This window comes from Mycobacterium paraseoulense, from assembly GCF_010731655.1.
GTDB lineage: Bacteria > Actinomycetota > Actinomycetes > Mycobacteriales > Mycobacteriaceae > Mycobacterium > Mycobacterium paraseoulense.
In genome coordinates this window covers 4236041-4693001 of sequence record NZ_AP022619.1, presented here as the reverse complement: position 1 = coordinate 4693001, position 456961 = coordinate 4236041, and the positions used below count along the sequence as shown (strand labels likewise).

Genomic DNA, 456961 nt, shown 5'->3' with positions numbered 1-456961 from the left:
AGGCCGGCGGTGGGCAACTGCTGGAACATCATCGCTCGGTTGCTGGCGTACCCGGTGTCCACGCCGGTCCACCACGGCGAGGAGGCCGACAGCGCCAGCAGGTGCGGGTAGTACTTCAACAACGACGTCATGATCGGCATGACCTTGTGCGCCGACGAGATCCCGACGTGCACGTGCACGCCCCAGATCAGCATCTGCCGCCCCCACCACTGGGTCCGCTTGATCAGTTCGGCGTAGCGCGGCGCGTCGGTGAGCTTCTGGGTGGACCACTGGCCGAACGGGTGTGCCCCGGCGCAGAACAGCTCCATGCCCCGGTCCCGGACGATGCGGTGCGTGGGTCCCAGCGTCTGCCGCAGGTCCTCCATCGCCTCCCCGGTGGAGTTGCAGACCCCGCTGACCACTTCCACCGTGTTGCGCAGCAACTCCTTGTGCACCCGCGGGTTTTCGCCGATCTCGGCGATCACCGCCGTGGCTTCGTTGCTCAGGTCGCGGGTCTGCGCGTCGACGAGCGCGAACTCCCACTCCACGCCGAGGGTCGGCCTCGGCGAACGGGCGAAATCGATGCGCGACTCGACCTTGTTGGGGATCCTGTTAGCCGGCACCGATCACACCGCACGCGACCCGCTTGCCGGCGTCACCGGTGGTCATCGTCGTCTGGTCGGGACCGGGGGTTCCGTTGCTCTGGTTGTAGCGCTCCGGCGGGATGTTGGCGAAGTTGTCGGCGCCGGCGTGAATGATGATCGCGGTCTTCTCGCCGGTCAGCAGGTCCTCCATGCCGAACGCGTCCGTGGTGGTCATCATCATCCCGGACCCGTCCTTGCGCACCTGCAGCGAGGTCAGGTCACCGCTGGCGGGCTCGGCGGCGTGCCCGGGCGTCTGGAAATGCCCTCCGGCGGACAGGAAATCACCCGGCGCACCCCCGGTCGGGGCGACGGAGTTGGGCTCGCACCTGCCGACCTTGTGGATGTGCACGCCGTGGAAGCCGGGCGTCAGCACCCCGTCGCCGGTCGTCGCGATGGTGACGGTGGCGTAGCCGTTGTTGAACTGGAAGGTCGCGGTCGCGACCTCGGTGCCGTCGGGCGCCTTCAGGTGGGTGGTGATGTTCTTTTCCGCAGCCGCGGCGGCGGGCGCGGCCTCCTGCATCCCGGTTCCCGTCGGGGCCGGCGATCCGGTCCAGACCGCCGGCGTGGTGCCCGGTGAGGTCGCGGCGTGCTGAGGCGACGAACACGCGCCCAGCAGCGCGACGGAAGTGGCCGCGGAGAGGGCGGAAACGGCGGCGGCGGCGAAGCGGTGACCAGCGAGCTGAGGCATAGCGGAAGCCTAGTCGCTCAACCCTCAGCCCGTAACGAGGACGATGACGCCGGGCGGTTGGCCGGCCAGGGCGGGGATGCGGGGTTCGACCGGCGCGCCCAGGTTCTTGCCCACCGCGTCGGCCGTCGCGTGTTCGTCGTCGGCGTCGGTGTAATACACGGTGGTGGCCGACACGTCGGGCACGGTCAGGTTGTCGACCTTGGTGACGTTGAAGCCGGCGGCCGTGAGCTGATCCTTGGTGCGAGCGCCGACGCCCTCTTTCGTCGAGATGTTGTACACCTGCACGTCGGCGTGGTTCCCCGCGGGCTTAGTGGTCGTCGGCGTGGCCGACGCGCTGGTGGAGGCGGTGGTGGAGGCCGCCGATGCCGAGTCGTCCTCGGAGCTGGGAGACGAACCCAGCGCCTGCCAGCCGAGCAGCAGGAAAATGACCCCCAGGAACAACAGCACCATCACCATCGCCCGCAGCGGAAGCCCGGTGGAGTCGGGGACTCGCTCTTTCATCGAGCCCACTGTAGCGAGTCAGGTCACCTCGAAGCCGAGGCGCCGCGCCGCACGCGCCTTCTGGCGACTGGCCCGCAGCCGCCGCAGCCGCTTCACCAGCATCGGGTCGGCGGCCAGCGCCTCGGGCCGGTCGACGAGCGCGTTGAGCACCTGGTAGTAGCGCGTCGCCGACATCGAGAACAACTCTTTGATTGCTTCTTCTTTTACGCCCGCGAATTTCCACCACTGACGTTCGAAGGCGAGGATGTCGTGTTCGCGGCGGGTGAGCCCATCTGCGATCTCGGCATCGTCCCCCGATCGATTTGCCCGCGCCATGGCGCTGTCCATATAGCTTCCCCTGGACCCTTCCGGCGAATTCTCGGCTGCTCTGATGACTTGACTTACCTAAGGGCGTGTTTCGGCGAATATTGAACCACGGCACAAACCCTCAAGCCGTCATCCAGACCCGCGAGTCGGCCGATTGGCTCAGATTGCCCGCACCGGCGATCGCCGGCCTGGACGCGCACACGCGTGCGGTAGCTTAGCCGACCATGGCAGTCGTACCCATCCGGATCGTGGGTGACCCGGTCTTGCACACCCCGACGCAGCCCGTGCCCGTCGCCGCCGACGGTTCGCTGCCGGCGGACCTGCCGGAGCTGATCGCCGACATGTACGACACCATGGACGCCGCGCACGGAGTCGGACTGGCGGCCAACCAGATCGGGGTCGGCTTGCGCGTCTTCGTCTACGACTGCGCCGACGACCGCGGCCGGACCGACCGCCGCCGCGGCGTGGTCGTCAACCCGGTGCTGGAAACCTCCGAAGTGCCCGAGACCATGCCCGATCCGGACACCGACGACGAGGGTTGCCTGTCGGTCCCGGGCGAGTCCTTCCCCACCGGCCGCGCCACCTGGGCGCGGGTCAGGGGGCTGGACGCCGACGGCCAGCCCGTCGAGCTCGAGGGCACCGGACTGTTCGCCCGCATGCTGCAGCACGAGACCGGCCACCTGGACGGCTTCCTGTACCTGGACCGTCTCGTCGGCCGGCACGCCCGCGGCGCCAAGCGCGCCGTCAAGGCGCACGGGTGGGGGGTGCCCGGCCTGTCGTGGCTGCCCGGTGAGGGGCCGGACCCCTTCGGTCACTGATGTTCTCGTGGCCGGAGCCGGGTACCCGGGTGACGCTGCGCTACCGGCGCGCGGAAGGCTCGGTCCCCCCGCTGACCGATGCGGTGGGACACCTGCTGGCGGTCGACCCGGTGGTGCGGGTCCGGACCAAGACGGGCGCGATCGTGGAAGTGGCGCCCGGCGACGTGGTCGCGCTGCGGGTGCTGACCGACGCGCCGGTCCGCACCTCCGAGATCCGCGCGCTCGAGCACGCGGCCGCCGCGGCGTCGCCCGGGGCCGAGCGGGCCTGGCTCGAGGGCTGGCTGCTGCGGGCCGGAGATGGCGTCGATTACGCCATGCCGCTTGATGTTTCGGCCCGCGTCGGTACCGTTGCCGCCGTTGCGGCCTGGTATGAGCGGCGGGGCCTGACGCCGCGGCTGGCGATCCCGGACCGCTTGTTGTCGTTGCCGCCGGGCCTGAACGCCGAACACACCGAAAGGGTTTGGGTGCGCGACCTGTCCGCGCCGGCTCCGGCCGAACCCGACCCGTCCATCGCCCTGTCGCCTGGCCCGGACATCATCGAGGGCGAGCTGATGGTCGGCTTGCACTCCGGCGCGGCGGTCGCGCGCGCGGCGGTGACCGATGCGCCGGGCGGCGCGCGGTTCGTCGGGCTCTCGGCGACCGGCGCCGCCGGCGAGCACGCCACGGCGGCCGCGTGCCACGCGCTGTTGGCCTGGGCCGCGGCGCGCGGCGCGACTCGCGCCTACCTGGTCGTCCCCGACACCGGCGCCGGCACGCTCGCAACGACGCTCACCGAGGCGCTGGGCTTGCGCGGGCATCACCGCCGCCGCTACTTTCCGGCCCGCTCACCCGCCTGGGATACCGTCTAGCCATGCCCGACGGTGTTTACCGGCTGGCCACGTGGAACGTGAATTCGATTCGCAGCCGCCTGCCCCGCGTCGTCGACTGGTTGGGCCGCGCCGACGTCGACGTGCTGGCCATGCAGGAGACCAAGTGTTCCGACGGCCAGTTCCCCGCCCTGCCGTTCTTCGAACTCGGCTACGAGGTAGCCCATGTCGGCTTCAACCAGTGGAACGGGGTGGCGATCGCCTCGCGGGTGGGCCTCGACGACGTCCAGCTCGGTTTCGACGGCCAGCCCACCTGGAGCAGCAAGCCGGAGGTGGCCGCCACGACCGAGGCCCGCGCGCTGGGCGCCACCTGCGGCGGCGTCCGGGTGTGGAGCCTCTACGTGCCCAACGGCCGCGCGGTGGGCGACCCACACTACACCTACAAGCTGGAATGGCTTGCCGCGCTGCGTGATACGGCGGCCGGTTGGTTGCGCGACGATCCCACCGCCCAGATCGCGCTGGCCGGCGACTGGAACATCGCCCCGACGGACGACGACGTGTGGAGCACCGAGTTCTACACCGGCGCCACCCACGTCTCGGAGCCGGAGCGCCGCGCGTTCAGCGCCATCGTCGACGCGCAATTCGCCGACGTGGTAAGGCCTTTCGCGCCCGGCCCGGGCGTCTACACCTATTGGGACTACACCCAGCTGCGGTTCCCCAAACGGCAGGGCATGCGCATCGATTTCATCCTCGCCTCACCGGAGCTCACCGGCCGCGTGACGGATGCCCAGATCGTGCGGGAGGAGCGCAAGGGCAAGGCCGCCAGCGATCACGCACCGGTGCTGATCGACATAAGGCGCGCCTAAATGGCGTTTGGCGCATTCGCGCCACAACCACACCCAGGTTAAGGTCAGGCAAATAAACTTCCGTTGCTCGTTGTCTGCGGGTTTGCAAGGTGGCAGGCTTTTCCTTTGTTAGAAGCGGATACAATGTTTTTTTGCCGTTAACGATGCGTTCAGCGGGTGCACCCCGGTGGTGGCGCGGGTTACGCGGCACGGGCAGAAGGCCAGGGAGTCAACATGAGTGTCATCGGCGGAGCGGTTCGGGGCGTGGGTCAGGCGGTGAGTCGCGCGGCGAACACGACCACTGCGGCCGCCGGCGCTGTGGGTGGCGCGGCGGTCAACGGAGTCATCGGCGGTGTCACCGGAGCCGCCGAGGGCATCAAAAAGGGAATGAGCAGCGGCAGCCACTCGGCACCGGCGGCTGCGGTGGCCTTCGGCGCGCTGGGCGTCGCGGGACTGGTCGAATGGCCGGTGCTGCTGGCGGTCGGTGGCAGCGCCCTGTTGTTGCAGCGGTTGAGCCGCAAGCAGGAGCCGGCCAAGCCGGCGAAGGCCAGCCTCAAGGCGGTGCCGGTGGAACCGGCGCCGCAGAAGGCCGCGCCGCAGAAGGCCGCCACCAAGTCGACCGCGAAGAAGGCGGCCGGGCGCCGGGCCGGCAGCGCCGAGTTGCGTAGCACCAACTAACGGGCCCGCTCGACGACGCTTTGACCATTGCGACCGCGATACGACGAGCTATGCCGTTGCGCGCCGTCGCGACGACCGTCCAGGCGACCACCTCGCTCGTCGAGGCCGGCATCACCATCGCCGCGATCCCGCTGCGCGAGGGCGTCCGGGCGATCACGGGCGAGCTGCCCGGGGACATACCGACAACCCTGAGCCGACGCTGTTGGCGCGGTGAGGAGCGCGCCTGGATCGAGGTGCGGGGCCTGGACGGCGCCTCGGAAGGCGGTCCGGACGACGAACTCGGGCGCTCGGTGCTCGACGCGGTGTTGGCCCATCCCGGGGTCGCGTCGGCCGCCCTGAACTATCCGCTGTCGCGGGTGGTGATCACCATCGGCGACGCGGGCACGTCGCTGCGCGACCTCTGTCACGTCGTGGATGACGCCGAGAAACGTTGCGCGCCAAGGACAACCGCCGAGCCGTTGGCGCCCCCGACGAGCCTGCCCGGCGATGGCGTGGTGCTGGCGACCCGGGCGGCCACGGCGGCCGCCGGCGCGGCCGGGCTCGGCGTCGCGCTGACCGGCCGGGCGCTGCGCTGGCCGCGCATGCCCGTCGGTGTCCTGGCCGGCGTCGTCGCCCTCGACTACCAACCATGGCTGCGCCGCCTGCTCGAGGACCGCATCGGCCGGCCCGCGACCGACAGCGTGCTGGCGCTGGCGGTGACGGCGGCGGAGACCGTCACCCTGTCCCCCGCGTCATTGTCGGTGGGACTGCTGATGCAGTCGCTGAAAGCCGCGGAATGCCGCGCGGAGGCGCGCGCCTGGGTCCGGCACGAGCCGCAGTTGGCCGGCCACGCCGATCACCCGCACACCGACCCGTCGGCGGGGTCGAAGCCACCGCGCGGCCGGCCCGCCGACCACCAGGCCGATCGATTCGCGCTCATCCAGGCCGTCAGCGCGGGAATCGTCGGCGCCACCACCCGCAACCTGAACCAGGCCGCGCTGGCGGTCCTGGTGACCACCCCGGCGGCCAACCGCACCACGCCGGAGGCGTTCGCCGCCGCGCTCGGCCAGGGGTTGGCGGACCGGCACGCGGTGTTGTCGGTGCGCCCGGAGGCGCTGCGGCGCCTGGACCGTGTCGACGCGATCGTCATCGACCCCCGGGTGTTGTGCACCAGGAGCCTGCGGGTGTCGCTGATCCGCGGCGCGAAGGAGGCCGAGCTGCCGGCGGCATGGTCGCGCGCCCAGCTGATGCTCGAGAACAATCGCCTACGCCCCGGATGGCAGCCGGTGCCCGGAATAGCGCCCAGTAAGCCGAACGCGGAGGCCGAGGCGCTGTTCTGCTTCGCGCACGACCCGCTGGCCTCGGCAGTCGTCGCCGAGGCGCACCGGGCCAAAGCCGAATTGGTTTCGGTCGAGGACGATTCGCTGGGCGAACTGCGGCCGGCGTTCGACGACATCAGGCCGCTGGGGCGGGGGTCGGTCGACGACGCCCTGGCCCGCGCGGTGGCGGATCTGCAGGAGGCGGGCCACACGGTCGCCATGCTGTCATCGGCTGGGGCACAAGGCGTTTGGTCGGCCGACGTGGCACTGGGTCTGCTGCCCGAGCCAGGGGCCGGCCCGCCGCCCTGGTACGCCGACCTGCTGCTGCCCGACCTGGCGGCCGCCTGGCGGGTGCTGCATGCGCTGCCGGCGGCGCGGACCGCCGCCCAACGCGGGGTCGCGATCTCGGCCGGCGCGACCGCTATGGGCTCGCTGCTGATGATCCCCGGCGTCCGCGGCATCGGGCGTGGGCCGGTGACCAGCGGCGCGGCGGCCGGCCTGCTGTCGGGATATCTGCTGGCGCGCGGCGTCGTCAAGACGGACGCACCGCGCCCGGCTCCCGTCCGGGAATGGCATGCGATGGCGGTCGAGGGCGTCCGCCGGGCGTTGCCGACGCCCGCGGCGGGGCCGGCCGGCGATCCGAGGCACCTGGCGCCGGCCACCCTGGGCGCCGCGCCGCCCGAAACGCGTGCGCGCGCCTTCCTACAGTTCGTGGGCGCCGTTCGCGCCGAGCTGACCGACCCGCTGACCCCCGTGCTGGCACTCGGCTCGGCGGCCAGCGCGGTGCTCGGCTCGCCCGTCGACGCCGTCCTGGTGTTCTCGGTGCTGGCCGGGAACTCCATGCTGGCCGCCAGCCAGCGGCTGCGCGCCGAGAACCGGCTCAATCACCTACTGGCTCAACAGATTCCACCGGCACGCAAGGTCGTCTCCGAGGTCGCCGGCGACCGGGTGTACGCCGACGTCATCGCGGCGCAGCTGCAGCCCGGCGACGTCATCGAGGTGCGCACGCACGAGGTGGTGCCCGCCGACGCCCGGATCATCGAGGAGGTCGACGTCGAGGTCGACGAGTCGACGCTGACCGGTGAGTCGCTGTCGGTGGAGAAGCAGGTGGAGCCGACGCCCGGCGCCGCTCTCGCCGAACGCCGCTGCATGCTGTACGCCGGGACGACCGTGGTGGCCGGCACCGCGCTCGCGGTGGTGACCGCGGTCGGGGCCGACACGCAGGAACGCCGCGCCGCCGAACTCGTGTCGGGCGACCTGTCGTCGGACGTCGGCCTGCAGCACCAGCTCAGCCAGCTCACCAACCGGGCCTTCCCGGTCAGCATGACGGGCGGCGGCCTGGTGGGCGCCCTCGGGCTGTTACGGGGATCGGCCCTGCGCCAGGCGGTCGCCAGCGGGATCGCCATCGCCGTCGCGGCGGTGCCCGAGGGGATGCCGCTGGTGGCCACGCTGGCGCAGGCGGCGTCGGCGCGGCGGCTGACCAAGTTCGGCGCGCTGGTCCGCGTCCCGCGTTCGGTGGAGGCGCTCGGCCGTATCGACGTGGTCTGCTTCGACAAGACGGGAACGCTGAGCCAGAACCGGCTGCGGGTGGCCGAGGTCGTCGCGGCGCCCGGAACGTCGCGCGAGGAGGTGTTGCGCTGCGCCGCGCACGCCGCGCCGGCGTCCAATGGCGGCCCGCACGTGCACGCCACCGATGTCGCCATCGTCGAGGCCGCCTCCGCCGTGAACGGCCACAACCCGAACGCGCCCGTCGCGCACCTGCCGTTCCGCTCCGGCCGGTCGTTCTCCGCGTCCGTGACGGATATCGAGCTGGCCGTCAAGGGCGCGCCCGAAGTGGTGCTGGCCGCCTGCCGGGATGTGAGCCCCGCCATGGAGCAGACGGTCGCCGGGATGGCCGGCAGCGGCCTGCGGGTGATCGCGGTGGCGCGGCGGCAGCTGAGCCCCGCCCAGGCGCGGGCCATCCGGCAGGACCCCGACGACATCGCCGACTTCGCCCGGCACGGGCTGGCCCTGACCGGGTTCCTCGGCTTGTCCGACACCCCGCGCGCCGAGGCGGCCGGCCTACTCGCGGATCTGCGCCGGCTTTCCGTGGGCGTCAAGCTGATCACCGGCGACCATCCGATCACCGCCAAGGCCATCGCCGAGGAGCTCGGGATGCGCGTGACCGCCGAGCAGGTGATCAGCGGGGCCGAGTGGGATGCGTTGTCGCGCAAGGATCAAGAGCGGGTCGTGACCGAACGGGTGATCTTCGCCCGGATGACACCGGAGAACAAGGTCCAGGTCGTCCAGACGCTCGAGAGCGCGGGCGTGCGCACCGCGATGGTCGGCGACGGCGCGAACGACGCCGCGGCCATCCGGGCCGCCACGGTCGGCATCGGCGTCGTCGCCGGTGGCAGCGACCCGGCGCACATGGCGGCCGACGTGGTGCTGGTCGACGCCCGCATCGAGGGCCTGCGCAACGCCATCGAAGAGGGCCGCCAACTCTGGCAACGGGTGCAGGCGGCGGTGTCGGTGCTGCTCGGCGGCAACGCCGGCGAGGTGTTGTTCGCGATCATCGGCAGCGCGATCACCGGGACCTCGCCGCTGAACACGCGGCAGCTGCTCTTGGTGAACATGATGACCGACGCGCTGCCCGCGGCGGCCCTCGCGGTGAGCAAGCCCAGCGGTCCGGCCGACCCGGGCATCCGGGGCCCGGATCAGCCCGCGTTGTGGCGTGCCGTCGCCATCCGCGGCGTCACCACGGCCGCCGCGACGACGGCCGCGTGGGCGATGGGAAGCGTCACCGGCCGCCCGCAACGGGCCTCGACCGTCGCCCTGGTCGCCCTGGTCGGCGCGGAGCTGGGTCAGACGCTGCTGGATTCACACGCCCCGCTGGTGGTGCTCACCGCGGCGGGCTCACTCGCGGCGATGGGGACGCTGATCAGCATCCCGGTGGTCAGCCAATTGCTCGGCTGTACACCGCTGGGTCCGGTCGGCTGGGCGCAGGGGCTGGGATCCGCTGCCGCGGCGACCGTCGCGATCGGGGTTGCGAATCGTGCGCTGACGGGTCCGGGCAGATCGTCCGATGCGCCCGCCGAGGCGGGTGAACCTCGACAACCCCGACGCGCCATAGCAGCGCATAGAGTTCCAGTAACGGCACCTTCAGCACCAGAGCAATAGATGAAACCAGCGGATCGCCCCCGGTGTCGGTCATCGTCGACATAGGTCCGACGGTGGCCGCGGCACCCGGCGAGTCGGCAAACCCTTCGTTACTGAAAGGCAAATCATGGCGGAAAAGAAGTCGCGCAGGGGGACGTCGCAGCGCGAGGCGGTGGAAAAGATCCGCGAGGGCGAGACGTTCGTCGTGAACGTACCGGTGGTCGGCCAGATGGAGATTCCCCGGCCCGAGCAGCTGGCCTATTTCGGGGGCCTGGCCGCCCTGGCGGCCCTCGAACTCATCGACTGGCCGGTGGCCGTGGTCATCGCCGCCGGACACTTGCTGGCGAGCAACCACCACAACAAGCTGCTGGAGGAGCTGGGCGAGGCCATGGAAGAGGCCTAGCTTGGCCTAACCGGTCGCGACGGCCCGGTCGAACCGCAACGTGACCCGGGTGCCCGCGGGAGTGCGGAGCGTGTCGACGTGATCGGCCAGCCCACCGATCAGGGAAAGCCCGCGGCCGCGGCGCCGGCTGCGCAGGCTGGCCGAGGAATCCCCCACCCACCGCCCGGTGTCGCTCACCGTGACCGCGATCGTCTGCCGGCGCACGAAGGCCTCGACGGAGACGGTTCGCCGCGGCTCGCCGTCGCTGCCATGCTCGATCGCGTTGGTCACGGCTTCCCCGGTCGCCAGCAGGATGTCCAGTTCGCGCTTCGGGGCGACCGCCAGGCCGGCCAGCCAGTCACGTAGCCGCTCACGCGCGACGGGAATCTGCTTCGGCGCGGACGTCACCACCGTGGCGAAGCTGCGCGGGGCCTGGTGACTCGGCCGCAGCGCCAGCACCACGACGTCGTCGCGGTAACCGGTGGGCGGCGCCATCCGGGACAGCAGTTCGGTGCAGACCGCCTCGACCGGCAGGTCGGCGCATTCGGCGGCCGCGGCCTCGAGGCGGGCGAGCCCGTCGTCGAGCGTCTCGCCGGCACGCTCGACGAGGCCATCGGTGTACAGCAGGATCAGGCTCCCCGGCGGCATCTGCGCCGTCGCGGTGGCGTCGGGCGGATAGCTTCGCGCGTCGTGTTCCTTGATAGCGACCGGGAGGCGCCGCCCGGACGTCAGGAACACCGCGCGATGATCGGGGAAGACCAGCAAGGGATAGGGGTGCCCGGCGCAGCTGTAGTTGACGGTGGCGCGGCCGGTGTCCGGCTCGGTCGCGACGAGGGCGTAGGCCACGGTCGCGCAGCGCGCCCCCGCGACGCTGGCGCCGTACCGGTCCAGCGCCCCCAGCACCGCGCCCGGCTCGCCCGCCGTGAGGGCCGAGGCGGCCACCGCGGCGCGCAGCCTGCTCATCACGATCGCGGCGGCCAACCCGTGTCCGACGACGTCGCCCACCGAGATCGCGACCCGGCCGTCGCGATCCAGCGGGGTGACCGAGTACCAGTCGCCGCCGACCCGCATCGCCTCACCGGCGGGCTCATACACGGCGGCCACGACCGCGGCCGTCGATCCCCGGTCCAGATCCAGCAGATGCTCCTGGAAGTCGACGGCGATGCGGTGCTCGCGCTCCATCACGCGGACCCGGTCCAGGGCCGACGACGTCAGCTCGGCCATGCGACCGAACGCATCGAGTTCGGCGGCATCGAACTGGCGCGGCGTGGGCCACAGCAGGGCCAGCACGCCGACGACGCGGCCCGAGTGGTCGCGCAACGGGTGGGCGACGCACGCGCGAACGCTGGCGGCGGTGTCCTGCACCGCGTGCTCGTAGCGCGGGGGCAGGTCGAACGTGTCGGTGATGACCATCGACTCGCCGGTGCGCACGACGTCGGCCCCCACCACCGGCGAGTCGAGCTCGGTCACGTGGTAACGGTCGCGCAACTCGCCGGGCAGGTGGCCGGAGTATTCGAACCGGATGTGGCGTTCGCCGTCGAGGACGCCGATGGCGACCGACGCGGCATCGGCTGAGCCGAAGGAGGATTCGAGCAACGCGTCCAAGATCCCGGCAACCGAGTCGGTGGCCTGCAGCGCCGAGTCGAGCTGCACCAGATCGGAGGCGGCCAAACGCTGGCGATCGCGAGCGCGGGCCACCGCGGACAGCCGCGACTTCACCCGGTCGACGAGCTCCTGGGAACGGAACGGCTTGGGCAGGTAGTCGTCGGCCCCACCGGCGTAGCCCTCGTCGACCGCCTCGGGCCCCGCCCTGGCGGACAGCATGAGGACCGGGGTGGCCGCCAACTCCGGGTCGGCGCGGATGGCCGCCACCAGTCCGAAACCGTCGAGGCCCGGCATCATGACGTCGGTGACGACCGCGTCCGGGCGCAGGGTCCGGGTCGCCGCGAGCGCCGACTCCCCGTCCGCGGCGAGGACGGTCTCCCATTGGGCCGACAGCACCCGGTCGAGATGGTGTCGCATGTCCGCGTTGTCGTCGGCGATCAGCACCAGCGGCCGCGCCCTCTCGGATGCGGCGGTCGACCCGTCCCGGCCCGGAACGGGCGTCAGCCATTGACTGGCCTCCGCCACGTACGGGTTGGTCTCGTCCAGCGGGCCCGCGGCTGAGCGACCGGCCGCCGTGCCGGCGGATTGCGGCAGCCGAACGGTCACCGTCGTCCCGCGGTCCAATTCGCTGTCGATCTCCACGGTCCCGCTGTGCAGCTCGACGAGCCCGCGCACCAGCGAGAGCCCGATCCCGGTGCCCTCGACGCTGCGGCCGCGAAAGTTGTCGGCCCGGTAGAAGCGGTCGAACAGGCGGTCCAGATCCTCAGCGGCGATCCCCACTCCGGTGTCGCGCATGGTGACTACGCAGAGCCCGGATTCGGCGCCCACCTCGACCGAAATCGAGCCCCGCAGAGTGTATTTGACCGCGTTCGACAGCAGGTTCAGGATGATCGTCTCCCACATGCCCGGGTCGACGTCGGCCAGCACCGGGGAGCAGTCCACGACCAGCTCGAGCCCCGCCCGGTGGCAGAGCTCGGTGAAAGACGACGCGATGTGGGCGGTCAGCGCGCCGACGTCGGTGCACGCCAACCTCGCGGTCGCGCGGCCGGCCTCGATGCGGGAGAAGTCGAGCAGCGAGTCGACCAGGCGCTGCAGGCGGCGCGCGTTGCGGCCCGCGGTGCTCAGCCGGTCGGCCAGCACGCTTCCCGGCGCCGCTTCGGTCAGCGCATCGTCGAGCGGCCCGAGCAGCAGCGTCAGTGGGGTGCGGAACTCGTGGCTGACGTTGGTCAGGAACGCGGTCTTCGCCCGGTCCATCTCGGCCAGCGCATCGGCCCGCTGCCGCTGCTGTTCGTAGGAGACCGCCGAGGCGAACGCCGCGGAGAGCTGGTCGGCGAGCAGTTGACAGAACCCGCGGTACATCGCATCGAGGGGGCGCCGCGGATTGACCCCGATCACCACCGCCCCGCCGCCCAGGGTTTCCCCGAGCGGCAACACCAGGGCCTGCCGGGGGCGGTTCTCGCCGAAAAGCTCCGCGATGCGCGGGATTACGTCCTCGAGCCGGCCGATGACGCGCGCGGCGCGGGCAGGTGGAGCCGTGTCCCAATCCGTCAGCTCGGCCAGCGAAGCGGGCAGCAGCGAACGAACGGCGGGCGTGGCCCCGCGCAGCGTGCTGTCGCGTGGCCCCTTCCCGGCGCCCGCCACGTAGACGGCGATGAACGGCAAATCCGGTGGCTGCGCGTCGCACACGGCGACGGCGCTGCTCACCGCGTCGTCGACGGTGCGCGCGTCCATCACGGCGGCCGCCACCGAGTTGAGCAGGTGGAGCCGCCGCTCGCTCAATACCCGGTCGGTCGTTTCGATCACCGCGCAGAAAACGGCGGTGACCGCGCCGTCGCCGCCGATGATGGGGCTATAGGTGAAAGTGAAGTAGCGCTCCTGCGACTCGCCGCCGGTCATCAGCGGCAACATCAGGTCGTCGGACCAGGTCGCGACGCCGGTGTCGATCACGCTGGTGAGCATCGGGGAGATCTGCGGCCAGATCTCCCACCACACCTGTTTGGCCGGGCAACCCAGGGCCGCCGGGTGTTTGTCCGCCAGTATCTGCGCGTAGCCGTCGTTGTACATCAAGAACAGATCCCCGGGCCGCAGCCAGAGCACGATGGGAAACCGCGAGGTCAGCGCTACCGCCACCGCCGCGCGCACCTCGGCCGACCAGTCCCCGGGCGAACCCAATGGATGGGTGTCCCAGTCGAATTCGGCGAACCGGCGACCCATCTCACCGCCCAGGGAGACCGCAGCCGCCAGATCGGCCGGCAGCGCCGGGCTCATTGCGGTCGGTTGCGCTGCAGCGCCTCGGGCAGCGTGGGATAGATGTCGAGGATCCGATCCAATTCGGTCACCTCGATCGGTCGGAGCACCTGGTCGTGGTCTGCGACCAGGCGGACCGCCGTGCCGGCTTCCTTGCCCGCCTCGTGGCACTCGAGCATGGCGTTCAACGCCGCGCTTCCGAAGAAGTCGACCGCTTGCAGGTCGACGACGACCAGCCGGGCCGGGTGCGTCTCGGCCAGCTTGAGCGCGGCGGTCAGATGGGCGGTTACCTCATCGACGGTACTGGAGTCGACGCCGCCCTTAACGCGCACGACCACAGCGTCCTCGAGTGCCTCGTGTTCCACCGCCAACACCTTCGATGCCTTTCGCCGCTCATGGGGACGCGCGGGATGCGCCAGTGTCTAGGAACACTAACTGTTTGCGGGCAGCCGCGTTCGCGTATTCCCCTGGTTACCCGGCGGACTCGGCGGAGACCCGTTCGTGCACCGTCAGCAGCAGGTGATCGAACTGACTCCGGAGGGCGGCGGTGGAACCGTCCAGGGTTGCTACGTCGGCGAGCAGCTGCCTGGCCAGCGCCCGCAGCTTCATGTTGGTCTCTTGCGACCGCCACTGCAGCACCCGAAAGGCCTGGTCGGCGCTGACCCGGTAGACGAACATCAGCACGCCCTTGGCCTGTTCGATCGCCGCTCGGCTTTCGAAGAGGTCCGGCAGCGCCTCGTCGAGCACCTCTTTCCGGGCCTCGTCGAAGGTGTCGGTGAGGTCGATGTAATAGCCGGCGGTGCCCACCACGGCGCCCGACTCGTCGTGCATGCGGTCGGCCACGACGATCGCGTCGTGCACCTTGCCGGCGGTGTCGAGGAACCGGTGCCGGCTGGAGAACGACTCCGCCGACTGCAGGGCGTAGTCGAGGACCTCCTGGACGTGCGCGCGGTCGTCGGGGTGCTTGTGCGACAACAACAGCTTCGTCGTGGGCTCGACGGTCCCCGGTTCGTAGCCGTGCATCATGGCCACCTCGTCGGACCACTCCCAGCGCTCACCGATGAACCAGAAGCGGAAGGTGCCCACGTTGAGATGCCGGGCGATCGCCTGGGCCGGGCTCAGCTGTTGGCCGTTAGGCCCGGCCGGTGTCTCCCCGGCCGTTCCGCCTTGCTCTTGCACGTCTGCATCCTCGCACCAGGGGGGCACCACCGGCTACCGGTCTGGCCGAATCGCCCGCCCACATGCCGGGTGGTCCGGCGTGGGGGTAACGTCGCGTGCGGACCATCCAACAACGCGGGAGCGCACATCGAAGGCGCTGAGAGGACGGCTCGGGGCCGTCGACCGTACGAACCTGACCGGGTAATGCCGGCGTAGGGAGATGAAGAAATGACCCTGGAACAAACGTCCGTCCTTTCGTCAGCCGTCGAGGCCTCCGTCACCACCGGACCCATCGCGGGCAGCAGCAAGGTCTACCGCGAGGTGGAGGCGCCCGGTGCCGGTGCGCACCTGAGGGTTCCGTTCCGGCGCGTGCACCTGTCCACCGGCGACCACTTCGACCTGTATGACACCTCCGGCCCCTACACCGACGCGGACGCGGTGATCGACCTGACGGCGGGGCTGCCGGCGCGGCCGGGCGTGGTGCGCGACCGCGGCACCCAGCTGCAGCGCGCCCGGGCCGGCGAGATCACCGCCGAGATGGCGTACATCGCCGCCCGCGAGGAGATGCCCGCCGAGCTGGTGCGCGACGAGGTCGCCCGTGGCCGCGCGGTGATCCCGGCCAACCACAACCACCCCGAGAGCGAGCCGATGATCATCGGCAAGGCCTTCGCGGTCAAGGTCAACGCCAATATCGGCAACTCCGCGGTGACGTCGTCGATCGCCGAAGAGGTCGACAAGATGGTGTGGGCCACCCGCTGGGGTGCGGACACCATCATGGACCTGTCCACCGGCAAGAACATCCACGAGACGCGCGAGTGGATCCTGCGCAACTCCCCCGTGCCGGTCGGCACGGTGCCCATCTACCAGGCGCTGGAAAAGGTCAAGGGCGATCCCACCTTGCTCACCTGGGAGATCTACCGCGACACCGTGATCGAGCAGTGTGAGCAGGGTGTGGACTACATGACCGTGCACGCCGGTGTGCTGCTGCGGTACGTGCCGCTGACCGCCAAGCGGGTCACCGGCATCGTGTCCCGCGGCGGGTCCATCATGGCGGCCTGGTGCCTGGCGCATCACCGGGAGTCGTTCCTGTACACCAACTTCGAAGAGCTGTGCGACATCTTCGCGCGCTACGACGTGACCTTCTCCCTGGGCGACGGGCTGCGCCCGGGCTCGATCGCCGACGCCAACGACGCGGCGCAGTTCGCCGAGCTGCGCACCCTCGGCGAGCTGACCAAGATCGCGAAATCCCGTGGCGCGCAGGTGATGATCGAGGGGCCGGGCCACGTCCCGATGCACAAGATCGTGGAGAACGTGCGGCTGGAGGAGGAACTGTGCGAGGAGGCGCCGTTCTACACGCTGGGCCCGCTGGCCACCGACATCGCGCCGGCCTACGACCACATCACGTCGGCGATCGGCGCGGCGATCATCGCGCAGGCCGGCACGGCGATGCTGTGCTACGTGACCCCGAAGGAACACCTGGGGCTGCCGGACCGCAAGGACGTCAAGGACGGCGTGATCGCCTACAAGATCGCCGCCCACTCCGCGGACCTGGCCAAGGGGCATCCGCGCGCGCAGGAGCGCGACGACGCCCTGTCGACCGCGCGGTTCGAGTTCCGCTGGCACGACCAGTTCGCGTTGTCGTTGGACCCCGACACGGCCAGGGAGTTCCACGACGAGACCCTGCCGGCCGAACCCGCCAAGACGGCGCACTTCTGCTCGATGTGTGGGCCGAAGTTCTGCTCCATGCGGATCACCCAAGATGTCCGCGACTACGCCGCGGCCCACGGGTTGGACAGCGAGGAAGCGATCGAGGCTGCCATGCAGGAGAAGTCGCAGGAGTTCGCCGAGCACGGCAACCGGGTGTACCTGCCGATCACGCAGCCTTGATTTTCCCCCCTCCCGTTCTGCCGCTGCCGCCGCCGGGCACCACGCCGCTGCGCGTGCTGTCCATCGCCGGATCCGACTCGGGGGGCGGCGCGGGCATTCAGGCCGACCTGCGCACCATGGCGATGCTGGGGCTGCACGCCTGCGTCGCGGTCTCCGCGGTCACCGTGCAGAACACGCTGGAAGTCAAGGACTTTCATGAGGTGCCCGCCGACGTGGTCGCCGCCCAGATGGAGGCGGTGATCACCGACATCGGCGTCCAGGCCGCCAAGACGGGGATGCTGGCGTCGTCGGCCATCATCACCGCGGTGGCCGCCACCTGGCGCCGGCTCCGCGTGACGGTCCCGCTCGTCGTCGATCCGGTGTGCGCGTCCATGCACGGCGACGCGCTACTCGAGTCTTCCGCCCTGGATTCCCTTCGCGGCCAGCTGTTTTCGTTGGCCACCCTGGTGACGCCCAACCTCGACGAGGTGCGGCTGCTGGTGGGCATCGACGTCGTCGACGCGCAGTCACAGCGGGCGGCCGCGAAGGCGCTGCATGCGCTCGGACCGCGGTGGGTGCTGGTCAAGGGCGGCCACCTGCGGTCGTCCGACCGCAGCTGCGACCTGCTCTACGACGGTGTCTCCTATCACGAATTCGATTCGGAGCGTTTGCCCGGCGGCAATGACCACGGCGGCGGCGACACGCTGGCCTCGGCCATTGCCTGCGCGCTGGCGCACGGCTTCACCGTGCCCGACGCGGTCGGGTTCGGGAAGCGCTGGGTCACCGAATGCCTGCGGGCCTCCTATCCACTGGGTCACGGACACGGCCCCGTCTCCCCCTTGTTTCGGCTGTTGTGAACCTCGACCAGATCGCCGGTATCGCGCACGAACCCGAGGGCACGGCGTCGGGCGTCGTAGTGCTGACCCACGGCGCCGGCGGCGACCGGGATTCGCTGCTGCTGCAACAGGTTTGCGACGAGTGGGCGCGCCGGGGCTGGCTCGCGATCCGATACAACCTGCCCTACCGGCGGCGCCGTCCCAAGGGCCCACCGTCGGGCTCGGCCGCCGCCGACCGCGCCGGGATCGTCGAGGCGATCACGCTGTGCCGCGACCTCGCCGACGGACCGCTGATCGCAGGCGGGCACTCCTACGGCGGACGGCAGACATCGATGGTGGTGGCGGCCCGCGAGGCGCCCGTCGACCTCCTGACGCTGTTCTCGTATCCGGTGCATCCGCCGGGCAAGCCGGAGCGGGCCCGCACCGAGCACCTGCCCGACATCCGGGTGCCGACGGTGTTCACGCACGGGACGTCTGACCCCTTCGGTACGCCCGACGAACTGCGCGCGGCCGCCGCGCTGGTCACCGGAACGACTGCCGTCGTCGAAATCGCCGGGGCACGACACGATCTGCGGTCCAAGACGCTGAACGTGGCCGCGCTGGCGGTCGACGCCGCGCTGCAACTCCTCGGTCGTAATTAGACAGTTTGGACTGGACAGTTTTAGCTGTCTAATATAGGCTGGTGCCGTGGACGGTATCACCCAGTCAGCGGCCACGGCGGCCCGCGACCTGCGGGTGGTCTTCAGCCGGCTGCGGCGCAAGCTGAAGGACCTCGCCACCGACGAGGACCTGACCCCTTCGCAGACCGCGGTGTTGAATCGGCTCTGGAAGGAGGGGGCCTCATCGGCGAGCGCCCTGGCCTCAGCCGAACGGGTACGTCCACAGTCCATGGCCACGATAGTGGCCGCCCTCGAGCAGCGGGGGCTCATCGGGCGCGCGCCCGACCCGGAAGACGGACGGCGGCAACTGATTTCGCTGACCGCTGCGGGCCGGCGACGCGCCGAGAGCAACCGGCAGGTCCGGGAGGAGTGGCTGGCGCGCGCCATGCACGAGCGGTATTCCGAACGTGAACGTCGCGTCATCCTCGATGCCTTAACGCTGCTCGAGCGCTTGACCGAATAAGAGAGGGCAAGGGCCGCAATGGAACTGGCAATACACTTTATCGACTTTCTACCCGGCGAGGCGGCGGCGCTGGGCCCCACCCTGGCCGACGCGGCGAAGGCCGCCGAGCAAGGCGGGGCGACACTGTTCACGCTGGCCGACCACTTCTTCCAGATGGAGGCCATGGGGCGCGCGGAGGACCCGTTCCTCGAGGGCTACACGTCACTGGGCTTCCTGGCCGGGCAGACCACCACGATCGACCTGAGCCTGCTGGTCACCGGGGTGACCTACCGCTATCCGGGATTGCTGGCCAAGGCGGTCACCACGCTCGACGTGCTGTCGCAGGGCCGCTCGATGCTGGGGCTCGGCGCGGCGTGGTACGACCGCGAGCACGCCGCCCTCGGCTTTCCCTATCCTCCGTTGAGCGAGCGCTTCGAGATGCTCGAAGAGACCCTGCAGATCTGCAGGCAGATGTGGAGCGACAACGACGGGCCCTACCGGGGCAAGCATTACCAGCTGGCCGAGACTATCTGTCAGCCGCAACCGATTCGGCGCCCCCCGATCCTGATCGGGGGCGATGGCGAGAAGAAGACGCTGCGCCTGGTCGCGCAGTACGCCGACATCTGGAACAGCACCACGAGCGACGCCGACGAACTCGAGCACAAGATCGACGTGCTGAACCGCCACTGCGAGACGGTCGGCCGGGACCCGGGCGAAATCCGCAAGACCGTCGGCTTATTCGTCAATCCCTTCGAGGATCCCGATGGGTACTTCAAGACCGTCGAGCGCTACGCCGAACTGGGCGTAGAGATGGTCAATACCGGCCCGTTCCCCGGGAACCCCGATCCCGTGGGCTTCATCCGCCGCCTCGGCGACGAGCTGGTGCCCAGGCTCGCCGAGATCGGTTGATAGCGCGACCTTCCGGTCATCCCGGGTAGCGGGAGTAGCAGGCGTCCATGTTGCCCGTCACGCCGCCGCGAAACGCCGCTATCCGGGTGAAACCGGCCGGCACGCTGGTGCCGTCGGCGTCACTGGCGACGAGGTGGTTGGTGAGCAGACCCGCCACCGCTTCGTCGAGATCGCCGGCCGTCAGCAGGAGTTGCTTCTGCGACGACAGCTCGATGGGCTCGGCCATCTTGCGATGCACGACACCGGTCAGGCATGCGGTGCGCAGTGCGGTCCACGGGCTCTGCATGGCCAGCCCGCGTTCGTGCTGCACGGCCAGCGCGTAGCGCGACATCACGACCGACAGCGCGGTGTCGTCGCCCTGCGGCAGGGTCTGCTCGTTCTCGTCGGCGACCTTGCCCATGACCGCGAGCTTGGGCAGGTCGATGACGATCGTGTTGGTGGCGGGGCAGTACGACGCCGGCGGGCTGGGCTTGGCGTCCGGGCACTCGGCGGGCTGGTAGGACAACGCGGGCGGATTCGTCGGGGAGAACACCTTTCCCATCAGTTCCATCAGGGTCGACATGGTGTCCTGGTCGATCGGCACCTCGCCGGTTTCCGGGTTACCGGAGCTGCTGTCGACCCGCAGGGCGTTGGGCAGGTCGCCGCGGCGCTGCTCGATTTCTCGCTTGTCGATCGCCGCACAGGCCGAGGCCCCGTCGATGAAACCCATTTGGAAGGCGCCGATCCGATCCAGGGCCGACCCGTGTTCGTCGTCGTTCTCGGTTTCGTTGTCCAGCACGGGGTCCCGGGTGGTGATGATCCCCGCCAGCACGTGGTCCAGCCCGTCGGCGGTGCTGAGCGTGAATCGCGGCGACTTGCCGTCGGCCACCCAGAACAGGTAGACGCCCGCGAAACAGTCGGCCTGCTGCTCGCGCACGATGGTGGGGTCTCGCCTGGTGACCAGCTTTGCCATGGTCTGCAGCGCGTGGCCGAATTCGTGGGCCAGCACACCGTTGACCGACATGTCACCGAAATACCGTTGCGCGACGGGCATGAACACCCCACGGTCCCAGGCGATCAGGTTGCAGCGCGACGTGTAGAAGGCGTTGACGAGCTTGTAGGTGTCGTTGCGGCAAACGATGGGACTGGACGGATCTTTGGAGTTATAGGACACCATCTTGCCGACGGGGACGAAGTCCCCCTTCAGCGATTGGCCGTACACCGACTTCCAATATTCCTCGATGTCGTTCACCGACAGCAACGACAACTTGTCGATCGCGCCGTCGTCGGTGTTGACCACCGTGCCGGTCGGGCCGGGCGCGTTCGAGCGGATGCCGCTCGGGCCGTTCGTCGCGGGCAGGCCTCCCACCCGGAACGGGTCGTTGAGCATGGACAACGCCCGCCCGCTGACGAAGGATGTACAGCCGGCCACCAGGATTGCCGCCGCCACACAGGACGACGCCGCCCACAGCAAGGCGGCCGCCCTGCGGGGACGGCCACCGGTCAGCTGACGTCGATTGCGCGCGCGGCTATTCATACCAACCTCATCCTGACCGGCTGCGGGGCAGCACCAAAGGGTCTCATTCTAGAGCGGTTGGCTAACTATGACAGCCGGAATGGACACGCCGGTTGCGCGCCGATCCCGACGACGTTGGCGCGGGGTTGCGCGTCGCGAAACGACCAATGCGGGGCAGGTTTTGACCTCGGAGGCAGCGAACTCCACCAAGCCGTGACAGGACCGCGGGAAAGCTAGGGACGCGGCGGTGTGGGCGTGGGCGTCTGCTGGGGTCCCATCGGTCCGCCCGGGCCCATCCCGCCGGGGCCCATCATCCCACCGGGTCCCATCATTCCGCCGGGTTCCATCATCGGGCACGTGCCGCTGTGCCCGCCGCCGTAGCCGTGGCGCCACCCGTAGTGGTCGCCCGAATGCCAGCCCAAGAAAAGCCCCGCGAAGAAGATCACCGAGACGACGAACACAACACCGGCGACGATGACCACCCACGCCGCCACTTGACCGAGCCGACTGTGCGTGCCGTATCGATGCCCGACGTCGGATTCAGGAGTTTGCGTCATGCCCGAACGATCTCACACGCATACCCACCGGGGGTAGGGACCATTGGCCCTAAAAGAGCGGATGATGGGACCGCGCAGGCCTTAGAAGGGCGGGGGTTCGCCGTCTGGTGGTGCGGGGCCGGTTTGGGCGGGTCGGGTCGCCGAGCGGGCCTGGCGGTTGTGGTGGCGTTCGGTGGCGACGCGTCGCGCCCGGTTCTGCGCGCGGGTGCGGGTACGCCGGGGCATCATCGCGGTGCGCTGGGCGCACCGCTCGGGTGTCGCGGGCGCGGGCAGGTCGCCGGTGGGCGCGCACAGGCTGGGGAACAGCAACGCGCTGCCGGGAGTGGTGACGTAGGTGTGCCCGTCGGGCAGCCGCCAGATCAGGGTGCCGTCGGGCAGTTGCCGATCGCGCCAACCCCAGAAGGTCTTCAGCAAATGATGCTGGCGGCACAGGCATTTCAGGTTCGACGCATGCGTCAAGCCGCCCTCGGCGTAGGGGATCGTATGGTCGATGTCGCAGTCGACGGCCGGCCGGTCACACCCGGGCGCCCGACACGTCAAATCCCGGCACCGCACGAAATCCGCCAGCTTGGCCGACGGCGTGTACCGGGGTTCGGCCTCGGTGGGCACGCCGAGCGGAACCAGCCTGGCCGAGCCGGCAAGCTCGGCGATCACCTCGGCAGAGATCAGCCCGTCGGCGCCCACCTCCGTCGCCGGAGCCGCGCCGACGGCCCGGATGCTAGCCGGCTCGGCGATCACATGGATGACGACCGCCGTTGCCGGTGGCCGGGTTCCGGCCGCACAGTCGGAGCGGCCACAGCGGCAGCCCAGCCGATCCGCCGAGGCCGCCAGCGACCCCAGCGCGTCGGCGCGCCGCTGCGCGAGACTGCGCGGGTCGTGGTCGCACACGGTGGCCGCCAAGGCGTCCAACCGCCGGTCCAACGCGTGAGCGTCCGGGCTGAACAGGCTGCCGTGGATTTCGGACATGCCGCCCTCGAGATCCTCAATCCCGACGCCGCGCTCGGCCTGACACCGCTGGCGACGGCGCACAGCATCCACATCGGCCTTTGCCACGATCTTGTCGACCTCGCCGGCCAGCCGGCCCCGGGTCATCGAGGGCCACCGCGCCGCACGCACTGCCAGCTCGGCGTCGACGGCGGCCAGAACCGCGGCGTCGGTGATCAAATCGGTGCGGTACACGATGGTCTGAAACAACCGATAACTGATGTCGCCCGCGCGAAACACGGCCGCCACTTGCGGCAACCGCTCACGCATCGCCAGCGCATACCGCATGAAGCTGCCTGCCATCGCCAGGCTGACCCGAAACGCCGCGGCGATCTCGGCCCCCACGGCCGCCCACGTGTCCACCGCCCATTCGGCCTGCTCACCGCGCTGGGCGCGGCGCAGCTCGAACAAGTCCCCGACCGCGTCCAGCCGATCCGCCGCCGCCTGGGCCTCTAGCCGCCACGACGCACGCATTCGATCCACCAGCGCCCGCGACCGCGCACAGCGCGGCGGCTCCCAATACTCATGCGCCCGGCAATCGAACATAGGTTCGAGGATAGGGCGCGCCACCGACAAGTCGTCGAGCAGCCGTTATGGCACCCGGGTGCGATGCCGCTTGTCGTGCGGCGGCACGCCGTTCACGCCGGCGACGGACTGCGCGTAAGTGCCGACCGCGTATGCGACGCCCGAACCCATGATGCCCAACGCGTCCCGGTTGATGGTGTCGACGGTCTCGCGGGGACCCTGATAGTTGGGGTCGAACGGGACGCCCGCTTGCCCGCCCCAAAGCCGGGCCTGCACCGTGGTCTTCAGCTGCGAGGCACCGGTGGTCATGCCCCCGATCGGCACGCCCGCGACCATGAAGGGGTGGTAATCGGCGCGGGTGGTCAGCGGCATGTCCGCGGGCCGCTTTCCGGCCAGGTTGAGGTAACCGGCCAGGGTGCGCTCGATGCCGGCCGACCCGTCGGGGACGTCGGCGTAGGTCACGCCGGGCGCCGGCGGACCGGACTGATCGCCGTCGTCGGTGAAGAAGCCGGCGTTGGGTGAACCCAGTGTGGTGAAGTTCAGGAACATCGCGATGTCGTTGAGCTGATCGCTGTTCATGCCGAACACGTAGTCCATGACGCCGTTGAGCCCGTCCTCGTCGGCGCCCCAGAACGCGAACCGCACCGCGTTGTTCACCGGCGCGAGCGGGCCGAGCTGCAGGGCCGTTTCCAGCACCGCGGCCACCCCGGATCCACCGTCGTTGATGCCCGGGCCGCCGCGCGGGCTGTCGAGATGCGCGCCGACCATGATCACTTCGTGCGGCGAGCCGGTCTTGGTCTGCGCCAGCACATTTCGCGAGGTGATCGTGACGTTCTGGGCGTCCAGCACCAGGCGGATGAGGGCGCCCGCGCCGGTGAGCGCGGTTGCGGTGTTGGGGTTGGCGACGGCGACGGGCACGGTCAGCTGCTTGAAGTAGCCGGGGTTGAACAACGTGGCCGGGGCACCCTGGCCGGCCGGCGCGCTGAGCACGACCAGCGCGGCCGCCCCCTTGGCCACCGCGGTCTTCTGCTTGTCGACCACCGAACAACGCGCGTCGTCGACGATCGCGATCGAACCCTTGGGCAGCGCCGGCGGATAATCACTGGCCGCACAACCCGAGGGCTGACTGGGCCGCACCGGCTGGCCGGTCAGGCCGCCAGGCGGTGTCTGGACCAGCAGGGAGGCCTGGTCGACCGGGTAACTGCGGCCGGCGACCGTCATCGACGGCCTGCCCGGCGAAACGGTATACACCCGGTCGAACTGCGGCGTCACCACCTCGAAACCCCTGTCGCGCAAGGCTTTAGCGACATAGTCGACGCTGGCGTCGTAGCCGGAGGTGCCGTCCGCCCTGTTCCCCTTGTTGGCGTCGGCGATATTCTGCAGCGCGCGCAGGTGGGCCAGCATCCGGTCCGCCGTCACTTTCCCGGCCAGGCCGTGACCCAGATCCGGTGCCGCACCGGGTGATCCCGGGCGCGACGACGAACAACCCGCCAGCAGCATGGTCGCCAGCAGCAATGTCGCCCCCAGGCGGCGGGTCATGGCTTGGTCAGCACGTGACGCGTGCGGTCCTGGATCGTCGGCACCCCGTTGTGGCCGCCGATGTCCTGGGCGTAGAGGCCCACGGCGTACGCGACCCCACCGCCGTTGACGCCCAGTGCGGTCCTGTCGATGTGATCGAGGGTGTCGGTCTTCTGATGGTAGTTGGGGTCGAACGGCTGGTCGGCCGCCCCACCCCATAGCTTGGCCTGATCCGCGGACATCTTCCCCTCGGCACCGGAGAACAGGCCGCCGGCGGGGACACCCGCCAGGGTGAATCCGTCGTAGTCGGAGCGGCCGTCAAACGCCGTGTCCTGCGCGGTCTTTCCGGCGGATTTCAGGTAGGCGACCAAAGTGCGCTCGATGCCGGCCGACCCCTCCGGCACCACCGGCTGGCCGCGGGCGTCGGCCGGCAGCGATTGGTCCCCGTCATAGGTGAAGTAACCGGGGTTCGGCGACGCGAGCATGTCGAAATTGAGGTACAGCGCGATGCTTTTGAGCGCGGTCAAGTCCAGCGACTCGACGTAATTGCGAGATCCGATCAGGCCCAGTTCCTCCGCGCCCCAGAATCCGAACCGCACCGCGTTGCGCACCCGCGGCGAACTCCCCAGTCGCAGCGCGGTTTCCAACACCGCGGCCACTCCCGAACCGTCGTCGTTGATGCCCGGACCCTCGGGCACGCTGTCCAGGTGCGCGCCCGCCATGACGACGTCGGCCGTCGACCCGGTCTTGGTCTGCGCGATGACGTTGTGGGCCTTGAAGCTCTGCACGCTCGCGTTCAGCTTGATGGTCGCCGGCCCCGGCTGGGTGCGCAGTTGCACGCCGACGGACTTGGTCACGCCGACCACCGGGATCTTGACGTTCGTGTCCGGCCCCAGGGTGCCGCCCATCTGTTGCTCGTCGACGTTGTCGGCGACGATCATCGCGACCGCACCGCGCTGCGCAGCGACGTCCTCCTTCTGGGCGAAGGGGCAGGTTCCGCGGTCCACCAGGACCACGGCCCCCTGCGCGGGGAGATTGGCGTAATCCGAGGCCGCGCAACCGGGGCCGTTGCTCGCGGGCACGGTCAGCAGCGGCCCGCTCACCCCGTCCGGCGGGGTGCCGAGGCTGAAGTCGAGCGCGTGCGCCTCCACGGACTTGCCTGCGACGGTCACCACCGGCTTGTCGCCGTGAAACACCCGCGCGGAGAATTCGGGGGTCTGCACGTCGAAACCACTGCCGCGCAACGTGTTCACGACATAGTCGACGCTGGCCTCGTAACCGGGGGTGCCCACCGCCCGAGTGCCGTTGTTGGCGTTGGCTATGTCCTGGAGCTTTGCCAGGTGGGCCATCATCGCGTCGGCGGTGACCTTGTCGTGCAGCGCGCCGGCGAACTTGACCGCGTCGGGATTGCCGCCCGCTTGTTGCGAGGACCGATGGAAGCAGCCCGTTGAGAATGCGGTCACGGCGACCACGACGAGCGCCGCCGGGATCGTCATGAGTTTGTTCACCATCGCGCCCCAGGTTAGACCGCGCGGCGAGCGGCCGGGATCAGGACACGGCGGTATCAGACGTAGAGCGCAGTGAACGGCGCAAAGGGGATGTTGCGCACCGCAAACCACACCGCGACCAGCCCGAGCGTCACGACCGCGGCCCAGCGACCGTGTTGCCAGCTGCGCACCCGTCTGCCCGCCACCCGGCCATAGGTCCAGGCGAGGTATGCCCACACCAACAGCACGACGGCCGCCAGGCCCAGCGCATTGAACCTGGCAGCCGCCATCACATTGCCGTGCATCAGGGAGTAGAGCATGCGCAGGCTGCCGCATCCCGGGCAGTCGATCCCCAACAGCGCCTTGGTGGGACACACCGGCAGCGGGCCGTTGGGAGTGGTCGGGTCACCCGCCCAGATGGCGGCGCACATCAGCGTCGCGGAAGCGGCCACCACCAGTGGCGCGCCCAGGCTCGTATGCGCCGCCCCTTGGCGGGTCACCATGGTCGCGAAACCGGGCTCAGAACATCGCGGCAAGCGCCGCATTGGTGTTCGTGTTCAGCGCGCCGACCGCCATCAGGATGCCGTAGATGATGCCGACGACCACGCCGATGACCGCCGACCAGATCACCCACTTCTTGGCGCTGTCGGCTGATGCCTGCGCCTCGGCGTACCGACCCTGCGCCCAAAGCCCGTTGACTTGGCTGGACTTGACGATCGCCACGATCCCGAACGGGAGACAGCAGAACAGGGTAACCAGGATGGACCACACAAGGTAGTTGTTCGGTGCTTGCCCAGCGGGCTGCTGCGGCGGGTAACCAGGCGGCGGAGGGGGCGGTGCCGGCGGTTGTGTCATGGATTCTCCAGTCCCGAGAAGTTAGCTGGCGTGAAGCGGTGCTAACCATACCCGACCAGAGTCGCGGCGGCACTAGCAATTTGAAAATCCCTCCCGCCCCTGACGCGCGGCGCCAGGGGCGGCCTGATTCGCGTCGCGGCCCCGTTCTTCGGCCGGCCCGGCTCCGCCGCCCCGGCCGAACGCGACCCGACGCGCGAAACGAATTGACCGTCAGCGCGTTTCGAAACGGCCGGTCAACGCCGTCGCGTCGCGGCGCCGAAAAGGATGCCCAGACAGACAATTTCCAACGGAATGTGTTGCTTTGTCCCGACACAGCCCTACGATCCCTACTTAACGGATGCGCGTTTCTCCGGTGAGCGACGCCGGTCCGACAACCGCCTAGGAGTCACAGGATGTCCCACCTCAGCAACGCGCTAGGGGCCGCCACGGTCGCGGCGCTCGTGGGCGGCTGCGCCTTAGCGGGCATCGGCACCGCAACCGCGGATCCCGCTAATACCGGCAGCCCGTCGGACATCAACACCCTCGCAGCGTCGCTGTCCAAGGGCTACGGGCTGAACAACTGCACCGCTCAGAGCATCACCGCCGGCGAATTGGCGTCGCTGACGTGCGCGCAGAGCCCCGACCCGAGCGGTCCGGTCCAGGCCAAGTACATCCTGTTCAACAACGGCGAGAACCTGGCCGGCTCGTTCAAGGCCAGCATCAAAGACGACGTGCTGGGCGCCTGCGGGGACAGCGGCCAGTCCCCCACCAGCTGGCACCAGGGCAGCGACAGCGGCAACGCCGGGCAGGTGGCGTGTGGGACGTATCAGAACGCCGCCGAGATCATTTGGACCACGGAGGCCAAGAACATCTTGAGCTACATCCGCGGATCCAACAGCGACGCCGCGGCGCTTTACCAGTGGTGGCGGGCCAACGGCTGACGTTCCAGTTGGGGGGCAGGGGTTTCTGTATCAACCAACAACCGCAGGGAGTCAACGGAAATGTCACATCTCACCACCGCGCTGCGCGCCGTGTCGGCCGCAGCCCTCACCGGCAGTTTGGCTTTCGCGGGTGCCGGCCCCGCGGTCGCCGAACCCAACACCGGCACCGCCGCCGATATGAACACCCTGGCAGCCAACCTGTCGAAGGGCTACGGCCTCAACAACTGCAAGCCGCAGGAGTTGACCGAATCCGGCGAACTCGCCGAGCTCCTGTGCGGGCAGAGCCCCGACCCCAGCGGGCCGGGCTCCGGCGTATATGCCCTGTTCTCCAACGGCACGAATCTGGCTTCCGCGTTCAGCTCAACCATCAAAGACGTGTCGCTGGCCGCGTGCGGCGACGCCGGGCAGTCGCCGGGAACGTGGAAGCAGAACGGCCAGACGGGCGGGCAGATCGCCTGCGGCACCTACAAGAACTACGCGGTGTTGACCTGGACCACCGACGCCAAGAACGTTCTGGGCCACCTCACCTCGTCCAACTCGGACGTCAACGCCCTCTACCAGTGGTGGCGCACGAACGGCTGACCCGTCACCACAGCGCGCATACCAGTTCGGCGGCGGCGCGCATCCCGGCGGCGTTCGGGTGCAACGGGGCGGCCCGGCCCGGCAGCGGCACACCGGGTTTCGTGGTCCACGGCTCAGCCGACCACGCGTGGTGTTCACGGCTGACCGCGGCGGCGCCGACCACGTCGCACCCCGTTGCCGTCGCCGCGTCGGCCGTGAGTCTTTCCAGCGTCGCGGCCACGTGGCGACCGAGGTCGGCGTCCGCCTCGGAGAGCGGTGCGGCCGGAGTGCCCGCGGGCGGCAGTACGGTCAGGTAGTCGACGAAGAAGACCCGGGCGCGTGGGGCACGCTGGCGCACCGCGCGCCCGACGGCGCACAACGATTCGAACAGCGCGTCAAGGGCCTCGACCCGCGCATCGGCGTCCAGCAGTTCGGAAATGCGCGCGCCGAGCAGCGGCAGCCGCCGGGCCAGGCGGGGCAGCGAGGCGGCCATCAGCAGCGGTATGTAGCCGACGTCGTTGCCGCCGATCGTGATGGTCACCAGGCTTTCCGAGCCGTTCAGGGCGGTGATCTGGGGCGGTGAGCCGCGCTGGTGATCGGCGAGCACGTGCGCGGTGGTCGCTCCGGAAAAGGTCACGTCTACCAGCTCGAGCCCGCATCGCCGCGCGACCAGGTGGGGATAGTTGCGCGCCGACCGGCCAGAACCCCACGGGGCGTCCGGGGCGCGGGGCCGGATGCCTGGGCCGGCCGCCATCGAACTACCAAGCGCCACATACCGTTTCATTTTGGCGGGCTGGATGCCTGCGCCCAGAAGCGTTTGGGGATTCGCCCGGCCCGGCGGGCCAGATAGCCGGCGGTGACGGCGGCGGCCATCGCGGCAGCCATCGTGGCGGGCTCGGCGGCCCGCGTCACCGCGGTCGCCAAAAGCACGGCGTCGCACCCCAATTCCATCGCCAGCGCGGCGTCGCTGGCGGTGCCGATGCCGGCGTCGAGCACCACCGGGACACCGGCCCGGGCGACGATCATCTCGATGTTGTGCGGGTTGGTGATGCCCAGGCCGGTGCCGATCGGCGAACCCAGCGGCATGACGGCCGCGCATCCGGCGTCTTCGAGCCGGCGCGCCAGCACCGGGTCGTCATTGGTGTAAGGCAGCACGACGAACCCGTCGTCGACCAATTGCTCCGCCGCCCGCACCAATTCGACCGCGTCGGGCAGCAGCGTGCGTTCGTCGGCGATGACCTCCAGCTTGACCCAGTTGGTGGTCAGCGCCTCGCGGGCCAGCTGCGCGGTGAGCACCGCCTCGGCCGCGCTGCGGCACCCCGCGGTATTGGGCAGCGGGGTGATGCCGAGCCGGTTGAGCAGGTCCAGCAGACCCGTCCCGCCCTCGGAGTCGACCCGCCGCATCGCGACGGTGGTCAGCTCGGTGCCCGAGGCGACCAGCGCCTCCTCGAGCGCGGCCAGGCTGGTCGCTCCCCCGGTGCCCATGATGAGCCGCGAGGCGAAGCTGCGTTCGGCGATCGTGAGTTTGTCAGCCACCTTGCACCGCCGTCACGACCTCGACGCGCGCGCCGTCGAAAAGCGTCGTTCCCCAACGTGATCGCGGCAGCACCGCAGAATCCATGGCCACCGCCACCCCCCGGTCGGGGTAGCCCAGCGACTCCAGCAGCGCGGCCACCGTGGTCTGATCGCCGACCTCGACCTTCCGCTCGTTCACCACGACGATCATGACCGGGCTCCGACCGGGGCCAGTTCGGACAAAATCTGCTCCGCCGTCCACGGCGCCAGCAGAAACCCGGATCGGCCGTGACCGCCGGCGACCAGGGTCCGCTCGTCCAGGCGTTGCACCAGCGGCAGGTTGTCCGGTGTCATCGGGCGCAGCCCGGCGGCACACTCGGCCAGCTCGTACTCGCCCAGAGCCGGCAACACCGCACAGGCGTCGTCGAGCAGGTCGCGCACCCCCGAGACCACCGGGGCCGTGTCGCGCCCGTGCTCGTACTGGGTGGCCCCGACGACCACCCCGTCCGCGCGGGGAACCAGGTACACCTGGCGCCCGTGCACACGCGCGCGAATGACGCGCTGCGGCACCGGCATACAGCCCCGCCGCCAGCGCAGGCGCAACACCTCGCCCTTGACCGGGCGCACCGGCAGGCCCGGCCACAGCGCGGGGGCGTCGATGCCGTTGGCGATCACCACCGCGTCGCCGTCGACCGTCAGGTCGTGCGCGGGCGGCGCCCAGCGCACCCCGAGTCGCTCGCATTCCGCGGACAGCGCATCCAGCACCGCGCGGTTGTCCACCGCAAGCTCGGTGGGCGCGCGAAAGCCGTGCCGGATGCCTTGCGCCAGCAGCGGTTCCAGTTCTCGGGCGGCCGACTCCCAGATCACCGGATGCCCCTGCGCCGACAACCAGTCGGCGACGGTCTGCAGGTCCGCCACGTCGGCGCGGTCGACGGCCACCACCAGCGACTCCCGGGCGGTCACCACTTCCGGCGGCAGCCCGTCCAGGAAGCCACCCTCCCGCCACAGCCGCAGCGACTCCAGACCCAGTTGCAGCAGCCGTTCCTCGCCGGGCCAGCCTTCGCTGTGCGGGGCCAGCATGCCGCCGGCGACCCAGGACGCGCCCTTGTCGGCGGTGCGGTGCACCCGCACCGCCCAGCCGGCCAGCGCCGCTCGGCGCGCCACCGCGAGCCCGATGACGCCGCCGCCGATGACGGCCAACGACCCATGGTCTGTCGGCATCCTTGGCCTCCCTTCGCCGGCATGACCCGGATCAGGTGTGACGGTAAGGGCAGGTCCTGTTGACCCCGGCTGTGCCCACTCTCAGCCCCGCAGATGGCTACCCGGGACTCCCGTGTCTCACTGAGTTCTTCGGCTTCCACGCTAGCGCGCTAGCGTCGCGGTGTGCATCAGCGAGTTTCCCGGCTGGCCGCGGCGCGGCTTTATCTCTGCACCGACGCGCGCCGGGAGCGTGGCGATCTGGCCCGGTTCGCGGACGCCGCCCTGGCCGGCGGCGTCGACATCATCCAGCTGCGCGACAAGGGGTCCCCCGGCGAGCAGCGGTTCGGGCCCCTCGAGGCGCGCGACGAGCTGGCCGCGTGCGAGATCCTGGCCGACGCGGCGCGCCGGCACGGCGCCCTGTTCGCGGTCAACGACCGGGCGGACATCGCCCGCGCGGCCGGCGCCGACGTGCTGCACCTGGGCCAGGGCGACCTGCCCCCGGACACCGCGCGCGAGATCGTCGGCCCGGACACGCTGCTCGGCCTGTCCAGCCACGATGCCGACCAGGCCGCCGCGGCGGCCGCCGGCGCGCCTGACTACTTCTGCGTCGGCCCCTGCTGGCCGACCCCGACCAAGCCGGGGCGCGCGGCGCCGGGCCTGGGCCTGGTGCGGGCCGCCGCGAACCTGGGCACCCAGAAGCCGTGGTTCGCCATCGGTGGGATCGACGAGCAGCGGCTGCCCGAGGTGCTCGCGGCCGGCGCCCGCCGCATCGTGGTGGTTCGCGCGATCACCGCGGCCGCCGACCCACGGGCCGCGGCGCGGCGGCTCAGGTCAGCGCTTGCAGCAGCGAGTTGATCCGCGGATGCAGGGGCGCGTGATCGGCCTCGCCCGGCACACACCAAACGAACACTCCGTCGTCGATCTCGACGGTCCGGGGCAGGTGCCGGCGCCGCTCGTCGGCGTGCCCCAGCGGCACCAGCGCCGTGGCCGTGCGCAGCCGGTGCCAGCTCGCCGCGAAGCCCGGATGCAGCGGCAGCCCGGCCACCTCGTCCTCGGCGACCCAGCGCATCTCGGCGCTCTCCCCGTTGGGAACGGTCCGCAGCAACTCGGTGGCGTCGGCGACGACCGTGGTGTAGGTCCAGCGCGCGCCGCCGAGGCCCGCGACCTCGGCCGTGACCACCGTCGACCGCACGGTCAGCCGCTCGCCGTCCAGGCCCGCCTCCTCCTGCGCCTCGCGCACCGCGGTCTCCTCCGGAGTCTCGTGGCTGTCGCGGGCACCGCCCGGCAGGCCCCAGGTCCCGCCCTGGTGGCTCCACACCGCCCGATGCTGCAGCAGCACCGCGGGCATGCCGTCCGGCCGCGGGGCCCGCAGCAACAGACCCGCGGCGCCGTAGCGGCCCCAGTAGTGGCCGCCGCTGTCGGAAACCACCCAACCGTCACCGTCGCCCTGCACGGGTCCAGGATATGCACGTGACGGCTGGTCAATTGGTCTGCCTCCACCCATCCGGCGCAACATTCTCTTAGAATTCGCTTATAGAGTTTCGTGCAGCGTTCCAGTGGCCGCGAAAGAATGAGGGCTGATCACACGTGACGGTTGAGCTGGCGCACCCGTCGACAGAGCCGCAGGGGTCGCGGTCGCCGGCCGAGCCAGCCCATCCACGCTGGTGGTTCATCTCCACCACGCCGGGCCGAATCCTGAGCATCGGAATCGTGCTGGCGGTGCTCGGCGGCATCTGCGCATTTGCCACGTCGACGACGATCAACCACCGGCAGCAGGTGCTGACCACCGTGCTCAACCACACCGAGCCGCTGTCGTTCGCCGCCGGACGGCTCTACACCACCCTGTCGGTCGCCGACGCGGCGGCGGCGACCGCGTTCATCGCCGAAGCCGAGCCCCCGCCCGTCCGGCAGCGCTACGAGCAGGCCATCACCGACGCGTCGGTGGCGGTGACCCGCGCATCGAGCGGGCTGACCGACGAACCGCTGGTGCAGCTCTTGGGCCGGATCAACGCCGAACTGGCCGTCTACACCGGCCTGATCGAAATCGCGCGGACCAACAACCGGGAGGGCAACCCGGTCGGGTCGTCGTATCTGTCGGAGGCCTCGGGGCTGATGCAGTCGACGATCCTGCCGGACGCCGCGCAGCTGTATCAGGCGACGTCGGAGCGGGTGGACGCGGAGACCACGGCGTCCACGCAGATCCCGGCGCCGGTCATCCTGGTGGTCACCGCCACCGCGGTCTTCGGCATCTTCGCCCATCGCTGGCTGGCCAGGCGCACCCGGCGCCGAATCAACCCGGGCCTGGTCGTCGGCGGCCTCGCTATCCTCGTCATGGTGGTGTGGGTCGGAACTGCGCTGACCATCTCCACGGCCGCCAGCCGGAGCGCCAAGGACACCGCCGCCGACTCGCTGCGGATCGTGACCAACGTCGCGATCACCGCGCAGCAGGCGCGAGCGGACGAGACGCTGTCGCTGATCCGTCGTGGGGATGAGGAGAAGCGCAAGCAGTCGTTCTATCAGCGCATCGACTCCATGCACACCCAGCTCGACCAGTACATGGTCCGCAGTGACGCCGTCGACAAGCCCGACCTGCAGGGCGCCGACCAGCTGCTGCTGCGCTGGCGGCAGGCCAACGACCGGATCAACTCCTACATCTCGGTGGGCAACTACCGCGCCGCCACGCAGGTCGCGCTGGGCAGCAGCGAAGACGACTCCACCCCGGCGTTCGACAAGCTCGAGGACCAGCTGGTGAAGGCCATCGACCAGAGCCGCGCCCACCTGCGCAACGACGTTCTCAACGCGCGCAACGGGCTGTCCGGCGCCCAGGTCGGCGGCGTGGTGCTCAGCCTCGGCGCGGCCGTCGCGGTGGCGCTGGGCCTGTGGCCCCGGCTGAGAGAGTATCGATGACGACGCGGCCGGCCCGGTTGCGCCGGGCGGGCGCCGTGCTCGCCGCGGCGGCCGTGCTGGCCGGGTGTTCGCACACCGAATCGCTGACGGTGGCCAACGTGCCGACGCTGCCGCCGCCCACCCCGGTCGGCATGCAGCAGCTGCCGCCGGAGCCGCCGCTGCCGGCGGACGACCCCAGCCAGGGCTGCGACCTCACGGCGAGCCTGCGGCCCTTCCCCACCAAGGCGCAGGCGGACGCCGCGGTCGCCGACATACGCGCCCGCGGCCGGCTGATCGTCGGGCTCGACATCGGCAGCAACCTGTTCAGCTTCCGCGACCCGATCACCGGCGAGATCACCGGTTTCGACGTCGACATCGCCGGGGAGATCGCGCGCGACATCTTCGGCGCCCCGTCGCACGTCGAGTACCGCATCCTGTCGTCCGACGAGCGCGTCACCGCGCTGCAGCACTCCGAGGTCGACGTGGTGGTCAAGACCATGACCATCACCTGCGAGCGGCGCAAGCAGGTCAACTTCTCGACCGTCTACCTCGACGCCAACCAGCGCATCCTGGTCCCGCGGGACTCGTCCATCGCCAAGGTGAGCGACCTGTCCGGCAAGCGGGTCTGCGTGGCGAAGGGCACCACGTCGCTGCACCGGATCCGCCAGATCGACCCGCCGCCGATCGTGGTGTCGGTGGTCAACTGGGCGGACTGCCTGGTGGCCATGCAGCAGCGCGAGATCGACGCGGTCAGCACCGACGACTCGATCCTGGCCGGGCTGGTCGAGGAGGACCCCTACCTGCACATCGTGGGGCCCAACATGGCCACCCAGCCCTACGGAATCGGGGTCAACCTCACCAACACGGCACTGGTCCGGTTCGTCAACGGCACACTGGAGCGGATCCGCCGCGACGGCACGTGGAACACGTTGTACCGCAAGTGGTTGACGGTCCTCGGACCCGCGCCCGCCCCGCCCACGCCGAGGTACTCCGACTGATGACCGACCCGGACGACATCGAACAGCCGGAGTCCGGCTCCGAAGACGTGAACCCGGGCACCCAACCACCCGACACCCAGGGCGGCGGCCCGACGACCGGGCGCATCCAGGCCACCCAGGCGCTGTTCCGTCCCGATTTCGACGATGACGACGACTTCCCGCACATCGCGCTCGGCACCCCGGACAGCGAGCCGCAAGACCGGATGACCATCGGGACGCGGGTGCTGCCCCCGGTCAGACACCTCGGCGGCGGCCTGGTCGAGATCCCGCGGGTGCGCGACATCGACCCGCTCGAGGCCCTGATGACCAACCCGGTGGTGCCGGAGGCCAAGCGGTTCTGCTGGAACTGCGGCAAGCCGGTCGGCCGGTCCGGCAAACAGGGCAAGGGCACATCGGAGGGTTGGTGCCCCGCCTGCGGCAGCGCGTATTCGTTTCTGCCACAGCTGAGTCCGGGAGACATCGTCGCCAACCAGTACGAGGTCAAGGGTTGCATCGCGCACGGCGGCCTGGGCTGGGTGTATCTGGCCGTCGACCACAACGTCAACGACCGGCCGGTGGTCCTCAAGGGCCTGGTGCACTCAGGTGACGCCGAGGCGCAGGCGATCGCGATGGCCGAACGGCAGTTCCTCGCCGAGGTGGTCCACCCGCAGATCGTGCAGATCTTCAACTTCGTCGAGCACAAGGACCGGGGCGGCAACCCGGTCGGCTACATCGTCATGGAGTACATCGGCGGGCAGCCGCTCAAGCACGGCAAGGACCAGAAGCTGCCCGTCGCCGAGGCCATCGCCTACCTGCTGGAGATCCTGCCCGCGCTGACCTACCTGCACTCGATCGGCTTGGTCTACAACGATCTCAAGCCGGAGAACATCATGCTCACCGAGGAGCAACTCAAGCTGATCGACCTCGGCGCGGTGTCGCGGATCAACTCGTTCGGCTACCTCTACGGCACCCCCGGCTTCCAGGCGCCGGAGATCGTGCGCACCGGCCCGACGGTCGCCACCGACATCTACACCGTCGGCCGCACGCTCGCGGCGCTCACGGTGAACCTGCCCACCCGCAACGGCCGCTACGTCGACGGCCTGCCCGAAGACGATCCCGTCCTGAGGACGTACGACTCGTTCCGCCGGTTGCTGCGCCGGGCCATCGACCCCGACCCGCGGCGCCGGTTTGCCGGTACCGAGGAGATGTCCGCCCAGCTGATGGGCGTGTTGCGCGAGGTGGTGGCCCAGGACACCGGGGTGCCGCGGCCCGGGCTGTCGACCATCTTCAGCCCCAGTCGCTCGACATTCGGCGTGGACCTGCTGGTCGCGCACACCGACGTCTACCTGGACGGCCAGGTGCATTCGGAGCGGCTGACGGCCCGCGAGATCGTGACCGCGCTGCAGGTGCCGCTGGTCGATCCAACCGACGTCGCCGCCTCCGTGCTGCAGGCGACGGTGCTCTCCCAGCCGGTGCAGACGCTGGATTCGCTGCGCGCGGCCCGCCACGGCACCCTGGACGCCGAGGGCGTCGAGGTGGCCGAGTCGATCGAGCTGCCGCTGATGGAGGTCCGCGCGCTGCTGGACCTCGGTGACGTGGCCAAGGCCACCAGGAAGCTGGACGACCTGGCCGAGCGGGTGGGCTGGCAGTGGCGACTGGTCTGGTACCGGGCCGTCGCCGAGCTCCTCACCGGCGACTATGATTCCGCCACAACGCATTTCACCGAGGTGCTGGACACCTTCCCGGGGGAACTGGCGCCCAAACTCGCGTTGGCGGCCACCGCCGAGCTGGCCGGGAACGTGGATGAGGGGAAGTACTACCAAACGGTGTGGAAGACCAACGACGGGGTGATCTCGGCGGCCTTCGGGCTGGCCAGATGGCTGTCCGCCGAGGGTGATCGGGCCGCCGCCGTGCGCACGCTCGACGAAGTCCCGCCCACCTCAAGGCATTTCACTACCGCGCGGCTGACCAGTGCGGTGACCCTGCTGTCCGGGCGGACGAAGAGCGAGATCAGCGAGGAGGACATCCGCGACGCCGCCCGGCGCGTGGAGGCGCTGCCGCCCACCGAACCACGCGTGCTGCAGATCCGCGCGCTGGTGCTGGGCTGCGCGATGGACTGGCTGGAGGACAACAACGCCAGCACCAACCACATCCTCGGCTTCCCGTTCACCGAGCACGGGCTGCGGCTGGGCGTCGAGGCGGCGCTGCGCAACCTGGCCCGGGTCGCGCCCACCCAACGCCACCGCTACGCGCTGGTGGACATGGCGAACAAGGTGCGCCCGACGAGCACGTTCTAGGGGTCTCTGCGTCGCGTCACCTTCGCGGCGTTGAGTGTGCGTCCAGGGCGGCGACACGCCGAGAAGCCCCACCCTGAGCGCACACTCAAAGCCGCGAACGCACACTCGATGCGGCCAGCGCTGCCCGAACCCGGCGCACGACAGCGGCGGGACGGTCCTCGGCGATCACCCGCACGACGACCCACCCGATCCGCTCCAACATTTCGAGCCGCCGAATGTCCTTGACGTATTGCCTTCTGTCCGTGCGGTGTTGGTCGCCGTCGTATTCGACGGCGACCATGGACTCCCGCCAGCCGAGGTCGAGGTAGGCGACCGGAATTCCGTCGACACCCAGCACCGGTATCTGGGTCTGCGGCCGCGGGAGCCCGGCATCGATGAGGAGCAGTCGCAGGTAGCTCTCGCGCGGCGACTGGGCGCCGGCGTCCACCAGCCGCAGCGCGGTTTCCAGCCGCCGCAGGCCCGGTGAGCCGGGATGGCACCGCGCTGCGCGCAGCACGTCGTCGACCTTGAAACCCGTCGCCCTGGCCAACGCGTCGAGGCGCGCCACGGCCGAGCGCACCGCCCACGCCGGCCGATGTCGAAGGCGGTGCGCTCGGGCGTGCTGACGGCGTAGCGGCCCATGACCTGCGTCTCGCCGTCGAGCAATCGATCGCGCCGCGTCAGCACGCCCCGGGGTGGACGGGTGTTGGTGTGGTTCAACTCGACCGGCACATCGTCGGGAATCCATTCGGTGCCATGCAATCTGGCGGCGGCCGCGCCCACGATCGTCGCCGTCCGCCCTGACCACAGCCAGGCGGCGGAGATTCGCTGCTCAAGAGACAGCGGGGCGTCGTTGGACACGTAAACGTTCGGGAAGACCGCACGATAACGCGCCCGCAGTTGATGACGGCTCAACACGCACGACTCCAGGGCCTCGCTGCCGATGAACGGTTCGCCTCGCTCCACTCACGAACGGTCGCATATCAACCACGCGTCGCGATTGCCGCTATGCACAGGGCAACCGAGTGTGTACTCAGGGCTTTGCGTGTGCGCTGGTGGCGGAAATCGGCCGAATGTACCGCCGTGAACCCACATTCAAAGCCGTGACCGCACACTGAGCGAAAAGGGGGACCGCCTAACCGCCCAGCGCGCTGACGCAGTCGCGGGCGATCGCGAGCTCCTCGTTGGTCGGGATCACCAGCACGGCGATCGGGGACTCCTCGGCGGAGATCTGCCGGGCGCCCTTGCCGCCGCCGAGGTTTCGGCGCTCGTCGAGCACCACGCCCAGCTCCTCCAGGCCGGCCAGCGCGTCGCGACGCACCGCCGCGTCGTTCTCCCCGATGCCACCGGTGAAGGTGATGGCATCGGTGTGCCCGAGCACGGCCAGGTAGGCGCCGATGTATTTGCGCAGCCGGTGGGTGAACACGCTGTAGGCCAATTGCGCGGCACCGTCGCCGGATTCGATCATGGTGCGCAGCCGCCGGAAATCGCGCTCGCCAGACAGGCCCAGCATCCCCGACCGCTGGTTGAGCATGGACTCGACCTCGTCGACGCTCATGTTCGCGGTGTGGCAGAGGTAGCCGACGATGCTGGGGTCGATATCGCCGCTGCGGGTGCCCATCACCAGGCCCTCCAGGGGCGTCAGACCCATCGAGGTGTCCAGGGGACGGGTACCGGCGATCGCCGACGCCGAGCAGCCGTTACCCAGGTGCAGCACAATCTGTTTGGTGCCCCGCAGCGGCCGCTCCAGGAAGGCGGCGGCCTGCTCGCTCACGTACCGGTGCGACGTGCCGTGGAAACCGTACCGGCGGATCTGCCAGCGTTCGGCCAAGCCGCGGTCGATGGCATAGGTGGCGGCGGCGGGCGGCATGTCGTGAAAGAACGCGGTGTCGAACACCGCGATGTGCATAACCTCCGGCAGCAGCTTGCGGGCCACCTCGATCCCCTTGATCGCCGGCGGATTGTGCAGCGGCGCCAGTTCCGACAATTCGGTGAGCTTGCCGATCACCGCGTCATCCACCCGCGTGGGCTTGTAAAAGGTGTTGCCGCCGTGCACGACTCGATGTCCCACCGCCACCAGCCCGCAGGTGCGCAGGTCGATGCCCTGCTCGGACAGCGCATCGAACGCTTGGCGCAGCGCGGCGTCGTGGTCGCGGACCGGTGAGGACTCCTCCCCGATCCGTTCGACGTTGCCGGTGGCGCGGGCCGCGCCGGAGTCGGGGTCGACCAACTGGTATTTCAGCGAGGACGAGCCCGAGTTGATCACCAGCACAACGCGGTCGGCGCTAGTCACGGATGCCCTGCGCCTGAATCGCGGTGATGGCGATGGTATTCACGATGTCCTCGACGAGGGCGCCGCGGGACAGGTCGTTCACCGGCTTGCGCAGGCCCTGCAGCACCGGCCCGATCGCGATCGCCCCGGCGCTGCGCTGGACGGCCTTGTAGGTGTTGTTACCGGTGTTGAGGTCGGGGAAGACCAGCACCGTGGCGTGCCCGGCCACCGGTGAGTCGCGGAGCTTGGTGGCCGCGACGGACGGTTCTATCGCGGCGTCGTACTGGATCGGTCCCTCGACGGGCAGCTGCGGGGCCCTTTGCCGAACCAGATCCGTTGCCTTCCTGACCTTCTCGACGTCCGCGCCGGTGCCCGATGCCCCGGTGGAGTATGACAGCATCGCGACCCGCGGTTCGATGCCGAACCGCGCCGCGGTGCGCGCGGAGGAGATCGCGATGTCGGCGAGCTGCTCGGGCGTCGGGTTGGGGATGATCGCGCAGTCGCCGTATGCCAGCACGCGATCGGGCAGGCACATCAGGAAGATGCTCGACACAGTGGAGACGTCGGGGACGGTCTTGATGATCTCGAAGGCGGGCCGAACGGTGTGCGCCGTGGTGTGCGCGGCCCCGGACACCATGCCGTCGACCATGCCGTTGTACACCAACATGGTGCCGAAATATGTTGCGTCGCGCATGATCTCGCGCGCGTGCTCGACGTTGACGCCCTTGGCCTTGCGCAATTCGGCGTACTGGTCGGCGAACCGGAAGCGCAGCTCGCTGGTGCGTGGGTCCATCACCTGCGCACCGTCGAGGTCGACGCCGAGTTCCCCCGAACGCTGGCGGATCTGGGCCTCGTCGCCCAGCACGGTGAGGTCGGCGACGCGGCGCTGCAGCACGCGGCCGGCCGACTTGAGGATGCGGTCGTCGTCGCCCTCGGGCAGCACGATGTGCTTGCGGTCCGCACGCGCCTGCAGCGTGAGCCGGTGGATGAACATCTGCGGTGTGGTCACGGTGGGTATCGGAATGGCAAGCTGCGCCAAAAGATCCGAGATGTCGACGTAGCGGTCCATCAGCTCCAGCGCGGTGTCGATCTTGCGCTGCGAGTTCGCCGTGACGCGGCCCCGGGCGGCGGCGGCCGCGCTGGCGGCGTCGTAGGTGCCCAGCGTGGTGGCGATGATGGGCAGGCGCAGCCGCAGCCCCGCGACCAGCGCCGCGATGGAAGGGTGGAGGGGGAAGCCACCGTTGAGCACGATGCACGACAGCGATGGAAAGCCTTCGGCCCCATGGGCACTGGCCACGGCGAGCACCACGTCGGAACGGTCGCCGGGGGTGATGACCGCCATGCCGTCGCCCAGGCGTTCCAGCACGTGGTCGGCGGTCATCCCGGCGACCAGCACGCCGGTGACCTCACGCTCGCGCAGCGATGCCTCACCGCTGACCGGCGTTCCGTTGACCGCCCGCTCGAGTTCGGCGACCGTCGGCGCGGACAGCAGGGGCTCCTCGGGCAGCACGTAGCTGCGCTGGGTAAAGGCCTCCAGCGCCTCGGCAACCTCCCCCAGGCGGGCCGGCTCGCAGCGGTTGGCCACCACCGCCGCGGCGTGCGCGCGCTGGACCGCCAGCTCGGCCAGACACGCCTCGACGACGCGCGCCACCTCGTCGGGCGTGCGGCCGCGGCCGCTGACCGTGAGCAGCACGGGCGCGCCGAGGTTGACGGCGATCCGGGCGTTGACCGACAGCTCGGCGGGCCGCGCGACGTCGGTGTAGTCGCTGCCGACGATCACCACCGCGTCGCAGTCGTCGGCCATCGCGTGATAGGCGTCGACGATGGTGGCGATCGCGGCGTCGTTGTCGCCGTGCAGCTGCTGGTACGTCACGCCGACGCACTGCTCGTAGGACAGGCCCGCGGTGGTGTGCCGCAGCAGCAGATCCAGGATGTAGTCGCGATCCTTGCCGTCGGTGACCCGCGTGATGGGCCGGAACACGCCGACCCTGGCGACGGTCGCGGTCAACCGGTGCAGCAGCGCCAGCGCGATCGTCGACTTGCCGGTCTCCGGTTCCGGAGCGGCTATGTAGATCCCTGAAGCAGGAGCGGCGGGCTCAGCCAAGTCGCCGCAGCCTGGGGGCCAGGTCCTTCTCGAAGAGCTCCAGGAACCGGCGCTGGTCGTGGCCGGGGGCGTGGAACACCAGGTGGTTGAGCCCCCAGTCGACGTACGCCTTGACCTTCTCGACGGCCTCGTCGGGGTCGGACGCGACGATCCAGCGCTTGGCGACCTGCTCGATCGGCAACGCGTCGGCGGCCTTCTCCATCTCGATCGGGTCGTCGATGCTGTGCTTCTGTTCGGCGGTCAGCGACAGCGGCGCCCAGAACCGGGTGTTCTCCAGGGCCAGCTCGGGGTCCGGGTCGTAGGAGATCTTGATCTCGATCATCTTGTCGATGTCGTCGACGTTGCGGTCGTTGGCCGCCGCACCCTCTTTCACCGCCGGGATCAGCTTGTCCTTGTAGAGCTCCTCGCCCTTGCCGGAGGTGCAGATGAAGCCGTCGCCGGCCCGCCCGGCGTATTTCGCCACCGCCGGCCCGCCGGCGGCGACGTAGATCGGGACGCCGCCCTCGGGCACGTCGTAGATCGAGGCGCCCTTGAGCCGGTAGTAGTCGCCGTCGAAGTCGACGCGGTCCCCGCGCCACAGCTCGCGCATCAGGCGCACCGACTCGCGCAGCCGGGCGAACCGCTCCTTGAACTCCGGCCAATCGCCCTCGTATCCGGTCGCGATCTCGTTCAGCGCCTCGCCGGTGCCCACACCCAGGAAGATCCGGTCCGGGTACAGGCAGGCCATGGTGGCGAAGGCCTGCGCGATGACGGCCGGGTTGTAGCGGAAGGTCGGCGTGAGGACCGAGGTGCCCAGGACGATCCGCTCGGTGCGTTCGCCGACGGCGGTCATCCACGCCAGCGAGAAGGGCGCATGCCCGCCCTCGTGCCGCCACGGCTGGAAGTGGTCGCTGACGGTCGCGCTGTCCATGCCGTGACCTTCGGCGGCGACGGCCAGTTCGACGAGCTCACGGGGTGCGAATTGTTCAGCGGACGCTTTGTATCCGAGTTTTAGTTCAGCCACGGCTTATTTCTACTCCTACACCGATGGTCGCGACCCGCCACGCCCGGCTCCGCCGCGCTTGCGATCGCTCCTAGAGTCTTGGGCATGGGACTGGCACCGACTCTTGTTCAGGTCACCGACACCGTGTACCTCGCCCAGGGGCACGCCGTGAACTGGACGCTGGTCGTCGACGGCACCGGCGTCATGCTGATCGACGCCGGCTATCCCGGGGACCGCGATGACGTGCTGACCTCGCTCGACAAGCTGGGCTACGGCGTGGCCGACGTGCGTGCCGTCCTGTTGACCCACGCCCACATCGACCACCTGGGTTCGGCGATCTGGTTCGCCGCCGCGCACGGCATCCCCGTGTACTGCCACGCCGACGAGGTGGGGCACGCGAAGCGCGAGTACCTGGAACAGGTGTCCATCGTCGATGTGGCGCTGCGGATTTGGCGGCCCCGGTGGGCGAAGTGGACCACCCACGTAATCCGCAGCGGCGGGCTGATCCGCGACGGCATCCCCACCGCCCAACCGCTGACCGGCGAGGTGGCCGCCGGCCTGCCGGGCCAGCCGCGGCCCGTCTTCAGTCCCGGCCACACCAACGGGCACTGCTCGTACCTGGTGGACGGCGTGCTGGTCAGCGGCGACGCGCTGATCACCGGCCACCCGCTGTTGCGGCACCGCGGACCGCAGCTGCTGCCGGCGATTTTCAGCTATAGCCAACAGGATTGCATCCGCACCCTGTCCGCGCTGGCGTTGCTCGACACCGAGGTCTTGCTGCCGGGGCACGGCGACGTGTGGCGAGGCCCGATCCGTGAGGCGACCGCCGCGGCGCTCGCGCTGGCCGGCGGCAGCTAGGCTGAGCTGGCGAAACCCATTGTCAACGGCGCCATTTCACTCGGTAACCAGCCACTTCTCGAAGGCGATCGGGCGAAACGGCCCCCAGTTGGGCAGCGGGTCGGCAGGCACCCGGGCGTAGCCCGTCGCTTCGTACAGCGCCTCGGCCTCGGGTTGCCGGTTGCCGGTGATCAGGTAGAGGCGCCGGTATCCGCGCGCGGAGGTCTCGGCCTCCAGGGCCGCCAGCAGCGCCCGCGCGTAACCGCGGCGCCGATGTGCGCGGTCGGTCCAGATCCGCTTGAGCTCGGCGGTCTCGGCGTCGTAGCGCCGGAACGCGCCGCCGGTGACGGGCACGCCGTCCAGCACACCGATCAGCAGGCCGCCGTCCGGCGCCGCCAGCTCGCTCGCCGGCACCGGCAGCCAGGACAGGTGCGTGCTCGGCGTGCCGCCGTAGCGCTGCGCGTACTCGTCGGCCAGCTCGGCCAGCAGCGGGCGCGCCAACGGGTCGTCGTGGGTGGCCGACACGAACCGCAGCCGGCGGCCCACGGCCGGCGGGTTTGACGGGTGCACCACGTCACCATCCAACGCCTCCGAGCGCGACACATTCCATTCGGCTCGCTCACCCGACCGGGTCGGGCGCGCGCGGTGCGTCCGCCGGCCGGACGTCCGCCCCTCGGCGGAGCCGGGCCAGCGGTGCGGGCGCCCACCAGTTCAGGCGCCCGAACACGTGCATGAAGGCCGGGACGAGCAGCACCCGCACCAAGGTGGCGTCGATCAGCACGGCAAGGGTCAGCCCCACCCCGAACATCCGCATGAACGAGACATCCGCGGACGTCAGGGCCGCGAACGAGATCGACATCAGCAGCGCTGCCGCCGTGATGATCCGGCCCGTCCGGGCGACGCCCAACGCGATGCTCTCGTCGTTGTCGGAACGGCCGCGGGGCGAGTCCAGCCAGTATTCGCGGATGCGGGCCAGCAGGAAAACCTCGTAGTCCATGGACAATCCGAATGCGATGCAGAACATCAACACCGGGATGTTGGCGACCAGCGTGCCCGTCGGGGTGGTGCCCAACGCCCCCAGATGCCCGTCCTGGAAGATCCACACCAACGCGCCGAATCCCGTCGTCAACGACAGCATGTTGAGCAGCACCGCCTTGACGGGCAGCACCACGCTGCCGGTGAGCAGGAACAGCAGCACCAGCGTGACGCACCCGACGAAGCCGAACAGCAACGGCAATCGCGACGTAATCGCCTGCACCGAGTCACGATTCATCTGTGCCATGCCGGTCATCTCGGCCTGCCGCCCCCCGGGCACCGGAACCGCGTGCAGGCGGTCCAGCTGGGCGTCAGACGCCGCGGAATACAGCGCCGCACCGCTGGCCACGGTCAGGTAGGCGCTGCCGCCCGCCATGCCGGCCGGCGCGGACGGCGGCCCCCTCCGCTCGCCGGCGACGAAGGTCGCCGTCGGCGAGGACACCGCCGATGCGTCGGGAACCCGGGACAGCCGCGCGGCGTACTCTTCGAGCTCGCTCGTCGTCAGGCCCTCGGTGCGCGCGATGACGACCCGCACCGTGGCCGCGGCATCGGCACCGAAGTCTTGCCGGATCCGGTCGCTGACGGCGCGCGCCGATGACGACGCCGGTAGCACCCGATCGTCGGGATAACCCCATTTGATGCCGAGGAACGGTGCGCCCAGAGCCAGCAGGAGGGCGATGATCGCCAGGCCAACGGGGATGGCGTGCCGCATGGCGAGCGTGGCCGCGCGGTACCAGAAGGTCTGTTCGATGGCTACCGGGGATGGCGGCGGGCGCCGAAACAGCTTGCGCCCCAAGTCCCAGACGTTGAGCGCGTCGAGGCGGTCCCCCAACAACACGATCACCGCGGGCGCAACCACCATCGCGGCCAACGCCGCGAACGCCACCACCGCAACCCCGGCGTAGGCGAACGACCTGAGGAAGTACATGGGGAAGATCACCAGCGCCGAGAGGGCCAGGGCCACGGTCATGGCGGAGAACAGCACGGTGCGCCCGGCCGTGGCCATGGTGCGCGGAAGGGCTTCGCGGGGGCTGCGCCCCTCGGCCAGCTCGTCGCGGTAGCGGCTGATGATCAGCAGGGTGTAGTCGATGCCCAACGCCAAGGCCAGCGCCACCGCGACGTTGACGGCGAAGATCGACACGTCCGCGACCACGGCCACCGCGCGCAACACCGCGAGTGCGCCCAGGATCGCGAAGCCGCCGACCAGGATCGGCAGTGCCGCGGCAAGCAACCCGCCGAAAACCCATACCAGCGCGGCGAAACTCAACGGTATGGCAACGAATTCCATTCGCAATAGGTCATTTTCGGTCTGCCGGTTGAGTTCTTCGTAGATCATGGCCATCCCACCGGCCCGTACGGTCACCCCGTCGCGGTCCCGCCCCAGGCGGTCCGCCAGCTCCCGGGCGTGCTTCGGCGCGCCACTTTCCCCTCCGTTGAGCGAGACCAGGATCAGCGCCGACTTTCCGTCGGCGCTGATGAAGCCGGGCCGCGGCGCGTTCCACGGGGACTCCACCTGGGCGACGAACGGTGATCGGCCCAGCTGTTCGACGATGTCCATGCCCACCATCCGCGCGGGGCCGTCGTTGACGCCGCCCGGCGAGCTCACCAGCAGCGTCATCTCCATGTCACCCTGATGGAACTTGTCGGCGAGAACCGCTGCCGCACGCGCGGATTCGGCCGTCTGGTCGAGAAATCCACCGCCGGGCAGGGTCGCCGCGGCCGGGATGCCGAAGACGGCGGCCAGGACGGCGAGCAGGACCGCGCCCGCGATCACTCGCCGCGGAGCGGCGATGGCGACCAGGGCCAGTCGACTCAGCATGGGCGCCGGCCCTTCCTCGTCGCGGTTCACACAGCGTGTTACGACGATAGGCCGCACGGGGTTCAAGGATCGGCGCCACGAATTTAAGTTAATTAAACTTTAATCAACTTAATGTCGTCGGCAGGGCCGGCTATGGTCGCGCGGCGGTGAGGTATTCCGGCACGAACTCGGCGTGGCCGGGCCCACCCCGCCGCGGGCCGGGCAGCCCCACGGCTCCCAGCAGGCCGGCGACGGTGCGCTGCACCGTGTCCCAGCCGCGGGCGGCCAAGTATTCCGGCACGTAGTGGTATTGCCCCGGATGGGTCAGGCTGGCGAGGTCGACGTCCAGGCCGTGCCGGCGCCAGCCATCGACGAACGACCGCTCCGCCTCGAGCTGCAGCGGGGTCCAGGTCGGCATGTGGTCGGCGGCGAAGCGGCTGCCCGCGGCGCTCATCGCGGTGACCCCCTGCAGCACGCGGTCCTGCAGGGCGGGCGTCAGGTAGCCGATCAGCAACTGCTCGGCGATCCACACCGCGGGCGCGGTGGCGTCGAAACCGACCCGCCGCAGGGCGGCCGGCCAGTCCCGATGCAGGTCGACGCCGACGGCGCGCCGGCTCGCGGTCAGTTCGGCGCCCAGGCCGCGCAGCGCTTCGGATTTGAAGTCGAGCACCTCGGGCCGGTCGATCTCGTACACCGTTGTGCCCGGCGGCCACCACAGCCGGTACGCCCGGGTGTCCAGCCCGGCTGCCAGGATCACCACCTGGCGCAGGCCCGCCGCCCCGGCCTCGGCCAAGAACTCGTCGACGAACCGGGCGTGCGCCGCGCAGATGTCCAGGAATCGCGGGCCGCCGGTGTCGTCCGCGGCGAACCGGTCGTCGTCGATCACGCGGACGAAGTGGTGGACGCCGGCGGCGCGCACCAACGGTTCGGCGAAGGGGTCGCTCAGCAGCCCCTTGTTGGTGGCGACGGCCCGAGCGGCGGCGCCGAACGCCGAGGTCACCGCCGCACCCGCCGTCGCCGCCATGGCTCAGACGCCGGACCGGCGCCGCAGGGCCAGCCCGGCGACCGCTCGCCAGCCGAGCAGCAACAACGCGGTGACCGACGCCGCCACCACCACGAAACTGGCCGCCACACCCGCGGAAGTGGCCTTGCGCAACACCATCCCGACGACAACCGTGCACAGCCAGACCACCACCCCGGTCGGCACCACCGCAGTGGGGCGGCGCCACGCACGGGACGCCAGCCAGCCGACCACGGTTCCGGCGAGAAACGGCCAGGCGGTGGTGGCGACGCCGGCGACGTCGAGCCCTTCGTCGTGGCTGCGGCGGCCGGCGGCGCAGAAGATCACCACACCGATGACGTCGAGGCCGAGCCACACCAGCCGTCGCATGCCGCGAGACTACCGGGGGCGGGCCGCCAAGGTCGCCGCACCCGCGCCGGGTGGTGGCAGGCTGACACCCATGAGCACCCAAAAACCTCCCGCCTTCGACCGGTACGACCCCCTGGGCCTGGACGCCTCGCTGTCCGACGACGAGCTCGCGGTGCGCGACACCGTCAGAAGGTTCTGCGCCGAGCACGTCATCCCACACGTCGCGGAGTGGTTCGAGATCGGCGACCTGCCCGTCCGCCAACTGGCCAAGCAGTTCGGCGAACTGGGACTGCTGGGCATGCACCTGCACGGCTACGGCTGCGGCGGCGCCTCGGCCGTCCACTACGGCCTGGCGTGCACGGAGCTGGAGGCGGCCGACTCCGGCATCCGTTCGATGGTCTCGGTGCAGGGGTCGCTGGCGATGTTCGCGATCTGGAATTTCGGGTCCGAGGAACACAAGAAGCAGTGGCTGCCCGCGATGGCGTCGGGTGAGTTGCTGGGGTGCTTCGGGCTGACCGAGCCCGACGTGGGGTCCGATCCGGCCGCGATGAAAACCCGCGCGCGGCGCGACGGTTCGGACTGGGTGCTCGACGGCCGCAAACTGTGGATCACCAACGGCTCGGTTGCCGACGTCGCCGTCGTGTGGGCCTCCACCGACGAAGGCATTCGCGGTTTCATCGTCCCGACCAACACGCCGGGCTTCTCCGCCAACACCATTCACCACAAGCTGTCGCTGCGCGCCTCGATCACCAGCGAGCTGGTGCTCGACGGCGTGCGGCTGCCCGCCGACGCGATGCTGCCCGAGGCGAAAGGCCTGCGGGGACCGCTGTCGTGTTTGTCCGAAGCGCGCTACGGGATCATCTGGGGTTCGATGGGCGCGGCGCGGTCGGCCTGGCAGGCCGCGCTCGACTACGCCACGCAGCGCACCCAATTCGGGCGCCCGATCGCGGGGTTCCAGTTGACCCAGGCGAAGCTGGTCGACATGGCGGTCGAGCTGCACAAGGGTCAGCTGCTGTCGCTGCACCTCGGCCGCCTCAAGGACGGCGTCGGGCTGCGTCCCGAGCAGGTGAGCTTCGGCAAGCTGAACAACACGCGGGAGGCCATCAAGATCTGCCGTGCCGCCCGAACCATACTGGGCGGCAACGGGATATCGCTGGAGTATCCGGTCATCCGGCACATGGTCAACCTGGAGTCGGTGCTCACCTACGAGGGCACACCCGAGATGCACCAGCTCGTCCTCGGCCAGGCGTTCACCGGTAGCGACGCCTTCCGCTGACGGGAAGGCTGGACCGACGCGCATTGGTGCGCGAATACCTCGCGCCGGTTGCGCACACGTGCTGGAATGGGAGCCATGACAGGCACCGCGCACCGGATCGGCAGCACGGTGGCGGCGCTGGCCCTGGGTGTCGCCGCCCTGGCGCCCGCGGCCGGCGCCGATCCCACCGTCGCGCTGCCCCCGATGACGTCGACCGGGGGCGGTCCGATCATCGGCGGCGGCAGCAACGCCGGCATCGCGGCGCAGCTGTTCAGCTTCGGCACTCCCAACGTGCAGGAGGTCGACGGTTCGGACGCGGCCCAATTCATCACGGCCGCCGCCGGGAGCGCCAATCAGCAACTGGCCGCGCCCTTCTCGCTGATGCGCCGGGCACTGGCGTGCCAAACCAACAATGCCGGATTCGGGGCGCGCGCCTATCGGCGCGGCGACGGGCAGTGGGGAGGAGCGATGCTGGTCGCGGCCAAGAGCGCGACGCCCAACGTCGACGGACTGGCGGCCTGCGCCAAGACGAACTGGCGCAGGGCCTCCGCCGGCACGCAGAGTTCGCTCTGCAACACCGGTTGGAGCACCCCCAACACCTACGAGAGCCGCCGCGGCGAGACCTACTACATCCTGCTCGCCGGTACCGCTGACGACTTTTGCACCGCGGTCAACGGCAAATTCAAGGACAACTCCAACGGGTGGCCGTTCTAGGGCGCGAAATCCGTTGTACGCGGACGTCTTTCGTCATCAATCCGCGCCGTCGCCTACTCGGCGGTTTGTGAATTGAATTCAACACGTTTGGCGGGGCCGGCCAAATCACGCCGAAAATTCGGCGCGCCTGTTTCCGAAATCCGCTGGCGCGACTGCGATCACAACGTACACTTCCGCCATCGGGCAATCGAGGTAGTCAGGGAAATTGTCCAACCAAGAACGGGGTGGTGTGATGTCACGGTTCACCGGCAAGGTCATTCTCGCAGCGATGCTCGGCTTCACCGTCTGTGCGGCTTCTGCTTGTACGACGCCGATAACGATTGATTGCGGTCCGTCGTTGACCTGCCAGTAACCACTGGGTGGCGAATTGGGTCGCGCTTACCCGCGCGGCCCAATTCGTTTATCCGCGCCGAGGAGCGGATTGCCCTGTCTGGCAGCCGGTTCTGTACCGGTACCGCCCCGATCCGGGCCTTCCCGTGACGCTCGCCCCGCCGGAGTCGTACGGTGGACATGTGCTGAAAGCAGCGTGCGACCAGTACGACACGGCCGATAAGGGGTAAGCATGTCGCGTCATCGCGTCGTCATCATCGGGAGCGGATTCGGCGGTTTGAATGCGGCCAGGTCCCTCAAACGGGCAGACGTCGACGTCACCCTGATCTCGAAGACCACGACCCACCTGTTCCAGCCGTTGCTGTACCAGGTGGCCACCGGCATCCTCTCGGAAGGCGACATCGCCCCGACCACCCGGCTGATCCTGCGCCGGCAGAAGAACGTCCGGGTGTTGTGGGGGGAGGTCAGCGGGATCGACCTGACGGCGAAGACGGTCACGTCGCACCTGATGGGCATGCAGACGGTGACGCCCTACGACAGCCTCATCCTGGCCGCCGGGGCGCAGCAGTCCTACTTCGGCAACGATCAGTACGCCGCCTTCGCGCCCGGCATGAAGAGCGTCGACGACGCCCTCGAGCTGCGGGCCCGCATCCTCGGCGCGTTCGAGGCCGCCGAGGTCGCCACCGACCCGGAGGAGCGGCAGCGCCGCCTGACGTTCGTGGTGGTCGGTGCCGGGCCGACCGGAGTCGAGCTGGCCGGCGAGATCGTCCAGCTCGCCGAGCGCACCCTGGCCGGCGCGTTCCGTACCATCACGCCCAGCGAATGCCGGGTCATCCTGCTCGACGCCGCGCCCGCGGTGTTGCCGCCGATGGGCGAGAACCTTGGCCTCAAGGCGAAGCGCCGGCTGGAGAAGATGGACGTCGAGATCCAGCTGAACGCCATGGTGACCGCGGTGGACTACATGGGCATCACGGTCAAGGAGAAGGACGGCAGCGAGCGCCGCATCGAATGCGCGTGCAAGGTGTGGGCCGCCGGCGTGCAGGCCAGCGAGCTGGGCAGGATGGTCGCCGAGCAGTCCGACGGAACCGAGACCGACCGCGCCGGGCGGGTGATCGTCGAGCCCGACCTCAGCGTCAAGGGACATCCCTACGTGTTCGTCGTCGGCGACCTGATGTCGGTGCCCGGCGTACCGGGGATGGCGCAGGGCGCCATCCAGGGCGCGCACTACGTCACCACGCTGATCAAGCACGCGGTGAAGGGCCAGGACGACCCGGCCAACCGCAAGCCGTTCAAGTACTTCGACAAGGGCAGCATGGCGCTGATCTCCCGGTACAGCGCCGTCGCCAAGGTCGGCAAGCTGGAGTTCGGCGGCTTCATCGCCTGGCTGGCGTGGCTGCTGCTGCACCTGTACTACCTGATCGGCCACCGCAACCGCATCGCCGCCATGTTCGCCTGGGGCATCTCCTTCCTGGGCCGCACCCGCGGCCAGATGGCCATCACCAGCCAGATGATGTACGCACGGCCGGTGGTGGACTGGGTGGAGCGGCAGGCGCAGGAGGGAACGCTGGCGGCCGCCGAACGCATCGAAGCGGCCGAGAAGCAAGCCGGTTAGCCGAGCGCCTGGTCGATGTCGGCGATCAGGTCGTCGGTGCCCTCCAGCCCGACGGAGATCCGGACCACGCCGTCCCCCAGGCCGATCGCCGCGCGGCCCTCCGGGCCCATCGCCCGGTGGGTCGTGGTGGCCGGATGGGTGACAAGGGATTTGGCGTCGCCCAGGTTGTTGGAGATGTCGATCAGCCGCAGCCTGTCCAGCACCTCGAAGGCCCGCTGCTTCGCCTTGTCGTCGGGGCAATCAAGAGCGAAGGTGATGACCGTCCCGCCCCCGGACATCTGGCGCTTGGCCAGGTCGTATTGCGGGTGCGAGGGCAGATACGGGTAGCGCACCCAGCTCACCGCGGGATGGGTCTGAAGGAATTCCGCGATCCGGTGCGCCGAGGAATTGCTGTACTCGACCCGGACGGCCAGCGTCTCAAGGCCTTTCACCAGCACCCAGGCGTTGAACGCGCTCAGCGCCGGTCCGGTGTGCCGCATCAGCTTCTGCACCGGGCCGTCGATGTACTCCTTGTCCCCGAGGATGGCGCCGCCCAGCACCCGGCCCTGACCGTCGATGTGCTTGGTGCCCGAGTACACCACCACGTCCACCCCGAGCGGAATGCCCTGCTGCAGCAGCGGCGTGGCAAAGACGTTGTCCAGCACCACTTTTGCCCCCGCCGCGTGCGCGAGCTCGACCACCGCGGCGATGTCGACCAGCGACTGCATCGGGTTGGACGGCGTCTCGAAGAAGACGGCAGCGGTGGGCACGGACAGCGCCTCCTCCCACTGCGCCAGGTCGTCGCCGTCGACGAAGACGGTCTCGACGCCCCAGCGCGGCAGGATCTCGTTGCACACCACGAAACACGACCCGAACAGGCTGCGCGAGGCGACCAGCCGGTCCCCGGCGGCCAGCAGCGCGCCCAGCGAGGTGAACACCGCCGCCATGCCGCTCGCGGTGGCGAAGGCCGCGGGCGCGCCCTCGATGAGGCGCAACCGCTCCTCGAACATCGTCACGGTCGGGTTGCCGTACCGCGAGTACACGAAGTGGTCCAGCTCGCCGGTGAACGACTTCTCGGCGACCGCCGCCGACTCGTAGACGTAGCCGGAGGTCAAGAACATCGCCTCGGCGGTCTCGTCGAACCCCGAGCGCAGCAGCCCGCCGCGCACGCCGAGGGTGGCCTGGCCGACGCCGTCGGGCAGCGCCTTGGGCGCGCGGACGGAGTCCCCCGGCGGGGAGGTCACAGCTGCTTCCAGGGCAATCCAATGGCGCGCCAGCCCGATTCGCCGCGCTGCCCGGCGGGGTTCGGGTGGCCTTCGAACCCGTCCAGCACGTTGTAGGCCGGGGTGATGCCGGCCCGGGTGGCGGCCTCGGCGGCGCCGATGGAGCGGTTGCCCGAGCGACACAGGAAGACCACCGGCCGCTCGGCGTCGGTGTCGGGCACGCGGTCGCGCAGCTCGTCGGTGAAGTTGGGGTTGTACCTGCCGTCGGAGGTGTTCCACTCGATGAACACCACCTCGCGGCCCAGGCCGGACAGGTCGGGCACGCCGACGAACCGCCATTCGTCGTCGGTGCGCACGTCGACCAGCACAGCGTCGGGGTTGTCGCTGAGCAGCTTCCATGCCTGCTGGGGCGTGATGTCTCCGGCGTAGGATCCCGGGCGCTGTGTGCTCATGACCTCGGATGGTAGCGAGGTTATGGCCGCGCCTCTCGCGTGACCGAGCTGTGTGGACCCAGGTGTCGTACGGCCAGCCGGTCCGCCACCTCGCGGGCGCGGTCGCGCGCCGCCGACACCTCCGGCGCCGTGGCCAGTGCCTGAAATCCGCTCCCAACGACGCGAAGGTCGCTTTCCGGCACGCCCAGCGCTCCGGCAAGCGCGGCGGGCGGCGCGTCGGCGCGCTCCACCCGGTGGGCCGCGCCCGGCGAGACCATCATCGTGTCCACCGGCAGGCCGAGGATGGTGCGGGCCTGCAGTTCGAATGCCGACAGCCGCTGGCTGCGCACGGTCGCCCAGGCGCTGTCGGCCGGGCCGAGCGTGACATCGGCGAAGTAGACCTCGTCGCCGTTGATCATCAGCTCGACGCCGAAGACGCCGCGCCCGCCGAGCGCCTTGACGATCCGCGCGGCGATCGATTTGGCGGCGTCCAGCGCCGCGGTGCTCATCTGCTGCGGTTGCCAGGACTCCACCACGTCAGGGGTGCCCTCGCGGTGGCCGATGGGCGAGCAGAAGTCGATCCGCGGCCCCTGCGGGTCGTCGCTGCGCACGGCCAGCAGGGTGACGTAGAACTCGACCTCCACCACCGTTTCGGCCAGCACGCGGTGCCGGTCGCCCTGGCCTCCCGTTGCGCGCTGCCAGGCCGGCCCGATGTCGTCGGGCCCCGAGGCCACCGACTGCCTCAGCCCCGCGGCCGCGTGCACCGGCTTCACCAGCAACGGGTAGCCGGCGTGGGCGCCGACCGCCTCGAGTTCGCCGATGGACCCGACGAACCAGAACGGCGCCGTGGGCAGCCCCAGGTCGTCGGCGGCCAGCCGGCGCAGGCCCTCCCGGTCGGCGGCGAGCCGCACGGCGCGGGCGCTGGGCACCAGCTGCGCGGCCTCGAGCCCCTCGAGGGCTTGGGTCGCGACCTCGCCGGTGGTGGTGACCACGAAGTCCGGCTGCAGCGCGCGGATCGCCGTGATCAGCTCGTCGGCATCCGTCATCGGGACCACCAGCGACTGGTCGGCCACCCCGTGCGCGGGGGCATCCGCGCGCTCGCCGACCGCGATGACCCGCGCGCCGAGGCGGCCCAGCGCGACCGCCAGTTCCCGGGCAAGCTCGCCGGAGCCCAGCACCACCACCCGCGGCCGGACGCCGGTGACCTCCGCCGGCGGTTGCGCGGGCACGGCGAGCAAGCTCGTCCTGTCGTCTGGTCCGTCGGTCACCGCTCAAGGATAGGTGCGTTGCGGGGACCTCAGGGCTGGCCGGGAAGCAGCCGCACCATCAGCCCGTTGGCCTCGGCCAGCACCGCGTGCTCGCCGTCGAGCAGTTCGGCGGCGACGAACGCCTTGCGGCCCTCGGTGCCCGTGACGCGGCCGCGCACCACCAGCGGCGCGTCGATCGGGGTGACCTTGCGGTAATCGACGTGCAGGAACGCCGTCCGGCTGATCGGCCGGCCCGCGGCGTGCGACACCATGCCGAACATGTGGTCGAACAGCAGCGGCAACACGCCCCCGTGCACCGCGTGGTTTCCGCCGACGTGAAACCGGCTGAAGGACCCGGTCATCTCCACGCCGTCCGGCGCGTAGCGCGTCAGCGTCCACGGCGGCAGCAGCAGGCTGCCCATGCCGGGCAGGTCGGGCGTCCGCCCGGCCGGCGCTTTGCCCTCGTCGGCCTGGAACGGCGCGAGCAGCTGCACCAGGTCCGCGGTCCGGTCGGCCGCATCGTCCCACACGTCGTCGCCGGGGTCGGCAGACACGGCGAGGTCCTGCAGCGCGCGCATGGCCGCGACGAACCGGCCGAACCCCGGGCCCGGGCTGGCCGGGCCGTATTCGGGGAAGCCGCCGTGGTGTTCGTATTCGGGGTCGAGTTCTTTCGGGTCGAGTTCCGTCACGGGCGCGCCGCCAGGACGTCGCGACGCACGATCGTCTGTTCCCGTCCCGGACCGACGCCGATGCACGAAACATGCGCCCCGGCAAGCTCTTCCAGCCGCAACACGTAGTCCCGCGCCTTGGCGGGCAGGTCGTCGAACTCGCGCGCGTCCGAGATGTCCTCCCACCAGCCCGGCAGCTCCTCGTAGATCGGTTCGGCGCGGGCGAGGTCGGTTTGCGTCATCGGCATGTCGTTGGTGCGCTCGCCGTCGATGCGATACCCGACGCAGATCGGGACCGTCTCCAGGCTGGAGAGCACGTCGAGCTTGGTCAGGAAGAAGTCGGTGATGCCGTTGACGCGGGTGGCGTAGCGAGCGATGACGGCGTCGAACCAGCCGCAGCGGCGCCGCCGCCCGGTGGTGACGCCGTATTCGCCGCCGGTCTTGGACAGGTATTCGCCGTTCTCGTCGAACAGCTCGGTGGGGAAGGGGCCGGAGCCCACCCGGGTGGTGTAGGCCTTGAGGATCCCGAGCACGGTGGTGATGCGGGTGGGGCCGATGCCGGACCCGACCGCCGCGCCGCCGGCGGTCGGATTCGACGACGTCACATAGGGATACGTGCCGTGGTCGACGTCGAGCAGGGTGCCCTGGGAGCCCTCCAGGAGCACGGTTTCGCCGGTCTCGAGCGCGGCGTTGAGCAGCAGCCGGGTGTCGCGGATGCGGTGGCGGAACCCCGCGGCCTGTTCCAGGAGGGCGTCGACGACCTGGTGCGGGTCCAGCGCCTTGCGATTGTAGATCTTGACCAGGATCTGGTTCTTCAGTTCCAGGGCGGCCTCGACCTTGTGGGTCAAATGTTCGGGGTCGAGCACGTCGGCGACCCGGATGCCCTGGCGGGCGATCTTGTCCTGGTAGCACGGCCCGATGCCGCGGCCGGTGGTGCCGATCTTTTTGTTGCCCATGTAGCGCTCGGTGACCTTGTCGATGGCGACGTGGTAGGGCAACAGCAGGTGCGCGTCGGCGGAGATCAGCAGCTTGGTGGTGTCCACGCCGCGGTCTTCGAGGCCCTTGAGCTCGTCGAGCAGCACCCCCGGATCGACCACCACGCCGTTGCCGATGACGTTGGTGACGCCCGGGGTCAGCACTCCCGAGGGAATCAGGTGCAGTGCGAAGTTCTCGCCGGTGGGCAGGACGACGGTATGCCCGGCGTTGTTGCCGCCCTGGTAGCGCACCACCCACTGCACGCGCCCGCCGAGCAGGTCGGTGGCCTTACCTTTGCCCTCGTCGCCCCATTGGGCGCCGATGAGGACGATTGCCGGCATGACTGCTCCCGCCTGCTTACTGTGGTTCGACTGGCAAAGCGCCGTATCTTGCGGCGCTGCAACGGTTTGCGGCATCACCCGGTGGCTCGAGCTGCCGACCCGCCCCAGCGCCTCGGTTGACCACACCGGGACCTTGCGCGTAGCTGGGGGCATCGTTGCTTGCCGCGCTCACGTGGCGATCCTAAACGTCGGCCGGGGACGCACCCTCGTCAAGGGCCGTTTGACCCCGACGCGTGTCCCGGACAGGCCCGCTCACGGCGTCGGGGGCGGCTTAGCCGCGCATACACCGCCGGCGGTCGGCGCGTCCAACATCAGGCACAGGGGCTGCTTGGGGTCGCGAGCGGTCCTCTTGGCCGCCCAACCCGGCCACACCGGTTTCCCGTTCCAACTGACCAGTGTCCAGCCGTCGTGCGGGTTGCCCTGGATCACGACGATGCCGGTGTTGGGCAGCGGGTCGAAGAGCAGGAGCAGCGGATCGGGGTTCTTGACGCTCATCATCGTCCCGACCCCGATGGCGAACTCGCTGGAGAACGCCACTTCGGTGATCTTGCCGCCCGCGGTCCGGACCGGGTTGGCCATGGCGTTGCCGTACATCATTTGCAGGGAGTCGTTGAAGCGGCCCGCGTCGGTCACGGCGTTGCCGTACATCGTTTGCAGCGCGCCGTTGAAGCGTTTGTGAAATTCGAACCCGTTGGCGTCGGCGGAGCCCGGAGCCAGCATCGGCACGATGCGCAGGCCCAGCAGCCACGCCACCGGGCCCAGCAGGTACGCCAGCCCCGCGAGGCTGAACTGCGGCAGCCCATTGAAAACGCCGGCGTCGATCTCATTGAGCCCGGGCAGCGCCTGAACGCTCATCCCCAAAGTGGCCGCCAACGGCGCGGCGGTCTGCTGCGTCCTGATCAACTGCGACGCGAAGATCCCGGCGAACGGCCCCTGGGCGGCAAGAACGTTGCCGACGTTCTGCGCCTGTTGCTGGCCGAGCGCCGTAAGTACCGTTCCGGGCACCGACGTGTCGATCATGCGCGCCGCATTGGCCTGCGACTGGCCATGGCGCACCAAGTCGATCACGATCGATTCGTCGGCCGAGGCCGTCGCCGGCCCGACGCACAGCAGGACGGCCGAAACCGCCACGGCGCCAACACGGCGCAGGTGCTTGCTCAGCAACGGATGCGCGTGGGGCCGGGACCGGAAGCGGGCGGCGCGGTTCGCGCGGTTGGTAAGACGGCGATGAGGCGGCGGATGGCAGTTCTCCGTTCTCTTGGCCACCCATTCGTTTACCCCGTGGCAGGAGTAAAGTATCCGGTTGTTACCATGCGCTGGCGCAACAACTTTCGCAGTCCGAAACCATGTTGTGACTGCGTCGTTATGACGAGATCATGCCGCGCCCAAACGGTCTGGCCGCCGCACGTACGAGAGGCATTGAAGGACAAGGATATTGGTGAGGCAGGAAGATCGCGCCCTAGCGGTGTTGCTGTTCGGTGATCGACGGGTGCCGCCGCCGCTGATCGGCCTGCCGATCCACACAGCAGACCTCGACGCCGCGGTCGGGCCGTACCGGCGGCTGGTGGTAGTGGGCGCCGACGCCGACCTGGCCGGCGTGCTGACCCGGCTGCTGCGGGCCGGCCGGCTCGACGTGGAGGTGGCCTACGTGCCGCGCCGCCGCACCCGCGCGACCCGGATCTACCGCCTGCCGGCCGGACGGCGCGCCGCGCGGCGCGCCCGGCGCGGTACCGCGCGGCGGGTGACGCTGGTCCGCGACGAAACCGGGTCGGTGGTCGTCGGTCGGGCCGGTTGGGTGCCGCCGGACGGCGCGTGCCTGCGCGGAGAAGCCGTCGTCGACGACGCCGTGCTGTTCGACGGCGCCGCCCGCGCCGTCCACATCGAGCCGACACTGGCGGTGCCGGGCCTGCGCGCCCGGGTGCCGACGGGCTGGCGTCGCTGGGTGGCCGGGCGCGCGGTGCAGCTGGGCAGCACCGGCGTCACCGTGGTCCGCGACGGCGTGCCCGCGCCGCGCCCGGCACGCCGGTCCACGTTCTACCGCAACGTCGACGGCTGGCTGGCGGTCGGATGAGGCACGGCCGCCCGGTCACATTTTGGGCGGCCGACGCGTCGTTATCCAGAGATCGACTCCTCGGGGAGGGAACACCGATGCCCGTAACGATGCGCCAACTCAACCGACTTTCCCGGCTGCTGGGCCTGGCCCAGCTCGGCCATGCCCACTGGTTGTTCGGCAACATCTACGAGGCGGTGGTGAAGATCCCGGACCGGCTAGCCGCCGAGCCCCGCCCCGCGACCCGGGAGGGCGGCAGCCCTCGGTCGTCACTCCTGGCGCCGGGCAGTCCGCTGCGCTATTCGCTCCCGCCGCACCGATCACGTTGCTGACGACGGCCGCGGCCGCGAGCAGCGGGTGGCAGATCGAAGGCGCGCGGCGGTGGTTGGCCGCGACGGCGGGTTGCTCCATCGCCGGTCTGGTCATCAGCGGCTACCTGATCCGGACGGTGAACGTCGGGGTGATGTTCGCCGCCACGGCGCCTCCGCCGGCCGAACGGGATGCCCGCATCCGGATCTGGTACCGGCTCAACCTGGTTCGGATCGCCGCCGCGGCCGGCGCACTGTTCGCCGCGAATCGCGCGGATCGGGTTATCGCGCGGCGCCGCGCCCGCGAGGTCACCGGAACCCCATAGCGGGGCCGCCGGCCGGCGGTCGGATAGTTTCGACCGGTGACCCTGCCCGCCCGGCGCGAATCGGTGCGACCCAGCCCCCTCTTCCTGGCCCTGTTGGCCCTGACGGCGGCCGGCGGCGTGCTGGCATGGCTGGCCGGCAGCACCGTGCGGCCGCTGGCGTACTTCGGGGTGTTCACCTTCGTCATCGCCGGCTGGCTGGTGTCGCTCTGCCTGCACGAGTTCGGCCACGCCGTGACCGCCTGGCGGTTCGGCGACCACGACGCCGCCGTGCGCGGCTACCTGACGCTGGATCCGCGCCGCTACAGCCATCCCGCGCTGTCGCTGCTGTTGCCGATGGTGGTCATCGCCCTGGGCGGGATCGGCCTGCCGGGCGCCGCCGTATACGTGCGGACCTGGTTCATGACGCCGAACCGGCGCAGCCTGGTCAGCCTGGCGGGGCCGGCGGCCAACCTGGTGCTGGCGGTGCTCCTGCTGACGCTGACGCGGTTGTTTTACGACCCTTTCCATCAGGTGCTGTGGGCGGGAGTGGCGTTCCTGGGCTTCCTGCAACTGACGGCGGTGGTGCTGAACCTGCTGCCCATCCCGGGCCTGGACGGGTACGACGCCCTGGAACCGCACCTCAGCCCGGAAACGCAACGTGCGGTCGCGCCGGCCAAGCAGTGGGGCTTTTTCATCCTGCTCTTTCTGCTGCTGCCGGCCAGCCACTGGTTCTTCCAGGCCGTGCTGTGGCTGTTCGAGTTCTCCGGGGTGCCGACCTGGCTGGTGTCCGCGGGCAACCTGCTGACCCGCTTCTGGAGCCGCTGGATCTGACCCTTGCCATATATGCGCAGATCCGCATATATTGCACGGCATGGGCGCCGGCCACAACCACAGTCCCGCCGACACCGACGGGGCCCGGTTGATTCCCCGCATGATCATCGCCGCCGCGATACTGGCGGCGTTTTTCGTGGTGGAGTTGACCACCTCGCTGCTGATCAACTCGATCGCGCTGCTGGCCGACGCGGGTCACATGCTGACCGACGTCGTCGCGGTCTTCATGGGACTGGCCGCGGTGACGCTGGCCCGGCGGGGCAGCTCGTCGCCGGCACGGACGTACGGCTGGCATCGGGCCGAGGTGTTCACGGCGGTCGCCAACGCGGGGCTGCTGATCGGGGTCGCCCTGTTCATTCTCTGGGAGGCGATCCAGCGGCTCAGGGAAACCCCGTCGATCCCCGGTGTGCCCATGATCGTCGTCGCGCTGGCCGGGCTGCTGGCCAACCTGATGGTCGCGTTGTTGCTGCGGTCGCAGTCCGGGCAGAGCCTGGCGGTCAAGGGCGCCTACATGGAGGTGGTCGCCGACAGCGTCGGCAGCCTGGGCGTGTTGATCGCCGGCATCGTCACCGTGACGACGCACTGGCCGTACGCCGACGTGGTGGTCGCCGTGCTGGTCGCGCTGTGGGTGCTGCCGCGGGCGATCTCGCTGGCGCGCGACGCGTTGCGGATCCTGTCCGAATCGTCGCCGACGCACATCGACGTCGACGAGCTGCGATCGGCGCTGGGCGCCGTCGACGGCGTGACCGAGGTGCACGACCTCCATGTCTGGACGCTGTCGCCCGGTAAGGACATGTGCACCGCGCACTTGCGGAGCGCCGGCGACTCCGCCCGGGTGCTGCAGGACGCCCGTGCGGTGCTGTCGGCGCGGGGGCTGCAGCACGCGACCGTGCAGATCGACTCCCCGGGCGACGCGGGGTGCTCGGAAACCTTCTAGAGCCCCAGCGCCGGCCGCGCCGCCGGATCGCAGTCGTCGAGCAGGTCCAGGCAGCGCTGGTACTCGTCGGCCTCGCCGATCGTGTCGGCGGCGCGCGCCAGTGTCGCCACGCAGCGCAGGAATCCGCGGTTGGGCTCGTGCGAATAGGGCACCGGGCCAAAGCCCTTCCACCCGTTGCGCCGCAGCTGGTCCAGGCCGCGGTGATAGCCGGTGCGGGCGTAGGCGTAGGCCGTGATGGCCTGGTCGTCGGCGAGCGCCTGCTCGGCCAGCGCCGCCCAGGCCACCGACGCCGACGGGTGCGCGGCGGCGACGATCGCGGGCTTCTCGCCGGCGAGCAGCTCCGCCTCGGCGTCGGGATCACCCGGCAGCAGGGTCGGGTCGGGTCCGAGAAGGTCTCGCGTCGGCGTCATGGCTCCTATTCTGCAGCTGCCCCTTTTGACCGGACCGCGGGACCTCGACCATCACCCCATCGACGGGGGCGGGTCGCTAAGCTCTCCAATTACCCCATCCGATAGCGGAGGACAGCCGTACTCATGCCCCAGCCACCCGAGCCCGACCGCGGCGGCCCGCCGAATCCGCCCGGGCACGAATGGGCCGCGCCATCAGGCGAGGACGCGACGGAGAGCGTCCCGCTGGTACCGAGCGACTCCGAGACCGAGACCGTGGTGATCAGACCCGATTCCGGCGGCGGTCAGGGGGATCCCGGGGAGGACGCGGACGTTGGGCTGCGCGAACGCCGCTTCACCGCGCCCGGCTTCGACGCCAAAGAGACCGCCGTGATCGCGACCACCCCGGAGCCCGCCACGGAGGTCTTCGCCTCACCGCCGGAGGGCATGCCAGCACAGCCCGGCATGCATCCCAAACCGGCTGTGCCGCAATCGATCCCGCCCCGGCTCGGGGGAAAGCTGCGCACCTCCCGGCAGTTCAACTGGGGCTGGGTGCTGGCGCTGGTGCTGATCGTGCTGGCGCTGGCCGCGATCGCGATCCTGGGCACGGTGCTGCTCACCCGCGGCAAGCACACCAAAGTGTCGCAGGAAGACCAGGTCCGGACCACCATCCAAAGCTTCGACACCGCAATCCAGAAGGGCGACCTGACCACGCTGCGCACCATCACCTGCGGCACCACGCGCGACGGGTATGCGGACTACGACGAGCACTCGTGGGACGAGACCTACCGGCGGGTGTCGGCGGCCAAGCAGTATCCGGTGATCGCCAGCATCGACCAGGTGGTGGTCAACGGCCAGCATGCCGAGGCCAACGTCACCACGTTCATGGCTTACGACCCGTCGCTGCGGTCGACCCGGAGCCTGGACCTGCAGTACCGCGACGACCAGTGGAAGATCTGCCAGTCCCCCAGCGGCTAGCCCGAGCGGCTAGCTGGTCGTTCCGCCGAGTGCCCGGCCAGCCGCACGTTCGGCGTCGAGTGCCCGCCCAGCCGGGCATTCACGGCGAACCGGCTAGCTCGGGCCCACGGACTTCCCGGCGCAATGCAGGTCTTCGCAGGCCTCCACCACGCGCTCGCTCATCGACGCCTCGCCCTTCTTGAGGTAGCTGCGCGGGTCGTAGGCCTTCTTGGCGCCCACCTCGCCGTCGACCTTGAGCACGCCGTCGTAATTGCTGAACATGTGACCGGCGATCGGGCGGGTGAACGCGTACTGGGTGTCGGTGTCGACGTTCATCTTCACCACGCCGTACCGCAGCGACTCCTCGATCTCGGACTTGAGCGAGCCCGAGCCGCCGTGGAAGACGAAGTCGAACGGCTTGGCCTGCAAGCCATCAGAGTCGGGCAACCCCAGCTTCGCCGCGGCCACCCGTTGCCCCTGCGCCAGGATGTCGGGGCGCAGCTTGACGTTGCCGGGCTTGTAGACGCCGTGCACGTTGCCGAACGTCGCGGCCAGCAGGTACTTGCCGTGCTCGCCGTGGCCCAGCGCGTCGATGGTCTTCTCGAAGTCCTCCGGCGTGGTGTACAGCTTGTCGTTGATCTCGTGGGCGACGCCGTCCTCCTCGCCGCCCACCACGCCGATCTCGATCTCCAGGATGATCTTGGCGGCCGCGGCCTGCTTGAGCAGTTCCTGCGCGATGGCCAGGTTCTCGGCGATCGGCACGGCCGAGCCGTCCCACATGTGCGATCCGAACAGCGGGTCCTGACCCGCGGCCACCCGCTCGGCGGAGAGGGCCAGCAGCGGCCGCACGTAGCTGTCCAGCTTGTCCTTGGGGCAGTGGTCGGTGTGCAGCGCGACGTTGATCGGGTACCTGGCCGCGACCACGCGGGTGAACTCGGCCAGCGCCACCGCCCCGGTCACCATGTCCTTCACCCCCAGCCCGGAGGCGAACTCCGCGCCGCCGGTGGAGAACTGGATGATGCCGTCACTGCCGGCGTCGGCGAAGCCCTTGATCGCGGCGTTCACCGTCTCCGAGGAGGTGCAGTTGATGGCCGGGAAGGCGTACGAATTCTCCTTGGCGCGGCCCAGCATCTCGGCGTACACCTCGGGCGTGGCGATGGGCATGGGCTCCTCCTGGCGACTTGGCCCGTCCAGTATCTCAACACCGGTATGTTGAAGCATCGTGAGCACCACCGTGACGGCCCTGCCCCACATCTTCGACCCGATGTACTGGTTGGGCGCCGACGGCGTCTTCGGGTCCGCGGTGCTGCCCGGCATCCTGATCATCGTCTTCATCGAGACCGGTCTGCTGTTTCCGCTGCTGCCCGGCGAATCGCTGCTGTTCACCGGTGGGCTGCTGGCCGCGCACCCGAACCCGCCGGCCAGCATCTGGGTGCTCGCCCCCGCCGTCGCCACCGTGGCGATCCTGGGCGATCAGACCGGGTACTTCATCGGACGGCGGATCGGCCCCGCGCTGTTCAAGAAGGAAGACTCCCGGTTCTTCAAGAAGCACTACGTGACCGAGTCGCACGCCTTCTTCGAGAAGTACGGGCCGTGGGCGATCATCCTGGCGCGCTTCGCGCCGTTCGTGCGGACGTTCGTCCCGCCGGTCGCCGGGGTGTCCTACATGCGCTACCCGGTGTTCCTGGGCTTCGACATCGTCGGCGGCATCCTGTGGGGCGGCGGCGTGACGCTGGCGGGCTACTTTCTGGGCAACGTGCCGTTCGTGCACCACAACCTGCAGAAAATCCTGCTGGTCATCCTGGTGGTCTCCCTGATGCCGGCGTTCATCGCGGCGTGGCGCAGCTACCGGGGCCGGCGGCGGGGGCCGCAGCAGCCCGAGCAGGAGCCCGGCTCAGGACACCCGACTTCTGCGGTACGCAACGAAAGCGTCTAGCAGTTCCGGGCGGTCGATCGAACTCTGCTGCACCGCCTCGCCCGGCGCCGCGCCCAGCAGGATCCGCTTGATCGGGATCTCCAGCCGTTTGCCGGTCAGCGTCCGCGGTATGCCCGGCACCGCCAGGATGTCGTCGGGCACGTGGCGCGGGGAGGCGTGCCGGCGGATGGCCGCCACGATCTCCGACCGCAGCCGCTCGTCGAGTTCGGCGCCGTCCACCAGGCTCACGAACAGCGGCATCCAGTAGCCACCGTCGTCCTGCTCGACGCCGACCACCAGGCAGTCCCCCACCTCGGGCAGGCCCTCCACCGCGGTGTAGATCTCCGCGCTGCCCATCCGCACACCCATCCGGTTCAGCGTCGCGTCCGAACGGCCGTGCACCACAACGGATCCCCGTTCGGTGATGGTGATCCAGTCGCCGTGACACCACACGCCGGGGTACTTCTCGAAGTAGGCGGCCCGGTACCGACTGCCGTCGTCGTCGTTCCAGAAGACCACCGGCATCGAGGGCATCGGCTCGGTGATCACCAGCTCGCCCTCTTCCCCGACGACCGGATGGTTCGGACCCGTCCAGGCTTCGATGGCCGCCCCCAGGCAGATGCACGACAGCTCGCCGGCCACCACCGGCAGGATCGCGCAGCCGCCGATGAATGCCGTGCAGACGTCGGTGCCGCCGCTCATCGAGATCACCGGGACGGTCCGGCCGAGTCCCTCCTGGACCCAACGGAATCCGGACGCGGGCAGGGGCGAACCGGTGGAACCCACGGCGCGCAGCCCGTCCAGCGGGTACGTCGCCCCGGGCTTGAGCTCCTTCTTGGCGCAGGCGAGCAGGTAGCCCGCGCCGGCCCCGAGCACGTTCACGCCGGCCTCGGCGGCGACCCGCCACAGCCCGTCGGTGCCCAAATGCGTTGGGCTGCCGTCGTACAGCACGATCGTGGTGTCGGCCAGCAGCCCGGACAGCAGCAGGTTCCACATCATCCAGCTGGTCGACGAGTACCACAGGAAGCGCTCGCCGGCGTACAGCTCCAGTTGCAGGTTCAGGTATTTCAGGTGCTCGAGCACGGTGCCGCCGTGCCCGTGCACGATGCCTTTCGGCTTGCCGGTGGTGCCGGAGGAGAACATCACCCACAGCGGGTGCGCGAACGGCACGGCGGTGATCTCCAGCTCGGCATCCGAGTGCGTCGCCGCGGCCCACGGCACGGTCTCGCCGCCGGTCTCGAGCCCGAGCCGCGGCACCACCACGGTGGCCCGCAGGCTGGGCATCGCGCGCCGGATCGCGTCCAGCTCGGCGCGCCGGTCGATGCGCTTGCCGTCGTAGACCGAGCCGTCGGTGGCGACCAGCACGGCCGGCTCCACCTGGCCCAGCCGCGCGATCACGCCGTCGACGGCCACGTCCTGGTTGCACACCGCCCAGATCGCGCCGACGCTGGCCGCGGCCAGGGCGGCGACGGCCGCCTCGGCGACGTTGGGCAGGTATCCGACGACGGCGTCACCGGGCCGCACCCCGAGGCCGCGCAGGTAGGCCGCGAACGCGGCGGTCTCGCGGCGCAGCCGCGCCCACGACCACTCGCACGCGCCGTCCTCGCCGACGACGACCATCGCGGGCCGCTCGTCGGTGGCGTGCCGGAAGATCTCGGTGGCGTAGTTGAGCGTGGCGCCGGGGAACCACTCGGCGCCGGGCATGGCGCGGTTGCCCAGCACCTCGCGGGGCGGGCTGGCCGCCCGGATGTCGAAGTAGTGCCACACGGCGTCCCAGAACCATTCGATGTCCTCGACGGACTTGCGCCACAGCGCGTGGTAGTCGCCGTAGTCGCCGCGGCCGGTCTGGCCGAGCCAGGCCATGAAGCGGGTGAGGTTTGCCCGGGCCAGCGTGGCCTCGTCGGGAATCCAGCCGCCGGGCTCGGTCATGTCGCGCTGCCTGCCGTCACGGCGGTGACGTTACAGGCGGCCTCCATCAGCATCCAGCCCGACAGCTGCACCGACAGGTCCCGTTCGGCGACCTCGGAACTGTGTACGGCGCCGTCCACGGACTGCGCCTCCCCGCCGGCCTGGGAGGGCAGCTGCGCGTCGCGGTCCCAGAACGGCCCGAACAGCGGCAGCCCGTCCACGGTTTGCCGGTAGTCCCACGCCGATTTCGCGCTGGCCAGCACGATCCGCCGGGCGGTGTCGCGGGCCGCGGCGTCGTCGGCGGAGTCGCCCGGCAGCGCGGTGGCGACCAGCGCGAGGTATCGGGCGGTGACGCCGGAGAACAGGCCGCCGTCCCCGCCGCCGGCGCCGGCCAGCACGCCCGTCGGCGCCATGTGCTCGGCGACGGCGGCGACCAGCCGGTGCACCCGCGGCGCGTGCCGATCGTCATGGGTGCGGGCCGCGAGTTCGGTTTCCAGGCCGAGCACCACGCCCTGGCAATAGGTGTACTGGGCGCGGACCAGGGAGCCGGCCTTGACGCCGTCGAACACCAGGTGCGTCACCGGGTCGATCAGGGTCTCGTCGATCCAGTCGGCCATCTGCTGGGCGCGCCGCATCCGACCGCCGTAGCGGGCCAGGAAGATGGCCGCCGGGCCGTTGGCCGGGGCGTTGAAGAACTGGTCCTGCTTGCGCCACGGAATGCCGCCGCCGTCCTCGGGCACCCACGCGTCGAGGAACTCGTCGGCCAGCTTGGGCAGCGCGCGGTGCCGCTCGACGCCGGCGATCCGGGCGGCGCGTTCCAGCGCCAGCGCCAGCCAGGCCATGTCGTCGTAGTAGCTGTTGGTCCAGCGGAAGTTGTTGCGCAGCCGGTGCGAGCGCACCTGCCGGCTGATCCGGGTGTGCCGGTCGGGCCGCGGGTCGCGCAGCTGCGCGTCGACCAGGCAATCCAGCAGATGCGCCTGCCACCAGTAATGCCAGGTGCCGAACATCCGGTCCCGCCGCGTCGGCGGCCACGCCACCACGCCCAGCTGGGTCCCGGGCAGCCCCCACAGCCGTTTCAGGTGCCGTTGCGCGACAGCGGCTTCGGAGCTGGCCGCCCGGTTGGCCCATAGCTGATCCATACCGCCGATCCTGCCTCATACTGATATATGCGCTACCGGCAAACCATTTCGGGGACCACGCACACCTTCTCCGGCCTGGTCGACGTGATGGCGAAGGCCACACCGTTGCGCTCCGGCGACCAGCTGGCCGGGTGCGCCGCCGGCTCCGACGCCGAGCGGGCCGCCGCCGCCTGGGTGCTGGCGGACATGCCGCTGGCGACGTTCCTCACCGAGGCGGTCGTGCCGTACGAGACCGACGAGGTCACCCGGCTCATCATCGACGGTCACGATCGCGAGGCGTTCGGCCCGATCGCCGGCCTGACCGTGGGCGGCCTGCGCGACTGGCTGCTGGACGCGGCCTGCCGCGACGACAGCGCGGCGCGGATCGCCGCCGTCTCCGCCGGGCTCACGCCGGAAATGGTTGCCGCGGTGTCGAAGATCATGCGCAACCAGGACCTGATCCTGGTGGCCGCCGCCGCGACGGCCACCGCGGCCTTCCGCACCACGATCGGCCTGCCGGGCACGCTGGCGACCCGGCTGCAACCCAACCACCCCACCGACGACCCGCGCGGAATCGCCGCGGCGATGCTCGACGGCCTGTTGCTGGGCTGCGGTGACGCGGTGATCGGCATCAACCCGGCGACCGACTCGCCCCAGGCGGCGTCGGACCTGCTGCACCTGCTCGACGACATTCGCCAGCGGTTCGCGATTCCGGTCCAGTCGTGCGTGCTGTGCCACGTCACGACGACCATGGAGCTGATCGAGCGGGGCGCGCCCGTCGACCTGGTGTTCCAATCGATCGCGGGCACCGAGGGCGCCAACGCCTCCTTCGGCACCTCGATCGCGATGCTGACCGAGGCCAACGAGGCCGCCCGGTCGCTGCGCCGCGGCACCGTCGGCGACAACGTCATGTACCTGGAGACGGGGCAGGGCGCGGCCCTGTCGGCCGGGGCGCACCTCGGCGTGGGGAACAAGCCGGTCGATCAGCAGACGCTCGAGGCGCGCGCCTATGCGGTCGCCCGGGCGCTGCAGCCGTTGTTGATCGACACCGTGGTCGGCTTCATCGGACCGGAGTACCTCTACGACGGCAAGCAGATCATCCGCGCCGGGCTCGAGGACAACTTCTGCGGGAAACTGCTTGGCCTGCCGATGGGCGTCGACGTCTGCTACACCAACCACGCCGAGGCCGACCAGGACGACATGGACACGCTGCTCACCCTGCTGGGCGCGGCGGGCACCGCGTTCGTCATCACCGTCCCGGGCGCCGACGACATCATGCTCGGCTATCAGAGCCTGTCCTTTCATGACGCGCTGTACGTGCGAAAAGCGTTGGGGCTGCGGCCCGCACCCGAGTTCGAGGCCTGGCTGGCCGGCCTGGGCATGGCCGACGCCGACGGCCGGATCCTTCCCGTCGACCTCGCGACGTCGCCGCTGCGCGCCCTGGCGGCCGGCTGATGAACGACCTCTGGGCGCCGCTGCGGGCCACCACCCAGGCCCGCATCGGGCTCGGGCGGGCGGGGAATTCGCTGCCGACCCGGCGCGTCCTGGAATTCCAGGCCGCGCACGCCGCCGCGCGCGACGCCGTGCACGAGCCACTCGACGTCGACGGCCTGATCCGGCGGTTGCACGACGTCGGCGCCGGCCTCGGCGAGCCGCTACGGGTGTGCAGCCGGGCGGCCTCGCGCGACGAGTATCTGCGCCGGCCCGACCTCGGCCGCAGCCCGGCCGACCTGTCGGACCTGCCAAAAACCAAGGCGGACATCGGTTTTATCCTTGCCGACGGGCTCTCGCCGCGGGCCGTGACCGAGCACGCCGCGGGCATGGTCGGCGCGCTGGTCGCAGAATTCGACGGCCGCTACCGGATAGCCCCGCCGGTCATCGCGACCCAGGCCCGCGTCGCGCTGGGCGACCACATCGGCCAAGCCCTCGGCGTCACAACGGTTCTCGTGCTCATCGGTGAACGCCCGGGGCTGTCGGTCGCCGACAGCCTGGGCATCTACCTGACGCATCGGCCGGCGCCGGGGCGCACCGACGCCGAGCGCAACTGCGTCTCCAACATTCATCCGCCCGACGGTCTGGACTACCCGACGGCGGCGGCGGTCACCGCCGCGCTGGTGGCCGGCGCCCGCGAACTCGGCCGCTCGGGGGTCGCCCTCAAAGACACAACGCGAGCAACAATTGCCGTATCTCCGCAAGGGAGTGTGCGGGCAGAAATAGATCGCAGTACGGCAGGGCCGCGGCCATCGAGCCGGCCAGCGGCTGGAAATCGCCCCGCGCCGCACGCGGATTGAGCCAGACCACCAACTCGGCGCGGCGCCGCAGCCGGGCCATCGCGTGCGCGAGCACGTCGGCGGGATCGCTGTCCCAGCCGTCCGAGGCGATGATCACCACGGCGCCGCGCAGCGCGTTGCCGTGGGGCGGGGCCAGCAGCCCGTTCACGCTGCGGCCGATGAACGTTCCGCCGTACCGGTCGGCGACCTTGGCGTTGGCCCGCTGCAGCGCCACCTCCGCGGATCGGTGCGCCAGCACCGAGGTGAGCCGGGTCAGCGACGTCGAGAAGGCGAAAACCTCGGGGTGGGTTCCGGCCTGGCGCGACACCGCCCGCATCAGATGCAGATATACCGTGGCGTATTGCTGCATCGAACGGCTCACGTCGCAGGCCAGGACGACCCGCCGGGGCCGGAGCCGCGGCCGGGTCCGCGCCAGGACCATCGCTTCCCAGCCGCTCTTGCGCGACGCGTTCATGGTCGCCCGCAGGTCGATCCGCTTGCCGGCGGGGCTGCGCTCGAATCGCCTGCTGCGCCGCCGCGGCCAGCGCGTGACGGTCGCCTCCAGCCAGCTGCCGAGCAGCCGGAGGTCCTGGGCGTCGAAGCGGTCGAACGGTTCGTCGGCCAGCGCGGCGATCCGGCTGGGCAGCACGTCCGGCAGCAGGAGGCTCGGGCCCGCCGCGTCGTCGGTGGCGGCCGGCGTTCGCGTCGCCCAGGGCAGGGTGTGGGCGGACGCGGAGCCACTTCCGGCGGGACGCAGCGTGCCGGCCGCGGGCGCTCTGGGGCCGGGCAGCGGCAGCGGCGTGCTGGGGCGGCCGGTGCCGTCGGGGTCGGCGGCGCCGAAGACCGCCGCGAAGACCGCGTCGAAGGCGGCGAGATCCTCCATCCGGTTGACCAGCGTGAGCCGAGCCGCCCAATAGAGCGCAGTTGTGTTGTCCGGCACCAGCTTTCGCAGCGCCTGGACGAAGCTGGCCGGGCCGCTGGCCGAGACCAGGACTCCGGCGCCGCGCAGCCGCGCGACCAGTGCCGACGCGAACGCCGCCAGGTCGACGCCCCGCAACAGCACCGGGGTGCCCACGCGGCGCTAACGCCTCCGGCCGAGCAACCAGCCCAGCACCAGCCCGGCGAGCACGGCCAGCAGCAGGGGGGCGTATTTCTTGAGCTGGTCGCCGCCGGCGAGCTCGAGCAGATCGATGGGTTCGGGCTCGGCGCTGGTGGCGGCGTGGCGCGGCTCCGGGATGCGCCCGACCTGCGGCGGTCCCTCGGGTGTGGCCGGGGCCGCCACCGATTCGGCGGCGAGCTTGGCCTCGAGCGACTCCACGAACTGCCCCAGCAGCTTCTCCGACACCTGTTGCAGCATGCCGCTGCCGAATTGGGCCAGCTTGCCGACGATTTTCAGGTCGGTGTCCACGGTGACGCTGGTCTTGTCGCCGTGCGCCTGCAGCTGGGCGGTGACCGTCGCGGCCGCGTTGCCGGTGCCGCGCGTCTCCTTGCCCTTGGCGTCGATGACAGCGCGGTGCTGGCCGCGGTCCTGCTCGACGAAACGCACCTTGCCGCTGAACTCGCTGGTGACCGGCCCCACCTTGACCTTTACCTTGCCGGAGTAGTCCTCGCCCTCGTGACCGGTGAGCTGCGCGCCCGGCATCAGCGGGATCACCTGTTCCAGGTCGCACAGCACGTCCCACGCCTGGTCGATGGGCGCGCTGACGGTGAACTGGTTGGCGATCTTCATCCCGGGGTCCTCTCAGGTGCGGCTGTATTCGACAAACGCGTCGCGAATCAGCGTACGGTCGTCGGGGGTCTTGGCCAGCGCCCCCAGGCTGACCAGCGCCGCCGGATCGACCAGGTCGGCGACGCCCAGCGATACCAGGGCGGCGACCCAGTCGATCGTCTCGGCCACACCCGGCGGCTTGTCCAGGTCGAGATCCCTTGCCGCCCCGACGAATTGGGTGACGTGCTCGATCAGCGGGGCCGCGGCGCCCGGCACGGTCCGCCGCACGATCGCGGCCGCCCGCGACGCCTCCGGGTAGTCGATCCAGTGGTACAGGCAGCGGCGGCGCAGCGCGTCGTGCAGGTCGCGGCTCCGGTTGGAGGTGAGCACCGCGATGGGCGGGCGCTCGGCGACGAAGGTGCCCAGCTCGGGCACGGTGACGGCGGATTCACCGAGGAACTCCAGCAGCAGCGCCTCGAATTCGTCGTCGGCCCGATCGATCTCGTCGATCAGCAGCACCGGCGGGTTGGGCCCGCGGTGCCGCACGCAACGCAGGATCGGCCGGTCGACCAGGTAGGCCTCGGTGTACAGGTCGGCCTCGGCGATCTGGGTCCGCTGGGCTTCGGCCAGCCGGATGGACAGCAGCTGGCGTTGGTAGTTCCAGTCGTAGAGCGCCTCGCCGGCGGTCAGTCCTTCATAGCATTGCAGCCGGACCAGCGGGGTATCCAGCACGTCCGCAAGGGTTTTCGCGGCGGTGGTCTTGCCGACGCCCGGCTCGCCTTCCAGCAGCAGGGGCCGGCCCAGCGTGACCGCCAGGTAGATCGCGGACGCGGTCCCGGTGTCGAGCAGGTAGTCCCGCGCGTCGAACCGGGCGATCACGTCGTCGACGTCGCCGAACGCCGCCGGCGTCATGCGCCGGCTTTCCCCGCGAACGCCGTGCGGCAGCCCGGGCCGCAGAACCAGTAGTCGGTGCCGGCCAGCCGCAGGTGCTCGGCGGCGGCGCCCATCGGCACGGTCATGCCGCAGACCGGGTCGACCGCCTCGGCGGGGGCGTCATTCACCGCGCCGGCGGCTCGCGGCAGGCTGCCGTCGCGCACGGCCGCGATCAGTTCGGCGGCGATCGACACGGCGATCTCCGCGGGAGTCTTGGCCCCGATGCGCAATCCGACCGGGGTGTGGATGCGGGCCCGCTCGACGTCGGACAGGTCCAGCGCGTCCACGATCGAGGCGCCGCGAACCCTGCTGGCGACCAGGCCGATGTAGCCGACGCCGGCGTCCAGTGCGGCGCGGATGATGTCGGCTTCCGGCCCGCCGTGGCTGGCGATCACAATCGCGGTGGGCGAGGCGGCGGTGCCGGTCGCGTCTGCGTCGCGGCGGACTTCGTAACCCAGCACGCCGCAGATCTGGGCCAGGGCGTCGGCGATCGGCGTCTCGCCGTGGATCCGGATCATCGGCGGCGGCAGCTGCGGCGTCAGGAATATCTCCAGCGACCCGCCGGACAGGCACGGGTTGACGACGACGCAGGCGCCGGGCGCCTCGGGAAAGTGGACGTCGCCGTCGGGAAGCACTCGCAGCAGCACGCTTTCGCCCGCTTGCAGTGCGCCCAGCGCGGCCTTGCGGACCGAGTTCTGCGCGCACTGGCCGCCGACGAAGCCCTCGATGGTGCCGTCGGCCAACAGGATCGCCTCGTCGCCGGGGTACGCGGAGGCGGGCGGCTGGGCGCGCACCACCGTCGCGCGCACGAACGGTGTGCGCGCGGCCAACAGTTGCTGGGCCCGCTCGCTGATCGCGCTCAAATCGGTGGCCTCGCTCTGCCCTGCATGGCCTCCCACACCCGCGACGGGGTCAGCGGCATGTCGGCGTGGCGAACCCCGAACGGCGCCAACGCATCCACCACCGCGTTGACCACCGCGGGCGGCGACCCGACGGTGGCCGACTCACCGATACCCTTGGCGCCGATCGGGTGATGCGGCGACGGCGTCACGGTGAAACCGGTCTCCAGGTGCGGCACCTCCATGGCGGTCGGGATCAGGTAGTCCATCAGCGAGCCGCCCAGGCAGTTGCCGTCCTCGTCGAACGCGATCATCTCCATCAGCGCCATCCCGATGCCGTCGACGATGCCGCCGTGCACCTGGCCCTCGATGATCATCGGGTTGATCCGGGTGCCGCAGTCGTCGACGGCCAGGAAGCGCCGCACCTTGACCACCGCGGTGCCCGGATCGACGTCCACCACACAGAAATACGCGCCGTACGGGTAGGTCAGGTTCGACGGGTTGTAGCACACCTCGGCGTCCAGGCCGCCCTCGATGCCCTCGGGCAGGTCGCCCGCCCCGTGCGCGCGCATCGCGATGTCGGCGATCGTCACCGACGCCGACGGGTCACCCTTGACGTGGAAAGAGCCCTTCTCCCATTCCAAGTCGGCGACCGACACCTCGAGCATCCCCGAGGCGATGATCTTCGCCTTGTCGCGCACCTTGCGGGCCACCAGCGCCGCCGCCGCGCCGGAGACCGGGGTGGATCGGCTGCCGTAGGTGCCCAGGCCGAAGGGGGTCTGGTCGGTGTCGCCGTGCACCACGTCGATGTCGTCGGGCGGGATGCCCAGCTCCTCGGCGACGATCTGCGCGAACGTCGTCTCGTGCCCCTGGCCCTGGCTCTGGACCGACAGCCGCACAACGGCTTTGCCGGTGGGGTGCACGCGCAGCTCGCACCCGTCGGCCATGCCCAGGCCGAGGATGTCCATGTCCTTGCGGGGGCCGGCGCCGACGGCCTCGGTGAAGAAGGCCATGCCGATGCCCATCAGTTCGCCGCGCGCGCGCCGCTCCTGCTGCTCGGCGCGCAGCGCGTCGTAGCCGATCATGTCCATGGCCTTGCGCATGGTGGCCTCGTAGTCACCGGAGTCGTAGGTCCAGCCGGTCTTGGTGGTGTAGGGAAACTGCGCCGGTTTCAACAGGTTTCGCAGCCGCAGCTGCGCCGGGTCCATCTTCAGCTCGAAGGCCAGGCAGTCCACCAGGCGCTCGACGAAGTACACCGCCTCGGTGATGCGGAACGAGCACGCGTAGGCCACCCCGCCGGGCGCCTTGTTGGTGTACACCGCGGTCATGTGGCAGTAGGCGGCCTCCAGGTCGTAACTGCCGGTGAACACGCCGAAGAAGCCGGCCGGGTATTTCGTCGGCGCGGCCTGGCCGTTGAACGCGCCGTGGTCGGCGAGCACGTTGGACCGCAGCGCCAGGATCTTCCCGTCCTGGGTGGCCGCGATCTCGCCGACCATGATGTAGTCGCGCGCGAAGCTGGTCGAGGTCAGGTTCTCGCTGCGGTCCTCCATCCACTTGACCGGCTTGCCCAGCAGCAGCGAGCCGACGATCGCGCACACGTAGCCGGGATAGATCGGCACCTTGTTGCCGAAGCCGCCGCCGATGTCCGGCGAGATCACCCGGATCTTGTGTTCGGGCAGGCCGGCGACCAACGCGTACAGGGTGCGGTGGGCGTGCGGCGCCTGCGAGGTGGTCCACAGGGTCAGCTTGCCGGTGACCGGGTCCAAATCGGCGACGGCGCCGCAGGTTTCCATCGGCGCCGGGTGCACCCGCGGGTACACGATCTCCTGCTTGACCACCACGTCGGCGCGCGCGAACGCCGCCTCGGTGGCCGCGGCGTCACCGGTCTCCCAGTCGAAGATGTGGTTGTCCTTCTTGCCGTCGAGGTCGGTGCGGATCACCGGCGCGGACGCGTCCAGCGCGGTGCGCACGTCGACCACCGGGTCCAGCGGGTCGTAGTCGACGTCGATCAGCTCCAGCGCGTCACGCGCCGAATACCGGTCCTCGGCGACGACGAACGCGACCTCCTGCCCCTGGAAGCGGACCTTGTCGGTGGCCAGCACGGCCTGCACGTCGTTGGACAGCGTGGGCATCCAGGCCAGGCCCTTCTCGGCCAGGTCCGCGCCCGTCACCACCGCCTTGACCTTCGGATGCGCCATGGCCGCGGTCACGTCGATGCTCGCGATGCGGGCGTGCGCGTACGGCGAGCGCAGGATCGCCAGATGCAGCATGCCCGGCAACGCGACGTCGTCGACGTAGGTGCCGCGGCCGCGGATGAAGCGGGGGTCCTCCTTGCGCAGCATCCGGCCGTGGCCGCAGGGCTTTTGGTCGTTGTCGGCGGTGTCTTCGGGGGACGGCGGCCGGGACTCGATGGTGGTCATGACGTGGCCTCCGCGGAGCTGTGCTGTGCGGCCCACTGGATGGAGCGCACGATCGTGGTGTATCCGGTGCACCGGCAGATCTGCCCGGAGATCGCCTCGCGGATGGTCTGCTCGTCGGGGTCGGGATCGCGGTCGAGCAGCGCGCGGGCGGTGATCATCATCCCCGGCGTGCAAAAGCCGCACTGCAGCCCGTGGCAGCGCATGAACCCTTCCTGCACCGGGTCGAGCCGGCCGTCAACCGCCAACCCTTCGACGGTCCGGACGCTGTGGCCGGACGCCATCACGGCCAGCATCGTGCAGGACTTCACCGGCACGCCGTCCACGTCGACCACGCACGTCCCGCAGTTGCTGGTGTCGCATCCCCAGTGAGTTCCGGTGAGCCGCAACTGATCCCGCAGGAAGTGCACGAGCAGCATCCGGGGCTCGACGTCGGCGCTGACCTGCTCGCCGTTGACGGTCATGTTGACTTGCATGGCTAGTTACCCCCTTGTTCGCGGACCCGCTCGGCGGCGGTGCGCAACGTGCGGATGGTCAACTCGGAGGCCAGGTGGCGCTTGTATTCGGCGCTGCCGCGGACATCGGTGACCGGGTCGCAGGCCTGCGCGGCGCGCCGGCCCGCGTCGGCGAAGACGCTCTCGGTGGCCGGCTGGCCGACCAACGCGGCCGACAGCTCGGCCAGGCCGCCGGGATCGGAATTCACCGCCGTCAGGTCGACCCGCGCGGCGGCGATCTGGTCGCCGTCCAGGGTGATGGCCGCCCCCGCGGCCGCGACCGCCCAGTCACCCACCCGGCGCTCCACCTTGGCATACGCGCTGGAGCTGTTGTGCCGCAGCGGGATCCGGACCTCGATGAGCATCTCGTTGGGGGCCAGCGTGGTCTCGTACGGGCCGGCAAGGAACTCGTCGATCGCGATCTCGCGTTCACCGGACGGCCCCCGCGCCAGGCATACCGCGTCCAGCACCGTGCACACGGTCGACAGGTCCTCGGCCGGGTCCGCCTGGCACAGCGAACCGCCGAGGGTGCCGCGGTTGCGCACCACCGGGTCGGCGATCACCCGCTCGGCGTCCCGGAAGATCGGGCACACGGCCGCCAGGGCGTCGGACTCCAGGATCTCCCGGTGCCGCGTCATCGCGCCGATGCGCACCAGCGTCGGATCGGTGATCACGTATCCGAGCTCGAGCGCGAGATCGTTGATGTCCACCAGGTATTCGGGGTTGGCGATGCGCAGTTTCATCATCGGCAGCAGGCTGTGCCCGCCGGCGACGATCCGCGCCCCCTCCCCCAACCGGTCCAGCAGTCCGATGGCGTGGTCGACGCTGGTCGCGCGTTCGTATTCGAAGGGCCCGGGTACTTGCATGCGCCACAGTGTCAGCCGCCCTGACAGGGGCGTCAATAGCGAGTTAAGCAATCCCTGAACTCGCCGGGAAGCCGCCCTCCACCTCGGCGTCGTGGTGGATCCGCCCGATGATCTGGGCCAGGGGCCTGCCCCCGCCGCCCCAGCGCCGGGCGATGATGTCGGCGGCGATCGAAACCGCGGTCTCCTCCGGGGTGCGCGCGCCGAGATCCAGCCCGATCGGGCTGGACAGCCGGCTCAGCTCGGCGTCTGACAGGCCGGCGGCCTTGAGCCGGGCCAGGCGGTCGTCGTGGGTGCGCCGCGACCCCATCGCCCCCACGTAACCGACCTCGGGCAGGCGCAGCGCCACCTCGAGCACCGGCACGTCGAACTTGGGGTCGTGCGTGAGCACGCAGATCACCGTGTGGCGGTCGATGGCACCGGCCTCGGCCTGGGCGGCGAGATAGCGGTGCGGCCAGTCGACGACGACGTCGTCGGCCGTCGGAAAGCGCGCCCGCGTGGCGAACACCGGGCGGGCGTCGCACACGGTGACGCGGTAGCCGAGGAACGAGCCCTGGCGCGCCAGCGCCGTGGCGAAGTCGATCGCCCCGAACACCAGCATCCGCGGCGGCGGCGCATGGCTGGACACGAAGACCTCCATGCCGTCGCCGAGCCGCTGCCCGTCGGGCCCGTACTCGAGCACCTCGCTGCGGCCGAGCGCGAGCAGGCCGCGCGCGTCGTCGGCGACCGCGGCGTCGGCGCGCGCCGAGCCCAGCGACCCCGCCATCCCGTCGGGCCGGATCACGACCCGCCGGCCGACCCGGGCCGGGTCGGGGTGGGCGATGACGGTCGCGGTCGCCACCGCGCGGCGCTCGGCGATGTCGTCGGCCACCGCGCCGAGGTCGGGAAACGACGCGCGCGAAACCGGCTCGACGAACACGTCGATGACGCCGCCGCACGTCAGGCCGACCGCGAACGCGTCGTCGTCGCTGACGCCGTAGCGTTCCAGCCGCGGCGCGCCGGTTTTCGCCGCCTCGGCGGCGAGGTCGTAGACCGCGCCTTCCACGCAGCCGCCCGACACCGACCCGCTGACCGAGCCGTCCGGCGCCACCACCATCGCGGCCCCCGGCGGGCGTGGCGCGGACCGGAAGGTGCGCACCACCGTCGCAAGCCCCGCGGTGTCGCCGGCGCGCCAGATCGACATCAGCTGGGCAAGCACGTCACGCACCCTTTTAAATTAGGCTGACTCCATGACCCCGGCTCAACTTCGGGCCTTTTCGGCGGTGGTTCGCCTCGGCTCGGTGCGGGCGGCCGCCGCGGAGCTGGGTGTTTCCGACGCCGGCGTCTCGATGCTCGTAACGGCGCTGCGCAAGGAGCTCGACGACCCGTTGTTCACCCGGACCGGCGCCGGGTTGGCGTTCACCCCCGGGGGGCTGCGGCTGGCCAGCCGCGCGGTCGAAATCCTGGGTCTGCAACAGCAAACCGCCATCGAAGTCACCGAGGCCGCCCACGGACGCCGGTTGCTGCGGATCGCGGCGTCCACGGCGTTCGCCGAACACGCCGCGCCCGGGCTGATCGAGCTCTTCTCGTCGCGGGCCGACGACCTGTCGGTCGAGTTGAGCGTGCATCCGACGAGCCGGTTTCGCGACCTGATCTGCTCGCGCGCCGTGGACATCGCGATCGGCCCGGCCAGCGAGAGTTCGATCGGCGCGGACGACGCGCTGTTCGTGCGGCCGTTCCTGAAGTATCAGATCATCGCCGTCGCGACGCCCAAAAGCCCGCTGGCCGTTGGCGTTCCGACGCCGGCTTTGCTGCGTCAGCAACAGTGGATGCTGGGCCCGTCGGCGGGCGGAGTGGACGGCGAGATCGCAACCATGTTGCGCGACTTGGCGATTCCGGAGTCGCAGCAGCGAATTTTTCAGAGCGACGCGGCCGCCCTCGAGGAGGTGCAGCGGGTCGGCGGGGTCACGTTGACCATCGGCTTCGCGGTTGCCAAGGACCTGGCCGCCGGACGGCTGGCGCATGTGCACGGTCCCGGGCTGGACCGGTCGGGCGAGTGGTGCGCGGCGACGCTGGCGCCCTCGGCCCGTCAGCCGGCCGTCTCCGAGTTGGTCCGCTTCATCACCACCCCGCGATGCACGCAGGCGATGATCCGCGGATCCGGCGTGGGCGTGACCCGATTTCGCCCGAAGGTGCACGTGACGCTGTGGAGCTGAACGGTTTTCACCCCACCCGTCACGGCAGCACCAGTTTCCGAACGGCATGTGGCCCGCGAACTTGATATCGCCCGCGATATCAAATTCCTGAGCGCGCGCATGGTCCCGGAACGCGGCCCGTCTCGAGCGTGAATCGTGGGCTTCGGGCGTGCATGCAGGGCGGGAAACCGGCCGAAATCCCGCCCTGGGCGCACACTGAAAGCCCTCAGCGCACGCGCGGTGGCGCGCTACCAGGCCTGGGTCAGGTTGGCGTGCCGGCGAATCCAGGCGTGCATCGCGATCCCGGCGGCCACGCCGGCGTTGATGCTGCGGGTCGAGCCGAACTGGGCGATCGACACCGTCATCGCCGCGCCCGCCCGCAGGTCGTCGGTGATGCCCGGACCCTCCTGCCCGAACACCAGCAGGCACTCCCGCGGCAGGGCGGTCTCCTCGAGCCGCGTCGCCCCCGGGACATTGTCCACCGCCACCACCGCCAGCCCGGCGCGGGCCGCGAAGCCCAGCAGCTCGGCGGTGCTGTCGTGGTGGCACAGCCGCTGATAACGGTCGGTCACCATGGCGCCCCGGCGATTCCAGCGCCGCCGGCCCACGATGTGCACGGTGTGCACGGCGAAGGCGTTGGCGGTGCGCACCACCGAGCCGATGTTGGCGTCGTGTCCGAAGTTCTCGATCGCCACGTGCAGCGGGTGCCGGCGCCGGTCGATGTCGGCGATGATCGCCTCCCGCGTCCAGTACCGGTAGGCGTCGACGACGTTGCGAGTATCGCCCTCGCGCAACAGGACCGGGTCATACCGTGGGTCGTCGGGCGGCTCGCCCGCCCAGGGCCCCACCCCGCCGGCCGGTGCGGCCCACTCGGTCGGCCCCGGACCGGTCATCGCGGCGTCCACACGCCGGCATGGGTGCCGTCGACCGCCACCGTCGCGTAAAGCAGCGCCTCGTTGATCTCGCCCTGGGTGCACAGCGACGCGCTGACGTGCACGGCGTCCAGCGAGGCGTCGGGCAGGATCAGCACCGACGACCCGTACGCCGCGCAGGCCGGGTTCAGCCCGGCGCCGGGCAGGGTCGGCGACGCCAGCAGCATCAGCGGGCCGCCGCGTTGGGCCGAGTCGTCGCGATACCGCGCCGCGAGCCCGTCGGCTTCCAGGCCCAGCAGCATGTAGCCGGTCCCGTTGAACGCCGCGGGATCGCCGAGCTGCGCCTTGGTCATCGGGGCGCCGTCGGCCCGCCAGGCCGACAGGCTGGTGGTCTTCACCGCCAGGCCGGTGTCGTTGGCGTTGGTGGGCATCAGCCCCACCGGGAAGGCGGCCGGGTAGGCCGCGGACGTGTTCGGGATCCGGTCGCGCGGCGAGTAGCCGTACACGCCGCGGACCTGGCTCCGATCCTTCAGCGGCCCAAGGCAAACCGTCCCGGCGAGCCGGTCTCCGGAAGCCGACAGCGGCGAGTGCACGTCGGGCGGCTTGGCCGTCGGGCGGTCGCAGCTGCCCAGCCCGGTGGCCTCGATCGGGTGCGACAGCGCCCCGTAGAGCCCGAAGCGGATGTCCTCGGGCTTGGTGTGCGGCGCGTGCGGGTCCGCGGCGGACGCGTCGACGTCGATGAGCACGTAGTCGTCGGCCCAGCGCAGGTTCGACACCGACATGTTCCAGCCCAGCAGGGCAAGCGATTCCCCGAGCCACGCGCCCTGCGCGCCGTAGGGGCGCACCGGGTGACTCGAGCCCGTGCATCCCGTCAGGCAGGCCAGCGCGCAGGCCGCTACCGCGAGAAGGATTGCGCGGCAATGCAACTAGCCCAGCCCCAGGTCGGCGAGGCCCAGCACGCTGCGGTACGGCAGCCCCTCGGCCTCGATGGCCTCGGCGGCGCCGGTGGCGCGGTCGACGACCGTGGCCACGCCGACCACCTGCCCGCCGGCCTCGCGCACGGCGCGCACCGCCGTCAGCGCCGAGTTGCCCGTGGTGCTGGTGTCCTCGACCACCAGCACCCGCTTGCCGGCAACCTCGGAGCCCTCGATAAGGCGTTGCAGCCCATGGGTTTTCGCGGACTTTCGCACGACGAACGCGTCGATCGGGCGGCCCGGCGCGTGCATGACGGCGGTGGCCACCGGGTCGGCGCCCAGGGTCAGCCCGCCGACCACCGCGTAGTCCCAGTCGGCGGTGAGTTCGCGCATCAGCCTGCCGATCAAGGCCGACGCCCGGTGGTGCAGGGTGGCGCGGCGCAGGTCGACGTAGTAGTCGGCCTCCTTGCCCGACGACAGCGTGACGCGGCCGTGCACGACCGACAGCCGGCGCACCAGCTCGGCCAGCTCTTCACGCGCGGATAGAGGCGACTCAGGTCCGGCCACGGCCACCGCCGATCCGCTTGGTGACCGCCCGCATCAGGGTCCGCGGAATCATCCGCTCGGCGGCGATGATCGCCTTGTATTGCAGGCCCGGGATGCTGATCACCTTGCCCCGGGCGATGTCGGCCAGGCTCTGGTTCACCACGTCGTCCACCTCGAGCCACATGAACGACGGCGACTTGGCCATGTCGATCCCGGCCCGGGCGTGAAATTCGGTGTGCACGTAGCCCGGACACACGGCGTGCACGCCCACGCCGGTGCCCTGCAGGCCGACGGCCAGGCCCTCGCTGAACGAGATCACCCACGCCTTGGACGCCGAATACGTCGATCCGCGCCCTGGCACCAGCCCGGCGACGCTGGCGATGTTGACGACGGTGCCTGCGCCGGCCTCGAGCATGGCCGGCAGGGCGGCCCGGGTGAGGTGCATGACCGCGGTGACGTTGACGTCCAGCTGAGACTGCAGCAGCGCGGGGTCGGTGGCCCAGAAGTCGCCGGAGGTGCCGAAGCCCGCGTTGTTCACCAGCACCCGGACTCCCCGCGCCAGGCGTTCGCAGACCTTGTAGCGACCGGCGGCATCGGCCAGGTCGGCCGGCAGCACCTCGACGTTGCCGGCCCGGCCTTCCAGTTCACCCGCCAGTCGCGTCAACCGGTCAGCGTCGCGGGCGACCAAGACCAGGTCATAGCCGTCGGAGGCGAAACGTCGCGCGTAGCCGGCGCCGATCCCGGACGTGGGGCCGGTGATCAGGGCGACGGGACGAGGCATGAGCGACATCCTAATGACGGCGGCGGCGCCGCCGACCCGGCGCCCGGCGCGCCGTCAGCGCTGATAGTTGGTGGCCTGGTGGCCGTTGCGCCCGGCCGGCGGCGGACGGCGAACGGCGTCCGGACCGCGCTGTTCCCGGCGGATCGGCTCGGCCGGTCGGCGAGCGGACGCATCTCCGAGCAGCCCCCCGACGTCCTGCTGCGCGCGCCGGGGCGGCAACTCCGCGCGGCCCGCGGGGGCCAGCGGTCGGCTGGGCGACGCGTTGCGCAGGCCCGCGGGCGCGCCCGCCTCCTGCTGGGTCTCCTCCGGCAGCGGCGGCAGCACCCGCAACAGGTCGTTGAACTGCCGCACGGTGCGCAACCCCTCGTCCCACTGGGTGCGGGTGCTGGTGATGGGCAGGGCGACCAGCGTCCAGTTCTGCTCGTTCCACATGATCTCGGCGCAGTCCGGCGCGGTGTGCGCGAAGGTGACCATGCGGCGGTCGCAGGCCCGGCGGGCCGCGTCCAGGTTGGTGGAGTACACCATCCGCGGGCCGATCGCACCCAGTAGCCAGATGTCGCTTTCCCGAGGCTCTTTCAGCCCCTTGAGCCGCAGGTCCACCACCACGTTGGTGCCCACCTTGCGGTGCAGCGCGATCACGGTGGCGACCTCCTCGAGGTCGAAGATGTACACCGCCTCGCCGCGGATCTGACCCAGCACGACGTTCTCGGCGGCGATGTCGCCCACCGTCGAGATCACCCCGCGCTTCCAGCGCTTGAGGATGTCGGCCGATTCACGCTCGTAGTCGAATCCGTGCGAGCGCGCCCACGACCTGCGGCGCCTGCTGCGGCCGCGGCGTCGATCGAGGTCGACGTACAGCAACACGCCCGCGCCGACGAAGCACAGCGCGGAGAGCGTGAACCAAAGGGGGACCATCCCACACAGGGTATCTGCAATTGCGCCGGAATAAAGAAGTCCGGCTGGTCACAACCCAATTACAGGACGAATCGGGTGCCGCTGAGGCCCGGTCCCCCGCGGGCCGTGTGCGCTGACGGCCTCGAGTGTGAGCCGGCGGCGGGACTTTCGCGATTTTCCCGCCCCGCGCTCACACTCAAAGCCCGGCATTCACACTCGGGCCGCGCTCACCCCTAGCCCAGGATCAGCGAGTCGCCGTCCGGGCTGACGTTCACCGGGACGGTGTCGCCGTCGTGCACGTCGCCGGCCAGCAGCTGCTTGGCCAGCTGGTCGCCGATGGCCTGCTGCACCAGCCGGCGCAACGGCCGCGCGCCGTACACGGGGTCGAACCCGCGCTGCGCCAGCCACTGCTTGGCCGCGAGCGACACCTCCAGCGTGAGGCGGCGCTGCGCCAGCCGCTTCTGCAGCTGGGCCAGCTGGATGTCGACGATCTGCACCAGCTCACCGGGTTCGAGGCCGTGGAAGATGATCACGTCGTCGAGCCGGTTGATGAACTCGGGCTTGAACGCCGAGCGCACCGCGGCCATCACCTGCTCCTCGCTGCCGCCCGACCCGAGGTTGGACGTCAGGATCAGGATGGTGTTGCGGAAGTCGACCGTGCGGCCCTGCCCGTCGGTGAGCCGGCCCTCGTCGAGCACCTGCAGCAGCACGTCGAACACGTCCGGGTGCGCCTTCTCGATCTCGTCGAAGAGGATCACTGTGTACGGGCGCCGCCGCACCGCCTCGGTCAGCTGACCGCCCTGGTCGTAGCCGATGTAGCCCGGGGGCGCACCGACCAGGCGGGCGACCGAGTGCTTCTCGCCGTACTCGCTCATGTCGATGCGCACCATCGCGCGCTCGTCGTCGAACAGGAACTCCGCCAGCGCCTTGGCCAGCTCGGTCTTACCCACACCGGTGGGCCCCAGGAACATGAACGACCCGGTCGGCCGGTTGGGGTCGGCGACGCCGGCCCGGCTGCGGCGCACCGCGTCGGACACCGCCGTCACCGCCTTGCGCTGGCCGATCACGCGCTTGCCCAGCTCGTCCTCCATGCGCAGCAGCTTGGCGGTCTCGCCCTCGAGCATCCGCCCGGCGGGGATGCCGGTCCACGCCGACACCACCTCGGCGATGTCGTCGGGTCCGACCTCCTCCTTGAGCATCACGTTCTCGCGCGCCTCCGCGTGCGGCAGCGCGGCGTCGAGCTTCTTCTCCACCTCGGGGATGCGGCCGTAGCGCAGCTCGGCGGCCTTGGCCAGGTCGCCGTCGCGCTCGGCGCGCTCGGACTCCCCGCGCAACGCCTCCAGTTGCTCCTTGAGGTCGCGGACCACGTCGATCGCGCTCTTCTCGTTCTGCCAGCGGGTGGTCAGCTCGGCCAGCTTCTCCTTCTGGTCGGCCAGCTCGGAGCGCAGCTTCTCCAGCCGCTCCTTGGACGCCTCGTCCTCCTCCTTGGCCAGCGCCATCTCCTCGATCTCGAGGCGGCGCACCAGGCGCTCGACCTCGTCGATCTCGACGGGCCGGGAGTCGATCTCCATCTTCAGCCGGCTGGCGGCCTCGTCGACCAGGTCGATGGCCTTGTCCGGCAGGAAGCGGGCGGTGATGTAGCGGTCGGACAGCGTCGCCGCGGCGACCAACGCGGAGTCGGTGATGCGCACGCCGTGGTGCACCTCGTAGCGGTCCTTCAGGCCGCGCAGGATGCCGACGGTGTCCTCCACCGACGGCTCGCCGACCAGCACCTGCTGGAAGCGCCGCTCCAGGGCGGCGTCCTTCTCGATGTACTTGCGGTACTCGTCGAGCGTGGTGGCGCCGACCAGCCGCAGCTCGCCGCGGGCCAGCATCGGCTTGATCATGTTGCCGGCGTCCATCGCGCCCTCGCCGGTCGCGCCCGCGCCGACGATGGTGTGCAGCTCGTCGATGAACGTGATGATCTGGCCGGCGGAGTTCTTGATGTCGTCGAGGACGGCCTTCAGCCGCTCCTCGAACTCGCCGCGGTACTTGGCGCCGGCCACCATCGAGCCGAGGTCCAGGCTGATGACGGTCTTGTCGCGCAGGCTCTCCGGCACGTCACCGGCCACGATGCGCTGGGCCAGGCCCTCGACGATCGCGGTCTTGCCGACGCCGGGCTCGCCGATCAGCACCGGGTTGTTCTTGGTGCGGCGGCTCAACACCTGCACGACCCGCCGGATCTCGTTGTCCCGCCCGATGACCGGGTCGAGCTTGCCCTCGCGGGCGCGGGCGGTCAGGTCGGTGGAGTACTTCTCCAGCGCCTGGTAGGTGGCCTCCGGCTCGGGGCTGGTGACCCGGGCGCTGCCGCGCACCTTGACGAAGCCGTCGCGCAGGGCCTGCGGCGACGCGCCGTGGCCGGTCAGCAGCTTGGCGACGTCGGAATCGCCGGTGGCCAGGCCGACCAGCAGGTGCTCGGTCGAGACGTACTCGTCGTCCATCTCGGTGGCCAGTTGCTGGGCGGTGGTGATGGCGGCCAGCGATTCGCGCGACAGCTGCGGTTGCGAGCTGGCGCCGCTGGCCTGGGGCAGCCGCTCGACGAGGCGCTCCGCCTCGGTGCGAATGGTCGCGGGCTGGACGCCGACAGCCTCCAGCAGCGGTCCCGCGATCCCGTCGGCCTGCGTCAGCAGGGCCATCAGCAGATGCGAGGGCCGGATCTCGGGATTACCGGCGGCCGAGGCCGCCTGGAGCGCCGAGGTCAGCGCCGCTTGCGTCTTGGTTGTCGGGTTGAAAGAGTCCACGACGCCTCCGTTCGAGTAGTACCAAATGCTTGTCGCGATGTTCAACGCCGTCAAGGTTGAGTGTGTTCCGCTCAACTCTAACGAGTTTTGCCCGGCGTGGCGCACGGGGTACCCCCGAAGCGATGACACAGAGGGAGCCGCACCAGGACGGGGCCGGCGCGCGCCGGGTTCCCGGCGCCTTCAGGCTGGCCACGGTGGTGGTCGGCGCGCTGGCGCTGGCGGGACTCGCCGCGGCCGGAACCCGCACCGATCTCGCCGGCGGAGGCCCCTCGGCGGCCGTCCCGGAGTCGGGCACGTTGCAGGTCAACGGGACCGGCACGACCAAGACCATCGGCTGCCACGGCGGCTACCTGTCGGTCAGCGGCCAGACGAACACCGTCACCGTCACCGGCCACTGCACCAGCCTGAGCGTCTCCGGACACGGCAACCGGGTGGCGGTCGACAGCACGGACGCGGTGAGCACGTCCGGGACCGGCAACGCGATCACCTACCACTGGGGCTCACCGAACGTCGTCAACGCCGGTACGGCCAACACCGTCGGGCAGGGCTGAGCCGGTCAGGCGCGATAGGCGGCGGGCAGGCCGAGTTCGTCGGCGCCCGCGGTCAGGTACCGCTGCACGCTGGGCGCGATCAGCCGGACCACCTCCTCGGTGCCGAGTTCGGCCAGCGGGCCGACCCGCATCACATAGCGAAACAACGCGGTGCCGACCAAATTGGTGCCGGCCAGGTTCGCCCGCAGCGCGGTGTCGGGCCCCTCGCCCAGGACGCCGGCGATGGCGGCCATCACGTAACCGCGCATGAAGTCGCGGAACGCCTCGTACGCGTCGGAGTGCAGCATGGCCGAGTGCAGCATGGCCACCATGGTCGGGCCGGTCTCCGGCTCCTCCCAGATCTGCAGGTAGGCCCGCACCAACCGGACGCCGATGTCCTCGAGCGAGCCTGCGGTCATCGCGGCGGCCAGCACGCCACCGTCCACGATCAGCCGCATCGACTCGCGAAAGAGCTCGGCCTTGGACCCGAACAAATAGATCACCATCGCCGCGTCCACGTGGGCGTCGTCGGCGATGTGACGCAGCGTCGTCTTCTCGTAGCCCTGGGCGGCGAACCGCTGCTTGGCCGCGCGGAGCACCACGTCCTTCGACACGGGCTCACCCTGGCGGCGGCCCCGGCGCTTGCGTGCGGGGGAAGCGGCAGGTGACGGCATACGACGACGGTAGCATTTCATTGTTTGTTGAAAATACTGCGCGGCGCGGATACGCTCGCGAGCGTCATATTTCATCCACTGATGAAAAAGGTGTCGCGCATGATCACGCAGTCGCTCCCCCAGCACGGCCGGCCCGCACGCCCCCGCCCGGCGCTGCCCCTGTTCCGCGCGACGGGCCTCGTCGCGGCGATGACCGTGGCGATCGCCGTCATCTGCATCGCCTTCGCGCTGCCGGCGGCACGCTCCAAGCCGCACCACATCCCGATCGGCGTGGTGGGACCGGGCCTGGTGACCGGGCTGATCAGCAGCCAGCTCGACACGGTCGCCCCGGGCGGCTTCGCCGTGACCACCTACCCCGACGAGGCCGCGCTGCGCTCGGCGATCCGCAACCGCGACGGCTACGGCGGCCTGGTGGTCACCCCCAACGGCCCCACCCTGCTGCTCGCGTCCGGGGCGAGCCCGACCGTCGCCCAACTGCTGACGCAGATCGGCGACCGCGTCGCCCAACGCACCGGCGCGCCGTTGCGCACCGAAGACCTGGCGCCGTTGCCCGCCGACGATCCGCGCGGCGCCGGCCTGGCCGCCTCCGCGCTGCCGATCACCCTGGCCGGGATCCTGCCCGCCATCGTGCTGCTGCTGGCATTTCCGCGCCGGCCCTGGCTGAATTGCGCTGTGGTGACGGCTTTTTCGGTCAGCGTTGCGGTGACCATCGCCGTGCTGCTGCGTTACGTGCTGGGCTCGGTCGACCAGAATTTCTGGGGCGTGGCCGCCGGACTCACGCTGGGCACCCTGGCGATGGCGCTGCCGACCCTGGCCCTGGGCTCGCTGTTCGGCCGGGCCGGCCTGAGTGGTGCGGTGGCGGTGGCCATGCTGCTGGGCAACCCGCTGTCCGGCCTGATGAGCGCCCCGGAGATGCTGCCGTCCGGGTGGGGCGCGCTGGGTCAGCTGCTGCCGCAGGGGGCCAATGCCACCCTGTTGCGTTCGACGGCGTATTTCTCCGGCGCCGGGGCGACGACCGCCGGCCTCGTGCTGTGCTGCTGGGTGGCCGCCGCGGCCGTGCTGATCGGGATTGCCGGCGCGCGGCGAGCCTAGAATCGGGCCCCGTGGGGCTCGAGGACACCGATGCGTTGCGGGTGCTGCGCGACGCCTTCGCGCGGGACGACTCGGGATCCGGCGATGAACTCGTCCGCCGGTTCTACACCCACTGGTTCGGCCTCGACGTCTCGGTCCGCGACCTCTTTCCGCCCGAAATGGGCGGGCAGCGCGCCGCTTTCGCGCACGCCCTGCACTGGGTGTACGGCGAACTCGTCGACCAGCGCGCCCAGGAGCCGGTGGCCTTTCTCGCCCAGCTCGGCCGGGACCACCGCAAATACGGTGTGCTGCCGGCGCATTACGACACGTTGCGCCGCGCGTTGTTGTCAACGCTGCGGGCACAGCTCGGCGACGCCTGGACCGACGCCGTCGACGGCGCGGCCCAGCAGTCGCTGAACCTGATCACCGGGGTGATGCGCGGCGCCGCGGAGGCCGACGAGGGGCCGGCCTGGTGGGACGGCACGGTGATCGAGCACATGCGGGTCTCCCGCGACCTCGCGGTGGTCCGGCTGCAGCTCGACCGGCCGCTGGACTACCACGCCGGCCAATACGTGAATGTGCACGTCCCGCAATGCCCGCGCCGCTGGCGCTACCTCTCGCCCGCCATCCCGGCGGATCCGGGCGGCGGCATCGAGTTCCACGTCCGCGTGGTGCCCGGCGGCTTGGTCAGCACCGCCATCGTCAACGAGACGCGGCCGGGCGACCGGTGGCGGCTGTCCAGCCCGCACGGCGGCCTGCGGGTCGACCGGCAGGGCGGCGACGTGCTGATGGTCGCCGGCAGCACCGGCTTGGCCCCCCTGCGCGCGCTCATCATGGACCTGTGCCGGTATGCGGTGAATCCGCGGGTGCACCTGTTCTTCGGCGCGCGCTATCGCTGCGAGCTCTACGACCTGCCGACCCTGTGGCAGGTGGCCTCCCACAATCCGTGGCTGTCGGTCTCGCCGGTCTCCGAGTACAGCGCCGACCCGGCGTGGGCCGCCGACTATCCCGACGTCACGCCGCCGCGCGGCCTGCACGTGCGCCAGACCGGCCGGCTCCCCGACGTGGTGACCAAATACGGTGGGTGGGGCGACCGGCAGATCCTGATCTGCGGGGGCCCGGCCATGGTGCGGGCCACCAAGGCCGCCCTGATCGCCAAAGGCGCTCCGCCGGAAAGCATTCAGCACGACCCGCTATCGAGTTGAGTGGAGGTAGGCATGCGTGTCGTCACCCTGCGCGACCCGACATCGTCGGTGGCCGCGGAATTCGTGCCCGAGGCGGGCATGGTCGGCACCTCGCTGAGCGATGCCGGCGTGGAGCTGCTCGGGCAACGGCGCGGGCTGGACGCCTATGTGAAGGCGGGCAAGACGATGGGGATACCGATCCTGTATCCCTGGGCAAACCGGTTGGGCGCCAACACCTACACCGCGGAGGGCGTGACGGCGACGCTGACGCCGGGCGAAAACGGCGTCCGCGCCGACCCCAACGGGTTGCCGATCCACGGTGTGCTGGCGGGCCACCCGGGCTGGCGGGTGACCGCCGAGTCGGTCGACGGGCTGACTGCCGAGCTCGATTTCGCCGACGATCCGCGATTGCTCGCCAGCTTCCCCTACCCGCACGTGCTGACGGTGGCGGTGCGGCTGGCCGACCGGACGCTGACGGTGCGCACCACGGTGACCGCCACGGGCGACCTGGCGGTCCCGCTGTGCTTCGGCTTTCATCCCTATCTGCGCCTGCCGGGCGTGCCCCGCGGCGAGTGGGTCATTCACACGCCACCGCTGCGGCAGCTGGCCCTCGACGACCGGGGCCTGCCGACCGGAGCGTCCAAACCAGCGCCGGCGCGCGACGAGGCGTTGGGGGACAAGGCTTTCGACGATGCCTACGACCAGGTGCCCGACGGCGCGGTGTTCGCGGTCTCGGGCGGCGGCCGACGGGTGGAGGTGCGCTTCGAGCGGGGGTATCCGGCGACGCAGATCTTCGCCCCGAGGGGCGAAGGCCCCGAAAAAGAAATCGTGTGCTTCGAGCCGATGACCGCACCGACCGACGCGCTGCGCCGCGGCGGCTACCGCTGCGCACGGCCGGGCGAACCGGCCGTCGCGCAGTTCTCGATCCGGGTGTGATCAGCCGCGCGTTCGGCGCGGCTGCCACACCACCACGGCGGTGCTCTTGGGCATTACCGCCAGATCGCGGCGCTGCCCGGCGCGCACCTGCGCCAACTCGTCGGTCAGTTCCTTGACCCGCGCCTGCAGCGCCTCCACCTGGTTGGTCAGCTCGATGATGCGTTTGATGCCGGCGAGGTTGACGCCCTCGTCCTGCGACAGCCGCTGCACCTCGCGCAGCAGGTCTACGTCGTGCTCCGAATAGCGCCGTCCCCCACCGGATGTGCGGCGCGGGCTGACCAGGCCGAGGCGATCGTAGGTGCGCAGGGTCTGGGCGTGCATGCCGGCCAGCTCGGCGGCCACCGAGATCAGGAACGTCCGGGACTCTTCCCGTGAATTCTTGGCCATCAGCGATTGCCCGCCCATCCCGCGCGCGGGTCGAACCCGCTGGCCCGCTCCGCGGCCGCGTACGCCTCCAGCGCCTCGGCCGCGGCGCCGTCCACGTTGGGCGGCACGGCGACCTTGACGGTGACCAGCAAGTCCCCGTTGCCGCCGCTGCGCTTGGGGACACCCCGCCCGCGCACCCGCAGGATGCGGCCGTCGGAGGTGCCCTTGGGCACCCGGACGCCGACCTTGCCGTCCAGCGTGGGCACCGAAATCGTTGAGCCCAAGGCCAATTCGGTGAAGCTGACTGGGACGGTCACGGTGAGGTCGTCGCCGTCGCGGCCAAACACCTGGTCCGGCCGCACGTGCACGGTCACGTACAGGTCGCCCGACGGGGCGCCCCGCAGCCCGGCCTCGCCCTGGCCGGGCAGCCGGATGCGCTGCCCGTCCTCGACACCCGGTGGGATCCGCACGTTGATGGTGCGGGTGCGCGTGGTGACCCCGGTGCCCTTGCACTCCTCACACGGGTGCTCGATGATCGAGCCGCTGCCCCGGCAATCGGTGCACGGCTCGGAGAATCCGAACGCGCCCTGGTTGCGGCTGATCACGCCGGAGCCGTTGCAGGTGGGGCACACCTTCGGGCTGGTGCCCGGCCGCGCGCCGCTGCCGTGGCAGTTCGTGCACGGCGCCGGGCTGGTCAGCCGCAACGGCATTGCCACACCCTTGGCGGCCTCGACGAAATCCAGCTGCGTCTCGGTCTCCAGGTCGTTGCCGCGCCGCGGCCGGCTGGGACGGGCAGAGGCACCGCGCCCGAACAGGCCGCCGAACAGGTCCCCGATGTTGGCGCCGCCGCTTCGCCCGGCGGCGTCGAACAGATCGTTGAGGTTGAACTCGGCGCCGTCACCGCCGGCACCGAACCCGCCGAAACCTCCGGCGTCGAACCGGCGCCCGCCAAAACCGCCGCCCGCGAACAGGCGGCGGGTTTCGTCGTACTCCTTGCGCTTGGCCGGGTCCGACAACACGTTGTGCGCCTCGGAGACCGCCTTGAATCGCTCGCCGGCGGCGGGGTTGTCGGGATTGGCGTCCGGGTGCAGGTCGCGCGCGAGCTTGCGGTACGCGCGTTTGATTTCTTCGGGACTGGCGTCAGAGGAGACGCCCAGCTCCTTGTAGAAGTCCTTTTCGACCCATTCGCGCTGGGCCATGTCGCGTCACCCCCTCTCACCTTTCTGTCTTTTGTTGTGCTGATTGTGTGGTCTATTCACCGGATGCGCCGGGGTTATCGTCCGATTCGGCCGGTGGGACCGCCGTGCCACCCTCGTCGGCGACCGTGTCGACGACGCCGACCAGAGCGTGCCGCAGGACCTGGTCGCCCAGCTTGTAACCCTGCCGCATGACGGTGCCGATCACCGGCCTGGAGCCGTCGCCGCCGTCGCCGTCGTGCTGCACGGCCTCGTGCAACACCGGGTCGAAGTCCTCGCCCTCCTCGCCGAACGCCGTCAGACCGAGTCCGGTCAGGGCGCTGTCCAGCTTGTCGGCCACCGACTTCAGCGGGCCGGATTCCAGGTCACCGTGTTTGCGCGCCCGCTCGAGATCGTCGAGCACGCCCAGCAATTGGCTGACGACGCCGGCCTTGGCCCGGTCGGCCGCGGCCTGCTGGTCGCGCAGCGCACGCTTGCGGTAGTTGGCGAAGTCGGCCTGGACGCGTTGCAGGTCGGCGAGCAGCTCGGTGGCCTTGCCGGCCTCCTCGGGGCTTTCGCCCGCGAACTCACCGGCCGAACCCCCTCCCGGCGCATCGCCGGGAGGGGGGCCGGACGGGGACTGGCGCACTTCACCGGTCTGCGGATCGATCCGCCGCTTGTCGGTGACGGTCACCTGCTCCTGTGGATTGCCTTCGGTCACTTGGACTCCCGGTCGTCGTCGACCACCTCCGCGTCCACGACGTCGTCGGCGGAACCGGACGGGCCGCCGGGGGCGGCGCCGGCCTGTTCGCCGGCGGCCTGGGTGGCCTCGTAGATGGCCTGGCCGAGCGCCTGGGATTCCTGGCCCAGCTTCTCCATCGCCGACTTGATCGCGGAGATGTCGGTGCCGCCCAGCGCGGACTTGGCCTCGGCGATCGCGCCGTCGACCTTGGACAGCGTCTCCTCGGGAACCTTCGACCCGCCCTCGGCTTCACGCTGCTCCTTGACGAACTTCTCCGTCTGGTAGACCAGCGATTCGGCCTGGTTGCGGATGTCGGCCTCCTCGCGGCGCTGGCGGTCTTCCTCGGCGTGCGCCTCGGCGTCCTTGATCATCCGGTCGATCTCCTCCTTGGACAGGCCGGAGCCCTCCTGGATCTTGATCGTGTTCTCCTTGCCGGTGCCCTTGTCCTTGGCCGTGACGTGCACGATGCCGTTGGCGTCGATGTCGAAGGTGACCTCGATCTGCGGGACGCCGCGCGGAGCCGGCGGGATGCCGGTCAGCTCGAAGGAGCCGAGCAGCTTGTTGTGCGAAGCGATTTCGCGCTCACCCTGGTAGACCTGGATCTGCACCGACGGCTGGTTGTCGTCGGCCGTGGTGAAGGTCTCCGACCGCTTGGTGGGGATCGTGGTGTTGCGCTCGATGAGCTTGGTCATCACCCCGCCCTTGGTCTCGATACCCAGGCTCAGCGGCGTGACGTCAAGCAGCAGAACGTCTTTCACCTCGCCCTTGAGGACACCGGCCTGCAGAGCCGCTCCCACCGCCACGACTTCATCGGGGTTGACGCCCTTGTTGGGCTCCTTGCCGCCGGTCATCTCCTTGACCAGCTCCGACACCGCGGGCATCCGGGTGGAACCACCCACCAGGACCACGTGGTCGATCTCGGAGACCGAGATGCCGGCGTCCTTGATCACGGACTGGAAGGGCTGACGGGTGCGGTCCAGCAGATCCTGGGTGATGCGCTGGAATTCGGCGCGGGTCAGCTGCTCGTCGAGGAACAGCGGGTTCTTGTCCGCGTCGACGGTGATGTACGGCAGGTTGATCGAGGTGCTCTGCGAACTCGAGAGCTCGATCTTGGCCTTCTCGGCGGCCTCACGCAGCCGCTGCATCGCCATCTTGTCCTTGGTCAGGTCGATGCCGCTGGTGCCTTTGAATTTGTCGACGAGCCACTCGACGACGCGGTCGTCCCAGTCGTCCCCACCGAGGTGGTTGTCACCGCTGGTGGCGCGGACCTCGACCACGCCCTCGCCGATCTCGAGCAACGAGACGTCGAAGGTGCCGCCGCCCAGGTCGAAGACCAGGATGGTCTGTTCCTTCTCGCCCTTGTCCAGGCCGTAGGCCAGCGCCGCGGCGGTGGGCTCGTTGACGATGCGCAGCACGTTCAGGCCGGCGATCTGGCCGGATTCCTTGGTCGCCTGCCGCTGGGCGTCGTTGAAGTACGCCGGCACGGTGATGACGGCGTCGGTGATGTCCTCACCCAGGTACGCCTCCGCGTCGCGCTTCAGCTTCATCAGCACGCGGGCGCTGATCTCCTGCGCGGTGTACTTCTTGTCGTCGATCTCGATGGACCAGTCGGTGCCCATGTGCCGCTTGACCGAACGGATCGTGCGGTCGACGTTGGTCACCGCCTGGTTCTTGGCGGGCTGGCCGACGAGCACCTCGCCGTTGCGCGCGAACGCGACGATGGACGGGGTCGTCCGTGAGCCCTCGGAGTTGGCGACGACGACGGGGTCACCGCCCTCGAGAACTGCGACGACGGAGTTGGTGGTCCCGAGGTCGATACCGACCGCACGAGCCATAGTGATTCCTCCTGATTGTGTAGAGCTTCTTTGGTGCCACTATGCTGAGTGAACCCCGCTCAAGACTGCTCTCGGCCGCACCGTGGTGTCAACCCAGGCTTGAGTCTGGTTCGCTCAACTTGTCGATCATGCTAACGGCGCGCGTCGCCGTCTTGTTCCCAGGGGGGTCGCTGCACTGGGCACCCCGGCCGTCGGTGGGTTAGCCTGAGCCTTTCCCGGAGCCGACACGGCAGGACTCAATGCCACCGCAAGACAGCGCCGCCGCGCGGCTCGCCCGCGAAGAGGCGGGCTATCACAAGGGCCTGAACAACCGCCAGATCCAGATGATCGGCCTCGGGGGCGCCATCGGGACGGGCCTGTTCCTCGGCGCCGGCGGAAGGCTCGCGTCGGCGGGACCGGGGCTGTTTCTGGTGTACGGAATCTGCGGCATCTTCGTCTTCCTGATCCTGCGCGCCCTCGGCGAGCTGGTGCTGTACCGCCCGTCCTCGGGATCCTTCGTCTCCTACGCCCGTGAGTTCTTCGGCGAGAAGGCCGCGTTCGCCGCGGGCTGGCTGTACTTCCTCAACTGGGCGATGACGGGGATCGTGGACACCACCGCGATCGCGCACTACTGCCACTACTGGACGGCGTTCCAGGCCGTCCCGCAGTGGACGCTGGCGTTGATCGCGCTGGTCGCCGTGCTGGCGATGAACCTCATCTCGGTCAAGCTCTTCGGCGAGCTGGAATTCTGGGCCTCGTTGATCAAGGTGCTCGCGCTGGTGACGTTCCTCGTCGTCGGCATCGTCTTCCTGGTCGGCCGCGTCAAGGTCGACGGCCATGACCCCGGGGTGACGCTATGGGATAGCCATGGGGGACTCCTGCCGGCCGGCTTGCTGCCCCTGGTGCTGGTGACCTCGGGGGTGGTCTTCGCCTACGCCGCGGTCGAATTGGTCGGCATCGCGGCCGGGGAGACCGCGAATCCGCACAAGATCATGCCGCGGGCGATCAACTCGGTGGTGTTTCGCATCGCCATCTTCTACATCGGGTCGACGGTCCTGCTGGCGCTGCTGCTGCCGCACACCGCCTACCGGGATCACGTGAGCCCGTTCGTCACCTTCTTCTCGAAGGTCGGGTTCGGCGGGGCGGGCAGCGTGATGAACCTCGTGGTGCTCACCGCCGCGCTCTCGAGCCTCAACGCCGGGCTGTACTCCACCGGCCGCATCCTGCGGTCCATGGCGATCAACGGCAGCGGCCCGAAATTCACCGCACCCATGACCAAGAACGGCGTGCCGTACGGCGGCATCCTGCTCACCGCCGTCGTCGGCCTCTCGGGCATCGTGCTCAACGCCGTCAAACCGAGCCAGGCGTTCGAAATCGTGCTGCACATCGCCGCCGTGGGCGTGGTGGTGGCCTGGGGGACGATCGTGGCGAGCCAGCTGCGGTTCTACCGGCTGTCCCGCGCCGGGGCGGTGCAACGGCCGCACTTCCGGATGCCGCTGGCGCCCTACAGCGGCTACCTCACGCTGGCCTTTTTGGCCGGCGTCCTCGTCTTGATGGTGTTGGACAAGGTCCAGGGCCCGTGGCTGCTCGGCGCCATGGCCATCGGCGTCCCCGGGCTGATCGGCGGCTGGTATCTGGTCCGCCACCGGGTGGACGCCGCCGCCCAGGACACCCCGCCGCTGGCCGTCGACCCACCCGCGGCGGCCTAAGGCTCGTCGATGTCTCGGCCGCCGGCCAGATCCGCGCAGTCGACGAGCTCGACGTCGGGCCGGGTGCCCAGGTACGCGCCGGCGCCGTGATCACCCGAGACGCGCGAGACGACCTCCGGCCAGTGCCGGCGCGCGATCACCACCGGATGCCCCGGCCGGTCGCCGAAGACGGCGCGCGCCAGGCCACTGGGCGACCCCACCGCGCGGTCGAGGACCCGCGCCACCACGGCGGCGCCGACGTCGGGCGTGTCGATGACGTGCAGCACCGCGTAGTCGGCCCGCATGCGGCCGGCCTGGGCCAGGCCGGCCCGCACCGAGGCGCTCAGCCCCGCGCGCCAGTCCGGCGCCACGATCGCGGTGACCCCGGCCGGGGCGGGGACCTCCGCGGCGCCCAGGACCAGGACGACACCCGCACACCCGCCGTCCTGCAGCGCGTCCACCGCGGCCTCCAGCCACCCGTCGACCAGCACCTTCGGCTTGCCGTAGCGGCTTCCGGCGCCCGCGGCCAGCAGGATTCCGACGACGTGTGGCGCCGGGCCAATAGACTGCGATAACGGCACTCTCCTATGATGACATTCAGCTTCTCGCACAGCGACAATCACGGAGCGCAATGACTCAGGACGTGCAGGCGGCAACGGGCGGGCCGGTCACCCCGGCGCCCCGGTACGCCGGCACCCGCGTCCAGCGGGTGGAGGACGGCCGGCTGTTGACGGGCCGTGGCAGCTTCGTCGACGACATCGTCCGGCCGGGCATGCTGCACGCCTGCTTCGTGCGCAGCCCGTTCGCGCGGGCGCGCATCAACGGCATCGACGCCTCGGCCGCGCTGGCGCTGCCCGGCGTGCGCGCGGTGTTCACCGCCGCCGACCTCAACCCCGACGCGAAGGAGGGGTGGCACGCCGTCGCCGGCAAGGACGTCGCGGACACGCCGCGCCCGCCGCTGGCCGAGGGCGAGGCGAAGTTCGTCGGCGACCCCGTCGCGCTCGTCGTCGCCGAGAGCCGGTATGTCGCCGAGGACGCGCTGGAACTCATCGACGTGGACTACGAGCCGCTGCCCGCGGTCACCGATTTCACCCGGGCGCAGGACTCCGATGTGCTGGTGCACGGCGCCTACCCGAACAACGTCGCCGGTGGCATGGGCGGAGCCCCGCCCGACGAGGAGCTGTTCGCCAACGCGCCCTGCGTGGTCAAAGAGCAGATCTATCAGCAGATTTACGCGCCCGTGCCGATCGAGACCCGCGGCCTGGTGGTCGAATGGACCGCCGCCACCGGGGAACTCACGATGTGGGCGTCCACCCAGACCCCGCACGAGCTGCGGGCGTTCTGCGCCCGGCTGTTGGGCATTGCGGCGCAACGTGTTCGGGTCATCATGCGCGACACCGGCGGCGGCTTCGGCCAGAAGGTCGTCCCGATGCGCGAGGACATGTGCATCATGCTGGCCGCCCGCAAGGTGCCGGCGGCGCTGAAGTGGATCGAGGACCGGCGCGAGAACCTGATGTCGGCGGGGCAGGCCCGCCACGTCGACGGCACGGCGCGGATGGCGTTCGACGACGAGGGAAACATCGCCGCGGCCGACATCGACTTCGTCCAGGACATCGGCGCCTACCCGACGCCGTACCCGGTGCTGACCACGGCCGCCATCGGCATGTTCTTCCCGGGCCCGTACCGGGTGCCCAAGGCCAGCTTCAACTACAAGACGGTCTTCTCCAACACCAGCGGCCTGGCCGCCTACCGCGGCCCCTGGCAGTACGAGACGCTGGCCCGCGAGATCCTGCTCGACATCGCCGCGCGCAAGATGAACGTCGACCCGGTCGAGCTGCGCCGGCGCAACCTGTTGCGCCGCGACGAGATGCCCTACGTCAACCCCAACGGCATGCCGTATGACCACGTCGCCCCGATCGACACGTTCGAGCAGGCGGTGAAAATCCTTGACCACGAAGGGTTTCGCAAGGAGCAGGCCGAGGCGCTGGCGCAGGGCCGCTACCTGGGCCTCGGGTTTTCGGCCTACATCGAGCCGACCGGCGCGGCGACCGGGCACCTGGCCACCGAGGGCGCGACCATCCGCATGGAGCCGACCGGCAAGATCAACGTGTACGTCAACGGCGGCTCGAGCGGAAACAGCATCGAGACCACCGTCGTGCAGCTGACCGCCGACGCGCTGGGCGCCGACATCGACGACGTGGCCACCATCCAGGGTGACACCGCGGTCACCCCGTACGGGGCCGGGACGCAGGGCAGCCGCAGCGCGCCGATGACCGCCGGGGCCGTTAGCGAGGCGGGCGCCATCCTGCGCGAGAAGATCGTGGCGCTGGCCGCGCACCACCTGAAAGTGCCCGAGGCGCAAGTGGATCTGGCGTTCTCGGTGGCCAGCGCGCGCGACGATCCGGCCAAGTCGGTGTCATTCGGGGAGCTGGCCTACGTGGCGTACTACTCGCCGCAGCAGCTGCCGCCGGGACTGTCGACCAACCTCGAGGCGACCGCGCGGTTCAACTCGACCAATCCCATCCACTGGTCCAACGCGACGCACGCCTGCACCTGCGAGGTGGACGTGGCGACCGGCAAGGTGACCCTGCTGCGCTACATCGTCAGCGAGGACGTCGGGCCCATGATCAACCCGTCGGTGGTGGAGGGCCAGATCGCCGGTGGAACCGTGCAGGGCATCGGCGGCGCCCTGATGGAGGACATGGTCTACGACGACGAAGGCAACCCGCTGGCAACGACTTTCGTCGACTACCTGTTGCCCACCGCCACCGAGGTGCCGCCGATCGAATTCGGCCACGTCGAGATACCCGGGCCGGGACCCGGCGGCTACAAGGGCGCCGGAGAGGGCGGGGCCATCGGCTCGGTGCCGGCGGTGATCAACGCCGTCAACGACGCGCTGGCGCCGCTGGGCGTGACGGTCACCCGGCTGCCGGCCAGCCCGGCGTCGATCGCCGCCCTGCTGGAACGGGGGCAACGGTGAAGCCGGCCGCGTTCGACTATCACCGCCCCGACACCATCGACGACGCGGTGGGCCTGCTGGCCGAACTGGGCGACGACGCGAAAATCCTTGCCGGCGGCCAGAGCCTGGTGCCGATGCTGGCGATGCGGCTGGCCTATTTCGACCATCTCATCGACATCTCCCGGCTGCCCGAGCTGCAGGGCATCGACCGCAGGGGCCCGGAGCTGTGGATCGGCGCCGGCACCACCGAGGCCGCAGTGGGTGCCGATGACCAAGTGCGGCAAGCCGTTCCGCTGTTGACGCGGGCGACGCCGTTCGTCGGGCACTTCCAGATCCGCAGCCGCGGCACGCTCGGCGGGTCGATCGCCCACGCCGACGCGGCCGGTGAATACCCGGCGGTCGCTTTGACCCTGGATGCGGTGATGGAGGTGCAGTCGCCGCGCCGGCGCCGCGAGATCGCGGCGGCCGACTTCTTCGCCGGGGTGTGGGAGACCACCATGGACGCCGACGAGGTGCTGACCGGGGTGCGATTCCCGGTGTGGGACGGCAGATGCGGGTTCGCCGTCGAGGAATTCTCCCGCCGGCACGGCGATTTCGCGATCGCCGGCGCCCTGGTCGCCGTCCAGCTCGACGACGGCGATCGGGTGTCGCGCTGCGCGATCGGGCTGCTGGGCATGGGGCCCACGGTCCGGCGCGCCACGGCGGCCGAGGTGGCCGCGGTCGGCAGGCCGGTCGCCGAACTGGTGCCCGAGGAGATCGGCGAGGCCGCGATGAGCGGGCTCGACGACGTCCCGAACGACCTGCAGGGGTCGGCGTCCTACCGGCTGCGGGTCGGCGCCACCATGGCCGCCCGCGCCTGGACGCAAGCGATCACCGAAGCCCTGGGGGAAAGCCATGCGTGAACACCCAATCAACCTGTCCGTCAACGGAACTGAAACCACGGCCGCGGTCGAGCCCCGGATGACGCTGGCCGACTTCCTGCGGGAGAAGTGCGGGCTGACCGGCACCCACCTGGGCTGTGAGCACGGGGCGTGCGGGGCGTGCACGGTGCTGCTGGACGGCCAGGCCGTGCGTTCGTGCCTGATGTTCGCGGTGCAGGCCGACGGGGCGGAGGTGACGACGGTCGAAGGCGTCGCCGCGCCGGACGGCACCCTGTCGCCGGTGCAGTCGGCGCTGCGGGAGTGCCACGGGCTGCAATGCGGCTTCTGCACGCCGGGTTTCGTCATGTCGCTGACCGCGCTGCTGCGCGACAATCCCGATCCCACCGACCAGGAGATCCGCGAAGGCCTGTCGGGCAACTTCTGCCGGTGCACCGGTTACCAGGGCATCGTGGCCGCCGCCCGCCGGGCCGCCGAGGTCCAGTCGGTCACGCGGCGATAAAGCTTCACCATCGGGGTCGCATCGATAGGCGCGCGGTTGCAGGGGGTTTCGTCGCTTCGCGCGTAATCTGATTTTCCGGTATCGGGTGATCGTCGGGAGTGGCGCGTGCGGTTTTCGCAAAGGGCACGGTGGAGTCTTGCCGGGGGTTCCCTGCTGATCGCGCCGGTCCTGGTCAGTCCCGCGCTGATCGACGCATGTTCCTCCACCATCGCCGGCCGCCCGGTCGCCGCGCCCGGGGCGGGCCCGGTGGAACCCACGTTCCCCACACCCAGGCCGAGCACGGCCCCGCCGGCGCCCACCGCAAGCCCGGCCCCCGGCCTCCCGACCGCCCCGGCCAACCCGACGGCGCCCGCCGGCACCATCCCGTTGCCGCCCGACCAGAACGGCTACGTGTTCATCGAGACCAAGTCGGGCACCACGCGCTGCCAGATCAACAAGGACACCGTCGGCTGCGAGGCGCCGTTCACCAACTCCCCTCTGCAAGACGGCGAACACGCCAACGGCGTCAGCGTCGACTCCGGCGGCAAGGTGCAGTGGGTGCTGGGCAACCTGGGGGCCATCCCCACGGTCCAGATCGACTACAAGACCTACAACGCCGCGGGCTGGACGATCAACGCGACCGCCGACGGGACGCGCTTCACCAACGACCGCACCGGCCACGGCATGTTCGTCAGCCTGGACAAGGTCAACACGTTCTGACGGCCCGAGGCCGGACCGGCGACCGTCGGCTCGGCCGTCCCATACCAGGTGGCCGTCGGGGCGGCGGCGGGCACCGCCGGCGGGGCGGTGTGGGCGCAGGCGGCCGTCCGGCATGAGGTGTCGCACCGGCACGGCGCGACCGAGCTCCGCCACGTCGGCGATCAGCCGCCGGTGGCAGCGCCACCAGACGCTCTCGCTGCACATCACCGTGGTGGTGCGCCGGGCTGCGTCGGCCAGGACCTGGTCCAGCGCCCCACGGTCAGCAACGCCCGCCCCACTTAACCAGTGTGCCCGGCTGTCGACACACAGCCCGGGCCGATCGAGGATGGGTGCGATGATCCTCGCCGTCGACCTGGGTAAGACGTCGTGCCGGGCGTCGGCCCGGGGCCGCAGCGCCCGGGGGCCGGGCGCGCCGGGGCTCGCGGCGCCCGGCGGCGTGCGGGCCGCGGAGGCGGCGATCCGGAACGTGGCGCGCGAGTTCGGCGCGGTCGATGAGGTGATTGTGGGCGCCGCCGGGGCGCTGGCGGCGCGGGACGCCGCGCGGGCGCTGGGCGATGCGCTGCTGACCTCGCTGCGGGCCGAACGCGTCGCGGTGACCAGCGACGCCGTGATCGCGCACGCCGGCGCGCTGGACGGGGAGCCGGGCGTCGTGCTGATCGCGGGCACCGGCGTCGTGGCGCTCGCGATCGACGCTGACGGCGCGCTGCGGACCGCCGACGGCTGGGGCCCGTGGCTGGGTGACGAGGGCGGCGGCGCGTGGATCGGCGCCGCCGGGCTGCGCGCGGCGCTGCGCGCGCACGACGGCCGCGGCCCGTCCACCGCGCTGCTCGACGCCGCCCGCGCCCGCTTCGGCGCGCCCGAGACCTGGCCCGCGCGGCTCACCGGTGCCGCCGCGCTCGCGTCCTTCGCACCCGACGTCCTCGCCGCGCAGGGCGACGCCGCCGCGCTGGCGATCGTCGGTGCGGCGGCTGAGGCGCTCGCCGCGACCGCTCGCGCGGCCGGGGATGGCCCGGTCGCGATGGTCGGCGGGCTGGCCGGGTTCACAGCGCTGCGTGAGCAGCTCGACCTCGTCCCCGCCGCCGGCGACGCGCTCGACGGGGCGCTGCGGCTGGGGGCGATCCACGAGCCGCACGTGATCCGCGTGCAGGCGGCGCCCAAAACCGTTGCCGTGCAAGGACTCGACGCGCTCGCCACCGAAGCCGTGCGTCCAGGCCTGCACGACCTCGACGCGCGGCCCGTCGGGGACGTCGTCGCGCTGCTCGTCGCCGCCGAAGGCGAGGCGCACGCCGCGGTGGTGGCGGCGGTCCCGCGGATCGCGGCGGCGGCCGCGGCGATCGCTGCGCGGCTCGAGCGCGGCGGCCGCCTGATCTACGCCGGTGCCGGAACGCCCGGGCGGCTCGGCGTGCTCGACGCGGCCGAATGTGCGCCCACGTTCGGCACCGACCTGGTGCGCGGTGTGATCGCCGGCGGGCCGGCGGCGCTGACCGAGGCGATCGAGGGCGCGGAAGACGCGTTCGACCCCGCCGATCTCGCCGAATTGACCGCCGCCGACGCGCTTGTCGGGATCACCGCGTCGGGCCGCACGCCTTACGTGCTCGGGGCGCTCGAGCATGCGCGCGCGGCGGGTGCGCTGACGGTCGCGATCGTCAACAACCCCGGCGGTGAGGCATCAGCCGACGTGGTGATCGAACTATTGACCGGGCCAGAGGTGTTGGCCGGCTCGACGCGGCTGACGGCGGGAACGGCGCAGAAGGTCGTGCTCAACGCGCTCTCGACGAGCGTGATGATCGCGCTCGGCAAGGCCTACGGACCGCGGATGGTTGACGTGCGGCCGACCAGCGCGAAGCTGCGCCGCCGTGCGGTGCGGATCGTGCGCGACGCGGCCGGCGTCGACGAGGAAACCGCGGCCGCAGCACTCGCCGCCGCGGGTGGTCACGCCAAAACCGCGATCGTCGCGTTGCTCGCCGGCGTCGACGCGGTCGAGGCCGCCGTCCGGCTCGACCGGGCGCGGGGACGCGTGCGGGCCGCGCTCGGAGGGCAATGAGGCGGCAACGCCCGAGACCGTTCGTCGGCCTCGACAAGGTCAACACGTTCTGAGCGGCGGCCTCAGGAGCCCCGCAGGCGGGGTCAGTACCATCGGTGCCGTGGAACGCAAAGGCCCACCCGACGACTTCCACGAGCAGGCGACCCATCATGCCAACTACGGCATGGCTGACCAGCCGACTTCCGGCGAACCCCCGCCGTACCCGCCCGGGGGGTTCGAGCAGCCCGAGGCCTTCGACGACCTGGAGAGCGAACCCACTCCGTGGTATCGCAAGCCTCCGCTGCTGATCGCCTGGCTGGTGTTCGTCGCAATCCTGATCGCGCTGATCGCGTACGGCATCACCGAGCTGCTGCACGGCGAAGGGGGCACCAGCCCCACCCCGAGCCCCAGCAGCACGAGCACGACCACCACCACGACGACGACGACAGCGCCGACCACCACCACGACGCCGACCACCAGCAGCTCGGTCGAGGCGCCGGCACAGCAGCCGACGCAGCAGCCCACGCGCCAGCCCAGCCAGCAGGAGGCGCCGCACCGGCACCACCTGCCATCGCTGCCGTCGGTGATCACGATCCCGGGGGTGCCCACGGTGATCACGGTCCCGCCCGGCCTGCGCTGACCCGGTCGGCCGCTATGGTGAGGACCACCGGGCGATCGGAAGTGGGGTGCGGGGCATGAGCGAGTCGCTCGGGCTGTCGATCGGGGCGGCCCACCTGGTGGCGGCCCCGGCGGGCGGCGCCCCGGTGGTCCGCAGCGCCGTGTTGACCCTCTTCGAGCACCGGCCCACCGAAGTTGGCCTGCCGGAAGAAAATCCGAACCTGACCGAAAACGGAATGGTGCTGCGCGGATTCGTCGAGCGCGTCGGCGACCGTTCCCCGTTGGTGGCGGCCGACGGGACGAAGTACCTCGGCGAGGTGCTGACGGTCGAGGCGATCGAGGCCATGGCCCGCACGGTCGGCTACGGCGCACCGATCACCATCGCCGTCCCCGCGTACTGGTCCGACGCCCAGTTCGCCGCGCTGCGTGACGAATTCTTCGCCCAGCCGGATCTCGCCCGCGGCGGTGTGACCCCGGTGCTGGTGTCCGACGCCACCGCCGCGCTCGCGGCACTACGCGGCAGGCCGGGATTCCCGACGGCCGGCGTCGTCGCGCTGTGCGATTTCGGCGCCAGCGGCACCACGATCACCCTGATGGACGCCGGGGCCAACTTCACCCACATCGGTCCGTCGGTGCGGTACGCCGATTTCTCCGGCGACGCCATCGATCGGCTCGTCCTCGGGCGCCTGCAGGCCTCCGACGACACCATGGCCGACCTGGCCGGCACCGTGCGGATGGGCTCGCAGGCCCGACTGCTCGACGCATGCCGGCGCGCCAAGGAGCAGCTGTCGACCGCCGCGACCGCGTCGCTCACGCCGGCTCCGGGCGCCAACGTGCAGCTGTCGCGCGCCGAGCTGGAGCAGCTGATCTCCGAGCCGCTGGACCGATTCCTGGACACCCTCGAGGAAGCGTTGCGCCGCAACGGGATTGCGGTATCCAGGCTGGCCGCGGTCGCGAGCGTCGGCGGCGGCGCCAGCATCCCACTGCTCACCGCGCGGCTGTCGGAGCGCTTTCGGGTGCCGGTCCACACCGCGCCGCAGCCCGCGGCCAGCGCGGCGATCGGCGCGGCGTCGCTGGGTGGTCAGCAGGCGCCGGCGGGTGCCCCGACCGCCGCGGGCGCCGTCGTGGAAGCGCCTACCGAAATGGTGGGCACCGCCGGAATCGACATGACCCAGGCCGCGTCGGCCGCCCGGGCCACCGACGTGGACGGCGCGCTGGCCTGGTCGCAGGACGCCGACGACGCCGACGAGCCGGTGCCCTACACCGGGCGCGACGCCACCGGTGAGTACACCGATGAGGCAGCCGATCTCGACCGGTCCGCCGGTGACCGCGACGCCGCCCAGGAGGGCGGGCTGCCGTGGTACAAGCGCACGGCCCTGGTCCTCACCGTCGCCGGCGCCGCGGCGGCGGTGCTGGTGGCCATCGTGTTGGCGCTGACTTTGGGCCACCCCAAGTCCAGCCCGGTCACCACCACACCGGCTCCGCCGCCGACGTCGCAAACCGTGACCATCACCGGGCCGGACAACAGCACCACCGTGACGGTCCTCCCGCCGCCCCCGCCGCCGTCGTCGTCCGAACAGCCACCGGCTACCACGACGACCGCGCCGCCGACGACCACCACCACGACGACGCCCCCGCCGACTACCACCACCACGACGCCCCCGCCGAGCACGACCACGACGACCGCGCCGCCGACCACGACCTCGCAGGCGCCGACCACCACCGAGGCACCGCCGACGACGACCAGGCGCGAAAGGCCGTTGTTCCCCCGGTTTGAACCCCCGCTGGGCCGCTAACGAAGCAATCCACGGCGGCCGATGGACGCCAACTTAGGGCAGCCTTTCTCGCGGCGAAAGCTGCGGAGATGCCACTATGAGCAGGGCTAAGCAGGCAAACACATCGCAGGCTGAATCAACAAGGCATTGGGGAGACCTTCTGTGACGACGCAGATGCTCATCAGACTGGTAGTGGGCATGGGCATGACGCTGGTCGTGGCCGCACTCGCTGCCCGGCGGGTCCTGTGGCTGTTCAAGCTGATCACGTCCGGGAGGCCCGCCCCCGGGCACACCGATGAACCCGGCAAGCGAATCTCGGCGGAGGTCTCCGAGGTCTTCGGGCAGCGCCGACTGCTCAAGTGGTCGCTTCCCGGCCTGGCGCACTTCTTCACGATGTGGGGCTTCTTCATCCTGCTGACGGTCTACATCGAGGCCTACGGGCTGCTGTTCCAGGACAATTTCCACATCCCGATCATCGGGCGCTGGGACGCGCTGGGCTTCCTGCAGGACTTCTTCGCCACCGCCGTCTTCCTGGGCATCGCGACGTTCGCCGTCATCCGGCTTCGCACCGAACCCAAAGAGTACGGCCGCTCGTCGCGGTTCTATGGTTCGCACACCGGCGGCGCCTGGCTGGTGCTGCTCATGATCTTCAACGTCATCTGGACCTACGTCCTGGTGCGCGGGTCAGCGGTCAACAACGGCACGCTGCCCTACGGCAAGGGCGCCTTCCTCTCCCAGCTGTTCGGCGCGATCCTGCGCCCGCTGGGCCAGCCCGCCAACGAGATCATCGAAACCACGGCCCTGCTGCTGCACATCGCGGTCATGCTGGCGTTCCTGATCATCGTGCTGCACTCCAAGCACCTGCACATCTTCACGGCGCCCATCAACGTCATCTTCAAGCGGCTGCCCAACGGCCTCGGGCCGCTGATGCCGCTGGAACACGACGGCAAGCCGATCGACTTCGAAAACCCGCCCGACGACGCCGAATTCGGCCGCGGCAAGATCGAGGACTTCAGCTGGAAGGCGATGCTGGACTTCGCCACCTGCACCGAATGCGGGCGCTGCCAGTCGCAGTGCCCGGCGTGGAACACCGGCAAGCCGCTCTCGCCGAAGCTCGTCATCATGGACCTGCGCGACCACTGGATGGCCAAGGCGCCCTACATCCTGGGCGAGAAAAACTCGGAGCCGCTTGAGGGCCTCGACCTCGAAACGGTCCACGAAGAGGGCCACCATGTGCCGGAGTCCGGATTCGGCCGGGTGCCCGGGCACGGGCCCGAGCAGGCTGCCCGCCCGCTTGTCGGCACCGCCGAGCAAGGCGGCGTCATCGACCCCGACGTGCTGTGGTCCTGTGTGACCTGCGGCGCCTGCGTGGAGCAGTGCCCGGTGGACATCGAGCACGTCGACCACATCGTCGACATGCGCCGCTACCAGGTGATGATGGAGTCGGAGTTCCCGTCCGAGCTGTCGGTGCTGTTCAAGAACCTGGAGACCAAGGCCAACCCGTGGGGCCAGAACGCCGCCGACCGCACCAACTGGATCGACGAGGTCGACTTCGACGTCCCGGTCTACGGCGAGGACGTCGACAGCTTCGACGGCTTCGAGTACCTGTTCTGGGTGGGCTGCGCGGGCGCCTACGACGACAAGGCCAAGAAGACCACCAAGGCCGTCGCCGAGCTGCTGGCCGTCGCCGGGGTGAAGTACCTGGTGCTGGGGACCGGCGAGACCTGCAACGGCGACTCCGCGCGCCGCTCGGGCAACGAGTTCCTGTTCCAGCAGCTGGCCGCGCAGGCCGTCGAGACCCTGGACGGGGTGTTCGAGGGCGTGGAGACGGTCGACCGCAAGATCGTTGTGACCTGCCCGCACTGCTTCAACACGCTGGGCCGCGAATACCGGCAGCTGGGCGCGAACTATTCGGTGCTGCACCACACCCAACTGCTCAACCGGCTCATCCGCGACAACAAGCTGGTGCCGGTGACGCCCGTTTCTCAGGACATCACCTATCACGACCCGTGCTACCTGGGCCGGCACAACAAGGTCTACGAGGCGCCGCGCGAGCTGATCGGGGCCGCGGGGGCGACGCTCACCGAGATGCCGCGCCACGCCGAGCGCAGCTTCTGCTGCGGCGCCGGCGGCGCGCGGATGTGGATGGAAGAGCACATCGGCAAGCGGATCAACCACGAACGCGTCGACGAGGCGCTGGCCACCGGGGCGTCCACGATCGCCACCGGCTGCCCGTTCTGCCGCGTGATGGTCACCGACGGCGTCAACGACCGCTCCGAGGAGGCCGGCCGCACCGGCGTCGAGGTGCTCGACGTGGCCCAGGTGCTGCTCGGCTCCCTCGAGTACGACAAGGCGACGCTGCCGGAGAAGGGCACGGCCGCAAAGGAAGCCGAAAAGCGGGCGGCTGCTGCGCCCAAGGCCACCGCGACCGTCGAGGCGCCGGCCGAGGAGACCGAGCAGGAACCCGCCGAGGCCGCCCCGAAGGCCGAGGCTGCGCCGAAAGCCGAAGCCGCGCCCGCCGCGCCCGTGAAGGGGTTGGGCATCGCGGGCGGGGCGAAGAGGCCCGGCGCGAAGAAGGCCGCACCGGCCGCCGAGGCCAAGGCGGAGGCGCCCACGGCGTCTTCCGAGGCACCCGCCGCGCCGGCCAAGGGTCTGGGCATCGCCGCCGGCGCCAAGCGCCCCGGCGCCAAGAAGGCCGCCCCGGCGGCCGAAACACCCAAGGCCGAGGCGCCGAAGGCCGAGGCGCCGAAGGCCGAGGCCGCGCCGGCGGCCGAGGACAAGGCCGAAGCCAAGGCACCCGCGGCGCCGGTCAAGGGTCTGGGCATCGCCGCCGGCGTCAAGCGCCCCGGCGCCAAGAAGGCCGCCCCGGCGGCCAAGGCCGCCCCGGCGGCCGAGGCACCCAAAGCCGAGGCACCCGAAGCCGAACAGGCCGAAGCCGAGCCCGCGCCGAAGGCGGAGCCGGCAAAGCAGGCCGACGGCGACGGCGCACCAGCGGGCCCGCCGGTCAAAGGCCTGGGTATCGCCCGCGGGGCCCGCCCGCCGGGCAAGCGCTGATCTGGGATTTTGCCGCTTGCCGGCAAAATTCGGTGGACAGAAGTGGCACCATTGGTGAGGTGACCATGCACCAACTGCCCCTGCACGCGACCGCCCACCACCGGCAGCGCGTCTTCGCGCAGTCGTCCAAGCTCCGGGACGTCCTGTACGAGATCCGCGGTCCGGTGCACCAGCACGCCGCGCGGCTGGAGGCCGAAGGGCACCGCATCCTCAAGCTCAACATCGGCAATCCGGCGCCGTTCGGCTTCGAGGCGCCCGACGTGATCATGCGCGACATGATCCAGGCCCTGCCGTACGCGCAGGGCTACTCGGATTCGCAGGGCATCCTGCCCGCCCGCCGCGCCGTGGTCACCCGCTACGAGTTGGTCGAGGGCTTCCCCCGGTTCGACGTCGACGACGTCTACCTGGGCAACGGGTGCTCCGAGCTGATCACGATGACGCTGCAGGCCCTGCTCGACAACGGCGACGAGGTGTTGATCCCCTCGCCCGACTACCCGCTGTGGACGGCGTCGACGTCGCTGGCCGGCGGCACGCCCGTGCACTACCTGTGCGACGAGACCCAGGGCTGGCAGCCCGACATCGCCGACCTGGAATCCAAGATCACCGAGCGCACCAAGGCGCTGGTCATCATCAACCCCAACAACCCGACCGGCGCCGTGTACAGCCACGGCGTCCTCACCCAGATGGTGGAACTCGCGCGCAAGCACGAACTGCTGCTACTCGCCGACGAGATCTACGACAAGATCCTCTACGACGACGCCAAGCACATCAACGTGGCCACGCTGGCGCCGGACATGTTGTGCCTCACCTTCAATGGGCTGTCCAAGGCCTACCGGGTCGCCGGATACCGCGCGGGCTGGCTGGCGATCACCGGGCCCAAGGACCACGCCGAGAGCTTCATCGAGGGCATCAATCTGCTGGCCAATATGCGGCTGTGCCCCAATGTGCCCGCCCAGCATGGGATTCAGGTCGCCCTGGGCGGCCACCAGAGCATCGAAGACCTGGTGCTGCCCGGCGGCCGGCTGCTCGAGCAGCGCGACGTCGCCTGGGAGAAACTGAACGAGATTCCCGGGGTGTCCTGCGTGAAGCCCGAGGGCGCGCTGTACGCCTTCCCCCGGCTCGACCCCGAGGTCTACGACATCACCGACGACGAACAGCTGGTCCTCGACCTGCTGCTGCAGGAGAAGATCCTGGTCACCCAGGGCACCGGATTCAATTGGCCGGCACCGGATCACCTGCGCATCGTCACGCTGCCGTGGGCCCGTGACCTGGCCGCGGCGATCGAGCGGCTGGGCAACTTCCTGGTCGGCTATCGCCAGTAGGCATCTTCGCAGCCGGCGCCTCTACGGTGGACCGGGTGAGCCACTCGCACTCCCACTCGCACCGCCCGTCCGGCCCGGCCCCGGTCGACCCGCTGCCCGCCAGGATCGTCGTCGGGCTGCTGGTCGCGATCGGTCTGGCGGTCCTGGGCGGCGCCGTCGCGCTGTGGCCCAGCCGCGAGCACGTCGACATCCCCATGCCGTTCCAGAACGCGGCCGGGGGCGCGGTGAGCACGCAGGCCGGGCATGTGCTGTCCAGCGGCCTGGGCGATTGCGGCAGCCCGTCGGTCAGCCAGGTGCTCACCACCGCACCACAACCGGCGCCGCCGGGCGCCGGCCGGTGCGTGCTGACCCAGGTGGCCATCGATTCCGGCCCCAACGCCGGCGCCGGCACCTTGCTGGAGTCCTCGCCCGGCCCCGGCCAGCCGAAGTTCGCGGTGGGAGACCACATTCGGCTCGTCCGCCAGGTCGACGACCAGGGCGCCACCAGCTACGCGTTCTACGACTTCGAACGCGGCTGGCCGTTGGTCGCCCTGGCCGTCGCGTTCGCGGTGGTGGTCGTCGCCGTGGCGCGCTGGCGGGGGCTGCTGGCGCTGGTCGGCATCGTGGTCGCGTTCGCGGTGCTGGTGGTGTTTCTGCTGCCGGCGCTGCGCGACGGCGCCCCCGCGATTCCGGTGGCCCTGGTGGCCTCGGCGGCGATCCTCTACGCGGTCATCTATCTGGCCCACGGCGTGAGCCTGCGCACCAGCGCCGCGCTGCTGGGCACCCTGACGTCGCTCTTGCTGGCCGCGGGATTGTCCTGGGCCGCAATTCAACTGGCCCATCTGACCGGCTTGTCCGACGACCAGAACGCCACCGTCAGCGCGTACCTGGGCAGCGTGTCGATCAGTGGCCTGCTGCTCGCCGGCTTCATCATCGGGTCGCTGGGTGTGCTCAACGACGTGACGGTGACCCAGGCCTCCACGGTGTTCGAGCTGGCCCACCTCGGCGGTTCGCGGCGCGCGATCTTCGTGGGCGCCATTCGGGTCGGTCGCGACCACATCGCCAGCACGGTGTACACGCTGGTGCTGGCCTATGCCGGCAGTTCGCTGCCGCTGCTGCTGCTGTTCAGCGTGGCCAACCGTTCCCTGGCCGACGTGCTGACCAGCGAGAGCGTGGCGATCGAGATCGCCCGGTCGGCGGTGGGCGGTGTCGCGCTGGCGTTGTCGGTGCCGCTGACGACGGCGATCGCCGCGGCGCTGGCGAAGCCTAGTGAAATCGGCTCCGCTCCAACAGATCCAGCAGATAGCCGCCGTACCCGGACTTGAGCAGGGTCTGCGCTTGCTGGGCCAGCTGCTCGTCGGTGATCCAGCCCTGCTGCCACGCCACTTCCTCGGGGACGCTGACCTTCAGGCCCTGCCGCCGCTCCAGCGTGCGCACGAAGTCGCTGGCGTCGAGCAGGGAGTCGAATGTGCCCGTGTCCAGCCAGGCCGTTCCGCGGGCCATCACCTCGACCGAGAGCCGGCCCCGATTCAGGTAGATCTGGTTGACCTCGGTGATCTCGTACTCCCCGCGCGCCGACTTCTTCAGACTCCTGGCGATCTCGATCACGTCGTTGTCGTAGAAGTACAGTCCCGGCACCGCGTAATTGGATTTCGGTGTCTTGGGTTTCTCCTCCAGCGACAGGGCCGTGCCGTCGTCACTGAACTCGACGACACCGTACGCCGACGGGTTGGCCACCCAGTACGCGAAAACCGCTCCGCCGCTGATGGTTTGGAAACGGCTCAGGCTGGTGCCCAGCCCGGGGCCGTAGAAGATGTTGTCTCCCAACACCAATGCCACCGAGTCGTTGCCGATGTGGTCGGCGCCCAGGACGAAGGCCTGGGCCAGGCCGTCGGGCCGTTCCTGGGTGACGTAGCTGATGTTGATCCCGAATTGCGAGCCGTCGCCCAGGAGCCGCTCGAAGCCCGCCGCGTCGTGCGGGGTGGTGATCACCAGGATGTCGCGAATCCCGGCCATCATCAGGGTGGACAGCGGGTAGTAGACCATCGGTTTGTCGTACACCGGCAGCAACTGCTTGCTGATGCCCACGGTGATCGGATGCAGGCGAGTGCCCGAGCCGCCGGCCAGGATGATCCCGCGCATGGTGGTCCCCTCTTCCACGCTCAATTGCTCAGTTGACGAGGTCGGATTCGGTGAGCTCGGTGGCCGCCAGCGCCGACGCCAGGTCCTCGTGCCGGAACACGGACGTGACGTGGTCGTGGACCACCCGGAATGCCGACGCCGCGGTGGTGACAGCGCCGGGATTGTCCGGGGCGCTGACCTTCTGTTCGACGACCACGACACCGTCGTGCACGTACATCCGGCCGACTTCGGCCGTGCCGTCGCGGGAAGCGGCCCAGCGTCGCAGCGCCTCGTGGCCCTGCGCGGCGCCGTGCGCGTCGCCGATCTCGATGTCGTCGCTGGACAGCTCGACCAGGGTTTCCAGATCGGCGGCGTTGAGCGCGTCGTGCCATGCCAGGACGGTGGCGATCTCCGAAGTGGTCATGGTGTGCAAGTTACCGTGTGCGCCCCGGCGGCGGGGCTAGAGCGGGGTACGGTCGAGCCAGTTCTGCCACACCCCCTCGTCACCGAACAGCGCGACGCCGGCGTCCGCGAGCGGCAGCCGGCGCAGGATGGCCAGCAGCAGCTCGGTGGCGCCGCCCCGCAGGGCCGCGGTGCCCTTGCCGTGCTCGTGCGACCAGGTGATCCGGCCGTCGTCGACGCCGATCGTCCACTCGCCGGCTGCGCCGAGCCCGGGGTCGGTGGCGTGCAGGTGCAGGGTGTTGTCGCCGTCGAGCGGGAGCGGCGCCCCCTCGCTGCCCGCCTGGATCGCGAGCCGCTCCAACCATTCGGTGATCCCGTCGGCGGCAATCTCGGGGTCCAGGGTGTACGGGGATCCCAGCGCGATGGCCGCGTCGGCCCGGTGCACGGCCACCTCGTGCAGGCGGCGCCGGACCCACCAGTTAGCCGGGCGGGAGCCGAGAAACGTCCACACCGGGGTTTCCACCCCGGTGAGCTCGACGGCGTCGAGGAGCCGCTGCGCGCCGCCGTGCAGCCAGGAGATCGCGTCGGCCGGATCGGGTGGCGGCTTGCCGCCCTCGACGGATCGGGGGTCGAGAAACTCCTGAAGCCGGTCGCGCACGATCTGCGCCGCCCAGCGGTCGCCGCGCCCGACGTGGCGCAGCAGTTGGCTCAGGGTCCACCCCGGGCAGGTCGGCACCGGCGTGGCGTGGTCGACATCGCGGAAAAGCTCGGAGAATGCGCGGTTCTCTTCGAGGAATGCGCCGGCGTAGTCCACCCCGGTCAGGCTACTCGGCGGGGTCAACGGCCTCAGGGGCGCGGCGCGCCCAGCCGGAACACCCGCCAGCCCGCCCGCGTCCAGCGCGCGGCGTCGAGGCAGTTGCGGCCGTCGACGATGACGCGGGCGCGCACCCGGTCGGCCAGGTCGGCGGGGTCGAGGTCGATGAACTGCCGCCACTCGGTCAGGACGAGCACCGCGTCCGCGCGCTCGCAGGCCTCCTCGACCGACACCGCGTAGTTCAGCGTCGGGAACAGCCGCTGCGCGTTTTCCAGCGCCTTGGGGTCGTACACGTTGACCGCGGCGCCGTTGAGCTGCAGCTGGCCGGCGACGTTGAGCGCGGGCGAGTCGCGCACGTCGTCGGATTCGGGCTTGAACGCCGCGCCCAGCACGGCGATGTTGGCGCCCAGCAGCGAGCCGCCGCAGGCGGCGTTGGCGAGTTCGACCATCCGGGTGCGCCGGCGCATGTTGATGCTGTCGACCTCGCGCAGGAAGGTCAGGGCCTGGTCGGCCCCCAGTTCACCGGCGCGGGCCATGAAGGCTCGGATGTCCTTGGGCAGGCAGCCGCCGCCGAAACCCAAACCGGCGTTGAGGAATTGCCGACCGATCCGGGGGTCGTAGCCGAGCGCGTCCGCCAGCACGCTGACGTCGGCGCCCGCGGCCTCGCACACCTCGGAAATGGCGTTGATGAACGAGATCTTGGTGGCCAGAAAGGCATTGGCGGAAACCTTGACCAGCTCCGCGGTCTGCAGGTCGGTCACCAGGAACGGCACTCCCTCGGCGAGCAGTGGACCGTAGAGCTCGCGCACGGCCGTCTCGGTGCGCGTCGAATCCTGTTGCACGCCAAGCACGATGCGGTCCGGATGCAGGGTGTCGTGCACCGCGTAGCCTTCGCGCAGAAACTCGGGGTTCCAGGCGATCTCGACGTCGACGCCGCGGGGTGCCAGGGCGGCCGCCCGGTGGTTGAGCTCGGCCGCGGTTCCCACCGGAACGGTCGATTTACCCACCAGCACCGAGGATCTCGTCAGCCGCGGCACCAGCGCGTCGATGACGGCGTACACGTGACGCAAGTCGGCGCCGTACTCGCCCTTCTTCTGCGGTGTGCCGACCCCGAGGAAATGCACGTCGGCGAACTCGGCCGCCAGGTCGTAGTCGGTGGTGAACCGCAGCCGCCCGGCCGCCAGGTTCTTCGTCAACAGCTTGCGCAGGCCGGGCTCGTAGAAGGGGATGTCACCGCCGGCGAGCTTGGCGACCTTGCCCGCGTCGATGTCGACCCCGACGACCTCGTGTCCCAGTTCCGCCATTCCGACGGCGTGGGTCGCACCCAGGTAACCGGTGCCGAAGACGGTGCATCGCATATAACCGGTGTAGGTCGCCGCGATGACCTAACTGCATCGCCCCGCTAAGTGGGAGGCAAACGGCAGATGACAGGTGGCACCGAACGGCCGGTGCACTACAGCCCGGGGATACCCGGGATCCCGATATGGGGGCCGAAACCGCCGTGACCGTGGCCGCCACCGAACCCGGGGAACCCGCCGCGGTCGTCGTCGCCACCGCCGAACCGACCTCCTCTTGGTGCCGGCGGCCCACCGATGATGATCGGGGGTAGTTGTATCGGCGGCGGGGGCGGCGGAGCGGCCGGCGCCGGGGCCTCCGGAACCGGTGCGGGCGCCGGGGCCTCGGGAACCGGAGCGGGAGCGGCCGGAGCGGGGGCCGGCGCGGGTGCGGCCTCAGGCGCGGGTGCCGGAGCCTTGGGAGCCGGTGCCGGCGCCGCGGGGGCTTTTGGCGCCGGGGCCTCGGCCGGCGCGGGAGCCGCGGGTGCCGGGGCCGGCCGGGTGGGCGCGACGACGACGTTCTGGTTCGGGCTGGGCCGGACGTTGGCGGTCGGCCGGATGGCGATCGCCAGGGAGACGACCAGCGCCACCACACCGATGACGAAGACGCCCGCAACGATGCTGCCCACCAGCCGGAACGAGCGGCGCTCCGGATAGCCCGCGCCGACGAGCGCGGTGGCGCCGGTGTGCGCGCCGGTGTAGAAGTCGTCGACGTCGTCGGGCACCGCGCTGTAGGCGAGGCCTTCCTCGCCGGCGTTCGCCGGTACGTCGAAGTAGCCGGGCGCCACCGCGAACGGGTTGATGGCGCCGGTGCCCGGGTCTTGCGCGTAGGCCAGCGCCGCGGTGGACGACGAGAACAGCGGGGCATGCGCCGAGGCCAGCGCCGCGCCCCGGGCCAGCGCCGTTTCGGGCTCCTCGGGGGCCGACAACGGCAGCGAGGTCGCCGCCTCCAGCGCGGGCTTGATCAGGGGGAGGTCAATGCCGGAGCCGACGACGAACACCCCGTCGGGGCGGGTCTCGAGCGTCTCGGCCTGCGACACCATCGCGGCCAGCTGGGCCACCGCGGCCTCGTCATCGGCCGGCAGCGGCTGCCGGCGGACGTCGGCGACCGACCCGTCGGCGCTGTTGACCACCGCCAGGGTCGCCGTCTCGGGCTCGATGTACAGCAGCGCCGTCTGCGCGTAGTTGGTCTGGCTGCCCACCGCTTGCGCCAGGGCGGCCGCGGCCAGGAATGCCGAGACCAACATCACGTTCTCGACCTTGTGGGCGGCCAGCGCATCGCGCAGCGCGGCGGCCTCGATCGGGTCGGTGAAGGTGACGCCGGTCGAGGCCAGCTGGTAGCCGCCCTCGGCCGCGCCCTGGCGCGTTCCGAGGATCGCGGAGACTACCTGGTTGGCGGCGCTGAGCGTTGCCGCGTCGTCTTCGGGCGGAACGTCGAAATTGTCTTCGTCGACGGTGGCGCCTTGGCCGTTTTGGCCCTCGACCAGCACCATCCGGACCGCCGTCGGCGCCATTGACACGCCAAGTACGGTGTCCAATGTTCCTCCAAGGTTCGATTGCTAGCCCTGATGATGAGGACGTGGCCGCCGCACCCCGCGAAAACGCCAGAGGTCACTGAGTCCCCACCCTATGTTCCCCTAGTGATCCGATTTTACGCGCGCGCCCGGCCTTCGGTTGGGGCCGTGTGCGGCTGATATGTAGGCACGGTTTGTCAATAGGCAGGTGAAAGCCGCCCCGGTTTGGCGCCGGGGCGGCTTTCGTTGATCGGTGTCAGCTGCGTCTGCGGCGGTCGTTGGTCAACGACGGTGGTGTCAGACTGATATGCGCGGGTTGGGTACCGCAAGACGATGGTTCGGCGCGAACGGTGGCTGCTCTCTAGGGGCGGGCGTCACACCGAGAGTTTCTGAGTCTCGTTGTTGCTCATAGCCGTAACGCAGGTCGGTTCGCTTACCTCGCCGTGACCCAAGCCGATACCGATCAAGTCATCGGGTGAGGTTCTAGCCCAACGTCGCTAGCGACCAGCACCAGCCGGCTAACTCACGCGCGATGGCGACGTTGGCCACCACGTGGGGCTTCTTGCGCTCGTTGAAACGGCACCACTGCTGATGCAGACGGCGATTGCCGGCATGCCCGCGTGCCTTGAGGGCAGGAGTGACCTTGGCCCAACGGGCCCGCATTGTGGGGCCAGGATTGCGGTAGGCCGCGCGGTGGTGCCAGGCCGCCTCGATCAACAGTCTGCGTACGTGGGCATTGCCGGCCTTGGTGATCGATCCCTGCACCCGTGAGGTTCCCGAGGAGTACTCGCTGGGGACCAAGCCCACGTAGGCGCCGATCGAGGAGCCGGTGAAGCGGTCCCAGTCACCGATCTCAACCGCTAAGGCCAGCCCGGTTAACGCCGAGATCCCGCGCAGACACCCCAGCCGGTTCACCATGTCGGCATACCGAGGCAACGCCGCGACCTCGAGGATCTGCTCGTCGAGGCGGTCTCGAGCCGCGGTCGCGCTCAGAACGGCATCGAAGTGGTGATCAAAGGCCGCCGCGGTATGCGGGTCGTCGAAACATTGCCGCCGCAACCAAATCTCGTGCACGCCGTTCCAGGCATGTCCGCCCGAGTAGACCCGGCCCTGGCGCAGCAGCAGTTTGGAAAGCCGATGACGCACCCGCATCAAATCAGCGCGGGCATCTTCACGAGCACGGACCAGATCGCGGGCAGCTTCGACCTCCCGTTCTGGGACGGTGACCGCGCTGACCTCGCCCAGCCGCAGCAACCGGGTCAGATGCGCGGCATCGCGGGCATCGGTCTTGACCCGATCCCCAGACGGGCGGATCAATTTTGACGGCGCTGCGACCGTGCATTCGATCTGGGCCTCGGCCAGTGCCCGAGCCAACCCAAACCCAGTGGGGCCGGCTTCATAGGCCACGCGTACCGGACCACGCAACTGGCGCAGCCACCCAAGAATCTCGCCGTGATCTGGACACAACCGTGCCCGCTCGACTTGACCCGTTTTCTCGTCGACAGCATGTGCAACCACCGAAAGTGCGTGCACATCCAACCCGACACTCGTACCGTTGAAACTCACCGGAGGCCTCCTGATCTGCAACTGTGGCTCTACCGAAGCGAGTGTTCACCCGCGATCGGCAACCCACGTCCGATTGCAGCCCGAGGCCTTCGGCCTCAGGTCAGCCTCCATACCGTCTAGGGCATCGGGATGCCGTGTTCCCCCAGGTGCCGATGCAGCCAGTCGTCCCATTGATCGCCGTGGGAGGGGGCGGGCCCCGGTTGGGGGGATGCCGGCGCCGGCGCCGGCGGGACGGAGGCCGGGGGCGGCGGGACCACCGATGGCGGCGGGGGCGCCTGGTTGCCCGGGGCGACCACGTTCTGGGTGATATCGGGGCGCTGGTGCGCGTGGGGCCGGATGTCGAGGGCCAGCGCCACGGCCAGTGCGACGACGCCGACGACGAACATCAGGGTGGCGGCGACGACGGCCAGCACCGCTTTGCGGCTGCCTCGCCCGTCCGAGTGGGCGGCGGCCGCGCGGTCGGCGCCGGTCGCCCGGGCCTTCCCGCTGTCCGCTTCGGCGCTGTAGGCGAGCTCACGCCCGTCCGCCAAGGGGTCCCCGGCGTAGGGCATCGCGATCGTCGACGGCGCCCCCAGCCGCGCGTTGGCCGCCGCGAGTGAGGCGCCCCGCGCCAGGGCCATCTCGGGCTCCTCGGGCGTGGTGACCGACAGCGAGGTCGCCGCCTCGAGCGCCGGCTTGAGGAAGGGGATGTCGACGTCCGAACCCACCAGGAACAGCCCGTCCGGGCGCGCCCGCATCGATTCGGCGTCCGCGGTCATCGCGGCCAGCGTCGCCAGCGCCGCTTCGTCGCTGTTGGGCAGGGGATGCCGGCGTACGTCGGCGACCGCCCCGTCCGCGGTGTCGACGACGGCCAGCGTCGCGGTGGTGGGTTCGACTAACAGCAGTGCGGTGCGCGCGCAATTGGTCGCGCTGCCCGCCGCCTGCGCCAGCGCCGCGGCGGCCATGACCGCCGACACCAGCACGACGTTCTCGATCTTGCGTTCCGCCAGAGCCTGCCGCAGCGCGGCCGCCTCGGCGGGGTCGGTCCAGGTCACTCCGCTTGACGTCAGCCGATAGCCGCCCTGGACCGCGCTCTCCCGGGTGCCGAGAATCGCGGAGACGACGCGGTCGGCCGCGTCGACCGCCGTCGCCTGATCGGTGAGGCGAAAGTCGTTCTGATCGACGGTCACCCCGCCGGCGGCTTCGCCCTCGACCAGCACCATGCGGACCGTCTCAGGCGCCAGGGACACGCCCAGTACGACGTCCACTGCTCCTCCAAGTCGTCCGAATCGATTGCTGCGCCATGCGCATGGGCGTTCGCCACTTCGTACAGTGACGCAGACTTCGCGGCGACCCCGGCCGCGCCCCAACCCAATTCGCCACCCTAGCGCGCGAAGTTGAGCGCCTCCGGCAGTCGCCGCCGGCCGAGTGACGTTCGTATATCGGGGGCTTACCTGTGCCCGCCGCCACCGCCGCCGTGGCCACCACCGAAGCCGCCACCGCCACCGCCGAATCCACCGCCACCGCCCAGGCCGCCGCTGTGCCCACCACCGAAGCCGCCGAGGCCGCCGCCGCTGTGGCCGCCACCAAAGCCGCCGAGGCCGCCGCCGGCACCCGGAGCGCCGAAGCCACCACCGCTGCCGTGGCCGCCTCCGCCGAACAGGCCACCGGGACCGGTGGGCGCGCCGCCGCCCGAACCGGGAGACGGGAGGTGCCCGCCGCCCAATCCGCCCGGCCCCTCACCCGGGGGCGACACATGGCCGCCACCCAGGCCACCGGGACCCGAGCCCGGGGGCGAACCCGGCGTCGACACGTGGCCGCCGCCGAGGCCGCCCGTGCCCGAGCCTGGAGGTGACACATGCCCCCCGCCGAGGCCGCCGGGACCCGAGCCGGGCGCCGGCTCGTGCCCGCCGCTGGAGCCGCCCGTGCCCGAACCGGGCGGCGGGACATGCCCGCCAGTCGCGCCGCCCGCACCCGAACCGGGCGGCGGGACATGTCCTCCGGCGGAGGCGCCGGTACCCCCGGGAGGCGTCTGGTGGGGCGGTGACTGCGGCACCGTGCCGCCGGCCTGCGGCGGCTGCGGGACGTGGACCGGCGGTTGGGGCGGCAGCGGCTGTGGGGGGGACACGCGCGGCGGGGCCTGGATGACCGGCGGACTCACGATCGGGTTAGGAACGGGGACGCGGACCGGCGGCAGAATCACCGGCGCGATCGGCGGGACCACGACCGGAACCGGCACCACCGGAGCCGCCGGGACCGGGGCCGCGGGGATGGGAGGCGCCACGGGCGGGCGGGCCGCGGGCAGCGGCGCGGCGAACTGCGGAGTCATCGGCTTGGGCGCCGCCACCGGTTCCGGCAGGTTGAGCTTCGCCGCCGGGGCCGACGCCTCGACGGGCGCCGGCGGCTCCTGCGTCGGGACGATCAGGTGTTGGCCCGGGGTGGGCTGCAAGGCGACCGTGCCGGTCGTGCGGATGCCGATCGCCAGCGCGATCTCGAGCGCCAGCACCGCGCTGATGCCGGCGACCGCCAGCCCGCTCCCGATCAGCAGGGCGGGCCTGCGCCGCTCCTGGCTTTCCTCCGGCATGAACAGCTTTTCGATGACGACCGTGGGCGAGTCGGCGTCCTCGTCGGGCACCGCGCTGTACGCGAGCTCGTCGGCACCCGCCTCCGGCCCGAACGGCACGTAAAGGTATTCGGGCAGCGAGTGCTGGTCGACGGCACCGGTGCCCGGGTCCTGGGCGTAGGCCAGCGCGGCGGTCGACGAGGCGAACAACGGCGCATTGGCCGAAGCCAGGGCCGCGCCGCGGGCCAGCGCCGTCTCCGGCTCCTCCGGCACGCTCACCGCCAGCGAGGTCGCCGTCTGCAGCGCCGGCTTCAGCGGGGCGACGTCGACGCCCGACCCGACCACCAGCACGCCGTCCGGCGCCGCTTCCAGCTTCTGCAGCCCGGCGATCATGCCGCCGAGCTGCGCGGCGGCCTGGTCGTACGACTCGGCGTAGATCGGTTGCTTGTAGACGTCGGGAATGGACCCGTCGGAGGTCTCGACCACCGCCAGCGTCGCGGTGCCGGGCTCCACGAACATCACCGCGGTTCGCTCGTAACCCATTGCGCCACCGACGTTTTGGGCCAGTGCGGTCGCAGCGAGGAAGGCCGACACCAGCATCACGTTCTCGACCCGGTGGGCGGCCAGTGCGTCGCGCAACGCCGCCGCCTCGAATTGGTTGGTCCACGTCACGCCGATGGACGACACCTCGAGTCCGGCCTCGGCCGCGCCCTCGCGGGTGCCCAGGATGGCGGCGAGCACCTGGTCGGGTGCGCTCGCGGTGGGCGCTGCGTCGGCGGCGGCGACGTCGAAGACTTCCTCTTCGACGGTGGCACCGTCGGCGTATTCGCCTTCGAGGACCACCATTTGGATCGACGCCGGTGCCATCGACACCCCGAGCACGATTTCCAAGACAAACCCCTCCAAAGGTATTGCGCGGTGAACCATGGTCAGGCGGAGGAAAAAACCATGGCTAACTAACTAAGTATCGCGCAGAACGGGGGCGGGAGAGCCCCGCGGAACCTATGTAGTCCTTATGAAGTTCTGATAGGAGCGCGACGGCGTGGGTCCGCGCTGGCCCTGGTACTTCGAACCTACTTGCGAACTGCCGTAAGGATGTTCGGCCGGGCTGGTCAACCGCAGGATGCACAGCTGGCCGATCTTCATGCCGGGCCACAGCGTGATCGGCAGGTTGGCGACGTTGGACAGCTCCAGCGTGATGTGACCGCTGAAGCCGGGATCGATGAACCCGGCGGTCGAGTGCGTCAGCAGCCCCAGCCGGCCCAGCGACGACTTGCCCTCCAGCCGGCCCGCGAGGTCCTCGGGCAGGGTGAACAGCTCCAGCGTGGAGCCGAGCACGAACTCCCCCGGGTGCAGGACGAAGGGCTCCCCATCGACGGGTTCGACCAGCGTCGTGAGCTCGTCCTGTTGCTTGGCCGGGTCGATGTGGGTGTAGCGGGTGTTGTTGAACACCCGGAACATGCAGTCGAGGCGGACGTCGATGCTGGACGGCTGGACCAGGGCGTCGTCGTAGGGGTCGATGCCCAGGCGGCCGGCGGTGATTTCGGCCCTGAGGTCACGATCGGAGAGCAGCACGCGTTTCTCCTATGTCAAGCCGCTGCCGGTTGGCAAGGCTTTGTTCGGATGTTGTGGTCGGTGTGGAGGTGATGGAAGACCACTCTGGCGAGGCGGCGTTTGAGGCAGCGCAGGGCCTCGGTGCTGGAGTCGCCGGCGGCCAGACGGCTGCGGTAGTAGGCCTGTCCGAGGCCGTCGAGACGGATCTGGGTGACCGCGATGCGGTGCAGAGCGGCGTTGAGTTGGCGGTTGCCGGTGCGGGTCATCCGGACGCGGCCGACGGTGTTGCCTGACCACACCGGGATAGGCGCCACGCCTGTGTGCCGGGCGAACGCCGCCTCGCTTTTGAAGCGGGCGACCCCGGCGGTTTCGCCGATGATCTTGGCGGCGGTGAGCTCGCCGCAGCCGGGCATGGCAAGCAACGCCGGAGCGATCGCGCGGACACGCTCGCCGATCCGTTTCGCCAAAACATTGATGGCCTCGGTGAGTCGGGTAATGTCGGCCAACTCCTCGCGGGCCAACTCGGCCACCAGACCGGGCTGGGCGGCCAACCAATCACCGAGCGTCCTGCGGTGCTTGGCCAGATCCAGCGACGCCGGTTTCGGCGCCTGGCCAGGATCTAATTCGTGCACTCTCCACAACAACCGGTTGATCGTCGAAGTGCGTTGCCCCACAAGGTCTTCACGCCGATCCACCAGCAGCTTCAACTCCCGCGACACTTCATCGTGGGAAGCCACCGGAAGATCGGGCTCACGCAGGTACGCCCGCGCGACAGCCAACGCGTCAATCGGATCAGACTTGCCCCGCGTACGAGCCGAGGCCCGGGTCTGGGCCATCAACTTCGACGGGACTCGTACCACCTTCTGATCGGCGGACAACAAATCGCGCTCTAATCGCGCCGACAAATGTCGGCAATCCTCAATCGCCCACACCAGCTCGACACCAAACTGGGTGCGAGCCCATCGGATCGCCTGGCGATGACCTACCGTAGTGGCCTCGACGACCTTCTCGCCGATTCTGCGGCCCACCTGATCCACGGCGACAAACGTATGCGTGCGCTTGTGGACATCGGCTCCAACAACAACCATGGTGGTTGCCTCCTTCACTGTGAGGTGACGGTTGGGCCGGTCGGCGGACACATCTCAGTGGGGGCGATGCCACGCTCCTATCAAGTCACGCCGGCCGGTCCTTCACACCTGATGCCGACAAAACGCATGAACGCCAACCCGAAAGCGGCAACGAGCCTACGAGCCAAACACCAGGTGATCAGGATCCAACCACCGCACCAAGCGGCAACCTCACCCTGACACTGAGACGAGCCTATCCGCTGCCCGCCGTCGCGGTCAGTCGGCGAGATACATCTCCCGACCGGTGGGGTATCCGCCCCCGGTGGTCGTGACGTGGACGTGGTCGTAGTGACCGAGCCGGCTCGGTTGCGCTCCGCCCGGCGTGTAGTAGACGCCCCGCCAGATCGCGTCCTGGATCCGGAACCGTTTCGCGTTCTTCATCACGTACGCGACGATCTCGTTGCCCAGGGCGATGCCTTCGGCGCTCTGCGGGTTGGGGATCATCACGTCGAGCGCCAGACCGAGCGGATGCCAGGGCAGCGGATCCGGTCGTACGCCGCCGATTTCGTGGATCTGCGGGAACTTGGCGCTGATGCTGCGGGAGACCAGGATCGTCCTCACCTGAAGGCCCTGTTCCGGGGCGAGCCCGGCGGCCAGGAACCGGGACCTGGTGTGATACCTCGATGCGGCGAGGGGTTCAGCCGTGCCTTCGCCGCGGGACACGTCCGACGCGAGCACAATCCCAACCGGCTTCGCCGCCACGATTTCTAAGCAGCATGCTGAATTGTCTCCAATAACGGGTGCTGCGTCGTGGCGCGGCATGAAAGGGGAGACATCTCCTGCCGCCGCGAAGAACACCGCCGCGGGGGCCAGCACCCCTGCCAGGATCAGCGGCGATTTACGCCGCTTCTTGGCTAACCTGTGCCGGCCCACCCAAGGCACATTACGACATGATCACGAAAGAATAAACATCGGTTCGCGAATTTGCCGTTGGGGCCATTCCTCGGCCGGCGTCACGTCCACGACGCGGCCCGGCCGGCGCTGGGCAGTTGGTGTCCGGCCGCACTACTCGCCGAACCCATCCGCCGCCGGGTGCTAACCTTCGATGCCGACACCGCCGATGTAGTTCAATGGCAGAACATCAGCTTCCCAAGCTGAATACGCGGGTTCGATTCCCGTCATCGGCTCCAGATTCAGCCCCAGTACCCGGGGCCCGGTGCTAGGACGCCGATATTGCGCGCAGCATCGACAACATCTCGGAACGCGAGCCGGCGCCGAGCCGGCGGCGTATCCGTGCCACATGGTGTTCGACGGTCTTGGCCGAGATGAACAGCTGACGGCCAATGTCGCGGTACGGCAAGCCCAAGAGGAGCAGCTCGGCGACTTCGCGTTCGCGCGCGGACAACGGCGAGGCCGACGGCGCCTGTCGGGTCGTTTTCGGAGCGTCAGACCCGGGCTCGTCGTCGGGTGTCTCCTCCACCGCCGCGACCAGCTTGAGGTCACGGGCGAGCTGCAACATGTCCCCCGACACCCGGCCATCCGGCGTCTGCAGCGCGGCCTGACCGGCAAGGCGCGTCGCATCCCAGGTCAAACCGAATTGGGCCAGCGAGCGGGCGCCCATGGTCACCTCGTCGGCGTCGACATCGCCGGCGAGCACCCGCAGCCAGGTGCGACCGGTGCTCGCCAGCGCCTGGGCGAAGACACTCTGGGATGCCGCCGCGGTGAGGGCCTGCCCGTGCGGGGCAACGGATTCGGGTGAACCGGTCAAGATTCCGGCGTGCACGCCCGCCCAGTGCAGTGGCACCGACCATAAGACCGGGTTGCCCAGCGAGTCCAACAAACCGAACGCCAGATCAAGGTGGTGGCGCAGCCGGGCCACCTGGCGCATCCTTGCCGCGGCGACCCATAATTCACCCAAGGGCAGCAGGGTGAACAAGTCGATGGAGTACTCGGCGAGCACCTCCATCGCCGCATACCAATGCTTGTGCAGCGCGCCGGTGTCGCCGCTGCGACGCGCGATCGCGGTACGCAGCGTCGCCGCCCATAATGCGTCGCGCCGATGCAGGTCGGTGGCCGCACCCGAGCAGGCGGCGTCGGCGTCGGCGCCGGCCGACGCGAGCTGGCCGTCGCGCATCTTCGTCCAGCCGAGCAGCAGCAGGTGCCGACGCCCGAAGAACCCGTCGCCGTCGGCGCGGACGGCAGCGCGACCGATGATGCTGCGCGCCCGCACCGGATCGCCGCCGTGCAACGCGGCCAGCGTGACCAATGCGGCCGGGCTATCGGGGATCACTTCAGCCATCGACCCGCCCACGGCGATCGCCTGGCCGAGCTTCGCCACCGCCACCGGGTACGGCTCTTTCATACTCCTCAGCAGGCCTTCGGCGAGGCCGCGCGCGGCGCGTGCGGCGGCCGTCGGCGGCCCCTGTCCCGGGACCTGCAGCGCCGCGTGCGCCGCCGTGAGGTCTCCCGTCGCGGCCAGTGTGATCGCGCCTGCGGCGCTGACCACCGCGTCCGGATAGGGTCCCAGCCAGCCGAACAACTCCGCCGCCTGCCCCGCATTGCCGTCGTGGGCGGCGGCGCTGGCCGCAACCCGCACCGCGGCGGCACGTTCGGCAAGGTCCGCCGAACCGAGCAAGTCGTCGGCCAGGGCCGCCGCGCCCGCGCAGTCTCCGGTCAGGGCCAGCGCGTCGGCCAGCCGGCACGACAACCCTTCGGCGCCGGCGTCGACCGCCGCGCGGTACAGCCGGGCGGCTCGGCCCGACCGGCCGCGAGCCCGCGTCGCCTCACGGCGCAGGATGCTCGCCAGATCGGGGTCTCGCAGTCCGTGTTCGGCGAGACGCAGCGCGAGGTCTGATGACAACGTCGACATGGCGAGCTGGGAACGCAACAGTGCGGCCTCGACCTGGTGGTGATGCGCGTTGCCGACGAGCTGGGCAACGGCGTCGTGCACCGATTGCAGGAAGCCCGGGCTGTGCGATGGCTCGATTAGCCCGCTTGCGCGCGCCCGGTCGACAAGCAGCAGCGCCTGCGTCGCCGGGATGTCCAGTGCCGCAGCGACATCGGCGGTGCCCAAACCGGGGTTCAACGACGTGATGAGCAGCGTGTCCAGCGTCGGCTCGTCGAGGCGGCGCAACCGGTCCATCAATGCAAACTTGGCCGCCTGCATCGGGTCCTGCGCGGCCTCGGTCACTGCCCGCAGCAAGAACGGCAGCCCCGCCGTGCTGTCCAGGAAGTGGTCGGCGACCGGCCGCGGGCCCAACGAAAGGCGGGGCCGCTCCCGCTCGAGGGCCGTGGCCAGCGTCCGCAGCGTGGTGTGTTGCTCGCACGGTTCGGCGGCCACCACGACCGTCGCGGCGGGATCAGCGATGCGCTCGACGAGCGCCAGCAGCTCGGCGTCGGGCAACAGTTGCGCGTCATCGATGACAACCGCCGCGTCGGGTCGGTCCCCGTCGCGCGGAGACCGCGTCAGCACCGTTATCCCGGCACCGCGCAAGGCATCCCGAACGGCGGCGAGGACGGTGGTCTTTCCCGTACCGATTCCCCCGCTGACCAGAACCTTGACCGGGGTCTGCGCGCCGTCCGCCAGCGCGTTGATGATGCGACGCGCGTCGGGGGGGAGGACCTCGGCGGAAGCCGTAATGTCCGGACTGGCCACGGTGGGGCTAACCGGGCGTGGTGCGTGCGGACGATCGGTGATCGGTGCGCACCCTGGCACCCGTGGCCGTGTCGAACAGGCGGTTCTCGGGTGGCCGGTCGCCAACGCCCGCCGAGCCATGGACGGCCGGCCAGCGGGCTCGCGACCCGGCCCCCAACCCGAGCGACTTGCCCATAGTGCACGTCCCTGTGTCGATTCCGGTGACTGGCATCGGCGGCCGTTGCCTACCCTAGCGCTCCCCCGACGTGCCGGTCATCATAATCCCCGTAGGCACCGTGATCCCCTAACGGGGGTATCCCCTAACGCGGCGCCCGGGCAGGGTGGGCGCACACCGATCACGGCGGCGCCGTCGGCCGATAGCATTCCGGGAAACGGCTGGTATTTGGCTGCGGGTAGGCGCTGATGATGACGGAGCGCACGCTGGAGGCGTGTCATGGCAAATGCATTGCTTGACTTTGTGATGTCACTTGTGCGCGACCCGCAAGCCGCCGCGCGCTACGCGGCAGATCCCGCACAAGCGATCGCCGACGCTCACCTGACCGGTGTCACCAGCGCCGATGTGAATCATTTGATCCCGATGGTGTCGGATTCGCTGTCGATGTCCACTCCGGGCGGTACCGGCGGCACCACCGAGCACGGCAATGTGTGGGCGAGCGGGGCGGCCACGGCCGCGTTCGACGCGTTCCCGATGCACGCGCCGGTCCAAGATTCGGGGGAAACCGATGGGCACGGCCTGACCGGCCACGTCATCGATCACCCGCCGGTCGGCGGCGGCGGCGAGGCCCCGGGGGCTTGGACAGATGCCAATCCTGAGCCACTCGAGCTGCATGATCCATCGGCGACGATCGCTGCGCCCGACGAAATGCCTGATCAGCCAGTCCACGACGGCGGATTCGGGATGGACGGCCCGGGAGGATGGGATCACTCCGCGGCCGACAGCCACCCCGTCGAGAATGAGCATCACGGATTCGACCCACACTTCGGGTGATTTCGATTCGTTATCGACCTGGGCGACGACCGCAATCGCCGGCCGTTATGGTCCTGAAGTGGGCAAATGTCGTCGACGGGGGGTTATCCGACCAAGCTCAACTTGTCCCTAACCATCCCCTAATCCCCTAATGGCATGGGCTTAGTGATCCCGCCAAGGGCGCAAACCACTGGGGGATTCGGCCCCGTTACCGGCCTGAAAAGAAGCACCTAACTTGAGTGTCGGAACGTCGGCGTAGCACCGGCAACGGCTCAAACGAGCCACAATCGAAAGGCACTGACGTGAGCTCTCTGATCGACTACATCCTTAACCTGTTCCGCAGCGAAGACGCGGCCAGGGCTTTCGCTGCTTCTCCCCAGCAGGCGCTGAATGAGGCCGGGTTTGCTGACGTGTCCCCCGCCCAAGTCTCCTCCGTGGCGGCCAGCGCGGTGCCGGGACTCGAACTGGGTAGCGGCGACCCCATCGCTGGTCTGCAGCAAGCGGTGTCGAGTCAGTTCGGTCTCGCGGCGGCCTCAAATGTTTCTGCGGCGGCTGGCGGTGAGGCCGCTGCCGGGCTGGGCACCGACGTGGGCGCTGGCTTGGGCGCTGGCTTGGGCGTCGGCGCCGAGTTGTCCGATGCGGTCGGCCTGGGCGCTCAGGTTGGCTATGGCGTCGGCGGCGGTCTTGGCGGTGAAACCGGCGGCGGCTTTGGTGTTGGTGGTGCTGCCGGTGGTGACCTCGGTTGGCAAGGCGGCGTCGGCGGCCAGGCCGGTGCCGGCTTTGGCCTCGGTGGCGAAGCGGGCGCGGGTCTTGGTGGCGGCTTTGGCGGCCAGGCTGGCGGCGAAGCCGGTGGCGGTTTCGGTATCGGCGGAGACGCCGGCGTTGGTATCGGTGGCGGCTTCGGCGGCCAAATCGGCGGCGAAGCCGGTGCTGGAATCGGTGGCGGCTTTGGTGGCGACGCCGGTGCTGGCCTCGGTGGCGGCTTCGGTGGCCAGGCTGGCGGCGAAGCCGGTGGCGGTTTCGGTGTCGGCGGAGACGCCGGCGTTGGTATCGGCGGCGGCTTCGGCGGCCAAATCGGCGGCGAAGCCGGTGCTGGAATCGGTGGCGGTTTTGGTGGCGACGCCGGCGGTGGCCTCGGTGGCGGCTTCGGCGGCCAGGCTGGCGGCGAAGCCGGTGGCGGTTTCGGTGTCGGCGGAGACGCCGGCGTTGGTATCGGCGGCGGCTTCGGCGGCCAAATCGGCGGCGAAGCCGGTGCTGGAATCGGTGGCGGCTTTGGTGGCGACGCCGGCGGTGGCCTCGGTGGCGGCTTTGGTGGCGACGCCGGCGGTGGCCTCGGTGGCGGCTTTGGCGGCCAGGCTGGCGGCGAAGCCGGTGGCGGTTTCGGTGTCGGCGGAGACGCCGGCGTTGGTATCGGCGGCGGCTTTGACGGCCAAGCCGGTGGCGGTTTCGGCGGCGACGCCGGCGCTGGCCTCGGTGGCGGCTTTGGCGGCCAGGCTGGCGGCGAAGCCGGTGGCGGTTTTGGTGCCGGGGGTGACGCCGGCGCTGGCCTCGGTGGCGGCTTTGGCGGCCAGGCTGGCGGCGAAGCGGGTGGCGGTTTCGGTGTCGGCGGAGACGCCAGCGTTGGTATCGGTGGCGGCTTCGGCGGCCAAATCGGCGGCGACGCCGGCGCTGGCCTCGGTGGCGGCTTTGGTGGCGGCTTTGGTGGCGGCTTTGGTGGCGACGCCGGCGGTGGCCTCGGTGGCGGCTTTGGCGGCCAGGCTGGCGGCGAAGCCGGTGGCGGTTTCGGTGTCGGCGGAGACGCCGGCGTTGGTATCGGCGGCGGCTTTGACGGCCAAGCCGGTGGCGGTTTCGGCGGCGACGCCGGCGCTGGCCTCGGTGGCGGCTTCGGCGGCCAGGCTGGCGGCGAAGCCGGTGGCGGTTTCGGTGTCGGCGGAGACGCCGGATGGCAAGGCGACGCCGGCGTTGGTATCGGCGGCGGCTTTGACGGCCAAGCCGGTGGCGGTTTCGGCGGCGACGCCGGCGCTGGCCTCGGTGGCGGCTTTGGCGGCCAGGCTGGCGGCGAAGCCGGTGGCGGTTTCGGTGTCGGTGGTGACGCCGGATGGCAAGGCGACGCCGGCGTTGGTATCGGCGGTGGCTTCGGCGGCCAAGCCGGCGGCCAAGCCGGTGGTGACGCCGGATGGCAGGGTCGCGTCGATGGCCACGCCGCTGGCGGCCTAGGGGCCGGCGGCCAGGTCGCTGCTGGTAGTCGCGGCGAAGCAGGTGGGCGTGTCGCCGCCGGCTTTGGCGGGCAGGGTGGAGCTGGCGGCCAGGCTGGATCTCGCGGTCAGGTCGGAGCTGGGGGTCAGGCAGGCGCTGAGGGTGACTCCGGTGGCCGCGTTGGCGGGGGCTTCAGCGGCCAGGCTGGCGGCGGCTTCGGCGGTCAGGCCGGCGGCCAAGCGGGCGGCGGCTTCAGCGGCCAGGCGGGCGGCGGCTTCGGCAGCCAGGCCGGCGGCCAAGCGGGCGGCGGCTTCAGCGGCCAGGCTGGCGGCGGCTTCGGCGGCCAGGCCGGCGGCCAAGCGGGCGGCGGCTTCGGCGGCCAGGCCGGCGGCCTGGGCGCCGGGGGAGCTCAAATCGGCAGCTCGTCCGGTGGCGTCGGTGTAGGCGGCCAAGTCGGCGCAGCCGGTGGCGCGACGCTCGGCAGCAGCGGAGGCGCGTTCGGCTCGGGTGGCGGACCCGCTGTTGGCGGTGTCGGCGGCACAACCGCCGTGGGCGGTGCTGCCAGCGCTCAAGCGGCAGCCAGCTCGTTGGGCAATGTCGGTCTGGGCGCTCAAGCGAGCGCCGCCGGAAACGCAGCGCTGGCGGCCACCGCCGGGGGTCACGCCAGCTTCCTGGGCAATGAAAGCGCCGCACTCGGCGGTGGCGCCCAGCTGACCGGTGCCCAAAGCGAGATCGCCGCGGGTGGCCATGCTGGTGCCGGTGGCGGCGCAGCGATCGCATCCGGTGGCGGTGCGCACGGCAGCATCCTCAATAGCGAAGGCGCCGCGCTGGGTGGCCACGCCAGCGCTCAGCCGACGGATCCATTCGCCGAAACTGGTGCGTCAAATCACGTCGGTGCCGGTGGTGGCGCAACGGTTGGCGCCGGCGGTAACGCGCAGGGCAACATTCTCAGCCACGAGGGCGCTGCGTTCGGCGGCAACACCAACGTCGGCGGCGGCGCCGACGTCAGCGGCACCGGCGTGGGCACCAGCCACGGTGCGAATGTCTCCGCGGGCCAAAGCAGCGTCATACACGACAGCGGCTCCGTCATCCACAGTCCGAGTCCGGGCGAACCCGCTCACGCCGATCCGAGCGCGGCGGCCGCCAGCCACAGCTCGGCCGCGGTTGACGCACACTCTGCCCTGCAGGGCCCGTCGGCGGCCGCGGTCGCCGACCCGTCCGACCACACGGCGTTCGATGCTTCGGGCCACTCGGCCACCGACGCCTCGAGTCACTCGGTGTTCGACCACAACAGCTACGACCCGGCGGCATCGCACCCGCCGGCCCACAGCGACCCGATGACGCACAACCCGGTGGACCCGCACACTGGGTTCTGATCAGAAGGCAGTGCCGCGAACCGGCGGGGACCTCTCGGTTCCCGCCGGTTGGTGGGCATACGGTGTTTCGGAGTTCAACGCAGAAAGTAGGGCGGCCCGGTGACTCAGCCCGACGACCCGCGCCGGGTCAACGTGATCGTCGAACTGATCGATCACACCAGCACGATCGCCGACCTCAACGGCCGCGGCGACCTGAGCCAGCGGCTCGCATGGGCCCGCGAACGCATCACCGACCCCCACACCCGGGTGGTGATCGCCGGTCAGCTCAAGCAGGGCAAGAGCCAGTTGCTCAACTCGCTGCTCAACATGCCCGTCGCGCGAGTCGGGGACGACGAGGCCACGGTGCTGATCACCGTCGTCGCCTATGGCGACCCGCCGTCGGCGCGAATCGTCCTGGCGCCGGGCCCGAACGGCCTAGCGGAAACCGCTGACGTCTCGATCTCCGATCTGCAGACGGACCTGCGTCAGGCTCCGCAGGCCGCCGGCCGCGACGTGCTCCAGGTGGAGGTCAGCGCGCCCAGCCCGATGCTGCAGGGAGGGCTCACCTTCATCGACACGCCCGGTGTGGGCGGTCACGGTCAGCCGCACCTGTCGGCCACACTGGGGTTGTTGCCCGACGCCGACGCGATCCTGATGGTCAGCGACGCGAGCCAGGAGTTGACCGAGCCGGAAATGCGGTTCGTGCAACAGGCCCACCAAATCTGTCCGGTCGGGGTGCTGCTGGCCACCAAGACCGATCTATATCCGCATTGGCGTGAGATCGTCAACGCCAACATCCGACACCTGCAGCGGGCCCGGGTACCGATGCCGGTGCTTCCGGTTTCGTCGCTGTTGCGCAGCCACGCCATCACGCTCAACGACAAGGAACTCAATGAGGAGTCCAACTTCCCGGCGATAGTCAAGTTCCTCAGCGAGGACGTGCTGTCCCGCCGCAACGACCAGGTCCGAGACCAGGTACTGGACGAAATTCGTTCTGCGGCAGAGCATTTGACGCTTACCGTGCGCTCTGAGCTGGCCGCTCTCGGCGACGCGGACGTCGGTGGGCGGCTCACCGAGGATTTGGAACAACGCAAACGCGAGGCCGAGGACGCGCTCCAGCAGACAGCGTTGTGGCAACAGCTGCTCAACGACGGAATCGCCGACCTGACCGGCGACGTGGACCATGATCTGCGGGCTCGCTTCCGGGCCATCACCGAGGACGCCGAGCGGGTGATCGACTCGTGCGACCCCACGCGGCACTGGGCCGAGATCGGGGTGGACGTGGAGAATTCCGTCGCCACGGCCGTCGGCGACAATTTCGTCTGGGCCTACCAGCGCGCCAAGGCCCTCGCCCAGGAAGTGGCCCGCGTGTTCGTCGAGGCGGGGCTGGGTGCGGTCGCCATGCCCGAGCTCAGCGCGCACGCCATGGGTGCGGAGTTCGGTCAGCTCAAGTCCCTGGCCAGGCTGGAGGCCAAGCCCATGGGCAAAGGCCACAAGATGGTGACGGGTATGCGCGGCTCCTACGGCGGCATGGTGATGGTCGGCATGCTCTCCTCGGTCGCCGGGCTGGGCCTGTTCAACCCGCTGTCGGTGGGAGCCGGGTTGGTGATGGGCCGCATGGCGTACAAGGAGGACAAGGAGAACCGGCTGCTGCGGGCGCGCAACGAGGCCAAAACCAACCTGCGGCGTTTCATCGACGATGTCTCCTTCGTGGTCGGCAAGGAGTCACGTGACCGGCTCAAGACGATCCAACGTCAGCTGCGCGACCATTACCGCGGCATCGCCAACCAGGCCACCCGCTCGCTCAACGAATCGCTGCAGGCGACCATCGCCGCCGCGCGGTTAGAGGAAACTGAGCGTGACAACCGAATCCGGGAGCTGGAGCGGCAGTTGAACATCCTGACCCAGGTCACCGACAACGTCGACAAGCTCGCGCCCGCGGTGACACGGGTGTGAGCACCAGCGAGCAGGTCCGCGCCATCCTGGGCGGAACCCTTCGCGCCTACCAGGCGGAGCCGGCCTACCGCGAGCGGCCCGACGTCTTCCACGAATTGCAGCGCATCGCCGCCCGGCTCAACGAACCGATGCGCATCGCGCTGGCCGGCACCCTGAAGGCCGGCAAGTCCACCCTGGTCAACGCGCTGGTCGGGGAAACCGTCGCGCCCACCGACGCCACCGAGGCCACCCGAATCGTCACCTGGTTTCGGCACGGGCCCACACCGAAGGTCATCGCCAACCATCGTGGGGGTCGTCGTTCTCATGTGCCGATCATGCGCGACGGCGGACTCGGCTTCGACCTGAGCAGGCTGAACCCGAACGACGTCGTTGACCTCGACGTGCAATGGCCCGCCGACGAGCTGATCGCCACCACGATCATCGACACGCCGGGAACCTCGTCGCTGGCACGTGACGTCTCCGCGCGCACGCACCGGCTGCTGGTGCCCGAGGACGGAATGCCGCGGGTGGACGCGGTGGTGTTCTTGCTGCGCACCCTCAACGCCGCCGACATCGCGCTCCTCAAACAGATCGGTGACCTGGTCGGCGGGGCGGCGGGGGCGCTGGGCATCATCGGCGTGGCGTCGCGGGCCGACGAGATCGGCGCCGGGCGGATCGACGCCATGCTCTCGGCCGAAGACGTCGCCAAGAGATTCACCCGCGAGCTGAGCCAGACCGGCGTCTGCCAGGCGGTGGTGCCGGTGTCGGGGCTGTTGGCGCTGACCGCCCGCACGCTGCGCCAGTCGGAGTTCGGCGCCCTGCAGAAACTCGCCGCTGTCGATGCCGCCGAATTGCACAAGGCCATGCTCAGCGCGGACCGCTTCGTCCGTCCCGACAGTCCGTTGCCGGTGGACGCCGACACGCGTAGCCGGCTGCTCGAGCGGTTCGGCATGTTCGGCATCCGGATCTCGATCGCCGTGCTCAAGGCCGGCGTCACCGATGCGGCGGGGCTCGCCGATGAACTGCTGGAACGCAGCGGGCTGGTCGCTTTGCGCACTGTCATCGATCAACAGTTCGCGCAGCGCTCCGACATGCTCAAGGCGCACACCGCGCTGGTGTCGTTGCGCGGGTTCGTGCAGGCGTACCCGATCGCCGGCACGCCGCACATCCTCGCCGACATCGACCCGTTGCTGGCCGACACCCACGCCTTCGAGGAGCTGCGGCTGCTCAGCCAGCTGCATTCGCGCTCGACGGCGTTCCACGACGAAGAGCTTGCCTCGCTGCGGCGCATCATCGGCGGTTCGGGCACCGACGCGGCCAGCCGGCTGGGGTTGTCCCCCGAGGACTACCAGGACGCACCGCGCGCCGCGTTCGCCGCCGCACAACGCTGGCGCCGCCGCGCCGAGCACCCGCTCAACGACCCGTTCACCACTAGGGCGTGCCGCGCGGCGGTGCGCAGCGCCGAAGCGATGGTGGCGGCTTTCGCCGCGCGCGATAGCGGGGTCCGGCCGCGTTGATGCCCCGGCCCCGGAGCCCGCGAATGAGGTGTGTGAATCGGGGGACAGCGCTGGCCTGCCATTCGTTGGCTGCCGATATATTGTCGTGGCCGCGCATACGCACGCCGGCGGACACCTGAATTGGACGATATGTCAACGGAATCAAGACGGGCGCTGGGGCTGTCAGCCGGGACCGCCAACCTGGCAGCCATAACGGCCGATCGGGCGGTGACACGCGCGTCGGTGCTGACGCTCTACCAACGTCGCCCGCCCGAGGTTGGCGTTCCCTCCGAGAACCCCCACCTCGACGAGCCCGGCTTGGTGGTCACCGACTTCGTCGACCGGGTGGGAGACCCGGTCGGGATCGTGGCCGCCGACGGCTCCACGCATCGCGGCGAGGCGTTGCTGGCGGACGCGTTGCGTGCCCTCGCCTACGCCGCGACCGCCGGGCGCCCGCTGCCGGAGGCGACGGCCGTGGCCTATCCCGCGCACTGGCGCCCCGCCGCGGTGGAGGCGTTGCGCACGGGGCTGTGCCGGGTGCCCGAATGGTCGGGCGGTTCGGAATGCGTGTCGCTGGTCTCGGACGCCGTGGGCGCGCTGACCGCCCTGCAGACCAACCCGGGTCTGCCCATCCGCGGGATCGTCGCGGTGTGCGACTTCGGCGCCGGTGGAACCAACGTCACCCTCGTCGATGCCGCCAACGGCTACCAGCCCATCGGTGCCACGGTGCGCCACACCGATTTCTCCGGAGAGCTGATCGACCAAGCTCTGCTGGCCCACGTCGTGGCGGAGCTGTCGTCCGCCGGTTCCATCGATGTCTCGGCCACGTCGGCGATCGGATCGCTGACCCGGCTGCGGGCCGAATGCCGGGCGGCCAAGCAGCGGCTTTCGGCCAGTACGGCGACCACACTGCCCGCCGATCTGCCGGGCTTCCGCGGGGATATCCGGCTCACCAGAATCGAACTCAACGAAGCGATCGATCAGCCACTGGACCAGTTCGTCCATGTCCTACAAGACACACTGGCGCGCAACGGAATTCGTGCGACCGACCTGGTTGCCATCGCCTCCGTGGGCGGTGGAGCGGCGATCCCGGAGATCACCACGAGGCTGTCCGAGCGCTTTCGCGCGCCGGTCATCACGTCACCACGGCCGCACCTGGCAGCGGCCACCGGCGCGGCGCTGCAGGCCGCGCGCGGGCCGGCCGACGACAGCGCAACGAAATTGGCCGCCGCGGCACGCGTGGCGGCGCCAGCACCGCTTGCGGAACCGACTCTGCAGGACATAGCGCCGGTGTCAACCGCCATGCCCGCACTGGCGTGGTCGGAGGCCGGGGACGAATCGGGGGGGCTATCGCTGGCCGCCGACCAACCTCCGGACAGGGCCGACGATGATGTCCCAGGTCCGTCCGCGGCTCCGCCGTTTCAGTTCGGCGACGAGACCGGTTACGCCCGGCCCGATCTGCGGTTCGAGCAACAACCCGTCCCCGACACGGCCCAACCCGCCGACATCGCCTGGTATCGGCGGCCATTGGTGCTGGTTCTCGGTGCGGCCGCAGCGGTGCTGGCCCTTAGTGCAGTGATCATGCTGGCTTTGAGTCACGGTTCCACCGGCACACCGGCTACGTCGACACCCGGCGTCAGCACCACGCCGCGACCGTCACCGCCGCCTTCCCCGGCGCAGACAAACCCGGCCCCGGCGCAGCAGGCCCCCGTGCAGACCAGCACGGCCGCACCGGTTCCGCAGTCGACGAGCACCGTACCCGCGCCGACCACCACCGAACCGCCACCGAGCACCACCGAACCGCCGCCGACGACCACCGAACCGCCGCCGCCGAGCACCACCGCAACAGCCACGACGTCGCCACCGGCACCGCCACCACCGTCGGCTACGGACAATCCGCCGACATCGGTTCAGGTACCGCAGATTCCGCGCATACCCCGCATCCCTGGGATCCCGACCATCCCGCCCATCCCCTAGCTGCGGCCCCGCCCTTGGCGATGCGCACGCCGCCACCACCGGCGAAAAGCGCTTGGGCGACAACATGTCTGTGCAATGCGGTGGCGAGCTGCTCGCACCGTGCCCGTTGTTACAGTTGGAATCAATGAACGACGCCCCGGACGCAACGCCGAACGACGGCTTCGAGTTCGTCACCGCGGAGCCGGGCGTCGAACTGGCGGTGCGCCGATCCGGTGACGGCCCGCCCGTTCTCCTGATCGGCGGCCTCGGCATGCCGAGCATCACGTGGGACGTCTCCGGACTTCCCCGGTCCTTGGTCGATTCCGGATTCCAGGTCATCGCGTACAACGCGCGTGGAATGTCACCCTCCTCGGCGCCGCCCGCCCCGTACTCGGTGACCGACCTGGCCGGCGACGCGGCCGCCATCCTGGACCATTTCCGGAGCGGACCGGCCACGGTCATCGGCTACTCGATGGGCTGCTACACGGCGCAGACGCTGCTGCGCAACCGGCCGGAGTTGGTGCGCGCGCTGGTCTTATTCGCCGGACTGCAGCCCTCGCCGGTGAGTGCGCTGGTCGGGGAGATGGAACTCGGCCTGATCGAGCGCTACGGCGAGGTGCCGCGCGAGGTATTGGTCTTCGAGCAATTGCTGACCACCCTGCACTCGCCGATGCTGCAAGATCCGGCGACGGTGCGGGGCTGGCACCAACTGCTGTCGGCCGGTTACGACAGCGGGTGGGCCGGACCCGACGGGTTCAAGGGGCAGCTGACGGCGTCGCAGCAGTGGATCGCGGCCGGGGAGCCCACCCCCGAACATCTGCGCGCGATCGACGTGCCCACGCTGGTCCTCGCGTTCGAACACGACCTGTTCTTTCCGCCGGCCCTCTGCGAGGCGACCGCACAACTGATCCCCACCGCCGAGTTCGTCCGCATCGACGGCGCGGGCCACGGCGGCATCTTCACCGGCCCCGGCGACAGCACCGCCACGATCACCCGGTTCTGCCGCGCCCACCGCGGGAGTTGAGCGCACCGACGGTGTTTCAGGCCGGCAGCGGGCTGCCGTCCCACTCGTGATCGTGCATGAAGGCCTCGGGAATGTTGACCCGATAGCGGGCGGCCTCGGCGAGAATGTTTCCCATCGCGAGGGGCAGCGCCAGGCTCGGCAGCGGGTCCCGGCGCGAGAAGATGACCCCGTCGGTGCGCCGGTAATCGCGCAGGAATCCGCGGAAGGTGTTGCCGTCCAACGACGATTTGCGCCACCCGTACATCAGCATTCCCGGGCCCAGCATCTTGCGCGCACCCGGCTCGGGCGTGATGACCTCATCGTTCACCCCGAAAAATGCCCTGTCGACCCCGGTTGCCGGATCGAACAACAGAATTCCGCTGGTGGACCGGGGATTACATTCGACGCTGAAGAGCCCACGGCCGGGCACCTCGATGAAATCCAGTCCGATCTGCCCGGTGAAATTGAACGCCTTGACGCAGTCACGCACCCAAGCGGTGATGCCGTCGTGCCGGATCGACTCGAAGGTCAGACATGACGTGCCGTCGATCGCGTAGCTCACCGGGTAGACGGCGTGCGCTTTGACCTGACCGTTGTGGCAGACCGAGTACGAGCAATAGTTCGTCCCGCTGGCCCACTCCTGGGCGATCCAGGGGTTTTCGGCTGTGAAGCTCAGGCCGCGCGGGAGCTCCCCCGGCCGCACCTTGTGGACGTCCTGCGAGCCACGCGAGTAGACGGGCTTGAGCGCAAAGGGCTGGTCGAAATCCAGCGTCTCCAGCTCCTGTTGATTGCGGACCAGCGCGAAGTCGAGGGTGGGCAGGCCGCGCCTGCTCAGCGCGGCCTGGAACTCGTACTTGTTCTCCAGCCGGGCCTCGAGATCGAAATCGGAGAAAAACAACTTGCAGCCGTCGGGGAACAGGTCGGGGTGTCGCTTGATCGTGTTCGCCAGGATTTCGGTCCCCTCATGGACCGGCACGACCATGTCCACGCCCTGCTCGGTGGCGATGCGCGCGACGGCCCGCGTCCACTCGACCGGTTCATACCGCGGCCGCGGTGTGCGAAACGTCTTCGTGGCCGAGGAGGAGAACCTGGTGATCGGCAACGGCACCGAGTCCGAGATCAGCACGTCGTGCCCGGCCGCACCCAGCAGGCGGGCCAGGTGCAGCGCCAGGAACGACCGCCCAAAGGTAATCAGCACGGTCTTCCGGCTGCTCCCGGACATTCACCCTCCCGTCGGTGGGGACCATCGACTGCGCCCACACTGGGCGGGTTACCCGGATTCGCGCCGGCGACGCAAGTCGCCCCGCGATTTCCGAAATCGGTTGCGCTTGCCGGCGGGGGGTAGAGCACCGCGTGTGGTTGTTTTGACCTGGCCCTGATGCCGGTCCGCTTTGCCCGGCGAATCGGCGGAGCGGCGATCACCTACGCCGCCGGTCGCCACCCTCACGCCGCATCGGGCCGATATCGCGCCCGGCCAGCTGGCGTCGTTGCCGCCCGTTTGAAAGCCCAGCGCAGGCCCACTTCCCCCGGCTAAACCCCCGTGGCCGAAACGTGACCGAGGCTTGACCGAATGCTAACGCGCCCTTGCGCTTCCGCCGGTCAACGGGGATTTACGATCCTCCTATTACAACTGTGTCAGTTAAGAGGAATCGGAGCCATGCGGGCGGACGTTCGGTGTGTTCTTGCGGTGGTCGGAATCGCTGCGGGCGTGGTGGCCGGGCCGACTGGCACCAGCGCGGCGGCGGCGAACCAGCCGCATGACTTCGCCATCGCGTCGGTGCTGCCGGCGCCGGGCGCGACGGTGGGTGTCGCGCATCCCGTCGTGGTGACGTTCGACGCGCCGGTCGCGAACCGGCACGCCGCCGAGCGCGCCATCGCCGTCACGTCGACGCCCGCGATGACGGGCACGTTCGAATGGCTCGACAACAAGGTCGTGCAGTGGGTCCCGGCCCACTACTGGCCGGCGCACAGCACGGTGGCGCTGTCGGTGGAAGGCCGGCCCACGGAATTCAAAACGGGCCCGAAGGTCGTCGGCGTCGCCAACATCACCGACCACACGTTCACGGTGACCGTCGACGGAGTCGATGCGGCCCCCCCACCGACTCCGCACCACCGTCCCCACTTCGGCGAGGAGGGCGTGCTGCCCGCGTCGATGGGTAGGCCGGAATTCCCGACGCCGGTCGGCAACTACACCGTCTTGTCCAAAGACCGCTCGGTGCTTATGGATTCGAGCAGCGTCGGCATTCCGGTCGACGATCCCAGCGGTTACCTGCTCAACGTCGACTACGCCGTCCGGATCACCAACCGCGGCCTGTTCGTGCACTCCGCCCCCTGGGCGGTCCAATCACTGGGACTGGAGAACGTCAGCCACGGCTGCATCAGCCTGAGCCCCGAAGACGCCGAGTGGTACTACAACACGGTCAATGTCGGTGACCCGGTGATCGTCAAGCAGGACCTCTGGGAGCGGCCGCCTTCCTGAGGCGGCGCCCCACTCAATGACCCCGAGCGCACGGGCTTTTCGCTTGCGCTCGACCCCTCTGTCGAGTGTGAGGTTAGTTTCACGCTCGCGGTCGACCGTGAAACCACCTTCACGCGCGACGCCTGAAGTGCAGCACCAGCCACATACGAAAGGACCCGCTGGTGGCCGCCAGCGGGTCCTTCCGGTCGGGAGGGAATGGGGCTCAGTGCGCGCCCGGGCCGGGCGCCACCGGCTGACCGGGTTGGGGGCCGCCGGTCGGGGCCGGACCCGTCGGTGCGTCCTTGACCCCGGACATATCGATGAGCGGCGCACCGGCGACCGCATCGAGGGGGGCACCGGCCGCCAGCCCACCGAGCGCGACCAGCGGAGCACCCGCGGGCACCACCGGGGCGATGGGCAGCGGCGCACCCAGCGGCAGCGGGGCACCCAGCGGCAGCGGCAGCGGGCCACCCAACGGAACCGGCAGCGGCGCACCCACCGGCAGCGGGCCCGGCACCGCCAGCGGGACACCGGCCATGTCGGTGAGCGGCGCGCTGGCCGTGCAGACCTCCGCGGTCGGCGCCCCGCCCGCGGCACCGGCGGCGCCGGGCCCGGCCAGCGGTGCGCCGGCGGCTCCCGGTCCGGCCAGCGGCGCCCCGGCCTCGCCGGCCTGCCCCTGTATGCAGGCGTAGCCGCCCGTCTTCAGGGGAGCGGCTGCCGCATCCGGGCTCAGTGCGAGTGCGGCTCCGCACAACCCAAGCGTGGCAACTACTTTGATGTTGAACCGATCGACGATCGCCATCAGCGTCGACTCTCCTTATATTCGCGCTCACATAACAACCTGGTGCAGCAGATCCGCATGGCCGTCTTTCGGCGACCGAGCCAATTGTCGGCAGCCGACCTGAAACACCGGACGCGCCGCACCGCGCCGTTTCCAAATGGTGACGTCACAAGGGCGTCACGAAGTCGGTTGCGGGCCCGCATGTTTGCCGCGCCGGCGGCGGCCGGCAGGCGCGCTTCCGCGCAGCTCATTCACAGGGAACTTTCGGGGAATCGACAACCCGCGGAGGTTCCATAAAAGTGAACGGTAGGCGACTGAAAGGTTAACGAACGGGGAGAAGGAACCATGACAGCACGACGGTTCTGCGGCCGACTCATGAGCACAGCGCTGGCGGGGGGCCCGCTGTTGGCCGCCGGGGTGATGTGGGCCGACCCGGTGCGGGCCGACGCGGCCACCTTCGTCAGTGATTTGCACAAGGACGGCGTCCGCGCCGTCAGCGGCGGTGACGCGGCGCTGGTGCAGATGGGCCTCAGCGTCTGCCAGCAGCTGGCGTGGGGCGCCCCGCCGTCCCAACTGGAGGGCCTCGCGGTGCAGCGCTCCGACAGCAGACAGGGCACCGGCGGGATCACCCCCCGGCAGGCCGACGACGTCGTCATCGACGCCGTCCGCGATCTGTGCCCGAACGCGTAGGGGCGAGCGGACCGGCGGTCTTTGCCCACAATTCATCATCGAGATTTATCTTCCAGCGTGTTCGGCGGCGCTTTCGTGTAAAAGTGCATCATCGGCGTTCAGGCACGGGAAGAAGGAGAAGATTTCGATGGCAGCACAGCGGCCCTATGGCCGGTTCATGGGCGCAGCCCTCGCAGGTGGCCCACTTCTGGCCGCGGGGATCGTCTGGGCCAGCCCGGCCCGGGCCGACGCGACTGCCTTCCTCAATGACCTGCACAACGCCGGCATCCACGCCGTCAACGGCGGCGACGAAGCGCTGCTGCAGATGGGCACGGACCTGTGCCAGCAGCTGTCCTGGGGCGCCTCCCCCCAACAGCTCGAGGGCCTGGCGATACAACGGTCCGACGCCGACCAGGGCACCGGCGGGATCAACGGCCGGCAGGCCGCCGACGTCGTCATCTTCGCCATGCGCGATCTGTGCCCCAACGCTTAGCGGTGAGCCAGGTTCGCCCCACGGGGTGACGACGGCACGAGGCGGCCACGACGGCCGAGGCTGAGGTGACGCAGCGATGGAGCTGAGCGCGCGCAACCTGAGCGCTCTCAACATCCCGGTCCCGGCCTACGACCGCAGCCAAATCGGGATCGGCATCGTGCATTTCGGTGTTGGCGGCTTTCATCGCGCCCACCAGGCCATGTACCTCGACCGGCTGCTCAGCGACGGGCTGGCCCGGGACTGGGGGATCTGCGGCGTCGGCGTGCTGCCGGGCGACCGGCGCATGCGCGACGTGCTGCGCGCCCAGGACTATCTCTACACGCTGATCCTCGAACACCCCGACGGCACCCGGCAGCCGCGGGTGATCGGCTCCATCGTCGACTTCCGTTACGCGCCCGAGGATCCCGAGGCGGTCGTCGAGCTGCTCGCCACCCCGGCCACCCGGATCGTGTCGCTCACCATCACCGAAGGCGGCTATCAGCCGCCGCTGAGCGACGTCTTCGGGCTGGTGGCCGAGGGCCTGAACCGGCGACGGGCACGCGGCCTGCCCTCCCCCACGATCGTGTCGTGCGACAACATCGTGGAAAACGGGAACGTGGCCCGCCACGCGTTCACCTCGCATGCCGAGCGGCTCGAACCCGCACTCGCGCAGTGGATGCGGGAATACACCACCTTCCCGAACTCGATGGTCGACCGCATCACGCCGGTCACCACGCCCGAGGCGATCGCCCGGCTGGACTCCGAATTCGGCGTGCGCGACGGCTGGCCCGTGGTCGCCGAGCCGTTCGCCATGTGGGTGCTCGAGGACGATTTCGCCGACGGTCGTCCCCCACTGGACCGGGCGGGCGTCCGCCTCGTCGACGACGTGTCGCCCTACGAGGCGATGAAGCTGCGGCTGCTCAACGCCGGGCACCAGGCGCTGTGTTACTTCGCCTACCTGGCCGGGTATCGGCTGGTGCACGAGGCCGCCGGGGACCCGCTGATCGCCGAATTGCTGGACCGCTATCTGGAATTCGAGGCGATGCCCACCCTCGCCCGGGTCCCGGGCCTCACCGACTTCAAAGCCGGGATCATCCCCCGCTTCGCCAACGCCTACGTGCGCGACACGGTGGCCCGGCTGTGCGCCGACTCGTCCGACCGCATCCCCAAGTGGCTGCTACCGGTGGTCGACGACAACCTGCGGCGCGGCGGCCCGGTGCGGCTGTCCGCGGCGATCGTCGCGAGCTGGGCGCGCTACGCCGAGGGCGTCGACGAGGAGGGCCGGCCGATCCAGGTCACCGACCGGCTCGCCGGCACGCTCGTCCCGATCGCCCGCTCCCAGCGCGACGACCCGACCGCATTCCTGGCCAACCGCGCGGTGTTCGGTGACCTCGTCGACCAGCCCCGCTTCCTGGAGCCCTACCTGTGGGCGCTGGACTCGCTGCACCGCCACGGTGCGCGCGCCACGCTGCGGGCGCTCGTCGGGGCCGGTGGATGACCCTGGTCTGCGACATCGCCTCGCCGGTCTAGTCGCAGGGCCGGAACACCTGCAGGACCCGGTATTTGGCGGCGAAGGTGGCCTTCTCGTATTCGTCGCCCACCTCGCCGTCACACGCGATGACCGTCGGGCCGTCGACCGCGACGAAGCTGAATTCCGGCGCCTGCAGCTCGTGGTAGAGCGGGCTGCGCTCCAGCCGCCCGAGCGCGAGCGCGGTCAGGATCCTGGTCCGCGCCCACCGCCGGCCCGCTTCGAGGATGCGGACATCGATCAACCCGTCGTCCATGCGGGTCCGTCGCGACGGGGCGAAGCCGGTCGGCAGGTAGAGCGAATTTCCGAGGAAGAACAGCGAGGTCAGCAGCGTCTTGTTGTCGTATGAGATCCGCACGGGCTGGTCATGGCGCAGCGTGTGCAGCATCGCGTAGAGACCGGCCAGCGGCTTGCCGATGCGCTTCTCCAGTTTCTCGCGCTGCTGCACGAAGGTCGGGTAGGCGCCGATGCTGGCGGTGTTGAGGACCATCTGACTTTCGTTGAGGCACACCAGGTCCACACATGCCACGCTGCCGCGCCGGATCGCGTCGACGGTCTTGGCGACGGTGTCGCAGCCGATGTCCTTCGCGAAGTGGTTGAACGTCCCGGCGGGAAATACCGCCAGCGGCAGGCCGGCCTCGATGGCCACCCCGGCCGCGGCCGCCACCGTGCCGTCGCCGCCCCCGACCGCGAGCACCTCGGCGCCCGCAGCGGCCTCACGCAGCACCTCCTCCGGGTCGTCGTCGGGGCCCAGCTTCCGGATGTCCACCCGCGGCAGCGCGTCGCGAACCTCGTCGACGACGCGGGCCCCGGTGCCGCTGCCCGACTCCGGGTTGATGACCAGCACCACCCCGGCGCCGTCGGGCCGTTGCGGCGCGGCGACCCGAAGCGGTTCGGTCTTGGGCAGGGCGGTTTCGACGATCGGCGGGACGAGCCGACCGCCCAGGACCGCCAGCCCCGACCCGATGCCGAACCCGGCGACGACGTCACCGGGGTAGTGCGCGCCGGTCGCCACCCGCGACAGGCCGACCAGCCCGGCCAGCAGCGCCAGCCCGAAACCCAGCATCGGGTTCTCCAGACCGACCCCCACGGCGAACGCGGCCGCGCTGGCGGAGTGCCCCGACGGGAAGGAGTTCGACGACGGGCGGCGGCGGACCTGCCTGACCAGCGGCACCAATTCGTACCCGGGCCGGGGGCGCCGGCGGATGCGCTTGGCGACCTGGTTGGTGAGCAGGCTGGTGGCCGCGAGCGTCACGACGCCGCGGGTCGCCCCGCGCTGGGCGCTGTGCTTGCCCGACGCCATCAGGACCGCGGCGATGGCGAACCACAGCTTGGAGTTGTCGGCCGCCCGGGTCAGCGGCGGCATGACCGCGTCCAGCAGCGGGGTGTCGGTCTCGGCGATCGCTTCGAAGATCTCCCGGTCCAGGGTGCCCAGCCCCCGGGTGATCTGGTTGATGCCGCGCGCGCGTCGCCAGGGCCGCGTGTTCATTCGCTACACCCTAAGTTGGTTGGCGGACATGGACGCAGCGGGCTACTTCCACGCATGGCACGCCAACGCCGCGCGGCGCGGCGTGGCCCCGGACGTCGTCGCGGAGATCGTCCGGCGGCACGCCGTCACCCCGGCCAGCTTTCAGGTCCTCGGGCGGATGGCGGAGATCAGGGATCCGGACGGCAAATCCTTCTTCCTCCTGCCGCGGGGCACCAGCGGCGGCGACGCCCGCGCGGCGGCGCTGTGCACCTACATCCTGAACGCCGGCACCGGCTACGGCACCAAACGGGTCTGGCGCACCGACTTCCCGCCGACGCCCTACTGCGCAGCCGAAGTCACGCGAATCATGCGGCGGCAGACAGCAAATCGCTGGAGTTACCGCCGCGACGTCAGGTTCGTCGACCGCAACGGCGGGCGCCTCGTCGCGACGCCGAACGGCATCCTCATGGGACTGGGCGGCAATTGGATCCAACGCCAATTCTGCCGACGCGCCGGCACCACCTGGGGCGACATCTTCATGGTCAACATGGGTACCGTCGCCGACCCCGCCGAACGGCTCCGCCGCATCGTCGAGTCCGGGCATGCCTGGTATGTCGACGCGGCGGGGAGGGCCGTGGAGAGCGGCCTCGACCTGGATCGGGTGCTGCACCACGAGGAGCGTCACTGCCGGCAATGGGCGGCGAGGGGCTACGCGGGCATGCTGGCCGACTACGGCCGCGAGTTGGTCCGCGAATACGCCTTCGGCGCGATCAACAGGCTCGAGGAGGACGCCGGCCTGGCCGACGGCGGCTATAAGGCGTCGATCCCGTGGTAGAGCAGCATCGCGCCGATCACGACCAGGACCGCGGCGAGCAGCGCGGCGTTGTTTCGGTCCATCCAGTCTTTGAGCCTCGCCAGCGTGTCGTCGAGGCGGCTGCCGGCCGCCGCGTAGGCCAGTATCGGGATCGCGACACTTGACGCCGCGATGGCGACGAAGAACGCGGCGGCCACCCAGTCCCCGACCAGACCCAGCCCCGCGGTGCCGATGCCCAATCCGGCCGGGATGCAGATGAGCAGCACGTCCGGCCGCACCGCGGCCAGCACCGCCCCCATGACACCCGCGCGGGCCGGCGTGATGGTGGCGAACGATCGCATCCACGCCGGCGACTCGGCCTGGCCGCGCCGGTTCAGCCACCGGTAGATGCCGTACCCGATCAGCGCCGAGCCGAACACGATGCGCAGCCACGACGACCACTTCGGCGGCGACTTGTCCAGACCGCCGAGCAGGCCGGAGGCCGCGACGGACACCGCCGTGAGCGCGGCCAGGCTCAACAACCAGCCGCCCAGGAACGCCAGGCCAGTCGGCCGCGGGCGCGACGCCTGCAGCACCAGCACGGCCGGGATGACGGTGAGCGGCGAGAGCGAGATGACCAGCCCGAGCGGAACGAGCCCCGTCAGGACGGTGCCCCAGCTTCCTGCCATGGCCAGCAATCTACAGGGCGTGAATCCCGTTGTAGAGCACCATCAAACCGATCAGGACCAGGATGATCGCGAGCAGGAGGGCGTGGTTTTCCTCCATCCAGACTTTGAGGCGTTCCAGCGGATCGTCGAGGCGTTCACCGGCGCCGGCATACGCCAATATCGGGATGGCCACGGTCGAGGCGGCGATGACGAGAAACACCGCGCCGGCCACCAGTTGGCCGGCTGAACTGAGGCTGCTGCCGCCGACGGCCAAGCCGGCCGCCGCGCACAGGATGAGCACCTCGGGCCGCAGCACCACCAGCACCGCAGCGGTCACCCCCGCGCGCACCGGGGTGAGCGTGGAGAACGACCGCATCCAGCGCGGCATGCTGCCGTGACGATGCCGGGTCAGCCAGTGGTAGCCGCCCAGGGCGATCAGCGCCGACCCCAGCGCGACGCGGAGCCACGACGCCCACGTCGGTGGCGCCTTGTGCACGCCTTCGAGCAGGCCCGAGCCGCCGACGAACGCGGCGGTGAGGGCGGCCAGGCCCAGCACCCACCCCGCGAGGAACGCAAGGCTGGTCGGGCGTGGACGCGGCGCGTGCAATACCAGGACCGCCGGGATGACGGTGATCGGCGAGAGCGCGATGACCGCCGCCAGCGCGACGAGCTTGGTCAGCACCGAACTCCAACTTGCCTCCACGGGCAGCAATCATCGCATCGGCTGGGCGCGGCCGCATGGGTCCGGCCCCACCCCCGTGCTCATAACCGGTTTCGGCGCAGCGTCCAGGCCGGCACCCAGTGCGTCACGGTCTTGCGCTCGGAGCCGTAGGCGACCGGATAGGTCACCAGCCCCCACCAGTCGCCCTGTTCGCACAGGCCCCAGCAGCTGAGCAGCCCCTCGACCACCTTGTGCAGCTGCAGCCCGTTGGGCTGATACCGGCCGGAGCGGTGTGGCTCGCGCGGGAACAGCACCGTCAGGTCCACCAGGACCGTGATCGGCGGGCGCACCACCCGAAACGGGCTTCGGACCGGTTGGCCGTTGTACCCGATGGACGCGAACTGCCCCATCGATCGATCATACGTTCGAATGAACATCGGCGGCCGAGATCCTCGTTTTGGGTCCGCCACGCGGGCAGCTCGATATAGTCGGCTCAGCTACCCAAGGGGAGGTCCACATGAAGATGGCTTGCGCCGCTGGCCTATTGGCGTTGGCCGGGCTGTTCACCATCGGGGTGGGCGTCGCCGGTGCCGACGAGATCGAGGTCGAGGGCAACTATTCGAGCCAGGCCGGTTGCGAAGCGGACGCCCCGCACGTCGAGCTCACCCACAACGACAACCTGTACACCCATTGGGACTGCCGGCTGGGCTCCGACGGATTCTGGCACGTCTGGCTGCTCAACTGAGTTTCGGCCAGCGGCGGGGTCGCGCTCCGCTTCTGGCACCATAGCGGCGTGCGGAACCCGCTTCGCCGCGCGCCGGCCGCGCTGGACCCGCTGCTCGTCGGGGTGCTTGCCGTCGCGGTGAGTCTGGGCGGCGCGGCCCGGCCGTCGTTCTGGTACGACGAGGCCGCCACCATTTCGGCCGCCTACAGTCGTTCCCTCGCCCAGTTGTGGCGGATGCTGGGCAATGTCGACGCCGTGCACGGCGTGTACTACCTGCTCATGCACGCCTGGTTTCAGGTTTTCCCGCCCACCGAGTTCTGGTCGCGCGCGCCGAGCGGGCTGGCCGTCGGGGCCGCCGCCGCCGGAATGGTGGTGCTGGCCAAGCAATTCTCCTCGCGCACGGCCGCGGTGGCCTCCGGCGTCTTGTACGCCGTCCTGCCCCGGACGACCTGGGCGGGCATCGAGGCCCGCCCCTACGCGCTGTCGATGATGGCCGCCGTGTGGCTGACGGTGTTGCTGGTCCGCGCCGCGCGCCGCGACTCCGGATGGCTGTGGGCGGCCTACGGCGTCGCGCTGGCCGCATCGATCGCCCTCGACGTCTACCTCGCACTGCTGGTCGCGGCACACCTGGTCCTCGTGGTCGTATCCCGTTGTACGCGAACCGTTTTGCTGCGGTTTGCCGTCGCCGCGGCCGTCGCGGTCTGCGCGATGGCGCCGTTCCTGGTGACGGTCGCCGCGCAGGCTCACCAGATCAGCTGGATAGCGCCCATCGGTCGCCGGACCCTCGAGGACGTGGTGGTGCAGCAGTATTTCGAGCGCAGCCCGCCGTTCGCCGCGTTGTCGGCGCTGGTGATCGCGGCGGCTATCGTGTTGTGGCTCAGCAGGTCCGCGTCCTTGCCGCGAGGCGACGCAGAACTGCTGGCCCTCGCGACCGCGTGGCTCGCGCTGCCGACCGCGGCCATCCTGGCCTACTCGGCGCTGGTGCACTCCATCTACACCCCGCGCTACCTGTCGTTCACCGGGCCGGGAATGGCGCTGATCCTGGGCGTCTGCGCCGCCGCGGTGACCGCCCGGCCGTGGCTGACCGCGGCCCTGGTCACCCTGTTCGCCGTCGCGGCCGCGCCGAATTACGTTCGCGCGCAACGTGGCCCGTACGCCAAGTACGGGATGGACTACAGCCAGGTGGCCGACCTGATCACCGCCCAGGCCGCACCCGGCGATTGCCTGCTGGTGAACGACACCGTGACGTTCATGCCCGCCCCGATGCGGCCGTTGCTGGCGGCACGCCCGGACGCCTACCGCAAGCTGGTCGACCTCACCCTGTGGCAGCGCGCGAGCGACCGCAACGAGGTCTTCGACACCAACCTGATCCCCGAGGTCGTCGCGAACCCGTTGAGCCACTGCGGCGTGGTCTGGATCATCACCCAGGCCGATGCGTCACAGCCCGCGCACGAACGGGGCATCGCACTCCCGCCCGGCCCCGTCTACGGGGCGACCCCCGCCTTCGCGGTCCCGCACGATTTGGGGTTCCGCCTGGTCGAGCGCTGGCAGTTCAACCTGGTTCAGGTGCTCAAAGCGCAGCGGTAGTCACCAGATGCGGATGTAATCGACCAGCATCGAGGCGGGGAAGGTGCCCGCGGCCGGGTCGCCGGCGCCCACCCCGCCGACGGCGAGGGTGAACATCGGCGTCATCCAGTAGCCGGGGATGTTGAACGGCCAGCGGAAGTCGTCGGGGGCGCCACCGGCGACGTGGATGGGCTTGTTGGGCACCTTGAAGTACTCGGCCCCGTCCCGGGCGAACTCGAATCCCTCTTCGCCCCAATGCATTCGCCAGGTGTGCCAATTGCTGTCGACCAGGCCGGGGATGGATTTGCCTTCCCAGGTCTTGCCGTTGGACGCCGCGTGGACGGTGGTTCCGGGGGCCCACTGGCCGTTGCCGTACCACTCGAAGATGTCCACCTCGCCGTCGGGCAGCGGGTCCTCGTTGACGCCCCAGAACGAGGGCCACAGGCCGGGGTAGAGGCAGTCGAGCTTGATCCGCGCCTCCCAGGTCTGGTTGATCATGCTGCGGAAGTTGCCGCGCAGCTTGCCGCTGTAATAGGTGTTGCTCAGCAGATCGTGGGTGGCGCACAGCACGAGGTTGGAATGCCCGTCCTGGAACACGTTCTGGCGGTCGTCGCGGTAGATGCCCTCGACCGGTGGGAAGACGTCGTCCTGCCAGGTCTGGATCGTCCACTTACCCGGGTCGGGCGGAGAGCCCGCGGGTCCGTCGAACTCGTCGGCGAAGATGTAGGGGCCGCCGGGGCCGGCCGACGGGGGCGCCTGCGGCGCCGGCGGGGTGGCCCAGGCGCCCGGCAAGCGCATCGCAGCCCCCAGCATGCCGAGCCCCGAGATCAACATCATGCTGCGACGATCCATCTACAACCCACCAATCGTGAAAGCCGCGTTCCGACCTAGCGCGATACCCCGAAGCAACTTTTGCAAACGCCTGTTATGAAACCACGCGGCGGGGTGCCACGCACCCCGCACCCGGCCCGTGGCGGCGGGTTTTTGCCGGCGGGGGCACGGTGCGGTTCAGCGGGAGGCCGGTTCGCTGATCTTGACCAGGGTCTTCCCGATGTTGACCCCGGTGAACAGGCCGTTGAGGGCGTCGACGCACGACTCGATGCCGTCGAAGATGGTTTCCCGGTGCCGCAGGCGGCCCTCGGCCTCCCACTGCCGCAGCGCCGCGAAGGCCTCGTCGAAGCGACCCCACTGGTCGAGGGCGTTGAACCCCTGCATCAACGCCGTCTTGGAGAGCAGGTTCACGTAGTTGGCCGGTCCCGGGTGCTCGCCGGTCAGGTAGCTGGAGATGACCCCGCACAGGACGACGCGGGCGCGCGGGGCCAAGCGGCCCAGCACCGCGTCGAGGATCGGCCCGCCGACGTTGTCGAAGTAGACGTCGACGCGCCGCGGGCAGTGCCGCTTGAGCGCCGCCGCGAGGTCGTCGTTCTTGTAGTCGATGCACGCGTCGAACCCGAAGTCCTCGACCACCGCCCGGCACTTCTCGGGCCCGCCCGCGATCCCCACCACCCGGGCGCCGGCGATCTTGGCGATCTGCCCGGCCACCGATCCGGTGGCGCCCGCGGCCGCGGAGACCACGACGGTCTCCCCCTCCTTCGGACGGCCGATGTCGGTCATCCCGAAATACGCGGTGGCGCCGGTCGGCCCGTACACCGACATGATCGCCAGCTGGTCGTCCTCGCCCGGGATGGGCGTGCTGAACAGGTCGTCGCGGATGATCGCGTACTCGGAGAAACCGGTCAGCGTGGTGACGACATCCCCGACGGCGTAGGCGTCGCAGCGCGACTCGACCACCTCGCCGATCCCGGCCGCGCGGATGACCTCGCCCAGCTGCACCGGCGGGAGGTAACCGGGCTGGTCGTCGAGCCACGTGCGCGCCGCGGCGTCGATCCCGACGTAGGTGGTGCGCAGCAGCGCCTCCCCCTCCGCGGGCTCGGGCGCCGGCGTGGTGACCAGCTCCGTGTCACCGGGCTGGACCAGACCCGTGGGGCGGCGACGCAACAAGACCTGGCGGTTCGGCAACTCGGGCACGAAGCAGAAACTACCGAACCGCACGAAATCACCGACGCGAATGGCATATTCAACCCATGGCAGCAAACGACGACCCGGAGGACCGGATCCGGGAACTCGAGCGCCCGCTCGCCGACGCGGCGCGGGCATCCGAAGCGGCTAGCGCGCAACCGGCCGGCCCGGGTTATCCGCCACCACCGGCATACCCGCCCGGCCCGGCGGGCCCGCCCGGCCCGGCGGGGCCGCCGCCGCCGCCGGCGTGGACCTACGGCGACCCCTTCGGGGGCCCGCCGCCGCAGCGTCCGTCGGGCAACCGCATGTGGTGGATCGTGGGCACGGTCATCGTCGTCGGCGTGCTGGCCCTCGCCGGCGGCATCGCCGCCTTTGCGGCACACCAGCTTTCCGGCGTCCGCTCCATCATCAGCTCACCGCCGACCATCACCGACACGTTCGGTCCCCCGGCCGGCACCTCCCCGGGCGGCACGGCCCCGTCGACGACCCGGACCAAGACGCCCAGGCCGTCGACGTCACCGACCCCGGCGCCGGGCGACCGGGTCAGCGTCTCCGGGATCGGCGAAAACCGGACGATCGCGTGCAACGACAACGTGGTCAGCGTCAGCGGCGTGTCCAACACGGTGGTGATCAGCGGCCACTGCGCGAGCCTCACGGTTTCGGGCGTGCAGAACGAGATCACCGTCGACGCCGTCGACAGCATCGAAGCCTCCGGCTTCAACAACAAGGTGACCTACCATTCGGGCACGCCGAAGGTCAGCAACTCCGGGGGCTCGAACGTCGTCCAGCAGGGCTGAGGCGCGCGGCGGCGCTACGAGGGTTGCGGGGTCTCGCCGGATTCGTCGTCGGGCGAATCGCCGTCGAGGACGCTGACCGCGATGCCGTAGGGCAGGAACCGCACCTTGCGCTTGGGGTCGACGTTGTTCTTGTTGGCCCGCAGCGCGTCGAGCTCGGTCGCGTACACCTGTTCGACGTGCGCGCCGCCGTCGGCATCGGTGGTGTAGATGGCCCACACGCCGTCGCCCGCCTCGCCGGCCGTCTCGGGCTGGGGGCGGGAACGCCGCGACAGGTCGTCGAACAATGACGACCACCCGGGCCGGGCTCCGGGAGCCGCGACAAACTTGCTGACCCGCTCGACCATCTCGCGCAGTCCCTCGCTGCCCTCGCGGATCATTCGATCGAACTCTTCGGGATCAAATCCGAACGCACCGTATTCGCCCACGCGACCTCCTCGCCGCTCGTGCCGTCACCGCCCAGTGTGCGCGCAGTCGCGGGCCCGCGCCACGTCGTTACCGCCCCGGCGGTGGCGGTGGGGTGATCGGAATCGGCACCGTGACGAACGGGAAATGCAGGTACATCGTCACCGGGGGCTGAGCGGGCGGCGGCGGCGCGGCGGGCGGCGGCGGGGCCGGGGCCGCCGGGGGTGGCGCCGGAGCCGGGCGTTGGGCGGGGGGCGTGTACTGCGGCGCCGGCCGGGCCGGGGCGCGGTAGACCGGTGCCGCCGGCGGCGGCTTGACCGGGGCTTGCCGCGCGGGCTGCTCGGGGGCGGGGGCCGGCCGCGGGGCGGCCACCACGGTCGGGGGTGGCGGCGCGGGAGCGGGCGGCGGCGCGGGGGCGGGCGGCTGCGCTTGGGGCGGCGCGCTCGGCGCTTGGGCCGGCCGCTGCTCGGCCGGGGTGGCGACGCTGACCCGCGGGTTCTGCGGCGCGCTGGACCCGGGCCGGTCGGAGGCCAGCGAGAACAGCACCACGCCGGCCACCACGGCGGCGATCCCGGCCAGCGCGCTGCCGGCGAGGAACATCGGCCCGCGCCGGCGCGGGGTCACGTCGTCCTCGTCGGCGACGGCGCTGTAGGCCAGCGCCCCGGCCTCCGCGTTGCCCCAGACGTCAAGGTAGGTCGGGCCCAGCGGTCGGGGGCTCACCTCGCCGGTGCCCGGATCCAGCGCGTACGCCAGGGCGGCCGTGGACGAGGCGAACAGCGGCGCGTTCGCCGAGGCCAGCGCCGCGCCGCGGGCCAGCGCCATGTCCGGTTCCTCCGGTGCGGTCACCTCGAGCGGGGTCGCCGCCTCGAGCGCGGGCTTGACGGCCACGATGTCCGTGCCGCAGCCGATCAGGAAGACGCCGTCCGCCCGAGCCCCCCGCGCGCCCAGGCCGGCGACCATCGTCGCCAGCTCTGCGGCCAGCGGCTCGCGCCCCGGGTTCGCCAGCTGCTGGCGGTGCAGGTCGACGATGGAGCCGTCGGTGACGTCGACGACGGCCAGCGTCGCGGTCTGGGGTTCCACGAACAGCATCGCGATGTGCTGGTAGTCGAGGGCGGACCCGACGGTCTGGGCCAGCGCGGCCGCGGCCAGCAACGGCGACACCAGCATCACGCTGCCCATGCCGCGGCGGGCCATCGCCTCGCGTAGCCCGCCGACGGCGTCGGCGTCCGTCCAGGTGACCCCGGTCGACGCCAACTGATGCCCGCCGGCCAGCGCCCCTTCCCGGGTGCCGTCGATCGCCGCCAGCACCTGGTCGACCGCACCGACGGCCACCGGGTCGCCGCCGGTGGCGCCGACCTCGAACTCGTCCTGTTCGACGGTGACGCCATCGGCGTTCTGGCCCTCGATGACCACCAGGCGGACCGTCCCGGGAGCCATCGAGACCCCAAGCACGATGTCCACGTACGCCTCCACAGTCCGCTGATTTGCTCGGGGACCCTGCAATGAGGGCACACCGGATGAACCCCGCCCGACCGGGTGACACCACGCTACCCGCGTGGGCGCGCACGCGCTGCCGGAGCGCGCTCTCTCAGGGAGGACGCGAGACTAGTAGCCCGGGCTCAAAAACGGGTTCTGGGAGTTCCCCGGGTATTGCGGGTACTGCGGGTACGGGGTGTACTGCGGGGCCTGGGGCGCCTGCGGTGCCTGCGTCTGCGGGACCGGAACCGGTATGGGCACCGGCAGCAGCGGAACGTGGATCCACTCGGTGGTCATCGGCACCGTCGTGGTGGTCGTGGTGGTGGTCGACGGCGGGGGTGGCGTCTCGGTCGTGGTCGTCGGCGCCGGGGGCGTCGTCATGGCCGTCGTGGCCGGCGGCTGCGTCGATGGCGGCGCGGTGTGCCGCGGGGTGTAGACGGGCGGCGCCTGCGTGGTGACCACCACCGGGGGCGGCGGTGGTGACGGCGGTGGTGGCGGTGGTTCGGCCGGCGGCGGCGCGGGGCTGGGCACCGGCGCGGCGCTCGGCGGGGGCGGCACGGCGGTGGGGGGAGGCGGCACGACGGTGCGCGGCACCAGCGGGCTGGCCGGCGCCGGCCGCGGGGCGACGCTGGGCGCCGGCGGGGCCTGGCGGTGTTCGATGCCGGTCAGGGTGTAGGCCACACCGCCGATCGCCGTCATGGCCACCAGCGCGGACATGCCGATGATCAGCTGCGACAACCGCAGGCGGCGCCACGGCCGGTCCCGGGGCGGCTCGATCACGTTCAGGCGCATCGACCAGCCGGAGGGGCCGTCCTCGTCGTAGATTTCGCCGCCGAACCGCACCCGCAGGTCACCGGGGTACTCGGTCTGCGACCACGCCAGCTCGCGGTCCGTCAGCGCCTCGTCGTCGATCACCAGCACGTCACCGGCCCCGAGGTCGACGACATCGCCGGTGGTGTTGGCGGCCGCGAGCAGTCCCATCGACGTCCGCGTGCGCAGGCTCAGCTCTTCACCGCGGGCCGCCAGCAGCAGCGCGCCGCACGCCGCTGCCAGCGCCGGCTGTGACGGGGTCACGACCGGGGTCCGCCCGTGGATCGAAAGCCGTTCGGCGACAAGCGGAATGTGCGCGCCCCCGCCGACGGTCACCACCGCCGCGAGGTCCCCCCAGTTCTTGCGGTAGCGCACCAGCATGTCGTCGAAGGCGTAGATGAAACCGGTCAGCCGATCCGCCATCAGGTCTTCGAGATCGTCGCGCTTCAGCGTCAGGCTGCAGCTGCGCCCGCCGAGCTCGGCGGCGATCTCGGTGACGACGTCGATGGACAGCCGCTCCTTGGCCAGCCGGCACTGTTCGCGAAGCTCACCGAGCTGCCCGACGGCCGCCGTGCTGCCGGGGTCGAGGCCGCTGCCGCGGCCCAGCTCCTCGAAGACCCGCAGCAGCAGCTCCTGGTCGATCTCGTCGCCGGACAGGGCCGCGTAACGCATTGTCGCGCTGATGAGTTCGAAGTCGCCCGCGACGTTCACCAGCGTCGCCGAGGTTCCGCCGCCGCCGAAGTCCAGCAGCCCCACCACACCGTCGTCGGGCAGGCCGAGCTCGGACTTCACGGCGGCCAGCGACGCGATCGCGTCCGAGACCAGCCGGGGTGCCATGCCGCTGCGCACGAATCCCACATGCGTCCGCAGCGCGTCGCGCAACGCCTGAACGGTGACGGGTTTCCAGTACGCGGGCACGGCGATGGAGATCTCGGAGGAGGAGGCGTCGGCGCCCGCGGCGCACACCATCGCGTCCAGGGCCTCCACCGTCAACAGTTCCGGGTCGTGCGCGGACCCGTCGGCGGACACCAGCGCCACCGAGTCACCGATGCGCTCGACAAAGCCCTTCATCATCGTTCCGGGCTCGGAAAGGTACGAGTTCTCCTCGGGCAAGCCCACTTTCGGGGCGCAGTGCGGATAAAGGGTCAGCACCGACCGCCGGCTAACCGGTGGGCCTTCGTTGCGCGCAGCGACCAGGTTCGTGGTCCCGATCGACAACCCAAGTGGGTCGTACATAGAGCGAAACCTTCGTCTATAGGGGTCGGTGGCCAGCGTTAACCATAGCCGCGGACACGCCCAAAACCGATGGCTTGCAACATCATCGGTATCCGGTCGATGCCACCTCGTCACCGAAGTGGTACCGGTGGCCCCTTGACAAATTCGCGCCCGTGCTTACACCACGGTCAGCGGCAGCGATCGCCTCGGCTCGAACTGGAATGTCGCTCCGCCGCTGACTTTTGTTACCGACACCTCGGGCAGTTCGGCCGCCGCGGTGTCGGTTTCGACCAGTTCCGCGGTCCAGTCGGTGTCGGTGCCGCTGACCCGGACCTCGACGTGCGGGGCGACGGCGGTGGCGATCGCCTGCAGCGGTTGCACGGATTCGGGTGAACACAGCGCGATCCAGGCGGCGTCGTCGTGGGCCGGCGAGCGGTGCACGACGAGCCGGTCGGCCGTTTCGGCCCGCACGTAGCCCGCGGGGTTCAGCAACGGGTGCAGTTCGAGCACCTCCAGCACCCCGTCGACACCGCCTTGCAGCCCCAGCGCGCGGTGAATGCGCTCGGCGGCCACGCCCGCTATGCCGGTCAGGCCCTGGGTGCACACCGACACGGCCTGTTTCTCGTCGGCGGCGCGTGCCCGCACCGCGATCGCGAACGACAGGTAGAGCAGGTGCATCTGCAGGCAGACCTCGTCGGCCATCCGGACCAGCGCCGAATGCGAGAACCCCGCGAAGTCGAAGTCGGACAGCAGCGGGCCGGAGTAATCCGCCTCGCCCTCGTCGGAGCGGTCGATCGGATCGAGTTCCCATGTGGCGGCGCGGGTTTGACGGATGATGTCCAGCGCGGGGATGCCCTGGGCCTCGGGATAGGACTCGTCGATGATGACGGTCCACGCGCAGTGCGGATGACGATCCGCCGGCGTCCGCGGCGGCCGGTGGATTGGGCGCACCTGGGCGCGCGGGTTGGTGGCCACCGCGGTGGCGTCGAAGGTCGGGTCCTCGATGGTGTGGCACATGCCGAAGACGTACTTCTCGCCCATCGGCTCCACGTCCAGCAAGGCGCCGCAGTGGTCGAGGTGGAATTCGCCGTGCCAGCGGTCGTGGACGGTGTAGCGGAAGTCCATGAATTGCGGTGGCGCGCCGATGTCGAGCTGCAGCCCCTTGAAGATGGTCGGCACGTCGTCGCCTTCGAAGTTGAGCGCCCGCTGCATGCGCCGGGTGTAGACGGGGCTGGCCCCCGCCCACTCCTCGATGGCGATCTGCACCATCTCGTCGCGGCCGAACGCGCTGATGCACCAGGCCATCCCGGAGCGGTCGATCAGCTGCCCGATGAGGAGCAGTTCGGGAACCAGCACGGCCAGCTGCTCGCGCGTCAACCGCGCATATCGGGATCGGCTCACGGGCCAAAAATAGACTCGGCTATGTTATAAAGTCAACAATGTCTATTGCCGCAGCTCAAAGCGCCGGAGGCCCGGCCGGCCCCACCCGGCGCACCAGCGCGCCGCGCAAGCGCGGCGACGACACCCGCGCGCGGATCATCGACGAGACGGTCCGCTGCATCACCGAGGAAGGCTTCGCCGCGGCCACCGCCAAGCATGTGGCCGAACGCGCGGGCGTGACGTGGGGGGTCATCCAGTATCACTTCGGCGATCGCAACGGCCTGCTGATGGCCGTCGTGGACGACGGGGTGGACCGGCTGATCGAGAGCCTGTCGTCCGCCGATGTCCGCGAGCTGCCGCTGCGGACGCGCATCGAGGTGGTCGTCGACACCGCGTGGAGCTGCTACAGCAGTCCGACGTCGATGGCGGCGTTCGAGATCCTGCGGGCCACCCGCGGCGGCCCGGGCGAGTCGCCGCGGCGTCATCTGCTGGAGATGAACGCCGCTATCGGGCAGCTGGGGCTCCTCATCACCGACGATCCGGCGAATGCCGGTGTGGCCGAGGTTATCTGGGCCACGCTGCGCGGTGTGGTGCTGGCGCAGATGGTCACCGGCACGGCGATCGACTGGAGCCTGGAGCGACGCGCGCTGATCGACATGGTCACCCGTGTGCTGCAATGACCTGATGACCCCTCACGATCTCGCCGACATCGAAGCCATCAAGCAGGTGAAGTACCGGTATTTGCGCGCGCTGGACACCAAGCACTGGGACGACTTCGCCGACACGCTCGCCGAGGACATCAAGGCCGACTACGGACCGTCCATCGGCAACGAGTTGCACTTCACCAACCGCGACGACCTGGTGGAGTACATGCGCACGTCGCTGCCCGCCAACGTCATCACCGAACACCGGGTGACCCACCCCGACATCGTCGTCAGCGGCGACACCGCCACCGGCAGTTGGTATCTGCAGGACCGGGTCATCGTCGCCGACCTCAATTTCATGCTGATCGGTGCGGCGTTCTACAAGGACCAATACCGGCGCACCGACGGCGGCTGGAAGATCAGCGGCACCGGCTACGACCGAACCTACGACGCCACAATGTCTTTGGAGGGCCTGAACTTCACGCTCAAGCCCGGCCGTGCCATTGCGGGCGTCGACTGACGCGTTACTGGGTGATGGCGATCACGGCGCCGGGCCGCAGCCATTTCATGATCGACACCAGCTGAGCGTCGTCGACCGCGACACACCCCTCGGTGGGCTTGCCGTCGGTGGTGTGGAAGAAGAACGCCGCACCCCCGCCGGGGGTCTTGTTCTTGTTGACGCCCATCACGACCGCGTGCTTGTACTGCGGGATCTGCAGATTCTCGCTTTCGGCGGTGTTGAACGGGCACTGCGCCTTCTGACACACCTGCATGGAGTTGAAGGTGGGGCTGTGGTCGTCGCCGCTCCACCAGTGGTTGGGCCCCACCTGCGTATACGGCAGTCCCGTACCGGGATTCGGAGCGGTGCCGAACGCGGAGTCCAGGGTGTAGACACCCATCGGGGTGGCCGGCACCCCGCTCTTGGCCTGCGGCGCCATGCCCGCCGAGCCGACGTGCGTGGGAATGCCGGTCCGCAGCGCCTGCCAGCCGGCGGCCGAGCGCTGATAGATGTCCATCGTTGCGTTCGACCCGCCGGTGCTCATCACCGAAACCACCTGCGTGGCATTGCCGACGGCGTTGGCGAACCAGGGGGCGCCCGCGGCGGCACTCATCGGCGCGAACGCCAGGGACGCGAAAAACGCGCACGCCGAAGCGGACAGCAAAGCGAGCAGTCGGCGCATGACCTCAATCGTCAAACCCGCACAGCCCAAGGTCAAGTAAAGCTTTAGACCCGGTTAGGTCACCGCGCCGTGACCAAATCGTCCGCGTCCCACCGATTTCGGGAGCGCTCCGCGCCGGCGGGGCGAATGACCATGACGCACAACAGGAAATACAGGTAGCCCAGCGACCATCCGGCCAACACGTCGGACGGGTAGTGCACGTTCAGCGCCACCCGGGAGGCCCCGGCCGCCAGCACGCTCAGCGCCACCGCCGACACCGCGACGCGGCGCGGCAGCCGGCTCATCGCCGGCAACGCCAGCGACAACCCCGCGCACAGCGCGGCCGTCACTTCCAGCGCATGCCCGGACGGAAAGGAGGTCTCGGCGGCGGCCACCAGCATGGTCGACGGCCGCGGCCGGTCCGCCAGCGCCTTGGCCGCAACGGTCACCAGTCCGCTCAGCGGCGCGCAGGCCAACAGCAGCAGCGCCGCCCGCACCCGGCGCATGACCAGGGCGGCCAGTGCCGCCACCGCGCCCAGCACCCGCAACGGGACCGGGCCCAGCGCGAAGGAGACGTCAGCCCAGAAACGCACCCAGAACGGGTGGTTGACCGCGGCGTCCCGCGCGCCGTCCAGCAGCGACCAATCCATGCGCTGCTGCCAGTGCCAGTCCTGGGCATATCCCACCCACATCAGCGCGTAGACCAGCGCCGCGGCCAGGGCGATGCACACGGCCGGACGGGTCCGGGGTCGGGTCATGACCCCACCGATACCAGCCCCGCACCGGCCAGGATCGGGCGGCCTGACCAGGCGGTCACCGGGCCCGGTCCATACTGGCGTCATGGCCGTATTCGTCCGTAGGTTGTTCGGCATCGGCAAGCTGCCCGACGACGTGTACGCGCAGGTCCAGGCGGAAGGCCTGATCTACCACGCCGACTTCGTCGCGGTGCTGCGGCGATTCCGCGGCGCCATCCCCGGCGTGCGATTGCCGCACAGCGTCGCCAGCTACACGGGTTCGCTGGTGTTCACCGAGGAGCGGGTGCTGGCCACGCTGTCGATGTTGCCCAGGCTGGCCGGCCCGACCGTCGACGTCCGCTGGGATGCGCCGGGGACCGGCGCGGCGCGGGTCGAGATTTCGTCGACCGGTTTGCGGGTCGACCTCGACGTGGCACGGGTGGACCCGAAGTTCAGCGGCGAACTGACGCTGCACTACAAGGTCGCCATTCCGGCCGACGTGCTCGGCCGCCTGCCGCGGCACTCGTTGGCGTTCGACATGCCGGCGGAGTACGTCTTCCGCGCGGTCGGCGTCACCTATAGCCCGTGATCGTCATCCGCGGCCAGGGCGGCTGCCGCAGCACCGCGAGGCTGCCGATCACCGCCGCCAGCAGGCCGGTGATCACCCCGATCAGCGCGATCCGATTCGCGTCGATCGCAGCCTCCCAGGACGCCTCGCCGTTGCGGATGACGAAGACGCCGAGCGGTTTGACGACGGGGATCACGGTGGTGCCGTCCGGTGTCTGATAGGGCTCGCCATAGACCCGGCCGGCGGCGGGGTCGGTGGGCAGCTGGTCGAGAAGGTCGAAACGCTTCACGGAACACTCCTTTCTCGGGTGTTCGGCCGGTCCGCGTCGCGGACACGGTTCACGCTAACGCGGATTTCCTACGATGACTCCCGTGAGCGACGAGGCCTTCAGCCCGCAGGAACGGCGGGCCGTCTATCGGGTGATCTCGGAGCGGCGGGACATGCGCCGCTTCGTCCCCGGCGGCGTGGTGGGCGAGGACGTGCTGGCACGCCTGCTGCAGGCCGCCCATGCGGCGCCCAGCGTCGGCCTGATGCAGCCGTGGCGGTTCATCCGGATCACCGATGACTCACTGCGGCGGCGCATCCATGCGCTCGTCGACGAAGAGCGACCCCGCACCGCCGCGGCGCTCGGCGCGCGGGGCGAGGAGTTTCTTGCCCTGAAAGTCGAAGGCATCCTCGAGTGCGCCGAACTGCTGGTGGTGGCGCTGGGCGACGATCGCGAGAAGCATGTATTCGGCCGGCGGACGCTACCGCAGATGGATCTCGCGTCGGTGTCGTGCGCGATTCAGAATCTGTGGCTGGCGGCCCGCTCGGAAGGCCTTGGCATGGGCTGGGTTTCGCTGTTCGATCCGCACCGGTTGGCGGCGCTGCTCGAGATGCCCGCCGGGGCGGAGCCGGTGGCCATCCTGTGCCTGGGTCCGGTGCCCGAATTCCCCGATCGCCCGGCGCTGGAGCTGGACGGTTGGGCCGTCGCCCGCCCGCTGTCGGAGTTCGTCTGCGAGAACCGCTGGACTCAGCACACCCGGACTGCCGACAGCTAGCTGCGGTATCGTCGCCCGTCGCGGGGCAAGTGGGAGGTGACGGAATTGGCGCCGGGCGAAGCAGCGGGCCGCAAAAACAACGTGCTGATCGTGCACTGGCACGACCTGGGGCGTTATCTCGGCGTCTACGGCCGCCCCGACGTCAGCAGCCCCCGGCTGGACCGCCTTGCCGCCGAGGGCATCCTGTTCACCCGGGCGCACGCCACGGCGCCGCTGTGCTCGCCCTCGCGCGGATCGCTGTTCACCGGGCGTTACCCGCAGAGCAACGGCCTGATCGGGCTTGCGCACCACGGCTGGGAATACCGCAGTGGCGTGCGCACCCTCCCCGAGATACTGACCGACGCGGGTTGGTATTCGGCGCTTTTCGGGATGCAGCACGAGACGTCCCATCCGCAGCGGCTGGGCTTCGACGAGTTCGACGTGTCGAACTCGTACTGCGAGTACGTGGTGGAGCGGGCCTCCGACTGGCTGCGCGGCAGCACCGAGAACCTCGCGGGCCAGCCGTTCCTGCTGACCGCCGGGTTCTTCGAGACGCACCGGCCCTACCCGAGGGACCGCTACCAGCCGGCGGACGGCGCGCGGGTCGACCCCCCCGATTACCTGCCCGACACCCCCGAGGTGCGCGACGACCTCGCCAGCTTCTACGGGTCGATCGCGACGGCCGATGCCGCCGTGGGCCGGTTGCTGGACACGCTGGCCGAAACCGGATTGGACGCCACCACCTGGGTGGTGTTCTTCACCGATCACGGCCCGGCGTTCCCCCGGGCCAAATCCACGCTCTACGACGCGGGAACCGGCATCGGCATGATCATCCGGCCCCCCGGCGGCCGGGCCGTGACCCCGCGGGTCTACGACGAACTGTTCAGCGGTGTGGACCTGCTTCCGACGCTGCTGGGCCTGCTGGGTCTCGAGGTTCCCCCGGACGTGGACGGGGTCTCGCACGCGAGCGCCCTCCTGGAGCCCGACCCGGACGCGGCGCCGGTGCGGGACCACGTCTACGCGACGAAGACCTATCACGACTCGTTCGATCCCATCCGCGCGATCCGCACCAAGGACTACAGCTACATCGAGAACTACGCGGCCCGGGCCCTGCTCGACCTGCCGTTGGATATCGAGGAAAGCCCGTCCGGGCACGCCGTGGCGCCGTTCATCACCGGCCCGCGCCCGAGACGCGAGCTCTACGACCTGCGCGCCGACCCGACCGAGACCACCAACCTGCTGGCCGGTGTCGACGCGCACGCCGACGAGGTCGCCGCCGATTTGGCTGTGCGGCTTCATGATTGGCGGCGGCGCACGGGCGACGTCATCCCGTCGGAGTTCGCCGGCACCCGCATCGCGGCGCGTTACACCGAGACGTACCTGCACATTCACCGGTCGAACCCGAGCGCCCGGTCGGCGATCGCGGCCGACCGGGGCGTCGAGGGACAGGCGAGCGGTTAGCCCGTCGAGCGCCGCGAGCCGCCCACCTCGGCGACGATGAACACCCGGCGGAACGGGAAGATCGTGGTGCCGTCGGCCCGGGGCGGGTAGGCGTCGTCCAGCAGCGGGATGAGTTCCGCCCGGAACCGCTCCCAGTCTTCGGCGCTCAGCCGCTCGCGCACCGGAACCAGGGCCGTCCCGGTGATCCACTCCAGCACCGGGTTGTCACCGGTCAGCTGGTGCAGGTAGGTGGTCTCCCAGACGTCGACCCTGCACCCGGCGTCCAGCAACAGGTTGGCGTAGTGGATCGGCGGCTGCACCACCGCACCGACGCGAAACGGTATGTCGCGCATCACTTTTGCGTAGGGCTCCCGCCGGGCCAGCGTGCGCACCGTGGCGTGTGACGGCGTCTCGAAATTGCCCGGGATCTGGACGGCGATCCACGATCCGGCTTGCAGTTCATCCGCCCAGCGGACGAGCAGCTCGGCGTGCTCGGGCACCCAGTGCAGGGCGGCGTTGCTGACCACGACGTCGGTGTCGGGCTTGGGCTTCCAGTCCCGCAAGTCGCCGATGACGGCGTCGATGCCGCGTTCCTTGGCGGCGGCGACCATCTCCGGCGAGGTGTCCACGGCCTCGATCACCGCGTCCGGCCAGCGCCGGGACAGGTACTTGGTCAGGTGGCCGGGCCCGCAACCGAGATCGACGACCCGCCGGGCCCGCTCGGCACCCACCCGGGACAGCAGATCGTAGAAGGGCCGGTTGCGATGATCCGCAAAGGCCAGGTAGACATCGGGATCCCACATGTCGGTCCTCCTGATCGATGCGCCGTCGGCGGTCGGCGGAACAGACCAACCGTATTACCGCATGCCGCCCCCGCGCCGCCCAAGTGGCCCCGGGAACCGCGCCGGCCGGTTAGCATCGGCGTTCGTGGCGCCCGACAGTTCGATTGATCCGCCCATCCCCGTTCCGGACATTCCCGATGCCCTGCAAGGTGCGGACGTCGGAATCGACGTGGACGGATTGCCCCCGAATTCCGCGTTGTCCCCCCGCCAGCGGATGGTAGTCGAGGGTTCGGCCATCGGCGACCTCGCCCTGCGCACCTGGGTGTCGTCACTGCTCACCGCGACCGTGGCGCCGGCCGTGCTCGCCGCCTCCCTGCGGCACGCCGATGCCCGCGCCGAGCGCGCCAACCTGGAGTTCTACGCCGGGCTGGGGGCGCAGGGCGACCCGGTGAAGTCGTTTCCCGCGCCGACCGGACCGCCGCGGGTGTCGTCGCGGCCCGCGAGCCCGCTGACCGAGTGGGTCGCGGGCGGCACGGTGCACAACATCGCGTTCGAAAGCAGCTTCACCGCCGTCAACCCCGCGCTGCGCGAACGGTGGAGCGCGTGGCGGTCGAACAACGTCGTACGCGCGCAGCACTGGCGCCACGATGACGGGCCCCGCCCCACGCTGTGCGTCATCCACGGCTTCATGGGGTCGTCGTACCTGGCCAACGGGCGATTCTTCGCGCTGCCGTGGTACTACCGGTCCGGCTACGACGTCTTGATGTACACCTTGCCGTTTCACGGCAAGCGCGCCGAAAGGTTCTCACCCTTCAGCGGTTTCGGCTATTTCGCCGGCGGCCTGAGCGGTTTCGCCGAGGCGATGGCGCAGGCGGTGCACGACTTCCGGTCGATCATCGACTATCTGCGCGGAACCGGGGTCGACCGTATCGCGCTGACCGGCATTTCGCTGGGCGGCTACACCTCCGCGCTGGTGGCCTCGGTCGACGACCGGCTCGCGGCCGTCATCCCGAACTGTCCCGTCGTCACCCCGGCGACGTTGTTCGACGAATGGTTCCCGGCCAACAGACTCGTGCGGTTGGGGTTGCGCCTGGCCCAGATCAGCCGTGCCGAGTTATCGGACGGGTTGTCCTACCATTGCCCGCTGAGCTATCGGCCGCTGCTGGAACACCGGCGGCGGATGATCATCACCGGGCTCGGCGACCGGATGGCACCGCCGGAGCACGCCGTCAAACTCTGGGAGCACTGGGATCGTTGTGCGCTGCACTGGTTTCCGGGCAGCCACGTGCTGCACGTGAGCCAGCTGGACTATCTGCGGCGGATGACCGCGTTCCTGCAGAACGTCATGTTCTAGCGGTCTCGGGCACCGGGGCCGCGCCCACCACGGCCGTCCAGTCCAGCTCCGCCAGCAAGCCAGCCGGGGCGTCGACGTGCCCGTCGAGCCGCCGGGTGGACAGCAGGTCCAGCGCCTGAAGCGCCGGCCGCTGGTTGCCGCGCTGCGCGGTCAGGCCGGCGGGCGGCGCGGTCCGTTCCGGCGGCGTGTCGGTCAAGAAGGCGCACGCGGCGGCGACGGTGAGGCGGGTCCCGTCGCCGGCGATCTCCAGCGCCGCGCACGTCTCGCGCGCCGGATGCGCGCGAATCGCCTCGAGCGTCTCCGCCAACCCACCGTCCACCTGGATCTGGTATGCCGCAAGGTAATCCGAGGCGCCGCGTTGCACCGCGGACCACCGCTCGCGGGCGTTGGAGGTGAGCAACCGCGGGACGTCGTCGGGCGCGACGCTGGTGACGTCCCAGCCGAGCTCGCGCAGGTGGTCGGCCAGCCGGCGCGCCACCACCTGCGCGGTCTCGCGCAACGGGATGCGTTCCGAGCGCGCCCGCAACGCGGCCAGGTTGTCGGTGGCCGAGATGGTGATCCCGATCCACGTCTCGCGCCTGGACGCATCGGCTGCATTGTCGCGGCTGGTGATCCGGATCTTGTCCGCGCGGATGCCGTACCGGTCCAGGTAGCGGGCCAGCAGCGGCAGCACGCCGGGGTCCGCGCCCGGCGCCCCGACCCGCAGCAGAGCCGTTGTCGCGGTGGCGGATTCGGGGGCGGCCCGCTCGCCGCGGCCCAGGATCGCCAGCCGGCGGCGCAGCAGCGTGGTGACATACAAGCCGCGCCAGCAGCCGAAGAGCACGAGCACCACGGCCGCTGCGATGCCGAGCAGCCAGTAGTCGCGCGGCGATCGCCAGGGGTAGGCCATCACCGCGGGCACGATCGCCAGCAGCGCCAGGGTGATCCGGCCGGGTCCGGGGGTGGGTATCCAGCGCAGCAGGCTCACGGGGTGGGGTCCTTTCGACGGCGGGTGGCGGCGACGGCGCCCGCGGCCGCGACAAGCACGGCCAGCGCGGCGGTTCCGGCCAGCGCGACGGTCCGCGGGGTGGTGTCCTGGGGTGCGGGTGCCGGCGGGACGGCGACCGGCTTGACCGGCGCGCCGGCAGGCTGGTTGCCCGCGGGCAGCTGCCAGGTCAGGGCCGCCACCGGATCCACGCTGCCGGCGCCGACGACATTGGACGGCGCCCTCGCGCCGTTGTGCGCGGTCGCGGTGAGGCGATGCACCACCTGCGCGGCGTTGAGGTCGGGGTACTTGCTGCGGACCAGAGCCGCGACGCCGGCCACGTAGCCGGCCGCGTAGCTGGTGCCGGTGAGCGCAACCTGTTGCTGGTGTTCGTCGGGCAGCCCGTTGGCCAGGCCGCCGCCGTCGCCGTTGCCGATCGACACGATGCGTTCGCCGGGCGCGGCGATGCCCACCCACGGGCCGGCCATGGTGAATTTCGACGGCTGGCCGTCCGGTGTCAGGGAGGCCACCGACAGCACGTACGGCTGCCACATCGACGGGATGGACATCGAGGTGACGCCGGCCCAGTTGCGCGGATCGTCCGGGCGGCTCAGGTCGGTGAGCGGGTTGGACTCGCAGGACGTTCCGCCGGCGACCGACCCGGTCGGTCCGGTGTTGCCGGCGGCGGCCACGATCACCGCGTCCTTGTCGACCGCCGCGTAGCGGATCGCCGCCCCCAGCGCCGCCTGATCCACGGGCCGGTCGGCGGGCAGGCAAGTGAGCGTGGAGATGTCGATCACCCGCGCGCCGAGGTCGGCCGCGTGCACGATCGCCCGGCCCAGCGTCGTGACGTCGGAGGAGGCGCGCGCCATCAGCGGGTCGCCGCCGGGCGTGCGCGGCGAGAACTTGGCCGACGTCGTCCTGATCGACACCACCCGCGCCGCCGGCGCCACGCCGGCAAAACCGTCATCTCCGGGCTGGCCCGCGATCAGGCCGGCGACCAGGGTGCCGTGGCCGTCGCAATCCGTCAGGCCGTCGGTCGTCTCGACGAAGTCGCCGCCCGGATCGACGTTGGGCAGCCGCGGGCCCGGCCTCACCCCGGTGTCGAGCACCGCCACCAGCTGGCCGTCACCGCGCGAGAATTGCCATGCCCCGGGCAGATTCAGCGTCGCCTGGCTGGGCGTGACGGCCGCGGGGTCGCTGCCGGGGATGACCCCGGCGACGCTGCACGGGCCGCGTTGCTCCATCGGCTGCACGGGGCCGGCGGCGCCGCTGGGCGGCTGGACACCCGGATCGACCTTCGGCGCCTCGATCGCCATGGCCGCCGGGCACGTCCACAGCATGGCCGCTAAAGCCGCTGTGAGACAGGCTGATCCGGACCGAATCATCGATTGAGTATCCAAGCGAAGATGCCGACCAGGTAGGCCATGACGGGGATGAGCGACGCGTCGAGCCCGGCCGCCACGAAGCCCGTCAGCCGGCGCAGCGGAAGCGAATAGCTCTCCGGCTCGGCGATGCGCGGGTTGAGGGCAACCACGATCCACACCGAGGTCAGCGCGACGAGCACCAGCACGGCGCCCAGGGCGGCGGCGTAGCGCCCGGTCGCGGTGTAGAGCCCCAGCAGGACGCCCGCGGTCAGGTAGGGCTGCGCGAGCAGCCACGCCTTACAGGCGGCCGAGTCCCACACCCGGGCGCGCAGGACGGACGTCGCCGCCGTGGCGCCCACCACGTACCAGCCCACGCCGGCGAGCGCCTCGGGGCGCAGCGCGATCGCCATCGACCCCATGACGCTGAGCAGCACTGCGGCAGCGATGAATCCGCTCTGATGGGCGTCGCTGATCCGCACCCGCCGCGGCAGATCCTCGAGCACCCGCAACGACGGGGCCGACGGGGTGGGGTCGCCGGGCGCCGGGATGACCGGCAGCGGGAAACGCGCCCACAGCGCCGAGAGCTGGGCCGCCTCGATGGTGACCAGCAGCGCCGCCACGATCAGGCCGCAACCGATCGCGAGCGGGCTCAGGTGCCAGAGCAGCACGGCACCCGCGGCCAGCGTCACGCCGGCGCCCACCACCGCGGTCGTGGTGAAGAGCCCGACGATGCGTTCACGTTCGGCGCCGGGCACCATCAGGGCGATCAGCGACCACGCGGTGACGCCGGCCGCGGCGAGCATGATGTGCGCCGGGCCGAAGCGTCCCGGCACCGCCAATGCCAGCGCGGCGCCTATGGGCACCAGCGCGGCGACCGAGCACACCGTCCCGGTGCGCGGTGAGCGGGCGGCGACCAGCAGGCCGACGATCGCGGTCACCGCGGCGACGGCGCTGACCGCGACGAGCCCGGCGAGCGCGCCGGTGGCGACGCGGTAGGTGGCCGCGAGCCCGGTCGCCAGGAACGCGACCGCGATCGCCGCGGCCAGCGCCGCGCGCCCGATATGCGTTGCGCCCCAGGGCCTCAGCCGGGAGGTCGAGAAGATCATGGCCGCGTCCGCGATGTCCTCGACGATGCCCGGGGCCGCCTGGCCCACCGGCACCGGTTGCAGCGCCAGCAGGTCACCGTCGACGACGCCGACGGTGTCCAGGCTGGCGTCCAGGCTGAACGGCGCCCCACCGATCGGCGCCAGGCTCAGCTGTGTCGCGGCGCCGAGGTCGGCGGCGCCCCGGGAGGTGCCGTCGGACTCGCCGTTCGGCTCCACCGGAATGACGAGCCGCTGGACCGCGGGGAGGATCTCCCGCAGCGGCAACTCGGCGGGCAACGCCATCTCCGTCAGCCTGCTGTCCGCGAGGATCGCCACGCGGACGATCGGCATGACGGCGCCGGACGTCACCGGTCCCCCGAAGGACGCTGGGGCCATACCTGAAACATCGTTGCTCTCTTCTCTCGTGGATTCGGGTCTCTTGTTGGGTGGCGGTTATGCGTGTTGGGGGGTGAAGTCCCGGGCCAACCGGTGGCCGGAGAACCATTCGGACTCCGGCAGTAACGCGGTCAGCTGTTCGATCGCGACGGCGATCGCAAACGGTGTGCCGGGGGCGAAGGTCGACACCCACTCGCCGTCGAATGCGCGCGACGGGGTGACCAGGATCCGCCCCGCCGCCGCGTCGACGATGCTCATCCCCACCTCGGTGGTGGCGTGCCGGCCGTCGCGGCGGCAGCCGGCGACGATCTCGACGTAGCTGCGCGGACCGGTGAACACCGACTCCACCACCCGTCGCGCTGACTGCGGGATGCCCAGGTAATCAACGACTTCGGCGAGCGAGGCGCCCGAACGCAGCCGCTCGTCGGCCCGCGCCCCGACCCGCGCGGGCATGGTGAACTCGTCGAAGGAAGCCGGCGGGCGTTGCGCCAGCCCGACGCCCAAGACCGGAACCAGCGCACGCGGGTCGTCGATGTCCATGGCGGTGAACGTGATCAGCTGCGCGCTGCGCAGCGCCACCACCGTCTTGGCGGTGACGGCGGGGCGCTGCGCGACGATGCCGCGCAGCAACTCCCCGGCGCCGCCGTCCTTGGCGGGGCCCACGTAACGCAGGTCGAGCCACCGGTCGGGGAAGCAGACCGCTCTGATCCAGTCGGCCACCGCCGGGTTGATCGCCCCGCCCTCCGATACCAGACCCAGCTGGGTCAGCTCGGCCTGCTGGCGTTCCAGGAACGCCTGGCGTTGCGCGGCATCGCTGTACGGCGAGGTGATCGCCAGCACCCACGGGAAGCTGCCCGCCCCAATGGTTTCCGCGATGAACCACGCGTGGTCGACCGTCAGCTCGACGGCGTTGGGCTCAGCGTTCATCTGAGGAGGACTAACCGCCCCATTTGGCGGCTTCGGCCTGGTCGCGGGCGAGCATGGACATGGTGTTGGCCTCGTGGGTGCTGGCCATGGCCTGGTAGGCACGCACCAGGCTGTCCATCGCCTGGTTCCACTGGGCCTGCCACACCTGGTAGGTCATACCGGTGTCGCCCTGCCAGGCGTTCGACAGGGTCGCCTGCTCGCTGGCGATGTCCGATCCGAGCCCCTGCAACGTGCCGGCGTAGCCCGACATGTCCGCGGCGTGGCTCAACATCGCCGGGTAGTTGTACATGATCTGGGACATGACAAGTCCTTTCGCGGTTGGTGGCGGCTGGGGTCAGAAGGCGGTGTAACCGGAGGCTGCCGCGGCGTCGGCGGCCACGTAGGTGCCCGCGGCGTCGCCGAGGTTGGCCTGCGCGATGTCCAGCAGGGTGTTGACCCGCGCGGCGGCCTCGACGAAGCGGGCGTGCGCGGCCTGGAACGCGGCCGACGCCTCGCCCTGGTGGAAGGCCTGCGCCGACATCGCTTCCTGCTCGGCCTGGCTGATGGTGCTGCGCATCAGCGCCGCCTTGGCGCTGAACGCCGATTGCGAGGCCACCAACTGCGGAATATGAGCGTCCAACATGCTCATGGTGCTTCCTTTCTTTTCGGTCCCGTGGGATTTCGCTGACTGCCGGCATCGTGCCGACCGCCTTACCCCCCTTCCCTCGGCTCGGTCGGGCGTGCCGGGTCCTGGTCGGCGTCGTGGTCCCAGGTGCCCGGCATCATCGGCATCCTCGGGCCGCCACCGAACTCGCCGTCGGTCAGCTTGGTCAGTCCGGCCGCCCGGAAGGCGCGCTCTTTGCGCGCGGTGCCGGCGAAGCCCAGCGTTCCGGCCCCCGCGCCGGACGCCGCCACGGCCGGCCACTCCTCGTCGCCGTAGTCGGGAGGAACGTCGAAGTCGGCATCCATGTCGGCGAATTCGTCGGCGTGGTCGCGCATCGCCGCCCGCTTCCGCCGCCGCGCCCGCGCCTCGGCCCGGCTGGCCGCCGCCGCGCCGGCCGCGGGGATGGTCGCCGCGGGCGCCTTGGCGCCACCACGCCCACCCAGCGTCGGGCCGACACCGGTTTCGGGGTCACCGCCGTAGGCGACCAGGTAGGCCAGAGTGCTCGGCGCGGGCGCCGGGGCCGGGGCGGGAGCCGCACCGGAACCCGCGGCGACCGAAGTGGCCGGAGCCCCGGCGGGAGTCGCCACCGTGGGGGCCAGCGCGACCGCCGGCAGCATCGACGCCGGCCTGGTCGAGGTGACCAGCGGCGTAGCGGCGGGCGCCGCGGCGACCGGCGCGATCTCGGCGGGCGCGCTGAGCAACGAACTCAGGCCGATGCCCAGCAGCAGCGGGATGAGGAAGGGTGCGGTCAGGATCGCGCCCCAGGTCGGCCAGCCGACGGCGTTGAAGAACACCTGGTAGGCGACGAAGAACAGCAGCGGGCCGTTGGCGGCCAGGAAGGCGGGCAGGTTCGAGAAGAAGTTTTGCAGCACCTGCTGAATGTTCGAGAAGAAGTCCTGCAGGAACTTGGACAGCTGCTGGAAGAAATCCGAGATCGGGTTGGACGAGCTTTGCAGGGTGTTGACCGCGGCGTCGTTGGCCTCGCCGCCCGGCCGCACGATGGACGGCGCCGGGGCGCTGCGGGGGGCGGCGGCGAGCGCCGCGCCCGAGGTGGCCTGATAGGCGCCCATCACGGTCGCGGCCTGGACCCACATCCGCGCGTAGTCGGCCTCGTTGAGCGCGATCGGGATCGTGTTGATCCCAAAGAAGTTCGTCGCCACCAACACCCCGTGGATGGTGTGATTGGCGGCCAGTTCCCCCAGCGTGGGCATGGCGGTCAGGGCGGCGGTGTAGGCCGCCGCCGCGACCTCGTGCTGCGCGGCCACGCCCGCGCTGTCGGCGCTGGCCTGCTGCAGCCACGCCAGGTAAGGCGCGTGCGCGGCCGCGTACTGCTCCGACGTCGGCCCCTCCCACGCCCCGGCCTGCGTCTCCCCCACCATCCCCGTGAGTTCGGCTGCCGCCGTGGCGTATTCAGCGCTCAGCGAGCTCCACGCGCCGGCGGCGGCCAACAGCGGTCCCGGTCCGGGACCGGCGCTCAGCAGCGTCGAATGCACCTCGGGCGGCGAGGCCATCCAGACGGGCACAACGGGGGACGTCATGGTCAGGCGCCCGTGAACCCATACGTCGCGGCGGCCGAAGCGTCCCCGGCGAGATAGCTGGCGCCGGCCTCGCCGACGCCCACGCCGGCGCGGCCGAGCTCTTCGACCCCTTGGGCGGCGACCGCGGCGTGCTCCTGGCCCTGCGCGCTGAACCCGATGGCCGTCTGCAGCGACACCGGATCCACCGCCGGCGGCACCACCGCGGTGATGGCCGGGGCGGCCGCCGCATGCGCGGCCGCCAGCCGCGCCGTCAGCGCCTCCACCGCGGCGCTGGTCGCCGCCAGGCCCTCGGGAACCACTCGCAACGTCATGACTCTCCCCTTACTGTTGCGTTTCACCGGACATCGCGGCCTCACCCACCAACGGGTTGACCAACTGCACGTAGGTCGGACTATCGCTGTCGCCCAACAAGATCGCCCGCCCGGCCGGCAGCCGGCCGAACCGCTGACCCCGGATCTTGCCGCTGTCCTGCGGATTGCCCGCCAGCATCAGCGCGGTGGCCTGCAAGTCGTTGAAGCGGCGCAGCAACGGATTGGTCATCAGGGCGTGCCCGGATCCGGTGGCCCGCGCCGTGACGATCACCCGCAGCCCCAAATCGGCCGCCTGCGACAGGATTCCGATCAGCGGGCTCCACGGCCGCTGCCCGACGTAGGGGCCGCTCATCGCCGGGGTATCCGGTATCTGGTCGACGTCGTCGATGATCAGGTAGTGGGTGTGGCCCGCGTACGTCCAGCGGGCCAGCTCGCCGGGCGACAGCCCGGCCGGGGGACGCCGGGATTCGATGATGCTGGCCAGGCCCAGCATCGCCGGGATGACGCGGTCGATGTTGGCGGCGTATTCGTTGTCGGGGAACAGCGGCTCGTCGACCAGGTGCAGCCGTCGATCCAGCACGGTGAAGGCGACCTGATCGGGCGTGGAGTTCTCGCGGATGGTGCGAATGATGTGGCGCAGCAACGTGGTCTTGCCGGACTTGCTGTCGCCGAACACCATCAGCAGCGGCTCGTCGGCGAAGTTGACGACGACGGGCGCGAGGTCCTCCTCGCGCTGGCCGATCACCACCTGCTCGGGCCCGCGATAGATCGCGCCGACCGCCTCGGGAGCCAGGTTGGTCGGCAGCAGCCGGACGGGCGGTGCGGCCATGCCCGGGTAGCGCGCGTTGAGCGCGGCCACCTGCTCGAGCTCCGGCGCCGCGAACAGGAAGTGCTCGGCGGCCATGGTCAACCCGCGGCCCGGCTGGTCGTGCGGCACCGCTTCGGCGGGGCGCCGCAGCGCGCCGACGAGCCGCACATTGCTGTCCCGCGGATCGTGCAGCTTGAGCTCGAGCCGCAGCCCGAGGCCGTCGCGCATCGCCAGCGGCACCTCGAGCCAACTCGGCGTCGTGATGACGACGTGGATGCCGTAGGCAAGCCCGACATTGACCAGCTCGGTCACCTTGGCCAACAACGGATTTCGGGTGTTGAACTGGTCGGTGTTATCCCGGCCGAACGCGTACAGGTTATCGATCACCAGGAACACCTCGCCGTAGCCGTCATCGGGGGCGGCGCCGTGCCGGTCGCGGAACACCTCGCGCCGCTGCCGGGACAGCAGCAGCTGCTCCAGCTCGCCGAAGGTGCGCCGGATGCGCTCGGGTTCCAGCGCGGAGGCGACGCTGCCGACGTGCGCCAGGTCTTCCAGCGCCCGCAGCTTGCCGCCGCCGTAGTCCAGGCAGTAGAACGTGACGTCGCGCGGCGAGTGCAGGCTGGCCGCCGACAGGATGAATGTCTGCAACGCGGTCGATTTGCCGGACTTGGGGCCGCCGTGGATCACCATGTTCCCGGCCGACGAATTGGCGTCGAACATCAGTGGGTCGCGGCGCATTTCGAAGGGTTTGTCGATCTCGCCCAGCGGCCACTGCCACTGGCGCTGCGGCACCCCGGCGCGCGCCAGCGCCGCGGTCAGCGGGATCGGCTCGTCCAGCGGCGGCAGCCACAGCTGTGGTGCCCGCGGTCCGTACCGCGCCAGCTGGTCACCGATGGTGGCGATCAGCTTGCGTGGCGGCCCGGTGAGCTCCTGGTCGTCGGCGGTCGAGATCACCGTGTCCTGATCCGGCTCGACGCGCTCGGCCGTGAACAGCTTGGGCTCCGGGGCGGCATGCACCACAAAGGACTTCGCCTGCCGCGGCGGCTCGTAGATGCCATCGACGTACGTGCTGCGGAATTTGATCGGGGCCGCGCCCGGGGCGGGCACCAGAAAGCCCACGCCCTTGTGCTCCTTGCCCGATTCGATGTGGTAGGCGTCCTCCACCCCGATGATCTGGCGGGACACGCTGGGGCTGGCCACCTTCAGCCCGATGCGGTAGGAGGTGTTCTTGTCGATGTCCTTGATCTTGCCCACGTCCAGCGTCTGCGACGCGAACAGGATGTGGATGCGGAACGAGCGGCCCTTGCGCGCAACGTAGTCGAACAACTCCGCGTATTCGGGGTGGTCGGCCAGCATCAGGGTGAATTCGTCGGCGACCACGAACAGCGTCGGAATGGGCGGCAGGTCGTGTCCGGCCGCGACGGCAGCCTCGTATTCGACCACCGAGTTGAACGCGCTGCCCTGGACGCGGCGGCCGGCCTCACGCAGCAACGTCTCGCGACGGGCCACCTCCCCGCGCAGCGTGTCGGCGAACCGGTCGGCGAGCGATTTCTTCTCGGCCATGTTGGAGATCACGGCGACGACCTGCGGGAAGTGGCGGAAGCTGTCGGCGCCGGCCTCACCCTTGAAGTCTGCGTAGATCACGATCAGCCGGTCCGCCGAATGAGTTGTCAACAGCGACAACAGGATCGACATCAGGGTCTGCGACTTCCCGGAGCCCGTCATACCGATCATCAGCCCGTGCGGGCCCATCCCGCCCTCCGCCTCGTCCTTGAGGTCGAAGAACAGCGGCTCACCGGTCGCGGTGACGCCGATGGGTACGCGCAGCTCGTCCTCGCGGCGCCGCGGCGCCCAGAGCGTGGGGACGTCCAGCCGCGAGGCGTCGGGAATGCCCAGCAGCGTGGTGAAGGTGGCGCCGCGGGTGGCCGCCGAGCGCAGACCGGTGTGGGTCGGGTTGGAGTCCCAGCGCGCCAATTGGCGCGCCAGGTGGGCGGCGTCGTCGGCGCCCAGCCGGTCGGCCTCGTCGATGTAGGGCTGCCAGCCCCCGGTCTGCCAGCGCACCAGGGCCCCCGCTTCGCTGCCCTCGCCGATGATGCGCAGGATCGGCCTCTCCGGGTCCGAATACTGCTCGCGATGCGGCGGTGTCGCGCTACGGTGCACTACGGTGACGCCCGCCCGTCCCAGCGCCAGCGCCGAGGTGCTCGGGTCGAAGTCGGGGTCGTCGACGACGATCAGCAGGTGGCGCAGCGTGTCGGCGGGCTCGCCGGTGAACGCCGGGCGGTCGACGAACGCGGGGCCCAGCAGCAGGACCAGTTCGTCGGGGTTGGTTGTCAGCAAGCGGGCCGGTCCGACACCGTCGAACTCGCCCGGAACGTCGGTGTGCGGAAGCCATTTCAGCCAGGACCAGTCGGGGCTCTCCAGGTCGCGGGCGACCAGCGCCACCCCCAGCACCGTCGGGTCGTGCCACGTCACCGCCTGGGCGATCCACGCGCGCATCGCCGCCCGCGCGTCCTCGGCCTCGCCCACCACGCTGATCCGCGAGACCTTGGTCAGGTCGATTCCGGTCGGCACGTCGCGAACGATGCGGTGGGTGTCGAGCAGGCTGCGCAATGCGCTGTGCGACACCGGCTCCAGGTCGATCTCGTCGGCGGTGTCGTTGACCCGCAGCGCCGTGCTCAGTGGAACCTGGTGGCGGCCGGCCCGCACCACCAGGAAGTCCGGGTCGTGCGGGTCCCGCTCCCACTGCCGGCGCGAGCCGGGCACGCTCGCCAGGGTCGTCGGCTCGGGGTGCGACCATTCGGCGGCGGCGCGCTGCTGGGCGGCCTGGGTGCGGATGTTGTCGCGCACCACCGACAGGTAGCGCAGGTAGTCGGCGCGTTCGGCGTCGACCTCCTCCGTGCGCGTCTTGCTGTCGTTGCCGCGATACATCGCGGTGGCGGCCAGCAGCAACACGAACGGGAAGAACAGCGTCTGCGGGGAGATCAGCCGCATCCCGGTGGCGAACAGCGCGACGACCATGCCGACGATCAGGATCACCAGCACGTAGGGCATCGCCCGGCGCAGGAACGACGGCGGGATCACCCGCGGCAGCTCGGGCGGCGCCTCGATGGTGATGGTGCCCTTGCGGGTGACCGGCGGCGCCAGCCGGCGGCGGGCTTCGAAGATGAGTCGGCTCATCGGGGCGCTCCCTCTGCTGATGCCACGCGGCCGGGCTTGGTGTCGGGCGCCAGCCCGTCGTGCGCGAGCAGCGCGTCGGCGCGCGACAGCGTGGGGCCACTGGCGAACAGCGACAGCACCGACCACGGGGCGGGCACCGCCGGCTCGCTCAGGCCAAGGGCCTCAACGGTTTTGCCGCGCCCGGCGGCCGAACTCTCCGCCTCGTTGTCGATACCGTAACGGACCCCGGTGTCCGACACCCAGAACAACGACCCGGTGCCGGGCGCGCCGGCGCCGCCGGTGACGGTCTGGGCGAAGTACCCGGTGCCCGGGGCCAGGGCGACGCGGGTGGCGGTAGCCGGGGAGGCGCCGACCAGGTCGACGGTGCGGATCGACTCGGGCACCGGCAGCGCCGAACCGGACATCAGGCTCAGCGAGCTGGTGGCGGCGCCCGCGGGCTTGCTCCAGTACGCGCACGTGACGGGGTCTTTGGCCGCGTCCACGACGGTGACCTGCTGGTCGGGATAGCGCGAGGTGTCCAGCATCCGCGAAACCGGCAGCTTGGCCACGGCGTCGGCGCCCAGCCGCGGCGGTTGGTCCAGGCCATAGGAGTTGGTGTTGCGCAGGATCGCCGCGAGCACCGGTGAGATGGGCTGCAGACCGTCGGGCAGCACCGCGTAATAGCGCGCCGCGCCCGCCGAGTTCTGGTCCAGCGCATAGGAAACCACGACCGCGCCGATCGGGGCGGGCACGCTGAAGCCCGCCGGGGCGCCGGCGTTGGGGATGGCCGGCGCCGCCAGCGGCGGCGCCTCGGGGACGGCGTTGAACAATCCCAGCGCGATGGGCCGGGGCGCGGGGATCTCCGAGTTGTTCAGCCCGAGGCCGAGCGCGTTGGTGACGGCGTGGTCGGCCAGGTTGATCTGGCTGCGCCTGCCGTCCCACAGCAGCCAGGTGCCGTTGCCCTTGTCGGTCGGGAAGTCCACCAGAATCGCCTGTTTGGCGTCGAGCTTGGCCGCCCGCGCGCCGCTGCTGTCGGGGCGGCCGGCGATCACGGTGACTCCGGTGCTGTGCACGGCGTGCGCCGTCCCGCCGATGCCGTCGCACACGGTCCAGTTCGCGTCGCGCGTGGTGTTTTGCACCATGCGCTCCGGCGCGCCCGGAATGCCGATCAGATTTCCGCGCGGAAACCGGTCCAGCTCAGTGCTTTTCACCGTGGCGGGGTTGACGGGCTTCCCGACGATCAGCCGGGCCGAGGTCAGGTTGAGCACGGGGTGCAGCTGGTCGCCGACCCGCACGTACAGGGCGGCGGTCGACCGGTCGGCGAGCACGGCGTTGGTTCCCACCGTCCCGTTGGGCCGGATCAGCGAGAACACGAAGCAGCCCGCCAGGCCGGTTGCCAGCAGGACCACGCCCATCAGCACCGCGCGCGACTGGGTGCGCAGCGGGTCGACGAGCATCCGGGTGTCGTGCAGGGCGATGCCGGAGGCGATGCGCCGCATCACGAATCGCCAGCCGCTGACCTGGTGGCGGGTGACGAAGCCGCGCCGATATTCGACCTGGTCGGGATTGTCGTTGACCGGGGTACGCGAGGCGAACGAACGCCGGTCGTCCGATTCGGGATTCGTCATGCCGGCACCGACAGGCCGAGGCCGCGCAACAACGGCTCCACCGAGTTCTCGACGTCCTGGTCGGTGATGGTCATCAGCTCCTCGTCACTGAATTCCCCGGTCCCCGCGTGGTCCGAGTGGTCGAGCCGGAATTCGCGTTCTTCCTCCGAGCGTTCGACGATGTTGCGAACGAAGCGACCGTTGCCGGCGATGTCGAGGTTGCGCCGCGAAATTCCGTTGGCGTCCGGCGTCGACTCCGTGGCGAGCTTGGTGAACAGCGCCTCCATGTGGTCGAGCGCGGCGCGTTCGAAGACGCTGTCGCGCTGCTCGGCCATCTTGGTCGCGATCTCGACGAGCTCCGACGGTGCGTAGGAAGGGAAGTCGATGTTGCGGGTGAACCGGGACCGCAGGCCCTCGTTGGTGTCCAGGAACTTGTCGAGGTCGGCGCGGTACCCGGCGATGATGACCACCAGCCGGTCGCGGTCGTTCTCCATCCGCGCCAGCAGGGTGTCGATGGCGACCAGTCCGAAGTCGTTCTTGGCGCCCGTGGCGACCAAGGCGTAGGCCTCGTCGAGGAACAGCACCCCGTCCAGGGCGCTGTCGATGATCGCGTTGGTCTTGGCCTCGGTCTCGCCGATGTGCTGGCCGATCAGGTCGGCGCGGTGCACCTCCCGGATGTTCTCCCGCTTCAACAGCCCAAGGCCGCAATAGATCTTGGCGACCACCCGGGCGATGGTGGTCTTACCGGTGCCGGGCGGCCCGGCGAAGACCAGGTGGTGGGCGCGCTGCGCGACGGCCAGCCCGCGCTGCTTGCGCACGAGTTCCATGGCCACCGAGCTCTTCAGCCGCGACACCTGGTTCTTGACCTCGTCCAGCCCGATGAATTCGGCGAGCTGGAGTTCGGCCTCGTGCAGCAGCACGGACTTGCGTTCGTGGGCCGCGGGGTCCACGAAGTCCTCGGCGCTGGGCTCGGTGTCCGGGTCCCAGGGGTCGGTGCGCGCCTCGATCCGGGCCGCGGTGGTGGTGACGATCCCGAAGCTGGTGTCGGACAGGGCCTGCTCGATCTGTTCGTTTTCCGGATGGGCCGCGTACAGGTCCTGCAACACTTCGCTCGCCGAATCCTCGTCGACGTGCGCGCGCAGCACGAGCGCCTTGGCCAGCGCCCCGTCGACCGCCGCCACCGCGACGGGACCCTCGGGTTCCTCGAGGTAGGACAGCGCCGGGGCGAACATGCCCAGCTGCGCCAGGGCGGTGCCCAGCGCGATCCTGGCCGCGTGCGAGAAGGCCTCGTCGAGGTCGGCGTGGTTGACGACCGGCGTCAGTAACTTGACGACGTCCGACCACCGCTCCGCGCGGTAGTTGATGACGACGGCGACCCAACGGGCTTCGCGCCAGTCCGGGCGCCGCGTGGTCAGGCCGGTGACGATCCGGTCGGCGTCGGCGAACCGGCCGGCCGTGCCCAGGGCCGCCGCGTAGGCGAGGTGGAAGTCGTCGGGGGTGACGGCGCGGAACTGCAGATATAGGCCGGTGTCATAGCGGAAGCCCAACGCGCCGGGCGCCAGGTCCACCTTGCGCTGCAGCGTGCCGGCCGTCGTCACGGTGTGCGAGACCGCCTCCAGCACCCGCAGGGACGTATCGCCGGCGGCAGCCAGGCCGGTCCAGGCGTCGCACTGGTCGTGGGCGATGCGGGTCAGCGCGGTGAATCCGGAGCGGGCGGCGGCCAGGTCGGCCGGGCGCTGACGCTGGTAGACCGAGAGACCGAGCGCGCGGCAGCACGTCGCGAACCGGCTGACGACGTCACCGTCGACCCGCGCTTCCACCCGGGCATTGACGGGCTGAGCGGCGAGCACGCCGGTGTCACCGAGTTCCACGGCCACGCCTCTCCATTTGTGTAGCCTCCCCTAACCTAACCCGCCTGAAGTTAGCATTGCATAAGCTAAGTGTCGAGGCGCCAGGGCCCGTCCGACTCACCACTCCACTCCTCGTTCACTACCGCCAATGCGGATGATAAACCCCAGGTTTATCCGCATTTCCGGATATTTTGCGGCCGCAGCGGGTTGGCAGGCCGTCGTCAGCCCCTCCTAAGCGGCCGAGCTTATCGAAAATCATTTTCATTATCAATCCGAGTCCCCCCTCGCCGATCACCGGACGGCGTGGGCGCTTCGGGAACGAACACGCAGCCAGTAGTCGTCCGCCGCACCCCAAAAGTTCCGGGCAACGCCGGCCGGTCCCCGCTAGTCCGGCTCCCACGAGCCCGGCAGCATCGGCAGCGAGGGCCCGCCGCCGAACCCGTCGCCGGCCAGCGTCGCCAGGCCGGTCGCGTCGGCCGTCGGGTTGCTCGCCGTTCCGGCGAAACCGAGCGTGCCCGCCCCCTGATCGGACGCCGTCGTCATGGCCGACGGTGCCGGCTCGACGAGCCCGTCGGGTCCCGTCCCGCCGTCGGAGTCGACGAACTCGTACCGGTAGCCGCGCTGGTGCTCGTTCATCGCCGCCCGGCGGCGCCGGCGTGCCCGCCGCTGCTCGCGCGCCTGCGCCGCGGCGGCCGCCGCGGCCGCCGCCGAATCGGGCTCCGGCGCCTTTCGTTGCGCGCCAACGCCCATGCCCGTGTCCGTCCCGATCGTGGGACCGCCGACCAGGTACGGGAAGGCGGCTCCCTCGGCGCCGGTCACGGGCGGCGGTGGTGGCGCGGCGGTCGCAGGTGCCGCGGCCGGCGCGGGCGCCGGCGCCGGGGCGGAAGACGGCGCCGGGGCTGCGGCCGGGGCAGCGCTCATGACCGGAGCGCCGACGACAACCCGCGCACTCGGTGCCGGGGGCATCGGTGCGGGCACAGCCGCGGGTGGCGCGATCGGGGCCGCGCCCGGCTGGATCGCGGCCAGCAGCGTCAACCCCGCTATACCTCCCCCGAATGCACCGGGCACGGCGAGCGGGAGAGCCGCAAGCTGCGGAAACGTCTGGAGGGCCTCGCCCACGTGGGTGAACTCGTCGGCGATGAGTCCGGCGGGCCCGAAAATGTCGTGTAGCAAATCCTCTATTGCGTCGACCGGGTTCGTGCGAAATTCCGCCAAATCCTTTGCCAACGTATCGGTTATCTCGGTGATGCGGTTTATCCACCAGCTCAGCTGGGTCGGGTCGCCGCCGTCATTGTCGACGATCCCGGTGTCGTCGCTGTCGCCGCCGCTGTCGTTGGCGTTCGCGATGGGCGGCGCCGGGTCGGTTTGCGGGGTCGAGGCCACCGCCGCGGTGGATACCGCCTGATAAGTGGACATCGTGGTGGCGGCGTGGACCCACATCCGCGCGTAATCGGCCTCGTTGAGCGCGATCGGGATGGTGTTCACACCGAAGAAGTTCGTCGCCACCAGGGCACCGTGCACCGCGTGGTTGGCGGCCAGCTCCGGCAATGTCGGCATGGCGGCCAGCGCGGCGGTGTAGGCCGTGGCCGCGGTCTCGTGCCGGGCCGCGGCCGCCGCGCTGTTGGCGCCGGCCCGCATCAGCCATGCCAGATAGGGCGCGTGGGCGGCCACGTACCGTTCGGCGGTGGGCCCCTCCCACGCCCCGGCCTGGGCCGCGGACAGGGTCGCGGACAGCTCGTCGGCCGCCGAGACGTAGGTGGTGCTCAGCGAGCTCCACGCGGCCGCGGCGGCCAGCAGCCCGGCCGGCCCGGGGCCGCTGCTCAGCTGCGCAGAATGGACCTCCGGGGGCAGCGCCATCCACACCGGCGCGGTCATCGTCGGCCGCCGGCCGGGCTATCGAAAAAAGCGTGCAGCGCCACGCCAGACTCCTCGCCGGGCTGAGATCGACGCCGCCCGGGCTGTTAGGCGGCGCACGGATCAGCCCGGTAGTAGTCGGCGGGCGGCGCGCGAAAGTTCCGGCGCGCGCTCAACTCATGGAGAACTCATCGGGAGCCCGACCGCACGGGTCAGGCCTTGACCGCGCTCACCAGGGTGTTGCGGGCGACCATCGGCCCGGCTTGGACGTCCGGCCCGGGCACCGGCCTGCCGTTCTCGCGCAGGAAGTCGGCCAGCGGGGTGCCGACCGCGGTCCATCCGCGCTCGCCGAACCATTCGGTGGCCGGCGCGATCCGCTCGTTGTAGACGAGCTGATAGAACGGCCGCTCGGCACCGTCGGCCATGGCGGCGCGCTCTTCCTCGCGTTTCGCCTCGAAGTCGTCCTGGTCGAGCGGCGCGCCGTCCTCGACCCCGACGTGGCTGCCCGCGGCGGCCAGGCCGTCGATGCCGGTGAACAGCTGCTCCTGCGCGGCCGCCGGGAGGTAGATGAGTAGGCCCTCGGCAATCCACGCCGACGGCTTGGCGGCGTCAAAGCCGCTGTCCCGCAGCGCTTGCGGCCAGTCGTCGCGCAGGTCAACCGCGATCTCCCGGCGCTCCGCCTTGGGCTGCGCGCCCTGCCCGGTGAGCACCTCGCGCTTGAAGTCGAGGACCTGTGGCTGGTCCAACTCGAAGATGGTGGTGCCGGCCGGCCAGTCCAGGCGGTAGGCGCGCGAATCCAGCCCGGCCGCCAGGATGACCACCTGCCGCACGCCCGCGGCGGCGGCGCGACGGAAATACTCGTCGAAGTATTTGGTCCGCGCGCCCTGGAAGTTGACGAAGTGCTCGCCGAAGTCGGCCGTCGTCAGCTCGTGATCGGGGGCCCGGCCGTCCAGCACGTCGGCCGCCCACCCACCCACGGCGCGGCAGAACACCTCCGCATAAGGGTCGACGGCCAGCGGGTCGGGCTTCTTCGCCTCCAGCGCTCGGGCCGTCGCGACGAACAACGCCGTCGAACCCACACTCGTTGTGATGTCCCAGGTATCGCCTTCACTACGCACGAATTCGACATTACCGGCGCCCGGTGTCGGGCGACGGCCCCCGCCGCGACGGCGTCAGCGGATTTGGTTGCCGAGCTTGGGGACCAGCGCGGTGTTGAGGTACGTGGTGGCCGCGGGACCGCCGGCGTCGAGGGCGGCGATGGCGGCGGGGTCGTCGACGATGACCAGCGTGCCGCCGAAACTGGTGTATCTGGCGGGCAGGCCGGCGTATCCCCCGCCGCCGGCGGCGGGGTCGGTGCGCAGCAGCAGCATCACATCGCTGCGCTGAGAGACGTAGTCGGCGTCGTTGATGTTGAACGGGACTTCCGCGGGTCCGCCGGGGCTGCGCTGGTAGTGGGGGTTGTAGGTGAAGCCCACGCTCTCCAGGTAGCCGCTCGGCGGCGACGGGTCCACGGCGGCGGTCGTGGTCGTGCCGGTGTAGCTGACGACGAGGACGGATTTGCCGGAAAAGCTGCCGTGCTCCGAGCGGATGGTGTTCTGCTCCGACTGCGCTTTGTCGATCAGGGTCTTGGCCGCGTCGGTGCGGCCGAGCGCGGTGGCGATCCAGTTCAGTTGCGCCTGCCAGGTCCACCCTTGAGTGTCGTCGGCGGGTCGGGCGAGGGTGGGCGCGATCGCCGTCAATGCGTTGAAGGTGGGTTGGTCGATGTCGCCGGTGTCGATGATGAGGTCGGGTTTGGCGGCGGTGATCGCGGCGGTGTCGGCCGCGGCGAACACCGGCGGGGATGAGTGGATGAGCGGCTGCAGCCAGTTCGGCACCGTCGCGTTGGTCGCGTTCATGAGGACCGGCTGGGCCCCCAGCGACAGGACGGCATCGGGATCGCCGGGCCCGAGCGCGGCGATGGCCATCGGGCGGTGCTCGAGCTTGAGGGTGCCGAACTTGGTGCTGAGGGCTTGTGGTTGGTAGGGGCCCAGTCCGCCGCCGGGGCGGCCGACCAGGTGAATGCCCACGACCGTGGCGGCGGCCAGCGCCGCGACGAGAACGGTCGCCGCCACGATCAGGCGAGTGCGTCTGCGCCGCTTGGCCCGAGGCGGTGGCGCCGGCCCGCCGGCCGCCGGGTGCATGCCCGCGAACCATTGGGGCGCGGCATGATTCGGCGCGCCGGCCGCCCCGTGGGGTTGGTAGGCGGGCCACCCCGGTGCGGCGGCCGCCCCGGGGGGCACGGTGGGCGGATAGGTCAGCGTGGGATTGGTCGGGCTGCCTGCCGGTAGCCCGCTGGGGCCGGTGGTGGGCGGCGCGGGGTTATTGGTGAGCGCGGCGGCGGTGGCCGCCGCCAGTGCGCCCGCGGTCGGGAAGCGCTCGGCGGGGTCTTTGGCCAGTGCCCGGGCGATCACGTCGTCGATCTGGCCGGGCAGGCCGGGGTTGATGTCGGTGGGGCGCGGGACGGGCCGCATCAGGTGTCCGGCCAACATCGCCGACAGTGAGTTGTCCTCGTAGGGGGTGCGGCTGGTCAGCAGCCGGAACAGGGCGCATCCCAACGAGTAGATATCGCTGCGGGCGTCGGCCGGGCCGCCTTCGATGGTCTCCGGTGCGGCGTAGGCGGCGGTGCCGACCATGGAGCCCGTGGCGGTCAACGTGGTGGCGTCATCGAGGGCGCGCGCAATACCGAAGTCGGCCAACAACACTCGTTCATGGTCGCTGCCGGGAGCCGAGATCAGGAAGTTGCCGGGTTTGATGTCGCGGTGCAGCACCCGCCGGGAGTGCGCGTAGTCGAGTGCGGCGGCGACGTCGGTGATGATGCGCACGATGCGGGCCGGGGTGAGGTTGGCGCGGTCCAGATCGTTGGCCGCGGTTCCTTCGACGTACTCCATGGCGATCCACAGGTGTCCGTCGTCGGTTTCGCCGCGGTTGTACACCCGCACGATATTCGGGTGGTTGAGGGTGGCGGCCAAGTCGGCTTCGCGGGTGAAACGGACCCTGAATTGGCGGTCCACGGACAGCTCGGCGGACAGGATCTTCAACGCATCGCTGCGGGGCAGCGTCGGGTGGCGGGCCAGGTACACCGTGCCCATCCCGCCGGAACCGAGCACACCTTCGATGCGGTATCCGGCGATGATCGTTCCCACAGCAAGCGGCATCAGGCGCTCACTTCCCGGTGAGCATGCGATATTGGGCGGCCATCATCTGGTGCAGCGCATTCTCCTGTTCGTTTTGCATCTCGTAGGCGTAGCGATCCGCGCGAGCCACACACCAATAGCCCAATGTCTCGTTGAAGCACTTCGCCTTGGGCATGCCGCTGATCCCGCCCACTTGGTGCGGCCCGGACATGTCGGCGACGATCCGCGCCGCCGCGCCGGCGTCGGGCGTTTGATAGACACTGGTTTCCAGGGTGTAGGCGACCCGCTGCACATTGGCGGATTTGTACAGTGCTTGTAGGTGAACCGGGTTATCGGTGGCCAAGTGCAGCGCACCGTGTGGGTCATAGATGCCGTCGCTGATCGACTCGTTCTCTTGTCGGGGCGCCACGGTGCGCGCCATCAGCCCGTCGGGGTCCAGCGGCAGCTGGGCCAGCTGATCGCGCGGCGTGGGCTTGAAGGCGTCGACCGAGGGCTGCTGCAAATCCATTGTGGTGGCGATCAATTGGGCTGCGATATCGGCATTGTCGGACGATGTCGCCGTTTGCGCCAGCACATATTGACCGTGGGCACTCAGGGCGGTCACCGAGAACCGTGGACCGCCGGGGTCAGGGTAACGCGCGGTCCACTGGTAGGTCAGCGCCGCAGTCGCGGGGTGACGCGGGATCGAAAACGGCTGCGTGGGAATGGTTTTGGTTTCGAAGGGCATTTTCAAGGCCGTGCCCCTGGCGGCCATGGCGGCGGCCGCGGCGGTCGCATCGGCCGGGCTGGCCAGCTCCAGCACGATGTTGAGCAGGCCCTTGTACGGGCCCTTCTCGGTGTGACGGGCGCTGGAGAAACCGGCCAGTAGGTTGTGGCCGCCCAGGCCCTCGCCCATCGGGGCGCCCAGCAGCGAGTTGACCGCGTCAGCGTCCTTGACCACGCCCGAATCGACTTGGGCGTAGTCGATCAGGTCGGGGTCGGCCTCCCAGGGGCCCACCACGGCGCCGGCCAGGCGACGTCCTTCGGCCCAGCCGCCGCGCAGCGCGTCACCGGCGGTTCCCAGCGGGTCGCGCGGGGTGGTCGGGAAGTTCCCGGCGTCGAGCAGGGCGAGGTCGACGCCATCGGTGCTGTCCGTCCCGGGGGCTTTGACAGCGGTCCCCGCGACCGTGGAACTGCAGGCGACCGTCAACGCCGCGGCCGCGGCGGCGACGGTCCACTGGCGGACGCGGCGCGTCATGGCGCGGTCAACATCAGGTATTGGGCGGCGACGATCTGGTGCGCCTCGAGTTCCTGAGCGGCAGTAACTTTGAACGCGTAACGATCGGCGGTCGCGACGCACAGATAGCGAACGCCGCCCAGCTCGCTGGTATCGGGCCCGCGGTCGAAGCAGTGCGCCGAGGGCAGTCCATTGATTCCGGCGGCGGAGCGGTAGCCCAGGAAGGGGACGTCGATGCGGGCGAGCCCGTCGGCGGCCCGCTGGGCACCGGTGCTATCGACCGCCTCGTAGACGGTGGTGCGGTCGGCGGCGACGCGGTTGATTCCGGCGTCGGTGTATACGGCTTGGGTGGCCACCGGGTCGGACCGGAAATGCAGCGAGCCGTGTGGTGGATAGACCGCGGCCTGGTTGACGCCGGGGTCGGTGGCGGGCACGGTGCGGGCCAGCAGTCCGGTCGGGTCGGCGGGCAAGGCGGCCAGCTGGTCTACGGGTGTGGCCTGGAAGTGGTCGGCCATCGGGCCTTGCAAGTCGAGCGTTTTGGCGATCATGTCGGCGACCGCGCCCGCGCTCTCTTTGGAGCCGGCGAACTGGAAAAGCACGTAGGGTCCGTGAGCGGTGAACGCTTCGGCCTCGAATCCTCCGGACAGGGGGGCCACGTTGGCGATCGCGTTGGGGTACTGCGGGATTGACAGCCGGGTGGCCGGGATGTTCCCCGGCCGGATGGTGGCCATGTCGGCCGCGGCCATGGCTGCCGCCGCGTCGGCGGCGTCTTGCGGGCCGGGGAAGCGGAACACCCCGTTGTCCAGGATCTTGGGTTTATCAGCGGGGGGTTGTCCGCGTGGCGGTGGCGGGGTGGCGCGTCCGCTGACGAAGCCCGCCACGAAGTGATGCGCGGCGGCGATCGCGGCGATCGAATCACCGCGCACCAGCGCCGAGAGCCGCCCGGGCTCGGGAACCGCTGTGGTGGGCGCTATTTCGGCGCTCAGCGGGCTGATCATCGTCCCGTCGACCTGCCAGGGGCCGGCCACCATCTCTGCCATCCGCTGGGCTTCGACACGACGCCCGGCTGCGTCGTCGGCGACGGTGCCCAGCGGTGGGCGCGGCCGGCGTGGGTAGTTGCCCGGGTCGAGCAGCGCCACGTTGGCCGCCGCCGGCGCCGGGCCACCGGACTTGACGGCGCTGCCGGTCACCACCGTCGAACAGCCGCCGCCCAGTGCGGCCACCACGGCGAGGGAGGCGCTCAGCACGGCCGGCCGTCGCACCCGGTCGCGGATTCGCTTCTCCTCCCCGCGCATTCGGTGCCGGTCGGCTCCGGCGGCACCCTGGTCGGCGTCGTCGCGCGGGTGGCCGATCCTCCGGGAGCGGCGGCGCGGCGCGTGCCCATCCCCCATTCCCATCCCCTCGTTTCGGCGCCCACTGCCGGCCACCCGTGGCGACCCCGACCAGACCAGCAGAATGGTAGCCGCTCCCACCGGCGCATCAGATTCGTTCGTCCGATTTTGTTCATCATTGCCCGGCGACGCGCGACGTCGTGCATCGATCGTGAATGCCTGATCGAAGAAGGGCGAGAGCTCGGTGTCGGGCAGCATCGCTTGCTTGATGACTACGCCGATCGACTGGCGCGGTTTGAGGTCGGGTGCTGGGCGTACCGGCCGCCGGCCTGGCCGGCGCCGCTGGGACATCAACGCCTCGTCCAGCCGAACGGCGTTAAGCCCCATGCGCATTCCGATCATCGCCCCTTCCTCGTGGTGATCCGGGTTCGCGCGCAGTGTGATGGCGTTCGCGGCCCCGCGGTGTCCGTGCTCGTTCAGCGGGTGGTGACGCGTTCGGCCATCCGGGTGGCGATGGTGATCGCTTGATCGGTGCGGTTGTCGCCGCAGCTGCGCACGTCGATGACGATGTTGTTGCGTGCGGTCAGGGCCCGCTGGCACTGCCACCCCCGGGCGCCTTCCTGAGTGTTGGTGATGCTGAGCATGCCGTCACGGTTGGTGGCCGTGCCCGCCATCCAGATGCTGGTGGGTTCTCGGCGGACGGTCAGGTGCAGGCTGGCGCCGTTGCATTTCGGCCAAGCCTGCGCCTGTTTGGCCGCGAAGTCGTTGGCCGCCTTGGCGGTGGCGAAGTAGATCGCGGCGCTGTGGTTGAGGTGCCGGGCGCCCTCGGGGTCTTGCAGCGATTGAGTACGCACGCCGATCCAGCCGCTGCCGTCGAGCTCCGATTCGAGCGCGGGAGCTTGGATCTCGCCGCATTCGGGCCGGTCGGTGTCGAGGCCGCTGTAGGCCGCGTTGTCGTTGGCCGAGTCGGGTGACGGTGCGATGTCAGTGGCGCCCTCGATGGTGTTGATGGTGGCCACATCCAGCATCAGCCCGGGTAGCGCCGACAGCGGCACCGTGGGTGCCTGCGGTGCTGGGCCCGGGTCGATCGGCGCCGCGGAAGTCGTCGGCGCGGGCATCGATGTCGAGGTCGCCGTGTCGTCAGGGCTGCCGGCCACGCTGATCGCCAAACCGGCGACCACCAGCGTCACCACGACCGCGGCCCCCACGGCGATCTGCGTCCAGGGGGTCTGACGCCGCCGGCGCGCCGGGGCGAACGCGGGGAGGTATCCGGGCACCGGCCCCCAGGTGAGCATCGCCGGCGGACCCGCGGGCGGACCCGCAATCCCGAACGGCCGGCGGGGCAACGCCGTGGTGATCTCGTCCCCGGGGGCGGCGGGCGGTGTCGGGGCGGGTCGGGAACCGCTGCGCGGTACCGCCGGGCCGCTTGCCGGGGCGGGATAGGTCGTGTTGGTCATCGACGGGTGCGGGTGGTCGGGCATGGGGCGTCCTTCGGAACGAGGTGACTACGGCGTTGTCGTGAATAGTCCAGATTGAAGCACAGCGCTAGGCATAGTGCAATGTTTCTAAACGTTGCACTGCTCCGTTTTAATTGCTAGCGTCCCTGCCATACCGCACGAGCCGGCAGGAGGACCCGACATGAGCGCTGTTTCACCGCAACACCGAGCTGGACCGATGACCGGCGCCCCGCATGGGGGCAGCGCCGGGCGCAGAGCGCGCTTCGCGCCCGGCGCCCGCTGGGCAATGCTCGCCGCCGTCGCCCTCGCGGTGGTGCTGAGCGGCTGCACCACCACCGCCACCGGACACCCCGCCGCGGCCCCGGACCTGGGCCACTGGCAGCCGGCGGCGATCCTGCCCCAGAACCTGGCCGATCTGCTGCTCAAGGAAGACGAGGTCGACGCGATCGGGCACACCACCGCCATGGCAGTGCGCAGGCCGGTCTCGCGAATGTGGCACGACGAGAATGTGGTCTCCAACCCGGGCTGCGTGGGCACCTATTCACCCGCCGAAGCCACCGCCTACCAGGGCAGCAACTGGACGGCGGTGCAAGGGCAGATACTCGATGACGCCGCACCCGTCGCTCCCGAGCACGCGCTGGTGCAGGTGCTGATCGGCTTCCGTGACGCCGATTCGGCCCGGCAATTCTTCAGCCAGGCCAAGGCGCGCTGGGCTGGCTGCGCCCACCGGCCGATCACCGTCACCACCCCCGGCCACGCCCCCGTCACCTGGGATCTCGGCGAGCCGCAGGCCACCGACACCACGTTGGCCACCACACAAACCCAGCCCGGAGGCCGCGGCGCATCATGCCAGCGCGCCATGGGGCTGGCCAACAACGTCATCGTCGACACCCTGTGGTGCGGGTTCGGCACCACTAGCGAGGCGAGCGACATCGTCTCCAAAACCACCGCCGCGATCTCGCAGGCCTGACCCGTCCCCTCGGAGCGGCCTTGCGCCGTGAACACCCGAACCGCCCCACCCATTACGGAGGAAAGATGTCTGCGCCGCACCCCGCCTACCGGCCGCCCCACGCCCCCTGGCAGGCCAACTACCCGCCCCCGCCGCCACCCGGCAACCAACCGCTGTTCCGGGTACGGATCAGGAAACACACCGGCGCGGTGGTACTCATGTTCAACCAGACCTACACCGTCACAGGAACGTTCGCGCAATGCGAGGCCGCACTGCACGACGCGCTCGTGCACAACCTGCTCGCCGGGTGGTGGAGTGTGGCCTCCATCCTGGGCTGGAACTGGATTGCCTTACTCGAAAACCACACCGCGCGAAGGAATCTGCACCGCCAAGCCGCCCAGGCTTACGCCAACGCGGTCGGGGCGCCGTGGGCACAGCCCCCGGCGCCGCCGGCGGGTCGTTAACCGATTGTCAGCTGCGCGATCAGGTTTTCGATGGCCCGTGCCGCCTCGGGAGCGATGCCGCGCTCGGCTTCGGTGTCCTCGAGGACGGATACCGGCAGCCCGGCGCCGTTGGCCGCCTCCTCGAGGCTCAGTTCCGCCCGGTGCCGGGCGCCGTAGAGCCGCTGGCCCAGGGTCGCCGCCGGCGAGCCCGCCGCCCGCCGCATCAAATCGTTGTAGCTGCGCCGCACGCTGCTCAGCGCCAGGATGACCGACGGGCTGCCTTTGGCGTTGCGCGCCGCGCTCGATGCCAGCCTTTCGAGCTTGCGCAGGTCGGCAAGTATTTTGGTGGCCCTGGGGGTGAAGTCGGGATCGGTCGGCTCGGGCAATTCGGCGACCGCGGCGGTGAGGGTGTGCATGGCCAGCTCCACCGTCTCGGCCATCAGCGGCGCCTGAACCGAGTCGGTCAGCACCTCGGTGGCCTCGTCGCCGGCAGCCCTGGGCGGGCCGATCCTGGCCGCACCACCGGCCGGCCCCGGAACCGCCCCGCGGCGGATGCGCGTGATGTGGCCCGTGGGCCAGTCCAACACCTTCTCCAGCCGCTCCAGCGTGCTGCGACGCGGCCAGCTGCGGCCCTTCTCGAAGTTGATCAGGGCGCCGGCGTTGATGATTCCGTCGCGGTCCAGGCTGCGTTGGGAGATCCCCAGCTGCTGTCGGCGCTCGGCGACCGCGCCGCCGGCGCGGATGACGCCGGGGTCGCTTTGGCCCTCCCACCACTGCTCGTCCTCGGCGTCGAACGGGCGCACGACTTGGGTCGACTCCTCGCCCGTCACCTCCGACGGGTGCTGCGGGGTCAGGGTCACGGCCGCCCCGTCGGGCGCGCCGAGACAGATCGTGGTGGCGCCGGTGAGCAGGACCGAGTTGCGGCGTATCCCGTCGACGAACATCCCGTTGGTGCTGGTGTCGAAGGCCTGCCAGCCGTCGCGGTGCGGCTCGAGCCGAACGTGCGACCGCGAGACCCGCTCGTCGTCCACCCGTACCGCGGCCCCGGCGTCTCTGCCGATGACGGCGACACCGGCCGCGGGGTGAAGCGTGTGCGTCGCCTGCCCGACCCGCACGGCGAGCGCGGTCGTCGATTGGCCGGATATCACCTTGCGCTCCTCGGTCGGGGGCCCACTGCTGCGGTATGACCCAACGCATTACCGGTGATGCTACAGCGGCTGTGCGGGCGGTCGACCGAAGAGGTCCCGGGGCGGCCTCGGTGTCGTGGGGGCCGCGCGCACGCCCATGGCCTCGTCCTCGATCTCAGGTCGGAATTATTTGCGCAGCTCAGGGGCCACTCGCCCGGTTCGGCCGACCCGGGCGGGCTGGACCATGCCGCCGCTGCCGCGCCGCCGGCCGCACGCGCACCGCGGGAGCATCCTTTGTAATGCTTCGTTTTGAAGCGTTGCAATTGCCGTACGCTTTGGTTAGAGTTCAAGCACAGGCGGGCCCGACCGTCACCAGGCCACACGAGAGAGGTACCCCGATGCAGCCACAGCAGCCCAGGGCGCCGCGGCAATACCCCCAGCCACCCGGTCTTACCCCCGGGCCCTGCTGCGATCCGCCCACCCGACCCCTGCCGCGTCCCTTACCCATGGGGAACCTGCGCCCGGCACTGCCCTACCCCGGGCAGCAACGAGGTCCCGGTGCGAACGTCTGGGCGCCGACCCAGTTCGCCCCACGCGGCCCGCGGGCCGCGGTGCGCAGACGTCTGCCGCTTTACCTGGGCGCAGGGATCACCGTGGCCGCCGCGGCCATCGCCGTTCCGGGATTCTGGGCGCCGGGGTTTTTCGTCACCAAGCAGCTCGACGTCGCCGCCGTGCAGGCCGGCGTCGCGCACGTGTTGTCCGACCCCGCGGGTTACGGCGCCCGCAGCGTCGGCGACGTCTCCTGCAACGACGGCCAAAACCCCACCGTCACCAAGGGCGGCACCTTCACCTGCCAGGCAACCATCGACCACCTCAAACACCAGTTCGTGGTCACCTTCACCGACGACGCGGGTAGCTATCAAGTCAGCGCCGCGAAGGCAACGAAGATCTGAGATTCGCCTCGACGGATCGGCCAGGGCCGGGCGGGTGAGGTCGGCGCGTGCGCTACGGCGTCCCGCTGCTGCCGTCGCCGTCCCAGGTGGCCGGCATCATGGGAATCCTTGGGCCGGCGCCGAACCCGTCACCCGCCAGCGTGATGAGACCCGTCGCCACGGCCGGTGCCTCCCGGCGCGCCGCACCGGCGAACCCCAGCTTCCCGGCGCCGCTCCCCGTTGCGGCCGACGACGCCGCCTCGTCACCGGACGCACCCCAATCCGGGTCGACGCCGACGTTCATATCCGCGAACTCGTCGCCGTAGTCGCGCTGGATCGCCCGCCGGCGCCGGCGCGCCCTGGCCTGTCCTCGCGCTGCCGCGGCCGCCGCGGCGGCGGCGCTATCAGGTTCCGGCGCTTTCCTTTTGGCGCTCGAGTTGGCGCTCGCGCCCATCCCCGAACCAGACCCGACGCCCGGCGGGGCCACGACATAGGGCGGCGCGAAACCGGCCGCGGGCGGTGGTGGCGGGGCGGGCGGCGCGGAGGCGGCGACGGTGGTCGCCGGCGCAGCGGGTGCGGACGCCGGCGCCGGCGCGGGAGCCGCGGCCGGCGCGATGGGAGCGGGGGCCGTGGCGACGGCCGGCAACGGGGTCGGCGGCGGGGTGGGGGCCGGCATCGGCGCCGGGACGACCGCGGGCTGGGGTATGCCGGCCAGGCCGGCCAACCCCGCGAACGCGCCGACGGCGCCGAACGGAGCGGCCGCCAGCAGAACCGCGGGGGCCAATAGCTCGGGCTGGCTGGTCAAGATCTCCAGGATGTGCGTCGGCCAGTCGAACAACATGAGTTGGACGATGTACTGGAAGGCCAGGGCCGGGTTGTGCACCAGGTAGTAGCCGAACTGCTGAAAATCCTCGAGCAACTCCAGCGCTCGAACGACCCAGAAGATCGGTTCCCCCGCGTTCGTGTAGGCGTCGTAGGGCAGTCCGTTCACGGTACCCTGCGCGGGATCCCAGTTGATGCCGAGGTTCCTCAGGATGTTCGCGATGAAGTCGTCGAGCGGGTTGTCGATCGTGGGATCGTGGAGATTGCTTCCCGAATCTTGGCTGTCGGCAGTTGATTTCACGATTTGCGGCGCCGGATCCGCCTGCGGCGCCGACGCCACCGCCGCGGTGGAGACCGCTTGATAGGTGGTCATCGTGGCGGCCGCCTGTACCCACATCCGGGCGTAGTCCGCCTCGTTGACCGCGATCGGAATCGCGTTGATGCCAAAGAAGTTCGTCGCCACCAGGGCGCCGTGGACGGCGTGGTTGGCGGCGAGTTCCGGAAGCGTCGGCATGGCCGCCACCGCCGCGGTGTAGGCCACCGCGGCACTCTCGTGTTCGGCGGCCACCGCCGCGCTGTCCGCGCTGGCCTTTGTCAGCCACTCCAGGTAGGGGACATGCGCGGCCACGTACGACTCCGCGCTGGGCCCCTGCCACGAACCGGACTGCGCCGCGGCCAACACACCGCTGAGTTGTGCTGCGGTCGAAGCGTATTCGGTGCTCAGTGCGGACCACGCCCCCGCTGCCGCAAGCAGCGCCGCCGGACCAGGGCCGCTACTGAGCAACGCCGAATGCACCTCGGGCGGCGAGGCCATCCATATCGGCGCCGTCATAATGCTCCTCGGGCTGGAAGGCGGACCAGGCTGAGGAGAGCTTAATGAATATGATTGTCGTTATCAACACGGCGGCCGATTCGACCCTCGCGCGCTAGACCAACGGGCGCCCCGTCCTGATCCGGCGGTCGACGTCGGCCAGCAGAACGTTGAAGGGGAACTGCCGAATGAACCGCGGCAGGCGACGGTTCACCAGTGCAAGCGCCGCCATGAGCCGGTCGAAGCGCCGTTGCTTGGCAGCGTCCCACGGCAGTCGCATCTCGTCGCGGAACCGCCGCGGCAGAAACCCTGTGGTGATCAGCAGAGCGAGGCTGTCGCAGGCGCGTTGCAGCGGGCCCGGAAGCGCCAGCCCGGGGATGCGGCTGGCGGCGATGGGATAGAGGTACTCCCGGACGGCGTCGTCGATGTGGACCTTGGACAGCGACTCCTGCCAGTACCGGTCGAACGCCGCCCGGTCCGCGGGCCACATCTCCGGCGGCACCTGCAGGGTGGTCGCCAGCGCCATGCCCTCGCGGTAATGGCGGTCGGCGTCCTCGCCGTCAAGCTCGCCGATGAACATGCGGTAGATGTCGACCCCGCCCTTGTACAGGCACGCCCCCACCCACAGCTGCAGCTCGGGGTCGAAGGCGTTGTATTGCACCGGGCTTTCCGGGGTTGAGTAGACCTGCGCGTGCGCGCGGTTCACCGCCCTGCGAAAGGCCGCCTTCTGCGCGTCGCTGCCGTTGGTCGCCACGGCCAGGTAGGTGAAGGTGGTGCGCGCGCGCTTGATCGGATGCAGGTCGATGCGGCCACTCTCGACCCGGCTCTCCATGACGCCGTAGCCGACACCGGGGCGCGCCAACTGCATGATGACGTTGGCCGGGCCGGCCAACAATGCGACGCCCATCAACCCCTCGTCGATGCCGAGCGCCCGCCGGCGCCGCCGCGCGGGGGACCGCCGGGGCGGGTCGGCGATCGCGCGCTCGACATGCCGAGCCGGTTCGTGAACGGCGCCGTGCATCGCCATGGTCAGAACCTCCCCGCCAATCTGCGAACGCGTGTTTCCTGATATTGTCGTGGCGCCGCGCCGGTGTCAAGATGGTTCGCATGAACGAGACCTCGAGCGCGCGGCCGTACCGCGGCGTCGAGGCCGCGCAGCGACTGGCCACGCGCCGCAACCGGCTCCTGGCCGCGGGCCTCGAGATACTCGGCGCCCAGCGACAGAGCGTCTCGGCGGTCACCGTCCGCGGCGTGTGCCGCCAGGCCGGGCTGGCGGCCCGCTACTTCTACGAAAGCTTCGCCGACAAAGACGAATTCATCGCTTCGGTGTTCGACTGGGTGGTCGCCCAGCTGGCCGCCACCACACAGGCCGCGGTGGCGACGGTGCCGGCGCCCGAGCAGACCCGTGCGGGCATGGCCAACATCGTGCACACCATCGCCGACGACGCCCGTCTCGGGCGCCTGCTGTTCAGCACGCAGCTGGCCGACCCGGTGATCGTGCGCAAGCGCGCCGAATCCACCGCGCTGTTCGCCATGCTGTCGGGCCGGCACGTCGGAGACGCGCTAAGGGTTCCGGAAAACGACCGCATCAAGGCCGCGGCGCACTTCGTGGTCGGCGGCGTCGGGCAGACCATCAGCGCCTGGCTCGCCGGTGACGTGCGACTGGAACCGGACCAGCTCGTCGATCACCTGGCCGCCCTGCTCGACGAGCTCGCCAAGCCCAACCTGTACCGGCTCACCGAGACGGCGGCGGACCCGCGTTCGGATCCATGACGCGCGGGCTCACACCCGGCACACGGTGCGCCAACCCGTGCCGGCGGTGAGCGAGAAGTCGCGCAATGCCGTCGAAATGTGTTGGCGCAAATCGACATCCGAGTTGTTGCGCCCCAGCTCGTAGGCGAGGAACGAGATGAAGACGCGGCCGTGCACTCGTCCCGACAATAACGCCAGCCCCCCGTTGGTGCGGTACATCGTCGCGGCGGTCACGCCCGGGTACACGGTCTTCATGGCGAAGTGACCGGCGTCGGTGCCGTCCGGCCGGTTGACGGCGGGATCCAGCGTCCCGAGGTTGGACGACGCGACGGTGATCGCACTGCCGGTGACCACGCCGATCAGCCGCCGCATGACGCGCTGCGGGATGAACGGAACCAGCGGCAGCAGCGCCCAGCGCTCGTCGGGTTCGTCCCGGTGGCGCGTCAGGGCTTCCTTGATCCGGGCGCGGATCTCGCGCAGGTCGGTGGTCGCGGGCGCGGGGTCGACCGCGATGTCGACGTTGATCGCGGCATTGGCACGGGTGTCGCCCGGGGTGCGCTCGTTGACGGGCATCCCCACGTTGACCGTGCCGTCGGCGGCGACCCGTCCGACTCGCCGGGCGAGGTGGGCGGCCAGTCCGGCGAGCAGCGCGTTGCCGGTCCCCCCGAGCGCGGCGGCGCGCGCGTCCCACTCGTCGGCGTCGACGAACACCGTCGCCATGGGCAGCGTGATGCGTTCGTCCGGCCCGGTGGGCGGCGCGGGCCGCTTGTTGGCCGGCGACGCGGCGGTCGCGGCGCGGCGTCCGGCCACGGCCATGCGTGCCGCGGCAACCACGGCGCGGCCCACGTTCGGGGTGTCGTGCGCGACTTGGCGCGCGTCCTCGCGCAGGGCCCGCCATCGACGGCGCGACACCGCGGGCGGCCAGTCGTACGCATCGTCGCGCCCGCACGCCGCGTCCGCCAGCGCCTCGCACAGCCCGACGCCGTCGGTGAGGGTGTGGGTGACCACAAAGCTCACCGCCGCACCGCCATCCGTCAGCGGGAGAACGGCGAGGTGCCACCCCGGGCCGCGCTCGGCGTCGGGACGCCTGTCCGCCTGCTCGTCCAACCAGCCGTCGATCGCATCGCGCGGCCGCGCCGTCGTGACGACCTCCAGGTCCGACTGATCGGCTGGCACCACCCAGCGATGGCGGCCGAACGGCAGCGGGGATCTTTCGATGCGGCGACGCAAGCGGCCCCGACATAGATGGCGATGAAAGGTCCGCAGGCCGTCGAGGTCGACGGCGCGGTCGTACACCCAGATGCATTGCACCACACTGGTGGTGGCGGTGGCTCGCTCGCCGAGGAAAAGGGTCTGGTCGGCCAGGTCCAGCACGTTGCTCATCTTTCGCCCCCCGGAGCCCGGTGCACCTAGGCCGCAACCACGTCGGGCTGGTCGGGGGTGGTGTCGATGACGCGGGCGAACTCCTGGAGCAGCGCCGCCACGTAGCGCTGCACTGACTCGCGCGCTATCTCATTGTCCGGGAAGGACATCGTCACCGTGGTTCGTTCGACGTGCCGGTTGATCCACATGTTGATCCCGCCCGCGGACAGGCTGTCGCCGTAGGTCCCGAAGTTCATCTCCGTCCACATCCCGACGAGGGGTATCTTCCGGAAGTCCAGAAACGACACCATCATCGGCAGTTGCGTGGGCAGCTTGATCCCCAGCTGATCCGGCGTGGCCAACTCCAGCACCCGCTGGACCGGCACGTCGGCGAGGTCCTTGGCGGAGTCGAAGGACTTCTGGGCCGCCCGCGCCGCCTCCGGGAACGAGCCGGCCGTCGGCACGGTGACCGGAATCAGGCTCGCGAACCATCCCACCGTCATCGCGTCGGCGTCCGTCGTGCGGGTGTCGCGGGCGGTGAACCCGAAATAAGTCTGCTTGCCGGTCAATTCGCGCTCGGCCAACGCCGTGCACGCGAGCACTCCCCCAATGAACCGGGCACCCGCCGCGCAGCAGGCGGCGTCGAACGCCTCCGTCCCCGCGGCGTCCAACAACTCGACCGTGACCAAGTCACCCCGACAGCTGGCCCACGTGTCGCCCAGCGGCAGCGGAAAGCTCGGCCAGTCACCTTCGGTCTCGCGCGCGAACGCAATCCAGTCCTTGATCTCGGGGGAGGACAGGGTCAGCCCGGCCACCTTCTCGCGCTGCCGCACGGTGTAATCGCGGTAGCTTCTCAGCTCGGGGCGGGTCGGAAGCCCGCCACCTCGCCCGTCCAGTGCCAGTTGCTGGTAGGTCAGGTGGATGTCGAGGAAGATCAGCGCGGCGGACACACCGTCGATGTGCAGGTGGTCGACGCTGGCGTAGAAGGTGAAGTGGCCGGCCCCCTGGACGACTCCGTATGTGAAGCAACCCCATCCGAGCGTCTCGGGCGTCGTCGCCAGGACGTGGGCGCGCGCCTGGTCGGGGCTCATCGGCCCGAACGCCGTCGGAGCGAATTCGATGACCCCGGGGTCGGCGAGCGCGCGGCGAACGATGACGCCCTCCGCGATTTCGAACCAGCTGTGGTAGGTGTCCTGACCGCGGACATGGGCGTTGATCGCCGCCGTCATCGCCGGGATGTCGCACACGCCGGGGATGTCCCAGGCCACCACCATCAGACGGGGCAGCTGTCTGTTCAGCGCGCTGCCATAGTATGCGGTCCAGAGGTGTTGGCTCTGTTGATAACTCGGAACCAGGTCGCTCAATGGCGCGGTACGAGCCGCATCGTGCGCCGCGGGTGTGGCCATCCACGTGGTCAGTGGGCCGTGCGGTGGTTGCCATTCGCTGATGTTTCCGAGTGCGACCATTTCTCGATCCTCGCTCTAATACGATGCTGATTCCGTTGTGCGGCAAAGGGGTACCGGAAGACCCATTCTCGAATGGGTTTTCTGCGCAGCATGAATTCAATTTCGTACCAGGGGATCTTCGCGACCGATTTCCGCGTGTTTGGAGTGAACTTACCGTCGTCGCTGATAACCCCCCTTGTCGCTGTTGTTGGACATTAGTACAGGAAGCCGAGGATGACGTGGTTTTGCGAAGATTCGCAATCTCGCGCATTCTGGCGGCGCCGGCGGTAATCTCTTGTCCCCGACCGGGGCCGACCATTCCGTTCCGGCGCCGTATGACGGCTCGCCGGGCCAATGCGTGCCGCCTCAGGGGAAAAGTGGCAGCTGCCAGAGCCGCATGCCGGGGTCCAACAGCCACAACCGCATCATCGTGATCCGTATCAGCCGCTGCGCGCTGAAGATCAGGAACACCGCGAGCGGCACCTCGATCAGCAGCGCGGTGGTCACCGACAGCCAGAAGTCTTTGGGCCCGGCCGTAGTCAGGTCGAACCAGGCGTCGCAGATCAGTAACACCCCCGTGGTGAACGCCGCCGGGACCAGCAGTTGGCGGCGCAGGTAACCGAGCGCCGCCGTCGCCAGCATGAACCCGACCAGGAGAAGGTCGAAGCCCACCCACGTCACGGGCCAGTTGTGGGCAACGTAGTTCTCCGGCAACGTCACCGCGAGATATCCCAGCCAGGGCACCATCGCCATCGAGCCGCCGACCATCAGGCTCAACCGGATGCGCCGCACCCGGACCAGCAGCGCGGGATCGATCAGGTCGCTCACCGGTTGCTCCAGCCGGGAGATGAGCTGCCGTCGCTGCTCGGGGGTGAGCGCCGCGATCTGCGCGTCGGTCAGGATGCGGTCGGTCATCAGCGACCGGCGGCCACCGGAGGGCGGCGATCCGCCGCGGTCTTGGGCACGGCCTGGGCATCGCTTTGGTCGAATTCCTTTATCCAGCAAGCGAATTCGAGCGTAATCCCGTCAGGGTCCTGGAAGTAGAACGAGCGCACGTACACCCCTGGGTGCACCGTGGCCGACACCTGCATCGGGCTCTCGTCGTGGTTGAGCACCGGGCCCACCCGCACGCCCTTCTCCTTGAGGCGCCGGCGGTAGGCGTCGAACTTCTCGGCCGGTACGTGGAAGGCCAGATGGTTCATGGTGCTCACGGCGCTGGTGATGTCGCCGATGCCGGGGATGGCGCCGGGCGACGAGATGCCCGGTACCCGGTCGGGCGCGTCGGCGAACCAGAAGAAGGCGACACAGTCGCCGTTACCGGCGTCGAAGAAGAAGTGCTGGCCCGCGCCGCCGGGCAGGTCGAGCGACTTGATCAACGGCATGCCCAGGGTATTGGTGTAGAAGTCCACGGTGCGGGCCATGTCCGAGCAGACCAGCGCGACGTGGTTGATCCCGCCGAGTTCGAATTCCGTGTTGGTGTTGTGCGGCTTGATCATCGCGCGGCTCCCCTCGGTCCCGGCCGTGGAAATCCTGGCCAAGATGTAATTCCGAATCTAACATCAGCTTCAGTTTTCTTTCGAGACCTCAATCGCCAGCAGGGCCGCTGAAATGACTCTTCACACCGGTGCCGCGGGGGTGGTCCGCGAGTTCGTCGGCCTGCCGTCGCCCACCGCCGGTCGCGCCGGTGCGGGCGGGCACCCCTGCCAGGGGCTCTACCACCGCGGGGTGGGACGCAAGCCCAAGGTGGCGATGATCGCCTCGCATTACCAGATCGACTTCTCCGAGCACTACCTCGCCGACTACATGGCCGCCCGCGGCGTCGGCTTCCTCGGGTGGAACACCAGGTTTCGCGGCTTCGAAAGCAGCTTCCTGCTCGACCACGCACTGGTCGACATCGGGGTCGGGGTGCGCTGGCTGCGCGAAGTGCAGGGAGTGCAAACCGTTGTGTTGCTTGGTAACTCGGGGGGCGGCTCGCTGATGGCCGCGTATCAGTCGCAGGCCGTCGAACCGAACGTCACCCCGCTGGAGGGGATGCGGCCCGCGGCGGGCCTGACCGAGTTGCCCGCCGCCGACGGCTACGTGGCCACCGCCGCCCATCCCGGGCGGCCCGACGTGCTGACGGCCTGGATGGATGCCGCCGTCGTCGACGAAAACGACCCTGTCGCCACCGATGCCGACCTCGACCTGTTCGACGAGCGCAACGGCCCGCCGTACACGCCGGAGTTCCTCGCCCGCTACCGCCGCGCGCAGGCCGCACGCAACCACGCGATCACCGACTGGGCCGAGCGAGAACTCAAACGCGTTCGCGCGGCCGGGTTTTCCGACCGCCCGTTCAGCGTCATGCGCACCTGGGCCGATCCCCGCATGGTCGACGCGAGCATCGAGCCGACCCGGCGTCAGCCGAACATGTGCTATGCCGGCCTCCCGGTCAAGGCCAACCGGTCGGCGCACGGCATCGCGGCGGCCTGCACCCTGCGCAACTGGCTCGGCATGTGGAGCCTGCGGGTGGCGCAGACCCGGGCCGAACCGCACCTGGCCCGGATCAGCTGTCCCGCCCTGGTCATCAACGCCGAGGCCGACACCGGTGTGTTTCCCTCCGACGCCCAACGGATCTTCGCCGCGCTCGCCGCCTCCGACAAGACGCGGGCGTCGGTCGACACCGATCACTACTTCACCACCCCGGGCGCCCGCGGCGAGCAGGCCGACATCATCGCCAGCTGGATCGCCAAGCGCTTCGGCTGAGCGCCTCCACCACCCGGTGACCGCTGTGGTCAACCAACCGACCGGTTGTTAGTTTGGAAGATGCTTGGCCGAGACGGAACCCCAACGCATGGGAAGGCGACCAATGCCGATCGCTATCACTCCTGAGCATCAAGACCTGGCCGATTCGGTGCGGTCGCTGGTGGCGCGCGTCGCGCCGTCCGAGGCGCTGCACGCGGCCATGGAAACGCCGATCGACAATCCTCCGCCGTACTGGCAGGCGGCTGCCGACCAGGGCCTGCAGGGCCTGCACCTGGCCGAATCGGTGGGTGGGCAGGGTTTCGGCATCCTCGAGTTGGCCATCGCGCTGGCCGAGTTCGGCTACGGCGCGGTGCCCGGGCCCTTCGTCCCGTCGGCCATCGCCAGCGCCCTGATCTCCGCCAACGACCCGCACGCGAAGGTGCTGTCCGAGCTGGCGTCCGGTGCCGTCATCGCCGCCTACGCGATGGACTGCTGCGGGCTGACCGCCACCCGCCACGGTGACGCGCTGGTGCTCCGCGGCGAGGTTCGCGCGGTGCCCGCGGCGGCGCAGGCCTCCGTGCTGGTGCTCCCCGTCGCGATCGACAGCGGCGAGGAATGGGTGGTACTGCCCGCCGAGGAGCTCGAGATCGAGCCCGTGAAGAGTCTTGACCCGCTACGCCCGGTCGCCCACGTGCGCGCCAACGCCGTCGAGATCGGCGCCGACGCCGCGTTGGGCAACCTGAGCATGACGATGGCGCACGCGCTGATGACGACGCTGCTGTCCGCCGAGGCGATCGGCGTGGCGCGCTGGGCGACCGACACCGCGTCGCAATACGCCAAGATCCGTGAGCAGTTCGGCCGGCCGATCGGCCAGTTCCAGGCCATCAAGCACAAGTGCGCGGAGATGATCGCCGACACCGAGCGGGCCACCGCCGCGGTGTGGGATGCCGCCCGCGCTATCGACGAGGCGCGCGAAAACGATTGGGACATCACCGATTCCCACATGGAGTTCGCGGCCGCCGTCGCGGCGACGCTGGCACCGGCGGCCGCCCAACGATGCGCGCAGGACTGCATTCAGGTGCATGGCGGGATCGGCTTCACCTGGGAGCACGACACGAACGTGTACTACCGCCGGGCCCTGATGCTGGCCGCCTCCTTCGGCCGCGGCTCGGAATACCCGCAGAAGGTGGTGCGCGCCGCCACCAGCACCGGCCTTCGGGCGGTCGACATCGACCTGGACCCGGACACCGAGAAGTTGCGGGACGAGATACGGGCCGAGGTCGGCGCCCTCAAGGCGATGGAGCGCGAGCAGCGCAAGGTCGCCATCGCCGAGGGCGGCTGGACGCTGCCGTATCTGCCGAAACCGTGGGGCCGCGCCGCCGGCCCGATCGAGCAGATCATCATCGCCCAGGAGTTCACCGCCGGCCGGGTCAAACGCCCGCAGATGGGCATCGCGACGTGGATCATCCCGTCGATCGTCGCCTTCGGGACCGAGGAGCAAAAACAGCGGTTCCTGCCGCCGACCTTCCGCGGCGAGATGATCTGGTGTCAGCTGTTCTCCGAGCCGGGCGCCGGATCGGACCTGGCCGGGCTGAGCACCAAGGCGACCCGGACGGACGGCGGCTGGCGCATCACCGGCCAGAAGATCTGGACCACGGCGGCGCAACTCTCCCACTGGGGCGCGCTGCTGGCGAGAACGGACCCGAACGCACCGAAACACAACGGCATCACCTACTTCCTGCTGGACATGCGCAGCGAGGGCGTCGAGGTGAAGCCGCTGCGCGAGCTCACCGGGAACGCGATGTTCAACACCGTCTACATCGACGACGTGTTCGTGCCCGACGAATGCGTGCTCGGCGATGTGAACCGGGGGTGGGAGGTCAGCCGCAACACCCTTACCGCGGAACGGGTTTCGATCGGCAGCAGCGAGGCGAACTTCCTGGCCACGCTCGCGCAGTTCGTCGACTTCGTTCGCGACGGCCAGTTCGACCCGGTCGCACGACACCGGGCCGGTCAGTTGATCGCGGAGGGCCACGCCGCCAAGGTGCTGAACCTGCGCTCGACCTTGTTGACGCTGGCCGGCGGCGATGCCATGCCGTCGGCGGCCATCTCCAAGCTGCTCTCGATGCGCACCGGGCAGGGGTACGCCGAATTCGCGGTGTCCTCGTTCGGCACCGACGCCGCCATCGGCGACACCAGCCAGCCGCCCGGCAAGTGGGGCGAATACCTGCTGGCGAGCCGCGCCACAACCATCTACGGAGGGACCTCCGAGGTGCAGTTGAACATCATCGCCGAGAGGCTGCTCGGGCTTCCTCGCGATCCTTAACCGCCGGTTGGCGATTTCACCCCTGGAGAGGGCCATGCCGACCTGAGGGGTGGTCAGGCCGGCATGGGTTCCCCCCCATCCCGTGGGTTGGTCAGCCTACTGTGGATCGGCACGTCGAAGCTGACCAGCTATCACGGGGGGCTGGTTCACCACCACCAGTTCCACCAGTGGCCCGGGGCCCAGAATCCGCGGTTCACCCAACCGGGACCACGGTGCCCCCCGTTCCATCCGTGGCCTCCGCCCCATCCATGACCCCCTCCTGGACGGTCGGGAAGGATTCCGGGTCCGCCGAGCGCGCCCTGCGGGCCGGTGGTGGTGAAGCTGATGCCGGGACCTGGTGCCGGGGCCGCCTGCGCAACGGGGCCGGCGCCGAACAGCAGCGCTGCGGCCACGGCTGAAGCAGCGGCCGCGCCACGCAACGATCGTGCAGAGATCATCTTCGCGAGGCTCCTTCCAGACCTGATGCCGACAAACAGAACGTTAGCCAGAAGTTTCCCGGCAAACAACGAAACTACACCGAAATTGCGCTGTGAATTTTGTAACAACTGCGCATGCCATTTAGGCGGCCGATTCATTTTTCACGTTTACTGATTTCCAAATTCCCGGGAAATAGCGAATACTGACGTGACAATAAGGCGGATAACAGCAGTTCGACCGGTATCTACTGAGATACTGGCTTCCGCAGTCGCGTATTAGCATACTGACTGAATTGCGTACCGCTCCATGCCCGGTGATTCCGTCCGCCGACGGAAATGCACGAGCCCAATTAGTGGGTTATCCAGCTACCACCAATGATTTGCTGCAGAAAGCCGCTGCCGGCGGGCCCGCCACGGCGCCGGGCGGCCGGCGGCCCGGCGACGCGACTTACGCCGTCGTCGGTGGAAGAATCAGTATCGACACACTCGAGCGCTGATTTGCTGATTGGCCACTCATCGGAGGACGACCGCCACAGTGAACTTCAACCCCAGCCAGATCGGACCCCGCGCCGGAACGTTCCGGGGTCCCGCGCCGTCCGCCGCGCCGGCGGGAGACGCCGCGCCGACCGAGCGCCTCACCGGGCTCGCGCAGCAGGCCGCCCCGCGGATGGTCGGCCAGCCGGCGCCGAACCAGGCGGGACGGGTTCAGCGGACGCGGCGCACCGTCGACCTGCCGGCGGCCACCCACCGGGCCCTGGACATCTGGCAGCGGGAGGCGGCCGACCGCCTGGGAGTCGCCCGGGTGACCGGACAAGAGGTGCTCACCGCGCTCATCGACCAGCTCCTGGTCGACCCCAAGCTCGCGGCCCAGATCACCCGCGCCATCAAAGACCGGCGCTGACCCCCGGCAGCTAGTCGACCTCCATCTCGCGCAGCTCGCGCTTGAGGATCTTGCCCGTCGGGTTGCGCGGCAGCTCCTCGAGGAAGACCACCTCGCGCGGCACCTTGTAGCGCGCCAGGTGGTCGCGGACGTAGTGCTTGATGGTGTCCTCGTCGACGCCGGAGCCGTCCTTCTTCACCACGAAGGCGCGCAGCCGGTGGCCCCATTCCTTGTCCTCGACGCCGATCGCGGTCGCCTCGACCACCTCGGGGTGCCCGCTGATCAGGTCCTCGACCTCCGCGGGGAACACGTTCTCGCCGCCGGAGACGATCATCTCGTCGTCGCGGCCGCTGACATAGAGCAGGCCGTGCTCGTCGAAGTAGCCGACGTCGCCGGAGGACATCAGGCCGTCGATGATCTGCTTGTGTCCGCCGCCGGTGTAGCCCTCGAACGGGAAGGCGTTGCCCACGAAGATCCGCCCGACCTCGCCCTGCGGCCGCTCCTTGCCGTTGTCGTCGAGGATCTTGACCTTGACGCCCTTGACCACCGGGCCGACCGTGGCCGCGTTGCGTTCCAGGTCCTGCGGTCCGGCGATGGTCGCGAACGCGATCTCGGTCGAGCCGTACATGTTGTAGATGACCGGGCCCAGGTCCTTCAACGCGCGGCTGGCCAGCTCGGCCCCCAGCTGCGAGCCCGAGATGAAGACGATCCTCAGGCTGGACAGATCCGGCTTCTTGTCCATCTTTTCGACCGCGTCGAGGATCCGCGACAGCATCACCGGCACCACCACCATGGCGGTCACCTTGTGCTTCTCGATGTCCTCGAGCACCAGCGGCGGCTTGAATTTGCGCCGCAGCACCAGGGTGGAGCCCAGGAACATCGCGATGGTGCCGTGCAGAAAACCCAGCGCGTGGAACATCGGTGCGGGCAGCGAGGTCACCTCGTTGGCCTTGAACGGCACGTGCGACAGGATGCCCCCGATGGGCGCCAGCGTCGGTGGGGTGCTGCGGTTCGCGCCCTTGGGGGTGCCGGTGGTGCCGCTGGTCAGGATGATGATCGACGAGTGCTTGCTCGCCTTCGGGGCGGGCGACTTGCTGCTGCGCTCGATCAGGTCGGCCAGCGTCTCGTCCTTGCTGCCCGACGGCTCGTCGGCGTCCGGGTTGGTGCCCAGGGCGCGCAGGAAGCCCAGTTCCGGCTCGGCCTTGCTGACCGCCTTGGTGTACTCGTCGTCGTAGATGATCAGCTTCGCGCCCTCGCGCTCGGCCACCTCCTTGATCTGCGGCCCGGAGAACTCGCTGTTGAGCAGGATGATGCGGGCCCCGACCCGGGCGGCCCCGAAGTAGGCGATGAGGAACCAGCGCGTGTTGCGCGCCAGGATGGCCACGCCGTCGCCACCCTTGACGCCCATCTCGTGCAGGCCGTTCGCCACCGCGTGGGCGGCGTCGTCGAGTTCTTTGAAGGTGAACTCGCCCTCTTCGTCGATGCAGGCGGCGCGGTCGGGGTGGCGCCTGGCGTTCAGCGACGGCAGCATGCCGAACTCGCCCCACTTGTAGATGTCGGTGGCCATCGCGGCGTAGTTCTGCGGCGGTTCGAGCCGGAAGGCGCCCGCTTCGAAGATCTTGCGCACGTAGTGCAATTCGGCTGAGCCGCGCTCCAGGTATTGCTGGACCTTGGCAACCGCCTGCCCGGGCAGGCCGATCAGATTAGGCATGGATCCACCCTATGTGACGTCCGTCGCATTCCGAGGGGTATGTACCCACCGACTTACGATGATGAACATGGGTCCGGTTTCGCTGGAGGTGGCCGGGCGTCAGGTCACGATCACCCACCCGGACAAGGTGGTGTTCGACGCTCACGGCGGCACGGGCCCGCACACCAAACTCGACCTGGTCCGCTACTACCTGTCGGTGGCCGAGGGTGCGCTGCGCGGCGTGGCCGGGCGGCCGATGATCCTGAAGCGCTTCGTCAAGGGCATCTCCGAGGAAGCAATATTCCAGAAGCGCGCGCCCAAGAACCGGCCCGACTGGGTGGACGTCGCCGAACTGCACTACGCGCGGGGCACTTCGGCCGCGGAGGCCGTCATCCACGACGCCCCCGGGCTGGCATGGGCGGTCAACCTTGGCTGCGTGGACCTCAACCCACACCCGGTGCTGGCCGGCGACCTCGACCACCCCGACGAACTGCGGGTCGACCTCGACCCGATGCCCGGAGTCTCCTGGCGGCGGATCGTCGACGTGGCGCTGGTGGCCCGCGAGGTGCTGGAGGACTACGGCCTGACCCCGTGGCCGAAGACGTCGGGGTCGCGCGGTTTCCACATCTACGCCCGGATCGCACCCCGCTGGGAATTCCGGCAGGTGCGGCTGGCCGCCCAGACCGTGGCCCGCGAGGTCGAGCGGCGGATGCCCGACGCGGCGACCAGCCGCTGGTGGAAGGAAGAGCGCGAAGGGGTGTTCGTCGACTTCAACCAGAACGCCAAGGACCGCACCGTCGCGTCGGCGTACTCGGTGCGGGCGACGCCGGACGCCCGGGTGTCGACGCCGCTGTTGTGGGACGAGGTCACCGATCGCCTCCCCGAGGAGTTCACCATCGACACCGTGCCCGCCCGGTTCGCCGCCATGGGTGACCCGTGGGCGGGGATGGACGACGCGGTCGGTGAGCTCGACCGGCTGCTGGTGCTGGGCGAGGAGATGGGGCCCCCGGAGCGGGCGCCGAAGGGATCCGGCACGGCCGACGGCCGGCGCCGGTCGGCGAAGCCCCTCATCGAGATCGCCCGCACCAAGACCAAGGACGAGGCGCTGGCCGCGCTGGACACCTGGCGCGGCCGCCACCCGGACGCCGCTCGCCTGCTGCAACCGGTCGACGTCCTGGTCGACGGCATGCGCGGGCCGAGTTCGATCTGGTACCGGATCCGGATCAACCTGCAGCACGTGCCGGCGGGTCAACGACCGCCGCAGGAAGAGCTGATCGCCGACTACAGCCCCTGGGAAGGGTACGGGGGCAGGCAGAGGCCGTCGCGCTGAAGGCGGCTACACCCCGACCCGCGCGACGGCGCCCTTCTTGCGCAGGTAGCAGTACCAGGTGACCACCAGCAGGGCGAGGAAGAACCCGACGTAGAACCGCAGCGCGGGTTCGATGGTGCCGAACTGCGACTTCGACCAGGCGTACGCCAGCGGCACGATGAAACCGCCGAAGGCGCCGACCGACGAGATCACGCCCAGCGCGCCCGCCGCCTGGCGGCGCATGTGCACCATGGTGTCCGGGTCCCCGCCCGCGAGCTCCCCCTTGATCACGAAGATCCTAGAGATCATCCGGTAGGTCGAGCCATTGCCGACGCCCGTCGCGACGAACAGGAACATGAAGCTGGCGAAGAACACCGGCAGGTTCTTGGCGTTGACCGACCACAATGCCGCCGCCGCGCCCACGGCCAGCATGACGAAGCTGACGGCGGTGATCCGGGCGCCACCGATCCGGTCGGCCAGCTTGCCACCCAGCGGTCGGATCACCGAGCCGATGCCCGCGCCGAGGAATGCCCAGGTCAACGCGATGTCGCCGCGGCCGAACACCGTCTTGAGCAGGGTCGGGAAGGCCGCCGAGTAGCCGATGAACGATCCGAACGTGCCGATGTAGAGCAGCGACATGACCCAGGTGTCGGGATGCCGCAGCGATTGCAGGACGGGCTTCACGTCCGCCTTCGCCTCGGAGAGGTTGTTCATGAATGCGAACGCGCACACCGCGGCCACCACGGCCAGCGGGATGTAGAAGAGGCCGGCGCGCGACAGCGCCACCGCGCCGCCGGCGACGACGATCGGCGGGATGATCTTCTGCACCACCGCCACGCCGATGTTGCCCCCGGCCGCATTCAGGCCCAGCGCCCAGCCTTTGTCCTTCTCCGGGTAGAAGAACGAGATGTTGGCCATCGACGAGGCGAAGTTGCCGCCGCCGAAGCCGGCGGTGGCGGCGATCGCCACCAGGACGCCGAACGAGATGCCGGGATGGCTGACCGCCCAGGCCAGCAGCACGCACGGGATCAGCAGCAGCGCCGCCGAGATGGTCGTCCAGTTGCGGCCGCCGAAGATCGGCACCGCGAAGGTGTAGGGCAGGCGCAGGAAGGCGCCGACCCCGCTGGGGACGGCGACCAGGCACAGCGCCTGGCTGGCGGTCAGCGCCCAACCGGACGCGGACGGATGCCCATGGGAACCGGCGGTCATCTGGACCACCACGATGCTCCACAACATCCACACGCTGAACCCGACGTGCTCGGCGAAGATCGAGAAGATCAGGTTGCGCCGAGCGATCGGCTTGCCGGTCGTCGCCCAGAACGCCGGGTCTTCGGGCCGCCAGTCGTCGATCCAGTGCCCGCCCCGGCGGGGCGGGCTCGGGGGCGCAAGGACCGGGGCGGTCGACTCTGGCGTGGTCGTCGTAGTCACGCCCCGACGTTAGGAAGGTACTGTTACCGGTCTGCGTGGGCGCAGTTACGTCGGCGATACGTGGATCTCGCAGCCGACGTTCGCCGCTTGTCAGAACTTTTCGGCCCCCGAGTGCGGGAGAATTGCCGCATGCCGGCGACTGACCAGCCCCTGGGGCTGCGCGAACGCAAGAAGATCAAGACCCGCCATGCCCTGCGCCGCGAGGCGTTCCGCCTGTTCGACGCGAACGGCTACGCCGCCACCACGGTCGAACAGATCGCCGATGCCGCCGAGGTGTCCCCCAGCACGTTCTTCCGCTACTTCGGATCCAAGGAGGCGCTGCTGCTGGCAGACGACCTCGATCCGCTGATATTGGCGGCGTTCGACGCCCAGCCGCCCGAGCTGTCACCCAGCCAGGCCATCCGTCGCGCGTACGCGAGCACGATGGCCGGCCTGTCGCCCGAGCAGCTGGAATTCGAGAACACCCGCCAGCGGCTGATCTTCTCGATCCCCGAGCTCAAGGCCGCTCTCTACGACGAGTACCACCGCACCGTGAACGTCATGGCCGAGGCGATCGGTCGTCGAATCGGCCGTCCCGCAGACGATTTCGAGGTCAGGGTGTTCGTCGGCGCGATGGTCGGCGCCATGATGACGGCGTACGACAGCGCACCGAAAACGTCCGAAACCATCTACCGGGCCCTGGACTTCCTGGATGCCGGCATGCCGCTGGGCTGAACGCGGCAACCGCGCGGCGACCGGCGTTGCGGGCCCGGAACGCGATAATCTCACGCGATGCGACAGGGTTGGAATCGACGGGGATTCTTGCAGCTCGCAGGGGCTGCGGCGGCCGCCGCGGCCGCCGCGGGTCCGACGGCGTGCTCGTCAGGTAAACCGTCGTCGGATACCGGCGGCGGCAAATCGGTGACGATCAACCACCTGTTCGGTAAGACCGTCATCAAGGAACCGCCCAAGCGCGTGGTCAGCGCCGGTTACACCGAGCAGGACGACCTGCTCGCGGTCGGCGTCGTGCCGATCGCGGTGACCAACTGGTTCGGTGATCAGCCGTTCGCGGTGTGGCCATGGGCCCAACCCAAGCTCGGCGGGGCGCAGCCGGTGGTGTTGAACCTCGACAACGGGATTCCGGTGGACCAGATCGCGGGCCTCAAACCCGACCTGATCGTGGCCACCAACGCCGGGGTGGACGCCGACACCTATCAGAAGCTCTCCGCGATCGCCCCAACCGTGCCGCAGTCGGACGGCGACGCCTTCTTCGAGCCCTGGAAGGAACAGGCCACCATCATCGGCCAGGCGGTGTTCCAGGCCGACCAGATGAAGTCGTTGATCGACGCCGTCGACCAGAAATTCACCGCCGTCGGCAAGGAGCACCCCAACTGGACCGGCAAGAAGGCGTTGCTGATGCAGGGCACGCTGTGGCAGGGCACCGTGGTGGCGACCATCGCGGGCTGGCGCACGGACTTCCTCAACCAGATGGGGTTGGTGATCGCCGACAGCATCAAGCCTTTCGGCAGCGACCACCGCGCTGTCATCCCCCGCGATCACGTCAAAGAGGTGCTCGACTCCGCCGACGTGGTCATCTGGACAACCGAGAGCCCCGACGACCAGAAGGCGTTGCTCGCCGACCCCGACGTCGCGGCCGCACAGGCGACCGCGCAGAACCGGCACATCTTCACCACCAAGGAGCAGGCCGGCGCGATCGCCTTCTCCTCACCGCTGAGCTACCCGTTGGTGGCCGACCAGCTGCCCCCGCAACTCAGCAAAATCCTCGGCTAGATCCCGACCGCGCCGGTCGCGTTTGAGCGTTTGCTAAGGCAGCTCTGGCAGTGTTCGAAAATCCCTCGCCCGCCCCTCGCCGGGCCCGCGTTGGGGAGGTTACCGTCGAGTAATGAGCGTGACGGACCTTACCGACAACGTGTCCAAGGACCTGCCGACGGAGCTGGTCGGCAACACGGTCCTGGACTTCGGCGACAGCGCGCTGATGCTGCAATGCGGCAGCACCGCCGAGGTTTTGGCGTGGGCGGCGCAGTTACGCACCGCGGCGTTGCCGGGCGTCCTCGACGTCGTGCCGGCCGCCCGCACGGTTCTGGTCAAGCTCGACGGCCCGCGTTTTCAGGGGGTGGTCCGTCAACGACTGCGCAAGATGCGGGTCACCACCGAGGAGGCCGCCGCTTCCGGTCGCCGTGCCGATGTGGTCATCGACGTCGTCTACGACGGCCCCGACCTCGCCGAGGTCGCCGGCCACACCGGGCTGAGCGTCGCGCAGGTGATCGACGCCCACACCAGTTCGCTGTGGCGGGTCGGGTTCAGCGGCTTCGCCCCGGGTTTCGCGTATCTGGTCGACGGCGACGCGCGGCTGAGGGTGCCCCGCCACCCGGAGCCGCGCACCTCGGTGCCCGCCGGCTCCGTCGGTCTGGCCGGCGAATTCAGCGCGATCTATCCGCGCCAGTCCCCGGGCGGTTGGCAACTGATCGGCCGCACCGACGCGGTGCTGTGGGACCTCGAACGGCCCGAGCCGGCGCTACTCACGCAGGGCATGTGGGTTCAGTTCCGGGCCGTCTGAGCTAAAGGAGATCGCCGTGGCAACCCTGGAGATCCTTCGCACCGGACCGCTCGCCGTCGTCCAGGACCTCGGCCGTCCGGGACTGGCCCACCTCGGCGTGACTCGATCCGGGGCCGCCGACCGTCGCGCGCACCAGCTGGCCAACCGGCTGGTGGCCAACCCCGATGACCGCGCCACCGTCGAGGTGACGTTCGGCGGTCTCGCGGCCCGCGTGCGGGGCGGCGACGTCGACATCGCGGTCACGGGGGCCGACACCGACCCGACCGTCGACGGAAAAAAGTTCGGCACCAACAGCATTCAGCATGTCCGCGACGGGCAGGTGATCGCGTTGGGTACGCCCCGCGCCGGGCTGCGGACCTATCTGGCGGTGCGCGGCGGTATCGGCGTGGCGCCCGTGCTGGGCTCGCGCAGTTACGACGTGATGTCGGCCATCGGGCCGGCACCGCTGCGGGCGGGAGATCAGCTCCCCGTCGGCGCGCACACCCCGGACTACCCCGAACTGGACCAGGCCCCGGTGGCGGCGATCACCGCACATGTCGTGGAGCTGGCCGTGGTGCCCGGGCCCCGTGACGATTGGTTCGTCGACCCCGATGCCCTGGTGCACAACGACTGGGTGGCATCCGATCGCAGCGACCGCGTGGGAATGCGATTGGTGGGCCGCCCCCTGCAGCACCGCTACCCGGACCGCCAGCTACCCAGCGAGGGCACAACCAGGGGGGCAATTCAGGTGCCGCCCAACGGTTTACCGGTGATATTGGGGCCCGACCATCCGCTGACCGGCGGTTACCCGGTGATAGGCGTGGTGGTCGACGAGGACATCGACAAGGTCGCCCAGGTGCGCCCCGGCCAGGCGGTGCGCCTGCACTGGTCACGCCCCAGGGTCCTGGTGGGTGCCCAGCCGGGGGCCGACGTTGTGGGCCGGCCGTTTTCCTGACCGAAATGTATTCCAGCTCACATAAAGCCGCGCGTTGACTGCGAATCACGGTAACTGGGTGGCCATTTCACCGATCCGGGGCCTACAGGAATTTACCAGATAACTGGTAATCAACTTACAGGCGTTTCGGGCCCGATCGAGTTGACCCGTTCCCGTCCCAAATGTGAGCATCGAAATACACGGCGGGGCAATGCCTCTCTATTCGGGCGCCCAGATTTCCTCCCGCTGCGGGCTCCCAGCCGAATTCGCCCGAGGGGCAACGGGAACGCGCACTGCGCCGTGCCGTTTTCCCGCATCGCAGTCGACGAAAGGTGACGATCGGATGGCCCGCAATCACCGCATCTCGGACTGGAATCCGGAAGACACGGTGGCCTGGGAATCCGGCAACAAGAGGATCGCCCGCCGCAATCTGCTCTGGATCATCGCGTGTGATCACATCGCCTTTGGTGTCTGGACCCTGTTCCCGGTGATGGCGCTGTTCATGCCGCAGGATGCGTACGGCTTTTCCGCGGCCGACAAGTTCCTGCTGGGTGCCACCTCCACCTTGGTCGCGGCATGCCTTCGCATCCCCTACTCACTGGGCATCGCCACCTTCGGCGGGCGCAACTGGACGGTCTTCTCGGTCTTGGTGTTGCTTGTGCCCACCGCCGGCACGATCTGGCTGCTGGCCCACCCCGGCCTCCCGCTGTGGCCGTATCTGGTCTGCGCGGCACTCACCGGAATGGGCGGCGCCAATTACGCCGCGTCGATGACCAACACCAACTTCTTCTACCCGCACAGGCGCAAGGGCTTCGCGCTGGGCTTCAACGCCGGCGCCGGGAACCTTGGGGTGCCGATGATCCAGCTGGTGGGGCTGCTGGTTATCGCCACGGCCGGCCACCGCCAACCGTATTGGGTGTGCGGCCTCTACCTGCTGCTGCTGACGGTCGTCGCCGTGGGCGCGAGTCACTACATGGACAACCTCGAACACGCCACCTACGACGTCAGCCACCTGCGGTCGATCCTGTTCGAACGCGACACCTGGGTGCTCGCGATGCTGTACTTGGGCACCTTCGGCTCCTGGATCGGGTTCTCGTTCGCATTCGGCCAGGTGCTGCAAATCAACTTCGTCGGCACCGGCCAGAGCCACGCTCAGGCCTCGTTGCACGCCGCCGAATTCGCGTTCATCGGTCCGGCGCTCGGGTCGGTGGCCCGCATCTATGGCGGGAGACTGGCCGACCGAGTCGGCGGCAGCCGCGTCACCCTGGCAATCCTGGCCGCCATGGGGCTCGTCACCGCGTTCCTCGTCGCCATCAGCACCCACGACGACCGGACACCCGGCCTGACCACCGCGGCCACCATGGTCGGGTACGTCTGCGGATTCATGGTCCTGTTCATCCTGGCAGGGCTGGGCAACGGGTCGGTGTACAAGATGATTCCGTCTGTGTTCGAGGCGCGTAGCCACCGGCTCGAACTGCCGGAAGCGGACCGCCTGCGCTGGTCGCAAGCCACCTCGGGAGCGGTGATCGGATTCGTGGCCGCGTTCGGAGCGCTCGGCGGCGTGGGCATCAACCTGGCACTTCGCCAGTCCTACCTCAGCACCGGCACGGACACATCGGCGTTTTGGGCCTTCTTGGCCTTCTACGTCTCCGCCGCCATCATGACCTGGGCGCGGTATGTGCGTCGGCCCAGGTCGATGGACGCGAGCCTGTCGGGTCGGCAGGCGCACTCCGAGCCCGCCCGCGTGTGAGCGCGCCCTTATGGTGGGCAATGCGTAAGCAATTGCCAGGTAACGCAACGGAAATCTGGTAGGCATACACAGGTGATATGGGCCAGCCCGACACCCTGCCACTGACGGGTTACCGCATCGCGGTCACGTCGGCCCGGCGGTCCGAGGAGCTGTGCGCGCTGCTCAGCCGCCAGGGCGCCGAGGTATGCAGCGCGCCCGCGATCAACATGATCGCGCTGCCCGACGACGACGAACTGCACCGTAACACCGAAGCGTTGATCGCCGAGCCCCCAGACATCCTGGTAGCGCACACCGGCATCGGCTTCCGCGGGTGGCTGGCCGCGGCCGAGGGGTGGAGCCTGGTCAATCCGCTTCTCAAGGCGCTGTCGTCGGCCCGCATCGTCTCACGCGGGCCGAAGGCGACCGGCGCGCTGCGCGCCGCCGGCCTGCACGAGGAGTGGTCCCCGGAGTCCGAGTCATCGCAGGAAGTGCTGGAATACCTGCTCAAGTCGGGAGTGGCCGGGCTGCGGGTGGCGGTCCAGCTGCACGGCGCCGCCGACGCGTGGGACCCCTTCCCGGAATTCCTCGGGGGGTTGCGTCTGGCGGGCGCCGAGGTGGTACCCGTCCGCGTATACCGCTGGAAACCAACGCCATTGGGCGGCACCTTCGATCAGCTCGTGACCGGCATCGCGGGACGCCAGTTCGATGCGGTCACCTTCACGTCGGCGCCGGCGGCCGCGGCGGTGCTCGAGCGCAGCCGCGAGCTGGACGTCGAGGACCAACTGCTGAGCGCGCTGCGCGGCGAGGTGCACGCGATGTGCGTCGGCCCGGTGACCTCCAAGCCCTTGATCCGAAAGGGTGTGCCGACGTCGTCGCCGGAGCGAATGCGGTTGGGCGCCTTGGCCCGTCACGTCGCAGAGGAGCTGCCGCTGCTGGGTTCATGCACGGTGCGCGCCGCCGGCCACACGGTCGACATCCGCGGCACGTGCGTGCTGGTGGACGGTTCGATCAAGGTGCTGTCGCCGTCCGGCATGGGGATACTGCGCGCGCTCGCGAAGCGTCCCGGCGATGTCGTCGCCCGAGGTGACCTGTTGCGTGCGCTCCCCGGTAACAGCAACGACCCGCACGCCGTCGACACGGCCGTGCTGCGGCTGCGAACGGCTTTGGGGGACAAGAACATCATCGCGACCGTGGTCAAGCGCGGCTACCGCCTCGCGACCGAGCAACGAGCGGATACGTCATGGCGCTGATCCTGGTCGCGCACGGCACCCGCCGGCCGGAGGGTGTGGCGATGGTCGAAGGGCTTGCCGCGCAGGCGAGTTCGCTGACCGGGCGCCCGGTGGAGGTCGCCTTTGTCGACGTGTTGGGCCCCACCCCCAGCGAGGTGCTGGCGCGGGCGAAGACCACCGGCCGGCCCGCCATCGTGCTGCCCGCGTTCCTGTCGCGCGGCTACCACGTCCGCGCCGACCTGCCGGCCCACGTCGAGCTCAGCGGACACCCCAACGTGATCGTCACGCCGGCCCTGGGCCCGAGCGGCCAGGTCGCCCGCCTCGTCGGCGATCAGCTGATCAAATGTGGTTGGCGTCCCGGCGATTCGGTGATTCTTGCGGCCGCGGGAACATCGGATGCCAGGGCACGCACCGACCTGCACACCACCGCGACGCTCGTCTCGGCGCTGACCGGGTCGCGGGTCAGCCTGGCGTTCGCGGCCATCGGGGATCCGCAGTTGCCCGAAGCGGTCGACGAGGCGCGGCGCCATGCGCGCCGCACCAACGCGCGCGTCGTGGTTGCCTCCTACCTGCTGGCCGACGGCCTGTTCCAGCAGGGGCTGCGCGCCTGCGGCGCCGACCTGGTCAGCGAGCCCCTGGGCACCCATCCCGGTTTGACCCGCCTGATCGCCAATCGATTCCGGCGAGCCATGCCGCCGGTACTCGCACCCACCGCGCGGCACGCTTCGCGCCGATCAAGCGTGCAGCGGTTGGTCCATGGCCGCGTCATGCGCCCGAATTCGGCGGCCTGAGCGGGCCGAAAGCGCCGACCGGTGGGGCGCGCCGACGCCCCGCGACGCTTGATCTTTGCCCTGATACCGGCGATCCTGGCACCATGCCCCGTCGCGAAGAGCCGTCGCGTGGGCTCCTCGACCCGGTCGCCAAGATGCTGCGGTTGCCGTTCGGCACACCGGAATTCATCGACCGGATCGTGACCGGCGGGGCCAACCAGGTGGGCCGTCAGACACTGCGCATGTTGATCACCACGTGGGATGCCGCCGGCGGCGGCCCCTTCGCGGCGAGCGCGATCGCCTCGACCGGGATGGCCAAGACCGCCGAAACCGTGCAGAGCATGTTCGTCGGCCCGGTTTTCGGCCCGCTGCTCAAGCTTCTGGGGGCCGACAAGGCCGCCACCCGCGCCTCGCTGTGCGCCTCGCAACTGGTGGGCCTGGGCATCATGCGCTACGGCATCCGCTCCGAGCCACTGCATTCGATGTCCGTCGACGCGATCGTCGACGCGATCGGTCCGACGATGCAGCGCTACCTCGTCGGCGACATCACCCGCTAGGTGGCGATCCGGCCGACCTGGACGAGGCCGTCGGCGGTGACGCGGGCCGGATAGACCGGCACCGAGAAGTTCGGATCGTCCAGGCATTCACCGTCTTCCAGTGAGAAGGCCTGCTTGAGGATCGGCGACTGAACCGTCACCCGGCCGCCGCGGTCTCCCACGATCCCGCGCGAGAGCACCGCCGCCCCGGAGAACGGGTCGACGTTGCCCACCGCGTAGACCGAGCCGTCGTCGAGCCGGAACAACGCCGCCTGGGACCCGTCGTCGAGCAGCACGCCGACCCCCCGGCCCGGGATCAGGCGGTCGTATTCGCAGGCCGTCGTCCACACCGCAATGTCGTTGAGAAGTGTCATGATTTCTCTCCAGCTCCCGTACGGATCTTCGGCATGCCAATGGACACGGGGATTTTGCGCCCGGCATGCTCGGTGAATTCCACGGTCGAATCGACTTCGTCAGGGGCGTTGACGAACGAGACGAACCGCGACAGCTTGTCCGGGTCGTCGAGCACGCCCTTCCATTCACACTTGTAATTGCGCACGTGCCGCTCCATTGCGGCCTCGAATTCTTCGGCCAGGCCCAGCGAGTCCTCGCACACGACCTCGCGCACGTGATCGAGGCCGCCCTCGAGCGAATCCACCCAGGGCGCCGTCCGCTGCAGCCGGTCGGCGGTCCGGATGTAGTACATGACGAACCGGTCGACGTAGCGGACCAGCGTCTCGGTGTCCAGGTCGCTGGCCAACAGCTGGGCGTGCTTGGGCGTCATGCCGCCGTTGCCCCCGACGTAGAGGTTCCAGCCCTTTTCGGTGGCGATGACGCCGACGTCCTTCGAGCGCGCTTCGGCGCACTCGCGCGCACACCCCGAAACCCCCATCTTGATCTTGTGCGGAGCCCGCAGGCCGCGGTAACGCAGCTCCAGATCGATGGCCAGCTGCACCGAATCCTGCTGACCATAGCGGCACCAGTCGGTACCCACGCAGCTCTTCACGGTGCGCAGCGCTTTGCCGTACGCGTGGCCGGACTCCATACCGCCGTCGACCAGCCGTCGCCAGATCTCCGGCAACTGGTCCACCCGGGCGCCGAACATGTCGATCCGCTGGCCGCCGGTGATCTTGGTGTAGAGCCCGAAGTCCTGCGCAATCTGGCCGATCAGGATCAGGTGTTCGGGCTTGATGTCACCGCCGGGCACCCGCGGCACCACCGAGTAGCTGCCGTTCTTCTGGATGTTGGCCAGGAAGTGGTCGTTGGAATCCTGCAGCGAGGCCTGCTCGCCTTCGAGGATGTGGTCCGAGCCGGTGGAGGCGAGGATCGACGCGACCACGGGTTTGCAGATGTCGCAACCCTTTCCGCGGCCGAATCGCTCCAGCAGGCCGGAGAACGTCCGGATCTCGGTGGCCGAGATGATCTCGAAGAGCTCCGCGCGCGACTGGCTGAAGTGCTCGCACAGCGCCTTGGACTGTTCCACGCCCTCGGCTTCCAGCAGCTGCTTGAGCAGGGGCACACACGATCCGCACGAAGTTCCGGCCGCGGTGCACGACTTGAGCGAGGGCACGTCGGCGCAGCCGTCGGCGATCGCACACTTCAGGTCGCCCTTGGTGACGTTGTTGCACGAGCAGATCTGCGCGGAATCGGGCAGTGCGCCGATTCCCAGTGCCGGCCCGTCGCCGGAGACCGGGGCGATCAGCGCGAGCGGATCCCCCGGCAGCTCGCTGCCGACCATGGGCCGCAGCACCCCGTACGACGAGGCGTCACCCACCAGGACGCCGCCGAGCAGGGTCTTCGCGTCGTCGGACAGCACCAGCTTGGCGTAGGTCTTCTTGACCGCGTCGTTGATGGCGACCTCGAGGCAGTTCTCGGTCACCCCCATCGCGTCGCCGAAGCTGGCGACGTCGACGCCGAGCAGCTTGAGCTTGGTCGACAGGTCCGCTTCGCCGAACTCCGCGGCACCGTCGAGCAGGCGGTCGGCCACCACCTCGGCGGAGGTGTAACCGGGCCCCACCAGGCCGTAGCACCGGCCACCGATCGCGGCCACCTCACCGACCGCGTAGATGTTCGGATCGCTTGTGCGGCAGGCCAAGTCGGTGAGCACACCGCCGCGCTCGGCGAGCTCGAGGCCCGCGGCCCTGGCCAGCTCGTCACGGGGCCGGATGCCGGCCGCGAAGATGACCAGCCCGGCGTCGATGACCTCGCCGTCGGTCAGGCGCACCCGCACCGACGACACCCCGTCCGAATGGTCGACCGCTTCGATCGACTCCGTGCCGGTGCCCACGTGCACGGCGATGCCCAGGTCGCCGACCATCTTGGCCAGCAACGCGCCGCCGCCCTCGTCGATCTGCTGGGCCATCAAGCGCGGCATCATCTCGACGACGTGCGTCTGCAACCCGAACTGGCGCAGCGCGTTAGCGGCCTCCAGACCCAGCAGGCCACCGCCGATCACCACGCCCGCCGGGGTGCGACCCGCCTCCACCGTGCGCTGCGCGTCGGCCCGGATGGCGTCGAGGTCGTCGAGCGTGCGGTACACGTGGCACGCCGCCAGGTCGTGGCCGGGCACCGGCGGGACGAACGCGTAGGAGCCGGTGGCCAACACCAACGTGTCGTAGCCGTGCCGCTGCCCATCGGCCGTGACAACCGACTTCGCTGCCCGGTCGATCTCGGTCACGCGAGCGTTCAACACCAACCGAACGCGCTCGTCACCCGCGTAGTCGTTGCCCGGCAGCGCCAGCAGTTTGCGGTCCCAGCTTTCGGTGTACGAGGTCAGCCCGACGCGGTCATAAGCCGCGTCGGCCTCCTCGGCGAAAACCGTGATGCGCCACAACCCCTCGGTGTCGCGCGCCCGGAGCGCCTCGATCAGCCGATGCCCCACCATGCCGTGCCCGACTACAACGATGTGACGGCTCGCACAGTGCGCGCGCGAAATCCCGTCTGCAGACATGGCTTTGAGGTTAGCGGCTGGAAATTACCGCGATTTCGCCCAATGTGACGGTCCTATGACGAGGATCTCACAACTCACAGGGAGCACTGTGAATATTCGTTCGCCCAGGGCGAACGCCTAGGTGGAACTTTAGCGTGGTCGACTCATGTTTCACCTTACAGCCGGCCGTAAGGGCGCCGGACACAGCAAATCCACAACAAAGCTCAAGGAAGCACAAGGAGACCCCCATGAGTAACCCCGCATTGTGGTCGCGACCGGCCTGGGACACCGACCGGTGGTTGCGCGACTTCTTCGGCCCCGCCGCCGCGGCGGACTGGTACAAGCCGGCTACCAGCGGTGCAAACCCCGCTTTCAATCCGGCCTGCGAAATCGTCAAGGACGGCGACGACGCGGTCGTGCGCGTCGAGCTGCCCGGCGTTGACGTCGAGAAGGACGTCAACGTAGAAGTCGACCGTGGCCGTCTCGTGATCCACGGCGAACGCCGCGACGAGCACGCCGAGGAGAAGGACGGGCGCACCCTGCGTGAGGTCCGGTACGGAACCTTCCACCGGTCGTTCCAGCTGCCGGCCCACGTCACCGGCGACGCCATCACGGCCTCCTACGACGCCGGGGTGCTGACGGTGCGGGTCGCCGGCGCATACGCCGGAAGCCAGGCGAAGCGCATCGAGATCACCAGATAAGAGGTGGACAACGATCCGGCGGGGCCAGGTGCCCCGCCGGATTCGCTTGCCGTGCAGTCGCTCTCGCTCCAGACCGGAACCCGCCGCGCGGCCAAGCCGGTGTGGCGCGGTGGACATAAGGAAGCGAGTCGCCTGACGTCGGGCTGTGCCGTGGCTAGTATCGGGGGCGTACTGTGATCCGTAACACCGCCCGCGCCCTAGGAGTTTCCGTTGACGCCCCCTACCGGCACTGCTGAACTCGCCGAACTGCACGACTTGATCGGGGGCCTGCGGCGGTGCGTGGGCTCCCTGAAGAGCCGCTACGGTGACAGCCCGGCGATGCGGCGCATCGTCATCGACGCCGACCGGATCCTGTCCGACGTCGAATTGCTGGACACCGACGTGTCCGAGCTGGACCTGGCGCGCGCCACCGTGCAGCAGTCCGGCGAGAAGATCGTCATCCCCGACACCCAGTACGACAGCGAGTTCTGGCGCGATGTCGACGACGAGGGTGTCGGCGGTCACAGCAGGTCCTGACGACAGGTCCTGACAACGAAGCCCCCCGGAGACGAGGGGGTGCTCTCTGTGTACCCTTCGACCAACAGCCCGTTCGAAGAGGAACACTAGATGAGCGCACCCACGGCGAACCGTCCTGCGTCAGGTGTCTTTTCACCTGCGCGCGCCCGCATCCCGCAACGGACCCTACGCACCGACCGGTGGTGGATGTCGCCGCTGCGGATCGACCTGGGTTTCGCCGCGTTCCTCATCTACGCGACGTTCCGCGCGTTCCAGCAGAACTACTTCTTCGTCCCGCAGTACCACTACCTGACGCCGTTCTACTCGCCCTGCGTGAGCACGGCCTGCGGGGAGGCCCACGACTTCTGGCCGCAGATCCTGCCGAACGTGTGGTGGCTGCCGTACGCGGCACTGACGCTGCCGTTCCTGCTGCTGTTCCGGCTGACGTGCTACTACTACCGCGGGGCTTACTACCGCACGGTGTGGCAGTCGCCCAGCGCCTGCGCCGTCGCCGAACCGCGCGTCCACTACACCGGCGAGACCAGGTTCCCGCTGATCGTCCAGAACAGCCACCGGTACTTCTTCTACATCGCCGGCATCATCTCGGTGATCAACACCTACGACGCGATCATCGGATTCCACTCCGATTCCGGCCCGCACGGCTTCGGGTTCGGCCTGGGCAACCTGATCATGGTGGGCAACGTCGTCATGCTGTGGGTCTACACGCTGTCCTGCCACTCGTGCCGGCACGTGACCGGCGGGCGGCTCAAGCACTTCTCCAAGCACCCGGTGCGGTACTGGATCTGGACCCAGGTCAGCCACATCAACACGCGGCACAAGATGTACGCCTGGATAACGCTGGGCACCCTGATGCTTACCGACTTCTACATCGCCCTGGTGGCCAGCGGCACCATCAGCGACCTGAGATTTGTTGGCTGAAAAGCCATTCGAAGAACAACTTAGCTAGCGAGGATTTTCATGGTTGAGGTCGAGCGGCATGCCTACGACGTAGTCGTCATCGGTGCCGGCGGCGCCGGGCTGCGCGCGGTCATCGAAGCGCGGGAACGCGGCCTCAAGGTCGCGGTGGTGTGCAAGTCGCTGTTCGGCAAGGCCCACACGGTGATGGCCGAGGGCGGATGCGCCGCGTCGATGGGCAACACCAACCCGAAGGACAACTGGCAGACTCACTTCGGCGACACCATGAGGGGTGGGAAGTTCCTCAACAACTGGCGGATGGCCGAGCTGCACGCCAAGGAGGCACCCGACCGCGTCTGGGAGCTGGAAACCTATGGCGCGCTGTTCGATCGCCTCAAAGACGGCAAGATCAGCCAGCGCAACTTCGGCGGGCACACCTATCCGCGGCTGGCGCACGTCGGTGACCGCACGGGCCTGGAACTGATCCGCACCATGCAGCAGAAGATCGTCTCGCTGCAGCAGGAGGACTACGCCGAACTCGGCGACTACGAGGCGCGCATCAAGGTGTTCGCCGAGTGCACCATCACCGAGTTGCTCAAGGACGGTGACGCGATCGCCGGGGCCTTCGGCTACTGGCGCCAGACGGGACAGTTCGTCGTGTTCGAGGCGCCCGCGGTGGTGCTGGCCACCGGCGGCATCGGCAAGTCGTTCAAGGTCACCTCGAACTCCTGGGAGTACACCGGCGACGGGCACGCCTTGGCCCTGCGGGCCGGCGCGTCGCTGATCAACATGGAATTCGTCCAGTTCCACCCGACCGGCATGGTGTGGCCCCCCAGCGTGAAGGGGATCCTGGTCACCGAGGGCGTCCGCGGTGACGGCGGGGTGCTGAAGAACTCCGACGGCAAGCGGTTCATGTTCGACTACATCCCGCCGGTGTTCAAAGGCCAGTACGCGGAGACCGAACAAGAGGCCGACCAGTGGCTCAAGGACAACGACTCGGCCCGTCGCACCCCGGACCTGCTGCCCCGCGATGAGGTCGCCCGCGCGATCAACTCCGAGGTCAAGGCCGGCCGGGGCAGCCCGCACGGCGGCGTGTTCCTCGACATCGCGTCCCGGTTGACGCCCGAGGAGATCAAGCGGCGACTGCCGTCGATGTACCACCAGTTCAAGGAGCTGGCCGGGGTCGACATCACCAAGGAGCCCATGGAAGTCGGGCCCACCTGTCACTACGTGATGGGCGGTGTCGAGGTCGACGCCGACACCGGTGCGGCCACGGTGCCCGGGCTGTTCGCCGCGGGTGAGTGCTCCGGCGGCATGCACGGGTCCAACCGGCTGGGCGGCAACTCACTGTCGGACCTGCTGGTCTTCGGCCGGCGGGCCGGCCTGGGCGCGGCCGACTACGTGCGGGCGCTGAGCAGCCGCCCGACGATCTCGGCGGAGACCGTCGAGACCGCGTCGAAGCGGGCGCTGTCCCCCTTCGAGGGACCGACCGACGGAGCCCCGGCGGAGAACCCCTACACGCTGCAGCTCGAACTGCAGCAGTCGATGAACGACCTGGTGGGCATCATCCGCAAGGCGGACGAGGTCTCCGAGGCCCTCTCCCGGCTGGACAAGCTCCGCGAGCGGTTCAAGAACATGCACGTCGAGGGCGGGCGCGAGTACAACCCCGGCTGGAACCTGGCCATCGACCTGCGCAACATGCTGTTGGTCAGCGAGTGCGTCGCCAAGGCCGCGCTGGAGCGCACCGAAAGCCGCGGCGGCCACACCCGCGACGACCACCCGTCGATGGATTCGGGCTGGCGCAAGGTGCTGCTGGTCTGCCAGGCCGCCGGCGGCGACGAGGTGATTCCCGACATCAGCATCACCCGCAAGGACCAGGTGCCGATGCGACCGGATCTGCTGGAGCTCTTCGAGATCTCCGAGCTGGAGAAGTACTACACCGAAGACGAGCTGGCCGAGCATCCAGGACGGAGAGGCTAATGACCTACGACGCGACCATGCGTGTGTGGCGCGGTGACGATGCCAGCGGCGCGCTGCAGGACTTCACGGTGGAGGTCAACGAGGGCGAGGTGGTGCTCGACATCATCCATCGGCTGCAACAGACGCAGGCCCCCGACCTCGCGGTGCGGTGGAATTGCAAGGCCGGCAAGTGCGGCTCCTGCTCGGCGGAGATCAACGGGACGCCGCGGCTGCTGTGCATGACCCGGATGTCCACCTTCGCCGAGGACGAGGTGGTGACGGTGACGCCGCTGCGGACGTTCCCGGTGATCCGGGACCTGGTCACCGACGTCTCCTTCAACTACGAGAAGGCACGCGAAATCCCCTCCTTCACGCCGCCGAAGGATCTGCAACCGGGCGAGTACCGGATGGCGCAGGCCGACGTGCAGCGCTCGCAGGAGTTCCGCAAGTGCATCGAGTGCTTCCTGTGCCAGAACGTGTGCCACGTGATCCGCGACCACGAGGAGAACAAGAAGGCGTTCGCCGGGCCGCGCTTCCTGATGCGCATCGCCGAGCTCGAGATGCACCCGCTGGACACGCTGGACCGGCGCAACCAGGCCCAAGAGGAGCACGGCCTGGGCTACTGCAACATCACCAAGTGCTGCACCGAAGTCTGCCCGGAGAACATCAAGATCACCGACAACGCGCTGATCCCGATGAAAGAGCGGGTCGCCGACCGCAAGTACGACCCCGTGGTGTGGCTGGGCAACAAGCTGTTCCGGCGCTGAGGCGTTAGCCCACCCGGGGCGGCGGGTATCCGCATATCAACCCAAACTCCGAAAGGCAGCGTGGGAGATATGCGAGAAACCACCAGCATCAACGAAATTCGAACCGCGATACGCGAGTTGTCCCTGCGCGCCGATCTCGCGCGCAAGGAAGGCCGCCCCGACGACGCCGCCGAGATCGAACAGCGGATAGCGGGCTTCCGGGCGGAACTCAGCCGCCGACCCTAGCCGGGCTCAGGCGCCGAGGCGCCGGAACATGCTGCGGTGAAACACGATCGGTGCGACGTCGGCATCGATGGTTACCTCGATGACCCGCAGTACCACGATGGTGTGATCCCCCGCCGGGATCAGTTGCTCGACCGCGCTCTCCAGCCAGAGCGCGGTGCCCTTGATGAACACCGCCCCGCTCTGCCTGGATTCCGTCTGGAGACCGGCGAACCTGTCGCCGGTCTTGGCGGCCAGGGTTCGGGCCGCCTCGTCGTGGGCCTCGCCGAGCACGCTGATTCCCAGCATGGGCAGGTCTTTGAGCTTCGGCCATGTCGTCGACGTGTTCTGCACACAGAACGACACCAGCGGCGGATCCAGGGAGACCGGGACAAAGGTGCTGGCCGCCAGGCCTTCCCGGGTGCCCTGGACCTCGGCGGCGATGGCCACCACCCCCGAGGGGAAATGGCCGAAGGCCTCACGGAGTGTGGAGGGTGTCAGGTTCTTGTTCGAGTTCACCGGAATTCATTCGCCCCTTGAGCCGAGAACGGGATTCTCGTCCCCGACCCTACCTGCCGAATACCCGTGCGCCGAAGCCACATCGGGGTGTGCGCGCAACCTGCTCTTCCAGGCGTTGCGGCCCTTGCCGGAGAAGATCGGAGCCGAGGGGTCGGCCGGTGCGCGGCGGGGCGCAGCCCGTCCCACAGCGGGCCGGCGTCGGCCCGCAGGTCCCACGACAGGCAGCGCGGTGACACCGCTCACGTTCGCCGTGCCTCAATCATCTCCGCAGGTCACGGCGGTCGTCTCGATGTCCCCAACCGGTTGGTTAGTTAGACGGTGAAATTTAGGTCACACTCGCTTGCGCGGAACTGTCGACAGCGATAGTTTTACAGAGTTACTGGTGGGTAACTTAGACCTAGTACCCAACCACAAGTGGCATTCTCAACGAGGAGGAACCGTAGTGGGCCACTACAAGAGCAACGTCCGTGACCAGGTATTCAACCTGTTCGAGGTCCTGGGCGTTGAGAAGGCCTTGGGCGCCGGCGACTACAGCGATCTGGACGTCGACACCGCGCGCGAAATGTTGTCAGAGATCAGCCGGCTGGCCGAGGGGCCCATCGCCGAGTCGTTTGTCGAGGGTGACCGCAACCCGCCGGTCTTCGACCCCAAGACCCACTCGGTGACGCTGCCGGAGGCGTTCAAGAAGTCGGTCCGCGCGGTCACCGAGGCCGGGTGGGACAAGGTCGGCATCGACGAGGTCCTCGGCGGCATGCCGATGCCCCGGGCGCTGGTGTGGGCGCTGCACGAGCACCTGCTGGGCGCCAACCCCGCCGTGTGGATGTACGGCGGCGGCGCCGGCTTCGCCAACATTCTCTACCACCTCGGCACCGAGGAGCAGAAGAAGTGGGCCGTGATCTGCGCCGAGCGCGGTTGGGGTTCCACCATGGTGCTCACCGAGCCGGACGCCGGTTCCGACGTCGGCGCGGGGCGGACCAAGGCGATCAAGCAGGACGACGGGTCCTGGCACATCGAGGGTGTGAAGCGGTTCATCACCTCGGCCGACTCCGGCGACCTGTTCGAGAACATCTTCCACCTGGTGCTGGCCCGCCCCGAGGGCGCGGGTCCGGGCACCAAGGGCCTGTCGCTGTTCTTCGTGCCCAAGTTCCTGTTCGACTTCGAGACCGGCGAGCTGGGCGAGCGCAACGGCGTCTTCGTGACCAACGTCGAGCACAAGATGGGCCTGAAGGTTTCGGCCACGTGTGAGCTGTCGTTCGGCCAGCACGACGTGCCCGCCAAGGGCTGGCTGGTCGGCGAGGTGCACAACGGCATCGCGCAGATGTTCGAGGTCATCGAGCAGGCCCGCATGATGGTCGGCACCAAGGCCATCGCGACCCTGTCGACCGGTTACCTCAACGCGCTGGAGTACGCCAAGTCGCGCGTGCAGGGCGCCGACATGACGCAGATGACCGACAAGACCGCCCCGCGGGTGACCATCACGCATCACCCCGACGTGCGCCGGTCGCTGATGACCCAGAAGGCCTACGCCGAGGGTCTGCGCGCGCTGTACCTCTACACCGCGACCTACCAGGACGCCGCGGTCGCCGAGGCGGTGCACGGCGTGGACGCCGAGCTGGCCGTCAAGGTCAACGACCTGATGCTGCCGGTGGTCAAGGGCGTCGGCTCCGAGCAGGCCTACGCCAAGCTCACCGAGAGCCTGCAGACCTTCGGTGGGTCCGGCTTCCTGCAGGACTACCCGATCGAGCAGTACATCCGGGACGCCAAGATCGACTCCCTCTACGAGGGCACCACGGCCATCCAGGCGCAGGACTTCTTCTTCCGGAAGATCATCCGCGACAAGGGTGTGGCGCTGGCCCACGTGTCGGGCGAGATCCAGAAGTTCGTGGACAGCGAGGCCGGCAACGGCCGGCTGAAGTCCGAGCGCGAGCTGCTGGCCAAGGCCCTGGCCGACGTCCAGGCGATGGCGGCCACGCTGACCGGCTACCTGATGGCGGCGCAGGAGGACGTGACCAGCCTCTACAAGGTGGGCCTGGGTTCCGTGCGCTTCCTGATGAGCGTCGGCGACCTGGTCATCGGCTGGTTGCTGCAGCAGCAGGCCGCGGTGGCCGTGCAGGCGCTGGACGCCGGCGCCAGCGGCGACGAGCGGTCCTTCTACGAGGGCAAGGTCGCCGTGGCCTCGTTCTTCGCGAAGAACTTCCTGCCGCTGCTGGCCGGCACCCGCGAGGTGATCGAGACGCTGGACAACGACATCATGGAGCTCGACGAGGCCGCTTTTTAAGCCGCTTTCCACCGGGGATGAGCAAAACCCCGCTCCCGAAATGGGAGCGGGGTTTTTATCTGGTGCCCCGGGCGACAAAAGGCCGCCGCTGGATCCCCTCACTCCAGCGGCGGCCCTTTTCGTACGCCCGTCCGCGTTGACCGGCGGTCGTTTCCGGGGATGCCCCGTATTGCCGTCGGGGTCGGGGGGTCAGACCACAACACGGGGTCATCCGCGCACTCGAATACCCCTACGCCCGAATTACTAACCCGGTGTGACCCATTTCATGAAAGCCCCCCGGCTGCCCGTTGCCGGAGGTTCAGGCCTCGAGGATCGCCGCCACGCCCTGGCCGCCGGCGGCGCAGATGGAAACCAGCGCACGCAGCGGCTTGCCCGCGCCGGCCTTGCGCTCCGCCTTCTTCTGCGCGAGCTGCTTGGCCGCCTGGGCCAGGATCCGCCCCCCGGTGGCGGCGAAGGGGTGGCCGGCGGCCAACGACGAGCCGTTGACGTTGAGCTTGGACCGGTCGATCGAGCCGAGCGCGGCGTCGAGGCCGAGCCGCTCCTTGCAGTAGTCCTCCGACTCCCACGCCTGCAGGTGCGCCAGCACCACCGAGGCGAAGGCCTCGTGGATCTCGTAGAAGTCGAAGTCCTGCAGGCTCAGGCCGTTGCGGGCCAGCAGCCGCGGCACCGCGTAGGTGGGCGCCATCAGCAGGCCGTCCCGGCCGTTGACGTAGTCGACCGCGGCGGTTTCGGAGTCCACCAGGAAGGCCAGCGGCGACAGCGAGTGGGCGGCCGCCCACTCCTCGCTGGCCAGCAGCGCGACCGACGCCCCGTCGGTCAGCGGGGTCGAGTTGCCTGCCGTCATCGTCGCGTCGCCGGCCTTCACACCGAACACGGGCTTGAGCTTCGCCAGCTTCTCCGCCGACGAATCCGGGCGCAGGTTGTCGTCACGGTAGAGCCCGAGGAACGGGGTGACCAGGTCGTCGAAGAAGCCCCGGTCGTAGGCGGCCGCCATGTTGCGGTGGCTGGCCGCGGCGAGCTCGTCCTGGTCGACGCGTTTGATGCCCATCTCCTTGGCGGTGATCGCCTGGTGCTCGCCCATGGACAGCCCCGTGCGCGGCTCGCTGTTGACCGGGATCTCGATACCCAGGGCGGCCGGCAGAGTGCCCACCAGCCGCAGTCGCTGGACGTTGGACTTGGACCGGCGCAGCTTGAGCAGGGTCCGGCGCAGGTTGTCGCCCAGGCCGATCGGCGGGTCGGAGGTGGTGTCCACGCCGCCGGCCGCGGCCGCCTCGTACCGCCCGGAAGCGATGCCGTCGGCCGCGGCGATCGCCGCCTGCAGGCCGGTGCCGCAGGCCTGTTGCAGGTCGAACGCCGGCGTGTACGACGACAGCTCGGAGCCCAGCACGCATTCGCGGGTCAGGTTGAAGTCGCGGCTGTGCTTGAGCACCGCGCCGCCGACCACCACGCCCAGCCGTTCGCCGGCCAGTCCGAAGCGGTCCACCAGGCCGCCCAGCGCGGCGGTGAACATGTCCTGGTTGGATGCCTCGGCGTAGGCGCCGTCGGAGCGGGCGAACGGGATGCGATTGCCGCCCAGCACGGCGACCCGTCGCCGCTGCGAACTGCGCTGGTTGCTTGCCTCGGAACTTGCAGGGGCCACTGTCTTCTCCGTGTGTCTGCGGTTGGTTTTCGGATCGCCCGTCTGGGGTCATACTACCCACTGTTCTTACTCTGAAGTAAGTTCGTCCTCGATACGGTTGTGCTGTAGACACACCCCGACTTCGAAGCACATGGAAGGTAGCTCCGGTGGCTCCCAAGGTCTCGTCGGATCTGTTCAGTCAGATCGTCAACTCCGGTCCTGGATCGTTTCTCGCCAAGCAACTCGGCGTCCCGCAGCCCGAGACTCTGCGCCGCTACCGGCCCGGCGATCCGCCGCTGGCCGGCTCCCTGCTGATCGGCGGTGAGGGCCGGGTGGTCGAGCCGCTGCGCGCCGCGCTGGCCAAGGACTACGACCTGGTCGGCAACAACCTGGGCGGCCGCTGGGCCGACCAGTTCGGCGGCCTGGTCTTCGACGCCACCGGCATCACGACGCCGGAGGGGCTCAGGGGGTTGTACGAGTTCTTCACGCCGCTGCTGCGCAACCTGGGCCACTCCGCCCGCGTCGTGGTGATCGGCACCACGCCCGACGCCGCCGCCAGCCCGCACGAACGGATCGCGCAGCGTGCGTTGGAAGGGTTCACCCGCTCGCTGGGCAAGGAGGTGCGCAACGGCACCACGGTGGCGCTGGTGTACGTCTCCCCCGACGCCAAACCCGCTGCGACGGGCGTGGAATCGACCATGCGGTTCATCCTGTCGGCCAAGTCCGCCTACGTGGACGGCCAGGTGTTCTACATCGGGGAGGCCGACTCCACGCCCCCCGCCGACTGGGAGCGGCCGCTGGACGGCAAGGTCGCCATCGTGACCGGCGCGGCCCGCGGGATCGGCGCGACGATCGCCGAGGTGTTCGCCCGCGACGGCGCCCGCGTCGTCGCCATCGACGTCGAGTCGGCCGCCGAGACGCTGGCCGAAACGGCCGGCCGGGTCGGGGGCACCCCGTTGTGGCTCGACGTCACCGCCGAGGACGCGGTGGACACGATCACCGAGCACCTGCGCGAACACCACGGCGGACGCGCCGACGTGCTGGTCAACAACGCCGGCATCACCCGCGACAAGTTGCTGGCCAACATGGACGACGCCCGCTGGGACGCCGTCCTGGCCGTCAATCTCCTCGCCCCCCTGCGGCTTACCGAAGGGCTGGTGGGCAACGGCACCATCGGCGAGGGGGGCCGGGTGATCGGGCTTTCCTCGATGGCCGGCATCGCGGGCAACCGCGGGCAGACCAACTACGCCACCACCAAGGCCGGGATGATCGGCCTCACCCAGGCGCTGGCGCCGGAGCTGTACGGCAAGGGCATCACGATCAACGCCGTCGCGCCGGGCTTTATCGAAACCCAGATGACGGCCGCCATCCCGCTTGCCACCCGCGAGGTGGGCCGACGGCTGAACTCGCTGCTGCAGGGCGGCCAGCCCGTCGATGTCGCGGAGACCATCGCCTACTTCGCCAACCCGGCGTCAAACGCTGTGACGGGCAACGTCATTCGCGTCTGCGGCCAGGCCATGCTGGGCGCATAGCTGCAAGGAGGGGAACGCGATGAACCAGCCAAGCGGCCTGAAGAACATGCTGCGCGCGGCGGCCGGGGCGCTGCCCGTGGTGTCCCGCGGGAACGAGCTGCCGACGCGCACGGTGGACATCGAGGAACTGGCCATCGACCGCACGAACGTGGCCGAGTACGCCGGGGTCACCGGCCTGCGTTACGGCAACGACGTGCCGCTCACCTATCCATTCGCGTTGACCTTCCCGGCCATGATGTCGCTGGTGACCGGGTTCGACTTTCCTTTCGCCGCAATGGGTTCGGTGCACGTCGAAAACCACATCACGCAGTACCGGCCGATCGCGGTCACCGACACCGTCGGTGTGCGCGTGCACGCCGAGAACCTGCGCGAGCACCGCAAGGGCCTGCTGGTCGACCTGGTGACCGACGTGAGCGTCGGCACCGACACGGCGTGGCATCAGGTGACGACCTTCCTGCACCAGCAACGCACAAGCCTGTCCGACGAGCCCAAGCCGCCACCGCAGCAGCAGCCCAAGCTGCCACCGCCCAGCGCCGTCGTGCGCGTCACCCCGGGACTGATCCGGCGCTACGCCGTCGTCGGCGGGGACCACAACCCGATACACACCAACCCGATCGCGGCCAAGCTGTTCGGCTTCCCGACCGTCATCGCACACGGGATGTTCAGCGCGGCGGCGGTATTGGCGAACATCGAAGCCCGGCTCCCGGACGCGGTGAAGTATTCCGTGCGGTTCGGCAAGCCGCTGGTGCTGCCCGGCACCGCGGGACTCTACATCGACGAAGGTCACGACGGCTGGGACATCTCGCTGCGTAACATCGCCAAGGGTTACCCGTACCTGACCGGCACGGTCCGGGCGCTCTAGCGGCGCTTCAGCCCGAGTGCGTCGGGCCGCGGCCGGTGGTGAGCACCTTCAGGCCGTGCGCGCCTGTCGCGGTGAGCAGGAAGAGTAAGAACAACCACAGCGGTGGCCGGGCGAGCTCCCAGACGAAGATCGCCGCCCAGATCGGTGAGCCCTGCGTCACCGCGAGCACGCCGGCGGCGCCCGCCAGCGACACCGCGGGCACGTGCAGGTGGGTCCCGGCCGCCCAGTTGATCGTCAGCACCAGCGCCACCCCGGCGGCCGCTCCGGTGGCCAGCGACGGCGTCAGCATCCCGCCGGCCCCGCCGGCACGCAGGAACAGCGCGGTCAGCAGGGGCTTGAGGGCCAGGATCGCGAGCGCCGACAACAGCGTCATGCCGCTGGCCAGGCTCACCGTGAGGATGCTGCGGCCGTTGCCGGGCAACTCGGGCCACCAGTGCGAGCAGATGCCCATCGCCAGGCCGGCTCCGGCGAGCGCTGGAACCAGCACCCAGGTCCGCATGGGCTTGGCCGGCCGCGCCGCGGCCATCAACCGGTTGAACGCCAGTCCCACCGCGAGGGTCAGCGGCGCCAGCAGCAGCCCGTGCGCGGTCAACAGGTACGTCGACTCGCCGATCGGCCACTGCAGGTTGGGTTCGTCGCGCGTGATGGCCGAGCCGACGGCGACCGCCAGGCTGGAGGAAATCAACGCCGCGCCCACCGCCCGCGGTTGCCAGGTGTTGAGCATGATCCGCACCGAGAACAGCGCACCGGCCAGCGGGACGGCGTAGACGGCACCCAACCCGGCGCCGGCCGCGCAGGCCAGCAGCACCTCGCGGTCGCGGGGCGATAGCCGCCTGAGCCGGGCCGTCCCCAAATCGCCCAGAGCCGCGGCGAATTGGCGGGGGGCGCCTTCCCGGCCCAGCGATGCGCCGGATCCGACGAGCAGCACCTGCAGCATGGCGTCGATGCTCCACGACGACCGCGGTATCGGTTCGCGGCGGGCGATGGTCTCCGCCAGGGGCGGCACCCGGGTCCTGCTGCGCAGGGCCCACCACCCGGTCGCCGCCAACGCACCGCCGATCATCGGGCCCACCGCGCGGCGTACCGGGCTGCTGGCGGCGACGCCGGCGAGCAGCGCGCCGAAGGTGTAGTGGTACGTGACGTGCTGGACGAAGCGCAGCACGAGCGTCGTCGCCAGCCCGGCAACCCCGGCCAGCAACCCGACGATGACTACGGCACAGAAGAAGTCGACGTTGCGCCGGGCGGGCGGTCGAGCCACATGACGAATGTAGGGGTTAGCCCCCCGCGGCGCTCGGCCCGCCCTTCTCGGGCCGCGCCGCCGCGGCGGCCTCCCGCTCCTCCGGTGCGCCGCGCAGGCCATGCCAGAACAGGTTGATCATCAGCTCGGCCGCCTCGTCGGCGTCGATGTCGCCGATGCTGAGCTGGTTGGCCGTCGCCTCGCCCGCGCCCACCAGCGCCACGGCCATCATCTCGTGTTCCCGCTCGGTCCGCGGGGTACGGCTGCCCGCCCGCACCAGCCCGGCGACCAGTTCGATGATCTGTTCGCGACCCTCGCGCACCATGTGCGCGAACGCCTGCGAGCTGGTGGCCTGGGTGTACATCACGATCCACGACGCCCGGTTGGCGTCGATGTAGCGCATGAACGACACAATGGTGTTGCGCAGCAGGTCTTTCGGGCTCTGCGTGAAGTCGATGTCGGCGCGGACCGCGTCGATGAACCGGCCCATCTCACGGTTCAGGCAGGCGCCGAACAGGTCTTCCTTGGAACCGTAGTACAGGTAGAGCATCGGCTTGGAGATCTGCGCCTGGGCGGCGATGGCGTCCATCGAGGTCTCGTGGTAGCCGTTGACCGAGAACATCTGCACGGCGGCGTCGAGCATCTGTTGCTCGCGGACAGCGCGCGGTAACCGCTTGGTGCCACCCGCCATCGCTTGCCTCTCTAGCCCGGCTATCTGACTCCAGGGTAAGCAACGCCCTGCGGCCCCACACGCCTTAGTGGCCGCAGGCGGGGCTACGGCCCTTCATCGCCGCCACCCGGGTGAGCGCGTCGTCGACCCGTTGCCCGGGCAGTTCACCGGCGGCGACCGCCTTCTGCAGCCGGTCCAGGACGGCGGGCACCTCGTCGGTGGTGACCCAGAGCGCGACGTCGGTGCCGGCCTGCAGGGTGCGCAGCACCGCCTCGGCCACGCCGTACCGGTCGGAGATGGCGCCCATGCTGGACAGGTCGTCGGTGAACACCGGACCGTTGAACGGCGGGGCGCCGTAGCCGACGCCGTCGCGCAGCAACTGCACCGCCGCGGGACTGAGGCTGGCCGGGTCGTCGCCGGTGAGGCCGGGCACCTGCAGGTGGCCCAACATGACCGCGACCGGGGCCGCGGTCACCAACGTCCGGTAGGGCACCAGGTCGACGTTCTGCAGGTCGCTCAGCGGCGGAGTAACGACGCCGCCGGTGTGCGAGTCGCCCGAGCCGTGCCCGTGGCCGGGGAAGTGCTTGAGTACCGGCAGCAGCCCGGCGTCCCGCAGGCCCTGCGCATAGGCCCCGGCGTAGGCGGTGACCGTGTTGGGATCGCCGCCGAACGAGCGGTCCCCGATCACGCCGGTGGTGGCGTCGGTGACGTCGACGACGGGGGCGAAGTCGATGGTGATGCCCAGGTCACGCATCTTCTTGCCCCGTTCGGCCGCCAGGTCGTGGACCTGGGCGACGGTCTGGGTCTGGGCCAGTTCCCGCGGCGACGGCGCCGCGCCGATCAACGAGCGCAGCCGCGACACCCGGCCGCCCTCCTCGTCGACGCTGACGGCCAGCGGCAGGGGTCCGGCCTTCGCCGCGATGTCGGCCAGTGGGCCCTTGAAGATCGACAAATCCGTCCAGCTGCCGATGAAGATGCCGCCGACGTGGTAGCCGTCGACCACCGATCGGGCGTCGTCGGCGTTCTTCACGCCCACCATCAGCAGCTGGGCCAGCTTGTCGCGGACCGGCAGCGTTTTGACGTCACCGCACGCCGGCGGCGCGGCCGCGGCAGTCGGCGTGCTGACCGAGGTCGACGGGCCGGGTGGCCGAGCGGCGTGGTGAGCGCAGCCCGCCAGCAAGGCCGACACGGAGGCGAGCACGGCCAGGGTGCGCGAAAATGACATCGGGCCATGTTTTCATGGCGCTGTCCGGGCCTTCGGATCTGGGGAGCGACGGGGTTTTCGTCGGGGGTTTTCTTCTTCGGGTGCGGGGGCACTCCTGGGCTGGTGCCGGCGGGGCTAGGGGGCAATATGCCAGCGATGACGGGTTTCACCCTGGCCGCCGCGGCCAGCATCGCGGTGGGCCTGTCGGTCGGTGTCGCGACGACTCTCGGGGTCACGGTGGCCGTCGCCGACCACGGCATGGCACCGACGCGGGGCCGTCCGGCCGTGCTGAACCCGCTGGGGCCCCATCAGGTGCAATACGGCGACCGGTGCTTTCACGGGCACTGCCTGCCCTGACCAGCGCCCCGGGCACCGATCGCGCTTCTGCTAGGTTGGCGCTAGGCCGCCGCCACGATTTCGAAGATGCTCACGATTTTGAAGATGCTCACGATTTTGAAGATGTTATGAGGAGCCGTCGATGAACCGGATCATTGCGCCCGCCGCTGCGAGCGTGGTGGTGGGTCTTCTGCTCGGCGCGGCGGCGATCTTCGGGATCACCTTGATGGTGCAACAGGACACGAAACCGCCACTCCCCGGGGGCGATCCGCAGTCGTCAGTGCTCAACCGGGTCGAGTACGGCAACCGTAGCTAGCGGGCGCAGCGGGTCGCCGCTATCGCATCCAGCGGCCATAGCGGAGGCCGGCTCGCCCGTCCCGTGTTCACCGGCGGCGCCGCTGTCGCGCCGGTGGCTGCTGCTGGTCGGGGCGCTCGCGTGCGCGTTGACGTTCGCGCAGTCGCCTGGGCGGGTGTCCCCCGACACCAAGCTCGACCTCACCGCCAACCCGCTGCGCTTCCTGGCGCGGGCCACCAACCTGTGGAACAGCGAGCTGCCGTTCGGGCAGGCGCAGAACCAGGCCTACGGGTACCTGTTCCCGCACGGCACCTTCTTCGCGCTCGGCCACCTGCTCTCGGTGCCGGGGTGGGTCACCCAACGGCTGTGGTGGGCGCTGCTGCTCACGGTCGGCTTCTGGGGGCTGTTGCGGGTCGCCGAGGCGCTGGGCGTCGGCAGCCCGGCGTCGCGGGTGATCGGCGCCGCCGCGTTCGCGCTGTCGCCACGGGTGCTGACCACGCTCGGGTCCATCTCGTCGGAAACCCTGCCGATGATGCTGGCGCCGTGGGTGTTGCTGCCCACCATCCTGGCGCTGCGGGGTACTGCAAACCGGTCGGTGCGGGCGCTCGCCGCCCAGGCCGGTATGGCCGTCGCGTTGATGGGCGCGGTCAACGCGATCGCCACGCTGGCCGGCTGCCTGCCCGCGGCGATCTGGTGGGCCTGCCATCGGCCGAACCGGCTGTGGTGGCGCTACACCGGGTGGTGGCTGGTGGCGCTGTCCCTGGCGATGGCGTGGTGGGTGGTGGCGCTCGTGATGCTGCGCGCCATCAGCCCGCCGTTCCTGGACTTCATCGAATCCTCCGGCGTGACGACGCAATGGTCGTCGCTGACCGAGATACTGCGCGGCACCGAAAGCTGGACCCCGTACGTCGCGCCGACCGCCACCGCGGGCGCCCCGCTGGTCACCGGCTCGGCGGCCGTCCTGGCGACCTGCCTGGTGGCCGCGGCGGGGCTGGCGGGACTGGCCAGTCCGGCGATGCCGGCCCGCGGGCGGCTGGTGACGATGCTGTTGGCCGGCGTGGTGTTGATGGCGGCCGGCTACAGCGGCGGCCTGGGCTCGCCGATGGCGCATGCGGTGCAGGCGTTCCTGGACGCCGGCGGCGCACCGCTGCGCAACGTGCACAAACTGGGGTCGGTGATCCGGATCCCGATCGTGCTGGGCCTCGCCCACGCGTTGGGCCGGATACCGCTGCCCGGCCGGCGACCCGCGTCGGTGTGGCTGCGCGCGTTCGCCCACCCTGAGCGTGACCGGCGGGTGGCGGTCGCGATCGTCGTCCTGACGGCGCTGATGGTGAGCACCTCGCTGGCGTGGACCGGCCGGCTGACCCCGCCCGGCACGTTCAGCGCGATACCGCGGTACTGGCAGGAGACCGCCGCCTGGCTCGACGAGCACAACACCGGGACACCGGTCCCCGGCCGGGTGCTGGTGGCCCCCGGGGCGCCGTTCGCCACGCAAGTGTGGGGCACCAGCCATGACGAGCCGCTGCAGGTGCTCGGCGGCAGCCCGTGGGGCGTGCGCGACTCCATACCGCTGACCCCGCCGCAGACCATCCGGGCCCTGGATTCCGTGCAGCGCCTGTTCGCCGCCGGGCGGCCCTCGGCCGGACTGGCCGATACCCTCGCGCGCCAAGGCATTTCGTATGTGGTGGTGCGTAACGACCTGGACCCGGATACGTCGCGCTCGGCGCGTCCGCTCCTGGTGCACCGCGCCGTCGACGGGTCCCCGGGGCTGCAGAAGGTGGCGCAGTTCGGCGAGCCGGTGGGACCCGGCACCCTGGCGGGCTTCGTCGCCGACAGCGGACTGCGCCCGCGATATCCGGCCGTCGAGATTTACCGGGTGGGGATCGCCGGCGATCCGGGCGCGCCGTACTTCGCCGACGTCGACCGGATGCCCCGCGTCGACGGCGGACCGGAGGTGCTGCTGCGCCTGGACGAACGGCGGCGGCTGCAGGGTCGGCCGTCACTGGGTCCGGTGCTGATGACCGCCGACGCGCGCGGCGCCGGGCTGCCGGTGCCGGTGGTGACGGTCACCGACACCCCGGTGGCGCGCGAGACCGACTACGGACGGGTGGACCAGCATTCGTCGGCCGTCCGCGCAGCGGGCGACGCGCGGCACACCTACAACCGGGTGCCCGACTATCCCGTCCCCGGCGCCGACTCGGTCCCCGGCGCCTGGGCCGGCGGGCGCGTCACCGTGTCGAGCTCGTCGTCGGACTCCACCGCGATGCCCGACGTCGCTCCGGCGACCTCCCCCGTCGCCGCGGTCGACGGCGACCCGGCGACCGCGTGGGTGTCCAACTCCCTGCAGTCCGCCGTCGGGCAGTGGCTGCAGGTCGATTTCGACCATCCGGTGACCAACGCGGCGATCACCCTGACCCCCAGCGCAACCGCGGTCGGCGCGCAGGTGCGCCGCATCCTGGTCGAAACCGCGACCGGCAGCACCACCCTGCGCTTCGATGAGCCCGGCAAGCCGCTCGCCGTCGCGCTGCCCTACGGCGAGACGCCCTGGGTGCGGATCACCGCCGCGGGCACCGACGACGGTTCTGCCGGTGTGCAATTCGGCATCACCGACCTGTCCATCACCCAGTACGACGCCTCCGGCTTCGCCCACCAGGTCGAGCTGCGGCACACCGTGCGGGTACCCGGGCCGCCGCCCGGCGCGGCCATCGCGGGCTGGGACCTGGGTTCCGAACTGCTCGGCAGGCCGGGCTGCGCGCCGACCCCCGACGGTGTGCGCTGCGCGCCGTCGATGGCCCTGGCGCCGGAAGAGCCGGTGAATCTCAGCCGGACGCTGACCGTTCCGGCGCCGATGTCGGTGACCCCGCTGGTGTGGGTGCGGCCCCGGCAGGGGCCCAAGCTGGCCGACCTGATCGCCGAGCCGGGCACCACCCGGGCGCGGGGTGACGCCGACCTGGTGGACGTGCTCGGGTCGGCCTACGCGGCGACCGACGGCGACCCGGCCACCGCGTGGACGGCACCGCAGCGGGTGGTGCAACACAAGACCCCGCCCACCCTGACGCTCGCGCTGCCGCGGCCTACCGAGGTGACGGGGCTGCGGCTGCTGCCGAGCCGGTCGGCGTTGCCCGCGCACCCGACGATGGTGGCCGTCAACCTGGGCGACGGCCCGCAGGTGCGCGCGTTGAAGCCCGGCCAACCGCAGACCATCCCGCTCAATCCCCGGGTGACCGACACCGTCACCGTGAGCCTGCTGGACTGGGAAGACGTCATCGACCGCAACGCGCTCGGTTTCGACCAGCTCAAGCCGCCGGGCCTGGCCGAGCTTACGGTCCTCGGTGCCGATGGCAATCCGATCGCGCCCGCCGACGCCACCCGCGATCGGGCGCGTGAGATCACCGTCGACTGCGACCACGGCCCCGTCATCGCGGTCGCGGGCCGGTTCGTGCACACGTCGATCCACACCACCGTCGGCGCACTGCTCGCCGACGAGCCGGTTGCGGCGCAAGCGTGCGACCGCGACCCGATCGCGCTGCCGGCGGGCCAGCAGGAGCTGTTGATCAGCCCGGGAGCCCAGTTCGTCGTCGACGGCGTCCACCTGTCGGCGCCGGTGCCCGCCGCCCCCCAGCCCGGCGCCGCAGTTCCGGTGTGGCGGGCCTGGGGTCCGGATCGCCGCGAGGTGCAGGCTTCCCCGTCGGCCACGTCCCGGGTGCTGGTCATCCCCGAGAGCATCAACCCCGGCTGGGTGGCGCGCACCAGCGCCGGGGCCCGGCTGACCCCGGTGGCGGTCAACGGGTGGCAGCAGGGCTGGGTGGTGCCCCCGGGAGACCCGGGCACCATCACGCTGACCTTCCCGTCCAACGGCCCGTACCGGGCGGGCCTGGCGGTGGGGCTGGCCTTGCTGCCGCTGCTGGCCCTGCTTGCGCTGTGGCGCACCCGGACCGGGCGAACCGGCGACGTGCCCGCCCGGCCGTGGGCGCCGGGGGCGTGGGCGGCGGTAGCGGTGCTGGCCTGCGGGGCGGTGATCGCCGGCGCGCCCGGGGCCGCCGTGGTCGGCGCCGCAATGGGCCTGCGGTATGCGCTGCCGGGCCGGCGTTTCGACCGCGCCACGCTGGCGCTCAGCGCCGGTGGGCTCATCCTGGCCGGGGCGGTGTTGTCCCGGCATCCGTGGCGGTCGGTCGACGGCTACGCGGGTCATTCCGCGAATGTTCAGCTGCTGGCGTTGATTTCGCTCGCGGTGCTCGCCGCTTCCGTGGTGGTCCTGCCGCGCCGGGTGCGGCAACCCACCGATAAATAGCCGGTCGCGGGTATTGGCTACCGGTTTATCGCCTGATTGACTGGATATGCGGGTCTCTCGTGACCGCCACCGTCCGAGGAGTTACGGCCATGGGCTGGTTTTCCGCACCCGAATATTGGCTCGGCAGACTGGCGCTCGAGCGCGGCGTGGCGGTCGTCTACCTGCTGGCGTTCGTCGCGGCCGCGGCGCAGTTCCGCGCGCTGATCGGGGAGCACGGGATACAGCCCGTCCCGCGGTTTCTTGCCGGGCAGTCGTTTTGGCGGACGCCGAGCCTGTTTCACCTGCGCTACTCCGATCGCCTGTTCTCGGCGGCTTCCTGGTTCGGCGCGGCGCTGTCGGCGGCGGTCGTCGCGGGCGCGGCCGACGCGGTACCGCTCTGGGCGGCGATGCTGATGTGGCTGGCGCTGTGGGTGCTCTACCTTTCGATCGTCAACGTCGGACAGACCTGGTACGCGTTCGGGTGGGAATCGTTGCTGCTGGAGACCGGCTTCCTGATGATCTTCCTCGGCAACGACGCCGTGGCGCCGCCGGTGCTGACGTTGTGGATGGCCCGGTTGCTGTTGTTCCGGGTCGAGTTCGGTGCGGGGCTGATCAAGATGCGTGGCGATCCGTGCTGGCGCGACCTGACGTGTCTGTACTACCACCACGAGACGCAGCCCATGCCCGGGCCGTTGAGCTGGTTCTTCCATCACCTGCCGAAGCCGCTGCATCGAATCGAGGTGGCGGGCAACCACTTCGCGCAGTTGGTCGTGCCGTTCGGGTTGTTCGCGCCACAGCCGGTGGCGAGCATCGCCGCGGCGATCGTCGTGGTCACGCAGCTGTGGCTGGTGGCGTCGGGTAACTTCGCGTGGCTGAACTGGGCGACGATCCTGTTGGCCTGCAGCGCGATCGACAACTCGTCGGTATCGGCGCTGTTCGGTATGCCCGACCATCCGGCGTTTTCGGCGACACCGGTGTGGTTCGTCGCGCTGGTCGTCGCGTTCGCGGCGGCGGTGCTGTTCATGAGCTACTGGCCGGTGCGCAACATGCTGTCCTCGCGCCAGCGAATGAACATGTCGTTCAACTCGTTTCATCTGGTGAACACCTACGGCGCGTTCGGCAGCATCGGGCGCGTCCGGCACGAGGTGATCATCGAAGGCACCGACGAAGTGCGCCTCGGCCCGCAGACCGTCTGGAAGGAGTACGAGTTCAAGGGCAAACCCGGCGCCGTGCGCCGGCTGCCGCGGCAGTGGGCGCCCTATCACCTGCGCCTGGACTGGCTGATGTGGTTCGCCGCCATCTCGCCCGCCTACGCGCAGCCGTGGCTGACACCGTTCCTGCAGCGCCTGTTGCGCAACGACCACCCCACGCTCCGCCTGTTGCGGCACAATCCATTTCCGGATTCACCGCCGCGGTACGTGCGCGCACTGCTGTACGAATATCGGTTCACGACGCCCGCCGAGCTGCGCCGCGAGCGCGCCTGGTGGCATCGGACGCTGGTCGGCGGATACGTCCGGCCCATGGCGCTCCCGACGGCCACGTCTCAGCACGGTTGAGTTATGCCGCGTCGTCGTCATCGTCATCGTCGTCGTCTTCGTCGTCGTCGTCGTGGCCGTCGGGTAGGAGTTTTTCGGGGTGGTGGTAGGGGTTGGTGCGGGGTTGGCGGCGGTCCAGATGTGGGGGTGGGATCCATTCGGTGTCACCGTTGGCGTCCTTGCGGGTGGTCCAGCCGTCGGGTTTGAGCATGCGGTGGTGGGGTCCGCAGGCGAAGGTGAGGCCGGTGATGTCGGTGCGGCGGGATTGCGCGTAGTCGGTGACGTGGTGGACCTCGCAGAGGTAGCCGGGCACGGTGCATCCGGGTGCGGTGCAGCCGCGGTCCTTGGCGTAGAGGACAATTCGCTGCCCGGGAGAGGCTAGCCGTTTGGTGTGGTACAGCGCCAAAGGCTTGGCGTTGTCGAAGACGGCCAGGTAGTGGTGGGCGTGGCGGGCCAGGCGGATGACGTCGCTGATGGGCAGCCGGGTGCCGCCGCCGGTTATTCCGGTGCCGGCGGCGGCCTGCAGGTCTTGCAGCGTGGTGGTGACGACGATGGAGGCCGGTAGACCGTTGTGCTGGCCGAGTTTCCCCGAGGCCAGTAGCGCACGTGAGGCCGCCAGCAGTCCGTCGTGGTTGCGTTGGGCGGCGCTGCGGGCGTCGCGGTCGATGGCCTCCTGGGTGGGGGCCCCGTCCACGCACGGGGTGTCATCGAGGGGGTTGCACATGCCGGGAGCGGCCAGCTTGGCCAGTACCGCCTCCAGGGTGGCGCGGGCCTCGGGGGTGAGCAGGCCGCGCAGTTCGGACATGCCGTCGGGGCCTTGTTTGCCCAACGCGAGGCCGCGGCGGCGGGCGCGGTCGTCGTCGGTGTAGGTGCCGTCGGGGTTGAGGCAGTCGGCCACGTGGTCGGCGAGCGCGGCGAGTTGTTCGGGGCGATACCGCGTTCCGTGAGCGGCCAGGTCGGCCTCGACCGTCTGGCGGGTGGCGGCGTCGACCCAGCCGGGCAGCCGGTGAAAGAACCGGCGGATCACCGCCACCTGGCCGGCGCCCAGTGTGCCGGCGCGCTGGGCGGCCGCGGTGGCCGGCAGGATCGGCTCCAGCGGTTCCCCGGTGAGCCCGTGCCGCGGCCCCAAATCGGTGGCCTCCCGCACCCGCCGCGACGCCTCGGCGCGGCTGATCAACGTGGCCTCGGCGATCGCATGCGACACGGTGCCGCCCAACTCCTCGGGGGTGGCTTGGCGGGCCAGGGAGTTGATCAGCGGATGCTCGAGGGCCGGCAGTTGGCGGCGCACCTTTTCGCAGCGCTCCAGCATCGCCAGCTGTTGCCGAATGTTCATCGCGTCGACCGGCAACGCGCGAGCGCGGGCCAAGACGGCATCAAGGTCGTCGAACACCGCGTCGACCTCGTCATTGCCACCCGAACTCATGACCCCCAAACTAGCCACCCCCACCGACAAAAACGGGCCCGAAATCGCCACAGATGCACACTCGTGCAAGGAATTTGGAAGTTTTTGGGTGCCCCGGGGAGTCAGGAGCAACAATTGTGAGGGCACGAAGGAACCAAACATGAAACCGGCACTCGCAAGCTTGGCAACGGCGCTGGCGCTCTCCGGCGTCCTGTGGACGGCGGACCTGATGCTCGGGGCGGGCACCGCCCACGCCGTCTGCTCCACGAACAACGGTGGTAACCAGCCGCCGGACTGCGCGCCACCCGAGGGCCCACCGGGCTGCTACACGTCACACATCTGCAGTCAGATGTGGTGCCCGAACCTAGGCCAGATGCGGCGAATGCCGGACTGGGACATGAATGTCTGCCACACCTATTACTTCGCCCCCGACTCCGGCCTGCCCGCGCTCATCGTCCAGGGACAACCGCCGGGGCTGCGGCTGCCGCCCAACACCGGCGTCTGCCCGCCCCTTGCGTGGATGTGTCCGTGAATTACAGTGTCTCGTCCAGCTCGCCGAGCCGGTCGGTCAACCGCAGGTTCTCGGAGTAGTCGACCGGGCAGGAGATCACCGAGACACCGTCGTCGGCGAGCGCTGCCCGCAGCGTCGGCAACAGCTCCTCGGCATGAGAGATCCGATATCCCTTGGCGCCGAAGCTTTCCGCATACTTCACCACGTCGGGGTTGCCGAACTTCACGTAGTAGTGCGCGCCGAGTTCGAGGTCCATCTTCCACTCGATCAGGCCGTACCCGCCGTCCTCCCAGATCAGCACGACCAGCGGTATCCGCTCGCGGACGGCGGTCTCGATTTCCTGCGAGTTCATCAGGAACGCGCCGTCGCCGACGACCGCCAATACCTTCGTGTCGGGCCTCGCCAGCTTCACACCGAGCGCGCCGGGCAGCGCGAAGCCCATGGTGGACAACCCGTTTGACACCAGGCAGGTGTTGCACTCATACGTCGGATAGAGCCGGGCCATCCACATCTTGGTGGCCCCGGTGTCCACCAGGACGATGTCGCTGCGGCCCAGTGCGGCGCGGGTATCGGCGACCACCCGCGCCGGGGCCAGCGGATAACGCGAATCCTGTTGTCCGCGAGCGAATTCCTCGGCCAGCAGGCCGTGGCCTGGCACCTCGGGATCGGCTTCGTAGGCGTGTCCGTCGAGCGCTTCTGTCAACGCATCCAAAGAGGCGCTGATGTCGCCGATGATCCCCACGTCCACCGAATAGTGCGCGTCGACCTCGGCCGGGAAACGATGGATGTGGATGATCTTCTTGTCGGCCTGGGGGTTGATCCGTACCGGATCGAATTCCTGCAGCTCGTATCCGACCGCGATCACCACGTCGGCATTGTCGAAGCCGAAGTTGACGTAGTCGTGGCTCATGAAGCCGAGCGTCCCGATGCTGTTGGGGTGGTCGTCGGGCATCACGCCCTTGCCGTGGAAGGTGTTGGCGACCGGCACTCCGAAGGCCTCGGAGAACCGCACCAGCGCGGCGGTGGCGCCGCCGCGGGCGGCGCCGTGCCCGGCCAGCATCACCGGCCGCTTCGCCTTGCGCAGGATGTCGACCGCGCGTTCGACCTGGCCGGGTGCGGGCGCGTCGGGACGGACGACGTTGCGCGGCAACGGCGTCAGGTCGTAGTCGGTCTCGTCGGCATCGATGTGCTCGGGCACCGCGAGGTAGACCGCGGCCGGGCGTTCGGTCTCGGCGACCTTGAACGCCTTGCGGAACATCTCCGGGATGGCGTGCGCGGTGGGGACCCCGGCGGCCCACCGGGTGATGGGCGCGAACATCGACACCAGGTCGACGTACTGGTGCGACTCCTTGAACTCCCGGTCGTGGCCCACCTGCGCGGAGACGGCGACCAGCGGGGTGCTGTTGGTGGTGGCGTCGGCCACGCCGAGTTGCATGTTGATGGCGCCCGGCCCCAGGGTGCTCGACACCACGGCCGCCCGCCCGGTGACCCGCCCGTACATCTCGGCCATGAAAGCCGCGCCCTGCTCATGCCGGGTGAGCACGTAGCGGATGCTCGACGACGCCAACGCCTGCACGAAGCGGATGTTCTCCTCCCCCGGCAGGCCGAAGACCACGGAAACACCCTCGTTTTCCAGGCACTTGACCATCAGCTCGGCGGCTTTACTCATCCGGCACCTCCCTTGGGGGAACGATAGTGGCAGGCTGGGTGTTGGACCTATTGCCAAACTCGAAGCGAAGGATGTCAGCGTGCCCATCGCCACGATCAACCCGGCCACCGGCGAGACGGTAAAAACCTTCACCCCCGCCACCGACGAGGAAGTCGACGCGGCCATCTCCCGCGCGTACGCGCGGTTCCAGGACTACCGCCATAACACCACCTTTGCCCAGCGCGCGGGGTGGGCAAACGCCACCGCCGACCTGTTGGAGAAGGAAGCCGACGACGTCGCCGCGATGATGACCCTGGAAATGGGCAAGACGCTGGCCTCCGCGAAGGCCGAAACGCTCAAGTGCGCCAAGGGTTTTCGTTACTACGCCGAGAACGCCGAGAGGCTGCTGGCCGACGAGCCGGCCGACGCGGCCAAGGTCGGCGCCTCCCGGGCGTACGTCCGTTACCAGCCGCTCGGTGTGGTGCTGGCGGTGATGCCGTGGAACTTTCCGCTCTGGCAGGCGGTGCGGTTCGCCGCACCGGCACTGATGGCCGGCAACGTCGGCATCCTCAAACACGCGTCCAACGTGCCGCAGTCGGCGCTGTATCTGGCCGACGTCATCGCGCGCGGGGGCTTCCCGGAGGGCTGCTTCCAGACGCTGCTCGTCTCGTCCAGCGCCGTCGAGCGCATCCTGCGCGACCCGCGGGTCGCGGCGGCCACCCTCACCGGCAGCGAGCCGGCCGGCCAGTCGGTCGCCGCCATCGCCGGCGACGAGATCAAACCCACCGTGCTCGAGCTCGGCGGCAGCGACCCGTTCATCGTGATGCCGTCGGCGGACCTCGACGAGGCCGTCAAAACCGCGGTCACCGCGCGGGTGCAGAACAACGGCCAGTCCTGCATCGCCGCCAAGCGTTTCATCGTCCACGCCGACATCTACGACACCTTCGTCGACAAGTTCACCGAGCGGATGGCCGCGCTCAAGGTCGGCGACCCGACCGATCCCGACACCGATGTGGGCCCGCTGGCCACCGAGTCCGGCCGCGACGAGATCGCCAAGCAGGTCGACGACGCGGCCGCCGCGGGCGCGAAGATCCGCCTGGGCGGCAAGCCGCTCGACCGGCCGGGGTGGTTCTACCCGCCGACGGTGGTCACCGACATCTCCAAGGACATGGCGCTCTACACCGAAGAGGTCTTCGGCCCCGTCGCGTCGATGTACCGCGCCTCGGGCATCGACGAGGCCATCGAGATCGCCAACGCGACCACCTTCGGGCTGGGGTCCAACGCCTGGACCACAGACGAGGCGGAGCAGCAGCGGTTCATCGACGAGATCGAGGCCGGCCAGGTCTTCATCAACGGGATGACGGTGTCCTACCCGGAATTGGGGTTCGGCGGCGTCAAGCGGTCCGGCTACGGCCGCGAACTCGCGGGCCTCGGCATCCGCGAGTTCTGCAATGCCAAGAGCGTCTGGGTCGGCTAGGCGGACGCGCCCGCCAGCGCCTTCTCGTCCTCGTCGGCGAAGGTGTCCTCCAGCTGCACCGGCGAGTAGTCGAGGTCGATCTCGCTGACCGGCCGCCCGCGCGCGCTGCTGATCGTGCCGAGCCGCCGCATGCCCTTGTCGGCGGCGTACTGCATGAACTCGTCCACCGAGAGGCCGAAGGGCATCGGGTCGTAAAGCGCGAAGCCCTCCTCGATGAGGCGCAGCCCGAGCGGCATGAGCTCGTTCATGCGCGTTTCGAACACGCCCCAGTTGGCGTCGTCGGCGGCGACGTGGCGCCGGCAGGTGAAGGTGCCCCACGCCATGTGGCGCCGCTCGTCGTCGCCGATGCGCCGGACCAACTCCTGCATGCCCGGCAGGATGCCGCGCTCCACGCAGATCTTGTGCCAGCCGAAGTAGCCCGTGAGCGCCAGCATCCCTTCGACCATGTGGTTGTAGGTGACCGACGCCCGGACCTGGGCCGCCGGTGACGGGTCGACCGACAAGGCGTTGAGGCAGTCGGGCAGTTCCTCGTAGAAAATCGTGCGGTACGTGGGGATGTCGTCGAGGTACTCGTGCAGGTCGTCGGTGACGCCGACGGCGTCCAGCCACATGCGGAACACCTGCACGTGCTTGGCTTCTTCGAACGCGAACTGGGTCAGGTACATCTCGTCGCCCAGCCGGCCCTCGATCCGCATCGCCGACATGAACGGCTGAATGTCCTCGGTGACCGCCTCCTCACCGGCGATGAACTCGGCACACAGCCGGGTGGCGTAGTGGCGTTCATCGTCGGTCAGCTTCTCCCAGTCCGCCCGGTCGCGGGAGAAGTCGATGTCGGCCGGATCCCAGAATTTCGCGTTGCCGCCGGCGAACAGCCGCAGCGGCAGGCTGTCCCAGTTGAGGCCCCCTCGAACCATCGAGCCCGAATGTGTGCGTGTCATGTGATCTCCTCGGATTGTTGTGGGGCTGAGTGGACGGGCGGGTGCGGCGCCGCCGCGAAGGCGGCCGCCAGCACCGCGACGAGCCGGCGCACGGCCAGCGCCGGCTGCTCGGGGGTGGGTTCGTCGAGCCCGAGGACCGGATCCAAACCGCGCATGTAGGGCGCGAGTGCCAAATGCGGAAAGATCAAGAGCAGCAACGACAACAGCGCGTCGGTGTCGGATTCGGCGCGCAGGTCGCCGCGCGCCTTCGCCTCGCGAATGAGCGGCCGCATCACTTCCAGGTAGTGCCGGTGGATGACGTTCTGCACGCTGACGCGGGCTTCGGTGTCGACTTCCAGCGTCGCCGCGGCGTGCAGCGCGCGTTCATGCGGGTGGTCGGCGAAGTAGGCCACCCACGCGTCGAGCCAGTCGGTCAGGAAGTCGAAGAACGGCCGGCTCGGGTCCAGCTCGCGGATGCGGTCTTCCATGTAGGCGCGCACCCGCTGGCTGCCGATGTCGGCGATGAACGCGTACAGATCGCGCTTGTCCGCGAAGTACTGGAAGAGGCTGCCCTTCGCGACGCCGGCTCGCCGGGCGATGACGTTGAGGCTGCCCCGGGAGAAGCCGTGCGTCCCGAACTCGTGTTCCGCGGCTTCGATGATCGCCGCGCGACGAGCGGGGTCGACCCGCGCCCAAGTCACCGTTGGCAATGCGGCCTCCTAGCGTCGATGACCACTGGTCATATTACGGTGAGCTGCGTCACAGTCAAGAGGTTTGGCAGGGCGGGCTCCGTCGGTCCGAATCGCCGGGGAAATCCCAAGCCGCTGGCTAATATTGCTGGTGCTCGACCAGTGTCCCATTGTCGACAGACGCGAGGAACTCGACGAGGTAAGCCGGCTGGTCGCCCCACGCGTTGGTGCACCGGGTCGTCGATGCGGTGACTGCGCTACTCCGTCGGTGAGCGGGCCGAAAATGCAGTAGTCCCTCCCGGATTAAACCGTCGTGGTTAGGTTGACGATGGTCGGTGAGTCCGTTGGCCATTGGTTCTAACGAGAGCAAGTGCCATGGATTTCGGGTTGCTGCCCCCGGAGGTCAACTCGGGGTTGATGTATGCCGGCCCGGGATCGGGACCGCTGCTGGCCGCTGCGGCGGCCTGGAACGCGGTGACCGCCGAGTTGGAATCCACGGCGGCGGGCTATTCTTCACAACTCGCCGACCTGACCGGCTTGGCGTGGTTCGGCCCGTCGTCGATGGCGATGTCGGGCGCGGCCGCCCCCTACGTGGCGTGGCTGCAGGCCGCGGCCGCACAAGCCGGAGTCACCGCCACGCAGGCGTATGCGGCGGCCGCGGCCTATGCGGCGGCATTCGCGATGACGGTGCCTCCGCCGGTGATCGCGGCCAACCGCGCCCAGCTGATGGCGCTGATCGCCACCAACTTCTTCGGCCAAAGCGGCCCCGCGATCGCGGTTACCGAAGCCCAGTACTTCGAGATGTGGGCCCAGGACGCCGCCACCATGTACGCCTACGCCGCCGACTCGGCGACCGCGAGCACCATGACGTCATTCAATGAACCGCCGCAGACCACCAACCCGGCGGGCCAGGACGCGCAGGCCAACTCGGTGGCCCAGACCACCGCCAACACCACCAGCGCCCGCACCCAATCCGTGGTTCAAAGCCTCGCCACTCAGCAGGCCAACCTCGTCGACCCGCCGCTGCCCCAAGGCAGCACCGCCAACATCGCACCCGGCGGCGCCACCCTCAACCCCGGCACCACCGTCACCGTCACCCCCGGCAACCCCGTGTCCGCCACCTACGGCGCCACCTTCACCGCCAACACCGACGTCACATTTATCAACCTCTCCGCCGGAGTCACGCGCACTGCCCAAGCCGGTGGGGTCTACATCTTCAACTTCAATGCCACGGTCACGAGCGGCCAACTCTTCGTCAACAGCCCCAGCCCCTTTCTCGGGTCGCAAGGCGGGTTCATCGTCCCCAGCGGCGCCGTCACCGCCGGCAGCAGCGGCGTCGAGGCCACCATCGACACCAGCACCGGCCTCGTCACCGCCATCAACGCCGGCGGCGTCATCACCGCCCCCGTCACCGCCTCTCCGTACTTCCTGCCCGCCGTCGCCCCCGTCGTCTCCAGCTCGTCGAGCGCCTTGGGTGCGGCACCGGCGGCCATGGCCACCAGCGCACCGGGCCTGGCCGGAACCGCAGGAATCCAACCCCAGCTCAACGTCGACGCGCTCATGGACGCGCTCTCGGCCGCGGCCGAATAGCGGTCCACACCGGCCCACTGCCCGGTTACGGCCGCATCTGATAGGCGCCGTTGATCGGCTGGATGTGTTCCTTCCAGACCTGGTCGTAACGCGCGTGGTCGAACACCGGACGACGGATCATCCGCATCGCGAAGCGGGCCTGCGCGTCGGTCGTGGCGGACTTGTCGCCCAGCTCGACGGCGTAGCTGTTGAAGTCGCGGACCAGCACCGCGAAGATCTCGTCGATCAGCGCCTCGTCCACCCCGGACAACGGGGCCTCCTCCAGGATCAGCTGCGCGTAGGGCACCGTCGCGAACAGCTGCCCGACGGCGAACGCGAAGTCGATGTCCTTCTGCTGCGCGGCATCCGGGGTGGCCCCGGCCAGCATGTCGGCCAGCACCTCGATCTGGGCGCGCAGCACGGCGACGTTGGGCAGGTGCGCGAATCCGTCGAACGGCGCCCGCCAATCGTGGAAGCGCACCTTGCCCAATCCTCCGGTAGGGCCCTGGTTGAACAGGAACGAGTCGTCGGCCGCGTCGTCGCGCCGGCCGATCAGCGGCAGGTCACCGTTGGGCGCAAACAAGTAGTTGGGCATGAACTTGGCGAGCAACCCGATGTTGATGTGCACGGTGCCTTCCAGCCGCGGCAGTAAACCGATCTCGCGGGTCATGGCCTCGAAGATGGTGTCCTTCTCGACACCCTTGGCCGCGATGACGTCCCACAGCGCGGTGATCACCCGCTCGCCCTCGCTGGTGATCTTCGCCTTGGTGAGCGGGCTGTAGAGCAGGTAGCGACGGTCGGTCTCTGACGCGGCGCGCATGTAGTCGCAGGCGCGGGTGGCGACGAGCTTCATCGCGATCAACCGCACATACGCGTCGGTGAGCAGCCGCCGCACGTGGCTGAAATCGGTGACGACGGTGCCGTACAGGACGCGGTTGGAGGCGTGGGTGACGGCCTCGTACATGGCGTGGGTGCACATGCCGACCGCGCCCCAGCCCAGGTTGTACTTACACACGTTGACCGTGTTGAGGGCCGCGTGGAATGCCTCGGGACCGCGGTGCAGGATGTCGGCCTCGGTGACCGGGTAGTCGCGCAGCGCGTAGTTGGCGACGTAGTTCTGCGAGTTCACCACGTTCTTGATCAGGTCGTACCGATCGTGCTGGGAGTCGGCGGCGAAGAACACGTAGTCGTCGGAACCGGCGATCTTGCCGAACGTCGACACCATCCGCGCCACGTTCGCGTTGCCGATGTAGTACTTCTCGCCACGGGCCGTCCAGCCGTGCTCGGCCGGCGTCAGGATCATGTCGGTCTGGTAGACGTCGGCCCCGTGGGTCTGCTCGGACAACCCGAACGCGAACACCTCACCGGCCTCCAGCTGCGCGGCCGCCTTGCGCTTGGCGTCCTCGTTGGCGCTCATCCAGATCGGGCCCAGGCCCAGCGCGGTGACCTGGAAGGGGTACCAGTAGCTCAGCCCGTAGAACCCCACGATCTCGGCGAACTCGCTGATCCGGTAGGTGTCCCAGCGGCAGTCGTCCGCGCCGTACTCGGACGGGGTCAGCAGCGAGGCGAAGATGCGCTCGCGTCCGATGTGGTCCAGAAAGTCGGAGTACCACACCCGTTCGTGGTCGTCGGACTTCAGCCGCGCCTTGCCGCGCGATTCGAAGAAGTCGACCGTGGCGGCCATGATCTCGCCCGAACGACGGTCAGGATATTGACGTTGCAGGTTGTTGGGATTGAGCAACATGACGCGACTCCCGCGGGTTCCGGTTGGGACGAGGGTGACGGTACTGCACCGACGGGCGCACCGGAATAAATCGGCACTGTTGTCCGACCACCGGCTCGACCTAGCATCAGACCCGTGTCAGAACTCAATACCGCCCGCGGCCCCATCGATACCGCCGACCTCGGCGTGACGCTCATGCACGAGCACGTGTTCATCATGACCACCGAGATCGCGCTCAACTACCCGGACGCCTGGGGCGACGAGGATAAGCGGGTGGCCGACGCGATCGCCCGCCTCAACGAGTTGAAGTCCCGCGGCGTCGACACCATCGTCGACCTCACCGTGATCGGGCTGGGCCGCTACATCCCGCGCATCGCCCGGGTGGCCGCGGCGACCGAGCTGAACATCGTTGTGGCGACTGGACTTTACACCTACAACGACATTCCGTTCCGGTTCCACTACGAGGGCCCCGGCGGGTTGCTGGGCGGCCCGGAGATCATGACCGACATGTTCGTGAAGGACATCGAGCAGGGCATCGCCGACACGGGCGTCAAGGCCGGAATCCTCAAGTGCGCCACCGACGAGCCGGGCATCACCCCCGGCGTCGAGCGGGTGCTGCGCGCGGTCGCCCAGGCGCACAAACGCACCGGGGTGCCGATCTCGACGCACACCCACGCCGGCCTGCGCCGCGGCCTCGAGCAGCAACGCATCTTCGAAGAAGAGGGCGTCGACCTGACCCGGGTCATCATCGGCCACTCCGGCGACAGCACCGACATCGGCTACCTCGAGGAACTCATCGCCGCGGGGTCTTATCTCGGGATGGACCGCTTCGGCCTCGACGTCATCTCTCCCTTCGAAGAGCGGGTCAAGATCGTGGCGCAGATGTGCGAACGCGGCCACGCCGACAAGATGGTGCTCTCGCACGACGCCAACTGCTACTTCGACGCGCTGCCCGAAGAGCTCGTGCCGCAGATGGCGCCCAACTGGCACTACCTGCACATCCACAACGACGTCATCCCCGCGCTCAAGGAGCGCGGCGTGACCGACGATCAACTGCACACGATGCTGGTCGACAACCCCCGCCGGATCTTCGAGCGGCAGGGCGCATATGAGTGAGCCGATCCCGCCGATCGGCACCCGGATTTCGGCGCTGGCCGAGCTGGCACCCGACGAGCCCGCCGTCACCTGTGACGGGCTGACCCTCACCCGCGCGGAGCTCGACGCCTCGACGAACCGGTTGGCCCGCGCCTACGCCGAGCGTGGTGTCGGCGTCGGCGACTACGTGACCATGGTGTTGCCCAACTCCGTCGAGTGGATCCAGGCCGCGGTGGCGTGTTGGAAGCTGGGCGCGGTGCCCCAGCCGCTGTCGGCGCGGTTGCCCGACGCGGAACTGGCCGGCCTGCTGGAGCTGCGCCCGCCCGCGCTGCTGGTTGGTCGCGATCACCCCCAAATGCCCAGCGTTCCGGCCGGTTTCACGCCAGGTCCGGAGCACTCCGACGCGGCGCTGCCCGAGGCGGTCTCGCCGGTCTGGAAGGCGATGGGATCCGGTGGCAGCACCGGCCGGCCCAAGCTCATCGAATCCGGCGGTGACAGCCGGATACCGGCCGCCATCGGCTATCCCCTCGGCGCGCAGGAGGGCGACACCACGCTGGTCCCGATCCCGTTGTCCCACAACACGGGTTTCACCACCGCGACGCTCGCCCTGCTGATGCGCCACCACCTGGTCGTGATGAGCCGGTTCGACCCCGAGCGGTTCCTGCGGCTGATCACCGACCACCGCGTCACCTTCCTGACGACGGTGCCGACGATCATGCAGCGCGCGCTGCCCGTCTACCACGCCGACCCCTCTTCGTATGACCTGTCGTCGATCCGTCGGTTCTGGCATATGGGGGCGCCTTGCCCGCCGGCCGTCAAGCAGGCGTGGATCGACCTGCTGGCCCCGGAGAAGGTGTGGGAACTCTACGGCGGCACCGAATTACAGGCACTCACCTTCATCTCCGGCGACCAGTGGCTGACCCACCGCGGCTCGGTGGGCGTGGTGGTCGCCGGGGAGATGAAGGTGCTCGACGACGACGGCAACCCCTGCCCGCCCGGGGTGGTCGGCGAGATCTACATGCGTCCCGGTGCGGGCAGTGCGCCCACCTACCGCTACGTCGGCGCGACGGCGAAGAGCCGCGACGGCTGGGATTCCCTTGGGGATCTTGGCCATTTCGACGCCGACGGGTTCCTGTACCTGTCGGACCGCCGCGTCGACATGTTCACCGTGGGCGGCCGCAACGTGTACCCCGCCGAGGTCGAGAACGCGTTGTCGGCGCACCCCGACGTGTTGTCCTGCCTCGTCGTCGGCGTCCCCGACCCGAACTCCGGCGACCTGGGCCAGGTGCCCTACGCGCTGGTGCACACGGCCGACGGCGCCACACTGGACGCCGCGGGCGTGCAGGAGTTCCTGCGCGAACACCTCGCCGCGTACAAGGTGCCGCCCACCACCGGCTTCATCGAGTTCGTCGACACTCCCCTGCGTGACGACGCCGGCAAGGCCCGGCGGTCGGCGGTGCGCGCCGAGATCATCGCGCGGCTGCAGGCCGCCGAGCCGGTCTGACGCGCCACCGGTCGCATCAAGAATCCTCCAAGGCCGCGGCCGCACCATCGGGCCATGCAGATCGAACCGCTGAGCACGGACCTGATCGACCGTTACCTGCAATCGCGTCAGTTGCGGTTCTTTCGCAGCGACGACGGCGAGGAGTTCCTGATGCTGCCCAGCTACGAGCGCGGCAAGCTACACGTGACCTTGCGGATCAACGGCCTGCGGCGCGACGTCATCGAGATCTCGATCAATCCCGCCGGCCACTACCCCGCCGCCGAGCGGCCGCGCCTGATGGAACTGGTCAACGACTGGAACCGCGAAACCCATTGGCCGAAGGCGTTTGTGCGCGAGACCGCCCGACCGGGCCACGTCAGCGTCGTCGGCGAGAACGCTTACCTGCTGACCGACGGCATCCACATCGAGGCGCTGGGCAACCTCGTCCGTTCCACCGTCGAGTACGGCGCCGACCTATTTGAGAAGATCGAGCGCGCGATCTGCCTGCCGTCCGCGCACACGCTGGAAGAGTGGATGGACCGAACCGGTTAGGGCGCGATCGCGTCCGCCTCGGCGTCGACCGCATCGCGGCCTTCGGCCGGCTTCTCTCGTTTCTCCCAGCGCCGCAACGCTTCCCGGCAGGGTGACTCGACCAGCCCGTAGCTGACCGCTGCGATCGCCCACCCGAAGATGAGCGTCAGCACCAACACCTCGGGCATCCGGCCGGTGAACGCGAACGTCCCGAGCACCGGGAACACCATGGCCAGCGCGGCCAGGTGCCAGACGAACAGGCCGTAGGACCAGCGGCCCAGCGTCACCATGACGGTGCTGCCCAGCAGCCGGTGCGAAGTGTCGACGCGGTCCAGCACCAGCGGGGCGACCAGCGCGAACGCCACCACCGAGCCGGCCGCGGTCTTCACCGCGAACTGGCTGGCCGTGCCGGGAATCAGGCCCTCGGGCCCGGCCAGCGGGGAGGCCGCCAATAGGTAGGCCAGGACCGCGACGACGCCCATCACCACGCGGCGCCGCGCCCACCGGTGCGGCACACCGACCGGGCTGTGGACCCATTCGGCCAGCACCATGCCCGCGGCGAACCAGGAGAAGAAGGCCGGCGGCCAGTTGAGCGGATTGGTGCCGGATCCCGAATGGACGGGCACCCAGCCCCAGGCCCAGCTCAACGCGGCCAGCGCGGCGATCGCCGGCACCCGCGCGCCGAGCGGCAACCGGCGGGTTGACAGCGCCAGGATCGGCAGGGCCAGATAAAAGGCCACCTCGACGGAGAGGCTCCACATCTGGGTCAGCCCGCCGGTCAAGGTGAGCGGCACATAGATCTGGGTCAGCGTCAGGTTGGCCAGCCACACCGTCGGGCTGGCGTGATCCGCGTCGGGCAGCAGCGACAGGATCACGACGACCGCCACCAGATAGGCGGGCATGATGCGCACCACCCGCGACCGCAGATAGTGGCCGGTGCGGGGTCGCGCGGCCAGGCCGCGTGCGGCCGCGGCGTGGCCGCGCCACAACAGGAATCCCGACAACGCGAAGAACACCGCCACGGCGAGATCGAAGCGGCCGAACAGGCGGCCCGTCACCCCGGTGGAGTGTCCGGTCTGGAAAGCGACGTGGGTGACGACCACGCCCATCGCCGCGCAGGCGCGCATCCCCTCCACGGCCGGCAGGAAGCTGCGAATCCCGCCCGCCTGCCGGCCATCCATCACCCCCACAGTTTGCCTGGGATGCATCGGCCGGCGAATGGGTACACCGGGAAGGCCCGTGGCGGTCCCAATACATTGGTAAGCCGGGGCCTTACGTTCTGCTGTTAGGGTCGAACGGGTTTGCCCCGGCGAGAGACCATGAGGGAGGGCACAGCAACGTGAACCGAGCAGTCATGTTGCGGTTCGCCGCATGCGGGATCATCGGACTCGGAGCCGCCCTGCTGATCGCCGCGCTGCTGTTATCGACGTACACCACCAGCCGGATCACCAAGGTCCCGCTCGACATCGACACCACGCTGATCAGCGACGGCAGCGGAACCGCGCTCGACTCCGCGTCGCTGTCGACCGATCACGTGGTCGTCAACCAGAACGTGCCGCTGGTGTCGCAGCAGCAGATCAGCGTCGAGTCGCCCGCCAACGCCGACGTGGTGACCCTGCAGGTCGGGACCTCGGTGCGGCGCACCGACAAGCAGAAGGACAGCGGCCTGCTGCTGGCGATCGTCGACACCGTCACCCTCAACCGCAAGACGGCGATGGCCGTCTCCGATGACACCCACGCCGGCGGCTCGGTCCAGAAGCCGCGCGCCTTCAACGACGAGAACCCGCCCACCGCGATGCCGCTGCGGCACGACGGCCTGGCCTACCGGTTCCCGTTCCACACCGAGAAGAAGACCTACCCCTACTTCGATCCGATCGCGCAGAAGGCGTTCGACGTCAACTACGACAGCCAGGAAGACGTCAACGGCCTGACCGCCTACAAGTTCACCCAGAACGTCGGCTACAACGCCGAGGGGAAGTTGGTGGCTCCGGTGGCGTACCCGTCGCTGTACCCCGGCAACGAGGACGGCAAGGTCACCACCTCCGCGGCGATGTGGGGCCTGCAGGGCGGCGACCCGGCCGAGCAGATCACCATGACCCGCTACTACGCGGCGCAGCGGACCTTCTGGGTGGACCCGGTGTCGGGCACCATCGTCAAGGAGACCGAGCACGCCAACCACTACTTCGCGCGCGACCCGCTCAAGCCCGAGCTGACCCTGGCCGAGTACAAGGTCACCTCCAACCAGGACACCGTCGAATCGCAGGTCAACGCCGCCCGGGACGAGCGGGACCGGCTGGCGCTGTGGTCGCGGGTGCTGCCGATCACGTGCACCGCCGTCGGTCTGATCGCGCTGGTCGGTGGCGGCCTGCTCGCCTCGTTCAGCCTGCGGACCGAGAGCGCGCTGACCGATCCCGGCCTGGACCGGGGCGACCAGGATTTCTTCGGCCGCAGCGGGCTCGAGGAGCCGGTGCCGGGCGCCGAGGCCGAGACCGAGAAGCTGCCCACGCAGCGCCCCACCTCGCGCGATGATCCCGGCGCGGACGCGCCCACCCTGGGCGCCGACGAGCCACCCGATGCGGGGCCGCCCGAGCCCACCAGCTCACCCGAACGGGAGTAGCCCGCCGCGTGCGCTGGACCCGGCCCGGGTACGCGTTGGCCTTGGCGCTGCTGGTGGTCGGGCCGCTGCTCAAGCCCGGTTATCTGCTGCTGCGCGACGCCGTGTCCACGCCGCGCTCGTATGTCTCCGATACCGCGCTGGGCTTGACGTCGGCGCCGCGGGCCACGCCGCAGGACTTCGCGGTGGCGCTGGCCTCGCACGTGCTGGACGGCGGCCTCGTGGTGAAGGCGCTGCTGGTCCTGGGGCTCTGGCTCGCGGGTTGGGGTGCGGCCCGGCTGGCCGCGACGGCGCTGCCCGGCGCGGGCGCGGCCGGCCAGTTCGTCGCCACCACCCTGGCGATCTGGAACCCCTACGTCGCCGAGCGACTGCTGCAGGGCCACTGGAGCCTGCTGGTCGGATACGGCTGCCTGCCCTGGGTTGCGACGGTGATGCTGAGGCTGCGGACGGCTTCCGGCTCGTTCTTCGCGCTGGCCTTCTGGGTCGCGCTGGCCGGGCTGACGCCGACCGGTCTGCTGCTGGCCGCGACGGTGGGCCTCGCCTGCGTGGCCGCGCCGGGCCCGGGCCAGCCGCGCTGGCGGTGCGCCGCGGTGACGACGGGCGCGGCGCTGGTGTCCGCGCTGCCCTGGCTGACCGCCTCGGCGCTGGGCGCGTCGTTGACCTCCCACACGGCGTCGAACACCCTCGGGGTCGCCGCGTTCGCGCCGCGCGCCGAGCCGGGCCTGGGCACGCTCGCCAGCCTGGCCAGCCTGGGCGGGATCTGGAACGGCGAGGCGGTGCCGATCTCGCGGACCACGCTGTTCGCGGTGGCGTCGGCCGTGGTGCTGCTGGGCGTGGTCGCGGCGGGGTTGCCGGCGGTGGTGCGCCGCCCGGCGGCGCGGCCGCTGGTGGCGTTGGCGGCGGCCGCCGTGCTGGTGCCGGCCGCGCTGGCGACCGGCCCGGGTCTGCACCTGCTGGCCGCCGTGGTCGACAGCGTGCCCGGATTCGGTGTGCTGCGTGACGGGCAGAAGTGGGTGGCGCTGGCCGTGCCGGGCTACGCCCTGGCCGGCGCTGGCGTGGTGGTGACGCTGCGCAGATGGGTGCCGCCACCCGCCGACGTGGTGGCCGCGCCGGTTTGCTGCCTCGCGCTGATCTTCGCGCTGCCCGACCTGGCCTGGGGGGTGTGGGGCCAGGTGTCGCCGGTGCAGTATCCGCGCGGCTGGGCGGCGGTCGCCGCCGCGATCAACGCGCAACCCCGGACGGTAGCGGTGTTGCCCGCCGGCACCATGCGGCTCTACTCCTGGTCGGGTCGCGCGCCGGTGTTGGATCCGTTGCCGCGCTGGGTGCGCGCCGACGTGCTGAGCACGGGCGACCTGGCCATCTCGGGGACCGTCATCCCGGGCGAGGGCACTCGCGCCCGCGCGGTGCAGCAGTTGCTGCTGGCCGGGCCCGACCCGTCCGCCCTCGCCCCGGCCGGCGTGGGCTGGCTGGTCGTGGAGTCGGACACCGCCGGCGACATGGGGGCGTCCGCCCGCACCGTCGAGGCGTTGACGCCGGTCTACCGCGACGACGACCTCGCGCTCTATCGCATCGGGGGCGACACCGCCGGGGCCGCCCCGGCCGCCCGCACGACGACGTTGATCGCACACCTGGCGTGGCTGGCGGTCCTGCTCGTGGGTGGCGCCGGGGCGTTGGTCAGCGGGTGGCGATCCCGGTCAGCCCCGTCCGCCGAGTAGGCCGCTGACCGGGTGGCCGGTTCGCACGGCCTCCAGGACCGTGCGCATGGCGTCGGCGCTCTGCCGCCAGGAGAATTCACCGCTTCGGGTGTGGGCCTTGGCGCCGAGTTGGTCGCGCAGCACGGGATCGGACAGCAGCTCCTCGAGACGATCCACCAGCTCGGCGTGGTTGTCCACCAAGATCCCGGTCACCTCGTCGACGATCGAATCCGAGAGGCCGCCCGAGGACCGGTAGCCGATGGTCGGCACCCGATGCTGGGCCGCCTCGACCACCGCGAGGCCCCACCCCTCCTTGCGCGAGGGCAGCAGCTGCACCCACGAGCTCTGCAGCACGTGGTGTTTGGTCAGGTCGTCGACGTGACCGTGGAAGGTGACCGCATCGGAGATGCCGAGCCGGCGGACGTGGTCGACGAGCCGGAGGCGCCACCACCCGTCACCGACGATGTCGAGGTGCAGGCCCGGCACACGGGGCCGCAGCTGCGCGACGGCCTCCAGCGCGTCCTCGATCTGCTTGTGCGGCACCAGCCTGGACAGCACCACCAGTCGAGGCGCGGCGGCGCGCGGGCCGGTCAGCGAACGCGGCGGGGCCTCGTCGAGCCCGTTGCGCACCACCGCGATTCGCGCGTTGTCGACCCCGAGGGTCACCAGGTCGCGGGCCGACGGCAGCGACACCGTCACGTACTGATTGCGCCGGTTCAGCCACGGCGACAACCTCGACTCGACGAACCAGCCGAGCCGGCCGAGCACCGGCCCGGCCACCGGCCATTGCTCGCGGTGGCAGTGGTGCACCAGGACCACCACGCGCCGGCCGTAGACCAAGCGGGCGAGGAAGGGCAGGCCGTTCTGGGTGTCGACGACCACGTCGGGCCGCACCCGCCGCAGCGGTCCGAGCCCCATCCGCGCCGCCGCCATCGCGAGCAAGGCCCAGACGTAGACGGAGTACCGGCCGCCGGCACGGTCGATGCGCACGCCGTCGACGACTTCGCGGCGAGGCGCTCCCGGATAGCGCGCGGTGCGCAGCGTGACTTCGACGCCGGATGCCGCCAATTGCGCTCCGATGCGCTGCAGGTAGGTCTCGCTGCCGCCACCCTGCGGGTGGCCGGTATCGCGCCAGCACAGCAGGAGTACGGAGCGCAGAGCAGACATCACCGGTCAGCCTAGCCGTACCGACCATGCGGACCGGTGCTGCGTAGGGTTGGCCGGTGGCCGTGACCCCGCCTCCCACCCGAGTGTTCGCGCGGCGGGCGACCCTGGCCCGGGCGCTCCGGCTGCTGTCGGAATTCCGCTTCGAGCAGTCGGATCCGGCCCGGTTCTACGGTGCGCTGGCCGCGGACACCGCGGCGATGGTGAGCGACCTATGGCTGGCCGCGCACGGCGCGCCCCCGGCCGGCCGCACGCTGCTCGACGTCGGCGGCGGGCCCGGCTACTTCTCGGCCGCGTTCGAAGACGCCGGGCTCCGCTACCTGGGTGTCGAACCCGACCCGAGCGAGATGCACGCGGCCGGACCCTCGCTCGCGGGCGGCCCCGGAAACTTCGTCCGCGCCTCGGGCATGGCCCTGCCGTTCGCCGACGCCTCGGTGGACATCTGCCTGTCATCCAACGTCGCCGAGCACGTGCCTCGGCCGTGGCAGCTGGGCAACGAGATGCTGCGGGTGACCAAGCCGGGCGGGCTTGCCGTGCTCTCCTACACCGTCTGGCTGGGCCCGTTCGGTGGGCACGAGATGGGGCCGGCGCACTACCTCGGCGGCGCCCGGGCCGCCGCGCGGTACGCGCGCAAACACGGGCATCCGGCGAAAAACAACTACGGGTCGTCGTTGTTCGCGGTGTCCGCGGCCGAGGGCCTCGACTGGGCCGCGAGCACCGGCGCGGCCGTGGCGGCATTTCCCCGCTACCACCCGCGATGGGCATGGTGGCTGACGTCGGTGCCGCTGCTGCGGGAGTTCGGGGTCAGCAATCTGGTGCTGGTGCTGCGGCCCCGATAATGAAACATGTTCTCGTTTTGTGTCGGCTTGGGTAGGGTGGCGCAAATGAGCGACATGACCGAATACGACAAGCTTTTCATCGGCGGCAAGTGGACCGAGCCGTCGACCGACGAGGTGATCGAGGTGCGCTGCCCGGCCACCGGCGAGTATGTCGGGAAGGTGCCCCTGGCGGCGGCCGCCGACGTCGACGCCGCGGTCGCCGCGGCCCGCGCGGCCTTCGACAGCGGACCCTGGCCCACGACGCCCCCCAAGGAGCGCGCGGCCGTGATCGCCAACGCGCTCAAGCTGATGGAGGAACGCAAGGACCACTTCATCCAGCTGCTGGCGGCCGAGACCGGCCAGCCGCCGATGGGCATCGAGACGATGCACTGGATGAGTTCGATCGGCGCGCTGAACTTCTTCGCCGGCCCCGCCGTCGACCAGGTCAAGTGGAAAGAGGTCCGCACCGGGGGCTACGGGCAGAGCATCGTCTACCGCGAGCCGATCGGCGTGGTGGGCGCGATCGTCGCGTGGAACGTGCCGCTGTTCCTGGCGGTCAACAAGCTCGGCCCGGCGCTGCTGGCCGGCTGCACCGTGGTGCTCAAGCCGGCCGCCGAAACCCCGCTCAGCGCAAACGCCTTGGCCGAGGCCTTCGCCGAGGCGGGGCTGCCCGAGGGGGTGCTGTCGGTGGTGCCCGGCGGGATCGAGACCGGGCAGGCGCTGACCTCCAACCCGGGCGTCGACATCTTCTCCTTCACCGGCAGCTCGGCCGTCGGCAAGGAGATCGGCCGGCGCGCCGCGGACATGCTCAAGCCCTGCACGCTGGAACTCGGCGGCAAGTCGGCGGCCATCGTCCTTGACGACGTCGACCTGGCCGCCGCGGTCCCGATGCTGGTGTTCTCCGGGATCATGAACACCGGGCAGGCCTGCGTGGCCCAGACCCGCATCCTGGCGCCGCGCTCGCGCTACGACGAAATCGTGGACGCGGTAAGCGGTTTCGTTCAGGCGCTGCCGGTGGGGCTGCCGTCGGACCCGGCCGCCCAGATCGGTTCGCTGATCTCGGAGAAGCAGCGCGCCCGGGTCGAGGGCTACATCGCCAAGGGCATCGAGGAGGGGGCGCGGCTGGTGTGCGGCGGCGGCCGGCCCGAGGGCCTGAACAGCGGCTTCTTCGTGCAGCCCACGGTGTTCGCCGACGTCGACAACAAGATGACGATCGCCCAGGAGGAGATCTTCGGCCCGGTGCTGAGCATCATCCCCTATGACACCGAGGAGGACGCGATCAAGATCGCCAACGACTCCGCGTACGGCCTGGCCGGCAGCGTCTGGACTTCCAACGTGCCGCACGGCATCGAGATCGCCGAGAAGATTCGGACCGGGACGTACGCGATCAACTGGTACGCATTCGACCCGTGTTGCCCGTTCGGCGGCTACAAGAACTCCGGCATCGGCCGCGAGAACGGGCCCGAAGGCGTCGAGCACTTCACGCAGCAGAAGAGCGTGCTGATGCCGATGGGCCACACGATCGAAAGCTGACCCCGGTACGCACCGAGCGTGCACTCACCGCGACGAAGCAGGACCAACCTCGCGGTGGGTGCACGTTCGGCGTTTCAGGCCATCGCGGCCCCGGCCGACCCGTAAGATTATGCAAAACAGCATAGAAACCTGGTTGTTACAACCACGTCAGCCGCGGTTCGCAGCAACGCATATCGGCGTTTCCCGTGGTGCAGGGTTTGCATAGGCAATAAAACTTGCTTACTGGACCGCTGTCTTATATGCTTCTCAGCATAATCATCGGCGGCGCTTAGGCCGGGAGAGAATCATGTGGATCATCGAGCTGAACATCGGCGGCTATCAATTCACCCGCGAGATGCCCGACCTGAAGCGCCGGAGTTTCCGCTTCAGCCCGCGGAGCATGCATTGGCCGGTACTGCGGCATTCAACCGCTGCGTGACCTAGGCCCGGGAGGCACGAGAGTGGCGACCACGACCGAAACTGTGCAGGACCTCGCCCCGACGAAGCGCGGCGGCACCCGCAAGAAGATGTTGGCCAGCGCGGCCGAGGTGATGCGTGAACGCGGCGCAGCCGGGGTGACGATCGACGCTGTGCTCGCTCGCAGCGGTGCCCCGCGTGGCTCCGTCTACTACCACTTCCCCGACGGGCGCAATCAGATCCTGATCGAGGCGCTGCGGTATTCCGGTGACTCCATCACCGCGATGATCGACGATGCCGCCGACCAAGGTGCCCGCGTGCTGCTGCGCAAGTTCGTCGAGTTCTGGGAGCGTCTGCTCACCGAGGGCGGCTTCAGCGCCGGCTGCCCGGTAGTGGCCGCGGCGATCGGCTCGGACGAAGCCGACGCCAAGCTCTCCGCCGAGGCCGGCGCCATTCTGGGCCGCTGGTGTGCCGCGCTGACCCGAGCGTTCACTCACGACGGCTTCGACGAGCCATGCGCCGCATCCCTGGCGGTGATGTCGATCGCCGCCCTCGAAGGCGCCATCGTGTTGTCCCGCTCAACCGCCAGCATCGACCCGCTGCGCGAGGTCGGCGATCAGCTCGAATTCCTGATCAAAGCAAGGGAATTCGTGGTCCGCAACAAGCTCGCGGAGTGACCCGTCAGTCGCTGGCCGGCAGCGGCTTGACCTCTTTGAGCTGCAGCGCGGTCGCCCCGACGCTCAGGCTCCCGGCACCCGGCTTGGTCACCAGCACCTCGGCGCCCGTCTCGTCGACGTAGCGCTTGCCCATCACGGTGCCGTCGGCGAACGCCGGATCCAACTCGCCCGAACGCTCGGCACCTATCGGCACCATCGGCGCACCGCCACAACGCAAATCGTCGAGGCTGTCGGCGCTCCTGACGACGATCACCTGCGTGTCACACACCTGGCTGGCCAGGCGGGTTCCGTTCTTGATCATGTTTTTTCCTTAACTCCCCTACTGCTCGGCCGGCGCGGCGCGCAACGCACCCAAGTCCTTGACGATCTCTCGGCGCAGGACCTTGCCGGTCGCCGTGGTGGGTAACTCGTCGCGAAACACAACGTGGTCCGGCGTGCGCGACCCGCGCAAGCTTTTGCGGACGTGATCGCGCAGCTCCTCGGGATCGGGATCGATCCCGAGGGCCGGCACGACGACGGCGACGATCGCCTGACCCCATTGCGGATCCTCGACACCGACCACGGCGACATCGCGGACATGGGAGTGCTCGATGAGCACCTCCTCCAGCTCGGCCGGCGCGATGTTCTCGCCGCCGCGGATGATCGTGTCGTCGCTGCGTCCGCTGATGAAGAGGTAGCCGTCCTCGTCCAGCAGGGCCACGTCGCGGGTCGGGAACCAGCCCTCGTCGTCGAGCACCGAGCCGATCCCGGTGTAGCGCCCCGACACCTGCTCGCCGCGGACGAACAATTCACCGGGTTCACCGGGTCCGAGTACCTTGCCGTCCTCGTCGCGGATCTGCAGTTCGATGCCCGGAACCGGGCGTCCGACCGATCCAAGCCTCTTGGCGACGTGCGCCTCCGATGCCGAGTGGGCCTCCCGGTGGTCATCGGGGCCCAGCACCGCGATCGTCGAGCTGGTCTCGGTCAGGCCGTAGGCGTTGACAAAACCCACGTGCGGCAGCAGTTTCAGCGCCCGGCGCACCAGCGGCAGGCCCACCTTGGAGCCACCGTAGGCGAGGTTGCGCAGCGACGGCAGCTCGTGGCCGCCGCTCTCCAGCACCGTGACGATCCGCTCCAGCATCGTGGGCACCACCGTCGCCGTGGTGACCCGCTCGGCGTCGACCAGCCGCACCCACTCCCGGGCGTCGAAGGTGGGTAGGTAGACCATCTTGCGCCCGGCATAAAGATTGGACAACGCGGCGCTGACTCCGGCGATGTGATACGGCGGCACGCAGATCAGTGCTGCCTCGCCGGCGTCGGCCGATTCGAACTCCACTGTCCCGGTGACATAACTGGTCAGATTGTTGTGCGAGAGTTCTACGGCCTTGGGCTGCGACGTGGTGCCCGACGTGAACAACACGATCGCGACGGACTCAGGGTCGGGAAATTCGGCGGCCGGCTCGGCGCTGCGCGCAGCCGTCAGGAACTCCTCGGTGGCCATCAGCCGCGGTGTGGCCTCGCCCAGCACGTCGCGATACCGGCCGTCGACGACCACGAGCGGCTCGGGCAGGCGACCGATCAGTGCCCGGATGCCGTCGGCCGACAGCCGGTAGTTGATCGGCGTGAAGGCAACCCCCGCGCGGGCCGCGGCGAAGATGAGCAGCGGCAGCGTCGCGCCGCCGGTTCCCACGTAGGCCAGGTGCCTGGCACCCGATCCGGCGACGACCCCGGCGCCGCCGTCGGCGAGATCGCTGAGCTGCTGCGTCGTCAGCCGGGTGTCTTCGGAAACAACGGCCGTCCGATCGGGGTTGCTCGACGCAGCCATCTCAAGCAGCAGCGAAATGCTCATCCTCGATCTTTCCGGTTTCCCGACGGTTTACAGATTCAAGCCATAGTGTAACCCGCCAGGTTATGTGCCCGTCCAGCGCGGCGGGCGCTTCTCCGCGAAGGCGACGGCGCCCTCCTTGGCGTCGTTGGATGCGAACACCGGGGCCAGGATCGCGTTCTGCTCGGCGAACATGTTCTCCGGGCTCCAGCCTCGGGACTCGACGATGATCCGCTTGGTGGCGGCCACCGCGAGCGGCCCGTTGGCGGCGATCTTCTCGGCCAGCGCGATCGCCTCGTCGAGCGCCTTACCCGGCTCGGCCAACACGTTGACCAGCCCGAGCTCGTGGGCGCGCTCGGCCGACAGGTTGTCGCCGGTGAGCGCGAGCTCCATCGCGATGGCCGACGGGATGCGCTGCGGCAGCCGCAGCAGGCCGCCGCCACCGGCGACCAGCCCGCGCTTGACCTCGGGGATGCCGAAGGCCGAGTCCTTCGACGCGACGATCAGGTCGGTGGCCAGGGCCAGCTCGGTGCCGCCCGCCAGGGCGTAACCCTCGACCGCGGCGATGAGCGGTTTGGCCGGTGGGCGCTCGGTGAAGCCCATGCCACGGCCCTCGACGATGGGCAGTTCGCCGCGCGCGAACGCCTTGAGGTCCATGCCCGCGCAGAACGATCCGCCGGCGCCGGTCAGGATGCCCACCGAGAGCCCGGCCTCGCCGTCGAGCCGGTCGACGGCCTCGGCCAGACCGTTCGCCACCGCCGCGTTGACCGCGTTCTTGGCCTTCGGCCGGTTGATCGTGATGATGAGGATCCGGCCCCGTTGTTCGACCAGAACTTCGGGTTCGCCGGCTTCTTCGCTCCCAGTGCTCACGTGCCGCACAACTCCTTCGGTGTCGGGTCCCTCGTGTCGGGGTGGCTGCTGTCCGTGGAGATGTTAGCGGTCGACCGGAACGCCATTGACGTCAGGCGAGAGTGCCATTTCCCTCGGGCCGGCTCAAGCCGGCGCCATCGCGGCCTCGACCACGGTGAGCTCTTCGGAAAGCCCTGCCGCCCTGCGTATTTCAATAAAGTCGGCCACCATGGCCTCGGTCACCTCGTGCGGGTCCTTGAGCGTGGCTCCATCGGAGAGCACCGAGATGTTGAGCTGGTCGACGTAACTCCACACGGTGATGTTGAGGCCGCTGCCCGCCGTCAACGGTCCTACCGAATAAATCTCGGTGACCAGCGCCCCGCCGACGCGGCCGCGCTCGCGCGGACCGGGCACGTTGGAGATGTTCAGGTTGAGGATCTTGTTGTGGCCGGCGCGCTCGGACGCCCACCGGAAGAAGGCCTGGGTGGGCGCGGGCGGCATGTAGGCCGCCCACCGGCTGACCAGCTCCGGGCCCATCAGCTGGTTGCTCTCCTTGGCGGCGATGGCGTTCTCGTGGCTGCACCGCACGCGCTCGAGCGGGTCGTCGGAATCGGTCGGCAGGCCCACCAGGACACCGGTGAAGCGATTGCCGGAGATCCGCTCGGGCGAGAAGTCGAAACTCATCGGCACCGATGCCAGCAGGGGTTCGGCCGTACCGTCGTAACGCAACAGCAGGGTGCGCAGGGCGCCGGCCGACATCGCCAGCACCATGTCGTTGATCGTCGCCCCCAGCCGCTTGCCGGTCTCCTTGACGTCGGCCAGCGCCAGCGTCGCGGTGGCGAACCGGCGCTCCGGGGTGATCTTGTGGTTCATGAAGGTCGGCGGCGGCTCGAACGGGCGGGTCAGCTCGGGTGACAGCTTGCGTGAACTGCGGCGCACCCGGCCCAGCCCCTCGGCCGTGTAGCGGACCGTGTGCGGGATCCGGCCGACGTGGCGCACGTGATCCGCGAAGGCCGAACTCAGCAGCTGCCGCGTGGTCGGCGCCGGATCGCACATGTACGGCCCGCCATCGGGCCCGGGCTGCAGATCCATGCCGCGGGCCATCAGGTTGGCCGAGGCGACGCCGTCGGCGAGCGCGTGGTGGATCTTGCCGACCACCGCGATCCGGTTGTTGGCCAGGCCCTCGATGAAGTACATCTCCCATAGCGGGCGGCTGCGGTCCAGGGCCGTGCTGGCGATACGCCCGATGGCCTCGTCCAGCTCGCGGCGGCCGCCGGGCGCGGGCAGGCGCCACGGCCGGATGTGGTAGTCCAGGTCGAGCTCGCAGTGCTCCCGCCACATCGGGTGGTGCAGCTTGAACGGGATCTCGACCAGCTGGTAGCAGAAGGGCTCGAGCTTGTTCAGGCGGCCGCGGATGACTTCGCGGAACGCGCCGATGTCGAAGTCACGCCGATCGGAATCCAGTTCGATCACAGCGGCTTTGATCGTGTGCATGTGCACGTTCGGTGTTTCGCTGTACAACAGGACCGCGTCCCACCCGCTCAGCCGTTTCACCGCTGCCCCATTCCCATAAAGGGACCATACTCAGCGGTGGCTGCTCAGATAACCTCTTTGGCCGCGTTTGCCTTGGTGCGATACACCTGATTGAGGAACAGCGAAGTCGCGTGCGCGGCCGCGCCCGCCCGCTCGCCGTCGATGAGGTCGTAACCGTGGCCGGCGCCGGGCAGCTCGAGGTAGCCCACCACCGAATGCGAGACCGCCCGCATCCGGTCGACGAAGCTGCGGGCCTGCTCGACGGGGATGACGCTGTCCCGGCTGCCGTGAATCACCAAGAACGGCGGCGCATTCCGATGCACGCGCGCCATCGGCGACGCGTCGCGGAACACCTCCGGGTGACGGTCCATCCTGCGCTTGACCACCACCCGCTCCAGGAACTCGACGAACCGGTCGCGCTCGGGGGTCGAGCGGTCCTCCCAGTCGTAGCGACCGTAGATGCCGACCACCGCGTCCACCGAGGTGTTGGCGCCTTCCGGCAGCTTTGCGTGCAACTGCGGGTCGTCCGGGGTGAGGCCGGCCAGCGCGGACAGGTGCCCGCCGGCCGAACAACCCGCCACGGCGACGAAATCGCGGTCACCGCCGAACTTGTCGACGTTGGCGCGCGCCCACGCGATGGCGGTCTTGACGTCGATGATGTGCCGCGGCCAGCGGTGATGGGGGGCGACGCGGTAGTCGATCGCCAGGCACACCCAGCCCTGCTCGGCCAGCCGGGACATCAGGGCGGAGCCCTGCCCCATCGCCTTGCCGTGCACCCAGGCGCCGCCGGGCACGAAGATCAGCACCGGGGCCGGATGCGCCGGCAGATCCTTGCGGCGCCAGACGTCGAGCACCTGCGCGGGGTGGTCCCCGTAGTGGACCGCGCGCCGGTGGAGGTAGCGGCGCTGACGCATCGCGTCCCAGATCGGCGGCGTCCGCAGCGCCGCCGGCCATTCCAGCTCGAGATCCGCGGCCGACACGATCCCCCGCAGCGCGGCGACGGACACCTCCCGGGCGCTCAGCCCGTCGGGGACACGGACGTCGTCGCCGTCGTCCGACGGCCGCCGGGGCTTGGTCATCCCGGAGAAGAACTCGGGCGCGTGCCGGGCGCCCCAGATGCCCATCGCGGTGAGGCCGCCCAGCGGCTCGAGGTGCTTACCGACCACCGGCAGCGAAGCGCCCGCGACGCTCAGGGCCAGCGCGTAGTCGCCGGGTCGGGCCCGTAGCAACCATTTCGCGCACGATGTCATAGCCGGCCTCCTTGCCGTGGTGTTAGGGCAGCGTACCCCCGGCTCCAGGTCCGAAACTGACGTTTCCGTCGACGCAACGCCGGACATCCAAACGACGCCCGCACGGCGGTTGCCATGGACGCCCGGGCTGTTCCCAGTGGTGCGCGCGTCTGCCAGCCGGGCGGGTCGCGCCGGCCGCGACACGCTCACATCGCCGCGAGGCAGGCGATCACCCGGCCGCCGATCAGGCGCACACCGGTCAGCGTCAGACCGACCTGCGCGGCCAGCGCGGCGGCGCTGTCCACGCCGACCGACGCCCAGCGGAACCAGGGCCCCACCTCACACGCTGACTCCAGCCGCACCCAACGCGAACGGATGCCGATGTTCTCGGCGTCGAACTCGGCCACGCACCGGCCGCCCCGCGCCAGCAGCTCGGCGGCCCGCCCGAGGATGCGGCACGGGTCTCCACCGAGGCCCACATTGCCGTCGACCAGCAACACCGTCTGCCAGAGGCCCATCGCGGGCAACGGGTCGAACACGTCCCCCAGCAGGACCGGCGCGCCGCCGCGGCCCGCCAGCCGGATCGCGGTCACGGAGCGATCGATGCCCAGGGCCGGTATTCCCCGCTGGATCAGCCGAGCCACCAGCCGGCCCGGTCCGCAGCCCAATTCGATCGTCGGCCCGGTGCACATCCGCGTGACGGCTTCGTCGAAGTCTTCGTCGAAGGCGTCACCAGATGAATCACCGGGACGTTCGTGCTCGGGACATCGCACGCCCAACCAGCGGTGCGCCGGCAGCGGCCGCAGCTCGCCGTCGTCGTGCCGAATCCAACATCGCTCGCCGCCGAGCGCCCGATCGTAGAGATGCCCCAGCATTCACGTGCCTCGCGTCCTGCCCGACCGGGCGGCCCTAGCTCGGTCCCGGTGAGGGACGTTGCGACGACGAACCAGCAACAGCTTGCACGACGGCTGCCGCGCTCGCCAGCACTCCACCGATACCCCGATCTTTGTCCGGCTAATCCACCGCCTTGGAGCACGCTCGGGGAAGCGGAATGGTTCACTCACGAACGGCTCGAGCAAAAGCCCATTCCCGCACGGGCTCTCACGGTGATACTGATCCGGTGCCGAACCCCGATGTTCATCCCGACCTGCAGCGAATCGCCCGTTTCGCGCCACGCCGACTCGTCGGTCCCCGGACCCTGCGGATGATGCGGGCCGCGATGGCGTTGCGCGAGCGCCTCGCCAGGCCCGTTCCCGGCGTCGAGGTGATCACGCTGAGCTCGGGGGCCGGTGTCCGGCTGTTCCGGCCGGCCGGTGTGGCCGCGCCGACCCCGGCGCTGCTGTGGATCCACGGGGGCGGATACGTGATCGGCACCGCCCGCCAGGACGACCGGCTCTGCAGCGGCTTCAGCCGGCGGCTGGGCATCACCGTCGCATCGGTGGATTACCGCCTGGCGCCCGAACATCCGTATCCCGCGCCGCTGGAGGACTGCTACTCGGTGCTGACCTGGCTGGCGGGCCTGCCGTCCGTGGACCGGTACCGGGTGGCCATCGGCGGCGCCAGCGCCGGCGGTGGGCTGGCCGCGGCCCTGGCCCTGTTGGCTCGCGACCGCGCCGAGGTGAGCCCCGCGTTCCAGCTGCTGACCTATCCCATGCTCGACGACCGCAGCTCGGCCACCGCCCACAACCCGAACTACCGGCTGTGGGACAACCGCAGCAATCGGTTCGGCTGGGCGGCCTACCTCGGCGACGCCGACCCGCAGGTCGCCGTGCCCGCGCGCCGCGCGGACCTGAGCGGGCTGCCGCCGGCCTGGATCGGGGTCGGCACGCATGACCTGTTCCACGACGAGGACCTGGCCTACGCCGAACGCCTGACGGCCGCCGGGGTGCCGTGCCAGGTGGAGACCGTTCCGGGAGCCTTCCACGGTTTCGACCTCTTCGTGCCCAAAGCGCAGGTGTCGCAGCGGTTTTTCGACAACCAGTGCGGCATCCTGCGCGCAGCGCTCGCCATCGCGCCGTGATCGCCGGTCACATCGCGAAGTAGACCAGCTCGCCCGCGACGATGGTCGCCGCCACCATGCCGGCGTCCAGCTCGGCCAGCACCGTCACCGGTGGCTCGCTCAGCACACATAGGTCTGCCGGCTCGCCTATCGCCACCGTCCGTGGCTGGGCCGGCCGGTCCGGCCGGCCCAGGAACATCGTCAAAGCCTCTCGGGCCGAGACACATTCGCCGGCGGTGAGGACGACGCCGCTGGGGGTCGTGCGGTAGACGGCGGCGCGCATCGCCGTCCAGGGATCGCCGTGGCCGAACGGCATGTCGGTGGACAGCGCGACCGGCACCGCCGCCTTCAGCAAGGAGGCGACGCGCCACAGCTGATCGTGCTCGGCGGCGGGGACGTCGGTGAGGTAGTGATCGCCGCGCTCGGCGACGAAATTGGGCTGCGTCACCACCGTGACCCCAAGGTCGGCCAGGTCGGCCAGGTTGTCGTCGGGCACCACGGCGGCGTGCTCGACGCGGTCCTGCGGATGCCCGCCGGCCGCCCGCAGGGCCGCGACGGCGACCACCAGTTGGGCGGCCGTCACGCAGTGCACCGCGACGGGACGGCCCGCGTCGTGCTGGCCGGCTATCCACCCGGTCAGGCCGTCCAGGTCGAGGCGGTCGTCGTGCAGGATTTTCTTGCCCGGGGACAGGAAGCTCGGCCGGGGCCGGAACTCGCCGCGGCGGTGCGCCACCATTAGCGAGACCATGTCGTCGGCGTCGAGGTCGGGGGTGGCGTCGGTGACACCGGTGACGCCGGTCGCGGTGATGCGCCGGCTCAGCTCGGCCAGGTCACTCTCGCGCCGCTGCAGCAGGTCCGACCAGCCATGGTCCGCGCTGCGCAGCCGCCCGTCGGGGTGTTCGGCGAGCCCGACCCGACCCAGCGCCTCGGAGTTGAGGATCCACAGCGCCCCGCTGCGGTGCTGGATACGCACCGGGACGCCGCGCACCATGGCGTCGACCGCGGTCCGGTCCAGGTCGCCGGCCACCGACTCGTGGTAGCCGACGGCTCGAATCCACCCGTCGGGGCCCGGCGTCGCGTTGGACAGCAGTTGTGTCAGCTCGGCTTTGGTGCTGACCCCGGGCGGCCCGACCAAGAACGAGTCGAGCGACGACGCCGCCGAGCGCAGGTGCACGTGATGGTCGTGCAGGCCGGGCAGGACGGTGCCCCCGCCGGCGTAGAGCACGCCCTCGCCGGGTTGGGCGACCAGCCCGTCACCCATTTCGTCGATCCGCTCGCCGAAGCGGATATCGGTGGCCGTCCCGTCCAGCAGGGTGGCGTGCCGGATCAGCATGACAGGCAACCCCGTTGGGCCACGATCTGGCGCACCGCCTCGTTGTCGGCACCCAGCCTGGCCGCCGGCCGTGCCGGCGGCGGAAGCGGCGGGGGCGGCACGGGCCGGTCGGCGGCCGACGCCTGCGTCGGCAGCGCCGCATAGCCGGCGGCGACCGCGGCCATCGACACCTCGATCAGCTCCCCGCCCCCGCGGCCCAGCGAGTCGGCGACCACCCGGGTCGCCTCCAGCCCCGTCAGCGGATCGGCGATCGCGTCACCGCAGAACACCGGCCCGTTGGCGGCGACGCCGACCAGTGCGCCGCCCACCGCGGCGTCGTCACCGAACGCCGGGCGGCTGTCGGCATATCCCTTGATGCGCAACCAGATTCGCCCGGTGCCCGCCGCGACGTCGTCCGGCCCCAGCCCGCGCCGGGTCAGCGCCGCGGGGCGCGAGCCCTCGATCACTACGTCGGCGGCGGCGAGCAACTCGCGCAAGTAGCCGGCCTGCCGGTCGAAATCGACGCAGTAGGACAGCTTTTCACCGTTCATCCAGTCGAAGAACGCCCGGTTGCCCGCTCGGGTGCCGTCCGGGCGGGACGGGCTCTCGACCTTCACCACGGTCGCTCCGGCGCGGGCCAGCAGCTGTCCGCACAGCGGGCCCGCCCACATCGACGACAGGTCGGCGACCAGCAGGCCGGTGATGCCGCGCGCCGGTCCGCGGGCGCCCCACGGTCGAATTCGCGGCGCGGCGGCCACGGCTTCGCCCAGGCGCGCCGCCGGGAGGTCGAGCAGCGTCGCGCGCTCGATGATCGCCGGGAGCGATTGCGTTGCGGCCCAGCGCCGCAACGCAGGCCAGGGATCACCCGCGGCGTCGTCGGATTGCACCAGCGCGGGGACGGCGGCGACGTCGTCTGGGCGCGACAGCGTGATCGCGCACCAGCCGTCGGCGGCGGCCAGCAACCGGGTGGCGCGGCCGGCGGAGACCCGGCCGCCGCGGGTCAGGCCCAGCATTGCCGCCCGCCCGGACAGCAGGCCGGCCGCGTCGATGGCGAACCCCAAGCGCCCGCCGACGGCTGCCGCCACCCGCTGAGCGTGGGTCAGCACGTTCGCCCGGGAGAAGTCGGGCGGCCCGTCCGGCAGGCCGGTCAAATAGGCCAGCCCGCTGCTCCCCCACACCGACGCCGCCGAGCTCACGCCTCCATTGTGCTCGTGGCGCCCGGTTCAGAAGTGCAGCGCGCTGAATCGCCAGTCCAGCACCGCGCGGTCCGGCTCGCCCGTCGGGTCGCCGACGGCGTAGACCAGCGACCGCAGCCCCAGCACACCGCCCCGACCAGCCGGCTCGGCGGACTCGACGCGCAGCTCGCTGTAGAGGGTGTCGCCCTCGTGGACGGGGCCGGTGTGATCGCAGGACGCCCAGCCCAGCACCGTCGCCAGGTTGGGCAGCAGCCTGCTGGCCTGCGCGAGGGCGAGTCCGATGGTATGCCCGCCGTACACCAGCCGACGCCCGCCCGCCCGCGAATCATGGTGGGTGGCGGCGATATTCAGGGTCAGCCGGGCGAGTTCGGGCGCGCTGCTGACCACGTCGCCGGTGCTCTTCAGGACGGCACCGGCCAGACCGGGGTCGAAGTGCGGACCGGGCACCTTGGCCCGAAACGCCGCGGCGTCCCACTGCGCGGTCGGATTGGCGGCGGGGCCGGGCATGTCGGCGCCGACGGTGGACAGGTCGTCCTGCGCCGCCCCGTCGGGCGCCCAGTCCGGGCTTGCGGGCAGCATGCCGCACCGGTAGAAGTCGAGCACCAACCGATCGGCCTGGTCGACGGTGGTCATCCGCAGCGCCGCCAGTCCCGTCGGCGCGCGGCCCGGTTTGAGTGAGTTCGCCCGCAGCCCAACCACTTCCGTGCGGGTGGATAGGGAATCACCGATGACCGGGAACCGGTGGAAAGTCAGCCCGCGGTAGAACAGGTTGGCCTTGACGCGCTGGGTGGCCAGCGTCGACTGCCCGATCGCCACGTCGCAGACCAGCGCCGGGTGCGCCAGCGGTGCGGGCAGGCCCGTGACGGCGGCGCACAGGTCGGCGTCCAGCGGCAGCCGCAGCCGATCACCCAGGATCGCCTGGTGGGCGGCGGCCAATCCAGACGTCAGCGTCATCGCCGGCGCCCAGTCGAAGACCTGACCGACCGAGAGATCGTCGAAGTACGGCCCGCCGGCGCGGACTCCCGCATACCCGTCACTCGTCACAACGCCACATGCTGGCAGGCTGTGGAATCGGGGGGCGACGCTGGGGGTCAACTCGTGGCGATCGCGAGCGCGGCGAGGCCGGGCGAAGCGGATCGCCACCATCAACGCTGGAGGGTGCGCGCAGGTGAACGACGAAGAAGAGATGCTGGTCGCGACGGTGCGGGCGTTCATCGACCGCGACGTCAAGCCGACCGTCCGCGATGTCGAGCACGCCAACACCTATCCCGAGGCGTGGATCGAGCAGATGAAGCGGATCGGCATCTACGGCCTGGCCATTCCCGACGAATACGGGGGCTCGCCGGTGTCCATGCCGTGCTACGTGCGGGTCACCGAGGAGCTGGCCCGCGGCTGGATGAGCCTGGCCGGCGCGATGGGCGGGCACACCGTGGTGGCCAAGCTGCTCACGCTGTTCGGGACCGAGGAGCAGAAGCGGAACTACCTTCCGGCGATGGCCACCGGCGAGCTGCGGGCCACCATGGCGCTGACCGAGCCCGGCGGCGGCTCGGACCTGCAGAACATGACGACCACGGCGCTACCGGACGGTTCCGGCGGCTTGCGGATCAACGGCGCCAAGACCTGGATCAGCAACGCGCGGCGGTCCGGGCTGATCGCGCTGCTGTGCAAGACCGATCCGAACGCCACGCCGCGGCACCGGGGCATCTCGATCGTGCTCGCCGAGCACGGCCCGGGCCTGACGGTGTCGCGGGACCTGCCCAAGCTCGGCTACAAGGGCGTCGAGTCCTGCGAACTGTCCTTCGACGGGTTCTCGGCGCCCGAGTCGGCGGTGCTGGGCGGCCGGATGGGCGAAGGCTTTTCGCAAATGATGACCGGGCTCGAGACGGGTCGCATCCAGGTGGCCGCCCGGGCGCTGGGCGTGGGCGCGGCGGCACTCGAGGACGCGCTGGCCTACGCCCAGCAGCGGGAGAGCTTCGGGCGGCCGATCTGGCAGCATCAGTCGGTCGGCAACTACCTGGCCGACATGGCCACCAAACTGACCGCCGCCCGTCAGCTCACCCGCTACGCCGCCGAACGCTACGACAGCGGCGAACGCTGCGACATGGAAGCCGGCATGGCCAAACTGTTCGCCTCCGAGGTGGCGATGGAGATCGCCCTGAACGCCGTGCGGATTCACGGCGGCTACGGCTACTCATGCGAGTACGACGTGGAACGCTACTTCCGCGACGCGCCCCTGATGATCGTCGGCGAAGGCACCAACGAGATTCAGCGCAACGTGATCGCCGGCCAGCTGGTCGCCCGGGGCGGCATCTGACCGCGGGCCCGAATGTGCGGGCTTGACGTCGGGGCGTGCTGTATCCTTGCCTGACTTCTCCCGCCAGCAAAGCTGTGTGGGAGCAAAGTTACTGCAACGAAAGAAAGTCGGCTGCCATGAGTTATCCCCCAGGGCCGTACGAAGGCTCGCCGGAATGGCAGGGTCAGCCGCCGGAATGGCAGGGCCAGCAGCAGCCTTGGCAGGGTCAGCAACCGGGCTGGCCAGGCCAGCAACCGGGCTGGCAGCCGCCCCAACCGGGTTGGCCGGGCCAGCCGGAACCGGAGAACTACCTCGTCTGGGCCATCCTGTGCACCGTGCTGTGCTGCCTGCCGATCGGAATCGTCTCGATCGTCTACTCCACCAAGGTGTCCGGGCTGTGGGCGCAAGGCCGCTACGCCGAGGCTCAGGCGGCGGCGGAGAGCGCCAAGAAGTGGGCCATCATCGGTGCCGCCGTCGGGGCCGTCTTCGCCGTCATCCTCGTGCTCGTCTACGTCGCCATCGGCGTCTTCGCCGTCTCGCACCTGCCGTCCACCACGACCACCACGTATTCAGGCTTCTGACAACGTTTTACGCGTAGACCTCGTCGACCAGACCCCAGGCCAACGCGGTGCCGGCGTCGATGGTGCGGCCGGACAACACCAGATAGGCGGTGCGCCACCGGCCGATCCGGCGGGTGACGCTGAGCGTCCCGCCGGCGCCCGGGATCAGCCCCAGCTCGAGTTCGGGCAGCCCGAACACCGAATCATGCCGCGCGGCCACCCAACCGCAGAACGCCGCCATCTCCAGCCCGCTCCCGAGCACGCGGCCGTGCACCTCCGCCCGGCAGGCGCGGCCCAGCCGGGCGGTGAGCGCGTCGAGTGCCACGGCGGGGCTGTGCCGGGTGCGCGCGAGGTGAGCGCTCGCGGGGTCGGTGAAGGTGCCGAATTCGGCGAGGTCTCCCCCGCTGCAGAACGACGGCCCGTTGCCGCTCAACACGATCCCGGTCACCGACGGGTCCAGTTGCGCGACGGCCAGCGCCTCCAGCAGGGCGGCCCTCGCGTCGGTGGAGAACGCGTTGTGCCGCTGCGGCCGGTTGAACGCGATGCGCAGCGTGTCGCCGTCGCGTTCGGCCCGCACCGGGTCGGTGATGTCGGGCATCCGGGCGGGTCCGCGCCGGGTCAGCCAGGCCGCGAACTCGGGGCCGGCCTGCAGGGTCGAGTACGCCAGCGACTCGGTCACCACCGCGGGCAGTGCCGGCCCGCCCGGTTCCACCGTGCGCAGCACGTCGTCACAGACGCTGCTGGCGTGCGGCCAATCGCGACAGCGCGCGGTCAACTCGGCGAGCGCGTCGGGCACCGAATCGACGGTGACCACCCGGCGATCGTCGCAGCGGTCCTCGGTCAGGGTGAAAGACGCCGCGCTAAGCCATGATTGGCAACGCGCGAGATCGGCGGCGGCGCCATGGGCCAGGATCACCCCCGGTGCGGTTGCGGTGTCCGTTTCGGGCCCGGCGTCGGGCGCGCTGGACAGGTCCACCACCCGGAACATGGGTCACACCGAGTATTTCTCGATCAGCCCGTTCTTGTAGAGCTTGCCGGTGTCGGTGCGCGGCAGCTGCGGCTCGAACGCGATCGACCGCGGACATTTGTAGTGCGCCAGGCGGTCTCGCAACCAGGTGAGCAGCTCGTCGGCGAATTCGTCGGTGGCGTCGGCCTGATCGACGGTCTGCACGGCCGCCACCACGCGTTGCCCCATCTCGTCGTCGGGAACGCCGAACACCGCTGCGTCCAGCACCTTGGGGTGGGTGACCAGAAGGTTCTCGGTCTCCTGTGGGTAGATGTTCACCCCACCCGAGATGATCATGTGGTGGCGCCTGTCGGTCAGGTACAGGTAACCCTCGTCGTCCACGTAGCCGACGTCGCCGACGGTCACCCAGCCGTGGGTGTCCCGGGACGCGGCCGTCTTCGCCGCATCGTTGAGGTACTCGAAGGAATAGCCGCCCGCGAAATAGATTTCGCCGGGCTGCCCCGGCGGCAACTCGTTACCGTCCTCGTCGAGGATGTGGATCTCGCAGGCCATCGGCTTGCCGACCGAGCCCGGGTGCGCCAGCCACTCCTCGGCGCTGATCAGCGTCGACCCGATCGCCTCCGAAGAGGCGTAATACTCGTCGATGATCGGCCCCCACCAGTCCATCATCTGCTTCTTGATCTCCACCGGGCACGGCGCCGCCGCGTGCATCACCCGCTGCAGGCTGGACAGGTCGTACGAATTACGCACCGACTCAGGCAGTTTCAGCATCCGGGTGAACATCGCCGGGACGAACTGGCCGTGCGTGACGCGGTGGCGCGCGATGGCGTCGAGGCAGCCTTCGGGATCGAATTTCTCCAGCACGACCGTGGTGATCCCCCCGGCCTGCGCGCTCATCGACCACACCGACGGCGCGGTGTGATACAGCGGTGCCGGGCTCAGATAGACCGAATCCGGGTTCATCCAGAAGCCGACGAGGGCCGACATCATGCCCGGCGCCTCGGCCGGCGGCACGTGCGGCAATTCGCGTTTGATGCCCTTGGGCCGGCCCGTGGTGCCCGACGAATACTGCAGCAGGTCGCCTTCCCGTTCGTCGTCGATCGGGGTGTCCGGTTCGCCCGCAACGCATTCGGGATACCGCGCCCAGCCCTCGAGATCGGCCTCTCCGTTTTCCGAGGCGATCAGCAACAGCCCGGGCAGCCCGCCCGGCAAGTGCTCGGCCAGGTTCTCACACGTCTTGCGCAGCGCGGCCGAACCGATGATCGCCTTGGCGGCGCTGTTCTCGACGATGTAGGCGGCCTCGGCCGGGGTCAGGTGGGTGTTGATCGGCACGTAGTACAGGCCGCTGCGACGCGCCGCCCACATGACCGCGTGCATGTGCTCGTTGTTCTCCATGAGGATCGCCACGGCGTCGCCCTCGGTGAGGCCGTGGCGCCGGAAGTAGTGCGCCAGCCGGTTGGCCCGCGCCTCCAGCTCATCGAAGGTGACGACGGTACCGGACGGGTGAAGAATGACGGCGGGCTTGTCGGCGCCGCAGTGCTCGCGAATCTGCATGCGCAGACTGTACCGCCGAAAAACTTGACGGGTGTCAAGTGGTCGGGCGCCGTCGCGGGGACCGCGGCCGGCCCTACCTAGTCGGCGTCGGCCAGCCGCTGCTTGAGCGCCTCGAACTCGTCCTTGACGCCGGTGGGCAGCTTGTCGCCGACGAACTCGAACCATTCCTCGATCAGCGGCAGCTCCTGACGCCACTCGTCGGCCTTGACCGCGAGCGCCTGCGCGACGTCGGCGCTGTCCGCGTCGAGCCCGTCCAGGTCGAGGTCCTCGGCGGAGGGCACCACACCGATCGGGGTGTCCTGGCCGCCGGCCCGGTGCTCGATGCGGTCGACGATCCACTTCAGCACCCGGCTGTTCTCGCCGAAGCCCGGCCACAGGAACTGACCTTCGTCGCCGCGGCGGAACCAGTTGACGAAGAACACCTTCGGCAGCTTGGACTCGTCGGAGTTCTTGCCCAGGTCCAGCCAGTGCTGGAAGTAGTCGCCGACGTGGTAGCCCAGGAACGGCAGCATGGCCATCGGGTCGCGGCGCACGGTGCCGACCTTGCCCTCGGCGGCGGCGGTCTGCTCGCTGCCCATGGTGGCCCCCATGAACACCCCGTGCTGCCAGTCGCGTGCCTCGGTGACCAGCGGCACCGTGGTCTTGCGGCGGGCGCCGAACAGGATGCCCGAGATCGGCACGCCCTGCGGGTCGTCCCATTCCGGCGCCAGGATCGGGCACTGCGACATCGGGGTGCAGTACCGCGAATTCGGGTGCGCGGCTTTGGTTTCCGTCTCGCGGATGTACCAGTCGTTGCCCTTCCAGTCGATCAGGTGGTCGGGCTCGCCCTCCAGGCCTTCCCACCACACCTCGTCGTCGTCGGTGAGCGCGACGTTGGTGAAGACGGTGTTGCCCGCGGCGATCGTGCGCATGGCGTTGGGGTTGGACTTCCAGTTGGTGCCCGGCGCCACCCCGAAGAAGCCGAACTCGGGGTTGACGGCGTACAGCCGGCCGTCCTTGCCGAAGCGCATCCAGGCGATGTCGTCCCCGAGGGTCTCGGCCCGCCAGCCGGGGATGGTCGGCTGCAGCATGGCCAGGTTGGTCTTGCCGCACGCCGACGGGAACGCCGCGGCGAAGTAGTAGGCCTTGTTCTCCGGCGAGATGAGCTTGAGGATCAGCATGTGCTCGGCGAGCCAGCCCTCGTCGTGCGCCATCGCCGAGGCGATGCGCAGCGAGTAGCACTTCTTGCCCAGCAGGGCGTTGCCGCCGTAGCCGGAGCCGTAGCTCATGATCTCGCGGGTCTCCGGGAAGTGGGTGATGTACTTGGTGTCGTTGCAGGGCCACGGCACGTCCTGCTGGCCGGGCTCCAGCGGTGCGCCGACGGAGTGCAGCGCTTTGACGAAGAACCCGTCGTCGCCGATCTTCTCCAGGGCCGCCTTGCCCATCCGGGTCATCACCTTCATCGAGACCACGACGTATTCGGAGTCGGTGATCTCCACGCCCAGCTTCGGGTCGTCGGCGCCGAGGGGGCCCATGCAGAACGGCACCACGTACATGGTGCGGCCGCGCATGCAGCCGCGGTACAGGTCGGTCAGGGTGGACCGCATCTCGGCGGGGTCCATCCAGTTGTTGGTCGGCCCGGCGTCGATTTGCCGCTCGGAGCAGATGAAGGTCCGGGACTCGACGCGGGCCACGTCGGACGGGTCGGACAACGCCAGGAAGGAGTTCGGGTACTCCTTGGGGTTCAGCCGCTTGAACGTGCCGGCCTCGACGAGCTGATCCGTCAGCCGCTGCCACTCCTCGTCGGAGCCGTCGGTGAAAACGACGCGCTCAGGCTGGGTGAGCTCGGCGACCTCCTGTACCCACGACAGCAGCCCCTGATGTTTAGTGGGCGCAGTGTCCAAACCGGGAATGGTCGCTGAGGTCATCGAAGTCTCCTGAATTCTTCGTCGTACTCGGGCTTCTTTACGTGCCTATCGCGTATGCGGTCGCCCACACAACGGTTGACATGGTGGCGTTAACTACAGGTTATCGTGAGCACCTTGTCGGGGAAGCCTCGGGCAGGTATAAGCCTTCTCACAACAACGATTCAGAAGATCCCTGCGAATCGCCATCACCGCTCCTCGAAGCCGGTTTTTCGGTTGCCTGGTTTTCCGCGTCTTGCCGCACGTCCGGGAGGGGGCCGTCGGACCGGGGTATACCCGATTCGCCGAGTTCTGCACGTACGACATCCAGGGCCGCCAGCACCGTCGGCATCTCCCGATCCCGCGCGGCCGCGGCGCGCGACGCCGCGGCGGCGTGTGCGCGCAGCTCGCGGTCGATGGCGTTGACCTGGTCGCTCACCGCGGCGTTCTCGACCTCGTCCTGAGCCAGCACCGCCTTGCTCAGCACCGACTCGGCCACCAGGACGCGGGTGGCGACCAATTCCTCGGCCACCGACCGCAGCGAGGAGGTCACCTCCCCCGCCCAGCGGTCCAGCAGCGCCCGGTCGCGCAGCAGGCTGCGGATGTTGATCACGAGCAGGGTGACCGCCAGCCCGATCGCCACACATGTCACGGCCGCGACGACGGACAGGGCGGGGCTGATCCGGGTGGCCAGCCCGCTCATCAGCCGGCTCAGGGTCAGCGCCACTCCCAGGCCGAAGCCGGCGCCGAGCAGCATCAACAGCCAGGTTTCGTGCCGCCGCGATTTCAGTGGGGGCGCAGGGACATCGACCGTGGGCAGCTCCTCGAGGGACGGCAGGGTCGTCGCGACCCCCACGACCTGCGCGACGTCCGCCAGGTGGGTGGCGGTGCCCTCGTTGACTTCGGCGATCACCTCGCCCAGCCGGCCGCGTGTGTGCGCCTCGAAGCCGGGCATGTTGCGCCGGGAAAGTCCCGCGACGTCCTCCTGCAGTTCGCTGCGCACCGACGAGCAGCGGTTGCGCGCGAAGTGCGACAACTGAACCCGCGCCTGTTGGATCTGGCCGCGCAGCGTGATCGCGCGCTCGGTTTTCGCCTCGCGCCGCCGGCGCAGGGCGGTGCTGCGCTCGCCACGCAACGCGTCGACCCGGGCCCGCCGCCCCGCGCCGTCGGCGTCGCGGTCGAACCGCTGCGCGACGGTCTTGAGCCGAAATTCCCACGCCCGCAACCTATTTCTGCGCGCGAGCTCGGGGTTGGCCAGCCGCGTCGCGAGCGTCTCCACCAGCTCGTCGACGTCCGGCTCGCCGAGGTCGGGCAACGCGGCCGCACCCACCCAGTGCACGCCGCCGTACCGCGGCGCGTGCGCGGCCAGCGACGCGCGGTTGGCGGCCAGGACATCGCGCCAGGCGCGGTGCACGTCGATCTTGGACACCACCGGAACCACCACATCGGTGTGCGCGGCGGCGGCGTCCAGCAGCGCGCAGTCGGACGGCGTCAGCTGGGCCGCCGCGGACACGACGAAGACCACCGCCATCGGCACCTCGCCGGGTCCCAGCTCCGCCGACTCGACGAACTTGTGTTCGGGCAGCCGTTCGCGCAGCACCGCGGCCACCGCGCTCACCCCGGCCATCCAGGGCCCGGTCACCAGCACCACGTCGCGGCGGTGCACGGCGGGGGCGTCCAGCTCCGGTCCGATGCCCGCCACCAGCGCGTCGACCTCGGCGACCGGATCGTCGTGCCGCTCGCCGCTCACCGCCAGTCCCCCACCGGCTCCCCGGGTAGCGAGCCGCACGCCTGCGACCACAGCCGCATCGATCCCCGGGCGATGTCGGCGCCGCAGGCGCGGTGCAGGTCGCTCACCGGCGCGCGGCTGTAGCGCTGCCACCGCACCGCGCGCGGCAGGTGCGCGGCCGGGTCGCGGTCCCAGTCGGCCGGCCCCGAATTGTCCGCGTCCAGCCCGGCCGCCTCGGCCAGGTCAACGGCGGCCGCCATCCGCGCCACCACCGTGTCGTCGTGGGAAAGGAAGGCACTGATCCGCTCCGCGCCTTCGCCCGAGCCGACGGCCAGCGCCTCCAGCTCCGCGGCGGCATCCAGCACCCGCCGGTAGCGGGCCTCGGCGCCGGCGAGCGAAAGGCGGGACAGCACGGCATCGACACCGCTCGTCCGGCGGAGCAGGGCCCGCACCTGCGCGGCCGTCCTGCCCCGGCGGATCGCGGCCACCGCGAGCGCGACACCGAACAGGTCCAGGGTGTCCAGCAGGCGCAGCCGCACGCCGGCCGGCACGGGGTTGCCCGCCGCCATGAACCCGGAGAACGAGCCGTCGAGCAGAGCGGCCGCGCCGGGGTGCGCGGCCAGCGTCTGCAGGGCCGCCCACAGCGGGGCGTCCAGGTCGTCGAGCGCGGCGACTGCGAGCAGGCCGGTCATCGGGACCATGGGCACGCCCAACACGTCGGCAAGCTCGGCGCACCGCGTCCGCGCCGCCGCGATCGGCCCGTCCCCGCGGCCGAGGGACCCGGCCAGGTCGGCCTTGTTCAGCACCGCCAGCACCGGGCGCCCGGCGGTGGCGACCGCGTCGACGTCTTCCGGCTTGACCACCTCGGCGGTCACGTAGACGACGACGTCGGCATCACCGCCGCCGGGGGTCACCGAAATGCCCGCGGCGGCTCCCGCCCCCTCCACCGCCCGGGCCACCGTGCCGCGGCCCACGCCGGGGCGGCCCCGAACCAGCACGCGCAGCGGGGCGGCCGTTCGCCGGGCGATCACCGCGACCCGCGGGTCGGTGTGACCGGCGGCGAATCGGGCCAGCTCGTCGGCGAAATCCTGATGTCCTTGTCCCCTCATTCCCTCCCCATTCGGTTCGATGGGTCCGACCCGGGGGCCGATCGGGTCCCACCGAATGGTGGCACCTGCGTCGATTTGATGCGAGCCACCGTTTGACTGTTACCAGCTGAAGGCAACTGTTGGGTATCAATCTGGACCAGGGGCGGCTACATCACTCGTTTATGGGCCACCATGGACAAATGCATGCGCAACCCGGGGTTGAAGTGCGTCCGGACGCGCCGGAGGAGCCCGCCGACAGGCGCGACCAGCGCCTGCTCCCGGCATCGACCTTTCGCTCCCGACGTTCCGCGCTGTCCGACGCCCAGCGGCAGACCTGGGAACGGCTGTGGCCGGAGCTGGGCCTGTCCGTGGGCGTCCCGGCCGCCGAAGGCGCCGAGCCGGCGCTGGACACCACCGCGTGGTTCGGCCGCCAGGCGCCCCTGGTGCTCGAGATCGGTTGCGGCAGCGGCACGTCGACCCTGGCGATGGCCCAGGACGAGCCCGATATAGATGTGATCGCCGTGGAGATCTACAAGCGCGGCCTGGCCCAGCTGCTGTGTGCGATCGACCGTGCCGGGGTCGGCAACATTCGCTTGATCCGCGGCAACGCCGTCGACGTGCTGCAGCGGCTGATCGCGCCCGAGACGCTGAGCGGGGTCCGCGTCTTCTTCCCCGATCCCTGGCCGAAGGCCCGCCACCACAAGCGGCGGTTTCTGCAGCCGGGCACGATTGGCCTGATCGCCGACCGGTTACTCCCTGGTGGTGTCCTCCACGTCGCCACGGACCACCCGGGCTACGCCGAACACATCGGCGAGGTCGGTGATGCCGAGCCGCGGCTGCGTCGCGTCGAACCCGGCGACGGGCTGCCCGTCTCGGTGGTGCGGCCGACGACAAAATACGAGACGAAGGCCCACGAAGCGGGCAGCGCCGTGACCGAATTCATCTGGCTACGACATGAGTAGGCGATGACCATGAGCCTGGCGGAAGAACAGACGGCGGCAGAGCCCCTGGCGGTGTTGCCCGACGACGCGCTGGGCAGCTTCTCGCCGCCGGGCGGACGCGTCCTGCTGGTGTGGGACGCGCCCAACCTCGACATGGGGCTCGGCTCGATCCTGGGGCGGCGCCCGACCGCGCTGGAGCGGCCGCGGTTCGACGCCCTTGGGCGCTGGCTGCTGGCGCGCACGGCCGAGGTCAGCGCGGGCCGGCCGGGTGTCGTGGTCGAACCGGAGGCGACCGTCTTCACCAACATCGCGCCGGGCAGCGCCGAGGTCGTGCGGCCCTGGGTGGACGCCCTTCGCAATGTGGGGTTCGCGGTGTTCGCCAAACCGAAGATCGACGAGGACAGCGACGTCGACCGCGACATGCTCGCCCACATCGAACTGCGCCGCAGCGAGGGGCTGGCGGCGCTGGTGGTGGCGTCGGCCGACGGGCAGGCGTTTCGTCAACCGCTGGAGGAGATGGCACGCAGCGGAGTCGCCGTCCAGGTCATCGGATTTCGCGAACATGCGAGTTGGGCGCTAGCGTCGGATACCTTGGACTTCGTCGACCTGGAAGACATCACCGGTGTGTTCCGGGAGCCGTTGCCGCGAATCGGCCTAGATTCGCTGCCTGACCAGGGAGCATGGCTGCAGCCGTTCCGGCCGCTGTCCGCTCTGTTGACCGCGCGTGTGTGAGACTGGAAAACCGATGCGCGGGTCGTTAACGATCCAGTAAGGAGCTTGCGTGTTCGCCTGGTGGGGTCGAACTGTGTACCGCTACCGGTACATCGTGATCGGGGTCACGGTCGCTCTTTGCCTGCTGGGTGGGGTTTTCGGGATCAGCCTCGGTAAGCATGTCACACAGAGCGGTTTCTACGACGAGGGCAGTCAGTCCGTCAAGGCCTCCGTGCTGGGCGACCAGACCTACGGCCGCGACCGCACCAGCCACATCGTCGCCACCTTCACCGCGCCCCCGGGCAAGACGGTGGACGACGCGGCGTGGCGGGACAAGGTCGTCGCGGAACTCAACAAGTTCAAGACCGACCACCCCGACCAGGTCGTCGGCTGGGCCGGCTGGCTGGCGGCCCCCGACAGCACGAACCCGCTGATCAAGGGGATGGTGAGCCAGGACCGCAAGCACACCTTCGTGTCCATCCCGCTCAAGGGCGACGACGACGACACCATCCTCAACAACTACAAGGCCATCGCGCCCGATCTGCAGAAGCTCAACGGCGGCACGGTGGCGCTCGCGGGCCTCGAGCCGATCGCCAACGCCCTGACCGGGACCATCGCCACCGACCAGCGCCGCATGGAGGTGCTGGCGCTGCCGTTGGTGACCGTGGTGCTGTTCCTGGTGTTCGGCGGCGCGGTCGCGGCGGGCCTGCCGGCCATCGTGGGCGGCCTCAGCATCGCCGGCTCGCTGGGCATCCTGCGGTTCGTCGCCATGTTCGGGCCGGTGCATTATTTCGCCCAGCCGGTGGTGTCTCTGATCGGCCTCGGTATCGCCATCGACTACGGGCTCTTCGTGGTGAGCCGCTTCCGGGAGGAGATCGCCGAGGGCTACGACACCGAGGCCGCCGTGCGCCGCACCGTGATGACGGCCGGCCGCACCGTGACGTTCTCGGCGGTCCTGATCATCGCGTCGAGCGCCAGCCTGCTCGCATTGCCGCAGGGCTTCGTGCATTCGCTGGTCTACGCGATCTTCGCCGCGGTGGGACTGGCCGCGTTGCTCTCGATCACGTTCCTGCCGGCCTGCCTGGGCATCCTCGGGCGCCATGTCGACGCGCTGGGCGTGCGGACCGCCTTCCGGGTGCCGTTCCTGCGGAACTGGAAGTACTCGCGCGCCTACCTGAACTGGCTGGCCGACCGGCTGCAGAAGACCAAGACCCGTGAAGAGGTCGAGGCCGGGTTCTGGGGCAAGCTGGTCAACTTCGTGATGAAGCGGCCGCTGGCCTTCGCCATCCCCATTGCCGTCGGCATGATCCTGCTGGTCATCCCCCTGGGCAACCTGTCGTTCGGCGGCATGAGCGAGAAGTATCTGCCCCCGGACAACTCGGTGCGCCTGGCCCAGGAGAACTTCGACAAACTGTTCCCCGGCTACCGCACCGAGCAGCTGACGATGGTGATCCAGAGCACCAACCACAGCAAGGTCACCGACCAGCAGGTCGCCGACATCCGCAACAGGATCTCCTCGATCGGCGGCTTCACGGACCAGACCTGGCAGGAGCGGCCCTGCCCGGCCATCGCCGGCAACCCCTGCGTCGCCGGGCCGAACGGGACGACGGTGCCCAAGGACGGCTCGGTGCGGGTGATCCAGAACGGCCTGGTCAGCAAGAGCGACGCGGCGAAGAAACTCGCCGAGCTGCGGGCGATCAGCCCGCCGAAGGGGCTCAACCTCTATGTCGGTGGCACCCCGGCGCTCGAGCAGGACAGCATCCACAGCCTGACCGAGAAGGGCCCGTTGATGCTGGTGCTGCTGCTCAGCGCAACGCTGTTGTTGATGTTCTTGGCCTTCGGGTCGGTGGTGCTGCCGATCAAGGCCGTCCTGATGAGCGCGCTGACGCTTGGCTCCACCTTGGGCATCCTGACGTGGATCTTCGTCGACGGGCATTTGTCGCATTGGCTGAATTTCACGCCGACTCCGCTGATGGTGGTGCTCATCGCGCTGGTCGTCGCGGTGGGCTTCGGCCTGGCCACCGACTACGAGGTGTTCCTGGTGTCCCGCATGGTCGAGGCGCGCGAACGCGGCATGTCGACGGCCGAGGCCATCCGGATCGGCACCGCGACGACCGGGCGGCTCATCACCGCCGCGGCCCTGGTGCTGGCCGTCGTCGCCGGTTCGTTCGTGTTCTCCGACCTGGTTTTGATGAAGTATCTGGCGTTCGGCCTGATGGCCGCGCTGTTGCTGGACGCGACCGTGGTGCGGATGTTCCTGGTGCCGTCGGTGATGAAGCTGCTCGGCGACGACTGCTGGTGGGCCCCGCGCTGGGCCCGGCGGCTGCAGAACAAGATCGGGCTGGGCGAGATCGACCTGCCCGACGAGCGCAAGCGGCCCACCCTGAACGGGCGTCCCGCACGGCCGCCGGTGGCGGCGAGTCTGGTCGCGGCCGCGCCGCGGCCGCCGCACGACCCCACGCACCCCGCCGCCCTCGAGCCGTCCCGCGCGACGCGTCCGGGACCGGCCGAAGCCAAGCCCGCCCAGGACGCACCCGCGGGCGCGGGGACGCGCGCCGCGGCACCCCCGGCCGACGCCGCCAACACCAACCGGCTGCAAAACCGGCCCGGTCAGCCGACCGAGGCCAATACGACGCGCCTCTCGGTGCCCAACGCCGCCCCGGCCAAACCGGCGTCCCCCGGCCACGAGCGGCCGGCCAATGCGGCGCCGCCGGCGCCGGCACGACCTCCCGCCCCGGGCCCCGCCGCACCGCCGCCGCCACCGTCGGGTGGCCAGACGCGGGCGATTCCGGTGCCCACCAACCGTTCTGACGATCCGGGCGATCCGGCCGAACCCACCACCGCCTTCCCGTCGATGCGGTCGGAGGGCAGCGACTCGGACGCGGCCACCGAGAAGCTGAACTCGCCCGGACCGCCCGAGAACGGCGACGCGCGCCAGCGGCGTCGCTCCGCAGGGGGCCTGTCGGCCCAGGACCTGCTGCGTCGCGAGGGACGGCTGTAGGCCCGCTCCACGTGCGTCAGCCCGACTCGGCCTCGGGTTCGTCCGGTTCGGCCTGCAGGATGGTGCCACCCTCGTCGTCGGCCTCTTCCGTCTGTTTCTCGGCTTCGGCCGCCGGATCCGGGGCGAGCAGCACCTGCATCGCGTTGTTGAGGAACGCGACCGTCGGCACGGCCAGCAGCGCGCCGATGATCCCGGCGAGCACCCCGCCCGTGGAGATGGCCAGCACCACCCCGAGCGGGTGAATCGAGACGGCGCGGCCCATCACCAGCGGCTGCAGGACATGAGCCTCGAGCTGGTTCACCGCGATCAGCACCCCGAGCGTGATGAGCGCGTACACAATGCCTTTGGCCAGCAAGGCGACCACGACGGCCACCAGGCCCGAGATCAGGGCACCCACGAGCGGGACGAAGGCGCCCAGGAACACCAGGGAGGCCAGCGGCAGCGCCAGCGGGATGCCCATGATCGCCAGGCCCGTGCCGACCCCGGCGGCGTCGGTCAGGGCCACCAGGAAGGTGGCCCGCACGTACCCGGTCAACGACCCGTAGCCGGCGCGGCCCGCCTCGCTCACCCGGTCTCGGACGTCGGCCGGGAAAATCTTGGACACGTATGCCCAGATGTTGCGTCCGCCATAGAGGAAGAAGATCAGCGTGAAGAGCACCAGCACGGCCGCCGTGACCAGCTCGGTGATGGTGGCCGCGGTGGACAGGGCGCCGCTTTCCAGCTTCGCCTGATTGTTGCGCAACGCCTCGATCGCGGCGTTGCCCGCGTTGTCGATCTGTTCGCTGCGCAGGTGCGCCGGCCCGTGGATCAGCCAGCGCCGGGTGGACTCGATGCTGCGGGTCACCTGTTCGGTCAGGCCCGGGAGACCGTCGATGAACTGGATGACGACGAACGCCAGGATGCCGCCCAGGATCGCGAACCCGCCGAACAGCACCATCGCCACCGCCCCGCCGCGGGGCAGGCCGCGCCGGTCCAGCCAGTCCACCACCGGCAACAGCAGCGCGCTGACCAGCAGCGCCACCAGCACCGGGACAATGATGATCTCGAGCCGCTTGACCACCCACAGCAGGGCGATCAGCGCGGCAAGGATGACCAGCAAACGCCAGGCCCAGGCTGCGGTCTTGCGCACAAGGGGTTCGACCGAGGCGTCGTCGGTGTTTGCCGGCATTGAGTGAGCCTATCCGGCGCGGGGCACCGCCAAACGTGCGCGGACCGGCGGCACCCTGGGCGGGCGCGACCACGCCGGCACGATCCGGTTACGACCCCGGAACTTCCACGACACGGTCGGCGCCGCGCGGCGATCCCCGCGCCACCTGCACCGTTACCCTAAATCACGTGCCGCACGACGCACCCGCCCGCAATCTCGACTTCCCGCGCGAGGAGACCCCGCGCGGGAAGTACTGGTGGGCGCGATGGGTGATCCTCGGCATCGTCGCAATCGTGCTTGCCGTAGAGGTCGCGCTGGGCTGGCATCAGCTGGCCAAGGCCTGGATGAGCCTGTACGAGGCGAACTGGTGGTGGCTGCTGGGCTCGGTGGCCGCGTCGGCCGCGTCCATGCACAGCTTCGCGCAGATCCAGCGCACCCTGCTCCGATCGGCCGGCGTGCACGTCAAGCAACTGCGATCGGAAGCCGCCGTCTACGCCGCCAACTCGCTGAGCACCACGCTGCCCGGCGGGCCGGTGCTCTCGGCAACGTTTTTGCTTCGGCAGCAACGGCTTTGGGGCGCGTCGACCGTGGTGGCGTCGTGGCAGCTGGTGATGGCGGGCGTTCTGCAGGCCGTGGGGCTGGCGCTGCTGGGGCTGGGCGGGGCTTTCTTCCTCGGCGCCAAGAACAACCCGTTCTCGTTGCTGTTCACCCTCGGCGGCTTCGTCGCGCTGTTGATCCTCGCCCAGGCGGTCGCGTCGCGGCCGGAACTGATCGACGGGATCGGGTGCCGGGTGTTGTCGTGGGTCAACTCCGTGCGCGGCCGGCCCGCCGAGACCGGCCTGGACCGGTGGCGCCAAACGCTGATGCAGCTCGAATCGGTGAGCCTGAGCCGGCGCGACATGGGGGTGGCCTTCAGCTGGTCCATGTTCAACTGGGTCGCGGACGTGGCCTGCCTCGGCTTCGCGGCCTACGCCGCCGGCGATCACGCGTCGGTCGCCGGACTGACGGTGGCCTACGCGGCCGCCCGGGCCGTCGGCACGATACCGCTGATGCCGGGCGGGCTGCTGGTCGTCGAGGCGGTGCTGGTGCCGGGGCTCGTATCCAGCGGCATGTCGTTGCCCAACGCGATCTCGGCGATGCTGATCTACCGGTTGATCAGCTGGCTGCTCATCTCCGCCATCGGCTGGGTGGTGTTCTTCTTCGTGTTCCGCACGGAAAACGTCGCCGTCCCGGACGACGAATCCACCGCGCCGGTCCCCGAACCGCCGGCGGCTCAAAGCGGGCCCGCCAACGATCCGACCGAGACCGCCCTGCAGGGGCCGTTGCCGCCCGACCGGAGCGCCGAAACCGAAAGCTAGCCGGCGGTGTTGCCCCGCGGCGGACCCGACAGCGGGTTGGCCGGCGCCGAAGCGACGGGAGCGGTGGCCGCCGGCGGGCCGGCCAGCGGCAGCGCGCCCGCAGCATTACCGGGCAGGGCGGGCAGCCCGCCGGCCGCGCCCTGCGCCTGCTGCATCATGCCCATCGCCTGGGACGGCGAGATGGGCAACTTGCACTGCAGCGACAGATTGGTCAACGGCTGCGCGATCGACGTCATGTCGCCGGCGACCTTGGGGTTGGCCTCGAAGTAGGACTTCAGCCCGGTCATCGACTGCGGGCCGGCCTGCTGCTGCAGCATCGAGGTCATCGTCTGGTTGGTCTCCGGGTGCGAGTCCAGGTAGTCGCCCATCGACTTGGACACCGAACCGATCGTCCGGGCGACTTCACTGGCGGCGCACGGGTCGGTGGCGCCGGTCGCCGGGGGCCCCGCGAGGACCGCAAGGACGGCGCTCGGCAGGGTGGCGGCGATCAGCCCGGCGAAGATCCTGCGGCGCCCGGTCGCGGTGCCTCTCGTCATGGAAACTCCTCACGTGTTTGCGGCGTCGTGCGCGGCACGACGCCTCGCAAACTCTGCAATAGACGGCCTCGTCGATCGCGGAGTTCCCCAGGGCCCCGCGGGCCATCCGACATCCTGCCATCGCGGGCAACGGGCCTGCCAGCCCGCGTGAGCCCGTGTGAGGAAGATCCCGCCCGATAACCCGTTCACAACGACTTGGCAGCGTCTTGGCAACAACCCCGTCGCTGCAGCTCAGCTGCCAGAAAGCACACATCATCCACAGCCCGCTGCGGTATTCTCGCCAGCACGCGTTAAGCGACACACGGGGAGCGGAAGAAATCCAGCAGTTAATGATGCGCCTCAGCCGCAGCCTGCGTAAGTACCGCTGGTTGGTCTTCACCGGCTGGTTGCTGGCTTTGGTTCCGGCGGTCTATCTGGCCCTGACGCAGTCGGGAAACCTGACCGGCGGCGGTTTCGAGGTGGCCGGTTCGCAGTCGCTGCTGGTCCATGACCAGCTCGAGGAGCTGTACCACGACCAAGGGTCGTCCTCGCTGGCCCTGGTGGCGGCCCCCCGCCCGGACGCCAGCTACTCCGACATCAACGACGCGGTCGCGCTGCTGCGGCGCACCGCCGCCGAGGTCCCCGGCGTCTCCGAGGTGCCCAACCCCACCCAGCGGCCGCCGCAACCCGACCGGCCGTATGTGCTGTCGCTGCGGCTGGATTCGCGGAACACCAGCGACATCGCCAAGCAGCTGCGCAAGAAGGTCGGCGTCAACGGCGATCAGCCCGGCCAGACCGCGAACGGCCGGGTGCGGCTGTATGTGATCGGGCAGGGGGCGCTCAGCGCCGCCGCCGCGCAGAACACCAAGCACGATATCGCCGCCGCCGAGCGCTGGAACCTGCCGGTGATCCTCATCGTCCTGCTCGCCGTGTTCGGCTCGCTGGCCGCCGCGGCGATCCCCCTCGCCCTGGGCGTGTGCACGGTCGTGGTCACCATGGGCCTGGTCTACCTGCTGTCCGCCTACACCACCATGTCGGTGTTCGTGACCTCGACGGTGTCGATGTTCGGGATCGCGCTGGCCGTCGACTATTCGCTGTTCATCCTCATGCGCTTCCGCGAGGAGTTGCGGTCCGGGCGCGAGCCGAAGGAGGCCGTCGACGCGGCGATGGCGACCTCGGGGTTGGCCGTGGTGCTGTCCGGAATGACGGTCGTCGCCTCGCTCACCGGGATCTACGTAATCAACACCCCGGCGCTGAAGTCGATGGCCACCGGGGCGATCCTGGCCGTCGCGGTCGCCATGCTGACGTCGACCACGCTGACCCCGGCGGCACTGGCGACCTTCGGCCGGTCGGCCGCGAAGAGGTCGGCCTTCCTGCACTGGTCGCGCGGGCCCGAGGGCGGCCAATCCCGGTTCTGGAACCGCTGGATCGGATGGGTGATGCGGCGGCCGTGGATGTCGGCGCTGGCGGCCTCGCTGGTCCTGCTCGTCATGGCCGCGCCGGCTTCTTCGATGGTGCTGGGCAACAGCCTGCTGCGCCAGTTCGACTCGTCGCACGAGATCCGCGCCGGGGTGGGCGCCGCGGCCGAGGCCCTCGGTCCCGGCGCGCTCGGACCGATCCGGGTGCTGGTCACCTTCCCGGACGGCGGCGCCGCCTCACCCGAACACGGCCAGACCATCGGCGCGATCCGGCAGCGGATGACGCAGGCGCCCAACATCGTCTCGGTCGCGCCGCCGCAATTCGCCGAGGACAACGGCAGCGCCCTGCTGTCCGCGGTGTTGTCGGTCGACCCCGAGGACATGCGCGCCCGCCAGACGGTCGGCTGGATGCGCGCGCAATTGCCCAAGGTGCCCGACCGGGGAACCGCACGAGTGGACGTCGGCGGGCCCACCGCGCTGATCAAGGACTTCGACGACCAGGTGTCCAAGACCGAGCCGCTGGTGCTGGCGATCGTCGCGCTCATCGCGTTCGTGATGCTGCTGGTCTCGGTCCACTCCGTGTTCCTGGCGCTCAAGGGCGTGCTGATGACCCTGCTGTCCGTCGCGGCCGCCTACGGCAGCCTGGTGATGGTGTTCCAGTGGGGCTGGCTGAAGGATCTCGGGTTCGCCCAGATCAGCTCGATCGACAGCACCGTTCCCCCGCTGGTGCTCGCGATGACCTTCGGGTTGTCGATGGACTACGAGATCTTCCTGCTGACCCGCATCCGGGAACGCTTCCTGCACTCCGGCAACACCCGCGACGCCGTGGCCTACGGCGTGAGCACCAGCGCCCGCACCATCACCAGCGCGGCCCTGATCATGATCGCGGTCTTCGTCGGGTTCGCCTTCGCCGGCATGCCGCTGGTCGCCGAGATCGGCGTGGCGTGCGCGGTGGCGATCGCGGTGGATGCCACCGTGGTGCGGCTGGTGCTGGTACCGGCGCTGATGGCGATGTTCGCCCAGTGGAACTGGTGGCTGCCGCCGTGGCTGTCCCGGCTTCTGCCGTCGGTCGACTTCGACCGGCCGTTGCCCGCGGTCGACCTGGCCGACGTCGTCGTCATCCCCGACGACATATCGGCGCTGACGGCGCCGAACGCGGACCTGCGAATGGTGATCAAGTCGGCGGCCAAGCTCAAGCACCTGGCGCCCGACGCCATTTGCGTGACCGACCCGCTGGCCTTCACCGGCTGTGGGCGCGGCGGCAGCCAGAGGCACGGCGCCCCGCCGCAGGGGACCGAGCAGGATCGCGGCTTGGACCCCGGCCAGATTCCGCATCAGGTCAACATCGACGACGAGAGGGCGGGGGCCGGGGTGGGCGCCGCCGACCGCAAGACCGGCGGCAACGGTCACACCAACGGGGCCTCGGGAGCCAAGAAGCTGGTCGGCGGGCTGACATCGCGCAACGGCATCGCCAAGGCGATCGTCGGGGCGGATCGGCCCGTGCACCCGGTCACGCTGTGGCGGGGGCGGCTTTCGGTCGCCATCGACGCGCTGGAAAACGAGAAGGATCCCGCGGAGTCGCAGGTGTACGAGCGCCGCTCCCCGGTGGAAACCACCCATGTGCAGCTGCCCACGGGCGACCGGTTACTGGTCCCGACCGGTGCCGAGACGCTGCGCCTCAAGGGATACCTCATCATGTGCCGTAACAGCCGGCGCGATTACGCCGACTTTGCCGATATGGTTGAAACGTTGGAGCCCGAGACCGCCGCTGTGGTGCTGTCCGGAATGGACAGGTACTACTGTTGTCAGTCGCCCAGGCGGCAATGGATCGCCACCCAGCTGGTCCGTCGGCTCGCTGATCCCGATCCCTGGGATCTCGACGACGAGCAGGGGTCAGAGGGCGACGCCCACTCGGACTGGGAGGAGATCAGGCAGCGCTGCCTGTCGGTGGCCGTAGCGATGTTGGAGGAGGCGAGGTGACGTTGGCACCTGACCGACGCCCCGCAGCGCCACCCCACCGGCCGGAGACCGAGCCGCGTGGGCGTGACGCCGCACCCGCCCAGGACGGCGACCAGCCGGTCGAGTTCTGGCCAACGTCCGCCATTCGTGCCGCGTTGCAGGGCGGCGACATCGCCACCTGGAAGCGCATCGCCGCCGCTTTGAAGCGCGACCCGTACGGCCGGACCGCCCGCCAGGTCGAAGAGGTGCTCGAAGGCACCCGGCCCTACGGCATCACCAAGGCGCTGTGGGAGGTGCTGGAACGCGCCCGCACCCATCTGGAGGCCAACGAGCGCGCCGAGGTAGCCCGCCACGTGCGGCTGCTCATCGACCGATCGGGTCTGGCGCAACAGGAGTTCGCCTCCCGCATCGGCGTGGGCGCCGAGGAACTCGGCGCCTACCTGGACGGCACCGTCAGCCCGTCGGCCTCGTTGATGATCCGGATGCGCCGGCTCTCCGACAGGTTCGTCAAGGTGAAGTCGACGCGGTCGGCCGAGTCCAACTGATCACCTGACCGCCAGCACGTCCGACACCAGCCAGGCGTCGCCGTGCTTGGTCAGCGCCACCCGCAGCGCGGGCGCCGACCGGTTGGGGGGTTGCCCCGGCGCGTTCTGGGTGACCCGCAGGATCACCGCCACACTGGCCACCGACGGCCCCAGCGCCTCGACACCGGCCGCCAGGGTGGCCGCCTGCGCGGTGACGTTGTGCTGGGCCAACTCGGCGCTGGACTTCGCGTACTGCTCTTTGAAGGCGGCGGCGTGTTCGGGCACGATCAACGCGGTGGCCCGGTCGATGGAACTGTCCGGGGCGCCCGGGGTGAACGACGCCATCGCCTCCGCCATCCCCGTCGCGACGCGAACCACGTCGCGGGAGTCGTCCTTGAACTGGCGGTCCGTCCGCGTCCAGTGCGTGTACGCGGTGAACGCCGCGGCCACCAGCGCCGCCGTGCACAGGAATACGACGGCCAAGCGCAGGCCCGGCGCGTCGTCGTCGGTACCGACGCTGACCGAATCACGGCGCAGCAGCCAGAAGTTGACGCCAATACCCTCGACGATCAGCAGCACCAGCACCGAGCACGCCGACACCCACCACAGCGGCCAGCCGAGTATCAGCCCGATCGCCAGCAACGCCGCGACGGCGGCCAGCGGGGCCAGGACGTCGAAGGCGAGCAATCGCCAGAGGTTTCTCATCGGATCGATCCCAGCCCCGAGATCATCAGCTTGCCGTCCACGTTGCACACGTCGAGCCGCAGGTTCCAGTGCACCGTCTGCGGTTTGGCGCCGGCGTTCTCGCTGACCGACGTCGCGACCAGCATCACCGAGTCCATCCGGCTCGCGAACGGCGGCAACTTGGTGGTGACTATCTCTCTTGGGGGCCCTGGACCCTCGGGCTGGGCGTCCAGGTCGCGGCGCACGGTCTCCACGGCCACCGCATCGATCCGCCCGGCGCTCTTGGACTGCAGCTTCTCCACCACCTGCCGGTACGGCTGCATGGCGGCGTCGAAGTCGGTGTTGAGTTCGCCGACCGTCCCGTCGTGCAGCCGCTGCAGGCTGGAGTCGACGTTGCCGCTGTTCATGTTGATCAGCACACCCGTCCAGTCGGCGGCGGTCTGCATGACGCGGCTCAGGTAGCGGCGTTCGGCCGTGTCGTCGCGGTGCCCGGACCAGAGGAACAGCCCGAACACGATCGCCGCCACCGACAGCATCCCCAGCACGGTCGACGCGATGCCGTACGGGGAGAACATCGGGCCGCCCGCGGCCCCCGCGTCGTCGGACTCGTCGTCGAGGGCTTCGTCGGGGTCGGCGTCCTCCGCCTCCGCCACTTCCTGGTTGGTTGGCTCGGATCGCTGGCCGTCGGACATGGCCCGATCGTCGCATTCGGGAAAGATGGAAGGATGGCGGGGTGACTGTAGAGGCCTCTCGCTCCGGCATCGACCTGAGCTACGTCGACGCCGACATCCGCCCCCAAGACGATCTATTCGGTCACGTCAACGGCCGCTGGCTGGCCGAATACGACATACCGGCCGACCGGGCGACCGACGGCGCGTTCCGTCACCTGTTCGACCGGGCCGAAGAACAGGTGCGCGATCTGATCATCGAGGCCAGCGAGGCCGGCGCCGCGCCGGGCAGCGACGAGCAACGCATCGGCGATTTGTACGCCAGCTTCCTCGACGAGGCGGCGATCGAGGGCCGCGGCCTGCAGCCACTGCTCGACGAGCTGGCCACCATCGACGCCGCCGCCGATGCGGACGCGTTGGCGGCGGTGGTGGGCGCGCTGCAGCGCACCGGGGTGGGCGGCGGGGTCGCGATGTATATCGACACCGACGCCAAGAACTCGGCCCGTTACCTGGTGCACTTCACCCAGTCCGGCATCGGGCTGCCCGACGAGTCCTACTTCCGCGACGAGCAGCACGCGGAGGTGCTGGCGGCCTATCCCGGGCACATCGCGCGGATGTTCGCCCTGGTGCACGGCGGGTCCCCGGAAGCGCACGCCGAGACCGCGGCCCGCATCGTCGCGTTGGAGGGCAAGCTGGCGGCCGCGCACTGGGACGTGGTCAAGCGACGGGACGCCGACCTCAGCTACAACCTGCGCACCTTCGCGGATCTGCAGACGGAGGGCAGGGGCTTCGACTGGGCCGGTTGGGCCCACGCGCTGGGCGGCACACCGCGCGACCTAGCGGAAGTCATTGTGCGCCAACCCGATTACCTCACCGCGTTCGCCGCCCTGTGGGCCGGCGGTGACCTGGCGGATTGGAAGGATTGGGCCCGTTGGCGGCTGATCCGCGCTCGCGCATCCTGGCTGACCGACGAGCTGGTCACCGCGGACTTCGACTTCTACGGCCGCCTGCTCACCGGGGCCGAGCAGATCCGCGACCGCTGGAAGCGGGCGGTGTCGCTGGTGGAGAACCTGATGGGCGACGCCGTCGGAAAGCTTTACGTGCAGCGGCATTTCCCACCGGACGCCAAGGCCCACATCGACGCGCTGGTGGACAACCTGAAGGCGGCCTACCGCCTGTCCATCAACGAGCTGGACTGGATGACGCCGCAGACCCGGCAGCGCGCGCTGGCGAAGCTGGACAAGTTCGTCGCCAAGGTCGGCTACCCGGTGAAGTGGCGTGACTACTCCACGCTGGTGATCGACCGCTTCGACCTGTACGGCAACTTCCGCCGCGGTTACACGGTCAACCACGACCGCGAAATGGCCAAGCTGGGCGGCCCCGTCGACAAGGACGAGTGGTTCATGACGCCCCAGACGGTCAACGCCTACTACAACCCGGGGATGAACGAAATCGTCTTTCCCGCAGCGATTTTGCAGCCGCCGTTCTTCGACGCGGGGGCCGACGACGCCGCCAACTACGGCGGGATAGGCGCGGTGATCGGGCACGAGATCGGCCACGGCTTCGACGACCAGGGCGCCAAGTACGACGGCGACGGCAACCTGGTGGACTGGTGGACCGACGCCGACCGCACCGAATTCGACGCCCGCACCAAGGCACTCATCGAGCAGTACGGCGCGTACACGCCCCGGGCACTCGACGCGAGCTACCACGTCAACGGCGCCTTCACCGTCGGGGAGAACATCGGCGACCTGGGCGGGTTGTCGATCGCCCTGCTGGCCTACCAGCTGTCGCTGAACGGCAAGCCGGCGCCCGTCATCGACGGCCTCACCGGCGTGCAGCGCGTGTTCTACGGCTGGGCCCAGGTGTGGCGCACCAAATCCCGTCAGGCCGAAGCCATCCGGCGGCTGGCCACCGATCCGCACTCCCCGCCGGAGTTCCGCTGCAACGGCGTCGTCCGCAACATGGACGCCTTCTACGAAGCGTTCGGCGTAGCCGCGGAGGATGCGCTGTTTCTAGCCCCGCAGCACCGGGTCAAGATCTGGAACTGACGGGCACCGGCTCGATGCGCGCGGGCACGTGCTTGTGCCACGGCGTGCCGGCGTAGGGGTCGCGCCACCCGGTCGAGGTGAGCGCGTTCGGGGCGACACCGGCAACCACCGTGTGCCCGTCGCCGTCGACGTAGTCCAGCCCGAAACCGTTGGGCAGGGCCGCGTGTCCGGCCATCATGGTCTCGGCGATCTCGACGGTGGCCTCGGCGCTGCCGGCCGCGGTGCTGACGCGGGCCCGGCATCCGTCGACGAGGCCGAGAGCTTGTGCGTCCTCGACGCTGACGCGCAGCGCCCCGTCCGCGTCACGTTTGCGCCACGACGGGTCGCGGAAGATGTCGTTGGCGGTGTAGGCGCGGCGCTCGCCCACCGAGAGCACGACCGGGAATTCCGGGGTGGTCAGCCGCGGCGGGCCGGCGTTCAGCGCCGCCAATTCGTCGAGCATCTCCGGGATTTCCAGCGCGATCTTGTGATCGGGGTGGCCGATCAGCGCGAAATCGTCCTCGTAGTCGTGGACGGTGAACGTCACCCCGGACGGGGTGTCGAGGATAGCGTCGAACAACGCGTTGCCGTCGGCATGACCGGCGCGGCGCACGGCCTCGGGATAGGTCAGCGCGGCCTTCTGGGCGAGGCCCCACAGGGCGGCCGCGCCGCGCATACCCTCCGGCAGCGTCGGCCCGAGCGTCTCGTACAGGACGTAGGGCAGCACCTTGGCCAGGGTCGGGTTGGTTGCGGTCGCGGCCAGGAAGGCTTCGGTGTAGGCCTGCCGGCCGCGCCGGGCCGCCTCGGACAGCGGCCGCAGGTCCGCGTCGTCCACCACACCGAGGGCCCGCACCAGCCGCGCCCAGATCTCCGGTTCGGGCAGGGTGCCGGGCAGCGGCTCGAGCAGCGGCCGGCGTAGCTGAAAGGCGTTGTGCGGGAATTCGAGATTGAAGAACGTGGCTTCCGGCTTCTCGAACTGGGAGGCGGCCGGCAACACGTAGTGCGCGAGCCGGGCGGTCTCGGTCATCGCGACGTCGATGACCACCATCAGTTCCAGCGCTCCGAAGGCCTCGCGGCACGCCGCCGAGTTGGCCAGCGAGTGGGCGGGATTGCTGCTTTCCACGATCATCGCCCGGAAGCGGTCCGGGTGGTCGGTCAGAATCTCCTCGGGCACCACGTTGCTGGGCACCAACCCGGCGATGATCGGCGCGCCGGTCACCGGCGTGCGCCCGGAGAACTGGCCGAACAGCGGCCCGAACGACGAATGCAGGTGCTGGCCGCCCTTTTTCGCGAAGTTGCCGGTGAGGATCCACAGCAGCTTGTTCAGGTAGGAGCAGAGCGTGCTGTTGGGCGCCTGCTGCACCCCGAGGTCTTCGAACACCGCGGCGCTGGCCGCGGCGCCGATCCGCCGCGCCGCGGCACGCATCAGCTCCTCGTCCACCCCGCACCGTTGCGCGTACTCGGCCACCGGGACGTCCCGCAGCGCGGCACGGATCGCGTCGGCGCCGCGGACATGCTGCGTGAGAAACGTTTCTTCGCAAAGGTTTTCCTGCACCAGGACGGCCGCAAGTGCGGCCAGGCACCACGCGTCGGTGCCGGGCCGCACCCGCAGGTGGAAGTCGGACATCTTGGCGGTATCGGTGACGACGGGATCGATGACGATCATCGACCGGTTCGGGTCCTTGGCGATCTCGTTGAGCACCACCCGGGCACGGGGAAAGCTCTGCGACATCCACGGGTTCTTCCCGACGAACACCGCCACCTCGGCGTGCTCGAATTCGCCCCGGGTGTGGCCGCCGTAGAGCTGCCCGTCGATCCAGGCCTCACCGGTCTTCTCCTGCGCCAACGCATTTGACCGGTAACGCGAACCGAGGGCTTTGAGGAAGGCCCCGCTGTAGGCCCCACCCAGGTGATTGCCCTGCCCGCCGCCGCCGTAGTAGAAGACCTTGTCGCCGCCGTAGGCGTCCCGGATGTGCTTGAACCCCTCGGCGATCTCGACGATCGCGGTGTCCCAGTCGATCTCCTCGAAGCTGCCGTCGGCGCGGCGGCGCAGCGGGGAGGTCAACCGGGCGCCGCTGTTCTGGTAGTGGTCCAGCCGCAGCGCCTTGTTGCAGGTATAGCCCTTGGATGCCGGGTGCGCCTTGTCGCCCCGGATGTGCGCCAGCCGCCGACCTTCGACTTGGACGACGATGCCGCAGTTGCATTCGCACAGGATGCATGCCGTGGACTTCCATTCACCGGTCATTGCGGGACGTCCTTTCTGGTCGCCTCGGCCGACAGCAGTTCGCGTAGCTGCCGGTGCACGACGTCGAGGGGGGTGAGGTCGCGGCGCACCCGCGCCAGCACGATCGCGCCCTCGAGCGCGGTGGTGGCCAGCACCGCCAGGTCGGCGGCGCGCTCGCGCAAAATCCCGTCGGCGATGAAACGCTGCGCGATCAAATCGGTCCAGCGGTCGAACACCGACGCCGCGCGCTCGACGACCGGCGCCATGCGCTCGCCCTCGTCCTCGCCGGCCTCCACCGACACCGCCACGACCGGGCACCCCGCGCGGAAGTCCGTGTCGAGTAACTGTTGTCGGTACTTGTCGATGAGGGTGTCCATCAGCTGGGCGCCGCTCCCGGCCTCGGCGATGATCGCGGCGACATGCTCTCCGGCGTATTCGACCGCCTCACACAACAATTGGGTGCGGCCGCCCGGGAAGTAGTGATAGGCGGATCCGCGCGGCGCGCCGCTGTGCTGCAAAACGTCGGAGATCGCGGTGGCGTGCGCGCCCCGCTCCCTGATCAACAGCGCGGCGGAGATCACCATCCGCTCGCGTGGACTGCGCATCGCCGCTCCTCAGGCCGTCAGCTTATGTATGATGCTATACATAATTGCCGGCCCCGCAAAACCCCTCGGGCGAACAGTCCCCCCGCAAGCGGGACCTGCCCGGCGCAGGAGGCTAGTTCATCCAGTCGGCGGAGCCGTCGTTCTTCTTGTAATTGCCGCCGCTGGAGTTCTTCACGACGATGGGATCGCCCGGGCCGAAGTTGTCGAAGAACCACTTGGCGTTGGTGGGGCTGATGTTGATGCAGCCGTGGCTGACGTCGCGCTTGCCCTGGTCGTCCACCGACCACGGCGCGCTGTGCACGTAGTCGCCGACGTTGTCGAAGCGGACCGCGTCCTCCACCGTCACCTTGTAGCCGTAGGTCGAGTTGACCGGCACCCCGTAAGTCGAGGAGTCCATCACCACCGACGCCTTCTTGTCCTGCACGTAATAGGTGCCGTTGGGGGTCTGGTGGTTGCCCGACGTCATGCCCATCGACATCGGGAACGTCTTCTCCACGGTGCCGTTGCGGGTGATGGTCAGCTGATGGGTGGCGTCGTCAGCCGTCGCGATCAGCGTGTCGCCGGTGAAGAAGTTGGTCACGGTGCCCCCGGCGTCGACGGTCACCGCGGTGTGCGCGGGCCAGAAGCTCAAGGGGCGCCAGCGCAGCTGAGTCGGGGTCATCCAGTAGAACTTGCCCGGCACCGGCGGCACCGACGAGACGTGCACGGCGTTGATCGCCGCGCCGGCGTCGTCCACCGTTCCGGGGAAGTTGATGATGATCGGCTGGCCCACCCCGACGGTTGAACCGGTTTTCGGTACGAACGAGGGCGGCCCGAACGGCGCCGTGCCGGTGAACGGGGTGGGGTTCTGCCCATCGGCCGAGGCCGCGGCCGGTTGCGCCACCTGGGGCATCCACGGTGGCGGCGGTGGCGCAGGCTGGGCGGGCGGAGGGGGCGGCGCGAACGGGTCGGGCGGCGGTGCGGGCGGGCCGGGCGGCGCCGCCACGACACCGGGGTCGCCAGGGGCCGGGTCCGGGTCCGCCAGCGCCGGGGCCGCACTCAACACCAGCGCCAGGCCCATGACAGAAGCCAATCCGGCTGCGTTCAGGGCGGCCGAAAACCGCCCTCGCGTCCAGCCCGACATATGCATCCCTCCACACTCGAGTACCTGACACAGTGTGGCATAGGGCGCACGCCAGCTAACAAATTCGCCACCACGCGAGGGCCCGTCACGCACGCATTTGCGCCGTTGAGCTGCCCAGCTATGAATCGCGTGAGCTTGTCGCCGCAACGTCGAAAGCATGACGATTCGCCGCCGTGCCGACCAGCGCCAACGCCATCAAGCCGGCCGATGCGGCCAGCATGAACACCACGCTGCGTTCGTACAGCAGGCCGCCCGCCAGCGCACCCGCCATGATGCCCACCTGAAACGCGGTGACGTACAGCCCCGACGCGCCGTCGGGGTCGTCGGCCCCGCTGCGCATCGCCGCGGACTGCATCATCGGCGACACGGCGGTGGCCATGGCCCCCCAGAGCACGATCGCGGCCGTCCCGATCAGCGCCGCCGCCGCGGCCGGCCGGCCGCCCAGCGCCAGCGCGGTCAGCACCACGAACGCCGACGTCAAACCGACCATGCAACCGATGATGGCGCCCTTGGGCCTGCGGTCGAGCGGCCGCGCCACCAGGCCGACGGCCAGCACGCCCGCCGCGCCGTAGGCCGCCAGCACCCACGCCAGGTTGGGCCCGCGGACGCCGACGACTTCGCGGATGATCTCCACGATGTAGGTGTAGGAGACGAAATGCCCGGTCACGCCGATCATGGTGATGACGCTGACGACGATCAGCCGGCGGTTGCGGTGGTGGCGGGACCGCGGACCCACGCACTTGAGCTGGTCCTCGCTGAGCACCATCTCCGGCAACATCACCCGGGCGGCGACCGTGACGATGGCGGCCGCCACGGTCACGCACACCACCGCCAGGCGCCAGCCCCACATCAGACTCATGGCCGCGGTCAGCGGGCTCCCCACGACCAGCGCCAGGCTGGTTCCGACATAGATCGACATCGTCGCGCGGCCGGCGTGACTCGGCGGCACCAACCGGGTCGCGATCGGGGCGATCACCGACCACAGCAGGCCGTGGGTGATCGCGCACAGCACCCGGCCGGCGGCCAGCACCGCGAAGGTGGGCGCCAGCGCGGAGATCAGCTGCGAGACGGTGAGGCAGGTCAGGCTGGCGATCAGCACCCGCCGGCGCGGCAGGTGCGCGGTCCAGCGCACCAGCGGAATCGTGGTCAGGGCCGCCACCAGCGCGTACCACGACAGCAGCGTGCCCACCAGCACCAGGCTGACGTGCAGGTTGCGGGCGATGGCCGGCAGCGCGCCGACGGGCAGGATCTCGGCCGTGACATAGGTGAACGCCGCGGCGGCCAGCACAACGAGCTGAGCCGCGATCCGCGGGGTCCACGTTCGCGCGGCAGCATTGGTTTCGGCAGTCATGGCGTCGGTGTCGGCCGGGCTACCCAATTCTTGGGTTGTCGCGCCTAATGCGATCACACTGCCTTACCGTACGGACCGCAACTACGGCTCCCCCCTTGTCAGGGCCGCAAGCCGGGTCTCAACTCGGTCACCAATCAGGAACGAACGAGGCGCGCGATGGCGGCAGAGGCCTCGGCGAGCTTCTGGTCCGCGTCGTCGCCGCCCTCGGCCACGGCCCGGGTGACGCAGTGGTTCAGGTGTTCGTCGAGCAAATTCAGCGCGACCGAGCGCAGCGCGCTGTTGACGGCGCTGATCTGGGTGAGGACGTCGATGCAGTACTTGTCTTCCTCGATCATCCGCGCGATGCCGCGCACCTGGCCCTCGATGCGCCGCAGCCGCTTGGCGTAGTTGTCCTTCTGCTGCGAATATCCGTGCGCGTTCGTCATCCGTCCTTCACCCCTGCCCATCCATGCCCGCCGCGCGTGGCCGTGCCGGCGTCACGAATCCACTTTATACCCCGCCAGGGTATGACCCGCACATTGGCCGTCCGGCCAGTTCACGCATACTTGCAGGATGGCCACCACACCCGATGCGACCCGACTCACCGACATCAAACCCCGCAGCCGGGACGTAACCGACGGCCTGGAGAAGGCCGCCGCGCGCGGCATGCTGCGGGCGGTCGGCATGGGTGACGAGGACTTCGCCAAGCCGCAGATCGGGGTGGCGTCGTCGTGGAACGAGATCACGCCGTGCAACCTGTCGCTGGACCGGCTCGCCACGGCGGTCAAGGAAGGCGTCTTCGCGGCCGGCGGGTACCCGCTCGAGTTCGGGACGATCTCGGTGTCCGACGGCATCTCGATGGGCCACGAGGGGATGCACTTCTCGCTGCCGTCCCGCGAACTGATCGCCGACAGCGTCGAAACCGTCATGCAGGCCGAGCGCCTCGACGGCTCGGTGCTGCTCGCAGGCTGCGACAAATCCCTGCCCGGAATGCTGATGGCCGCCGCGCGGCTGGACCTGGCGGCGGTGTTCCTCTATGCGGGTTCGATCCTGCCGGGGGTGGCCAAGCTGTCCGACGGCAGCGAACGCGAGGTCACCATCATCGACGCGTTCGAGGCGGTGGGCGCGTGCGCCCGCGGCTTGATGCCCCGCGAGGACGTCGACGCCATCGAGCGGGCGATCTGCCCGGGCGAGGGCGCGTGCGGCGGCATGTACACCGCCAACACCATGGCCTGTTCCGCCGAGGCGCTGGGCATGTCGATGCCGGGCAGCGCGGCGCCGCCGGCGACCGACCGCCGCCGCGACGGGTTCGCCCGCCGCAGCGGCCAGGCCGTCGTCGAACTGCTGCGGCGCGGCATCACCGCCCGCGACATCCTCACCAAGGAGGCCTTCGAGAACGCGATCGCGGTGGTGATGGCGTTCGGCGGCTCCACCAACGCGGTGCTGCACCTGCTGGCCATCGCCCACGAGGCCGAGGTCGCACTGTCCCTCGACGACTTCAGCCGGATCGGGTCGAAGGTGCCACACCTGGCCGACGTCAAGCCCTTCGGCCGGCACGTGATGTCCCACGTCGACCACATCGGCGGTGTGCCGGTGGTGATGAAGGCACTGCTGGACGCGGGCCTGCTGAACGGTGACTGCCTGACGGTGACCGGCCAGACCGTCGCCGAGAATCTCGCCGCGATCGACCCGCCCGACCCCGACGGCAAGGTGCTGCGGGCGCTGAGCAACCCGATCCATCCGACCGGGGGCATCACGATCCTGCGCGGGTCGCTGGCGCCAGAGGGCGCGGTGGTCAAGACGGCCGGTTTCGACTCCGACGTGTTCGAGGGCACCGCACGGGTTTTCGACGGCGAGCGGGCCGCGCTGGATGCCCTCGAAGACGGGACGATCACCACGGGCGATGCGGTGGTGATCCGTTACGAGGGGCCCAAGGGCGGACCCGGCATGCGCGAGATGCTGGCCATCACCGGCGCGATCAAGGGCGCCGGCCTGGGCAAGGACGTGTTGCTACTGACCGACGGCCGCTTCTCCGGCGGAACCACCGGCCTGTGCGTGGGCCACATCGCGCCCGAGGCCGTCGACGCCGGGCCGATCGCGTTCCTGCGCGACGGCGACCCGATCCGCTTGGACGTCGCGAACCGGGTTCTCGATGTGCTGGTCGACCCGGCCGAATTCGATTCGCGCCGAGAGGGTTTCACCCCTCCCCCGGCGCGCTATCAGACCGGCGTACTGGCCAAGTACGTCAAGCTGGTGAGCTCGGCGGCGATCGGCGCGGTCTGCGGCTAGGCCCGATCGCCGCCTGGCTCAGGCGGATTCGGACACTAGGCGTGGGCGGCCGCCGCGCGGGTGCGCCTGCCGAAGTAGGTGGCGTTGAGGCCCAACACTGTCAGCAGCGCACCTGCGACGACATTCGACCACATCATGCCGGCGGTGAGCGCGAAGCCCGGCAGGACCCACGGCGAGACGATGGCCCACACGCCGAGGACCGGCATCGTCCACGTCAAGCCGTGTGCGCGGTCGAGCGCCGTCGCGAACCCGTACGCCAAGAACGCCGCCGCGATCCCGACGACCAGGTCGGACGTGGCAAGCGACGCCGTCGCGCCGAATCCCACCAACCACGGTGACGCGGCCACGTACAGGCCGGTCAGCAGCGCCAGCCCGAAGGTGACGTGCGCACTCATCGACTCGGCGGCGCGGTCATAGCTCGCGCGCAGGGCCAGCAAATCCGGGTGGTGATCGATTGATGAATGGACTGTACTCATTTCGTGACCTTTCTGTTATGCAGAAAGCCCGTTGTGTAGCAAGCACTGTGGGCCGTCTGCACCCATCCATCTGCAATCAAGATTACGCCCGCCCGCTAGGTCCCAGCAACGAAATCACCTGGGTCCGGACCGGCCGCGGGGCGCGGATTGACCGCCCGCGTAGCGTCGTAAGACATGGACATCGCGGACCGCCTCCGCCTGGACGTTCCGGTGGCCCAGGCCGGCATGGGCGGCGGCCTGGCGGGAGCGGCGCTGGCGGCGGCGGTCGCCGAAGCGGGCGGGCTGGGCACGCTGGGCCTGGCCACACCCCGGCAGCTGCGGGCGTCCATCGCCGAGGTGCGCGAGCGGGCGCCGGGGCGCGCGGTCGCGGTGAATCTGTTGCTGCCCTTCGTTCGTCGCGCGCACGTCGCGGTCTGCGTCTCCGCCGGCGTCGACGTGGCGGTGCTGGCGTTCGGTGAGAAGCGGGGACTCGTCGGGCACCTGCGCGACGCCGGCGTCTTCGTGTTCGTGATGGTCGGCACCGCGGCGCAGGCGAGCGCCGCGATCGGTTGGGGCGCCGACGGTTTGATCGCTCAGGGACGCGAGGCGGGGGGCCATCTGGTCGGGACCATGCCGGCGCTACGGTTCCTGCCGCGGGCGCTGGCGGCGGCGGGCCGCCGCCCGGTGTTCCTCGCCGGCGGTGTCGCCGCCGGCGCGGACACCCGCGCCGCCTTGGCGGCGGGCGCCAGCGGCGTCGTCGCGGGCACGCGCTTCCTGATGACGCACGAAGCCAACGCCAACCGGGAGTACCAGCGGCGAGTGGCCAACGCGGACAAGACGATCGAGACCAACCTGTTCGGCCTGAGCTGGCCGCTGCGTCATCGGGTCGTGCCCAACGCGGCGACGCGGCGCTGGTGCCGTGCCGACGGCTGGGCCAAGGCCCTGCCGTCGGCGATCAACTCGGCGAGCCGACCGCTGACCGCGCTGGGCTACTTCGACGCCGGGGCATTGATGCGCCTGCAGTCGCCGGCCCGTCCACTGCTCACGCCACTGGCACCGCTCGCCACGATGCCCGATGCGTGGGTCGACCGGGCGGCGCTGTATGCCGGTGAAACGGCGCTTCGCATCGGCGAACTCACCTCCGCCGCGCGGGCGGTCGCCGACCTCAGCCCCCGCTGACCGACGCTAGCGCACCAGCGCCAGGGCGAAGCCGTCCCAGCGCTTGGCGCCGACGGTTTGGATCACGGCCGTGTCCAGCCGCGGGTGCTCGCCCATCAGCTGCACTGTCTGGCGCACCGCCTCCGCCTGGGCGTTGCGCCGCGGCTCGAGGATCTGTCCCTCTCGAATCACGTTGTCCGCCACGATGAGTGCGCCGGGGCGGGCCAGCCGGACCGCCCACTGTAGGTATTCGACGTAATTTTCTTTGTCGGCGTCGATGAACACCAGGTCGAAGGGGCCGTCGTCCACGGTGGGCAACGTGTCGAGCGCGGCGCCGACGATCACTTCCACCCGGTCGGCGACGCCCGCCCGTTCCAGGTTGGCCCGGGCGACCTCGGCGTGCCTGGGCTCGTATTCCAGCGTCACCACCCGGCCTCGCGGTCCGGCACCGCGGGCGAGCCAGACGGTGCTGAAGCCGCCCAGCGTGCCGATCTCGAGGACGCGCTGGGCGGCGATGGCGCCGGCGAGCAGGCTCAGAAACTTGCCCTGCTGGGCCGACACGGCGATCTGCGGCAGCCCGGCGGCGTCGCTGGCCTGCAGGGCCGCGCTGAGGGCCGGGTCGTCGCCCACCACGGTGTCGTTCAGAAAGTCGTCGACGTCTTGTGGGGTTGGTTTCTGGGTCATGCCATCAACGCTAGCCGCGGGGGCGGGCCCGCGGCGGCGACGGTCCGATCGATATCGGACGGATCACGGCCGTTTACGGGATACCCACGGGGGGTATATAGTTGGACGGCGTGGTCGATCACAGCCGTAAGAGTCCACGACAGAGAGATGGGTGAGGAAATGGCAAATTACGAAGCAGGCACCGAACTGACCTGTGGCCACGAGGGCTGCGGGTGTCGCGTTCGCATCGAGGTCCCCTGCCACTGCTCCGGTTCGGGCGAGCCGTACCGCTGCACCTGCGGCGACGAGCTGACCCCGGTCACGTAGTCCGCGCGCCGGTCGTCCGTCCGGGCCGGAACTCTTCCGCGCCAAGGCCCGCGTCGAGTGTGCGTCCATGGCGGCGACACGCCGGGGAACCCCACCCTGAGCGCACAGCCGAGTCCGTGACCGCACGCTCGATGCGGCGCCCGATCAGCGCCCGAACGCACGACCGGCGAGCTCTACCGTCGCCGCCAGCCGCGGCGCGACTGCCGACGCGCTCACCGCCACCCGGTGACCGCCCGCGGTGATGCGCCAGCTCCCCACGCTGCCGTCGAAGCGCGCGAGCAGGCGCGGATCCGCTTCGATGGTCACGCGGCGGGTTGCGCCCGGCTCGAGCTCGACCCGCTCGAATCCCAGCAACCGCAGGCACCGGCCGCCCGGCGCCGCCGTCAGGTACAGCTGGGGCACGTCGGCCCCCGCGCGGGCACCGATGTTGACGACGCTGAAGCTGGCGGCCACGGTGTCTCCGCCGGCGACTTCCAGGTCGCGATACTCAAAGTCGCTGTAGGACAACCCATGTCCGAAGGCGAACAGCGGGGCCGCGCCGGTGGCCGCGAACCAGCGGTAGCCGACGTCGGATCCCTCGGCATAGTCGATGGCGCTCGGCTCCCCCCACGCAGCGCCGAGTCCAGGCAGCTCCGGGCGCGGTGTCTGGCTCAGGTCGACTGGAAAGGTGACGGGCAACCGGCCCGACGGATTAACCCGTCCGGCAAGGATTTCCGCGATTGCGCGGCCGCCTGCCTGCCCCGGATACCAGGCCTGCACAACGGCCCGCACCGAGTCGAGCCAGGGCATGCTCACCGGATTTCCGGTTTCGAGCACCACGACGGTGTTGGGGTTAGCGGCGGCCACGGCGGTGATCAACGCGTCCTGGCCCGATGGCAGGGACAGGTCCGGGATGTCGAACCCCTCCCCTTCGGCGCGGACGGCGAACACGATCGCGACGTCGGCGGCGCGCGCCGTGAGGACCGCATCGGCGGTGTGGATGCCGGGATCGAATTCGATGTGGGCGCCGGGGAATTGCTTGCGCAGCTCCTCCAGCGGGCTCGACGGCAGCAGATGCAGCTTGCGCAGGCCGGCCTCCAGCCCCGATCCGCCGATCGGTATGACGGCCGCATAGCCGCCCGGCGGGACGACGGCGCTCGATCCGTAGCCGGCCGCCACCCCGACGTGTGCATACCCGCCGATGACGGCGATCCGGGCGGTCGAGTGCGGCGCGAGCGGCAGCAGCCCGCGGTTGGTCAACAGCACAATCCCCTGCCGGGCGATCCGCAGCGCGATCTCGTTGTGCGCGGCCATGTCCGGTGCGGGCGCGACTTCGGCCCGGTCGATGCCGACCGCGAACACCGATCGCAAGATCCGCCGGACCATGTCGGACAGGCGTTCGTCGGTCAGCCTGCCGTCGGCGTGGGCTGCCCGCAGCGGCTCACCGAATGTCTCCGACTGCCACAGCAGCGCGTCGATTTGCGCCCCGCACTCTTGGTCCAGCCCGCCCAGCGCGCACTCCCAGGACGGCGTGGCCCCCCAGTCGGACATGACCCAGCCCCGGTATCCCCAGGCGCCTTTCAGCACCCGGTTGATCAGGACGTCGTTGGCCGCAGCGTAGGTCCCGTTGACCTTGTTGTAGGCGGCCATCACGGCACCCGGCCGCGCGCGTTCGATGGCGATCTCAAAGGCCAGCAGGTCGGATTCGCGATGCGCGTCGGGATCGATGACCGCGTCCAGGAAGTGCCGATTGGTCTCGTTGCAGTTCAGCGAGTAGTGCTTGACCGTCGAGATGACGCGCTGTTGCTGGATGCCCTCGACCGACTCCGCGGCGATCGCCGCGGTCAAAAGCGGGTCCTCGGAAAGGTATTCGAAGTTGCGCCCGTTGCGCGGGTCGCGCGCGAGGTTCATGGCGCCGGCAAGCTGCACGTTGAATCCGCGGCTACGGGCCTCCCGGCCGATCACCTCGCCCGCCGCACGGGCGAGCGCCGGGTCGAAGCCGGCGGCCAGGGCGAGCCCGGCGGGCAGCGCGGTGGCCGTGTCGCCCGGGCGGTAGCCGGGATTGGTCACGCCGAGGCCGGCGTCGCTCATCAGCAACGCCGGGACGCCGAGCCGGGGAATCCCGGGGACGTAGCCGGCGCTCATCGGGACGTCGGGCGGAATGCGCCCGTCGCGCACCGGCCACATCTCGCCGGCGCCCATCACCCCGACCAGCAGGGCGAACCGCTCGTCGTCGGTCAGCTGGGCCTCGACCTCGCGCGCGCGGGCATCGGGATCATTCACCGCACACCCTCTTTGGCGTACACGACGCGCAGCACGTGCCCGAGTTCGGGGCCCATCACCAGCTCGGCCAACTCACAGAACGTCGCGACGAAATCGGGGCCGTGCGGCGGCTCGGCCTGGCACAGGTGGTGCGCGACCTCGTGGAGCACCACCAGCTCGCGCAGCGCCCAGTCGGCGGTGTCGCGGTCGGGGACCGCGATAACGCCCGCCCCGTCGCGAAATTCGTAGTGGGCCGCGGTGGCGGCCCGTCGCGGCCGCACGCGCAGCGGCGGGACGGCGGGCCAACGCCGGCGCACCGCCGGCAACCCAAGCACCTCGTCAACATAGCGCTGCGCGCTGGCAACCGAGCCGAATCGTCCCTCCGGCGGCAGCGTGAGCTGCGCGCCGAAGAAGTCCACCGCGGGCGACCCGTGCTCGGCGGCACGGTCGAACAGCGTCCGGACGAACTCCTCGGCCGCGTAAACCCTGGCCCGCTGGGAGTCCCTCTTGGCTGACGGTCCCCGGCTCACCGGCCCAGCGGGGTGCGCGCGCCGGGCAGTTCGGGACTGTTTCCCAGCCGCGCCCGCCGGCCGGCGCGATCGCCCGCGCGCCGCGCGGCCGACGAATAGCCGGCCGTCGCCCGGCTGACCTGATAGGCACCGCGCGCCTTGGACGCGCTGCGGTAATAGTCGTGCAGCTCGACGTCCTTGTCCCGCAACGCGATAGCAGTGCCCGGCGGCCGGCGGCGGTCCTTGGTGGCCTCGCGCCGGGCCTCGTCGCGGGCTTCCGCCAGCCGTTGGCCCACGCGCGCCCCGAAAGCCAGCTGGAAATTCAGCCGGGCGGTGATGGTCGGCGTCGGCCGGTGCGCGCCCGATGCCAGGTAGGCGTCCGAGGCCCGCACCATCTGGACGACCAGGCTGGCGTAGAGCGCGTGGGTGGCGTCGATGTCCTCGGCGAACCCGTAGGCGTACACGAACGTCGAATTCGACGCCACATCACAGCGCACGTCGTTGGCCAGGGCGATCACCACGAACAGCTGCACGTAGGTGCGCAGGCCCCTGGTGCCCGCGTTTCCGATGGTGATGGTGCGCTGGGTCGGGGCCTGCGCCGGCGAGCGGCTGGCTGCGTGGGACCGCGCCACCGCCAGGTCGATCGAGGACGCCGTCGCCAGCCGCTGCGCGGCGCTCATGAAGGCGTCCGCCTCGTGCGGGTTGTCGGTGCCTTCGGCCTGACGCAGCAACGCGGCGATGCGGGCCAGCATTTTGTCGTCAGTCACGTGCGACGCTCTCCATCACTTCGTCCCCCGCAAGCGGGCGGTGCCCCACCGCATCGTCGACGGCGCGGATCATATTCGCCAAACTACTCAAGCGATCCGACACTTTCCGTCAGAGGCGCGCGGTGATCCACGAGACCACGTCGCCCAGCACCTGCTCGCGCTCGGGTTCGTTGAACACCTCGTGGTAGAGCCCGGGATAGACCTTCAATTCGACGTCGGTGGAGCCCACGCACTCGACCAGCCGCCTGCTACCGGCGACGGGGATCAGGCGGTCCTCGGAGCCGTGCACCACCAGCAACGGCGCGGTCAGCGCCGGCGCGCGCTGCGGCATGGTCTCGCCGACCTGAAACAGGGCGCGGCCGATGCCGGCCGGGACCTTGCCGTGGTACACCAGCGGGTCGTTCTTGTAGGCCGCCACCACCGCGGGATCGCGGGAGATGGCGTCGACGTCGAGCTCCTGCACCGGCAGGCCGGGGACCAGCGCTCCGAGCACCCGGGCGGCCAGGACCATCAGCGGCGACACCTGATCCTGGGCCGCCACCGCGGGCCCCGACAGCACCATCAGGTCGTAGTTGTCGGGCCGTTCGACGCCATAGGCGAAGACGATGGCGCCGCCCATGCTGTGCCCGAGCACGACGCACTTGAGCCCGGGATGCTCCCGGGTGGCGATCCGCACCAGGCTGTCGAAGTCCGCGGTGTACTCGGAGATGTCGCGCACCAGCACCCGCTTGCCGCCCGAGCGGCCGTGGCCGCGATGATCCAGCGCGTAGGTGACCAGGCCCGCCGCACCGAAACGCTGCGCGACGTGGTCGTAGCGCCGGGCGTACTCGCCGAGACCGTGCGACAGCACGACGACCGCCCGCGGCGCCGTGTCGGGTGTCCAGACGTCGTAAACGATGCGCACGCCGCCGAACCCGTCGAAGTGCCGTTCGTCGCGGTTCACTGCACGGTCCTAGTCATTACGGGCAGCGTAATGGCTCCCGATGCAGGTCGCCCTGCCAGACACTGTCGTAGGCTCTCCCATCGTGGGGTTGCTTGCGCAAAACGCCGCCGAACTCGCCCCGGCGGTCGGCTCGGACTTCTCGGCACATGCCGAGCCGTACCGTCGTGAGCTGCTGGCGCACTGCTATCGGATGACCGGGTCGGTGCACGACGCGGAGGATCTGGTTCAGGAAACGTTGCTGCGGGCCTGGAAGGCCTACGACCGGTTCGAGGGCAAGTCGTCGATGCGCACGTGGCTGCATCGCATCGCCACCAACACCTGCCTGAGCGCGCTGGAGGGCCGGCAACGCCGGCCGTTGCCGACCGGCCTGGGCGCGCCCAGCTCCGACCCGACCACCGAGCTGCAGGAGCGCCGCGAGGTGCCCTGGCTGGAGCCGATCCCCGACCTGACGAACGACCAGGCCGACCCGTCGGTCATCGTCGGGTCGCGCGAGTCGGTGCGGTTGGCGTTTGTTGCCGCACTGCAACACCTTTCACCCCGGCAGCGCGCGGTGTTGTTGCTGCGCGACGTGCTGCAGTGGAAGGCGGCCGAGGTGGCCGAAGCGATCGGCACCACCACGACGGCCGTCAACAGCCTGCTGCAGCGGGCCCGTTCCCAGCTGGACGCCGTGGGACCCAGCGCCGCTGACGGGTTGGCGGCGCCGGATTCCCCCGAGGCCCAGGACCTGTTGGCCCGCTACATCGCCGCCTTCGAGAGCTACGACATCGACCGCCTGGTGGAGTTGTTCACCGCCGAGGCGATCTGGGAGATGCCGCCATACGCCGGCTGGTACCGGGGTGCGCACGACATCGTCACCCTCATCCATCAGCAGTGCCCGGCCGAGTCGGCCGGCGACATGCGCCTGTTGCCGCTGGTCGCCAACGGTCAGCCCGGCGCCGCCATGTACATGCGTGCCGGTGCGGTGCACGTGCCCTTCCAGTTGCACGTGCTCGACGTGCGCGGCGGCCGGGTGTCGCACGTGGTGGCGTTCCTCGACGAGAAGCTGTTCGCGACGTTCGGGCTGCCCGGTTCGCTGTGACGAATTCGCCCGAGATCACCCCCGTCCCCGGGCGGCCGCGTCTGCTGTTGGGCGCTTACGACCTCGCCGACGTCGGCTATCTGGCGAAGGAGTTCTTCGTGTCCGGGACGGCGGCGTCGTATGCGCCGACGGTGCCGCCGGGGCCGGACGCGCGGTGGAGCGTATCCCCTTCCGGCACCGCGGATTACACCACCAGAATGGCGGTCCTGACCCCCACGGATCCGGCACGGTTCAACGGAACGGCGCTGGTCGAATGGCTCAACGTGAGCGGCGGCATCGACGCCCCCGCGGTCTGGATGATGGCGCACCGGGAGATCGTTCGCGCGGGCTACGCGTACGTCGCCGTGTCCGCACAGCGGGTCGGCGTGGACGGCGGTGCGAGCCTGCTCGGCGTCGACATGTCGTTGAAGAATCAGGACCCGACGCGCTATGCGCCGCTGCACCACCCGGGTGACGCCTTCTCCTACGACATCTTCTCCCAAATCGGCGCGGCGCTCGGAAACGATGCGGGCACCGGCGTTCTGGGCGATCTGCGGGCCCAACGAGTGCTGGCGCTGGGCGAGTCGCAGTCGGCCATGTTCCTCACCACCTATGTCAACGCCGTGGACCCGGTGGCGAAGGCGTACGACGGCTTCTTCGTCCATTCACGATTCGGCCCCGCCGCGCCGCTCGACGGGAGTTCCATCTTCGACGAGGCGAGTGCACCGCACGCCGTCACGTTCCGCCCGGACCTGCGGGTGCCGTTGCTGACCATCATCACCGAGACGGACCTCTTCGGCGGCGCGCGGGAGGCCTATTACTTCGCGCGCCAGCCCGACAACCCATGGTTGCGGGTCTGGGAGATCCCCGGGGCCGCGCACGCCGACAACTACACCATCCAGGTCGCGCCGATCGACAGCGGGAAGGCACCGCTCGCGGACCTCGTCGCGGCGTACGCGCCGACCAACACGCTGATGGGCCAAGACCTTTCGCACGACATCAACTTCGCCCCACAACACCACTACGTGGCGCAGGCGGCGCTCGCGGCACTCGACGCATGGGCGCGCACGGGGGACCCCGCGCCCGCAGCGGAGCCCATGCGGGTGCGCGATGCCGATGGGCCGCAACCCATCCTGGACGACCACGGCCTGGTCCTCGGCGGCGTCAGAACACCGTGGGTGGACGTACCTGTCGCGCGGACCTCGGGGCTCGGCGGCGAGGAGAGCATCATGTCCGCGCTCTTTGGTTCCGGCGAGCTCTTCGACGCCGACACCTTGCGCCGGCTGTACCCGGGCGGGATGAGCCAATACCTGCAACGTTTCACCGCCGCGCTCGACGCGTCGATCCGATCCGGCTTCATCCTGGCGGCCGACCGGGCCGAGATTCTCGAGCTGGCCGCCGCGACGTATCCCGGCGACCGGTCCTAGAACAGCCGGCTGTCCGGCGGCGGCCCCGCCACCGGGCGGACCAGGCCGGCCCCGGTGATCAACGGCAGATCCAGCGCCGAGAGCAGCCCCGGCGGGGCCGCGCACACCGCGGGGATGGCGTTGACCATCCGCGAGGCGCCGGCGATGCGCGCGCCCAGGTCGTGGTCGTGGTCTTCGGCCATCTCGAATTCGCAACGCATGCTTGGGGATCCCTCGATCTCCACCCGGTAGAGGCCGCGTCCCGACGCCTGCCCGTAGCCGAGGTCCTTCGGGGGGACCGAGATGTGCGGCTGCGGCCAGTCCGGGGCGATGTCGTCGCGCATCCGGGTCACGTGGTCCAGGACGAAGGTTGGCTTGCCGCCGACGTATCCGGTCAGCGTGGACCGCATGGCCGCGATCGTCCCTGCCGCGATGTGGCCGGTGGGCGTGTCGAAGGACTCGGCGGCGGGCAGGCGTTCGTTGCTCTCCTCGATGTTGTCGATCTTGACGCCCAGGCCGGCGGCGAGCTGATGCAGGACCGGACCCCAGCCGAAGGTGAACACGCCGGGTTGCGCCGCGAACGCTTGGTATTCCGGAGGCCGGCCGAAGCCGAGGATCTCGTACACCGCGGCCCGGTCCGGGTACGTGGCGTAGTTGAACATCTCGGTCACCCGCACGGAATCGATGGCCCGCGAGACGCCGGTGAGCACCAGGGGCAGAACGTCATTGGCGAACCCGGAGTCGATACCGGTGGTGAGGAACGACGCTTCGCCGTCGAGCGCCGCCTGCCGCAGGGGGTTGGTGAACGCGGCATCGACGCCGTCGGGATAGACCAGCGGCACCACCGAACACGACAACACGTTCTTGCCCGCCCGAAGGATGGAGACCATGTCCTTCACCGCCTCCAGCGGCCGCAGGTTGGCGCCGGCGGCGTACACCACCGCGTCGGCGTCGCCGGCGAGCAGCGCCGCCGGGTCCTGGGTGGCCGCCACCCCGACCGGTGCGATCCCGCACAGCTCGCCCGCGTCGCGGCCCGCCTTGGCGTCGCTGTGTACGACGAGGTCGACCAGCTGCAACTCCGGGTGGTCGATCACGCCGCGCAAGGCGATCACGCCCATGGAGCCAGGCCCCCACACCCCCACGTTGATCACGCCAGTTCTCCTAATATTAGGACATATATAGTTACATTTTGGACGGATCGTAGGGAGGTGGACATCGGTACGTCAACCGTCAAATCGCCGCCCACCGCGCGGGTGATGGACGTGCTTGCGGCGCTTGCGGATTCACCGAGGGGGCTGACATCGGCCGAGCTGGCGAAGCGCTGTGCGATCAGCACCTCCACGTGCGCCCTGGTGCTGGCCGAGCTGGAAGGCCGCGCCTGGGTGGCGCGCCGCGAAGATCGTCGCTACGTGCTGGGCAGCGGCCTGTTCGGACTGGTGCACGGGCTGCGGGTGCAGTTCCCGCTGCTGGACCGGGGTCGCGGGGCCCTGCGCTTCCTGCACGACACGCTGGGCGCGGGCTGCTCGATGTCGAAGATCGGCGGTCGGCACCTGACCACCGTGGACGCGGTCGGGCACGGCACCGACGGCGGGCAGGCCGTCGGACAGCGCTTTCCCATCGACCCGCCGTTCGGCCTGGTCGCAATGGCCTGGCGCGGTGATGATTTCATCCGCGCCTGGCTGCACCGCGTGCTGCCGCGGCTGACCCGGGCGGAGATCGCGGAACACCAACGCGTCCTCGCCGACATCCGCGCCCGCGGGTACGGTGCCTGGCGGTTCGACGACACGCATCAGTCGCTGCACAGCCGGCTGGCGGACGTGCTCGCGTCGCTGGAGCCGACGGCCCAGGTCACCCGCCAGCTCACCACCCTGATGACGATGGTGACGCTGCAGTCGGTCACCGATTCACTCGAAACATCCTTGTCTGCAACAGAATTCGTGGTGCTTCCGATCTTCGGGCAGGACGGTCAGCCCGAGTACCAGATCGAGATCCACCTGGGCCGTTCCGCCGGGCTGACCCTGCCCGAGCTCGACGGCGCGCTCCGGCATGCCCAGGGGCTGCTCGCCGCGACGGCGGCCTGACCCGGTGATTAGGCTGGGCGGATGGCTGCCCACGTGGAGGTTCGGCGTGCGGCCGAGCGGGCCGTCACCACGACGCCCTGGCTGACCTCCCGACACTCGTTCTCGTTCGGTGATCACTACGACCCGGACAACACCCACCACGGGTTGCTGCTGGTGAACAACGACGACATCGTCGCGCCCGGAACCGGATTCGACATGCATCCGCACCGGGACATGGAGATTGTGACCTGGGTGCTGCAGGGTCAACTGGCGCATCGGGACTCCATGGGCAATCGCGGCGTGATCTATCCGGGTCTGGCCCAGCGCATGTCGGCGGGTAGCGGGATTCTGCACTCCGAGAAGAACGATTCGGCCACGGAGCCAGTGCATTTCGTGCAGATGTGGGTGGTGCCCGACGAGGCCGGCATCTCCCCGGGCTATCAACAGCACGAGGTCGGCGCGCAGGTGTTGGACGGCACCCTTGTGAGGATCGCCTCAGGCATCCCCGGCCGGCCCGGGGCCATCACCTTGCAGAACCACAACGCCGCGCTGCACGCCACCCGGTTGCGGACCGGTGCCACCGTGCCCCTCCCACGGGCGCCTTACCTGCATCTCTTCGTCGCGCGGGGCGCGGTCACCTGTCCAGGAGTCGGTGGTCTGCAGGAGGGCGACGCCGTCCGGTTCACCCACGCGAGCGGCGGGCGGGTGACCGCGAGCGAGCCGTCGGAGCTGCTGGTGTGGGAGATGCACGCAAAGCTGGGGGCGCCAAGCCCATAGAGTGGGCGTGACAGACAGGAGCCGGCATGTCTCAATCGCGGCCGCAGCACGCGGCGCCCAATCCCAACCGGAACATCAGAGCGGTCCGCACCGTGCGGTTTTGGGCCGCGCCGCTGGTCATCACGCTGGCCCTGATGTCGGCGTTGTGCGCGCTTTATCTCGGCGGCATCTTGAACCCGATGACCAACCTGCGGCACTTCCCGATCGCCGTGGTGAACGAGGACGCGGGGCCGGCCGGCGCGGAGCTGACCGGCCGCTTGGTCAACGGCCTGGACAAGAACAAGTTCGACGTCCGCGTGCTCCGCCGCGACGCGGCCAGGCATCAACTGGACACCGGCCAGGTGTACGGCTCGGTGCTGATACCGCCGAGCTTCTCGTCGAAACTGCGGGACCTGGGCGCCAGCGCGGTGCTGCCCGGCCCCGCCGAACGGCCGGTGATCACGATCTCGACGAACCCCCGGGCCGGCACGCTCGGCGCCAGCATCGCCGGCCAGACCCTGAACATGGCGATGGGCGTGGCCAATGGCGAAGTGGGCGAACGGCTTCTCGCCCAGGTCAAGGCGCAGACCGGCGGCGCCCCGCTCGCCGGGGCCGCCGAAGAGGGCCTCTCCACGCCGATCGAGATCGAGTCGACCGTGCACAACCCGCTGCCCAACGGCACCGGAAACGGGCTGTCGGCCTTCTACTACGCCCTCCTGCTGCTGCTCGCGGGCTTCACCGGCAGCATCGTGGTCAGCACCCTGGTTGATGCGTTGCTCGGTTACGTACCGGCCGAATTCGGCCCGGTGTACCGCTTTGCCGAGCAGGTGAGAATCTCGCGCTTCCAGACCCTGCTGCTCAAGTGGGCCATCATGGTGCTGCTGGGGCTGCTCACCTCGGCGGCCTATCTGGCGATCGCCCACGGTCTCGGCATGCCGATCGACCTCGGCTGGCAGCTCTGGGCCTTCGGGGTGTTCGCGATCGCGGCGGTGGGCATCACGTCCAGTTCGTTGCTGTCGGTGCTGGGCACGGGTGGCCTGCTGGTCAGCATGCTGATCTTCGTGATCCTCGGGTTGCCGTCGGCCGGCGCCACGGTGCCGCTGGAGGCCACGCCACCCTTCTTCCGCTGGCTCGCCGAGTTCGAGCCCATGCACCAGGTCTTCCTCGGCACTCGGTCGCTGCTGTACTTCAAGGGACACGCGGACACCGGCATTTCGCAGGCGCTGCTCATGACGTCGATCGGCCTCGTCATCGGACTGCTGCTGGGCGGGATCGTCACCCACCTCTACGACCGCAGGGGGTTCCACCGGATCCCGGGTGCGGTCGAGATGGCGATCGCCATGGAACACCAGGCCCAGCACCAGGCCCGCCAAAGCGGCAAGCACGAGCGCACGGGCGTCACCGAGACTGAGGCCGAAACCTCAAGCGAGCAAACGTAATTCGAACGCCACCCGAGCGTCACCCACCCGTTACCCAGATTGACACTGTGACGGATGTGACTGATGATGTTTGTGTTGCATCCAGATCAGGGCGGAAAGGGCGATCGTGCTGACCCGACGCGCCAGCTTGCGCCGGCTGGTAGCCGGCTGCACCGCCATGGTTGCGTGTGTCGCCCTCGCCAGCAGCACGGGCCAGCCGGTGGCGCACGCCGCCGACGGCCGCGATCTGCTGGCCAACGCCATCAATACCACCAAGGGTTCCTACCTGGTCTATAACTTCGGTCCCGGTCACCCCACGCCTATGCTCAACGCCGGCGGCAACTGGTACGAGATGAACAACGGCGGCCACCTGATGATCATCAAGAACGCGGCGGGCCGCCTGTCGCCCCACCTGCTGGTCGACACGCACCGGGGCGATCAGGCGCGCTGCGAGAACAATCCCGGTGCCCGCACCGGCGAGGGGCTCTGGCAGGCGTCGGAACTCTATGCGCCGCTGCAGGCGTGGCAGCGGATGGGCCAACCGACGATCGCGATCAACGCCAACTTCTTCGACGTCCGCGGGCAGAAGGCCGGTTCGTGGCGCCAGACCGGCTGCAGCTCCCCGCTGGGCGCCTTCGTCGACAACACCCACGGCCAGGGCCGCGCCAACCAGGCCGTCACCGGCACCGTCGCCTACCCGGGCAAGCAGGGCCTGTCGGGCGGCGGTGAAAGCTGGAGCGCGCTGACGACGATGATCCTGCCGTCCGGCGGTGCGCCGTATGTGGTGTGGCCGCGGACCAAGAACGACTACGACTCCGCTACTCCGGTGGTCGAGGACCTACTGAACAGGAACGAGCGGTTTGTGGCGGTATCGGGGATCGGGCTGCTGGCGCCCGGCCAGACCGGACAGCTGCACGACGGCGGACCCAGCGCCGCCCGAACGGCTTTGGCGTACTCGCGGCAGAAAGACGAGATGTACGTCTTCGAGGGCGGCAGCTACACACCGGACAATATGCAGGACCTCTTCCGGGGCCTGGGCAGCGACAACGCCGTCCTGCTCGACGGGGGCGGCTCGTCGGCCATCGTCTTGCGCCGCGACACCGGCGGCATGTGGGCCGGCGCGGGCTCGCCGCGGGGGTCGTGCGACACCCGGCAGGTGCTCTGCGACTCGCACGAACGGGCGCTGCCCAGCTGGCTGGCGTTCAACTAGGCCGGCCGAAGCGGAAGATCAGCAGGCTGGCCACCACCACCGCCGCCGTGACGGCGAACACCGGCGCGACCACGAATCGTGACATCGTCGCACCCAGGAAGGCGCCGGCGCACATCGTCGACACGACACCGAGACGCAGTGCCTGACGGACGCCCGTGCCGCCGGCCAGGCGGCTGTCCAGGCCGAGACTGACGATCGTGGACGTCAGTACCGTGGTGGACAGTTCCTGAATGCCGAACTGGCGGGCGCTGGAGTGCTGCAGCCCGAACGTGACCGCCAGCATGCCGATCATGACCAGCTTGGTGTTGTCGTGATAGTGCAGCACCCCCGCGCCGGCCAGGAGCGCCAACGCCACCAAAAGGCCGATCTCCGTTGCCAATACGGTGGTGATCCACCGCCGCGTCCGCTCGGCGAAGTGCCGCGCCATGCGGCCACTGAGAATCGTCGTGCAGACGAAGGTCGGCAGCGCCACCACGACCGCGGTCAGGTCGATACTCGTCCTCGGAGCCAACCAAAAGCCAAGAAAGATAACGTTTCCCGTCATGTTCGCGACGAACACATGGCCGAGCACCAAGATACTGATCGAGTCGGCCAGGCCGGTGGCGAACGTCAACAACAGCAGTGCCGCGACGGTCGAGCGCTCCGACACCGGTGAGGTAACGGCCATGGGTCGTCGCGAACCGCGCTAGACGTGCGGCGTCAGGTCCAGCGACGTGATGGTCGTCATCCTGGTCACCAGCCAGCGGCCCTTCGCGCGCTTGAGGAACAGCCGGTAGGACAGGTACTTCAGCGACGGCACGTTCTTGGTCAACGGGCTGGTGGACGTGGTGTTGGTGTACACGATGACGACGGCGTTGGTGTCGTCGATCGATTCGACCGCCGCGCCGGTGACGTCGGTGTGATTGGTGATCTTGGCCTGCTTGTTGGGGGCCACGATGGCGTCGACGAACTTGCGGTACTGCGCCTCGAAGTCTCCACTGAGATAGCGCGACGCGCGGTCGGCGAGCGTGTCCATGTTCTCGGGCGTGTACGTCCACAGCGTGGTGATCGCGTCGGCCGCGGTCCGCGCGACCTTGAGTTTGGTCGCCGCGGCCGCACGATCGGCCAGATACGGCTGCACCGTCGCGCCGGCGAACGCCGCGGAACCGACGAACAGCATGGCCGCGACGACGACGGTGATGGCCAGCCGCTTGCCTGCCAGCCACTTGCGTTTCTTGCGTCCGGCGGGCTGCGCGCCGGCGGCATCGGCCTCGCTTTCGTCGGAGGTGGATTCCGCCGCGGCCGAGGCGCCTTCGTCGGTGTCCGGCGAGTCCGCGCCCTCGTCGGCCGCCGCCCCCTCCGGCGCGAGCTCGTCGGCGGCTAGATCACCTGCTGCAGGTTGCTGATCTTCCACTGCTTTCCTTCCTGCGTGGCGGTCGCCGTCCACCGATTCGCGTTTTGCCAAACTTGTTTACCGTCAGGAGATTTGGTGCTGACCGCGGTGGCCACGATGACGGTGGCGCTGCCATCGTCGTTCCATCGCTCCACCCCCGCGTCCAGGACGGTGCCGGTGGCCGGCTCGGCGCGCGCCACCTGCAGCAAGATCTCATTCGCCTTGTCCCGGTACTCCTTGGCGAAGTCGCCGGTCGCCTGGGCGAGCACCCGCGTCACGTAGTCATTGGCATGGAACGGGTCGATGGAGGTGAATTGCGTCATGAATCCGGTCACGTAACTGAGCACCTCGCGATTCTTCGACGCGGCGAGCTCGCGGGATTCGTGGTCGACGAGCATCAGGCTGCACGCGGTGATCGCGGCCGCCGTGCAGAGCGCGGCGATGGCGCTGGCCCACGGTAGGCCCCACGGCCGCCCCGGCGGCACCGGCCGCGGGACCAGCAGCGGTTCCTCGCCCGGTGCAAACCTGCGGCGCGGGCTCATCTTCCGCCCCCGGGCGGTGGTTTGGGCTTGGTGAGCACGGTGAGATCGTCGACCAGCCAACGGCCGCCGCCGGCTTTGGCGAAAGTCACCCGAACGGTGGCGGAGATGTAGCGTTCGTCGGGCGCCGCGCCGCGCCGCCCCTGCATGAACATGAGCATCGTCGCCCGGTCCGGTGACGCGGACTGGATCGCGTGGTCGGTCACCCAGTATTCGTTGATGACGGGGTTGCCCTTCTGCACCGTGTCCTGCTGGGCGGCCAGTTGCGCCCGGTATTTGTCGGTCGCCAACGACAGGGCCCGCGCGAAATCGTCGTGCAGTGATTTGGGGTTGTAGGTCAGCATCTGAGCGACGATCTTGGGGCCCTGGGTGTCCAGCTCCGCGCGGGTTCGGTCGGTGGCCCGATCCGGGGCGAACACCGCCCCGTAGCTCATCGCGGCACCGGCGACGGACAGTCCCGCCGCGCCCAGCGCCACTACCGCCGTCCACTTCCCAGCGTCGAAGCTCCGTTCGGCCGTTTCCCGACGTCGCACCTCGGTGCGCAGCAGCATGTCGGCGAACGTGCGGCGACCCGAATCCCACAGCGGCCAAAGCCATCCCACCACCGATATGGTGTCGAGCAGGTGCGCCAGGTCCCGTATCAGCAGCCCCCACGGGCCGATGGTTTCGCCGTCGCGGCGAGCGACCGCGATGCCGAACAGGCCGCGTCCCAGGCTCGAGCCGGTGACCGTCGGGAGCAATGACCGGTTCACCAACATCAACAGGATGGCCACACCACCGACCGAAACACTCACCCACCACCACACACCACCGAACGGAACGGTGAAACAGGCCAGTGCCATCGTCGCCACCACCGCGGCGCCCGGCAGGACGTCAACGGCGAGCGCGCCGGCGCGAAGATGCCACGGCGCCAGAGCATTCCGTGGGAACTCCGCGACGGCCAGGGCCGATGGCTTCTCGACCACCACCGTCACTTCGTCACCTGGTCGAGCTTGGCAATCTTGTATTGCCCTTCGGCCATAGCCATTTTCACCCGCAGGCGGTAACCGGTCTCGTTCTGCGTCTGATCGTTGGCCACCTTCACGCGGACCGCCACCAGCACGTCGACGGAACCGTCGGGGTTGTCGCGTTCGACCGCCGCCCGCATGTCGGACACCTGGACGTGGACGTTGGCGGCCTGATAGGCCTGAACGAGCATGCTGGTGTAGAGCAGGGCCTGCGAGCGGAAAGCGTCCGTGCCGCAGTCGATGATCTTCTGCTCACTCGCCGCCATCGCGTTGGTGTCGGGCGCCTGGGTCGCCGAAACGCAGTCGACCGCCGCCTTGAGCGCCGCGGCGTCGTTGCGGGCGATCGCCTGGCTTTCGTGGTGATAGCGCAAGGCGAAGTAACCGCCGGCGCCGACAGCCGCGGCGCACACTACGAGCGCCGCCGCGATGCCGGCCAGCCAGCCGCGGCCCAACCGCGACGGACGACGCTCGGCGGCCTCGCCGGGCACGGCCTCGGGTTCCGCCGGCTCGGCTGACTCCCGGGGCTCGGCCGGCTCGGCTGCGTCCTCGGGTTCCGCCGGTTCCGCCGCGCGCACTTCGGCCGTCGACGGCTCTTCGGCCGTCAGCTCCGGGCCCGTCGGTTCGGTCGCGTTCTCGGGCTCGGCCGACTCCTCGGCCGTCGCCTCGGGATTGGTCGGTTCGGCGCCGGCCGCCGGATCCTCATTCTTCGGACGCCGCCTGCGCAGACGACGAAACTTCGGCATCGGTGGGGGGTTCAGCCGGCTGGCGCCAGCATCTCCTTCCATCCGTCGTCTCCTGTTCTGGCCGAGTTCTCGACGGAGTATTTAACCCCGTCTGGCCCAACCAGTTCACCGCTTTGGGGACTGTAGATCGCCGCGGGCGACCCGTTGGGGGTGTAGACACACGGGTTGGGCTGCTGGCCGTTGCACTGCACGGTACCGGACCCGGGCCGCGACAAAGGATCGCTGGTCGGGGGAGGCGTCCCCGCGACCCGGTCCGAGGGGGCCGGGTTCAGGCCGGTGTCGATGGACGGCGCCGGGATCACCTGGCCCGGTTTCACCGGCTGGTCACAGCGCGCCGCCGGGGCGGGGCAGGTCAGGATCTGGTTGGGGTCGCCGTACCAGGGGTTGGTGCCCGCCGGCACGTAAGGCTTGGGGTCCCGGCATTCCCGCGGGGTGGCCGCCCGCTTGCCCGCAATGTCCGTACACGGGATGTTGCGCGACCCGCGCACGCTGTTGGCCGGGGTGTCCATCGGGATCTTGCAGTAGGTGCCCGACGGCAGCGGCTGAATGCTGGTGTCGGCCGGCGACCGCCACTCCGACGCCGGGATGAACCCGGTCAGACACGGTGGCGGCTGGTTGATCGACAAGGCCAGGTCCAGTGCGGCCATGTTGGGGAACGGCGCCGCCACCGTCTGGGCGATCGACGCGCCCTGCGGCAGGAACACCAGGACCTGCTCGACGCCGGTGTGGTAGCGCTTGAGCAGGTCGAACACCACCTCGAGGTTCGCCAGCGTCTGCGGCAGCGAGTCCCGCACGTCGTTGAAGACGTCGTTGACCTGGTCGGCCGTCGGCGCCGCTTGGCGCAGCACGCTTTTCACGTGCTGGTCCTCCCGTGCGGACTGCGCGCCCAACCTGTTGAGGTTGCGCGCCCAGCGTTCGATGGCATTACCCGACTGGACCTGGCTGTCCAGGACCCCGCCCGAGTTCTGGATGATGTCGTTGACGTCGGTGATGTTGGTCTTGAAATCGCCGACGATCGCCTGGGTGGAATCCACCAGGCGCTGCAGGGCGGGACCCAGCCCGCCCACGGATTGCGCCGTCTCGTCGAGCAATTGGGCGATCTTGTCCTTGGGCAGCACGGAGAGCCCGCGGTTGGCCGTGTCCAGCGCCGGCCCGATCTCGGCGGGCACCGTGCCCTTGGTGATCGTCTGACCGTCCGACAAGAACTTGCCCGGGTGCCCGGTCGACTCGAGGTCCAGGTACTGCTCACCGACCGCCGACACCGAGTGCACGTTGGCCGTCGCGTCGGTCGGGATCTTGTACCGGCTGTCGATGCTCATCGTCGCCTCGGCGCCCCGCTCGGTCGGCTCGACGTCGGTGACCTTGCCGATGGTGACGCCGCGATACGTCACGTTCGCCGTCGGATACAACCCACCCGACGCCGGCAGCTCCGCCTTCAGCGTGTACCGGCCAATGCCGACCAGGCTCGGGATCTGCAGGTAATACACCCCGAGCACGAGCAGCGAAATGACCGTCAAAATCCCGAACGCGACCAGCTGGCGTCGGATGAAAGGAGTCAGCAATTCCTGTCCCCCCTTTCCACCAGCGGACCACCGGGCGCGTCATTGGGGTTCGGCGTGTAGCGGACGTCGGGAATCATCGTCTCGGGATCACGCCCGAACGACTGCTCGAGCGCGCGCAGCGCCCCCGACAACCCGGTACCGGTGAGGAACGCGTTGTCCACGGAGCTGTAGGTCACGTCGAGCGTCAGCGAGATGTTGATGTAGTCGCCGCGGAAGATCTTCGGCACCGTGTCGATGTCGAACGGCTGCGTCAGGATCAGCTTCAGCGCGCCGATCAGATACGGCGAGGCGCGGCCCAGCTCCTTGAGCGGACATTGCAGCGCCTGCAGGTCGGTGTGCAGCGGCCCGCGCGCCTCCGACAGGTACTGGTCGGCCGCCTGGCTGAGCCGTCCGACCGCGTCGACGGCGTTGATCAGCAGGTTCTTGGTGTCGGCGAAATGCTTGACCAGCGGCGGGATGTCGGTCAGCACCCGGTCGAGCACGTCGGCCCGCGCCCCCACGTAGGTCAGCAGCCTGTTGGTCGAGTCGATCGCATGGGTGATGTCGTCGCGCTGCTGATTGAGCTGGCTGGTGAAGGTGTCCAGCTTGCCCAGGAACGACCGGATCTGATCCCCCCGGCCGTTGAAGATGTTGTAGACCTCGTTCTGCAGCACCTCGAGGTTGGGGATACCGCCGCCGCGCAGGATCAGCGACAGGCTGGCCAGCGTCTGCTCGGTGGTCGGATACGCCGAGGAATTCTTCAGCGGGATGGTGTCGCCGTTCTTCAGCAGCTCCTGCGACGGGTTCGGCGGCGAGGCCAGCTCGACGTGCTGAGAACCCAGCAGCGAGGTCTGGCCGATCTTGGCGATCGCGTTCTTGGGCAGCTTGACGTTCTTGTCCACACCCAGCGTCAAGGTGGCGACCCAGTTCTTCAGCTGGATGGACTTGATCGACCCGACGTACACGTCGGCCACCATCACCTTGCTGTTGCCGTTGATCGCCAACGTGTCCGGTACCTGGACGTAGATCGTCATCGCCCCCGAGCCGCTGCCCGGGCCACCGGGGATCGCGACATTGGAGATCCCGCGCCAGCCGCACGAGCTCAACACCAGCGCGGCCACCAGCAGGACCAGCGCCTGCCAGGACCCGCGGCGGCTCAACCGAAGCGCGCGCCTCACTGCTTGATGGTTCGGCTTGCTCCTCGCGCGTCCCGCGCTCGTCACGCGCCTCACTGCCCACCACCCCCGAAGTCAGTCGGTACGGCCGGCCCGCCGGCGTTGGGCGCGGGCGCCGCGACCGGCGCCGGCGTCGGGGCGACCGGACCCGGGACCACGTTCGGCCCCGGCGGTGGCGGCTGGATGGGCACCGGGGCGTTGAGCCCGATGGGCGGCACGACCGGGTTCTCGTCGTAGGCATTCGGCGGCCCCGGCGGGGTCTGCAGGTTCGACTGCGGGGGCGCGATGTTGGGGCCTCCCATGAGCTCGGCGAGCGAGTCCGGCGTCATCAGGCCCGCGGTGATCGGACCGACCTGCTGGCCCTGCATCCCGGGTGCGACGATCCAGCCGGGCTGGGTGTTGCGGTGCGACGTCGGGGTGTCGGGCACCCAGATGCCGGGCACGGTGGTGTCCTTGTATCCGTTCGGCGGGTGCAGCCGGTCCTCGGAGTACGCCACTTCCTTGGGCAGGGTCTCGGCGGTGCTGAACAGGTTCGCACCGAACGGCAGGTAGTTGAACTTGATGGCGTCGAGGATCGGCGCCAGATACTGCGCACACAGTTCGGCCGACTCCTGATACCCGAGCCGGCTGCCCGCCTGGATCGAGCTGCAGATGAACTGCATCGGGTTGGCGAAGTTGGTGATCGCCGGGATGGCGACCACCGACCCGTGCGACGGGTGATAGATCTGGTTGATGTTCGCCGCGGCCGTCGGAAGCACGTGCAGCGCGGTCTCCAGCCCGTTGAGCGGATCCGGCTGCAGGATCGTATTCGTCACGGTCGCCAGGTTGTTGATGTCGTAGGTCAGCACCCCACGGTTCTTGTCCAGGAACGGGCGCACCGTGGACAGCAGGCCGTCGAACTGCTCGATCGCGTTCGACAGGTCGCTGTCGTTGTGCGCGAGCCGCGTGGTGAACTCGGCCAGGTTCTGGTTCAGCGCGACGAACTGCTGGTCGTCCTTGTGCAACGCGTTGACGAACAGCGCCAGGCTCTTGACCACCGCGAAGAAGTCGCCGCGGCCCTCGTTGAGCGCGGTCAACGCCTGCGAGAGGTTGCTCAGCGTGGTGTTGAACTCCTTGCCCTTGCCGGCCAGGCCGTTGGCATAGGACTCGATGACCTCACCGAATGGGCCGGTCGGCTGCTCGGGCGTCGGCCCCAGCTTGGAGATGATGTTGGTGATGCTGTTGCGCAGCTGGTCCCATTCCACCGGGACCTGGGTGCGCTCCTCGGGGATGACCGCGTTGTCGGCCAGCACCGGGCCACCCTTGTAGGGCGGCTCGAGCTGGATGGCCCGCGATGCCACCAGCGTCGGGTTGAGGATCACCGCATTCGCGTTGGCGGGAACCCGGTACTGGTTCTCGTAGTGGAAGGTGACCTTCATCTTGTCGCCGGCCGGCTCGATCTTGTCGATCGCGCCCACCCGCATCCCCATGATCTGAACCTTGTCGCCGGGGTAGAGCGCGTTGGCCGCCGGGAAGTAGGCCACCACGGTGTTAGTGGTCAGCTTCTGATACAGCCGCCACCCGACGAACGCGACGACAATAGCCAGCACGATCACCAGCGACCCGATGATCACGGTCGCCCGGGTCAGCTTCGGTAGCCGGATGTTCCGGATGTCAAAGGCGGTGCTCAATTCTGGCTACCTCCCCCGGCTGCGCCGCTGCCTCCCGATCCGCCGGGATTGATGAAGGGCGCCGGCAGCTGTTCGCCCGGCCCGGGTGGTGCCGCCGGCCCCGGCGGGAAGCCCGGCGCGAACGTCGACGGTGGCGGCGTCGGCCCGGCCGGCGCCAGGTTCTCGGTGCGCGCACCCGGCGGTGCCTGCGCAGGCAGCGGCACCGGCGTCCCCGGAACGTCCGGCGGCGGGTCTCCCGGCCGGCCCGCGATCGGGATGCCCGGCGTCGGCGGCAGGCCGCCGGGGTTCGGCGGCGAGGTCATCACGTCGACCGGCGCCGGGAAACCCGGACCGCCGAACGGCCCGACACCCCCGCCGGCGCACGGCAACGGATTCCACGGCCGCGGCAGACCCTCGTCACCGACGGTGACGTTGCCACCCGGGTTGCCCGGGGTGTAGGAGCACGGCGATCCGGGCGGGACGGCCGGCCCCGGGTGCTCCGGCGTGCCCTCCAAGACCGGAGGTGCCGGCGGCGGAGCGCCGTTGGGGAACCTGGTGCCGTTCGGGTCGGGCCAGCGGAACTCGGGCAGCCCGGCGCTACGCCAGAAGTTCTCCGGGTCGATGCCGCGCTTCTTGAAGGCGGCGTCGACCCACGGCTGAATGATCTGGTACAGCGCGAGGTTATGCAGGACCACCTTGAAGAAGGGGCCCGACGCGATGGCCTCGTTCAGCGACGGCAGGAACTTACCGACCTCGGTCAGCCCCGCGGCGACGTCGTCCTTGCGCTCCTTCAAGATGTCGCTGACCTGACGCAGCTGTTCGAGCACGTGGTTGAGGTTGGGGTTGTCGTTGATGAAGCCCTTGACCTGTTCGGAGAAGGCGGCGACGTTGGCCAGCAACGCGTTGATGGCCTGCCCGCGTTCGTTGAAGGCGACCAGCAGCGTCTTGGTGTTGACCAGCAGCCGGTCGACCTGTTCGCTGCGGTCTCCGAGCACGCTGGCCACCTGGTTGGCCTGCGCGAGCAGATGCTTGACCTGCTCGTCACGCTTTCCGATCGTGTCGGAGAACTTGGCCACCCCGTCGAGTGCTGCGCTCAGGTGCGGATACGTCTGGTCGATGGTCTGCGACAACACGTGCAGCGATTCCTTGACCGTGTCGATGTTCCAGCCCTGGGCGGCCTTGGTGACGTCGAAGAACGCGTCATAGATCTGGTAGGGCGTCGTGCTCTGACCCAGCGGCAGGGTGCCCCCGGGCCGCAGCGGCTGGTTGCCGCGGGCCTCGACGTCGAGGATCTTCTTCCCGAGGATGGTGTCGGTCTTGATCGCGAGCCTGCTCTCAGTGCCGATGGTGGCGGTGCCGAGCGAGAACTTCAGCAGGATGTGATCGCCGTCGATCTTGATGCCCTCCACCTTGCCGACGTCCACGCCGGCGATGCGCACCTTGTCACCGGAGTTGATGCCCCCGGTGTCGGTGAACTGCCCGTAGTAGCTCGGCTTGGCGAACAGCATCGGGACGCTGGTGAAGCTCTGGCCGACGCCAAGGACCAGCAGCAGCACGAGGATGCCCATCAGCCCGATGCGAACCCGGTTGGGTGGTTCCAGCGTTCTCATTGCGGCGTGCACCTACCCGTCGGCTGCTGGAAGAGCCGGACCGTGCGGACCGGGCCGCCAGCCTGCAGCCCATTGATCTTGAGCGTGATGTCGCAGGCGTAGAAGTTCACGAAGTCGCCGTAGGAGCCGATGGCACGCCCGATCATGTTCAACGCGGTCGGCACCCTCTTGAGGTAGTCGTTGAGCCCGTCGCGCTGGTCGATGAGCGGCTGCTGGATCGCGTCCAGGTAGTTGATCGTCTTGTGCAGCAGCCCGCGGTCTTCGGCGAGCAGGTCGGCGACCGTCCCGGCCGCGTTGCTGATGTGCGCGGTTCCGCCCGCCAGCTGGTCACCGTGGTCCTTCAGCCCGGTGATGAGCACCTCGAGGTTGTTGACCGTCTGGTCGAACTGCTGCCGGTGGCGCACCGTGGTGTCCAGCACGATGTTGAGGTTCTTGATGACCTCGCCGATCGCCTGGTCGCGCTCGCCGAGCTGGGTTGTCAGCTGCGCGGTCTGATCGAGGATGTCGTTGATGGTGCCGCCCTGGCCCTGGAACACGGTGATCAGGGAAGTTGCGATGGTGTTGACCTTCTGCGGGTCCAGCGCCCGGAACAGCGGTTTGAACCCACCGATCAGGGCATCGAGGTCGAGCGCGGGCGAGGTTCGCGACGCGGGGATGAAGCCGCCCGGCGGCAGGACCCGCTCGGCGCCCTCACCCTCGCCGCGCTTGAGCTCCAGGTAGCGATTGCCGATCAGGTCGAGGTAGCGGATCTGCGCGGTCGTCGACTGGTACAGCGGCACCGAGCGGTCGACGTTGAACTCCACCCGCGCCCGCTTGCCGCCGTCGACGAGCTTGACCGAACTGACCTTGCCGATCTCCACCCCGGAGGCGCGGACGAATTGGCCGGGCCGCAGCCCGCTCACATTGGTGAACTCCGCCGAGTATCCATTCGTGCGGTCAAAGCGCATCTGACCGAACACGACGATGATCATCACAGTGAAGATCAGCAGCACCAAGGAGAAGATGCTGAGCCTGACGATGGTTCCGGTGATTTTCATGGGTTGATCGTGTTATCCCCTACTTGGCGGCCCCAGACGTACTCGATCGCGTATGGGGATCCGGTGTCGAGGTGGTTGTACGGCGCGAGGCTGTTGCCGCTGTCCATCACCAATTCCGGTGCTGGCCAGAGGTCATGGGTGATGGGCTGCCAGCAACCCGGGGCACCACCCGGCCCGCCGCGCGCGTTCACCCGCGGCAGGTTCTCCGGGTAGGTGTAGGGGTTCGGCGCGCCGCCGACCACGCCGGCCAAGCCGCCGACCAGGCTGGCCAGGGTGGCCACCAACGAGACGGGGTTGGCCAGCAGCCCCAGCCCGGACAGCGCCTCGGTGTGGGCGACCAACGAGTAGCCGTTGCCGCCCAGGAACGAGGAGGCCTTGGGCTCGATGTCGTGGTAGTTGCGCACGGTGCAGAACAGCTCCGGGCTGTAGGTGTCCAGCAGCTGGGCGCTGGGCACCAGGTCCTGCGCGCCGCGCGCCAGGTACGGGCCGCCCCTGTTGAAGATGTCGGCGCCGGTGTTGCCGAACCCGGCCGCCGCCAGCAGCGCCTGGTCCAGATCCTTCTGCTGCGCGTTGATGGTCCGCGACGTGATCACCGCATTGTTCAGGAAGTCCAGCAGGTCGGGCGCCGCGTTGGCGTAGGTGTCGCCCAGCCCGGCCAGCTGCTGAATGTCGTGCCGCGCCTGCGGCATCTGCGGGTTGACGTCATCGAGGACCGCGTTGGCGTTGACCACCGACTGCCCGAATTTGTCGCCCAGCCCGGTCAGCGCTTGGGCCGCCGCACTCAGGGTCAGGTTCAGCTTGACCGGATCCACCTTCTCCGCGATCGAGGTGACGGTCTGGAACAGCGTGTTGATCTCGGTGGTCACCGACCGCGCGTCGATCACGGTGTGCGGGTTGAGCTTCTTCGGGGAGGGATTTTGCGGCGTCGTCAGCGACACGTACTTGCCGCCGAACACCGTGGTCGCCTTGATGTCGGCGTTCACGTTGGACGGGATCAGCGACAGATACCGCGGATACACCTCCAGCGTGAACTTGGCGGCGGGCTTGCCGTCGCGCACCGTCTCGGAGATGTTGCCCACCCGGCCGATCTCGACCCCGTTGTAGGTGACCTTCGAGCCCGGATCCATCACCAGCCCGGCCCGCGACGCCAGCATCGTCAACTCCGTCTTGGGCGTGAAGTCGCCCCGGAACTGGCCGTAGACCAGGCCCAGGGCCACCAAGGCGACGATCAGCGCGGCGACGCCCGCCAGCTTGTATGGCGGGTTCCGGGGGGCGTTGACCTTCACTGGCGATGTCATGGCGACTACACCGTCAGCGCGAAGTTGGGGTTGACGCCATAGAGCGCCAACGCGGCTGCCAGAACCACGACCTGGACCGAGACCAGCGAAAAACGCATCGATCGGCCGACGGCCTCCCCGACGCCGACGGGCCCGCCGCCGGCGTTGTATCCATAGAAGCAGTGGGTGATCATCACGACCGCGGTGATGATGATGGCCTCGAGGAATGACCAGAACACGTCGTCGGGGCGCAAGAACGTCCGGAAGTAGTGCTCATAGGTGCCGTTGGACTGCCCATAGAGCACCGTGGTGGTGATCTGCGGGGACAAGAACGACATGATCATCGCCAGCGCGTAGAGCGGAATGATGACGACCAGGCCGGCCATGATGCGGGTGGTCGCCAGGAACGAGATCGACTTGATGCCCATGACTTCCAGGGCGTCGATCTCTTCGCTGATGCGCATGGCGCCCAACTCCGCGGTCGCGCCGGCGCCGACGGTGGCGGCCATCGCGATGCCGGTGACGACGGGGGCGGCGATGCGCACGTTGATGAGTGCGGCGAAGAAGCCGGTGAACGCCTCGACGCCGATGTTGCCCAGTGAGGCGAACCCTTGGATGGCGACCAGGGAGCTACCCGAGAGGGTGACGAAGCCGACGATCGCGACGGTGCCGCCGATGACGGCCATCGCGCCGGTGCCCATCCCGATCTGGGCGATCAGCCGCAGCGTCTCCTTGCGGTAATTGCGCAGGGCGTGCGGGATGTGCCCGAGGGCCACCACCCCGAACCAGGCCATCTGGCCGACGTCGTCCAGGCCGCGGCCCGCGGCACCGCCGTAGCGGTTGAGGTTTTCGACTGCCCGGGGGAACCGGGCGCGCAATACGGCAGCGGTTGACATGTCAGTGTCCCGTTCCGAATCGCACACCGATGGTCGTCAGCACCACGTTGACCGCGTACAGCGCGACCACGCACAGCACGACGGTCTCGTTGACGGCGGTGCCGAGGCCCTTGGAGCCGCCGCGCACGGTCAGCCCGCGATAACAGCCGACCAGTCCGGCGATCAGGCCGAACGTCGCGGCCTTGACGGTCGCGATGACGACCTCGGGCAGGCCGGTGATCGTGGTCAGGGTGGCCAGGTAGGCGCCCCCGGAGACGTTCTGCAGGTAGACACCGAACAGGTAGCCGCCGACCAGGCCGACGGTGATCACCAGCCCGTTGAGCAGGGTGGCGACCAGGGTCGCGGCGATCACGCGGGGGACCACCAGCCGGTGGATGGGGTCAATGCCGAGCACCTCCATGGCGTCGATCTCCTCGCGGATGGTGCGTGCACCCAGGTCCGCGCAGATCGCCGTCGACCCGGCGCCTGCCACCACCAGCACCGTGGTGAGCGGGCCGAGCTGGGTGACCGCACCGATCGCCGCCCCGGCGCCGGACAGGTCGGCGGCCCCGAACTGGGCCAGCAGCACGTTGAGCGTGAAGATCAGCAGCACGGTCAGCGGGATCGAGACCATGATGGTCGGCAGGAAGGCGACCCGCATGATGAACCAGCACTGCTGGACGAACTCGCGCCATTGGAACGGCCAGCGGAACAGGGCCCGTCCGGTCAGCACGCACATCCGGAAGAAGCCGCCGATGAGGGTCAGCGGGGTCTCCAGCTGGTCGCGCAGGTAACCGACCAAGTAGGGGCCCCGTCGACTAGCCGACGTTGACGTCACCGCTGCCCCCTCCAGCTGGTACCGCGCGCCTTCCGGCGCCGCGGCGAATCGTGTAGCACGCCTCGCCCCCTCGCCGCCTCGCGGCCGGGATGCCCCCGCCTCGCCCCAACCCGTGTGTGACCATCGGCTCCCTACTGGCAAGTAGTAACGGAGACCACAGGAATGTACCCGATGGCCGTGCACGTGTGAACTGCATCCGCACAATTAACCCTTCGCCAATAGCGGGCAAACGTTACAGTTTCCGTCAGCTTTCCTCTCTGGTAGTTAAATCTCTTGTCTTCGAACCGTTTTCGTCGAAATTTGCGGACCCGTAACGAATCCGCAGCTCAGTCTTGAGCACCTTGCCGGCGGGGTTGCGCGGCAGCGCATCCACGATCTCGAGCGCCTTCGGGTGCTTGTACCGCGCGAGCCGCTCGGCCAGAAATTCCTCCAACTCCTCGAGCAGCAGCCGGTCCCCGGCGACGGCCGCGACGGCGATCGGCACCTCGCCCCACTTGTCGTGCGAGCGCCCGATAACCGCGACTTCGACGATGCCGGGATGGCTGGCCAGCACGTTTTCCACCTCGGCACAGTAGATGTTCTCGCCGCCCGAGATGATCATGTCCTTCTTGCGATCGACCACCCAGACGTAGCCGTCGGCGTCCATCCGCACCAGGTCCCCGGAGTGGAACCAACCGCCCGCGAACGCCTCCGCGGTGGCCTCCGGGTTGTTCCAGTAGCCACTCATCAGAGTTGGTGCGCGATAGACGATTTCGCCAACCTCGCCGATCGGCACGTCGTTCATGTTTTCGTCGACCACGCGGGCGCTGACGGTCGGGATCACTTTGCCGACCGATCCACGTTTGCGGATCGCGTCCTCGCCCAGCAACATGCAGGTGACCGGCGACATCTCGGTCTGGCCGAACGCGGCGAGGATCTGCGTGCCGGGAAACGTCGCCGACATCTCGCGCAGCAGCGCGTCCGGCGCCGGCGCGGCCCCCCACGACATCACCCGCAGCCTCAGGTCGCGGGGCCGCGCCTGCTGCTCGGCGCAGACGGCCTGCCACTGCGCGGGCACCAGGAAGAGGCCGGTGACCTTCTCCTCGGCCAGCACGTCGAGCAGTTGACCCGGATCGAACGCGCCCAGCGGGTAGATCACCGTCGGCGTTCCCAACAGCAGCCCGGTCAGCATGTTGCCGATGCCCGCGATGTGGAAGAACGGGACGCCGACGAAACCGACGTCGCTGTTGATGTCGGCGCCGTTGGTGTAGAGCCCCGTCATGGTCTGGCCGGTGAGGTTGGTGTGGGTCAGCACGGCGCCCTTCGGACGGCCCGTGGTGCCGGAGGTGTACATGATCAGCGCGGGCGAGTCGTTCGGGATGTCGACGGGCTCGTGGGCGGACCCGGGCTCGTTGATCAGGTCTTCGTAGCCGAGCACGTTGTCGTCGCCTGGGCCGCCGGCCACGACGATCGTGCCCAACAGTGGCTCGACGTTACGGACCCCGGTGGCCACCTGGACGAGCACCGATTCGGTGATCATCACGCGGGCTTCGCAATCCTGCACCAGGAAGGCGATTTCGGCCGCGGTGAGCCGGAAGTTCAAGGGTACGGCGATGCCGCCGAGCATGTTGACCGCCAGCACGGACTCGACGAATTCGGTGCGGTTGAGCATCAGGACCATGACCCGGTCGCCGAAGCCGACTCCCCGACGGCTCAACGCGTCGGCCAGGGCCGCCACCCGGCGCCGCAGTTCCCCCCACGTCACGGTCTTGCCAACGAACCGCAGGGCTGTCGCGCCAGGCTGCATCAGGGCATGCCGCTCGAGTTGGTTCACCCAGTTCTGTCGCCGGGCCAGGTACGGCTGCTCGGTCCCCTGTGCCAGATGGCTCGCCAATTGCGCGGTCAAATCAACCCTTCCCCTTCACTCGCGCACCGCTTGCGTCAGGTTGATATTTGATAAAACATGGTGTTGTCTGGGTCACATTATGGCTTTGAGGCCCCTGCTGACAAGCCCCGAGAAACTTTCAAACCAACCTCCGCGAAGCCCGAAAGTCCTGGCAGCCCCCGTGAACGCACCGTTATCGACGCGACTGAGGAGCCGACGGCCGCTGCGCCGGGCGCAGCTGTCCGATGAGGTCGCGGGCCACTTGCGGGCGGCGATCATGTCCGGGGCGCTGCGGCCGGGAACGTTCATCCGCCTGGATGAGACCGCCGCCGAGCTCGGTGTGAGCGTCACCCCGGTGCGCGAAGCCCTGCTGAAGCTGCGCGGCGAGGGCATGGTGCAGCTGGAACCCCACCGCGGTCACGTCGTGTTGCCGCTGACGCGCCAGGACATCGAAGACATCTTCTGGCTGCAGGCCACCATCGCCAAGGAGCTGGCGGCCGCCGCCACCGACCACATCACCGACGCCGAGATCAACGAGCTGGAGCGCATCAACGAGGCGCTGGCCGCGGCCGTCGGATCCAGCGACGCCGAGACCATCGCGGGCATCGAGTTCGCGTTTCATCGGGTCTTCAATCAGGCGAGCGGCCGGATCAAATTGGCGTGGTTCCTGCTCAACGCCGCGCGCTACATGCCGGTGCTGGTGTACGCCGCCGACGCGCAGTGGGGTGCCGCCGCCGTCGAGAATCACCGGCAGTTGATCGCGGCGCTGCGCCGGCGGGACGCGGCGGCGGTGATCGAGCACACCGTGTGGCAGTTCACCGATGCGGCGGCCCGGCTGACCGAGATGCGGGACCGCAAGGGCCCCTAGCGGGGCGCCGCCATCTTGTCCCAGCGGGTCGCCGCCATCCGACATAGCGGTGATCGCGAGCGCGGCCAAGCCGGGCGAAGCGGGTCGCCGCCATCCGACCTAGCGGGATGCCAGCTGCTCGGCCCGCTGCTTGAGTTTTTCGGCGAGGTGGTCCAACACGTTGTTGAGGAGCTGCTTGACCATCGGCGCGGGCACCGGCATCGAGGTCTCGACGTCCAGATCAACGGTCAGCAAGCTGGACTCGCCCAGCTCCACCACGCTGAACAGCTGTTCCTGCTTGGTGAAGAGGTCTCCCTGTTGTAGGACGGTCTGGATCTGGTTCTCGCCCGGGTAGTACACGGCCTGGATGAACATGCCTTGCATGCCTTGGTAGTCGGTGTCGAGCCGCAGCTGGCTGGGGCGCCCGTCGTCGTATCGGGCGAGCACCCAGAGGCCCTTGATCTCCTCGTTCCACTGGGGGTAGGCCTCGAAGTCGGCAACGATGGCCATGATCAAGGCGGCGTCGGCGCGGACCTCGACGGTCTTGCTCATCACGGGCATTGGCGAAGCATAGCCGGGGGCTGCGACGCGCTCCGCCGGGCGGCCCCGGGCACTGGTTTCGCGCGAAAGTCCCGCTGCGACGGGCGATCTCGACCCTATCGGTCCACGACCGCCGTCGACAGCAACGAGCGGACGGCGTCGGGAATCGGAACCGGCTTGCGGCTGTGCCGGTCGACGTAGACGTGCACCCAGTGGCCCAGGGCGGTGATGGGCTGCGCCTGCTCTCCGTGCACCGCCCGGAATACGCCGAGCCGGTACGTGACGCTGCTGCGGCCCAGCCGGGTCACCGCCACGCCCACCACCAAACCCTCGGGGAAATGCAGTTCCGAGAAGTACCGGCAGCCGGATTCGGCGACGATGCCCAGCGCGGGCGTGGTCAGTGGGTCCAGGCCCGCGCCGGTGTTGATCCAGGCGTTGATCGCGGTGTCGAACAACTGGTAATAGACCGCATTGTTGAGGTGGCCGAACATGTCGTTGTCGGCCCACCGGGTGCCCACCGGCCAGCGCACCGGGAAGTCTTCGCTGGTGAGCCCGTCCGGTGCCGGCGGTACGGCGGGAGCTGAAGTCATGCCTGTATTGCAGCATGGTCGACCCGCTACCAGTAGCGCATGCCGCGCCGAAAGAGGTCCGCCAGAACCGGTTTGCTCATCTCACGCGGAGCGTTCTGCAGGAGGCGCTGCTGTGGATGGGCGCCCTCGGCCAAGGCCACCACGTCGTCTTCGGTGTAGCCCACCCCACCAAGGCCGTTCGGCATGCCGACCGCCCGCATGATCCGGATGAGTTCGGCGGCGAGCACCTCGCCCGCATCCTCGGGGCCGGCACCCCGCGTGTCAGCGCCCAGCAGCCGGGCGCCCTCCAGGTGCCGCTCGGGGTTGACCTCGGCCGTGAAGCGGAAACACGACGGCGCATTGAGGATGACGGCCATGCCGTGCGGCACGAGTGGCTCGTCGCCCGGGTAGCCCGCGGGCCGGAAGTCACGGACCAGCCCCGCCACCGCGTAGGCCATCCCGTGCGGGGCATGGACACCCGCGTTACCGAACGCGATGCCCGCAAGCGTCGCGGCCCACATCATCTGCTCACGGGCCTCACTGTCGGCAGGGTCGTGCACCGCACGCTCGAAGAACCGTCCCAGCACGCCCAGCGCCTCACGGCAACCCAGATCACTCCACGGATTGGCGCCCTGGCTCATGGGCCGCAGGCTGGGCCGTTCGGGCGCGCGACGCCGGACGTAGGGCCGCGCGGTGTAGGACTCCAAGGCGTGGGAGAGCACATCGAGGCCCGCCGAGGCGACGACCTCGGCGGGCAGGCTCGCCGTGCACTCGGGGTCGACGAGCGCCTCCGTGGGCCGCAAGGCGGGAGAAGCGATGCCGGTCTTCGCCGATAGCGCCAGCAGGTCGAATATCGCGATGCCGGTCACCTCGCTGCCGGTGCCCGCCGTGGTGGGGCATGCGATGTGCGGCTTGAGTGGGCCCGGCACGGGTTTGCCGTCGCCGACGGGTGTGTTGACGTAGGTCAGGAAGTCGGCGGGATAGGTCGCGTACAGGTTGGCGGCCTTGCACGTGTCGATCACCGAGCCACCGCCCAGCGAGACGTAGCCATCCGGATTGAGGCCTCGGGCGAAATCCGCCGCGTCCCGGAAGGACGCGTCGGTGGGCTCGACGTGGACGTCGGTATAGGTGACCACGTCCAGTCCGGCGGCGACGAGCGCGTCACGCGTCTTGGCGAAGATCGGCAGCGCGGCCACGCCGGCGTCGGAGAACAACGCCACCCGCCGCAGTCCGTGAGCGGCGGCCCTATCCCCCACCTCCGCCAGGCAGTTGCGCCCGAACGTCACCCGCGATGCGTCGACGGTGAACGCGCCGTCGCAGCCTTCTAAGGGAGTCGGGTAATCGCAGCACGCCATGCGGTCATTATCTCGGGTGCAGCGGCGCGACGGGTTCCACCCCCGCGTCCGGCAGGCGGTGTTCTTGGATGTAATCCCAACGGATTTCGTAGCCCAGTCCGGGGGCCGACGGTATCTCGACGAATCCGTCCGGGGTAAGGGGGTCGCACGGTGCCTTCAGATACGGCGGCGCGGCGTCGTAGCGCGCCCCTGGCCCCAGCAGCCCGCGCTCGTAGTATTCGCAGACGTCTTCGCTGGTGGCGCCGAGAACCTGCAGGTTGCCGAAGCCGCTCATGTGTAGCTCGCACCGCATGCCGACCGCCTCGCACATCCCGGCCAGCTTCATCACGCCGGTGATGCCGCCGCGCAGCACGTCGATGCGGCTGATGTCGGACGCATGTCGCAGGATCCAGTCCGCCCGGGTGAAGATGCCGCCCTCTGCGATCTCGGGCGAGCAGATCGGGATGTCGAGTTCGTCGCCGAGTCGCCGGTAGGCCTCCACCCGGTACTCCGGCATCGGATGCTCATACCAGTAGAAGCCCAGCCGTTCCAGCTCGCGGCCGACCCGCAGCGCCTCCTCGTGGGTGTGGTAGGTGCCCCAGGGGTCGAACATCAGAACCATCTCGTCGCCCACCGCCGCCCGAACCTCCCGGCAGACCCGGATGTCCCAGTCCACGTAGGAGGGCCGCGGGAGGGCGAACTGACCCGTCGCCGGATTCCAGTAGTGGTAGGGATGGATCTTGTAGGCGGCGTAGCCCTGACGCTTGCACTCGAGCGCATGGGCGGCGTATTCGTCGGGTGATCCGAGGTTGTTGAAGCTGCTGGCATAGGCCTTCACCCGGTCCCGGGCACCGCCCAGCAATTTGCGTACGGGCAGCCCGGCGGCCCGCCCGGCGAGATCCCACAAGGCGAGATCGATGACGCTGCAAACATTTTCGGGGAGCTTCGCCGCCCACAGTTGCCGCCAGATCTCCGCCCGGTCGAGCGGGTCCTGGCCGGCCAGCAGCGGGCTCAGAAATTGCCGGATGATCGCCTGATCCCCGGGCAGCAGGCCGTCCTGGTCGCCGTGGAAGTGCCCGCCGAAGTAGTAGCCCTCGACCCCGTCGTCGGTGAGCACCTTGGTCACGGTCTGCACCACTCGGTAATCAGTCATCAGCTGGCCGAACGAAATTCGGTCGACGACCGTCTCGAACGGCACAACCTCGAGTCCGGTGATCTTCATGGCAGCACATTCTGCCGACGGCCCGTGCGCTCAGGGTAGGGGCGAAGGTCCCGCGCCCGTGGTGTGCAAGGCGGCCCGCAACGCATGGCCCTGCAGCGTGAACAGGCGCTCGGATACCGACCAGTCCGGCAGCAGCGAATCGAATCCATGGCACGTGCGCGCGAACACGTGCAGCCCGGTCGATACCCCGGCGCGGAGCAGCCGCTGCGCGTAGTCGATCGCTTCGTCGCGGAACGGATCGATCTCCGCGCACGTGATCAGCGCCGGCGGCAGACCGTCGAGCCGGGTCCGCCGCGCGGGCGCGGCCGATGCCGATCCGGACGTCTCGCCCAGGTAGTGGCCCCACATCAGGTCGGCCGCCTCGCCGTCGAACGCCGGGCTGGTGCGAAATTCCTTCTTGGACGGGGTGGTCCGATCGTCCAGGACGGGTTGGTGCAGCAACTGGAAGGCGACCGGCGGCAGCGCCCCGTCGGTCGCTGCGTGCGCCAGGCCCGCCGCCAGGGTGGCGCCGGCGCTACTGCCGGCGACGCCGAGCCGGGCCGGGTCGACGCCGAGTACACCGGCGTTGGCCACCACCCATCGCAGCACGGCGCTCGCGTCGTCGAGCGCGGCCGGGTAAGGATGCTCCGGCGCCAGCCGGTAGTCCACCGACACCACCGTGCACCGGCCGCGGCGCGCGAGTTCCACGCATTGGCGGTGGTCGGTGTCCAGATTTCCCAGCGCGAAGCCGCCGGCATGGCAGTAGACGACCGCGGGTGCCGGTGTGGGGCCGCCGCGATAAATCCGCACCGGTACCGGGTACTCCGCGGGCACCCGGTCCTCGGTGACCTGGACGCCCCGCGTTTCGGTTTGTTGCGCCGCCGCGCGGCGCCGCTCGTTGAACGGATCGCGGGTGAGTTGGATTGAGCCGAAGGAGAAGTCGGTTCGGGTGGTCGCGATGGCCCGCAGTTCGGGGTCGAGGCGTTCGGTGCCGTCCGGTACCGTCATCGAGTTTCCCTGTCCGACGCCGTAAGCGCGCCGGGGACCGAGTCGGCTGGCGCCTCGAAGCGGAAGTCACCCGGGCGGAAACGCCGTGTCATGCCCCAGAAGCTCCGCGCGCTGCGCGGCCACTGCGTCACCACGCGGCCGTTTGCGGCGCGGAAGTAGTTGCTGCACCGGGTGGTCCACACCGTGCCGACCATCCACCGGTCGATCTTGGCGACGAAGTCGGCCAGTGCGGCGGGGCGCACCGCGATGTAGGTCTTGCCGTTGCGCCGCATGTGTGCGAGTGCGCGCACGATGTAACGCGCCTGTGCCTCGAGCATGAAGATGACGCTGTTGGAGCCGACGTTGGTGTTGGGGCCGTACAACATGAAGAAGTTCGGGAATCCCGGTACCGCCATGCCGAGGTAGGCGTGCGGCCCCTCCCGCCATGCCTCGTGCAAGGTGATGCCGCGTTCCCCGGAGACGTCGAGCTCCCCAAGATAGTCGGCCGCGGCGTAGCCGGTCGCGCACACGACCACGTCGACCTCGCGTTCGGTGCCGTCCTCGGTGACCACGGAGTGTGCGCGCAGGCACCGCGCCGGGCTGGTCAGCACCTCCACGTGGGGCTGGGTCAGGGTGGGCAGGTAGTCCGAGGAGAACACCAGCCGCTTGCAGCCCATGGGGTGGGTCGGGGTGAGCTTGCGGCGCAATTCCTCATCGGCGACGGACTTTTCGAGTAGGGCGAGCGCGACGGCCGTGAACTCATGGGTCTTTTCGCTGCCGTGCTCGATCACCGAGATGTTGGATTCGCTGCGCAGCCACAGCCGGGTCCGGTACAGCTTCTTGGCCCACGGCACGTGGGCGAAGACCCAGCGTTCGCGGCGCGTGTAATGCCGGTCCGGCTTGGGCAGGATCCAGGTAGGCGATCGCTGCACCGAGTAGACCTTGGCGGCCACCTTGGCCAATTCGGGCAACAGCTGCGACGCCGTCGATCCGGTGCCCAGCACCGCGATCCGCTTGCCCTCGAGCGGGATCGAGTGATCCCACCGCGCCGAGTGCATCACCGTTCCGCTGAACGGTTCCTCCTGCACGAGGTCCGGGAGAAGTGGGCGGGTGAACAGGCCCACGGCGGAAACCACCACGTCGAAGTGGTGGCGGCGACCCTCGGTCGTGGTCAGGCACCACCGCCGCGTGTCGTCCTCCCACCGCGCGGAACGGATCTCGTTGCGCAGCTTCAGGTGTGGGCGCAGCGCGTACTTGTCGGCGCAACGCTGGAAGTACGCCAATATCTCGGGCTGCCCCGACCACAGCCGCGACCAGTCCGGGTTCAGGTCGAACGAGTACGAGTAGAGGTGTGACTTGACGTCACACGCCAGTCCCGGATAGGTGTTGACCCGCCAGGTCCCGCCCACGTCGTCTTCCCGGTCGAAGATGGTGAAGTCCCGAAACCCGGCCCGCGAGAGCAGGATCCCCAGGGCCAGGCCGCCGGGCCCGGCGCCGATGATCCCGATCGTCGGGCCGCTCATCGGATCTGCACGCACTGGCCACCGTCGACTACCAGCTCCGACCCGGTGATGAACGACGCATGCTCGGAGACCAGGAACGCGACCGCGTCGGCGATCTCGCTCGGCTGGCCGATCCGCCCGAAGGCCGACGACGCGGCGAGCCGCAGTTGGGTGGCGTCATCGAGCATCGGGGTCGCGATCGGTCCGGGGAACACGGCGTTGACCCGGATGCCGAGGGGAGCCAGTTCGGCCGCGGCGTTCTGGGTCAGGCCGCGCAGGGCCCACTTCGCCGAGCCGTAGGCGGCATGGTGGGGGAAGGGGCGGATGGCGCCGGTGCTGCAGATGTTGACGACGGCCGCGTGCTGCGCCGCGCGCAGGTGGTCCAGCGCCACGTGGATGCCCAGGAACGCGCCGAAACAATTGACCCGCCAGGAACTCTCGAAGCCTTCCGGCGTCTCGTCGGCCAACGAGGCGCGGTGCAGCACGCCGGCGTTGTTGACCAGTGTGGTCAGCGCCCCGAACCGGCCGATCGCGGTGTCGACGGCCGATTGCCATCCTGATTCCGACGTGACGTCGAGTTCGATCGCGATCACCTCGGCGTCGCCGAGTTCGTCGACCACGGCGGCCAGTTCGGGTGCGCGACGATCGCAGGCGGCCACCGAATAGCCGTCCGTACGTAGGCGTTTGGCGATGGCCCAGCCCTGGCCGCCGGCAGCGCCGGTCACCAGTGCGACGCGTTGACTCATGATGACGTGACCTCCGGGGTGTCGGACAGGCCGCGGCTGGTGACGAAGTGGCAGCGGCGCCGCCGGAACCGCCACCGCCCGCCGGTGCGCACCAGTTCGTCGTCGTAGAGGGCGGGTCGCAGCTGCAGGTCGCCCGCCCGGACGAACAACACCTGCGACCGCGCGGTTGCGGTGTCGCCGCGGACGTCGATCCGCGACACCCCGGTCAGGTGCAGCCCGCGCGGGGCGTCCCGGAACATTTTTCCGATGCCGTCATGCCCGGCGAAACACCGCCCGTAGACCCGGAATTCGGCGTCCGGGAGGAACAGCTCCAGGCAGTCGTCGACGTCACCCGCGTCGAGCGCGAGGGCGTAACCCGCAAGCAATTCGCGGATCTCGGTGTGATCGTCGGTCATGGTTCGGTCGCCTCGCGCAGGTACTCGGCGGCACCCCGGCGCAGCGCGTGCGATTCGGCCGTCAGGGTGATCATGGAGAACCCCAGCTTCGCCATGGCGCGGCCCGTCGCGCCGTTCCCGGCGTGAATGCCGGTGACCAACCCGGCCCCGGCGGCCGCACGGTGGATTCGCACGATGGCCTCCAGCACGGCCGGGTCCCTCGTCGCGCCGTCCACGTGCACCCCCAGGGAGAGGGCCAGATCCGCCGGCCCGACGTACAACCCGGCGAGCCCGTCGACGGCGCAGATCTCGTCCAGGCCGGACAGCGCCGCCGCCGTCTCGATCATCGCGAACACGCTGACCCGGGATTCCAGCGCGGCTGTGTCGCGGCCCAGTCCGGCGCGCAGCGGGCCGAAGCTGCGGATACCGGCGGGCTGGTAGCGGGTGGCGGCCACCGCCGCGGCGGCCTGGTCCACCGACTCGATCATGGCGATGACGACCGCGTCGGCGCCGGCGTCGAGCACACGCCCGATCGGTGCGGCGTCGGCGTTGGGCAGGCGCACCACGGTGCCGATGGGTAGGTGCTCGGTCCGCCGCAGCATGCCGGCGATGTCGGCGTCGTCGAGGTAGCCGTGCTGGGCGTCGAACCCCACGTAATCGTAACCGGCGCGGGCGAATTCCTCCGGCCCGAGCGCCGTCGGCCCGGTGATCCAGCCGCCCCATATCGGGGTGCCCCGGTTCAGCGCCCGCTGCAATGCGCTCTGCGAGTTGTCGGTCATTCTGCGATCGCGATCTTGACGCGCTCGGGGTCCGGCCGGCAGGCCAGCTCGAACGCGCCCTGCACGTCGTCGATGCCGAACGTGTGCGTCAGGTAGGTGGCGAGCAGTTCGGGATGTTCGGCGGCGAACTTTCCCGCGAGCTCCAGCACTCGCCGCCGGTCCAGTGTCACACCGGATTTCAGCGTCAGGTTGTTGCGCAGCATGCTGCGCATGCTGATCGGATAGGCGTCGTCGTCGGCGACGCCGAAATAGAAGACGGTGCCCCCGGGCGCGGTGGCGTCGATGGCGTGGCCCAGCGTGGCGACCTGGTGACCGACGGCCTCGATGACGATGTCGGCGCGGTCGTGGGCGGCCAGCCGGCTCACCCAGCGGTCGCTGGTGGCGCGCACCGGGTCGTCGACGCCGAATGCGGTTGCCAGACTTGACCGGTCGATGGGGTCGACCCCGGTGACGCGCCGCGCGCCGGCCGCCTTGGCGACGTAGGAGAACAGCAGGCCGATGGAGCCCTGGCCGATGATCGCCACGTGCTTGCCGGCCAGCTCCGGCAGCTGCTCGCAGGCGTAGAGGACGCATGCCAGCGGTTGCAGCCCGACGGCTTGCGCCGGGGTCAGCGACGGGTCGTACGGGGCCAGCCCGTCACCATGGCTGATCACGCGTTCCATCATGCCGTCGAACCCCGAGGCCCAGCCCACCACGCGCTCGCCGGGACGGTGATCGGGGTGGCGGCTGGCGATCACCTCGCCGGCGATTTCATGGATGGGGAAGCCATCCTTTTCGGCCGCGCTGGTTCCGTCGTCGCCCGGAAGTCGGCCACGGGCGCCGCGGAAGGCCGGCAGATCGCTGCCGCAGACACCGGCGGCCAAAAACCGCAACAGCACCTGGCCGTCGGCGAGGCACTCGGGTGTCCGCTCCGCGATCGTCGTCCGCTCGAACAGGTAGGGGGCGATGATCCGGTAGGACCACACGTCAGACCTCCACCGGGATGTTGTTCCAACCCCACTGGAAGCTGGAGGGCAGCCGCCTGGCGGCGCCGGCCTGGATCGCGAACTCGGGTACCCGGCGTAACCATTCCTGTAGCAGCACAGCGACTTCCAGCCTGGCCAGGTGGTAGCCGATGCAGAAGTGTTGGCCGCGGCCGAAGGCCAGCGAGCGACGGATGGGCCGGTCCCAGATGAACTCGTCGGGTTCGGGATACTCCCGCTCGTCGCGGTTGGCCGAGGCGAGCAGCGTGATCACGCGCTGGCCGGGCCGGATGGTCTGGCCGTGGATGGTGAAGGGCTTGCGCGCGGTTCGGGCGAACCACTGCGCCGGCGCGCAGAACCGGATCATCTCCTCGCGGGCGACGGGCACGTTGTTCTCGGGGTCGGCGCGCACCGCCGCCATTTGGTCAGGCCGCCGGCCGAGCTCCCACAGCCCGTGGGCGACGATCTTGGGTACCGTCTCGGTGCCGCCGATGAAGATGCACAGCATCTGGGTGGCGACTTCGACGTCGTCGAGCGGGCTGCCGTCGGGTAAGCGGTAGCCGAGCAGGCCGTCCACCACGGCGAGCGGCTGCCCGGACTGGTCGGCGCGGCGGCGCCGAACCGCCGGCAGCAGGTACTCGAAGTAGTTGGGCCGGGCTTCGGCGGTGTCCACCCCGACGCCGGGCTCGGCGAGGCTGCCGGCGTTGACCGCGGCGAGCACCCGCGGTGCGAGATCGGTTGAGATGCCCAGCAGTTCGCAGACGACGGACGCCACGACGATGCCGCCATAGTCCTGGGTGAGGTCGAACGAACCGCGCGGCAGCAGCTCGTCGAGGCGCTCGTTGGCGAGCTCGCGGATTCTGCCCTCCCAGCCGGTGACGGACCTGGGCCGCAGCGGCTGGGAGTGCGCACGCCGGATTTCCGCGTACAGATCGGTGTCGAACACCGCGTGAAACGGCAGCGGGTGCAGCGGCGGGTCGGCGACCGGGCCGGAGTTGTGCTTGGCCAGGACGGACGCCGCCGGCAGGGTGCCCTCCGACGCGACGAACGTTCCGTCGTTGACCTCCAGCACCTGCCAGATGTCCTCGAATCGGGACAGGGCGAAGGTGTCCCACTGCGGCATGTAGTACACGGGATGGTGGTCGCGCAGGATTCGGTAGTACGGCAGCGGGTTCGCCATCACCCGCGCGTCGAAGGGGTCGTAGGTGAAGTCGGTGACGTCCACGCGTGCTCGCTGCCCCGTCACTGCAGCGGCGACGGCGGTAGGGCCTGCAGGATGGAATCCTCCCAGCCGTCACGCAGGGCGGGTGCCACGCTCATCCAGGTGACGATCTCTGCGGGCGGGCTTTCCTTCCATGAGGGGTAGTGGTTGGCGAAGCATTCCCAGCCGCCGTCCAGCGCCCAGTAGTGGATGACCTCGTTGTAGCGGAAGGTCGTGGTGAACGAGCCCAGCCAGCGTTTGCCGGTGCGTTCCGACCACGGGACGTAGAGGCGCTCCAGTTCGCGGATGTAGTCGTCCTGGCGTCCCGGCTTGGTCTGCATGATCTCCTGGATCACCAGCGGCGCAGCGAAATTGGCCTCGCGCAGCTGGGCGAGGGTCTTGTTGCTGGGCCCCGGGTACATGATGCGGCCTTCGCCCGCGGCGCCGATGTCGGCCAGGAAGGCCGCCCATTTGCCGGCCGCGGCCTCGTGGCTGCCGCCGCGGGCCTGGGCGGCCCCGATCCGCGCGTAGTCGGCGAACCCGTCGATCTCCCAGATGATCGTCACCTGCGGCCAGTGACCGTTGTAGGGCGTGCTCTCCCAGATTGCGAACAACCGCGCCCCGAGCTCGTTCATCATCGGCCGGTAGGTGTCGGAGAACACCTCGGTGAAGCAATCGCTGCGCCCGGAGCCGAGCGAGATGGTCTCGTGCAGGTAGAGCAGCGTGTGGCGGTAGTACTTCTTCATCGGTCGAGCCGGACCAGCCCCGAATCGATGCGCTCGCAGGTCGCCAAGTCGCAGAGCAGCGCCTCGGTGGAATAGACCGTGGGGCAATCGATCCCGGACGCCGCGAGCGCATGGCCCTTGAACCTGCGTGCCGCCGCGCTGAGGGCATATTGCGCCCTGGCCACCCCGCGATCCACCCGCAGTGGCCAGCCCGAAGGCAGCTGACCCCACAACGCGACTTCGGTCAACCGGTCGTCCAGCGACGTGAGCACCACGTCGCGCACACGGGCGTCCGCGGCGAACGCCTCGGCGCTCACGGCCAGGCTCTGACTCGTCCAGCCGGGACCCGTCGCGGCGAACTGCTCCTCCAAGTCCGCCGCCCGCACGCCCAGGATCCGCAGGGACCGGGCGTCGGCGCCATCCGGCAGGAGCACCGTCACCTGCCAGCCGGCCATCGCCCGGTCGTAGAGCCAACCTCCGGCCGATCGGACGACGTCGAGGGCGCTGACCGCGATGACGTCGAGCCGATATCGCAGACACTCCCGGTCAGCCCGGCCGGCTCGGGCGTCGACCCGGCTGCCTTGCCTGATGTCGAACGTTGACGTGACCATTCAATCCGTTCCTCACCGCCGCACCGAAACCGTGCATTGGCGCTTGCCGCAACGCTTGTCCTGGGCCGTGGCCGCTCACGCGGCACACCGGACAGCGTGACACTTCAGAGCAATTTTGTAAAGGCGCGACCGGTGGTCACGAACCGCGGCGCGCCTTGAGTTCGGCGAGCACATCCTCGGTGTGCTGCCCGAGTTCCGGTGCCGCAGAACGGGGCGCCCACGGTGTGCCGTGGAAATCGGCCGGTGTGGCCACCATCGGAACGCCGGCTTCCCCGTCCGGCACGTCGACGATGCCGCCGGCCGCGTGGAATTGCTCGTCGGCGACGACGTCTTCGAGGCTGTTGACCGGCGACCAGAAGAAGTCAGGTTCGCCCGCGAAGACCTGTGCCCATTCGTCGAGCGTGCGGGTGGCGAAGATCGCGTCCAGCTCGGCGATCAGTTCGACAGCGTTGGTGAACCGCGCGTAGGCGTCGCGGAACCGAGGATCCTCCAGCCATTCCGGATGACCGACGACACGGCACAGCGGCGGCCAGTGCCGATCGACTTCGAGGCCGACGATCCAGAATCGGCGCCCGTCGGCGGTCGCGTAGTTGTTCATGCACGGGTTGCCCATCGTTTCGCGTTGCCCGATCGCGATCGGCTGGCCGGTCAGCAGATAGGTGTTGAGGTCGAAGCTCACGGTGTAGGCGCCCTGGCGATACAGCGAGGTGGTCACCAGCTGACCGGTCCCGGTGCGTGCGCGGGCGACGAGCGCCGCGCAGATGGCCGCCGCCAGCGTCATGCCGGCCGAGTGGTCGCCCATGCCGCCGCGCTGGAACGGCGGCGTGTCGCCGGGGCGGGTGAGCAGATGCGCAACCCCGGCCCGCGACCAGAACGCGGCCACGTCGTAGGCGGGCCGGTCCGCGTCGGGCCCGGTTTCGCCGTATCCGGTGATCAGCCCGTAGACCAGGCGAGGATTGCGGGCCGACACCGACTCGAAGTCGAGCCCCAGGCGTTGCAACGCCCCCGGCCGCACATTCGTCACGAAAACGTCTGCGTCGCTCAGCAATTCGAAAGCGGTGTCATGGCCCTCGTCCTCCGCGAGATTCAACACGATGCTGCGCTTGGAGCGGTTGTCCATCTCGAACGGCGGATTGACCCCGAGGTCGCAGCCGAGCATCCTGCCGAACAGCCGGCCCGGGTCGCCGCTCGGCGGCTCGATCTTGACGACGTCGGCGCCCCAGTCGGCCAGGATGCCGCCGGCGGCCGGTCCGGCGACCCACACTCCGAGCTCGACGACCTTGACACCCTCCATTGGTCCCGCCATGGCTACGTTCCTACCGGTTAGCGCGGCCGAGCGCACGCATCCTGGCATGTCGCGCACTCCTGATCTGCCGATCGATGATTTCGCGCGCCCCGACGCATCCGAATACATGCGGGCCTCGACGGCTCGCCGCGGTGAGCCCCACGAGAGGCGCGGGCCGCCGGCAATACGAAACGACGAGGGAGATGATCATCGTGACGACGATCGCAGGAAAAGCGATTCTGATCACCGGCGCCAACCGCGGCATCGGGCGTGCGCTGGCCGTGGAGGCCTTGAACAGGGGCGCCCGACGGGTGTACGCCGGCACCCGGAAAGCCTTGGCGGGCAATGGCGACGCCCGCGTGACGCCGTTGACGCTGGACATCACCAACGCCGCGGATCTTCGGGCGGCAGCCGAGCAGGTTGACTCCCTCGACATCCTCGTCAACAACGCCGGCCTCGCGCTCTACGACGACTTGAGCGACCCCTCCACGCTCCGACGGCACCTCGAGGTCAACCTTCTCGGCACCTACGCCGTGATCCAGACCTTCCTGCCGCTGTTGGCCCGATCCGCCGGATCGATCGTCAACAACCTGTCGGTGAACGCGTTGGCCCCCCTGCCGATCATTCCGGCCTATTCGGTCTCCAAGGCCGCGGCGTTCTCCATGACGCAATCGCTGCGTGTCATCTTGGCCGAGCGGGGGGTGCGTGTTCATGCCGTCCTGACCGGGCCCGTGGACACGGATATGACCCGCGGCCTGGACATACCGAAAGCCTCGCCGGGATCGGTGGCGCATGCCATCTTCGACGGAGTCCAGAACGACGATGACGAAATCTTTCCCGACCCGTTGTCACGGTCGTTGGCCGAGCGCTGGGGCAGCGGCGCCACCAAGGTGCTTGAACGTCAGTACGCGGCGCTGCTCGGTGCGGACCACTGACCCGGTCCCGGCGTACACCGGCTCAGCCGACAGAGGTCTAGCCTCACACCATGAGCCTGGTAGCCGGACGCGGTCCACTCAGTGGTGATCCGGCCGGGCGGTTTTCACCGCCGCTGCCCGCCGACGTCGTGTTCATCGAGCCCCATCCGCGCCGCGTGCAAGCGGTGCGCGACGGGCGCCTGGTGATCGACACCGAGGGGACGCTGCTGGTGCACCGGCGGGGCCAACCGCTCGGCTACGCCTTCCGGGCCGAGGAGGTCGGCGACCTGCCCACCGAGCCCGAGCCAGCGGCCCCGGGCTTCGTGCACGTGCCCTGGGACGCCGTCGACACCTGGCTGGAAGAGGGCCGTGAACTCGTCCACTACCCACCCAATCCCTACCACCGCGTCGACTGCCGTCCCACCAAGCGCCGACTGCGTGTCTCGATCGCCGGCACGGTGCTGGTGGACACCGAGGACACCGTGATCGTCTTCGAAACCTCGTTAGAACCAAGGCTTTACGTCGATCCGGCGCACGTGCGCACCGACCTGCTGCGTCGCTCGGATACGTCGAGCTACTGCAACTACAAGGGTTTCGCCAGCTACTGGTCCGCGGGCGATGTCGAGGACGTCGCGTGGAGCTACCCCGATCCGCCGCCGGAAAGTCTTCCCATCAAAGGATTCCTGAGCTTCGACGCCACCCGCGTCGATGTCGCGGCCGAGCTGCCCCCAAGGCGCCTCGCCTAACTCGCCAGGCCGACGATCGCCAGCATGAACAGCACACCGCCGATGGTGCAGCCCAAAGTCATGGGCGTCCGACGCCCGGCATGAGCCCGCGGCAGGATATCGGCGCCGCCCAGATACATCAGAAAACCGGCGAAGAACCCCAGATACAACCCGAGCAGGCGATGGGGAATCGTCACGGCAAGCGTGAGAGCCGCGCCGGCCACCGGCGCCACCGCGTCGGCGGCCAGCAGCGCCAGTGCCCGCCGGCGGTCGTTCCCATAGAGCGAAGTGATGGTGTAGGTGTTGAAGCCGTCCGCGAAATCGTGGCCGATCACCGCCACCGCCACCACCGCGCCCGCCCCGGCCCCCGCCTGAAAGGCGGCGCCGATGGCGAATCCGTCCATCAGGCTGTGGCCGATCAGCCCGGACGCGGCGAGGATCCCGACGCCGGGCGCGTCCGGAAAATCCGCATCATCCGCTCCGTGGCCGCGATGGATGCCGACCGTGTGCTCGACGACATGCAGGACCAGAAAGCCGACGACGAACGCCACCAGGGGGGCGGGTATGCCGAACATGCTCCACGACCCCTGGCTCAGCGCTTCCGGCAGCAGGTCGAAGGCCACGGCGCCGAGCATCAGCCCGGCGGCCAGGCCCAGCACCAGGTAGCGGTAGGAACCGATGCGCAGCGCCGCATAACCGCCCAGCAAGGTGGTGGCGAACGAACCGAGCGCCACCAGAACAACCACTGCGGGCCACCTCTCTGCCACCGGCACTCGGTGAAACCGTAGCGCCCTCGAAGCAGGTTGGCGCGGCTGAACGCAGCGTGCGCGTTGGTGTACGCGCGACGACCCGCGTCAGCCGCCGTAGCTCGGTCGTCCCAGCTTGAGTTCGTGCTGGGCGATCATGTTGCGGAACACCTCCATGGTGCCGCCGTAGATCCCCAGCGGCAGCGCCAGCCGGTAAAGGTGTTCTGCCGCACCGTCGGTCGCGGAGCCTGGAGTTTCGGTGGGCAACGCCGACGCGGCTCCCAGGATGTCCATCAGATCCGGGGTGACGTCGCGCATCGTCTGGGCGACCGCGACCCGCCCGAACATCCCGGGCGTGGACAGCGCCGCCTCCATCCGCGCGACGCCGCGGCCGAGCCGGTATTTGACCGAATCGTCGTCCAGCGGCCGCCGGCCGCCCGGGCCCGGTCGAGCGACGACCGCCGCGACCGCGTCGACCACCTCGGCCATCACGTCGCCGTGCGCCGCCATCGCGGCAACGTATTGCAGGCCATGGTCTTCCCGGTCCACGATGCCGTGCTCGGAGTCCAGCGCCGCGCGCATCACCGTCCACCCGCCGTTGACCTCTCCGATGCGGTGCAAGTCGTCGACGCGGACGTCGCTGTAGTAGACGATGTTGGTGCGGTCGCCGTCCAGGGTGCGGATGCCCCGGATCTCGATGCCCGGCGAGTCGAGTGGCACCAGGAACATGGTCAGGTTCCGGTGTTTCGGGCCCTGGGGGTCGGTGTTGGTGAGCAGGAAGACGTAGCGAGCGTTCTGTGCGTTCGACGTGAACATCTTGGAGCCATTGATAATCCAGCTAGATCCATCCGCTTCCCGCACCGCGCGGGTCTTGCAGGTGGCGACGTCGGAGCCACCCTCGGGCTCGGTGTAACCCAGGCACAGCCGGATCTCCCCGGACAGCACGCCCGGAAGGACGCTGTCGGCGAGCTCGGGCGCCCCGAATTGGCGCACCAGCCGGGCGACGACGGACGTGGTACCCCAGTGATACCACGGCGTGTGGGCCCGGGCGATCTCGAGCTGAAAGATGCGTCGACGGACCGGGCTGAATCCGCCTTCGGACTCCAGCTTCCAGTCCGAGGCCAGGTAGCCGGCTTCGCCCAGCGCCAGATGCACGTGCTCGTCGAAGTTTTCGCCGAACTCCAGCTGCCGGTGCAGCACCTCGTCGGTGACGTGCTTCTCGAGGAACGCCCGGGTCTCGTCGCGGAAGGCGCGGTCCTCGGGTGAGAGGTCGACGCGGGAGAAGTCCATCAGGCCGCGTCGATCACGAGGGTTCGGAAACGGTCGAGGGTTTCCAGCGCGTGCGCCATGCTGTCGCCGGGCAGGTGGACGCTCACCCACGTCACGCCCGTCTTCGCCAGCTTCTCCAGGCCGTCGAGGTAGGCGTCGGCGTTGAATGCATCGTCGGCGGGGCTGCCGCCGTCGAAGCTGGTGAAGGTGACGTCGATCGCCGACCAGTCCCGGCCCGCGGCGTCGCACCGGCGCCGCAGGTCGTCGATGCCCTCGCGCAGGCGTTCCACCGAGTCGATGACCGCCGTACCCGCGGTCTGGGCCAGTTGGGGCGGTGCCGGGAAGGGGCACCAGCCGTCACCGTATTGCGCCACCCGCTGGCGCGCCGAGGACGTGTTGCCGCCGATCCAGATCGGCGGGTGCGGGTCGCTCACCGGGCGGGGGTGCGCGGTGATCCCGCGGGCGCTGAAATGCCTTCCCTCGAAGGTGATGTCGTCACCTGTCCAGACCGCGCGGATCACCTGTAGGGCTTCCTCGAACAGTTCGGCGCGCTCGTCGTAGCTGACCCCCAGCGCGGCGAACTCCCGTTTGAGGTAGCCCACCCCCACCGCGAGCGTGAACCGGCCACCGGAGAGCAGGTCCAGTGTGGCGCCGGACTTGGCCACCACGAACGGGTTTCGGTACGGCAGCACGACGATGTTGGGGATCAGCCGTAGCGTGCTCGTCGTCGCCGCCGCGAAACCCAGTGCGACGAAAGGGTCCAGCGCGTCATGGCCGCCGGCTTCCAGCCACCGCTGCGAGGGCGCCGGGTGGTCGGTGAAGCCGAAGCCGTGGATGCCGGCCGCCTCGGCGGCCGCGGCCACCTTCCCGATGCCGTCCCCGCTCACCAGCTCCGGGTTGTACGGGTGGCTGTGCATCGGGTGGGTGATGGTGAAGTACATGAACGCGACCAGCCGCTAGAACCGTGCGCGGGAATCGATCGCGGTGTCGGTGGTGCGCAGCGGCCGGATCAGCGCCTCCTGGGCGAAGGAGCACAGCAGCTCGCCCTCCTCCGAGTGCACCGTGCCGCGCACGTACGACATCCCCGCGCCGACCTGGGTGCTCTCGTGGGTGTAGAGCAGCCACCCGCCCCAGCGCACCGGCTCGTGGAACGCCACCGAGATGCTCATGGGCGCGGTCGACACGGTCAGGTGCGCCTGGGCGGTGCCGATGCCGGGGTGCGCGCGCATGGTGGTGGAGATCCCCAGATGCCCGGTGAAGTACGCCAGCAGCGCCTTGGCCAGGTCGTCGCGGGTGGGGATCGGGTCGTAGTTCAGCCACGCGTGAAGCTCCGGCGGCCCGACCTCGTCGGGGCTGTTGACGTCGACGACGTCGACCAGGCGCAGTTCCCGGCCCACCATGGGCATCGGCGAGGGGATGGCGTCGGCGGGCGTGGCCACGTCGGGACGCGGCAGGTGATGGCGGATGACGTCGTCGGTCGGCACGTCGGCCAGCACGGTGATGCTCAGGCAGCGCCGACCGTTCTGGTGCACGGCGACAACCGCGGTGGCCGTGGAGCGGCCCTCGGCGACGACGTCGAGGACGAGTTCGATCGGCGGGCCGACGGTGACGGCGCGGGAGAACACCGCGTGCGCCGAGCGGACCGACTTGTCCGGGAAGCGTTTGGCCACCGCGACGATCGCCTGGGCGAGCACCTGGGTGCCCTCCACCACCTGTCGTTCGTCGCCGGCGGCGATACCGGTGTCGCCGGTGAACCGGTCTTGCCCGTCGGGCTGCACATCGAACAGATCCAGCAGGCCCTGCACCGTCCACTCGGTCTGCTCAGATTCCGTGGTCAATTCCGCTCCGCCTCTCGCGCTAGCCGCTCACGGCTCAGCGTGACACTTTGCGTAGGATTTGTAAAGGTCGGCTAACAAGCCCACGGCCGAGTGGGTCGATTTACCGACGGAACACACACGGAGGCAATGCAATTGGGTATCGTGACCAGCACTTCGGAGACCGCATTCACCCAGTCCGCCGAGACCGTCTACGACTTCGTCACCAACCCGGAGAACTGGACCAAGACCTATCCCGGCAGCGCGCACATCGGCGGCCTGCCAGAGCTGCCGTTGCGGGTCGGCGACACCTGGGAGGAGGCGGGTCCCGACGGTGACCGGATCTTCACCTGGCAACTGGCGGCCGCCGTGCGCCCGGAGCTCTTCGTGTTCACCTCGATCGGGCGGCTGGGCCACGATCGCCAGGGGAACGGCGGACTGGAGGGCCGCATCACGGTGGCGTACCGGTTCACCAGACCGGGGCAGGACATCACGCTGTTCTCCCGGACCATGACGATCGAGGCACCCAAGCACGCCCCGCTGCCGGATCAGCTCTTCGCACAGGTCAATCCCGCGAAGATAGATGCCTACCACGAGGCGGTCGCGCGAGAACTCGCCAAGTCGCGAGATTGACACCGGTACCCGCGGTGCGTGACACTTTGGCGGTGTTTTGTAAAGTGGAAGATGGCGTGCGCGGATGATTCCCGAGCCGCTGGCCAACGGCTTCTGCTTCGGCGAAGGGCCACGCTGGTTCGAGGGCCTGCTGTGGTTCTCCGACATGCTGGGCGAGGCGGTGCACACCTCCACGATGGGGGGCTCGCTGACCACGTTGCCGCTGCCCGGGCATACCCCCTCGGGTCTGGGTTTCCGGCCCGACGGGTCGCTGTTGATCGTCTCGGCCGAAGACCGCAAGGTCCTGCGCTACGACGGTGAAACCGTCGACACCATCGCCGATCTCGCCGAGCTGGCCCCGGCCAACCTCGGTGACATGGTCATCGACGACGTGGGCCGCGCCTACATCGGATGCCAGGCGCGCAGCGGCGGCTCGATCATCCGCCTGGATCCCGACGACAGCACCGCCACCGTCGTCGCCGAAGACCTCGACTTTCCCAACGGCATGGTGATCACGCCGGACCGCGCAACCCTCATCGTCGCCGAGTCGATCGGCCGGCGGCTGACCGCCTTCACCATCGGCGCCGACGGCGGGCTGGCCGAGCGCCGCCCGTTCGCCGACGGCCTCGACGGGCCGCCCGACGGCATCGCGCTCGACGCCGACGGCGCGGTGTGGGCCTCGATGACCCTGGCCCACCAGTTCGAGCGGATCGTCGAGGGCGGCGCCGTGACCGACCGCATCGACATGGGCGAGCGTGTCGCCGTCGCCTGCGCGCTCGGCGGCCCCGAGCGCCGGACACTGTTCTTGTTGTCGAGCACGGAGGCGTACCCCCAGCGCCTGATCGGCACCCGGCTGTCGCGGCTGGATGCCGTCACGGTGAGCACCCCCGGCGCCGGCCTGCCCTGACGAGAGGTGACGATGACCGACTCCTATTACGAGCTCATCGACGGCGCGGACCCGCTGGGCGAAAAGTTCCGGGCCACCGACCTGGCGCGCGGCACCTGGTCGGCCGCGATCCAGCACGGCGGGCCGGTGTCGGCCCTGCTGGTCCGCGCCCTGGAGCGGTGCGAACAGCGCGACGACACCCGCCTGTCGCGCGTCGTCATCGACCTGCTGGGCGGGGTGCCCGCCGAGGGCGACCTATGGGTCGGCTCGCAAGTCCAGCGCGGCGGGAAGCAGATCGAACTCGTCGGCGCCGAGATGCTGGCCCCCGGTCCCGACGGCGAACCCCGGCCGGTGGCGCGCGCCAGCGGATGGCGGCTGCAAACCCTGGACACCCGGGCCGTGGCCCACGCCGCCGCGCCGATGCCCGGACCGCGCAGCGAGGCGCGCAACCGCAACCTCAAAGCCCGGGACTGGGACCGCAACTACGTGCACAGCCTGGACTGGCTGTGGTTGACGGAGCCGCTCAGCGAGGGCCCGGGCGAATCGTGGATCCACCCCACCGTGGACCTGGTCACCGGCGAGACCATGACGCCGCTGGAGCGCCTGTTCGCGGTGGCCGACTGCGCCAACGGGATCGGCAGCAAGCTGGAGATCACCCGGTGGACGTTCCTCAACACCGACCTGGCCGTGCACGTGTTCCGGGTTCCCGAGGGTGAGTGGATCGGCATTCGCGCCGAGACCAGCTACGGCCCGGACGGCATCGGGACCACGATCGGCACGCTGTTCGACGAGCGGGGCGCGGTCGCCGCCATCCAGCAGTCGGTGCTGGTGCGCCCGCGCCCGGGCAAGTCCGGCCGGGAGGCGAAATGACCCTGGACGACTTCGTAGAGTTGCAGACATGAGCAGTCCGGCCCAGACCACCGAGCCTGACACCTCGACGCGTCAGCGCATCCTGGACGCCACCGCCGAGGTGCTCGGGCGCAACGGCAAAACCAAGCTCAGCCTGTCCGACGTCGCCGCCCAGGCCGGGGTGTCCCGCCCGACGCTCTACCGCTGGTTCGCGTCGAAAGAGGAACTGCTGTCGGCCTTTTCGAGCTACGAGCGCCAGATCTTCGAGAGCGGACTGGTCCGGGCCACGGCCGGCCTGAAGGGGGTCGACAAGCTCGACGCGGTGCTGCGTTTCATCGTCGAGTACCAGCACTCGTACTCCGGGGTGCGGATGGTCGACGTCGAGCCCGAGCACACCATCGCCCAGTTCTCCGGGGTGATCCCGCAGATGCGTGAGGGCCTGCAACGCCACCTGCCCGGACCCAACGCCGCGGTGAAGGCGGCGACCGTCATCCGGATCGCGATCTCGCACTACATCGTCCCCAGCGACGACGCCGAACAGTTCCTGGCGCAGCTGCGGCACGCGGTCGGCATCAAGGCGCCATCCGATTAGTCGAGCTGCACCGCGACCTTGACGCGGCCCTTCTCGTCGCGGCTGGCGATCGCGTGTCCGGTGCGGTCGGCGCCGTCGAAGTTGAGCAGCGTGATCGGACCGCCCTCGCCGAGAAAGTTTCGCCACCATGTCTTGCTGTCGGGCGACATGACGTTGATGACGATGCCGCCGCCGGAGCGGCGGTACCCGACCGGGGTCTGGATCGTCTTACCCGAACGCCTGCCGACGTAGCGAATCTTGATCAGCCCGCGCCGTACCAGTGGCCCGACGACGGGCGCGTCGATCATGCCATTGAACAAATTGTTGACGATTCCGACGATGGGCGTGTCGAAGATCCCGGATGCCATGGACCCCAGCGTATGTCAGACGGCGCGTAAGAGCGATCAGTCGAAGAGCACCGCGGCGTTGAGGTACCCGGTCGGGTCCAGCGCGGCCTTGATCGTCCGCATCGCCGCGATGTCCGCGGGCTCGCGCGACATGCCCAGGTAGCCCCGCTTGCGCGTGCCGACGCCGTGCTCGGAGCTGACGTTGCCGCCGGATCGCGCGATGAGCTCCATCATCGGCGCGTACAGCGCCTTCTCCCGCTCGACCGGGCAGCGCAGCACGTTGAGGTGCAGGTTGCCCTCGCCGATGTGGCCGAACAGCACGGGCAGCGCCTCCGGCGCATGGTCCCCCACCAAAGAGACTGCCTCCCCAGCGAATTCGTCGATCGACGACAGCGGTAAGGAGACGTCGAACTTCAGCGGCGGCCCGTACACGCCGAGCACCTCGGCCAGCGACTCGCGAACCTGCCACAACCGTTGCTGCGCAGCAACATCCACGCCGACCGCAGGCTCGGAGCACAGTCGTGTGCCGTCGAGCAGGCCGGCCAGCCGGTCGGTCTGGTCGTCGTCGCCGGCCAGCTCCACCAGCAACAGCCAGGCACCCTCGACCGGTGGGCCGACGCCCAGGTGTTCGCCGGTCAGGGCGGCCGCCCGGCCGTCGATCAATTCCAGCGCGGCGATGCCGTCGGCGTCCCGGAACGTCCGGCCGGCATCCACCAGGGCGCCGAGCTCGGCGAACCCGCAGATCGCCGTCACCCGCCGAGCGGGGGTGGGATGCAGCCGCAGTTCCAGCGCGGTGATGACACCGAGGGTGCCCTCGGCGCCGACGAACAGCGCCGACAGGTCGTAGCCGGTGTTGTCCCGGCGGACCCGGCTGTGCCGGCGCAGCAGCGCGCCGTCGGGCAGCGCCACCTCGAGGCCGACGACCTGCTCACCCATGTTGCCGTACCGGACGGTGCGCAGGCCGCCGGCGTTCGTCGACGCCATCCCCCCGACGGTCGCGGTGTCCCGGGCGGCCAGATCCACCCCGAATACCAGGCCCGCGGCGCCCGCGGCGCGTTGCACGGCCGCCAGCGTGGCACCCGCACCCACCCGGACGCGGCGCTCGAGGGTATCGACGTCGTCGAGGGCGTGCAGCCGCTCGGTGGACAGCAGTACGTCGTCGTGCTCGGGCACCGTGCCCGCCACCAGCGAGGTGCGGCCGCCTTGCACCGTCACGTGCGCCCCGGCGTCCCGGCACACCCGCAGCACCTCGGCGACCTGCTCGGCCGAACCCGGGCGAACCAGCGCACTGGCCCGTCCCCGATAGCGACCGGTGTGGTCGACGCTGCGGCCCGCGAGGACATCGGGATCCGTGACGACATGGTTCGGTCCGACGGTGGCGACCAAGCTAGGCAGCATGTTCGCGGTTATAGCACCTCACGCCGCCGCGCGGAAACAGCCCTCAAAATGACCGTTCGCAATCCCGACGGTCTGCATGAAAGAGTGGGCGACGACGGGGCCCACCAGTCGAAACCCGGCTTGACGCAACGCCACTGAGAGCCGGTGCGACTCCGGGCTTGCCATCCGGCCATCGACCCAGCCCCTGAGCCGATGGTGTGTGCGCGGTTGATGTTGCCACGCCAGTTGCGACAACGAGTGTTTCGCCAACAGGCGGGCGTTGTGCACCGTGGCTTCGATCTTGCGCCGATTGCGAATGATCGAGGTCTCGGCCATCAATCGGTCGACGTCTTCGGACGTCATTGCCGCAACCGCCGCCGGGTTGAATCCGTGGAACGCCGTGCGTAGGTTGTCCCGCTTGTCGAACACGACCGCCCACGACAGGCCGTTCTCGAAGTAGGTAAGTGCAAGCGCCTCGAGCATCGCCGCCTCGTCGTGTGTGGCGGTCCCCCACTCGTGATCGTGGTAGGCGGTCAGATCGCGGCCCGTTTGGGTAGCCCATCGGCACCGGGTCACCCCGTCGGCGCCGGCTACCACCGTCGCAAGCTGGGGCGGCACGCCGACGCCGGCCATCGCCTTCACTCCGCACCCTAGCCCTGGGGCACTTCGGCGAATCCCGGTTCTCCCGCGTCGACAACGGAATTGAACCGGATCCGAGTTTCGAGACGCTCGTTGATCTCTTGGATCGCGCCCTCGGGAAGCGCGGTGACATCAAAGTTTTCCCGGATGCGCGCGGGCGTCACGGACGCGGTGAGCACCGCGCTGCCGCGCTGGATGCCCCAGGCCAGCAGCACCTGCGCGGGCGTCTTACCGAGGCGCCGAGCGATCGACTCGATGAGAGGGTCGTCGAGCAGCCGCGGTTCCAGTGCGTGGCCGAGTGCGGCGAACGCCAAGAGGACGATCCCGTCCGTCTCGCACATTTCGTGGAGTTCCCACTGGGGGTGATACGGGTGCGACTCAACCTCCACGGCCGCCGGCTTGATGCGAGCGGTTTCCAGGATCTTTCGGGTGCCGTCGGCGTCGATGTCGGAAAGTCCTATCGCCCGCGTAAGTCCCTCGTCGACAAGGTTTTCCATCGCCGCCCAGGTTTCCGGCAAGGTGACTCCGTCGTCGTAGACGACGGCTCCGTGGATGTCGCGGGGGTCTTGGTCGTCGCCCGGCTTGAACGCGAACGGGGTGTGCACCAGATACAGGTCGACCGCGTCCAGTCCGAGCCTGTTGAGGCTGGCCTGCAGCGCGGGCTTCACCCGCTCCGGTCGGTGGTTGTTGTTCCACAGCTTGGTGGTGACGAACAGTTCCTCGCGGCGCACCGATCGCTTCGCGAACAGCTCCTTGAGTGCCGCGCCGACCTCGGCTTCGTTGCGGTACCGCTCGGCGGCGTCGAGGTGGCGGAATCCCACCTCGACCGCGGTCTTGACGGCATCCCGCGTCTTGGAGTTATCGGAGAGCGAGGTCCCAAACCCGAGCGCTGGGATCGCACCGCTACCGTCGTTCAGGCTGAATCTGTGCTGACTGAGGTTCCCATTCGAGGCCATGGTTTTCCGTCTCCTTACATCCTTGTCAAATACTCTTAGGGGCAACATGTCTCGCGAGCAGCGCGACGGCTTCGGCGGTCGTCCAGACGGCGCTGGCGAGGAATCGGAAATTCACCAGGGCGGCCAGGTAACCGTCCCCCTCGGGCAGGCGCGGGCCCGCCGTGGCGTCCTTGACGACGGCGACCTCGAAGCCCTGCTCGATGAGCTCACGCAGGTGGCCTTCGACGCACAGGTTGGCGGCCATCCCGGCCAGGATGACCTGGTTCACGGCGCGCTTGCGCAACTGCAGCACAAGGTCATTCGATTCAGGACCAACGATCTTGTGCGGGGAGGCGATGACGGTCTGCCCGTCGTGGATGTGGCGGGCGTAGGCGGGCAGGAAGTCGGCGCCGGAGCCCGCGAACCCGTCCGTGGTGTATGCGCCCTGACGACCGAACATGCCGGTACCGCTCATGAATTTTTCGAGCGGATCACCGAACAACCACTGCCTGTCGGTTGGGTAGAAGTAGTGCGGCGACACCGCGACGGTGAGGCCTGCCAGCTTCGCGGCGTGCAACAGCTCGCCGATGTGAGCGACTGTGTGGTTGTCGCGGATGCTGTCACCGAACACCGGCCATGCGACACCGTCGGGGCTCAGGAAGTCGATCTGCGGATCGGTGATGACGAGCGCGGCATGCTCGAGGTCAAGCGCAAAACCGGACGGCGGCAACGCAGGGTCCGGTGGATCGGCGTAGCTGGTGGTGTCTTTCATCGGGCTCGTCCTTGCGGGCTGGAGACTCGTATGGGTCTGACTATAGATGACCAGTCGTCTATTTAACAAGCAATGCTGGGCCCGCATTCCTCCCCGCGGGAACTCAGTGCAGAAGCGCCGGCACCGTCACCGCTTCGAAGCGGTCGTAGGGGGTCCGACTGCGGGTCACCTTCCCGCGCAGGGCCGCGCCTTCCCACGCCTCGATCAGCTGCGCAGCGAGTTGCCCCGCCTCGAGATCCCGGCGAACGCCCCCTGCGGCCTCCTGGCCCGCGCGCACGCACTCGGCGAGGGCGTCCTCCCAGCGCTCGAGAATCCGGAGCAGCTCGGCGCGTACCGGGTCACTCGATCCACCGAGCTCAAGCGACAGGTTGCCGACCAAGCAACCGAGGAGGAAATCGCCGGCCTCGTGTTCGTCGGCGAGCGCATGGAAGAAGCGGGTAATCCGTTCCTGCGCCGACCCGTCGGCAGCGAGGATGGGCAGCACCCGCGCCTCGATGTCGGCCCAATAGTGCTCGAGGATCGCCGCGGCAAACGCTTCTTTGCTTGGGAAATAGGCGTAGAACGACCCCTTCGGGACGCCGGCCGCGTCGGTGATGTCTTTGACCCCGCTGGCCGAGAACCCGCGCGCGTGCACGAGGTCGAGCCCCGCTGCGAGCAGCCGGTTGCGCACGTCGGGGTTCGGGGGGCGCGGCATGCCGTAATATTAGCCGACCGGTCGCCTATCTTCGCGTGCCGGCGGAATCGCCGCCTAGAACGGCTTGTGCGGCACGTCGGTCACAAGTCCGCCGTCCATGACGAACTCACTTCCGGTCGCGTAGGACGACTCGTCGCTGGCCAGGAACAGGATGAACGTCGAGACCTCGCGCGACTCGGCCGGGCGACCGAGCGGAATGGTCACCATGTCCTCGGGCAGGTGGGCGGTCATCGGGGTACGGATGAAGCCGGGGTGCACGGAGTTGACCCGGATGTTGTGCGGCGCCAGCTCCAGCGCCGCGGACTTGGCCAGACCGCGCACCGCCCACTTGGAGGCGACGTAGGGGTGCACCATCGGCGCGCCGCGCAGGCCCTCGATCGAGGACACGTTGATGATCGACCCGCCGCCCGCAGCGATCATGGGATCGACGGCCACCCGCATGCCCAGGAAGGTTCCGGTCAGGTTGACGTCAATCACCTTCTGCCACTTGGCCAGATCGAAACTCCTCAACGGGCCGAGCGCGACGGTGCCGGCGTTGTTGACCAACACGTTGAGCTTGCCGAATTCGCCGATCGCGGTCTCGACGGCGGCGTCCCACTGGTCGGGCTGGGTGACGTCGAGGTGGACGTAGCGCACGGAGTCGCCGATTTCGTCGGCCACCGCCTTGCCCTCGTCGTCGAGGATGTCGCCGATCACGACCTTGGCGCCTTCGGCCGCCAGCAGCCGCGCGTGCTCGGCGCCCATCCCGCGGGCGCCGCCACTGATGAGTGCGACTTTGCCTTCTACCCGTCCCACAGGGACTCCTTTCGTTTAGGTACTCACCAAAGTGGTTGGTGCGTAAAGGCCTTTGCCGGTCACCAGCGGCAGGTCCAGCGTGGTCCGGATGCCGGGCGGCGCGGCGATCACCGCGGGAATGGCGTTGACGATGCGCCCGGCGGCGCCGACGATCGCGGCGTGGTTGTGGTCGCCCTTGCGGCTGCTGGGAACGATGTCCACGGCGTAGGACGGCTCGCCGGTGATCTCGACGCGGTAGGAGCCGCCGCCCGCGGCCGGCTGCGCCCAGTCGGGTCGAAGGTCCGGCCGCAGCCGGGTGATGTGCTCGATGACGATGGCCGGGCGCCCGTTGGACATGCCGCGGATCTCGAATTGCAGCGCGGCCATGGTGCCTTTGGGAACGCGCCCGACGGCGATGTCGAAGTCGTCCGGCGCCGGCTCCCGCTGGTAGGACTCGGTGATCTCGTCGATCTCGATGCCCAGGCCCGCCGCCAGCTGGCGGATCGCCGTCCCCCAGGCGATGCCGAGGATGCCCGGCTGCAGCAGCATCGGTACCTCGTCGAGGGGCCGGCCGAATCCCATGTAGTGCATGACTTCCGCGCCGTCGTAGGTGGCGTAGTCGGCGATCTCCATGCAGCGCACCTGCTCGATGCTCTGACAGGTGCCCGCCAGCGCGAAGGGGATGAGGTCGTTGATGAACCCGGGGTCGACCCCGGTGATGAGGATGCTCGAATTACCTTGTCGGGCCGCATCTTCGACGCGTTCGATGTACTTGTCGGGCATCACGCCCCACGGGTATTGCAGCAGCCCCGGCGCGGACCCGACGACGTTGACGCCGGCGGCCAGGATGCGCATGACGTCGGCCATGGCGTCGGGCAGTCGGGTGTCTCCCATCGCGCAGTAGACGACGCACTCGGGGTTGGTGGCCAGCAGAGCGTCGAGGTCGGAGACGGCCGTCACGCCGGTGACGACATCGGCGGCGAGACCGACGCCGCACAGTTCGCCGGCATCCTTGCCCACCTTCTCCGGGGTGGACACGCACACGCCCGTCAATTCGAACTGCGGATTGGTGATCAGCTCGGCTAGGGCCAACCCTCCGACATTTCCGGTTCCAACGTGCGCGACGCGGATCACCATGAGAGTCTCCGTTCGTTGAGCGCTCAAACGTTTCTAGACAGTAGTCCATAAAATCTGTGGCGCATACCGCGGACGGCTCGGGGGCCGCCCGGCAGAATGACTCGTTGATGACACAACGTGAAGACGTCCAATTCCCCTCCGGTGGGGTTCTCATCAGCGCCTGGCTCTACCGGCCGACCGGCAGCGCACCCGCGCCGCTGCTGGTGATGGCGCACGGCCTGGGCGGGGTGCGCGCCATGCGACTCGACGCCTACGCCGAACGATTCAGCGCGGCCGGTTACGCCTGCCTGGTGTTCGACTATCGCAACTTCGGCGACAGCGAGGGCGAGCCGCGCCAGGTGCTCGATATCGGGCTGCAGCTCGCCGACTGGGCCGCCGCGGTCGCTTACGCGCGCACCCTTCCGGGAATCGACCACGATCGAATCGCGCTGTGGGGCACCTCTTTTGCCGGCGGGCATGTAATCGCCACGGCGGCCCGGCTGCCGGGTATCGCGGCCGCGGTGGTGCAATGCCCCTTCACCGACTCCGTCGCGTCGATACGAACGCTGTCCCCGCTGATCTTTTTACGCGTCGGGATGCGGGGCGCCCGCGACCTGCTCGCCGAACGGCTCGGGAAACCACCGGTGATGATCCCGACGGTGGGGAGGCCGGGCGAGGTCGCGCTGATGAACGCACCCGACGCGTACCCTGGCTATCTGAGGCTGGTGCCCGACGGTGTGGACATCGCCCAGGAGGTGGCGGCCCGAATCGCGTTGCGAATCATGGCCTATCGTCCCGGACGCGACACCGCGAAGATCCCTTGCCCGATCCTGTTCTGCGTGTGCGAAGCCGACTCGGTGGCTCCACCGGGGCCGACGCTGCGCTATGCGGCCAAGGCTCCGCGCGGTGAGGTCAAGGTGTATCCCGAGGGACACTTCGCGATCTACGTCGACGAGGCGTTCGACCGTGTGGTGGCCGACCAGCTCGCCTTCCTCGACAAGCACCTGAAGGCCGCGGCGTAGCCAGGCGATGCGGGTCGCCACCATAATCTACGGTCCGAGCGGGGAACTGGTGCGGATCGCTTCGTCGCGGATCAGCCCGCGCAGCAGCGCGGTGCTGAATTCGGCGGCGATCTCCTTGGCGCTGCGCCGCCCGCTCGGCCGCAACCACCGGTAGGCGCCGAGCGTCATGCCGATGTAGCCCAGCGCCAGGACGTGGGAGTCGCACTGGTAGAACTCGCCGCTGGCGATGCCCCGGTCGATGAGGCCGTGCACGTGCTCGTAGACCTGGGTTTCCTTTTCCCGCACCGCGGCGACCTGCTCTTCGGTGAACCACTCGGTGATGTACGGCTGCTCCTGGAAATACACGGCGGCACCCTCGGGATTGGCAGCGATCTGGTCGAGCAGGCGCACGGTGTACTGGTACAACGCCTCCCGCGCGGTCATCGAGGGGTCGTCGTGAACGGCGGCCAGCGTGCGCTCGGCGGCCTGCTGGTAGATGTCGTAGAGGATCAGGGACTTGCTGGCGTAGTAGTGGTAGACCGTCGCCTTGTTCAGTCCGATCACGTCGGCGACGTCATCCATCCGGGTGCCGTGGTAGCCGCGTGCGGCGAAGAGCTTGGTGGCCACAGCCAGCAACTCCTCGCGGCGCGTTCGTCCGTTCTCGGATGGCATCTGTACTCACTATCGTCGTCGCCGGGCCGGTTGCCGGATCCCGGGCACGGCCAATTATCAATCAACTGGTTGGACAGTTTAGGCAAACGCCAGGTGTCGCCCCGACCAGGATGGGGCTAGACTCGCCCTCAAAGCTCAAGTCGCGACTGGAGGGGTGGCCTGATGGATCCGAACCCGGACTACGACGCTAGCGACGAGATCGAGTTCTTCTTCCGCTACGTCCCCTGGGGGCTGCGCGGCGTCGTCGACGGCAACGGCTACCCGCCGCCCGCCTATCCGCCGGTCTAGAACCCTGTAAGCGCTTATAGCGCTTTGAGTTCCTCGGCGACCTCGGTCACCGACTTTTTCGCATCCCCGAACAGCATCGTCGTGCCGTCGGCGTAGAACAGCGGGTTGTCGATGCCCGCGAACCCCGAGTTCATCGACCGCTTGAGCACGATCACCGATTTGGCCTTGTCCACGTTGAGGATGGGCATGCCGTAGATGGGGCTGGATTGCTCGTTGCGCGCCGCCGGGTTGGTGACGTCGTTGGCGCCGATGACGATCGCGACGTCGGTGCGGGCGAACTCGTCGTTGATGTCGTCCATGTCCTTCATGGCGTCGTAGTCGACCTCGGCCTCGGCCAGCAGGACGTTCATGTGCCCGGGCATCCGGCCCGCGACCGGGTGGATCGCGTACTTGACCGGGACGCCCTTCTCCTCCAGCAGCGACGCCATGTCCTTGACGGCGTGCTGGGCCTGGGCGACGGCCAGGCCGTACCCCGGCACCACGATCACCTGGTTGGCGTAGGCCATCTGGATCGCGGCGTCCGCGGCCGAGGTCGCCTTGACGTGCTTGTCGCCGCCGTCCCCGCCGGCGCCCGGCGCCACGCCCCCACCGCCGAAGCCCCCGGCGACGATCGCCGGGATGGAGCGGTTCATCGCCTTGGCCATCAGATTGGTCAGGATCGAGCCGGAGGCGCCGACGATCATGCCGGCCACGATCATCGCGGTGTTGTTGAGCGCCAGGCCGGCCGCCGCGGCCGACAGCCCGGTCATCGCGTTGAGCAGCGAGATGACGACCGGCATGTCGGCGCCGCCGATCGGCAGCACCACCATCAGGCCGAGCACACCGGCGGCGGCCAGCAGGCCGACCATCCACCACAGCGACGCCCCGCCGGTGCCCGGGTGCGCGTGCAGCCCGACCACCACGGCCGCCGCCACCGCGGCGACGAGCAGCAGCAGGTTGATCGGTTGCTGCAGCTTGCCGAAGCCGATCGGCGACCCGGAGATGATCTCCTGCAACTTGCCGAACGCGATGATCGAGCCCCAGAAGGAGATCGACCCGATGATGGCGGCGAACAACGACGCCACCACGACGTGCACGGTCGGCGACTCGCCATGCTGGAAGGACGAAAAGCCCTTGGTTTCAATGAATTCCGCCAGGGCGATGAGCGCGACGGTGCCGCCGCCGACGCCGTTGAAGAACGCCACCAGCTGCGGCATGGCGGTCATCTTCGTCAGCCGTGCGGGCGGGACGCCCAGCACAACACCCACGACCAGACCGGCGATGATCAGCACCCAGGACTCGGTGTGGCGGATCTTGATGAGCGTCGCGGCCACGGCGATGGCCATGCCCACCGCGGCGATCAGGTTCCCCCGCACCGCGGTCTTGGGACCCGTCAGGCCCATCAGGCCATAAATGAAGAGGGCGAACGAAACGATGTAGAGGACGGTGACGAGATAATTCATTTCGCCGCCGGCTCCTCGGTCTTGGCGGGCATGGCCTTCTTCTTGCCCTTGAACATGCCCAGCATCCGGTCGGTGACGATGAAGCCGCCGATGACGTTCAGCGTGCCGAACACCACCGCGACGAACAGGATGATCTGCACGGCCAGCGAGGGGTGCTCGACCTCGCCGAACACCACCAGCGCGCCCAGCACCACGATGCCGTGAATGGCGTTGGTCCCCGACATCAGCGGCGTGTGCAGCGTGTTGGGCACCTTGGAGATGACCGCGAACCCGACGAACCCGGACAGCACCAGGATCGCGAGGTTGGCCAATAGCTCGTCGTACATCTATGCGTCTTCTTTCCCGGCACGAGTGACGCAGGCCGCCGCGACGACTTCGTCGTCGAAGTCGGGGGCCAGCTTGCCGTCGGTGATCAACAAGTCCAGTAGCGCGGTGATGTTCTTGCTGTAGAGCTCGCTGGCGTGCTCGGGCATCGTGGCCGGCAGGTTCAGCGGCGAGGCGATGGTCACGTCGTGCTTGACGACGGTCTGCCCCGGCTCGGTGAGCTCACAGTTGCCGCCGGTCTCCCCGGCCAGGTCCACCACCACGCTGCCCGGCTTCATCGCCTCCACGGCGGCGGCGGTCACCAGCCGCGGGGCGGGCTTGCCCGGCACCAGGGCCGTGGTGATCACGACGTCGAAACCGCTGATCGCTTTTTCCAGCGCCTGCTGCTGCTGGGCCCGTTCGTCGTCGGTGAGCTCACGGGCGTACCCGCCCTCACCGGCCGCGTCGATGCCCACGTCCAACCATTGCGCGCCCACCGAGCGCACCTGATCGGCCACCTCCGGACGCACGTCGTACCCGGAGGTTCGTGCGCCCAGCCGTTTGGCCGTCGCGAGCGCCTGCAGCCCGGCGACCCCGACACCGAGCACCAGTACGCTGGCCGGCTTCACGGTGCCCGCCGCGGTCGTCAGCATGGGGAAGAACCGCGTCGATTCCGAGGCCGCCAGCAGCACGGCCTTGTAGCCGGCGACGTTGGCCTGCGACGAGAGCGCGTCCATCACCTGGGCCCGGGAGATCCGCGGGATGGCCTCGAGCGCGAACGCCTGCACGCCGGCCTCGGTGAGCGCGCCGATCGAATTGTCGGCGTTGCGCGGTGCCAGGAAACCGATCAGGGTCTGCCCGCGGCGCAACCTGGCGACCTCTTCTTTGGTGGGCGGCGCCACCTTCACGACGATGTCGGCGGACCACGCGTCGCCGATGGTGGCGCCGGCCTCGGTGTAGAGCTCGTCCGGAAGCAGCGCGCCTTCGCCCGCGCCCGACTCGACCACTACCGCCACACCGCTGCCGGTCAACGCCGCCACCGCCTTGGGCACCAGCGCGACCCGCCGTTCGTCGGCCGCGGACTCGGCGACCACCCCTACCGTCGTCTGCGCATCTGTCATGGCGCGTACATCTGCTTCCCGCACTTTCCTGCCGTTTTGGATGTGCCGCCGCTGGGGGCCGCACGCTTCGCTACCTTAACGCCTGCCGGAATCCGCCCCGGACGTGCGATCGACCGGGGCGGGATACCCACGCCGTGACCGATCGGCTCCCGTCGATGGTTCGTCAGCCGGGGCGAACGCAGTAGCGCCCGCCGCGTTGTGGAGTCACAAGGCGACGTTGTGGACCGCCGGCTACCAGAGCGGGATGTCTCGGCCGTGCTCCGCCGCCGGCCGGGGCCCGAAGTAACGGCGCTCGGACTCGTCGATCGGGACGTCGTTGATGCTGGCCTCGCGGCGCGCCATCAAGCCGGACGGGGCGAACTCCCACAACTCGTTGCCGTAGCTGCGGTACCACTGGCCGCTCGCGTCGCGGCACTCGTACTGGAACCGCACGGCGATGCGGTTGTCGTGGAAGTCCCACAAGCTTTTCCGCAACGCGTAATCGAGTTCGCGCTGCCACTTGCGGGTCAGAAACGCCACGATCTCGTCGCGGCCGACGACGTGTTCGCCGCGATTGCGCCACTGCGAGTCCGGCGTGTACGCCAGGCTGACGCGGTGCGGGTCGCGGGTGTTCCAGGCGTCCTCGGCGGCCTGCACCTTCTCGCACGCCGCCTCATGGGTGAACGGGGGGAACGGCGGACGGGATTCGCTCATGGCATCCATCGTGCGCTCCGCGACCGCGAGACTGGAAGCCACGCATGCTCGTCGCGGCGAGTCGGAGGCGGGGTTTCAGTGTCGCGAAAGTGCAGCAACGCGACTCGCCATATCGGGCGTCGTCGCACGTGTCCTATGGTGACGGCATGGACTTCGCGATGTCGGCCAAAGCCAACGATTACCACCAGCGATTGACCGACTTCATGACCGAGTACGTCTTCCCGGCCGAGGCCGACTACGACAAGTACCGGCAAGAGGCCGGCCCGGACGACCACACCGTCCCGCCGATCATCGAGGAGCTGAAGACCAAGGCCAAAGAGCGCGGGCTGTGGAACCTGTTTCTGCCGGCCGAGTCGGGGCTGACCAACCTGGAATACGCTCCCCTGGCCGAGATCACCGGCTGGAGCCTGGAGATCGCGCCCGAGGCCCTCAATTGCGCGGCGCCCGACACCGGCAACATGGAAACCCTGCACCTGTTCGCCACCGAGGAGCAGCGCAAGCAATGGCTGGAGCCGTTGCTGGGCGGCGACATCCGCAGCGCCTTCTCGATGACCGAGCCCGCGGTCGCCAGCAGCGACGCGCGCAACATCGAGACGTCCATCGTCCGCGACGGCGGCGACTACGTGATCAACGGCCGCAAGTGGTGGACGTCCGGCGCGTCGGACCCGCGCTGCAAGATCCTGATCGTCATGGGCCGTACCAACCCCGAGGCGGCGAGCCACCAGCAGCAGTCGATGGTGCTGGTGCCCATCGACACCCCCGGCGTGACGGTCGTCCGCTCCACCACGGTCTTCGGTTACCAGGACCAGCCCGGCCACTGCGAGATCATCTACGACAACGTCCGGGTCCCGGTCACCAACCTGCTCGGTGAGGAGGGCGGCGGCTTCGCCATCGCCCAGGCCCGGCTCGGCCCGGGACGCATCCACCACTGCATGCGCGCGCTCGGCGGCGCCGAGCGCGCCCTGGCCCTCATGGTCGATCGGGCGCAGAAGCGGGTGGCGTTCGGCCGCCCGCTGGCCGAGCAGGGCGTGGTGCGCGAGGCGATTGCCAAGTCGCGCAACGAGATCGATCAGGCCCGGCTGTTGTGCCACAAGGCGGCGTGGACGATCGACCAACACGGCAACAAGGCCGCCCACACGTTGGTCTCGCAGATCAAGGCCGTCGCGCCGCAAGTGGCCTGCGATGTGATCGACCGCGCCATCCAGGTGCACGGCGCCGCCGGGGTCAGCGAGGACACGGTGCTGGCCCGGTCGTACGGCTGGCATCGGGCCATGCGCCTGTTCGACGGCCCCGACGAGGTGCACATGCGGACCATCGCCCGCGCCGAACTCGGCGGGGAGAAGTCCCCGCTCGCCGCTGCGGTCACCGCACATGGGTAGGGCGACCCTCCGGGAGTTGCCCGGCGCGTGGAACTTTCGCGACGTCGCCGACGGTGTGGGCACGCTACGGCCGGGCCGGCTGTTCCGGTCCAGCGAGCTGAGCCGCCTGGAAGACGACGGCCGGTCGACGTTGAGGGAGCTGGGCATCACCGACGTCGCCGACCTGCGCGCCGCCCGTGAGGTCGCCCGCCGGGGCCCCGGCCGGGTTCCGGACGGCGTCGACGTCCACCTGCTGCCCTTCCCGGACCTCGCCGACGACGCCGGTGAGGACGATGACGCCCCCCACGAGCACGCGTTCCGGCAACTGATGACCAACGGCGAGCCCGACGAGTCCATCAACGACACCGCCGCCCGTTACATGGTCGACGAGTACCGCCAGTTCCCCACCCGCAACGGCGCCCAGCGCGCGCTGCACCGCGTGGTCACGCTGCTGGCCGCCGGGCGGCCCGTCCTCACCCACTGCTTCGCGGGCAAGGACCGCACCGGCTTCGTGGTGGCGACGGTGCTGGAGACCGTCGGCATCGACCAAGACGCCATCGTCGCGGACTACCTGCGCAGCAATGACGCCGTGTCGGAGCTGCGGGGCCGGATCTCGGAGATGATCCAGCAGCGCTCGGAGACCGAGCTGACACCGGAGGTGATGACCTTCACCGAAGCGCGGCTGTCCGACGGTGTCCTCGGCGTCCGGCCCGAGTACCTGGCCGCGGCGCGCCAGACGATCGACGAGCAATTCGGTTCGCTGGACGCCTATCTGAGCGACGCGGGCATCACGGAGGCCGACGTGGATCGACTGCGCCAGGCGCTGCTCGCCTGACGTGAGCCACGCGGCCCCGGCCGCCGACCGCTACAGCTTGAAGTTGGCCTGCTTGGCCGCCGAGAGGTCGTCGATCTCCGCCCAGTGCGCGGCGACGTCCTCCACCGACGGCGGCTTGTCGAAGTTGGCGCCCTCGTTCTGGAACAGCGCCACCCGCTGGACCTTTCCGCCGCCGACGACGAAAACCGATGCGTTGTTGGCGTTTTCCTCCGTGCACAGATACGCCACCACCGGCGCGACGTACTCGGGCGTCAGCTTCTCGAGCACCTCCTTGGGCAGGATGTCCTCGGTCATGCGGGTCGCCGCGATCGGCGCGACGGCGTTGGCGTGGATGTTGTACTTCGCCCCCTCCTGCGCCAGCGTGTTGATCATGCCGACCAGGCCGAGCTTCGCCGCGCCGTAGTTGGTCTGCCCGAAGTTGCCGAACAGGCCGCTGGTGGAGGTGGCGACGACGACCCGGCCATAGCTCTGCTCGCGGAAATGCGGCCAGGCGGCCCGCAGCACGTTGTAGCCGCCGTACAGGTGCACCTTGAGCACGGCGTCCCAGTTCTCGAACGTCATCTTGTGGAAGGTGCCGTCACGCAGGATCCCGGCGTTGCTCACCACGCCGTGGACGGCGCCGAACTCGTCGAGCGCCGTCTTGATGATGTTGGCCGCGCCCTCGGGGTCGGCGACGCTGTCGTAGTTGGCGACCGCCCGGCCACCCGCGTCCTTGATCTCATTGACGACGTGGTCGGCCATGTTGTGTCCGGCGCCGGTGCCGTCGCGGGAGCCGCCGAGGTCGTTCACGACGACGCTGGCGCCCTCGCGGGCAAGGGTCAGGGCGTATTCACGGCCCAGTCCCCCACCGGCTCCGGTGACGACGATGACGCGATCCTGCACTCCGGGCATCAGGTTCCTCTCTCAGGTGAAAACTAGGTCCTAGTAAGCGTTTCGGGCGATCAGAACATTCGGCGGGCCATCTTGAAGGCCCGCGGGGTGTACGGCGGGTAGATAAAGCTCGACAGGTCGGGCCGGGTCGGCTTGGTCAGCACCGACTTGCGGTGGCTGAACTCCTCGAAGCCGTAGCGCCCGTGGTAGGCGCCCATCCCCGATGCGCCGACACCGCCGAACGGCAGCTTGGCCGTCGACACCTGGAAGGCCAGGTGGTTGACCAGCATGCCGCCGGCCGGCACCTCCTTGATCACCCGTTCGCGGGTCTCGCGAGTCTTGGTGAACAGGTAGGCGGACAGCGGCTTGGGCCGGGAGTTGACGAAACGTATTGCGTCGTCGAGGGATTGGACCGTGATCACCGGCAGGACGGGCCCGAAGATCTCGTTCTGCATCAGCGGGCCGTTCGGGTCGGGGTCGACCACGACGGCGGGTTGGATGCGCAGGCTCGACGGGTCACACTTCCCGCCGACGACGACCTTCCCGTCGCCACCGGCCAGGTAGCCGCTGATCCGGTCGAACTGGCGCTGGTTGACGATCCGCATTCCGTCGGGCTTGTCCGACGTGAACTTGGTGATGGCCGCGCCGATCTTGTCCACCAGCTCGTCACGAATCTTGGCGTCGGCCAGCACGTAGTCGGGGGCGACGCAGGTCTGCCCGGCGTTCAGCAGCTTCATCCAGGCGATCCGCTTCGCGGCGACGTCCACGTCGGCGTCGGCCGCCACGATCACCGGGCTCTTGCCGCCGAGTTCCAGCGTGCACGGCGTCAGGTGCGGCGCGGCGCCTTCGTAGACCTTGCGGCCGATCTCGGTGCCGCCGGTGAACAGCACGCGGTCCAGGCCCTGCGCGATGAGCTCCTGGCTGACCGAACCGTCGCCCTCGACCACGGCGATCGCGTCGTTGTCGAGGTATTTGGGCACCAGGTCGGCCATCAGGTGCGCGGACGCCGCGGCGATCTCCGAGGGCTTGAGAATGACGGCGTTGCCCGCGGCGATCGCGCCGACCGCGGGCCCCAGGGTCAGGTAGAACGGGTAATTCCACGCGCCGATGATCAGCACGGTGCCGTAGGGCTCGAATTCGATCCATCCGCGGCCGGGCAGCTGCGGCATCTCGAGCAGCTGGTATTTGCGGCGCGTCCACCTGCGCACCCGCTTGGCCGCATACTTCGCTTCGCCGGCCGTGGTCGCGACGTCGGCGATGAACGCCTCGAACGGGCTGCGGTCCAGATCCTCGGCCAGAGCGGCCGCGATGGCCGCCTCGTTCTCCTCCATCAGCTTGGCCAGCTGCAGCAACTGCCGTTTGCGCCACTCGATGTCGCGGGTGCGCCCGGTGGCGAAGGTCTTGCGCAGCCGCTCGACCGTCGCGGGGATGTTCGCCGGCTGCGGCGCCGGCGCGCCGTTGGCGGCGGATGTCTTGGGTGTAACCGATTCGGTGGTCATCGTTGTCCTTCCCCTGCTTCGGTCATCCCGGGGGCGCCCGCTGCTCGTCGCGCGCGCGCTCAATGGGTGATTACCGCGATCCTAACCATCCGGTTGGGAGAGCAGTAGAAAGGATCTGGCCCGGCGACCGGTGCGCCCGGGCTACACCCGCTCGGCGATGACGAAGTCGGAGAAGGCGTCGTCGTCGTCGGCCAGCGGGACGTTCTCGTTCCAGCGGCCCAGCCGGCGCATCTCGTCCGTCGAGCGCTGCGCTCGCGCGCGCCAGCCGTGGCCGTTGAGCCAGTCCGTGACGTCCGCCCGGTGCTCGTCGCGGTACATCAGCTCCCCGACGTCGACGGTCTCTTCGATGCCGAGCTCGTCGGCCACCTTCCGGAACCGCTCACGCATCTGCTGCCGACGCTCGTCGGCGTGCGCGGGCGCGGTCTCCGCCGACACCCGGCTCCCGGGCGGGCTCAGCTCGCCGATCTGGGTGAACAGCCGGTCCTGCGCCTCGGCCGGCAGGTACATCAGGAGACCCTCGGCCAGCCACGCGGTACGCGCCGCCGGGTCGAACCCCGCGGCGCGCAGCGCGGCCGGCCAGTCCTGCCGCAGGTCGATCGCCACCGCGCGACGGTCGGCCGAGGGCGTCACCCCGTGCTCCGCCAACGTTGCGGACTTGTACTCGAGCACCTGGGGCTGGTCGATCTCGTACACCACGGTGCCCGCGGGCCAGTCGAGGCGGTACGCGCGTGAATCCAGGCCGGACGCCAGGATCACGACCTGCCGGATGCCGGCGGCGACCGCATCGTTGAAGTAGGTGTCGAAGAAGTGGGTGCGCACCGCCTGGTAGCTGCGCATGTGTTCGAGCTGCGCCGTGGCCTCTTCATCGAGGGCTTCCACCTTGGCCGCGACGTCGGGATCCAGCATGTGCTCCCACAACACGCCGGCGCCGGCGTTGGTGACCAGCAGCTTGGCGTACGGGTCGCGGATGAGGGGGTCGGGCCGTTCGGTTTCGACGGCCCGGGCGGCGGCGACCATCACCGCCGTGCTGCCGACACTGGTCTTGATGTCCCAGGTGTCGTCGTGGGTGCGCAGGGAACTCATCGCGGTGCTCCTCGGGTTTGGGGGAAGTCAGGCGGTCGGCTCGCCGAGACGCGCCCGCAGCAACGTGCTGCGCACCGCATCTTCGGCCAGGTCTTCGGGAACCGGGCGGCCCAGCCGGGCCATTTCGTCGCGGTTGTCCACGGTGTGTACCTGCCAGCCGTGGTCGCTCAGCCACCGGGCCGCGTCCGACCGGTCCGGTTCGTGATAGGTCAGCGCCTGCACGTTGACATCCAGGCCGAGCCGTTCCCGCATCCGCAGCCGGCGCTGCGAATTGCTCCGGGAGTTCAGGCCGAACGCCTCGATGGCGACCTGGCTGCCCGGGGCGCTGAGGGCGGTGAAGAGTTCGAAGAGGCGGTCTTGCGCGTCGCTTGGCAAGTACGGGAGCAGGCCCTCGGCCAGCCAGGCGGTCGGGCGGGTCCGGTCGAATCCCGCGGCGACCAGCGCCGCCGGCCAGTCGTCGCGCAAGTCGACAGCGACCGGACGGCGGTGTGCAGTGGGTGCGGCGCCCTGCTGCTGCAGAATGCCGGTCTTGTACTCGAGCACCTTGGGCTGGTCGATCTCGTAGACGACGGTGCCGTCCGGCCAGTTCAGGCGGTAGGCCCTCGCGTCCAGCCCGGCGGCCAGGATGACCACCTGGCGAATCCCGGCCGACGCGGCGTCCGCGAAGTAGTCGTCGAAGAAGTGGGTCCGCACCGCCTGATAGTCGATGCCGAGGCGATGCGCGCGGCGTCCCTGCTCATCGCCGTCGAGCCAGCCCATCTCTGGATCGGTGAGCCGGGCCCATGCCGGACCGGCCGACGAGACCAACACGCGCGCGAACTCGTCGCGGATCAGCGGGTCGCGTCCGGCGGTTTCCGCCGCCCGCGACGCCGCAACGCCCAGCGCGGTGGCACCGACGAGTTCGGTGATGGCCCAGCTGTCGCCGGCAGATCTCAGGGAAGGCGGTAACGACTCATCCAGATCAGTCATGACCCGACCATGCTACCGGGATAAGTTAGTTAGCCTATACGCTTTGTGCGCAACTTCACTGCGCCAAGGGCGCCTAGGACCCCGGCCGCCAGAGCGCGCCCTCCAGCAACTGCCGCAGCATTCCGGTCACGGCGAGCATCTGTTGGTAGCTCTCCACGTAACCGGCGTACAGGCCCACCCCGCACAGGACGACAACCAGCGACTCGACCAACGCCGGCGCGTCGACGTCCGCGACGACCTCACCGCGCGCGATCGCGTCGTGGACGACCCGCACCAGGAATTCCCGAACAATCCGCACCGACTCGTTTTCGGTTCTGTTCCATTCCGGGTGCCGTTGCGACTCGAGTATTGCGCTGATAATCAGCGCCGACCCCGAGGGATGCTCGGAATTGGCCCGCACCGCCGCGGAGATGAATGTCGTCAGCCGCCCGACCAATGTGATTTCCCGCTCGGCCTGCTTGAGACCGGTCCCGATGATGGCTTCGTTGGTCTGCTCCAGCACCTCGCGATACAAGACACGCTTGCTGGAGAAGTAATGGTTGATCGCGGGACGGGTCAGATCGGCGCGAGCGGCGATCGCCTGAAACGTCGCGCCGTCGTACCCGCGTTCGCTGAACACCAGCCGAGCGGCCTGCATGATTCGTTGCCGCGTCTCATCGGCCTTGGCGGCAGGGGGGCGCCCTGGCCTGCGCCCCACCCCTGAAGACATCGTTAAAGTGTGCCACCGCCATGGTGCGGCATCAGCGCATTCGGCGGAATGCTGCCGAACTTCCCGGCCTGGTAGTCCTGCACCGCCTCGACCAATTCGGCCCGTGAGTTCATCACGAAAGGCCCGTAGTGGAATACGGGTTCGCGAATGGGTTGGCCGCCCAGAAGCAGCACATCCATCGCCGCTGTGCGCGCCGATTCCTGCGCCCGGTCGGCCCCGACGGTGATCCGATCTCCGGGTCCCAGCACCCCCAATTGACCCTCGCGAATCGGGTGCGCGACCGGACCGACATATCCGCTGCCGGACAACACATACACCAGCGCATTGAAATCACGCCGCCACGGAAGGTTGAGGCGGGCGCCCTTTTCGATCGTGGCGTGCGCGAGGGTGATCGGCGTGTGGGTGACGCCGGGCCCCCGGTGGCCGTCCACCTCGCCGGCGATGATGCGGACCAGCGCCCCGCCGTCATCGGATGCGATCAACTTTGCGTCGCCACCCTCGATGGCCTGGTACCTCGGCGGCGCGAACTTGTCCTTCTTCGGCAGGTTCACCCACAGCTGGATGCCGTGAAAGAGGCCGCCGCTGTCGACGAGTTCGGCGGGCGGCGTCTCGATGTGCAGGATGCCCGAGCCCGCGGTCATCCACTGCGTGGCGCCGTCGGTGATCAGTCCGCCGCCGCCGTGGGAGTCCTGGTGGGCGAACTTGCCGTCGATCATGTACGTGACCGTCTCGAACCCGCGGTGTGGGTGCCAGTCGGTGCCCCTCGGCTCGCCCGGCTGGTATTCCACCTTGCCCATCTGGTCCATGTGCACAAAGGGGTCCAGGGCGGCAGCGCCGACCCCGGCGAACGCACGGACGACGGGAAAGCCCTCCCCCTCGTAGCCGCGCGGCCCGGTGGTGATCGACCGGACGGGGCGCTCGGTGTCGGCGGGGACTGCCGCGCCGATGCGCGGCAGCGTCAGCGTGTTGGCGGTGATGGCGGGCATGTGACCTCCGTAATCAGAACTACCCGTATAACCGGACTGCGGTCCGATTATTCCGGTAGCACGCCCCTCGACCGGCGAATAGTTGCGTAAGGCAATATTTGCTGTCGTAGATGGTTATGGGCCTGCTGATTGTGAATCGGTCAACGCGCGAAGTGAGGCCGTCGGGGGAAGGATGCGTGGATGGGGCAAAAACCGACGGCCGCTCCGCTGCGCAGGAGCCGGCCGGTGTCCAACTCGCTGGGCCGGTTCGCCGGCTGGATGCGCGCGAACAGGCTCGGACTATTCTGCGTCGCGATCGTCGTCGGGCTCGGCGCCGGGCTTGGCGCGGTAGCGTTCCGGTACCTGATCTACGGATTCACCTGGTTGGCGACCGGGCACGACGAGTTCGGCCAAGAAGGTTGGGTGGGCTCCAACCATTTACCCTGGCTGGGAATCGGCTTCTTCGTAGTCATCCCCGTCGTCGGTGGCTTGCTGTACGGACCATTGATCTCGCGGTTCGCCAAGGAGGCTCGCGGCCATGGCGTACCAGAAGTCATGATCGCGGTCGCTGAGAACGGTGGCCGGATCCGACCGCAGGTGACGGTGGTGAAGGCGCTGGCTTCCGCGCTGTGCATCGGTACGGGCGGATCGGTCGGCCGCGAGGGGCCTATCGTGCAGATCGGCGCGGCGATGGCGTCCGGCTTCGGCCAATGGGTGCGGATGCCGGAGAACCGGCTGCGGGTGCTGGTGGCCTGCGGCGCCGCCGGCGGCATCTCGGCCACCTTCAACGCCCCCATCACCGGCGTCTTCTTCGCCGTCGAGCTGATCCTGCGCGAACTGTCCGTGGAGGCGATCTTCACGATCATGCTGTCGTCGATGGTCGCCGACGTCGTCGCCCGCGTGTTTTTCGGCTCGGCCCCCTTCCTGACCGAGCTGCCCGCCGGCATCGAACTGAATCACATCGCCAACTACCTGCTGGTGGCGCTCCTCGCGGCAATCGCGGGGCTCATCGGGATCCTCTTCAAGAACGTCCTGTACAAGACCGAGGACCTATGCGACCGGGTCTGGGGCGGGCGCCCCGACTGGGCGCGGCCGGCGGTCGGCGGGATCGTGCTCGGCCTGCTGCTGCTGGCGGTGCCGCAGCTCTACGGTGTCGGCTACCCGGTGATGTACGCCGCCTTCGCCGGCCATTACGCGCTGTGGTTCTTGCTGCTCCTCGCCGCCGGGAAGATGCTGGCGTGCAGCCTGACCATCGGCATCGGCGGATCGGGCGGTGTATTCGCTCCCTCGCTGTTCGTCGGGGCCACCTCGGGCATGGCGTTCGGGCTGTTCGTCCAGCACACGATCGGCACGGCCGTCGGGCACCCCGCCCTCTACGCCATTGTCGGCATGGGCGCCGTGTTCGCCTCGGCCGCGCGCGCCCCGCTCACGGCGCTGGCGAGCACCGTCGAGATGACCGGGGATTTCACCCTCACCCTGCCGGTCATGTTGGCCGTCGCCGTGGGCACGACGGTATCCCGCGGCCTTTCCTACGGCACCATCTACACCACCAAGCTGTTGCGCCGGGGCATCGACATCGACCGACCCACCCCCAGCAACGCCTTCGCCGACCTCACCGCGGCCGACGCGATGCACCGGTTTGCCGTTCCGGTGGATCTGACCAGCCCGGTCGGCAACAACGACCGCGACTTGACGGGCTTGCTCGGCCCCGTCACCCGCATCCGGGAACCGCAGGCGCTGTTCGCCAACGACAGCCTCGCTCAGGCCTTGCGCCAACTCGTGCTCTACGGCCGCGACGGCCTTCCGGTCATCGACACCGAGGTCCGGTCCGTCCAGGGTTGGCTGACAAATCAGAACGTGCTGCGAGCGCTCAGCGCCTACTTCGCCGACGCCCAGCCCGGCGTCGCGGCCGGCCACCAGGCCGCCGAATGGGCCGATCCGCAAGCCGCGGTCCCCGAACACGACCCGCACAGCCAGCTGGACGGGTACTGCATCGTCGAACACACCCTGGCGAGTGACTCGGCGGCCGTCGGCCGAACCCTAGGCGACCTCGAGTGGCCGGACGGTCACTTCGCCGTGTCGGTCCTGCACAACCGGCGGCTCATCGATGCCGACGCGACCCTGCGGCTTGCCGCAGGCGACCGGGTCAACGTTCTCACGCCCAAAAACGGCGCGCAACACAATGATTCGACGGCCAATTAGGAAGCGCTGCGCGCGCTGCCGGCGGCGTCCTTCTCGGTGGCGGCACCCTCGTGGGTCAGCTTGCCGCCTGCGCTCTCCAGGTGGGCGCGGACAAACCACTGGAACTTCTCCAGGTTCCCGGCCTGGTCGATCAAGAGATCCTGGGTGACCGGGTCGAGCTCCTCGGTCTCCTCGATGTACTTGCGAATGTCCTCGATGACGCCGGTGTAGACCAAGTCGAGCGCGGCCAGGTGGGCCTGCACGGTGTCGCGGCCGACCGAGTAGTCGTCCCAGGTGCGGTCTTTGATGATCGCTCCCGGCGTGCCCTGGGGTGATCCGCCGAGGGCGGCGATGCGCTCGGCGACGTCATCGGCGAAACCGCGAACGGCCTCCACCTGCGGGTCGATCATCTCGTGCACGCCGATGAAGTTGGGCCCCACCACATTCCAGTGAACGTGCTTGAGCGTCAGGTGAAGATCGTTGTAGGTACTCAATTGCCTTTGCAGCAGTTCGGTCAGCCGCGCTCCCTGTTTGTCGGTGAGCCCTGGGATGGTGAACTGTGTCATCGATTTCCTCCGTTTCGCACACGGTCACGTCTCCGCAGTGGGTACCCGGTGACCGGTGCCGAAAACGCGGCCCCGGCGAGGCCATGACCACGTTTAGAGCTCGCCGATGTGCTGCACCGGCAGTCGCGGGCCACGCCGCGGCTCGTAGGCCAGCCCGCTGGCCTCGAGCAACCGGACCACCCGGTGCCGGTGTGGTCGCATCGGCTCGAGCAGTTCAAGCATGCCGGCGTCGTCGACCGGGCGGCCCACCAGCGTCCAGCCGATCATCTTCGGGACGTGGTAGTCGCCGACCGACAGCGCGTCGGCGTCCCCGAACGCCCGTTGCGCGGTTTCGGCGGCGGTCCATTCCCCCACACCCGGCAGCGAGGTCAACGCCTTGCGGGCCTGCGCGGCCGGACGGGCTGCCAGCCGTTCCAGCGAGGCGGCCCGCCGCGCGCACGCCACCAGGGTCTGCGCGCGCCTCGGGTCGACGTTGGCGCGGTGGAATTCCCACGACGGTATGTATCGCCACACTTCGGCCGGCGGCGGCACCCGCATCCGCGCCGGCGCCGGTCCCGGCGCCGGCGAGCCGTACTTGGACACCAGCAGGCGCCACGACCGAAACGCGTCGGCACCCGGCACCCGCTGCTCGATGATCGCCGGGATCAGAGCCTCAAGCACCAGCCCGGTGCGGCCCAGGCGCAAGTGCGGAACGCGGCGACGCGCATCGGCGACGATCGGGTCCCTGGGCACGAAATCCGACGCGTCGTCCTCGGAGCCCAGCAGCGCGGGCAGCCGTTCGACGAACTCGGGCGCCCCGCTGCCCCATGCCACGCAGCGGGCGGCGTTGGCGGTCGCGCGCGTGATCCGGGCGGTGACCGGCCCGGTGGGCAACAGGCTGGTCCGCCAGATCGCACCGTCACCGGACGCGTGAAAACAGGGATCCCCGAAACCGCGGCGAAGCGGCGCCAACGTGTGCCCGAAGCTGACCGCCCCGGGGAACGTGACCGTGCGCGCGATTTCCACCGACCGACTCTCCGATTGACCGTTAACGATGTGCCAAGTCAATATTGCGATGTGATGACGCCGTTCGATGACCCGCAGGGCGAACTGGCCTGGATGTTTCTGCAGAATACGAGCGAGGGGGGCGACCTCGACGAGGGCTTCGCGCTGCTCAGCGACGACTTCACCTACTGGTCACTCGTCACGCGCGCCTCCTGCGACAAGGAGACCTTTCGGCGGGTGGTCGAGCGGCGCAAGCGCGAACTCGAGATCACCCTCGACCTGGTGCGTTGTGTCAACGAGGGGGAAACGGTGGTGGTCGAGGCACAGGCCAACGGCACCACCACCGCCGGCGTCGAGTACGACAGCCCGTTCGTCTGCATCTTCGACACCCGCGACGGGTTGATCGTCTCGATGCGGCTGTACAGCGATACCCGAGCCCACGAGGTCGCGCTGCCCGGGTGGATCTGCTAGGCCGCCGAGACGCTGATTTCGGCCTTGTTCGGGTAGAACGCGACATGCCCGGCGATCGCCGCGACCGCCGGATAAGGCTGCTCGTAGGTCCAGATCACGTCCTCGACGGTGTCGCCGGCCGAGCTGGTCACGCTGTAATAGCTGGCTTCACCCTTGAAGGGGCAATACGTGCTGGTGTCCGTGCGGGTCAGCCGGTCCTGCACCACGTCGCTCATCGGAATGTATTGCACCGCGGGCAAAGTGGCCTCGCGCAATTCGAGGGCGGCCGTCGTGTCGGCGACCAGCTCGCCGTTGACGCGGACCTGGACCCGCCCCTTCGTCGGCTCGATGCTGATCGGGTGGCCAGCGTTGGGTTCTTTGATTTCGGGGTGGCTCATGGTCTCCTCCTAGACGCCGATAGCGGGTTCAACACGAGCCGGGGCCCGACACTTCCCGATCAGGGTGCCCGAATGCGTAGCGGTGATATTGCGCCATCGTCCGCAATGTCGGCACCTTCGCCATCACCCTGCCCACCCGGCGCGCGAGCGGGGACACCAGGTCGAAGGTGTCGCTGTCGAAGACCGACTCCCATGCCAGCAGGCGCACTCCGGGAACGGTGTCGAGGATGTCGCCTGGCCCGTCGATACCCCAGTGCAGTTTCGACCCGGAGCGGCGGACCACCGCGTTGATGAACTGGGTGCGAATGCCGAAGGTGTTGAAGGCGTCGAACTGCAGTTCGCCGGAAGGGAATCGATCGACGACGCGGCGAAGCAACGCCGGCCCGTCGTCCTTGTTCAGGTACATCGTCAGTCCCTCGGCGATGAACAGGGTGGGGCGGTCGGCGGGTACCTCGGCCAGCCACGACGGATCGGTGACCGAGGCCGGCAGCATCCGATAGTTCGTTCGGCCGGGATACAGCCGTTCACGCAGATCGATGATGTCGGGATAGTCGACGTCGTACCACCGCACCCCGGGCGGTGGATCCAGACGGTAGACGCGGGCATCCAGACCGCAGCCCGCGTGCAGGACGGCCGCTTCTGGATGCGCGGCCAGGAACTGCTGCACCCAGGTGTCGAAGTGTTTGCTGCGGACGGCGACCGACGGCGCCCGGCGCGCATCGATCGTCGTTGTGTCCCAGTCGTACTCGATGCGTGCCACCGCGGCCTTCGCGAAGTGGTCACCGAGGATCGACGGGCAGGCGTCCGCGTCCAGCGCCTTGGCGTACAGCGTCGCCAGCGTCGTCTGCGGCGGCCCATGGAGATCGACGCGTATGCGGTCCACGGTCCGGACCTACTCGGACTGCGCGGCCGGAGCGTTCTTTCGCGGAGTGCGCATGGCGGCCCAGAACCGGGCGGCCTCGCGGATCGATTCCTCGACCGGGCGCGGCTGCCAACCCAATTCGCGCTTGGCCTTGCTGCTGTCGACGTCGGCCTCGGCGCGCATCATGCGGACCGACGCCAGGCTGAGTTCGGAGTCCTTGCCGGTGAGCCGGGCCTTCAAGGTGCCCACCGCGGCCAGGGCATAGAGCATCGGCACCGAGATCGAGCGTTGCGGCGGCGGCACTCCGGCCTCGTCGGCGGCGATGCGTACGACGTCGTTCAGCGCGATCATCCGCTCGGACACAAGGTAACGCTCACCGATGCGCCCGCGCTCGGCGGCGAGGATCATGGCCCGCGCGGCGTCATCGACGCCGACGACTTCGAGCTGAATGCCGTTCATCAGGAAGGGCAGCTTGCCGAAGACCGCGCCGGCGATGAAGGCGCCGTGCGGTGTGCCGCCCCAGTCACCGCTGCCATAGGTCGTCGAGACGCACATCGCGATCGCGGGCAGCCCGGCCTCGGCCACGTACCGCATCACCAGGTCCTCGGCCTGAACCCTGGACTGGACATAGGGGGTTAGCCCCCGCGGGCTGATCACGTCGTCCTCGGTCGCCACGTGCCCATGCCGCCGGCCCACCGTCGCGTAGGTGCTGGTGAAGATGAACCTGCGCAGGTCGGGGCGCTTGACGGCGACATCGAGGACGTTGCGCAGGCCTTCGACGTTGGTGCGGAACAGCGGCGCCGGATCGCGCAACCATGCGCGGGTGTCGACGACGCAGTAATAGACGTCGTCGACACCGTCCATCGCTTCGCGGACGGTGGTGTCGTCGAAGACGTCCCCGTGGAAGCGGGTCAGCTCGAGGTCGTCGATGGAGCGGGTGTTGGCGTTCGGGCGCACCATGGCGCGCACTTCGAAACCGTCGGCGACGAGCTGACGGGTGACATGCGAACCCAGGAAGCCGTTGGCGCCGATGACGAGTTTGGGTTTGGTGCTCAATGAGTCCCCTTCTGTCATGGTTGTCCGCCGCCGTTTTCCTGCATCCACCGCGCGGCATCGTCGTCCAGCGTGCCGAGCGCCTGGGCCTTGCGGCACCACTTCATGCCGGCGCGCAGGAAACGCAGCGGGTTATAGATGTCTTCCTGACGGCGCCACAGGCCGTCCCCCGCGTAGGTGACGATCGAGATGTTGGTGGCGCTGATGACGCTGCCGTCCCCGGGGTCGCGCATGGGATTGTCCAGTTCGCAGATGATCCGTCCGCGTGCCTCGTCGATGACCGACCACAGCGACGGGAAGGCCACCATGTGGCTGCCGGGGTAGGTCGTCATCGTGCGCTTGATCCACTCGCGGACCTCGTCGCGGCCGCGCATCGTGCCGGCCGCATGCTCGATGTACTCGACGTCGGGCGTGTACTGCTCGACCCAGGCGTCCCAGTCGCGGGTTTCGGCGGCCCGGGCCACTGTCTCCTCGAACTTCTGGAAGGCGGCCGATAGTTCGTTGCGAGTGAATTCCTGCGTCGTCATGTGTCGGCATTTCCCGAGATCGTCGCGACGTTGCGGCTCATCGGCGGAGTGTAGCCTGGGCGGCATCGTGGCCCGTGAGGAGGACGAGCAATGGCAACCCAAAAAGCGATCCTGGCAGGCGGCTGTTTCTGGGGGATGCAAGAACTCATCCGCAAGCAGCCGGGCGTGGTTTCGACGCGGGTCGGTTACACGGGCGGCGACGTCCCGAATGCGACCTACCGCAACCACGGCACGCACGCCGAGGCCATCGAGATCGTCTACGACCCGGCCGTCACCGACTATCGCACCATGCTGGAGTTCTTCTTCCAGATCCACGATCCGACAACGAAAGACCGCCAGGGCAACGACCGCGGACCCAGCTACCGGTCGGCCATCTTCTACCTCGACGAGGACCAGAAGCGCATCGCGCTGGACACCATCGCCGACGTCGAGGCCTCCGGGCTGTGGCCCGGCAAGGTCGTCACCGAGGTCAGTCCCGCCGGGGATTTCTGGGAGGCCGAGCCCGAGCACCAGGACTACCTGCAGCACTACCCGAACGGGTACACCTGCCACTACATCCGGCCGGGCTGGAAACTGCCGCGCCGGGCCACCGCGGGCCAGTAGGCGGAGCGCCTCAGCTCATCGCCGGCGCACCACGACCCGTCCGCCGTCCTTCGGCGTGTAGGCGACGCCGCGGCCGTGCCACCGCTCGCCGGGCGCCGTCGTGGTCTCGATGGTGAAGTGCCGCAACACGGTTCGCAGCACGACATCCATCTCCATGTTGGCGAAGGCGGCCCCCACGCAGCGACGGGTGCCGCCACCGAACGGGATCCACGCGTAGGCCGACGGTTTGGTCCCGACATAACGTTGCGGATCAAAACGCCCCGGATTGGGGAAAACGTCGGGGTTCTCGTGGATTCGCGCGATACTCACCAAGAGCGATTGGCCACGCGGAATGACCCATTCCCCGAGCTGATACCGCGGCGGGTAGACGCGCCTGGCGGCGAAGTCGATGACCGTCCGGGCGCGCTGCACTTCCAGGATGGTCGCCTGGCGCAGCTCTTGTCCGCCGTCGTCGGCCTCCTCGACCAGCGTCGCCAGCACGTCCGGATGCCGAGTCAGCCGCTCGAACGCCCAGGCCAGCGTGGAGGCCGTCGTTTCGTGCCCGGCGGCCAGCAGGGTGAGCAGTTCGTCGCCGATGTCCTTGCGCGACATGACCGAACCGTCGTCGTAGGTGCTGCGCAACATCAATGCGAGCACGTCGCTGCGTTGGTCGAAGTTCGGGTCGGCCCGCTCGGCTTCGATCAGCCTGTCGATGATCGTGTCGTATCGGCGGCGCCATTCGTCCAGGCGCCCCCACGGGGTAAAGCGCCCGTAACTGCGTTGGGGTTTGGGCATCGTCGCCATCCGTGAGCCCAGCGTGACCCACGGCGGTATGAGCCGGCGCAGCTCGTCGAGTTCGGCGCCTTCGGCCCCGAATACGGCGCGCAGGATGGCATTCAGCGTGATGCGCATCATCGACGGCAGCGTTGCGAAGGCCTCACCCTCCGGCCAGCTTGCGGTCTCCCGCAGGGTCTCTTCTTCGATGATCGCCTCGTACTTCTTCATGCTCTTGCCGTGGAACGGCGGCGCCAGCAGTCGCCGCCGGCGGCGGTGGTCCTCCCCGTCGAGCGCGAACACGGACCCGGAGCCGAACAGTCGGCTCAGGTTCGGCTGGATGTTGCCGAGCTCGTCCGGGCTGGTGGTGAAGATCTGCTTGGCCAGTTGCGGGTCGGCGACCACCACGACCGGGCCATAGATCGGGAGGTTCAGCGTGAAGACGTCGCCGTGGCGGCGGGCCAGCCGCTGAATCATGCCCCGTCGCGACACCGCAAAACCCAACCCCTGCAACAACTTCGGCAGTCGGGTGGCGGGGGGCAGCCTGACGGCCGCGGTTGCCGGTGCGGCGGTGACTACTTCACTCATGGCGGACTGCTCCCCATATTGGCCCCGGGGCACCGGGGTGGTACTGCCGTGTACCAGAACCTTTCCGAGTTACGGTACTCTGAGGTACCACAGCCTGACAAGGGTGCCGCAGTTATCGAAAGGGGCGCCGGTCGTGCCATCAGCGGCGACAGCAACGGCAGACGAAGGGGTCCTTGACGACCCGTTTCGATTCAGGTTGCTCGAGGGCCTCGCCACGTCGATCGCGGAGCGCGGCTACCGCGCCAGCACCGTCGCCGACGTCGTCCGTAACGCCCGGACATCCAAGCGCACCTTCTACGACCAGTTCGCGAGCAAGGAAGAGTGCTTCCTGGAGCTGCTGGGGGCCGACATCGAAAGGCTGGGCGAGTGCATCGCGGCGGCGGTCGACCCGGAGGCCGACTGGCACCGGCAGATTCGTCAGGCCGTCGAGGCATACGTGGGTTACATCGAGTCCCGGCCGGCCCTCACGCTGAGCTGGATCCGGGAGCTTCCCTCGCTCGGCGCCGCCGCCCGCCCGGTGCAGCGCCGCGGCCTGCAGCTGCTGTCCAGCCTGCTGATCGACCTCAGCGCCAGCCCGGGCTTCCAGCGGGCCGAGCTGCCGCCGCTGACCGCCCCCCTGGCCGTCATCCTGCTGGGCGGCTTGCGCGAACTGACCGCGCTTGCCGTCGAAGACGGACAACCGGTGCGGGGAATCGTGGAGCCGGCCGTCGACGCCTCCATAGCCCTGCTGGGCCCGCGACACTAGGTCCACTCGCCCGCCTCCTCAGCCGGCCGTTCCGGCCCGCGTCGTCACCGGGCTAGGTTCAATCGCCCGCCTCCTCAGCCGGCCGTTCCGGCCCGCATCGTCACCGGGCTAGGTTCAATCGCCCGCCTCCTCAGCCGGCCGTTCCGGCCCGCATCGTCACCGGGCTAGGCTCAATCGCAGATCCCTCAACCCAGACGGAGGACCTCACGATGCGGCTCTCGACCCGAAATCAACTCAAAGGGACCATCACCGAGGTCGACCTCGGCAGCGTGATGGCGGTCGTGAAGGTCAAGCTCGACGGTGGCGACCAGGTCATCACCTCCTCCGTGACCAAGGACGCCGCCACCGATCTCGGACTCCAGGTCGGCCAGCCCGCAACCGTGTTCATCAAATCCACGGAAGTCACCATCGGCGTCGACTAGCCCATGGCGACGACGATGCGCGCCGAGCGCTTCTACGCAGACACCAAAAGGATTGCGCTCGAGGATGTTCCAATACCCGAGCCCGGCCCGGGTGAGGTCCTGGTCAAGGTCGCCTTCTGCGGTATCTGCCACTCCGACCTGAGCCTCATCAACGGGACCTTTCCGGCGCAGCAGCCCGTGGTGACCCAGGGCCACGAAGCGTCGGGCACCATCGCCAAACTGGGGCCGGAGGTGACCGGCTGGGCCGAGGGCGACCGCGTCGTGGTTGCGGCCGGCCGGCCCTGCCAACGTTGCCCGAACTGCCGGCGCGGCGACGTGGTGAACTGCCTGCGCATCCAGTTGATGGCCTTCGCCTACGACGGGGCGTGGGCCGAATACACGCTGGCGCAGGCGGCCGGGCTGACCCGGGTGCCCGACAACGTGCCGCTGGAACAGGCCGCGATTCTGGCCGACGCGGTGTCCACCCCGTTCGGCGCCGTCGTCCGGACGGGAAAGGTCGCGGTCGGCGAGTCGGTCGGTGTGTGGGGCGTCGGCGGGCTGGGCACCCACATCGTCCAGCTCGCGCGGTTGGTCGGCGCCGTACCGATCGTCGCCGTCGACGTCAACCCGGTTGTCTTGGAGCGTGCCCGGGCCGTCGGAGCCGACTACGCGTTCGACTCCCGCGACGACGGCCTCAGGGACAAGATCGCCGAGGCCACCGGCGGCCGCCTGCTGGACGTGGCCTTCGACGCCGTCGGCCTGAAGGCGACGTTCGAGCAGGGGCTCGATTGCCTCACCCCGGGAGGCCGGCTGGTGGGCGTCGGGATGAGCGCCGAGGCACCGACCGTGGGACCGACCTCCCTGTTCGGTTTGACCCGCAAGCAAGTGCTCGGCCACCTGGGCTATCAGAACGTCGACATCGAGACCCTGGCGAAGTTGGTTTCGTCTGGGCGCCTGGACATTTCGCGGTCGATCAGCGAGATTGTCGCCCTGGAAGACCTGTCGCACGGCATCGAGATGCTCGAACGCCAGCAGGGCAATCCCATCCGCATCCTCGTCAAGCCCTGAGGTTTACGCTTCGCCGCGCAGGAAGGCTCGGACGCGGTCCAGCACCAGGTCCGGGCGCTGGTCGACGATCCAATGGCCGACGCCGTCGACCAGCTCCACTTTGAAATCGCCGATATGCTCGGCATATCCGTCGGTCAGGTCGGGCGTGATCACCGGGTCCTCGGTTCCGGTCAGCCAGCGGACCGGGACCTCGACGCGGGCCTCGTCGTACTCGCCGCGCATCCAGCGCATCATCTCTCCCGACTGGAAGCTGCGATACCACCGCGAACCCGCCTCCGCGTGGCCGGGCTGACGCATGCACTCGGTGTAGAGGCGGAGGTCATCCTCGGGCAGCGCGTAGCCGCCACCGACCCATGAGCCCAGCAGACGGCTCGCCCGCGAGTCGAGGTCACCGATCACCCGTGGGCCGATGACCGGCAACGAGATCGGGATTTGGTACCACAACCGCCAGATGTTGCGTACCGCCCGCAGGTCGCGCTTCACCCAGGGCGCCACGGTGTTCACTCCGAAGAACCCGGTCACCTTTTCCGGGTGGCGCAGCATCATGATGAACGCGGCCGGTCCGCCCCAGTCGTGCGCGACGAGCTTGACCGTCTGGACATTCAATCGATCCAGGGCGGCCGCCAAGTCGTCGCCCAGCTCGGTCTTCGTGTAACTCGAACGGGGCGCCGAACTCCACCCCGCACCGCGCAGGTCCGGGCACAGCACGCGGTAGCCGTCGGCGGCCAGCGGCCCGATCAGGTTGTGCCATTCCCACCAGTTCTGGGGGAAGCCGTGCACCAGCATCACCGCCGGCCCATCGGCCGGACCCGCGTCCGCCACATGGATCGTCACACCGCCGCCCAGATCCACATACCTGTGTTCGACACCGTCCAGCGCGGGCATAGCGACCATAGCTTGAGAACGTAGCGGCCCGCCGCGGGTTAGGCCAGGAACCGCTCGACATACGGTGCGAAGCGACCGCGCAGGTCGACCTCGTCCAGCCCGAACATCGCGCAGGACGTCGAGACGTTGCCCAGCCGCCCCCGCTGATGCCCGGACAGGTAATCGTCGATCGCCGTTCGGACGTCGCCGGTGAACGGCTCGCCGGCCAGGGCATACACCCGCTCGGCCACACCGACTTCGTTGGCCATGAAGTCGTCGAATCGGATGTCGATCGAGCGTTCCGCGCCGATGGTGTCCCGGTCGCGCACGAGGGCGGAAAGCATGTCGTCCAGGCGGTCGATCCACGACGCCGCGATCTCCTGCACGGGCACTGGCGACCGGTGCATTCGCGCCGAGTAGGTGATCATCGCGATCATCGAGAGAGCCACCGGCACCGGGTCGCGGTGCGTGAAAACGACTATGCTGCCGGGAAATACGCGTGTCAGCACCGGCACCTGCTCGAGATGCTGCGGCGACTTGAGCAGCCAGCGCCGCCCTCCACGCAAGAACTGCATGGCCTTGAGTTGCCGGGCGAGGTACTCGTAGTGCGGCGTCTGGTCGTGCGCCTGGTAGTAGTCACGCCAGCGCGGCACGTCGGCCAGCGTCTCGAACAGCATGGTCGAGAAGTCGTTGGCGAGCAGTTGGATCTCTTCGTGGACGTGGTCGGTGGTCATCTCGTGCATGAGCGGAAAATGTGGCATCACGGTGTTGATCACCCCGACCGCGACGTCCATTCGCGCGCGCCGTGGGTCCGGCTCGATGCCGGCCTCGGCCGGCAGGGGAAACGGTTCGACGCTCTCCCAGTAGGGCATGGTGCGGAAGGTGGCTGGAGCCGCCAGCATGTTGTGCAGATGAGTGGTGCCGGTGCGGGGCAGGCCGGCGATCACCACCGGCGGTTGCAACTCGAGGTCGTCGATCTCGGGATGCCGCCGCAGCAGGTCGGTCAGCAGGAGCCGGTTCTTGAGCAGCTGCAGCAACTGGCCGTAGAAGTTCACGACCCCGGCCCCGTGCAGGCCGTCGATGTCGCGCAGCGCGGCGAGGTAGACGTCGAGCCGCTCCCGATAGTCCGACGGGCCGAAGTCGTCGAGCCCGGTGTCCGCGCTGGCGCGCAAGTGCAGCGCGTCGGAGTCCAGCGGGCAGTCCGGTGCCAGCGTGGCCATCATGTCCAGGATCTGCTGGGCCTCGGCGCTGAATCGGGGCCGGGCGAGGTCATCGAGGCGAACGGCGTCGGTCACAGCGACTTATGTTACCCTCGGTTTCGTAATGGTAGTGGATTTCGGCCGACCTCGTGACCCGCGCATCGACGCCGCCGTGCTGAGCGCGACCGTCGAACTGCTCGCCGAGACCGGCTACGCCGGGCTGCTGGTGTCCGCGATCGCCGACCGCGCCGGCACCAGCAAGCCCGCCATCTACCGGCGCTGGCCGAGCAAGGCGCACCTGGTCCACGAGGCGGTGTTTCCCATCGGCGCCGCGACCGAGCTGCCCGACACCGGGTCGTTGCCCCGGGACCTGCGCGAAATGGTCCGTCGCTCAATGGCTTTCCTGACGACGCCGGCCGCCCGGGCGGCCTTGCCGGGGCTGGTGGGCGAGATGGCCGCGGACCCGACCCTGCATTCGGCGCTGTTGGAGCGGTTCGCCGGCGTCATCGGTGGCGGTCTCGCCCAGTTGCTTGCGCGGGCCGCGGACCGCGGCGAGGTCCGGCCCGACGTGACCGCCGCCGAATTAACCGAGGCCATCGCCGGCATCACGCTGATGGGCTTGCTCACCCGCGCCTCCGAGCTCGACGACGCGTGGGTCGACCGCACCACCGCATTGCTCCTGAAGGGAATCAGCGCATGACGCACGAATCGACCGCCGCCTGGCAGGAGTTGCTCGGCACCCTCGGCACCCTGGACCGATCCTTCCTCGAGGGCGACCGTTCGGTCGCCGACGACCGGCACGTCGCCGACGGCTACCGCATGCTCGCCAGCACGCTCGGGGTGGCGTTCGACGCCTACCTCTTCGCCGAGCCCGGCCGGCCCCAGTTCGTCGCCGTGAACACGCCGTTCCGCCGGGACCGCCGCTGGGGTGGCGACAACACCGACGCCTATTACTTCATGTGCCCGGTCGACCCGAAGCGCCGCTACCGCATCAGCGGCAACAGGGGCGACAGCGTGTACTTCTCGGTGACCGCCTACAACGAGCCGTCGCCGGGGGCATGGTCCGACCGGGTGGTCGCGATAGTCCGTGACAGCGACCTCGATATCGATGCCGACGGCAACTTCGCCTTCGAATTCGGCCCCACGCCCGATGCCGCCGTGCTCATGACCCGCGACTATCAGGCCGACCCGCTGAGGGGCCACCCCGTCACCTGGCGGATCGAGGCGCTCGACGAGCCGGAGCCGATCCGGCACGGCGACGCCGAGACCGCCGCGCGCCTGCGCGCCGCCGCGACCTGGTTGCGCACCATGTTCGCGATCGTGCCGCTGGCGGTCGGCACCCGGGTCGGCGACGATCATGCGCTCGGACACGAAACCGCGCACGCCGCAAATGAATTCGCCGACCCCTATCAGGTCCCCGACGCCAACTTCGGCTGGTCGGCGCGCGACGCCTGCTACTCCTACGGCAGCTTCGTGCTCGAGGACGACGAAGCACTGGTGATCACCCACCGCCCTCCCGCATGCCGGTTCTGGAACCTGGTGGTGTGGAACCGATTCATGGCCACCTTCGGCGCCGCCGAGGGCCCCGACGTCCGCTGCTCGATCAACGGCCACAGCGCCGCGCTCAACAGCGACGGTTCGGTGACGATCGTGTTGTCTCGCTCAACGACCGGCCACCCGAATTCGCTGACCACACTTGGGTATCCGTGCGGGAACCTCGCCTTCCGGTGGTTCCTGGCCGACGGGGTGCCGGAGCGCCCCGCGGTGAAGCTGGTGAAGGTCGTGCACGCGCCGACGGATCTGTCCTAGACCTCGGCGACCACCTCGATGGCCCGGCCGAGCGTGTCCAGCTTCGCCTCCAGCGAATCGCCGCCCGGATACAGGCGCACGGTGTTCACGCCGGCGTCTCGCCACACCGCAAGCCGGGCGCGCACCATCTCCTCGGTACCGATCAGCGTGGTGGCCAAGACCATCTCGTCGGTGATCAGCGCGGCCGCGCCGTCGCGGTCCCCTCGCTGCCAGCGCTCGCGCACCTCGGTGGCGGTGTCGGCCCAGCCTTGCCGGCTGTAGGCCTGGTTGTAGAAGTTGGTGCTCGACGACCCCATCCCGCCGAGGCTGAAGGCCAGCTCCTTCTTGCGGCCGGCGACCATGCCGCGCAGTTCGTCCTCGTCGGTGGCGAAGGCGACCTCGGCGCCCTGGCAGATGTCGACGTCGGCGCGCGTGCGGCCGGCGGCGGTCAGGCCCTCGTCGAGGTGCGAGAAGTACGCGTCGCCGGCACCCTCGGGGACGAAGCTGGTACCCAGCCAGCCGTCGGCGGTCCGCCCGGTCAGCCGCAGCATCGCCGGTGACAGCGCGGCCAGGTAGATGGGGATGGGATGCTCGGGCCGGGCCGACAACCGCATCGGCACGCCTTCGCCGCCGGGAAGCGGAATGTGAAAATGCTTGCCGGAGTGGGAGATTTTCCCCCCGGCCAACACCTGCCGCACGATGTCGACGGTCTCGGCGATGCGAGTCAGCGGCCGGCTGAACGAGACGCCGTGCAAACCCTCGATCACCTGCGGGCCGGACGCGCCCAGCCCGAGCAGGAAACGCCCGCCCGAGAGGTTGGACAGGGTGATGGCGGTCTGGGCGACCATGACCGGCGAGCGCACTCCGACCTGCAGGATGCCAGAACCCAGCAGGATCCGCTCGGTGCGCGCCGCGAGATAGCCCAGGGCCGACGGCGCGTCGGAACCCCAGGCCTCCGCCACCCAACACACGTCGAGGCCCAGGTTCTCCGCCTCGACGACGAAGTCCGCGGTTTCACGACCGGCGCCCGAGAACTCGACCGTCGTCGCGGTTCGCATCAACGCACCCCGTGCTCGGCCAGCCTCTTGATCGCCGCGAGGGTCTTGCCGATCGCGGCCTCGAACTCGCGCATCCGCACGAAAACGATCTTCTGCTCCTTGTCGGGCATCGATTCGATGGCCACCGACAAGCCCGAACGTCCCGGCCCCATCTGCATCCAGTAGCTCAGCGCCGTGCCGCCGTCGCGGGGCGTCAGGCGGAACCGCCACGTCGCCGCCGGGTTATCCGGTTGGCCGACGGCCCAGGCGAATTCGCGCGGCGCGTCGCACGCGACGATCTGGGAGGTGGTGCTCCATCGCCCGAACGCCTCGTGTTCGTTGTGTCCGATGAAGCGGGCCCCCACGCGCGGGGCGTCGGCACCCTCGGACCACTCCACGGCTTGCAGCTCGTTGCTCAGCGTCGGCATGAGCTTGATGTCGGAAACCAGGCTCCAAACCCGGGACGGATCCGCATCGATCCACGTCGATGCCTCCACCGTCGGTTTGTCCGCGTAGCGCGCGCCGGTCCATTCCACGCCGCCCATTGTCCCCCGCGCGCAATACCCCGGGCGCGGGGGACGTGGGTTGCGGTCAGGCGGCCGCGGGCACCGGATCGGCCGACCGGTCGGAGGTGGCCTTGCGTAGCACCGAGTCCGGGAAGGTCAGCCGGACGATCTTGCGGACGACGGTGCCGAACTGGCGCAGCAGCGGGCCACGGTTGTAGGGGATGCCGTAGCGCTCGCAGATCGCTTGCACCTCGGGCGCGATCTCGGCGTAGCGGCGGGCGGGCATGTCCGGGAACAGGTGGTGCTCGATCTGGTGGGACAGGTTGCCCGACAGCAGATGAAACAGCTTGCCGCCGGTGAGGTTTGCCGAACCGAGGACTTGGCGGAAGTACCACATGCCGCGCGACTCGTCCTTGGTCTCCTCGACGGTGAATTCCTGGGTGCCGTCGGGGAAGTGGCCGCAGAAGATGATCATGTACGACCACACGTTGCGCATCAGGTTGGCCGAAAGGTTGCCCGCGAAGACGAACGGGGCGAAGGGACCGGCCAGCAAGGGGAAGGCCACGTAGTCCTTGAGCGTTTGCCGACGCGTCTTGCGCCAGATCGCGCGCAGCACGTCGCGTTTGTCGGCGAGCTCGATTTCGCCGGAGCGGATGCGTTCCGTCTCCAGTTCGTGCAGCGCGACGCCGTACTGGAACAGCACCATCAGCAAGAAGGCGTAGAGCGGGTTGCCGAGGTAGTACGGCTGCCAGCGCTGGTCTTCGCTCATCCGCAGAATGCCGTAACCGATGTCGCGGTCCATCCCCACGATGTTGGTGTGGGTGTGGTGCATGTAGTTGTGCGAATGCCGCCACTGGTCGGCCGGGCACGCGGTGTCCCACTCGAAAGAGCGGCCGGAGATGTTCGGGTCACGCATCCAGTCGTATTGACCATGCATGATGTTGTGGCCGATCTCCATGTTGTCCAAGATTTTCGACAGGCCCAGCATCGTGGTGCCCAGCAGCCAGGCGGGCGGCAGGAAGAGCAGCGCCCGGCCGCCGACCTCCAGCGCGCGCTGGGCTTTGATGACGCGGCGGATGTAGTCGGCGTCCTCTGCGCCCAGGCTGGCCATCACGCGTTCCCTGATGGCGTCCAGCTCACGGCCGAATTCGTCGGCCTGTTCCGGGGTCAGTGTGATCTTGTTCTGTGTCATGGCTTTTCCTTCAGAGGTTTGGGTGGGGCTAGAGCGATAGGTCGACGTCGCCGACCGGGACGGACACGCAGATCTGCACGTCCTCGTCGGGACCGGTCGAGACCGCGCCGGTGATCAGGTTGCGCACCGTTCCGGCGGTCTTCCGCCGAGTACAGGTGTGGCAGATGCCCATCCGGCAGCCGCTTTCGGGGGACAGGCCGGCAGATTCCGCCTGTTCGAGCAGCGAGCGCCCGTCGTCGACGACGTCGACTCCGCTGTCGGCGAAACTGACGCGGCCGCCCGACGGGTTGGCCGGCGCCTCCACCGACGGCGGCACGAAGCTCTCGGTGTGGACGTTGTCGCAGTGGTTTCGCACGGCATCGACCAACGGCGTTGGGCCGCAGACGAACACCGCGTCGGGCGACGGCATGGCGGCGGCCAGATGCGCCGCGTCGAACCGGCCGGCGAGATCACCGCCGTCGGATCGGGTATAGCCGTGCAACACGCGGACACCAGGCAGGGCGGCGAGGTCGTCGCGGTAGCACGCCTCCGCCCCCGTGCGGGCGTAATGGATGAACGCGATCTCGCCCTCGTGGCGCTCGGCGACCAGGGTGCGCAGCATTGCCATCACCGGCGTGATGCCGCTTCCCCCGGAAACGAAGAGGATCCTGCGCGGCCTTTCGGCTGGCAAGGTGAAGTCGCCGCCGACGCCGGCCAAACCGACCACCATGCCGCGGCGGGCGTGCTCGTAGAGGTAGGTCGAGACCAGGCCGCCGTCGTGCCGACCGATCGTCAGTTCCAGGTGGGCCGCACCCTCGGCGTTGGCCGGTGAATAGCAGCGGGTGTGCCGGCGGCCGTCGATCTCGACGGTGAGATTGACGTACTGGCCGGCCTTGACGGTCCATGCGGACGTGAAGCGCTCGTTCGGCGCGAGCGTGAGGGTGACGCTGCGGGCAGTGGTGCGGCGCACGTCGATCACCTTGGCGCGGGCCTCTCCCAGCGTCCAGGTCGGCGCTACCAGCTCGGTGTAGCGATCGACGCCGTGTGGCCCCGTGAGTAGGTCGAGAAGCTCGGAACCCAAGACTCGCTTCCGAAAAGTGCGAGCGAGGGCCCGGCCAGAAGTCTGAGCAGTTTGAGTGAACATATGTACACCGTGGGCCTACAACACCCGGTCAGTCAAGGGTTTAGTGCAGGTCTGTGGTAGGGTTCACATAGTGAACAGCCGTACTCCTAGCTCACGGATGCGCGGTTCTGGTCGCGAGCGCTCGCGGGAAAGCCGGTCACGCGAGGAGCGCAAGGAGGCGACCCGTCGCGCCATCATCGCCGCCGCACTCAAGCTGCTGCAGGACCGCAGCTTTTCCAGCCTGAGCCTGCGCGAGGTGACCCGTGAGGTCGGCATCGTCCCGGCGGCGTTCTATCGCCACTTCGACTCGATGGAGGCCCTCGGGCTGGTCCTGATCGACGAGTCGTTCCGCAGCTTGCGCGACACCCTGCGTGACGCGCGCGCCGGCAAGCTCGACCCGAATCGGGTCATCGAGTCGTCCGTCGAAATTCTGGTCGCCAGTGTCGCGCAGCGGCGGGAACATTGGCGGTTCATCGCACGTGAACGCAACAGCGGGCTGAGCGTGCTGCGCTATGCCATCCGCACCGAGATCCGGTTGATCACGTCGGAGCTGGCCACGGACCTGGCGCGTTTCCCACGGCTGCGCGAGTGGAGCACCGAGGACCTCAACGTGCTGGCGACCCTGTTCGTCAACTCGATGATCGTCATCGCGGAGGCCATCGAGGACGCGCAGAGCACCGAGGTGCTCGAAGACATCCGGCGCATCGCCGTCAAGCAACTGCGGATGATCGCGATCGGCATCGCCGGCTGGAAGAGCAGTCCCTAGCGAATCGTCCCGACTCGGAGTGAACAGTCGCACACTGCTGACCTCACTCCACGGTCTGCGTGAAGTCCGGCGCTGCGTTCTCGTCGACGACCTCGTAGAGCGACTGGCCGTCTTCGGGCGCGCCGTCGATCTGGCCCCGATGCGCGCGCCCGGGAGGGCCGTCGGGCGGTGCGCTCCCCACGTCGTCGACGGCGACGTCGGGCTCCTCTTCGGCCAGCCGCGCATCCAACGATTCGCCCTCGCGCTCTTCCCGCGCGGTCATGCCGAACCGGTTCGCTTCGCTCCAGCCCTCGGGCGGGTCGACGACGATGTCGCCGTCGTCGTTGTAAAGCTCGTCGGAGTCGGTGCCTTCGCTCGGGTTCAGGGTGTCACCGGGCCCGCCTTCCTCGGGAAAATCCGAGGGGTCCGCCAACTCGTCGGCTTGAGGGTTTTCGCTCATGCGGGATCGGTTGCCCGCCGGGTAGGGGGGCTAAACGCGCGCGCCCGCTATCGCGGCGACCGCCACATCGCCCACATGGTCGGACCACCGTCGGGCACGACGATCTCGCGGGTCACCGTGAAACCGAAACGTTCGTAGTACGGCACGTTTTCGGGCTTGCTCGACTCGAGATAGGCCGGACAGTACTCGGCGTCGCAGCGGTCCAGCCGCGAGCGCATCAGCGCCTGGCCGAAGCCCTGTCCGCGGACCGACGGGTCGCTCCCGATCACGGCGAGATACCAGTGCGGTTCCTCGGGATGCATCCGCTTCATCAACTCCTGCAGGCCGCGCGCCCTCGCCGAGCGCAGGCCGAAAACCCGCAGAAAAGTGGGGATCATCGCCAGTTCGCCCAGGCGCGTCTCGCGCCACTGATTCGGCGGATCCCACAGCGCAGCACCGCCGATGCCCGGGCCGGCACAGGCCACCTCCACGCCGCCGCAGCCCAGGTGGTGGTGGCGCGTCATCGTCGCGAACAACCGGTGCAGGTGCGCGGCGCGCGCCCTAGGGTCGGGCAACAGCCAGGTGGTCACCGGGTCGTCGTGGAAGGCCCGGCCCAGCGTGCGTGACAGTTCACGGAGGTCGGCCTTGCGCGCCGGGCGTGTCTGGGGACTCACCCGAGTCAGGCTAGCGGGTGGCCGGTCGTCGCATCGGGGGTGTGACCGCCGCACCGGCGGGTACGTTAGTCCGGTGACCGGCGTCTCGCGTCGCACGTTAGGGCGGATGGCCGCCGGTGCGGGCGTACTCGGCGCCACCGGACTTCCGGCCGGCTGTGGCCGGCCGGGCGCCGACCACGCCACGCCTGCGGCCCCGCCGCCGCCCGCGCCCAAGGCGGTCGGTGTGGTGCTCTCGCACGAGCAGTTCCGCACCGACCAGCTGGTGGCGCAAGCCCAGGCGGCCGAACAGGCCGGCTTCGGGCATGCCTGGGCCAGCGACCACATCCAGCCGTGGCAGGACAACGAGGGCCATTCGATGTTCCCCTGGCTGACGCTGGCATTGGTGGGCAACGCCACCAGCCGTATCTCCTTCGGCACGGGCGTGACCTGCCCCACCTACCGGTACCACCCGACAGTGGTGGCACAGGCCTTCGCGTCGCTGGCGATCCTGTACCCCGGGCGTGTCTTCCTGGGGGTCGGGACCGGGGAACGGCTCAACGAGCAGGCGGCGACCAACGCGTTCGGCAAGTACACCGAGCGTCACGATCGGCTGGTCGAGGCGATCACCCTGATCCGCCAGTTGTGGAGCGGATCGCGAACCTCGTTCGCCGGGCGCTACTTCCAGACCAACGCGTTGAAGCTCTACGACACACCGTCCACACCGCCGCCGATCTTCGTGGCGGCCAGTGGGCCCAAGAGCGCGACAATGGCCGGCCAATACGGTGACGGATGGATCGGTCAGGCCCGCGACATCACGAATTCCGCCCTGCTGGCCGCGTTCGGCGCCGGCGCGCGGGCAGCCGGCCGCGACCCCGCCGGCCTGGGCAAGCGCGCGGAGCTGTTCGCGGTCGTCGGCGACCACGCCGAGGCGACCGCCGCGGCCGGCCTGTGGCGCTTCACGGCCGGCGCCGTCGACCAGCCCAACCCGGTCGACATCCAGCGCGCCGCGGAGGTCAATCCCCTCGACAAGGTGCTGTCCAACTGGACCGTCGGCACCGACCCGGCTCCGCACATCAGGGCCGTACAAGCGGTCGTGGACGCCGGCGCCGTGCCGTTTTTGCACTTCCCCCAGAGCAATCCGCTGGTGGCCATCGAGTTCTACCGCACCAACGTCTTGCCCAAGTTGCATTAGCTCGACGCGGGATCGAGCTCGGGCTGAATGTAGACGACCCGTACCGCGGGCACCGTCTGCCGGATACGCGCCTCCGCATCCTTGATCACACCGGCGGCGGTCGCGAATTCCTGCTCGGGTCCGAACACGATCTTGGCGGCCACCATCATCTGGTCCGGCGCCAGGTATTGGGTGCGCAGGTCAACCACGGAGTCGACGTGCTCGGTCCGCTGCAGGGCGGACCGAATCATCTTGTACTGCTTCGCCGTTGCTCCCTCACCGATCAACAGGCTGTGCGTCTCCACGATCAAAACGACGGCGATCACGGCCAGCAGCACACTGATGCCAAGTGTGCTGACCGCGTCCCACAACGGGTTTCCCGTCACGACCGTCAGGGTCACCCCGGCAAAAGCCATCCCCAGACCGAGCAAGGCGGCGCTATCCTCCAGCAGCACCACGGGCGGCTCCGGGATGCGCGAGTTGCGGATGAATTGCCACCAGCCGTCCGAACCCTTGAGCCGGTTCGACTCCTTGAGCACCGTGCGCAGGCTGAAGCTTTCCAGGAGCGCGGCGGCCACGAGGATCGCGACGGCGACACCCGGTGTGCTGATCGGCTCGGGATGGGAGAGCTTGCGATACCCCTCGTACCCGGCAGCGACCGCGCCGAGGACGAACACCAGCAGGGCCACGACGAACGAGTAGAAATACCTGCTCCGCCCATAACCGAACTGGTGCAACGCATCCGGGCGCCTGAGCGCCACGCGCTTGCCGACCATCAACAGCACTTCGTTGATGGTGTCGGCGAGTGAATGCACCGACTCCGCGAGCATGGCCGAGCTCCCGGTCACCAAGAAGCCGACGAATTTCGCCACCGCGATTCCGGCGTTTGCGGCCAACGCCACCACGACGGACTTCGTTGTGCCGTCGGCCGCCATCGCGTAGAGCTACCCCCGATCGGCCCAGGCGAAACGGGCGATGTCGCGCCGGTACCGCGCCGGCAGCGTCCCGTTTCAAGGCCGCGGGCCCGGGTATCCCCAGGCCCGGCAGCAGGACAACCCGCCCGACCCGCACGTCAGGTAGGGAATGCGAAGGCCGGGCGCTGGATACCTCAGCGCCCGGCCTCCTTGTCTTGAATCAGCTTGCGGGAAAACGCTGTTCGTGGGTGAACGGCTTCTCGGCCTTGATGGCGGGTGAGCCCTGCGGGTTGTCCTGTGCGCCCTTGTTCTGGCGGGTGGAGCCGCCCAGCCACTGCTGTTCGGGCTTCTCGACATACTCCCATTCCATCCCCTCCGGCCACGGCCCCTGGCCCTGGTTCCACGGGCCGCGGATCGATTCGCCGCCGCCGTTGGACATGTTGAACGCGACGTTCTGGAAGCGCGGGTCGGCGGCCAACTGCCCGGGCGGGAAGTTCACCGGAAGCTCGTTGAGAGCCGCGGTGAACTGCTGGTAATGGGCCACCTCGCGGGTCATCAGGAAGTTCAAGGTGTCTTGCACACCCGGGTCGTCGGTGAACTGCTTGAGGTATTCGTAGACGATTTTCGCCCGCGACTCGGCGGCCAGGTTGCTGCGCAGATCCACTGTGGGGTCGCCGTTGGCGCTGACGTAGGAGCCCATCCAGGGCACCCCTTGCGAGTTGCTCACATCCGGGCTGCCGCCGTTCAGCGCCAGATACAACGGGTTGACCGCGACCTGGTGCATGATCTGGTCACGACCGTCGCCACTGGCCACCGCGGGCATCCAGTCGCACCTCTCGTTGGCGATCTTCAGGTTGTCGTTGAGGCCGTCCAGCAGCATCGTGATCATCGAGCCGACCATCTCGAGGTGGCTGAGTTCCTCGGTGGCGATGTCCATGAACAGGTCGTACATCTTGGGGTTCTTCTCGCGCAGGACGAAAGCCTGGGTGAAGTACTGCATCGCGGCCTTGAGTTCACCGTTGGCGCCACCGAACTGCTCTTGCAGCAGCGTCGCGAACCGTGGATCGGGCTCGCTGACCCGGACCTCGAACTGAAGATCTTTGTTATGGATGAACATTGGGCCTCCCCGGCGGGTCGAGATAGATCTGATCGACGGCGGGTACCCGTGGCCAATGCGAACAAACGTTGCCGGCGGCGACCAGCTGCCGGCATTCGGAACAACATCGACCGATGATCCGCACCGGACGGTTACGCGTGCCGGGCGATCGGGGAGAATCCGATCCTATGGAGTCTGCAGACCCGACCTCGACCCACCAGCTCGCCAAGCGCATGGCCGAACTCGCCCGCGGCATCGCCGCGCCCCGCTCGCTCGGTGACGTTCTCGCCGACGTGACCAAGGCAGCGGTGGACCTGATACCGGGTGCGGACATCGCGGGAGTGCTGTTGGTCAAAGGGGGTGGGGAATTCGAATCCGTCGCCGACACCGACAGTCTGGTCGCGCAACTCGACAAGCTACAGCACGACTTCGGCGAGGGTCCCTGCCACGACGCCGCCCTCGCACAAACCATCGTGCGCACCGACGACCTCCGCGATGAACCACGCTGGCCACGTTATGCGCCGGCGGCCGTGGAACACGGTGTGCTGAGCGGCCTTTCGTTCAAGCTTTACACCGCTGACCGCACGGCCGGCGCGTTGAACCTGTTCGGTTTCCGGGCCGCCGCCTGGGACGCCGAGGCCGAGACGATCGGAACCGTCTTCGCCGCGCATGCCGCGTCGGCGATCATGGCCGGGCGGCACGGGCAGCAGCTGCAGTCGGCGCTGTCGACGCGAGACCGCATCGGCCAGGCCAAGGGCATCATCATGGAGCGCTACGGTGTGGACGAACTGCGCGCGTTCGACCTGCTGCGGATGCTCTCCCAGGAGAGTCAGGTCAAGCTCGTCGACATCGCCCAGCGCGTGATTGACACCCGCGGCGACGGCTGATCCGCCGCCGCCGCCATCTACGATGGGGTGGCCTTCATCTTCGAGGCCGGCGCGACGATGCGCCGGGGAACGGGTGGCCACGGTGTGGGATTTCGAAACGGATCCGGAATATCAGGCAAAGCTCGACTGGGTCGAGAAGTTCATGACCGACGAACTCGAACCGCTCGATCTGGTCGCCCTCGACCCCTACGACAAGAAGAACGCCGAGATGATGACGATCCTGCGGCCGTTGCAACAGCAGGTGAAGGACCAGGGGCTGTGGGCCGCGCACCTGCGGCCAGAGCTCGGCGGGCAGGGATTCGGTCAGGTCAAGCTCGCCCTGCTCAACGAGATCCTCGGACGTTCCCGCTGGGCGCCGTCCGTTTTCGGGTGCCAGGCGCCGGACTCGGGCAACGCCGAGATTCTGGCGATGTTCGGCACCGACGCACAGAAGTCCCGCTATCTGCAACCGCTGCTCGACGGCGAGATCACCTCGTGCTATTCGATGACCGAACCGCAGGGTGGTTCCGATCCGGGACAATTCGTCACCGCCGCGACCCGCGACGGCGACCACTGGGTGATCAACGGGGAGAAGTGGTTCTCCACCAACGCCAAGCACGCGTCGTTCTTCATCGTCATGGCCGTCACCAACCCCGAATCACGCACCTACGACAAGATGTCGCTGTTCATCGTTCCGGCGGAGACGCCCGGCATCGAGATCGTCCGCAACGTCGGCGTGGGAGCCGAGTCGTCGAAGCGGGCCAGCCACGGCTATGTCCGCTACACCGACGTGCGCGTGCCGGCCGACCACGTGCTGGGCGGCGAGGGCCAGGCGTTCATGATCGCGCAGACGAGGCTCGGCGGTGGCCGCATCCACCACGCCATGCGGACAATCGCATTGGCACGCAGCGCTTTTGACATGATGTGCGAGCGCGCGGTGTCACGCAAGACCCGGCAGGGCCGGCTGTCTGATTTCCAGATGACCCAGGAGAAGATCGCCGACAGCTGGATTCAGATCGAGCAGTTCCGGCTGCTGGTGCTGCGCACCGCGTGGCTGATCGACAAGCACCACGACTACCAGAAGGTGCGCCGCGACATCGCGGCGGTGAAGGTCGCCATGCCCCAGGTGCTGCACGACGTCGTGCAGCGAGCCATGCACCTGCACGGCGCGCTTGGCGTGTCCGACGAGATGCCGTTCGTCAAGATGATGGTGGCCGCGGAGTCGCTGGGCATCGCCGACGGCGCCACCGAATTGCACAAGATGACGGTGGCCCGGCGCACCTTGCGTGAATATCAGCCCGTCACAACGCCATTCCCGTCGGCGCACATCCCCACCCGGCGCGCGGAGGCCCAGGCTCGCCTGGCCGAGCGGCTCGAACACTCGGTAGCGGAGTTCTGAGCGGGGTTTGCCGCCGCCTTGCCGTGGCTTAGGGCCCGCGCTGCGGGCGGTCAGGTGAGGTAGCGGACGATGCTCTCGGCGACGCACGCCGGCTTGGACGCGCCTTCGATCTCGACGGTCGTGGACATGGTCGCCTGCACGGCGCCGTTGCCGACATCCTCGACACCGACCAATGACGTCTGCGCACGCACCCGTGAACCGACCGGCACCGGGGCTGGAAACCGAACCTTGTTGAGGCCGTAATTGATTGCCAGCTTGATGCCGTTGACGGTATAGATCTGGTGCTGCAGGCGCGGCAGCAGCGCCAAGGTCATGAAGCCGTGGGCGATCGTCTTACCGAACGGACCGGCGGCCGCGCGTTCGGGGTCGACGTGGATCCACTGGTGATCGCCGGTCGCGTCGGCGAAGAGGTTGACATCCTCCTGGGTGATGGTCACCCAGTCGCTGTGTCCGATGGTTTCGCCGGCGGCGGCGGCGAGGTCGGCTACTGAATCGAAGGTGCGCATTGAATTTCTCCTTGGCTCCAGGTGGTAACCATAGCGCCGCGCGCTGAGGACGGTGGTTTCACCACGACGAACCGGGGAATCCCTAGCTCATCGCTGCGAGCCGCCTGGAAGGGAATCATGCCAGAAGGTAAGGGCCACAAGACAGAGCCCGACGTCGAACCGGAGGCTCACGAGTCTCGCTCACGCGCCGCGGCCGGCGAGACCGACGGCTCGTACGTCGGGGCGGCCGGTTCGGACGACTCTTTCGATGCCGGGGAGACGGGCGCCGAAGCACGCAGTCAACGCGGCTGACCGACGCCGCGGCCATCCCGTTCGTCAGCCGCCGGCCCGTCTCAGGACAGCCCGTACAGCATCACGGCAAGGCCTACCAACACCACGGCCGCGGCCGTGAGTGCCCGGCGCTGGTGCTGCATCCACCGCCTGATCCGCTCCAGCTGAGGGTCGATCCGCGGTCCGACTACCAGGTAGGCCAGGACGGGAGCGGCGACAGGCGAACTCGCCAGCACCGCATAGTAAGCCACCGCCAGCACAGAGCTCACTGCACTCATTCGGACGGTGGCGATCTCCGTCCCAACGGCCGCACTGGCGGCCAGCACCTTCGGGTTGGCCAGCATGGGAAACATCCCGATCGCGGCCGAGGCCGACGGAGTTATCGTGCCCACACTGCCTTCCCACCCCGGCCCGCCCCTCCCGTGGGCGCGTCGCCACCACAGCCAGACACCGAATGCCATCAGCACCGCGCCGACACCCATGACCGCCCAGTCGGCCCACGCCGGTGCGGGCCCCAGCAGATCGTCGAACAATCGCGGGAACTGCACGAATCCCGCGGCGAGGACGGTCAGCGACACTAGCCTCCCCATCAAGTACGCGACACTCGACGAGTACGGCCGATCGTTGTGGACGAGCAGCACCAACGACACCACGATGGGTATGGGCGAAAGCGCCACCACGAGTGCCGGTGCGGTCAGTTTCGCCCACACCAGACCCGAAAGAACCGACACACCAATACCTTTCAGACGTCCACGAGCGATTCGTCGAGACGTCGGCCGACCTCGGTGATCACGGCACGCCTACCACGGCCCGCGATGTCACGGGCCTGGCCGGCCCCGAGGGGCCGGCGTCAGGGCGTCGGAGACGGTTGCTTCAGGGCGCCGATCGCGGCTTGCAGTTTGGCGGTGGCCTGGTCCGCGACGTCCTGCAAGGCCCCCTGCTCGCCGGTCACCTTGACCATCAGTTGCGGGTCCATCGCCTCGACGAGAACCGCGTCGCCGGCGCCCTCGGGGTCGGCTCGCACCACGACGTTGCACGGCAGTAACTGACCGATCTGGCGGTGGATGCCGAGCGCGCGGTGCGCCAACACCGGGTTGCACGCTCCCAGGATGAGGTAGTCCTCCATGTCCTCCCCGAGCTTCTTTTTCAGCGTGGCCTTGACGTCGATCGTGGTCAGCACGCCGAAACCCTGCTCGGCCAGGGCGTCCGTCGTCCGTTTCACCGCGTCGTCGAACGAGGTGTGCAAGGTGATGGTCAAACCTGATGTCATTTCTTCTCCTCTTTCCGGGTGTTATCGGTGCCGCATGGCTAGGCCGCGGCGCGCGGCCGTTGCAGCTGGGCGAACTGCGGAACCGCGGCCAGCGTCGCGACCGCGTCGAAGAGCCCGATGGCGCGATCCGCATCGGGTAACGCGGTCAGGACCGGTCCGAAGAAGGCATGCCCGTCGATCTGCAGAATCGGACTACCCCCGGTTTCGCCGAGCGCGTCCTGTGCCGCCTGATGCCCTCGCCGCACGAGCTCGTCCAGGGACCCGTCCGAGACGGCCGCCGCGATGGGGGCGCGTGCGCCCACCGCGGTCAAGACATGGGCGACGAGGCTGTCGTCGAGCGGCTCGGCGCGGTCGATGTATCGCTCGCCGAAGGCGAAGTACGCGTCAGCCCACCCGGCCTCGCCCTTCTCCCGCGCGATGGCGGCCATGAGGCGGCCGGCTTGTTGCGAGTCGCGCATCCGGGCCTGCTGCTTGGGCGGGAGTTCTCGTCCCGCGTTGAGCACCGCGAGGCTCATCAGCTGCCAATCCACCGACATGCCGGTCTCCTCGGCGACGGCGCGCAGCCAACGCGCGGTGTTCCAGGAAAACGGGCACACCGGGTCCAGCCACAGCGTGACCTTCGATCCAGCTCGATCACTTTCGGCGCGGTCCATTGGTCATTCCCTTTTCATAGGAGCCGGTCGTCAGGCCAGGCTCAGGAACAGTTTTTCCAGCTCGTCCATCGTCACGCCGCGCCCGTCAGTGGGACTACCCTCCGGCCGGGTGATGCAGTCGCGCAGACCGGAGGCAATGATCTTGAATCCCGCGCGATCCAGCGCCCGCGAAACCGCGGCCAACTGCGTCACGACGTCCCTACAGGTGCGCCCCTGCTCGATCATCGAGATGACGCCCCCGAGTTGACCGTGTGCCCGGCGTAACCGGGCGAGGACGGCCTCCATGTCGGCGGGGTCGTGCGCGGCCGCGCCGGCGGCGAGCGGCGAATTGCCTTGTACTTCGAGTGCCATGACTCCTTCATACCATACCCGGCGGGGTATGGTATGAAGGCCTGGCGATACCCGGGGGGGTATGGTATTGGTTGAGCTGCGGGTCGCACAGGGCTCGCGGGTGACCGCCCACGCGACGGCGCCTGACGTGTGCCTGCCGACCCTCAGGTGCGGGCCAAACGGCCCTATTGGGTGCGGTCATGCGGGGCTGAGACTCCGTACCAGGACGAGCAGGTCACGAGGGAAAGGAAACGTCAGTGTCCACGTTCCTGAGACGGGCATGGGTACCGCTCGTCGTCGTGGTGGCGGTCGCCCTCGGCGGCGTTGCCGTTGATCGGCTCCGCGGCGTTTTCGGCTCCGAAGCGATCTTCACCGCCACCGGCAGCAGCGCCGAGCCCCTCAAGCCCTCGCACATCAAGCAGGTGACATACGAGATCTACGGGCCCAGCGACACGACGGGAAGCGTGAGCTACTTGGACAAGAACGCACAGCCGGCACAGGCCGACTTCGCCAGCCTGCCCTGGACCTTCACCATCACCACGACGGTGCCTGCCGTGATCGCCAACGTCGTGGCACAGGGCAACAGCGACACACTCGGGTGCCGCATCACCGTCAACGGTGTGGTCAAGGATGAGCAGTCCTCGGCCGGGCACCACGCGCAAACCTCCTGCCTGGTGAAGGCCGCATGAACACCAACACCGACGCCCGTCCGAGATTCATGCGGTTCGTCCGCACCTTCGCATGGCCGATCATCATCGGCTGGCTGCTGCTCACCGTTGCCCTGAACGTGCTTGTGCCGCCGATCGAGTCGGTCGCACGCAAGCACGCAGTGACCATGTCGCCGAAAGACGCGCCGGCGATGATTGCCGCCAAGCGGATGGGCGCAACGTTCCACGAGTCGGATTCCGACAGCATCGCGATGGTCGTCCTGGAGAGCGACAAGCCGCTCGGCGACCAGGCGCACCGCTACTACGACAGCTTGGTGAAAAAGCTAGAGGCCGACCCCAAGCACGTGCAGCACGTCCAGAACGTCTGGGGCGACCCGCTCACCGCCGCCGGCGTCCAGAGCAAGGACGGCAAGGCCGCCTACGTCCAGCTCAACCTCGCCGGCGACCAAGGCAGCACCCTGGGCAACGAATCCGTCGACGCGGTACGCAAGATCGTCGACAAGTCGGAGCCGCCCGCAGGGCTCAAGGTGTATGTCACCGGCCCGGCACCGCTGACGACGGACATGAACGAAGCCGCCGACAAGAGCATGTTCAAGATGATGGGCGTCACCGGCGTGGTCATCATGATCATGCTGTTCATCGCCTATCGGTCCGTCAGCACGTTGCTGCTGGTGCTCGTCATGGTCGGCTTCGAAATGGGCACCGCCAGGGGGCTGGTCGCGCTGCTGGGGAATTACGAACTATTGGGCTTCTCGACGTTCGTGGTCGCCATGCTCTCCTCGCTGGCGATCGCGGCGGGAACCGACTACGCGATCTTTCTCATCGGTCGCTACCAGGAGGCCCGCCAGGCCGGTCAAGACCGGGAAACGGCCTACTACACGATGTTCCGCGGGACCTCGCACATCATCCTGGGCTCGGGACTGACGATCGCGGGGGCCACCTTCTGCCTGCACCTGGCGCGGCTGTCGTATTTCAAGGCACTGGGCATCCCGTCCGCGCTGGGGTTGCTCGTCGTCGTCGCCGGCGCGATGACCGCCGCCCCGGCCGTTGTCGCCGTGGCCACCCGGTTCGGTTTGCTCGACCCCCGACGCATGATCAAAACGCGCGGCTGGCGGCGCATCGGCACGGCTACCGTGCGCTGGCCTGGAGCGGTGTTCGCGGCCTCGTTGGTCATCGCCATCGTCGGCATCCTGTTCATGCCGAGCATGAAGGTCAGCTACAACGACCGCTTCTACATCCCCCGCGGCCTGCCGTCGAGCGTGGGGTACGCGGCCGCCGAGCGCCATTTCACCGCCGCCACCATGAATCCCGACATCCTCATGATCGAGAGCGATCACGACATGCGGAACAGCGGCGACATGATCATCCTGGACAGGCTCGCCAAAGACATCTTCCGGTCACCGGGAATCGCGATGGTGCAAAGCATCACCCGGCCATTGGGCGGGCCGATCGAGCACACCTCGATACCGTTCCAGATCAGTGCACAATCGATCCCGATCCAGGAGAACCTTCAGTTCATGAGGGACCGGACGGCCGACATGCTGAAGATGAGCGACGATCTCGGCGCCATGATCGCCTCGATGCAGCGGATGCAGGGCCTGCTCGGGCAGATGGGCAACGCGACGCATCACATGGTCGGCGATATGCACGACATGCAGGCCACCCTGGACGAAATGCGGGACCACCTCGCCGATTTCGACGACTTCGCCCGGCCGCTCCGCAGCTATCTGTACTGGGAACAGCACTGCTTCGACATCCCCGTCTGCTGGGCGACGAGGTCGGTGTTCGAGGCGATCGACGGTGTGGACAAATTCAGCGAGAACATGAGCACATTGATCAAGGACGTCAACAACGTCGATGCGATAATCCCGCAGATGGCCGCGCAGTTCCCGCCGATGATCGCCGTCGCCAAATCGATGCAGGGAACGCTGCTCACGATGCACAGCAGCTTCTCGGGCCTGGTCACGCAGATGGCTCAGATGACCGACACGGCCAGCGCGATGGGACAGGCCTTCGACGCCTCCCGCAGTGGCGACTACTTCTACCTGCCGCCGGAAGCCTTCCAGAATCCCGACTTCCAGCGCGGTCTGAAGCTCTTCCTGTCTCCAGACGGTAAGGCCGCGCGCTTCATCATCACCCACGATGCGGACCCGGCCACTCCGGCGGGCATTTCGGCCGTCATGCCGGAATTGGCCGCGGCGCATCAAGCCGTGAAGGGAACGACCCTCACCGGGGCCAAGTTCTATCTGGCCGGCACGGCGGCCATCTACCGCGACATCCAGTCGGGCTCGCACTACGACCTGCTGATCGTCGGACTCGCGGCGCTGACGTTGATCTTCGTCGTGATGGTGATGATCACGCGGGCTTTGGTGGCGTCCATGGTGATCGTCGGAACGGTGCTGCTATCGCTGGGTGCGGCCTTCGGGCTCACGGTGCTGGTGTGGCAACACCTCCTCGGCCTGGACCTGAACTGGATCGCGCCGGTGTTCGGGTTGATCATCTTGCTGGCCGTCGGCTCGGACTACAACCTGCTGCTGGTGTCGCGGTTCCAGGAGGAGATCGGCGCCGGGCTGAAGACCGGCATCATCCGCTCCATGGGCGAGACCGGCGGGGTCGTCACGACGGCGGGCCTCGTCTTCGCCTTCACCATGATGTCGATGGTTGCCAGCGACCTGCGCTCGATCGGGCAGGCGGGTAGCACGATCGGCCTCGGCCTGCTGTTCGACACGTTGATCGTGCGCTCGTTGATGACGCCGTCGATCGCCGCGCTGCTCGGGCGGTGGTTCTGGTGGCCGATACGTGTGCGCCCGCGCCCCGCCAGCACCATGCTGCGGCCCTTCGGCCCGCGTCGCCTCGTCCGGTCCCTTCTCCTCGGTGAGGATGCGGACGCGGCGGCCGCCAGGCGCGAAAAAGCCATGGCTTCGACAGCGGGGTGACGACCGCCGGCCCAAGCCGGCCCAAGATAGGGTTGTGCGGCTGCTGCTGATTTCCGATACCCATGTCCCCAAGCGCGCCCGCGGCCTGCCCGCACGGGTTTGGGAAGAGGTGGAGACGGCCGACGTCGTCATGCACGCCGGCGACTGGGTGGTGCCCGAGCTGCTGGATGAACTCGAAGGCAGGTCGGCCCGGCTGGTGGCCTGCTGGGGCAATAACGACGGTTCCGCATTACGGGCGCGCCTGCCGGAAAGGGCGGACGTGACCCTGGCGGGGGTGCGTTTCACGGTCGTGCACGAGACCGGCGCGGCGGCCGGCCGCGAAGCGCGGATGGCGCGGCTGTATCCCGATACCGACGTGCTGGTGTTCGGGCACAGCCACATCCCCTGGGACACGCGCGCCGAAACGGGATTGCGCCTGCTCAATCCGGGCTCGCCGACCGATCGCCGCCGGCAGCCCTTCTGCACCTACATGACCGCCCGGGTCGCCGACGGGGTCCTCACCGACGTCGTCCTGCATCGACTCCCGAAGTAGCGGGTACATAACCGGCACACAGCTTCCCCACATAAATAGCTCGGCTACAGAGGTATCATGGGGAAGGTGAAGTCGAGTACCGATGTGGTCACCGACGTGTTTCGCGTCGTCGGCAGATTCCGCCGGCAACTGCGACGCTCGGCTGGGCGCGGCTTCGACTCGTCACGGCTGAGCGAATCGCAGTCCGAGTTGTTGTGGCTGGTGGCCCGACAACCGGGCATCTCGGTCAACGCCGCCGCCGCCGAGCTCGGGCTGGCCCCCAACACCGCGTCCACCCTGGTTTCCAAGCTGGTGTCCGGCGGGCTGCTCATCCGGACCGTCGGCGACACCGACCGCAGGGTCGGACGGTTACAGCTGGCCGAGCCCGCCCAGCACGTCGTCGACGCCTCTCGGGCCGCGCGCCGCGATGTGCTGGCCGAAGTGCTCGCCGAACTCGACGACGATGAAATCGAGTCTTTGACAAAGGGATTGGAGGTCATGGAGACGATGACCAGAAGACTGCAGGAGCGACGGTCATGAGCAGGTCACTGCCGATGGCGGTCGACGCCAGGCACCTGAGCTATCGGTATGGTCAGTTCACCGCCGTCAACGACGTGACGTTGCAGGTGCGCACCGGCGAAACCATGGGCCTGCTGGGCCCGAACGGCGCCGGGAAGACGACCATGGTCCGGATGCTCACCACCCTGGCGCCGGTGCAGCAGGGCGAACTGCGCGTCTTCGGGCTGGACGCGCGCCACCAGACCACCGACATTCGCAGCAACATCGGCTATGTGCCGCAACAACTCTCGATCGAACCAGCGCTGACCGGCCGGCAGAACGTCGAGTGGTTCGCGCGGCTCTACGGCGTGCCCCGGGCCGAACGTTCCGGTCGTGTCGAGCAGGCGCTGACCGCGATGGAGCTGCTCGACGTGTCCGATCGGCCGGCCGCGGCCTATTCCGGCGGCATGGTCCGGCGCCTCGAGGTGGCGCAGGCGCTGGTGAACCGCCCATCGCTGCTGGTGCTGGACGAACCGACGGTCGGGCTGGATCCGATTGCGCGGGACGGCGTCTGGACGCAGGTGCGCAAGATGCAGGCCGAGTTCGGCGTGACCGTGCTGCTGACCACCCATTACATGGAAGAGGCCGACGCGCTGTGCGATCGGGTCGCGCTCATGCACCGCGGTGAGTTGCGGGCGGTGGGTACGCCGGCCAAGTTGAAGTCCACCGTGTCGCCGCGCGCCACCCTCGAGGATGTGTTCCGCCACTATGCGGCCTCGGGCCTGGACGATGGATCCGCGTCGTCCGAGTCCGCGGGATCGCTGCGTGAAATCCGTTCCGCCAGAAAGGCTGCGCGCCGTGTCGGTTGACAGCGTCATGCCCGCAACCCTGGTTCGCGCACCGCGTGGATGGCAACGGGTCGGTGCGGTGCTCAGCCGCGTCGGCGCGTTCGCGATCGTCGAGATGCAGAAGCTGCAGCACGACAGAACCGAACTCGTCACCCGGATGGTGCAGCCGGCGCTGTGGCTGTTGATCTTCGGGACCACGTTCAGCCACCTGCACGTCATCCAGACGGGATCGGTGTCTTACCTGGCCTTCCTGGCGCCGGGGATCATCGCCCAGTCGGCGTTGTTCATCTCCATTTTCTATGGCATACAAATCATTTGGGACCGAGACGCGGGCGTGCTGGCCAAGTTGATGGTGACGCCGGCGCCCGCGTCGGCGCTGATCACCGGCAAGGCATTCGCCGCCGGCGTGCGCTCGGTCGCCCAGGTGGTCGGCGTCATGGCGTTGGCGTACCTGATGAATATCGGCCTCACGGTCAACCCGCTGCGGATCGTGGCCGCGATGGCCGTCGTGATGCTCGGCGCCGCATTCTTCGCCTGCCTGTCGATGACGCTGGCCGGCCTGGTGCGCAGCCGCGATCGGCTGATGGGCATCGGCCAGGCCATCACGATGCCGTTGTTCTTCGCCTCCAACGCGCTGTACCCGGTGGACGTGATGCCCGCCTGGCTGCAGGTGCTGAGCAGGGTGAACCCGCTCAGCTACGAGGTCAACGCGTTGCGGGGCCTGCTGATCGGCACGCCCTTCAACCCGATGGACATCGTCGTCCTGGCGGTCGCGGCGGTCCTCGGAATCGCGGCCGCCTCAACGCTGTTGCGCCGGCTCGTCGCCTAGTTGCGCCCTCGATAGCCGATCGTGACCCGAACGTAACGATTTCCGGCCGACTCCCAATCGTTAGCCAACCGCGATGTGAAGCTCCGGCCGCGACAGGCGATTTGCCTCGTCCTGACGTGTTTCACTGCCCACGAACAGATTCGACCGCCGCACGCGGCAGATGAAAGTTGGGATGGGTAGAGAGCTATGAAGTTCTTCGAAGAGTTGCGGAAGTTGCGTGGCGCCGCGGCAACCATGCCGCGTCAACTGGCGGTCGCGGCCATGGGGGCCGCCCTGATGGCCGGCCTCGTCACGGCGGCCGGCGGCTCGGCTACCGCGGGGGCGTTCTCGAAACCGGGTCTTCCGGTGGAATACCTGGAGGTGCCGTCACCGTCGATGGGCCGCAACATCAAGGTTCAGTTCGAAGGCGGCGGACCGCACGCGGTGTACCTGCTCGACGGTTTGCGCGCCCAGGACGACTACAACGGCTGGGACATCAACACCCCGGCCTTCGAGGAGTTCTACCAGTCGGGCCTGTCGGTGGTGATGCCGGTCGGCGGCCAGTCCAGCTTCTACAGCAACTGGTACCAACCGTCGTCGAGCAACGGCCAGAACTACACCTACAAGTGGGAGACGTTCCTGACCCAGGAAATGCCGCTGTGGCTACAGGCCAACAAGCAGGTCTCCCCGGCCGGTAACGCCGTGGTGGGCCTGTCGATGTCCGGTGGCTCCGCGCTGATCCTGGCCTCGTACTACCCGCAGCAGTTCCCCTACGCCGCTTCGCTTTCGGGCTTCCTCAACCCGTCCGAGGGTTGGTGGCCGACGCTGATCGGGCTGGCGATGAGCGACTCGGGAGGCTACAGCGCCAACAGCATGTGGGGTCCGTCCACCGACCCGGCGTGGAAGCGCAACGACCCCATGGTTCAGATTCCGCGGCTGGTCGCCAACAACACCCGGATCTGGGTGTACTGCGGCAACGGCACACCCAGTGACCTGGGCGGCGACAACATGCCGGCCAAGTTCCTGGAGGGCCTCACGCTGCGCACCAACCAGCAGTTCCAGAACACCTACGCCGCGGCCGGCGGGCGCAACGGGACGTTCAACTTCCCGGCCAATGGGACGCACTCGTGGCCCTACTGGAATCAGCAGTTGGTCGCGATGAAGCCCGACATCCAGCAGGTGCTGCTGGCCAGCAACACCACCGCCCAGCCGGCGCAGCCGGCACAACCGGCCCAGCCGGCACAACCGGCGGCCTGAAACCCGCCAAGCCAGCATCGGCAGCAGCGCACCGGTCAGCGCTGCTGCCGATGCTTTTTGTCCAGCCGGTCGTTCAACAGCGCGCGCCGGTCCTGGTGAAAGTATGTGTAAATGGTCGTCAACGCGCACACGACCGCAGCGATCACCAGCATCCAGGTCCCATTGACCACGACGCTGATGCAGCCGCCGATCGCTGCGCCCACGACGAAGCTGGCGAACAGCAGGAAATAGCCGAGCCAGTCGGACGCCTTCCCACCGGCCATGTGCCGCTCGATGCCCTGGCCCATCTTGACCATCGTCCCGGTCACGTAACTCAGCGGAACGGACACTTCGCCGTTCTTCACGAACGAGGTGTTCAACGCGCCGGTGCCAAAAGCCATCAGCATGATGGGCGCGAAGTCGAGGAAGTTCTCTTCCCACCCTTCGTCCAAGACGTCGACCACCGCCGCCGCCGCCAAGCTCAAGGTCGTCAGCACGGTGGGCCCGTGCGGATGGTCCACCCAGAAGCGCCTCCGGCACACCGAGGCGATCACCACGCCGGCGACGAACGCCACCATGAGCAGGCCGGCACTCGCGGCGAGCCACGGTTGGTGGCTGAAGTAGGCCAGCACCCCGCGTTGGGCGTTCCCCGTCATGAAGACCACGAAGTACCCCGCGGAGTGGGTGAACGAGATCGCCCCGAGGATGCCCGCCAGCGCGGCCAACACCCAGGACAATCGCGCCTCGCTGTCGAAGATCTCGCTCGTCACACGGACATGGTTCCAGACGCCCGTGCCGCTCGCAGGCGACGCATAGCGATTTCCTATCCTGCCGCTACGAGGCGGTGAGCCGGGCGATGGAGCGCAGCGGGATCGGCAACCAATGGGGGCGGTGCCGCGCCTCATATCCCGCCTCGTACACCGCCTTGTCGAGTTCGTAGGCGGCCAGCAAGTCGGCCGAGTCGCGCGGGTCGACCCCCGCCGCGGCGGCGTAGCCCTCGCAGAACGCGGTCCGGTTGCGCTCCACCCACTCCCGGGCGCGGGCGGCCAGTTGCTTGTCGGCCGCCTGGTCCACCAACGGTCCGTACGCGGCGTATTCGAAGGACCGCAGCACACCCGCCACGTCACGCAACGGCGAATCCGGAGCCCGCCGTTCCTCGAGCGGCTGGCCCGGCTCGCCCTCGAAGTCGATCAGCAGCCAGCTTTCGGGGGTGCGCAGCACTTGACCGAGGTGCAGGTCGCCGTGCACCCGCTGGACGGTGATCTCCTCGTCGGCGAGTTTGGCGAATCGTTCCTCGATGGTCGCCGCGTACTCCTGCAGCTCGGGCACCTTCGCCACGGTCGACGACAGCCGCGCCAGCACGGTGTCGACCGGGAAGGCCGCCTTCGCCGTACCGAGGGACTCCGCCAAGGTGGCGTGCACGGAGGCGACGGCCTCGCCGAGCCGGCAGGATTCGCCGGCAAAGTCGCCGCCGACCTCGTGCGCATACAGATCGGCCTCCGCGAACAGGTCGCGGACGCTGGCGGTGGCCATCGCCCACCCTTCCGCGGCGTTGGACGCGAACTCGGTCACCATGCCGAGCGGCCATGCCTCATCGTTGGTGCCGTCCGCGGCGGCCATCTCGTAGGTGCCGAGCAGCCGGGCCACGTGCGGATTGCCGGCGCGGGCCAGTACCCGGTTCAGCTCGATGTCGGGGTTGATGCCGCTGCTGACCCGGCGAAACGCCTTGAAGATGGCGTCGCGGTCGAAGATGACGCTGGTGTTGCTCTGTTCGGCGTCCGAGACGTGCGGCAGCGCCTCTAGCGGCAGTTCGACACCGGGCTCCTTGGCGAACCTCACCTCGGTGCCGGACGCGCTACGCACGGCCGACGAGTCGATCAGCGACAACAGAAACCGGGGCGCGTCGGTGTCGTAGAGGCCATCGAAGCCGGTGCGGTCCCCGGCGGCGCCGATGGTGGCGACGGTGCTGTACTCGGAGACCGGCCCGGCATCCCATTGCACGATCACCTGGTAGCGCTCGGATGAGCCGTCGGCGTACTGGGCGTCGACCAGCACCAGGTCGAGGTCCTCCCGAAGTGGGACCATCACGGCGGCCTCGGCGGAGGTCAGCTCCCGATTGCGTCCGGCGTACCACCGTTGCTGCGGGATCCAGTCCGACCAGGGCAACTTAGCGGGCTCGGTCATCGGCGCCGCTCCTTCTCATCACTACGTTCTGCATCGTCGCCGGCGCGGTCATCGGCGCCGCTCCTTCTCATCACTACGTTCTGCATCGTCGCCGGCGCGGTCATGCCTCCTCCTCACATGCAGTCAGCTGGAACCAGTAGAAACCGTGGCCCGGCAATGTCAGCAGGTAGGGCAGGTGCCCGATCCGCGGAAATTCGACGTGCCCGGTCAGTTCCACCGGCGTGCAACCGCTCCAGTGCTGCAAATTCAGTTCGATCGGCTGCGGAAACCGCGACAGGTTGTTGACGCACAACACCGTGTCCCCGCCGCCGGGCGCCTGGCGCACGAACGCCAACATCGACGGGTTGGAGCCCCCCAACTCCTCGAACGTACCGATCGCGAAGGCCTCGTGGCGGCGCCGAACCGCGAGCATCATGCGGGTGAAGTTCAGCAGCGACGTGGACGTGTCACGCTGGGCCTCCACGTTGACGGCCTGATAGCCGTAGACCGAGTCCTGGCTGGCCGGCAGGTAGAGCCGGCCCGGGTTCGCCTTGGAGAATCCCGCGTTGCGGTCCGGCGTCCACTGCATCGGGGTGCGCACGCCGTCGCGATCGCCCAACCAGATGACGTCGCCCATGCCGATCTCGTCGCCGTAGTACAGGACCGGCGAGCCGGGCAGCGACAACAGCAACGCGGTGAACAGCTCGATCTGGTTGCGGTCGTTGTCCAGCAGCGGCGCCAGGCGGCGCCGGATGCCGACGTTCGCCTTCATCCGAGGATCCTTGGCGTACTCGGAGTACATGTAGTCGCGCTCTTCGTCGGTGACCATCTCCAGCGTCAACTCGTCGTGGTTGCGCAGGAAGATCCCCCATTGCGCCATGTCGGGGATCTCCGGTGTTTGGGTCAGGATCTCCGAAATCGGAATGCGCGACTCCCGCCGAACCGCCATGAAGATGCGCGGCATCAGCGGAAAGTGGAACGCCATGTGGCACTCGTCGCCGCCGGTGGTGGGATCACCGAAGTACTCGACGACGTCGGCCGGCCACTGATTGGCCTCGGCCAGCAGCACCCGGCCCGGGAATTCGTCGTCGACGACCTTGCGGACGCGCTTGAGGAAGGAGTGCGTCTCGGGCAGGTTCTCGCAGTTGGTGCCCTCCCGCTCGAACAGATAAGGCACCGCGTCCAACCGGAAGCCGTCGATGCCCAGGCCCAGCCAGAAGCGGATGACGTCGATCATGGCTTCCTGCACGGCGGGGTTGTCGTAGTTCAGGTCAGGCTGATGCGAGAAGAAGCGGTGCCAGTAGAACTGGCGGCGCACCGGGTCGAAGGTCCAGTTCGACTCCTCGGTGTCGACGAAGATGATCCGGGCGTCGGTGTATTTCTCGCTGGTGTCGCTCCACACGTAGAAGTCGCCGTACGGGCCGTCGGGGTCGTGCCGCGACTCCTGGAACCACGGGTGCGATTCCGACGTGTGGTTCATCACCAGGTCCGTGATGACACGGATGCCCCGCTCGTGCGCGGCGTTGAGCAACGCGACGAAGTCCTCGACGGTGCCGAACTCGGGTAGCACCTTGTAGAAGTCCCGGATGTCGTACCCGCCGTCGCGAAGCGGCGAATCGTAGAAAGGGGGCAGCCAGATGCAATCGATACCCAGCCACTGCAGGTAGTCCAGCCGCCCCAGGAGTCCGCGCAGATCGCCCGACCCGTCGGCGTTGGCGTCGAAGAACGCCCGGACCAGCACCTCGTAGAAAACGGCGTGCTTGAACCACGTCGGGTCGGTGGGCAGCGCGGCGGCGTTGTCGAAGTCGTCGGACTCGGGGTGCTCGACGACACCGTCCTGGACGTGACTGCCCCCTGCGGGATGGTGCTCGACAGCGTCTCTTGCGTCGTTCATCAAATCCACGATGCCACGGGTACCCGAGGCGCGACATTCGAAATCACGCCCGCCAACATGTGACGAAACACGGCCGGCGCCAAGGGAATTAGGGGCCAGCTGGGCATCGTCGACGCGGCGATCAGGCTGGCGGCCCTTCCCCCAGCGTCACATTCGTGGTGCGGTCGCCGCCCTCGGCGGAGCGGTAGCGCACCGCGATGTTGTCGCCGGGATGGTGCGGCACGAGGACGTCCGTCATCGACGTGGCTCCGGTGATCGGGGCGTTGTCGACGACGGTGATGACGTCACCGGGAGAGATCCCGGCCCCCGCTGCGGGGCCGCCGGTGACCACGCGTTCGACGCGCGCGCCGTTGCCGTTGCTGTCGGTGACGCCCAGGCCGAGGAACGCGGTCGGGCCGATGTGCACGGTGTTCGACGCGGCGCCGGACCTGATCTGCCCGGCCACGCCCATCGCGTGGCCGATCGGGATGGCGAAGCCCTGCCCGCCGCCCGACATCTTGTAATTGTCGGTGGCGGCCGTGTTCAAGCCGACCACCTGCCCGTCGTTGTTGACCAGCGGGCCACCCGAGTCGCCGGGCCTGATCGGCGTGTCGGCCTGGATCAGCCCGCCCAGCGACTCGTTCGCGCCGGTCAGGGTGTCGGTCGCCGACACGGACTGGTTGAGCGCGATCACCTTGCCGGATACCGCGCTCGGCGTTCCACCCTGGCCACCGGCGTTGCCCATCGCCACGACGGGCTGGCCCACCGTCACCCCACCGCCGATCGCGGCGCTCGGAAGCCCGGCCCCGCCGCGCAGTTGCAGCACCGCGACGTCCTGGCTGCGGTCGTAACCGACCACGTCGACGGCGTACGTCTGGCCGTTGCCCACGTCGAACGCGCTGATGTCCGTCGCGCCCGAGATGACGTGGTTGTTGGTCAGCACGACGCCGTTGGGGTCGATCACGATCCCCGTCCCGGCGCCCACCGCGTTGTTGTAGCCGAATTTGGTGCTGATGTTGACCACCTGCGGCCCGACCTGACCGACCAGCGCCGCGGCATCGATCGGAGCCTGCGGCCGGGTGAACGGCGATGCGGCCGCCGGCGCGACGCCCAAGCCGAGACCCAGCCCGACCACGGCCAGCACGCTGACCAACCATGACCACCAGACCGAGCGGTGGTTCGATTTGCTCATCCGTCACCCTTCCTGCGTCGCGGTAAACACAAACTGTCCCGGCCGTGCGGTTCTGGGCGGCACATTTATGTGTATATAACCGTAATGCAGGTAGCTATTCACGGCAGTGGCACGGTCCTGATCAGCCGCTATGGTTTCCCGCCGACGCGGTTGGGCGGCGCCTAGGCTGACGGCGTGGGCGAATTCGACCCCAAGGCCAGGTTCGGCCGGTCGCCGGTGGCCCGGCTGGCCACGGTGACGCCCGACGGCCTTCCCCACCTGGTGCCGGTGGTGTTCGCCGTGGCCGAGGGCTCCCCCGATGTGGTCTACACCGCCGTCGATGCGAAACCCAAGACGACGCGGCGGCTGCGGCGGCTGGCCAACATCGAAAACGACCCCCGTGTGAGCCTGCTCGTCGACCACTACGCCGATGACTGGACACGGTTGTGGTGGGTGCGGGCCGACGGCGCGGCCACCATCCACACCGACGGGGCGGCGATGGAGTCCGCCTATCGGCTCCTACGCGCCAAGTACCCTCAGTATCAATCGGTTTCGCTGGACGGTCCGGTGATCGCGGTCGCGGTTCGCCGCTGGTCGAGCTGGCACGCCTGACGAACCACGCTCATTTTCGGATCGGCCCGACGCAATTGTGGCCTGCCCGTGGCCTTGTGTTGGGCCGCCGTTGGGGGAAAAGTTGCTCATAGACCCTGTGAGTTAGGACACACCGCACTGGGCGCCCCCCACTCGGTGACACGCCAGGGAGAACTGGAGGAACGTCATGGCGGACAAGGCGAACGCTTCCCAGGGCGCGGCGGCCGCTCCCACCGCGAACGGTCCCGGCGATGTGCGCAACATCGTGCTGGTAGGGCCCTCCGGCGGCGGCAAGACCACCCTGGTCGAGGCGCTGCTGGTCGCCGGGGGGGTGCTGACCAGGGCGGGCTCGGTCACCGACGGCAGCACGGTCTGTGACTACGACGACGCCGAGATCCGCCAGCAGCGGTCGGTCGGCCTGGCCGTCGCGTCGCTGGCGCACGACGGCATCAAGATCAACCTGGTCGACACGCCCGGGTACGCCGATTTCGTCGGGGAGTTGCGGGCCGGCTTGCGTGCCGCGGACTGCGCGCTGTTCGTGATCGCGGCCAGCGAGGGCGTGGACGAACCCACCAAATCCCTGTGGCAGGAATGCGATCAGGTCGGCATGCCCCGCGCCGTGGTGATCACCAAGCTCGACCACACCCGCGCCAACTACTCCGAGGCGCTGGCGGCCGCGCAGAACGCGTTCGGAGACAAGGTGTTACCGCTCTACCTGCCGACCGGCCTGCCGTCCTGCGAAGGCCTGATCGGGTTGCTGTCGCAGACGCGCTACCAATACGCCGGCGGCAAGCGGACCATGCAGCCGACCGATCCGTCCGACGCCGAGAAGATCGAGGAGGCGCGCGGGACCCTCATCGAAGGCATCATCGAGGAATCCGAGGACGAGTCGCTGATGGATCGCTACCTGGGCGGCGAGTCCATCGACGAGGCGGTGCTCATCGAAGATCTGGAGCGGGCCGTCGCCCGGGCGTCCTTCTTCCCCGTGATCCCGGTGTGCAGCAGCACCGGCGTCGGCACCCTGGAATTGCTCGAGGTTGCCACGCGCGGATTCCCGTCCCCGATGGAACACCCGCTGCCGGAGGTGTTTACGCCGCAGGGCGCCCCGCACGCGACGCTGACCTGCGATCCCGACGCTCCCCTGCTCGCTGAGGTGGTGAAGACGACGTCGGACCCCTACGTCGGAAGGCTCAGCCTGGTCCGGGTGTTCTCCGGGACCATCAGGCCCGACACGACGGTTCATGTGTCGGGCCATTTCGCGTCGTTCTTCGGCTCGGTCAACGGGAACGGCAGCACGCACCCCGACCACGACGAGGACGAACGCGTGGGCGTCCTGTCCTTCCCGCTCGGCAAGCAGCAGCGCCCCGCCGCCGCCGTGGTGGCCGGCGATATCTGCGCGATCGGCAAACTGAGCCGGGCCGAGACCGGCGACACCCTGTCGGACAAGGCGGAGCCGCTCGTGCTGAAACCGTGGACCATGCCCGAGCCCCTGCTCCCGGTCGCGATCCAGGCGCACGCCAAGACCGACGAGGACAAGCTGTCGGTGGGTCTGGGCCGGCTGGCCGCCGAGGACCCCACGCTGCGGATCGAGCAGAACTCCGAGACCCATCAGATCGTGTTGTGGTGCATGGGGGAAGCCCATGCCGGTGTCGTCCTCGACGCGCTGGCCAACCGCTACGGCGTCACCGTGGACACCGTCGAACTTCGGGTGCCGCTGCGAGAGACGTTCGGCGGCAAGGCAAAAGGTCACGGCCGCCACGTCAAGCAGTCCGGCGGGCACGGCCAGTACGCGGTGTGCGACATCGAAGTCGAGCCGCTGCCGGAGGGCTCCGGATTCGAGTTTGTCGACAAGGTGGTCGGCGGGGCGGTGCCGCGGCAATTCATCCCGAGCGTGGAAAAGGGTGTGCGGGCACAGATGGAAAAGGGCGTCCACGCCGGCTACCCGGTGGTCGACATCCGGGTCACGCTGCTCGACGGCAAGGCCCACAGCGTCGACTCCTCGGATTTCGCGTTCCAGATGGCGGGCGCTCTGGCGCTGCGCGAGGCGGCGGCGGCGACGAAGGTCAGCCTGCTCGAGCCGATCGACGAGATTTCGGTGCTGGTGCCAGACCACTTCGTGGGCGCGGTGATGGGTGACCTGTCCGGCCGACGCGGCAGGGTGCTTGGGACCGACACCGCGGGCAACGAACGCACGCTGGTCAAAGCCGAGGTGCCACAGGTGGAGCTGACGCGCTACGCGATCGACCTGCGCTCACTGGCCCACGGGGCCGCGTCGTTCACCCGCAGCTTCGCCCGCTACGAACCCATGCCGGAGACCGCGGCCACCCGGGTAAAGGCCACCGTCTGAGCGCTCACGCCCCTCGCCCGAACCGCTGGGCGACGGCGCGCCGGTCCAGCGACCCCTTCGCGGTGTGCGGCAGCTCCGCGGCCAGCTGGAAACTGCCCGGCACCTCGAAGGGGGCCAGCCGGTCGCCGGCGAACGCGGCGAGCTCGTCCGCGGTCGGTGCGGCGGATCCCCGGGGGACGATCACCGCGGCCACCGTCTCGCCGTACAGCTTGTCGGGCATCCCGAAGACCGCCACCTCCAGCACGTCGGGGTGGCTGCCCAGCACGCCCTCGACGCGTTCCGGGGAGATCTTCTCCCCGCCCCGGTTGATGAGTTCCTTGATGCGGCCGCGGATGATCAGTTCGCCGGCCGCCGAGAGCGTTCCCAGGTCACCCGTGCGCAGCCACCCGTCGGTGAAATTGGCGGCGGTGATCGACGGGTCGCCGAGGTAGCCCCGCACCACGGTGGACCCGTGCAACCAGACCTCGCCGACCTCACCCGCGGGCGCGGGCCGGCCGTCGGACCCGACGATCCGAATCTCCGGACCGGTCGATTGACCGACCAGACCCGGTGTGGCCGCGGGGTTTTCGGCGTGACCGATTCCGGTGGTCGCCACCTGGTGGGTGGCCTCGGTCATCCCGAAGGCACACACCACCGGGGCCGAGAACGTGTCCTGCAGCGCCTGCGCCGCCTCGGCGGTCAGCGGCGCGCTGCAACTGCGGATGAACCGCAACGCGGCGTTGCCCGGTCGGTCGGCGCCCGCCCGCTCCAGCAGGATCTGGTGAATCGTCGGGACGGCGGTGTACCAGGTGGCGCGGACGGCTCCGATGTCATCCCAGAAGGTGTGCGCCGAGAACCGTCCGCGGGCGGGCAGCAACACCGTGCCCCCGGACACCAGCGTCGCCAGCAGCGCGGCGAGCAGCCCGTGACCGTGGTAGAGCGGCATCACCGCCACGGTGGCGTCCCGGGGGCCCAGTTCGTATCCGCCGATGATGGCCCGCACCGAGCCGGCGATGTTGCCGCGGGTCCACGGGACCATCTTCGGCACCCCGGTGGTGCCACCGGTGAACATGATCATGGCGTCGTCGTCGCGCAGGCCCTCGGGAGTGGAAAACCGTTGTGCCGGTTTGGTGGTGGCGTCCACCCTGACCGTCGCGGCGGCGTCCGCGCGGCTGGCCGTCACCGCGAGTGGCCACCACGCCAGGGCGTCTTCCCCGCCCTCCTCCACGCCGGGTGCGACGCCGTCGACGAGCGCCGCCCGCGCCCCCACGGCCGCGCTGCGGGCGCGCTGCTCGCCGACCGGTAGCGCCGGATCCAGCGGGACCGCGACCAGGTCGGCCCGCGAAGCCGCCAGCAACCCGACGACGAACTCCGCGTTGCTTCCGCAGCGCAGCGCGATGCGGTCCCCCGGCGCCAGCCCGCTCCGCTTCAGCTGCCCCGCCAGTTCGTCCGCGAGGCGCAGCAGGTCGCGGTAGCTCACCGGTATCCGATCGGAGGTGACGACGAGCGCGCGCGCCTCCGGGGTTCGCCGCGCCACCTCCTCGACCAGATCCGCGATGCGTGGACCCGGCACCCCCGCTGAGCCCATGCCACCGCCGATGATCTCCTCGGGCCTCGTCGTCCTCATCCCGCGCTCCCTTCCCGTAAGCCGTCGCAGGCGCCTGCTCGAACCATGCCGGTTGGCCTCGCCGCCCGTCCAATATTGATTCACTCACGACCGATAACCGATGGCTATCGACGCATAGCGGCTCCGTCTTGGACACCCGCGGGGTCGCCGCGTCAGAGTAAGGGCCGAGGCTTTACTTCACCTCCGACCACACACGAGGAGTCGCCCCCATGACCGCGTCCACGCGTTTGATCGACGGCTTCCATCTGGTGGTGGAAGCGCTCAAGGCCAACGACGTCGCCACCATGTACGGGATCGTCGGCATCCCGGTCACCGACCTCGCCCGCGTCGCGCAGGCTTCCGGAATCCGCTACATCGGCTTCCGGCAGGAGGCCTCGGCCGGCAACGCCGCGGCCGCCGCCGGATTTTTGACCGGCCGGCCGGGCGTCTGCCTGACGACATCCGGGCCCGGTTTCCTCAACGGGTTGCCGGCGCTTGCCAACGCCACCGCGAACTGCTTCCCGATGATCCAGATCTCGGGATCCAGCAATCGGGCGCTGGTCGACTTACACCGCGGTGACTACCAGGACATCGACCAGCTCAACGCCGCACGGCCGTTCGTGAAGGAGGCCTACCGGATCGGCCGGGTCGAGGATATCGGGCGCGGCGTCGCGCGCGCCATCCGCACCGCGGCCTCGGGCCGCCCTGGCGGCGTCTACCTCGACATCCCCGGTGCGGTGTTGGGGCAGGCGATGGAAGCCGCGGCCGGCGCGGAAACGGTCTGGCGGGTCGTCGACCCCGCGCCCCGCCAGCTGCCGGCACCCGAAGCGGTCGAACACGCCCTGCGGATGTTGCAGCAAGCGCGCCGACCGTTGATCGTACTCGGCAAGGGCGCGGCATACGCCCAGGCAGACAACGTGATTCGGGAATTCGTCGAGGCCAGCGGGATTCCGTTCCTGCCGATGTCGATGGCCAAGGGGCTGCTGCCGGATGCCCACCCCCAGTCGGTGGCGGCCGCCCGCTCGCTGGCGATCGCACGCGCGGACGTGGTCTTGCTGGTCGGCGCCCGGCTGAACTGGCTGTTGGCCCACGGGAACTCGCCGCAGTGGTCCGCCGATGCGAAATTCGTGCAGGTCGACATCGCCCCGTCGGAGTTCGACAGCAATCAGCCGATCGCGGCACCACTGGCCGGTGACATCGGCTCGGTGATGTCGGCGCTGCGCGACGGCGTCGTAGCCCACCCCCTCACCGTGTCCGCTGAATGGACCGACGAGCTGGCCGAGCGCGCCGCCCATAACGACGCCAAGATGCGCGAACGCCTGGCCGAAGACCCGCACCCCATGCGCTTTTACAACGCGCTCGGCGTGATTCATGCCGTGCTGCAAGAGAACCCGGACGCTTACGTAGTCAACGAGGGTGCCAACGCGCTGGACCTGGCCCGCAACGTCATCGGCATGGCGGTGCCGCGGCACCGGCTGGACACCGGTACCTGGGGTGTCATGGGCATCGGCATGGGTTACGCCATCGCCGCCGCCGTCGAAACCGGACAGCCCGTGGTCGCGATCGAGGGCGACAGCGCGTTCGGATTCAGCGGCATGGAGGTCGAGACGATCTGCCGCTACCGGCTTCCGGTGACCGTCGTCATCCTCAACAACGGCGGCGTCTACCGCGGCGACGAATCCCCGACCGGAACGGATCCGGCTCCTACCGTGCTGAACGCGCAGGCGCATCACGAGCTCATCGCTGAGGCCTTCGGCGGCAAGGGATATCACGTCACCACCCCGGCGGAATTGCGGTCGGCACTGTCCGCCGCGATCGGCTCCCGGACACCGTCGGTCATCGACTGCGAGCTCGACCCCGCGGCCGGGGTGGAAAGCGGGCACCTGGCGAGTCTGAACCCGACCAGCGCGGCGAAGCCGGGGAAAGTCAGTGCCGGTGGGTGATTCGCGACAGCTGCGCGTCGAAGAACTCGTTCAGCGACAGCTGCTGGGCGGACGCGACGAGCGCGCGGGCGATCGGTGACCCCGGCCCGGCGGAATTGGTGGCCAGGGCGATGTCGGCCTTGAGCGCCGGATCGACCATCTCCACAGCGCGGACCTCCGGACCCAGTGGCGACGTCCACAACCAGGTGTGCGGCACGATGCACGCCCAATTACCGGCGGCGACCTGAGCGAATAGTGAAGCGACGGAGTCGGTTTCCAGCTGCGGGGCCACTTCGATGGCGTGGTCGGCGAAGGCTTTGTCGATGATCTGGCGGTCCCGCATGTCGGCGGTGAGCAACGCGAGCGGCAACTGCGCCGCCTCCGGCCAGGTCATCGTCGAGGCGGTTGATGCCAGCATGTCCGCCGGCGACAACAGCACATAATGCTCCTCGTACAGCGGCACCAGATTCATGTCGTGGGCCTCGTCGGGAGCAGCGTGCACGATTGCGGCGTCCAGCTCGAATTCGCGCAGCCGTCGGTACAGTTCGGTGCCCGCCAGCCGGGAGAGGATGTGCACCTTCGCCAACGGATGCGCCGAGCAGAACGCCGAGAGCACCAGGGAGGCCGTCGTCGAGGCGGTGGGGACCGTGCCCAGCCGCAGCATGCCGGTGATACCCGATCGCACCGCATGCACCTCGGCCTTGAAAGCGTCGTGCTCGGCGAGAATCCGCCTCGCCCACACCACCAACCGCTCCCCTTCGGGCGTGAGCCCTTCGAAGCTGTGCCCGCGGTTGATCAGGGTGACGTTCAGCTCGCGCTCCAGCTTGGCGATGGCGGCCGACAGCGCGGGTTGAGACACGAAGCACTTCTCGGCGGCCCGGGCGAAGTGGCGCTCCTGCGCGACCGCGACAAAGTACTCCAACTGTCGGAACAGCACCCGCACCTCCTCGGCGCACGGAGTTTCGCTGAGGCTAACGTCTCACCGACGCCCCAGCCAGTCCGGCAAGCCGGTACAGCACCGACGAATTCCCCGGCGGGTGCCAAAATGCCTATGCTCGGCGGAATCGCCCGGAAGTGGCGCCGAGGGCCCGCCCAGCGCATCGAGCGGACGGCCGGGCCACCGCGCGAAATCGGGCTGCCGCGGGCCGGTGAAAGTTTGCTGAAAGCGGCAATACGGGTACAGCCGGTAGAATACAGTCGTGTCAATCGCACCATCTCGAAGGGCGGGCGCTATGCGTCGAGGTGTTCGTTATCTATTTGTTATGGTCGCGATCACGGCGATGGGGCTGATCGGATCGGTCGGCCGCAGCCACGCGTCCGTCCCCGCGCCGCAACCCGCCCCCTCGGTCGCCTCGGTTTTGCCGGCCAACGGCGCAGTCGTCGGGGTCGCGCACCCGGTGGTGGTGACGTTCACGGCGCCCGTCGGTGACCGCGCCGCCGTCGAGCGCTCCATTCACGTGGCGTCGCCGAGCAACACGCCGGGACACTTCGAATGGGTCAAGAACAACGTCGTCCAGTGGGTGCCCAACCAGTACTGGCCGGCCCACACCCACGTCTCCGTCGGTATCCAGGCCCTGACGACGGGATTCGACACCGGTGACGCGTTACTCGGCGTTGCCGACATCTCCGCGCACACCTTCACCGTGAGCCGCAACGGCGAAGTGCTGCGCACCATGCCCGCGTCGATGGGCAAGCCCAGCCGGCCCACGCCGATCGGTAACTTCACCGCGCTGGAAAAGGACCGGTCCGTCGTGATGGATTCGCGGACCATCGGCATCCCGCTGAGTTCGCCCGAGGGATACAAGATCACCGCCCAGTACGCCGTCCGTGTCACCTGGAGTGGCGTCTACGTGCACTCCGCACCCTGGTCCGTCGACTCCCAGGGCTACGCAAACGTCAGCCATGGCTGCATCAACCTCAGTCCCGACAACGCCGCCTGGTACTTCAACCAGGTGAACGTCGGCGATCCCATCCAGGTCGTCGCCTGATCGCGCCCGCCTCTCCCCATGTGACGACCGTCACAACGATTGAACGGAAGACTGGCCAGCGGCAGTGAGTTCTCCGTAAACGAGGATCCAAACGGGAGGCTGGCCATGACGGGTGACGCGAAGCGGGAACCGACCGTTGCGGATTCGAGCAGCCCGGCACGGCAGCGAGTGGCCGAACGTATCCGTCAGCTGTACGTCGAAGACGAGCAGTTCCGGAACACCAAGCCGGATCCGTCGCTTCAGCGGACGGCGCGCCGCCCGGGGCTGCGGCTGACCGAGATCCTGCAGACCTACGTCGACGGCTACGCCGATCGCCCGGCACTGGGCTGGCGGGCACGTTCATTGAGCACCGATCCCGAAAACGGTCGCACCACGGCGCAATTGCTGCCCCGGTTCGAGACCATCAGCTATCGCGAGCTTTGGGCCAACGTGGCGGCGATCGCCGCCGCCTGGCGCCGCGACGCCGCGAACCCGGTGGGCCCGGGAGATTTCGTCGCCACAATGGGTTTCGCCAGCGCCGAGTACCTCACCCTCGACCTGGTGTCCGGCTATCTCGGGCTGGTGGCGGTCCCCCTGCAACACAACGCGTCGGCGTCACGTTTGCAGCCGATCGTCGCCGAGGTCGAGCCGCGGGTGCTCGCGGCCGGCGCCGGCTACCTCGACCTTGCCGTCGAGGCGGCGCTGGGCAGCGCGTCTGTGCGGCGCTTGGTGGTCTTCGACTACTTCCCCGAAATCGACGACCAGCGTGAAGCTTTGGCACGCGCGCGGGCGAAGCTGTCGGCCGCCGGGATGACGGTGGCGATCGAGACGTTCGACGAGCTGATCGAGCGCGGTCGCACCCTGCCGCCCGAGCCGCCGTATACCGGCGGCACCGACGACCGCCTGGCCATGATCATGTACACGTCGGGCAGCACCGGACTGCCCAAGGGCGCCATGTACACCGAGCGGATGCTGTGCAAGCTGTGGACCAACGAGCTGATGCCCGACTTCGCGGACACGCCCGTGCTCAACGTCAATTTCATGCCGCTGAACCACCTCGGCGGCCGGATACCGTTGTCGACCGCGTTCCAAGCGGGCGGCACCAGCTACTTCGTCCCCGAGAGCGACCTCTCCACGCTGTTCGAAGACTGGAACCTGGTGCGCCCCACCGAGATGGGGTTGGTGCCCCGGGTGGCAGAGATGCTGTACCAGCGCTACCAAAGCGCCGTCGACCGGCGGGTGTCCCAGGGAGCCGAGCAGGAATCCGCCGAGACCGAGGCGGGGACGGAGTTGCGCGAGCAGATCTTGGGCGGACGCATCGTCACCGCGTTCTGCGGCACGGCGCCGCTGGCCGCGGAGATGCGCGGTTTCGTCGAGGTCTGCCTCGATGTGCACGTCCTCGACGGCTACGGGTTGACCGAGGTCGGAATGGTGACCAAGGACGGCAGGATCAACCGCCCCCCCGTCCTGGATTACAAGCTTGTCGACGTTCCCGAACTGGGTTATTTCCTTACGGACAAACCGTTTCCGCGGGGTGAGCTGCTGGTCAAGTCGCAGACCGCCACACCCGGATATTTCAAGCGTCCCGACGTCACCGCCAATGCCTTCGACGCGCAGGGCTACTACCGGACCGGGGACGTGATGGCCGAGCTGGGGCCGGATCGGCTCGCCTACGTCGACCGGCGCAACAACGTATTGAAGCTCTCCCAAGGCGAATTCGTCGCCGTCGCGCGCCTGGAGGCCGTGTTCAGTAGCGCGGCCCTGATCCGCCAGATCTTCGTCTACGGCAACAGCGAACGCCCCTACCTGTTGGCGGTCACCGTGCCGACCGCTGAGGCGCTGGAAAGATTCGCCGACGACGCCGACGGGCTCAGGTCCGCCCTCCGCGAATCCCTGCGCCAGTCGGGCAAACTCGCCGAGCTGCAGTCCTACGAGGTGCCGGCCGACTTTATCATCGAGCCCGAACCGTTCAGCGAAGACAACGGGCTACTGTCCGGGGTGGGAAAGTTACTGCGGCCGAGGCTCAAAGAACGTTACGGCGAGCGGCTGGAGCAGTTGTACGCGGACCTGGCCGCGAACCGGGTGAGCGAGCTGCGGGCGTTGCGCGAGGGTGCGGCCGACCGCCCGGTCATCGACACACTGGCGCGCGCCGCCGAAGCGCTGCTCGGCCTCGCGGGCGGCCCGCCGGAGCCGGGCGCCCTGTTCGTCGAACTCGGCGGGGACTCCCTGTCGGCCCTGACCTTCTCCAACCTGCTGCAAGACATTTTCGAGGTCGAGGTGCCGGTAGGAATGATCATCGGTCCGGCCACCGACCTGGGTCAGCTGGCGGAATACGTTGCGGCCGAACGTGCTTCGGGATCGCGGCGGCCGACGTTCGCAACGGTGCACGGGCGCGACGCCACCGAGGTCCGCGCGGCCGACCTCACCCTGGACACGTTCATCGACGCGAACACCCTGGCCGCCGCCCCGGAACTGCCGCGCGCCACCGGCACACCGCGCACGGTCCTGTTGACCGGCGCCAACGGCTACCTCGGCCGGTTCCTCTGCCTGGAATGGCTGGAGCGGCTCGCCGAGACGGGCGGAAAGCTCATCTGCGTCGTCCGCGGCACCGACGCCGCGGCGGCCGCCACGCGGCTCGAGGACGTCTACCGCAGCGGCGATCCCCGCCTGGTCGACCGGTTCCGTGAGCTGGCGGCCGACCACCTGGAGGTCATCGCCGGCGATATCGGCGAGCCGAACCTGGGGCTGGACCAGGCGACGTGGGACGGCCTGGCCCACGGTGTGGACCTGATCGTTCACCCGGCGGCGCTGGTCAACCACGTGCTGCCCTACGACCAACTGTTCGGGCCGAACGTCGTTGGCACCGCCGAGATCATCCGCCTGGCGATCACCGCGCGCATCAAACCCGTGACCTATCTGTCGACGGTCGCGGTGGCCATGTCGGTCGATCCCGCCGAATTCGCCGAGGACGGCGACATCCGCGCGGTCAGCCCGGTTCGGCCGATCGAGGGCAGCTACGCCAACGGGTACGCCAACAGCAAGTGGGCCGGGGAGGTGCTGCTGCGGGAGGCGCACGACCTGTGCGGGCTATCCGTCGCCGTCTTCCGGTCCGACATGATTCTCGCGCACAGCCGCTACGCCGGACAGCTGAACGTCCCGGATGCCTTCACGCGCTTGATCTTCAGCCTGCTCGTCACCGGCATCGCCCCGTCGTCCTTCTACGAGACCCCCGACACCGGTGGCCGGGCCGTCGCCCATTACGACGGGTTGCCCGCCGATTTCGTGGCCGAGGCGGTGACCGCGCTCGGCGAGCAGCTCGCAACCTCTGCCGAAGAGGCGGGGTCCGCCGGGGCGTTTCGCTCGTATGACGTGATGAACCCGCACGACGACGGCATCTCGCTGGACGTGTTCGTGGACTGGTTGATCGCCGACGGCCACGACATCCGGCGCATCGACGACTACGACGAGTGGCTCGAGCGCTTCGCCACCGCGCTTCGAGCCCTGCCGGACAAGCAACGCCAACGGTCGGTGCTGCCGTTGCTGGACGCTTACCGGAACCCGGAGAAGCCCCTGCGCGGCGCGCCGGCCCCGACCGATGTCTTCCGCGGTGCGGTCCGGGCGGCCAAACTCGGCGCGGACAAAGACATTCCGCATCTGTCGGCCGACTTGATCGCCAAGTACGTCTTCGATCTGCGGTTGCTCGGCCTGGTGTAGCCGCGCACACCCTGCGCGGCCAGGTCCTTGTTGATCGCGGTGATGACGGTTCCCGGGCGCTCATTCCGGATGCCTATGCTGGCGTGGTACGGCATGTTCACGACGGGGAGGAGATCGACATGGCGGCTGGGACGGCGCGCGCCGTACGGTTCGACCGGTACGGGGGCCGCGAGGTGTTGTACGTGGCCGACATCGATATGCCCGCCCCCGATCCCGGCGAGGTGGTCATCGAAATCCGCGCCGCCGGTATCAACCCGGGCGAGGCCGCCATCCGGAGCGGGGCGCTGCACGAGATGTTCCCCGCCAGCTTTCCGTCCGGTGAGGGCAGCGACCTCGCCGGCGTCGTGACGGCCGTGGGCGCCCAAGTGACCGAATTCTCGGTGGGCGACGAGGTTTTGGGGTTCAGCCTCCGCCGATCCAGCCACGCCACCCATGCCGCGGTGCCGGTCGGCCAGCTTATCCACAAATCCCCCGAACTCCGTTGGGAGGTAGCGGGTTCCCTCTACGTCGTCGGCGTGACCGCGTACGCGGCCGTTCGCGCGGTGGCACCGCAGCCGGGAGACACGGTCGCCGTCTCGGCGGCCGCGGGCGGGGTGGGCAGCCTCGTCGTGCAGCTTCTGGTGCTGCGGAAGGCGCGGGTGCTCGGCATCGCCGGACCGGGCAACGCCGATTGGCTGCGCGCCCACGGCGTCACCCCGATTCCCTATGGGGATGGCCTGGCCGACCGGCTTCGCGAGGCGGCGCCGACCGGGATTGACGCGTTCATCGATCTGTTCGGCCCCGACTACGTGCAGCTCGCCGTCGACCTCGGGGTGGCTCCTGACCGAATCAACACCATAATCTCGTTTCAGAAGGCCGGCGAAGTCGGCGCCAAGGCGGAGGGCAGCGCCGAGGCGTCGACGCCGGAGGTGCTGGCCGAGATGGCCGACCTCGTCGTCAGCGGCGCCATCGATTTCGAGGTGGCCGCCACCTATCCGCTGGACCGGGTGGCCGACGCCTACAAGGAACTTGAGAAGCGCCACACCCACGGGAAAATCGTTCTGCTACCAAACGATTCACAGTGAGCCGGGCCCCCGATCATTGAGGGGGAACCCTCACCGGTGGTGGCCGGTCGAAGGGTGCCCACCCAGCGAGGCCGTGACGACCGCGATCGGCATGCGCGACACGTACAGGTTGGCCCGCTCCTGGGGAGTGAGGGCCGTCCGCGCGTGCACCTTGGTGGCCCAAAGCCGCGCCGACCGCAGCCATGAACGTCCCCGCCCGCCGGTCCGACCGGTAACACGGTGTGTGACAAGAAAAGCCATGGTAGTTCTCCTTCAGGGAGGCCCGATCGGCTCAGCTCAGGGCACTCGGGCAGCGGGGGCCGCGCACAGGTTGACGCCCGCGAATGACCGGAGTGCCCGCGAAAGCTCAGGCGGCACAAGGAATGCCGAAGCCGGACCGGGACAAGACGGATTTCGGATGGGGACTGTCGCCCGGACTCATCTCGCCCTCACCTCCTCACGGCCGCGACACACGCGGGTGCCATCACATATCACCTGAACGGGAGGGAAGCGAAATGCCGGCAGCGTGGCGCCGACCGCACCCCTCTCGTCGGAGCTTCGGCACTGCACGGCGTATCCGGAACGGAAGCCACTTGGGCTCAACCCTTGGGTCCGGGAAGAGCTGTCCTGACCCGGGGCGTCTCTCGACGTTCGGGGTCAGTGGCCTGTGTCCATGCAGACGCCTCACCTACCGAGGTGCTTGCGAAACCCTTTCTACACCGCGACCCCGGGCCCGTCAAACTCATTGATGCCGTTACCGCAGCTCGTGGCCCCTCCCACCTGTGCGCAGCAGGGCGCCCATCGCCGAGGCCTAACCTCGACGGCATGGCCAACACCCTGCAAGACCCGAAGGTCGCGACAGTGCTCGACCGCATGTACACCGAAGCGAAGAACCAGATGTCGCTGTTGCGCCAGCGGCACGGCGATTTCGACCGGCCGATGACCGCGCAGGAGCGCGCCGACGCGATGAGCGAGTTCTACATCCCGGTCACGCCCGAGGCCGGCCGGTTGCTCTACGCCCTGGTGCGCGCGACCCGCCCCGCCACGGTCGTCGAGTTCGGGATGTCGTTCGGCATCTCCGCGGTCCACCTGGCATCGGCGTTGCGCGACAACGGCTCCGGCCGGGTGGTGACGACCGAGCTCAACGACACCAAGATCGCCGCCGCGCGCCGGACGTTCACCCAGACCGGGCTGGACGACGTGATCACCATCCTCGAAGGCGACGCGCTGGCCACGCTGGCCGGCCTCGACGGACCGGTCGACTTCGTCTTGCTGGACGGTTGGAAGGACCTGTATCTGCCGGTGATCGAGCTGCTCGAGCCGCGGCTGTCCCCGGGCGCGTTGGTGGTGGCCGACAACACCAGCGCCGCGGACACGCAGCCATATCTCGACCGGGTGCGTGATCCGGCCAACGGCTACGTGAGCTTCAACTTCCAGGTTCGGGAGACCGACAGCATGGAAATCAGCTGCCGCACCGGCGATTAGGGCTCAGCGCAGCGATTCTTCGAGCCACGGCGTCAACCATTTCACCCCTTCGGGGGTGAGGTGGACGCCGTCGCTGCGCACCTTGATGCCGTCGACCTTGGCGGTGTAAACGCCGTCCGGACAGAGCTTCTTGTTCAGGTCCAGGATTTGCACGTTCGGATGGTGGCTGACGGTCTTGCGCAGCATGGTGTTCCACAGGTTGACCCGGTCGGGCTGGTCCTCCGGATACAGCCGGCCGTCCGGCTTTTCGCCGCCCCGGCTGTACGGCACGGTGGCGACCACCACTCGAACGCCGGTGGAGCCGACGATGGTCAGCGCGCGCTCCAGCTCGCCGTTGAGGTACGCGTCGAAGGTGGGATCACCGATGTGGGTCCATTGACCCTCGTTGACACGGTCGACGGTCTCCCAGCGGCCGATTACCAACAACGCGACGTCGGGTTGGTCCTGGGCGACCTGCGTGGACCATCGGATCGGCCAGCCGTCGCACTCCGGCCGCTGCTCGAGGGTTTGACCGATGTACCGGTACGGCGTGCCGCGCACCAGGCTGCAGCCGATGACGGTGTGGTCGAGGAAGGCGAACCCCGGCGTCGGCGGCAGGTAATGCATCCAGGTCCACCCGATCGAATCGCCGAACACCGACACGGTGAACGGGCGGTTGGGATCGTGGTGACCGCCCGGCCGGCCGCCGCCCGGCGGGGACGGGGACACCGCGGCCACCGCCGAGACCCCCGGCGGCAGACCGGCCTCCCGCAGGCCGGGCCCGGTCCCCACCGGAACCACCAGCAGCGTCACCGCGGCCGCACTCGCCACCGTCGCCGCGGCCAACGGCAGCAGGGGAACCCGCGCCGGCCGCCAACGGCGGATCGGCTGCTCGATCAGCCACCAGGATGCCGCGGCCAGCACCACCGTCGCGCCGCACCGCGCGGCGAACAGGGGCAGCCCGGTCCAGCCGGTGCGTTCGCCGTTGAGCGCCAAGAAGATCGGCCAGTGCCAGAGATAGACGCCGTAGGAGATGGTGCCGAGCCACACCAGGGGTGGGGCAGCCAGCACCCGGGCGACCGCGCCGCGCTGCTCCAGGGCCACCGGGGCCACCACGACGACGGACGCGATCGCGACGCCCAGCAGCAGACCGTGGCGGAATTCTCCGCTGCTGCCGGTCGCGTAGTGGGTGGCGGCCGCGAGGCCCGCCAGGCCGGCGAGCGGCAGCACGCGGGCGACGCGCCGGGCCCAGCGGGTTCGGATCAGGCACCAGCCGCGGTTCAGTGATGGCCAGTCGCGAACCAGCAGGGCGGCCGCCGCGGCGCCGGTCAGCAACGCCTGCGCGCGCGTATCGGTGCCAAAATAGACGCGGTCGCGGGTGCTGTCGGACACCATCACCATGGCGATCGCGGCCGAAGCCAGGGCCCCCACCGTGGCGATGACGAAGGTCGCGAACCGCACGCCGCCGACGGTGGCCCGGGTGAGGCGGCGCCGTGCGCGCGCGGCCAGCAGCAGCGTCACCGTGATCAGCAGCACCGGCCATAGGAAGTAGTACTGCTCCTCCACCCCGAGTGACCAGGTGTGCTGCAGCGGCGAGGGCGGGGCGCCCTGGGTGAAGTAGTCGGTCTTCTGGGCCACGAAGCGCCAGTTCGCCATCCACACGAACGCCGCGATCGCATCGTCGCGCAGGCCGGTGAGGGACCGGTCCGGAAGGAGTTGGCGGGCCGCGGCCACCGTGAGCACCATCAACACCAGCGCCGGCAACAGCCGGCGCGCGCGGCGAATCCAGAAGCCGGTCAGCTCGATGCGGCCGGTGCGTCCCAGCTCGTCCAGCAGCAGCGAAGTGATCAAGAATCCGCTGAGTACGAAGAAAACGTCGACGCCGACGAATCCGCCACCCACCCCGGGGATGCCGCCGTGGCCGACCAGCACCAGCGAGACCGCGATGGCGCGCAACCCGTCGAGTGCCGGAATCCCGCTGCGCCGCTCGGGTTTATCCCAGATCGCGATGCGTCCGGCCCGGCGCACGGGGGCGACCCAACGTGGCCGCCGTGCACGACGAGCCGGCGCGGGATGAGCCCCGCCCGGCTCGGCGTTCGCGGTTAGCGCGCCCTGACCATCATGTCGCCCGGCGCCATGGTTGATGCCGATACGTCGCTGCCCCTCCTCGTGATCGGAGCAAGCCTAATTGCGACGCAGCCGGATTCAGCAGAAGACACGCGAGGGCAAGCGCTTCAAGGCGCGGCCTTTTAGGGCGCGTAGCCCAGGGTGCTCTTGACCTCCAAGTATTCGTGGAACCCGAACTCGCTCCACTCTCGACCGTTGCCACTGTGCTTGTAGCCGCCGAACGCCGCGTTCATGTCGAACGCATGGTTGATCGTCACCCAACCCGCGCGGATCTTGCGGGCCACCTCCCGGGCCTTGTCGAGGTCGGCGCCCGACACATAGCCGGCCAGACCGTAATCGGTGTCGTTGGCGATCTGCACGGCCTGGTCGATGTCGTCATAGTCGAGGATGCACAGCACCGGACCGAAGATCTCCTCGCGCGCGATCGTCATGTCATTGGTGACGTGGGCGAAGACGGTCGGCTTGACGTAGTACCCCGTGTTCAGCCCGGCCGGGCGGCCGGGGCCGCCGGCGACGACGGTCGCACCCTCGTCGACGCCCTGCTGGATCAGGCGCTGCACCTTCTCGAATTGCGCTCTCGACGCCACCGGTCCGAGCGCGGTCTTGTCGCCCGGGCTGCCCACCTTGACCTGTTCGGCCACCCCACGCGCGATGTCGATGGCTTCGGCCATCCGCGTATTCGGGACCAGCATGCGCGACGGCGCGTTACAACTCTGCCCGGAATTGGGCATCATGTTGAGCACGCCGGCGCGAACGCTGTCGGCAAAGCCCGCGTCGTCGAGCACGATGTTGGGGCTCTTGCCGCCGAGCTCTTGGGTCACCCGCTTCACCGTCGGGGCGGCGTTCTTGGCGACCTCGACCCCGGCGCGCGTGGATCCGGTGAAGGAGACCATGTCGACGTCGGGATGGCTCGCCAACGCGACGCCGACGCCGGGCCCGTCACCGTTGACCAGGTTGTAGACACCGGCCGGCACGCCCGCGGCGTCCAGAATCTCGGTGAAGATGTAGGCCGAATACGGTGCGACCTCAGACGGTTTCAGGATCATCGTGCAGCCCGTGGCCAGCGCGGGGTATACCTTGACAGCGATCTGGTTCAGCGGCCAGTTCCACGGCGTGATCAGCCCGCAGACGCCGATCGGCTCCTTGGAGATCAGGGTCGCCCCGTGCTGTTCGGAGAACGGGAAGTTCTTCAGCACGTCTATCGCAGTCACCAGGTGACCGAGCCCTAGTTGGACCTGCGGGCCCGCGGCCAGCGAGGGCGGCGCGCCCATCTCTTCGGTGACCGCGTCAGCGAGATCGTCCGCACGCCTGCCGTATTCGGCGAGGATCGCCTCCAGTAGATCCAGGCGCTGTTCGCGGGTGCTTTGCGACCAACTGGCGAAGGCTCGCCGGGCGGCCTTGACCGCCGCATCGACGTCGGCCGCCGATCCGAGCGAGATCTTTCCCGATACCTGTTCGGTCGCCGGATTCTCGACGTCGAAGGTGTTGGGCCGCACCGGGTCTACCCAGCGCCCGTCGATGTAGAACTTGAGGTATTCCCGCATGAGTATGGTCCCTTTCCTATTGGGTGCCCTCGGCGTACCAGGTACGGAATTCGTCGTACTTTGGCATCTCCTCGGAGTTGGCCTTCGGATCGATGCAGACGTGGACGACGGCGGTCTTGCCGCTCGCGTAGGCCCGCTGGATCGCCGGGCCGATCTCCTCCTCCTTCTCGACGTACTCGCCGTGGCAGCCGAAGCCCTCGGCGACCTTGTCGAGGCGGACGTCCTTGCTCCAGTGCACGCCGGGCTGCGGCGACGGCTGGGCGAAGGTGCGTTTGTAGACGCCCACCTCGAGGCCCCACTGGTGGTCGACACCCACCACACACACCAGCGGTAGCTTCTGTCGCGCAGCCGTTTCCAACTCGGCGATGTGGAAGAGGAAGGCCGAATCGCTGGTCAGCAGCATCACTGGGCGCTTACCGCCCTCGGCCACCGATGCTCCGACCGCGTACGGCAGGCCGGTGCCGAGATGGCCGAAGTTCTGGTTCCAGATGACGTCGTGGGGCTTGGCCTGCGAATAGGTCCAACCGAAGATGACGGTCGCCCCGCCGTCACGGACCATGATGCCGTCCTTCGGAAAAGCCAGAGTGGCCTCGACGACGAACCGCGCCGGGTGTACCGGGGTCCGGCCCGTCGGCGCGTTCTCGGCGAGCTGCGCCAGTTCCGCGGCATCCTCCGAGATCCAGCGGTCCAGGTCGACCGAGGCCTTTCTCGGATTGTCGCGGAGTGCGTCCACCAGTTGCGGCACCACGCCGCGAAGGTCTCCGACCAGGGGGACGTCAATGGGACGGTTGACGCCGACGGCCACCGGATCCTGCTCGACCAGCACCCATTTGCGTTTGGCGTCGTTCTGCGCCCAGTGCCGGGTCTTGCCGTAGTGGCTGGGCTCGCCGAGCTCCGTGCCAAGAGCGACGCACAGATCGGACTTCGCCACCGCATCGACCGCGGCCGGCGAGAAGCCGTAGGCGAAGGTGCGGTCCTCGAGACCCTCGATGAACGACGTGCCGCCGGAGGTCTGGATCACCGGGCAGGCCATGAGGTCGGCCAACTGCCTGACCGCCGCACCGGTGCGCGACGTGTGAACCCCGTGTCCGACCAACATGATCGGGCTCTGGGCGGTCCGGATCAGCTTCACCGCTTCGCCCACCTCGCGCTCACCCGCGGTCTGGTTGACGAGCCGGTACCGGTTGGGCGGCAGCGGATCCGGCACGTCGAGCTCGGAGAGGATGACGTGCGACGGGTACTCGATGTAGGCCGGGCCGGGCGTGCCGGACATGGCCCGGCGGATCGCCTCATGGATGATCTCATCGGTCTGATCGGCGTACTCGATGGAAGCGCTGTACTTCACCGATGGCGCGACAAGGGGTTCCTGCTGGACGAACTGGATACGTCCGCGCCGGACCCGGCGCTCGGTGATGCGGGCGCGCTGGCCGCCGAGGAAGATCACCGGCGAGTTCTCCACGAGCGCACACTGGATCGCCCCGGCCATGTTGGCCATGCCGGGCCCGAGCGTGCCGATGCACAGCCCGGGCTTACCCGTCATCCGCGATGCCGCCTCGGCCATGAATCCCGCGCTCAGTTCGTGATGGGGCGAAACCACCGACCACCCGCGAGCGTCCGCCTCGGTGAACATGTGCACGAAGTTCGGGTCCGGGATACCGAACAGGGTATTCACACCCTCGACCTCGAAGAGGTCGAGGATGCGTTTGTAGACGGGGACGGCCATGGTCGGGAACTCCTTCAGTCGCAAGACGTTTCGTTGAATAAGCGTTATCCCGAACCGGACACCGGATCCATGTCGACGGCCAGGCCCAGCTCATCGAGGATTTCGGCGGTGTCGGCGCCGAGCTCTGGCGCGGGCCCCGCGATGCGACCCGGCGTCTGCGAGAACCAGGTGGGTACGCCCGGGAAGCGCACCGGTCCGTGCGGGGTGTCCACCGTCTCGAACATGCCGACGGCGTTGAGATGCGGATCGTCGAATAGTGCGCCGGGGGTGTTCAATGGCGCGGCCGGTATCTCCAGTTCACGCAACAACGCCAACCACTCGGCGGTGGTGCGCTCCTTCATCGTCTCGGCCACCAGCCCGTACACGGTGTCGATTTCGCGGGCGCGCTGTTCCAACGTCGAGTACAGGTCGCTGGCCCACGGTGGCCGCACGGCCTTCATGAAGGCGTCCCAGTGCTTGTCGTTATAGATCAACGCGGAGATGTAACCGTCGCTGGTGCGGTAAGGGCGCCGGTTGGGCGCCACGGTGCGCGGATACACCGCGGGCCCCAGCGGGGGGTCGAACAGGGCGCCGTTGGCATGCTCGACGAGCATGAACGAGGCCATGGTTTCGAACATGGCGACCTCGACTTCTTGTCCTTCGCCCGTGCGCTCGCGGTGAAACAACGCCATTGTCGTCGCGTACAGCGCCGTCAGCCCGGCGATCTTGTCGGCCATGATGGTGCCGACGTAATCGGCCTCGCCGGTCAACTGCTGCTGCACTGCCGGGAGCCCGCACTCGGCTTGAATCGTGTCGTCATAGGCGGGGCGGTCGCGATCGGGCCCGCGTCGCCCGTATCCGTAGCAATTGGTGTAGATGATCGCGGGATTCCGTGCGGCGACGTCGTCGTAGCCGAAGCCGAGCTTGGCGATTGCCTTGGCGCGCATCGAGTGGATGAACACGTCGGCGGTCTCAACGAGAGCGTGCAACGCACGCGTTCCGGCGCCGGTCTGCAGGTCCAGCACGATGCTGCGCTTGCCCCGGTTGACGTTGACGAATACCCCGCTCATGCCGGGGGCGGGACCAACCGAAATGTAGCGGGTGTTATCCCCTTGCGGGGGTTCGACTTTGATCACGTCGGCGCCCATGTCGGCCATGATCTGCGTGCAGTACGGTCCCATCACCATCGCGGTCAGATCGATCACGCGCACACCGGCCATCGGGCCCGTCGGGCTAGCCATGGAGCGCTCCTTGATCGTTTGAGCCATGTAGTTCGTGAGACCTCTGAGCCAGCTCGAAGCTGTAGCGGATGTGCTGGTCATGTCCGTCCGGGACGGCCGGAAGGATCAGTGGCGCCTCGAGGTATCGGATCGCATCCAAATGGTTGCCGACATCCTCGACCGTCCACGACGACCGGAAAACGCCGGGACTCTCCGCGATGACCGCCCGCGCGACGCGACCCGCCAGCGCGATGAACACTTCACCGGTCACCGAACAGGATTCGTGGGCGAGCCAGCCCACGACGGGTGCGACGAGTTCCGGACCCATCGGCGGGTACGCCGAAGTGTCGATGCCGGCGGCCATCCGCGTCACCGCGGCCGGCACGATCACATTGCACCGCACACCCTCGGCGGCGCCTTCGAGCGCCGCGACATTGGACAACCCGATCACGCCCGCCTTGGCGGCCGCGTAGTTGGCCACACCCTGGTTTCCGTACAGGCCGCCGATCGACGACGTCAGCACGATGCGCCCGTATCCCGCCTCGCACATCAGCGGGAACGCCGGCCGCAGCACGTGGAACGCGCCACGCAAATGCACGTCGAGCACGGCGTCGAAGTCCTCGTAGCTCATCTCCTTCAGCGAGCCGCGACGGACGTTTCCGGCGTTGTGAATCAAGATGTCGATGCCGCCGTAGTGCTCGAGCGCGGTCCGGATGATCGCCTCGCCGCCTTCGCGGGTCGCCACCGACGCGCTGCACGCGACGGCCTCGCCGCCGGCGGCCCTGATCTCACGGACCACCTGCTCGGCGGGACCGGCATCGACCCCTTCGCCGTCGAGCCGGCCGCCGGCGTCGTTGACGACCACCTTCGCCCCGCGCGCGGCGAGCAGTTGCGCGTACGCACGGCCCAATCCGCGGCCGGCTCCCGTCACCACGGCAACGCGGTCGTCGAATCGCAGTAGCGCTGAGTGGGCTTCGCTCAAGTGCCGAGCACCAGCCCTTCCAGGTCGCCCTTGTCGCGCCACACCTGCAACAACTCTTCGAAGGCGTAGAAGCCGGGGCCGTACGGCTCGCCCAGGTGCGACCGGATTCCTTCTCCCCCGCCGCCGCCTTCGTTGTTGTAGTAGCCCGGCGTGCACTGGGCGTCGAACGCCGAATTGTCGACCGCGGTTTCCCGGATCGTCGAACACCACTGTCGCTGCGCCGCTTCGCTCGGCTCCACCGTGGACGCTCGCCGTTTCAACGCTTCGGCGATGATGTAGGCGATGTGCTCGCCTTGCAGCTCATAGTTGGCGGCGATGTTCGCAGAAATGCCGACCTGGGTGAAACCGGTATAGAACTGGTTCGGGAAGCCGCGGCTGGTCATCCCGTGCAGCGTCCGGTATCCGTCGTGCCAGTGGTCGAACAGAGACAGTCCGTCGCGGCCTTCGATCGTCTCTATCGAGTAGCGGCGGCTGATCTCGGTGGTGATCTCGAAACCACTGGCATAGATGATGCAGTCGACCTCGTACTCGACACCGTTTGCCACCAAACCCTTTTCGGTGGCTCGCTCGACTCCCTTGCTCGACGACACGTCGACCAGCGTCACATTCGGACGGTTGAAACTCGCCAGATAATCGTCGTTGGAGCAGGGCCGCTTGCACAGGAAGCGGTAATAGGGTTTGAGCGCTTCGGCGGTCGCCTCATCGTTGATCAGGCTGTCGATGCGGCGCCGGAGCCGCTCCATGATCTTGTAGTCCTCTTCCTCGCGGATCGCCATGAACTGCTCGGGGCTCAGCGAGGCCGGGTCGTCCAGGGCGAGCACCCGGGCCGCGGTGTTGCGCCCGAGCTCGGTCCAGAAGTCGCACACCAGATCCGGCTGGCCCAGCGCCATGCCCTCGAACGTCCACGAGTGGAAGTTGCGCTGGCGCTCCCGCTGCCACCCCGGCTGCAGCGTCTTGACCCATTCCGGATCGGTCGGTTTGTTGTTGCGCGCGTCGACGGTCGAGGGGGTGCGCTGGAACACGTAGAGATGTTCGGCGTCGCGCGCGAGGAAGGGCACGATCTGGATGCCCGTGGCGCCCGTGCCGACCACCGCGACGCGCTTGTCCGCCAGCTTGTGCAATCCCCCCGTGGCGTCGCCCCCGGTGTAGTCATAATCCCACCGCGACGAATGAAAACTGTGTCCGCCATACACTTTGATGTCCGGGATGCCGGGCAATTTCGGCCGGTGGAAGGGCCCCGACGCCAGCACCACGAACCGGGCGCGGATGTCGTCGTCGCGGTTGGTGCTGATCCGCCAGCGCTTGATCTCCTGGTCCCACCGCAGTTCGCGCACCTGAGTGGAGAAGATCGCAGAGTCGTAGAGGCCGAAATGCTTGCCGATGTTGCGGCAGTGCTGGTAGATCTCCGCACCGTCGGCGAACTTCTTCGACGGCATGAAATCTAGATCTTCGAGAAGTGGTATATAGCAGTAGGATTCGTTGTCGCATTGAATGCCCGGATAGCGGTTCCAGTACCAGACGCCGCCGAAGTCGCCGCCGAGCTCGATGATCCGCACATCATCGACTCCCGCCTTCTTCAGGTGGGCCGCCGACAGCAGACCGCCGAAGCCGCCACCGAGTACCGCGACGTCGATGTCCTCATTGATCGGTTCTCGAGGTATCACCGGCGTATATGGATCGACCTCGTAGTAGCCGGCGAAATCGTCCTCGAGCTCGATGTATTGTTTGGAACCTTCCTTGCGTAAGCGCTTCTCGCGTTCCTGCCGGTACTTCTCACGCAGCGTCTCGATGTCGATGTCATCGGGCGTCTGCGTCGGTCCACAGTCATCTCGGTACCCGGTCATGCCAGCGAGGGCTCCTCACCTGAGAGTTCCCGGGGCTCACCGGCACCCATGTACCTCGATAATTGATAATGCAGATTGACCGTGCTGCGCTCGCGGTACGGATTGGGCTTGGTTCCGGGGAAGCCCAGCGACTTCATGCCCTGCTGCACGGCGGCCATGTTGGAGAAGTCCTGGGGTAGGACCGACCGCCACCCGGGATCACCCGCCGGTGTGTACTCCCACTCTGTCTGTGGCTCTTCGCCTTTCGGGTAGAGCTCGAAAACCGAGACCTCGAAGATGCACTTGTCCGGGTTGTAGCCGGGGTCCGGCCGGGCGCTATAGCACAGCGCAACCGTCAGACCTTGACCGATCTGAAAGTTCGGGAAGATCTGCCACGCGGTGCCCGCCTGCCCGAGGACGTCGGGCGGAATCGTCGGCCAGATCACGCCACGGGCTTCGTCGTCGCGGCGCGCGGATGCCAGCCAGTGTTCGAGGACCTTGTCGGCCGGTGTGCCCTCGGGCAGTTCGTCGACCAACCGCTTGGCGGCGTTCACCAGTGTCTCTGTGGTGGAGGTGTTGGTCTCTTCCATCGTGTAGATCTGCATCTCCGCGGTTGACACGCGGGGGTCGGCGCCGGCTCCGAGACGGATTTTGGACTTGGTCGCCGCGAGATCGTCCGGGGCGTCATACCCGATGTTGCTGTGCCTGCCCTGCACCTTGGCCCAGCCCTTGAATTCGCCGAACTTATTGAACTCGGGGTGCGTGGTGTAGACGTGGTAGGTCTCGTTGAAGGCCTCCAGGGCGACCTTCCAGTTGCAGTCGAAGGACAGCCACTTGCGCCATTTGTAGCGCATGTTTTCCAGGCCGAACGGGTCGAGGATCTTCGCGGCGGGGAACAGGTAATCGTCCAGCGGTTCGCAGTCGGGGTCCATGTTGATCCACAACCAGCCGCCCCAGGTGTCGACTCGGACCGGTCGAAGGTGGGTGTTGTCCGGTGTGAGCGCTTCCTCCCAGTCCTGCTGCTCGCGGATGTGGGTGCACGCCCCGTCCAAACCGTAAGTCCAGCCATGGAATCCGCAGACGAATGACTTTCGGGTGCGGCCGCAGGCATTCTTGGCGCCGTCGGGTGTGTCGATCAGCCGACGGCCACGGTGCATGCACACGTTGTGGTGCGCGTGAAATTCGTGATCGCCGGTGCGCACCACGATGATCGAATCGTCGAGAATGTCGTAGGTCAGGTAACTGCCGACGTCGGGCAACTCCTCGACGCGGCCGACCTGCTGCCAGACCTTGCGCCACAGCTTGTCGCGCTCGGCGCGGGCGTAGTCCTCGGAGATGTAGGCCTCGACGCCGATCGTCATCGGTTTCGACAGTTCCTCGGCCGCTGCGGTATTCGCGCCTTTGGCCAGATCGGTCATCACATCCTCCTGATCGCCGTGCGGAAGGATTCGTCATGCAAGAACAGCGACGTGTTGTCGGCTCCGAGGTGGCTCCACTTGAGGCTCAGGCCGCCGTCGACGAGCAGCGTCTGGCCGGTGATGTAGCTCGACAACTCCGAGAGCAGGAAAAGCACCGCGCCGGCCTGCTCCTCGGGCCGCGCGCGCCGGCCCATCGCGATCGCCCGCCGGTCCCGCTCGGGGTCCTCGTCCACATAGGTGCGCGAGGCAGCCGTCTCGGTGACGCCAGGCGCCACGGCATTGACCCGGATTCCCGTCGGCGCCAACTCGAGGGCCATAGTCCGGGTCATGGCGGCGATCGCCGCCTTGGCCGTCCCGTAGGCGATATGAAACGGCGCGGTGTTCATGCCGCTGATCGAGGAGATCGACACGATCGATCCCGGCCGTCCCTGCGCGACGAGTTCACTTGCCACGGCCTGGCTCATGAAGAACGCCGTTTCGAGGTTGTCGGCGAAGATCTTGCGCCAGTCGTTCCGCGTCACCCGCGTCGACGGCATCCAGGTCGACGGCTCGGCACCACCGGCGACGTTGACCAGCCCGTACAGGCTGCCGTCGGCGCGGCGCGCGTGGTCGACCACGGCGGCAATGCCCTCGTCGGTCGATGCGTCGGCCGCGACCGGCACCACGGCCAGCCCCTGCGCGGCCAGCGGAGCGATGTGCTCGTCGAGGTTTTCCTTCGACCGGCTCACCGCGATCACCGTGGCTCCGGCCCGGGCGGCCATGGCCGTAACTGTCGTGCCGATGCCGCCCCCGCCGGCGCCGGAAACGACCACGACGCGACCGTCGAGCGCGAGGAGATCGTCCATGACCTGCTTTCCCTGCCTCGAACGTGGTCGACGTCCGAGACCTACTGCTCTATTTTGTCCGGACAAAATATTGCATTCTGCCTGTTGGAGAACACTATTCCGATCGGCAGAGTTCGCTGTCAAGGTCGTTCCCCGTTGCTTTCGTAGCTATTGTCTGGACTAGTAGGACTTGATAGCGTCCAGCCCAACCGGCTGACGGAAGGACCTCGGCGAGCATGTCCACTTCGCGGGCCATCTCAACCCAGCCCTCGCGATACGCCCCGTCGAATGGGGCGCCCGCGATCGAAGTGGCCGGGGGCTGGGGCCTCGAGCGCGTCACCGCGTCCAGTCGCCTGTTCGGCGCCAACGGTTTGCGCGCCGGCCCGGACGGTCGCATCTACATCGCCCAGGTGACGGGCAGCCAGATCAGCGCCCTGGATCCTCGCACCGGTGAACTGGTGACCACCAGCCCCAGGGGCGGGGACATCGTGGCGCCCGACGACATCGCGTTCGACGCGAGCGGCAACCTGTACGCCACCGAGGTGATGGACGGCCGGGTCAGCGTGCTCGACACCAGCGGTCGAACGAAGGTGTTGCGCGACGACGTTCCGTCGGCCAATGGCATCACCTTCCATCAAGGCCGGTTGTTCATCGGTGAATGCCGTGAGGGTGGACGGCTGATGGAATTCGACCTGGCGGGCGGGCCACCAAAGCTGCTCGTGGGCAACGTGCCCTCACCGAACGCGATGGAAGTCGGGCCGGACGGCCTGTTGTACTTCCCGGTGATGGGCGCCAACGAGATTTGGCGCATCGACCCGGACGGCGGAGACCCGCAGCGTGTCGCGGGCGATCTCGGTGTGCCCGACTCGGTCAAGTTCGACGCGCGGGGCTACATCGTCTCGACACAAGTGGCAAGCGGGCAGGTACTGCGCATCGACCCTCGCAGTGGCGAACAGCGGGTACTCGCCCAGTTGGATCCGGGGCTGGACAATTGCACGTTCGTCGGCGATCAGCTGTTCGTCTCCAACTTCACCGGCGAGATCACCCAGATATCGCCAGACGGCACCGCACGATCGGTGTTGGCGGGCGGACTCAACTGGCCGATGGACCTGGCGGTCGGCTACGACGGGCTCCTCTACATCGCCGACGGCACGTACTTCTACGTTGCTCTGCCTGATGGGTCCCTGCACACCGCAGGAATGTTGTTCAGCCCCGGCTATCCGGGATTCCTGCGCGGCGTCGCGACGAGCGGACCCGGGGAGTTCATCGTCACGACCTCCGGTGGTCAGGTGAGCCGCTACCGGCCGGAGACGAGCGAAAGCCACGTGCTGGCAGACGGTTTCGACCAGCTTTATGGTGTCGCCGTGGTTCCCGGCGGTGTGGTAGTCGCGGAGTTGGGCACCGGAAGGGTGTTGTCGCTGCAGTCGGGCGGGGTCGAGGTGCTGGCGCGCGACCTGTGTGAGCCGGTCGGCGTCGCGATCGATGCCGACGGGGCGTGTCTGGTCGCGGAGGCCGGAGCCGGGCGGGTGATCCGGGTGAACCGGTCGGGGACCGACATTGTCGTCCCGGATCTGCTACGCCCGCAAGGCATTCTGGTCCAAGGCGGCATGCTCTACATCGTGGATGCCGGCGCCAAGGAGCTCATCGCTTTCGATCTGAGCGGCAACACGCGCCAGACGATCGCGTCCGGGCTGCCGGTCGGTCCCCCGCCGGGTGTGACGCCGAAACCGCTGCGCGGGATGCCACCGTTCTCCGGACCGCAGGGCCCGTTCGCCGGCATCGCCGCCGCGGCCGACGGGACGCTCTACGTCTCGGCCGACGGCGAGGGCAGCGTGCTGGCCCTGCGCCCGATACGGGACGGTGGCTGATGCCTGCGGCCGTCGCGGGCGACCACCGCTACCTGCAGATTGCGCGCACCCTGCGTAAGGAGATCGTCGACGGGGTTTACCCGGTGGGCTCGCAGCTGCCGACCGAGCACCAACTGTGTGAGCGCTTCGCGGTGAGCCGCTACACCGTCCGCGAAGCGCTGCGCCGGCTGCGCGAGGACAACCTGGTCGCGTCTCGGCCGCGGGCGGGCACCCGGGTAGTGCCCCGGCCGGCGTCGAGTTCCTATGCCCAAGACGCGATGTCGATTGACGACCTGCTGGCGTTCGCGGCCGGCGCGCAGCTGACGATCGAATCCAACGCCATGGTGACGATCGACGACGACCTGGCCGCTCGGACCGCGCTCGAGGTCGGCACCCAGTGGCTATCGGTGCGCGGCTACCGGCAAGCCGACGGCTCGTCGGTGCCGATCTGCCGAACGGAGTACTACATCAGCCGGAGTTTCGCCGCGGTCGGCAGGCTACTGCAACGTCACGCCGGTCCGATATTTCCGTTGATCGAGGATCTGTTCGGTGTGAGCGTCGCCCAGTTGCACCAGGAGATCGCCGCCGTCCTGCTCTCGCCGGAGCTTGCCGACGGCCTCGGCGCCCAGCCGGGGACCGCCGCGCTGCAGATGCGGCGCACGTACACGACGTCCGACGGCGAGGTGGCCCAGGTGACGATCAACACCCACCTGTCGTCGAGGTTTCGGTACGCGATGACCATGCGTCGCGTGAACGGTCAGGCCAACCCAAGATGAGGTGGTGGTGACCGTCCGGGCCCCGCAGAACACGGCACATGCGGCAGACGCGTATCGGCGCGGGCTGTGGGTGCACACCACGCTGGCGGATTCGCTGCGCACGGCCGCGGAGCGATCGCCCGAGCGCACCCTGGTGGTCGACAGGGAAATCCGGCTGGATTGCGCCACGCTGTACACGCAGGCCAGCGCGCTGGCCGCCGCTCTGCTGGCGCGCATGCCGACGGGCAGCGTCGTGTCGTTCATGCTGCCGAACTGGCACGAGGCCGCCGTCATCTATCTGGCTGCGACACTGGCCGGAATGGTGGTGAACCCCATCCTGCCGTCGCTACGCGACCACGATCTGCGCTTCATTCTCGAAGACGCCAATACCGCAATGATTTTCGTTCCGCACCAATACGGCGGACACGACTTCGCGGCGATGCTCGAACGCGTGACGGCCGCGATGAGCCCGGCGCCGGCGGTGGTGGCGCTGCGCGGCCCTGAAACCAGGCCGGCCGGTTCGCATACACCGTACCGGGCCTTGCTGGAGCCGCCGTCGGATGCGGCGCCGCTTCCAGCGTTGGATCCCGACTCCGTGCGGATGGTCCTCTACACATCTGGTACCACGAGCCGCCCGAAAGGCGTTCTACACAGCCATAATTCGATACATGCCCTGATCTGTCAGATCCGCGACCACTGGATGATCGATCCGGGTGACACGTTCTTGGTCCCGTCGCCGGTCGCCCACATCGGCGGCTCGATATATGCGTTCGAGTGCCCGTTGCTGTTGGGCACCACCGCCGTGCTCATGGACCGATGGGAGGCGTCGGAGGCGGTCGCGTTGATGAACTCCGAACGGTGCACCCACATGGCCGGGGCCACACCGTTTCTGCAGCAGCTGTTGTCCGCCGCCGAGCGCGCCGACTCCCGACTGCCCGACCTGAAGGTGTTCATCTGCGGCGGCGCGTCGGCATCGCCGTCGCTGATCCGCCGCGCCGGAAAGTATTTCGACCATGCGGTGGTCACCCGCGTCTACGGCTGCACCGAAGTGCCGGTCGCGACCGTCGGCGCACCGCGGCCGGACGAATCCAATGCCGCGGCGGACACCGACGGCAGGCCGGGAATCGCCGAGATCAAGCTCGTCGCGCACGACGCCGCACCCGCCGGTGACGAAGAGATCTGTGTGCGCGGCCCCCAGATGCTGCTGGGTTACCGTCACCCCGAAGACGGTGCCGACTCTTTCGATTCCGCGGGCTTTTTCCGCACCGGCGACCTGGGGCGCTGGGTCGATGGCCAGTACCTCGTCGTGACCGGCCGGGCCAAGGACGTCATCATCCGCAGTGGCGAGAACATCTCGGCCAAGGAAGTCGAGGACCTGCTTGCCGAGCACCCGGACATCGCCGAAATCGCGGTGGTCGGCCTGCCCGACGAGCGCACCGGAGAGCGGGCCTGTGCCGTGATCGTCCCCGCGGGTGCGGCGCGCCCGGACGTCGCGAGCCTGCTGGCGCTGCTGGTGAGCAAGGGGGTTGCCAAATTCAAGGCGCCAGAACAGGTCGTGATCTGGGATGCGCTGCCGAAGAATGACGCGGGCAAGGTACTCAAACATCGGATCCGAGCGGCATTGACACCGGCGCAGACACGGGATGGGTGATATGCAGGTCGCAATCGTCACGGGAGCGAGCAGTGGCATCGGCTTGGGATGCGCCACCAAGCTCGCCGAGATGGGCATGGCGGTCGTCGGCACGGGCCGCGACCGCGATCGGCTGACCGAGCTGGAAAAGCTCGTCAAGGACCCGGATCGCGTTGCGACACTTGCGGTAGACCTGACCGACGACGACGCGCCGCGACGCATCGTGGACCTCGCGGTCGATCGATGGGGCCACATCGACTTCCTGATCAACAACGCCGGGGTGGGCAGCCCCAAGCCGCTGCACGAGACCGACGACGAGACCCTCGACTACTTCCTGGCTTTGATGCTGCGGGCGCCGTTTCGGCTCGCGCGCGAGGCGCTGCCCCACATGGCACCCGGATCGGCGATCATCAATGTGACATCGACGTTCGCGGTCATAGGTGGGCTACGAGGCGGTGCCTACTCCGCCGCCAAGGGCGGGCTGACCGCGCTGACCACGCACATCGCCTGCCAGTACGGCGCGTCCGGAATCCGCTGCAACGCCGTCGCGCCGGGGGTGACGGTCACGCCGATGGTCGAGAAGCGCTTGCAGGATGAGCAATTCCGCAAGATCAACACCGAGATGACCCCGCATCAGCGGTTGGGCCGCATCGACGACATCGCCGGCACCGTCGCCTTCCTGTGTTCGCCGGGAGGGAGTTTTATCAACGGCCAAACGATCGTCGTCGACGGCGGATGGAGTTCGACGAAGTATCTGTCGGAGTTCGCGTTGACGTCGGAGTGGATCGCGCGGTGAAGCTACCCAGGAGGTCGCAATGAAGTGTCGTGCCGCAGTGCTGCGCGGGGTCGGTGCGGACTGGGAGGTCCGCGAGGTCGATCTCGATCCGCCCCACGCCGGTGAGGTCCTGGTGCGGATGGCCGTCGCCGGCATCTGCCACTCCGACGACCACCTTGTCACCGGCGACGTGTTGCCCACGCCCGAGGTGCGCGCATCCACCGGTATCCCTGAGCCGGACTGGTTCCCGATGCTCGGTGGGCACGAGGGCGCGGGCGTCATCGAAGAGATCGGGCCCGGCGTCACGACGGTGCAACCCGGGGATCGCGTGGCGATGTCGTTCATTCCCGCGTGCGGCAATTGCCGGTTTTGCGTGAACGGTCAGAGCTACATCTGCGACGCCGGCGCGAGCTTGTTCTCGAGGGAGATGCCCACCGACGGAACGTGCCGACGGCACCTCGGCGACGAAAACCTGATGGCTTACGGTCAACTCGGCACGTTCGCCGAATACGCGGTGCTGACAGAAAGGTCCGTCATCAAGATCGACGACGCGATCCCCTTTCATGCCGCCTCACTCGTTTCCTGCGGAGTCAGCACCGGCTGGGGCTCCGCAACGATTTCGGCGGGCACCGAGCCCGGTGACACGGTCGTCGTGATCGGTACCGGTGGTGTCGGGATGAATGCGCTGCAAGGCGCCCGCGCGGCCGGTGCGACCTATGTCGTTGCAGTGGATCCGATTGATTCCAAGCGGGATTCGGCCAAGATCTTCGGCGCCACACACAGTGCCGTCTCCGCTGAGGAGTCGATACCGCTGGTGGCCGACATCACCGCCGGGGTGATGGCCGACCGCGTCATCGTGACCGCCGGCGTCGTGCACGTGGACCTGATCCCGTTGGCCATGCGGCTGCTTCGCAAGGGTGGGACATGCGTGGTCACCGGCATCACCCCCTATACCGAGCCTGTGGTTCCGCTGATCCTGCAGGAGATGGTGCTGTCCTCCAAACAGCTCAAGGGAGCGCTCTACGGCGGGATGAATCCGCGCACGAGCGTGCCGTTGCTGTTGTCGATGTATCAGGCGGGCGCAGTGAAACTCGACGAGCTGGTCACCCGCCACTATCGGCTGGACCAGATCAACGAGGCGTTCGTGGACCTGCGTGAGGGCCGCAACATCCGCGGAATCATCGACTTCGCGGACCGGTAACCGCGAAGACGGCAGGTGGAGCTCGGTGTGGACGCCGCGCCGATCATCGGGTCTCGAAGTGACTCCGGATACCGCCCAGCATGGCAATGTGCGCCTTGACGGCTTCGCGCGTGGTGATCCGGGCCAGCGGCCGGGGCGCGGCGATCCGGATGCGTTCGGTGACCCGCGTGCCGGCCGGGACGGGCTCGAAGCTGACGGTCCCGCGCAGGCGAACCCCCGGCGACTGGTCGGCCTCGGTCAGCACGTCACCGGACGCGGTCACCGACACCCTCGCCCGGTAGGTGTTGTTGAGGGTGAACGGCCCCAACGGGATCCGGTCGCGCACGCGGTAGCTGTGGACGACACCGTCCGGGTTTTCGCTGTGCGACAACGCCTCCACGGACACGATCAGCGGGTGGACGAGCTTGATGTTGTTCAGGTCCACATAAAAGTCGCGGACCTCTGCCGGGGGTGCGGGCACCTCCTCGGTCAGCGTGTGTTCGGCGTGGGCGAGCCACCAGCTCATGCGGAGAACTCCGCGAGCAGCTGGCCCGTGCGCCACCAGATCAGCACGGCGAACACCATCAACACGACGATGGTCACCGCGGCCTGGATCATGTTGCGGCGCTCCCTTGGCGGATAAACGTAGGCCGCGGCGACCAGCCCACCGGTCACCAACCCACCCAGGTGCGCCTGCCAGCTGATGCGTTGCGAACTGATCAACGGCACCAGCAAGTTGAAGACCAGGTTGATCGCGATCACCGCCAACACCCAGCGGACGTCGGCGGCCAGCCGCTTACCCACCACGAAAGTGGCGCCGAACAGGCCGAAGATGGCACCCGAGGCGCCCGCCGTCGCCGTGTCGAGCGGCGAAATCAGGTAGACCAGGACCGAACCGCCCAGCCCGCTCAGCGCGTAGAGCGTGCCGAAACGCAGTCGGCCCAACCACATTTCGAGCGGCGGACCGACCACATACAGGGCCCACATGTTGAACAGCAGATGCGTCGCCCCGTAGTGCAGAAACGCCGAGGTCACCAAGCGGTAGAACTGGCCGTCGGCGACCGCCGGCGGCCACAGCGTGAGCTGCTTCTCCAGATTTCCCGAGGCCATCTGCAGCACGAAGGCCAGCACGTTGATCGCGATCAGGGCGTAAGTGAGCACCGGGGTCTCCGTGCGCTGGCGCCCGCCGAAACGGGTCCGCGGTTGCCGGATGGTTCGGGCGCCCGCCCGGACGCACTCCACGCACTGCTGACCGACCGCGGCGCTGCGCATGCAGTCCCCGCAGATGTAGCGCTCACAACGGTTGCAGCGGACGTACGTCGGCCGGCCCGGATGCCGATAGCAACTCGGGGCGGCGGGCGGCGTATCCGGTGGGCTGGGCGCGGTCATCGCCCCATTCTCGCCCGCACCGCCGGGGCTGGCGTGGCGCTTTAGCAAAGCTGTTTTGCGGCTGATCGCTCGCCTACTGTGGTGAGGGTGAGCGAGCCGGGAATGGTCGAGCGCTATCTGGAGTGCCTGGCCGCGCACGACTGGGACGGTCTTGCCGCGACGATCGCCGACGAAGGCCTGGTGCGGGAGGGCCCGTTCTGCGATGTCGTCGAGGGCAAGCAGCGCTATGTCGCCTACCTGCGCAAGGTCCTGACCAATTTGGACGGCCACCGGCTGGAGGTGCAGCGGGTTTCCCACGTGAACACCCGGCTGTCCTACGTCGAGCTGACCGAGGCGTTCGCGATCGACGGGGTCACCAAGGTCTGGCCGGAGTGCATCCTGTTCGAGCGGGCCGACGACGGCCGGATCTCTCGCGTCAGCGTGTTCTTCAAGCAGCCCGGGGCGCAGTGACGCCCGGGTCCGCGCGGAAACTATTCCCTCACCCGAGAGTTTGACCTAGCGTGTGATGCGTGGAATCAAACGGAAGCCCGGAATTGGTGCCCGTCGAAACATTGCACTCAGGTGATCCCATCATGGATTGCGGCCAGCGGTACATAGTCCTGGAGTCGAAGACCGTCGGCGACAGCTGCGTCGTCCTCGAGCTCGAGTCCAGGGTGGACCACCAGCTGCAGGTCATCGAGAAGTCGTTCCCGGCGGGCTATCACGTCAACAGGGCGAACCACCGAATCTTATAGCCCGAATTCACTCAGCCGAATATTGCGCGCGTAGCCGTCGGACGGCTACCGCGCATTCGTGTTATTCGGGGCCGTAAAAGCCAAATGCGCTTCGACTCGATTCAGCCGCCGCGCGGCGGACGCGGGTCGTTCGGGTCGTCGGGATCGGGCTCGCCGAACCACCGCGACGGGGTGCGCTCGCCGTATGCGTCGTGCCATTCCCACCACTCGTAGGGCGGGGTCTGCGGGTACCCGTCCGGCGAGTCCTCCCAATTCTCCTGGCGCCCGAGCGCGGTCATGTCGAGGTAGCTCCAGGTGTTGCCCAGCGCTTCGTCGCCGCGGTTGTTGATGAAGTACGTCCGATACACCCGCTCACCGTCGTGGATGAACGCGTTGGTGCCGTGCCATTGGTCCACGCCGAAGTCGGCGTCGAAATCGTCGGTCAGCGTGTACCAGGGCATCCGCCAACCCATTCGCGCCTTCAGCCGCGCGATGTCGGGCTGGGCCGCCCGCGAGGCGAACACCAGGGTGGTATCGCGAGCGTTCAGGTGGGCGAGGTGCCCGACGTGGTCGGCGATCATCGAGCAGCCGCGGCAGGCGTGGTCGGGCCAGCCGTCCACGCCCGGCTCGAAGAAGGCGCGGTACACGACGAGCTGACGCCGGCCCGCGAACAGCTCCGGCAGGTTCACCCTGCCCTCGGGGCCCTCGAACGCGTACGCCTTGTCGACGGCCAGCCAGGGCATCCGGCGCCGCGCTGCCGCGAGCGCGTCGTGGGCCCGCATCACCTCCTTCTCCTTCACCAGCAGCCGTTCGCGCGCGGCGACCCAGTCCCGGGCCGACACGATGGGTGGTGTCTTCATGGCGTTGTCCTCCTTGCGATTTCGCTGACTTCAGGCCACCGCCGACAGCCCCGTCGAGGTGAGCAGGTAGGCGTCGCCACCGTCGGGCTCACCCTCGGCGATCGCCAGGACCGCGCGGCCCACCTGTTCCGGGCTGAGCGCGGGCCCGCTCGCCCGCACGAACGCCCCGACGTCGACCCCTTGCCGTTCGGCATACGCCGCGACGGCCCGCGCGCCGAGGTCGGTGGCCGGCGTCAACCGCGGCAGGACGGACACGAAGCGGATCCCGAGCCCGGCCCGCTGCGATTCGACGGCCGCGTAGCTGGCGATGAACCTGACCGCCGCCTTCGCCCCCGCGTAGCCACCACTGAGCGGCGACCCCGCCACGGCGGCGCCGCTGGACATCACGATCACCGAGCTGCCCGGCGCCAGCGGACGTCGCAGCGCGTGGCGGGACCAGTGAAAGGCCTGTGCCACATCCACATTCCAGTTCTGGCTGAAGCTGTCCCAGCTCTGCTCCTGCAGCGGGCTCATGTGGGGCGCCGCACCGGCGCTCAATACCAGGGTCTGCGGCCGGTATTCGTCGATGAGCCGCTGCGCTGTCACGGGGTCGGCGGCGTCGGCGGCCACGGGGACGAAGGCGTCGCCCAGCTCGTCCCGCGCGTCGTCGAGGCCGGATCGGGTGCGCGCGACTCCGACCACCTGGGCGCCGGCCCCCGCCAGGGCGCCGGCGATCGCGCGGCCGAATCCGCGGCTCGCCCCGGTGACGATCGCCGTGGTGCCGGCCAGGCCGGCCGTGCCGTTGGGCTGGTTCATGTTCGTCCTCGCTCTCGCTGGAATGTGCGTTCACCAATTGAGATGCGTCGCGGTGCGCGGATTCATCGCTCGCGGGCCGATGAATTTCCCCGGCCCGCCGTCTCTGTATTGGAGTAGCGTTCGGTCGCAGCCGAGACAGGAGAAGCCATGCCGGCGAGGGAGGATTTCATCGCGCAGGCGGCGCCGTTTCGCGCCGAGCTGATCGCGCACTGTTACCGCATGCTCGGGTCGGTGCACGACG

Annotated in this window: 417 protein-coding genes, 1 tRNA gene, 9 pseudogenes and 2 riboswitches (2 of these 429 cut by a window edge); of the genes and pseudogenes, 176 read left to right on the top strand and 251 right to left on the bottom strand. The window is 69.3% G+C overall.

Annotation, left to right across the window (positions count from 1 at the left end):
* The 4 genes in view from G6N51_RS21795 to G6N51_RS21780 are tightly spaced (at most 24 nt apart) and all read right to left on the bottom strand, a layout consistent with a single transcriptional unit that may run on beyond the window.
* Positions 1–587 carry the 5' portion of a glutamate--cysteine ligase gene (locus G6N51_RS21795; protein WP_142275234.1) on the bottom strand. Its footprint begins 541 nt before the window's first position, so 587 of the gene's 1128 nt are visible here — the first part of the coding sequence; the start codon lies at positions 585–587; its stop codon lies beyond the left edge, outside the window.
* 4 nt (positions 588–591) lie between these two features.
* Positions 592–1311, bottom strand: a complete 720-nt coding sequence (gene sodC, locus G6N51_RS21790) for a superoxide dismutase[Cu-Zn] (protein WP_083175588.1) — start codon at positions 1309–1311, stop codon at positions 592–594.
* Between the two features lie 24 nt (positions 1312–1335).
* Positions 1336–1812: a LytR C-terminal domain-containing protein gene (locus G6N51_RS21785; RefSeq protein ID WP_083175585.1), complete on the bottom strand. Its 477-nt coding sequence runs from the start codon at positions 1810–1812 to the stop codon at positions 1336–1338.
* 18 nt (positions 1813–1830) lie between these two features.
* Positions 1831–2139, bottom strand: a complete 309-nt coding sequence (locus G6N51_RS21780; protein ID WP_007167558.1) for a DUF3263 domain-containing protein — start codon at positions 2137–2139, stop codon at positions 1831–1833.
* A gap of 203 nt (positions 2140–2342) precedes the next feature.
* Between G6N51_RS21780 and G6N51_RS21775 the strand changes: the two genes are divergently transcribed.
* From G6N51_RS21775 to G6N51_RS29590, 5 genes are all read left to right on the top strand, one after another.
* On the top strand, positions 2343–2936 hold the full coding sequence (locus G6N51_RS21775; RefSeq protein WP_083175583.1) for a peptide deformylase: 594 nt from the start codon (positions 2343–2345) through the stop codon (positions 2934–2936).
* Positions 2936–3784 carry a GNAT family N-acetyltransferase, cg3035/Rv0428c family gene (locus tag G6N51_RS21770; RefSeq protein WP_083175580.1) on the top strand — a complete coding sequence of 283 codons (849 nt, stop codon included), beginning with the start codon at positions 2936–2938 and terminating at the stop codon, positions 3782–3784. The genes G6N51_RS21775 and G6N51_RS21770 overlap by 1 nt, the downstream gene beginning before the upstream one ends.
* A gap of 2 nt (positions 3785–3786) precedes the next feature.
* Positions 3787–4608 (top strand): exodeoxyribonuclease III, encoded by an 822-nt coding sequence (locus tag G6N51_RS21765; RefSeq protein WP_083175577.1) that lies wholly within the window; start codon positions 3787–3789, stop codon positions 4606–4608.
* A gap of 213 nt (positions 4609–4821) precedes the next feature.
* Positions 4822–5265: a hypothetical protein gene (locus tag G6N51_RS21760; protein WP_083175574.1), complete on the top strand. Its 444-nt coding sequence runs from the start codon at positions 4822–4824 to the stop codon at positions 5263–5265.
* 50 nt (positions 5266–5315) lie between these two features.
* Positions 5316–9722 carry a cation-translocating P-type ATPase gene (locus tag G6N51_RS29590; protein WP_142275232.1) on the top strand — a complete coding sequence of 1469 codons (4407 nt, stop codon included), beginning with the start codon at positions 5316–5318 and terminating at the stop codon, positions 9720–9722.
* On the opposite strand, the pseudogene G6N51_RS29585 reads toward G6N51_RS29590, so the two are convergent.
* Positions 9688–9765: pseudogene (locus tag G6N51_RS29585) on the bottom strand (hypothetical protein); the annotation flags it as partial. The gene G6N51_RS29590 and the pseudogene G6N51_RS29585 sit on opposite strands and share 35 nt — an antisense overlap.
* Before the next feature lie 63 nt (positions 9766–9828).
* Between G6N51_RS29585 and G6N51_RS21750 the strand changes: the two are divergent.
* Positions 9829–10104, top strand: coding sequence for a hypothetical protein (locus G6N51_RS21750; protein ID WP_142275231.1), 276 nt, complete (start codon positions 9829–9831; stop codon positions 10102–10104).
* A gap of 6 nt (positions 10105–10110) precedes the next feature.
* Here the strand turns inward: G6N51_RS21750 and G6N51_RS21745 are convergent, their stop codons facing one another.
* The 3 genes from G6N51_RS21745 to G6N51_RS21735 form a co-directional block, all read right to left on the bottom strand.
* The gene (locus G6N51_RS21745) at positions 10111–13956 is read right to left on the bottom strand and encodes a SpoIIE family protein phosphatase (RefSeq protein WP_083175564.1); all 3846 of its coding nucleotides are present in this window, start codon (positions 13954–13956) and stop codon (positions 10111–10113) included.
* Positions 13953–14309: an STAS domain-containing protein gene (locus G6N51_RS21740; protein ID WP_163683633.1), complete on the bottom strand. Its 357-nt coding sequence runs from the start codon at positions 14307–14309 to the stop codon at positions 13953–13955. The genes G6N51_RS21745 and G6N51_RS21740 overlap by 4 nt, the downstream gene beginning before the upstream one ends.
* 97 nt (positions 14310–14406) lie before the next feature.
* The gene (locus tag G6N51_RS21735) at positions 14407–15057 is read right to left on the bottom strand and encodes a PAS and ANTAR domain-containing protein (protein WP_232078579.1); all 651 of its coding nucleotides are present in this window, start codon (positions 15055–15057) and stop codon (positions 14407–14409) included.
* Positions 15058–15218: 161 nt separating this feature from the next.
* Positions 15219–15329, top strand: a riboswitch (TPP riboswitch).
* Here G6N51_RS21735 and thiC point away from each other — a divergent pair.
* The 5 genes from thiC to G6N51_RS21710 all read left to right on the top strand — a co-directional run bounded on the left by thiC (position 15322) and on the right by G6N51_RS21710 (position 19805).
* Positions 15322–16980, top strand: a complete 1659-nt coding sequence (thiC, locus tag G6N51_RS21730) for a phosphomethylpyrimidine synthase ThiC (RefSeq protein WP_083175556.1) — start codon at positions 15322–15324, stop codon at positions 16978–16980. (Overlaps the previous riboswitch by 8 nt.)
* The gene (gene thiD, locus G6N51_RS21725) at positions 16977–17816 is read left to right on the top strand and encodes a bifunctional hydroxymethylpyrimidine kinase/phosphomethylpyrimidine kinase (RefSeq protein ID WP_142275230.1); all 840 of its coding nucleotides are present in this window, start codon (positions 16977–16979) and stop codon (positions 17814–17816) included. The genes thiC and thiD overlap by 4 nt, the downstream gene beginning before the upstream one ends.
* Positions 17813–18436, top strand: coding sequence for an alpha/beta hydrolase family protein (locus G6N51_RS21720; protein WP_083175553.1), 624 nt, complete (start codon positions 17813–17815; stop codon positions 18434–18436). Before thiD ends, G6N51_RS21720 begins: the two co-directional genes overlap by 4 nt.
* A 46-nt stretch (positions 18437–18482) precedes the next feature.
* Complete coding sequence (locus G6N51_RS21715) at positions 18483–18917, top strand: MarR family winged helix-turn-helix transcriptional regulator (protein ID WP_083175550.1); 435 nt, start codon at positions 18483–18485, stop codon at positions 18915–18917.
* An 18-nt stretch (positions 18918–18935) separates the two neighbouring features.
* Positions 18936–19805, top strand: coding sequence for an LLM class F420-dependent oxidoreductase (locus tag G6N51_RS21710; RefSeq protein WP_083175547.1), 870 nt, complete (start codon positions 18936–18938; stop codon positions 19803–19805).
* Between the two features lie 16 nt (positions 19806–19821).
* On the opposite strand, the gene G6N51_RS21705 is transcribed toward G6N51_RS21710, so the two are convergent.
* The 7 genes from G6N51_RS21705 to G6N51_RS21675 all read right to left on the bottom strand — a co-directional run bounded on the left by G6N51_RS21705 (position 19822) and on the right by G6N51_RS21675 (position 27226).
* Complete coding sequence (locus G6N51_RS21705) at positions 19822–21321, bottom strand: neutral zinc metallopeptidase (RefSeq protein ID WP_083175544.1); 1500 nt, start codon at positions 21319–21321, stop codon at positions 19822–19824.
* A gap of 212 nt (positions 21322–21533) precedes the next feature.
* Entirely contained in the window at positions 21534–21857 is a 324-nt protein-coding gene (locus tag G6N51_RS21700) for a hypothetical protein (protein WP_142275229.1), read from the bottom strand.
* Positions 21858–21938: 81 nt separating this feature from the next.
* Positions 21939–23387, bottom strand: a complete 1449-nt coding sequence (locus G6N51_RS21695) for an HNH endonuclease signature motif containing protein (RefSeq protein WP_163750793.1) — start codon at positions 23385–23387, stop codon at positions 21939–21941.
* 45 nt (positions 23388–23432) lie between these two features.
* Positions 23433–24905, bottom strand: coding sequence for a M28 family peptidase (locus tag G6N51_RS21690; protein ID WP_083173299.1), 1473 nt, complete (start codon positions 24903–24905; stop codon positions 23433–23435).
* Positions 24902–26395, bottom strand: coding sequence for a M28 family metallopeptidase (locus G6N51_RS21685; RefSeq protein ID WP_083173300.1), 1494 nt, complete (start codon positions 26393–26395; stop codon positions 24902–24904). Before G6N51_RS21685 ends, G6N51_RS21690 begins: the two co-directional genes overlap by 4 nt.
* A gap of 53 nt (positions 26396–26448) precedes the next feature.
* Positions 26449–26874, bottom strand: coding sequence for a DUF2752 domain-containing protein (locus G6N51_RS21680; RefSeq protein WP_083173301.1), 426 nt, complete (start codon positions 26872–26874; stop codon positions 26449–26451).
* Positions 26875–26890: 16 nt separating this feature from the next.
* The gene (locus G6N51_RS21675) at positions 26891–27226 is read right to left on the bottom strand and encodes a CD225/dispanin family protein (protein ID WP_046183018.1); all 336 of its coding nucleotides are present in this window, start codon (positions 27224–27226) and stop codon (positions 26891–26893) included.
* A gap of 392 nt (positions 27227–27618) precedes the next feature.
* Here G6N51_RS21675 and G6N51_RS21670 point away from each other — a divergent pair, with 392 nt between their 5' ends.
* Both G6N51_RS21670 and G6N51_RS21665 read left to right on the top strand, forming a co-directional pair.
* Positions 27619–28146, top strand: a complete 528-nt coding sequence (locus G6N51_RS21670) for a serine/threonine protein kinase (RefSeq protein ID WP_083173302.1) — start codon at positions 27619–27621, stop codon at positions 28144–28146.
* 60 nt (positions 28147–28206) lie between these two features.
* Positions 28207–28728, top strand: a complete 522-nt coding sequence (locus G6N51_RS21665; protein WP_083173303.1) for a serine/threonine protein kinase — start codon at positions 28207–28209, stop codon at positions 28726–28728.
* A gap of 4 nt (positions 28729–28732) precedes the next feature.
* On the opposite strand, the gene G6N51_RS21660 is transcribed toward G6N51_RS21665, so the two are convergent.
* From G6N51_RS21660 to thiO, 4 genes are read right to left on the bottom strand one after another with little or no spacing between them, the layout of a single operon-like run.
* Positions 28733–29491, bottom strand: a complete 759-nt coding sequence (locus tag G6N51_RS21660; RefSeq protein WP_083173304.1) for an SGNH/GDSL hydrolase family protein — start codon at positions 29489–29491, stop codon at positions 28733–28735.
* Positions 29488–30192, bottom strand: a complete 705-nt coding sequence (gene thiG / locus G6N51_RS21655) for a thiazole synthase (RefSeq protein WP_232078578.1) — start codon at positions 30190–30192, stop codon at positions 29488–29490. The genes G6N51_RS21660 and thiG overlap by 4 nt, the downstream gene beginning before the upstream one ends.
* A 43-nt stretch (positions 30193–30235) precedes the next feature.
* Complete coding sequence (thiS, locus tag G6N51_RS21650) at positions 30236–30433, bottom strand: sulfur carrier protein ThiS (protein WP_083173306.1); 198 nt, start codon at positions 30431–30433, stop codon at positions 30236–30238.
* Positions 30430–31443 carry a glycine oxidase ThiO gene (gene thiO, locus G6N51_RS21645; RefSeq protein WP_083173307.1) on the bottom strand — a complete coding sequence of 338 codons (1014 nt, stop codon included), beginning with the start codon at positions 31441–31443 and terminating at the stop codon, positions 30430–30432. The genes thiS and thiO overlap by 4 nt, the downstream gene beginning before the upstream one ends.
* A 162-nt stretch (positions 31444–31605) precedes the next feature.
* On the opposite strand from thiO, the gene thiE reads away from it, so the two are divergent.
* The gene (gene thiE / locus G6N51_RS21640) at positions 31606–32277 is read left to right on the top strand and encodes a thiamine phosphate synthase (protein WP_083173308.1); all 672 of its coding nucleotides are present in this window, start codon (positions 31606–31608) and stop codon (positions 32275–32277) included.
* Here thiE and G6N51_RS21635 read toward each other — a convergent pair.
* Complete coding sequence (locus G6N51_RS21635; RefSeq protein WP_083173309.1) at positions 32249–32875, bottom strand: NUDIX hydrolase; 627 nt, start codon at positions 32873–32875, stop codon at positions 32249–32251. The two genes, thiE and G6N51_RS21635, sit on opposite strands and share 29 nt — an antisense overlap.
* Before the next feature lie 134 nt (positions 32876–33009).
* On the opposite strand from G6N51_RS21635, the gene glnX reads away from it, so the two are divergent.
* Genes glnX through G6N51_RS21620 form a run of 3 tightly spaced genes read left to right on the top strand, consistent with a single transcriptional unit; the run spans position 33010 to position 37582 of the window.
* Positions 33010–34329, top strand: coding sequence for a protein kinase G-activating protein GlnX (glnX, locus tag G6N51_RS21630; protein ID WP_083173310.1), 1320 nt, complete (start codon positions 33010–33012; stop codon positions 34327–34329).
* Complete coding sequence (locus tag G6N51_RS21625) at positions 34326–35306, top strand: glutamate ABC transporter substrate-binding protein (RefSeq protein WP_083173311.1); 981 nt, start codon at positions 34326–34328, stop codon at positions 35304–35306. Before glnX ends, G6N51_RS21625 begins: the two co-directional genes overlap by 4 nt.
* A complete protein-coding gene (locus G6N51_RS21620; protein WP_083173312.1) occupies positions 35306–37582 on the top strand; it encodes a serine/threonine-protein kinase PknG in 2277 nt (758 codons plus the stop codon). The genes G6N51_RS21625 and G6N51_RS21620 overlap by 1 nt, the downstream gene beginning before the upstream one ends.
* A gap of 85 nt (positions 37583–37667) precedes the next feature.
* Here G6N51_RS21620 and G6N51_RS21615 read toward each other — a convergent pair.
* The 4 genes and pseudogenes from G6N51_RS21615 to fgd all read right to left on the bottom strand — a co-directional run bounded on the left by G6N51_RS21615 (position 37668) and on the right by fgd (position 42940).
* Positions 37668–38527: pseudogene (locus G6N51_RS21615) on the bottom strand (DUF559 domain-containing protein).
* A gap of 169 nt (positions 38528–38696) precedes the next feature.
* A complete protein-coding gene (locus tag G6N51_RS21610; protein WP_083173362.1) occupies positions 38697–39833 on the bottom strand; it encodes an acetate kinase in 1137 nt (378 codons plus the stop codon).
* Between the two features lie 13 nt (positions 39834–39846).
* Complete coding sequence (pta, locus tag G6N51_RS21605; RefSeq protein WP_083173313.1) at positions 39847–41937, bottom strand: phosphate acetyltransferase; 2091 nt, start codon at positions 41935–41937, stop codon at positions 39847–39849.
* Positions 41930–42940, bottom strand: a complete 1011-nt coding sequence (gene fgd / locus G6N51_RS21600) for a glucose-6-phosphate dehydrogenase (coenzyme-F420) (RefSeq protein WP_083173314.1) — start codon at positions 42938–42940, stop codon at positions 41930–41932. The genes pta and fgd overlap by 8 nt, the downstream gene beginning before the upstream one ends.
* An 84-nt stretch (positions 42941–43024) precedes the next feature.
* Between fgd and G6N51_RS21595 the strand changes: the two genes are divergently transcribed.
* Positions 43025–43777, top strand: a complete 753-nt coding sequence (locus G6N51_RS21595; RefSeq protein WP_083173315.1) for an MBL fold metallo-hydrolase — start codon at positions 43025–43027, stop codon at positions 43775–43777.
* A gap of 36 nt (positions 43778–43813) precedes the next feature.
* Here the strand turns inward: G6N51_RS21595 and G6N51_RS21590 are convergent, their stop codons facing one another.
* The 4 genes from G6N51_RS21590 to G6N51_RS21575 all read right to left on the bottom strand — a co-directional run bounded on the left by G6N51_RS21590 (position 43814) and on the right by G6N51_RS21575 (position 47979).
* Entirely contained in the window at positions 43814–44329 is a 516-nt protein-coding gene (locus G6N51_RS21590; protein WP_142275078.1) for a GNAT family N-acetyltransferase, read from the bottom strand.
* A gap of 46 nt (positions 44330–44375) precedes the next feature.
* Entirely contained in the window at positions 44376–46610 is a 2235-nt protein-coding gene (locus tag G6N51_RS21585; protein WP_083173363.1) for an MMPL family transporter, read from the bottom strand.
* A gap of 130 nt (positions 46611–46740) precedes the next feature.
* Positions 46741–47613, bottom strand: coding sequence for an SAM-dependent methyltransferase (locus G6N51_RS21580; protein ID WP_083173317.1), 873 nt, complete (start codon positions 47611–47613; stop codon positions 46741–46743).
* A gap of 3 nt (positions 47614–47616) precedes the next feature.
* A complete protein-coding gene (locus tag G6N51_RS21575) occupies positions 47617–47979 on the bottom strand; it encodes a DUF3054 domain-containing protein (protein WP_083173318.1) in 363 nt (120 codons plus the stop codon).
* 70 nt (positions 47980–48049) lie between these two features.
* On the opposite strand from G6N51_RS21575, the gene G6N51_RS21570 reads away from it, so the two are divergent.
* The 3 genes from G6N51_RS21570 (at position 48050) to G6N51_RS21560 (ending at position 51869) form a co-directional block, all read left to right on the top strand.
* A complete protein-coding gene (locus tag G6N51_RS21570) occupies positions 48050–49234 on the top strand; it encodes an acyl-CoA dehydrogenase (protein ID WP_083173364.1) in 1185 nt (394 codons plus the stop codon).
* A gap of 75 nt (positions 49235–49309) precedes the next feature.
* Complete coding sequence (locus G6N51_RS21565; RefSeq protein ID WP_083173319.1) at positions 49310–49927, top strand: hypothetical protein; 618 nt, start codon at positions 49310–49312, stop codon at positions 49925–49927.
* Between the two features lie 562 nt (positions 49928–50489).
* Entirely contained in the window at positions 50490–51869 is a 1380-nt protein-coding gene (locus G6N51_RS21560; protein ID WP_083173320.1) for an NAD(P)/FAD-dependent oxidoreductase, read from the top strand.
* Here G6N51_RS21560 and G6N51_RS21555 read toward each other — a convergent pair.
* From G6N51_RS21555 to G6N51_RS21530, 6 genes are all read right to left on the bottom strand, one after another.
* A complete protein-coding gene (locus G6N51_RS21555) occupies positions 51866–53092 on the bottom strand; it encodes an O-succinylhomoserine sulfhydrylase (protein WP_083173321.1) in 1227 nt (408 codons plus the stop codon). The two genes, G6N51_RS21560 and G6N51_RS21555, sit on opposite strands and share 4 nt — an antisense overlap.
* Positions 53089–53523, bottom strand: coding sequence for a rhodanese-like domain-containing protein (locus tag G6N51_RS21550; protein ID WP_083173322.1), 435 nt, complete (start codon positions 53521–53523; stop codon positions 53089–53091). Before G6N51_RS21550 ends, G6N51_RS21555 begins: the two co-directional genes overlap by 4 nt.
* Before the next feature lie 20 nt (positions 53524–53543).
* Positions 53544–54770, bottom strand: a complete 1227-nt coding sequence (purT, locus tag G6N51_RS21545; RefSeq protein WP_083173323.1) for a formate-dependent phosphoribosylglycinamide formyltransferase — start codon at positions 54768–54770, stop codon at positions 53544–53546.
* Between the two features lie 29 nt (positions 54771–54799).
* Complete coding sequence (locus G6N51_RS21540; RefSeq protein WP_083173324.1) at positions 54800–55438, bottom strand: PaaI family thioesterase; 639 nt, start codon at positions 55436–55438, stop codon at positions 54800–54802.
* Positions 55435–56733, bottom strand: coding sequence for an adenylosuccinate synthase (locus G6N51_RS21535; protein WP_083173325.1), 1299 nt, complete (start codon positions 56731–56733; stop codon positions 55435–55437). Before G6N51_RS21535 ends, G6N51_RS21540 begins: the two co-directional genes overlap by 4 nt.
* Positions 56734–56985: 252 nt before the next feature.
* Positions 56986–57864, bottom strand: coding sequence for a histidine phosphatase family protein (locus G6N51_RS21530; RefSeq protein WP_083173365.1), 879 nt, complete (start codon positions 57862–57864; stop codon positions 56986–56988).
* Between the two features lie 307 nt (positions 57865–58171).
* Here G6N51_RS21530 and G6N51_RS21525 point away from each other — a divergent pair, with 307 nt between their 5' ends.
* The 5 genes from G6N51_RS21525 (at position 58172) to G6N51_RS21505 (ending at position 61164) form a co-directional block, all read left to right on the top strand.
* Positions 58172–58804, top strand: coding sequence for a peptidase M50 (locus G6N51_RS21525; RefSeq protein WP_083173326.1), 633 nt, complete (start codon positions 58172–58174; stop codon positions 58802–58804).
* A 77-nt stretch (positions 58805–58881) separates the two neighbouring features.
* Entirely contained in the window at positions 58882–59115 is a 234-nt protein-coding gene (locus tag G6N51_RS21520) for a hypothetical protein (protein WP_158086241.1), read from the top strand.
* On the top strand, positions 59109–59417 hold the full coding sequence (locus tag G6N51_RS21515; protein ID WP_083173328.1) for a hypothetical protein: 309 nt from the start codon (positions 59109–59111) through the stop codon (positions 59415–59417). The genes G6N51_RS21520 and G6N51_RS21515 overlap by 7 nt, the downstream gene beginning before the upstream one ends.
* 36 nt (positions 59418–59453) lie before the next feature.
* Positions 59454–60227: a site-2 protease family protein gene (locus G6N51_RS21510; protein WP_083173329.1), complete on the top strand. Its 774-nt coding sequence runs from the start codon at positions 59454–59456 to the stop codon at positions 60225–60227.
* Positions 60228–60267: 40 nt separating this feature from the next.
* Positions 60268–61164, top strand: coding sequence for a cation diffusion facilitator family transporter (locus G6N51_RS21505; protein WP_083173330.1), 897 nt, complete (start codon positions 60268–60270; stop codon positions 61162–61164).
* On the opposite strand, the gene G6N51_RS21500 is transcribed toward G6N51_RS21505, so the two are convergent.
* Positions 61161–61574: a DUF3151 domain-containing protein gene (locus G6N51_RS21500; protein WP_083173331.1), complete on the bottom strand. Its 414-nt coding sequence runs from the start codon at positions 61572–61574 to the stop codon at positions 61161–61163. The two genes, G6N51_RS21505 and G6N51_RS21500, sit on opposite strands and share 4 nt — an antisense overlap.
* A 123-nt stretch (positions 61575–61697) precedes the next feature.
* Between G6N51_RS21500 and G6N51_RS21495 the strand changes: the two genes are divergently transcribed.
* Positions 61698–62528 (top strand): Rv0361 family membrane protein, encoded by an 831-nt coding sequence (locus tag G6N51_RS21495; RefSeq protein WP_083173332.1) that lies wholly within the window; start codon positions 61698–61700, stop codon positions 62526–62528.
* A 93-nt stretch (positions 62529–62621) separates the two neighbouring features.
* On the opposite strand, the gene fbaA is transcribed toward G6N51_RS21495, so the two are convergent.
* On the bottom strand, positions 62622–63671 hold the full coding sequence (gene fbaA, locus G6N51_RS21490; RefSeq protein ID WP_083173333.1) for a class II fructose-bisphosphate aldolase: 1050 nt from the start codon (positions 63669–63671) through the stop codon (positions 62622–62624).
* Positions 63672–63729: 58 nt separating this feature from the next.
* On the opposite strand from fbaA, the gene G6N51_RS21485 reads away from it, so the two are divergent.
* Positions 63730–64443, top strand: a complete 714-nt coding sequence (locus G6N51_RS21485) for a DedA family protein (RefSeq protein ID WP_083173334.1) — start codon at positions 63730–63732, stop codon at positions 64441–64443.
* Here G6N51_RS21485 and G6N51_RS21480 read toward each other — a convergent pair.
* Positions 64402–66351, bottom strand: a complete 1950-nt coding sequence (locus tag G6N51_RS21480; protein ID WP_083173335.1) for an acetoacetate--CoA ligase — start codon at positions 66349–66351, stop codon at positions 64402–64404. The two genes, G6N51_RS21485 and G6N51_RS21480, sit on opposite strands and share 42 nt — an antisense overlap.
* Entirely contained in the window at positions 66348–67469 is a 1122-nt protein-coding gene (locus G6N51_RS21475) for a glycoside hydrolase family 76 protein (protein WP_083173336.1), read from the bottom strand. Before G6N51_RS21475 ends, G6N51_RS21480 begins: the two co-directional genes overlap by 4 nt.
* Positions 67470–67496: 27 nt before the next feature.
* Here G6N51_RS21475 and G6N51_RS21470 point away from each other — a divergent pair, with 27 nt between their 5' ends.
* Positions 67497–68903, top strand: a complete 1407-nt coding sequence (locus G6N51_RS21470; protein WP_083173337.1) for an ethanolamine ammonia-lyase subunit EutB — start codon at positions 67497–67499, stop codon at positions 68901–68903.
* Positions 68903–69628 (top strand): annotated as a pseudogene (gene eutC, locus G6N51_RS21465) (ethanolamine ammonia-lyase subunit EutC); the annotation flags it as partial. The gene G6N51_RS21470 and the pseudogene eutC, both read left to right, overlap by 1 nt.
* Here eutC and G6N51_RS21460 read toward each other — a convergent pair.
* The 8 genes and pseudogenes from G6N51_RS21460 to G6N51_RS21425 all read right to left on the bottom strand — a co-directional run bounded on the left by G6N51_RS21460 (position 69603) and on the right by G6N51_RS21425 (position 78179).
* Positions 69603–70793 (bottom strand): vWA domain-containing protein, encoded by a 1191-nt coding sequence (locus G6N51_RS21460; RefSeq protein WP_083173339.1) that lies wholly within the window; start codon positions 70791–70793, stop codon positions 69603–69605. The pseudogene eutC and the gene G6N51_RS21460 overlap by 26 nt on opposite strands.
* A 6-nt stretch (positions 70794–70799) precedes the next feature.
* Positions 70800–71447: an SRPBCC family protein gene (locus tag G6N51_RS21455; RefSeq protein ID WP_083173340.1), complete on the bottom strand. Its 648-nt coding sequence runs from the start codon at positions 71445–71447 to the stop codon at positions 70800–70802.
* 12 nt (positions 71448–71459) lie between these two features.
* On the bottom strand, positions 71460–72338 hold the full coding sequence (locus G6N51_RS21450; protein ID WP_083173341.1) for an AAA family ATPase: 879 nt from the start codon (positions 72336–72338) through the stop codon (positions 71460–71462).
* Between the two features lie 140 nt (positions 72339–72478).
* Positions 72479–73222: pseudogene (locus tag G6N51_RS21445) on the bottom strand (XdhC family protein); the annotation flags it as partial.
* Positions 73219–75618 carry an aerobic carbon-monoxide dehydrogenase large subunit gene (locus G6N51_RS21440; protein WP_083173343.1) on the bottom strand — a complete coding sequence of 800 codons (2400 nt, stop codon included), beginning with the start codon at positions 75616–75618 and terminating at the stop codon, positions 73219–73221. The gene G6N51_RS21440 and the pseudogene G6N51_RS21445, both read right to left, overlap by 4 nt.
* Positions 75615–76091, bottom strand: a complete 477-nt coding sequence (locus tag G6N51_RS21435) for a (2Fe-2S)-binding protein (protein ID WP_083173344.1) — start codon at positions 76089–76091, stop codon at positions 75615–75617. The genes G6N51_RS21440 and G6N51_RS21435 overlap by 4 nt, the downstream gene beginning before the upstream one ends.
* A 2-nt stretch (positions 76092–76093) precedes the next feature.
* Positions 76094–76975 carry an FAD binding domain-containing protein gene (locus tag G6N51_RS21430; RefSeq protein WP_083173345.1) on the bottom strand — a complete coding sequence of 294 codons (882 nt, stop codon included), beginning with the start codon at positions 76973–76975 and terminating at the stop codon, positions 76094–76096.
* A 43-nt stretch (positions 76976–77018) separates the two neighbouring features.
* Positions 77019–78179, bottom strand: a complete 1161-nt coding sequence (locus G6N51_RS21425) for an XdhC family protein (protein WP_083173346.1) — start codon at positions 78177–78179, stop codon at positions 77019–77021.
* A 22-nt stretch (positions 78180–78201) separates the two neighbouring features.
* Between G6N51_RS21425 and G6N51_RS21420 the strand changes: the two genes are divergently transcribed.
* Positions 78202–79167 (top strand): LysR family transcriptional regulator, encoded by a 966-nt coding sequence (locus tag G6N51_RS21420; RefSeq protein ID WP_083173347.1) that lies wholly within the window; start codon positions 78202–78204, stop codon positions 79165–79167.
* Between the two features lie 227 nt (positions 79168–79394).
* Here the strand turns inward: G6N51_RS21420 and G6N51_RS21415 are convergent, their stop codons facing one another.
* The 6 genes from G6N51_RS21415 to clpB all read right to left on the bottom strand — a co-directional run bounded on the left by G6N51_RS21415 (position 79395) and on the right by clpB (position 85933).
* Positions 79395–80039, bottom strand: a complete 645-nt coding sequence (locus G6N51_RS21415) for a TrmH family RNA methyltransferase (RefSeq protein WP_083173366.1) — start codon at positions 80037–80039, stop codon at positions 79395–79397.
* Positions 80036–80929, bottom strand: coding sequence for a hypothetical protein (locus G6N51_RS21410; protein WP_174814412.1), 894 nt, complete (start codon positions 80927–80929; stop codon positions 80036–80038). Before G6N51_RS21410 ends, G6N51_RS21415 begins: the two co-directional genes overlap by 4 nt.
* Before the next feature lie 15 nt (positions 80930–80944).
* Positions 80945–81505, bottom strand: coding sequence for an orotate phosphoribosyltransferase (gene pyrE, locus G6N51_RS21405; RefSeq protein ID WP_372510293.1), 561 nt, complete (start codon positions 81503–81505; stop codon positions 80945–80947).
* The gene (locus tag G6N51_RS21400; RefSeq protein WP_083173368.1) at positions 81486–82259 is read right to left on the bottom strand and encodes an SDR family NAD(P)-dependent oxidoreductase; all 774 of its coding nucleotides are present in this window, start codon (positions 82257–82259) and stop codon (positions 81486–81488) included. The genes pyrE and G6N51_RS21400 overlap by 20 nt, the downstream gene beginning before the upstream one ends.
* 54 nt (positions 82260–82313) lie before the next feature.
* Positions 82314–83174, bottom strand: a complete 861-nt coding sequence (gene ttfA / locus G6N51_RS21395) for a trehalose monomycolate transport factor TtfA (RefSeq protein WP_083173349.1) — start codon at positions 83172–83174, stop codon at positions 82314–82316.
* 212 nt (positions 83175–83386) lie between these two features.
* A complete protein-coding gene (gene clpB, locus G6N51_RS21390) occupies positions 83387–85933 on the bottom strand; it encodes an ATP-dependent chaperone ClpB (RefSeq protein ID WP_083173369.1) in 2547 nt (848 codons plus the stop codon).
* A 122-nt stretch (positions 85934–86055) separates the two neighbouring features.
* On the opposite strand from clpB, the gene G6N51_RS21385 reads away from it, so the two are divergent.
* The gene (locus tag G6N51_RS21385; RefSeq protein ID WP_083173350.1) at positions 86056–86484 is read left to right on the top strand and encodes a DUF3060 domain-containing protein; all 429 of its coding nucleotides are present in this window, start codon (positions 86056–86058) and stop codon (positions 86482–86484) included.
* Positions 86485–86489: 5 nt separating this feature from the next.
* Here the strand turns inward: G6N51_RS21385 and G6N51_RS21380 are convergent, their stop codons facing one another.
* Complete coding sequence (locus tag G6N51_RS21380) at positions 86490–87137, bottom strand: TetR/AcrR family transcriptional regulator (protein WP_083173351.1); 648 nt, start codon at positions 87135–87137, stop codon at positions 86490–86492.
* A gap of 99 nt (positions 87138–87236) precedes the next feature.
* Here G6N51_RS21380 and G6N51_RS21375 point away from each other — a divergent pair, with 99 nt between their 5' ends.
* The 3 genes from G6N51_RS21375 to G6N51_RS21365 are packed head-to-tail and all read left to right on the top strand — an operon-like array spanning position 87237 to position 90328.
* A complete protein-coding gene (locus G6N51_RS21375; protein WP_083173370.1) occupies positions 87237–88229 on the top strand; it encodes an ABC transporter permease in 993 nt (330 codons plus the stop codon).
* Between the two features lie 11 nt (positions 88230–88240).
* Positions 88241–89413 (top strand): FAD-binding oxidoreductase, encoded by a 1173-nt coding sequence (locus G6N51_RS21370; RefSeq protein ID WP_083173352.1) that lies wholly within the window; start codon positions 88241–88243, stop codon positions 89411–89413.
* A 12-nt stretch (positions 89414–89425) separates the two neighbouring features.
* Positions 89426–90328, top strand: a complete 903-nt coding sequence (locus G6N51_RS21365; RefSeq protein ID WP_083173353.1) for an aldose 1-epimerase — start codon at positions 89426–89428, stop codon at positions 90326–90328.
* Here G6N51_RS21365 and G6N51_RS21360 read toward each other — a convergent pair whose 3' ends face one another.
* Genes G6N51_RS21360 through dnaK form a run of 4 tightly spaced genes read right to left on the bottom strand, consistent with a single transcriptional unit; the run spans position 90329 to position 94446 of the window.
* Complete coding sequence (locus G6N51_RS21360) at positions 90329–90715, bottom strand: heat shock protein transcriptional repressor HspR (protein ID WP_083173371.1); 387 nt, start codon at positions 90713–90715, stop codon at positions 90329–90331. It abuts the gene before it with no gap.
* Positions 90715–91893 carry a molecular chaperone DnaJ gene (dnaJ, locus tag G6N51_RS21355; protein ID WP_083173354.1) on the bottom strand — a complete coding sequence of 393 codons (1179 nt, stop codon included), beginning with the start codon at positions 91891–91893 and terminating at the stop codon, positions 90715–90717. The genes G6N51_RS21360 and dnaJ overlap by 1 nt, the downstream gene beginning before the upstream one ends.
* Before the next feature lie 52 nt (positions 91894–91945).
* Positions 91946–92590, bottom strand: coding sequence for a nucleotide exchange factor GrpE (gene grpE, locus G6N51_RS21350; protein ID WP_083173355.1), 645 nt, complete (start codon positions 92588–92590; stop codon positions 91946–91948).
* Entirely contained in the window at positions 92587–94446 is a 1860-nt protein-coding gene (gene dnaK / locus G6N51_RS21345) for a molecular chaperone DnaK (RefSeq protein WP_083173356.1), read from the bottom strand. Before dnaK ends, grpE begins: the two co-directional genes overlap by 4 nt.
* A gap of 239 nt (positions 94447–94685) precedes the next feature.
* Between dnaK and G6N51_RS21340 the strand changes: the two genes are divergently transcribed.
* Entirely contained in the window at positions 94686–96134 is a 1449-nt protein-coding gene (locus tag G6N51_RS21340; RefSeq protein ID WP_083173357.1) for an amino acid permease, read from the top strand.
* On the opposite strand, the gene G6N51_RS21335 is transcribed toward G6N51_RS21340, so the two are convergent.
* A complete protein-coding gene (locus tag G6N51_RS21335) occupies positions 96131–96694 on the bottom strand; it encodes a nucleotidyltransferase family protein (RefSeq protein ID WP_083173358.1) in 564 nt (187 codons plus the stop codon). The two genes, G6N51_RS21340 and G6N51_RS21335, sit on opposite strands and share 4 nt — an antisense overlap.
* A 50-nt stretch (positions 96695–96744) precedes the next feature.
* Between G6N51_RS21335 and G6N51_RS21330 the strand changes: the two genes are divergently transcribed.
* From G6N51_RS21330 to G6N51_RS21315, 4 genes are all read left to right on the top strand, one after another.
* Positions 96745–99093 (top strand): xanthine dehydrogenase family protein molybdopterin-binding subunit, encoded by a 2349-nt coding sequence (locus G6N51_RS21330; protein WP_083173359.1) that lies wholly within the window; start codon positions 96745–96747, stop codon positions 99091–99093.
* Complete coding sequence (locus tag G6N51_RS21325) at positions 99090–99974, top strand: FAD binding domain-containing protein (protein WP_083173360.1); 885 nt, start codon at positions 99090–99092, stop codon at positions 99972–99974. The genes G6N51_RS21330 and G6N51_RS21325 overlap by 4 nt, the downstream gene beginning before the upstream one ends.
* Positions 99967–100452, top strand: a complete 486-nt coding sequence (locus G6N51_RS21320; RefSeq protein WP_083173361.1) for a (2Fe-2S)-binding protein — start codon at positions 99967–99969, stop codon at positions 100450–100452. The genes G6N51_RS21325 and G6N51_RS21320 overlap by 8 nt, the downstream gene beginning before the upstream one ends.
* 150 nt (positions 100453–100602) lie before the next feature.
* Entirely contained in the window at positions 100603–101151 is a 549-nt protein-coding gene (locus G6N51_RS21315; RefSeq protein WP_174814411.1) for a hypothetical protein, read from the top strand.
* A 36-nt stretch (positions 101152–101187) separates the two neighbouring features.
* On the opposite strand, the pseudogene G6N51_RS21310 reads toward G6N51_RS21315, so the two are convergent.
* Positions 101188–101403 (bottom strand): annotated as a pseudogene (locus tag G6N51_RS21310) (DUF488 family protein); the annotation flags it as partial.
* A gap of 73 nt (positions 101404–101476) precedes the next feature.
* Here G6N51_RS21310 and G6N51_RS29580 point away from each other — a divergent pair.
* The 7 genes and pseudogenes from G6N51_RS29580 to G6N51_RS21280 all read left to right on the top strand — a co-directional run.
* A pseudogene (locus G6N51_RS29580) lies at positions 101477–102202 on the top strand (BadF/BadG/BcrA/BcrD ATPase family protein); the annotation flags it as partial.
* Between the two features lie 117 nt (positions 102203–102319).
* Positions 102320–103195, top strand: a complete 876-nt coding sequence (locus tag G6N51_RS29575) for an N-acetylmuramic acid 6-phosphate etherase (protein WP_306460848.1) — start codon at positions 102320–102322, stop codon at positions 103193–103195.
* Between the two features lie 100 nt (positions 103196–103295).
* The gene (locus G6N51_RS21300) at positions 103296–103814 is read left to right on the top strand and encodes a hypothetical protein (RefSeq protein WP_083176394.1); all 519 of its coding nucleotides are present in this window, start codon (positions 103296–103298) and stop codon (positions 103812–103814) included.
* A 55-nt stretch (positions 103815–103869) separates the two neighbouring features.
* A complete protein-coding gene (locus tag G6N51_RS21295; RefSeq protein WP_083176396.1) occupies positions 103870–105588 on the top strand; it encodes an Hsp70 family protein in 1719 nt (572 codons plus the stop codon).
* 141 nt (positions 105589–105729) lie between these two features.
* Positions 105730–108621, top strand: coding sequence for a heterodisulfide reductase-related iron-sulfur binding cluster (locus tag G6N51_RS21290; protein WP_083176398.1), 2892 nt, complete (start codon positions 105730–105732; stop codon positions 108619–108621).
* A gap of 32 nt (positions 108622–108653) precedes the next feature.
* Positions 108654–109943: a pyridoxal phosphate-dependent aminotransferase gene (locus tag G6N51_RS21285; RefSeq protein WP_083176400.1), complete on the top strand. Its 1290-nt coding sequence runs from the start codon at positions 108654–108656 to the stop codon at positions 109941–109943.
* A 35-nt stretch (positions 109944–109978) separates the two neighbouring features.
* Complete coding sequence (locus G6N51_RS21280; protein ID WP_083176412.1) at positions 109979–111247, top strand: YibE/F family protein; 1269 nt, start codon at positions 109979–109981, stop codon at positions 111245–111247.
* On the opposite strand, the gene rfbA is transcribed toward G6N51_RS21280, so the two are convergent.
* From rfbA to G6N51_RS21225, 11 genes are all read right to left on the bottom strand, one after another.
* Positions 111189–112064: a glucose-1-phosphate thymidylyltransferase RfbA gene (gene rfbA, locus G6N51_RS21275; RefSeq protein WP_083176409.1), complete on the bottom strand. Its 876-nt coding sequence runs from the start codon at positions 112062–112064 to the stop codon at positions 111189–111191. The genes G6N51_RS21280 and rfbA overlap by 59 nt on opposite strands.
* Positions 112065–112092: 28 nt before the next feature.
* Entirely contained in the window at positions 112093–112467 is a 375-nt protein-coding gene (locus G6N51_RS21270; protein ID WP_083176401.1) for a nuclear transport factor 2 family protein, read from the bottom strand.
* A gap of 36 nt (positions 112468–112503) precedes the next feature.
* Positions 112504–113259 carry a maleylpyruvate isomerase family mycothiol-dependent enzyme gene (locus G6N51_RS21265; RefSeq protein ID WP_083176403.1) on the bottom strand — a complete coding sequence of 252 codons (756 nt, stop codon included), beginning with the start codon at positions 113257–113259 and terminating at the stop codon, positions 112504–112506.
* A gap of 32 nt (positions 113260–113291) precedes the next feature.
* Positions 113292–114617: a UDP-glucose dehydrogenase family protein gene (locus tag G6N51_RS21260; RefSeq protein ID WP_083176405.1), complete on the bottom strand. Its 1326-nt coding sequence runs from the start codon at positions 114615–114617 to the stop codon at positions 113292–113294.
* A gap of 95 nt (positions 114618–114712) precedes the next feature.
* The gene (locus tag G6N51_RS21255; RefSeq protein WP_438502051.1) at positions 114713–116131 is read right to left on the bottom strand and encodes a DUF7159 family protein; all 1419 of its coding nucleotides are present in this window, start codon (positions 116129–116131) and stop codon (positions 114713–114715) included.
* 459 nt (positions 116132–116590) lie between these two features.
* The gene (locus tag G6N51_RS21250; protein WP_167528577.1) at positions 116591–117673 is read right to left on the bottom strand and encodes an IS110 family RNA-guided transposase; all 1083 of its coding nucleotides are present in this window, start codon (positions 117671–117673) and stop codon (positions 116591–116593) included.
* Positions 117674–117789: 116 nt separating this feature from the next.
* Positions 117790–118920: a DUF7159 family protein gene (locus G6N51_RS21245; protein ID WP_163750789.1), complete on the bottom strand. Its 1131-nt coding sequence runs from the start codon at positions 118918–118920 to the stop codon at positions 117790–117792.
* 182 nt (positions 118921–119102) lie between these two features.
* Positions 119103–121097 (bottom strand): DUF7159 family protein, encoded by a 1995-nt coding sequence (locus G6N51_RS21240; protein ID WP_408632574.1) that lies wholly within the window; start codon positions 121095–121097, stop codon positions 119103–119105.
* A gap of 120 nt (positions 121098–121217) precedes the next feature.
* Positions 121218–121790 carry a dCTP deaminase gene (dcd, locus tag G6N51_RS21235; protein ID WP_067304154.1) on the bottom strand — a complete coding sequence of 191 codons (573 nt, stop codon included), beginning with the start codon at positions 121788–121790 and terminating at the stop codon, positions 121218–121220.
* 14 nt (positions 121791–121804) lie between these two features.
* Positions 121805–122875 (bottom strand): IS110 family RNA-guided transposase, encoded by a 1071-nt coding sequence (locus G6N51_RS21230; protein ID WP_180134408.1) that lies wholly within the window; start codon positions 122873–122875, stop codon positions 121805–121807.
* A gap of 237 nt (positions 122876–123112) precedes the next feature.
* Positions 123113–123769, bottom strand: a complete 657-nt coding sequence (locus tag G6N51_RS21225; protein WP_180134409.1) for a hypothetical protein — start codon at positions 123767–123769, stop codon at positions 123113–123115.
* A 183-nt stretch (positions 123770–123952) separates the two neighbouring features.
* Here G6N51_RS21225 and G6N51_RS21220 point away from each other — a divergent pair.
* Positions 123953–124026: transfer RNA gene (locus G6N51_RS21220), tRNA-Gly, on the top strand.
* A gap of 29 nt (positions 124027–124055) precedes the next feature.
* Here the strand turns inward: G6N51_RS21220 and iniR are convergent.
* On the bottom strand, positions 124056–126491 hold the full coding sequence (iniR, locus tag G6N51_RS21215) for an isoniazid response ATPase/transcriptional regulator IniR (protein WP_232078446.1): 2436 nt from the start codon (positions 126489–126491) through the stop codon (positions 124056–124058).
* Positions 126492–126924: 433 nt separating this feature from the next.
* Here iniR and G6N51_RS21210 point away from each other — a divergent pair, with 433 nt between their 5' ends.
* Together G6N51_RS21210 and G6N51_RS29710 are read left to right on the top strand one after the other, a co-directional pair.
* Positions 126925–127479: an Rv0340 family IniB-related protein gene (locus G6N51_RS21210; RefSeq protein ID WP_083176763.1), complete on the top strand. Its 555-nt coding sequence runs from the start codon at positions 126925–126927 to the stop codon at positions 127477–127479.
* A gap of 218 nt (positions 127480–127697) precedes the next feature.
* A pseudogene (locus G6N51_RS29710) lies at positions 127698–127901 on the top strand (IniB N-terminal domain-containing protein); the annotation flags it as partial.
* 90 nt (positions 127902–127991) lie between these two features.
* Here G6N51_RS29710 and G6N51_RS21205 read toward each other — a convergent pair.
* On the bottom strand, positions 127992–129659 hold the full coding sequence (locus tag G6N51_RS21205) for a hypothetical protein (protein ID WP_163750787.1): 1668 nt from the start codon (positions 129657–129659) through the stop codon (positions 127992–127994).
* A 12-nt stretch (positions 129660–129671) separates the two neighbouring features.
* The gene (locus tag G6N51_RS21200) at positions 129672–130226 is read right to left on the bottom strand and encodes a hypothetical protein (protein WP_142275255.1); all 555 of its coding nucleotides are present in this window, start codon (positions 130224–130226) and stop codon (positions 129672–129674) included.
* Between the two features lie 15 nt (positions 130227–130241).
* Between G6N51_RS21200 and G6N51_RS21195 the strand changes: the two genes are divergently transcribed.
* The 5 genes from G6N51_RS21195 (at position 130242) to G6N51_RS21175 (ending at position 137420) form a co-directional block, all read left to right on the top strand.
* Positions 130242–131030 carry a hypothetical protein gene (locus G6N51_RS21195; protein WP_083176039.1) on the top strand — a complete coding sequence of 263 codons (789 nt, stop codon included), beginning with the start codon at positions 130242–130244 and terminating at the stop codon, positions 131028–131030.
* Between the two features lie 99 nt (positions 131031–131129).
* Positions 131130–132965: a dynamin family protein gene (locus tag G6N51_RS21190; RefSeq protein WP_083176037.1), complete on the top strand. Its 1836-nt coding sequence runs from the start codon at positions 131130–131132 to the stop codon at positions 132963–132965.
* Complete coding sequence (locus G6N51_RS21185) at positions 132962–134461, top strand: dynamin-like GTPase family protein (RefSeq protein WP_083176035.1); 1500 nt, start codon at positions 132962–132964, stop codon at positions 134459–134461. The genes G6N51_RS21190 and G6N51_RS21185 overlap by 4 nt, the downstream gene beginning before the upstream one ends.
* A 129-nt stretch (positions 134462–134590) precedes the next feature.
* A complete protein-coding gene (locus tag G6N51_RS21180; RefSeq protein WP_083176033.1) occupies positions 134591–136417 on the top strand; it encodes an Hsp70 family protein in 1827 nt (608 codons plus the stop codon).
* A gap of 124 nt (positions 136418–136541) precedes the next feature.
* Complete coding sequence (locus G6N51_RS21175; protein WP_083176030.1) at positions 136542–137420, top strand: alpha/beta fold hydrolase; 879 nt, start codon at positions 136542–136544, stop codon at positions 137418–137420.
* Between the two features lie 16 nt (positions 137421–137436).
* Here G6N51_RS21175 and G6N51_RS21170 read toward each other — a convergent pair whose 3' ends face one another.
* Positions 137437–138621, bottom strand: coding sequence for an ATP-grasp domain-containing protein (locus tag G6N51_RS21170; protein WP_083176028.1), 1185 nt, complete (start codon positions 138619–138621; stop codon positions 137437–137439).
* Positions 138622–139056: 435 nt separating this feature from the next.
* Between G6N51_RS21170 and G6N51_RS21165 the strand changes: the two genes are divergently transcribed.
* Positions 139057–139878 (top strand): L,D-transpeptidase, encoded by an 822-nt coding sequence (locus tag G6N51_RS21165; RefSeq protein WP_083176026.1) that lies wholly within the window; start codon positions 139057–139059, stop codon positions 139876–139878.
* Positions 139879–140080: 202 nt separating this feature from the next.
* Here G6N51_RS21165 and G6N51_RS21160 read toward each other — a convergent pair whose 3' ends face one another.
* A complete protein-coding gene (locus tag G6N51_RS21160; RefSeq protein WP_083176024.1) occupies positions 140081–140659 on the bottom strand; it encodes a hypothetical protein in 579 nt (192 codons plus the stop codon).
* 324 nt (positions 140660–140983) lie between these two features.
* Between G6N51_RS21160 and G6N51_RS21155 the strand changes: the two genes are divergently transcribed.
* From G6N51_RS21155 to G6N51_RS21145, 3 genes are all read left to right on the top strand, one after another.
* Positions 140984–141328, top strand: coding sequence for a DUF732 domain-containing protein (locus G6N51_RS21155; protein WP_083176022.1), 345 nt, complete (start codon positions 140984–140986; stop codon positions 141326–141328).
* A 127-nt stretch (positions 141329–141455) separates the two neighbouring features.
* Complete coding sequence (locus tag G6N51_RS21150) at positions 141456–141800, top strand: DUF732 domain-containing protein (RefSeq protein ID WP_083176020.1); 345 nt, start codon at positions 141456–141458, stop codon at positions 141798–141800.
* 76 nt (positions 141801–141876) lie between these two features.
* Positions 141877–143277 (top strand): mannitol dehydrogenase family protein, encoded by a 1401-nt coding sequence (locus tag G6N51_RS21145; RefSeq protein WP_083176018.1) that lies wholly within the window; start codon positions 141877–141879, stop codon positions 143275–143277.
* Positions 143278–143305: 28 nt separating this feature from the next.
* On the opposite strand, the gene G6N51_RS21140 is transcribed toward G6N51_RS21145, so the two are convergent.
* Positions 143306–144796: a bifunctional phosphatase PAP2/diacylglycerol kinase family protein gene (locus G6N51_RS21140; RefSeq protein ID WP_083176016.1), complete on the bottom strand. Its 1491-nt coding sequence runs from the start codon at positions 144794–144796 to the stop codon at positions 143306–143308.
* Between the two features lie 28 nt (positions 144797–144824).
* Here G6N51_RS21140 and G6N51_RS21135 point away from each other — a divergent pair, with 28 nt between their 5' ends.
* Positions 144825–145610, top strand: a complete 786-nt coding sequence (locus G6N51_RS21135) for a hypothetical protein (protein WP_083176014.1) — start codon at positions 144825–144827, stop codon at positions 145608–145610.
* Here the strand turns inward: G6N51_RS21135 and G6N51_RS21130 are convergent.
* The 3 genes from G6N51_RS21130 to G6N51_RS21120 all read right to left on the bottom strand — a co-directional run bounded on the left by G6N51_RS21130 (position 145586) and on the right by G6N51_RS21120 (position 147307).
* Entirely contained in the window at positions 145586–146257 is a 672-nt protein-coding gene (locus G6N51_RS21130; protein ID WP_083176047.1) for a GAP family protein, read from the bottom strand. The two genes, G6N51_RS21135 and G6N51_RS21130, sit on opposite strands and share 25 nt — an antisense overlap.
* A gap of 10 nt (positions 146258–146267) precedes the next feature.
* Complete coding sequence (locus G6N51_RS21125) at positions 146268–146918, bottom strand: GAP family protein (protein ID WP_142275256.1); 651 nt, start codon at positions 146916–146918, stop codon at positions 146268–146270.
* 80 nt (positions 146919–146998) lie between these two features.
* The gene (locus G6N51_RS21120) at positions 146999–147307 is read right to left on the bottom strand and encodes a hypothetical protein (protein WP_067924303.1); all 309 of its coding nucleotides are present in this window, start codon (positions 147305–147307) and stop codon (positions 146999–147001) included.
* A gap of 107 nt (positions 147308–147414) precedes the next feature.
* Between G6N51_RS21120 and G6N51_RS21115 the strand changes: the two genes are divergently transcribed.
* Both G6N51_RS21115 and G6N51_RS21110 read left to right on the top strand, forming a co-directional pair.
* Positions 147415–147642, top strand: coding sequence for a hypothetical protein (locus tag G6N51_RS21115; protein WP_083176010.1), 228 nt, complete (start codon positions 147415–147417; stop codon positions 147640–147642).
* Positions 147643–147690: 48 nt separating this feature from the next.
* Positions 147691–149208 (top strand): glycosyltransferase family 39 protein, encoded by a 1518-nt coding sequence (locus G6N51_RS21110; RefSeq protein WP_083176008.1) that lies wholly within the window; start codon positions 147691–147693, stop codon positions 149206–149208.
* On the opposite strand, the gene G6N51_RS21105 is transcribed toward G6N51_RS21110, so the two are convergent.
* Positions 149209–150039 carry a glycoside hydrolase family 16 protein gene (locus G6N51_RS21105; protein ID WP_068059626.1) on the bottom strand — a complete coding sequence of 277 codons (831 nt, stop codon included), beginning with the start codon at positions 150037–150039 and terminating at the stop codon, positions 149209–149211.
* Positions 150040–150195: 156 nt separating this feature from the next.
* Entirely contained in the window at positions 150196–151215 is a 1020-nt protein-coding gene (locus tag G6N51_RS21100) for an NADP-dependent oxidoreductase (RefSeq protein ID WP_083176045.1), read from the bottom strand.
* 56 nt (positions 151216–151271) lie between these two features.
* Here G6N51_RS21100 and G6N51_RS21095 point away from each other — a divergent pair, with 56 nt between their 5' ends.
* Entirely contained in the window at positions 151272–152003 is a 732-nt protein-coding gene (locus tag G6N51_RS21095; RefSeq protein ID WP_083176006.1) for a DUF3060 domain-containing protein, read from the top strand.
* A 14-nt stretch (positions 152004–152017) separates the two neighbouring features.
* Here the strand turns inward: G6N51_RS21095 and G6N51_RS21090 are convergent, their stop codons facing one another.
* From G6N51_RS21090 to G6N51_RS21075, 4 genes are all read right to left on the bottom strand, one after another.
* Positions 152018–152428, bottom strand: coding sequence for a hypothetical protein (locus tag G6N51_RS21090; RefSeq protein WP_083176004.1), 411 nt, complete (start codon positions 152426–152428; stop codon positions 152018–152020).
* A 67-nt stretch (positions 152429–152495) separates the two neighbouring features.
* A complete protein-coding gene (locus G6N51_RS21085) occupies positions 152496–153866 on the bottom strand; it encodes a DUF7159 family protein (protein ID WP_163750785.1) in 1371 nt (456 codons plus the stop codon).
* A 144-nt stretch (positions 153867–154010) separates the two neighbouring features.
* Positions 154011–155927 (bottom strand): Hsp70 family protein, encoded by a 1917-nt coding sequence (locus G6N51_RS21080; RefSeq protein WP_163750783.1) that lies wholly within the window; start codon positions 155925–155927, stop codon positions 154011–154013.
* A gap of 156 nt (positions 155928–156083) precedes the next feature.
* Positions 156084–157307 carry a hypothetical protein gene (locus G6N51_RS21075; protein ID WP_083176332.1) on the bottom strand — a complete coding sequence of 408 codons (1224 nt, stop codon included), beginning with the start codon at positions 157305–157307 and terminating at the stop codon, positions 156084–156086.
* A gap of 38 nt (positions 157308–157345) precedes the next feature.
* Between G6N51_RS21075 and G6N51_RS21070 the strand changes: the two genes are divergently transcribed.
* Both G6N51_RS21070 and G6N51_RS21065 read left to right on the top strand, forming a co-directional pair.
* On the top strand, positions 157346–157966 hold the full coding sequence (locus G6N51_RS21070; RefSeq protein ID WP_083176330.1) for a TetR/AcrR family transcriptional regulator: 621 nt from the start codon (positions 157346–157348) through the stop codon (positions 157964–157966).
* The gene (locus G6N51_RS21065) at positions 157953–158450 is read left to right on the top strand and encodes a nuclear transport factor 2 family protein (RefSeq protein WP_083176328.1); all 498 of its coding nucleotides are present in this window, start codon (positions 157953–157955) and stop codon (positions 158448–158450) included. Before G6N51_RS21070 ends, G6N51_RS21065 begins: the two co-directional genes overlap by 14 nt.
* A gap of 4 nt (positions 158451–158454) precedes the next feature.
* On the opposite strand, the gene G6N51_RS21060 is transcribed toward G6N51_RS21065, so the two are convergent.
* A complete protein-coding gene (locus tag G6N51_RS21060) occupies positions 158455–159111 on the bottom strand; it encodes a L,D-transpeptidase family protein (RefSeq protein WP_083176326.1) in 657 nt (218 codons plus the stop codon).
* 59 nt (positions 159112–159170) lie between these two features.
* Positions 159171–159848, bottom strand: a complete 678-nt coding sequence (locus tag G6N51_RS21055; RefSeq protein ID WP_083176324.1) for a phosphatase PAP2 family protein — start codon at positions 159846–159848, stop codon at positions 159171–159173.
* 82 nt (positions 159849–159930) lie between these two features.
* Here G6N51_RS21055 and G6N51_RS21050 point away from each other — a divergent pair, with 82 nt between their 5' ends.
* Entirely contained in the window at positions 159931–160413 is a 483-nt protein-coding gene (locus tag G6N51_RS21050) for a hypothetical protein (protein ID WP_083176322.1), read from the top strand.
* On the opposite strand, the gene G6N51_RS21045 is transcribed toward G6N51_RS21050, so the two are convergent.
* Positions 160397–160681: a hypothetical protein gene (locus G6N51_RS21045; RefSeq protein WP_083176320.1), complete on the bottom strand. Its 285-nt coding sequence runs from the start codon at positions 160679–160681 to the stop codon at positions 160397–160399. The genes G6N51_RS21050 and G6N51_RS21045 overlap by 17 nt on opposite strands.
* Before the next feature lie 73 nt (positions 160682–160754).
* On the opposite strand from G6N51_RS21045, the gene bluB reads away from it, so the two are divergent.
* Both bluB and G6N51_RS21035 read left to right on the top strand, forming a co-directional pair.
* Positions 160755–161432 carry a 5,6-dimethylbenzimidazole synthase gene (bluB, locus tag G6N51_RS21040; RefSeq protein ID WP_083176318.1) on the top strand — a complete coding sequence of 226 codons (678 nt, stop codon included), beginning with the start codon at positions 160755–160757 and terminating at the stop codon, positions 161430–161432.
* 36 nt (positions 161433–161468) lie between these two features.
* Positions 161469–162872, top strand: coding sequence for a sulfatase family protein (locus G6N51_RS21035; protein WP_083176316.1), 1404 nt, complete (start codon positions 161469–161471; stop codon positions 162870–162872).
* On the opposite strand, the gene G6N51_RS21030 is transcribed toward G6N51_RS21035, so the two are convergent.
* Entirely contained in the window at positions 162869–163654 is a 786-nt protein-coding gene (locus G6N51_RS21030) for a trans-aconitate 2-methyltransferase (RefSeq protein ID WP_083176314.1), read from the bottom strand. The genes G6N51_RS21035 and G6N51_RS21030 overlap by 4 nt on opposite strands.
* A 124-nt stretch (positions 163655–163778) precedes the next feature.
* Between G6N51_RS21030 and G6N51_RS21025 the strand changes: the two genes are divergently transcribed.
* Positions 163779–164987: an alpha/beta hydrolase family protein gene (locus G6N51_RS21025; protein ID WP_083176338.1), complete on the top strand. Its 1209-nt coding sequence runs from the start codon at positions 163779–163781 to the stop codon at positions 164985–164987.
* Here G6N51_RS21025 and eccE read toward each other — a convergent pair.
* From eccE to G6N51_RS20945, 16 genes are all read right to left on the bottom strand, one after another.
* On the bottom strand, positions 164977–165954 hold the full coding sequence (eccE, locus tag G6N51_RS21020; protein ID WP_083176312.1) for a type VII secretion protein EccE: 978 nt from the start codon (positions 165952–165954) through the stop codon (positions 164977–164979). The genes G6N51_RS21025 and eccE overlap by 11 nt on opposite strands.
* Entirely contained in the window at positions 165951–167339 is a 1389-nt protein-coding gene (gene mycP / locus G6N51_RS21015) for a type VII secretion-associated serine protease mycosin (protein ID WP_083176310.1), read from the bottom strand. Before mycP ends, eccE begins: the two co-directional genes overlap by 4 nt.
* Positions 167336–168799: a type VII secretion integral membrane protein EccD gene (eccD, locus tag G6N51_RS21010; protein WP_142275267.1), complete on the bottom strand. Its 1464-nt coding sequence runs from the start codon at positions 168797–168799 to the stop codon at positions 167336–167338. Before eccD ends, mycP begins: the two co-directional genes overlap by 4 nt.
* Before the next feature lie 57 nt (positions 168800–168856).
* Entirely contained in the window at positions 168857–169726 is an 870-nt protein-coding gene (locus G6N51_RS21005) for an ESX secretion-associated protein EspG (protein ID WP_083176308.1), read from the bottom strand.
* 10 nt (positions 169727–169736) lie between these two features.
* Positions 169737–170027: a WXG100 family type VII secretion target gene (locus G6N51_RS21000; RefSeq protein WP_083176306.1), complete on the bottom strand. Its 291-nt coding sequence runs from the start codon at positions 170025–170027 to the stop codon at positions 169737–169739.
* 33 nt (positions 170028–170060) lie between these two features.
* Positions 170061–170354, bottom strand: a complete 294-nt coding sequence (esxG, locus tag G6N51_RS20995; RefSeq protein ID WP_083176304.1) for a type VII secretion system protein EsxG — start codon at positions 170352–170354, stop codon at positions 170061–170063.
* A 62-nt stretch (positions 170355–170416) separates the two neighbouring features.
* Positions 170417–171907 (bottom strand): PPE family protein, encoded by a 1491-nt coding sequence (locus G6N51_RS20990; RefSeq protein WP_174814334.1) that lies wholly within the window; start codon positions 171905–171907, stop codon positions 170417–170419.
* A 2-nt stretch (positions 171908–171909) separates the two neighbouring features.
* Positions 171910–172218: a PE family protein gene (locus G6N51_RS20985; RefSeq protein ID WP_083176340.1), complete on the bottom strand. Its 309-nt coding sequence runs from the start codon at positions 172216–172218 to the stop codon at positions 171910–171912.
* A 10-nt stretch (positions 172219–172228) separates the two neighbouring features.
* Entirely contained in the window at positions 172229–176203 is a 3975-nt protein-coding gene (gene eccCa / locus G6N51_RS20980) for a type VII secretion protein EccCa (RefSeq protein ID WP_083176342.1), read from the bottom strand.
* Entirely contained in the window at positions 176200–177810 is a 1611-nt protein-coding gene (gene eccB / locus G6N51_RS20975; RefSeq protein WP_083176344.1) for a type VII secretion protein EccB, read from the bottom strand. The genes eccCa and eccB overlap by 4 nt, the downstream gene beginning before the upstream one ends.
* Entirely contained in the window at positions 177807–179660 is a 1854-nt protein-coding gene (gene eccA / locus G6N51_RS20970) for a type VII secretion AAA-ATPase EccA (protein WP_083176356.1), read from the bottom strand. The genes eccB and eccA overlap by 4 nt, the downstream gene beginning before the upstream one ends.
* 363 nt (positions 179661–180023) lie before the next feature.
* Positions 180024–181514 carry a PPE family protein gene (locus G6N51_RS20965; protein WP_083176346.1) on the bottom strand — a complete coding sequence of 497 codons (1491 nt, stop codon included), beginning with the start codon at positions 181512–181514 and terminating at the stop codon, positions 180024–180026.
* A gap of 191 nt (positions 181515–181705) precedes the next feature.
* Positions 181706–182611, bottom strand: a complete 906-nt coding sequence (locus tag G6N51_RS20960) for a class I SAM-dependent methyltransferase (RefSeq protein ID WP_083176348.1) — start codon at positions 182609–182611, stop codon at positions 181706–181708.
* A 54-nt stretch (positions 182612–182665) separates the two neighbouring features.
* Entirely contained in the window at positions 182666–184687 is a 2022-nt protein-coding gene (locus G6N51_RS20955; protein ID WP_083176350.1) for a serine/threonine-protein kinase, read from the bottom strand.
* A gap of 7 nt (positions 184688–184694) precedes the next feature.
* Entirely contained in the window at positions 184695–185903 is a 1209-nt protein-coding gene (locus tag G6N51_RS20950) for a DUF7373 family lipoprotein (RefSeq protein ID WP_083176352.1), read from the bottom strand.
* Positions 185900–187354 (bottom strand): DUF7373 family lipoprotein, encoded by a 1455-nt coding sequence (locus G6N51_RS20945; RefSeq protein ID WP_232078445.1) that lies wholly within the window; start codon positions 187352–187354, stop codon positions 185900–185902. Before G6N51_RS20945 ends, G6N51_RS20950 begins: the two co-directional genes overlap by 4 nt.
* A gap of 27 nt (positions 187355–187381) precedes the next feature.
* Between G6N51_RS20945 and G6N51_RS20940 the strand changes: the two genes are divergently transcribed.
* Complete coding sequence (locus tag G6N51_RS20940) at positions 187382–187741, top strand: hypothetical protein (RefSeq protein ID WP_142275268.1); 360 nt, start codon at positions 187382–187384, stop codon at positions 187739–187741.
* Here the strand turns inward: G6N51_RS20940 and G6N51_RS20935 are convergent.
* Entirely contained in the window at positions 187690–188694 is a 1005-nt protein-coding gene (locus G6N51_RS20935; RefSeq protein WP_163750781.1) for a sensor domain-containing protein, read from the bottom strand. The genes G6N51_RS20940 and G6N51_RS20935 overlap by 52 nt on opposite strands.
* A 157-nt stretch (positions 188695–188851) precedes the next feature.
* Here G6N51_RS20935 and G6N51_RS20930 point away from each other — a divergent pair, with 157 nt between their 5' ends.
* Together G6N51_RS20930 and G6N51_RS20925 are read left to right on the top strand one after the other, a co-directional pair.
* A complete protein-coding gene (locus G6N51_RS20930; RefSeq protein ID WP_083176822.1) occupies positions 188852–189640 on the top strand; it encodes a sensor domain-containing protein in 789 nt (262 codons plus the stop codon).
* 65 nt (positions 189641–189705) lie between these two features.
* Positions 189706–190083 (top strand): hypothetical protein, encoded by a 378-nt coding sequence (locus tag G6N51_RS20925; RefSeq protein WP_163750779.1) that lies wholly within the window; start codon positions 189706–189708, stop codon positions 190081–190083.
* Here the strand turns inward: G6N51_RS20925 and G6N51_RS20920 are convergent.
* Positions 190080–191210, bottom strand: coding sequence for an FHA domain-containing protein (locus G6N51_RS20920; protein ID WP_083176792.1), 1131 nt, complete (start codon positions 191208–191210; stop codon positions 190080–190082). The genes G6N51_RS20925 and G6N51_RS20920 overlap by 4 nt on opposite strands.
* 485 nt (positions 191211–191695) lie before the next feature.
* Here G6N51_RS20920 and G6N51_RS20915 point away from each other — a divergent pair, with 485 nt between their 5' ends.
* Positions 191696–192142, top strand: a complete 447-nt coding sequence (locus G6N51_RS20915) for a DUF4333 domain-containing protein (RefSeq protein WP_232078444.1) — start codon at positions 191696–191698, stop codon at positions 192140–192142.
* Positions 192143–192194: 52 nt separating this feature from the next.
* On the opposite strand, the gene G6N51_RS20910 is transcribed toward G6N51_RS20915, so the two are convergent.
* Together G6N51_RS20910 and G6N51_RS20905 are read right to left on the bottom strand one after the other, a co-directional pair.
* Entirely contained in the window at positions 192195–193775 is a 1581-nt protein-coding gene (locus G6N51_RS20910; protein WP_163750777.1) for a PPE family protein, read from the bottom strand.
* Positions 193776–193869: 94 nt separating this feature from the next.
* The gene (locus tag G6N51_RS20905) at positions 193870–194781 is read right to left on the bottom strand and encodes an oxygenase MpaB family protein (protein ID WP_083174533.1); all 912 of its coding nucleotides are present in this window, start codon (positions 194779–194781) and stop codon (positions 193870–193872) included.
* A 71-nt stretch (positions 194782–194852) separates the two neighbouring features.
* On the opposite strand from G6N51_RS20905, the gene G6N51_RS20900 reads away from it, so the two are divergent.
* Positions 194853–195527, top strand: coding sequence for a TetR/AcrR family transcriptional regulator (locus G6N51_RS20900; protein ID WP_083174535.1), 675 nt, complete (start codon positions 194853–194855; stop codon positions 195525–195527).
* A 9-nt stretch (positions 195528–195536) separates the two neighbouring features.
* Here G6N51_RS20900 and G6N51_RS20895 read toward each other — a convergent pair whose 3' ends face one another.
* The 4 genes from G6N51_RS20895 to G6N51_RS20880 form a co-directional block, all read right to left on the bottom strand.
* Positions 195537–196889, bottom strand: a complete 1353-nt coding sequence (locus tag G6N51_RS20895) for a hypothetical protein (RefSeq protein WP_083174537.1) — start codon at positions 196887–196889, stop codon at positions 195537–195539.
* 26 nt (positions 196890–196915) lie between these two features.
* Positions 196916–198334: a condensation domain-containing protein gene (locus G6N51_RS20890; protein WP_083174539.1), complete on the bottom strand. Its 1419-nt coding sequence runs from the start codon at positions 198332–198334 to the stop codon at positions 196916–196918.
* Between the two features lie 345 nt (positions 198335–198679).
* Entirely contained in the window at positions 198680–199228 is a 549-nt protein-coding gene (locus G6N51_RS20885; RefSeq protein WP_083174541.1) for a hypothetical protein, read from the bottom strand.
* Positions 199228–199809, bottom strand: a complete 582-nt coding sequence (locus G6N51_RS20880) for a VOC family protein (RefSeq protein WP_083174543.1) — start codon at positions 199807–199809, stop codon at positions 199228–199230. Before G6N51_RS20880 ends, G6N51_RS20885 begins: the two co-directional genes overlap by 1 nt.
* 112 nt (positions 199810–199921) lie before the next feature.
* Between G6N51_RS20880 and G6N51_RS20875 the strand changes: the two genes are divergently transcribed.
* The 3 genes from G6N51_RS20875 to G6N51_RS20865 all read left to right on the top strand — a co-directional run bounded on the left by G6N51_RS20875 (position 199922) and on the right by G6N51_RS20865 (position 204677).
* Positions 199922–201055: an alpha/beta hydrolase gene (locus tag G6N51_RS20875; protein ID WP_083174545.1), complete on the top strand. Its 1134-nt coding sequence runs from the start codon at positions 199922–199924 to the stop codon at positions 201053–201055.
* Between the two features lie 103 nt (positions 201056–201158).
* A complete protein-coding gene (locus tag G6N51_RS20870) occupies positions 201159–203360 on the top strand; it encodes an acyl-CoA dehydrogenase (protein WP_083174547.1) in 2202 nt (733 codons plus the stop codon).
* A 951-nt stretch (positions 203361–204311) separates the two neighbouring features.
* Entirely contained in the window at positions 204312–204677 is a 366-nt protein-coding gene (locus tag G6N51_RS20865) for an ATPase (protein ID WP_083174549.1), read from the top strand.
* Positions 204678–204687: 10 nt separating this feature from the next.
* Here the strand turns inward: G6N51_RS20865 and fadD2 are convergent, their stop codons facing one another.
* Complete coding sequence (gene fadD2, locus G6N51_RS20860; protein WP_083174551.1) at positions 204688–206367, bottom strand: long-chain-fatty-acid--CoA ligase FadD2; 1680 nt, start codon at positions 206365–206367, stop codon at positions 204688–204690.
* A 58-nt stretch (positions 206368–206425) separates the two neighbouring features.
* Here fadD2 and G6N51_RS20855 point away from each other — a divergent pair, with 58 nt between their 5' ends.
* The gene (locus tag G6N51_RS20855) at positions 206426–207676 is read left to right on the top strand and encodes a DNA polymerase domain-containing protein (protein ID WP_083174556.1); all 1251 of its coding nucleotides are present in this window, start codon (positions 206426–206428) and stop codon (positions 207674–207676) included.
* Positions 207677–207682: 6 nt separating this feature from the next.
* Here G6N51_RS20855 and G6N51_RS20850 read toward each other — a convergent pair whose 3' ends face one another.
* Positions 207683–209083, bottom strand: coding sequence for an MFS transporter (locus G6N51_RS20850; RefSeq protein WP_083174558.1), 1401 nt, complete (start codon positions 209081–209083; stop codon positions 207683–207685).
* 129 nt (positions 209084–209212) lie between these two features.
* Between G6N51_RS20850 and G6N51_RS20845 the strand changes: the two genes are divergently transcribed.
* From G6N51_RS20845 to G6N51_RS20810, 8 genes are all read left to right on the top strand, one after another.
* Positions 209213–209797 (top strand): acyl-CoA-like ligand-binding transcription factor, encoded by a 585-nt coding sequence (locus tag G6N51_RS20845; protein WP_083174560.1) that lies wholly within the window; start codon positions 209213–209215, stop codon positions 209795–209797.
* A 57-nt stretch (positions 209798–209854) separates the two neighbouring features.
* The gene (locus G6N51_RS20840) at positions 209855–210853 is read left to right on the top strand and encodes an ABC transporter substrate-binding protein (RefSeq protein ID WP_083174562.1); all 999 of its coding nucleotides are present in this window, start codon (positions 209855–209857) and stop codon (positions 210851–210853) included.
* A 112-nt stretch (positions 210854–210965) separates the two neighbouring features.
* The gene (locus G6N51_RS20835) at positions 210966–211640 is read left to right on the top strand and encodes a 5-oxoprolinase subunit B family protein (protein WP_083174564.1); all 675 of its coding nucleotides are present in this window, start codon (positions 210966–210968) and stop codon (positions 211638–211640) included.
* 16 nt (positions 211641–211656) lie between these two features.
* Positions 211657–212574 carry a 5-oxoprolinase/urea amidolyase family protein gene (locus G6N51_RS20830; RefSeq protein WP_083174566.1) on the top strand — a complete coding sequence of 306 codons (918 nt, stop codon included), beginning with the start codon at positions 211657–211659 and terminating at the stop codon, positions 212572–212574.
* Positions 212575–212896: 322 nt separating this feature from the next.
* Positions 212897–214303 carry a nitrate/nitrite transporter gene (locus G6N51_RS20825; RefSeq protein ID WP_083174568.1) on the top strand — a complete coding sequence of 469 codons (1407 nt, stop codon included), beginning with the start codon at positions 212897–212899 and terminating at the stop codon, positions 214301–214303.
* Positions 214304–214380: 77 nt separating this feature from the next.
* A complete protein-coding gene (locus G6N51_RS20820) occupies positions 214381–215532 on the top strand; it encodes a uroporphyrinogen-III synthase (RefSeq protein WP_083174570.1) in 1152 nt (383 codons plus the stop codon).
* The gene (locus tag G6N51_RS20815; RefSeq protein ID WP_083174572.1) at positions 215523–216302 is read left to right on the top strand and encodes a sirohydrochlorin chelatase; all 780 of its coding nucleotides are present in this window, start codon (positions 215523–215525) and stop codon (positions 216300–216302) included. Before G6N51_RS20820 ends, G6N51_RS20815 begins: the two co-directional genes overlap by 10 nt.
* Before the next feature lie 83 nt (positions 216303–216385).
* Positions 216386–216838, top strand: a complete 453-nt coding sequence (locus G6N51_RS20810; RefSeq protein WP_083174574.1) for a TetR/AcrR family transcriptional regulator — start codon at positions 216386–216388, stop codon at positions 216836–216838.
* Here the strand turns inward: G6N51_RS20810 and nirD are convergent.
* Both nirD and nirB read right to left on the bottom strand, forming a co-directional pair.
* Entirely contained in the window at positions 216835–217191 is a 357-nt protein-coding gene (gene nirD, locus G6N51_RS20805; protein ID WP_083174576.1) for a nitrite reductase small subunit NirD, read from the bottom strand. The two genes, G6N51_RS20810 and nirD, sit on opposite strands and share 4 nt — an antisense overlap.
* Complete coding sequence (gene nirB / locus G6N51_RS20800) at positions 217188–219767, bottom strand: nitrite reductase large subunit NirB (RefSeq protein WP_083174578.1); 2580 nt, start codon at positions 219765–219767, stop codon at positions 217188–217190. The genes nirD and nirB overlap by 4 nt, the downstream gene beginning before the upstream one ends.
* Positions 219768–219994: 227 nt before the next feature.
* Here nirB and G6N51_RS20795 point away from each other — a divergent pair, with 227 nt between their 5' ends.
* From G6N51_RS20795 to G6N51_RS28810, 6 genes are all read left to right on the top strand, one after another.
* The gene (locus tag G6N51_RS20795) at positions 219995–220447 is read left to right on the top strand and encodes an Hsp20/alpha crystallin family protein (protein WP_083174581.1); all 453 of its coding nucleotides are present in this window, start codon (positions 219995–219997) and stop codon (positions 220445–220447) included.
* 210 nt (positions 220448–220657) lie between these two features.
* Positions 220658–220963: a hypothetical protein gene (locus G6N51_RS20790; protein WP_083174583.1), complete on the top strand. Its 306-nt coding sequence runs from the start codon at positions 220658–220660 to the stop codon at positions 220961–220963.
* Positions 220964–221053: 90 nt separating this feature from the next.
* The gene (locus G6N51_RS20785; protein ID WP_083174585.1) at positions 221054–221881 is read left to right on the top strand and encodes a hypothetical protein; all 828 of its coding nucleotides are present in this window, start codon (positions 221054–221056) and stop codon (positions 221879–221881) included.
* Between the two features lie 39 nt (positions 221882–221920).
* Positions 221921–223837: a fumarate reductase/succinate dehydrogenase flavoprotein subunit gene (locus G6N51_RS20780; protein ID WP_083174587.1), complete on the top strand. Its 1917-nt coding sequence runs from the start codon at positions 221921–221923 to the stop codon at positions 223835–223837.
* Positions 223837–224583, top strand: coding sequence for a succinate dehydrogenase/fumarate reductase iron-sulfur subunit (locus G6N51_RS20775; RefSeq protein WP_083174589.1), 747 nt, complete (start codon positions 223837–223839; stop codon positions 224581–224583). The genes G6N51_RS20780 and G6N51_RS20775 overlap by 1 nt, the downstream gene beginning before the upstream one ends.
* Before the next feature lie 69 nt (positions 224584–224652).
* On the top strand, positions 224653–224808 hold the full coding sequence (locus G6N51_RS28810) for a hypothetical protein (protein ID WP_167528597.1): 156 nt from the start codon (positions 224653–224655) through the stop codon (positions 224806–224808).
* A gap of 6 nt (positions 224809–224814) precedes the next feature.
* On the opposite strand, the gene G6N51_RS20770 is transcribed toward G6N51_RS28810, so the two are convergent.
* Positions 224815–225303: a flavin reductase family protein gene (locus tag G6N51_RS20770; RefSeq protein WP_083174591.1), complete on the bottom strand. Its 489-nt coding sequence runs from the start codon at positions 225301–225303 to the stop codon at positions 224815–224817.
* Between the two features lie 442 nt (positions 225304–225745).
* Between G6N51_RS20770 and G6N51_RS20765 the strand changes: the two genes are divergently transcribed.
* A complete protein-coding gene (locus tag G6N51_RS20765) occupies positions 225746–227581 on the top strand; it encodes an acyl-CoA dehydrogenase (protein ID WP_083174595.1) in 1836 nt (611 codons plus the stop codon).
* A 298-nt stretch (positions 227582–227879) separates the two neighbouring features.
* Here G6N51_RS20765 and G6N51_RS20760 read toward each other — a convergent pair whose 3' ends face one another.
* Positions 227880–229220, bottom strand: a complete 1341-nt coding sequence (locus G6N51_RS20760) for an acetyl-CoA C-acetyltransferase (RefSeq protein WP_083174597.1) — start codon at positions 229218–229220, stop codon at positions 227880–227882.
* 146 nt (positions 229221–229366) lie between these two features.
* On the opposite strand from G6N51_RS20760, the gene G6N51_RS20755 reads away from it, so the two are divergent.
* Positions 229367–230731 (top strand): 3-oxoacyl-ACP reductase, encoded by a 1365-nt coding sequence (locus tag G6N51_RS20755; RefSeq protein WP_083174599.1) that lies wholly within the window; start codon positions 229367–229369, stop codon positions 230729–230731.
* A 19-nt stretch (positions 230732–230750) separates the two neighbouring features.
* Positions 230751–231593, top strand: a complete 843-nt coding sequence (locus tag G6N51_RS20750; RefSeq protein WP_083174601.1) for a MaoC/PaaZ C-terminal domain-containing protein — start codon at positions 230751–230753, stop codon at positions 231591–231593.
* A 7-nt stretch (positions 231594–231600) separates the two neighbouring features.
* Here G6N51_RS20750 and G6N51_RS20745 read toward each other — a convergent pair whose 3' ends face one another.
* The 3 genes from G6N51_RS20745 to G6N51_RS20735 all read right to left on the bottom strand — a co-directional run bounded on the left by G6N51_RS20745 (position 231601) and on the right by G6N51_RS20735 (position 234725).
* A complete protein-coding gene (locus G6N51_RS20745; protein WP_232078443.1) occupies positions 231601–232851 on the bottom strand; it encodes a chloride channel protein in 1251 nt (416 codons plus the stop codon).
* Between the two features lie 16 nt (positions 232852–232867).
* Entirely contained in the window at positions 232868–233521 is a 654-nt protein-coding gene (locus tag G6N51_RS20740; RefSeq protein ID WP_083174605.1) for a TetR/AcrR family transcriptional regulator, read from the bottom strand.
* Positions 233522–233585: 64 nt separating this feature from the next.
* Entirely contained in the window at positions 233586–234725 is a 1140-nt protein-coding gene (locus G6N51_RS20735; RefSeq protein ID WP_083174607.1) for a glycoside hydrolase family 3 N-terminal domain-containing protein, read from the bottom strand.
* Positions 234726–234860: 135 nt separating this feature from the next.
* Here G6N51_RS20735 and G6N51_RS20730 point away from each other — a divergent pair, with 135 nt between their 5' ends.
* The 4 genes from G6N51_RS20730 to G6N51_RS20715 all read left to right on the top strand — a co-directional run bounded on the left by G6N51_RS20730 (position 234861) and on the right by G6N51_RS20715 (position 241161).
* A complete protein-coding gene (locus G6N51_RS20730; protein ID WP_083174609.1) occupies positions 234861–235061 on the top strand; it encodes a DUF2613 family protein in 201 nt (66 codons plus the stop codon).
* 121 nt (positions 235062–235182) lie between these two features.
* Positions 235183–235356 carry a DUF2613 domain-containing protein gene (locus G6N51_RS20725; protein ID WP_065443914.1) on the top strand — a complete coding sequence of 58 codons (174 nt, stop codon included), beginning with the start codon at positions 235183–235185 and terminating at the stop codon, positions 235354–235356.
* 37 nt (positions 235357–235393) lie between these two features.
* Positions 235394–239626, top strand: coding sequence for an alpha-(1->3)-arabinofuranosyltransferase (locus tag G6N51_RS20720; protein ID WP_232078574.1), 4233 nt, complete (start codon positions 235394–235396; stop codon positions 239624–239626).
* Positions 239627–239715: 89 nt separating this feature from the next.
* On the top strand, positions 239716–241161 hold the full coding sequence (locus tag G6N51_RS20715; protein ID WP_083174613.1) for a lipase maturation factor family protein: 1446 nt from the start codon (positions 239716–239718) through the stop codon (positions 241159–241161).
* A 1-nt stretch (position 241162) separates the two neighbouring features.
* Here the strand turns inward: G6N51_RS20715 and G6N51_RS20710 are convergent, their stop codons facing one another.
* Positions 241163–242563, bottom strand: a complete 1401-nt coding sequence (locus tag G6N51_RS20710) for an HNH endonuclease signature motif containing protein (RefSeq protein WP_163750775.1) — start codon at positions 242561–242563, stop codon at positions 241163–241165.
* A 139-nt stretch (positions 242564–242702) separates the two neighbouring features.
* Between G6N51_RS20710 and G6N51_RS20705 the strand changes: the two genes are divergently transcribed.
* Positions 242703–243074 carry a hypothetical protein gene (locus G6N51_RS20705; protein WP_083174755.1) on the top strand — a complete coding sequence of 124 codons (372 nt, stop codon included), beginning with the start codon at positions 242703–242705 and terminating at the stop codon, positions 243072–243074.
* A gap of 1 nt (position 243075) precedes the next feature.
* Here G6N51_RS20705 and G6N51_RS20700 read toward each other — a convergent pair whose 3' ends face one another.
* Positions 243076–244722 carry an acetolactate synthase large subunit gene (locus G6N51_RS20700; protein ID WP_083174758.1) on the bottom strand — a complete coding sequence of 549 codons (1647 nt, stop codon included), beginning with the start codon at positions 244720–244722 and terminating at the stop codon, positions 243076–243078.
* A gap of 79 nt (positions 244723–244801) precedes the next feature.
* On the opposite strand from G6N51_RS20700, the gene G6N51_RS20695 reads away from it, so the two are divergent.
* A complete protein-coding gene (locus tag G6N51_RS20695) occupies positions 244802–246178 on the top strand; it encodes an NADP-dependent succinic semialdehyde dehydrogenase (protein WP_083174761.1) in 1377 nt (458 codons plus the stop codon).
* Here the strand turns inward: G6N51_RS20695 and G6N51_RS20690 are convergent.
* Together G6N51_RS20690 and G6N51_RS20685 are read right to left on the bottom strand one after the other, a co-directional pair.
* Entirely contained in the window at positions 246175–247116 is a 942-nt protein-coding gene (locus tag G6N51_RS20690) for a R2-like ligand-binding oxidase (protein WP_083174764.1), read from the bottom strand. The two genes, G6N51_RS20695 and G6N51_RS20690, sit on opposite strands and share 4 nt — an antisense overlap.
* The gene (locus tag G6N51_RS20685) at positions 247113–247805 is read right to left on the bottom strand and encodes a TetR/AcrR family transcriptional regulator (protein WP_083174767.1); all 693 of its coding nucleotides are present in this window, start codon (positions 247803–247805) and stop codon (positions 247113–247115) included. Before G6N51_RS20685 ends, G6N51_RS20690 begins: the two co-directional genes overlap by 4 nt.
* 354 nt (positions 247806–248159) lie before the next feature.
* Here G6N51_RS20685 and G6N51_RS29475 point away from each other — a divergent pair, with 354 nt between their 5' ends.
* Positions 248160–249374: a PPE family protein gene (locus G6N51_RS29475; RefSeq protein ID WP_083174770.1), complete on the top strand. Its 1215-nt coding sequence runs from the start codon at positions 248160–248162 to the stop codon at positions 249372–249374.
* 25 nt (positions 249375–249399) lie between these two features.
* Here G6N51_RS29475 and G6N51_RS20675 read toward each other — a convergent pair whose 3' ends face one another.
* Positions 249400–251097, bottom strand: coding sequence for an acyl-CoA dehydrogenase family protein (locus G6N51_RS20675; RefSeq protein WP_083174773.1), 1698 nt, complete (start codon positions 251095–251097; stop codon positions 249400–249402).
* Positions 251098–251211: 114 nt separating this feature from the next.
* Between G6N51_RS20675 and G6N51_RS20670 the strand changes: the two genes are divergently transcribed.
* From G6N51_RS20670 to G6N51_RS20660, 3 genes are read left to right on the top strand one after another with little or no spacing between them, the layout of a single operon-like run.
* On the top strand, positions 251212–252192 hold the full coding sequence (locus tag G6N51_RS20670; protein WP_083174776.1) for a phosphotriesterase family protein: 981 nt from the start codon (positions 251212–251214) through the stop codon (positions 252190–252192).
* A complete protein-coding gene (locus G6N51_RS20665) occupies positions 252185–253675 on the top strand; it encodes an AMP-binding protein (RefSeq protein ID WP_083174777.1) in 1491 nt (496 codons plus the stop codon). Before G6N51_RS20670 ends, G6N51_RS20665 begins: the two co-directional genes overlap by 8 nt.
* Positions 253676–253729: 54 nt before the next feature.
* The gene (locus G6N51_RS20660; RefSeq protein ID WP_083174778.1) at positions 253730–254206 is read left to right on the top strand and encodes a type III secretion system chaperone family protein; all 477 of its coding nucleotides are present in this window, start codon (positions 253730–253732) and stop codon (positions 254204–254206) included.
* Here the strand turns inward: G6N51_RS20660 and G6N51_RS20655 are convergent.
* Positions 254203–255393 carry an acyltransferase family protein gene (locus tag G6N51_RS20655; RefSeq protein ID WP_142275186.1) on the bottom strand — a complete coding sequence of 397 codons (1191 nt, stop codon included), beginning with the start codon at positions 255391–255393 and terminating at the stop codon, positions 254203–254205. The genes G6N51_RS20660 and G6N51_RS20655 overlap by 4 nt on opposite strands.
* A gap of 131 nt (positions 255394–255524) precedes the next feature.
* Here G6N51_RS20655 and G6N51_RS20650 point away from each other — a divergent pair, with 131 nt between their 5' ends.
* Both G6N51_RS20650 and G6N51_RS20645 read left to right on the top strand, forming a co-directional pair.
* Positions 255525–256802: a DUF3068 domain-containing protein gene (locus tag G6N51_RS20650; protein WP_158086256.1), complete on the top strand. Its 1278-nt coding sequence runs from the start codon at positions 255525–255527 to the stop codon at positions 256800–256802.
* A gap of 8 nt (positions 256803–256810) precedes the next feature.
* A complete protein-coding gene (locus tag G6N51_RS20645; protein ID WP_083174785.1) occupies positions 256811–258514 on the top strand; it encodes a hypothetical protein in 1704 nt (567 codons plus the stop codon).
* On the opposite strand, the gene G6N51_RS20640 is transcribed toward G6N51_RS20645, so the two are convergent.
* Positions 258494–259660 (bottom strand): glycosyltransferase family 4 protein, encoded by a 1167-nt coding sequence (locus G6N51_RS20640; RefSeq protein WP_083174787.1) that lies wholly within the window; start codon positions 259658–259660, stop codon positions 258494–258496. The two genes, G6N51_RS20645 and G6N51_RS20640, sit on opposite strands and share 21 nt — an antisense overlap.
* Positions 259661–259722: 62 nt before the next feature.
* Between G6N51_RS20640 and G6N51_RS20635 the strand changes: the two genes are divergently transcribed.
* The 4 genes from G6N51_RS20635 (at position 259723) to G6N51_RS20625 (ending at position 263081) form a co-directional block, all read left to right on the top strand.
* Complete coding sequence (locus G6N51_RS20635; protein WP_142275187.1) at positions 259723–260496, top strand: class I SAM-dependent methyltransferase; 774 nt, start codon at positions 259723–259725, stop codon at positions 260494–260496.
* A 45-nt stretch (positions 260497–260541) separates the two neighbouring features.
* Positions 260542–262008, top strand: a complete 1467-nt coding sequence (locus tag G6N51_RS20630; RefSeq protein ID WP_083174793.1) for an aldehyde dehydrogenase — start codon at positions 260542–260544, stop codon at positions 262006–262008.
* A 286-nt stretch (positions 262009–262294) separates the two neighbouring features.
* Positions 262295–262426 carry a hypothetical protein gene (locus tag G6N51_RS29470; RefSeq protein ID WP_264054191.1) on the top strand — a complete coding sequence of 44 codons (132 nt, stop codon included), beginning with the start codon at positions 262295–262297 and terminating at the stop codon, positions 262424–262426.
* A gap of 88 nt (positions 262427–262514) precedes the next feature.
* Positions 262515–263081: a TetR/AcrR family transcriptional regulator gene (locus G6N51_RS20625; RefSeq protein WP_083174835.1), complete on the top strand. Its 567-nt coding sequence runs from the start codon at positions 262515–262517 to the stop codon at positions 263079–263081.
* Positions 263082–263085: 4 nt separating this feature from the next.
* On the opposite strand, the gene G6N51_RS20620 is transcribed toward G6N51_RS20625, so the two are convergent.
* From G6N51_RS20620 to G6N51_RS20595, 6 genes are all read right to left on the bottom strand, one after another.
* Positions 263086–263382: a hypothetical protein gene (locus tag G6N51_RS20620; protein ID WP_067740363.1), complete on the bottom strand. Its 297-nt coding sequence runs from the start codon at positions 263380–263382 to the stop codon at positions 263086–263088.
* A gap of 18 nt (positions 263383–263400) precedes the next feature.
* Entirely contained in the window at positions 263401–264909 is a 1509-nt protein-coding gene (locus G6N51_RS20615) for a class I adenylate-forming enzyme family protein (RefSeq protein WP_083174795.1), read from the bottom strand.
* Between the two features lie 60 nt (positions 264910–264969).
* Positions 264970–265755, bottom strand: coding sequence for a crotonase/enoyl-CoA hydratase family protein (locus G6N51_RS20610; RefSeq protein WP_083174798.1), 786 nt, complete (start codon positions 265753–265755; stop codon positions 264970–264972).
* 123 nt (positions 265756–265878) lie between these two features.
* Complete coding sequence (locus tag G6N51_RS20605) at positions 265879–267288, bottom strand: WS/DGAT/MGAT family O-acyltransferase (protein ID WP_083174801.1); 1410 nt, start codon at positions 267286–267288, stop codon at positions 265879–265881.
* A gap of 44 nt (positions 267289–267332) precedes the next feature.
* Positions 267333–268517 (bottom strand): alpha/beta hydrolase, encoded by a 1185-nt coding sequence (locus G6N51_RS20600; protein WP_083174803.1) that lies wholly within the window; start codon positions 268515–268517, stop codon positions 267333–267335.
* Positions 268518–268702: 185 nt separating this feature from the next.
* Entirely contained in the window at positions 268703–269371 is a 669-nt protein-coding gene (locus G6N51_RS20595) for a class I SAM-dependent methyltransferase (protein ID WP_083174806.1), read from the bottom strand.
* Positions 269372–269616: 245 nt separating this feature from the next.
* On the opposite strand from G6N51_RS20595, the gene G6N51_RS20590 reads away from it, so the two are divergent.
* Positions 269617–270516, top strand: coding sequence for an alpha/beta hydrolase (locus tag G6N51_RS20590; RefSeq protein ID WP_083174811.1), 900 nt, complete (start codon positions 269617–269619; stop codon positions 270514–270516).
* Between the two features lie 7 nt (positions 270517–270523).
* On the opposite strand, the gene G6N51_RS20585 is transcribed toward G6N51_RS20590, so the two are convergent.
* Genes G6N51_RS20585 through G6N51_RS20575 form a run of 3 tightly spaced genes read right to left on the bottom strand, consistent with a single transcriptional unit; the run spans position 270524 to position 274047 of the window.
* Positions 270524–271828, bottom strand: coding sequence for an amidohydrolase family protein (locus G6N51_RS20585; protein ID WP_083174813.1), 1305 nt, complete (start codon positions 271826–271828; stop codon positions 270524–270526).
* Positions 271822–273003: a CoA transferase gene (locus G6N51_RS20580; RefSeq protein WP_083174815.1), complete on the bottom strand. Its 1182-nt coding sequence runs from the start codon at positions 273001–273003 to the stop codon at positions 271822–271824. Before G6N51_RS20580 ends, G6N51_RS20585 begins: the two co-directional genes overlap by 7 nt.
* A 27-nt stretch (positions 273004–273030) precedes the next feature.
* Positions 273031–274047, bottom strand: a complete 1017-nt coding sequence (locus G6N51_RS20575) for a MaoC family dehydratase (RefSeq protein ID WP_083174817.1) — start codon at positions 274045–274047, stop codon at positions 273031–273033.
* A 124-nt stretch (positions 274048–274171) separates the two neighbouring features.
* Here G6N51_RS20575 and G6N51_RS20570 point away from each other — a divergent pair, with 124 nt between their 5' ends.
* Positions 274172–275317 (top strand): acyl-CoA dehydrogenase family protein, encoded by a 1146-nt coding sequence (locus G6N51_RS20570; RefSeq protein ID WP_083174819.1) that lies wholly within the window; start codon positions 274172–274174, stop codon positions 275315–275317.
* Between the two features lie 116 nt (positions 275318–275433).
* Complete coding sequence (locus G6N51_RS20565) at positions 275434–275877, top strand: CD225/dispanin family protein (protein ID WP_083174821.1); 444 nt, start codon at positions 275434–275436, stop codon at positions 275875–275877.
* A gap of 7 nt (positions 275878–275884) precedes the next feature.
* Here the strand turns inward: G6N51_RS20565 and G6N51_RS20560 are convergent, their stop codons facing one another.
* From G6N51_RS20560 to G6N51_RS20540, 5 genes are all read right to left on the bottom strand, one after another.
* Complete coding sequence (locus tag G6N51_RS20560) at positions 275885–276844, bottom strand: enoyl-CoA hydratase/isomerase family protein (RefSeq protein WP_083174823.1); 960 nt, start codon at positions 276842–276844, stop codon at positions 275885–275887.
* A gap of 3 nt (positions 276845–276847) precedes the next feature.
* Positions 276848–278377, bottom strand: a complete 1530-nt coding sequence (fadD4, locus tag G6N51_RS20555; RefSeq protein WP_083174825.1) for a fatty-acid--CoA ligase FadD4 — start codon at positions 278375–278377, stop codon at positions 276848–276850.
* Between the two features lie 77 nt (positions 278378–278454).
* A complete protein-coding gene (locus tag G6N51_RS20550; RefSeq protein WP_083174827.1) occupies positions 278455–280284 on the bottom strand; it encodes a phosphoenolpyruvate carboxykinase (GTP) in 1830 nt (609 codons plus the stop codon).
* A 148-nt stretch (positions 280285–280432) separates the two neighbouring features.
* Positions 280433–282010 carry a hypothetical protein gene (locus tag G6N51_RS20545; RefSeq protein WP_083174838.1) on the bottom strand — a complete coding sequence of 526 codons (1578 nt, stop codon included), beginning with the start codon at positions 282008–282010 and terminating at the stop codon, positions 280433–280435.
* Entirely contained in the window at positions 282007–283098 is a 1092-nt protein-coding gene (locus tag G6N51_RS20540) for a hypothetical protein (RefSeq protein ID WP_083174829.1), read from the bottom strand. The genes G6N51_RS20545 and G6N51_RS20540 overlap by 4 nt, the downstream gene beginning before the upstream one ends.
* Before the next feature lie 161 nt (positions 283099–283259).
* On the opposite strand from G6N51_RS20540, the gene trmB reads away from it, so the two are divergent.
* Genes trmB through G6N51_RS20525 form a run of 3 tightly spaced genes read left to right on the top strand, consistent with a single transcriptional unit; the run spans position 283260 to position 287730 of the window.
* Positions 283260–284039 (top strand): tRNA (guanosine(46)-N7)-methyltransferase TrmB, encoded by a 780-nt coding sequence (gene trmB, locus G6N51_RS20535; RefSeq protein WP_174814333.1) that lies wholly within the window; start codon positions 283260–283262, stop codon positions 284037–284039.
* A 3-nt stretch (positions 284040–284042) separates the two neighbouring features.
* Entirely contained in the window at positions 284043–284750 is a 708-nt protein-coding gene (locus G6N51_RS20530; RefSeq protein ID WP_372510200.1) for an NYN domain-containing protein, read from the top strand.
* A gap of 49 nt (positions 284751–284799) precedes the next feature.
* Positions 284800–287730, top strand: a complete 2931-nt coding sequence (locus G6N51_RS20525; RefSeq protein WP_163750773.1) for an MMPL family transporter — start codon at positions 284800–284802, stop codon at positions 287728–287730.
* A 16-nt stretch (positions 287731–287746) separates the two neighbouring features.
* Here G6N51_RS20525 and G6N51_RS20520 read toward each other — a convergent pair whose 3' ends face one another.
* A complete protein-coding gene (locus G6N51_RS20520) occupies positions 287747–288898 on the bottom strand; it encodes an AI-2E family transporter (RefSeq protein WP_083176466.1) in 1152 nt (383 codons plus the stop codon).
* Between the two features lie 167 nt (positions 288899–289065).
* Here G6N51_RS20520 and G6N51_RS20515 point away from each other — a divergent pair, with 167 nt between their 5' ends.
* Entirely contained in the window at positions 289066–290235 is a 1170-nt protein-coding gene (locus G6N51_RS20515) for a lysylphosphatidylglycerol synthase transmembrane domain-containing protein (RefSeq protein ID WP_083176464.1), read from the top strand.
* Here the strand turns inward: G6N51_RS20515 and G6N51_RS20510 are convergent.
* Positions 290232–290771 (bottom strand): hemophore, encoded by a 540-nt coding sequence (locus G6N51_RS20510; protein ID WP_083176462.1) that lies wholly within the window; start codon positions 290769–290771, stop codon positions 290232–290234. The genes G6N51_RS20515 and G6N51_RS20510 overlap by 4 nt on opposite strands.
* A 329-nt stretch (positions 290772–291100) precedes the next feature.
* Here G6N51_RS20510 and G6N51_RS20505 point away from each other — a divergent pair, with 329 nt between their 5' ends.
* Together G6N51_RS20505 and G6N51_RS20500 are read left to right on the top strand one after the other, a co-directional pair.
* Positions 291101–294148, top strand: coding sequence for an MMPL family transporter (locus tag G6N51_RS20505; RefSeq protein ID WP_083176460.1), 3048 nt, complete (start codon positions 291101–291103; stop codon positions 294146–294148).
* On the top strand, positions 294145–294672 hold the full coding sequence (locus G6N51_RS20500) for a transcriptional regulator (RefSeq protein ID WP_083176458.1): 528 nt from the start codon (positions 294145–294147) through the stop codon (positions 294670–294672). The genes G6N51_RS20505 and G6N51_RS20500 overlap by 4 nt, the downstream gene beginning before the upstream one ends.
* Here the strand turns inward: G6N51_RS20500 and G6N51_RS20495 are convergent, their stop codons facing one another.
* Together G6N51_RS20495 and G6N51_RS20490 are read right to left on the bottom strand one after the other, a co-directional pair.
* Complete coding sequence (locus G6N51_RS20495) at positions 294673–295356, bottom strand: hypothetical protein (RefSeq protein ID WP_083176456.1); 684 nt, start codon at positions 295354–295356, stop codon at positions 294673–294675.
* The gene (locus G6N51_RS20490; protein ID WP_083176454.1) at positions 295353–296027 is read right to left on the bottom strand and encodes a hypothetical protein; all 675 of its coding nucleotides are present in this window, start codon (positions 296025–296027) and stop codon (positions 295353–295355) included. Before G6N51_RS20490 ends, G6N51_RS20495 begins: the two co-directional genes overlap by 4 nt.
* Before the next feature lie 41 nt (positions 296028–296068).
* Between G6N51_RS20490 and G6N51_RS20485 the strand changes: the two genes are divergently transcribed.
* Entirely contained in the window at positions 296069–298054 is a 1986-nt protein-coding gene (locus G6N51_RS20485; protein WP_083176452.1) for a M13 family metallopeptidase, read from the top strand.
* Here the strand turns inward: G6N51_RS20485 and G6N51_RS20480 are convergent.
* From G6N51_RS20480 to ricR, 5 genes are all read right to left on the bottom strand, one after another.
* A complete protein-coding gene (locus G6N51_RS20480) occupies positions 298038–300278 on the bottom strand; it encodes a molybdopterin-dependent oxidoreductase (protein ID WP_083176450.1) in 2241 nt (746 codons plus the stop codon). The two genes, G6N51_RS20485 and G6N51_RS20480, sit on opposite strands and share 17 nt — an antisense overlap.
* Positions 300275–300862: a TetR/AcrR family transcriptional regulator gene (locus G6N51_RS20475; RefSeq protein WP_083176448.1), complete on the bottom strand. Its 588-nt coding sequence runs from the start codon at positions 300860–300862 to the stop codon at positions 300275–300277. The genes G6N51_RS20480 and G6N51_RS20475 overlap by 4 nt, the downstream gene beginning before the upstream one ends.
* 112 nt (positions 300863–300974) lie before the next feature.
* Positions 300975–301985 (bottom strand): L,D-transpeptidase, encoded by a 1011-nt coding sequence (locus G6N51_RS20470; RefSeq protein ID WP_163750769.1) that lies wholly within the window; start codon positions 301983–301985, stop codon positions 300975–300977.
* Between the two features lie 118 nt (positions 301986–302103).
* On the bottom strand, positions 302104–303336 hold the full coding sequence (locus G6N51_RS20465; protein WP_083175739.1) for an MFS transporter: 1233 nt from the start codon (positions 303334–303336) through the stop codon (positions 302104–302106).
* Positions 303337–303470: 134 nt separating this feature from the next.
* Positions 303471–303761 (bottom strand): copper-sensing transcriptional repressor RicR, encoded by a 291-nt coding sequence (ricR, locus tag G6N51_RS20460; RefSeq protein WP_007167284.1) that lies wholly within the window; start codon positions 303759–303761, stop codon positions 303471–303473.
* Between the two features lie 127 nt (positions 303762–303888).
* On the opposite strand from ricR, the gene ilvD reads away from it, so the two are divergent.
* The gene (gene ilvD, locus G6N51_RS20455) at positions 303889–305604 is read left to right on the top strand and encodes a dihydroxy-acid dehydratase (RefSeq protein WP_083175726.1); all 1716 of its coding nucleotides are present in this window, start codon (positions 303889–303891) and stop codon (positions 305602–305604) included.
* Positions 305605–305639: 35 nt separating this feature from the next.
* Here the strand turns inward: ilvD and G6N51_RS20450 are convergent, their stop codons facing one another.
* Positions 305640–306080 carry an SPW repeat protein gene (locus tag G6N51_RS20450; RefSeq protein WP_083175724.1) on the bottom strand — a complete coding sequence of 147 codons (441 nt, stop codon included), beginning with the start codon at positions 306078–306080 and terminating at the stop codon, positions 305640–305642.
* Positions 306081–306254: 174 nt separating this feature from the next.
* On the opposite strand from G6N51_RS20450, the gene G6N51_RS20445 reads away from it, so the two are divergent.
* Positions 306255–307238 (top strand): nitronate monooxygenase, encoded by a 984-nt coding sequence (locus G6N51_RS20445; protein WP_083175721.1) that lies wholly within the window; start codon positions 306255–306257, stop codon positions 307236–307238.
* Between the two features lie 6 nt (positions 307239–307244).
* Here G6N51_RS20445 and G6N51_RS20440 read toward each other — a convergent pair whose 3' ends face one another.
* The gene (locus G6N51_RS20440; RefSeq protein WP_083175719.1) at positions 307245–307901 is read right to left on the bottom strand and encodes an O-methyltransferase; all 657 of its coding nucleotides are present in this window, start codon (positions 307899–307901) and stop codon (positions 307245–307247) included.
* 147 nt (positions 307902–308048) lie between these two features.
* On the opposite strand from G6N51_RS20440, the gene mymT reads away from it, so the two are divergent.
* A complete protein-coding gene (gene mymT, locus G6N51_RS20435; RefSeq protein WP_269475044.1) occupies positions 308049–308207 on the top strand; it encodes a copper-binding metallothionein MymT in 159 nt (52 codons plus the stop codon).
* A gap of 144 nt (positions 308208–308351) precedes the next feature.
* On the opposite strand, the gene G6N51_RS20430 is transcribed toward mymT, so the two are convergent.
* The 4 genes from G6N51_RS20430 to G6N51_RS20415 all read right to left on the bottom strand — a co-directional run bounded on the left by G6N51_RS20430 (position 308352) and on the right by G6N51_RS20415 (position 312628).
* Positions 308352–310469 carry a glycoside hydrolase family 3 protein gene (locus G6N51_RS20430; RefSeq protein WP_174814332.1) on the bottom strand — a complete coding sequence of 706 codons (2118 nt, stop codon included), beginning with the start codon at positions 310467–310469 and terminating at the stop codon, positions 308352–308354.
* Complete coding sequence (locus G6N51_RS20425; RefSeq protein WP_083175717.1) at positions 310466–310978, bottom strand: TIGR04338 family metallohydrolase; 513 nt, start codon at positions 310976–310978, stop codon at positions 310466–310468. The genes G6N51_RS20430 and G6N51_RS20425 overlap by 4 nt, the downstream gene beginning before the upstream one ends.
* Positions 310975–311724 (bottom strand): DUF2786 domain-containing protein, encoded by a 750-nt coding sequence (locus G6N51_RS20420; protein ID WP_083175715.1) that lies wholly within the window; start codon positions 311722–311724, stop codon positions 310975–310977. The genes G6N51_RS20425 and G6N51_RS20420 overlap by 4 nt, the downstream gene beginning before the upstream one ends.
* 109 nt (positions 311725–311833) lie before the next feature.
* A complete protein-coding gene (locus G6N51_RS20415) occupies positions 311834–312628 on the bottom strand; it encodes an alpha/beta hydrolase (RefSeq protein ID WP_372510209.1) in 795 nt (264 codons plus the stop codon).
* Here G6N51_RS20415 and G6N51_RS20410 point away from each other — a divergent pair.
* Positions 312621–313745 (top strand): annotated as a pseudogene (locus tag G6N51_RS20410) (sigma-70 family RNA polymerase sigma factor). The gene G6N51_RS20415 and the pseudogene G6N51_RS20410 overlap by 8 nt on opposite strands.
* The gene (locus G6N51_RS20405; protein WP_083175707.1) at positions 313742–315151 is read left to right on the top strand and encodes an alpha/beta hydrolase domain-containing protein; all 1410 of its coding nucleotides are present in this window, start codon (positions 313742–313744) and stop codon (positions 315149–315151) included. The pseudogene G6N51_RS20410 and the gene G6N51_RS20405 overlap by 4 nt, the downstream one beginning before the upstream one ends.
* On the opposite strand, the gene G6N51_RS20400 is transcribed toward G6N51_RS20405, so the two are convergent.
* On the bottom strand, positions 315148–316281 hold the full coding sequence (locus G6N51_RS20400) for an NAD(P)H-dependent amine dehydrogenase family protein (protein WP_083175705.1): 1134 nt from the start codon (positions 316279–316281) through the stop codon (positions 315148–315150). The genes G6N51_RS20405 and G6N51_RS20400 overlap by 4 nt on opposite strands.
* 105 nt (positions 316282–316386) lie before the next feature.
* Between G6N51_RS20400 and G6N51_RS20395 the strand changes: the two genes are divergently transcribed.
* The 4 genes from G6N51_RS20395 (at position 316387) to G6N51_RS20380 (ending at position 320574) form a co-directional block, all read left to right on the top strand.
* On the top strand, positions 316387–317211 hold the full coding sequence (locus G6N51_RS20395; RefSeq protein WP_083175732.1) for a MarR family transcriptional regulator: 825 nt from the start codon (positions 316387–316389) through the stop codon (positions 317209–317211).
* Positions 317212–317232: 21 nt separating this feature from the next.
* The gene (locus G6N51_RS20390) at positions 317233–317967 is read left to right on the top strand and encodes a pirin family protein (protein WP_083175703.1); all 735 of its coding nucleotides are present in this window, start codon (positions 317233–317235) and stop codon (positions 317965–317967) included.
* A gap of 26 nt (positions 317968–317993) precedes the next feature.
* Positions 317994–319385 carry a YhgE/Pip domain-containing protein gene (locus G6N51_RS20385; RefSeq protein WP_083175701.1) on the top strand — a complete coding sequence of 464 codons (1392 nt, stop codon included), beginning with the start codon at positions 317994–317996 and terminating at the stop codon, positions 319383–319385.
* 79 nt (positions 319386–319464) lie between these two features.
* Positions 319465–320574: a phosphodiester glycosidase family protein gene (locus G6N51_RS20380; protein WP_142275240.1), complete on the top strand. Its 1110-nt coding sequence runs from the start codon at positions 319465–319467 to the stop codon at positions 320572–320574.
* Here G6N51_RS20380 and G6N51_RS20375 read toward each other — a convergent pair.
* From G6N51_RS20375 to fadD5, 14 genes are all read right to left on the bottom strand, one after another.
* Positions 320567–321241: a YoaK family protein gene (locus tag G6N51_RS20375; protein WP_083175699.1), complete on the bottom strand. Its 675-nt coding sequence runs from the start codon at positions 321239–321241 to the stop codon at positions 320567–320569. The two genes, G6N51_RS20380 and G6N51_RS20375, sit on opposite strands and share 8 nt — an antisense overlap.
* A gap of 18 nt (positions 321242–321259) precedes the next feature.
* Positions 321260–321967: an Mce protein gene (locus tag G6N51_RS20370; protein ID WP_083175697.1), complete on the bottom strand. Its 708-nt coding sequence runs from the start codon at positions 321965–321967 to the stop codon at positions 321260–321262.
* Entirely contained in the window at positions 321934–322488 is a 555-nt protein-coding gene (locus G6N51_RS20365) for a mammalian cell entry protein (protein WP_083175728.1), read from the bottom strand. Before G6N51_RS20365 ends, G6N51_RS20370 begins: the two co-directional genes overlap by 34 nt.
* Positions 322485–323459: an RDD family protein gene (locus G6N51_RS20360; protein WP_083175695.1), complete on the bottom strand. Its 975-nt coding sequence runs from the start codon at positions 323457–323459 to the stop codon at positions 322485–322487. The genes G6N51_RS20365 and G6N51_RS20360 overlap by 4 nt, the downstream gene beginning before the upstream one ends.
* Positions 323456–324277 carry an Mce protein gene (locus G6N51_RS20355; protein WP_083175693.1) on the bottom strand — a complete coding sequence of 274 codons (822 nt, stop codon included), beginning with the start codon at positions 324275–324277 and terminating at the stop codon, positions 323456–323458. The genes G6N51_RS20360 and G6N51_RS20355 overlap by 4 nt, the downstream gene beginning before the upstream one ends.
* Complete coding sequence (locus G6N51_RS20350) at positions 324247–325797, bottom strand: virulence factor Mce family protein (protein ID WP_083175691.1); 1551 nt, start codon at positions 325795–325797, stop codon at positions 324247–324249. The genes G6N51_RS20355 and G6N51_RS20350 overlap by 31 nt, the downstream gene beginning before the upstream one ends.
* Positions 325791–326954 carry a virulence factor Mce family protein gene (locus G6N51_RS20345; protein WP_083175689.1) on the bottom strand — a complete coding sequence of 388 codons (1164 nt, stop codon included), beginning with the start codon at positions 326952–326954 and terminating at the stop codon, positions 325791–325793. Before G6N51_RS20345 ends, G6N51_RS20350 begins: the two co-directional genes overlap by 7 nt.
* A 50-nt stretch (positions 326955–327004) precedes the next feature.
* Complete coding sequence (locus tag G6N51_RS20340; RefSeq protein WP_083175687.1) at positions 327005–328621, bottom strand: virulence factor Mce family protein; 1617 nt, start codon at positions 328619–328621, stop codon at positions 327005–327007.
* Positions 328618–330210 carry a virulence factor Mce family protein gene (locus G6N51_RS20335; protein ID WP_083175685.1) on the bottom strand — a complete coding sequence of 531 codons (1593 nt, stop codon included), beginning with the start codon at positions 330208–330210 and terminating at the stop codon, positions 328618–328620. The genes G6N51_RS20340 and G6N51_RS20335 overlap by 4 nt, the downstream gene beginning before the upstream one ends.
* Complete coding sequence (locus G6N51_RS20330) at positions 330207–331247, bottom strand: virulence factor Mce family protein (protein ID WP_083175683.1); 1041 nt, start codon at positions 331245–331247, stop codon at positions 330207–330209. The genes G6N51_RS20335 and G6N51_RS20330 overlap by 4 nt, the downstream gene beginning before the upstream one ends.
* Positions 331244–332545, bottom strand: a complete 1302-nt coding sequence (locus tag G6N51_RS20325) for an MCE family protein (RefSeq protein ID WP_163750767.1) — start codon at positions 332543–332545, stop codon at positions 331244–331246. The genes G6N51_RS20330 and G6N51_RS20325 overlap by 4 nt, the downstream gene beginning before the upstream one ends.
* A 5-nt stretch (positions 332546–332550) precedes the next feature.
* Positions 332551–333420 (bottom strand): MlaE family ABC transporter permease, encoded by an 870-nt coding sequence (locus tag G6N51_RS20320; protein WP_083173639.1) that lies wholly within the window; start codon positions 333418–333420, stop codon positions 332551–332553.
* A 1-nt stretch (position 333421) separates the two neighbouring features.
* The gene (locus G6N51_RS20315) at positions 333422–334237 is read right to left on the bottom strand and encodes an MlaE family ABC transporter permease (protein ID WP_083173638.1); all 816 of its coding nucleotides are present in this window, start codon (positions 334235–334237) and stop codon (positions 333422–333424) included.
* A 244-nt stretch (positions 334238–334481) separates the two neighbouring features.
* Positions 334482–336122: a fatty-acid--CoA ligase FadD5 gene (gene fadD5, locus G6N51_RS20310; protein WP_083173637.1), complete on the bottom strand. Its 1641-nt coding sequence runs from the start codon at positions 336120–336122 to the stop codon at positions 334482–334484.
* 160 nt (positions 336123–336282) lie between these two features.
* Here fadD5 and G6N51_RS20305 point away from each other — a divergent pair, with 160 nt between their 5' ends.
* Positions 336283–336969: a GntR family transcriptional regulator gene (locus tag G6N51_RS20305; RefSeq protein WP_083173636.1), complete on the top strand. Its 687-nt coding sequence runs from the start codon at positions 336283–336285 to the stop codon at positions 336967–336969.
* A gap of 99 nt (positions 336970–337068) precedes the next feature.
* On the opposite strand, the gene G6N51_RS20300 is transcribed toward G6N51_RS20305, so the two are convergent.
* From G6N51_RS20300 to G6N51_RS20235, 14 genes are all read right to left on the bottom strand, one after another.
* On the bottom strand, positions 337069–337509 hold the full coding sequence (locus G6N51_RS20300) for an SRPBCC family protein (RefSeq protein WP_083173635.1): 441 nt from the start codon (positions 337507–337509) through the stop codon (positions 337069–337071).
* A gap of 95 nt (positions 337510–337604) precedes the next feature.
* Entirely contained in the window at positions 337605–338078 is a 474-nt protein-coding gene (locus tag G6N51_RS20295; RefSeq protein WP_083173634.1) for an acyl-CoA thioesterase, read from the bottom strand.
* Positions 338079–338104: 26 nt separating this feature from the next.
* On the bottom strand, positions 338105–339412 hold the full coding sequence (locus G6N51_RS20290) for a hydroxyacid-oxoacid transhydrogenase (protein ID WP_083173633.1): 1308 nt from the start codon (positions 339410–339412) through the stop codon (positions 338105–338107).
* 7 nt (positions 339413–339419) lie between these two features.
* Positions 339420–340613 (bottom strand): enolase C-terminal domain-like protein, encoded by a 1194-nt coding sequence (locus G6N51_RS20285; protein ID WP_083173632.1) that lies wholly within the window; start codon positions 340611–340613, stop codon positions 339420–339422.
* A gap of 30 nt (positions 340614–340643) precedes the next feature.
* Positions 340644–341600, bottom strand: coding sequence for an alpha/beta hydrolase (locus tag G6N51_RS20280; RefSeq protein ID WP_083173631.1), 957 nt, complete (start codon positions 341598–341600; stop codon positions 340644–340646).
* Positions 341597–343102 carry a flavin-containing monooxygenase gene (locus G6N51_RS20275; protein WP_083173630.1) on the bottom strand — a complete coding sequence of 502 codons (1506 nt, stop codon included), beginning with the start codon at positions 343100–343102 and terminating at the stop codon, positions 341597–341599. The genes G6N51_RS20280 and G6N51_RS20275 overlap by 4 nt, the downstream gene beginning before the upstream one ends.
* Positions 343099–343827: an SDR family NAD(P)-dependent oxidoreductase gene (locus G6N51_RS20270; RefSeq protein ID WP_083173629.1), complete on the bottom strand. Its 729-nt coding sequence runs from the start codon at positions 343825–343827 to the stop codon at positions 343099–343101. Before G6N51_RS20270 ends, G6N51_RS20275 begins: the two co-directional genes overlap by 4 nt.
* The gene (locus G6N51_RS20265; protein WP_083173628.1) at positions 343824–344222 is read right to left on the bottom strand and encodes a nuclear transport factor 2 family protein; all 399 of its coding nucleotides are present in this window, start codon (positions 344220–344222) and stop codon (positions 343824–343826) included. Before G6N51_RS20265 ends, G6N51_RS20270 begins: the two co-directional genes overlap by 4 nt.
* On the bottom strand, positions 344219–344980 hold the full coding sequence (locus tag G6N51_RS20260) for an HpcH/HpaI aldolase family protein (RefSeq protein WP_083173627.1): 762 nt from the start codon (positions 344978–344980) through the stop codon (positions 344219–344221). The genes G6N51_RS20265 and G6N51_RS20260 overlap by 4 nt, the downstream gene beginning before the upstream one ends.
* Positions 344977–345945 carry a zinc-binding dehydrogenase gene (locus G6N51_RS20255; RefSeq protein ID WP_083173626.1) on the bottom strand — a complete coding sequence of 323 codons (969 nt, stop codon included), beginning with the start codon at positions 345943–345945 and terminating at the stop codon, positions 344977–344979. Before G6N51_RS20255 ends, G6N51_RS20260 begins: the two co-directional genes overlap by 4 nt.
* Position 345946: 1 nt before the next feature.
* Positions 345947–347122, bottom strand: a complete 1176-nt coding sequence (locus G6N51_RS20250; protein WP_083173647.1) for a cytochrome P450 — start codon at positions 347120–347122, stop codon at positions 345947–345949.
* A 62-nt stretch (positions 347123–347184) separates the two neighbouring features.
* Positions 347185–347889, bottom strand: a complete 705-nt coding sequence (locus G6N51_RS20245) for an NIPSNAP family protein (protein WP_083173625.1) — start codon at positions 347887–347889, stop codon at positions 347185–347187.
* Positions 347886–348479 carry a hypothetical protein gene (locus tag G6N51_RS20240; RefSeq protein ID WP_083173624.1) on the bottom strand — a complete coding sequence of 198 codons (594 nt, stop codon included), beginning with the start codon at positions 348477–348479 and terminating at the stop codon, positions 347886–347888. Before G6N51_RS20240 ends, G6N51_RS20245 begins: the two co-directional genes overlap by 4 nt.
* A gap of 136 nt (positions 348480–348615) precedes the next feature.
* Positions 348616–349785 carry a CaiB/BaiF CoA transferase family protein gene (locus tag G6N51_RS20235; RefSeq protein WP_083173623.1) on the bottom strand — a complete coding sequence of 390 codons (1170 nt, stop codon included), beginning with the start codon at positions 349783–349785 and terminating at the stop codon, positions 348616–348618.
* 182 nt (positions 349786–349967) lie between these two features.
* Between G6N51_RS20235 and G6N51_RS20230 the strand changes: the two genes are divergently transcribed.
* On the top strand, positions 349968–350699 hold the full coding sequence (locus G6N51_RS20230; protein WP_083173622.1) for an SDR family NAD(P)-dependent oxidoreductase: 732 nt from the start codon (positions 349968–349970) through the stop codon (positions 350697–350699).
* A 50-nt stretch (positions 350700–350749) separates the two neighbouring features.
* Positions 350750–351424, top strand: coding sequence for a DUF427 domain-containing protein (locus G6N51_RS20225; protein WP_083173621.1), 675 nt, complete (start codon positions 350750–350752; stop codon positions 351422–351424).
* Here the strand turns inward: G6N51_RS20225 and G6N51_RS20220 are convergent.
* From G6N51_RS20220 to G6N51_RS20205, 4 genes are all read right to left on the bottom strand, one after another.
* A complete protein-coding gene (locus tag G6N51_RS20220) occupies positions 351421–352149 on the bottom strand; it encodes a ZIP family metal transporter (RefSeq protein WP_083173620.1) in 729 nt (242 codons plus the stop codon). The genes G6N51_RS20225 and G6N51_RS20220 overlap by 4 nt on opposite strands.
* 108 nt (positions 352150–352257) lie before the next feature.
* The gene (locus tag G6N51_RS20215) at positions 352258–353439 is read right to left on the bottom strand and encodes an acyl-CoA dehydrogenase family protein (RefSeq protein WP_083173619.1); all 1182 of its coding nucleotides are present in this window, start codon (positions 353437–353439) and stop codon (positions 352258–352260) included.
* Positions 353439–354359 (bottom strand): LLM class F420-dependent oxidoreductase, encoded by a 921-nt coding sequence (locus tag G6N51_RS20210; protein WP_083173618.1) that lies wholly within the window; start codon positions 354357–354359, stop codon positions 353439–353441. The genes G6N51_RS20215 and G6N51_RS20210 overlap by 1 nt, the downstream gene beginning before the upstream one ends.
* Before the next feature lie 15 nt (positions 354360–354374).
* A complete protein-coding gene (locus tag G6N51_RS20205) occupies positions 354375–355256 on the bottom strand; it encodes an acyl-CoA thioesterase (RefSeq protein WP_083173617.1) in 882 nt (293 codons plus the stop codon).
* A gap of 132 nt (positions 355257–355388) precedes the next feature.
* Here G6N51_RS20205 and G6N51_RS20200 point away from each other — a divergent pair, with 132 nt between their 5' ends.
* From G6N51_RS20200 to G6N51_RS20185, 4 genes are all read left to right on the top strand, one after another.
* Positions 355389–355865, top strand: a complete 477-nt coding sequence (locus G6N51_RS20200; RefSeq protein WP_083173646.1) for an SRPBCC family protein — start codon at positions 355389–355391, stop codon at positions 355863–355865.
* 64 nt (positions 355866–355929) lie between these two features.
* On the top strand, positions 355930–356751 hold the full coding sequence (locus tag G6N51_RS20195) for an SMP-30/gluconolactonase/LRE family protein (RefSeq protein ID WP_083173616.1): 822 nt from the start codon (positions 355930–355932) through the stop codon (positions 356749–356751).
* Positions 356752–356763: 12 nt separating this feature from the next.
* Positions 356764–357600, top strand: a complete 837-nt coding sequence (locus G6N51_RS20190; RefSeq protein WP_083173615.1) for a thioesterase family protein — start codon at positions 356764–356766, stop codon at positions 357598–357600.
* Between the two features lie 28 nt (positions 357601–357628).
* Entirely contained in the window at positions 357629–358171 is a 543-nt protein-coding gene (locus G6N51_RS20185; RefSeq protein WP_083173614.1) for a TetR/AcrR family transcriptional regulator, read from the top strand.
* Here G6N51_RS20185 and G6N51_RS20180 read toward each other — a convergent pair.
* The 8 genes from G6N51_RS20180 to G6N51_RS20145 form a co-directional block, all read right to left on the bottom strand.
* Entirely contained in the window at positions 358168–358518 is a 351-nt protein-coding gene (locus tag G6N51_RS20180; protein ID WP_083173613.1) for a hypothetical protein, read from the bottom strand. The two genes, G6N51_RS20185 and G6N51_RS20180, sit on opposite strands and share 4 nt — an antisense overlap.
* A 36-nt stretch (positions 358519–358554) precedes the next feature.
* The gene (locus tag G6N51_RS20175) at positions 358555–359895 is read right to left on the bottom strand and encodes an FAD-binding oxidoreductase (RefSeq protein WP_083173612.1); all 1341 of its coding nucleotides are present in this window, start codon (positions 359893–359895) and stop codon (positions 358555–358557) included.
* An 18-nt stretch (positions 359896–359913) separates the two neighbouring features.
* Complete coding sequence (locus tag G6N51_RS20170) at positions 359914–360507, bottom strand: DNA-3-methyladenine glycosylase I (protein ID WP_232078573.1); 594 nt, start codon at positions 360505–360507, stop codon at positions 359914–359916.
* A gap of 17 nt (positions 360508–360524) precedes the next feature.
* Positions 360525–361469: an aldo/keto reductase gene (locus G6N51_RS20165; RefSeq protein ID WP_083173610.1), complete on the bottom strand. Its 945-nt coding sequence runs from the start codon at positions 361467–361469 to the stop codon at positions 360525–360527.
* Positions 361470–361494: 25 nt separating this feature from the next.
* Positions 361495–362220: an isochorismatase family protein gene (locus G6N51_RS20160; protein ID WP_083173609.1), complete on the bottom strand. Its 726-nt coding sequence runs from the start codon at positions 362218–362220 to the stop codon at positions 361495–361497.
* A gap of 103 nt (positions 362221–362323) precedes the next feature.
* A complete protein-coding gene (locus G6N51_RS20155; protein ID WP_083173608.1) occupies positions 362324–362914 on the bottom strand; it encodes a TetR/AcrR family transcriptional regulator in 591 nt (196 codons plus the stop codon).
* Between the two features lie 54 nt (positions 362915–362968).
* Positions 362969–363709 carry a glucose 1-dehydrogenase gene (locus G6N51_RS20150; RefSeq protein WP_083173607.1) on the bottom strand — a complete coding sequence of 247 codons (741 nt, stop codon included), beginning with the start codon at positions 363707–363709 and terminating at the stop codon, positions 362969–362971.
* Between the two features lie 15 nt (positions 363710–363724).
* The gene (locus tag G6N51_RS20145; protein WP_083173606.1) at positions 363725–364825 is read right to left on the bottom strand and encodes an NAD(P)H-dependent amine dehydrogenase family protein; all 1101 of its coding nucleotides are present in this window, start codon (positions 364823–364825) and stop codon (positions 363725–363727) included.
* A gap of 107 nt (positions 364826–364932) precedes the next feature.
* Between G6N51_RS20145 and G6N51_RS20140 the strand changes: the two genes are divergently transcribed.
* Positions 364933–365826 carry an alpha/beta hydrolase gene (locus tag G6N51_RS20140; RefSeq protein ID WP_083173645.1) on the top strand — a complete coding sequence of 298 codons (894 nt, stop codon included), beginning with the start codon at positions 364933–364935 and terminating at the stop codon, positions 365824–365826.
* Between the two features lie 27 nt (positions 365827–365853).
* On the opposite strand, the gene G6N51_RS20135 is transcribed toward G6N51_RS20140, so the two are convergent.
* Entirely contained in the window at positions 365854–366477 is a 624-nt protein-coding gene (locus tag G6N51_RS20135) for a TetR/AcrR family transcriptional regulator (RefSeq protein WP_083173605.1), read from the bottom strand.
* Between the two features lie 159 nt (positions 366478–366636).
* Here G6N51_RS20135 and G6N51_RS20130 point away from each other — a divergent pair, with 159 nt between their 5' ends.
* Positions 366637–366765, top strand: coding sequence for a hypothetical protein (locus G6N51_RS20130; protein WP_174814407.1), 129 nt, complete (start codon positions 366637–366639; stop codon positions 366763–366765).
* 14 nt (positions 366766–366779) lie between these two features.
* Here the strand turns inward: G6N51_RS20130 and G6N51_RS20125 are convergent, their stop codons facing one another.
* The 4 genes from G6N51_RS20125 to G6N51_RS20110 all read right to left on the bottom strand — a co-directional run bounded on the left by G6N51_RS20125 (position 366780) and on the right by G6N51_RS20110 (position 370324).
* Positions 366780–368207 carry an NAD(P)(+) transhydrogenase (Re/Si-specific) subunit beta gene (locus G6N51_RS20125; protein ID WP_083173604.1) on the bottom strand — a complete coding sequence of 476 codons (1428 nt, stop codon included), beginning with the start codon at positions 368205–368207 and terminating at the stop codon, positions 366780–366782.
* A complete protein-coding gene (locus G6N51_RS20120; protein ID WP_083173603.1) occupies positions 368204–368533 on the bottom strand; it encodes an NAD(P) transhydrogenase subunit alpha in 330 nt (109 codons plus the stop codon). The genes G6N51_RS20125 and G6N51_RS20120 overlap by 4 nt, the downstream gene beginning before the upstream one ends.
* On the bottom strand, positions 368534–369631 hold the full coding sequence (locus G6N51_RS20115) for a Re/Si-specific NAD(P)(+) transhydrogenase subunit alpha (RefSeq protein ID WP_083173602.1): 1098 nt from the start codon (positions 369629–369631) through the stop codon (positions 368534–368536). It lies immediately after the preceding gene.
* Positions 369632–369862: 231 nt separating this feature from the next.
* Positions 369863–370324 carry a nuclear transport factor 2 family protein gene (locus G6N51_RS20110; protein ID WP_083173644.1) on the bottom strand — a complete coding sequence of 154 codons (462 nt, stop codon included), beginning with the start codon at positions 370322–370324 and terminating at the stop codon, positions 369863–369865.
* Positions 370325–370482: 158 nt separating this feature from the next.
* Between G6N51_RS20110 and G6N51_RS20105 the strand changes: the two genes are divergently transcribed.
* Positions 370483–371703 carry an acyl-CoA dehydrogenase family protein gene (locus tag G6N51_RS20105; protein WP_083173643.1) on the top strand — a complete coding sequence of 407 codons (1221 nt, stop codon included), beginning with the start codon at positions 370483–370485 and terminating at the stop codon, positions 371701–371703.
* Positions 371696–372517 (top strand): tyrosine-protein phosphatase, encoded by an 822-nt coding sequence (locus G6N51_RS20100; RefSeq protein ID WP_083173601.1) that lies wholly within the window; start codon positions 371696–371698, stop codon positions 372515–372517. Before G6N51_RS20105 ends, G6N51_RS20100 begins: the two co-directional genes overlap by 8 nt.
* 30 nt (positions 372518–372547) lie before the next feature.
* Here G6N51_RS20100 and G6N51_RS20095 read toward each other — a convergent pair whose 3' ends face one another.
* The 6 genes from G6N51_RS20095 to G6N51_RS20070 form a co-directional block, all read right to left on the bottom strand.
* Positions 372548–373408: an SDR family oxidoreductase gene (locus tag G6N51_RS20095; protein WP_083173600.1), complete on the bottom strand. Its 861-nt coding sequence runs from the start codon at positions 373406–373408 to the stop codon at positions 372548–372550.
* 50 nt (positions 373409–373458) lie between these two features.
* Positions 373459–374886, bottom strand: a complete 1428-nt coding sequence (locus G6N51_RS20090) for an aldehyde dehydrogenase family protein (RefSeq protein WP_083173599.1) — start codon at positions 374884–374886, stop codon at positions 373459–373461.
* A gap of 141 nt (positions 374887–375027) precedes the next feature.
* Positions 375028–375960, bottom strand: a complete 933-nt coding sequence (locus tag G6N51_RS20085) for a class I SAM-dependent methyltransferase (RefSeq protein ID WP_142275102.1) — start codon at positions 375958–375960, stop codon at positions 375028–375030.
* A gap of 36 nt (positions 375961–375996) precedes the next feature.
* A complete protein-coding gene (locus G6N51_RS20080; RefSeq protein WP_083173597.1) occupies positions 375997–376938 on the bottom strand; it encodes a class I SAM-dependent methyltransferase in 942 nt (313 codons plus the stop codon).
* 73 nt (positions 376939–377011) lie between these two features.
* Entirely contained in the window at positions 377012–377647 is a 636-nt protein-coding gene (locus G6N51_RS20075; protein ID WP_083173596.1) for a TetR/AcrR family transcriptional regulator, read from the bottom strand.
* Between the two features lie 2 nt (positions 377648–377649).
* On the bottom strand, positions 377650–378633 hold the full coding sequence (locus G6N51_RS20070) for a pirin family protein (protein WP_083173595.1): 984 nt from the start codon (positions 378631–378633) through the stop codon (positions 377650–377652).
* Between the two features lie 180 nt (positions 378634–378813).
* Between G6N51_RS20070 and G6N51_RS20065 the strand changes: the two genes are divergently transcribed.
* Positions 378814–380814 (top strand): chloride channel protein, encoded by a 2001-nt coding sequence (locus G6N51_RS20065; protein ID WP_083173594.1) that lies wholly within the window; start codon positions 378814–378816, stop codon positions 380812–380814.
* On the opposite strand, the gene dps is transcribed toward G6N51_RS20065, so the two are convergent.
* Together dps and G6N51_RS20055 are read right to left on the bottom strand one after the other, a co-directional pair.
* Positions 380811–381359: a DNA starvation/stationary phase protection protein Dps gene (gene dps, locus G6N51_RS20060; RefSeq protein ID WP_083173593.1), complete on the bottom strand. Its 549-nt coding sequence runs from the start codon at positions 381357–381359 to the stop codon at positions 380811–380813. The genes G6N51_RS20065 and dps overlap by 4 nt on opposite strands.
* Before the next feature lie 93 nt (positions 381360–381452).
* Positions 381453–382364, bottom strand: coding sequence for a DNA-3-methyladenine glycosylase family protein (locus tag G6N51_RS20055; RefSeq protein ID WP_083173592.1), 912 nt, complete (start codon positions 382362–382364; stop codon positions 381453–381455).
* Positions 382365–382418: 54 nt separating this feature from the next.
* On the opposite strand from G6N51_RS20055, the gene G6N51_RS20050 reads away from it, so the two are divergent.
* Positions 382419–382814, top strand: a complete 396-nt coding sequence (locus tag G6N51_RS20050; RefSeq protein ID WP_232078442.1) for a nuclear transport factor 2 family protein — start codon at positions 382419–382421, stop codon at positions 382812–382814.
* Here G6N51_RS20050 and G6N51_RS20045 read toward each other — a convergent pair.
* Genes G6N51_RS20045 through G6N51_RS20030 form a run of 4 tightly spaced genes read right to left on the bottom strand, consistent with a single transcriptional unit; the run spans position 382811 to position 385633 of the window.
* On the bottom strand, positions 382811–383191 hold the full coding sequence (locus G6N51_RS20045; protein WP_083173590.1) for a DUF427 domain-containing protein: 381 nt from the start codon (positions 383189–383191) through the stop codon (positions 382811–382813). The two genes, G6N51_RS20050 and G6N51_RS20045, sit on opposite strands and share 4 nt — an antisense overlap.
* Before the next feature lie 28 nt (positions 383192–383219).
* A complete protein-coding gene (locus G6N51_RS20040) occupies positions 383220–384074 on the bottom strand; it encodes a class I SAM-dependent methyltransferase (protein ID WP_372510196.1) in 855 nt (284 codons plus the stop codon).
* 9 nt (positions 384075–384083) lie between these two features.
* Positions 384084–385127, bottom strand: a complete 1044-nt coding sequence (locus G6N51_RS20035) for an NAD-dependent epimerase/dehydratase family protein (RefSeq protein WP_163750765.1) — start codon at positions 385125–385127, stop codon at positions 384084–384086.
* Positions 385124–385633, bottom strand: a complete 510-nt coding sequence (locus G6N51_RS20030; RefSeq protein ID WP_083173588.1) for a nuclear transport factor 2 family protein — start codon at positions 385631–385633, stop codon at positions 385124–385126. The genes G6N51_RS20035 and G6N51_RS20030 overlap by 4 nt, the downstream gene beginning before the upstream one ends.
* Before the next feature lie 90 nt (positions 385634–385723).
* Here G6N51_RS20030 and msrA point away from each other — a divergent pair, with 90 nt between their 5' ends.
* Positions 385724–386236, top strand: coding sequence for a peptide-methionine (S)-S-oxide reductase MsrA (gene msrA / locus G6N51_RS20025; RefSeq protein WP_083173587.1), 513 nt, complete (start codon positions 385724–385726; stop codon positions 386234–386236).
* Positions 386237–386251: 15 nt separating this feature from the next.
* Here the strand turns inward: msrA and G6N51_RS20020 are convergent, their stop codons facing one another.
* Positions 386252–387577, bottom strand: coding sequence for a cytochrome P450 (locus G6N51_RS20020; RefSeq protein ID WP_083173586.1), 1326 nt, complete (start codon positions 387575–387577; stop codon positions 386252–386254).
* A 133-nt stretch (positions 387578–387710) separates the two neighbouring features.
* Between G6N51_RS20020 and G6N51_RS20015 the strand changes: the two genes are divergently transcribed.
* The 3 genes from G6N51_RS20015 (at position 387711) to G6N51_RS20005 (ending at position 389791) form a co-directional block, all read left to right on the top strand.
* Positions 387711–388322 carry a TetR/AcrR family transcriptional regulator gene (locus tag G6N51_RS20015; RefSeq protein ID WP_083173585.1) on the top strand — a complete coding sequence of 204 codons (612 nt, stop codon included), beginning with the start codon at positions 387711–387713 and terminating at the stop codon, positions 388320–388322.
* Positions 388323–388531: 209 nt separating this feature from the next.
* A complete protein-coding gene (locus G6N51_RS20010; RefSeq protein ID WP_083173584.1) occupies positions 388532–388744 on the top strand; it encodes a TOBE domain-containing protein in 213 nt (70 codons plus the stop codon).
* A gap of 3 nt (positions 388745–388747) precedes the next feature.
* Complete coding sequence (locus G6N51_RS20005) at positions 388748–389791, top strand: zinc-binding dehydrogenase (RefSeq protein WP_083173583.1); 1044 nt, start codon at positions 388748–388750, stop codon at positions 389789–389791.
* Positions 389792–389794: 3 nt separating this feature from the next.
* On the opposite strand, the gene G6N51_RS20000 is transcribed toward G6N51_RS20005, so the two are convergent.
* Positions 389795–390685 carry an alpha/beta fold hydrolase gene (locus G6N51_RS20000; RefSeq protein ID WP_083173582.1) on the bottom strand — a complete coding sequence of 297 codons (891 nt, stop codon included), beginning with the start codon at positions 390683–390685 and terminating at the stop codon, positions 389795–389797.
* 29 nt (positions 390686–390714) lie between these two features.
* Positions 390715–391950, bottom strand: coding sequence for a sulfotransferase family protein (locus G6N51_RS19995; protein ID WP_083173581.1), 1236 nt, complete (start codon positions 391948–391950; stop codon positions 390715–390717).
* A gap of 28 nt (positions 391951–391978) precedes the next feature.
* Here G6N51_RS19995 and G6N51_RS19990 point away from each other — a divergent pair, with 28 nt between their 5' ends.
* A complete protein-coding gene (locus G6N51_RS19990; protein ID WP_083173580.1) occupies positions 391979–392554 on the top strand; it encodes a TetR/AcrR family transcriptional regulator in 576 nt (191 codons plus the stop codon).
* The gene (locus tag G6N51_RS19985; RefSeq protein ID WP_083173579.1) at positions 392551–393663 is read left to right on the top strand and encodes a DUF1214 domain-containing protein; all 1113 of its coding nucleotides are present in this window, start codon (positions 392551–392553) and stop codon (positions 393661–393663) included. Before G6N51_RS19990 ends, G6N51_RS19985 begins: the two co-directional genes overlap by 4 nt.
* Here G6N51_RS19985 and G6N51_RS19980 read toward each other — a convergent pair.
* Genes G6N51_RS19980 through G6N51_RS19965 form a run of 4 tightly spaced genes read right to left on the bottom strand, consistent with a single transcriptional unit; the run spans position 393660 to position 397500 of the window.
* A complete protein-coding gene (locus G6N51_RS19980; protein WP_083173578.1) occupies positions 393660–394700 on the bottom strand; it encodes an LLM class flavin-dependent oxidoreductase in 1041 nt (346 codons plus the stop codon). The genes G6N51_RS19985 and G6N51_RS19980 overlap by 4 nt on opposite strands.
* Positions 394700–395224, bottom strand: a complete 525-nt coding sequence (locus G6N51_RS19975) for an SRPBCC family protein (RefSeq protein WP_174814331.1) — start codon at positions 395222–395224, stop codon at positions 394700–394702. The genes G6N51_RS19980 and G6N51_RS19975 overlap by 1 nt, the downstream gene beginning before the upstream one ends.
* Positions 395225–395270: 46 nt before the next feature.
* Entirely contained in the window at positions 395271–396377 is a 1107-nt protein-coding gene (locus G6N51_RS19970; protein WP_083173577.1) for a fatty acid desaturase family protein, read from the bottom strand.
* Between the two features lie 28 nt (positions 396378–396405).
* Entirely contained in the window at positions 396406–397500 is a 1095-nt protein-coding gene (locus G6N51_RS19965; protein ID WP_083173576.1) for a ferredoxin reductase, read from the bottom strand.
* 97 nt (positions 397501–397597) lie between these two features.
* On the opposite strand from G6N51_RS19965, the gene G6N51_RS19960 reads away from it, so the two are divergent.
* Positions 397598–398245, top strand: coding sequence for a TetR family transcriptional regulator (locus G6N51_RS19960; protein ID WP_174814406.1), 648 nt, complete (start codon positions 397598–397600; stop codon positions 398243–398245).
* A gap of 43 nt (positions 398246–398288) precedes the next feature.
* Here G6N51_RS19960 and G6N51_RS19955 read toward each other — a convergent pair whose 3' ends face one another.
* Both G6N51_RS19955 and G6N51_RS19950 read right to left on the bottom strand, forming a co-directional pair.
* Complete coding sequence (locus G6N51_RS19955; RefSeq protein WP_083173574.1) at positions 398289–398684, bottom strand: hypothetical protein; 396 nt, start codon at positions 398682–398684, stop codon at positions 398289–398291.
* A 47-nt stretch (positions 398685–398731) separates the two neighbouring features.
* Positions 398732–399337 carry a GNAT family N-acetyltransferase gene (locus tag G6N51_RS19950; protein ID WP_083173573.1) on the bottom strand — a complete coding sequence of 202 codons (606 nt, stop codon included), beginning with the start codon at positions 399335–399337 and terminating at the stop codon, positions 398732–398734.
* Between the two features lie 73 nt (positions 399338–399410).
* Here G6N51_RS19950 and G6N51_RS19945 point away from each other — a divergent pair, with 73 nt between their 5' ends.
* A complete protein-coding gene (locus tag G6N51_RS19945; RefSeq protein ID WP_083173572.1) occupies positions 399411–400508 on the top strand; it encodes a F420-dependent hydroxymycolic acid dehydrogenase in 1098 nt (365 codons plus the stop codon).
* Here the strand turns inward: G6N51_RS19945 and G6N51_RS19940 are convergent.
* Positions 400505–401422 (bottom strand): cation diffusion facilitator family transporter, encoded by a 918-nt coding sequence (locus G6N51_RS19940; RefSeq protein ID WP_083173571.1) that lies wholly within the window; start codon positions 401420–401422, stop codon positions 400505–400507. The two genes, G6N51_RS19945 and G6N51_RS19940, sit on opposite strands and share 4 nt — an antisense overlap.
* A gap of 199 nt (positions 401423–401621) precedes the next feature.
* Positions 401622–402518, bottom strand: coding sequence for a manganese catalase family protein (locus G6N51_RS19935; RefSeq protein WP_083173570.1), 897 nt, complete (start codon positions 402516–402518; stop codon positions 401622–401624).
* Positions 402519–402685: 167 nt separating this feature from the next.
* Here G6N51_RS19935 and G6N51_RS19930 point away from each other — a divergent pair, with 167 nt between their 5' ends.
* Positions 402686–403384, top strand: a complete 699-nt coding sequence (locus G6N51_RS19930; RefSeq protein ID WP_083173569.1) for a GAF and ANTAR domain-containing protein — start codon at positions 402686–402688, stop codon at positions 403382–403384.
* 82 nt (positions 403385–403466) lie between these two features.
* Positions 403467–404762 (top strand): acyl-CoA dehydrogenase family protein, encoded by a 1296-nt coding sequence (locus tag G6N51_RS19925; RefSeq protein WP_083173640.1) that lies wholly within the window; start codon positions 403467–403469, stop codon positions 404760–404762.
* Positions 404763–404812: 50 nt separating this feature from the next.
* On the opposite strand, the gene G6N51_RS19920 is transcribed toward G6N51_RS19925, so the two are convergent.
* A complete protein-coding gene (locus tag G6N51_RS19920; protein ID WP_083173568.1) occupies positions 404813–405268 on the bottom strand; it encodes a MaoC family dehydratase in 456 nt (151 codons plus the stop codon).
* Between the two features lie 117 nt (positions 405269–405385).
* Here G6N51_RS19920 and G6N51_RS28805 point away from each other — a divergent pair, with 117 nt between their 5' ends.
* Positions 405386–405559, top strand: coding sequence for a hypothetical protein (locus G6N51_RS28805; protein WP_167528596.1), 174 nt, complete (start codon positions 405386–405388; stop codon positions 405557–405559).
* Positions 405560–405600: 41 nt separating this feature from the next.
* On the opposite strand, the gene G6N51_RS19915 is transcribed toward G6N51_RS28805, so the two are convergent.
* The 4 genes from G6N51_RS19915 to G6N51_RS19900 all read right to left on the bottom strand — a co-directional run bounded on the left by G6N51_RS19915 (position 405601) and on the right by G6N51_RS19900 (position 407812).
* Entirely contained in the window at positions 405601–406269 is a 669-nt protein-coding gene (locus tag G6N51_RS19915) for a GAP family protein (protein ID WP_163750763.1), read from the bottom strand.
* Positions 406270–406388: 119 nt separating this feature from the next.
* Positions 406389–406808: a DUF302 domain-containing protein gene (locus tag G6N51_RS19910; RefSeq protein ID WP_083174072.1), complete on the bottom strand. Its 420-nt coding sequence runs from the start codon at positions 406806–406808 to the stop codon at positions 406389–406391.
* A 38-nt stretch (positions 406809–406846) separates the two neighbouring features.
* On the bottom strand, positions 406847–407461 hold the full coding sequence (locus G6N51_RS19905) for a mycothiol-dependent nitroreductase Rv2466c family protein (protein ID WP_083174073.1): 615 nt from the start codon (positions 407459–407461) through the stop codon (positions 406847–406849).
* A 30-nt stretch (positions 407462–407491) separates the two neighbouring features.
* Entirely contained in the window at positions 407492–407812 is a 321-nt protein-coding gene (locus tag G6N51_RS19900) for a metal-sensitive transcriptional regulator (RefSeq protein ID WP_083174074.1), read from the bottom strand.
* Between the two features lie 236 nt (positions 407813–408048).
* Between G6N51_RS19900 and G6N51_RS19895 the strand changes: the two genes are divergently transcribed.
* The 7 genes from G6N51_RS19895 to ag85C all read left to right on the top strand — a co-directional run bounded on the left by G6N51_RS19895 (position 408049) and on the right by ag85C (position 415317).
* Complete coding sequence (locus G6N51_RS19895) at positions 408049–408480, top strand: MmpS family transport accessory protein (RefSeq protein ID WP_083174075.1); 432 nt, start codon at positions 408049–408051, stop codon at positions 408478–408480.
* Entirely contained in the window at positions 408477–411395 is a 2919-nt protein-coding gene (locus tag G6N51_RS19890; RefSeq protein ID WP_083174076.1) for an MMPL/RND family transporter, read from the top strand. Before G6N51_RS19895 ends, G6N51_RS19890 begins: the two co-directional genes overlap by 4 nt.
* A 34-nt stretch (positions 411396–411429) precedes the next feature.
* The gene (locus G6N51_RS19885) at positions 411430–411927 is read left to right on the top strand and encodes a metallophosphoesterase family protein (protein ID WP_083174077.1); all 498 of its coding nucleotides are present in this window, start codon (positions 411430–411432) and stop codon (positions 411925–411927) included.
* Between the two features lie 57 nt (positions 411928–411984).
* A complete protein-coding gene (locus G6N51_RS19880; protein WP_083174078.1) occupies positions 411985–412446 on the top strand; it encodes a MarR family winged helix-turn-helix transcriptional regulator in 462 nt (153 codons plus the stop codon).
* Positions 412443–413273, top strand: coding sequence for an ATP-binding cassette domain-containing protein (locus tag G6N51_RS19875; protein ID WP_083174079.1), 831 nt, complete (start codon positions 412443–412445; stop codon positions 413271–413273). Before G6N51_RS19880 ends, G6N51_RS19875 begins: the two co-directional genes overlap by 4 nt.
* Positions 413263–414081, top strand: coding sequence for an ABC transporter permease (locus G6N51_RS19870; protein ID WP_083174080.1), 819 nt, complete (start codon positions 413263–413265; stop codon positions 414079–414081). Before G6N51_RS19875 ends, G6N51_RS19870 begins: the two co-directional genes overlap by 11 nt.
* A 186-nt stretch (positions 414082–414267) precedes the next feature.
* Positions 414268–415317 (top strand): diacylglycerol acyltransferase/mycolyltransferase Ag85C, encoded by a 1050-nt coding sequence (gene ag85C, locus G6N51_RS19865; RefSeq protein ID WP_083174081.1) that lies wholly within the window; start codon positions 414268–414270, stop codon positions 415315–415317.
* Positions 415318–415352: 35 nt separating this feature from the next.
* Here ag85C and G6N51_RS19860 read toward each other — a convergent pair whose 3' ends face one another.
* The 4 genes from G6N51_RS19860 to G6N51_RS19845 form a co-directional block, all read right to left on the bottom strand.
* A complete protein-coding gene (locus G6N51_RS19860) occupies positions 415353–416066 on the bottom strand; it encodes a YoaK family protein (protein WP_083174082.1) in 714 nt (237 codons plus the stop codon).
* 64 nt (positions 416067–416130) lie between these two features.
* Positions 416131–417480, bottom strand: a complete 1350-nt coding sequence (locus G6N51_RS19855) for a maltokinase N-terminal cap-like domain-containing protein (RefSeq protein ID WP_083174083.1) — start codon at positions 417478–417480, stop codon at positions 416131–416133.
* 100 nt (positions 417481–417580) lie between these two features.
* Positions 417581–419353 carry a maltose alpha-D-glucosyltransferase gene (treS, locus tag G6N51_RS19850; protein WP_083174116.1) on the bottom strand — a complete coding sequence of 591 codons (1773 nt, stop codon included), beginning with the start codon at positions 419351–419353 and terminating at the stop codon, positions 417581–417583.
* Positions 419354–419474: 121 nt separating this feature from the next.
* Positions 419475–420524: a S1C family serine protease gene (locus G6N51_RS19845; RefSeq protein WP_083174084.1), complete on the bottom strand. Its 1050-nt coding sequence runs from the start codon at positions 420522–420524 to the stop codon at positions 419475–419477.
* Positions 420525–420698: 174 nt separating this feature from the next.
* Here G6N51_RS19845 and G6N51_RS19840 point away from each other — a divergent pair, with 174 nt between their 5' ends.
* Positions 420699–421115, top strand: a complete 417-nt coding sequence (locus G6N51_RS19840) for a TIGR03668 family PPOX class F420-dependent oxidoreductase (protein ID WP_083174085.1) — start codon at positions 420699–420701, stop codon at positions 421113–421115.
* 166 nt (positions 421116–421281) lie between these two features.
* On the top strand, positions 421282–423441 hold the full coding sequence (locus G6N51_RS19835; RefSeq protein ID WP_083174086.1) for an elongation factor G-like protein EF-G2: 2160 nt from the start codon (positions 421282–421284) through the stop codon (positions 423439–423441).
* A gap of 4 nt (positions 423442–423445) precedes the next feature.
* Here G6N51_RS19835 and G6N51_RS19830 read toward each other — a convergent pair whose 3' ends face one another.
* Positions 423446–425047 (bottom strand): FadD7 family fatty acid--CoA ligase, encoded by a 1602-nt coding sequence (locus tag G6N51_RS19830; RefSeq protein ID WP_083174087.1) that lies wholly within the window; start codon positions 425045–425047, stop codon positions 423446–423448.
* A 209-nt stretch (positions 425048–425256) separates the two neighbouring features.
* On the opposite strand from G6N51_RS19830, the gene oxc reads away from it, so the two are divergent.
* On the top strand, positions 425257–426969 hold the full coding sequence (gene oxc, locus G6N51_RS19825; protein WP_083174088.1) for an oxalyl-CoA decarboxylase: 1713 nt from the start codon (positions 425257–425259) through the stop codon (positions 426967–426969).
* On the opposite strand, the gene G6N51_RS19820 is transcribed toward oxc, so the two are convergent.
* On the bottom strand, positions 426953–427885 hold the full coding sequence (locus tag G6N51_RS19820) for a LysR family transcriptional regulator (RefSeq protein WP_083174117.1): 933 nt from the start codon (positions 427883–427885) through the stop codon (positions 426953–426955). The genes oxc and G6N51_RS19820 overlap by 17 nt on opposite strands.
* A gap of 295 nt (positions 427886–428180) precedes the next feature.
* Here G6N51_RS19820 and G6N51_RS19815 point away from each other — a divergent pair, with 295 nt between their 5' ends.
* From G6N51_RS19815 to G6N51_RS19805, 3 genes are all read left to right on the top strand, one after another.
* Positions 428181–428936 carry a L,D-transpeptidase gene (locus G6N51_RS19815; RefSeq protein WP_083174089.1) on the top strand — a complete coding sequence of 252 codons (756 nt, stop codon included), beginning with the start codon at positions 428181–428183 and terminating at the stop codon, positions 428934–428936.
* A 105-nt stretch (positions 428937–429041) separates the two neighbouring features.
* Positions 429042–432629, top strand: a complete 3588-nt coding sequence (car, locus tag G6N51_RS19810) for a carboxylic acid reductase (RefSeq protein WP_083174090.1) — start codon at positions 429042–429044, stop codon at positions 432627–432629.
* Between the two features lie 119 nt (positions 432630–432748).
* On the top strand, positions 432749–433693 hold the full coding sequence (locus tag G6N51_RS19805; RefSeq protein ID WP_083174091.1) for an NADP-dependent oxidoreductase: 945 nt from the start codon (positions 432749–432751) through the stop codon (positions 433691–433693).
* A 30-nt stretch (positions 433694–433723) separates the two neighbouring features.
* Here G6N51_RS19805 and G6N51_RS19800 read toward each other — a convergent pair whose 3' ends face one another.
* Complete coding sequence (locus tag G6N51_RS19800) at positions 433724–433933, bottom strand: hypothetical protein (protein WP_083174092.1); 210 nt, start codon at positions 433931–433933, stop codon at positions 433724–433726.
* Positions 433934–434207: 274 nt separating this feature from the next.
* Positions 434208–434375, bottom strand: a riboswitch (M-box (ykoK) riboswitch).
* Positions 434376–434497: 122 nt separating this feature from the next.
* On the opposite strand from G6N51_RS19800, the gene G6N51_RS19795 reads away from it, so the two are divergent.
* The gene (locus G6N51_RS19795; protein WP_083174093.1) at positions 434498–435157 is read left to right on the top strand and encodes an O-methyltransferase; all 660 of its coding nucleotides are present in this window, start codon (positions 434498–434500) and stop codon (positions 435155–435157) included.
* A 3-nt stretch (positions 435158–435160) separates the two neighbouring features.
* On the opposite strand, the gene G6N51_RS19790 is transcribed toward G6N51_RS19795, so the two are convergent.
* The 8 genes from G6N51_RS19790 to G6N51_RS19755 form a co-directional block, all read right to left on the bottom strand.
* Positions 435161–437164, bottom strand: coding sequence for an acyltransferase family protein (locus G6N51_RS19790; RefSeq protein ID WP_083174094.1), 2004 nt, complete (start codon positions 437162–437164; stop codon positions 435161–435163).
* A 221-nt stretch (positions 437165–437385) separates the two neighbouring features.
* Positions 437386–438807, bottom strand: a complete 1422-nt coding sequence (locus G6N51_RS19785) for an aldehyde dehydrogenase family protein (protein WP_083174095.1) — start codon at positions 438805–438807, stop codon at positions 437386–437388.
* Between the two features lie 16 nt (positions 438808–438823).
* Entirely contained in the window at positions 438824–440530 is a 1707-nt protein-coding gene (locus tag G6N51_RS19780) for a thiamine pyrophosphate-binding protein (protein WP_083174096.1), read from the bottom strand.
* 44 nt (positions 440531–440574) lie between these two features.
* Positions 440575–441729, bottom strand: a complete 1155-nt coding sequence (locus G6N51_RS19775) for a CaiB/BaiF CoA transferase family protein (RefSeq protein ID WP_083174097.1) — start codon at positions 441727–441729, stop codon at positions 440575–440577.
* 13 nt (positions 441730–441742) lie between these two features.
* Positions 441743–442711, bottom strand: coding sequence for an SDR family NAD(P)-dependent oxidoreductase (locus G6N51_RS19770; protein WP_083174098.1), 969 nt, complete (start codon positions 442709–442711; stop codon positions 441743–441745).
* Entirely contained in the window at positions 442708–444555 is a 1848-nt protein-coding gene (locus G6N51_RS19765; RefSeq protein WP_083174099.1) for a flavin-containing monooxygenase, read from the bottom strand. The genes G6N51_RS19770 and G6N51_RS19765 overlap by 4 nt, the downstream gene beginning before the upstream one ends.
* Positions 444552–445952, bottom strand: coding sequence for an aromatic ring-hydroxylating oxygenase subunit alpha (locus G6N51_RS19760; protein ID WP_083174100.1), 1401 nt, complete (start codon positions 445950–445952; stop codon positions 444552–444554). The genes G6N51_RS19765 and G6N51_RS19760 overlap by 4 nt, the downstream gene beginning before the upstream one ends.
* Positions 445952–446797, bottom strand: coding sequence for an SDR family NAD(P)-dependent oxidoreductase (locus tag G6N51_RS19755; protein ID WP_083174101.1), 846 nt, complete (start codon positions 446795–446797; stop codon positions 445952–445954). Before G6N51_RS19755 ends, G6N51_RS19760 begins: the two co-directional genes overlap by 1 nt.
* A gap of 215 nt (positions 446798–447012) precedes the next feature.
* On the opposite strand from G6N51_RS19755, the gene G6N51_RS19750 reads away from it, so the two are divergent.
* The 5 genes from G6N51_RS19750 to G6N51_RS19730 are packed head-to-tail and all read left to right on the top strand — an operon-like array spanning position 447013 to position 452984.
* Entirely contained in the window at positions 447013–448644 is a 1632-nt protein-coding gene (locus G6N51_RS19750) for an SMP-30/gluconolactonase/LRE family protein (protein ID WP_083174102.1), read from the top strand.
* Complete coding sequence (locus tag G6N51_RS19745; protein WP_083174103.1) at positions 448644–449399, top strand: GntR family transcriptional regulator; 756 nt, start codon at positions 448644–448646, stop codon at positions 449397–449399. The genes G6N51_RS19750 and G6N51_RS19745 overlap by 1 nt, the downstream gene beginning before the upstream one ends.
* A gap of 7 nt (positions 449400–449406) precedes the next feature.
* Positions 449407–451029, top strand: a complete 1623-nt coding sequence (locus tag G6N51_RS19740; protein ID WP_083174118.1) for an AMP-binding protein — start codon at positions 449407–449409, stop codon at positions 451027–451029.
* Complete coding sequence (locus G6N51_RS19735; protein ID WP_083174104.1) at positions 451022–451804, top strand: SDR family NAD(P)-dependent oxidoreductase; 783 nt, start codon at positions 451022–451024, stop codon at positions 451802–451804. Before G6N51_RS19740 ends, G6N51_RS19735 begins: the two co-directional genes overlap by 8 nt.
* A 19-nt stretch (positions 451805–451823) precedes the next feature.
* Entirely contained in the window at positions 451824–452984 is a 1161-nt protein-coding gene (locus G6N51_RS19730) for an NDMA-dependent alcohol dehydrogenase (protein ID WP_264054114.1), read from the top strand.
* Positions 452985–453027: 43 nt separating this feature from the next.
* On the opposite strand, the gene G6N51_RS19725 is transcribed toward G6N51_RS19730, so the two are convergent.
* Positions 453028–453489, bottom strand: a complete 462-nt coding sequence (locus G6N51_RS19725) for an SRPBCC family protein (protein WP_083174106.1) — start codon at positions 453487–453489, stop codon at positions 453028–453030.
* On the bottom strand, positions 453486–454352 hold the full coding sequence (locus tag G6N51_RS19720; protein WP_083174107.1) for a rhomboid family intramembrane serine protease: 867 nt from the start codon (positions 454350–454352) through the stop codon (positions 453486–453488). The genes G6N51_RS19725 and G6N51_RS19720 overlap by 4 nt, the downstream gene beginning before the upstream one ends.
* Before the next feature lie 102 nt (positions 454353–454454).
* On the opposite strand from G6N51_RS19720, the gene G6N51_RS19715 reads away from it, so the two are divergent.
* On the top strand, positions 454455–454802 hold the full coding sequence (locus tag G6N51_RS19715) for a nuclear transport factor 2 family protein (protein ID WP_083174108.1): 348 nt from the start codon (positions 454455–454457) through the stop codon (positions 454800–454802).
* A gap of 59 nt (positions 454803–454861) precedes the next feature.
* Positions 454862–455086, top strand: coding sequence for a hypothetical protein (locus G6N51_RS19710; protein ID WP_083174109.1), 225 nt, complete (start codon positions 454862–454864; stop codon positions 455084–455086).
* A gap of 101 nt (positions 455087–455187) precedes the next feature.
* Here G6N51_RS19710 and G6N51_RS19705 read toward each other — a convergent pair whose 3' ends face one another.
* Together G6N51_RS19705 and G6N51_RS19700 are read right to left on the bottom strand one after the other, a co-directional pair.
* On the bottom strand, positions 455188–455925 hold the full coding sequence (locus G6N51_RS19705; protein WP_083174110.1) for a DUF899 domain-containing protein: 738 nt from the start codon (positions 455923–455925) through the stop codon (positions 455188–455190).
* 30 nt (positions 455926–455955) lie between these two features.
* Entirely contained in the window at positions 455956–456720 is a 765-nt protein-coding gene (locus tag G6N51_RS19700) for an SDR family oxidoreductase (RefSeq protein WP_083174111.1), read from the bottom strand.
* 120 nt (positions 456721–456840) lie between these two features.
* Between G6N51_RS19700 and G6N51_RS19695 the strand changes: the two are divergent.
* Positions 456841–456961: pseudogene (locus tag G6N51_RS19695) on the top strand (sigma-70 family RNA polymerase sigma factor) (its annotated part continues 860 nt past the right edge of the window); the annotation flags it as partial.

Bases quoted from the DNA above. Each gene is read 5' to 3' on its own strand.
- sodC (WP_083175588.1), bottom strand. From the start codon at position 1,311: ATGCCTCAGCTCGCTGGTCACCGCTTCGCCGCCGCCGCCGTTTCCGCC.
- G6N51_RS21785 (WP_083175585.1), bottom strand. From the start codon at position 1,812: ATGAAAGAGCGAGTCCCCGACTCCACCGGGCTTCCGCTGCGGGCGATG.
- G6N51_RS21780 (WP_007167558.1), bottom strand. From the start codon at position 2,139: ATGGACAGCGCCATGGCGCGGGCAAATCGATCGGGGGACGATGCCGAG.
- G6N51_RS21775 (WP_083175583.1), top strand. From the start codon at position 2,343: ATGGCAGTCGTACCCATCCGGATCGTGGGTGACCCGGTCTTGCACACC.
- G6N51_RS21770 (WP_083175580.1), top strand. From the start codon at position 2,936: ATGTTCTCGTGGCCGGAGCCGGGTACCCGGGTGACGCTGCGCTACCGG.
- G6N51_RS21765 (WP_083175577.1), top strand. From the start codon at position 3,787: ATGCCCGACGGTGTTTACCGGCTGGCCACGTGGAACGTGAATTCGATT.
- G6N51_RS21760 (WP_083175574.1), top strand. From the start codon at position 4,822: ATGAGTGTCATCGGCGGAGCGGTTCGGGGCGTGGGTCAGGCGGTGAGT.
- G6N51_RS29590 (WP_142275232.1), top strand. From the start codon at position 5,316: ATGCCGTTGCGCGCCGTCGCGACGACCGTCCAGGCGACCACCTCGCTC.
- G6N51_RS21750 (WP_142275231.1), top strand. From the start codon at position 9,829: ATGGCGGAAAAGAAGTCGCGCAGGGGGACGTCGCAGCGCGAGGCGGTG.
- G6N51_RS21745 (WP_083175564.1), bottom strand. From the start codon at position 13,956: ATGAGCCCGGCGCTGCCGGCCGATCTGGCGGCTGCGGTCTCCCTGGGC.
- thiC (WP_083175556.1), top strand. From the start codon at position 15,322: ATGACCCTGGAACAAACGTCCGTCCTTTCGTCAGCCGTCGAGGCCTCC.
- G6N51_RS21710 (WP_083175547.1), top strand. From the start codon at position 18,936: ATGGAACTGGCAATACACTTTATCGACTTTCTACCCGGCGAGGCGGCG.
- G6N51_RS21705 (WP_083175544.1), bottom strand. From the start codon at position 21,321: ATGAATAGCCGCGCGCGCAATCGACGTCAGCTGACCGGTGGCCGTCCC.
- G6N51_RS21700 (WP_142275229.1), bottom strand. From the start codon at position 21,857: ATGACGCAAACTCCTGAATCCGACGTCGGGCATCGATACGGCACGCAC.
- G6N51_RS21695 (WP_163750793.1), bottom strand. From the start codon at position 23,387: ATGTTCGATTGCCGGGCGCATGAGTATTGGGAGCCGCCGCGCTGTGCG.
- G6N51_RS21690 (WP_083173299.1), bottom strand. From the start codon at position 24,905: ATGACCCGCCGCCTGGGGGCGACATTGCTGCTGGCGACCATGCTGCTG.
- G6N51_RS21685 (WP_083173300.1), bottom strand. From the start codon at position 26,395: ATGGTGAACAAACTCATGACGATCCCGGCGGCGCTCGTCGTGGTCGCC.
- G6N51_RS21680 (WP_083173301.1), bottom strand. From the start codon at position 26,874: ATGGTGACCCGCCAAGGGGCGGCGCATACGAGCCTGGGCGCGCCACTG.
- G6N51_RS21675 (WP_046183018.1), bottom strand. From the start codon at position 27,226: ATGACACAACCGCCGGCACCGCCCCCTCCGCCGCCTGGTTACCCGCCG.
- G6N51_RS21670 (WP_083173302.1), top strand. From the start codon at position 27,619: ATGTCCCACCTCAGCAACGCGCTAGGGGCCGCCACGGTCGCGGCGCTC.
- G6N51_RS21665 (WP_083173303.1), top strand. From the start codon at position 28,207: ATGTCACATCTCACCACCGCGCTGCGCGCCGTGTCGGCCGCAGCCCTC.
- G6N51_RS21660 (WP_083173304.1), bottom strand. From the start codon at position 29,491: ATGAAACGGTATGTGGCGCTTGGTAGTTCGATGGCGGCCGGCCCAGGC.
- thiG (WP_232078578.1), bottom strand. From the start codon at position 30,192: ATGGGCACCGGGGGAGCGACCAGCCTGGCCGCGCTCGAGGAGGCGCTG.
- thiS (WP_083173306.1), bottom strand. From the start codon at position 30,433: ATGATCGTCGTGGTGAACGAGCGGAAGGTCGAGGTCGGCGATCAGACC.
- thiO (WP_083173307.1), bottom strand. From the start codon at position 31,443: ATGCCGACAGACCATGGGTCGTTGGCCGTCATCGGCGGCGGCGTCATC.
- G6N51_RS21625 (WP_083173311.1), top strand. From the start codon at position 34,326: ATGACGACGCGGCCGGCCCGGTTGCGCCGGGCGGGCGCCGTGCTCGCC.
- G6N51_RS21620 (WP_083173312.1), top strand. From the start codon at position 35,306: ATGACCGACCCGGACGACATCGAACAGCCGGAGTCCGGCTCCGAAGAC.
- G6N51_RS21595 (WP_083173315.1), top strand. From the start codon at position 43,025: ATGGGACTGGCACCGACTCTTGTTCAGGTCACCGACACCGTGTACCTC.
- G6N51_RS21585 (WP_083173363.1), bottom strand. From the start codon at position 46,610: ATGCTGAGTCGACTGGCCCTGGTCGCCATCGCCGCTCCGCGGCGAGTG.
- G6N51_RS21580 (WP_083173317.1), bottom strand. From the start codon at position 47,613: ATGGCGGCGACGGCGGGTGCGGCGGTGACCTCGGCGTTCGGCGCCGCC.
- G6N51_RS21575 (WP_083173318.1), bottom strand. From the start codon at position 47,979: ATGCGACGGCTGGTGTGGCTCGGCCTCGACGTCATCGGTGTGGTGATC.
- G6N51_RS21570 (WP_083173364.1), top strand. From the start codon at position 48,050: ATGAGCACCCAAAAACCTCCCGCCTTCGACCGGTACGACCCCCTGGGC.
- G6N51_RS21565 (WP_083173319.1), top strand. From the start codon at position 49,310: ATGACAGGCACCGCGCACCGGATCGGCAGCACGGTGGCGGCGCTGGCC.
- G6N51_RS21560 (WP_083173320.1), top strand. From the start codon at position 50,490: ATGTCGCGTCATCGCGTCGTCATCATCGGGAGCGGATTCGGCGGTTTG.
- G6N51_RS21550 (WP_083173322.1), bottom strand. From the start codon at position 53,523: ATGAGCACACAGCGCCCGGGATCCTACGCCGGAGACATCACGCCCCAG.
- G6N51_RS21535 (WP_083173325.1), bottom strand. From the start codon at position 56,733: ATGCCGGCAATCGTCCTCATCGGCGCCCAATGGGGCGACGAGGGCAAA.
- G6N51_RS21520 (WP_158086241.1), top strand. From the start codon at position 58,882: ATGCCCGTAACGATGCGCCAACTCAACCGACTTTCCCGGCTGCTGGGC.
- G6N51_RS21505 (WP_083173330.1), top strand. From the start codon at position 60,268: ATGGGCGCCGGCCACAACCACAGTCCCGCCGACACCGACGGGGCCCGG.
- G6N51_RS21500 (WP_083173331.1), bottom strand. From the start codon at position 61,574: ATGACGCCGACGCGAGACCTTCTCGGACCCGACCCGACCCTGCTGCCG.
- G6N51_RS21495 (WP_083173332.1), top strand. From the start codon at position 61,698: ATGCCCCAGCCACCCGAGCCCGACCGCGGCGGCCCGCCGAATCCGCCC.
- fbaA (WP_083173333.1), bottom strand. From the start codon at position 63,671: ATGCCCATCGCCACGCCCGAGGTGTACGCCGAGATGCTGGGCCGCGCC.
- G6N51_RS21480 (WP_083173335.1), bottom strand. From the start codon at position 66,351: ATGACCGAGCCCGGCGGCTGGATTCCCGACGAGGCCACGCTGGCCCGG.
- G6N51_RS21475 (WP_083173336.1), bottom strand. From the start codon at position 67,469: ATGGATCAGCTATGGGCCAACCGGGCGGCCAGCTCCGAAGCCGCTGTC.
- G6N51_RS21470 (WP_083173337.1), top strand. From the start codon at position 67,497: ATGCGCTACCGGCAAACCATTTCGGGGACCACGCACACCTTCTCCGGC.
- G6N51_RS21455 (WP_083173340.1), bottom strand. From the start codon at position 71,447: ATGAAGATCGCCAACCAGTTCACCGTCAGCGCGCCCATCGACCAGGCG.
- G6N51_RS21450 (WP_083173341.1), bottom strand. From the start codon at position 72,338: ATGACGCCGGCGGCGTTCGGCGACGTCGACGACGTGATCGCCCGGTTC.
- G6N51_RS21440 (WP_083173343.1), bottom strand. From the start codon at position 75,618: ATGACCACCATCGAGTCCCGGCCGCCGTCCCCCGAAGACACCGCCGAC.
- G6N51_RS21435 (WP_083173344.1), bottom strand. From the start codon at position 76,091: ATGCAAGTCAACATGACCGTCAACGGCGAGCAGGTCAGCGCCGACGTC.
- G6N51_RS21430 (WP_083173345.1), bottom strand. From the start codon at position 76,975: ATGCAAGTACCCGGGCCCTTCGAATACGAACGCGCGACCAGCGTCGAC.
- G6N51_RS21420 (WP_083173347.1), top strand. From the start codon at position 78,202: ATGACCCCGGCTCAACTTCGGGCCTTTTCGGCGGTGGTTCGCCTCGGC.
- G6N51_RS21415 (WP_083173366.1), bottom strand. From the start codon at position 80,039: ATGACCGGTCCGGGGCCGACCGAGTGGGCCGCACCGGCCGGCGGGGTG.
- G6N51_RS21400 (WP_083173368.1), bottom strand. From the start codon at position 82,259: ATGCCTCGTCCCGTCGCCCTGATCACCGGCCCCACGTCCGGGATCGGC.
- ttfA (WP_083173349.1), bottom strand. From the start codon at position 83,174: ATGGTCCCCCTTTGGTTCACGCTCTCCGCGCTGTGCTTCGTCGGCGCG.
- G6N51_RS21385 (WP_083173350.1), top strand. From the start codon at position 86,056: ATGACACAGAGGGAGCCGCACCAGGACGGGGCCGGCGCGCGCCGGGTT.
- G6N51_RS21380 (WP_083173351.1), bottom strand. From the start codon at position 87,137: ATGCCGTCACCTGCCGCTTCCCCCGCACGCAAGCGCCGGGGCCGCCGC.
- G6N51_RS21375 (WP_083173370.1), top strand. From the start codon at position 87,237: ATGATCACGCAGTCGCTCCCCCAGCACGGCCGGCCCGCACGCCCCCGC.
- G6N51_RS21365 (WP_083173353.1), top strand. From the start codon at position 89,426: ATGCGTGTCGTCACCCTGCGCGACCCGACATCGTCGGTGGCCGCGGAA.
- G6N51_RS21360 (WP_083173371.1), bottom strand. From the start codon at position 90,715: ATGGCCAAGAATTCACGGGAAGAGTCCCGGACGTTCCTGATCTCGGTG.
- dnaJ (WP_083173354.1), bottom strand. From the start codon at position 91,893: ATGGCCCAGCGCGAATGGGTCGAAAAGGACTTCTACAAGGAGCTGGGC.
- dnaK (WP_083173356.1), bottom strand. From the start codon at position 94,446: ATGGCTCGTGCGGTCGGTATCGACCTCGGGACCACCAACTCCGTCGTC.
- G6N51_RS21340 (WP_083173357.1), top strand. From the start codon at position 94,686: ATGCCACCGCAAGACAGCGCCGCCGCGCGGCTCGCCCGCGAAGAGGCG.
- G6N51_RS21330 (WP_083173359.1), top strand. From the start codon at position 96,745: ATGACTCAGGACGTGCAGGCGGCAACGGGCGGGCCGGTCACCCCGGCG.
- G6N51_RS21320 (WP_083173361.1), top strand. From the start codon at position 99,967: ATGCGTGAACACCCAATCAACCTGTCCGTCAACGGAACTGAAACCACG.
- G6N51_RS21295 (WP_083176396.1), top strand. From the start codon at position 103,870: ATGAGCGAGTCGCTCGGGCTGTCGATCGGGGCGGCCCACCTGGTGGCG.
- rfbA (WP_083176409.1), bottom strand. From the start codon at position 112,064: ATGCGCGGGATCATCCTGGCCGGCGGCTCGGGCACTCGCCTGCATCCG.
- G6N51_RS21270 (WP_083176401.1), bottom strand. From the start codon at position 112,467: ATGACCACTTCGGAGATCGCCACCGTCCTGGCATGGCACGACGCGCTC.
- G6N51_RS21260 (WP_083176405.1), bottom strand. From the start codon at position 114,617: ATGCGATGCACCGTCTTCGGCACCGGTTACCTGGGTGCGACCCACGCC.
- G6N51_RS21210 (WP_083176763.1), top strand. From the start codon at position 126,925: ATGGCAAATGCATTGCTTGACTTTGTGATGTCACTTGTGCGCGACCCG.
- G6N51_RS21180 (WP_083176033.1), top strand. From the start codon at position 134,591: ATGTCAACGGAATCAAGACGGGCGCTGGGGCTGTCAGCCGGGACCGCC.
- G6N51_RS21175 (WP_083176030.1), top strand. From the start codon at position 136,542: ATGAACGACGCCCCGGACGCAACGCCGAACGACGGCTTCGAGTTCGTC.
- G6N51_RS21170 (WP_083176028.1), bottom strand. From the start codon at position 138,621: ATGTCCGGGAGCAGCCGGAAGACCGTGCTGATTACCTTTGGGCGGTCG.
- G6N51_RS21165 (WP_083176026.1), top strand. From the start codon at position 139,057: ATGCGGGCGGACGTTCGGTGTGTTCTTGCGGTGGTCGGAATCGCTGCG.
- G6N51_RS21160 (WP_083176024.1), bottom strand. From the start codon at position 140,659: ATGGCGATCGTCGATCGGTTCAACATCAAAGTAGTTGCCACGCTTGGG.
- G6N51_RS21155 (WP_083176022.1), top strand. From the start codon at position 140,984: ATGACAGCACGACGGTTCTGCGGCCGACTCATGAGCACAGCGCTGGCG.
- G6N51_RS21150 (WP_083176020.1), top strand. From the start codon at position 141,456: ATGGCAGCACAGCGGCCCTATGGCCGGTTCATGGGCGCAGCCCTCGCA.
- G6N51_RS21145 (WP_083176018.1), top strand. From the start codon at position 141,877: ATGGAGCTGAGCGCGCGCAACCTGAGCGCTCTCAACATCCCGGTCCCG.
- G6N51_RS21140 (WP_083176016.1), bottom strand. From the start codon at position 144,796: ATGAACACGCGGCCCTGGCGACGCGCGCGCGGCATCAACCAGATCACC.
- G6N51_RS21135 (WP_083176014.1), top strand. From the start codon at position 144,825: ATGGACGCAGCGGGCTACTTCCACGCATGGCACGCCAACGCCGCGCGG.
- G6N51_RS21130 (WP_083176047.1), bottom strand. From the start codon at position 146,257: ATGGCAGGAAGCTGGGGCACCGTCCTGACGGGGCTCGTTCCGCTCGGG.
- G6N51_RS21120 (WP_067924303.1), bottom strand. From the start codon at position 147,307: ATGGGGCAGTTCGCGTCCATCGGGTACAACGGCCAACCGGTCCGAAGC.
- G6N51_RS21115 (WP_083176010.1), top strand. From the start codon at position 147,415: ATGAAGATGGCTTGCGCCGCTGGCCTATTGGCGTTGGCCGGGCTGTTC.
- G6N51_RS21105 (WP_068059626.1), bottom strand. From the start codon at position 150,039: ATGGATCGTCGCAGCATGATGTTGATCTCGGGGCTCGGCATGCTGGGG.
- G6N51_RS21095 (WP_083176006.1), top strand. From the start codon at position 151,272: ATGGCAGCAAACGACGACCCGGAGGACCGGATCCGGGAACTCGAGCGC.
- G6N51_RS21080 (WP_163750783.1), bottom strand. From the start codon at position 155,927: ATGTACGACCCACTTGGGTTGTCGATCGGGACCACGAACCTGGTCGCT.
- G6N51_RS21070 (WP_083176330.1), top strand. From the start codon at position 157,346: ATGTCTATTGCCGCAGCTCAAAGCGCCGGAGGCCCGGCCGGCCCCACC.
- G6N51_RS21060 (WP_083176326.1), bottom strand. From the start codon at position 159,111: ATGCGCCGACTGCTCGCTTTGCTGTCCGCTTCGGCGTGCGCGTTTTTC.
- G6N51_RS21055 (WP_083176324.1), bottom strand. From the start codon at position 159,848: ATGACCCGACCCCGGACCCGTCCGGCCGTGTGCATCGCCCTGGCCGCG.
- G6N51_RS21050 (WP_083176322.1), top strand. From the start codon at position 159,931: ATGGCCGTATTCGTCCGTAGGTTGTTCGGCATCGGCAAGCTGCCCGAC.
- bluB (WP_083176318.1), top strand. From the start codon at position 160,755: ATGACTCCCGTGAGCGACGAGGCCTTCAGCCCGCAGGAACGGCGGGCC.
- G6N51_RS21030 (WP_083176314.1), bottom strand. From the start codon at position 163,654: ATGTGGGATCCCGATGTCTACCTGGCCTTTGCGGATCATCGCAACCGG.
- mycP (WP_083176310.1), bottom strand. From the start codon at position 167,339: ATGATTCGGTCCGGATCAGCCTGTCTCACAGCGGCTTTAGCGGCCATG.
- eccD (WP_142275267.1), bottom strand. From the start codon at position 168,799: ATGGCCCCAGCGTCCTTCGGGGGACCGGTGACGTCCGGCGCCGTCATG.
- G6N51_RS21005 (WP_083176308.1), bottom strand. From the start codon at position 169,726: ATGAACGCTGAGCCCAACGCCGTCGAGCTGACGGTCGACCACGCGTGG.
- G6N51_RS21000 (WP_083176306.1), bottom strand. From the start codon at position 170,027: ATGTCCCAGATCATGTACAACTACCCGGCGATGTTGAGCCACGCCGCG.
- esxG (WP_083176304.1), bottom strand. From the start codon at position 170,354: ATGAGCATGTTGGACGCTCATATTCCGCAGTTGGTGGCCTCGCAATCG.
- G6N51_RS20990 (WP_174814334.1), bottom strand. From the start codon at position 171,907: ATGACGTCCCCCGTTGTGCCCGTCTGGATGGCCTCGCCGCCCGAGGTG.
- G6N51_RS20985 (WP_083176340.1), bottom strand. From the start codon at position 172,218: ATGACGTTGCGAGTGGTTCCCGAGGGCCTGGCGGCGACCAGCGCCGCG.
- eccCa (WP_083176342.1), bottom strand. From the start codon at position 176,203: ATGAGCCGACTCATCTTCGAAGCCCGCCGCCGGCTGGCGCCGCCGGTC.
- eccB (WP_083176344.1), bottom strand. From the start codon at position 177,810: ATGACGAATCCCGAATCGGACGACCGGCGTTCGTTCGCCTCGCGTACC.
- G6N51_RS20965 (WP_083176346.1), bottom strand. From the start codon at position 181,514: ATGACCGCGCCGGTGTGGATGGCGCTGCCCCCGGAGGTCCATTCTGCG.
- G6N51_RS20955 (WP_083176350.1), bottom strand. From the start codon at position 184,687: ATGCCGCTTGCTGTGGGAACGATCATCGCCGGATACCGCATCGAAGGT.
- G6N51_RS20950 (WP_083176352.1), bottom strand. From the start codon at position 185,903: ATGACGCGCCGCGTCCGCCAGTGGACCGTCGCCGCCGCGGCCGCGGCG.
- G6N51_RS20935 (WP_163750781.1), bottom strand. From the start codon at position 188,694: ATGCCCGACCACCCGCACCCGTCGATGACCAACACGACCTATCCCGCC.
- G6N51_RS20930 (WP_083176822.1), top strand. From the start codon at position 188,852: ATGAGCGCTGTTTCACCGCAACACCGAGCTGGACCGATGACCGGCGCC.
- G6N51_RS20925 (WP_163750779.1), top strand. From the start codon at position 189,706: ATGTCTGCGCCGCACCCCGCCTACCGGCCGCCCCACGCCCCCTGGCAG.
- G6N51_RS20915 (WP_232078444.1), top strand. From the start codon at position 191,696: ATGGGGAACCTGCGCCCGGCACTGCCCTACCCCGGGCAGCAACGAGGT.
- G6N51_RS20910 (WP_163750777.1), bottom strand. From the start codon at position 193,775: ATGACGGCGCCGATATGGATGGCCTCGCCGCCCGAGGTGCATTCGGCG.
- G6N51_RS20905 (WP_083174533.1), bottom strand. From the start codon at position 194,781: ATGGCGATGCACGGCGCCGTTCACGAACCGGCTCGGCATGTCGAGCGC.
- G6N51_RS20900 (WP_083174535.1), top strand. From the start codon at position 194,853: ATGGTTCGCATGAACGAGACCTCGAGCGCGCGGCCGTACCGCGGCGTC.
- G6N51_RS20895 (WP_083174537.1), bottom strand. From the start codon at position 196,889: ATGAGCAACGTGCTGGACCTGGCCGACCAGACCCTTTTCCTCGGCGAG.
- G6N51_RS20890 (WP_083174539.1), bottom strand. From the start codon at position 198,334: ATGGTCGCACTCGGAAACATCAGCGAATGGCAACCACCGCACGGCCCA.
- G6N51_RS20885 (WP_083174541.1), bottom strand. From the start codon at position 199,228: ATGACCGACCGCATCCTGACCGACGCGCAGATCGCGGCGCTCACCCCC.
- G6N51_RS20880 (WP_083174543.1), bottom strand. From the start codon at position 199,809: ATGATCAAGCCGCACAACACCAACACGGAATTCGAACTCGGCGGGATC.
- G6N51_RS20875 (WP_083174545.1), top strand. From the start codon at position 199,922: ATGACTCTTCACACCGGTGCCGCGGGGGTGGTCCGCGAGTTCGTCGGC.
- G6N51_RS20870 (WP_083174547.1), top strand. From the start codon at position 201,159: ATGCCGATCGCTATCACTCCTGAGCATCAAGACCTGGCCGATTCGGTG.
- fadD2 (WP_083174551.1), bottom strand. From the start codon at position 206,367: ATGCCTAATCTGATCGGCCTGCCCGGGCAGGCGGTTGCCAAGGTCCAG.
- G6N51_RS20855 (WP_083174556.1), top strand. From the start codon at position 206,426: ATGATGAACATGGGTCCGGTTTCGCTGGAGGTGGCCGGGCGTCAGGTC.
- G6N51_RS20845 (WP_083174560.1), top strand. From the start codon at position 209,213: ATGCCGGCGACTGACCAGCCCCTGGGGCTGCGCGAACGCAAGAAGATC.
- G6N51_RS20840 (WP_083174562.1), top strand. From the start codon at position 209,855: ATGCGACAGGGTTGGAATCGACGGGGATTCTTGCAGCTCGCAGGGGCT.
- G6N51_RS20835 (WP_083174564.1), top strand. From the start codon at position 210,966: ATGAGCGTGACGGACCTTACCGACAACGTGTCCAAGGACCTGCCGACG.
- G6N51_RS20825 (WP_083174568.1), top strand. From the start codon at position 212,897: ATGGCCCGCAATCACCGCATCTCGGACTGGAATCCGGAAGACACGGTG.
- G6N51_RS20820 (WP_083174570.1), top strand. From the start codon at position 214,381: ATGGGCCAGCCCGACACCCTGCCACTGACGGGTTACCGCATCGCGGTC.
- G6N51_RS20815 (WP_083174572.1), top strand. From the start codon at position 215,523: ATGGCGCTGATCCTGGTCGCGCACGGCACCCGCCGGCCGGAGGGTGTG.
- G6N51_RS20810 (WP_083174574.1), top strand. From the start codon at position 216,386: ATGCCCCGTCGCGAAGAGCCGTCGCGTGGGCTCCTCGACCCGGTCGCC.
- nirD (WP_083174576.1), bottom strand. From the start codon at position 217,191: ATGACACTTCTCAACGACATTGCGGTGTGGACGACGGCCTGCGAATAC.
- nirB (WP_083174578.1), bottom strand. From the start codon at position 219,767: ATGTCTGCAGACGGGATTTCGCGCGCGCACTGTGCGAGCCGTCACATC.
- G6N51_RS20795 (WP_083174581.1), top strand. From the start codon at position 219,995: ATGAGTAACCCCGCATTGTGGTCGCGACCGGCCTGGGACACCGACCGG.
- G6N51_RS20785 (WP_083174585.1), top strand. From the start codon at position 221,054: ATGAGCGCACCCACGGCGAACCGTCCTGCGTCAGGTGTCTTTTCACCT.
- G6N51_RS20780 (WP_083174587.1), top strand. From the start codon at position 221,921: ATGGTTGAGGTCGAGCGGCATGCCTACGACGTAGTCGTCATCGGTGCC.
- G6N51_RS20775 (WP_083174589.1), top strand. From the start codon at position 223,837: ATGACCTACGACGCGACCATGCGTGTGTGGCGCGGTGACGATGCCAGC.
- G6N51_RS28810 (WP_167528597.1), top strand. From the start codon at position 224,653: ATGCGAGAAACCACCAGCATCAACGAAATTCGAACCGCGATACGCGAG.
- G6N51_RS20750 (WP_083174601.1), top strand. From the start codon at position 230,751: ATGAACCAGCCAAGCGGCCTGAAGAACATGCTGCGCGCGGCGGCCGGG.
- G6N51_RS20740 (WP_083174605.1), bottom strand. From the start codon at position 233,521: ATGGCGGGTGGCACCAAGCGGTTACCGCGCGCTGTCCGCGAGCAACAG.
- G6N51_RS20735 (WP_083174607.1), bottom strand. From the start codon at position 234,725: ATGTCATTTTCGCGCACCCTGGCCGTGCTCGCCTCCGTGTCGGCCTTG.
- G6N51_RS20730 (WP_083174609.1), top strand. From the start codon at position 234,861: ATGACGGGTTTCACCCTGGCCGCCGCGGCCAGCATCGCGGTGGGCCTG.
- G6N51_RS20725 (WP_065443914.1), top strand. From the start codon at position 235,183: ATGAACCGGATCATTGCGCCCGCCGCTGCGAGCGTGGTGGTGGGTCTT.
- G6N51_RS20715 (WP_083174613.1), top strand. From the start codon at position 239,716: ATGGGCTGGTTTTCCGCACCCGAATATTGGCTCGGCAGACTGGCGCTC.
- G6N51_RS20710 (WP_163750775.1), bottom strand. From the start codon at position 242,563: ATGAGTTCGGGTGGCAATGACGAGGTCGACGCGGTGTTCGACGACCTT.
- G6N51_RS20705 (WP_083174755.1), top strand. From the start codon at position 242,703: ATGAAACCGGCACTCGCAAGCTTGGCAACGGCGCTGGCGCTCTCCGGC.
- G6N51_RS20700 (WP_083174758.1), bottom strand. From the start codon at position 244,722: ATGAGTAAAGCCGCCGAGCTGATGGTCAAGTGCCTGGAAAACGAGGGT.
- G6N51_RS20690 (WP_083174764.1), bottom strand. From the start codon at position 247,116: ATGACACGCACACATTCGGGCTCGATGGTTCGAGGGGGCCTCAACTGG.
- G6N51_RS29475 (WP_083174770.1), top strand. From the start codon at position 248,160: ATGGATTTCGGGTTGCTGCCCCCGGAGGTCAACTCGGGGTTGATGTAT.
- G6N51_RS20675 (WP_083174773.1), bottom strand. From the start codon at position 251,097: ATGTTGCTCAATCCCAACAACCTGCAACGTCAATATCCTGACCGTCGT.
- G6N51_RS20665 (WP_083174777.1), top strand. From the start codon at position 252,185: ATGAGTGAGCCGATCCCGCCGATCGGCACCCGGATTTCGGCGCTGGCC.
- G6N51_RS20660 (WP_083174778.1), top strand. From the start codon at position 253,730: ATGCAGATCGAACCGCTGAGCACGGACCTGATCGACCGTTACCTGCAA.
- G6N51_RS20655 (WP_142275186.1), bottom strand. From the start codon at position 255,393: ATGCATCCCAGGCAAACTGTGGGGGTGATGGATGGCCGGCAGGCGGGC.
- G6N51_RS20640 (WP_083174787.1), bottom strand. From the start codon at position 259,660: ATGTCTGCTCTGCGCTCCGTACTCCTGCTGTGCTGGCGCGATACCGGC.
- G6N51_RS20630 (WP_083174793.1), top strand. From the start codon at position 260,542: ATGAGCGACATGACCGAATACGACAAGCTTTTCATCGGCGGCAAGTGG.
- G6N51_RS29470 (WP_264054191.1), top strand. From the start codon at position 262,295: ATGTGGATCATCGAGCTGAACATCGGCGGCTATCAATTCACCCGCGAG.
- G6N51_RS20625 (WP_083174835.1), top strand. From the start codon at position 262,515: ATGTTGGCCAGCGCGGCCGAGGTGATGCGTGAACGCGGCGCAGCCGGG.
- G6N51_RS20620 (WP_067740363.1), bottom strand. From the start codon at position 263,382: ATGATCAAGAACGGAACCCGCCTGGCCAGCCAGGTGTGTGACACGCAG.
- G6N51_RS20615 (WP_083174795.1), bottom strand. From the start codon at position 264,909: ATGAGCATTTCGCTGCTGCTTGAGATGGCTGCGTCGAGCAACCCCGAT.
- G6N51_RS20600 (WP_083174803.1), bottom strand. From the start codon at position 268,517: ATGACATCGTGCGCGAAATGGTTGCTACGGGCCCGACCCGGCGACTAC.
- G6N51_RS20595 (WP_083174806.1), bottom strand. From the start codon at position 269,371: ATGCTGGGGCATCTCTACGATCGGGCGCTCGGCGGCGAGCGATGTTGG.
- G6N51_RS20585 (WP_083174813.1), bottom strand. From the start codon at position 271,828: ATGCTGATCCGGCACGCCACCCTGCTGGACGGGACGGCCACCGATATC.
- G6N51_RS20565 (WP_083174821.1), top strand. From the start codon at position 275,434: ATGAGTTATCCCCCAGGGCCGTACGAAGGCTCGCCGGAATGGCAGGGT.
- G6N51_RS20560 (WP_083174823.1), bottom strand. From the start codon at position 276,844: ATGTTCCGGGTGGTGGACCTGTCCAGCGCGCCCGACGCCGGGCCCGAA.
- fadD4 (WP_083174825.1), bottom strand. From the start codon at position 278,377: ATGCAGATTCGCGAGCACTGCGGCGCCGACAAGCCCGCCGTCATTCTT.
- G6N51_RS20550 (WP_083174827.1), bottom strand. From the start codon at position 280,284: ATGACCTCAGCGACCATTCCCGGTTTGGACACTGCGCCCACTAAACAT.
- G6N51_RS20540 (WP_083174829.1), bottom strand. From the start codon at position 283,098: ATGAGGGGACAAGGACATCAGGATTTCGCCGACGAGCTGGCCCGATTC.
- trmB (WP_174814333.1), top strand. From the start codon at position 283,260: ATGGGCCACCATGGACAAATGCATGCGCAACCCGGGGTTGAAGTGCGT.
- G6N51_RS20530 (WP_372510200.1), top strand. From the start codon at position 284,043: ATGACCATGAGCCTGGCGGAAGAACAGACGGCGGCAGAGCCCCTGGCG.
- G6N51_RS20520 (WP_083176466.1), bottom strand. From the start codon at position 288,898: ATGCCGGCAAACACCGACGACGCCTCGGTCGAACCCCTTGTGCGCAAG.
- G6N51_RS20510 (WP_083176462.1), bottom strand. From the start codon at position 290,771: ATGACGAGAGGCACCGCGACCGGGCGCCGCAGGATCTTCGCCGGGCTG.
- G6N51_RS20505 (WP_083176460.1), top strand. From the start codon at position 291,101: ATGATGCGCCTCAGCCGCAGCCTGCGTAAGTACCGCTGGTTGGTCTTC.
- G6N51_RS20495 (WP_083176456.1), bottom strand. From the start codon at position 295,356: ATGAGAAACCTCTGGCGATTGCTCGCCTTCGACGTCCTGGCCCCGCTG.
- G6N51_RS20490 (WP_083176454.1), bottom strand. From the start codon at position 296,027: ATGTCCGACGGCCAGCGATCCGAGCCAACCAACCAGGAAGTGGCGGAG.
- G6N51_RS20480 (WP_083176450.1), bottom strand. From the start codon at position 300,278: ATGACCGGTGAATGGAAGTCCACGGCATGCATCCTGTGCGAATGCAAC.
- G6N51_RS20475 (WP_083176448.1), bottom strand. From the start codon at position 300,862: ATGCGCAGTCCACGCGAGCGGATGGTGATCTCCGCCGCGCTGTTGATC.
- G6N51_RS20470 (WP_163750769.1), bottom strand. From the start codon at position 301,985: ATGTCGGGCTGGACGCGAGGGCGGTTTTCGGCCGCCCTGAACGCAGCC.
- G6N51_RS20465 (WP_083175739.1), bottom strand. From the start codon at position 303,336: ATGACTGCCGAAACCAATGCTGCCGCGCGAACGTGGACCCCGCGGATC.
- ricR (WP_007167284.1), bottom strand. From the start codon at position 303,761: ATGACGAACGCGCACGGATATTCGCAGCAGAAGGACAACTACGCCAAG.
- ilvD (WP_083175726.1), top strand. From the start codon at position 303,889: ATGGCCACCACACCCGATGCGACCCGACTCACCGACATCAAACCCCGC.
- G6N51_RS20450 (WP_083175724.1), bottom strand. From the start codon at position 306,080: ATGAGTACAGTCCATTCATCAATCGATCACCACCCGGATTTGCTGGCC.
- G6N51_RS20445 (WP_083175721.1), top strand. From the start codon at position 306,255: ATGGACATCGCGGACCGCCTCCGCCTGGACGTTCCGGTGGCCCAGGCC.
- G6N51_RS20440 (WP_083175719.1), bottom strand. From the start codon at position 307,901: ATGACCCAGAAACCAACCCCACAAGACGTCGACGACTTTCTGAACGAC.
- mymT (WP_269475044.1), top strand. From the start codon at position 308,049: ATGGGTGAGGAAATGGCAAATTACGAAGCAGGCACCGAACTGACCTGT.
- G6N51_RS20395 (WP_083175732.1), top strand. From the start codon at position 316,387: ATGGACGTGCTTGCGGCGCTTGCGGATTCACCGAGGGGGCTGACATCG.
- G6N51_RS20390 (WP_083175703.1), top strand. From the start codon at position 317,233: ATGGCTGCCCACGTGGAGGTTCGGCGTGCGGCCGAGCGGGCCGTCACC.
- G6N51_RS20385 (WP_083175701.1), top strand. From the start codon at position 317,994: ATGTCTCAATCGCGGCCGCAGCACGCGGCGCCCAATCCCAACCGGAAC.
- G6N51_RS20375 (WP_083175699.1), bottom strand. From the start codon at position 321,241: ATGGCCGTTACCTCACCGGTGTCGGAGCGCTCGACCGTCGCGGCACTG.
- G6N51_RS20365 (WP_083175728.1), bottom strand. From the start codon at position 322,488: ATGAGCCCGCGCCGCAGGTTTGCACCGGGCGAGGAACCGCTGCTGGTC.
- G6N51_RS20355 (WP_083175693.1), bottom strand. From the start codon at position 324,277: ATGGAAGGAGATGCTGGCGCCAGCCGGCTGAACCCCCCACCGATGCCG.
- G6N51_RS20335 (WP_083175685.1), bottom strand. From the start codon at position 330,210: ATGAGAACGCTGGAACCACCCAACCGGGTTCGCATCGGGCTGATGGGC.
- G6N51_RS20330 (WP_083175683.1), bottom strand. From the start codon at position 331,247: ATGAAAATCACCGGAACCATCGTCAGGCTCAGCATCTTCTCCTTGGTG.
- G6N51_RS20325 (WP_163750767.1), bottom strand. From the start codon at position 332,545: ATGACATCGCCAGTGAAGGTCAACGCCCCCCGGAACCCGCCATACAAG.
- G6N51_RS20320 (WP_083173639.1), bottom strand. From the start codon at position 333,420: ATGTCAACCGCTGCCGTATTGCGCGCCCGGTTCCCCCGGGCAGTCGAA.
- G6N51_RS20300 (WP_083173635.1), bottom strand. From the start codon at position 337,509: ATGCCCGTGATGAGCAAGACCGTCGAGGTCCGCGCCGACGCCGCCTTG.
- G6N51_RS20295 (WP_083173634.1), bottom strand. From the start codon at position 338,078: ATGACTTCAGCTCCCGCCGTACCGCCGGCACCGGACGGGCTCACCAGC.
- G6N51_RS20290 (WP_083173633.1), bottom strand. From the start codon at position 339,412: ATGGCGTGCTGCGATTACCCGACTCCCTTAGAAGGCTGCGACGGCGCG.
- G6N51_RS20285 (WP_083173632.1), bottom strand. From the start codon at position 340,613: ATGAAGATCACCGGACTCGAGGTTGTGCCGTTCGAGACGGTCGTCGAC.
- G6N51_RS20280 (WP_083173631.1), bottom strand. From the start codon at position 341,600: ATGACGGTACCGGACGGCACCGAACGCCTCGACCCCGAACTGCGGGCC.
- G6N51_RS20275 (WP_083173630.1), bottom strand. From the start codon at position 343,102: ATGAGCGGCCCGACGATCGGGATCATCGGCGCCGGGCCCGGCGGCCTG.
- G6N51_RS20270 (WP_083173629.1), bottom strand. From the start codon at position 343,827: ATGAGTCAACGCGTCGCACTGGTGACCGGCGCTGCCGGCGGCCAGGGC.
- G6N51_RS20265 (WP_083173628.1), bottom strand. From the start codon at position 344,222: ATGACCGACGATCACACCGAGATCCGCGAATTGCTTGCGGGTTACGCC.
- G6N51_RS20260 (WP_083173627.1), bottom strand. From the start codon at position 344,980: ATGACCGACAACTCGCAGAGCGCATTGCAGCGGGCGCTGAACCGGGGC.
- G6N51_RS20250 (WP_083173647.1), bottom strand. From the start codon at position 347,122: ATGGCGAACCCGCTGCCGTACTACCGAATCCTGCGCGACCACCATCCC.
- G6N51_RS20245 (WP_083173625.1), bottom strand. From the start codon at position 347,889: ATGAAGAAGTACTACCGCCACACGCTGCTCTACCTGCACGAGACCATC.
- G6N51_RS20240 (WP_083173624.1), bottom strand. From the start codon at position 348,479: ATGGTCACGTCAACGTTCGACATCAGGCAAGGCAGCCGGGTCGACGCC.
- G6N51_RS20235 (WP_083173623.1), bottom strand. From the start codon at position 349,785: ATGGCGGGACCAATGGAGGGTGTCAAGGTCGTCGAGCTCGGAGTGTGG.
- G6N51_RS20230 (WP_083173622.1), top strand. From the start codon at position 349,968: ATGATCATCGTGACGACGATCGCAGGAAAAGCGATTCTGATCACCGGC.
- G6N51_RS20225 (WP_083173621.1), top strand. From the start codon at position 350,750: ATGAGCCTGGTAGCCGGACGCGGTCCACTCAGTGGTGATCCGGCCGGG.
- G6N51_RS20215 (WP_083173619.1), bottom strand. From the start codon at position 353,439: ATGGACTTCTCCCGCGTCGACCTCTCACCCGAGGACCGCGCCTTCCGC.
- G6N51_RS20210 (WP_083173618.1), bottom strand. From the start codon at position 354,359: ATGTACTTCACCATCACCCACCCGATGCACAGCCACCCGTACAACCCG.
- G6N51_RS20195 (WP_083173616.1), top strand. From the start codon at position 355,930: ATGATTCCCGAGCCGCTGGCCAACGGCTTCTGCTTCGGCGAAGGGCCA.
- G6N51_RS20190 (WP_083173615.1), top strand. From the start codon at position 356,764: ATGACCGACTCCTATTACGAGCTCATCGACGGCGCGGACCCGCTGGGC.
- G6N51_RS20185 (WP_083173614.1), top strand. From the start codon at position 357,629: ATGAGCAGTCCGGCCCAGACCACCGAGCCTGACACCTCGACGCGTCAG.
- G6N51_RS20180 (WP_083173613.1), bottom strand. From the start codon at position 358,518: ATGGCATCCGGGATCTTCGACACGCCCATCGTCGGAATCGTCAACAAT.
- G6N51_RS20175 (WP_083173612.1), bottom strand. From the start codon at position 359,895: ATGCTGCCTAGCTTGGTCGCCACCGTCGGACCGAACCATGTCGTCACG.
- G6N51_RS20170 (WP_232078573.1), bottom strand. From the start codon at position 360,507: ATGGCCGGCGTCGGCGTGCCGCCCCAGCTTGCGACGGTGGTAGCCGGC.
- G6N51_RS20165 (WP_083173610.1), bottom strand. From the start codon at position 361,469: ATGGCCTCGAATGGGAACCTCAGTCAGCACAGATTCAGCCTGAACGAC.
- G6N51_RS20160 (WP_083173609.1), bottom strand. From the start codon at position 362,220: ATGAAAGACACCACCAGCTACGCCGATCCACCGGACCCTGCGTTGCCG.
- G6N51_RS20155 (WP_083173608.1), bottom strand. From the start codon at position 362,914: ATGCCGCGCCCCCCGAACCCCGACGTGCGCAACCGGCTGCTCGCAGCG.
- G6N51_RS20145 (WP_083173606.1), bottom strand. From the start codon at position 364,825: ATGGTGATCCGCGTCGCGCACGTTGGAACCGGAAATGTCGGAGGGTTG.
- G6N51_RS20140 (WP_083173645.1), top strand. From the start codon at position 364,933: ATGACACAACGTGAAGACGTCCAATTCCCCTCCGGTGGGGTTCTCATC.
- G6N51_RS20135 (WP_083173605.1), bottom strand. From the start codon at position 366,477: ATGCCATCCGAGAACGGACGAACGCGCCGCGAGGAGTTGCTGGCTGTG.
- G6N51_RS20125 (WP_083173604.1), bottom strand. From the start codon at position 368,207: ATGAATTATCTCGTCACCGTCCTCTACATCGTTTCGTTCGCCCTCTTC.
- G6N51_RS20120 (WP_083173603.1), bottom strand. From the start codon at position 368,533: ATGTACGACGAGCTATTGGCCAACCTCGCGATCCTGGTGCTGTCCGGG.
- G6N51_RS20115 (WP_083173602.1), bottom strand. From the start codon at position 369,631: ATGACAGATGCGCAGACGACGGTAGGGGTGGTCGCCGAGTCCGCGGCC.
- G6N51_RS20110 (WP_083173644.1), bottom strand. From the start codon at position 370,324: ATGAGCGAATCCCGTCCGCCGTTCCCCCCGTTCACCCATGAGGCGGCG.
- G6N51_RS20105 (WP_083173643.1), top strand. From the start codon at position 370,483: ATGTCGGCCAAAGCCAACGATTACCACCAGCGATTGACCGACTTCATG.
- G6N51_RS20100 (WP_083173601.1), top strand. From the start codon at position 371,696: ATGGGTAGGGCGACCCTCCGGGAGTTGCCCGGCGCGTGGAACTTTCGC.
- G6N51_RS20095 (WP_083173600.1), bottom strand. From the start codon at position 373,408: ATGCCCGGAGTGCAGGATCGCGTCATCGTCGTCACCGGAGCCGGTGGG.
- G6N51_RS20090 (WP_083173599.1), bottom strand. From the start codon at position 374,886: ATGACCACCGAATCGGTTACACCCAAGACATCCGCCGCCAACGGCGCG.
- G6N51_RS20080 (WP_083173597.1), bottom strand. From the start codon at position 376,938: ATGACTGATCTGGATGAGTCGTTACCGCCTTCCCTGAGATCTGCCGGC.
- G6N51_RS20075 (WP_083173596.1), bottom strand. From the start codon at position 377,647: ATGTCTTCAGGGGTGGGGCGCAGGCCAGGGCGCCCCCCTGCCGCCAAG.
- G6N51_RS20070 (WP_083173595.1), bottom strand. From the start codon at position 378,633: ATGCCCGCCATCACCGCCAACACGCTGACGCTGCCGCGCATCGGCGCG.
- G6N51_RS20065 (WP_083173594.1), top strand. From the start codon at position 378,814: ATGGGGCAAAAACCGACGGCCGCTCCGCTGCGCAGGAGCCGGCCGGTG.
- dps (WP_083173593.1), bottom strand. From the start codon at position 381,359: ATGACACAGTTCACCATCCCAGGGCTCACCGACAAACAGGGAGCGCGG.
- G6N51_RS20050 (WP_232078442.1), top strand. From the start codon at position 382,419: ATGACGCCGTTCGATGACCCGCAGGGCGAACTGGCCTGGATGTTTCTG.
- G6N51_RS20045 (WP_083173590.1), bottom strand. From the start codon at position 383,191: ATGAGCCACCCCGAAATCAAAGAACCCAACGCTGGCCACCCGATCAGC.
- G6N51_RS20035 (WP_163750765.1), bottom strand. From the start codon at position 385,127: ATGACAGAAGGGGACTCATTGAGCACCAAACCCAAACTCGTCATCGGC.
- G6N51_RS20030 (WP_083173588.1), bottom strand. From the start codon at position 385,633: ATGACGACGCAGGAATTCACTCGCAACGAACTATCGGCCGCCTTCCAG.
- msrA (WP_083173587.1), top strand. From the start codon at position 385,724: ATGGCAACCCAAAAAGCGATCCTGGCAGGCGGCTGTTTCTGGGGGATG.
- G6N51_RS20020 (WP_083173586.1), bottom strand. From the start codon at position 387,577: ATGAGTGAAGTAGTCACCGCCGCACCGGCAACCGCGGCCGTCAGGCTG.
- G6N51_RS20010 (WP_083173584.1), top strand. From the start codon at position 388,532: ATGCGGCTCTCGACCCGAAATCAACTCAAAGGGACCATCACCGAGGTC.
- G6N51_RS20005 (WP_083173583.1), top strand. From the start codon at position 388,748: ATGGCGACGACGATGCGCGCCGAGCGCTTCTACGCAGACACCAAAAGG.
- G6N51_RS20000 (WP_083173582.1), bottom strand. From the start codon at position 390,685: ATGGTCGCTATGCCCGCGCTGGACGGTGTCGAACACAGGTATGTGGAT.
- G6N51_RS19990 (WP_083173580.1), top strand. From the start codon at position 391,979: ATGGTAGTGGATTTCGGCCGACCTCGTGACCCGCGCATCGACGCCGCC.
- G6N51_RS19985 (WP_083173579.1), top strand. From the start codon at position 392,551: ATGACGCACGAATCGACCGCCGCCTGGCAGGAGTTGCTCGGCACCCTC.
- G6N51_RS19980 (WP_083173578.1), bottom strand. From the start codon at position 394,700: ATGCGAACCGCGACGACGGTCGAGTTCTCGGGCGCCGGTCGTGAAACC.
- G6N51_RS19975 (WP_174814331.1), bottom strand. From the start codon at position 395,224: ATGGGCGGCGTGGAATGGACCGGCGCGCGCTACGCGGACAAACCGACG.
- G6N51_RS19970 (WP_083173577.1), bottom strand. From the start codon at position 396,377: ATGACACAGAACAAGATCACACTGACCCCGGAACAGGCCGACGAATTC.
- G6N51_RS19965 (WP_083173576.1), bottom strand. From the start codon at position 397,500: ATGTTCACTCAAACTGCTCAGACTTCTGGCCGGGCCCTCGCTCGCACT.
- G6N51_RS19960 (WP_174814406.1), top strand. From the start codon at position 397,598: ATGCGCGGTTCTGGTCGCGAGCGCTCGCGGGAAAGCCGGTCACGCGAG.
- G6N51_RS19955 (WP_083173574.1), bottom strand. From the start codon at position 398,684: ATGAGCGAAAACCCTCAAGCCGACGAGTTGGCGGACCCCTCGGATTTT.
- G6N51_RS19940 (WP_083173571.1), bottom strand. From the start codon at position 401,422: ATGGCGGCCGACGGCACAACGAAGTCCGTCGTGGTGGCGTTGGCCGCA.
- G6N51_RS19935 (WP_083173570.1), bottom strand. From the start codon at position 402,518: ATGTTCATCCATAACAAAGATCTTCAGTTCGAGGTCCGGGTCAGCGAG.
- G6N51_RS19930 (WP_083173569.1), top strand. From the start codon at position 402,686: ATGGAGTCTGCAGACCCGACCTCGACCCACCAGCTCGCCAAGCGCATG.
- G6N51_RS19920 (WP_083173568.1), bottom strand. From the start codon at position 405,268: ATGCGCACCTTCGATTCAGTAGCCGACCTCGCCGCCGCCGCCGGCGAA.
- G6N51_RS28805 (WP_167528596.1), top strand. From the start codon at position 405,386: ATGCCAGAAGGTAAGGGCCACAAGACAGAGCCCGACGTCGAACCGGAG.
- G6N51_RS19910 (WP_083174072.1), bottom strand. From the start codon at position 406,808: ATGACATCAGGTTTGACCATCACCTTGCACACCTCGTTCGACGACGCG.
- G6N51_RS19905 (WP_083174073.1), bottom strand. From the start codon at position 407,461: ATGGACCGCGCCGAAAGTGATCGAGCTGGATCGAAGGTCACGCTGTGG.
- G6N51_RS19900 (WP_083174074.1), bottom strand. From the start codon at position 407,812: ATGGCACTCGAAGTACAAGGCAATTCGCCGCTCGCCGCCGGCGCGGCC.
- G6N51_RS19890 (WP_083174076.1), top strand. From the start codon at position 408,477: ATGAACACCAACACCGACGCCCGTCCGAGATTCATGCGGTTCGTCCGC.
- G6N51_RS19880 (WP_083174078.1), top strand. From the start codon at position 411,985: ATGGGGAAGGTGAAGTCGAGTACCGATGTGGTCACCGACGTGTTTCGC.
- G6N51_RS19875 (WP_083174079.1), top strand. From the start codon at position 412,443: ATGAGCAGGTCACTGCCGATGGCGGTCGACGCCAGGCACCTGAGCTAT.
- ag85C (WP_083174081.1), top strand. From the start codon at position 414,268: ATGAAGTTCTTCGAAGAGTTGCGGAAGTTGCGTGGCGCCGCGGCAACC.
- G6N51_RS19855 (WP_083174083.1), bottom strand. From the start codon at position 417,480: ATGACCGAGCCCGCTAAGTTGCCCTGGTCGGACTGGATCCCGCAGCAA.
- treS (WP_083174116.1), bottom strand. From the start codon at position 419,353: ATGAACGACGCAAGAGACGCTGTCGAGCACCATCCCGCAGGGGGCAGT.
- G6N51_RS19845 (WP_083174084.1), bottom strand. From the start codon at position 420,524: ATGAGCAAATCGAACCACCGCTCGGTCTGGTGGTCATGGTTGGTCAGC.
- G6N51_RS19835 (WP_083174086.1), top strand. From the start codon at position 421,282: ATGGCGGACAAGGCGAACGCTTCCCAGGGCGCGGCGGCCGCTCCCACC.
- G6N51_RS19830 (WP_083174087.1), bottom strand. From the start codon at position 425,047: ATGAGGACGACGAGGCCCGAGGAGATCATCGGCGGTGGCATGGGCTCA.
- oxc (WP_083174088.1), top strand. From the start codon at position 425,257: ATGACCGCGTCCACGCGTTTGATCGACGGCTTCCATCTGGTGGTGGAA.
- G6N51_RS19815 (WP_083174089.1), top strand. From the start codon at position 428,181: ATGCGTCGAGGTGTTCGTTATCTATTTGTTATGGTCGCGATCACGGCG.
- car (WP_083174090.1), top strand. From the start codon at position 429,042: ATGACGGGTGACGCGAAGCGGGAACCGACCGTTGCGGATTCGAGCAGC.
- G6N51_RS19805 (WP_083174091.1), top strand. From the start codon at position 432,749: ATGGCGGCTGGGACGGCGCGCGCCGTACGGTTCGACCGGTACGGGGGC.
- G6N51_RS19800 (WP_083174092.1), bottom strand. From the start codon at position 433,933: ATGGCTTTTCTTGTCACACACCGTGTTACCGGTCGGACCGGCGGGCGG.
- G6N51_RS19795 (WP_083174093.1), top strand. From the start codon at position 434,498: ATGGCCAACACCCTGCAAGACCCGAAGGTCGCGACAGTGCTCGACCGC.
- G6N51_RS19785 (WP_083174095.1), bottom strand. From the start codon at position 438,807: ATGCGGGAATACCTCAAGTTCTACATCGACGGGCGCTGGGTAGACCCG.
- G6N51_RS19780 (WP_083174096.1), bottom strand. From the start codon at position 440,530: ATGGCCGTCCCCGTCTACAAACGCATCCTCGACCTCTTCGAGGTCGAG.
- G6N51_RS19775 (WP_083174097.1), bottom strand. From the start codon at position 441,729: ATGGCCGGTGTGCGCGTGATCGATCTGACCGCGATGGTGATGGGACCG.
- G6N51_RS19765 (WP_083174099.1), bottom strand. From the start codon at position 444,555: ATGACCGGGTACCGAGATGACTGTGGACCGACGCAGACGCCCGATGAC.
- G6N51_RS19760 (WP_083174100.1), bottom strand. From the start codon at position 445,952: ATGACCGATCTGGCCAAAGGCGCGAATACCGCAGCGGCCGAGGAACTG.
- G6N51_RS19755 (WP_083174101.1), bottom strand. From the start codon at position 446,797: ATGGACGATCTCCTCGCGCTCGACGGTCGCGTCGTGGTCGTTTCCGGC.
- G6N51_RS19750 (WP_083174102.1), top strand. From the start codon at position 447,013: ATGTCCACTTCGCGGGCCATCTCAACCCAGCCCTCGCGATACGCCCCG.
- G6N51_RS19745 (WP_083174103.1), top strand. From the start codon at position 448,644: ATGCCTGCGGCCGTCGCGGGCGACCACCGCTACCTGCAGATTGCGCGC.
- G6N51_RS19735 (WP_083174104.1), top strand. From the start codon at position 451,022: ATGGGTGATATGCAGGTCGCAATCGTCACGGGAGCGAGCAGTGGCATC.
- G6N51_RS19730 (WP_264054114.1), top strand. From the start codon at position 451,824: ATGAAGTGTCGTGCCGCAGTGCTGCGCGGGGTCGGTGCGGACTGGGAG.
- G6N51_RS19725 (WP_083174106.1), bottom strand. From the start codon at position 453,489: ATGAGCTGGTGGCTCGCCCACGCCGAACACACGCTGACCGAGGAGGTG.
- G6N51_RS19720 (WP_083174107.1), bottom strand. From the start codon at position 454,352: ATGACCGCGCCCAGCCCACCGGATACGCCGCCCGCCGCCCCGAGTTGC.
- G6N51_RS19715 (WP_083174108.1), top strand. From the start codon at position 454,455: ATGGTCGAGCGCTATCTGGAGTGCCTGGCCGCGCACGACTGGGACGGT.
- G6N51_RS19705 (WP_083174110.1), bottom strand. From the start codon at position 455,925: ATGAAGACACCACCCATCGTGTCGGCCCGGGACTGGGTCGCCGCGCGC.
- G6N51_RS19700 (WP_083174111.1), bottom strand. From the start codon at position 456,720: ATGAACCAGCCCAACGGCACGGCCGGCCTGGCCGGCACCACGGCGATC.